The sequence below is a fragment of the Nesterenkonia sp. Act20 genome, assembly GCF_019173455.1.
Taxonomy (GTDB): Bacteria; Actinomycetota; Actinomycetes; order Actinomycetales; family Micrococcaceae; genus Nesterenkonia.
The window spans coordinates 227,831-684,009 of sequence record NZ_JADPQH010000002.1; the positions used below are offsets into that span (position 1 = coordinate 227,831).

The window sequence follows — 456,179 nt, forward strand, 5'->3', positions numbered from 1 at the left end:
ACTGACCACCAGCTGTAAATGATGTATCAGTTTCACATGGATATATCATTAACGGGAAAGAAGCTTTCGTGCCAGCTTACGCAACTGACGCAACGGCTTTGTGAAGCGCCACGAATACGTTTGCCTCATCCGACGAAGCTGACCCTGGTCCTTACGTTGCTGCTCGAGGAGCTTTGTAACACGTAGTTCGAGATTCGTGATCTTTTCAGATTGGCGTTCGATCGTTGACGCGTCTTGCTCGGCCTGCTCTTCGGCCGCTCGCAACCACCGATACCGAGTCCTCGCCTTATGTTGCCACGTATCCAGCTCAAGCCGATTGGCGGCTCGTTCGCCCTCGATTAGGCGGGTGAGTGCCAGTGTCTCCCTAAAGCGGGTCTCACGTTCGTCCAGCAAGGCTGCATGGCAATCGTCGGGTGCCCCGGACAGAGCGCAACTGTCCAAAAGATCTTTGGAAGAATCCAAGATTCGGCCACTCCTGCCTGTGCGTGCGTTAGTTTACTGATGGAACACTCGACACCTAAGCATCTAAACCGGCTGACTCACGTCCAGCCTTCCTTCGTCACATATTAGCTCCCCATCATCGGCAGCGTCTTGCTGAGCAACGAACGTTTCACCAAGTCGCCCAGAAAAGAAGTGATCCATCACAACATCCACGCCGAACTGGTTAACGTTGCGCAGATCCGGGTCATAGAACATTCCCCGGGAGGCCGGAGCAGTAATGATCTCGTACGACGGAAAGTAGGAGATGTCTTCGTTCTCGCTCGCCAAATCACCGGCGACCGCTCTAAGCACAGACTTCGAATAAGTAGTAGCAACTAGTACGTGATTTTTGCTCGCCGTGGCAGCAAGCGGAACAGGCGACACCGTGAGAAGCATTCTAGCTTTGGGATTAACTTCCTTAAGCAATTTCCAAAACTCGCGCATATCTTGCATGACCTGGCTATAACGCAGGTTTCTGAATTGGTACTTACGTTTATCGTAATCACCCGCGAGGGTCCCCGGCGCTACAGGATAAATGGTTCCATCCGAGGTGGACTCCCAACCCTCGGTAAGTCCGAGCGTGAATACGAAGAGGTCCAGGTCGCGGAACATGCGCCTCACGGCCGCCAGGTGACCTTGTCGCAAATCGAGCACGTCACTTGGACTCTCCTGACCTACTGGATCGACGGATGGGCGTAGCGCATCGTAGAACCGACCGTCCTTTTCCCATACCACCTCCTCAGGCTGCCTCTCACCATGGGCCTCCAAAAACAACTGCCGGAGCTGGCGTGAGGTGTAGATATTCCCGTATCGGGCCGAAAAAACACCGAACCCCCAGCGGCGGGCCTCGTCCTTGCTCGGGAAGGAAACCACAGGCGGCTCCACATCGAGGAAGCGCGCACCACGTTGCTGCAAGTTCCGTCCAATGTGCTGTGCGAAGCAACTGCCCGCGGTCGCGATCTTGTCTTCCAGACCCAGCTGTATGGGATCCCATAGCTGCTCCAGGTCCGCGAAGTGACGACTGCCTACAGAGGCACGCCAGAACGCAGGGGTGTCAAGTCCCTTATATGGATGAGTCACTTCTTATTCACCAAATCTCTCAACTAATCGAGGACTGCTTGAGAAGCCCTGCCTTGACGACTTTCGCCATTCCTATATCACTTTCGGAAGTCACCCGGGTAGAAGTCTCTTCACGACGCGTCGAGCCCGAAACAGACTGGGACGCCAGCATTGCAGATGTGGCGAGGAGGTCTTCGACACCGAGACTTGGTGACGTGAGCGCGGTCCTCAACCATCTTGTGTAGCCTTCCGCAGGAACTGCACCACCATGACCGGGCTTTCCCCAATAGTCCGAGGAAAGGATGACCTTCTCATCCTCCGGCTCACCAGTCTTGTAACAAGCTGTCAAGAATGGTGTTAGCTGAAGCGCGTTGTGCTTAAAGTCGCCCTGACTCTGCACATAGACAACGCTATTGTTAAAACCTGATGCGTAAAGAGATGTTACATCAAGACACGTCTCTTTAGAGGCTTGCTCTAGCGATCTTCCTGGCCAGCATTGCTGCAGGTAGTTCACCACGGCTCCCGGCGAAAAATGTCTCTCCAAGTTCGTCTGCGGCACCATCACCAACGCCAGACTTTCGGGATCGTGGTACGAGAAGTAGAGAGCCGCGAAACCACCGCCCGAACTGCCGAGGTAAATAGTCCGTGAGGGCGAGAGGCTCGACTTCACAGCTGCAATGAACTCGAGGAGGACTGACTGCACGTCTAGCCCCTCATGACCCGCATACCAGCTACAGGAAAATCCGTCTCGTGACATCATGGTCGGATCACAAATCGAGATCTGATGAGCATTATCACTGAATGACTTTAAATTTGCCTGAAAAGCTGGCAGGGGTCGGAGATCACGTTTGACTGCGCCATGAAAGCGGATCACGAGCGGCGCGGAATCGAAGGGCGCACGAATAAATTTAAAGTGAACTTCTGTGCCATTTAAGGTTACGTAATCCTGAATCTCTTGTCCAGGTGCAACATTTAGGCGATTCGTAATTTCTTGGATCATTTTATTCCTCGAGAATTCTCAGCTTGGGAAACACCCGCAATACATTGCTGCCTGCGAATCGTTCAACTGCGTCGCTGGCGATTCGCTCAAGTTGTTCTATGTGAGCTTCGACGGTGTACCGCTTGTGCCGCTCAAACGCTTTGTTGGATATACGTACTAGCACTTCTGGCGATAGCGTCGCCAACGTGCTTGCGACATTCGGCCCAGTGTACTCGTCTAGCAGGAAACCCGAGATGCCATCTTCCAGGATTTCTGCAGGCCCAGGAGCGTAACTTGCCGCTATCACTGGGACACCGTACGACAAGGCTTCCGCCACGGCATTGCCGAAGGACTCCTTTTTAGAAGGAGCCAGCAGTACCGCAAGATCGCTGAACATGACATCAGGACTTCTCTCGTTCAGAACTATCTCAAATTGATCGTCCAGGCCCTCTGCGGTGACCAACGATCGGAAAGCGGTATAATCTGGAGAATTCTTGCCATCTGTGGTGAAAACTTTAATTGCACCCCAGTGACTGCCTTTCAACTGTCTCGCAATATCGATTAATTTTTCACTATCTTTGGCGTGAAAATCAATTCTTCCAACATACCCGAGACGCGTATTTTTTCCAGGACTGAATTCATTTACTGCTCGCTGTTCAACAGGGGCAAAACCCTTAACCTGACCGTGAATACCTAATTGTCTCTGAAAATTAATGTCACCTTCAGAAAATGACATTATGGCCATCGCTTTGAATTCCTCGACATATTTGCGATCTTTTAGCACCAGAGAATCTTGCAGCATAAAAGCCATTTGTCCAGCGCACACGTATATGACAGGAAACTGCTGTATTTGCTCCCGAATTTTCAGGGGGAACGCTCGAAGAGAGTTATTGGAAATAACCATTGCGGTGTCGCTCGTAAGCCACGTGTCCATGGTGCGCTCGAAATTTTCCGAGTCGGCCGCGAAACTTACTTCGTTCTGAAGCGAGCCCCCGTTCACGGCGCGCGCAGTCAGCGCGACATACTCGATTTCCCTACCTTGGCCGTGTGCGAGAACCTTTCGAGTTCTAGAAGACATGCCCCCGATGGTCGAGATGTCGGGAACTACTAGCACGACTCTCTTCAGTCGGCGATCAGACGGTAGTGGCATCCTTCCCATGAGCTGGCCGAATTGTCTGTAGTGCTCGCAGGGGTCCATTCCAAGTTCTCTGACGTCCGGATAGGCGCTCTGGTACCACGCGGGGTCGAACTGATCGTCAGCACAGACAGTGATCACGGGGCAGTCTCAATCTTCAGGTAGGTCTGGGGTAGTCGTCGGCCAACGAACCCGGTGGCTCCGAAGAAGACGAACGAAGCTCCGAGACTACACGCTGTATGTGCCTCAAGACATGCCATACCCAGCCGACGGGCCATACTGGGCGGTGGACAATGAACTTCTCGGGCTGTATTCCACAACTTATGGACCAAAAGGTCGAACTGATCGGCGTAGCCTTGAACACCCTGTTGGACCACTACCCTACCCCCGTTGTTCCCCATTCCTTTGAATCACACCCAACCTACTGATAGCCATGTCTCGCTGTTCGAACTCGGTATTGGCGGACAACCACTGCTCTAGAATTTCCTGCTCCTCTCCACGGTGAGTGTCGTCCAGGACGACGACAGCGTTGCGCGCAAGTCTCGCTTTGAGCACTGGGAGAGCAGGGAATCGTGCTGCGTCACCTACTCCCTTCGGGGGACCATCTACAAGTAGGAAATCAATATCCCGAGTATCACCCAGGGCAGACTCGGAATACCACTCAAAGTCTCGTCCATCAACGACGATCTTCTCCAACGGTGCAAAACGGCACTCCACGACGTCGGTCAGGCCATGTCGAGCAACCGCTTCTTGAGTAAGTTTGAGGTATTTGTCTAGGTGGTCCAGTGAAATCACTTTGGCCCCGTACTGACGAGCGATATGGCCCATCCACACGGTAGAAGCACCACTGCCTAGTTCAACGATCATCTTGGGACGCGTCTGCTCTAATAGCGCGACCAGGTGCAACAGCGCCTCCGGATCCATTGCAGACCCACCCGTTGCGGGTAGACCAACCGGTGGGTTCGGCACTTTGGGAACTAGCTGGAGAAGCGCTTGTACTTGGCGAGTCTCTTCCCGCGACATCAGGGTCACATGACGAGAAATCTTCTGCTCGAGTCGTTCCGAAGCGCTATCGAACTTCGCAACTGAGGCACTGCCTACCTCTGAGACCCGCTTGGACAACCTCTCCTCTTGCCTTTGCATCTCTGCCCGCAACTCTCGAACCAGCCCCTCGGCATGCCCTTGATCTTCTTCCACGCTGTTACGCGAAGCTGTCAGGCGGCGGTCATGTTCCTTGAGCAATGACAAAGCGCTTTCCACACTAATTTCCTGAGCTTCGATGGCAGTCCTTGCAATTTCCCAGCGTTCTGCAGACCGAAGACGTTCAGTCTCAGTGATACTCAAAATTCTACGCTCAGACTGCTCCACACGCGCCTTCAACTGGAGAACCGCATCGTTATCCTTGAGCAGTTTCAGTATTCTTCGCTCCCCAGCCCTGGCGCTACTCGCCTCTTCAGCGAAAAGACGAACTGATTCATTCAGTAGATCCTTGACTGCAGGGAACTCAGAGCGGGCGAGATTGAGTGTCTTCTTGCCCCTGAGGTCGAGATCCTCCAGTGCGGTCTTGATCTCTTCAATGCTGGCGCTGTCAGGACGCGACGTCAATGCGGACGACAACCCTGAGATTCTCGCTCTTAACTCCTCGGTCTCGGACTTTGCGCTGTTCGCGACCTCCAGTTGGTGGAGCTTCAACTCCTGAAATTGGCGATCAACCTCCACGCTATGTTTACCAACTATTCCGGAGAACTTCCTCGTAGTTGCCTCAACATGATCCAACAGGTCTTTGCCGGAGCTCTCGAGCCTGACCAACGAAGCGCGGTTCGCATCGACGCTGACGATGACTCGCGCGCCAGCGCACACTGCGGCCCCTAACGACGAGTAGCCGGCCAATGCAGCGATACCCCAGTTCTCAGTCAGAACCGACACAGCGCCAACAACCACACTCACGGCGACAATGACTACAAATACCCTATAGCTCCGAGACATAATGACCCCTAAGATCCCCGACTTTTAGTGCCGACACTGGCATTCGCAATTCTCGCGCTATAAATCTGATATAAGCAACCCTTGGAAATCGGTTGATTACACATCGCACGGCCCTATCAGATTGCCGCCTATAATCATCCCAGTCTGACCAATAATTAATGATTATCGATGGAACATCAACTTGCTCTGCATACACTGCACCATCCCCAAAAATCGGCTCAAACTCTGGGGCTAAAATAACCACACACCCAGTTGCCATCGCTTCAAGGACCTCGCGGTAGTGGTCTCCAGGCCACTGGGCGCTCTGGAAATAGACGAAGAAATCGATCGACGAATAAAAAACTCGTGGTTCGATCTCCGACTCGTCAAAAACAACCCAGGTCTCCGAATTTTGCTCTAGTAGTCGTTGTTTTGGCCCGAAATTGAGACTTCCCAGGATTCGCACGTCTGCATTTCGCACAGGGGTCCAGGCATCCCTGCGTTGCCCACATGCTTCTGGCCACGAGGACGCTATGCCCTGCGAGTGACGGCCCAAGACCGGCATGGTATTGCGGCGCCTGCTGCGTGGTACCGTCCACTCTTCAGGAAAGATGGCATGGGGTAGGACTTCCTTGCGCAAGTCACACTCTGAAACTCCCATCCCAGTTAGCATGCTTTGTATCGACTCGTTGGCCGCGACCCAAGCCGGCGAAACACCGAAGTGCAGCTTGACGTTGCGAGACACATCCAGTGGCAGGTATGACAGCTCTGATCCATCGAGGTTCGCGGGTGCTTGAGAAGCCACCACTAAGAGTCTTCGAACCTGTAACTTCGACGGCCCACGCGGGGCGAACTGCATCACTTCCGGATCCTTTATCACGATGATTCCGATCACTCCGTCGTCGTCGTCGAAAATCTGCGACACGACCCCCTCGTGAATTAGCTTCTGAATTTCGTCCGCTAGGGGCACGGCTTCCATCGAGGGGGACCATATAGACTCAAATTGGAGCAAACCAACGGCCAAGCCCTCATCCGTGAGGGACCTGAGCTGTTCCGCAGCAGAACGTAAATGCCCCGAGGAACCCCGGAAATCCCCAGCGAGCACCACATCTAGGTGTCTTGCGGGAGGGGTCAACACTCGAAGGCGATCAGGAACCGGGATAGGAAGTGTCTCAGCTTCCCTGCGGGGCACATGATGCTCAGTCACATTAGCTGTCCGATGCCAATAACTCACTTCACTCCAAAATGCACGCCTCGCTGGGTGTGACCAACCGGGTCTAAAATCACTCCGCGACAACGACTCAGACGTAGACCGGATAAGGTAAAGCGGCTCATCGAGTTTCGTGACGGTTGCACCAGTATGGCACTCGATCCGGCGACGGAACTCCCCATCTGCTCCTCTACGGATTGCTAGGTATCCCCCGAGTTCGTCGGCGATCGAACTGGGGATCATCAAACTAACTTCGCAACGTCGGAGCGGGTTTAATCCACGTTGTATACGCACTAGCGTCATATTCGCGCGAATGGCAGAAGTCGTCACTCCCGGCGCTTCAGGATTAGCCTGGAGATACCGAACTTGAGTCAGCAAGCGATCAGGGTGTGACCAGTCATCAGAATCCTGCCCCGTAATATAGTCCCCGGTAGCCGCCTCCATGCCAAAGTTTCTCGCCCGATACGTTCCACCGTTCTCCTTGAGAGTGAGGATGCTTACGCGCGGATCCATGCTGCTAGCAGCTTCCAACACTTTTTTAAATTGAGCAGGGCTGGAGTCATCAACAATTATTAACTCGAGATTGCGCCACGATTGGTTCAGGATTGATCGAACTGCACATAGGAACGTTTCGCGTTGCGGCCGGAATGATGTCATTATGACCGAAATTTTAGGCCCAGGCGGGTCTGGAGCAAGCAGGCAATCAGTAGTAATTGCATCAAAAGGATCTACTTTAGATGAAGAAAGATATATCGGACGCAAATTGAACTTTTCAAATGGAGAATTAAAATTGTCTATCCACTCACTGTACGAATGATTTTTGTTCAGGAATGGACTATTAATGTCTGCGCTCAGATATCCGTGAAACAAACTATCAATGTCGCGATTTCTTTTAACGAGAGACAATGCTTCCTGGAGTAGCCCTTCTTCGGTGAGCAGCTCGACTTGCAGCCTGTGGAAGCGCCTATGCTTTTTATCTGTAGCGAGTTCCGGATTGGAAACCTCGAAGAACCGCAAAGCATCTAGTCTATCGCTCGGCTCGAAATCCTGTAATGCGCAAACTCGTGCAAGCCTGGCCAACCACAAGTAGTCCAACCCCGACTCTTGAGCTGATTGGAGGTTCTCAGTGAGCCACGCAAAATCACCTCGACCCTTGGTGGCGCCGTATGCGAAGAGGTCCCGGACACCAACCGACTCGGAGAGCAGGGCATACGACTCAGCGATGTCAGCGTTGGCTTCCAAGCGCCTGAACGCGCTCTCAAGAAGTGCCCCGCGATCGAAGTTCTGGTCCTGGTACATACTCGCTCCTTCACAATACTCCGGGACTGATCCTAGACCAGGACGCAAGCCAACTACATTGCCCACTTCGCCTGCGGTTCGAGACACTCGCATGTGACCCCTCGAGCGATTCGCCTCTAGTGAAGGGTTCGATCGATCGGACCAAGGAGTATCGCGCAAGTTAACGTCGTACTTCTTATCGAGGCCCGCAGCTGAACCACCACGGTCAATCCTTCTACAGGAACACATACCCGACATCCTAAAAAGTGGTGACATCCTTCGGGCGCTAGCATTCACGTGGACCTGCGACTCCTCCATTCAGTAGCTCGCAGAACCTGAATCCGTAAAACGTCTTCGCAACCGCGAGGCGAGGAACGCCTACGACGGTGAGTACGTGACGCAGCTCGACAGTAATTGCGACGTGCACACCGTTTCCATCCTCTCCGCAACGTCACGAGGCTGTTCGGCTAGAGTCGTATCGGCCTTCGCGGCTTCGGCTGGATTACGTATAGGATCTGTGGGACATCAAGTTAGCCAGACGTAAGGGGCACCAGTGGCCGCGGAAGAGAATCAGCAAACTGCCACCGTAATCGGACAGGGCTATGTTGGACTGCCCCTCGCACAGGCCATCTGTGCGGTCGGCGTTAAGGTTTATGGTTACGAAATTTCTACCAGCCGGGTTGAGGCACTTAACAGCGGCACCTCTCATATAGACGACCTGAGCGACGATGAGTTGCGAGGAATGATCTCCGAGGGTTACGAGGCTTCGAGCTCGCCAGGGGTGATTGCAGAAGCCGACTTCATCGTGATCTGTGTTCCGACCCCATTGGATGAAGGGGGCGGGCCAGATCTGCGTGCAGTGGAAGCTGCTACTCGGACAATCGCGGATCATCTAAAGCCCGGCGCCACGGTCCTGTTGGAATCCACCACCTACCCGGGAACCACCGAAGATGTAGTGTTGCCAATTCTTGAGGGCGGGGGAAACGTACATGGTCGCGACTTTTTCCTAGCATTCTCCCCCGAACGTGTTGATCCAGGCTCCAGTAGCTATGGGATTACAAACACCCCCAAGCTAGTAGGCGGAATTACCGCAATTGCAACGGCCAGGGCGACTGCATTCTATGAACAATTCGTAGATACCGTTGTTCCACTCTCCGGTGCAAAAGAAGCAGAGACGGCTAAGCTCCTCGAGAACACCTATCGCCATGTAAACATTGCTCTTGTGAACGAGATGGCGCGTTTTTGCCACGATCTAGACATCAACATCTGGGAAGTGATTCGTGGGGCCGCCACGAAGCCTTTCGGTTTTCAGAAATTTACGCCCGGCCCAGGCGTCGGTGGCCATTGCATCCCGATCGATCCAAATTACTTGAGCTTTCAAGTCAAGAAGACCCTTGGTTACCAGTTCCGCTTCGTTGAATTGGCCCAGGAAGTCAATAACTCTATGCCGCAGTACGTAGGTAGCCGAATTTCAGACTTGCTCAATGAGCAGGGCAAGCCGCTCAACGGGGCGAAAATTCTGTTGCTCGGAGTAACTTATAAGCCTGACATTGCGGATCAACGGGAGTCCCCGGCCGTCCCAGTGGCTAAGGTGCTAAGGCAGAAGAAGGCCGATGTCACTTTCCACGATCCTCTTGTTGAAGAATGGCGGCTAGAGGGAGGGAACCTTCATCGGGTCGAGGACCTGGACAGTGCGATCACCAATGCTGACATTGTCGTACTGCTGCAGCACCACCGTGACTACGACATAGATGCGCTTGCACTCAAGGCGAAGGTCTTTTTTGATACGCGTGGGGGCGCCTCCAACGGGAACAATGTACACAGGCTCTAGCCAGCTGAGGCTCATGTTTGCAAAAGAGTGAAATACTCTCTCACTTCCCTCCCATCCACTCGAGCAACTGCTCGTCGTTGCGGTCGATCCTGCGGCGCAGGCCTCTCTCGCAAAATTGGGGTTTGCAAGGGTTCGATTTCGCTGATTTTCTTGGATGCACCGTGGTTATTTCAAGTGTGATGAAGGCGAGACCAAGACAGACCATCAGGGTCAACCAGCCTCGGCGATATTGTACCGAGCACTTGGTTCGGAGGGGTATGAGTCGCCCGTGAGCGATGAAGGGAGCTGGGGAGATACCAGAGGACTGTATGTGGAGAACCGTGACCCAGCTCGTCGAACACCCTAAGTCGGTCCGGCCGAAGGTGCGCGGCTTGTCCCTCATCAATGAATGTCATGTTGGAGCCAGAGCACCCAGCGGCCCCGAGGCGGTAGCTCCGGCCCATGAGAACCTCTAGCTTCTGCCCGCAAAAGTGGCTCCAGAGGGGACTGCACTCTGAATCTAGACAACGGTCGAGAATGTGTAGCTGGCCACCCTGACGTTGGCCCAAGTTCACAACGCTAGAGGCCTTCTACGACCTACGTGACAGGCGCTTATGGAAGTCCGACACCCCCGTCTATAGTGACAAACCGATGGCGAATGGGGTGGCGGAAGCCCGACGACGGAGGTCTCCGTAAGATCCTCGGCGGTTCACAAATAGTAAAGAACCTGAAGCTCGGGAGAGAGGTCGACTATGGGAATCCACTCCCACGGAGTCCATGCGGTAGTGCTACCAGGTGCCCGAAAAAGGGAGACAGCACCCTCGGCGTAGAGCGCTCAGCTTAGGGTCACTGAACTCCAAGTAGCTGGTGGTGGGATCTACGACCGAGACGACTGGCGGTCCAAGTTCGAGCCGTCAGTCACTTCGCGTGCCTAAGGCCGATGAAGCTAGGTGCGCTGTAGAGAAGTTTTGCACCGCAAGAGTTAGACTTCGCTCAGTTTCTCTGCGGATACGGAATCCACCTGTGGCCGTCACCTCCCACGTCCCGTCAAATGACCGCGAGATCGCCGCAGTGCCGAGTTCAGAATTCCATAGCTTGATCGGCGCTGCAAAGATTTGGTATGTCTGCACTGGACGGTCAAAGCCGTCGCAGATCGCGCGCCTCATCGCGAACTCGGCGTCACTCTGCACAGGTGCCGAGTTTGACCTAAAGGTAACGAGATTCCAGCCGCGCTCCAAAGCGTCGTCCCTCAGTCCGTACGCGTCTGCGTCATCTGCTACTAAAGCGACTTGACTTTCTTGGTTGACTACCATCACTTCAATATCAGAGAACGGTTCTGCGTCAATCCGGTGTGAAGTCTCCCCTGTCGGTACACTGTCCAACCAACCGCGCAGCCAAGGATGGATACCGCTATCAGTCGCGAGCCCATTGCACTCGAGGTGCGTCTGGGCAGTAGAAACAAGCAAGCGGTCTAGCCCGAGGAATGCTCCGAGGTTCGCAAGCTCCGCCACGGCCTCATTGACTGATCGAGCAGCGAAGACAAATGAGGTACCGTACATCCGACGTGCCCACTCCACTCGAGACCCCGCCATGTCTAGCCAGTTTCTATCCGAAAGAGACCACCAGGCACTCTCGCGAAAACAGTGTTCGACAGGCCAGTCGAAGTCTTTAGCAATACTCTCCGAACCTGACTCTGAGAAGAGAACGACTTTGAAAGCGCCAGACGCTTTCTCCAACAGTTCGATCGCTTCGAACAGTGGTCGGTGAAAATTACGAGTCGCGGCGCTAGATACTACCATTACAGCCGGAAGAGTGTCATAACCACGCGCACTTTTAACTTTACGCGGTCCGAACTTCAACGATTTCCGTATCCTCGGCTGGTGAATAACACTTTCACGAACCCAAGCTTCCAGGCTCTGGCTCCAAGAATATTTGTCATTCAAAAGTCCACTCATAACGTTTGCCCCATCAAAAGTTTCGCAGCTTGCGAACCACCATTTGTTTTATCGACAGTGCCCAGGCGCATCCGCATCTCCGCCAGTTCGCTTGCGTCCGTCATTCTCTGCAACGCAGCGTACAGTGCTTCAGGCGCATCATCAGAGGCGCAAATCCCCATGCGGTTGTCCTGAGCCCATCGTGCGCGAGCGACTTGATCGTCCGTCCGGGTAGCGTCATTCGGAATCCAGATTGTCGGCAACCCACCGCGAGTCCACTCATGGAAGGCGTTGTAGCCTGCCGCAGAGACCGAGAAGTCAAACGCGCGAGTGTACTTCGCGAGTGGGTAAACCTGGAGTGTCTCAACCCCTTGCACCGACTCACCGTAGGCAATGGGGGGTTTCGTCACGACCACTCTCCAATCCGGGGCGTGCGCCGCAAACCAAGCAAGAACATTCTCTTGGAGAGAGCCGATGTCATTGATATTCCCCGCACCTAGCGTGACGAGAACAACCCGATCGTCGGGGCCGTATCCAAGTTCAAGTCGAGCCGCTTCGCGAGACATAAGCTCATTTTCAGAGAGTAGCGTGATAGGAGCAATCTTCACTGCATCGCTCAGGGTGGTAGTTGGACCCGAATCGTAGTCAGCGGCCAGCTCGCCAGGTTCGATTACCGCATCGAAATCAGGGGCCCAACTGAGTGGGCGCAGGGTGGTGCCTTGCTTCCACATTGGACGACGCATCCAGACTGAGTGAAGTCCCTTTTTTCCGAACGCTTCGCGCAAGCTCGGATAGGGCCATGTGCCATCAAACACGAGCGTGTCTGGCTGAACCTCGTCGAGAAGTATTTCGAAGCGTTCCGCCGAGTACTTCCGCCATGCATTCGCCTCCATGCCCAGCCCGTCACGAGAACCCACATACTCATACGGCATTCCATACCGGCCAACGATATCGACGGCTTTGGATAAGGAGGCGAAGACTGGCTCCGCTTCGTCGGGAAGCCGTGTCGCCACGGACAAGAGCCGGGTCAGGTGTCCCATCCCAGCACCGTTGCTCGTCACGAAAAGGATTCTGCGCTTCCTCTCCGGGCCGACAGGTGGGACACGGAACGAATAACCTTCGGTCGAGGCGGTGGGGTTTACCCCCAAGGCTTCCAATCTCTCATGCTGAAGACGGGGGTGGAATCGTTGAACAAACTTCTGACCCTTTCGAGATTGCTCGAAGAACTCGTCGGGATTCTTATAATAGGAGCCAACCAGTTTCGCAACGTCGCCCGGCTCCCCATAGATTGCAGAATCTCCATAGGTCTCACGCAGGTACTCCGGCAGAATCACAACGGCTCCCGAGGCAAGGGCTTCCATCACCGCACGCCCAAAGGCCTCTCGCCAGTCCGGATGGTGGAAGTACACCCAAAAGTCTATGCGCTTCAAGAACTCCCACGGGGCCTCTCCCCCGAAAGGAACTACGTTCCACGATCTTGGGGCTCTTCCAAGAACCTTCGCGGCGGCGCTGGCACCGCCGAGAACTTCGACCCGAACCGAGTCGTCCTCCGGGTAGGCGGACAGTATGTCCTCGGCTCGCGCCGGCCACTTCGCAGCCTGGGGACGTGAGTGGCGACCAATGACCGGACGATCACCGACGAATGTCCCACGAACAGCGACTTCTTCAGGCAACGGCAAGAGGTTGAGCCAGTAGTCGTCGGACCACTCGATCATAACCCCCTGCTGCCGAATACTATGGGCTACCACTGGACCAATCGGTGCCCAAAGAGGGGCAACCCCGAACATGGCACGCAGCTTCTTATCAACAGCCGAGACATCATAAAAATAGTTCCCGGAACCATCCACCGCCGCGTTGTTAGCAACCATAACGACCCGGTCGGCAGTAACGTTCGGGAATACAGCCAGAGTCTGCTCTACAACACTAGGGTGCCGGATAATAATGACTTGCGCGTGGAGATGACTGTGCTGGCTCGCGATACGCACTCTCGGGTGACGACTAACCGAACGCAGATTCTCACTCCAGCCAGAGACTTTACCCACCAGGTCGCTGGGGGCGTGAATGAGGTGGGTTCTGTATCCAGCTTGAGCTTGCGCCCGGATCTCTTCAGCGACGCTGTGCGTTGTTCCACCGGGAAGCCTGAAGTCAGTGATGTGGATAACATCGGTGTCGTATCTGGTTCTCATTTGTTGCTTTGCTCCAAAATTGCGAAAAGTGCGTTGCGCAACGACGACCGATCTTGGTTCGGGATCGGAGTGACGTTTTGGTTAGGTTTCTCTTGTTTTAAGGCGGGGTCCACTGACAGTCTTTGATTTTTTTCTAGCTTATCCACTTTGGCACCAAGATACCGGTAGAGAGAATTATGCTTCTCGCGCAAACGCTTACGAGTAAGCTCGTGCAAGTCCCTGTTCTTACGTGCGATTAACACTAGATTGTTATGCTTTTCGCGTATGCGCTTCCGAGTCAGGTCGTGCAAAAATTCTTCCCGTACTTTGAGACTGATTATCTCTTCCTGCAGACTCTCGATACGCGTTGCGAGACCCTGAATCTGTTTTGATTCCTGTGTAGCTCGTCTCGATAGGTGCAGAACACGAGTATTCGCCCGGTAGGTGAACCACAGTGCTACCAGCACAAGTAAGTGCGTCCCCGCCATGAGCACAAACAGAGACTCCAAGATCGCATCTCCAATGAACAGACGTGCTGCCGTGCCTAAAGTTGATACAACGACTAGCAAGGTTGCAATAATCACTATCCGCGCTGGCTTCGTGATGGAACGCTTGGGCATATTTCGGATTCACTTTCCGGTAGAACTAGCTTCTGGATCGCGGAGTTTGAGATCAGTACTGGCGGTTGACCCCGAGGCGACTGAGACGCCAAAGATACGCCTCGGGGGTGCACTCGCGCTGGATAAACCTCACGGCCTTCGACTGTTGCTCTGCGTACCTCTCTGGATGCCAGATGCGCTCAATCGTAGTCTGAACCTCCGAGGGGTTTGCGTAGACCGCGGCCTCCCTGAACACCGGTTCGAAATGCGGTGGTAGAACGCAGACCACTCCGTAGCTCATCGCCTCCAGAATGGCCATGCCAAATGCTTCGAGCCAACCGTCGCTGTGAAAGTACACGAAGAAGTCCAGCTTGTCGGATAGATACTCCTCCACGGAGATCTCGTTGAAGGCGTAAATCTCCCAGGAGGGCGGCTTTCTCGAGAGGAAACCCTTCTGTACGGGCACCTTGGTACCACCCAGTATGCAGACGTTTGCAGACCCGTCCGCCGGGTAAACCTGCTCGAAGACCTTGCGGTCAGAGGGCCACTTTGCCGCATCGTCCCGTGCGTGCCGGCCAATAGTCGGGCGCCCCGCCCTGTAGCGGTTCTGCGCCGCCTGTTCTTTGAGCTCGATGATCCCCTTCCAAGAAAAGCTCGTGAGATCCGAAGTCGGCATCAGCGGCGCGATCATCGTGCCGATCTGTTCGCTCTGTGGTGCCCAGAGGGGGCGCACGCCGAACAGCCGCTCGATATTGCGTGTGACAACTCCGATGTCGTAGCTGCGCCGTTCCCCGCTCGGCTCAAATGGCGGGTGATTAGACACGACTACGACTTTCTTGGGCTTGAGCCCCGCGACCGTATCGGGAACCACCTGCACAGCTGTGGGCCACCGCACCACAAGAAGGTCAGCTTCAGCCTCGCTCTCCAGGGACAGTCGATCCACTTGTCCTGCGAGCACCAGATCATCGATCTTGCGGCTGAACTGTCGCTTGGACGCGGACGGGATCAACCCGTTTTGGAATGGGATCACGCCCACCCGCAGTCCCGCGTTCAGGCAGACCGAAATCTCATTGAAGAGGGACGTGGAGTTTCCTGCGAGGAAACCAAACTCCGAGGCGAACACCACATCGTATTGAGCGGGACCCTCCGGTCGTGCTCCCGGGAGATAAGCCGCAGGTGCGACGAAGCGGCGCTCAACCGGTGCTTTCGGCATGTACGGAGACTCACCGGATTCCCTTATCTCTCGGTGCCAGCTTTTATAGCCACGCAGGTAGGCCCGACGTTCTGGTGCGAGGAAACCGACTCCCATGTCATCCCGGGTGAGGTTCGCTCCGTTCATGAGAGCGAAGGCCATTGGTGCCCTAGTGATGGGTTCCACGGTGATCCCGTAGTAGTTCTCGATGCGACTCTTGAACTCCGAGTCTCCGGACTTTCGAACGGTGTCCCAGTAACCGAGGTCGGCCAACACCGGGTCACGTCGGAACATCAGCGAAGCCATGGACGGGTAGACGACTCGTCCCGTCGCGGAACGCAGTACGAAACTGAGCCGCTCATCCACGCGGACCCAGTTGGTCATGTTGGCCACACGCTCCGGGGACGTCTGGAAGTCTCGGACCTGCAGCTCGATCTGTTGCGGGTGGTGCCAGTCGTCCTTGTCCGCCACGGTGATCAAGTCCCCTGTGGCGAGATCCAGTGCCTCGTTGCGGACAGAGTAGGACCCGCGGTTGACATCTTTCAGCACCAGTCGGATTCGGGCGTCTCGAGCTGCGAGGTCCAGCAGTTGCTGCCGGTACGCAGTGGGCTGGCCGCGGTCGTCCTGCTCCGGGGAGCAGTCGTCGATCATGATGATCTCTAGGTTTCGCCAGGTCTGGCGCAGGAGGGAATCTACAGCGATGTCGGTGGCCGCGCTGGGTTCGTAAATCGGCATGATCACGGTGACCAACGGCGCGTCGTCATCAAACGGGGCCGGCGGCAAGTCAGTTGTGACGTTGTAGAAGCTGATGTGGTCGTCCCGCATAGAGATCGGGGCGACCTCGTCCTCTTCCAGGAGCTCACTGAAGCCAGCTAGCCACGCATCGGCGTAACTGGAGGTTCCTGTGACGTGCGGATTCACCGCGTTCAGTGCCAAAAAGTTCTGTGAGTAGTCATGCTCAGGGTCGCGGTCTTCTGCGGTCAAGACTCGCACCGAGTCCTCGAACTCGCCGCGCCACCGCAGCAGGTCACCATAGAAGGCGCGATCAGCGTCTTTGACATCCTCTACGCCGTGCCATTTCTCGATCATGGAGTAAAGCGTCAGCGCATCGAGGTGGTCCGTCTCGTCGCGGGGAGCGGCGAAGAGAAACTGCGCCATTGCGAGCAAGCCCGACTTCCAGTGTTCTTCGACGAGCATGTCTGCAGCCGCATCACGGAAGAGGCGTGCGCGGTAAGACTCGAGCACTCCGTGGAGCTGGCCGAAATCGTAGCGGCCCTTGGAGGCTGCGTAGGCGAGCACGTCGCGGGCCCCGCCGTTGCGGTTACGAATCGCGTTGGTAGTGAACCACTTGAGTCGGCCTGGATTGGAGCGAAGCTCGTGAACCCAGTACCAGACGGCGCCGTGTGCTGGTTCAAGCCCCGTTACTCGCTTCTCAGAACCGAGAACAGTGCCAAGGTCCTCCAACGAGATCTCGACCTTCGCGCGCTTGTACAGTCCAAGGAAGGATTCAATAAACTCGATCCTTCCAGCGCGCCGCGCGTTTCCCAGTAGGTTCAGCACGTGGCGGGACTCAGAGGCATCGAGCGCCTGGTGAAGCAGAAACTCGTCTGTCGGACGGAAACCTTTGTCCTCCCATATCACCTTCTCACCGCGGTCATGCACGGCGAGTAGCCGCAGATGGGTCGTTTGGTCAGCTAAGGCGGAAGATGGAAGGGCGAGACTGTAGCCTGCACGGCGAATGCCGTGTTGGAGTTTCGCATACTTGTTTTTCTGGGTAGCGGGACTGCGAATGACCTCCGCATTCTCGGTCGCGCCAACTGCTTGAAGAACGAGCTCCACAGGAAAGTCGAGTCCGGCCGTGTGGAAGGCCCATCCGGTGAAGGCGCCACCGTCGAGTGTGAATTCAGAGACTAGGAGCTCGCCATTACTGTCCTGAACGATAGTCTCAGGGAGTCCTGCCGGTCGGCGGCCGGTGGTGTCCCCCAGCCGGACGTCATAAGTGCTGCCGACAGGCGCGCCTGGCATGAACAGCGGAACAGACTCCGAGAAGCGTCCCTCTAGCGGAACCTCTCCCGCGTACCGCTGGGTCCCTGCGGCTTCTGGTTCGCCCTCAGGAGGTTCGGTCACGGCTGTGAGGATCACTTCAGCCTCGCCCAAGCGCAGGACAAGCCTCCGGTGCTGGATCTCACCCGTCAGCGCGATGGAGGCGTAGCACTCTGTCAATGCGAGACGGCTGACTGTGATCTCCTTGCGAACCCTGGGGGACTTAAGCCAGGTCGAAGAGGTGTCGGGGGCGTCTTGCCGAAGCCGCTGGGCCTCTCGAGCCGCGGCGTCGCTGTGTTCTGCCGCAAGTTCAAGCGTGTAGTCCAGTACCGGCACGGGGGCGTGGGGCTCATGTCCAACGAAGACCTGCACGCGATGCATCTGGTCGTCGAAGAAGCTGGAAGGAATCTGCGTGGCGTGCATATACCCGAATGGCGCGTCGAACTTCAGCGAGCCGCGCTTCCACGGAAGTTCCCGCCTATCGGTCCGACCCTCATCAATAACCGTGCCATCGACAGTGACGCGTGCGTAGGCCGGTTGAGTCTCGGCGCTGGCCCACCCAGCGACCTGCCCTTGGGGAGTGACCCTGTAGTCGGCACTCAGCACTTCTGCGCCGACCACCCGGGCGTCAGTGGTGTCCATCCGGTCTTCAATGAGGACCTCCCCCGATCCACGGTGGACGAGGGCGACGTTGTGCTTTTCACCGTTCCAGAAATGGGGCGGAAGCGTCCCCAGGAAACCCACGTTCCGGGTGCTGAACTCTTCGGACGAGAGTTCGTCGCGGAAGATGTTGCAAGTCAGTGCAGACACCGTCTCCCCGTTGACCACAAGGTCCAGAACGGAGTTGCCTTGATCCGCTTCGGGGTCATAGGCCCAGCCGCTGATCCGATGGGCCTGGTAGTTGACAATCTTGAACTTCATAAACCTGCGATCCCGTGTGCGTGGTAAGAGCAAGACAACCGAGCGTCAGGCTATCAAAGCCCTCCATCGGTCCTGGGTCAGTGGGGTGAGGGCACCTGGTACTTGTGGTGCTCGCTGTCCGTGATTTTTTTCTGGGTGGAACCCACCAGCACTTCTGCTTTCCGGATTGCTGCGACGTACTCGGTGAAAGCGTCGCTGTTGAGGTCCACGGCGACGGCATCAAAATGCGCCCACGCTGTGTTGCCGAGCTTCACGTGTTTCTCCACCATGCGAGCCCCAGCCGCCACCGCGAGTGCTGAGGCCATCCACCCAAAATCGTGGCTGGAGTATCCGGGGATCAGCTGAGGGTGTTCCTTCGCGAGTTCGCTGTAGTGCCGCACCACACCCACATTGGTGTGCTCATCGGGAGTCGGATAAGCAGAATTGCAGTGCAGCAGATACAGCTTGTCCTGCTTCTTGAAGGTCTCCAGGACCCATTCCTCATACCGGTGGTCGGTCATGCCAGTGGAGAGGACAAGTGATCCCGTGTAGCGCTCGGCGACGTGGCTCAGGTACTGCTTGTGCTCGGAGATCGTGGAGGGGAGCTTGATCATCGGCACATTGAGATCCAGCATGAACTCGAAAGAGGGCTGGTCGAGCACTGAGGCGAACCAGCCGATACCCAGATCCGCGCAAAGGTCGTCCAGGAAACGGAACCCCTCGTGGTCGAGCTCCAACTGATTGCGGTACTCCCCGAAGGTGGACCCGAAAGGGGACCTGTAGGGCTGTGCCAGCTGCTCCCGGGTGTAGAAGGAGGCGACTTCGCGTTTCTGTACCTTGACCCAGTCTGCTCCGGCTTCGTGGGCAGCGCGGACAAGTTTCTCGAGCCGTTCGAAATCGCCGAAGTGATTGGTTGTGATCTCCGCAGTGACCTCCACCCCCTGAACCTCGGGCGCTGCGGGGCGCGCGGTTGGCTCAGCCGGCGCGGTGACGGACACGATGTGCTGCTCGTTGAGCTCTTTGGGGCCCAGGGTGGAGAAGTCCTTGGTGCCCACATGGTGCACGCTCAGCTCGGAATCCTCCAACGTGTAGAGCGCATTCCTGAGGACATATTCTTGCATCGCGATGCCAGCGGCCCGTCGGCTGTCCAGGTCTGGGGCGAACGTCGTCGTCGCCGACTTGGCGTGGCCGGATCCAGGGGTGAAGTCGAAGCCCACCATGTAGACGGTCTGGGTCCGGCCCTTGGATTCGGCCACAGTGCGCGCCACCTCCAGCGCGGTGAGGAAGATGGCTTCCTCGATGGCGATCTCTTCCCGGTTCTGGAAGCGCAGCAGGACAAGGTCTTCCTCATCATTGCTCAGCGGTTGGAAGGGTAGCTTCACGACTCTGCGTCCTGGGGCCACCAGGTCGGTGGAGGTGACGTACGCCTGGGAGCGCATTCCTTCGGCCTGGACCGACTCTGCCACCCAGTCCTCGTAGAAGATGGAGATGTCCATCGGGTGGATGCGTTCGGCATCGTTGATGCCGATGGTCAGATTGCCCTCGAAGACTCGGGAATGGACTTCCTCAGCCGAGGGACCCTTGCCGAGGATGACGATCGTATCGGTGGTGTACCTCGACGCGATATCTGCGGCCAGGCTCGAGATATCGTCCGTCGTACGGTTCGTCATCGACAAAGACCTCACAGTTGTGTTCTCGGGCTAGGGGCAGGCCAGCAAGCACGTCCCAGGAGTACGCCCCCACCGGGTTCGTGAAAGAGGCCAAACGGCCGGTGACGACACCGAAGAAATTGTACACAGCGGCACCATAAATCCGAGCTTGGGGAGCCTCCGCGATCCGATCGACCAGCGTCTGGTCCATTCCAGACGAAAAGCCCGCAATGCGTGACTGAGCGTATTTCAGCGTGTCACCGCTGATGATGCGTTGGCCCAACTCGGGCAGGGCGATCATGCTGGCGGAGTGGACCCCGCTGTGGAAGATGCTGATGGCAGTTCCCCATTCGACCAGCGAAGACGCGAAGTTCTCCGTGCCATCAATGGGATCAACTACAGCCACCCAACCCGTAGGTTTCGCTTCCCATCCGGCTGATTCCTCTTCCCCGACGAACGTGAGATTGGACAGCCTTGCCCGCAGTAGTGTCTCGAGCTCCTGCTGCAGCAGGAGGTCAGCCGCGGTCACCGGGGTGTCATCTGCCTTGAACTCCAGCTCAGTGCGCAGAGCATCTAGCTTCGGCATGAGGGAATCCAGGAGGTCACTGGCCTCGATGAGGGCGGCGCGGGCTGTCTGAGTGTGCAGTTCCATCGCCGCCCATCCTATGCGCGGGATATCCTGGCCGGTATGTCATCTGAGGTGCACCAATCCGCTTCCCCCATTTCGCAGTTCATCAGCCAAGTCATCGAACCTCAGCGAAATGAGATGCACCACTGGAAGAACACCCTGAAACATCAGGGGATTCTGCTGGAGGACGCGCAGAAACGTCGCCGCATCACACCCGCCAAGATGGGACCGAGCTTCCTGCTCGTGCATCGGGGGCGGCGCATCGGCGGCATTGACAGCCGCACCACCACACTTGTCAGCGGCCAGGCTCGAGACGCCACGCAGTCCGTCCAGCTGAGCCACGCGTACCTCCGTGCTTCTTCAGTCAGCACCTCCGCCGGCCGGTCCTTCCACGTCTCTCAGTACGACGCCGCGGACAAGTATCGCGATCAATCCGGCACTCCAGTGACCGCCCGGCCCGCCTCAGAGCGCGCCAAACCCGTGACCTCGCTCGCCGTCTCATCCAAAGAAGACCTACGACGCGAGTGGGACCGATCGACGCAGGCTTTGGCCCATCTGAAAAGCGTCAATCAACTGATCCACATCGAGCAGTACTCGCCGAACCTGGCGCTGCGCATCTATGTTGTGGCGGAAGAAACCGTAGCCGCGGTGGCGCGAGTACCGTTCTACATCGCCGGGGATGGGCGTTCCACGGTCCGCCAGCTGTTGAGAAAGGAAAGGGAAAGGCGAGAGTCCTCTGAGTATCTTCGCTCCAGAGTCCTTGCCGTGGGCGAAGAGCACCTCAAGCAGATGGGAGTGACCCTGGAGCAGACATTGAGCGGGGGTGAAATCCGCGTACTGCGCACGGCCCCTGAAGCCGAAGTCGGTGGAGGATTCTCGGTGGACGTGTTTCCGGATCTCAGCGATGACCTCAAGAGTCTGGCTATCGATGCCATGTGGGCCTTCCCCGGACTGACCGGCACCGCGGTGGACATTCTTACGCCGTCACTGGATAGTGCGGAGGGTGCCACCGTTTCGAATGTGGTGCCCACGGCCGATGTCAGCGAATTTCTCTACCCGGCGTACGGAGAACCGCGGCGGTGTGGTGTCAGTATCATCGATCACATGATTCGGCGCTCTTAGCACTTCAAGGCTCCCCGGGTAGGTCCGTCGGCGAGACATCACTGCCGTATTCTCTGGGAAGAACTCCATCGATTTGCGGTCAACGGAGCCGTGGAAGGAACTGATGATGAGACTTTTCGGCACTGACGGTGTGCGTGGTGTGGCCAATGGGCTGCTCACCGCGGAACTCGCCCTCACCCTCTCCCAGTCAGCAGCGACCGTCCTGGGCCACCAACAGGTGACCCCCGGCACCAGACCCACCGCGGTCGTCGCCCGTGACCCCCGCATCTCCGGAGAGTTCATCTCCGCCGCCGTCTCCGCCGGTCTGGCCAGCGCCGGAGTCGATGTCTACGACGCAGGAGTGCTGCCCACCCCCGCCGCCGCGTTCTTAGTCGATGACATCGACGCGGACTTCGGGGTGATGATCTCCGCCTCGCACAACCCCGCCCCGGATAACGGGATCAAGTTCCTCGCCCGCGGGGGCCATAAGCTCGACGACGCCGCTGAAGACGCCATCGAGACCCAGCTGGGCCGTGAGCCAGCCCGGCCCACCGGGGCCGACGTCGGGAGGGTCCGCCGGTTCGCTGACGCCGAAGACCGCTACCTGGTGCACCTGTTGCGCTCCATGGACGGGGTGAGTCTGAAGGGACTGAAGATCGTGCTGGACTGCGCCCACGGTGCCGCTGCCGGGGTCTCACCCCAGGCGTTCACCGACGCCGGGGCTGAGGTCATCGTGATCGGGGCAGACCCGGATGGGCTGAACATCAACGACGGGTACGGGTCGACTCATCTGGGCCCGCTGCAAGACGCGGTGCTGGCCCATGGGGCGGATCTGGGGATCGCTCACGACGGGGATGCTGACCGGTGTCTCGCGGTGGATCACACCGGAGAGATCATCGATGGGGATCAGATCATGGGGGTCCTGGCGATCGCGCAGAAGGACGCCGGCACCCTGGTCGAGGACACCCTGGTGGTCACGGTCATGTCCAACCTCGGGCTGAAGCTGGGTATGGAAGCAGCTGGGGTCAACCTGGTCGAGACCGCGGTCGGGGACCGGTATGTGCTGGCTGCGATGCGGGCGAACGGGTACAACCTGGGTGGGGAGCAGTCCGGGCATCTGATCTTCGCGGACTGGGCGACCACCGGGGATGGTCTGTTGACCGGGTTGCAGCTGGCGTCTCGGGTGGCCGCCACCGGTAAGACGGCTCGGGTGTTGGCGGCGGAGGCGATGACGAAGCTTCCGCAGGTGTTGATCAATGTCCAGGGTGTGGATCGGACTCGGGCGAAGACCCATGCCCCGCTGCAGGACGCTGTGGCCCGGGCTGAGGCGCGTCTGGGGGAGACGGGTCGGGTGTTGCTGCGTCCGTCGGGGACCGAGCCGGTGGTGCGGGTGATGGTCGAGGCCGCGACTGCGGAGCTGGCCCTGTCGGAGTCCGAGGCGCTAGCCGAGATCGTCAAAGCCGAACTCGCCCTCTCGGAGTAGGAGTCCACTCCCCCGCAGGTTTACACCAGCGCGGTGAGGATCGTCGCGGAGGCGATGGAGTTGATCGTCACGTGCAGCACCAGCGGTCCCCAGAGGTTGCGGTGGAAGATCCGCAGCAGAGCGAGGCCCAGCCCGAGGGTGAAGAAGTAAGGCACCAGTACGAGGACCGCGTGGACCACGGAGAACAGCGCAGTGGTGATGACGACCGCCAGCACCACACCCCACCGGCCCCGGATGCTCCCGAAGAGGATGCCGCGGAAGAACATCTCCTCCCACAGCGGGGTCAGCACGGCGATGGCGAGGAACGCCAGGATGGCGAAGGCGGGGTGTATCCCGACGGCGAAGTCGCCCATGGAGCCGCCGGCGTCACCATTCGCGCCGCCGGTGAGCATGGAGGTCACGAGCTGCACGGTCAGCGCGGCGAGGACCACCACCGGCACCTGCCACAGCAGGTGCAGCAGCCGCCAGGAGGGCCGCACGAACCCGAGCGCACGCCAGGAGGAGCTGGACCGCCGAATCAGCTGCCGCAGCGCGACCAGGACCAGCACAGCATGGATGATCACTGCCAGCACGATCGCCGGGACCGCGAGCTGATCGGGATCCTCTGGAATGAACAGCAGCGCAAGCGTGCCGCCGAACACGACCGCGGTGATCACGATGATCCACAGTGCGGCGAGTCCCGCCAGTTTCAGCGAGGGCGACTGCTCCCCTGCTGCCAGCGAAGTCTCCGCTGAGGTGGTCACAGGCTGTTGGCCTTGGTGACCACGCGGTTGGCCAGCAGCACCGCGGGATCCACCAGCGGACGCGGGGACTCTTCGGTGGTCATGGCCAGCGGGATCTCGGTGCAGGCCGCCACGATCACGTCAGCGCCCTTCTCGACCAAGGACTGCGCCACCCGTACCAGGGAGACGCGCAGCTCAGGCCCGAGGTCCCCGGCCTTCACGGCGTAGATGGCTTCCATGACCGTGTGCTGATCCGCCGCCTCGGGGACGATCGGCTTCACCCCGTACTCGGCGAGGCTGTCCTGGTACAACCCTGCTGTGAGCGTGGCGTCGGTGGCGAGCAGGCCGGCGGCCTTCACATAGGGCAGCGCGCTGAGGTGCTCTGCGGTGACCTCGATCATGGAGACGTACTCGAGGTCCACCTGCTCGCGGACCCGCGGCAGGAAGGCGTGGGATCCGTTGCAGGCGGCCACGTAGAACGCAGCCCCTGCGGCTTTGAGCTGCTGAGCGCCCTCGACGAGCTTCGGCGTGGGGTCCTCTCCGTGGCCGACGATCGCCTGGGAGCGGTCGGGCACGGTGGGGTCGGCCCAGATCATCACTCGCAGGTGCTGCTGGTCCGTGGCGGCCGGGGTGGCCGCGATCAGCTTGGAATAGAAGTCCACGGTGGCGGCAGGACCCATTCCGCCCAGGATCCCCACGAGGGGACCCTGGGCGGAGGGGTCTGCGGCAGTGTTGTCACTGGTCATCAGCGTTGAGTGTACTCGGGGCGCGAGGGTGAGTCCGCGCCGTCGTCGTACTGTCGGGGGCCTCAGCCCACCGCCGTGGTGCTGCGCCGGTCATGATCACGGTCATGGCCGTAATCCCGGCTGCGGGTCGAGTCATCGGTGTACTCACCGTTGCTCTGGTTCAGCTCCTCGACCAGCTTGGCCTTGCGGCGCTCATGCACCTCGGCCAGGCGTGCGGCGCGGCGTGCACGGCGGCGCTTGGTCGGCCAGGTGGCGATGAGCAGGATCAGCGAGAAGATCACTGCCAGGGCGACCACGGCGACGCCGGCGTCGATCCAGAACTGCTCAGGGTAGAGCTGGATCAGCGTGGACTCGGCCGGGAAGGTCCAGGTGCCATCGGCGAAGAAGATCCGGTGGAACTCGGCGAAGAAGAACTGCCAGTCGATGATCGCCAGCACGGCGGCCGCGATGATGATGCCCAGTGTCACCCAGGCGCCGGCGAAGAGGCCGCGGGCCACTCCCCCGGGACGCCAGGCGCGCAGCAGCGTCGCCAGGATCAAGGTGATGACCAGCAGCGCCAGGCCGATGATCATGACCCAGAACAGCACGAACTTCACGTCCACCATGTGGGAGACCTCTTCCGCGGTGAACAGCGCTTCGCCGCCCGGAGCGAGATCGCCCAGGTAGCGGGAGTCCGCGAGGTTGGTCAGGAAGTCGGTGCCGTAGGAACCGTAGGTCAGCCGGTCATCGGCGTTGAGGTTATAGGTGCCGTCCGGGATCCAGGGGCGGTTGTACGCCACCCAGAGGAACAGCGGGGAGGCGACCAGTCGCACGGCGGCGACCAGCAGCAGGATCGGGGTGAAGATCGCGATCAGCACCTGGAAGAACCGGGAGACTCCGCGCTTGGAGCGGGAGACCTCTTCATCGAGATCCTCGTTGGTGATGGACTCGTCCGAGCCGTAGGCCGGACGGGTGGGGCTGGAGGCGTGGCGGCGGGGGTGATCCACCGAGCCTGCTCCTGCTGCAGCGCCTGCGCCGGCCGCTGTTCCGGCTGCGGCACCTGCGCCGGCACCAGCAGCTGCGCCAGTGCCTGATCCCGTGGCGGGCACGACCGCGGTGTCATCGTCCTTCGCGGTGGCATCGTGCCGGTCCCGGCGACGCTGCTCGCGGCGGCTGAGCTCCGCGGCGTTCTCCGTGGGCTGATGCGTGTCCGCCGGGCCGTCGGTAGCCGGAGTCGGGCTCGGGGTGTTGGTGTCGGGTGTGTGGGGTGCCGACGCGTGGGGCGCGGAGGCCGCTCCGACTGCTGTACCTGCACCGCCGGCGACCGGCGTGCCCGTCGCGGCCGCACCGGTGAACCGGGTGGTGTCCTCCAGCGAGCGGGTCTCCTGGTTAGGCCGGACCTCGTTCAAGGAGCGCGTGGCGTTGGGGTTCTCCGGCGGAGTGTCCCGCGCCGGCGCGCCCTGGCTGGGGATGTTCTGGGTGGCGTCGTCGTCGGCCATGTCATGGCGTCCCGGGGCGGCCTCAGGCTGGCGCGCTGCAGGCATGGCCTGGGTCGCCTGGTCATCGGCGGCACCGGACGACTGCTGCGCCGGGCGCTGCTCGCGCTCCTTGCTCAGCGTCTCCTCCGGAAAATCGGGCTCTTCGGATGCGAAGGCACCGTAATCCAGTCCGGATTCAAAATCTTCGTTCTCGTCGGCAGGCCTTCCGGCCTCGTTCCGATCGGAATTCGCGCTCATATCTGCCTCTCCACGCATTACTGACTCCTCTCAACAGTATGAGCGAGCGGGCCCGAAAGTGGGGATGAAGCGCGGAGAGTCGGACAGCTGTGTGGCGCGGATCCTTTCGTCAGGCGCTGAATCCTCAATGAATCTCCGCACCTCAACCACGAGGCTGAACAAACAATGAAAACTCCTGTCACGTTCCATGGACACTGACTCAACTTTGACCTAAGCTGAACCTGCCGCAAGTTTGCAGGTTTGGCAAGTTTGTTAGATACGCAAAACTGTTAGACAAGCAAAACTATTTTTCAGACATGCATCTATCGGCACTAAGAACCCTGAACCACCCTTCTGCGCGAACCCGGGCAGAATCCCTCCTGAGTGCACCAGATTCCGGCCCGCTGAGCGTTTCCGCACAGAGCCTTTGACGCACCGGGAATTACTAGAAAGCAGCATCATGCGCACCTCCGTCAAGACCGTCACCGTCAGCTCCCTCCTGGTCGCTTCATTCTTCGTCACCCCGGCGGCCTTCGCCGCCGACAGCACAGCCACGGCCACCGTCACCGGCGGGCAGCTGACGGCTTCTGCTGAAAACGTGGTGCTCGGCGAAGTCGCCACGTCACACACAACCGAGACCTCCCCCGGCGTCGTGACTGTCGGCGTCAACGACGAGAGGGGCACCGGCGAGGGCTGGAGCGTGACTCAGAGCGTCGGAGACTTCAGCTACACCGGCGACAACGCAGGTGACCCGATTGTGGCGGCCAACTTCGCCGTGACCTCCGTGGGAGACATCACCCGTGAAGCTGGCGTGGATGGTATTGAGACCGTCACCGCTGGCGGCGCAGGCACTCTCGACGCCGAGCGTACGGTGCTCTCAGCCGCCGCCGACGGCGGCGAAGGATCCTACTCCGCCCCCGTAAACGTGGCGCTGACCGTCCCGGAAGGCAGCCGCGCCGGCACATACGCCGCCACGCTCACCACCACCACCGCTGCTGCGCCAGCCATCAACTGATCAGCGGCACACGCGCGATAGCGCATCCTGAGGGCCCTGCGTCCGGCGTTTAACATCGCCGGACGCAAGGCCGGGACCAGGGTCAGACTCCAGGGGTAGGACCCTGGTCCCATCCTTCAGGGTCTATACCAATGGGCAGGTTCTTCCAACGCGATGGGAATCGCGTCGGCAGACCGAAGCCACCGAGCATATCGGCGTCGCCTGCGAACTCAAGGAGTACCGAGATGAATCGCTCTGGGGGTGTAGTCGCGTTTTTCTCCACCATCCTGCTTGTTTCTGCCGCTCCACTGACGACGGCCTCCGCAACGACATCGACGGATCTGCAGGACTTGTGGTTCCCAGCCACCTCCTACTCGCACGAATCCCAGGTCATCACGGGCCAGATGGAACTCTCAACGGCGGACACTTCTGACCCCTCCGCTGGTAATGACAGTGGCTGGGGGGTCACCATGCAGGCTTCGGCTCTCCAGTACAGTGGTCGCCATTCCGGTGAGACCGTTGAAGCCACAGACCTCTCCGTCATCTCCGTCGACGCCCCGGTGGTGACTGAATCACTTGGAGTGACACCAGACTCGACTGCAGGGCCCAAGCTTCCGGACCACTCCCCCGCTGGTTCCCTCGACACACCCCGACTCGTGCTCACGGCCGAGCCGGGATACGCACGCGGGTCCTACGTTCAGGGAGTGCTGCTGTCCCTAACGCTTCCGCCGGGTGCACGGAGCGGGACCTATACAGGCACGATTACAACCACGGTCAGCCCAACTCTGAACATCTCCGCCGAACCGAACACGAACCCGAGCTCAAGCACGGAGCCGGAGCTTGCACCGGAGACTGAGCCAACCGCAGAGGTCACCGCGGAGCCGACACCAGCACCCTCGCCACAGCCGGAGCCCTCGCCAGAGCCGGAGCCCGAGCCCACCGTCGAACCGACTCCGGCCACAGTGCTCGAGCAGAGCTCGGAACCCGAACCCACTGCGAGTACCAGCCCTGCCCCCTAAGTGGGACAGATGAGCCGGACTCGACACACTGAACCCCTCCCCCTGACAGCCGAACTCCCGAAGGAAGTAACAACACCGTGCCGAACCCCTTGCGCTGGAGCCTAGCTCCGCTGCTGCTGGCCCTCAGCCTCATCCTGGTCCCCACCCAGGCGACTGCCAGCACAGAGGAGACCGAGGAGTCGGTCAACCTCAGCCTCCAGCCGGTGGACCACCCCGGGTCCTACTTCGCTCTCACAATGGAGCCAGGAGAGAGCCAGGAGCTGACCTTCGCACAGGCCAACAACGGTGAAGCTGAGCTGGACGTCATCGTCTACCCGGCGGATGCTTACACGCTAGTCAACGGTGGCTTTGGAGCGAGGGAGAGCGGGAGCGAGACAACCGGGACGACCACCTGGCTCGACTATGGGTCGGAAGAGCTCACCCTGCAGGCCGGACAGACCAGGGAAAGCTCCATCACTTTGACGGTGCCGCCGGAGACCCCGCCGGGCCAATACATCACCAGCCTCGTCCTGCAGAACGCCGAGCCCTTAGAAGGATCCGGCGACGTCGCACTGAACCAGACCGTCCGTCAGGCAATGCCCATCACCATCGAGGTGCCCGGTGAGCTAGATCCGGCCTTCGAACTCGGTGGAGCCAGCCACAAGCATGCGGCCAGCCGGTCAGTGATCGAAGTGGAACTCACGAACACTGGAACCGCGCATCTGGAACCGGCTGGTGATTTCACGATCAAGGACGAGGGCGGAGAGACCGTGAGCGAAGCCAGTGTCGCTCTGGGCGATGTCATCGCTGGTACGCAGACCACCGTTGAGGTGACCTTAGACGGAGCCTTGGAGCCAGGAGAATACACCGCTAGTGGGTCCATGACCGACGCCGACAGCGAGATCAGCGCAGCCCTCGAGGGGCAGCGTTTCACCGTGGAGGAGGCCGCGGTCCCCCCTTCGGACAACACCAATGCCGAACAGAGCGATCTCCCCGGAATCAGTCAGGCGCCCCTCCCCAGCGTCCTGATCTACATCCTCGGGGCGACCGTGCTGATCCTGCTTGGGTTGGTCATCTACCTCATCCTGCGAAGCCGCAAGGCAAGCCGATCAAGCTGACGAGGAGCTAGCGCGTCACTACCGTGAGTAGACCCCCGGCGAACCGTCAGATGAACATCCGGGCCTCAGGCTGTCAGCTCCACCGCGCCGGCGTCGTACTTTCCGAGATCCCCGGTGACCCCTGCCCGGTGCGCTCGGCCGCCCAGCACCAGGGTGTAGACCCAGTACGCGGCGAGCACGGCAGCGCCGATCCCGATCCGCAGCCAGTGCGGCAGCTCTGAGGGAGTCACGAAGCCCTCCACGATCCCGGAGATCAGCAGCACCAGGACCAGCCCGAAGGCCACGGTGATCAGTTTGCGGCCCTCGGCGGCCAGCGCGGCGGAACGGCGCATCTGCCCCGGGGCGACCCAGGCCCAGAAGATGCGCAGCCCGGCGGCTCCGGCGATGAAGATCGCGGTGATCTCCATGAGCCCGTGCGGGAGGATGTAGAGCCAGAAGGTGGATGCCTCGCCCTGTTCGGCCATGATCCCGGCGGCCATGCCCAGCCCCTGGGCGTTCATGAACAGCACGAAGGGCACGAAGATCCCGCTGATCCCGAAGGCCACCTCCTGGGCGGCGATCCAGGCGTTGTTGGTCCACACCTGGGCGGCGAAGCTGGAGTTGGGGTTCTCCGAGTAGTAGTTGACGAACTCGGTGCCGGCGTAGGCCTGCCGGTCCCCTTCTGGGACAAGCAGATCTATCTGTGGGTGGTTCGCCGTCCACAGCGCGAACCCGACTGCCACCGCGATGAACGCGGCTCCGAGGATCACGGTGAGCCAGCGGATCCGGTAGAACGCCACCGGCAGGGTCTGGGTGAAGAAGTAGGCGCTGGAGACGAAGACGTTCTCCCCCGCCCCGGTCAGGTGCGCCCGCGCCCGGCCCAGGGGTGCCGAGAGTAAGGGCACCACCGGGGAGTCCGGCTCGGCGGCGCGGATCATGGACAGGTGTGTGGAGGTCCGTTCGTAGAGGCGCAGCATCTCATCGGCCTCGGGTGCGCTGAGCCGACGGCGAGAGGCCAGCTGGGAGAGCCGGTCCCATTCGTGCTGGTGCACGGCGATGAAGGCGTCGATATCCACGGGATGAGAGTATCGCGATCTGCCCGTCCTCTTGCGGGGCTCCACCGCCCGCCGTAGCGTGCCGAACATGGATACTCCTCTGAAGGCCCTCGTTCTGAACTGCACGCTCAAGCCCTCCCCCGGTGCATCCAGCACCGACGTGATCACCGACCAGCTGCTGGCCGAGCTGGACTCCCACGGCGTCGCCGGGGAGACCATCCGCGTGGTGGATTACGACGACGTCAAACCCGGCGTGGAAGCAGATATGGGCCACGGGGATCAGTTCCCCGAGATCCTGGAGCGCATCAAGGCCGCCGACATCCTAGTGTTCGGCACTCCCACCTGGGTGGGCCACATGTCCAGCGTGGCGCAGCGCGTGCTGGAGCGCCTGGACTCGGCGCTCTCCGAGACCGATGAGGCGGGCCGCCCGATCATGTTCGGCAAGGTCGCGATCGTCGCCGTCGTCGGCAATGAGGACGGCGCCCACAAGATCATCGCGGACGCCTTTCAGGGACTCAACGACATCGGCTTCACCATCCCGGCCCAGGGTGGGACCTACTGGAACCACGAGGCGATGAACCCCAAGGACTATAAGGACCTCGAGGAGACTCCCGCCGCCGTGGCCGCGACCAACAAGACCGCCACTACCAACGCGGTGCACCTGGCCCGCCAGCTCAGCCAGGCACAGTACCCGGGGAACTGACCCTGATGCCTGACCACAGCTGAACGGAGTCCCTGGCTCTGGTCTGCTGCAGGTAGTTCTGACCTCGGGCTTCATACGGGGCGGTGTGCTTCCCAGTGGAGGCGCACTGTGCAAGCATGCGGAGATGACTACCTCACAGGAACGCGCCCAGCTGCTGCTCGATCTCCACCACCGGGACGCCCCGGTCATCCTTCCCACCGTCTGGGACGTCTGGTCCGCCGAGACCTGCGCCGCCGCAGGCTTCTCGGCCCTGACCATCGGAAGCCACCCGGTGGCCGACTCACTGGGCCAGGCCGACGGTGAGGGCATGGAGCTCGACGAGGTCCTCGCCGTGGTCCGTCGGATCACCGACGTGGTGGACCTCCCGGTCTCGGTGGACCTGGAGTCCGGCTACGACACCCCGGCCGAGGAGCTCGTGCACAAGACCCTGGAGGCCGGTGCTGTTGGCATCAACATCGAGGACACCGTCCACTCCATGGACGAAATGCGCTCCCCACAGGAGCACGGCGCCTACATCGCCCAGATCCGGGCCGCCGCCGATGCCGCTGGCACCCACTTGGTCATCAATGGGCGCACCGACGCCTTCACCACCGATGAGGCCCCAGAGGCTCAGCTGGAGGACGCGCTGACCCGGCTGCGTCTGCTGGAAGAGGCCGGCGCCGATTCGCTCTACCCGGTGAAGGTGCCGTCCAAGGAATACCTCGCCCGGATCCTCAATGCGGTGAGCACCCCGGTGAACGTCACGGCTCATCCGGTCAACGGTGCAGTGCCTGAGTGGATGAGCCTGGAGGAGATCACCCGCATGGGCGTCAAGCGTGTCTCCTTCGGACCGCTGCTGCAGCGCAGCCTCACCGATGCCATGAGCGAGATCCTCAAGCCCTGGACGCCCGCCGCCTAGTCATTCGGGAGAAACTCGGTGCAAACGCGCAAGTTCCAGCGGTCCCGCTGACGCTAGGCTTGGCGGATGCGCAATGTCATCACCGGAGAGGGAGTCGAGCTGGAGCTTCCAGCCGCCTCGCTGATCACCCGGGCGGCTTCCCTGATCGTGGACCTGATCGTCTACTGGTTCGCTCTGCTCGCGTACGTGATCCTCTCCGGGATGGCGGCCGCCGTCGCCTTCTCGAATCCGGCGCTGGAAGCGGCGGTGACCCTGGGCGGGGCGGTGCTCTGCCTGGTGGTGGTGCCGATGACCGTGGAGACGCTCTCGCGTGGGCGGTCGGTGGGCCGGCTCATCTTCGGAACCCGCGTAGTGCGCGACGACGGCGGCGCGATCCGGCTGCGACATGCCGCCATCCGTGCGCTGGTCGGCTTCGGGGAGATCTACCTGACCTTCGGCATGGTGCCGCTCTTCGCGGGTATGTTCAGCCGGCGCACCAAGCGGCTGGGCGATATGGTCGCCGGCACCTACGTGATCCGAGTCCGCCAGCCCGCGGTGAAGCCGATGATGCTTCCGGTGCCTCCGCAGCTGACCTCTTGGACCCAGATCGCTGATCTGGGCCGCCTCCCTGATCCGGTGGCGGCCCGGGTCTCACGATTGCTCCGCACGGTGCAGGAGTCCCCCAAGGGGCACAACACCGAAGCCTTGGAGCACGCGGCGAACCGGCTGGCCAACGAAGTGGCCGCCTATGTGGCACCCCCGGCGCCGCCGTCGTCGGCCACTGACTTTCTGGTCGCGGTCATGGCCGAGCGCCGCAATCGCGAGTACCGGCGCCTGCGCGCCCAGGCCGAGCGCCAGCACAGGCTGAGCCAGCGCCTGCACCAGCTGCCCTACGCCTGAGCCGGTCTTCCTGGCTGGTTGAGTCATCCGGGCGTTACGTTCGCACCGGATTACTCAACCAGCCGGGAAAGGGCATGCGATTCCTTTTGGTTTACCAGTAGTGCTTACGGCCACCGACTGCGCGGCCGAGGGATCCCAGGATCCACAGGATGACGCCGACGACGAGCAGGATGATGCCGATCGTCCAGAGGATGGACACGTCAATGACGGCTCCCACGATCAGGAGAATGAGTCCGAGAATAATCACGAGGTAATTCCTTTCTTTGCGGCGCGGAAATCGCACCTCTTGTATTGAGGCTACCGGTGCAGGTCAAACCTAGGAAGCAGCGCGCCGTGAAGACACCAAGCGCATTAACCGGAGGGTCTCGCCTGAGGCTTTCCCCTCCGGCCCAACCGGTCCCGAGCCCGTTCCCGGTCACGGACCACCGGCACCGAGGAGGTCGCCTCGCTAAGGCCCGCCACCGGTGTGTCCACGTAGACCGATTCCACCTGCTCCGCGACGAAGGTCTCGTGCCAGATCCCCACCACGCCCGGGACCTTCAACGCGCCTCGGTTGAAGGCCGCCCAAGCCGGCCGATGAAGTCCTTCCCGATCCGAGGCGTAGCTGTAGAGCTTCTCGGCGGATGACCAGTACTGGATGCACAGCGGACCACCCCGACCGAAAGCCAGCCGGTAACCGAGCAGCCCTGAATCGGGATCCGCGGTGAGCTCCTCGAGCATCTTCGGCATGGCCGCAAACACCGGGAACCAGGTTCGCACTCGCCACGGCCGGTTGATGGTCATGCCGATGATGAACACCACCACCTCACCCTCATGCTGGTGCGTGTGCCGCCCCTTCTTCACCTCTCGCATCTGACGCTCCTCGATGTGGTGCCGCCGCCGTCGTGAAGGCTCACCCCAATGCTCGCGCAGGATCACGTCCCGGACCATAGAAACCGGCCGCAGTGCAAGGGCACTCTGAGAACTGAGTGTTGCGCATCACATCACCACATCGTAAAATGAACGTGAATCATTATCTGAGTGGAGGAGACCCTTGTGAGCTCGCGGCTTGAGAATTTCATCAATGGATCATTCGTCGAGGCCACGGGCGCCTCGAACATGGACGTCGTCAACCCCGTCAACGGGGAGCGCGTGGCCCTCTCCCCCATCTCCGAAGCCTCCGACGTCGACGCTGCCTTCGCCGCGGCACGCGAGGCTTTCGCGTCCTGGAAGTCCGTGACGCCCTCCGAACGGCAGCGCTGCCTGCTGGCCCTGGCGGACTCAATGGAGGCACACTCCGAGGAGCTGGTCGAAGCCCAGCACCGCAACACCGGGCAGCCGCGGCGGATCATCGCCGAGGAGGAGGTCGCCGCGGGCGCGGATCAGCTGCGCTTCTTCGCCGGCGCCGCCCGCCTGCTCGAGGGCCGCGGCGCCGCGGAGTACATGGAGGGACACACCTCCTATGTGCGCCGCGAGCCCCTCGGCGTCGTCGCGCAGATCACGCCCTGGAACTTTCCGCTCATGATGGCGATCTGGAAGATCGGGCCCGCCCTGGCGGCCGGCAACACCATCGTGCTCAAGCCTGCCGAATCCACTCCCGAATCCACACTGGTCCTCGCCCGCCTGGCCGGTGAGGTCTTCCCCGCCGGTGTGCTCAACGTGGTCCTCGGCGATGGGAGCACCGGGAAGCTGCTCACCGAGCATGACACGCCGGCGATGGTCGCGATCACCGGTTCGGTGCGCGCGGGCCAGCACGTCGCCGCCTCAGCTGCGGAGAAGGTCAAGCGCACCCACCTCGAACTCGGCGGCAAGGCCCCCGCCGTGGTCTTCGCCGACGCAGACCTGCCTAAGGCGGCCGAGGCCCTGATCACCTTCGGCACCTTCAACGCCGGCCAGGACTGCACAGCAGTCACCCGCGTGATCGTTGAGGACAGCATCCATGACGAGTTCGTGGAGCTACTCGCCGCTGAGGCGCGCAAGGCGACCACCGGAGAGGCCGACGACGCGAGGAACGACTTCGGTCCGCTGAACAACGTGCGCCACTACGAGACGGTCTGCACGAAGCTCAAGAACATCCCGGCCCACGCCACCGTGGTGACCGGAGGCGCGCCGTCGGAGGACGCCACGGGCTTCTTCGTCGAACCCACCATCATCACGGGGGTCCGTCAGGAGGATGAGCTGGTCCAGGAGGAGACCTTCGCGCCGGTGCTCACCGTGCAGCGCTTCTCCACCGAGGAGGAGGCCATCGAGCTCTCCAACGGCGTGGAATACGCGCTGGCCTCCAGCGTCTGGACCTCGAACCACACCCGCGCCATGCGCTTCACCCGAGACCTCGATTTCGGCTGCGTCTGGGTCAACACGCACCTGCTGCTCGTCGCGGAGATGCCGCACGGCGGCTTCAAATCCTCGGGCTACGGCAAGGACCTGTCGAACTATTCAGTCGAGGAGTACACCCGGGTCAAGCACATCATGCACGCTCTGAACTGACCCGTCGGCGCAGGCCGTCGATCAGCGCGTCGAGAGCCATCTCGAAGGCGCGATCGGCGGAGCCGCGGGCATCAGCCGCGCGCAGGGCAGCCGCCTCGGCGAAGGCCGGCGCCATGTCCAAAAGGCCTCCAGGGTCAAAGATGTCCGCCGGGGCGGAGGCGTCGAAGGCGGCGCCGAACACCAGCGCCTCGATCCCCACGATCATGTCCACCGCCTCGCGCTGCTCGATCCCGGCGGAGTGCAGCGCGGTGAAGACCCGCTCATACATCTTCACCGACTGCGGCGCATCGGCGATGGGCAGCACCGCGATCAGCGGAATCAGCTCGGTGTGCTCGATGTAGCAGTCGCGGTAGGAACGTGCCCAGTGGCGCAGACCCTCCGGCCAGTCCAGGCGATCAAACGCGCTGTAGTCGATCTGCTCGTTGAGCCGGTCCTGGATCAGCACCAGGACATCGTGCTTGGAGGACACATGGTTGTACAGCGCGGAAGCGGAGACGCCCAGCTTTCGCGCGAGCCCCGCCATCGTGAGGTGGTCATACCCGCGCTCGGCCACCAGCTCCATGGCCTCGCCGGCAATCGCGCTGCGGGAGAGGACCGGGGAGGTGGGCCGTCCTCGCCGACGAGAGGTGGTTTTCTCCTCTGACACTGCTCGGTCCTTTGCTCGAAACGGTCTTTCCTTCGGCGGCTCAATCTACAGCGAACTCCACCCTCCACCATGTAACAGGCTCATGAACTTCTCGGCGAAGGCTTGACATCGGCTCGACGCTGTCCGTTAATGAATGTAGTTAATTTAAATGTGAAGGGGAACACTATGGAGACCACGAGATCAGTGGGCAGCGTCGAGGCGCTGGAGGCCGACGTCGTCGTCGTCGGTGGTGGTCCGGCCGGGCTGATGGCGGCACGCACGCTGCAGGCCGCCGGACATTCGGCGATCGTGCTGGAGGCCCGTGACCGCGTGGGCGGGCGCACCTGGTCCAAGGAGATCGACGGGGCCTTCTTGGAGATCGGCGGCCAGTGGGTCTCCCCCGATCAGACCGAGCTCCTCGGCCTCGTCGAAGAGCTCGGCATGGGCACCTTCTCCCGCTACCGCGAGGGCGCGAACATCTACCTGGACCGGGACGGCGAGCGCCACGAGTACACCGGGGACATGTTCCCCGCCGCGGAGCACACCGTCGCGGAGATGGAACGCATCATCGGCATCCTCGATGAGCTCGCAGCCGCTATCGGTCCCGCAGAACCCTGGGCACACCCGAAGGCGCGCGAGCTGGACACGGTGACCTTCAACGCATGGTTGCGCGAACAGACCGAGGACGCCGCCGCCCGGGAGAACATCGCGATCTTCCTCGCCGGGGGGATGCTCACCAAACCCGACCACGCCTTCTCCGCGCTGCAGGCAGTGCTGATGGCGGCCTCGGCGGGCTCCTTCAGCAACCTGGTGGACGAGGACTTCATCCTGGACCGCCGGGTGATCGGCGGGATGCAGAGCGTCTCCGAGACCATGGCCTCCCGGCTGTCCGAGGGCTCCGTGCACCTGGAGACCCCGGTGCGCACCATCACCTGGAACGACGACGGCGGCGCGACCGTCTTCTCGGACAGGGTCACCGTGCGCGCCCAGCAGGTGATCCTCGCTGTACCGCCGAACCTCTACTCACGGATCAGCTTCGAACCGCCGCTCCCCCGCCTGCAGCATCAGATGCACCAGCACCAGTCCATGGGCCTGGTGATCAAGGTCCACGCGGTGTACGACACGCCGTTCTGGCGGGACAAGGGCCTCTCCGGCACCGGGTTCGGACCCAATGAGATCTGCCAAGAGGTCTACGACAACACCAACCACCAGGACCGTCGCGGCACCCTGGTCGCCTTCGTCTCCGATGAGAAGGCCGATGAGATGTTCGCCCTCCCCGAGCAGGACCGGCGCGAGGCGATCCTGCGATCACTGGCCAATCACCTGGGCGAGGAGGCGCTTGCTCCCGAGGTCTACTACGAGTCAGATTTCGGCTCCGAGGAATGGACCCGCGGCGCCTACGCCGCGAGCTTCGACCTCGGCGGCCTCTCCCGCTACGGCGCGCACCAGCGCAGCGCGGTGGGACCCCTGCACTGGGCCTGCTCCGACCTCGCGGCGGAGGGCTATCAGCACGTGGACGGAGCCCTGCGTCAGGGCCGCCGGGCCGCGCAGGAGATCGTGGACCGCCTCGCGGGGCACACCCCAGACCATGCCTCAGTGCACTCACACGACCACGCATCAGATCACTCGGAGGTGAACCATGGCTGAACACTCACTCAACCGGGTGGCTGTGGGCTTCGGCGGCGATGAACGCAGCCACGACGCCCTGGCACTCGCCATCGCCCTGGCCCGCTCCGCCGGTGCCACACTCGACGTCATCCTGGTCCTCAAGGAAGACGATCCGTTCAACCAGGCCTACCCGCCCGTGGGCAACGTGCAAGGAATCATCGCCGAACAGGCCCAGCAGTGGATCCGGGAGGCCCAGGCGGTCATCCCTGCTGAGGTCACCCACCACAGCCACGTCCGGCCCGCCCGGTCCGTGGCCGAGGGCCTCGTGGACGCGGTCAAGGAGCTCGGCTCCGACGTGCTGGTGACCGGTTCCGGCATCGGGTTCGGCCGGATCATGACCCACCCTGCGGTGACCGCGCTGCTGCACAGCGCACCGGTGCCGGTGGCACTCGCCCCGGCCGGATACCGGGCCACCACGAGGATCACCGATGTGATGGGCGCCGTCTCCGCGGCACACCCCCAGCACCAGGTCGCCGAGACCAGCGAGGGCTGGGCGGCGCAGCTCGGTGCCGCGCTGAGCTTCGTGACCTTCCAGGAAGGTGACGCTGCGTCAGCGGGGAACCCCGAATCACGCGGGACCACAACCGCGAAGCACCTCGTGGCCTCCGGCAAGACCCTGCGTCATGCCGTGGACACCGTGGACTGGCCCCAGGGAGCGATCCTGCTCATCGGCTCCTCACCGTTGGCCCGCCGCCGGCACATCTTCCTGGGCATGACCGCCGCCCGAGTGCTGTCCCATTTGCCGATCCCTATGGTCCTGCTGCCGCGCGACCTTGACTCCAGTGCGCCGGACGCACGCTGAATCAGGAGAACATCATGAGCGAATCACCCACCACCAGCGTTGACGCCACGGGGCAGCATGCCCACAGCAAGGGGCTCAGCATCGGAAGCATCGGCGTGCTCGGCGCCGTCGTCATCGGGGTCTCCACCATCGCCCCGGCCTATACGCTCTCCGGAGCCCTGGGCCCCACCGCCTCGGCGGTGGGCGATCACCTCCCCGCAGTGCTGATCGTCGGATTCATCCCCATGCTGCTGGTCGCCCTGGGCTACCGGCAGCTGAACCGGGCCATGCCCGACGCCGGCACCACCTTCACCTGGGCCTCCAAGGCCTTCGGCCCCTGGATCGGCTGGATGGGCAGCTGGGGTCTTCTCGCGGCCACCATCCTGGTGCTCTCCAACCTCGCCGGCATCGCCGTGGACTTCTTCTACCTGGCGATCAGTCAGCTCACCGGAGTCGAATCGATCGCCGAACTGACCCGCAACGTCCCGGTCAACGTCATCACCTGCGTGATCTTCATGGCGATCGCGGCCTATGTCTCCTACCGCGGGATGGAGGCCACCAAGACCGTGCAGTACGTGCTGGTCTCCTTCCAGCTCGTGGTGCTGCTCTGGTTCTCCATCGCCGCCTTCCGCCACGCCTCGATCGGCTCAGCCTTCGACGCCACCGCCTTCACCTGGGAATGGTTCAACCCCTTCGGGATCGAGTCCTTCTCCGCCTTCGCCGCCGGCATCGCGCTCTCGGTGTTCATCTACTGGGGCTGGGACGTGGTCCTGACCATGAACGAGGAATCCCGCGGCACCACCACGACCCCCGGACGCGCAGCCATTCTGACCATCCTGGTGGTGGTCAGCCTCTACACCGTGGTCACCCTCGGCGCGCTGTCCTTCTCCGGAGTCTCCGAGGGCGAGTTCGGCCTCGGCAACCCGGACATCCAGGAGAACGTCTTCGCAGCACTGGCCGGACCCGTCATGGGCCCGATGGCGATCCTGATGTCCCTGGCGGTGCTGTCCTCCTCCGCGGCCTCGCTGCAGTCCACCATGATCTCCCCCGCCCGCACCATGCTGGCCATGGGCCACTACGGTGCCCTGAACCGCAAATACGCGCAGGTCAGCCCGCGGTACCAGACCCCCGCCTACGCCACCGTGGTCGCCGTGGTCATCGCCTCAGCGTTCTACGTGGTGATGCGCATCATCTCCGAGAACGTCCTCTGGGACACCATCACCACCCTGGGCATGATGGTCTGCTTCTACTACGGGATCACCGCGCTCGCCTGCGTCTGGTACTTCCGAAAGGAGGCCACGGCCTCGGCCGGCGCCTTCTTCAACAAGTTCCTCGCTCCCCTGGTGGGCGGCATCCTGCTGCTGATCTTCTTCTGCCAGACCATCTGGGACTCGATGGACCCCGACTACGGGTCCGGCTCTCAGATCGGCGGCATCGGCCTGGTCTTCATCCTCGGGATGCTGGTCTTCATCCTCGGCCTCGCAGCCATGTTCTGGCAGTACCGGAAGCGCCCCGAGTTCTTCCGCAGCCGGTTCGAGACCACCGAGTTCATCACCGACTGACCGGTTCCTCAACCACCCTCGGTGACCGTTCTCGACCTACCCGTTCTCGACCCATCCCTCCTCGACCGACCTCTCCCGACCTAGCCGCACTCTGCGACAGGAGCACCATGACCTCCCCTCAGCCCGCGCTGCGCATGCCTCCCGAATGGGCGCCGCATGACCGCACCTGGATGGCCTTCCCACCGAGCAACGACACCTTCGGTGAACCCGGCTCGGCCACCCTTGAGGCGGCCCGAACGGCTTGGGCGCGCGTGGCCCGGATGCTGGCTCGGTATGAGCCGGTCACCGTGGTGGCCGCACCGCAGGATGAACCCGCGGCGCGCGAGCTGCTCAGCGAGGTGGCCACGATCGTACCGATGCCGCTCGACGATGCCTGGATGCGCGACATCGGGCCGACGTTCGTCCACCAGGACGACGGCGCACTCGCCGCCGTCGACTGGATCTTCAACGGGTGGGGGGCGCAGAGCTGGGCGGCCTGGGACCGCGATCAGCACATCGCCGCGGCCATCACCGCGCAGGCGGGCAGCCAGCGGTTCACCAGCGACCTCGTCAATGAGGGCGGCGCGTTCCATGTGGACGGCCGCGGCACGGTGCTGCTGACCGAGACCGTCCAGCGCGATGAGGGCCGCAACCCCGGGCAGGGCAGGGAGCAGATCGAGGCGGAGATCCACGCGAAGCTGGGCACCAGCCACGCCGTCTGGTTCCCGCGCGGACTGACCAAGGACTACGAGGAGTTCGGCACCCGCGGCCACGTGGACATGTTCGCCGCCTTCACCCCCGCCGGTCACATCTTGCTGCACCGCCAAGAGGACCCCACCCACCCCGACTATGAGGTGACACGCGAGCTGCGGCGTTTCCTGGAGACCGCGCGGAACGCCGCGGGCGAGCCCTTCACCATCATCGATGTCCCCGCCCCGGAGACGTTGATGGAGGACGGGGAGTACGTGGATTGGACCTATATCAACCACTACGTGGCCAACGGGGTGGTCCTGCTGTGCGCCTACGACGACCCGCGCGACGATCAGGCCGCCGCGCTGCTGGCCGAGGCGTACCCCGACCGGCGCATCGAACTGGTCGACGCTCAAGACATCCTGCGCTTCGGCGGCGGCATCCACTGCATCACCCAGCAGCAGCCCACTCCCGCCAAGACTTCGGAAACGAGGCCATCATGACCCGGGAATCCTTCGACGTGGTCGAAGCCACGATCTCCCAGCTGCGCGAGGCACTTCAGGACGGGAGGACCAGCAGCGAAGAGCTGCTGAACGCCTACCTGGAGCGGATCGCAGCCTACGACCAGCAGGGGCCACGGCTGAACTCCGTGGTGGTGATGAATCCGCGAGCGCTTGCCGAAGCCCAGGCGTCGGATGCACGGCGTGCCGCCGGTGCGCCGCTGAGCCCACTGGACGGGATCCCCTATACCGCGAAGAACAGTTATATGGCGAAGGGGCTGACCGTGGCCGCCGGCTCCCCCGCCTTCGCCGAACTGGTGGCGCAGCAGGACTCTTTCGTGGTGGAGCAGCTGCGCAACGCCGGCGCGGTGCTGCTGGGTCTGACGAATATGCCGCCGATGGCCAATGGGGGCATGCAGCGCGGCGTCTATGGCCGGGCCGAGAGCCCGTACAACCCGGAGTACCTGACCTCGGCCTTCGCCTCCGGCTCCTCCAACGGCTCCGGCACGTCGACCGCGGCGAGCTTCGCCAGCTTCGGGCTGGCGGAGGAGACTTGGTCCTCCGGGCGCGCACCGGCCTCCAACAACGCGCTGTGCGCCTATACCCCCTCCTGGGGAGTCATCTCCATGCGCGGAAACTGGCCGCTGGTGCCGACGATGGACGTCGTCGTCCCGCAGACCCGCACGATGGCGGACCTCTTGGAGGTGCTTGACCTGATCGTCGCAGATGACCCCCAGACCCGGGGAGACTTCTGGCGGGTCCAGCCCTGGCTCGACGTGCCACGGGCCTCTGAGGTGCGTCCGGAGGCCTTCACCGCGCTGCAGGTCGCAGATCAGCAGACGGCCTATGGAGTGCTCGGCGGCCTGCGCATCGGCGCACCGCGGATCTTCTTGGGGAAGGATCCGCAGGCAGGAACGGCACCATCCCACGCCGATGGGACCACCGGCCTCGGGGGATCCACGGGCCGCGCGATCCGTCCGCGGGACTCCGTGCTCGAACTGTGGGACGCCGCCAGCGCCAGCCTCACCGAGTACGGCGCCGCGCTCACCGACTGCGACCTGCCGGTGCTGAGCAATTACGAGGGCGACCGCCCCGGCGCCCCGACCATCACCAGCCGCGGGCTGGTCCCTGCGGAGTATCTGCGCCAAGAGGTGACCGAGCTCAGTGCCTGGGCCTGGGAGGACTTCCTGCAGGCCAACGGAGACGAGACGCTGCACAGCCTCACTCAGGTCGATGGAAACCAGATCTTCCCCGCACCTGACGGCGCTCTGCCCGACCGGTACGACGGGTTCGACGACGATATCGCCACGCTGCCCGAGCTGATCCGTCAGCGCCCCGACCTGCAGCTCGAGGACCTCCCGCTCATGGAAGAAGGCATCGCCGGACTGGTGCGCACCCGGGAGCAGGACTTCGAGGAATGGCTGGACCAACTCGGACTCGACGTCATCGCGTTCCCCGCGGTGGCCGACGTCGGACCGGCAGATGCCGATGTCTCCCCGTCCTCGGCGGAGGCCGCCTGGCGCAACGGAGTCTGGGTGGCCAACGGCAACCTCGTCTGGCGGCACCTGGGCATCCCCACGGTCACCGTGCCCATGGGCACGATGCCCGACACCGGAATGCCCGTGGGCATCACCTTCGCCGGCCGCGCCTACGACGACGTCCGGCTGCTGCGAGTCGCCGCGGCCTTCGAGGCGACCGGCCACCGGCGCACCGAGCCCCCGTCGACTCCCCGCCTGTAGCGCCCAGCGCGCCCTGCATACTTTTTGATCCTCCCGAAAGGCCGTTTCCGATGACTTCCTCCCCCAGCGCTGTCTCCACCAACACTGTCTCCACCAGCACCGCGCCCACCAACTCTCAGGCGCTGCCCACACTGGAATCTCGACTTCCGCAGCGCCGCGAGCTGGTCACGGCGATCCCCGGTCCTGCCTCCCAGCAGCTCGCCGCGCGCCGTGCCAAGTCCGTCCCGGCGAGCGCCGTCTCCACGATGCCTGTCTACGCGGCCGACGCCGACGGCGGGATCATCCGCGACGTGGACGGCAACAGCTTCATCGATTTGGGCTCCGGGATCGCGGTCACCTCGGTGGGCGCGAGCTCCCCCGCCGTCGCGCAGGCGGTGACCGAGCAGGTCGGGCACTTCACCCATAGCTGCTTCATGGTCACCCCCTATGAGGGGTATATCGCGGTGGCCGAGGAGCTCGCGCGGCTGACGCCCGGTGACCACGAGAAGCGGACCGTCCTGTTCAACTCTGGGGCCGAGGCCGTGGAGAACGCGGTGAAGATCGCCCGGCTCGCGACCTCCCGGCAGGCGGTCGTCGCCTTTGACCACGCCTATCACGGGCGCACCAACCTCACCATGGGCCTGACGGCGAAGACTATGCCGTATAAGTCGAACTTCGGCCCCTTCGCCCCGGAGATCTACCGGATGCCCATGAGCTACCCGTACCGCGAGGCCAACCCGGAGATCACCGGACCGGAGGCCGCGCGCCGCGCGATCGATCAGATGGAGAAGCAGATCGGTGCAGGATCGATCGCCGCCATCCTGATCGAGCCGATCCAGGGCGAGGGCGGATTCATCGTCCCCGCCGAAGGGTTCCTGCCCACCCTGGCGGACTGGGCCCGGGAGAACGGGGTGGTCTTCATCGCCGACGAGGTCCAGTCGGGCTTCTGCCGCACCGGGGCCTGGTTCGCCTCCGAGCATGAAGGCGTGGTGCCGGATCTGATCACCATGGCCAAGGGCATCGCCGGTGGCATGCCGCTCTCGGCGGTCACCGGCCGCGCCGAGCTGCTCGACGCCGTCCACGCCGGCGGCCTCGGAGGCACCTACGGCGGCAACGCAGTGGCCTGCGCCGCCGCGCTCGCCACGCTGCACACCATGGAAGAACAGGATCTCCCCGGACGCGCCCGCGGGATCGAGGAGCTGGTGACGCCTCGGCTGCGCACGCTGGCCGAGGAGCTCGGCGGAGATCAGGGGCCGATCGGTGAAGTCCGTGGACGCGGAGCGATGCTCGCCGTCGAACTGGTGAAGCCCGGCACCACCGAGCCGGACCCGGAGACTACGCGCGCCGTGGCCGCCACGTGCCTGAGCCAGGGGGTGCTGATCCTGACCTGCGGCACCTACGGCAACGTGATCCGATTGCTGCCGCCGCTGGTGATCGATCAGCAGCTGCTCAGCGACGGCCTGGATGTCCTCGAATCTGCCCTGCGCAGCCACTCCGGCGCTGCGTCCCAGCTCACCGCCTCGGCCCATGTCACCGTCTCACCTCATGTCACCGCCACGAAGGGCTGACCCCATGACCACGCATGATCTGACTTCCCACGATCTGACCTCCCGCGTCGAGGCCGTGCTCGCCGCGACGCCGAACCAGCTCTTCGTCGAGGGGCGCTGGCAGCAGGCCGTCTCCGGTGCCAGCTTCACGGTGGAGAACCCAGCCACCGGGGACGTGATCGCCACAGTGGCGTCTGCCGGTCGCGCGGACGCGGCGGCCGCCATGGACGCCGCCTCCGCCGTACAGGAGACCTGGGCCCGCACCTCCTCGCGCAGCCGGGCGGACATTCTGCGTCGCGGCTTCGACCTCGTGCAGGAACGCGCCGAAGACCTGGCGCTGCTGATGACGCTGGAGATGGGCAAACCGCTGGCGCAGTCACGCGGCGAGGTCAATTACGGCGGTGAGTTCCTGCGCTGGTTCTCCGAGGAGGCGGTGCGCGACTCCGGACGCTACGCCGACACGCCCGAAGGCAACCTGCGCATGCTCGTCACCCGTAAGCCGGTGGGTCCGTGCCTGCTGATCACCCCGTGGAACTTCCCCCTCGCCATGGCCACTCGCAAGGTTGCCCCCGCCATCGCGGCAGGCTGCACGATGATCCTGAAACCGGCAGGCCTCACCCCGCTGACCGCCCTGTACTTCACCCAGCTCATGACCGAGGCAGGACTTCCGGCGGGCGTGCTCAATGTCCTGCCCACCGATTCACCCGCCGAGATCTCCGAGCCGCTGCTAGCCGATTCCCGGCTCCGCAAGATCTCCTTCACCGGCTCCACCCCGGTGGGCAAGCATCTCATGCGCCAGGCCACGGAGAACGTGCTGCGCACCTCCATGGAGCTCGGTGGGAATGGCCCGTTGCTGGTGTTCGAGGACGCCGATCTGGACAAGGCCGTAGACGGTGCCATGGCGGCGAAGATGCGCAATATGGGCGAGGCCTGCACGGCCGCCAACAGGCTGTTGGTCCACGATTCGGTGGCGGAGGAGTTCATCGCGAGACTGGCGCAGAAGATGTCTGCTCTGAGTGTGGGTTCCGGGCTCGATGAGACCTCCGAGGTCGGCCCGCTGATCGACGACAAGGCCTGCGCCTCGGTGGAGGGCCTGGTCGCCGAGGCCGTGGAGCGCGGGGCCACAGTCGTCGTCGGCGGTCACCGGATCGAGGGAGCTGGCCACTTCTATGCCCCCACTCTGTTGCGCGATGTCCCCGCCGACGCCCGGGTCATGCGCGAAGAGATCTTCGGACCTGTCGCCCCGGTGATGACCTTCAGCAGCGAGGACGAGGCGGTGGCCCTGGCCAACGCCACCGAGTACGGGCTCGCCTCCTACGTGTTCACCGAGAACATCTCCCGCGGACTGCGGATCGGTGACCGCATCGACTTCGGCCTGATGGGGCTCAACGTAGGTGTCATCTCCAACGCAGCGGCACCCTTCGGCGGGGTCAAGCAGTCCGGGCTCGGACGCGAAGGCGGGGCGGAGGGGATCAGCGAGTACACCAGCACTCAGTACATCGGGGTCGAGAGCCCCTGGGGTCCGGCCGTCTAGGGGCCTCAGGGCACGAGCTGCGTGGCCGCGATCTCCACACCTGTGGCACGCTGCACCTGGATCTCGGCGGTCTCCGCAGCGGTCAGGGCGTTCGGTGCATGGAGCGACACCATCACGACGTCCCCGCCGTCCATGTCATACCCGGAGACTGAACTGCTCCGGTTGGTGTGCAGCTGCCGGACCTCTGTGTCCTCCAGAGGCCGGCTCAGTGTGACAGCGACGCGATACTCAGTCATGGGTGCTTTCCCTTCTTTCGTGATGGCATACCAGCCATGTCAAAAAAGTTAGCCGTTGAAACTGATTGAACGCTCCACATTCGCGACGAAACTACTGGTCAGGACGCCTCACTGGCCCACACCACGGGATCCAAGAGCGCGGGTGCGGTGCCCTCGCGACAGGGAAACAGGAATGAACCAGTACCCTGACACCACGGAGAGCACCTCTGTGCAACAGCACGTGGGGCGCTCAACGCCAGCACCATTGCGGACAGAAAGTGGGCAGACCATGCACCCCAAGCCGACCACTCGTGGCTCCTCTGGAGGCGTGAAGCAGACCAGAGGCCGTCGCCTCGTCGCCATCTCGGCTCTGGGCGTTCTGCTCCTCTCAGGCTGCGCTGGTGACGCCGAAGGAGACCCGGCTGCGGAGTCCACTGAAGCTGCTGCGGAGACTCCGAGCGCGCCGTCGTCGGAGCCCTCAGCCGATGAGTCCAGCGACGCCGAGCCCACAGAAGAAGCCACAGAAGAAGCCACGGAGGCGACGCCTTCACCGGAGAGCGAGGGCGATACCGAGCCGGCAGCGATGGAGGCATCGGAGCCGGTCTCCTTCTCGGCACCGGCCATCGACGCCGGCTCAGACCTGCTGCACCTCGGTCTGCGAGAGAACGACACCCTCGAGGTCCCACCGGGTGCTCCCGGCTCCCCCGCCAGTTGGTACACCGGCTCTCCCACCCCAGGAGAGGTCGGCCCCGCAGTTCTGTTGGGTCATGTGGACGACTCCGCGGGCCAGCCCGGGGTCTTCGCGGCGCTGCCACAGCTCGCCGAAGGCGACGAGATCACCGTGGAGCGCGAAGACGGCAGCACCGCAGTGTTCTCCGTGACGAAGGCCGAGCAGTACGGCAAGAACGATTTCCCCACTCTGGAGGTCTACGGCAACACCGACGCGGCAGAGCTGAGGCTCATCACCTGCGATGGGTATAACCAGGAGACGGGCGAATACGAGGACAACTACGTCGTCTACGCGACTCTCGCCGAATAGAGGCGGAACAGCCGGTTCAGCACGTCCTCTGAAGCCGATTCGTGAGCTGAAACACTTTTTTTCAGATTCTTCCCATCCGATCCTGCTCTCGCTCCGAACTCTGCGTACATGGCCTGGTCGACACCACGATCACAAGCCATGCCACCACACCAGCGATGAGGAGTATCTCTAATGCGCAAATCACAGCTACTGGCAGTCCCCACCCTGGCGCTCGGCGCCATGCTTATGACCGCAGCCCCCGCCATGGCCCACTCCAGCCACGGTGGCGAGACTGACGGTGCAGCGACCTCGGACTCCAGCCAGTCCTGGTCCTTCCAGGCCGACCTGGACCCGATGAACAACTCCGGCACGGTCGGTGACGTTCTGATCGAAGGTCAGGGCAACCAGGCCACCGTCTACATGACCGTCGATGGCGCGGCCGAGACCTTCATGGATGGACCTTTCCCGCACGCGCAGCACATTCACTTCGGCTCTCAGGGCATCTGCCCGCCGGCCGATGCTGATCAGAACGGCGACGGCGCCGTCAACGTCGAAGAGGGCGCACCCTTCTACGGCGGGATCGGCTCCTCGCTGACCATCGAGGGTGACACCTCCGCTGACTCGGCTCTGGCCGTGGAGCGGTTCCCCGGTGGCAGCAGCTACACCTACGAGCGCAACCTGGAACTCCCCGATGATGTCGTGGCCTCGATGGTCGATGGCACCGGCGTCGTCGTCGTTCACGGCGTGGATCCCACGGTCCTGAGCGAAGAGGCCGCCAATGCCCAGTCCGAGCTGGATGATTCGCTGCCCCTGGCCGCGACCCTCCCCGCAGCCTGCGGCACGCTGACCGGCTCGCAGATGGACGGCATGCCTGAAGGCGGCGCTGACACCGGCATCGGCGGCGGCAGCGAAGGCTCCGGCATGGCGATGGCTGCCGGCGGCGGAGCACTCGCCCTCGGAGCGATCGGTGCAGGCGCATACTTCATGCGCCAGCGTCCCAGCGAGTCCTGAGGACGGTGAGCACCCCACGAATCAGGTGAGGTGCTATCGCTCGCAGTGATTCGTCTGTTGATCGCCGAGCACGCGGTGTGGCCCCGTGGAACTCACGTTCCGCGGGGCCACATTTTTGTGCGCGCCTGTCCGCTCGTTTCAACAGTTAGTGCTTAGAACAGTTAGTTAACGACATGCATCCGGGTACACTGAGCGCATCGACCAAGGGAGGCACCCGTGGACGCACCTGACGAGCACTCGAGCGGCACAACGGGCGCGGGGTACTGGTACGCCAGAAGCGAGCAGTCCGACTCCTCCATCGACCTGCTGAACCTCCTGCGCGAGTACCGCGAGGCGGAGAAACAGATGCGAGCCCGGACGCGAGACTCCATGCGGATGGGCGAGACCGACCTGCTGGCGTTGAGATTTCTGGTCCACGAGCGCTCAGCCGGTCGCGTCTCGCGCCAGCGTGACCTCGCGGAGGCCCTCGGGCTGACGGCCGCCTCCACCAGCGTGCTGGTCGATCGCCTGTCCCGCGACGGCTACATCCAGCGGATCCCCCACCCGGGGGACCGACGCTCCGTCGCGCTGGAGATCCTCGACGAGACCGACCGTGAGGTCAAGGCCACGCTGAGCGAAATGCACGCCCGGATGATCGCCGCGACCGAGGGACTGACCGACACCGAGCGTGCCGGCGCGGCGAAGTTCTTGCGCAGCCTGATCGCCAGCGTGAAGGAACCGAGTCTCGACCAAGACTGACTCACCGCGGCGACGGCGCAAGGCGCTCACGGTCCAGCGAGCAGGTACACCACAAAGATCCAGGCGGGCACGGCGAAGAACCCAGCGAAGGCGCTCACCACGGCGAGCCCCCAGCTGCGTCCCCAGAGAGCCAGTGCGGCACCCATGAGGCCGCAGACGAACGGCGCGCCCATCAGCCAGAGGCTGGCGGGCGCGCCGTCGTTGTTGAAGTCCACCAGCAGCACCGGGGAGACCACCGCCAGACCCAGAAAGATCAGGGCGGCGGTGAGTCTGCGGCGGTACATGCCGGGCTAGTGGCGAGGGATCAGTAGCGGTAGTGCTCGGGCTTATACGGCCCGGCCACATCCACGCCGAGGTAATCGGCCTGTTCCTTGGAGAGCTCGGTGAGCCGCGCCCCCAGCGCATCCAGGTGCAGCCGAGCGACCTTCTCGTCCAGGACCTTGGGCAGCACGTAGACGTCGGTCTCGTAGCGGTCCTCGCCGGTGTAGTCCGGGGCGGTCTTGGCGAAGAGCTCGATCTGCGCAATGGTCTGGTTCGCGAAGGAGGAGCTCATCACGAAGCTGGGGTGCCCGGTGGCGTTGCCCAGATTCAGCAGGCGGCCCTCGGAGAGCATGATGATCGAGTGTCCCTCGGCGCGGGTGCCGTCCGCGGGCATGACCCACTCGTGCACCTGCGGCTTGATCTCCACCTTCTTCACGCCTGGGATGGCTGCAAGTCCGGCGATGTCCACCTCGTTGTCGAAGTGTCCGATGTTGCCGACGATCGCCTTGTTCTTCATCTTCTGCATGGCCTCGGCGGAGATGATGTCCTTGCCGCCGGTGGTGGTAATGAAGATGTCGCCGGTCTCCAGGACGTCCTCCAGGCGTGCGACCTGGTAGCCGTCCATTGCCGCCTGCAGGGCGTTGATCGGGTCGATCTCGGTGATGATGACGCGTGATCCCTGACCGCGCAGCGCCTCGGCGGCGCCCTTGCCCACGTCGCCGTAGCCGCAGACCACGGAGACCTTGCCGCCGATGAGCACATCGGTGGCGCGCATGATGCCATCGGGCAGCGAGTGGCGGACGCCGTACTTATTGTCGAACTTGGACTTGGTGACCGAGTCGTTGACGTTGATCGCCGGGAACAGCAGCTTGCCCTCGCGAGCGAACTGGTAGAGCCGGTTCACACCGGTGGTGGTCTCCTCGGTGACACCACGCAGGTTCTTCGCGATCCCGGTCCAGCGCTGGGGGTTCTCCTCGAGGGACTTCCGCAGCGTGGCGAGCACGTAGTGGTACTCCTCCGGGTCGGAGTCCTGCGCCGAGGGCACCGCGCCGGCGGCCTCGAACTCGACGCCCTTGTGCACCAGCATGGTGGCGTCCGCGCCGTCGTCGAGGATCATGTTCGCACCCTTGGTGGGGTCCTCATCGACACCCGGCCAGGCGAAGATCTGGCTGGCGGTCCACCAGTATTCCTCGAGGGTCTCGTTCTTCCAGGCGAAGACGGGCACGCCCTGCGGATCTTCGGGGGTTCCATGAGGGCCGACGACGACGGCGGCCGCCGCCTCATCCTGGGTGGAGAAGATGTTGCAGGAGGCCCAGCGGACCTCTGCGCCCAGGGCGACGAGGGTCTCGATCAGCACGGCGGTCTGCACGGTCATGTGCAGCGAGCCGGCGATCCGGGCGCCGGCCAGCGGCTGGGAGTCGCCGTACTCCGCGCGCAGGGACATCAGTCCGGGCATCTCATGTTCGGCCAGGCGGATCTGGTGGCGGCCGGCCTCGTGCAGGGTGATGTCCGCGATGCGGTAGTCAAAGCTCATAGGTATAGAAATCCTTGCTGTCTGGGATACGTGTGTCTGGAAGTCGTGAATGAAGAGTGCTCAGCGGGGTGCGAGCAGCGTGGGGACGCCGCGCTCTACGCGATAGCGCAGGGTCTCGTCGCTGGTGGAGATGAGCTGGTCGCCCTCTTGGCGCAGGGGGCTGCCGCTGACCGGGCAGCGCAGGATCTTCAGCAGATCGGCTGAGAGAGCGGACGCGGGGCGTTCCTTGCCGGGACGCGGCGTGGCAGAGGAGCTGGCACTGGGCATGGGCCTAAGCCTACCGCGCAGGGCAGACCAAAGGGCCGGCGTCGTCATCCGACGACACCGGCCCTGAAGGTTGATTCTTGGCTGCTCGTGGCTGCGGTCAGTGACCGGCGCCGAGCTTGCCGGCCATGCGGTCATGCAGTGCCAGGCTGGCGGCGTTGAGACCGGAGATCTCCACGCGCTTGCCGTATTTGTGGTACTTCTCGGTGATCGCGTCCAGGGAAGCCACCGTGGAGGCATCCCAGACGTGCGAGCTGTACATGTCGATCACGATGTGCTCGGGATCCTCGGCGTAGTTGAACTGGGTGTAGAGATCGTTCGAGGACGCGAAGAACAGCTCGCCGACAACCTCATACTTCGCGATCTCTTCACCGAAGTGCTGCTCGATCCGACGCTCCACCGTGGCCAGGTGGGCCACCCGGCGAGCGAAGAGGACGAAGGCGGTCAGCACGCCGAGTCCCACACCGATGGCCAGGTTGTGCGTCCAGACGGTCGCGATCACCGTGATCAGCATGACCGTGGTCTCGGACTTGGGCATCATCTTCAGCGTGGAGGGCTTGATGCTGTGCCAGTCGAAGGTGGCGATGGACACGAAGATCATCACGGCCACCAGTGCCGCCATCGGGATCATCGCGACGATGTCACCCAGCGCCACGGCGAGGATCAGCACGAAGATGCCCGCGCAGAAGGTGGAGATCCGGGTACGGGCCCCGGAGGCCTTCACGTTGATCATGGTCTGCCCGACCATGGCGCAGCCACCCATGCCGCCGAAGAAGCCGGTGATGATGTTCGCCGCTCCCTGGCCCCAGGATTCGCGGACCTTGCCGGAGCGGGTGTCGGTGACGTCGTCGACCAGCTTGGCAGTCATCAGCGACTCAAGCAGACCCACAGCCGCCATACCCAATGCGTAGGGCGCGATGATCTGGAAGGTCTCCATGGTGAAGGGGACATCAGGGATGAACAGCGACGGGATGGACTGCGGCAGCTCACCCTTGTCCCCGACGGTCGGGACGTTGAGTGCGAACACGACGCCAAGCACCGTGATCAGCACGATGGCGACCAGCGGCGGCGGCACGATGCTGGTGATCCGCGGGAGCAGGAAGATGACCACGAGTCCGAGCGCGACCAGCGGGTAGACCAGCCACGGCACGCCGATCAGGTCGGGGAACTGCGAGGTGAAGATCAGGATCGCCAGAGCATTGACGAAGCCGACCATCACGGAGCGCGGGATGAATCGCATCACCTTCGCCACGCCGATGACGCCCATGATCACCTGGAACACGCCTGCGAGGATCACCGCGGCGATGAAGTAATCGACGCCGTGACTCTCCACCAGCGGGGCGATCACCAATGCGGTCGCTGCAGTGGCCGCGGAGATCATCGCGGGGCGACCGCCGAGGAAGGCGATCGAGACGGCCATGGTGAAGGAGGCGAAGAGGCCGTATCGGGGATCCACTCCCGCGATGATCGAGAACGCGATGGCCTCCGGGATCAGCGCGAGTGCCACGACCAGTCCGGCGAGGACCTCGGTCTTCAGCAATCGGGGGGATTTCAGGGTGCGCAAGGTCGACTGACGCTGCTCAGGGGTCAGCTCCTCGGCGACGGCCGTGGGCGAGTGTGCCATTCAGGCTCCGTTCTCGGGTTGTGGACACAGGAGTATCCATCGATAGACGTACGACGTGACTGTGCGCAGCGCTGCGCAGCAAAGAAATGGGGGACCCGATGAGGCAACCTCTAATCGGCCACAGCCAGAACCTTACCCTAACGTTAGGTTAGGTTAGGGTCCTCTTTCTGTGAGCAAATTCTCACATCCCAGATGCAACCCTCAGCCGGCGAGCTGCGCCTTGAACTGCTCGGTCAGCAGATCTGCCTGCAGCAGATAGGCCGCGAGCTTCTCGCGCTCCTGCACCACGTGCTCCAACGCAGCCTGCGCCTTCTCTCGCTGCTGTGCATCCAGTGAGTCGAGCTCCAGCAGGGCGACCACCTCAGAGAGCTCCTCCAGGCTGAAGCCCAGCGGCTTCAAGTATTTGATCCGCAGCAGGCGCTGCTCATCGGCCTCGCTGTAGAGGCGGAATCCGCCCTCTGTGCGACCGCTGGCCGGCAGGAGGCCGACGTCTCCGTAGTGACGAATAGTGCGCAGGGACAAGCCGGTGCGCTCGGCAAGTTCGCCGATGTGCATGGTTTCCGCCTGCGGACCTGTTCCCACGTGACCTCCCGGTGTCATTGGCCGTTCACTCTACCAACCACCGGCGCGGAGTTCAGTCGTCGAGTTCAATCGTCGAGCTCCGGAGCCCAGCTCAGTCGTCCAGCAGACGCAAGTGGCCTCGGGAGATGCCCGGACCTCCTGCGCGGGCGGGCGGGGCCATCCGCTCGCGGTTGGACCGGGTCGGAAGCTCGGGCTCGGCTCGCGGGGAGTCATGCGCGTCGGTCTGCTGGTCGGAGGATTGCTCCTGGCTCCGCGCGCGGGCCGCGGCCCGCGCCTCGGGAGATTCCCGGACGGCGTCGGCTAGAGCCAGGAGGTCATCGACCTGCTTGGGGGCTCCCGGGAGGTTGAGCCGCAGGACCTCCCAGCCTCGCGGCGGGGTGACCGAGGCGGCATGCCGATCGCAGAGATCGTAGGTGTGGGGCTCCGCATAGACGCTCAGCGGACCCACCACCACGGTGGAGTCTTTATAGGAATAGGTCAGCGTGGCAGCGGCGGGCCGCTCACAGCTGTTTCTGGTGCATCGACGGGAGGAATCCACGAGACCTCACCCTAGCAACCGGCTGGCCCGGACGACGTCAGGCAGGGCCGCCACGCTCTCCAGGCCAGATACCACTACTGAGACGCAGACCGCGGCCCGAGCGTCTCCAGAAATTCAAGGACGGCGCTGGCCGTGATTTCGGGCTGCTGGGACTGGGGGTAGTGTCCGGCGTCAGGCACCAGCACCACCTCAGGCTGGCGGGTCGATTGGGTCAATGACTCACCGATCCACCGGGCCTCCGCGGCGGGGTCCGGAAAATCGGGGTCACGCTCCCCCATGATGATCAGCACGGGAGCACTCACCTGTCCCAGTCGTTTCTCCGCAGGATCGTGATCGGTCTCGCGGGTGGTCTGCGAGAACGCCCTCCCATAGGCCGGTCGACGCAGGCTCGCGATCACCGTCTCACGGTACAGGGTGAAGTCCTCGGGCTTCGTCCCGGAGTACAGCGTGGGCATATAGGCCTTCCACATCCTCGCCACCCAGAAAGGCGCGGTCATCGCCCGGAACACCGCCTTCATGAGCGCCCCGGCGGAAGGGTTGCGCACGAAGGGTCCGATCAGCACCAGACCCGTGACCTGCTCGGGATGCTCGGCTGCAACGATCACCCCGGCACCGGCCGCCAACGAGTTCCCCAGGATGACCGCCGATCCGCCGAGCTCGTCGATGAGTGCGTGGATGTCCGAGGCGGTCTCCGGACCGCCGTAGGAGGAGAAGCTGGTGTCGCTGTCCCCGTGTCCGCGCAGGTCGGTGCTGGCGACGGTGTATCCGGCCTTGATCAGCGCGGGAGCCAGGAAGCGGTAGGAGGAACGAAGTTCTCCCATTCCTGGGACCAGGACGAGCAACGGGCCGATGCCCTGCACCTCGTAGCCGATCCGCCCTTCAGGGCGCTGGAGGTACTGGGTGGAGGGGGCGGCATCCGCAGCAGAGGCGCTCATAGCGGCTATGGTCCTCAGTCGCAGCAGACGGAGTCAAGGGTTCCCGGTTCGGCGCAACAACGTCAGCGCAACAACGTCAGCGCATCGGCTTCATCTCAACAGCCGGACCGGGACATACTGCTCCGCTCCGCGCAGCTGCTCCACCGGGGAGAGACTGATCTGGTCCTGCCCGGCCGTGGTGGCGAGCATCGCGTGGAGGCTTCCCTCACCGGTGAGCTCGGGTGCAGAGAAGACGACGACGGCGGCCCCCGCCTCGCTGCCCTCCGGTTCGGCCTCGGCGATATCTTCCGCAGAGATCACCGCGGCGCCGTCGGCCGGAACCTCCACGGTCTCTTCCTCGCCGAACTCGCCCTCGGTGTCCATCACGCGGTAGCCGATGCTTCCGGAGGCGCCGGAGCCGAAGAGCCGCAGCTCCGAGTCCCCGAGCTCCGGCAGCAGCGCGCCGGAGCCTTCGGCCAGAGCCTCGGTCGGCGCGGCCCAGCTGAAGTCGCTGCTCTGGGCGGATTCGCTGCGCACTGCGGCGTGGGCGGGCACATCGGTGCGCACGCGGATATCGGTCACCCCGGGCTCCAGGCCCTGCAGCTCGATGACGTCGACCTCGCCGCCGTCCACCGTGAAGACACCCGGGGTGTCGAGGCTCTGCTGCCCGTCCTCGCCGTAGACCTGGACCTCCACGGTGGCTCCCTGGTTTCCGGGCACGTGGATCCACAGCTCTGGCGGGGTGGGTCCGGCCTGCTCAGCGTCTTGTGCACCGTCATCGGTGTCCTCGGCGGTGTCTTCGTCGGCGTCCGTCTCGGCGATGCCCTCGGGCACGGTGATGTCCGGCAGCACATGACTGGTCCCCGCCTCGGTGAGCCCGGGGAGGAACTCGATGCCGGTGCCGGTGGTCCCGGAGGCGCGGGAAGACTGCAGCTGGGCGGTGACCGGCGCACCCGAGGAGCGCACGGAGACGCCCAGGTCCGTTCCGGCGGAGGCCAGCCCGGCGATGTTCACCGCCCGGGTGGTCTGGCCCGGGACCACGACGGAGCGTGCGCCTGAGGTTCCGCGGTCCCCCTCGGAGTCCACGCTGTTGACCTCCACGGTGGCCGCGCGATCAAAGGGGTTCGCCAGGGTCAACAGTGAGGATGCGCCGGCGGCGATCTCGGGGCCGAAGAACCACTGCGAACGCTCGGGCGCGGTGCACTGTCCCACCGCGAGACCCGCCACGGATCCCGCGTCGGCCTGGTACTCATACAGGCCTGCGGCAGCCAGCGGGCTGCCGTCGGCCGCTGCCTCCACGCTGAGCAGCGGAGGGCGGACCGGGTCGGAGGAGGATTCGTAGACGGCCTCGCGCTGCGACAGCGGATCACTCGACTCAGCATCCCCGGACTCGGCCTCTGCCTCCTGTTCACCGGAGCCTTCGGTGAGCGTGACGTCGTTGACGCGGGATTCCTCGTTCAGCTGCGACCATTCAGCGGCGGGAAAGCTGCCGCTGAGGTCCGTGGCGAAGAGCACTGCGGAGAACCGTGAGGTGGCGGTCGCATCACGCTCCCGGTACTCCAGCTCCCCCTCGGTGGTCAGCGAATCGGGCTGCCCCGGCATCGGCGGACAGATGAAGCTCTGCCCGGTGCGCGGCGCCGCGACTGACGCGGCACCCAGTGCGGCGGCTGCCCCTTGATCGACTTCGGAGGTCCCGGCGGCAGCCTCGGAGCGTGAATCCACCAATCCGTCCAGCACCACGGACCCCACCATGGCGGCGAGCACGCCGGCGGTCACGACGACGGCGGCCGTGCGGCTCCGAGCGCCACTGCGGCCCCCCGCGCTCATGCTTGCGTCTTCCTGCGGGCGGCCTGCGCGGGACCGACGGTCCCTCCGCGAGCCGCGGGCCCTGGGCGATGGGGTGGCTGCGGCGGCTGCAGCTGGGGTGACAGCTGGGGCTGTGTGGGCCGCTGGGGCTGCCGAGGAAGACTTGCGCGTCTCGGATGCGTCGCGAGCCTTGGCAGCCTTGCGGGCCTCAGATTCCTTGCGCGCCTGGGCCGCACTCTGCTTCTCGGCGCGGAGCTGTGACTCCTGCTCCTCACGCAGACGCTTCTCCTCCGCCCGCAGCTCGGCGCGAGCCGCGTCGGCCTCCTGTTTCGCCTTCTGTGTGGCGGCGCGTTCCTGTTCACGGATCGCGCGTTCGCGGGCGCGGCGCTGCTCCTTGATGAGCTTCTTGACCTTGACCTTCTTGGCGCTCATCCTCGGCGTCCTTCCAGCTCATCGGTGTCAGCCACCGGCAGGATGCGTGATCCGCGCGGCAACGGGATCGCAATCAGCACCACCAGCAGCAGGAACACCCCCAGAATGATCAGGATCGGCAGCTGGTACGGGCTGCGATGCTCGGCGCTCAGCTCACCCTGCAGACTCTCGCCCTGATCGGCGATCGCCTCAGCGGGCAGCTCGAAGCGCTGGGTCCAGGCTGCTGAACTCTCGGTGCCTTCGGTGGCAGCTTCCTGCGGTACGGGCGCCGCATCGAGGGCCTGACCCTCCCAGGTGGCCTGCCAGCCGTTCGCGTCTTCTGTGGCGAGCTCCAGCAGATACTCGCCGTCGGGCTCCAGGCCGAGCCCGCCGTCGTCGTCGGTGACCTCCTGCAGGTCCACGTTGAGCTGGTGGTCCTCCGCCGGCAGCAGCGCCTGCACCTCACCCTGGGAATCCACGATCCTGGCCCATGCGGTCGGCACCCCGGAGATGCCCTGCGTGGCGGGAAGCAGGTTCTCGTCGTCGACCTCGGCGCGCCAGAGCTCGCCGCGGTCGGTCGTTCCCACGGAGATGAGCCCGGCGGCCGTGTCCACGGCGTCGGTCAGTGCGTCGGGCTCGTTCGCGTCGATCAAGACATAGCCGATCCCCAGCTCGGACATCAGCTCCGCGGTCTGCACCGCGCCGGGGGTGACCAGCGCGGCGATGAGCGCGGAGAGCCGCTGATCCGCCGTGGAGAACTCGACCGCATCGGTCCCGGTCTCCACCGCAGTTCCACCGGTGCCGCCGAGCAGCTCGGGGATGCGCTCAGGCTGCGCCCACAGCGGGGCGTCGCCGGCGGCGACCACCGAGCGGGACTTGTCCAGCGTGCGTCCCTCCCCGGAGACCAGCTCCCCGATCACACCGGGATTGGCCGAGGAGAGCACCAGGGTCCGCAGCTGGGCGGGACCGGTCCCCTGGTCCGCCGCAGTGGCGGGGAGCTGGCGCACGGAGCCTGGCTCGATGAGCGTCGGCGCGGCGTTGACGGCGGTCAGCGGCTGACCGGTGAGCGTCGCGCCGGGAGCCATGCGGGGGCTGTAGAAGAGCACCAGCGAGGCTCCGATGGAGAGCACCAGCAGCGTGGAGATCACCGGGGTGATGGTGCCGCCCACGCGGGGGAAGGCCAGCGGGAAGCGGTCCAGTGAGGCCATGCCGGCGGCGAGCAGGCAGAACAGCATGACCGAGACCACCGGACCGGGATTACCGCCGATCACGGCGGTGCCGTCGGATCCCGCGGCGAGCAGCGAGACCAGCACCGACAGGCCCAGGGCCCCGAGCAGGAGCACCCCCGCGACGATCGGCAGCGGGCGGGTGCGGCTGCCGGTGAACATCCCCAGCAGCGCGATCAGCAGCAGCGGAAGTCCGATCAGCAGCGCGATGCGCAGGTTCCAGAAGTCACCCTCCAAGTAGCCCGGCAGCCAGGAGCCGGAGGCCGCCGCGGCGGCGAGGCCTGCTGCGGGGTCGAAGGTGCGGGAGAAGCCGAGCAGCTGCTGCCACACCGGAGCGGCATCGGCAGCCAGTGCCCGGCCCGGCTCATGGGCGAGCACGGCGGCCAGGTTCTTGCCCTGGGTCAGCACCGAGGCGAGCATCGGCACGGCCACTGCCACAGAGGTCAGCGGGATGAGCCAGAGCGGGCGTCCGCGCCGGCCCAGCACGAGCGCCAGCACCACACCCAGGATCACCACGAGCGGCAGCAGCGCCGGGGAGGCCGCAGTGAGCACCATCAGCAGCAGCGCGGCGCCGGTGGCGTATTCCCAGCTCCCGGCCACACCCAGGCCGACGGCGGCGCGACCCACCGCACGCACGGTGGCGACCACTGCCACGGGCAGCAGAATGTGGACCAGCACCGCACCGATGCGACCCTCCCCCACGGCGATGTGCAGGGTGGGCATCGCGGCCCAGAGCAGCGCGGAGACCACGCGTCGTGAAGCTTTGGTGGACCAGAGTCCCGCGGCGTACCAGGCGGTCAGCGCGCTCAGCGGCAGCGCCAGGATCAACAGCCAGACCAGCACGGCCGAACCGTGGCCCAGGCTCAGCGCGGAGACGGCAAGCAGTATCAGGTTGAAGGGGTCCGCGGCGGAGCGCACCCCGAGGCTGTCCAGGGACAGGAAGCTGATGGTGTTGTCGAAGACCTCCTGCAGCGAACCGGCCACCGGCAGCGCGGCACCGCCGGTGATGGCCTCGGCGGAGAGCAGGCCGCGGAAGGCCAACAGCGAGGCTCCGACCAGGGCGAGCATCATCAGGAACAGGCCGAGGCGGTCGCCGGAGCGGCGGGAGGGCATCTCATCGAAGGCGCCGTCGGAGGCACCGACCTCGAGCAGCGCGTCCTCGTTGTTCTCCCGCTCGCCGGTGTCCTCGGGCTCCCCGTAGAAGCCAGGGGTGAATCGGGTGCGCGGCGCGGAGACGGTCTCCGCCGTCATGACGGTCTGCCGCTGGTGGCGGATCACCGCCGAGCTCAGCACCATCTTCGACTCGAGGGCGCGTCCGGCGCGCAGATGCTTGGCAGGGGACTCGATCTGTTCATCGCGGCTGAGCCGCGCCAAGGCTGCCTTGCGCCCCTGAGCGTCGAACCGGCGGGTGTGCGCCGTGGTGCCGATGCCCAGCAGCGCGCGCACGGCGGCGAAGAACTGGCCGATTCCGGCGTCGGGGACCTTGACCACGATCAGCCCGATCAGACGCAGCAGCGCCGCTGCCCACATGCCGACCCACAGGAACGGGACGGCCAGCGGGCTGGCGTTGACCAGCCGGCGGCGGATCTGACCGATGCGCTGCTCGGCGGGAAGGTAGAGCGTGCCGCCGAGGCGGTGCACGATGTCTCGGCGCGGCGGCTCTTCACGCAGGACCCGCGCAGTGGGCTCGATGACGATGTGCGCGCCGACCTCGCGGGCGCGGCGGCAGAACTGCGCGGAGGCGTAGTCTCCGCTCAGCCCTGGGTCGAAGCCTCCGAGGTCACCGAAGAGCGAGGCGTGGACGAGCATCCCCTCCCCGGAGACGGCGGGGATGGCGTCGCGGCCGTCGTACTGGCCCTGGTCCAGCTCCTTGGGCTCGGTCTGTGTGAGCACCTCCCCGGAGCGGGCGCTGAAGAGGCCGACATTGACCAGCCGCTCAGGGGTCTCGGCGGCGAGCTGCTTCGCTCCGATGACCTGGATCTCGGTGTGGCGCTCCTCGTCCTTGACTGTGAACAACCGCTCCTCGAGCCGCTCCAGGGCGTCCGAGGTGGGGATGGTGCCGGCCGGCAGGATCCAGAGCCATTGGTGGCGAGGGTTGAAGCCATCGGGAAGCTGGCGCTCCACACTGCGCCAGAGCTGGGTGTTCTTGGTGCCGCCGGGACCGGTGGTCGCGGTCTGGTGAGCTTGACGTCGGTCCTCGAGCAGCTGGGAACGCAGCGATCGGGAAAGGTCCTGGATGCCGCGGTAGCCGGGGGCGGCGAGCTCGATGACGCTGTCCGGGTGGCGCGTCTGCACCGCGAGTGCCTCGCGGGTGCGCTCGACGGCGCTGCTGGGCTGCTCGACCGAGTCCGAATCACCAGCGGGGGTGCGGTAACCCTGCTCAGCGCGGTGTGACTGGCCTGGGGCAGACGGCAAATCGCCGCCGTCGTGCAGAACGACAGCGGCGATATGGGGTCCAGAATGACCGTTGATCAGAGTGCTCTCTTCCGCAGCTTGCGCCGCTCCCGCTCGGACAGCCCGCCCCAGATGCCGAAGCGCTCGTCATTACCCAGCGCGTAGTCCAGGCACTCCTGCTTGACCGTGCAGGCGCCGCAGACCTTCTTCGCGTCACGGGTGGAGCCGCCCTTCTCGGGGAAGAACGCCTCCGGGTCGGTCTGCGCGCACAGCGCATCGACCTGCCAGGCGAGCTCGCCCTCGATCTCCTCGGTGGGGACCAGCGGGGGCAGACCCAGCCAGGTGGTGGTGGAGGACTCGGAGGAGCGGGGCTCCGCCGTCGCCGGTCTCGACGTCTCTGGCCTGGACGTCTCTGGTCTGGACGTTTCAGTGCGGCGGGAAGGTGCCTCACTGAGTGCCGTGACCGAGGACGGTGCGTCTGCCTCACGCTCGGACTCCTCGTGAGCCGCGAGGAAGGCGGTAGCCTGATCTTCGAGAGCCTTGCCGTGCTCCAGACGCTCAGCGGCCTGGGGATCAGCAGGGTCCACGAACCAATCAGCAGGAACCTCGAGACCCGTCCTGCGGGTTATGGCCGTAGTGCCAGGCTGTTCTTCGCCCAGCCGCGCTGCGTTCCCCATCAAAGGGCCTCCCGAGAATTATTCCTGCCGTGTACTGCCCCTAATTACACTGGCGTAAGTAACCATCCGTCAAGTGCGCGACTTAAGTTCCCACTATCAGACCCCCAACCCCTCGATCACGCCCGACACGCCGCCAAAAATCAGCTCGGCGCGAGGCGTGGCGGCCCCAGGAGGACTTTTATGACACCGCTCACACTTTCAGGCTCACCCGATCAGGTTCCGCAGACCTTCCCCGCCCTGCTGGACCTCCTCGAATCACGCCCCCAGCCGGCCGTGACCTGGTACGGCGGCGCCGTGGACGCCGACGGTGCCGAACGTGTGGAGCTCTCCGGACGGGTGCTGCAGAACTGGGCGGTCAAGCTCATCGGGCTCTTCACCCAGGAATCTGAGCTCGAGCCCGGCGACGCGGTCCTCGTGGACGCCGATGCGCACTGGAAGGCTGCCGCGGTGGTCCTGGCCGCAGGAGCGCTCGGGTGGTCGGTCACCGTGACCGCGTCCGGAGCCGCGTCTGAAGCTTCGTCCGAGGCGGCCGAGGCCGCGTCTGAAGCTGCGTCTGGGGCGGCCGAGGCCGACGACGACGCCCGCGCAGCCGCCGCCGCAGCGCTGGCTCCTGCGCTGATCATCACGGACCGGCCGGGTGACTGGACCGGTGCCGGCGCGTTGGCACAGTCCCTCGGGGAGGCAGAGCTTGCGGCGCTCTCCCCCGGGCTGCTGGACGCCTCCTACGAGGAGGCCACGGGTGAGGCCCTGCCCGCATGGGTGCTGGACATCTCCGCGGAGGTCCGTCAGCACCCGGACCAGCTGCCCGCACCCCTGACCCCCGTGGCGCTCCCCGAGGCTGATGAGCAGTCCTCTGCACAAGGGGGCCTCGTGCTCACCGGCGGCGAACCGAGCGTGGACTGGCAGGATTGGACGCTCGACCGCTGGGGCGCAGGCGTGGAGGCCACCGGGCCGGCCGGCGTCGTCGTCCTGGCGCAGCTGCTTCAGGCCTGGGCGCACAGCCGCCCTGTCGTGCTCTTCCAAGGCGATCCCGCGGCACAGCCCGCCGCCTGGGAGCAGCTGCTGCGCAATGAAGGCGTGAGCTAAGCGCGCATCCAAGCTCGGTGCCCATCTGTTGGGCAGAAATCGTCGGAATAGGCGCCCCGACGGGCCGCCATTCCGACGATTTCTGCCCTATCGATGAGGTTGCGCCCCTGGGCGGGCGGCGTCGGCGGCTGGATCCTGCTCGGTGGGCAGGTCTGCGGCGTGGGTGCGATCGGTCGTGAAGACCCAGTACTTATAGGCGAAGAACCGGAAGATGGTGGCCAGCACGAGCCCGATCACGTTGCCGGCCACGAATACCTCGGTCACCGAGGTCAGGCCCAGCACATACTTCGCGATGCCCACACAGCCGGTCTGGATGCCGAGCCCGATCGCGTTCATCACCAGGAACAGCACCAGCTCCCGGGCCTTCCCGGTGGAGCGCTTGTGCCGGAAGGTCCAATAGCGGTTGGCCACCCAGGAGAACAGCGTGGCGACGACGCCGGCCACCACCTTCGCCTTGAGCTGCGAGTCGTCCATCGGCCCGCTGATCAGCCAGAGGAAGATCGCGGAGTCGATGATGAACGCGACACCGCCGACGGCGCCGAACTTCGCGACCTCGCGCCACAGCGTGACGATGAGCTCGCGGATGCGCCAGTACAGCTTCTTGATCATGGGCGGGGATGCTCCTGGTCTGGGCTGTCGTGGGAGGCCGGGTAGTGATGCGAGGCAGGGCTGTCGAGAGTGGCGGGGCTGAAGTGGGAGGTGGTGGCCAAGAAGGCCTGGGCGTACTCGCTGGCGCCGACCCGGTGGCCCGCGGTCTCCGGAAGGAAGGCCGAGGTCCCGGGGGTGAGGGTCAGCGTACGAGGGGGCTCGGAGGCTGCGGGCGCGCTCAGCGTGATCTCGCCCGCAGTGCAGAGCAGGATTCCGCGGCCCGACGCGTCCAGGGTCGCCTCGCCCGGGAACTCGAACTTCTCCAGCTGGAACTCCTCGAAGGGCGCCTCGTAGCGCAGCCTTCGCGGAGGAGTTGGGAGCATCTCCTGGACGGGGCAGTGGGGCACGGGCAGCACCTCACAATCCGTGACGCTGAGCAGCTCGTCCACGTCGAGATGTTTGTTGGTGAGGCCTCCGCGCAGGACGTTGTCCGAGTTCGCCATGATCTCCACCCCTACCCCGTGGAGGTAGGCGTGAAGGTTGCCCGCCGGCAGGTAGATCGACTCCCCCGGCGCCAGCAGGAGCCGGTTCAGCAGCAGGGTCACGAAGATCCCCGGATCCCGCGGGAAGTCCCGCGCAATATGCTGCAGCATCTGCGCGGCATCGGCATGGAGCCCCGAGCCCAGGCGCCCGTCCGCAAGGAGTGCGCTGAGCTCTCCGGCCGCATCGGTGGCTTCCGCGCGTCCGCTGCGCAGCAGGTACTCCAGCGCGCTCGAATACTCCTGGGCCTGAACGTGCTGCTGCAGCCGCGCGAGAACGGCGGAGACGGTCGGTGCTGACCCGCCGGCGTCGCGGGCCATCGCCTCCGCCAGACCACTGAGCTCTGCGGCGGCCTCGGCGTAGGGCCGGAAGCCGCACAGCGCGGAGAACTCGGTCAGCGCGACGATCAGCTCGGGTTTCGCGCTCGGGTCTTTATAGCTGCGCGTCGGGGAATCCAGCGGCAGCCCGGAGGATTCTTCGGCGGCGAAGCCGGCCTGGGCGCGGGCCGCCGTCGGATGAGACTGGATCGAGAGCGGCTGCTCGGCCGCCAGGACCTTCAGCAGGAAGGGAAAGCTGCCGGGCGCCTCCCCAGAGCGCTGCAAGTACTCCGGCAGCGTCACAGAATGTGCGGCCGAGTCGGCGGAGTCGCCCGGGTGAGCGAGGTGGGCCAAGCCGGCGGACTCGGCCGCCGAGGCGTCCAGCTCCAGCGAGGACGGATCGCCAGGATGTGCGCCCATCCAGATCTCGGCGCGTGGGGACGCCGAAGCAGCCCAGCCGAAGAGCTCGCTGAACGCAGTCGTGGAACCCCATGCGTACTCGCGCACGGGGTTGATCATCCTGAACATCGGGGGAACCTTACCAGCCCTAGTTCACCGGATCGCAGAGGTAATTCGTGGAGGCGGCCTGCTCCAGGATGTCCGTCTGCCCGTTCAGCTGAGCCTGCACGAGGAACTCCCGGGTCAGCTCAGAGCCGTCAGGCTGGGTCGGTGGAGGGGTGGCGTCGATGGGCGCCTCGTCGTCCTCCACAGCGTCCGCGGCCTGCGGCGAAGCCTGGACGGCTGTCGGCAGCATCACACCAAGAACGCCGGATTGCGCCGGGAGGAACCCTGCGGAACCGAATGCGCCGCCGTCGTCGTCCTGTTCATTGGCGATCAGCTGGTCCACGCGCTGCTGGATCAGATCGAAGTCCGGGTAGGTGGAGAAGAGATCACCTTCACCCTCGGATTCGAAGTCCGGGGCGCCCAGCACCAGCCGTTGGATCTGCTGATCCTTGGCGTCCACCGCAAGATCCAGGAAGGAACCCAGCTGCGACTGCGGCAGGTTGGTCTCCACCACGTTCTCCCCGGCCGTCATGATCTCGCTGAAACGGGTCAGCAGGGTCTGCGGGTTGAACTGAGAGATCATGGCCTGCTGGATGCACTGCTGACGCTGGATCCGGTTGTAGTCCGAGCTGAACGTGCGTGACCGCGCGTAGGCCAGCGCCTCCTGGCCGGAGAAGTTGTACACCCCTGGAGCCCACCAGTTGTCGCCCCAGGTGCCGTCGGGCAGCGGGCCGCGGTAGGGCACCCAGCCTCCGGAGTCCACGGAGACCCCGCCCATGGCGTCGATGAGGTTCTCGAAACCGCCCATGTCGATCATCACGTAGCCGGAGACCTCGAGGTTCAGGCTGCCGGAGACCGCGTCCATCATGGCCTCCGCGCCGGGATCCTCGGCCTCGGGGTAGAGGTCCTGGTGGTTATTCATCACATCGGTGTAGAGCGAGTTGATGATGCATTCGTTGCCGCAGTCATATCCGGTGGGGTACACCGAGTTCAACGGCGAATCCTCACTGAACTGGGCGTTCTGGAAGTTGCGCGGGATGGAGAAGATGATCGTCTCGGCCGAGTCCTCATTGACGCTGACCACGTGGATCGAGTCGGGGCGCAGGCCCGTGCGGCCCTCCCCCGCATCGGCTCCCATCAGCAGGAAGTTGTAGCGCCCGTCGACGGCAGGGACGCCCGGTCCGCTGGAGAAGATGCCGCCCAGCGTGGCCCGGCCCTCATTGACCAGCTTGGCCGCGTAGCCCAGCCCGCCGGTGGTCAGAATCATCAGCACCGCCAGGACGACGGCGACGATCGGCTTCATCCCCGGGGCGAGTGAGGCGAAGTGGATCAGCCGGAAGGTATCCAGCCAGAGCAGCAGCCAGCCCAGCGCGAGCGCCCCCAGGATCACCGCAGAGAGCCACAGCATGAAGGGCTGGGTGAGCATGGAGAGCACGACGCCGCGCATGGTCAGGAACATCAGCCCCAGCAGCAGCGCGGTGAACCAGCAAGCCACAGTGACGGCCAGCGCGATCCGGCCGAGCCGCTTGGAGCCAGCCGCGATCTGCGCGCCGCCCGGGATGAACAGGGTCAGCGTCAGCAGCATGAACGCGCGGCGGGTGCGGTCGGTCTCCGAGCCGCGCTGCGGGCTGCGGATCACATCCGGTTGACTGCTGAACCGGTGGTAGCTGATGGCGGAGTCAGTCATCGGGCGCGGTACGTCCCCAGCTCGGCGGCTTCCTCGCGCAGCCGGGCCCCTTTTGCGTGGGCCTCGGCCGCCAGGGTGGTCTGGAAGTCCAGAAGCTTGGCGCGCAGCTCGGCGGCCTGGGAGGTGTCACCCGCGGCCAGCATCCGCACCGCGAGAAGTCCCGCATTGCGGGCTCCGCCGACGGAGACGGTGGCTACGGGGACTCCGGCGGGCATCTGCACGATGCTCAGCAGTGAATCCATTCCGTCCAGGTGCTTCAGCGGGACGGGGACGCCGATCACCGGCAGCGGGGTCACCGAGGCGAGCATGCCGGGCAGATGCGCGGCCCCACCGGCGCCGGCGATGATGACCCGGATGCCGCGGGTGTGCGCGGTCTTGCCGTAGTGGAGCATCTCCTCCGCCATCCGGTGAGCGGAGACGACGTCGGCCTCGAAGGTGATGCCGAATTCATCCAGCGCCTGAGCGGCCGCCTGCATGACCGGCCAGTCGGAGTTCGACCCCATCACCAGCGCCACCTTGGCCGTGGTGTGGCCCGAATCGGGGTGCTCGCTGGGCTGGCTCATGCTGGTCCTTCCACGATGATCTCGGCAACCTCGGCGGCAGCTCGGCGGACGCGCTGCAGCCGTGAGCGGCGTGTCTCCCAGCTCTCCTGCGGGGAATGCGTCTGGGTCAGGATGTTCACGTGTCCGATCTTGCGACCAGGGCGTGCTTCTTTTCCATAGAGGTGGATCTTGGAGCCGTGGGAGCGGCGCATCGCAGCAGCGAAGGAGTTGTGCAGTGAACGCTCCCCCGGCGCAGAGCTGCCGAGCAGATTCTTCATCACGGTGTAGCCGCCGACCCCGCCCTTGACCTCGGTGGCGCCCAGCGGCAGCCCCAGCACCGCGCGCAGGTGCTGCTCGAACTGGCTGGTGATGGATCCATCCATGGTCCAGTGACCCGAATTATGCGGTCGCATGGCCAATTCGTTGACGTAGATCCCGGGGATGATCCCGCGTTCCGGGTCCGCGGCGTCTTCGCTGATCTCGAAGAGCTCCACTGCGAGCATGCCGGTGACCTGGAGCTTCTCGGCGATGGTGCGGGCGATGCGTTCTGCGGCCTCGATATGGGTGCTGCTGGTGTGCGGGGCCGGGGCGATGACCTCGTCGCAGACGCCGTCGGTCTGGGTGGACTCCACCACGGGATAGGGCACGGTCTCCCCGGCGGCGGAGCGCGCCACCTGGGCGGAGAGCTCGCGGGTGTAGGGGACCTTCTGCTCGGCCAGCAGTCCTGTCGGGCTCTCGGCGGCGCGATCGAACCAATCCTGGGCGGCGGCGGCCTCCTCGGGGGAGTCGATCATGCGCACTCCCTTGCCGTCGTAGCCGCCGCGGGGAGTCTTCAGCACCACGGGCCATCCGGTCTCCGCGCCGAACTCGAGCAGCTCCGCCACCGTGTGCACCTCGGCCCACTGGGGATTCGGCAGGCCGAGCTCCTCGACCGCGCGTCGCATCTCGAGCTTGTCCTGCGCGTAGATCAGCGCCTCGGGCCCGGGGTGCATCGCGGTGCCGGCTTCGGCGAGCGCGGAGAGCACCTCGGCGGGCACGTGCTCGTGGTCGAAGGTGATCACGTCGAGGTCTGTGGCGAAGGCGCTGACCGTCTGCGGATCGCGGTAGTCCCCGAGCGTGGTGTGCGGGATGACCTGCGCAGCGGAGGAGTCGGCGGACCCGGCGAGCAGGTGCAGCTCGATGCCGAGTTCGACGGCGGCGGGTGCCATCATCCGGGCCAGCTGGCCGTCACCGATCACCCCGACCCGCGGGGTGCCTTCGGGGCTGCGGGGGGCGTCTCTCGGCGCTGGGGAGCTCTCGGGTCGCGTCACAGTCCCCAATTATGCGCCATGACCCCGCCGGGCCTGCACAGGGAAACACCCTCTGAGGCGAGCGTTGCCTGGCGGACAGATGGCCGATGATCGTCCCGCTGCCCACTCCGGCGCGGCCACCAGGCTGATTCGCAGGTTCCGACCTTAGCCTGGGCACACATGCCAGCTCTACGGATGGGTGGGACGGCCATGCGACGCTTTGTCGTGACATTCGACACCTCCGACTCTGAGGTCCTGGAACGTGAGGCACCGGGACTGCTCAGCGCCCAAGGATTCTCCACCGACGTGTACTTCCCACGGCTCGGGGTGGGTGTGGTCGACGGTGACCCCGAGGAACTGGAGGCATTCAGCGGAAGATGCCGAGAACGACGTCGGCCGATGAGCTACAGCCCGGAGCTCACCTACTACGCCATCACGGCCCCGCCGAGCGGCGCCGATCCCGCACCTGCACAGCCGGGCGTCGCTCATGCGAGCGCGTCTGATCCCAGTGCGTCTGACCCGAGCGCCGGTCCGGTGGAGGCTGCCGCCCGGAGCGCCCTGGACAGCACCGAGCTGACCTGGGGGCTGCAGGCGATCCAGATCCGCTATGCCCAGGCCAGCGGACAGACCGGCGAGAAGATGCGGTTGGCCGTGCTGGACACCGGGTTCGACGCCTCTCACCCGGACTTCGTAGGGCGCAGCGTGACGCTGGAGTCCTTCATCTCTGGTGAGGGCCCCGAGGATGTCCATGGTCACGGCACCCACTGCATCGGCACCGCCTGCGGACCGTGGATGACGCAGAGCGGACCCGGATACGGAGTTGCCGCCGGGGTCGAGATCTTCTCCGGCAAGGTGCTGGGCAAGGACGGGTCAGGCTCCGACACTTCTATCCTGGCCGGGATCGACTGGGCGCTGCAGAACGGGTGCCAGGTGATCTCCATGTCACTGGGAGCAGATGTGCGCGAGGTCCATCCGCCGTATGTCACCGCTGGCCGGCGAGCCTTGGAACAGGGCTCGCTGCTCGTCGCCGCGGCGGGGAACAATGCCGGGCGCAGTGCCGGGGACCCCGGCTTCGTGGGAGCCCCCGCGAACAGTCCCTTCGTCATGGCCGTGGGTGCAGTGGACTCGGCGCTGCAGGTCGCCGACTTCTCCGCCCGATCCCTCCCCCACGACGGCGGGGAGGTGGACATCGCGGCACCAGGAGTGGACATCTACTCCTCCTGGCCCCGCCCAGAACTGTTCCGCAGCATCAGCGGCACGTCCATGGCGACCCCGCACGTGTCAGGGATCGCGGCAGTTCTGGCCGGTGCGACCGGCCTGCGCGGCCAGGAGCTCTGGGATGAGCTGATCCGCACGGCGCTCCCGCTGGAGGGCGCGGAGACGGCTGATGTGGGGGCCGGGCTGGCCGTGATCCCAGCTCTGGGAAGCGCGGAGGCCGCGGCCCCCAAGCAAAGCAACGGCGCACCGGAGGGGACCGGATCATGACGGCGGAGCACTGGATCATCACCGTGGACGACCAACATCTCGAGACCATGGACGAGGTGGTCTCCGAGCTTGAAGCCTCAGGGCTGGTCATCGACAAAGTGCTGCGAAGCCTGGGACAGATCACCGGTCACACCAAGGAGGCTGCTGGGGCGGCGAACCTTGCGGGAGTGCCGGGGGTCGCCTCAGCGGACAACTCCCGGCGTCACCAGATCGCCCCGCCCGACGCCGAGGTGCAGTGATGCTCAAGAAACAGTGAGCTCAAGAGGCCGTGAGCCCAAGACCGACGTATGGGCGGGTGCTCAGTGCGACGGGCGCAGCGGGGAACCGAGGACCTGGAACTGATCGCCGTCCATCTCTCCAGAGAGCAGAGGCATAGCCTCCTCGATCAGCGCACGCACGCTCGGCAGCTCCAGCGACTTCCGGTGCGCCTCGGCGGAGCTCCAGAGTTCCATGACGAACACCGTGTCTGGGTGCTCCTCACTGGTGCCGACTTCATAGAGCAGACACCCTGCCTGTTCCATCTCTGGATTGCTCCGAGTCAGGATCGCGACGACCTGGTCTCGGGCGCCGGGCGCAACTCCCAGCGTGCCTACATTCGCGAAGGTCATGGGCTCACAGTAATCAGGTCGCGAAGACCTGTCACTGCTGCCCGGCGGGACGCAATCCCGCGCAGCCATCACCCAGCGGCGCGGAAGTGTCCGGCGAGCCGCTCGGCGATGGCTTCGACGTCGAGAGAGGCGGCGCTCCGCGTGCGGACGACCCTCCTGACGCGTCTGGGCCACAAGATCTGGACGCCGCGGATGCGCAGATGACCACCCAGAGGCCATTCCGCTCCGTGGAAGCAGAGCATTCCGGTGACGGGGACGGCGGGGACCTGCTCCCGCACCAGGTTGACCTGCCTGAGGGACTGTTCCACCAAAGAGGTGCAGTCGCGGCCGCGGACAATCAACTTCTCCACCAGAGGTGTCAGGAACCCTCCGCTGCGCCGGACCTCGACCTTGCCTTTATACCGCTTGGCGTCGATGACCCAGACTCCGCTGGGCACGATGAGGATGTGGTCGATATTTGCGCGCGAGCCCGGAATCTTGCGATCGTGCAGCACCAGGCCGCCGAGCTCCTCAGCGACTCTGTCCAGGCGCGCCCCGATGCGACGCTCCCCCTCGGCGCCGATGGCCCAGGCGGTGGTGCTCTGCTTCTCCTGGCTCAGCGCGACCGCGATGCCACCGAAGCGTCCCCATTTCTCCCGGGTGCGCGCTTCGTCGCGGGCCCTGCGACGCTCGTATTCCCTCTGTGCGCCCAGCCCCGCGCGGCCGCGACCCAGCGGTGCCGGAACGGCGGCGTCAGTTTCCACCGTCTCTGGGCAGTCAAGACAAGCCACCTTCTTCAGGAGCGGGAAATACAGCGCCTCGGTCCGCGGGGGCAGATCCGTGCCGCACAGGTGACACCTCCCGGCGTAGCGCAGACGCATCTGCCTGCTCTCGATGTCTGTGGCTCCTGAGGACTCTTCCGGCACCACGGGCTCCCTCCTCAGATCGACTCGCACCGCGACCCCGACTACTTCCGGGTGTAGGACTCCCACTTGCGGGCCTGGTGCTCGGCGTCGATGATGCGGACGGTGCCGGACTTCGAGCGCATGACCATCGACTGCGTGGTGACCTTGTCGCCCTGATAGCGCACGCCGCGCAGCAGGTCGCCGTCGGTGATGCCGGTGGCGGCGAAGTAGCAGTTGTCGCTGGTGACGAGTTCTTCGGTGGTGAGGATCCGGCTGACGTCGTGGCCGGCGTCGAGCGCCTTCTGCGCCTCGTCGTCGTCCACGGGCGCGAGCCGCCCCTGGATCACTCCGCCCACGGCCTTGATGGCGCAGGCGGTGATGATGCCCTCCGGGGTGCCTCCGACCCCCATCAGCACGTCCACGCCGGAGCCTTCGCGGGCTGCGGCGATGCCGCCGGCCACGTCGCCGTCCATGATGAAGCGCACGCGGGCGCCGGCCTCGCGGATCTCATCGACGAGCTTGGAGTGGCGCGGACGGTCCAGCACGCAGACGTTGACCTGGCTGATCCGCTTGTTCTTGGCCTTCGCGATCAGATGCAGGTTCTGCTTGACGGGCAGCCGCAGGTCCACCAGATCGGCGGCCTCAGGACCGGTGACGAGCTTGTCCATGTAGAAGACGGCGGAGGGGTCGAACATGGTGCCGCGCTCGGCCACGGCGAGGACGGCGAGCGCATTGTTATAGCCCAGGGCAGTCAGCCGGGTGCCGTCGATGGGGTCCACCGCGACGTCGGCCTCGGGTCCGGTGCCGTTGCCGACCCGCTCCCCGTTGAAGAGCATCGGCGCTTCGTCCTTCTCGCCTTCACCGATGACCACGATCCCGTTGAGGTTGACGGTGTCCAGCAGGGAGCGCATGGCATCCACTGCCGCCCCGTCTGCGGTGAGCTTGTCCCCCATGCCGACCCAGGCGCCGCCGGCGATCGCGGCGGCTTCCGTCACACGGACCAGCTCCATGGCGAGGTGGCGGTCTGGTTCAGAGTCCCCGACGGCAAGGCGAGCGGAGAGATGTGAAAAGTCCTGGGACGAACCATCATCGGAGCGCGTATCGCGGGGCTGCGAAGAATCGTTCATGGGCTGGGGCCACCTTCTCGTCTCGGCTTGTGGCCGGCCTCATCGCCGACCTGCAACGATCATAACCGCGCGCCAGGGCATCGCGCCGGACAGCCGGACACGAGAAGGCCGTCGACGGTGCGCCTGCCATGCCCGTCGACGGTGCGCCTGCCATGTCCGTCGACGGTGCGACAATGGGAGGGTGACCGAGCAAGAAGAGACCCCCACCCCGCAGCTGACCGAGTCCCAGGCCAAGCGGATGAATCAGCCGCTCATCGGCATCGTCATCACCGTGGCGGTGACCCTGCTGGGCGTCTTCGCGGTCATGGGGCTCCGGCCTGAGCAGGACGTCAGCTTCACCCCGGATGAGAACGTCACCGAGGCCGCCGCCTGGACCAACGATGTGACCGACTACGCGGCCATCGCGCCCGAGGTTCCCGAGGGGTGGAGCGCGAACTACGCCCGCTGGGAGAACCGCGCGGAGCTCGGCGTCACCGCCTGGGAGGTGGGCTACTCCCTGGACGAGTCGAGCTTCTTGAGCTTCTCGCAGACCGATGAGCCTAATCCCGCCTGGGTCAACGAAGAGACCCGCCAGGGCGGCACCACCGGCGAGGAGACCGTTGCGGGCCTGCGTTTCGAGGTCCGCGAGTCGGAGGACCGCCGGTATTACGTGCTCGAGGCCGAGGAGAACACCATCGACGGCACCGCGATCGTGCTGGGCGGCACCGGCACGGATGAACAGTTCGAGACCTTCCTCAACGCCGTCACCGAGGCGATTGGTGTAGAAGTAGAGGCAGACCAGTCAGTGGACGACGACGGAGGACCTGCAGAATGACCGCAACGACCACGGCGGCGCAGCCGCTTCCTGCTGAGATCTGGGAAAGGCTCAAGGCCGGTAACGAGCGCTTCGTCTCCGGCGAATCGAAGCACCCCAACCAGGACGCCGCCCGACGGAACTCGCTCACCGAGTCCCAGCACCCGATTGCTGTCATCTTCGGCTGCTCTGACTCCCGGCTCGCTGCGGAGATCATCTTCGATGTCGGTCTGGGGGATATCTTCGTGGTTCGCACGGCAGGGCAGGTCACCGACGACGCCGTGCTCGGGTCTTTGGAATTCAGCGTCTCCGAGCTGAAGGTCCCACTGATCGTGGTGCTCGGCCATGACTCCTGCGGCGCCGTCACCGCCGCGCTGCAGGCCACCGAATCCGGAGTCACCCCGACCGGATTCGTGCGCAGCCTCGTCGAACGGATCACACCCTCGGTGCTCGCCGCGCAGCGCGCCGGCATCACCGGTGTGAACGAGACGGTGGAAGAACACGTGAAGCAGACCGCGCATCGGATTGTGGATCACTCACGAGTGCTCCACGACGCCGTGGCAGAAGGTCGAACCGCGGTCATGGGCGTCACCTACCGGCTCTCCGAGGGCCGCGCCGACGTGGTCACCTCCATCGGCGAGGTCTGAGCCCTCCACATTCCCGCCACGCCCATTCCCTGATCGGGGGATGAACCTTAGGGTGGGGGCGTGATTGCGTTCATCGTGGAGCTGCTTGTCTCGGGCTCGCTGACCCAGGCGCTGGCCGGCGTGATGCTGCTGCTGGGCGGGGTGACCTTCGCCGTCTGCGCCCTCGCGCTCAGCTTCAGTGACCTCCGCGAACATCGGCTGCCGAACCGGATCATCTACCCCTGGACAGGGATCGCGCTGGGTCTGCTGGTCATCACCGCCCTGCTGCTCGGCGAGCCGGGTGCCGCTCTGCGAGCCCTCACAGCAGCCTTCGTCTGGGGAACATCGTTTCTGATCGTGCGGATGATCAGCCCCCGCGCGCTGGGCATGGGCGATGTGAAGCTCGCCGTGGTCCTCGGTCTCTACGCGGGTTTCCTGGGCTGGGCCACTGTGCTCGTCGCCGTCGTCCTGTCGTTTCTCTTCGGCGGACTGATCTCCGCCGGGCTGCTGATCTCGGGCCGCGCCACCGCCAAGACGGTGGTCCCCTTCGGGCCGTTCCTGCTGCTCGGCACGGCCGTGGCGTTGACGGTGAGCGGCGGCGTCTCGCTAGGGTGAATCCATGCCCACCCCTGACTTCATCCAAGATCTGCGTCAACACATCGGCACCCGCGAGCTCTGGGTCCCAGCCACCCGCGGCGTGGTGATCCGCAGGCCGGACCAGGAGGCGGACCACGCAGATCGCGCGGAGCTCACGGACCACGCGGATCGCAAGGAGCCCGAGGTGCTGCTCGTGCGACGGGCCGACAACGGCGCCTGGACGGTCACGTCCGGAATCCTGGACCCGGGCGAGGACCCCGCCGTCGGCGCCGCCCGCGAGGTGCAGGAGGAGACCGGGGTGATCGCCCGCGCGGTGCGGGTGGCGGGAGTCTTCGCCACGCACCTGGTGCGCTACCCCAACGGTGATGCCTGCCGATACCTCGACACCGTGCTGGAGATGGAGCCGCTCTCCGGGGAGGCGCGCGTCAATGACGAGGAGTCCGTGGAGGTCGGCTGGTTCCCCATTTCGGAGCTGCCCGAGCCGATCAGCGAGGACCAGCGCATGGTGATTGACTGGGCCCTGGACACCGGCGCCCCCGCCAGATTCCGCAGCTGAAGCCCAAAGATCCAGGCTGGTTGAGGTTTCCGGTCGATACGTAGTGACCGGAAACCTCAACTGCCCAAGAGGGGGATCAGCCGGGTCGGGTCATGCTCATGAGGTCTAGGGACTCGTCGAGCTGCGCCTCGGTGAGGTCACCCCGTTCGATATAGCCCAGTTCGACGACGGCGTCGCGCACGGTGAGCTTGTTCTTCACCGCGTGCTTGGCGATCTCTGCGGCCGCCTCGTAACCGATGTGCTTGTTCAGCGGCGTCACCACCGAGGGTGAGGCAGCGGCCAGGAACGCGGCGCGCTCCTCATTGGCAGTCAGGCCCTTGATCATCTTGTCGGCCATCACATAGCTGGTGTTCTTCAGCAGCCGGATGGACTCCAGGAGGTTGGCGGCCATCACCGGGATGCCCACGTTGAGCTCGAAGGCACCATTGGTGGAGGACAGCGCCACCGTGGTGTCGTTGCCGATCACCTGGGCGCAGACCTGGATGGCTGACTCGCAGATCACCGGGTTGACCTTGCCGGGCATGATCGAGGAGCCGGGCTGCAGATCCGGCAGCGAGATCTCTCCCAGGCCGGTGTTCGGGCCGGAGCCCATCCAGCGCAGATCGTTGTTGATCTTCATCAGCGAGTAGGCGATGTTGCGCAGCTGACCGGAGGCTTCCACGAGCCCGTCCCGGTTAGCCTGAGCCTCGAAGTGATCGCGAGCCTCGGTCAGCGGCAGCCCGGTATCGGCGGCAAGGTTGGCGATGGCCTTCTCGGCGAAGCCCTGCGGGGTGTTGATGCCGGTTCCCACGGCGGTGCCGCCCAGCGGAACCTCGGCCACCCGGGGCAGCGCCGACTCGATGCGCTCGACGCCGTAGCGGACCTGTGCGGCATAGCCGCCGAACTCCTGGCCCAGAGTCACCGGGGTGGCGTCCATGAGGTGCGTGCGCCCAGACTTCACCACCGTGGCGAACTCCTTCGACTTGGTCTCCAGCGCCTCTGCCAGGTAGGCCAGTGCCGGCTGCAGGTCGTTGACCAGTGCGGAGGTGGCGGCCACATGAACCGAGGTGGGGAAGACGTCATTCGAAGACTGTGAGGCGTTGACGTGATCGTTCGGGTGGACTTCCTTGTCCGAGCCCTTCTCCGCCAGGTAGCGGTTCGCCAGCGTCGCCAGCACCTCGTTGGTGTTCATGTTCGAGGAGGTGCCGGAGCCCGTCTGGAACACGTCGATCGGGAAGTGCTCGTCCAGATCACCGGTCTCCACCTGCTCGGCGGCGTGGATGATCGCGTCGGCGAGCTCGCTATCGAGCACCCCGAGGTCCTTGTTGGCGAGCGCGGCGGCCTTCTTCACCCGTGCCAGGGCTTCGATGTGAGCACGCTCGAGGGTGCGTCCCGAGATCGGGAAGTTCTCCACGGCGCGCTGGGTCTGGGCGCGGTACAACGCCTGGGCCGGCACCTTTACCTCGCCCATGGTGTCGCGCTCGATACGGTATTCGGTCTCAGCTGTGTTCTCGGTCATGGGCCCAGTCTAATAACTGGATCCCGCGAACGTGCCAGCCGGACTCGAGGCAGGACACACGGGTCAGCCCACACGGGTCAGCAGGATCGGTCAGCCGACACGGGCCAGCGGGATCGGTCAGCGGACGAGGAATTCGATCAGTCCGCGATTGAACTCATCCGCGTGACTGATGTTCACCCCGTGGGGCGCCCCCTCGATGAGCACCAGCTCGGCATCGCGCAGCGCCTCATGGGTACGGCGGCCCGACCCCTCGAAGGGCACCACCGCGTCGGCGTCTCCGTGAAGGATCAATGCAGGCACCGTCACGGACTCGAGATCGGAGCGGAAGTCGGTGCGCGCCCAGGCATCCATGGACCCCAACGCTGCTCGCTGGTCCGCCTGCCGTGCCAAGGCGAGGACTTCGGCGTGCTCGCCCTCGCTGACCATCAGCTCCCCCTGAGCGGAGAGGAAGTTCGTGACGAACTCGTCGTAGAAGCTGTCCGGATCCTGTGCCAGACCCTCGCGCATCTGCTGGAAGTTCTCTTCATCCAGCGGGCCCTCGGGGTTCTGCTCGGACTGCATCAGCGCCGGCGGGACTGCGGAGGCGAAGACCACGGAATGCAGGCGCTGCATCCCGTGTCGGCTCGCGTACCGCGCGACTTCCCCACCGCCCATCGAGAACCCGACCAGGGTGGCGTCCTCCAGGTCCAGGTCCTCCAGGACGCTGTGCAGGTCATCGGCGAAGGCGTCATAGTCATAGCCGGACTCGGGCGTGGCCGAACCGCCGAAGCCGCGGCGGTCATAGGTGACCACATGGAATCCGGCCGAGATGAGCACATCGATCTGCGCATCCCAAGACTCCGAGGTCAGCGGCCAGCCATGGATGAGCACCACCGGACGGCCTTCGCCGCCGTGGTCTTCGATGTGGAGACTCACCTCATTGGAGGACTCCACGGTGTACTTCGACGGCACAGCGTTATCGTCCGGCGCCTCGTTCTCAGCATCGGCGGCGTCATCGTCAGGTGCGGGGCTCTCAGCCATCTCGGGTTCCTCCACAGCGTCGGGGCGGGTGGACCCAGACTGGTTCATTCCACGCTGTGGATCAACCCATTGAGGAATTTGGCCACGGCCTCGCGTTCGCCCTCCGTGAGGTTCTCTACCGTCTCGAGCATCTGGCGGTGCATCTGGCTGAGCGTCTGCCGGACCTCGTGGTCAGCGGAGACCGTGGGCTCGATGGCCACCGAACGGCGGTCACTGGGAATTGGCACCCGGCGCACATGTCCATACCCGATCAGCCGGTCCACCAGCACGCTCACTGAGGCGGCGCTGATATCGAGTTCACGGGCAAGGTCACGTTGGCGCAGGAGCGCTCCGGTGGCGTGGGCCCGCAACACATATCTCAGGGCAAGCAGATCGGTCTCTCCCATGCCCATCGAATCTCGGGTGCGGGAGCGCATGCGACGCTCAGACTCGCGGTATCTGCGCAACAGATTCAACAGCTCCACCGAGCTCGGCGTGTGTCCGGAACCGCCGTACCAGTAGCCGCTGGACTGCGCTGCGAAGGAGGAAGATTCAGCGGAGGACGGCGCTGTGGAAACCGAGCCTCGCGCGTCAGAACCCGTGTCCTGCTTCTGAGGGCCTGCTGTGTTCTTCACCATCACTCACCCCGCGCCGAGATCGTCTGCCGACGTACTACGGTAGTTGTCGCTTGTAACAGTCGACCGTTCTACAGATGCTACGGCACCTGACCCAGCGTCGGCCACCGGCGGCTCGGGATGATCAGTAGCATGGGTACATGCGCAAGACATTCCGGGGGCCCGCGGCCAGCAAGGAGCTCGACGACGGCTCCGGGGACTCCTGGGGGTCGCTGAGCCGAGACCTCAAGTCCACGTTCGGTCGGACCTTTCTTCCCGTGGTGATTCCCCTGGTGGGAATGTGGGCCTTCTTCATCACCTCGTTCTTCACCGGAAACTGGATCAACCGGGCGCTCGGACTCCAGGCCCGCGAGGCCGATGGCCTGCTCGGCATCCTGTTCATGCCGCTGCTCCACGGCAGCCTGGGGCACATCCTCAGCAACACCATGTCCTGGCTGGTGCTCGGCGGGATGCTCTCCCTGCTGACCCGGCATTTCGTCAAGATCACCACGCTGATCTGGCTGCTCTCCGGGGTGCTGCTCTGGGTCGGCGGCACCCCGTGGGTCTGCCACGCGCCGCAGGGCTATGACTGCGGCGGGCTGCACATCGGAGCCTCGGCGGTGATCTACGGCTTCGCGACCTTCCTCGTCGCCTACGGCTTCATCACTCGCCGGCTCCTCGCGGTGGTCTTCTCCTTGGCCGTGCTCTTCCTCTACGGACTCAGCATGCTCATCGGCATGACTCCGATCAGCGCCGGCGGCGTGTCCTGGGCGGGGCACCTGGCTGGGGCGGTGGCCGGCGTCGGCGTCGCCCTGCTCTTCACCAAACAGGCCCGCGCTGAGCGGGCCGCCCGCACCGCCTCCCGATAGCGACGGCGCGCGCGACCCGATCGGCGCGTTCAGCTTCTCTGCGGGTCCAGCAGTCTGCGCTCAGGCATCTTCGAGCAGCTCCGTGACCAGTGCGGCGATCCGCGAGCGCTCGGAACGGGTGAGCGTGATGTGCCCGAAGAGCGGGTTGCCCTTGAGGATCTCCACCACCGCGGCGATCCCGTCATGGCGACCCACCCGCAGATTGTCGCGCTGCGCGACGTCGTGGGTGAGCACGATCTTCGAGTTCTGCCCCATGCGCGACATCACGGTGAGCAAAACGTTCTTCTCCAGCGACTGGGCCTCATCCACGATCACCCAGGCGTCGTGCAGCGAGCGCCCGCGAATATGGGTCAGCGGCAGCACCTCGAGCAGCCCGCGGTGCATCACCTCCTCCAGCGCGTTCTGTGAGACCAGCGCGCCGAGGGTGTCGTAGACGGCCTGACCCCAGGGATTCATCTTCTCCGCCTCGGATCCGGGCAGATAGCCCAGTTCCTGACCACCCACAGCGTAGAGGGGACGGAACACGATGATCTTCTTGTGCTCCCCGCGCTCCAGCACAGCTTCGAGCCCGGCGCAGAGCGCGAGCGCGGACTTCCCCGTTCCCGCTCGGCCTCCCATCGAGACGATGCCCAGGTCCGGGTCCATCAACATGTCGATGGCCAGTCGTTGTTCGGCGGAGCGGCCATGGAGCCCGAAGATGTCACGGTCCCCGCGCACGACCTGCACGTACTTCCGTGAGGTGCCGTGCTGACGCACCCGCCCGAGCGCGGAGCCGCGACCGGAAGAGATCACCAGCCCGGTGTTGACGGGCAGCTCCTCGGCATCCTCGAGGTCGATCTTCTCGCCGTCGTAGAGCGCATTGACCTGTTCCTCGGTGGCGGTCACTTCAGCGAGGCCGGTCCATCCGGAATCGGTGACCCACTCATTGCGGTACTCATCCGCTGCCAGACCCATGGCCGAGGCTTTGACCCGCATGGGCAGGTCCTTGGAGACCACCGTGACGTCGCGGCCCTCATCGGCGAAGTTCTTCGCCACGGCGAGGATCCGTGCATCATTGTCGGCCCCGCGGAAGCCTGCGGGCAGCACCTCCAGGGAGATGTGGTTGAGCTCCACGAGCAGCTCCCCTCCCTCCTCGTTGAGGGGGATGGGACGGTTCAGCGCCCCGTGTTTGACCCGCAGCTCGTCAAGGAACCGCAGCGCGGAGCGTGCGAAATAACCCAGCTCCGCGTCGTGGCGCTTCTTCTCCAGCTCGGAGATCACGACGACGGGGAGGATCACCTCATGTTCGGCGAAGCGCAGGAAGGCCTTGGGGTCCGAGAGCAGCACCGAGGTGTCGAGCACATAGGACTTCTGGGCGACTTCTCCGGCCACGGCTGAATCCAGTTCGGCGGCGCCGAAGGAGTCGGGGGTGATGGGGGTCAGATGTGAGGAGGCCACGATTTCTCCATACCCGGGAACGCAAAAGGTCCCGCCCACGTGCCGTGCTGCACCTGTCAGCGCATCGGAATCGCGGCGGAACCTTGTCGTGTTCCCGTATCTATTTTCAGGGTGTGGTCGGTTCGGCCCTGTGGGGCCGGTCCGACCCCTTCCACGTGATGCCTGGGGCATACGTTATCGGGCCTCTCCGGTCAGTGTTCTGACACTTTGAAGAGTACTCCGGGTTCGAATCACACGGAGGTAATTCGAATGACTTTCTTGTGACGAACGGGTAAACACTGCGCCGCGGCCCGGCCGTGCGGGACGAGTGGGCCGTCAGTTTCCGAAGCGCCGTTGCCGCTGAGCGTAATCGCGCAGTGCACGGATGAAGTCCACCCGGCGAAAATCGGGCCAGAGGGCCTCACAGAAATAGAACTCCGAATAGGCGGACTGCCACATGAGGAAGCCGGAGAGCCGCTGCTCCCCGGAGGTGCGGATGATCAGATCGGGGTCCGGCTGCCCGCGGGTGTAGAGCCAGTCCGCGATGGACCCGGGGGTCAGGTCTTGGGCCACTTCGCTGATGCTGCGGCCATGGGACTCGGCATCGCGCAGCAGCTCCTTGACCGCGTCGACGATCTCCTGCCGACCGCCATAGCCCACGGCCACGTTGACATGCACAGCTGGTTCTTCGCAGGCGCGGGCGAGCTCTTCATCCACGCTGCGCAGCCGGGCGGCGAGCGGCTCCGGGAGCAGCTCGGGCTGTCCGACCGGGTGCACGCGCACCGGCCTGCCGCCGGGGCGGGATTCGCAGAGCCGCTCCAAGGTGTCGGCGATGATGTCCATGAGAGTCTCCAGCTCATCGGCGGAGCGGCTCATGTTGTCCGTGGAGAGCATGTAGAGGGTCACCGTGGGGACGCCGAGCTCGGCGCACCAATCGATGAATTCCACAATCTTGTTGGCGCCCGCGAGGTGCCCGTCCGCGGTCGGGGTTCCGGCCAGCTTGGCCCAGCGCCGATTCCCGTCCACCACCACGCCGATGTGTTTCGGGATCCGGTCCTTGGGCAGGGCGCGGCTGATCTGCCGTTCATAGACGGCGTAGGCGATGTCTCGCAGCCCCATGGAGCCTCCTGCAGTGTTGACGCATTTCCCACCCTAAGGGACGCCTGGCCGATCTGTACCGGACGCCGTGAGCACGGCACTGCGGCGTGCACCACACCGCGTTACTCGCCGGTCATGACCCGGCCTAAACTCGAGAGGTGGCCACGAATGAGCATGACACCAAGCATCCCGCCCTCGAAGCAGTCCAGGAAGGCCCCGGCAGCGCCTCCTTCAGCTCCGAGCGCAGGAAGCCGCACCTGCGCGGCTGGCTCCACGCCGGCATGTTCCCCGTGGCCCTGGTGGCCGGAATGGCCTTGATCGCTCTGGCACCGTCGGGGGTGCTGCGCGCCGCTGCCGTGGTCTACGTCATCACCGCGCTGATGATGTTTGGAGTCTCCGCCACGTATCACGTGGGGAACTGGTCGAAGCGCACCGGCATGAGGCTCAAGCGGTGGGATCATACGAACATCATGCTGCTCATCGCGGGCACCTACACCCCGCTGACGCTGGCCCTGCTCCCCGAGCCCAAGGACACCATCCTGCTGGTCGCGGTCTGGGTCGGGGCTCTGATCGGAGCGGCCTTCCGCATCTTCTGGACCCACGCTCCGCGCTGGCTCTATACCCCCAGCTACGTGCTCCTGGGCCTCGCCGCGCTGGTCTTCATCGGCGACTTCTATGCCGCGGATCCGGCAGCGGCGACTCTCATCGTGGTGGGCGGCGCCGCCTACATCACCGGTGCGGTCTTCTACGCGCTCAAGCGCCCGAACATCTCCCCAGAATGGTTCGGATTCCACGAGTTGTTCCATGCCTGCACCCTGATCGGGTTCATCTGCCACTTCATCGCGATCGCGCTGGCTCTGCTGAGCTGAGCTGCCGACGGCGGCGGGGGCGCGCCGATATCGACGGCGAGCAAGGCTGCTCAGCGCAGACCCTCCACCTCAGCCCAGACTCTCCAGCGCCTCCTGCAGCGAGTCCACCGGGGGCAGGCAGACCATCGATCCCACCGCATTGAGACAGACGCTCAATCGCAGCGCCGCGCCGGGTTCCAGAAGGTCCTCGGCCACCGGTTCCACCGGCACCCCGTAGAGCGCACCGGCACGACGCACCTCCGCGAGGTCCTGGGCGGTCCCGCCGAGGAAGCGGAAGGCGGGGGATTTCCTCGCCGACCGGCGCGCCACCAGCAGCGAGGCCCCGATCACAGTGGGGGCCTTCGCGGCGGCGAGCTTCACGTGCTGCAGAATCTGCTCCGGTCGCAGGTCTTCAGGGCCGAGCAGCTCCAGCGCCTCGGCCATCTGCAGCGCCTGGGCCAGAGCAGCGACGCTGCTGGGTTCGGGACCGTCCAGAGGTGTGGCGAACAGCGGGCCGTGCTGGGCCGCGGCGAGCAGGCCGTCATCGTCCGCGCTTTCCAGCAGGTGCAGCTCCCCCTTCTGCTCCCGGACGAAGGTCTTGAGCATCATGCGCAGCACCGCCGCGCCGCGGTCGCGCCAGCCCGCCGCGTCCAATGCCGCAGTCTGCGCCCCGTCCTGCGCCCCGGCGGAGCTGAGCTGGAAGCAGGCCACGGCCAGATGGGCATGGTCGGAGAGTCCCCCCAGCTCATCGCCGGGTCTCCCGGCGTAGGAGATCCGGTGGACGCGGGCGGCGCCGTCGTCGTCGAGGGTGACGTGGGTCTGCCAGAGCCGCTGCGCCAGCGCCTGGGCATCGTCGAGCAGGTCCTCATCGGCCCACAGCGCGGCGGCCACCGCCAGTGAGCTGATGGTCTGCGCATTCCATGCGGCGACCACCTTCTCATCGCGGGCCGGCTGATACCGGGCCGCACGACGACGGCGCAGCTCCGGCAGCGCGCGATCCCAGAGTCTGGCCTGGTCTCTGGTCAGCGGCGCATCGAAGTGCAGGGTGCGCGGCGTCTCCGGCGTGACGTGGGACGGGGCGCCGGTTTTCGCGCCGTGTTCATCGGCGGGGACACCATGGTTCAGCGCCAGGAGCCGCTGGGCCTCGGTCTCGCTCAGCCCTGCGGCGAGCGCCACATTGTGCAGCTCGGTGTCCGTGAAGAGGTAGGTGGCTCCCTCGGCGTGGTGGCCCGTCTCATCGACGGTGTCGGCATCGAGCGAGGAGGCCAGCAGGCGTGAGTCCTCCAGCAGCATGCGCCGGGTCAGCCAGTCGATGCTCATCCGCGCCTGGCGTTCCGCTCGCTCGCGCTGCTCGGCGTCGGCCGACGGGTGGACGCTCAGCCGCGCGCTGTGGCCCAGCAGCTGGGCATTGTCATAGAGCATCTTTTCGAAATGCGGCAGCGCCCAGGCCAGGTCGGTGGCGTAACGGGCGAAGCCGCCTTCGATCTGGTCGAACAGAGCGGATCGACTCAGCGACTCCAGGGTGCGGATGGCGAGTCCTGCCGCGGGAGAGGCCCGGTCCCAGGCGGCCTCCTCGAGCAGGAAGCCCAGCAGCGGCGAGGGCGGGAACTTCGGCGCCGAGCCGAACCCTCCGTGCACGGTGTCCTCCCGCTCAGCGAGCACCGCCAGCGCCTGGGTGACCAGCTCGTCGACCTCGGCGGCGGCCATCAGCGGCGCGGCTGCCGCGTCTCTGGTGGAGGCGGTGGCGGCGTCGTCGTCGTGCTGGGTGTGGACGGTGGTGGCCAGACCGGCCTGCTGGCGACGCTGCGCCCCGAGCGAGGCGGCGATCTGCTCCGCAGAAGTCTCCACCTCCCCGCGGCGCTGCGTCCAGGCTGCATGCACCGCGTCCAACACCTCCGCGAAGGAGGGCACCTGCCCGACCCTGCGCGGCGGGAAGTAGGTGCCGGCGTGGAAGACACGCCCGTCGGGGAGGGTGAAGACGCTCATCGGCCAGCCGCCCTGTCCGGTCATCGCCTGGGTGGCGGCCATATAGGTGTCATCGACGTCGGGATGCTCCTCGCGGTCCACCTTGATCGCGACGAACCGCTCATTCAGTGCGGCGGCGAGCGCGGCGTCCTCGAAGGATTCGCGCGCCATCACGTGGCACCAGTGGCAGGCGGCGTAGCCGATTGAGACGAAGACCGGGACATCGCGACGGCGGGCCTCGGCAAAGGCCTCGGCGCCCCAGGGGAACCAGTCCACGGGATTGTCCGCATGCGAGCGGAGGTAGAGCGATGAGCTGTCGGCGAGGCGGTGTCCCATCTGCCAAGTCTCGCGCACCCGCCCCCTGAGCGTCGACACCCCTCCCCCGACGCTGACCCTCTGCGCTGACCCTCTGCGCCGACCCTCTGCGTTGAGGGGCGGAAGTTACGGGCTTCAGGGGCCTAGATCCCACTCAACCAGTCGTAGAATCCGCCACTCACGGGTCTGTTCCGCCCCTCGCCCGCGCCTGTTCCGCCCCTTACGGGTAGGTGGTGAGCTCCAGGCGGGGAATCCCTTCGGGCTCGAACCCGAGAATCTGGCCGTAGAAGCTCAGCGCCGCCTCGAAGCTGGTGATGATGTTCTGCGCCTGGCGGAATCCGTGCTGCTCCCCGGCGAAGAGCAGATAGGCATGCGGGATGGACTTCGCGGCCATCGCGTCGCGAAACATCTCCGCCTGATTCGGCGGGACGATCGGATCCTCGTCGCCCTGGAGCAGCAGCACGGGAGTCTGCAGCGAGTCCACGTGATTCAGAGGGGCCCGCTCGCGGTAGATCTCCGCCGCCTCGGGATAGGGTCCGACGAGCCCGTCCAGGTACCTGGACTCGAAGTCGTGGGTGTCCTGAGCGAGAGCAACCAGGTCCGCGACGCCGTAGCTCGAGACCCCTGCGGCGAAAGTCGAGGTCCGCGTCAGGCAGGCGAGAGTGGTCCACCCGCCGGCGCTGCCGCCCTCGATCGCCAGACGTGAGCCGTCGGCGATGCCCTGCGCCACAAGGTGCTCCATCACCGCCACTGTGTCGGCGACATCCACCACTCCCCATTGCCCCTGGAGTCGGTCTCGGTAGGCGCGGCCGAAGCCGGTGGAGCCTCCGTAGTTGATGTCCACCACCCCGATCCCACGTGACGTGTAATAGGCGATCGCCAGCGAGAGTCCGACCGCGGCCTGCCCGGTGGGCCCACCATGGACCTGGGCGATGTAGGGCGGCAGCTCGCCCTCTGGGGCTGAAAAACCGAGCTGCCGCGGCCGGTAGAGCACGGCGTGGATCTGCTGCCCGCTCGCCTCGGTGACCGTGATCGGCTCCGGCGTGGGCAGCAGGCCGGGATCGGGGGCATCGGTGCGTGAGGAGCGGACGACGCCGGGGCGATCCACCCGCCACTGCCCGTCGGTTTCACCGAGCTGTCCCGCCGTGATCGCGGCGAATTCGGTGGTGGAGGAGCCGTGGATCGCCAGGGCACCATCGGCGCGCAGCGCCACCCCCGCGAGCGACGTGTGCGGCAGATCGAGCGGTGCCACCGTGCCGTGGACCAGGTCCAGCACGCCCAGCGAGTCGGTGGCTGTCCCGTGGACGGTGAGTGCGTGATCGGCGTCGATGAGCGTCAACCAGGTCTCACCCAGCTGCCACAGCGGTCCCGCGTACTCCCGCTCGTCGCTGAGCAGCTGGCGGGGCTCCTCCGTGACCGCGGTCCCCACGTGTCCGGACCCGTCGCTCAACCCTTCGGGGGCAAGGGTCACGGTCCAGGGGTTCCACCATCCGGAGCGGTCACTGAGGTAGACCAGCTCCCCTGCACGCCTCCATTCAGGCTGCAGCACCGAGACCTGGGTGCCACCGTCAAGGACCCGCTCATTGACGACCATGCCTGCGGCGATATGTCCTACATGCAACTGGGTCCCGTCCCAAGGCATCTGCGGGTGCTCCCAGGAGATCCAGGCCAGTTGGGTCCCGTCCGGAGAGAGCCGGGGGTGCGCGACGAAGCGCGAGGCAGGTGTGATCTTGCGGATCGCAAGCTCGTCTTCGGCGGCAGAGCCGTCCAGCGGCACAGCAGCGATATAGCGCTCAATCCTCGGCGCCCCGTCAGCGTCCTCTCCGCCGATATGCTCCTCGCAGACCCACCAGACTTCACGCACGCCCTCCGTGAGGGTGACCTCGGTCGGCTGCGCCCAACGCAGAGCGGGGCCGTCTACCTCCGGCACCCCGTCCGATGCGGGGCTGATCGGCTGCGGCTGCTCAGCCTCGATGAAGGCATAGATCCGCTGGTCGGCGAAGTTGACGAACAGCACCAGCGGGTCCGCCGCGGCACGGGGGGCAGTATCCTGCGCGATCGGGGCAACGTCGGTGCCGGCGCCGGTGGCTGTGCCGGGCGTCAGCGCGATCCAGGAGGCACCACCGTACTCGTGGACGCGGGATCGGGCATTGAAGGGCGCGGGCAGCACATTGACGGTGTCTGGCCTGCCCGGGGTCGGTCCCCGCTCAGCTGGGCTGGTCTGCGCGGGACGAGCGTCGTCGTCGTCGGCGTGCTGTCCGGACTCGGCCGGAGACCCGACCAAGGGGTCAGGGCTGATCAATGGGTCAGAGCTGATCAGGGGGTCGCCGGTGGTGCGCACGATCGTGTGACGACCGCCCTCCCCGGCGAGCGCCTCGCTCCACCAGAGCTGCTCGCCCACCCAGTGCGGGGCGCCTAGCCGGTTTCCCCCGACCGCAAGCTGCTCGGCGGAGATGCTCGAGGGCCAGGAACCATAGGGCAGCGTCGTCACCATGAGGCCAGTCTAGGACACTCACCCCCGGCGTTGAGGGGCGGAATATCCGGGTATCAGGCGGCTCGATCCCACTCAACTACTCGTAGAATCCGCCGCTCAACGGGAGGGGGGGGTCAACGGGAGGGGGCCGCTCAGCGCGAAGGTGGGGTCTGCTCTGGATCGGCATCGGTGCGAGCAGGCTCGCCGGGGGTGGGCTCAGCGACCGGGGTCGGGCCGAAGCGGGCTTCTGCCGCCGCCACGCGGGAACGCTGCTGGGCAGCGGAGATCTCCGCCTCGGTGATCTCGCCCGGGAACTCTGGCTCTTCCCCGGAGGCCTCATCCTCGAGCTCGGCGCGGTACTTCATCCGTCGTGTGCGCTTGGCCAGATCTCGGACGACCACGATGAGCAGCACCACCACCAGCGCGGTGAAGAGGAAGCCCTCGATCCCGGGAGTGATGTCCTGCTCGTTGAGCCCTGGGCGCAGCTCTGGGGCGTCACCACCGCCGCCACCTGGGCTCACGCTGCTCAGCACCGGAAGAAGATTCACTGGTGTCTCTGCCTTTGAACGTCGTCAGTCTTGCGGACCGGGCTGTTGCGGCAGCCGCCGACGGCGACCGCTCGGCTCAGTCTACGCCGTGTAGAAATCTCCAGAGAAACCGCGCCAAGACCCAGCAACGGCTCAGCGCAGTCCGCTGAAGATGTCATGCTCGGGAAGCTCAGTCTCCACCTTCGACTCCACCAGCACATAGTCGTCGTAGGGATAGACCTCGCGCAGGAAGTCATTGGGCGTCGCGAAGAAGAAGCCATCCGGCTCCACCTGAGTGCGGTGGGCACGCAGCGCCCGGTCGCGGTGCTCCAGGAAGCTGCCCACGGGGATCTTCGTGGTGACCTCATGCTCGGTCATCCAGGAGATCGACCCGTCGCGGAACGCCCGCAGCCGATCTTCATAGGGCGACTCATAACCGGCCTCGAGCAGCGCATTGTGGATCGCTTCGAACCGCCCGGGGTTGAAGGCACGGTCGTAGTAGAGCTTCTGCGGCGTCCAGGCCTCACCCAGATCCTGATACCGCGTCGAGTCCCCGGCTGCGTGGTAGGCCTCCACGGTGATCTTGTGGCTCATGATGTGGTCCGGGTGCGGGTAGCCGCCGACCTCGTCGTAGGAGAGGATCACGTGCGGCCGGAACTTGCGCACCAGGCGCACCAGCGGGGCCGAGGCCTGCTCCAGCGGGAGCGTGGCGAAGCTGCCGAAGGGCAGCGGAGGCGTCGGGTCCCCCTCCGGAAGGCCAGAGTCGGCGAAGCCGAGCCAGGTGTGCTCGATGGCCAGCGCCTCGGCGGCCTCTGCCATCTCCATCCGGCGCACCCCCGGAAGGTCGCGGTGGCAGGCGTAGATCTCCCCCGCCGCAGGGTTCAGCAGGCTTCCCTGCTCTCCCCCGGTCGCCGTGGCCACCATGACCTCCGCTCCCGCAGCGGCATAGGCCGCCATCATCGCAGCACCCTTGGAGGACTCGTCATCAGGGTGGGCGTGGACGGCGAGCATCCGCAGACCGGTGGAATCCGGGAGCTTCTGGGCCGCTGAATGTGCAGGTGATGCTTCCTGAGAGGTCATCTTGGAGGCAGTGGGGTGTGAGCTCGACATAAGCACCTAGAATAGTCCTGATGACAGAGTCCAGCACCACCGAAGCCGCGGCCTCCGGTGATATGGAGACATCTCACGGCATGGAGTCGCGGTATGGCGCGCCGAAGCGCCGAGTCACCGCGAAGACCCAGCGGTGGATGATTCTCGGAGCGCTTCTGCTGGCCCTGGCCGCGATGATCTACTTCACCGTGGGCAACGCCGTCGGTCAGATCGATCACAACGACGTCGGCTACACCATCACCTCCGACACCGAAGCTGAAGTAGACTTCCAGGTGACGAAGGATCTCGACGCCACCGTGCAGTGCATGGTCCATGTGCTCGACAACAGCTACGCGGTTGTCGGTGCAGACATCGTCACCCTCGGCCCGCAGGACGGGTCGAACCCAGAAGATCGCAGCCAGTATTACAGCACTGACGTGCGGACAGAGTCCCGCGGAGTCACCGGAGTGGTGGATTCCTGCTGGGACGCTGACTGACTGCTGCATCTTCAGCATCACCCAAAGAGCTCTAGCAGACGGGCTCCATTCTCCCCCTGAGAAGCGTGCCCCGTGAAACCTGACTCCCTGTTCTTCCGACTCCGCGGCGTGATCGCGCTCGTGATTCTGCTCTGCTTCGTCGCCGCCTTCGTGCTCAGTGCCTGCGGACCCGCCTACGAGGTGCCCGACAGCGAGGGTCAGAGCGCCACAGTGCTCGCCGCGCCCTCGACCAAGCCAGCCCTGGAGCAGCTCGACTCCGACCTGCGAGAGCGCAGCAGCACACTCTCCGCCGAGGTCGAATACCTGGACACGGAGACGATGACAGCCCGGATCGGTGCCGCTCCGCAGGCCGATATCGTGCTGACCGCGTCCCGTGAGCAGATGCAGGACCTCGCTAGCGAGGGGCACATCTCCGGGGAGCCGCTGCCGCTGGCGAGCAACCGACTGGTGCTGGTGACCTCGGCGGAGAACCCGCATGGGATACGGGACTTCGATGACTTCGCCGAGCGCGCCGCCGACCTGCGGGTGAGCACCTGCGCGGCGGACGCGCCCTGCACCACGCAGGTCGCCGACCTTGTCGCCGACTACGAGCTTGAGCTGCGGGCGACGGACGCGACGCTGGCCCGGGCGAGCACCGCCAACGGGCCGCAGACTCCGCTGTCCGATCTGGCCGCCGGTCGCAGCGACGCCGCGCTGGCCTATGTCACCGATGCCCTGGCCGAGGACTCCCCGCTGCAGACCTTCGAGGTTCCGACCTCGGCGCACAGCATCACCCAGGTCTGGGCCGGAGTGCTGAAAGAACCGCAGCATGAGGCAGCGGCCGAGGATTTCTTCGACCTGCTGGCAGGTGAGAAGGGTCGTTCCGCGTTCAGCGAAGCCGGCTTCCTTCCTGCTCCCTCCGCGGAAATGGGAGCCAGCTCCCACTGAACTGTTCGGTCCTGATTGTGAATCCGGAGCGGCCCCACTACCATGTGTGGAACGCAACAACACCCCGCCGAGGCAGGTTCCGGACTCAGGGCCGGAGCACAATGCCGTCCCCCGGCGGGGTCTTTGCATGAAAAGGAGAGATGAACCGTGTCAACGCACAGCCCCGAGATCGACGAGAATGCCCAGTGGCTCACCCAGGAGGCCTACGACCGGCTGAAGGGCGAGCTTGCGCACCTCAGCGGACCCGGCCGTCAGGAGATCGTTGACCGCATCGAGTCCGCCCGCGAAGAGGGCGACCTGAAGGAGAACGGCGGCTACCACGCCGCCAAGGAAGAGCAGGGCAAGGCCGAGGCACGCATCCGCTACCTCAGCGACCTGCTCGAGAACGCCTATGTGGGCGACGCCCCCACCGGCGACACCGTGGTGCCCGGGATGCTGGTCGAGGCCAAGATCGCCGGCAACACGATGAAGTTCCTCTTCGGCAACCGCGAGATCGCCGGAGACACCGACCTCGAGGTCTACTCCGAGCGCTCCCCCATCGGCGAGGCAATCAACGGCGCCAAGCCCGGAGACAAGCTCAGCTACTCCGCGCCCAACGGCAAGGACATCACCGTGGAGATCGTCTCCGCGGAGCCCTTCAAGGGCTGAACCGCCTTCTGGCTGGCCTGAACCGGTCCTCACGGACAGCTTCAGGCCAGCCTCGGCCCAGACGACGACGGCGGCCCCTCTCAGCTGAGGGGCCGCCGTCGTCGTCTGTGGTCCGGTCGGTCAGATGCTGGGGTGCCCCGCTCTCAGTGAGGCGGGACGATCGGCTCGTAGCCCTGGGCGCGGAGACGGTTGAGCACGCGCTCGGAATGTTCGGCGCCCTTGGTCTCCATATTGATCACGATGGAGACCTCGCCCATGGACAGCGCGCCGCCGATCCGGCTGTGATCCACACCGGTCACATTGGCGTCGGCGTCGGCGATGATCTGCGAGATCGTCGCGAGCTCACCGGGAAGATCCTTGAGCATCATCTTCACCGTGAGGAAACGGTCCGCCGCGGAGAGGCCGTGCTGGATAACGCGCAGCATCAGCATCGGGTCGATGTTGCCGCCGGAGAGCACTGCCACGACGTTCTTGGACTCGAGGCCCAGCTCGGTCAGCTTGCCCTCCATCAGTGCCGCCACCGAGACGGCTCCGGCGGGCTCGACGACCATCTTGGAGCGCTCGAGCAGGAAGATCAGCGCACGCGCGATGGCGTCCTCGCTGACCGTCACGACCTCGTCGACAAGCTCCTTGATGATCTCGAAGGGAATCTCCCCGGGCCGTCCCACCGCGATGCCGTCGGCGATGGTGCGCACACCCTGGATCGGCACCAGCGCATCGGCGGCGAGCGAAGGCGGGTACGCTGCGGCGTTCTCGGCCTGAACACCGATGATCTTCACCTCTCGGCCCAGCCGCGCCGCCTGCTGCTTGATCGCGACGGCGGAGCCGGCGAGCAGGCCTCCCCCGCCGATCCCCATGATGACGGTGTCGACCTGGGGCTCCTGCTCCAGGATCTCCAGGCCGATGGTCCCCTGCCCGGCGACCACATCGGTGTTGTTGAAGGGGTGGATGAACACGGACCCGGTCTCATCCGAGTGCCGCTGGGCCTCGGAGAGCGCCTCATCCACATTTGACCCGTAGAGGATGACCTCGGCGCCGTGATCGCGGGTGGCGGCCAGCTTCGGCAGCGCGACGCCGCGGGGCATGTAGATCTTCGCGGTGATGCCCAGCTTCTTGGCGGCCAGCGCCACGCCCTGGGCATGGTTGCCCGCTGAGGCTGCGACGACGCCGCGGGCCTTCTCCTCCTCGGAGAGCCGTGCCATGCGCACATAGGCCCCGCGGACCTTGAAGGAGCCGGCGCGCTGAAGGTTCTCCGCCTTCAGGTGCACGGTCCCGTCGATGATGCGACCCAAGGCCCGCGAGTGCTCCATGGGAGTGCGCACGATGATGCCCTTGAGCAGTTCCTGCGCCGCCTCGATGTCCTCGAGCTGCACGCTGAGCCGGGACCCGGGGCGCAGCGGAGCGCCCGCGGTCGTGTCTGGGCTGTGCTGGATCTGTGTCATTCGCGTCTACCCTCATCCTCCGGCCGGGAGTGGTCCTCTTCGGCGATGGTAGCGCTTTGGTCGGGGTGCGCGTCGCTGTGCGTCGCCTCTGTGCTGATGTCCGACTGCGATTCGGTGCGGGTCATGGTTCCTGTCGAAGCACCGCGGCGGCGACCGAAGCCCGGGCGATCGGGGTTCAGACCGGGGATGGTCTCCTTGAGCCGGCGGGTGATGTTGGCCAGGGAGGCCTGCTCCTCGGCCTCCTGGACCTCCTTCTGGGCGGCGCGCTTGATGGCCTCTTCCTTCTCGAGGCGCTCCATCGCTTTCGCCTCGGGGTCTCCGCGCCACTCCTCCTTGACCAGGTACTGCGCGGCGCGGTTCACAAAGGCCAGGACCGGCACGGCGAAGAGCGCGCCGACGACGCCCAGCAGCGTGGTGCCTGCGGTCACGGCGAGGATCACTGCCAGCGGGTGCAGGCGCACGGCCTTGCCCATCACGACGGGCTGCAGGATGTTGGACTCGATCTGCTGGACCAGCAGCACGACGCCGACCATGAGCAGCGCGTTGACCAGGCCGTTGGCGACCAGGGCGAGGATCACGGCCACGGCGCCGGTGACCACTGCGCCGACGATCGGGATGAAGGAGCCGAGGAAGACGAGCACCGCGACCGGCAGTGCGAGCGGAACACCGAGGATGGCGGCGCCCACACCGATGCCCACAGCATCGACGGCGGCCACGAAGACCTGTACGCGCATATAGGACCCCAGCGCCGTCCAGCCGCGTCGTCCCGCGCCATGGATCGCCGGGCGGTGCTTGCCGGGGGCGAAGAACACCAGGAAGTCCCAGATCTTGCGTCCGTCGGCCAGGAAGAAGATCAGGGTGAACAGGGCGAGGATGCCGCCGATGACCACATTGCCTGCGGTGGAGCCCAGCGCCATCGCACCGCCGAGGATCGCCTCGGAGTTGTCCTGCAGGTAAGTGAGGCCCTCTTCAAGTCCCTGGTTGATCTGATCAGCGGATATCTGGATGCCGAAGCCTGCGGCGGTCTCCTCCGCGAGCGTCACGAGTTCGAAGAGACCTTCGGTCACCTGGCTCGCCATCTCAGAGAAGCCCTGGACGAGCTGCTGCCCGACCAGCCAGAGCAGTCCGGTGACGAATCCGATCAGCACGATCAACGTCGTGATCGCTGCCAGGATCCTGGGGAATTTGAGCTTGACGAAGAGATTGTGCAGCGGTCGCAGCAGCGTGGCCAGCAACGCGGCGACCAACAGCGGGATCAGCAGCAGCGAGACGTGGCTGAGCAGCCAGATCAGCACGCCGAGGAAGGCGAGGATGATGATGACTCGCCAGGACCAGGCGGCGGCGATCCGGACGCCCCAGGGGACGTCATCCTGGATCCGCTGCTCCTCGGCCATCCGCGGCGGGACGTCCTCTTCCATCAGCTCGATCTTTTCCACTGTGTTCATTGGTACATCCTGACATGGCTTGCAGGTCTTCCATACAAAGACGGACCCGCCCCACGCAGCGCATGCGTCGGTCGGGCCCGCCAGCTCTTTAGCAAGAGCCTCGCAGGGTCACCGCCAGCTCGGCGTGGGACCCCACAGGACAGCTATTCCGCCATAGATCGAACGATGGCGATCACGCGAAGGATCTCGATGTAGAGCCACACCAGGGAGACGGTGAGACCGAAGGCGGCGGCCCAGCCATACTTCTGGGCGACGCCGGCGTCCACGCCTTCCTGGATGTTGGTGAAGTCCATGACCAGAGAGTAGGAGGCCAGCAGGATGGCGAAGACGCCGATCGCGATGCCGAACCAGCCCGAGCGCAGACCGAACATGCCCATGTCGGTGAACATCATCAGCCCGAAGTTCATCAGCGAGAACACGGCGTAGCCGATGATCGCGACGAAGAAGATCTTGTTCAGCTTCGGGGTGGCACGGATCTTGCCGGACTTGAACAGCGCCAGGATCGTGCCGAAGACCGCCACGGTGGCCATGACGGCCTGCACCGCGATGCCCGGGAACTGGGTCTCCAGGAACATCGTGATCGCACCGAGGAAGAACCCCTGGGTCGCGCTGTAGGCCAGGATCAGAGCCGGGCTCGGCTCCTTCTTGAAGGCGTTGGCGAGTCCGAGTCCGAAGCCGACCAGAGACGCGACGAGCGCGAGGCCCATGACCAGACCGGGCATGACCACACCCAGTGCGACGGCGACCGCGGCACCCACCAGGAGGACCGCGAAGCTGGTGACGGTCTTGCGGATGACGTCGTCGTAGGTCATCGGCGCGCCCTGCGATCCGGCCGCGTCGGGGAGGTTGTACTGCTGGTTCAGCTGGTCCGTGCTGGCGCGTCCCGCTCCGGCCTGCTGGCCTGGCATCCCGTACTGCGTGGCGAAGGGCTGGCCCTGGGCGGGGTTCTGCTGGCGCTGCTGCTCGGTGACGCCACCCTGGTCATTCATGTAGAACCGGCGCCGCTCGCGCTTCTTCTCACTGAACTGGTCAGGGAAGGCACCGGTGTTGAAGATCGGATTGGACATGGTGTGACCGCACTCCTATCGGTGCTCGGGTGGATGTCTCATCGTTCGTCCTCGCAGGTCACGGCTGAACGGCCGGTCGCACGCGCGAGGGACGAGTCCTGGACCATTCTAACTGCCGACCCCCTGCTGAACATGATTGAGACTGGGAATCCACTGGGAATCTGCCGCAGGCTGAAACACAGTCGAGGTTGGGACTATATTTGAACAGTGTTCAATAGATCTGAGACTCTCCGTGACTCCACTGGCTCCTCCCCCGCAGCCGCCGGCCCCAGCACGGCGGTGCGCAGCATCTCGCAGATGGCCATGTTTGCCGCTCTGGTGGCAGTGCTCGGCCAGCTTCCGGCGATCCCCCTCGCGGGCGGCGTCCCGATCACGTTGCAGACCCTGGGCGTGATGCTCGCCGGAGCGGTCCTTGGGCCGTGGCGCGGCGCCGGCGCCATCGTCCTGCTGCATCTGCTGGTGGCGGCCGGGCTGCCCCTGCTCGCCCACGGGTCTGGTGGCCTGGGTGTCTTCGCCGGTCCCACCGCAGGCTTCGCGCTGGGCTGGATCCCGGGTGCCTTCCTCGTCGGTCTCATCACCCAGGCGTCCTGGCCGCTGCGACTCTGGCGCACCATCACCGGCACCGTGCTGGGCGGCATCCTGGTGGTCTATGCCTGCGGCCTGCCCGTGATGGCGTTCCAGCTGGGTCTCAGTCTGCAGCAGGCGCTTCTGCTGAATCTCGCCTTCGTGCCCGGCGATGTCATCAAGGCCGTCATCGCGATCATGCTGACTCACTCGCTCGCCCGGGCCTACCCCGCACCGTTCACCCACGCCCGCCGACGACGCCACGCGCGCGGCCCCGCTCGATGACGCCGAGCGCGCGATGTGTGATGGGGTGAATCGGTGATTCCGCTCTACCGGCCAGGAGACTCGAGGCTGCACCGGATGCCGGTGGGCGCCAAGTTCCTCGGCATCTTCCTTGCGGCCCTGGCTGCCTCGCTCTTCCGGGAGAACCTCTGGGTCCTGCTGAGCATCTGGACAGCAGCGCTCGGCGGATATCTGCTCGCAGGGATGGGCCTGCGCGGTCTCCTCGCTCAGCTCTGGCGGATGAAGTGGCTGGTGGTGGTGCTGACCATTCCGCAGCTGATCTTCCTGACCCCCGAGGAGACAAGCTTCAATGTGAGCCGCGTGCTCGCCGTCGTGCTGCTGGCGGCACTGTTCACGCTGACCACCGCCACCTCAGACATCCTCGCCGCCTGCGAACGCGCGCTGCGCCCGTTGGACCGTCCGCTGCGCCGAGTCGGGCTCAGCGCCGAGCGGATCTCGCTCGCGCTGTCCCTGACGATCCGCTCGGTCCCGGTTATCCTTTCCTTCTACGCGGAGATCCGTGAAGCCCAGCGGGCGCGCGGAATGCGACCCACCCCGCGCGCCACCGTGATGCCGCTGCTGGTCATGAGTCTGCGCCACGCCGAGGAGACCGCGGAGGCGCTGGCAGCTCGAGGCGTGCACTGAATCCCCGGGGCACGCCGCCTCACCTGGCCTGGTCGCGCTGAGCCTGGCCTGGTAGGACTGCTGGAGAGGCAGGGGACATCACCGGCCTGCCGGATGACCAGGTGAGCGGTGATCTGCTCTCGGGGCGTCACCGACAGCGGTCTGTGCACCTAGGCGCCGCGCTGGAGGTGCCCCCAGTGGGACTCGAACCCACACTGGACCGATTTTAAGTCGGTTGCCTCTGCCGATTGGGCTATAGGGGCAGAGAGCGGGCTGCCGATGACAGCCCGCTCTCTCGTCTCAACTCTGCATGGAGCCTGTGGGTCAGCTCTTGGAAGGTTCCTTCTTCTTGCCTGCAGCTTCCTGGAACTGGCGGTACGGAGTCTGAAGATCGCTCACGGGGGTGTAGTCCCGACCGAGCACGATCTCGCTGATCCAGCCGCCGACCACGCGGACCTTGCGCTCCACGGTGGGGATCGCCATCGCGTGGTAGCCGCGGTGAGCCATCCATGCCGGGAAGCCCTTGATCTTGACCTTCAGCGGGTTGCCCACGCCCTGGAACATGCCCAGACCGGCGACCGCACCGAGGGACTCGTGCTTGTACTCGCTGAGCTGGCCCTGGCCGTAGCTTGCCGCCAGGATGTTCTTGGCGAGGACCTTCGCCTGGCGGGAGGCGTGCTGCGCGTTGGGCACGCAGGTGCCATCGGGGAGCCCGCCGCCGGAGAGGTCGGGGATCGCGGAGATGTCCCCGGCGGTCCAGGCGTTCTGGAGCACCTTGCCGTCCTCGTCTGCGATCTGCAGCGTGGCCGAACCGGTCACGCGACCGCGAGGCTCCACCGGGAAGCCGGAGTTCTTGGCGATGACGTTGGCGGCGACGCCAGCGGTCCACACCAGGGTGTCGGACTCGAAGCGGTCGGCCTCGGACTTGTCCTTCATATTGATCAGCGTCATCTCGCCGTCCACGACGGAGCCCAGCGAGGTGTTCAGCAGGACCTCGATGCCGCGGCTGCGCAGGTGCTCGACCACGCCGATGGCCTGGTCCTCGCTGACCTCGGGCATGACCCGTCCCATGGCCTCGACCATGAGGATGCGCACATCGTTCTGACCGATGCGCGAGTTCGCGCCCACGGCGGCGCGGATGATGTCTTCCATCTCGGCCACCGTCTCGATGCCGGCGAAGCCGCCGCCGACCACGGTGAAGGTCAGGGCGCGGGACTTGGCCTTCTCATCGGTCATGACCGATGCCGCCTCGATGCGCTCCAGCACGTGGTTGCGCAGCGTGAGCGCCTCTTCGATGGTCTTCAGACCGATGCCGTGCTCGGCGAGGCCCTCGATCGGGAAGGTCTTCGTGGTCGCGCCGGCGGCCATGACGATGTCCTGGTAGGGCAGCTCGATGGTCTCGCCCTGGGAGAGCTCCACAGTCGCGGTGCGGCCGTCGTGATCCACGGCGCTGACCTTGCCGGTGATGATCTCGGCATCCTTGAGGTGTCGGCGGTGGGAGACCACCGCGTGACGCGCCTCGATGTGCCCGCCCACGACCTCCGGGAGGAAGGGCTGGTAGGTCATGTACGGCATCGGATCGACGACGGTGACGACGCCGCCGGCGGCCTTCACCTTCTTCTGCAGCAGCTGGGCGGTGGTGAGCCCGACGTAGCCGCCGCCGACGATGAGGACGCGGGGTTTCGCGGAAAGTGTCTGAGAGATAGCCATATCGTTCATCCTATACGTTGCTCAGTAGTGCGTGATCTGATCTCCCTGCGGTGCCGGGACGGCCGAGCGGTGGGCTCAGGGGTCCTGGCGACGCGCGAGGTTGTAGTGCACCGCAGCCATCGTGATCACAGCGACGACCAGCAGAGCGGCGGCGCTCAGCGCCACCGGTCCCGCCCAGTCCTGCGCGGTGCTGGCGCGGCTGGCCTCGGGCATCGCCCGAGGCTCCCCCTCGGGGCCGGCCACTACGCCGGCGTCCTCGGGGATGTCTTCCTGCTCGGTCTCCTCTACCTGTCCGCGACGGTGCACGCGCACCCATTCGGCCAGGGTCGGATATGCGGAGGCCTCGAACGCCGGGGCTTCCCCGTTCACCGCCGCTGCGACGTTGAGCACGCCGTTGCCGTATTCGGGGTCCACACCGTCGGCACCCTCCGAATCAGCCGTAGAGAGCAGACGATGCTTGACCTCCGTGGCGCTGAGCTCGGGGTTCGCGGCCCAGACCAGCGCTGCCGCCCCGGAGACGATCGGAGCTGCGCCGGAGGTTCCGTTCCACTCGGCGTAGCCGCCGCCGGGGACTGCGCCGACCAGCGGCTCGGAGGCGGCGGCGATGCCGATCGCGATGCCCTGCGAGGAGGAGTCCTCGCTGATGCGGCGCTGCTCATCGACGCCCGCCACGGCGAGCACCCCGGGGATGGTCGCGGGGGCACCCACCGAAAGCTGCCCGGAGGCGCGGTTGCCCGAGGCGGCCACTACCAGGACGTCGTTCTCCTCCGCATAGAGGAACGCCTCGTCCCAGGACTCCGGCCATTCCTGGAACCCTGAGCCCAGGGACATGTTGATGATGTCGGCTCCGTTGTCCACCGCCCAGGTCACGGCCTCGGCGATCTGTTCCTCGGTGCCTCCCCCATAGGGGTTGGGGTCCTCCAGCAGCAGCGAGATGGAGAGCAGCGACGCTTCAGGGGCGACACCGACGACGCCGTCGTCGCCCGCCTCGTTCCTGGTCAGCTCACGGGGCGCGGTGCGGGTCTCTTCGAACTCCTCGAGGGCGTCCGCATCCACCTCGTCCTGCCACTGCTCACCGTAGATCTCCTCCAGGTCGGACTCGAAGTCCTCCCACCAGTCTTCCCACTCGTCGTCGTCGAGATCTTCGAAATCACCCTCGACGAGCTCAGCGACCTCCTCGGCCTCCTCGGAAGTGCCCCGACCGGCGAGCAGCGAGGACACCAGGGTCCCGTGCTCGGTGGCCACCTGGTCCACTGGTGCGCCGCCGTCGCCGGCTCCGGAGACGTCGGTGCCGCCGACCACTGCGCCGGAGAGTGTGGGGTGGGAGGAGTCGACACCGGTGTCGATGACCGCGACGGTCATGCCCTCGCCTCGCGTGGTCTCCCAGGCCTCGGTGATCCCATAGTCCTCGAGCCAGTACTGCTGGTCCCGCCATTCATCTGCGTGGGCGGCGGGTGCTGCGACCACGGCAGAGGTCAGCGCGAACCCGGCGACCAGGGCCGCGGAGAGGCTGCACCGGGTGGCGGTGTGTGCTGGTGAACCGGGCCTCATGCAGACTTCTCCGCGCCGTGGGTCTCGGCGCCGGTGTGGGTCTTGGAGCCGGTGTGAGCCTCGGCCCCAGCAGGGCCGGCCCCGGACTGGGTGTGCGCCAGGGACATGGCGATGCCGTCCAAGATGTCGTGCTCCGAGGCGACCGCGGAGATGATCCGGCCCTCGGTGACCTTGTTCAGATAATCCAGGATGGTCCCCCAGATCAGCGCGCCCGCGCCGATCACATCGACGCGGCCGGGATGCATGATCGGCATATGGGCGCGCACGTCGCGGGTGGCATGCACGAGCTGGTCCACGGACTGGTGGATCCGGTCCAGGTCGATCTCCGCGCCGTGGATCAGATCCGGCTCGTAGTCCTCCAGCTTGAGCGCATGGGCTGCCACTGTGGTCACGGTGCCTGCGACACCGATCACCACTTCGGTCTCGTGCAGCGGCATGACCTCGGAGACGTTCTCCAGGAAGGACAGCGTCTCGAAGGCGGTCATGGACTGTTCGGTGTCGGTGGGCGGGTCGCTGCGCATATGGCGCTCGGTGAAGCGCACGCAGCCCATGTCGGTGGAGATGGCGTGTTCGACGCCGGCGGAGGTGCCCAGCACGAACTCGGTGGACCCGCCGCCGAGATCCACCACGAGGATCTTACGTTCGGCGTCCCAGTCCAGGACCGAGGCGGCGCCTGCGAAGGAGAGCCCGGCCTCTTCGCTGCCGCGGATCACCTCGGGCTCGACGCCGAGCCGGTGGTGCACCCCGGCGATGAACTCGTCCCGGTTCGCCACATCTCGGGAGGCAGAGGTCGCCACGAAGCGCACCGCCTCAACCTGATGCCGGCGGATCAGTGCCGCGTAGTTGTCCACGGCCGCGAAGGTGCGGTCCAGAGCGTCGGCCGAGAATTCCCCGGTCTCATCCACTCCCTCGCCGAGCCGGACCACAGTCATCTGCCGGACCACGTCGGTGACGCGTCCGGTGTCTTCGACGTCGGCGATGAGCAGGCGGATGGAGTTGGTCCCGCAGTCGATGGCAGCAACTCTCATGGGGTGTCCTCTTCCTGGCGTACGGTCTTCGGGTTCGGCGGTCGGTCGCTCTGGCTTCGGAGGCTTGGCAGCACTCTATGCGGTTTCCGTGTCGCGCTGCGAGGCGGGCGCACCCTGGTGTGGGTCCTCCGCACGGGACGGGGGCTGCTGGCGAGCGAACCCCTGGTTCGCCCTGCGCACATGCCGGCTGAGGTCGCGCTGAGGGACCGGCGCCTCGTGGTCCCAGGAGGTGGCGCAGATGCAGGTCTCCGGGGTCCAGCTGCCGGAGATCAGCTCCAGCGTCTCATCTCCGAGCGGGTTGATGCCGGGGCCGACGGCGAGGGCGTGGCCTGCCAGCACGTGGAGGCATTTGACCCGTTCAGGCATGCCACCGGCGCTGACGCCCTCGATCTCCCAGACCGGATCCAGCCCGGCCTCCGAGCGGATCCGTTCGCGCTCGGTGAGGTAGTTCTCGTGAGCCTGGCGATAGGACTCGGCGAGCTGCTCGTCGGTGGTGAGTCGCTGGCTCATCTCCGCCATGACCCCCGCGGCCTCGAGCCTGGAGACGGCTGCGGTCGCCGCGGGGTGCGTGAGGTAGAACGTGGTGGGGAACGGGATCCCGTTGCTCAGCCGCGGGGCAGTGGCCGCGACCAGCGGGTTGCCGCACACACAGCGGGCGGGAATCTCGACGACGTCGCGCACTGGCCTGCTCAGCTGCAGGCTGATGGTGTCCAGATCGCTGGGGCGAGGAGTAGTCGAGTTCACGGGCACCCAGCCTACTTCACTGCCGGCGGCGCGAGACCGCTGCGGCGGAGCTGGTCACTCGGCGGCGGAGCGCACCAGGGAGTCCCAGAGCGCCTCCGCCCAGGGCAGGTCGCTGCGGACCTCGGTGGAGTCCAGCTCCTCGACCTCCTGCTCGCCGTCCTCGGCGCTACCCATGACCTGATAGCGGCGCTCCCCCGGCATGACCAGGTTGATGCGTTCGCGGGCCTGCTGACGCACGAAGTCTGGATCCTCCCAGCGCAGCAGCTCGGACTGCAGCTCAGCCTGCTCCTGCTGTTCGGCGGCGATCTGCGCCTCGAGCTCCATCATCTCCGAGCGCTGCTGGAAGAAGCTGTTCACCGTGGGCACGAGGAAGGAGATGACCACCAGCACGACCAGGCTCAGCACGATCATGCGGCCGGGAAAGGTGCGCTCGGGCACCGCGGTCGCGGCGCTGACCGGGGTCTTGGCAGATCCGGTGGTGCGGGGACCGTTGGAGCGAGCACCGCGGCGAGCGGTGATTCCGGCAGGTGTGCGGATCTCGCCGGAGACCTGATCGCGTTCGGCGAGCCGACGCGCCTGAGCCGCGCGGGCCTTGGTCTCGGAGGAAGATGCACGTCGGTTCGGCACGATAGGTCACCGCCTTGAGGGGGAAGAGGGGGAAGTAGGCGTGGACTTTCACGATATCTGCACCAGAGGAGCCGACCGGCTTCTGACACGCGAACAGACGAGGACGGGGTGTGTTGGGGTGGAGTCCCGGTCGAGACCAGAATCCACCCCAACACACCCCGTCCTCAGTGCGCTGCGCCTGCGATCAGTCGTGCCTCAGCAGGCAGCTCGTGCCTCGACAGGCAGCAAGCTCAGGCGCTGAAGCGCGGGAAAGCCGAGGCTCCGGCGTAGCGTGCCGCGTCGCCGAGCTCCTCTTCGATCCGCAGCAGCTGGTTGTACTTGGCCACGCGCTCGGAGCGGGCGGGGGCGCCGGTCTTGATCTGGCCGGCGTTGGTGGCCACAGCGATGTCCGCGATGGTGGTGTCCTCGGTCTCGCCGGAGCGGTGGGAGATCATCGTGGTGTAGCGGCTGCGCTGCGCCAGGGAGACCGCGTCCAGCGTCTCGGTGAGCGAGCCGATCTGGTTGACCTTCACCAGCAGCGAGTTCGCGGTGTTGTTGTCGATGCCCTTGCCCAGGCGGTCCGGGTTGGTGACGAAGAGGTCGTCGCCGACCAGCTGGACCTTCTCGCCGATCTGATCGGTCAGGGTCTTCCAGCCAGACCAGTCGTCCTCATCCAGCGGATCCTCGATGGAGACCAGCGGGTAGGCATCGACGAGCTCGCCGTAGTATGCGCTCATCTCCTCGGGGGTCTTGGACTCGCCCTCGAAGGTGTAGGCACCGTCGGAGTAGAACTCGCTGGCGGCGACGTCCAGGGCCAGGGCGATGTCCTTGCCGGGGGTGTATCCGGCACGGGTGATGGCCTCGGTGATCAGGTCAAGCGCCTCGCGGTTCGAGGAGAGGCTCGGCGCGAAGCCGCCCTCGTCGCCGAGCCCGGTGGCCAGACCCTTCTCCTTGAGCAGCGCCTTGAGTGAGTGGTAGACCTCCACGCCGGAGCGCAGCGCCTCCGTGAATGTGGCGGCACCGATCGGGGCGATCATGAATTCCTGGATGTCCACATTGGAGTCCGCGTGGGAGCCGCCGTTGAGGATGTTCATCATCGGCACGGGCAGCAGGTGCGCGTTGGGGCCGCCGAGGTACTTGTACAGCGGCAGGTCCGAGGAGTCGGCGGCGGCCTTGGCCACGGCCATCGAGACGCCGAGGATCGCATTCGCGCCCAGGGAGTTCTTGTTCTCAGTGCCGTCGAGGTCGAGCAGGATCTGGTCGATGATGCGCTGCTCGGTGGCGTCCTGTCCTTCCAGGGCGGCGGCGATGACGTCGTTGACCGCGGCCACGGCGTTCTTCACGCCCTTGCCGAGGTAACGGTCCTTGTCACCGTCACGGAGTTCCACGGCTTCGAAGGCGCCGGTGGAGGCGCCGGAGGGGACTGCGGCCTGGCCGAAGCTGCCGTCGTCGAGAAGGACATCGACCTCTACGGTGGGGTTGCCTCGCGAGTCGAGGATTTCGCGGCCGTACACACTGGCGATCAGAGACATATTCTGTCGGCTCCTAGTTGTTCATTCGGTGGGAAACTTCTCGGGTGTGCCGTGCGCGCCCTTGCGCCGGTGTCTTATCAGGTGAACTTCTCGGGTGAACTTCTCGGCGGATCGTCTCCGCTGCGGCGGCTCAGTCAGCCGGGGCGTCCGGGGCTGATGAGCTGAGTCGGGTCAAGTGGCTGCGCAGCGCCCGTTCCGGATCCTGCCCGTTGGCCCGTGCGGAGCGCACCACAGCAAAGAGTAGTTCACCGAGCTCCTCCTCGTCAGCCGCGGCCGGGATCTTTCCGATGTCGTTGGGCAGATGTTCACCGCGCTCGCGACCCAGCCGGTCGATGACCTTGGCCGCCTTGGCCAGGGCCGGCAGGTGCGCAGGCAGCGAGCCGACGACGCCGGCCAGGTGGGACTCGGAGGGCTCCGGCGCAGCAGTCTGCTCCGGCGCTAGGGCCTGGTCCGGCACCTGCTGGGCAGCCTTCTCCTCGGCCTTGATCCGCGTCCAGGCGGCCTCGACCTGCTCCACCGTGGCCTGGTGGTCCACGGCGAGCTGCCCGTCGGCGCTGAACACATGCGGGCTGCGGCGGATGAGCTTGGCTGTGATGGCCTCCGCGACGCCGTCGAGGTCGAAGCTGCCCCGCTCCTGGGCGAGCTGCGAGTGCAGCGCCACCTGAAAGAGCAGGTCACCCATCTCCTTGCGCAGACTCTCGTCCAGGCTGCCCGACTCGATCTCCTCGAGCACCTCGTAGGCCTCTTCGACCAGGTACTCGGTGAGATCGCCGTGGGTCAGCTGCGAGGTCCACGGGCAGTGCTCCCGGAGCGCAGCGATGACCCAGCGCAGGGTGGTGATCTGTTCTCCTGCCACGGAGGAGGGCTTCTTCTCGGCCGTCGTGGTCACTGCCAGGCTTCGAGGATCATCGCGGCCAGGGCCTCGCGCTCCTCATAACCGAGGAAGGAGGACTCCAGGGCGTTGATCTGGAAGTCGGCGAGCTCGGCGAGGCCGTACTCGAAGGTGCCGGCGAGCAGGGCGAGTTCTCCGGAGAGGGTGACTCCGGAGACCAGACGGTTGTCGGTGTTGACACCCACGTTGAAGCCGAGCTGGTAGAGCATGTCGAAGGGGTGGTCGCTGAGCTCGGGCTTGCCGCTCTCGGCGAACCCGGCGATGGCGCCGGTCTGCACATTGGAGGTGGGGCTGACCTCGAGGTGAATCTGCCGGTCGCGCACCCAGCGGGCGACCGGGCCGAGCTCCACCTGAAAGACCTCTTCCCCGGCGTCGGAGTCGGGCTCGCTCTCGATCACGGTGATGTCCTCGGCCACGCGTACACCGTGGCCCAGGCGCTGGGCACGGCCGGAGACCAGGGCGTCACGGACGGATTCGATGCCGTCGCCCTCGCCGGCGTGGACCGTGGCGGGAAGCATCTCGCTGGCCAGTCGGGTGAAGGCATCGGCGAAGCGGCTCGGCGGGAAGCCTGCCTCGGGTCCGGCGATGTCGAAGCCGACGACACCCTGCTCGCGGTGGCGCAGCGCGAGCTCCACGGCCTCATCGGCGCGATCAGACTGGCGCATGGCCGAGACGAGCTGGCCGACGACGATGACGCCGTCCTTCTCCGCCACGGCCTCCATGCCCTCGTTCAGTCCTGCCTGCACCGCTTCCACGGCCTCGTCGAGGCTCAGGCCCTGCTGCTGATGCTGCTCGGGGGCCCAGCGGACCTCGGAGTAGACGACGCCATCGGCGGCAAGGTCCTCCACGTATTCCTTTGCGACGCGACGAAGGTTCTCCGCGGTCTGCATCACCGCTGCGGTGTGCGCGAAGGCCTCGAGGTACTGCTCCAGGGAACCGGAGTTCGCGTTCTGGCGGAAGTGTTCGGCCAGCTCCTCGGGGTCCTGGGTGGGCAGCTCATGGCCGACCGCGGCTGAGAGCTCGATCAGCGTCTCCGGACGCAGCGATCCATCCAGGTGGTCGTGGAGGGAGACCTTGGGCAGATTGCGCAGCTGCTCTTCGAGCTGGGCGGCGGCGGTGCGGACATCGGAAGCAGTAGAAGTCATAGGACCGAGTCTAACGAGGACGTCCGCGGAAGTCGCCTGAGGGTCTCAGCGGGTGGGGGCGTCGCCGTCGTCGTCGTGCCGGCGTCCCTGCCGGTCACGGTGGTGGCGCTGGTGCGGGTCTCCGGTGTGCCCACCGTGGTGGTCGCCGCGATCGCGGTGCAGCCGCAGCGGAGCCTCCACCGGGAGGGCGGCGGTGTCGAGGTAGCCCTCTGGGTCGATGTGCACGCCCTTGCGGTCCAGCCAGACGGCCACCAGCCGGAAGACTCGATCGAAGATCCAGCCCAGCACTGCGGCGGCTCCGATGGAGACTGCGAGCGCCACCAGCACCGAGTCGAAGATGTTCGCACTGATGGCGCCGATGCTCACCGAGTAGGAGGCCCAGACGAGCGAGGCGATCAGGTCGATGATCAGGAATCGGCGGATGGAGAATCCGGTGGTGCCCGCGACGAAGTTGATCGCCACGCGGGCACCGGGGATGAACCGCCCGACGAAGATCAGCAGGACTCCACGCTTGTCCAGCTCATGCCGGGCCCAGACCAGCGTCCGCTGGGGTGCAGGCCGGCGCATCCAGGCGAACCGCATCGGGCCGATGGCGCGGCCGATCCGGTACGCGATGAAGTCCCCCAGCAGGGCCCCGCCAGCGGCGACCAGGACCACCCACAGCAGGAATGGGGTGCCGGGCTCGTCCGCGAGCGAGCCCAGTCCGATCACCAGGGAATCGGAGGGCACGACGGGGAAGAACCCGTCGATGACGCAGAGCAGGAACAGACCCACCAGCGTCCACCACCCGGAGGCGGCGTCAAGGACGACCCCATTGATGGCATCGAGGATCTCCCCAGGCCCCATCCGCTCGCCTCAGCCGGTCAGGTCTGCGGCGGTGATCCGGTCGAAGACCAGCTCTGGGGTCTCGTGCGGGCCGCCCTCGGCGTCGACGTCCACGGAACCCTCGAGCGCCTGCTCGGCGCGGGCGATCCGGTGCTCGTCGTCGGTGAGCAGGGTGAACAGCGGCTGACCGGCGGCGACGGCCTCACCTGGCTTGGCGTGCATGCGCACCCCTGCGCCGGCCTGCACCGAATCCTGCTTGCGCGCGCGACCGGCCCCGAGCCTCCAGGCGGCCAGGCCCACGGCCATGGCGTCCAGACGCGTCATCGTGCCGGAGACTCCCGCGAGGATGGTGTGGCTGTGCTTCGCCTGGGGCAGGGCCGCCTCCGGGTCTCCGCTCTGGGCGGAGATCATGGCGCGCCAGGAGTCCATCGCCCGGCCGTTGCGCAGGTTCTCTGCGGGATCCACTCCGCTGATGCCCACCGCCTCGAGCATCTCCTTCGCCAGCGCCACAGTGAGCTCGACGACGTCGGCCGGGCCACCTCCGGAGAGCACCTCGACGGATTCCTCCACCTCGATGGCATTGCCGGCGGTGAGTCCCAGCGGGCTCTCCATGTCGGTGAGCAGCGCGGAGGTCTTGACCCCGGCGTCGGTGCCCAGCGCCACCATGGTGCGGGCGAGCTCCCGTGCGTCGTCGCGGGACTTCATGAACGCCCCGGAGCCTGCCTTGACGTCGAGCACCAGCGCATCGGTGCCCTCGGCGATCTTCTTCGACATGATGGAGGAGGCGATCAGCGGAATGGCTTCCACGGTGCCGGTGACATCGCGCAGCGCATAGAGCTTCTTGTCCGCGGGGGCCAGGCCCGGTCCGGCGGCGCAGATCACGGCGTTGACCTCATCGAGCTGACGCAGCAGCTCGGAGTTGCTCAGATCGGCCTGCCAGCCGGGGATGGCCTCGAGCTTGTCCAGCGTGCCGCCGGTGTGACCCAGCCCGCGGCCGGAGAGCTGAGGAACCGGGACCCCGTAGCTGGCCACCAAGGGAGCCAGCGGAAGCGTGATCTTGTCGCCCACGCCGCCGGTGGAGTGTTTGTCAGCGGTCAGCCGGCGTCCGCCGTCGGGGCCGCGCAGCGAGGAGAAGTCCATCCGCTCGCCGGAGGCGATCATCGCCGCGGTCCAGTGGCCGATCTCCTCGCGGTTCATCCCATTGAGCAGGATCGCCATGGCGAGCGCGGACATCTGCTCATCGCCGACGTAGCCGTCGGTGTAGGCGGCGATCATCCATTCGATCTGCGCCTGGGAGAGGTGTCCGTGGTCTCGCTTGAGCCGGATCAGCTCCACGGCATCGTGGGCGGAGCGGTCATACCTCAGTCCGGTGGGGCTCATGTCGCCTCCCGAGCGGTCGCTTCGAGGTCGCGCGGACCGAAGGATTCCGGCAGCAGGGCCTCCAGTGTGGTCGGGCCCTGGGCGGTGCGCACATGCATGGTGGGCGCGGAGAATTCGTGGAGCAGCTGCCGGCAGCGGCCGCAGGGGGTGATGTACTCGCCCTCGCGGTTCACGCAGGTGAAGGCGACGATCTTGCCGCCGCCGTTCATCTGCAGCGCACCGATCATGGTGCACTCCGCGCAGAGGCTCAGCCCGTAGGAGGCGTTCTCCACGTTGCATCCGGAGATGATGGAGCCATCCTCGAGCAGCGCGGCGGCCCCCACCGGGTAGTTCGAGTAGGGGGCGTAGGCATGCGTCATCGCGATCCTGGCCTGGGTGGTGAGCCGGTCCCAGTCGGCGTCGTGATCCGGGGCCGGGATCCGCGCGATGCGTCCGGTCAGAAAGTCATCGTCCTCAGTCATAGGGGCCATCCTACGAGGCCAGCCCCGCTGCCGTGTTCAGGCGCGACGCAGCTCGCCGATCGCGCTCAGTGCGGTGGTGACCATGATCTTGGTGCCGTAGCCGATCGCGCGCTCGTCCGGGACATAGTCACCGCGGTGCAGGTCAAACTCGGGTCCGCCGGGGGTGTTCGTGCCCAGCCGGAACATCGCCCCGGGCAGCTCCTGGGTCATCCAGGCGAAGTCCTCCCCGCCCATGGACTGCGGCGCGAGCTCGAGGCCTTCGGAGCCGAGCACCTCGCGGCCGGCGTTCTCCAGCAGGGTCGTCTCCCGCTCGCTGTTGATCACCGGAGGCACGCCACGGATGTGCTCGAGCTCGACCTCGACCCCGTAGGGCGCGGCGACCTGTTCCACGATCTCGTCGAGCAGCTTGCCGGCGTCGCGCCAGGCGTCCGCGTCGAGGATCCGCATGGTGCCGACCAGTGTGCCGCTGGCGGGGATCGCGTTGTGCGCGCTGCCCGCCTCGATCTGCCCCCAGACCAGCGAGACCGCCGAACGGACGTCCACCCGGCGGGAGAGCACCGCAGGCACGGTGGAGGCGATATGCGCCAGCGCGGAGACCATGTCCTCGGTCAGGTGCGGGCGGGAGGTGTGGCCGCCTCGCCCGGTCACATTGATGCGCACGACGTCGGCGGCGGAGGTGATCGCGCCGATGCGGGTGCCGATCTTGCCCACCTCGATCCGCGGATCGCAGTGCAGGGCGAAGATCCGCGGCAGCGGGGCGAGGACGTCCTGACGGACCATCTCCAGGGCACCGCCGGGCATGGTCTCCTCGGCGGGTTGGAAGATGACCCGCACCTTCGCGCCGAGGCCGTCCGGGTCGCCGTCGTCGATCCGGTCCTGGTGCAGCCGCTGCAGGCTCAGCGCGACGCCGAGCGCCACTGTGGTGTGGATGTCGTGTCCGCAGGCGTGGGTCACTCCTGTGTGTGTGGAGGCGAAGTCCAGCTCGGTGAGCTCCTCCACCGGCAAGGCGTCGATGTCCCCGCGGAATCCGGCGGCGAACTCACCGACGCCGATATCCACGTAGAGTCCGGTTGTCTCGGGCATGAGCTGCGGTTCCAACCCCACGGCTCGGAGACGCGCGGCCAGCTTCTCGGTGGTGCGCTCCTCCTTCCAGGAGAGCTCAGGGTGGGCGTGCAGGTCCCGGCGCACGGTGAGCAGCTCCGGCTCCAGAGCGTCGACGAGCTCTGCGGCGGAGGCATGCGCGGCCTTGAGCATGACGGTGCGGCGCGCTGGTTCAGAGGACATCGGATTCTCCATGCGCCTTGAGTGCCTCCACTGCCTGTTTCACCGATTGCGCGTGATCGGTGGTGGTGACCAGCAGCGCATCCGGGGTGTCGACCACGACGATGTTCTCCACACCGATCAGCGCGACCACCCGCTGAGTGTCGGAGACGACGACGCCGGAGGACTGGTCCGAGTAGACGCGAGCCTTCTCCCCGAGCACGGTCATCGATTCCTGCTCGCGGGCCGGGTTGAGCCGGGCGATCGCCGCGAAGTCTCCGACGTCGTCCCAGGTGAAGGTGCCGGGAATCATGGCCACGTCTCCGGCGGCGGCGGCAGGCTCGGCGACTGCATAGTCGATGGCGATCTTGGGCAGCTGCGGCCAGACCCGGGCGGTGACCTCGGCCTGCGCCTCGGTGCCCCAGGCGGCGGCGATCTCGGTCAGTCCGGCGTGGAGCTCGGGCTCGGCCCGGGCGAGATGATCCAGCAGCAGGGCCACCGGAGCGACGAACATCCCGGCGTTCCACAGGTAGTCCCCCGAGGCCACGTACTTCTCTGCCAGCTCCTGACCCGGCTTCTCCACGAACTCCACGACCTCGTGGGCGTGCGGCGCCTCCGGGATCGGCGCACCGTCGATCTGCAGGCCCGCCCCGCGGCGGATGTAGCCGAAGCCGGTGGAGGGATGAGTGGGGGTGATGCCGATGGTGACGATCTTCCCGGTTGCAGCAGTGGCCACCGCCTCGCGCACCGCTTCCTGGAACACCTCCACGGGGGCGATCACCTGATCGGCGGCGAAGGAGCCCATGATGGTCTCCGGGTCGCGGCGGTGCAGGATCGCGGCGGCCAGGCCGATGGCCGCGCCGGAGTCCTTGGGCTCGGATTCGAGCACCAGGTCCTCGGTGTCCAGCTCGGGGATCTGCTCGCGCACAGCCTGTCGATGCGATTCGCCGGTGACCACCATCACGCGCTTGCCGGTGAGCGGCGCAAGCCGCTCATAGGTTCCACGGATCAGCGTGGTCCCGGCCCCGGTGAGGTCGTGGAGAAACTTGGGCGCACTCGCGCGGGAGAGCGGCCAGAGCCGGGTCCCCACACCTCCTGCGGGGATCACCGTATAAAACTTGTCCAAAGCTGCCTGAGAAGTCACCTCACCAGGGTAGACCCATACGCTGACCGGCCCGGTCAGCCGCGCAGCAGGTCCCCGATCCCGGCGCACAGGAATTGCGTCACAACATTGCAGATTTTCTACATGCTGTAGAACTCAAATCCTCGCGGCGTGATCTCGGCAGAACACGACTCAGGCACGCCTGAACAACGGCGCAACAAAGCCTGCTCACAAGCGCGATGAGCCGCGTCGTCGGCCGCGGTGCTCTACTCTGGTAGATGACATAGGACTCGCGCTGGCGTCACGGATTCCGCACCGCCGCAGCGAAGAAAACATGCAGACAAAATGCGCCGCGCGGAATGCCATGCAAGGACGCAGGGAGGTAATGACAGGTGACGCAGACTAAAGGCACCCTTTATAAGGGGTCAGGGGGCATGTGGTCCTGGGTAGGACACCGGATCACCGGTGTAGGGATCTTCTTCTTCCTCCTGGTCCACGTGCTCGACACCTCGCTGGTGAGGGTCTCGCCGGAGGCCTACGACGCGGTGATCGGCGCGTATAAGAACCCGATCATGATCATCGGCGAGATCGGCCTGGTCGGCGCGATCGTCTTCCATGCATTCAACGGCCTGCGGATCATCCTGGTGGATTTCTGGTCCAAGGGCACCCGCTACCACAAGCAGATGCTCTGGGCCGTGATGGGCCTCTGGGTGATCGTGATGATCGGTTTCACCGCGCGCCACGTGATGCTGTTCCTTGACGGCTGGGGAGGGTTCTGAACATGACGACCACTGATTCCGTGGCACTGCCCACACAGGGCATCGAGGCTCCGCGCTCCAAGCGGATCGACCCCAAGTACCTGCGCCGCTCGTCGAGCTCCTCGAGCAGCTTCGAGATGGCCGGCTGGGTCTTCATGCGCGTCTCCGGCGCCGCTCTGGTGGTGCTGATCTTCGTGCACCTCTGGGTCAACCTGATGGTCGGCGAAGGGATCCACGGCGTGGACTTCGGCTTCGTCGCCGGCAAATGGGCGAATCCCGTCTGGCAGTTCTGGGACCTGACCATGCTCTGGCTGGCCATGCTCCACGGCGGCAATGGCATGCGCACGATCATCAACGACTATGCGGAGAAGGACTCCACACGGGTGTGGCTCAAGTCCATCCTGACCCTCTCCGTGGTCGTCATCATCGTGCTGGGCACCATGGTGATCTTCACCTTCGAGCCCTGCATGGTCGACAACACCGGCCAGCTGCTCGATTCCGCACCCGCCTTCTGCCAGAACGTCTGATCTCCACCGGGGCAACCCCGGTGCGCACCTCTGCGCGTTCTCACGCTTCCGAACACCACGAAAAGAGAGCCACAAGCTGATGCAGGTTCACAAGTACGACGTCGTCATCGTCGGCGCTGGCGGCGCAGGCATGCGCGCAGCCATCGAATCCGGCCAGCGCGCCCACACCGCGGTGCTGACCAAGCTCTACCCCACCCGTTCCCACACCGGTGCCGCCCAGGGCGGCATGTGCGCCGCACTGGCCAACGTCGAAGAGGACAACTGGGAGTGGCACACCTTTGACACGGTCAAGGGCGGTGACTACCTGGTGGACCAGGATGCCGCAGAGGTCATGGCCAAAGAAGCCATCGACGCTGTGCTGGACCTGGAGAAGATGGGTCTGCCCTTCAACCGCACCCCCGAGGGCAAGATCGACCAGCGCCGCTTCGGCGGGCACACCCGCGACCACGGCAAGGCCGCCGTGCGCCGCGCCTGCTACGCCGCTGACCGCACCGGTCACATGATCCTGCAGACGCTGTACCAGAACTGCGTGAAGCACAACGTCGAGTTCTACAACGAGTACTACGTGCTGGATCTGCTCACCGTGGAGGAGGAGGCCACCCGCGAGGACGGCTCCACCTACATGCAGAAGAGGACGGCCGGCGTCGTCTCCTACGACCTGGCCAACGGCGAGATCCACGTCTTCCAGGCCAAGTCTGTGGTCTTCGCCACCGGCGGTCTGGGCAAGATCTTCAAGACCACCTCCAACGCACACACGCTGACCGCCGACGGCATGGCCCTGGCCTACCGTGCGGGCATCCCGCTGGAGGACATGGAGTTCGTGCAGTTCCACCCCACCGGTCTGGCCGGGCTGGGGATCCTGCTCTCCGAGGCCGCCCGCGGTGAGGGCGCGATCCTGCGCAACTCCGAGGGTGAGCGCTTCATGGAACGCTACGCCCCCACGATCAAGGACCTCGCCCCACGTGACATCGTGGCGCGATCCATGGCGAACGAGGTGCGTGAGGGACGTGGCGCGGGTCCGAACAAGGACTACGTGCTGCTGGACCTGACGCACCTGGAGCCCGCGCACATCGACGCGAAGCTTCCGGACATCACCGAGTTCGCGCGCACCTACCTCGGCGTCGAGCCCTATACCGAGCCGGTGCCGGTCTTCCCGACCTGCCACTACGCGATGGGCGGCGTGCCGACCAACGTGAAGTCCGAGGTCCTGCAGGACAACGACACCGTGGTCCCTGGCCTCTTCGCCGCCGGTGAGGTCGCCTGCGTCTCGGTGCACGGCTCCAACCGCCTGGGCACCAACTCGCTGCTGGACATCAACGTGTTCGGCAAGCGCGCCGGCCTGGCCGCCGCCGAATATGCCGCCACCGCAGAGTTCGTGGACATCCCGGAGAACCCGACCGAGTTCACCGAGAACCAGCTCAACGCGATGCGTGCGTCCACCGGCGGAGAGCGCACGGCGACGCTGCGCTCTGAGCTGCAGGAGACCATGGACGCGAACATGCAGGTGTTCCGCTCCGAGGAGACCATCAAGGAAGCCCTGGCGGTCATCGCTGATCTGCGTAAGCGCTATAAGAACGTGCAGATCCAGGACAAGGGCAAGCGGTTCAACCTGGACCTGCTCGAGGCCGTGGAGCTCGGCTTCCTGCTGGACATGGCCGAGGTCATGACCGTGGCGGCCCTGCACCGCAAGGAGTCACGCGGCGGACACTACCGCGAGGACTTCCCGGAGCGTGATGACGAGAACTTCATGCTGCACTCGATGATGTACCTCGACCCCGAGTCCTCGACCGACGGCACCAACGGCATCCGTGCCGACACCAAACCGGTCGTCTTCACCCGTTACGAGCCGATGGAGCGTAAGTACTGATGAGCACTCCCACCAAAGAAGCCGCCGAGCCCGCTTCCAAGATCGACATGAAGGAGAGCGGAGGCGGAGGCGAGGTCCCGAGCTTCGAGATCACTCTCCAGGTGCGCCGCTATGACCCGGAGTTCTCCGATGAGGCACGCTGGGACGAATGGCAGCTCACCATGTACGGCACCGACCGCGTGCTGGACGCCCTGCACAAGGTCAAGTGGAACATCGACGGTTCGCTGACGTTCCGCCGGTCCTGCGCCCACGGCGTCTGCGGCTCCGATGCCATGCGCATCAACGGTCGCAACCGCCTGGCCTGCAAGGTGCTGCTCAAGGACCTGGACACCTCCAAGCCGATCATGGTCGAGCCAATCAAGGGTCTGCCCGTGGAGAAGGACCTGATCGTGGACATGGAGCCCTTCTTCCAGTCCTACCGCGAGATCATGCCCTTCATGGTCAACAACTCGCCGGCCCCGACCGCCGAGCGCCTGCAGTCCCCCGAGGACCGTGAGCGCTTCGACGACACCACCAAGTGCATCCTCTGCGCCGCCTGCACCTCCTCCTGCCCGGTCTTCTGGACCGACGGGCAGTACTTCGGCCCGGCGGCGATCGTCAACGCGCATCGGTTCATCTTCGATTCCCGCGACGACGCCGGCGACATGCGCCTGGAGGTCCTCAACGACAAAGAGGGCGTGTGGCGCTGCCGCACCACCTTCAACTGCACCGATGCCTGCCCGCGCGGCATCGAGGTCACCAAGGCCATCCAAGAGGTCAAGCGCGCGGTGCTGACCCGCAGCATGTAGTCCCGCGCCTCAGGAGGTCGGGTGGCGCGCTGCGCTCGCCACCCGACCTCCTACGTGTTTGCATTGGTTCGCTCCCTCGGTTAGGTGACGTCATGGACAGATACGATCAGGCCATTCGTCATCTGATCGATGTCGGAGTGGGCCGCACGAACTACACGAACATCGTGGTCGCGGCTGAAGCTTTGGACCGCGGCATCACGGTGCGAAAGTCGATCAACAGCGGCCGGATGGTGATGGAACACGGTGGGCGCATGCGCACGTGGAACGGCGGCGGCACCAACCACAACGGCGACCTCGTGAAAAAGATCGCTTCCTATAAAGACGTGGCGAGTCGACTCTTTCGGGACCTGAAGATCAGCGCACCCGAGAACGCCGTGTTCGGAGTGAATGAGTCTGCTCGAGCATGGGCCTGGGCAGCCCCGTTTGAACGAGCCGTGGTCAAGCCCCATAACGGTCGGCAGGGCAAGGACGTGCACGCGGGGATCAAGACCGAGCAACACTTCCATGAAGCGTTCAGTCAGGTGGCAGCAAACAACGCCAGGATCCTGGTCGAGGAGTTCCGGACAGGTGTGGAGCATCGCTGTCTCGTCGTCGAGAACCGTCTTGTCGCCGCTACCCGGCGAAGGCCCGCCAGCGTGAGCGGCGATGGCAGGACGACCATCCGGGACCTAATCGACGCCAAGAACAGAGACCGGGGCCCTATTCACAAGGCTCTGGTCCTGGATGCTGTCTCGCTCGACTACCTGCAGCGCCATGGTCACCGGCTGGACTCCGTCCCAGAAGCCGGAGAACGCGTATATCTCCGCAGCACTTCGAATCTCCACACCGGTGGAGACGCAGTGGATGCTACCGACGAAATCACAGAGAAGGAGCGTGAGCTCGTCGAGCGCGCCGCACGGGCTCTGCCCGGATTGAGGATCGTCGGTTTCGACGTCCTGCTTCCCCGGAGCGAGGTCGACCACCACGAACCCTCGGTACTCGAGATCAACGCGAGCCCTATGGTGTCCATGCACCACTTCCCCTGGTCCGGTCAGCCCCGGGACGCCGCGCGGCACGTCGTAGATTCGCTGTTCCCACGGACTGTCCGGGACTGAACGCCCAGCACCACCCGCGCACACGTCATGGATCTCGAGTTCGCCGTGGTATGTACGGGCTGCCGCGCCGAGTCAACCGACGTTGACGGGGCTGGGGTCAGTGCAGGAGGCCGGCGGGGCCTTCGCGGCGGACTCGATCGTCGGTGGCCAGGGCCGCCCAGGCTGCAGAGAGCAGGTAGACGAGGCTGAGCACAAAGAAGTAGATGAAGAAGCCCAGCACGGTGGCGAAGGAGGACACGATCAGGTTCCCCGCCGCCACCCCATTGAGCAGGTACGTGGACAGGGCGCGCAGAAGCGAGGAGCCCACGGCGGCGATCAGAGCGGCTCGCCACAGCACCGAGACCGGCATCACCACCCGGGACGCCATCCGGAAGACCAGCACCGCGACCAACAGATCCAGGATCAGCGGGACACCCACGGTGAGCAGCGTGCCGACCAGACCCTCCAACACACTGAGGTCCCAGCCGAGGATATCGGCGCTGAAATTGAACAGCTCCGTGGAGAGCAGGCTGGTGGCCGTGGCCGCGAGCAGCATCGACCCCAACAGCACCATGACCATGAGATCGCGCGCCTTCACGAGCAGCACGTTCTCATCCATCAGGGGACGGTCGAAGATGCTGCGGATTCCCGCGCGCAGACCGTTGATCCAGCTCAGCGAGGCCACCGTCGCGACCAGCAGCGAGACCACCAGCGTGACGCCGAACCCGCTGGTGGAGAACAGGTCCTGCTGCGTGGCGAGTCCGTCTTCCCCGATCACACCGGGCAGGGCGTTATTCGTGAGCTCCACGATGTCGTTCTGGAGACTCACATCCCCGCCGATCACGATGCCGGCCACGGAGAACCCCGCCACCAGCGCCGCGGAGACGGAGAAGAACATCATGTACGCCGCCCCGGCGGCCATGACGGGCCCATAGTGGAAGAGGAACAGGTTCAACACCCGCATCGGGTGCGTGGTGTCCAGGCGGGTCAGGCCCCAGTAGAGGCTCGGCCCGATCAGCTGAACACCGCTGCGTCCCTCGCGGCGAGCATGACCCCAGGCCCGGCGCGCCTTCACCTCGCGGCGGCGCAGACCCTCCACGTCGAGCGGGTTGACCATCCCCGAGACCTCTTCGCGGTCGTTCATCGCCTTCGCGGCCGCGCGCGCGTGCCCGGCGATGACGCCGTGTCCGCCAGTTCGAGGCCGCAGCCGGGAGGGATCCTCGTTCATCGCCTGATCATCCCGAGGCCGGGAGGAATCCGATCTTCTCGTAGACCTCGGCGAGGGTCTCCCCGGCCACCGAGCGGGCCTTCGCGGCCCCTGTCGCCAGCAATGCGTCCAGCTGGGCGGGATCCTGTAGCAGCTCCTCGGCGCGATCACGGATGGGCCCGAGCCGCGCGACGACCACCTCGGCAAGGTCCACCTTGAGGTGGCCATACATCTTGCCCTGGTACTCGTCCACGATCTCCTGGATCGGGCGGTCGGTCACCGCCGAGTAGATGCTCAGCAGGTTCGAGACGCCGGGCTTCTCGGCGCGGTCGAAACGGATCTCGCCGCCGTCGTCGGTCACCGCCGACTTGATCTTCTTGGCGATCTGCTTATCGGTGTCCATTAGGTTCAGCAGACCGTTCGGGGACTGCGCGGACTTGGACATCTTCGCCGTGGGGTTCTGGAGGTCATAGATCCGCGCCCCGGACTCCGGGATGAAGGGCTCAGGCACGCGGAAAGTCTCGCCGTAGCGGTGGTTGAAGCGCTGGGCCAGGTTACGGGAGAGCTCCACATGCTGCTTCTGGTCCTCGCCCACCGGCACGCCATGCGGCTGGTAGAGCAGGATGTCGGCGGCCTGCAGCATCGGGTAGGTGAAGAGTCCGACGCCGGCCGCATCGGCGCCCTGCTTGGCGGACTTGTCCTTGAACTGGGTCATCCGCGAGGCCTCGCCCATGCCGGTCAGGCAGGTCATGATCCAGCCCAGCTGGGCGTGCTCGGGCACGTGGGACTGCACGAAGAGCGTGGAGCGTTCGACGTCGAGGCCCCCTGCGATGTACTGGGCGGCGGTCCTGCGCACTCGCATGCGCAGCTCAGCCGGGTTCTGCGCCACGGTGATCGCATGCATGTCCGGGATGAAGAAGAAGGCGTCGTAGCGCTCCTGCATCTTCACCCAGTTGACCAGCGCTCCCAGGTAGTTGCCCAGGTGCAGGGAGTCAGCCGAGGGCTGCATCCCGGAGAGTACGCGCTCAGTCACGGCAGTTCCTTCGTGTCATCAGTCGAGTATGGATGGGCGGTCGCACCAGTGGATGAGCGCAATCGCGCCGCTCAGGGGAGTTTGTAGTCCACGACCAGCGGAGCGTGGTCGGACCAGCGCAGCGAGTAGTCCACCGCGCGGTCGACCTTGAGGTTGGAGGCGAGCTCCGCAAGGGCCGGAGTGGCCATGTGATAGTCGATCCGCCACCCGGTGTCGTTGTCGAAGGCCTTGCCGCGGTAGGACCACCAGGTATAGGGACCGTCGACCTCGCCGGCCAGACTGCGGGCCACGTCCACGTAGCCCAGCTCGCCGAAATAGCGGTCGAAGAAGGCGCGTTCCTCGGGCAGGAACCCAGAGTTCTTGACGTTGCCCTTCCAGTTCTTGATGTCGAGCTCGCGGTGGCCCACATTGAGGTCACCCATCACCAGCAGATGGTCGGTGCGGGCGGCAAGCTTTGGCAGGTAGTCGGCCATATCGGCCAGGAAGCGCATCTTGTGCTCCTGCTTGGTGGTACCCACTTCGCCCGAGTGGACGTAGACGCTGGCCACGGTCAACGTGCTTCCGTCGCCGAGCGTGTAGTCCGCCTCGATCCACCGTCCGTCGTCCTCGGAGTGACCGGCCCCGATGCCGGTGCGGGTGGCCACCGGCGCGGTGCGGGAGATGATCGCGACACCGGCGCGTCCCTTGTCGGCGGCCTCGTGCTCATGGATGTGCCAGGTTTCACCCGTGGGCTCGGTCATCTCGGCGACCAGCTTGGTGAGGATCTCCTCGTTGGCGCGGACCTCCTGCAGGGCGAGGATGTCGACCTCGCGGTCCGCCAGCCATTCGCCCATGCCTTTGCGGTGCGCGGCGCGGATCCCGTTGACGTTCACCGAGGCGATCCGTGTGTGGCCGGCGTCCTTGGCGTCCACGATGCGATGGGGGTGCTCGCCGAAGTCGGGGGCCGCCGTGGAGTTCGCTGCGACCGTGGAACTCGATGCGGCGGTGGAACTGGATGCGTCTGTGGAGCTGCCTGACTGGGTGGGGGTGTCCGTCACGTCTGGTCCTCTCAGTTGACGATCTCGCCGGTGATCGGGCGGTCGTCGTCGTTGTTGCGGCCGGCTCTTGAGTCACGTCGCCGGTCCCGCCCGGAGTCCGCCCCCGAATCCTGCCCAGCGTCATGCTGCGAGGAGTGCCCGCGGCCCACGTGCTCGGAGAGCATGTCGCGGCCGTTGCCGGCGGTGGTCTCGATGGTGTCCAGGGCGCGGTCGACCATCTCCAGGTCCGCCTCGGTTCCCTTGGCCAGCTCCTGGGTGATGACCCGCTTCTGCACCTGGACGATCTTGAAGGAGTGGTCCAGCTTGAGGTTCCGAGCGTGGGTGTCCTCATCGACCACCGCGGTGCCGCCGCTGGCGTCGGCGCGGCGGGAGGCGGCGTCGGCCCGTGCCGAGTCAAGGGTGTCACCGAACTTCTTGGCACCGGAGCGCACCGAGAAGACCAGCACCGTGGCCAGGAGCAGCCAGCCGCCGGCGACGACGGCGATGATCCAGCCGATGACGTCGTTCTGGTTCGCGGCGAAGACCAGCGCCACCAGGAGCACGGTGATCATCACCGCGAAGCTGATGCCGGAGGTGCGCCGACCGAAGTTCCTGACTGCATCAGGTGCACCGGCTGAGCTGCCTTGAGGCAATGACTGGGGAGAACTCATGGGCTGATTATCGCTGGCAACGCGCACCGAATGCCAATCGCCGCCGGCAGTTCACCCACGGGCGTGGGGCAAGCAGACAGTCAGGTCTCCTATGATGGCCTGGACCGAAGCACCAGAGCCACCGCAACGACCCTCAGGAGACCGCTCCATGTCCGAACAGCCCGAGACTCCGCACCTCGATGCCCCCGAGCGCACCACCTGGATGCGGCGCTACGCGCTGGACCCTGCGCTGGCCGACGAGTTCATCTCCTTCCTGACGAAGCAGGTCATCCCCGCCCGCGAGGAGCGCGGATTCACCGTGGAGTCGATGTGGCTCTCGGACGGCAAGGACGAGCTCACCTGGTTCGTCAGCCGCTTCGGCAACCGTGAGGAGTTTCTGGAGGCCGAGCAGGCCTGGGATGAGTCCCCCGAGCGCGCTGCGATCTTCGCTGACGCGCCGGCCTATGTGACGGACAAGGACCTGCGACCGGTCACTCGGCTGCGCTGATCGCTGCCCGTTTCGCAGCGAAGATCGCTGCCGCCACCGAGCTGAGCATCAGTGCTGCGATGACCAGAGTGGCGATCACGATCCCGCTCTGATGCCCTTGGTCGGCGGTGACCGAGAAGTATATGCCGGTCACCACGGCGATGCCGATCGCGGTGAAGACACGCTGCACGGTCTGAGCCACTCCCCCGGCGGCTCCTGCCATCTGCTCGGGGACATCGTGCATGGACAGCGTCTGCGCGCTGGGAATGATCAGCGCCTGTGAGATTCCGACGACGCCCAGTGCCGCCGCCATGAGCCAGATCGATCCGTACGGGGTCGCCATCAGCGCCGCGGTCCCGGAGAGCAGCAGCATCGCGGCCACGGCGGTGATCGTGCCTGCCACCAGGATCCGTGGGCCCTTGCTCTCCACGGCTTTGCCCACGCGGGAGGACAGCAGCATCACCATCACCGCGCTGGGCAGTGTCACCAGCCCCGCGATCAGCGCTCCGCGCCCCTGTCCCTGCTGGACGTAGACCGCGACCACCGCCCAGATTGCGGGCATGCCGGCGAAGTAGAGGCCCAGCACCATGGAGTTCAGCGTGTAGCTGGGAAGCGCGAAGAGTTTGAGGTTCACCATCGGCGCTGACTCATGGCGCCGGCCCAGCCGCCGCTCCCAGACCGCCCAGATCCCCAGCACCAGGAGTCCAGCAACCGCGAAGAGCCCACCGACCAGGCTGCGGAACTGGATGAAGGGAAGCATCAGCAGCAGCACGGCAAGGCTGAGCAGCACGACGCCGAGCGGGTCCAGCCGCTGCAGACCCTGCGGCTCCGTGCCCGTGTTGCCCGTGGACGCACCGTCGGGGGAGGTGGATTCACGCCCGGCGTCGGTGTCGGCGCCCACGGAGCTGGCCGCGGCGTCGTCGTCCTGGGGCTTCGGCAGCCAGAGCAGAATGCCGATCAGCGCCACCACGGTGACCGGGACGTTGATCAAGAAGGTCATCCGCCACCCCAGATCGGCAGCCGTGGTGTCGATGATGAGTCCACCCAGCGCCGGACCGGCGGCCACCGCGACACCGATCACCGTGCCCATCATCCCGTAGGCGCGGCCCCGTGCGGGGCCGCTGAAGAGCTGCTGAATCATCCCGATGACCTGCGGCGTCAGGATGCCGGCGGCGAATCCCATGAAGACGCGGGCGGTGTTGAGCACCAGCGGGCTCATCGCCAGCGCCGCGCCCAGGGAGGCCAGGCCGAAGACCACGACACCGATCAGGAAGAGGTTCCGGCGGCCCCAGATGTCACCAGCACGTCCGGCAGGGACCAGCGCCATGCCGAAGGCCAGCGCATAGCCCGAGAGCACCCACTGCAGATCTGCGGAACTGGCCTCGAGGCTCTCTTCGATGGCGGGAAGCGCGACGTTGACGATGCTGATGCTCAGCAGCGACGCGAAGAGCGGCAGGAACATCGCCGTCATCATCCGACGCGAGCTGCCGGTGGAAGTTGTCTGATGCACTGACTTACCCTAACGCCACTCCAGCACAAGTCGTGCTGAGACAGCAGAAAGGGGCCCTACAAGAGGGCCCCCCTTCTGAGAATGCAGTCGTCGACTACCGGGTGAACTGCTTCAGGTAGGTCTTGACCTCGGTGCTGAAGGCCAGCACCAGCCAGTAGATCGCGACCGCCACATGGGCGAGTCCCAGCGCGAGGGTCAGCATATCGGCGCCGAAGAGCCCGAAGAGCGTGAAGACGATGCCGATGATGGCGAAGACGATGCCGAGCACGCGCGCCCAGTTCTTGTTCTTCTTCAGGCCGAAGAACACGAGCAGGTACAGCGCCACGCCGACGATCAATGTGACCCAGACGAATCCGGTGAACAGCCCGGCAAACAGGTCTGCGGCTTCGGCGGCCTCCTGCTCGGACATCCCCTGCTCCTCGATCGCAGAGATCATCTCCTGCCGTGCGTCGTCGCCGCTGACGAACAGGCCCGGAAGCGCGCTGAGCACGTAGATGGCCAGGGAGACCAGTGTGAAGGTCTTCAGCAGGCTGAACTTCTTCGGCTCCGCCATCGGACCGCCGTAGGTTCCCGGCGCATAGGGGTCAGTGCCGTACTTCGAGCTCGGCTGACCGCCCTGGTAGCCACCGGGCTGGCCGTCCGGGTATCCACCCGGCTGGCCGCCGGGGTATCCACCGGGTTGGTCGCCGGGGGATCCCCCGGGCTGGCCGCCGGGGTAGCCCTGTTCTCCATTGGGAGGGTTGCTCATATCTGCTCCTTCATCGTCATGGGTGTTCACGATCCACACTAGGCCGGGCGGCCCGGTCCTATTCGTAGCGAAGCGCCTCGATCGGGTCCTTCTTGGCCGCGCGCGCGGCCGGAAGGGTGCCGGCGAGGAAGGCGATGCCGATGATCAGCGCAGTGATGCCCAGCAGCGAGACGGGATCCACCGCGAAGAGCGTCAGTCCTGCCACTCCCCCGAGCGGCCCGCCTTCTCCGGTCAACCATCCGTTGCCGATGAGCCCTGCGCCGAGTCCCAGCACGACGCCGATCACCGAGCCCAGGATGCCGATGACCACGGCCTCCATGGAGAACAGTCCGAAGACCTTGCCGCTGGACATGCCCAGCGCCTTCATCAGACCGATCTCACGGGTGCGTTCCTGCACCGACATCAGCAGAGTGTTCACGATGCCGAAGCTGGCTGCGAGCAGCGCGATCAGGCCGAAGCCTGAGAGCACCCAGGACACGGCGTCGATGACGCCCTGGACCGCGCCGATCTGGTCCTCCACGGTCATGCCCAGCAGGCCTTCATCGGTCAGCGCACTCTTGACGCTGTCCTCGTTCGCGGCCAGGTCATCCACGTCGACCACGGCCATGCTGTAGGCCTGTTCGGCCTGACCTTCATAGCCCTCCATCGAGAGGTCGCTGAGCTCCTGGTTCAACTCTCGCGAGGGCATCGGTGTTGCGCCGATGCCGGAGAGCGCCTCCTCGGTGACGCCGACGATCTCGGCCTCGACCGAGGTCTGTTCACCGGTCACATCGCTGATGCCGATCTGGACGGTCTCACCGATGACCGCCTCGGCGTCCTCGGTGTCGAAGATGGTCAGCCACTCGGTCGGAATGCTGAGGTCCATCCCGTCGTCACCGGGGGCCTCTCCTGCTTCGAGTTCGAGTCCCACAGCATTGGCGGGTGAATCCAGGGTGAGGTCGTACTGGGCGCCGTCGGCGGTCTCGAGGTAGTCCGGGGAGACCATGACCACTGGATCCACGCCGGAGACATGGTCGATGTCCTCGATGGTCTCGATGTCTGACTCGGTGAGCAGTCCGCCCCCGGTGCCTGGACCAAACATGCCCCCGGAGTCCGTGGCGGCCTCCGGGTCATATTCAGCGGGGCCCTCGGTCGGCTCGGCGTCGCTGGCACCGGCGTTGAGCACGAAGAGCTGCGAGGAGTCACCGAATCCGGCGACCACGTTGTCCACGTACTTGTTCACCCCGGCGCCCAGGCCGGAGGTGAGCGTGAGGGTGAAGGCACCGATCACGATGGCCACCACGGTCAGCGCCGTGCGCAGCTTGGAGCGGAAGGTGTTGCCCAGCGCGGTGCGGGCGACGTCGACTGACCTCATGCCTGCACCTCCTTCACGCTATGCTCCTCGGTGACGATCTCGCCGTCCTGCATCATCAGTCGGCGCTGGCACTTGGCGGCCAGGTCCTCGTCGTGGGTGACGACCACCAGGGTGATGCCATAGTCGCGGTGCAGACCGAAGAGGATGTCCTCGACGATCTCCGAGGTCACCGTGTCCAGGTTGCCCGTGGGCTCATCGGCGAAGAGCACCGTGGGCTTGTTGACCAGGGCGCGCGCGATGCAGGCGCGCTGCTTCTGTCCGCCGGAGAGGTTGGTCGCTTTGTTCTTGGCCTTATCGGCCATGTCCAGCTGCTCGAGAACCTCCATGCCGCGGCGGTTGCGCTCCGACTTGCCCATGCCGGCGATCTTCAGCGGCAGCGTGATGTTCTCCAGCACGGTCTGGTTCGGGTTCAGGAAGAACTGCTGGAACACGAAGCCGAAGGTGTCGTTGCGCAGCTGGGAGATCTTCTTGGGCTTGAGCTTGTTCACCGGCTCACCCTCAAGTGCGACGACGCCGGCGGTCGGCTCATCAAGCAGCGCCAACAGGTGCATGAGGGTGGACTTGCCGGAACCTGATTTGCCCACGATGGCGACGGATTCGCCTTCGTGGATCTCGAAGGTCAGGCCTTTGAGCGCGTCGAATCGAGTCGCGCCCTTGCCGTAGACCTTGACCAGGTTCTCGGTCTCGAGAACTGGAATGGACATTGATGACCTTTCATCGGGGTCGAATGTGAACTTGTCCTTCATTCTCCCGGATGACACGGGCGCGAACATCGCCCCAAAGGATGAACCTCTGCCGCAGATCAGGGCACTGGCGCCGAGTACACTGCACCTCATGCCCGTCGAACACGCGATCCGCGCCACCGGTCTGACCAAGCGCTATGGAGATTTCACCGCCGTGGACGGCATCGATTTCACCGTGAACCGCGGGGAGTCCTTCGGGCTGCTGGGCCCCAACGGGGCAGGCAAGTCCACCACGATGCGGATGATCGCGGCGGTGGCGGCCCGCAGCGGGGGCACCATGGAGGTGGCCGGCCTGGATCCGGAGCAGAACGGACCCGAGGTGCGCGCCCGGCTCGGGGTGATCCCGCAGCAGGACAATCTCGACGAAGAGCTCAGCGTCCGCGAGAACATCATCATGTACGGCCGCTACTTCGGTCTGCCGCGCCGCTGGCTGAACACCAAGACGGAGGAGCTGCTGGAGTTCGCCCAGCTGACCCACAAGGCGACCTCCCGGGTGGAGGACCTCTCCGGGGGAATGAAGCGACGGCTGACCATCGCCCGCGCCCTGGTCAATGAACCCGAGATCCTGCTGCTGGATGAACCCACCACGGGCCTGGACCCGCAGGCCCGCCATATCCTCTGGGATCGACTCTTCCGGCTGCGCGAAGCGGGCACCACACTGGTGCTGACGACTCACCACATGGATGAGGCCGAGCAGCTCTGCGAGCGCCTGATCGTGGTCGACCAGGGTCGGATCATGGCGGAGGGCTCGCCTGCGGCGCTCATCCGCGAACACTCCACGCGTGAGGTGCTCGAGCTGCGCTTCGGGCTGGACCGCAACCAGGAGCAGGCCGAGCAGCTGAGCAGCCTGCTGGGTGCCGGAGATGCTCCGGGCGGCATCGGCTTCAGCCACGTCGAGGTCCTCCCGGACCGGCTGCTGGTCTACGCCGCCTCCGCCGAATCGGCGCTGGAACGGATCCATGCCGCCGGGCTGCGCCCGATCACCTCGCTGGTACGCCGCTCCTCGCTGGAGGACGTCTTCCTGCGACTGACCGGCAGGAGCCTCGTTGACTGATCAGCTCAACGCCAGCCCAGGGATCGAGACCTCCACAAGCCCCGCGGCTGATAAGCAGGCGCTCGCGGGCCGGGTTCGGCGATTCGGCGCGCTGCACCAGGCAGAACGCACGCTGCGCAGCATGCGCGCCTACGGTGCAGTCATCCTCTTCTCCTCGGTGAGCCAGCCGATCATGTACATCCTCGCGATGGGGCTTGGTCTGGGCGTGCTCGTCGGGGACGGCGGTGACTTCGCGCAGTACGGCGCGAGCAGCTACCTGATGTACATCGGTCCCGCGATTCTGGCCTCCACGGTGGCGATGTCGGCGGGCATCGAGTTCACCTTCCCCGTGATGGAGGGCTTCAAGTGGCGGCGGCTCTACTACGGGGCGCAGGCCGCACCGCTGAGTCCGGGCCAGATCGCTTCCGGGCATATCCTCGCGGTCAGCGTGCGCTTCGCCGTGCACGCCGCGATCTTCACCGTGGTGCTGGCCTTGTTCGGGGCCATCTCCTCCCCCTGGGCGGCGCTGCAGATCGGCAGCGCTCTGATGGGCGGGCTCGCGATCGGGCTGCCGATCATGGCCTATGTCTCCACGCTGCGTGACGAGAAGGGGCAGATGTCGCTGATCCAGCGATTCGTCATCATGCCCCTCTTCCTCTTCTCGGGCACCTTCTATCCGCTGACCAACCTGCCGGGGTTCCTGCAGGTCATCGGCTGGTTCTCCCCCATCTGGCATGCCAACGAGCTGGGCCGCGTGCTGGCCTTCTCCCAGCCGACTCCCGCCTGGATGATCCTGGTCCACGTCCTCTACCTGCTCGGCATCACCGCAGGCGGATGGCTGATCACCGTCCGGGTCTTCTCACGACGCCTGGGACTCGAGGAGTGGCGCGGCCGCACTCCGGGCGCCAAGGCCGATGCGCGTCGGCAGACGCGCATCGCAGTCAGGGATGGGGCTGAGGTCGAACGCTCGGCCGCAGGCCGCAGAGGCGCAGACCAGAGCGGTGCAGACCGGAGTGCTTCAGACCGGAGTGCTTCAGACCAAGGTGAGCGGCCGACGTCCGACGCGGCAGCGACTCTCCCGCGCATCGCCTTTCGCCGGGGGTTCGCCGCGAACTACTACTCGGGCAACATCCGCGCCGTCTTCGGCCGCGGCCTGACCGCCATCCGCAACAACCGCGGAGTCATCTTCCTCTCCGGGCTGCTGGAGCCGGTGCTGTTCCTGACCTCCTTCGGGCTGGGCATCTCGCCGATGATCGCCAACGTGGATGCCGAGCAGGTCGGGCTCAGCGGCGGCGGGACCATCAGCTACGCCGCCTTCATCGCTCCGGCGCTGCTGGCGGTCTCCGCGATGAACGGTGCGATCTTCGACTCCACCTGGAACGTGTTCTTCAAGCTCAAGATCACCAAGCTCTACCGCACGATGATGTCCACCTCGCTGGGCCCGGTAGATGTGGCGGTCGGCGAGATCTGCCTGGCGCTGTTCCGCGGCGGGATCTACGCGCTGGGCTTCCTCGGGGTGTTGATGATCGGCGGGCTGGTCGACCCGCTCGCGGCCCTGGTGCTCTGGTTCGCGGCGCTGTTCATCGCGCTGGGCTTCGCCTCGGTGGGCATGGCGGTGACGTCCTTCCTGAGCCGGTTCCAGCAGATGGACTGGATGATGATGGTGCTCATCCCGATGTTCCTGTTCTCCGCCACGCTGTTCCCGATCAGCGTGTACCCCGCCGGCGTGCAGGTCGTGATTCAGGCGCTGCCGCTCTGGCACGGCGTGGAGCTCATGCGTGACATCGCCTTCTGGGACTTCGGTGCGCTCACCCTGGTCCACATCGGCTACTACCTGGTGTTGACGGTCCTCGGCCTCGCCGTGACCACCTACCGGATGAAGAAGCTCTTCCTCCGCTGAGGGTCCGTCCTGCGTTGAGCGGCGGAGATACCGGTCAGTACATGGGCCAAGCGGCCTCAACTGCTCGGAGAATCCGCCGCTCAACGGGGATACCTTTGAATATCTCAATCATTGAAATATTGAACTGTAGGCGGGAGGGGCCTATGCTGACTGTGATGTGTTCTGCATCACAGTGAGTTCGCGCTCCCTGTGATGCGAGGAACGACCTTGCACAAGGGAGTCATAGATGACCGATGAGCGCGCACGCCCGGGACGAAGGTCCCGCGGCAAGGCACCACTAGACCGTGATGCGGAGATCCACCGGCTGCATCGGTGGGAGTCCTCCGCCGCCACGGACCGTCGAGGCGGCGACATCCGGCGGCACACCGATGTCTCCACCTCGGCCGCACTGGACATCCCCACCCGGCCAGACCCCGCAGCCCCGCTGTCCTCGGTCGCGCAGAGCGGCGCCACCGGGCGAGCCACCACCTCAGGCCCCGGCCGAGCCCGACGACGACGACGGCGCGGCCTCGGCACCAAGGCCCTCGGGGCGGCCGGCGTCGTCGGCATGCTGCTGACCTGGGAACTCCTGCCTCTCACCGGATTGGTCAACGCACGCTTCCTGCCCCCGGCCCACGAGGCCATCGGCGGGCTGATCACCAACTTCGGCCTGACAGACTTCTGGGTCGCCGTCGGTGACACCATGCAGGCCTGGGCGGTCGGCATGATCATCGCCGTGGTGCTGGCCACCGTACTGGGCTTCATCATCGGCTCCTCCACCTTCCTGCGCCGGTTCACGAACTCCACGATCGAGTTCCTGCGGCCCGTCCCCTCGGTGGCACTGATCCCGCTGGCGGTGCTGCTCTTCGGCGTGGGGATCGAATCCTCGCTGATGCTGATCGTCTACGCCTGCTTCTGGCAGGTGCTGATCCAGGTGCTCTACGGGGTCGCCGATGTGGACGCGGTGGCGATGAACACCGCCCGCTCCTACGGCCTCGGCCCCTTCGCGCGGATGCGGTACGTCACCTTCCCCACGGCGCTGCCGTATGTGATGACCGGCATTCGCCTCGCGGCGGCGGTGGCGCTGATCCTGGCGATCACCGCCCAGCTGATCATCGGCACACCCGGACTGGGAGCCGAGATCGCCAGCGCCCAGTCCGGAGGCAACTACATCTCCATGTACGCCCTGGTGCTGGCGACCGGCCTGCTCGGGGTTCTGATCAACCTGGCCATGCGGATCATCGAACGCAAGATCCTTTCCTGGCACTCTTCGGTCCGCACGGAGGTGGCGGCATGACATATATCCGTACGTTCCTGAACATCATCGCCCTGCCGCTGATCCTGCTCGCCATCTGGTTCGTCTCCACCCTGGGCGAGACGAGCTTCTTCGTCCCGACTCCGCAGGCGTTGGTGGAGACCTTCTTCGAGACCTGGACCAGCGAGCGATTCGTCAGCGACGTCTTCCCTTCTCTGGGAAGGCTGATGATCGGCATCGTCCTCTCGATCCTGATCGGCATCGGCGCCGGACTGCTGATCGGCTCCTTCCGATGGCTGCGCGCACTGCTGGAGCCCACCCTCGAGTTCTTCCGGGCCATCCCGCCACCGGTGCTCATTCCGGTGATCATGCTGCTGATCGGGATCGGCGACGAGATGAAGGTCTCGGTGATCGTTCTGGGCGCCGTCTGGCCGATCCTGCTGAACACCATCGAAGGCGTGCGCTCCATGGACGAGGTGCTCGCCGACACCAGCCGCACCTACGGCATGAACAAGATCAACAGCGTCCGTTACCTGATCCTGCCCTCGGCCATGCCGCAGATCATGGCGGGCATCAGGCAGTCACTCTCCATCGCCCTGATCCTCATGGTGATCTCGGAGATGTTCGCCTCGACTGAGGGGCTCGGCTTCGCCATCGTGCAGTTCCAGCGCTCCTTCGCGATCCCCGAGATGTGGTCCGGCATCGTCCTGCTGGGGCTGATCGGCGTCATCCTCTCGTTCATCTTCCAGCTCGCCGAACGCTGGATCCTGGGCTGGTACCACGGGTTGCGTGAGATCGAGCAGGCCGCCTGAGCACCACCCATCGCAAGCTACTTCTTGCCGGACACATTCACCCGGCTCCGTTGACGAGATGTACCAAGAGAAGGGACCCGGAGATGACCTCCGAGCACTCACAGCCCACAAATCCCGTGATCAGCCAGTCCGGCGTTCAGGACACCCCCGATGGCCGGATCCCCGTGGGAAAGACCATGCCCGGGGAGGAGCCGATGCTCTCGGTGCAGAATCTGAAGAAGGTCTACCACACCGACGGCGGCGACATCGAGGCCGTCCGGAACCTCACGTTCGACCTGCCGAAGGGCCAGCTGGCCTGTCTGGTCGGGCCCTCCGGCTCCGGAAAGACGACGCTGCTCAAATGCATCTCCGGCCTGATGGCTCCCACCGAGGGGGAGGTGACCCTGCATGGAGAGAAGGTCACCGGACCGCCCAAGTCCATGGCCGTGGTGTTCCAGGAATACGGGCGCTCACTGTTCCCCTGGCTGCGCGTGGCCGAGAACGTAGAGCTTCCGCTGAAGAACCAGGGCATGGACAAGACCGCACGCCGCGAGGTGGTGGCCGAGGCACTGGAAGCCGTGGGGCTCTCCCACGTGCCGAAGTCCTACCCCTGGCAGCTCTCCGGCGGCATGCAGCAGCGCGTGGCGATCGCCCGAGCGGTGGCGTACAAGCCAGAGGTGCTGCTGATGGACGAGCCCTTCGCAGCCGTGGATGCCCAGACGCGTGCCGATCTGGAGGACCTGGTGCGTGGGATCTGGAAGAAGCTCGGCGTCTCGGTGCTCTTCGTGACCCATGACATCGACGAGTCGGTCTACCTGGGTGAGCGGGTCATCATCCTGTCCTCCTCCCCCACCGTCATCCAGGAGGACGTCCTGGTGGACCTGCCGGCCGAGCGAGATCAGCTCGAGACTCGCTCCTCTCAGCGCTTCGCCGAGCTGCGCCACCACGTCTATGAGCAGATCCAGCTGGCGAAGAAGGGCTTCCGTCCGGAGGACGCGGTCGCGAACGCCAACGCCTGAGGCGGAGCTGCGGGGCCGCTCCCCAGCCGTGCCGGCCGGGTCAGCCGTGCCGGCCGGGTCAGCCGTGCCGGACGGGTCAGCGGATCAGTAGACGATCTTGATCAGCAGCTCGCGCAGCTGATTGCGCTCCGTCGGCGTCAGACCCCGCAGGGTCTGCTCCTCAGCCTGGTGGGTCCGTTCTGCAGCCTGGGCGTGGAGCTTGCGCCCCGCGGCGGTGGCGGTGAGGATCTTGGAGCGACGGTCCCGCGGATCAGGTTCCCGCTGAAGGAGGCCCCGCTGCTCCAGCCGATCCACCAGCGCAACCACCTGACTGGGATCCAGATCCAGAAAGTCGCCCAGTTCGCGCTGTGAGGGGTTGGTCCCGGAACAGGCCATGGCGAGCACGGCGAAGGGCCGCACCTTCAGGTCCAGGTCGCTGAGCAGCTCATTCGCCAGCGCATTGCCCCGGACTCTGGCGCGGGCCGTGAGGAAGGCGACCTCTTGAGCGAGCGGGGTCTGCTGAAAGCGAGCCATGCCATCCTCGACTCGGTCCTGCGCCGAGGCGGGAGCAGCAGCGGCGGTGGTGGAGCTCGAGGGGGGCATGGGTTCTCCTAGCAGGGCCCTCGGGTGAGGGATTGGACGGATGAGAAGGCAAATCATTGACTTTCTCAATATTATCAAGTGAGATGTATCACAGTAAGCGTAGGCCGACTGGCCATACAGCTGGCCATACAAGAGGAGAGACTATGTCGTTACAGGGCAAGGTAGCCATCGTGACCGGTTCCGGGGCAGGCCTGGGCCTGGCATACGCCCAGGAGCTCGCCGCTCAGGGAGCCAGCGTGGTCATCAACGATGTGGATCAGACCACCGCCGACGCCGCCGTGGCATCCATCGAAGCCGCAGGCGGTAAGGCAGTGGCAGTCGTCGCGCCGGTCGGCTCCACCGAGACCGCGGAGAAGCTTGTGGAGACCGCGGTGGACAGCTTCGGCGGCCTGGACATCCTGGTCACCAATGCCGGGATCCTGCGCGACAAGTCGCTGCTGAAGATGTCCGACGAGGACTTCGACGCCGTCATCAACGTCCACCTTAAGGGCACCTTCACCTGTGTCCGGGCGGCGTATCAGCACTTCAAGACCGAGGGCGTGGCGGGCCGGATCGTCTGCATCGGCTCCCCCACCGGCCAGCGCGGCAATTTCGGGCAGACCAACTACGCGGCCGCCAAGGCCGGGATCATCGGGATGGTGCGCACCTGGGCGCTGGAGATGAAGCGTGCGGGTGTGAGCGTCAACGCCGTCATCCCGGTCGCGGCCACGGCAATGACCAAGACTGTGCCCTACTTCCAGAAGGCTGTCGAGGCCGATGAGCAGGGCGAGCCCATGCCTGACTTCTTCCGCAAGGGCCTGGGCTTCGGCACCGCGAAGGATGCGGCCGGCGTCGTCGCCTTCCTCTCCTCCGATGCCGTGGACGGGATCACCGGTCAGGTCATCGGCGCCGGCGGTGACAGGCTCCAGATCTGGAGCCATCCTGAGTCGGTGGTCTCTGAGTACCACGACGGCGGCTGGGACTACGAGACCCTGCAGAGCCAGGGCGGTGAGCTGCTGCGCGCGAATCTGCAATCAGTGGGCGAGTCCATGCCGGAGCTCCCGCCCGAGCTGGAGCCCACCAGCTAGCCAGCCCACCCAGCCGACCGAGCCTGAGGACCCGTCGAGATCAGGAGAGGAGCCCTGCGATGCGTTATCAATCAGCCATTGATCTGAGCACCATCGAGGCCGTGGACACCCATGTCCATCTGGAGATGGATTCCAGCGGGCATCGGGCGCTGCCCGAGGTGTTCTTCGAGGCCTCCGCGAAGTACTTCAAGACCGCCGAGCGCACACCGAGCATCGATCGGATCGCGGAGGTCTACCGTGACCACCGGATGGCCGCCGTGGTCTTCACTGTGGATGCTCGCACGCAGCTGAAGCACGCTCCCAACTCCATCGATGACCTGGTCGCAGGGTGCCTGCGCAATAATGACGTCCTGCTGCCCTTCGGATCGGTGGACCCATGGCTGGGCGCCGAAGCCATCGCCGAGGCCCGGCGTCAGGCCGAGGAGCTCGGCGTACGCGGGTTCAAGTTTCACCCCACCGTGCAGGGCTTCGACCCCTCGGACCCGCAGCACTACCCGCTGTGGGAGGCCCTGGAAGAGATCGGGCTTCCGCTGATCTTCCACACCGGGCAGAACGGAATGGGCGCAGGCACTCCCGGTGGTGGTGGGCTGAAGCTGAAGTACTCCAACCCGTTGCTGCTCGACGACGTCGCAGCGGACTTCCCGCAGCTGCCCATCATCATGGCGCACCCCTCGGTGCCCTGGCAGGACGAGGCGATCTCGATCGCAACACATAAGTCCAACGTCTACATCGACCTCTCCGGCTGGTCACCGAAGTACTTCCCACAGGCTCTGGTGCGCAGTGCGAACAACATCCTCTCGGCCAAGCTGCTCTTCGGCACGGACTATCCGCTGATCACCCCAGAGAAGTGGCTCACCGCCTTCGCCGAGCTGCCGATCAAGGACGAGGTGCGCCCACGGATCCTCAAGCACAACGCCGTGGCGCTGCTGGGGCTCGACGCCGGAGCCGACGATGCGTGAACCAGTGCGCGGCAGCGTCATCCCCTCAGACCTCTACGGCTTCGCCGAACGGCTGAGCACCGCAGAGCGCACAGTGATCACCGAGCTGCGCCGGGTGCTCACCGAGGAGGTCCACCCGCACCTGAATGCGGCATGGGACGAAGCACGTTTCCCCGAGGAGATCATCGCCCCACTGCAGGGACAGCAACTCATGGATCCGCCGGCGCTGCGCGCGGCGGGTGAACCCATCCGGGACATCTTCCTCGGTTTCCGCAACTTCGAGCTCTCCCGCTGTGACATCAACGTCGCCACCTACTACAACGCGGCCGCAAGCCTGTTCCGCACGGTCTGTGCCCTGGGCGGCTCTCCCGAGCAGGCTCGCGAACTCGACGCGAAGATCATCACGCACGAGCTGACCGGTGTCTTCGCGCTGACCGAGCCCGACCACGGCTCCGATGTGGCAGGCGGCCTCGCCACTGAGGCCACCCAGGATCCAGGAACCGGAGACTGGATCATCAACGGCGCCAAACGCTGGATCGGGGGTGCGGGCGCCGCCGACGTCGTCGCGACCTTTGCTCGAGACACCGCCGACTCCCAGGTGAAGTGTTTCCTGGTCCCGACCTCCGCGCCGGGCCTGAGCATGACCACCATCGAACACAAGGCCTCGCTGCGCATCATGCAGAACGCCGACATCAGCTATCGCGAGGTGAGGGTCCCGGAGAGCGCTCGGCTGCAACGGATCAACAGCTTCACCGACGTCGCCGGCTGTCTGCGACGCATGCGTTCGGATGTGGCATGGATGGCCACCGGGGCGATGGCGGGTGCCTACGAGGCGGCACTGGACTACGTGGCGCGCCGCGAGCAGTTTGGCCGGCCCATCGCCGGCTTCCAGCTGGTCCAGGAGAAGCTCGCGATGATGCTGGGGAATCTCACCGCCTCCCTGGGCATGGTCGTTCAGCTGAGCGAGCAGCAGGCCGCCGGGACCTACCGGGATGAGAATTCCGCGCTCGCAAAGATGTACACCTCGCTTCGACTGCGCGAGACCGTGGCGCTGGCACGCGAGGTCTGCGGAGGCAACGGGATCACCCTGGACACCGATGTGGCGCGCTTCCACGCCGACGCGGAGGCCATCTACTCCTATGAGGGCACTCACGAGATCAATGCGCTGATCGTCGGGCGGGCGGTGACAGGAGTGGGCGCCTTCACCTAGGACCTCACAGTGCCTCCGGGCACCTGGTCGGGGATCACGAGAAAACGACACCAAATCCAAATCAATAATTCGCCTGGGCATACGCCTATCCAGAATAAAATGTGACCTAGAACACACCCACCTTGAGTCGAGGAGCAGAATGACTGACACCAATGCAGCCCGGACCGTCGTATCTTTCGAAGACGCACGATCGATGGCCGGCACCGACCTGGGGCAGACCGCCTGGCGCGAGATCACTCAGGACATGATCAACACCTTCGCCGATGCCACCGACGATCAACAGTGGATCCACGTCGATCCTGAACGCGCCAAGGACGGACCCTTCGGCGCACCGATCGCCCACGGCTTCCTGACGCTCTCCCTGATCATCCCCTTCTGGGGCGAACTCTTCGACGTCACCGATGTCAGCACGAAGCTCAACTACGGCCTGGACAAGGTGCGCTTCACCGCACCGGTGCCGGTCGGTTCGCGAGTTCGCATGCACGGCACCATCCGCGACGTCGAAGAGGTCAAGGGAGGCGGCCTCCACCTGGTCGTCGACGCGACCTTCGAGGTCGAAGGTCAGGAACGCCCCGCTGTCGTGGCGACCTTCCTGGCGCGCTTCTACCCGTGAGCCGACGCCCCTCATGACCAAACACACCCGAGCATCCGCCATCACCGCACTGACTCTCTACCCCACCGTGGGCCGCCCTTCCGCGACCCCACACCTCAAGGAGCAATCATGAAGAAGAATGTCGCATCCATCACCGGCATCGCAGCGATCAGCATCCTCGCGCTGAGCGCCTGCGGGTCCGGCTCCGCGTCCGGCGGCGATGACGCCGAGGCCGAGGGCGAGACCAGCAGCGAAGGCGGTGAGCTGACCCCGATCACCGTGGGCGTGCTGCCGATCGCCCCCTCCGTGGGGATCTATTACGGCATCGAGAACGGCATCTTCGAGGAGCACGGGCTCGACGTCGAGCTCTCCACCTCGAACGCCGGCGCCGCCATGCTGCCCGCGGTGAACGCCCAGCAGCTGCAGTTCGGAATCGGAAACCCGAACTCCGTGCTCAACGCCAATGACCGCGGACTCGATATGCGGATCGTCACCGGCTACTCGAACTCGCTGGCCGAAGGCGATGACATCGCCGGCGTCGTCTCCACGGTGGAGAGCGGGATCGAGGACTGGGAAGACCTTGAGGGCAACACCGTCTCGGTGAACGCGCTGAAGACCCAGGGCGACCTCACCATCATGGAATCGGTGGAGCAGGCCGGAGGTGACCCTTCCGCGGTGGAATTCTCCGAGATGCCCTTCCCTGACATGCCGGCCCAGCTTGAGCAGGGCAACACGGACGCCATCTGGGTCCCCGAGCCCTTTCTGAGCAGCGCGCTCGCCGATGAGGCGAATCAGCTGGTCGGGTACTCCTTCCAGGACGCGATCCCCGGGATGCCCACCATGGTGAGCTTCAGCTCCGGGGAGTACGTGGAGGAGAATCCCGAGGTCGCCCAGGCCTTCTCTGACGCCATGACGGAGTCGCTGCAGATGGCCGAGGAGGACGAGGAGGGCACCAGGGCCCTGCTGCCGGAATTCATCGACCTGCCGGAGGAGGCTGCCGAGAACCTCCGCATGGAAGAACTCAACGCTGAGATCCCGACCGATGAGATCGAGCAGGCAGGCGCGCTGATGGTGAAGTTCGACTTCATCGATTCGGAGCCCGACACCTCCACCCTGTACTTCGAAGGTGAATAACTGATCAGCCACTGATGGCGGGCAACGAGGAGCCACGTCCCAAGTTGCCCGCCAGAGGTGTCAGACGCTGTCGCAGGACCCATGGACGCCCAACACACCCTTGGACTTCGCACCTCCAGAGACCGGAGAACTGACATGAAAAACCTATCCAGCGGGGCGTTCGCCCTGTCCGCCGTGCTCGCCTTGACCGCCTGCGGAAGCGGGTCTCCGGCTGGAGATGCCGACGGCGAACCAGCCGGGGACGAGGGAGCGGACTCATCGAATGGGGAGCTGACCGAGGTCGAGGTCGGGCTGATCCCAATCGTTGACGTTGCTCCCATCTATCTCGGCCAGCAGGAGGGCATCTTCGAAGAGCATGGCCTCGACCTGACGCTGACCCTGGCACAGGGCGGTGCCGCCATCATCCCCGCGGTCTCCTCCGGGGACCTGGACTTTGGTTTCTCCAACGTGACCTCCCTGCTCATCGCCGCCGACAATGGACTGCCGCTGCAGACCGTGGCCGCGGGGCCGCAGACCACCGGGGATTCCGAGAATGACTTCGGCGCAGTCCTGGTCAAGCCAGAATCCGGCATCGAATCCGCACAGGACCTCGAGGGCCAGCGGGTGGCGGTGAACACGCTCAACAACATCTCCGACTCGATGATCTCCCAAGGCGTGGAGGACGCTGGAGGGGACCCAGCCAACGTTGACTTCGTAGAGGTCGGCTTCCCGGACATGCTCGCCCAACTGGAAGCTGACAATGTCGACGCGATCTTCGCCGTCGACCCCTTCGCGAGCATGGCTGACGACCAAGGATACGACCGCATCTTCGCCCCCTACGCTGACGTGGTGGACGAATTGGGCGTCGGCACCTACTTCGCCTCCCAGCAGCTGGTCGATGAAGACCCCGAGCTGATTGAGAGCTTCCACACGGCGGTTCGGGAGTCTCAGGCCTATGCCGAAGAGAACCCTGAGGCGGTGCGCGAAGTCCTGCTGGAGTACACGTCCATCGAAGAATCCATGCTGGAGGAGATCACGATCCCCGCCTTCCCAGAGGACGTCAATCTTGATTCGCTCAACGAGGTCGCCGAGATCTCTGAACGGCACGGACTCATCGGCGAGGTCCCCAACACCGACGACCTGGTCTGGGAGGGCGCCCGATGACCCCTCCGACACACACAGGAGCGCGGACGATGAAGAATCATGGCATCGGAGATTGGATCCACCGACGGCGCGTGCGGTCCCAGGGTCAGAAGGCACTGACCAGCGCTGCTGGCGAACTGACCTATGATCAGCTCGCCGAGCGGATCGATCGGCTCGCCAATGCACTGGCGGACCGGGGCGTCAGGCCAGGTGACCGGGTGGCCTACCTGGGCGAGAACTCTCCCGCTTTTCTGGAGACACTCTTCGCCGCCGGAAGCCTGGGAGCGGTCTTCGTCCCGCTGAACACCCGTCTCGCTCCGCCGGAGATCCAGTTCGCGCTGAAGGATTCGGGGGCCACGCTGCTGGTCGCCTCCACCACACTGGAGCCGTTGGCTGCCTCGGGATCCCGGGACACGGCGGTCGAACGCCTGCTGATCGTCGAGGACGGCAAACGGCCGCGCCCCGAGCAGGAGTTTGCGGTGGTCGCCGAGGCGTTCGAGGATGCCCTGCGGTCAGGCTCCACGGTCCGCCCCGATGTCGCGGTGACACTGGAGGACCTCGCTGTCATCCTCTACACCTCCGGGACCACGGGCAATCCCAAGGGCGCGATGCTCACCCATGGGAACCTCACCTGGAACGCGATCAATGTGCTCACCGACTTCGACCTCTCCAGCAAGGATGTCGCGTTGATGATCGCTCCGCTGTTCCATGTCGCAGCACTGGGCCAGGGCGCCCTCCCGGTGCTGCTCAAGGGTGGGAGCATCATCCTGGAACAGAAGTTCGAACCCGGCCGTGTGCTCGCGCTGATCGAAGCCCACCGGGTCACGAACATCTCCGGAGTGCCTACGACGTTTCAGCTGCTCTGTGAACATCCGAACTGGGAGTCCACCGACATTTCCTCGCTGCGAAACCTCACCTGCGGTGGTTCCGCGGTGCCGCTGCGGGTCCTCGACGCCTACGAGAGCCGCGGGCTGGCGTTCACGATGGGTTACGGCATGACCGAAACCTCGCCTGGTGCCACGACTCTGCCGCCGGCATATTCCCGATCCAAACAAGGGTCCGGCGGACTGGCGCATTTCCACACCGATGTCCGTGTGGTGGACCCGGAGGATCAGCCCTGCCCGGTGGGCGAGGTTGGTGAGATCCAGGTCCACGGGCCCAATGTCATTGCGGAGTATTGGAACCGGCCCGAAGCCACCGCCAGCTCCTTCGTCCATGAGACGCACGGCACGTGGCTCAAGACCGGAGACATGGGCTACTTGGACGAGGACGGGTTCCTCTTCATCTCCGACCGGCTCAAAGACATGATCATCTCCGGTGGAGAGAACATCTACCCGGCGCAGGTCGAACAACAGATCGCCTCGATGGAAGAGGTCGCCGCCGTCGCCGTCATCGGGGTTGAGGACGCGCGGTGGGGCGAGGTCCCGCGTGCGGTGATCGTCGTCCGGGAGGGTTACGAGCTCACCGAGGAGCAGGTGCTCGGGTATCTGGACGGCAAGCTGGCCCGCTACAAGATTCCCAAATCGGTGGTCTTCGTGGAATCCATGCCGCGCACCGCCTCGGGCAAGATCCGCAAGCCAGACCTGCGGAAACAGTACGCCTAGGGCGTGTGATCTGCTTCGAGTTCCGCCAGCAGAATCAGTCCGCGGTTCGCCCAGTCCACCTCGGCCTGGGCGAGCCGAATCAATCCGTCATAGGCAAACGACTTGAACGCCACGATCCGCTCATGCTGCTCCGCTGGATACCGCTGCAGCCGCGCCGCGATCATCGGGTGCTCGTGGGACTCGATGTCCCGGACCTGCTGACTCCACTGGTCGATCTGCTCCTGGTAGTGCTGCGCGTGCTGCTGCAGGTGCATGCGCACGCTGTCCGGATCGGTCCACTCGAAGTAGGCCGCCTGCATATGCGCCACGTCTCGCCAGGGCGCGTACTTCAACGGGGTGGACATCCAGCTTCGAAAGGCGGCCTCACCCTCCGAGGTGATGTAGTACCGAGTCTTGAGCCGGTTCGGCCCCCAGCGTTCCTCGCGACCTTCGATGAGCGCCTCCGCCTCCATCCGACGCAGCTCGGGGTAGATCTGTGAATCGGGGGCATGCCAGACGTGACCCACCGAGCCTTCGAACCGCTTCGCCGTCTCATAGCCGGTCAAGGGTGCCGCGGTAAGAATCGCCAGAATGGCGTAGCGCAGGCTCAAAGCGTGGAGACCTTTCGACGGTGAGTGTCTTGATCTCCACTATATCCAGAGCTATTGCCTCGAGCGGGTGGGCATCGAGGCCCCATACCCGTTGAGCGGCGGATTCTCCGAGCATTCCATGGGCCGAAAGACCCCAACTACTCGGAGAATCCGCCCGTCAACGCAAACGCAGCCTATTTCCAGCCCAGGGGCTTGGCCACGTGCTCGGCCAGGGATTCCAGGATGTGCGCGTTGTAGTCCACGCCGAGCTGGTTGGGCACGGTCACCAGCACAGTGTCCGCGGCCTGAACCGCTTCGTCCTTAGCGAGTTCCTCCACGAGCACGTCGGGCTCGGCGGTGAAGCTCCGACCGAAGATCGCCCGGGTCTTCTCGTCGATCATGCCGATCTGGTCCTGGGAGTCACGCTGTCCCAGGAAGTAGGCACGGTCCTGATCCGAGACGATGGGCAGGATGGAACGCGAGACGGAGACGCGCGGCTCAAAGCCGTGATCATGCTTGGCCCATTCCTCGCGGAAGGCCTGGATCTGCTTGGCCTGCTGGATGTGGAACGGCTCCCCGGTCTCGTCGTCCTTCAGCGTGGAGCTCATCAGGTTCATCCCCCGCGACGCGGCCCACCGGGCAGTCGCGTCGGATCCCGCGCCCCACCAGATGCGCTGGCGCAGACCCTCGGAATGCGGCTCGAGCCGCAGCAGCCCGGGAGGGTTGGGGAACATCGGACGGGGGCTGGGCTCGGCGAAGCCCTGCCCGGAGAGCACCTGGAGGGCGACCTCGGTGTGGCGGCGTCCCATATCGGCGTCGGACTCGCCCTCGGCGGGCTGGTAGCCGAAGTGGCGCCACCCCTCCACTGCCTGCTCTGGTGAGCCGCGGGAGATGCCGAGCTGCAGCCTGCCCTCGGCGATGAGATCGGCCGCGCCTGCGTCCTCGGCGAAGTACAGCGGGTTCTCGTAGCGCATGTCGATCACGCCGGTGCCGATCTCGATCTTTGAGGTCTTGGCTCCGACGGCGGCGAGCAGCGGGAACGGAGACGCCAGCTGCCGGGCGTAGTGGTGCACCCGGTAGTAGGCACCGTCGATCCCGAGCTCCTCGGCGGCGACTGCAAGGTCGATGGACTGCAGCAGCACATCTGAGGCAGATCGAGTCTGCGAATGCGGCGAGGGCGTCCAGTGTCCGAAAGAGAGAAATCCTAAGTTCTTCACATTTGAAAGAACATCCCGGACGCGGTGGCTATTCCTGGGCCTGCTGCTCCGCGGCGAGGACCACATTGGCGAGCAGCTCCGCGCGGGTCATCGGCCCGACTCCGCCGGGATTCGGCGAGTACCAGGAAGCAACGGAGTCGATCCCCGGTGCGATGTCACCGTAGATCTTTGCCTTGCCGGTCTCGGGATTGACCTCACGGGTCACGCCCACGTCCAGGGCGATGACACCGGCCTTCAGCTGAGCCGGGTCGATCATGTGCTTGACCCCCGCAGCAGCGACGACGACGTCGGCCTGGGCCAGATGCGCGGCGAGATCCTGGGTGCCGGTGTGGCACAGGGTCACGGTGGCATTGACGTCGCGGCGGGTGAGCAGCAACCCGATAGGCCGACCGATCGTGACACCGCGCCCGACGACGACCACGTGCTTGCCCTTGAGGTCCAACCCGTAGTGGTCCAGCAGGTCGACACAGCCCTTCGGCGTGCAGGGAAGCGGCGAGCTGATCGGCTCATTGACGTTGGCGACGAGTCGCCCGAGGTTCATCGGGTGCAGACCGTCGGCGTCCTTCTCAGGGGAGATCGCTTCGAGCACCTTCTGGGTGTCCAGGTGCTTGGGCAGCGGGAGCTGGACGATGTAGCCGGTACAGGCGGGATCGTTGTTCAGCTTCTCGATCTCGGCTAGCAGCTCCTCCTGGGTGGTCTCCTCCCCCAGCTGCACCTCAATGGAGTTGATCCCCACCTCCGCGCAGTCGCGGTGCTTGCCGGCCACGTAGGACTGGCTTCCGGGGTCGGCTCCGACGAGCACGGTTCCGAGACCCGGGGTCACCCCGCGGGCCTTCAGCGCGGAGACGCGTTCCGCGAGATCGGCCTTCAGCGCCTTGGCCGTGGCGCGGCCGTCGAGGACCTGGGCGGTCTGGGTCGAGGCCGTGGGCGCCGAGCCGGCGTCGTCGTGCTGGTGGGCGTTCGAATTCTCCGTCATAGCTGGGTTCACCACTCCTCGAGGCCTTCGTAGAGCGGGAAGCCCTTGGTCAGGGCTGCCACGCGGGACTTCAGGCCGTGCAGGTCCGCGTCGGGCTTGAGCGACTCGGCGATGATGTCGGCGACCTCGCGGAACTCGGTCTCACCGAAGCCGCGGGTGGCCAGCGCCGGAGTGCCGATGCGCAGCCCGGAGGTGGTCATCGGCGGACGGGGATCATTGGGCACGGCGTTGCGGTTGACCGTGATGCCGACCTCGTGGAGCCGGTCCTCGGCCTGCTTGCCGTCCAGCTCGGAGTTGCGCAGGTCCACGAGCACCAGGTGGACGTCGGTGCCGCCGGTGAGCACCGAGACGCCGTGCTCGGTCACATCCGGCGCCACGAGCCGCTTCGCCAGGATCTGGGCACCCTCGATGGTGCGCTTCTGCCGCTCGGCGAACTCTTCGCTGCCGGCGATCTTGAAGGCGATGGCCTTGGCCGCGATGGCGTGCATCAGCGGGCCACCCTGCTGACCGGGGAAGACCGCGGAGTTGATCTTCTTCTTGTGCTCCTCCTTGGTCAGGATGATTCCCGAGCGGGGCCCTGCCAGGGTCTTGTGCACGGTGGTGGTGACGACGTCGGCGTAGGGCACCGGGTTGGGGTGCAGGCCTGCGGCCACGAGACCGGCGAAGTGCGCCATGTCCACCCAGAGGATCGCGCCGACCTCATCGGCGATCTCGCGGAAGCGGGCGAAGTCCAGCTGACGAGGATAGGCGGACCAGCCGGCGACGATCATGTCAGGCTGCTCGGCGATGGCCTGCTCGCGGACCTTGTCCATGTCGATGACACCGGTCTCGGCGTCGACCTCATAGGCGGCGATCTCGTAGAACTTGCCGGAGAAGTTCAGCTTCATGCCGTGGGTGAGGTGGCCGCCGTGCGCCAGTGAGAGACCCATGAGCTTGTCGCCGGGCTTCAGGAACGCCGTCATGACGGCCACGTTGGCCTGCGCGCCGGCGTGTGGCTGGACGTTGGCGTGCTCGGCTCCGAAGAGGGCCTTGGCACGGTCGATGGCGAGGTTCTCGGCGATGTCGACGAACTCGCAGCCGCCGTAGTAACGCCGACCCGGATACCCTTCCGCATATTTGTTCGTCAGCACCGACCCCTGCGCCTCAAGCACGGCGCGGGGCACGAAGTTCTCGCTCGCGATCATCTCGAGGGTGTCGCGCTGACGGCCGAGCTCATCGGAGATCGCTTGGGCGATCTCGGGATCAACCTCGGACAGGGGGGCATTGTTGATATCCGGTGTGCTCATGGACGAAGGCTCTCCTTGCGGATGAAAACGGGGCGGCGTGAGCCAGTCTAGCGGCCCCCTGGCGCACGGCACGTGACACCTGCCCCATTTTATTGTGAATGACTCATATGTGCGGCAGACTGGAGGCCATGACTTCCCCCGACTGGTCGGCTCGACTGCGCGAGCGCGGACTCCGCGTCACCCGCCAGCGGCTTGCCGTCTTGGAAGCCGTGGCTGCGGACCCGCACCGCCCTGCTGAGGCGATCCACGCCGCGGTTCGCGCGCACCTGCCAGAGATCACCGTGCAGTCCGTCTACACCGTGCTGCATGACCTCACCGCACGGGAGCTGCTGCGCCGGTTCGATCCCCCGGGATCCCCTGCCTGCTACGAGACCCGCACCCATGACAATCACCATCACGCGATCTGTACGCTCTGCGGACGGATCGAGGACGTGGAGTGCGTGCACGGCGAGGCGCCCTGCCTGCAGGCCCCCGCAAGCCTCGGGATGCAGATCCAGGTCGCCGACGTCGTCTTCCGCGGCGTCTGCAAGAGCTGCTCCGAGGGCGCGGAAGAGCTCACCGCGGCTGGCGCCGAGCACAGCTGAGCGGCACGCCGCCTCCCACTCAGTCACAGAAAAGATCCCCCACGGGGACCGAGGCCCACCGCAGGGGATCAGATCACTGAAGACCGTGATCACATGTCTTCTTCCTCATCCATCGATTCCTCGTCCATGGAGTCTTCATCCATCGACTCTTCATCCATGGGCGACTCCTCCGTCATGGACTCTTCGTCCATGGGCTCTTCCTCCATGGGGGACTCCTCGGTCATGTCCCCGCCCTCGTCTTCCATCTCGCCGTTCTCGACGGGATCCTCGGTCTCAGTGCCCGAGTCGTCGCAGGCGGTGGCGCCGAAGAGGGCGAGCGAACCGACGCCGATCACGCCGGCGATCGTGCGAAGCTTGCTGGTCTCGGTGGTAGCCATGATGTTTACCTCCGTGGTTCGCATCGGTGATGCTGCGCGGTCTTTCCGCGATGTGTCATCCCCCGCACCGCAACACATCTGCGGTCTGCGGCGATGACCTGACTTCAGTGTGCCTGGTCGGGCGGTGCTGAGTGAAGCGAGTTGGCGCCCCTGAGCCGGATTCTGTGTGAGTTCGTACGGCCCGTTCAGCGCGTGTTGGAGCAAGGTCTCGAGCCTGAATAGATGCTGAACCGAGGTGTTGTTGGTTCAGCCCTGGTCCGCGCTCGCGACGAACCCGCTGAGGATCTCCTGAAGCAGCTGGTCGGTGATGACAGTGCCCTCTTCGGGTGGGACGGGAATCTCGGCCTCGTTCCATTGATCAAAGTCCACCTCCAGCGGCGCCTCTCCCTGCACGGTGAGCCCCATCAGCAGCGGCGATTCCGCATTGGCGAGGACAGTGAGCTCGATCTGGTCGTTGGAGTAGACCCAGAGGTCCTGCTCACCCTCGGTCTCGACAGCAGGTTCGAGCCCTGAGTCGGCAAGAGAGTTCCCGTCGAGAGTCTCATCCAGGTGGTTTCTGAGCGTCTCCAGGAGCTCTCCTGGGGTCCGCGGCACCTCCAGCTCACCGATGCTCACATCGACCCATTCGCCCTCTGCCAGAAGCGCCGACTCCAGTTCCGCGCCACCGACCTCGGGTTCGACCTCGGCGGGGATCTGCGCCTCGTAGTCAAAGATGAAGCCAGCCACGGTCTGATAGGTCGTGTCACCGACCTGGAGCACCCGGTAGTCGGGGGCGTAGTTCAGCTCCGTGGCGGAATCTCCCTCAATCTGGCCGACGACGCTCAGCTCGAAGAGCTCGTCTTCGCCGGTCCCAGCATCTTCGCTGGTCCCAGCATCTTCGTCACCCTCAAAAGTCTCAGGGCTGTAGCCGAAAAGCTGCTGGCCCTGCTCCAGCGGCCCCGAGACGCTCGCACTGACGCTTGTCTGCGCCATGGATGCATCCCAGATGTCCTCCTCGATGTCCTCCAAGGCAGGTGCTTCCCCATCCGTGGCGTTGCCTGTCGGCGCTTCGGCCGGATCTTCCTGGCTCACCGGTTCGGAGGGGTCGACGGTCTGCGCAGGAGCTTCGTCCTCGGCCTGGCCGCAGCCCGCGAGCACGAGGGCAGCGAGTCCGAGTGCCGAGGTGCCTGCAAACAGCCGGGCTCGCAGGGTGGGTCCTCGTCCAGCAGAAATGCTCATGGTCTTCCCTTCACCGGTCTGCTCAGGAACCCTCGGCCTCCGCGTCGGAGTTCTGCTGCGCGTCGTCGTCAGTACCGCCTTCAGCGTCAGTACCGTCGTCAGTCTCAGCGTTCTCGTCAGTGTCACTGCCGTTGCCGGAGTCGCCACTGTCCTCAGCGTCAGTATCGTCCTGGTTGAGGTCCTCGTCGAGATCCTCGGTGGACCAGCCGTTGTCCTGCGCTATGGCCACAAAGATCTCCTCCACGGTGATGACGTTCTCGGGCTGTTCCGGCCGCTGCGCCTCGTTCCACTCGCTGAAGCGGTAATGGGACTCGTCGTCGCGCATCTCAAGCAGGTAGGGCGCGCCGTCGGCGGCCACGACGAACTCGGTGGATCCGTCCTCAGTGGCGTAGACGTAGACGGGAACTCCGTCGCGGGTCTCTTCCGTCCCAGGCAGGGCGCCGACTCCGTCATCCTCGAGCTCGCGCTGCCAGGTGGTGATGAAGTCCTCTGCGGAGAAGACCGCGCCGCCGTCGTCGGTGCTGAACTGGACCCACTGATCGGCCACCACGGAGTCGATGAACTCTGCCTCGACAAGGTCCGCGAAGTCTCCGTCGAGCTCGCTCATCAGCAGCATGGCGAAGTCCTCCCCGCGGAAGTACTCGGCGCCGTCGATCGCTCGTTGGGTGAAGCTGACTTCGCCGGCGTTGAAGGTCATCTCGGAGGCGCTTCCGTCCACGGAGCCGGTGATGGTCAGGTCCCCGGTGGCGTCCTCGTCGATCTCCTCGAAGATCTCGTCCACATCGGCCTCCGAGGCCTCCACCTCGCCGTCGATGCTGACGGTCTCTGCGGTCAGCATCGCGTCCCACATGCGGTCCTGGATCTGGCTGAAGCTCGGGACGGCCGGTTCCTGCTCCTCGGCTTCGAAGGGGTTGCCACAGCCAGCGAGCACGACGACGGCGGCCAGAGCACTGCCTGCCATGGTCTTGCGCTTCATGCGGCCTCCTAGGGGACGCTCGCGAGGGTAAACGTCGAGTCTGGATGCGGGCTCTGCGCCCGGGTGGCTCTTCAGACTAGCCGCTCGTCCGTGCTGACGGCTGCGCTGAGAGGTGGGCATCCTTGTGTCCGAGGTAGACCTCGGCGTTCTCGCGCAGGGACTCGATCTCCTCAGCGGTGAGTTCGCGGCGGACCTTGGCCGGGACTCCGGCGACGAGGGAACGCGGCGGAATCTTCGTACCCTCCAGCACGACGGCCCCGGCCGCGATCAGGCTCTGCTCGCCGATCACGGCGCCGTTCATGATGGTGGCGCTCATGCCGATGAGCGAGCCGGCACCCACGCTGCATCCATGGACCACGGCCGAGTGTCCCACCGAGACGCCGGCACCGATCGTGCAGGGATGCCCGGGGTCCGCGTGCAGCACCGCGTTGTCCTGCAGGTTGGTGCGCTCCCCCACGGTGATCGCCGCGGAGTCCCCACGGACCGAGACGCCATAGAAGGCCGAGGAGTCGACCCCCATGCTGACTTCCCCGGTGATGGCCGCGGTGGGGGCGAGGAAGACGCCTTCGGCAATCTCGGGGGTGTGGCCTCGCACGGTGAGAACGTGTGCCATGTCCATGACTCCTTCGCTGTTGCGCGAGCCCAGCGGGGGCCGGGCCGGGGTTCTCAGTATCCCTGAGCGGGGTCCACCAGGCCCAGCATCGGCTCGCCCGCGCTGAACCGGCGGTGATTGGCCAGGACCCGTTCCCGCAGCAGCGGCACGACCATCTCGGTGGTGTCCGCGGTGTGCGGGGTGATCAGGCAGTTCTCCAGACCCCACAGCGGGTCGGAGTCCGGAAGCGGCTCCGGTTCGGTGACATCCAGCCCTGCTCCGCGCAAGGTGCCCTGCTTCAGCGCCGCGGCCAGTGCTGACTGGTCCAGCAGGCTTCCCCGGCCGACGTTGACCACGACGGCACCTTCCGCGAGCAGCGTGAGCCGTTCGGCGTTGAGCAGGTGTCGGGTCTCCGGGGTCGCGGCAGCGGCCAGCGCCACCACGTCGGCGCCCTCCAGCGCGTCATCGAGACCCTCGAAGGCGACGGTGGTGTCCGCGTGCACCACCGGATCCGGGGTGCGCCGCACCACGGTCACATGGGTGTCGAGAGCCTTGTACAGCCGCACGATCTCGGCGGCCACTCCCCCGCCACCAACGACGACGCAGCGCAGCCCGTTCAGCGAGATGCCGCCCTCGGTGCCCCAGCTGGTGGCCAGGGCCCGGGCCTTGAGCCCGCGCAGCGCCGCCAGAGTCAGCGCGAACGCGTGTTCCCCCACCGGCTTGGCGTACGAGCCCTTCGCGGAGGTCCAGGTCAGGTCCGGGAACTTTCCGAGGACCTCCGCGTAGAGCTCGATTCCGGCGCTGGGCAGCTGGACCCACTTCACCTGCGGGTTGGCCTCGAGGACCTGCGCCAGGTTCAACGTCTTGAACATCCCGGCGAGGATCAGCGCCTCGGGCTGCTCCTCCTCGCCGACCAGGACTGCGCCCTGTTCCTGGAGACCTGCGATGAGCTGCGGGTCGCCCTCGCCCATGATGTGGATCCGCGTCATATCAGCTCTTGAGCCCGTCGATGATGCTGTTCAGCGTCGCCGAGGGGCGCATCGCCGCGAAGGCCTTCGCCTCGTCGGGGCGGTAGTAGCCGCCCAGATCGACCGGGTCGCCCTGGGCGCCCTTGAGCTCATCGAGGATCTGCTCCTCCCCGTCGGTCAGTGCCTCGGCCACGGAGGAGAAGCGCTGCGCGAGCTCGGTGTCCTCGGTCTGCTTCGCGAGCTCCTGTGCCCAGTACATCGCCAGGTAGAAGTGCGAGCCGCGGTTGTCGATGCTTCCGGGCTTGCGTCCCGGGGAGCGGTCTTCCATCAGGAAGGTCGCGGTGGCGCGGTCCAGCGCGGAGGCGAGCACCTTCGCCTTGGGCGCATCGGCCTGCTCGGCGTACATCTCGAGCGAGGGCACCAGCGCGAAGAACTCACCCAGTGAGTCCCAGCGCAGGAAGTTCTGCTCGGTCAGCTGGTGCACGTGCTTCGGGGCGGACCCGCCGGCGCCGGTCTCGAAGAGCCCGCCGCCTGCCATCAGCGGCACGATGGAGAGCATCTTCGCGGAGGTGCCCAGCTCGAGGATCGGGAAGAGGTCGGTGAGGTAGTCGCGCAGCACGTTGCCGGTGACCGAGATGGTGTCCTCCCCGCGACGCAGCCGTTCCACGGTGTATTTGGTGGCGGCCACCGGGTCGAGGATCTTGATCTCCAGGCCCTCTGTGTCCAGCTCGGCGAGTGCGGCGTTGACCTTCTCGATCATGGTGCGATCGTGGGCGCGCTTCTCGTCGAGCCAGAAGACCGCCGGGGTGCCGAACTCGCGGGCGCGGGTGACGGCAAGCTTCACCCAGTCCTGGATCGGGGCGTCCTTGGTCTGGCAGGCGCGCCAGATGTCTCCCGCGGCGACCTCGTGCTCGAGGAGCACGTCGCCGGCAGCGTTGGTGACCTGGACGGTGCCTGCGGCCTCGATCTCGAAGGTCTTGTCGTGGGAGCCGTACTCCTCAGCCTTCTGCGCCATGAGCCCGATGTTGGGGACGGTGCCCATCGTCGTCGGGTCGAAGGCCCCGTTGGCCCGGCAGTCCTCGATCACTGCCTGGTAGACCCCGGCGTAGGAGGAGTCCGGGATGACCGCGAGCGTGTCATCGGTGTCTCCGGTGGGGCCCCAGAGCTGTCCGCCGTTGCGGATCATCGCGGGCATGGAGGCATCGACGATCACATCAGAAGGCACATGCAGGTTAGTGATGCCCTTGGCGTCATCCACCATGGACATGCGCGGCCCCTCGGCCAGGCCCTGCGTGATCTCAGCCTTGATGGCGTCGCCGGCATCGCCGAGCTTCTCCGCGCCGGAGAGGATCGAGGCCAGCCCGTCATTGGCAGAGAGTCCGGCGTCGTCGAGGGTCTTGCCGTGCTTGGAGAAGAGGCCTGGGAAGAATGCGCGGACGATGTGACCGAAGATGATCGGGTCGGAGACCTTCATCATGGTGGCCTTCAGGTGGGCGGAGAAGAGGACGTCCTCCTCCTTGGCCCGGGCCACCTGGGCGGCGAGGAACTCATCCAGTGCCGCGGCACGCATGACCGTCGCGTCGACCACCTCTCCGGCCTTGACCGGCAGGGAGTCTCTGAGCACGGTGACGGTGCCGTCGGCGGCGACATGCTTGATGCTCAGCGTGTCCTCGGCGTCGAGGACCACGGTCTGCTCGTTGTCGGCGAAGTCGCCCGAACCCATGGTCGCCACGTTCGTCTTGGAGTCTGAGCTCCAGTCGCCCATGTGATGCGGGTTGGAGCGCACGTAGTTCTTCACCGAGGCCGGGGCACGGCGGTCGGAGTTGCCCTCGCGCAGCACCGGGTTCACGGCGGAGCCCTTGACCTTGTCGTAGCGGGCGCGGACCTCCCGCTCCTCATCGGTGGAGGGGGCCTCGGGGTAGTCAGGAAGCGCGTATCCGGCAGACTGCAGCTCGGCCACGGCGGCCTTGAGCTGCGGCACCGAGGCGGAGATGTTGGGCAGCTTCACGATGTTCGCCTCGGGCGTCTTGGCCAGATCGCCGAGCTCGGCGAGGGCGTCGCTCTCGCGCTGCTCCTCACGGAGGTACTCCGGGAACTGCGAGATGATCCGGCCCGCCAGCGAGATGTCGCGGGTCTCGACTTCGACGCCGGCCGGTGCTGCGAAGCCCTCGACGATCGGCTTCAAGGAGAAGGTGGCCAGCATCGGTGCTTCGTCGGTATTTGTATAGATGATCTTTGCCGCAGGCATGGATCTCCCTCAGGTTCGGTTCAGTGTTGTCTCGTTGCTCACAAATCTACCTCAGATGCATTCTCCGCTCAGGGGCTGAGCCGCCCGAGGCGGTGGACGTGCTGGGCGCGCTAGATCCCGAGCACGACGCGGGCGATCATGAAGTACACGATCAGTCCGGTGGCATCCACGAAGGTGGAGATGAACGGGTTGGCGAAGACTGCAGGGTCGGCGCCGAGCTTCTTGCCCAGCAGCGGCATCAGTCCGCCGACGGAGGCCGCGAGCGTACAGATGGACAGCAGCGTCAGGCCGATCACCGTGCCGATGTCCCAGCCGTAGAACAGTCCGGCGACCAGGAAGCCCAGCACGCCCAGGGTGGCGCCGAGGGTGATCCCGACCCGCACCTCGCGCCAGAGCACCTTGAAGACGTCCCGGGTGCCGACGTCGCCCAGTGCGAGGGCGCGGGTCACCGTGGTGGCCGCCTGGTTGCCCGAGTTGCCACCGGTGCCGATGAGCAGCGGCACGAACAGGCTCAGCACCACCATTGATTCGATGGTGCCCTCGAAGACATCGAGCACCTGCACGGTCAGCGCCGCGCCCAGCGCCAGCACCAGCAGCCAGACCACACGGGAACGCATGATGGTCAGCACCGGGGTGGAGAGGTAGGGCCGGTGCAGCGGCTCGGCGCCGCCGTGGCGGGCCGCGTCCTCGGACTCGGCGCGCTCCAGGATGTCAAGCGCGTCATCCACGGTGAAGATCCCGACCACCCGGTGCTCGGAGTCGGTGACCGGGACCGCCAGGTGCTTGCGATCGGCGCACATGCGGGCCGCGTCCTCGGCGTCGTGATCCACGTCCACCGAGTCGGCCTCCTTCATCAGGTCCACCACGAGGGTCTCGCCCTCGGTGGTGACCAGGTCGCGCAGAGAGACGACGCCGCGGAGCAGCCGGGCGGGGTCGACCACAGGAAGGGTGTAGAGCGTCTCGGCATCCTCGCCAGCTCGGCTGACCTTCTCCATGGCCTGGGCGACCGTCCAGTGCTCGGGGATCGCGACGAACTCCGGGCTCATCTGCCGCCCGATCGTCCCCGAGGGGTAGCCGAGCACGATGTTGGTCAGGCTCCGCTCGCGCGGATCCAGGTGGCGCATCATCCTGCGCGCGATCGAAGCCGGCATCTCATCCATGAGCCGGACCCGATCATCGGGGTCCAGGGACTCGAAGAACAGCGCGACGTCCTGGTCCTTGAGGCCCTCGATGATCTCGTGCTGCAGCGACTGATCGAGCATGTCGAAGGCTTCCACGGCGACGCCCTTGGGCAGCAGCCGGAAGGTCACCGCGCGGTCCTTGACGCCGAGACGCTCCAGGAAGTCCACCGTGTCACCGACGTTGAAGTCATCCAGCGCACGCCGAAGCTCGGTGAGGCGTTCCTCGCGGATCAGGTCTTCCAGATCTTCAAGCTTTTCGTTCACTGGTCTCACCCCTTTCAAGGGTGCCGGACTGGCCTATGGGGGTGGATCTTCCGGGAGTCGCTCAGTGGAAGAAGTGCCGGGTCCCGGTGAGGTACATCGTCAGTCCCGCCTCGCGGGCCGCGGAGATGACTTCCTCGTCGCGCTGCGAGCCTCCGGGCTGCACGACTGCCCGCACACCCGCGGTGATCAGGCTCTGCAGGCCGTCGGCGAAGGGGAAGAACGCATCGGAGGCCGCGACGGCGCCGCGTGCCCGGTCCACGCCGTCGCCCGCCAGCGTATTGGCGCGCTGGACGGCGAGCCGGCAGGAGTCCAGCCGGTTGACCTGTCCCATACCGATGCCCACGGTGGCCTGGTCCCTGGCCAGCAGAATGGCGTTGGACTTGACCGAGCGGATGGCCCGCCAGGCGAACTGCAGATCGGCCAGCGTCTTCTCATCGGCGGCCTCCCCGGAGACCAGCTTCCAGGAGGAGGGGGCGTCGCCTTCGGCGTCCACGGCATCGGAGGCCTGCAGCAGCATGCCTCCGGAGATCTGCTTGTACTCGATCCGGTCACGGCTGTGCCCCGCCGGCAGGCGCAGCACCCGGATGTTCTTCTTGCGGGTCAGGATCTTCAGCGCCTCATCCTCGAAGGCCGGGGCCACGACGACCTCGGTGAAGATCTCCGCCACGTTGCTGGCCATCTCTGCGGTGACCGTGCGGTTGGCCGCGATGACCCCGCCGAAGGCGGAGAGCGGGTCGCAGGCGTGGGCGGCGAGGTGGGCCTGAGCCACGGTCTCCCCGACCGCCGCGCCGCAGGGGTTGGCGTGCTTGATGATCGCCACGGCCGGCTCGGAGAAATCGAAGGCGGTGCGCACGGCGGCGTCGGCGTCGACATAGTTGTTGTAGCTCATCGCCTTGCCGTGCAGCGTCTCCGCCTGTGCCAGACCGGGCCGGGCGCTCGAGTCGGCGTAGAGCGCCGCCGGCTGGTGGGAGTTCTCGCCGTAGCGCAGGGTGTCCAGGCGCTGCAGCGCGAGACCGGCGTAGGGCGGGAAGCTCGGCTTCTTCTCGTCGCTGGCCAGCGGAGAGGCGGGCACCGAGCTGGGGTCGAAGTCGTCGTCGAACTGCTGGGAGGTCCAGCGCGCCACGGCGGTGTCATAGGCCGCGGTGTGCGCGAAGGCCAAAGCCGCCAGCCGGCGTCGCGCGGTGAGGCTGAAGCCGCCGGTCGAGGCTGCGGCGACGACGTCGTGATAGCGCAGCGGATCCACGACGATCGCCACCGAGGCGTGGTTCTTGGCGGCCGCGCGGACCATCGACGGGCCGCCGATGTCGATCTGCTCCACGACCTGGTCCTCGGTAGCACCCGAGGCGACGGTCGCGGCGAACGGGTAGAGATTGACCACCACGAGGTCGAAGGGCTCGATCTCGAGCTCCTCGAGCTGGGCGCGGTGGTCCTCGCGGCGACGGTCGGCCAGAATCCCGGCGTGGACCCGCGGGTGCAGGGTCTTGACCCGGCCGTCCAGGCATTCGGCGAAGCCGGTGACCTCGGAGACCTCGGTGACCGGGACCCCGGACGCGGCGATGCGCTTGGCAGTGGAACCGGTGGAGACGATCTCGACGCCTGCGGCGTTCAGGCCCGCGGCGAGGTCCTCGAGGCCGGTCTTGTCATAGACGGAGATCAGCGCGCGCCGGATGGGCTGTCGGTCCTCGGAGGTGCTGCCTTGAGCAGGTGCGGTGGTGTTCTGCGCGGCGGAATCACTGACAGTGCTCATGCACGCTCCTCTGAAGGGGGTCGACGCTGAAGGGGCCTGGACCAGTCTACCGACCCCGATCAGGACTCAAACTTATAACCCAGCCCGCGCACGGTGATGAGGAACTCAGGCCGGGAAGGGTCGGGCTCGATCTTCGCGCGGAGGCGTTTGACGTGCACGTCGAGGGTCTTGGTGTCACCGACGTAGTCGGATCCCCAGACCCGGTCGATGAGCTGGCCGCGGGTGAGCACCCGACCGGCATTGCGCAGCAGCATCTCGAGGAGCTCGAACTCCTTCAGGGGCAGGCTCAGCGACACACCCTGGACCTCCACGGTGTGGCGCTCGATGTCCATGCTGACCGGCCCGGCGGTGACCATGGAACCGTCATCGACCTCCGTCTCCACCCGTCGGCGCAGCACGGCGCGGACCCGGGCGAGCAGCTCCCGCGAGGAGTAGGGCTTGGTGACGTAGTCGTCGGCGCCGAGCTCCAGGCCCACCACCTTGTCGATCTCGGAGTCCTTGGCGGTGAGCATGATGACCGGAACATTGGACTTCAGCCGGATCTGCCGGCACACCTCGGTCCCGGACTGGCCGGGAAGCATGAGGTCCAGCAGCACGAGGTCTGCGCCCTCACGTTCGAAGATGTCGACGGCGTCGATCCCGTCCTCCGCGACGACGACGTCGTAGCCCTCCTTCTCGAGGGTGTAGGACAGCGCCTCGGAGAACGAGGGCTCATCTTCGACGAGCAGAATTCTGGTCACGCGTTTCCTCCTTCGCCGGCCCGGGTGGGAGCCGGATTCTCTGCACTGTGACGCGATGCAGGACGGGTTGCTGCGGGGTGTCCGCCTGATTTCTCAGCTGGATCTTCAAGGGGTTCTTCGGCAGCGTCACCCAGCTGGCCCAGGCCGCGGCCCAGGCCTTCGAGGGTGTCGAGGCTCTCGTCCAGCTCGGGCAGGCGCACGGTGAAGGTGGAGCCCTTTCCCTGCTGGGACCACAGGGCGACTTCGCCGCCGTGGTTGGTGACGACATGTTTGACGATGCTCAGGCCCAGGCCGGTGCCACCGGTCTGGCGGGAGCGGGCGGCGTCGACCCGGTAGAAGCGCTCGAAGATCCGCTCCTGGTCCTCCTTGGCGATGCCGATCCCCTGATCGGTGACGGTCACCTGAGCGATCCCGTCGCGGCTGGAGAGCCCGATGCCGACCCGGGTGGACTCCGGGGAGTAGCGCACGGCGTTGTCGATCAGGTTTCTGAAGGCCATGGCCAGCTGATCGGCGTCCCCGTGCACGCGGTGCGGCAGCGCGCCCCCGATCTTGAGCTCGATGTTCTTGGATTCGGCGGGCAGCCGGGAGCGGTCCGCGGCGTCGGCGATGACATCTTCGAGATCCACCGGGCGTCCGGCGTGGACCACGTTCTTTCCCTGCACGCGGGAGAGCTCGATGATGTCCTGGACCAGCGCGGCCAGCCGCCGGGACTCCTTGTGCAGGCGTTGCGTGAATCGGCGGACGGCGACGTCGTCGTCGGCCGCGTCCTCGATCGTCTCGGCCAGCAGCGAGATCGCTCCGACCGGGGTCTTCAGCTCATGGGAGACGTTGGCGACGAAGTCATTGCGCACGGCCTCGATGCGGGAGAACTCGGTGCGGTCATCGGCGAGGACCAGGATGTATTCATCACCCAGCGGAGCCACCCGCAGGTGCACCACCAGCGAGGTCTCCCCCTGCAGCCCGCGCGCCAGCTCATGCTCCTGATCGATGATCACGCCGTCGCCGCGGACGCGAGCGGTCAGCTTCAGCAGCTGCTGGTGGACCACCGTGTGCCCACGGACCAGGCCGAAGGCATAGGCGGCCGGGTTCGCGCGCACCACGCCGTCGACCGTGTCCACCACGATATAAGCCAGACCCAGCGAGGCGAGCACCTCGGTGGCGCCGGCGGGCATGGAGGGTTCATCCACGTCGATGCCCGAGGCACGCTGTTTCTCGCTGACGCGGAAGGCGTACATGCCGACCACGCCGAGGGCCAGGCCGACGACGCCGGCGAGTGCGGCGATGAGCAGGGGATCCACGCCCTACAGCTTAGGCCCGCCCCACCGCGCATCCCGCCATTTGCCGGAACCGGCCCTCAGGGTTCAACCAGCGTTCACCTTCGCGTCGACTGTTCACTTTGGTCGCGTCATCTGTCCCAGCGAGGATTCAATGTCGGGATACTCCACGGCGCGAAAGGAATGCAAACACGTGCGAAAGCTCTTTCAGGCGGACCTCATCAACCTTGGTGAGCAGCTGATTCAGATCACCACCCTGGTCCATGCGGCAATGGAGAAGGCGTACACCGCCTTCGACACCACCGATCTGCAGCTGGCAGAGGAAGTCATCGCCGACGACGCGCAGATCGACCGGCTCCAGGTGGAGCTCGACGAGAAGGCCATCGAGCTGCTGGCGCTGCAGGGGCCCGTGGCCTCTGACCTGCGGATGATCGTCGGCGCCCTGCGCATGAGCACCTCGCTTGAGCGGATGGGCGATCTTGCGCGGCACATCGCTCAGCTGGCGCGCATGCGCTACCCGGACCGGGTCGCCCCGGATGCGCTGCACCCCGTCTTCGACAAGATGGCGAAGCTCTCCACGGAGATCTCCTCCCGGCTGATCACGCTGCTGGAGACCCGCGAACTGCACCTGGTGGCGGAGATCCATGCGCTCAACGAGCAGCTCAACGATCTGCATGCCTCGGTGTTCACCATCGTCGCCGCCGAGGACTGGCAACAGAGCGCGGCGACCAGCGTGGACTCCTCCCTGGTCAGCCGCTTCTTCGAGCGCTACGGCGATCACGGGGTCTCCGTGGCGAACAAGGTCGACTACCTGGTGACCGGCGCCTGGGATTCGCGCGAGCACTGACCCTCTCGGTCCACGCGCACCCCTCCTCCTCATCTATTGGGCAGAAAATGTCGCTCTGGGCACTGTCCACCGCGCCTATTCCGACGATTCTCGCCCAATAGATGCACGAGGCGCCCGCCCGCGGGATGCAAGAAGCCCCCTCAGCCGTCATGTGATGGCTGAGGGGGCTTCGTGGTGTGAAAGCTACTTCTTGCCCTGGTTCGCGACCGCGTGGATCGCGTCCTTGGCGGCCTCCGGGTCCAGGTAGGTGCCGCCCGGGTTCAGCGGCTTCAGATCCTCATCCAACTGGTAGTGCAGCGGGATGCCGGTGGGGATGTTCAGTCCGGCGATGTCCTCGTCGGAGATGCCGTCGAGGTACTTCACCATGGCACGCAGCGAGTTGCCGTGCGCTGCCAGCAGCACCGTCTTGTTCTCGCGGAGGTCCGGAACCACCGAGGACTCCCAATAGGGCAGCATCCGGTCCACGACGTCCTTGAGGCATTCGGTGCGCGGCGCGGCGTCGCCCAGATCGGCGTAGCGCGGATCCCCCACCTGGGAGAACTCGTCATCGGCAGCGATCTCCGGCGGCGGAGTGTCATAGGAGCGGCGCCAGGTCATGAACTGATCCTCGCCGTACTGCTCCAGCGTCTCGGCCTTGTTCTTGCCCTGCAGCGCGCCGTAGTGGCGCTCGTTCAGACGCCAGTCCCGCTTGACCGGGATCCAGAGCCGATCGGCGGCCTCCAGCGCGAGGTGTGAGGTGGTGATCGCGCGCTGCAGCAGCGAGGTGTGCACCACGTCCGGGAGCAGCTTGTGCTCCGCGAGCAGCTCACCGCCGCGCGCGGCCTCTTCACGTCCGAGGTCGGTCAGCTGGACATCCACCCATCCGGTGAAGAGGTTCTTCTCGTTCCAGTCGCTCTGCCCGTGGCGGAGCAGGATCAGGTCATAGGCCATAGGAGTATGTCTCCCTTTCGAAGTCGGGGTGGCGATGGTCGGGGGCGGCCCGCGCGGAGCGCTCGAGCCTCAGCTCACTCGGAGACGGCGGGGTTGACGTCGGTCAGGTAGACCATCGCCATGCACGCGGCGGCCACCGGGAAGATCAGCCCGAAGGGGGTGCTGCCGAGGGCGCCGAGCAGTGCCAGGACGACGGCGCCGCCCGTCATCCCCAGCCAGAAGCCTTTGGTGCGCTTGAACGCGATGTCGAAGCGCTGCGCGTTCTTGGGCACACATTTGATGAACGCAACCACGGCCACGATCAGGCATGCGAAGGCGAACGCGAACTGGATCCAGAACTCGGCGCGGAGGACGAACAGCCAGATGCTGGAGAAGGTATCCATGCCTCGATGCTATCGGATGGGGTCCGCATCTGACGGGTCTGCGACCGCGGCAGTCCGCAGCGCGTTGAGCAGGTCGGCGAAAAGATCTTCGACGTCTTCGATGCCCACCGAGAGCCGGATGAGTCCATCGGGCACCGAGGCAGGTTCCCCAGGATGACGACGACGACGCTCCGCGAGCGACTCCACGCCGCCAAGACTCGTGGCGGGGGTCCAGAGCTCGAGGGCGCTGAGCACGGCGTCGGCGACCTCGGCCTCGGTCCGGGCCCCTGCGCTGCCGGGCTGCCCAGAAGAGCCAGAAGTGCCCGCGGCACCGGGCTGATCGGCCTCAACCTCGATCGTCAGAATGGCGCCGAATCCTCCGAGCTGCGCCGCGGCACGCTCATGCTGCGGGTGGGCGGCAAGACCCGGGTAGTTGACCTTGCGCAGCGGAAGCCCGGCCTCGCGGCTGAGCTCGTCCAGGCGTCGAGCCAGCACCCCCGCGTTGGATTCGGAGGCGTCGAGGCGCACCGCGAGGGTGCGCACGCCGCGCAGCGCCAGGTAGACCTCCATCGGTCCGGGGATGGCTCCGTGCAGGGTGCGGTGCGTGTGCAGCCGCTGGTGAATCTCTGGGTCCCCGGTGATCGCGGCCCCCATGATGAGGTCGGAGTGTCCGGAGAGGAACTTGGTCACCGAGTGCACCACCACGTCGGCGCCGTGCTTGAGCGGGCGCTGGCGCAGCGGAGTGGCGAACGTGTTGTCCACGGCGGTGAGCACCCCGCGCTTCCTGGCGGCGGCGAGCAGCGCCGGGAGGTCGGCGACCTCAAGCATCGGGTTGGTCGGGGATTCGATCCAGAGCATCACCTGCGCGTCCTGAGCGCTGGCCAGCGTGGAGACGTCATGCAGAGTGGTGGTGACCTGTTCGGTATCGGCGATGTCCACCCGGTGCAGGGTGAGCAGCCCCTGGTCTGCCATCTGCTGGGCGAGCGCGGAGAAGCCCATGTAGCTGTGCCGCGGCATCACCAGGTGACTGCCGGGGGCGAGCAGATGCACGACCGCAGAGATGGCGGCCATCCCCGAGGAGAACAGCAGCCCCGGCAGCACCTGGGCGGGGTGTTCCTCCGCGGTGGTGACGAAGCCCTGCGCGCGGTAGCTGGACCGGGTTCCGGCTTCGAGCTGCGCGAGGAGCTCCTCCAGCGGCTCCCAGGAGGGCATGCCCTCCCGGGCATAGTCCATCGCCGCGGGCACGCCTGGCCGGTAGGAGTACGTGGAGGTGAAGTCCACGGGCATGTTGACAGGCTGGTTGGGGGCGTGGGCGCCACGGCCCGCGCTGACCACGAAGGTGCGTTCGCGCTGGTTCACACGGCTACGCTACCCCAGCGCAGTTCTCCGCCACGGTGTTCTGCGCGGTCGGGTGTCTGTGCCGCTAGGTAGGCTGGGAGGGTGAACCAGATCAGACGCGGTGGATTCATCGCCTTCGAAGGCGGCGACGGCGCCGGAAAGACCACCCAGCTCGCTCTCCTGGAGTCCTGGTTCCACGAACGCTCCCTCCCCTATGAGCGGACCCGCGAACCCGGAGGCACTCCCATCGGGGAGCGCATCCGTTCACTGGTGCTCGAACACGGCCAGGGCGAGGTGGATCCCCGCACGGAAGCACTGCTCTTCGCCGCCTCCCGGGCGGCTCATGTGGTCCAGCGCATCGAGCCCGCCCTCGAGGCTGGCCGATTCGTGCTGTGTGACCGCTATGTGGACTCCTCCGTGGCGTATCAGGGTGTGGGACGCCAGCTCGGCACAGAGGCGGTGGCTGAGGTGAACGCCTTCGCGACTGGAGGCCTGCAGCCCGATCTGACCGTGGTGCTGGACATCGAGCCTGCCGCGGCCCGCGCGCGGCGTGAGGGCAGAGACGGGGATTCGGATCGCATCGAATCTGCTGAGGACGAGTTCCACGAGCGTCTGCGCGCCGCATTCCTTGCCCGCGCTGAGGCGGACCCGCAGAGGTATCTGGTGCTGCAGGCAGCAGACTCTCCGGAGAGTCTGCAGACCCGGATCCGCGACCGAGTCGAGGAGCTGCTCAGCCCATGAGTGTCTACACCGAACTGGTCGGGCAGGACGCCGTCGTCGAACAGCTCCGCCAGGCTGCCGGCTCCGGAACCCCCTCCCATGCCTGGCTGTTCACCGGCCCTCCCGGATCCGGGAGGTCCAACGCCGCGCGCGCCTTCGCCGCGGCGCTGAACTGTGACCAGGAAGAGCCCGCCGCCCGGGGCTGTGGAGAGTGCCGGTCCTGTCGCCTCGTCGCCGCGCAGAGTCACCCGTCCGTGAAGCTGGTCTCCACCGAGAACGTCACCTACAAGATCGAAGATGTCCGCCAGCTCGTCACCACCGCACAGGAGAAGCCCCAAGGGGCGAGATGGCGGGTGATCGTGGTGGAGGATGCCGATCGCATGACCGAGCGCGCCACGAATGTGCTGCTCAAGGCCATCGAGGAGCCTCCCCCGCACACCGTCTGGGTGCTCTGCGCCCCGAGCCCTGCCGATGTGCTGGTGACCATCCGCTCGCGCTGCCGGCTGGTGAGCCTGCGCATCCCGCCCACCGAGGCTGTGGCGCAGCTGCTGACGACCCGCGACGGCCTGAACGAGCAGCAGGCGCAGTTCGCCGCTCGCGTCTCGCAGAACCACATCGGTGTGGCGCGCCGCCTTGCCCGAGATCCCGAGGCGCGCAGCCGACGCGAGCAGGTCGCCACGCTGCCGCTGCGGCTGACCTCCTCCTCCGCCGCGATCAAGGCCGCCGGAAGCCTGGTGGAGATGACCCAGGCCGACGCAGCGAGCACCGCGGAGGCCCGACTCAGCGCGGAGCAGGCCTCGCTGCGCCGATCACTGGGGTTGGAGCCGGAGGAGAAGATCCCGCCCAAGCTGCGCAGCCAGTTCAAGAAGCTCGAGGAGGAGAACACGCGGCGGGCCAAGCGCGCCGTCGCCGACTCTCTGGACCGCGCGCTGATCGACCTGACCGCTGTCTTCCGCGACGTGCTGAGTCTGAAGCTGGGCACGGGCGCGGAGCTGATCAATGAGCATCTTCGCGAGGAGCTGACCCGCTACGCGGAGTCTCTCAGTGCGGAGCGGACGCTCGCGGGACTGGATGCGATCAACGCGGCCAGAACCCGCATCACGCAGAATGTTCCACCACTTCTGGCCATGGAGGCCCTCATGATGCAGTTCCTTCCCGGGAGGCCCCGTGCCTGAGCACTCTCTCCGCCCACACACGCTGCGTCTGGTGAGCCTCGCCGCGGTCTCCGCGCTGCTGTTCTCCGGGTGTGCTGACCCCTCCGGTGAGGCAGATTCCTCCGACGACGGCGCGGCGGCCCAGTCCTCGGCTGAACCGATGGCCGCCACCTCGGTACCCACGGATGCGCTGCCCGGCGAGGCGGAGGACTACACCGAGTACTACGAGCAGGAGCTGGAGTGGACCTCCTGCGAGAACACGATGATGTGCGCCGAGGTCACGGTGCCCCTGGACTATGCGGAACCCGAGGCCGGTGAGGATCTCGAGATCAGCATCATCAGCTCCGAGACCGGCGGCGATGAGGAGTATCTGCTGACCAACCCGGGCGGCCCCGGGTCCTCCGGCTACGACACCGTGGCGCAGACGCTGACCTCAGCGTTCAGCGAGGAGCTCATCGAGGCATACAACATCGTCGGGTTCGATCCGCGCGGTGTGCATCGCTCCTCCCCCGTGACCTGCCTGGACGACGCGGAGATGGACGCCTACCGCCAGGAGGTCTCCGATGAGCAGCTGGAGACCGAGGCTGCCTATACCGAGGCCCGCGAATCCGCTGCGGAGCTGGCCGCCCAGTGCGAGGCTGAGAGCGGCGAGCTCCTGGGGCATGTGGACACTCTCTCCGCCGCGCGGGACATGGACGTGATCCGTGCCGCGCTGGACCAGGAGGAACTGGATTACCTCGGCTTCTCCTATGGCACGAAGCTCGGCCTGACCTACGCCGAGCAGTATGGGCAGCGTGTGGGACGGTTCGTGCTCGACGGCATGTTCGACGTCTCCATCAGCGCTCATGAGCTGAACAAGCAGCAGGCCCTCGGGTTCGAAGATGCGTTGGAGAACTACGCCCAGTGGTGCACCGAGCAGGAGAACTGCGCCGCTGGGGACACCCCGGAGGAGGTGGTTCAGAGCACGCAGGACCTCTTCGCCGAAGTCGACGAGACTCCGGTGCAGGGCGCCGACGGACGCACGATCAACGTCTCCACCCTGGTGAGCGGCTTCATCACCCCGATGTACAACAGACAGAGCTGGCCGGTGCTCTCCGAGGCGCTCACTCTGGCCCTGGAGCAGGACGACTTCTCCGCGTTCCAGTACTTCGCCGATCTTCAGGCTGGACGAGAAGCCGATGGAAGCTACGACTGGATCAACACCTTCGCCTTCACCGCCGTGATGTGCCTGGACTACCCCATGCCTGGGGACTCCGAGCAGATCGAAGCCGAGTTCGAAGAGGTCTCTGAGGAGGCACCCACCTTCGGCCCGTATCTGGGTCACCGCGGCGTGGTCTGCCAAGAGTGGCCCGCGGAGAACGTGGCAGAGCCCTGGGAGCCGAGCCTGAGCGAGACCGAGGAGGTTCTGTTCATCGGCACCACCGGTGACCCCGCCACTCCGGTGGAATGGGCGGAGCACATGCATGAGATGGTGCCGCAGTCCTCCCTCATAGTTCGCGAGGGTGAAGGCCATCTGGGCTACCGCGCGGGGAACAGCTGCGTGGACGAGGCCGTCGACAGCTACCTGCTCGACGGCGAGCTTCAAGAGGGCCGATCCCAGTGCTGAACCGGACTGAAAAGTCTTTCTACCGCTTGTAGAAAACCGAGCGTAGACTCGAATCACCGGTGACGCAGATGTCGCCCACAGTGTCTGATCACCGGCCCTATCCGCTGATCTGCGTAAGGACGACGCCATGAACACTGAGGTTCCTGTCACCCCCGTCGCGGAGTCACGTGACTCCGCCCAGACCCACGACGCCCACACTGCAACGGCCCCGGCCCCCACGGCCTCGAGCGGGGAGCCGCGAGCGCCCCGTCCGCTCGGAGTCCTGGTGGGATTCGACGGTTCCGCCAATGCCACAGCCGCCCTGCGCTGGGCCGCTCGTGAGGCGCAGCTGCGACATCTGCCGCTGACCGTCACCAGCTCGTTCACCATCGCGCCGGCCGTGAGCGGATATCTCGAGAGTTTTCCCGATCCCCAGGGCCAGACCCTCGCACGCAAGGCCACCGAAGCGGTGCTGGAGGACGCGAAGAAGCTCCTCTCGGGGTACTCCGGGGACGTGACCTACCGATTGGAGCATGGTGATGCGGCAGGTGTGATGGTGAGACTCTCCGGTTCAGCGGAACTGTGCGTGGTCGGAAGCAGAGGGCGCGGCGGGTTCACCGGGCGCATCCTCGGTTCCGTGGCCGCAGCGCTCCCCGCGCACTCGCATTCACCCACCGTCGTGGTGCCCCACACCAAGGGCTCGCCCGCGGCAGCCGACCCCGAGACACCCAGCGCCGCCGGTTCCAGGCCTGTCGTGGTCGGCATCGATGGGTCCCCGCATTCACGGACCGCCGCGGTGGAGGCGGCGCGGACCGCGATGAGCCATGGGACCAGTCTCCAGCTGCTGATGGCCCTGCCTCCGCTGACCACGGCCGCGCTGTGGTACCCGGAGCTGGCGGCACGGGAGCAGGCCATGGCCCACTCCCGGATGGATGACCTCAACAGGGATCTCGACGTGGAAGTCGGGTGGATTCAGGCGCAGTTCCCTGAGCTCTCGGTCTCCGGCTCCGTGAAGGAAGGCTTCCCCGTGGATCTGCTGCATGAGATGGGGGATCAGGTGGATCTGACGGTGGTCGGCACCCGGGGCCTGAGCGGTCTGCGCAGCGCCCTGTTGGGGTCTGTCTCCAGGGAGCTGCTCCATCACTCCACGGTCCCGGTGATGGTGGTGCCCGTGCAGGACTGACCGAGCTTTGACCGCGGTGGGGTGCACCAGTAAAGTAATCCCTCGTGCGCCTCACCGCGGCGCCACGCCGCCTTAGCTCAGTCGGTAGAGCGATTCACTCGTAATGAATAGGTCGCCGGTTCGATTCCGGCAGGCGGCTCCAAAAGTGTCACTGACCTGGAGTTTTGTTGGTGCTAGCAAGTTAATCGCTAGCGTGGCAACCTCAACTACGCTCTAGACTACGGTCAAGGACAGAGAATTCGTGTGCGAACCCGGTGACACGCCGTAAGTGTGAGCCTCGCACTCAGATCTCTGAGGTCTACACCCCCGCCAGCGAGGGAGTCCATCCAGTTGTCTCAGTGGCCAAAGCAACGCTGGTGGGAAACTCAACGAACGCAGCTTCCCTCACGTCGACGAACAACGATCTGGGTGTTTCTCCCACCGAGCCCCCACCTTCCGTTGGGGCGCCTTGTGGCGTCACGAGGCCTCTTCACCGCTCTTGCGCCTCTGAAGATTAGTAGACCGCTACGATAGCTACGCGACTGCTGCACCCAGGGACAGCTCGAAGGCCCACCAGTGGGTGAATCCACCAGGCAACTGAGCCAGAGCTGCGGATAGGCACAGTGCACTAGTGAGCGGTGCCAACTCTCAGGACAAACTTGAGCGCCTCACCTTTCCACCGAAGAAGTCACGTGCCGGACGAGATCCCTCAGCGGTGGTCATATTGTTCTCGATGCATTCCTGGTCCGTCATGACCACCGTTCTGCCGCTGGCGTTCACTGGGCCAGCGGCCGCGATCTTCAGTGCTCACCTTCCAAGGGAACTCAAATCGCCCGCATCCGGCTTCGGCAGTATTCAAGTCCCTTTTCGCCGCCGTCCCGATGGGAAAGCCTGTTTACGGGAGAGGCACGGTCAACGACGCTTCACCCGATCTATCGAGTGGGTGCCAGGCTCTAGGCGGGTGCGGTGGCGCGCATCGGCTTACAACCGAAATCCCCCGTTGCGCATATACAAGTCCATCTGTGGACAAGTTCGGGAATCTATGAGAATATACCCAAAGCCTGAGGGTAAAAGGGTAGGAGTCCTTGGACGACAGTCCATAGATTCTGACGAAGAGACGCGCACCTCCCGGTGCACGTGCGCCAGGATATCCGCTAATGGGATTGGTGTCGGTCTCCCGTAAGTTTCAAACTTGCGAGGATTCCCATGCCCACTGCCGTCACCCTGAAGCCAGGCTCACTCTCCGCGAAGCGCGCTGCTGAGTATCTTGATGTCGCCGAACAGACCCTTGCCAAGTGGCGATGCCATGGCGATGGTCCCCCCTTCGTCAAGATCAACTCCAAGATCCTGTACCGGGTGGAATCCCTGGAGAAGTATCTTCGGGATCATGAGCAGCCCACGTCCCGCCGAAGCACACAATGACCTGCGTGGTCCTCGCGCTTCGTCGCCTCGTGACGAATCCGGAGAACACCACCTGGGTCCCCATCAGTGGGATAGGCTTCGCCGCCCCATCACCACGTAACCCCCTGCCGGGTACACGAAAACCCCGTAAACAAAGGGAAGCAAGGATACTGCGAGGCGGCGCACCCAGTAACCCTCCCCCTCAAATCCTTCCAACCTGTGGGGCAAAACTCGCTAATGCTGTGCTCAACTGTGCTTTTGGACAAGATGCCAGCTGGGCTGCACCCACGGATCCCTTTCACCAATGCGCATGCGCGCGCACGGCCGTCCGAATTTTCCTTGAGGGACAAGCCCCGTTTCAGTCGTGCTCAACTGTGCTCGGCTACCGCTGTCACCGACCAGTACGCATAGACACTTCCGCATATTTCCGGCTTTTACGGAGCCATTACCAGGCTCGACGTTCTGCAAGCCGTGGCCCGCCTCGAAGTGTGCTTTAGTGTGCTCGCGCATTGGAGCCCTCCAACCCCAGATACTCCCTCCTCAACCAAAAACACTGTCATGCGGCGATGCGCATGCTGCAGAAAGGTAAACAATGATGAGCTCGACCAAGAACACCACTCGGACGTCCGAAACTCAGAGGTTCCGCATGATGAAGTTCACCACGCGGCTGATCCATCCCAAGACGGGCGCCGTGTTGTTGAACGTCGACGAGTTCGAGCATGGCCTGGATCAGCACAAGTCGATCAAGGAGTATGCCTGGGTCCTCCAGGACAAGGATCGCCATCCGGACGGCACCCCCGTGGCAACTCATGTTCAGGGCGCACTCCGTCTTCAGGATGCGCGTAACCCCCACCAGGTCTCTTCCTGGATCGGAATCGCCGAACGCCTCATAATCCCCCTCAAGGGCCGCGGAGCCTTCCCCACCTACCTGCGATACCTGACTCACGAGGCCCCGAGTGAACAGGCCAAGGGCAAGCATCGCTACGACGATTCAGAGGTCCATGCGAACTTCGATTGGCGCGCGGTGATCGACGCGCACTTCGCCCGATCTCGTGAACAGCCCGTGGACACCCAGTCGCAGATCAAGCTCGACCTGCTCCACGGGAGAACCTCCCTGGCCCGAGTCCGAGAACAGAATCCGCTGATCTATGCGGACCACCATCCCAAGTTCAAAAAGCTGGAGGACGACTGGCGGGTGACGGCGCGAGGTGTGGCCCTGAGATTCGACTTCCTGAATGCCGCTGGGAACCCGGACATCCACAGGATCGCGGCCCTCAAGAGCCTGGCAGATCAGCTCGGCTTCCAGGGCACTCTGGAAGAGCAGTGCTGGCGCGCTGCTCAAAGTCAGGCCGGCGCCGCGGCGAAGGCAAGAGCCTGACGGCTCCACGAACATGACGGGCACCTACCCGTCCCTAACGCACACACAGGAGAGGCCCGCCCTGGGCCTCGCCGGTGTGAGCGCTAGGGATCGGTTCTCACATGTGACTTCCTGTCTAGTGTTGTGACCTGAGACAGGCAAGGTCAGTGAGCCCTCAACGAACCGCACTGTGTTTCGTGGAGCCCGTCGTCACTGTGACGGCGTCATAACCGTAAGTCACAGGAAGAGCGTCCCTTACCAGGCGTTGCCTGCCGATGTGGCACGCATGCCGATCACTTACGAGAAGAGCAGGAGCAACACCGTGATGAACGACCACGAGATCCGGGCCTACGGTCCCAATTACGACACTGACCACCTAGCAGTGGACCTCGACAAGAAGGTCCGCTCCATCGGTGGAGCCACAATCGTGGTCTTCGGTGAGGATCCTGCGCTGCGGGCCATGCAGTCGCGCGCACTGACGGATTCGCTGGGCCTGAAGCTCACGAAGAACCGGATCAAGGCCGAGGATCAGCACGACCCCGCCAATGGCGTGACGGTCGCATTGCACTGCGCTGATCCCACCGTGACCTCTGATGCCCTGGTGCGCGAGTGGGTCCTGAACCCCGAGTTCGTGGGCCCGCGCATCCTGATCGTCGAAGTCCCAGAGAACTCAGAGCTCGCTGTCTCCGCACTGGGCGTCTGCGCGCTCTTCGTGAAGGTGGACAGCTTTAACATCCCGCCGGCAGGCATGGGCAGCACTACCACGGTGGACAGCGGCACCGCTGACTACGATGATCCGAACCTCTGCCCAGGATTCACCAGCATGGGGAACTACTCGTCGTTGATGACGGAACTGGCCGTTGTTGAGGAATTTTGACCCACGGGGTGATGGTCTCGTGTCTTGTAAGCACCTGGAGATCTCCGCCGAATTCAGCTGCGGTCGGGCCCACAAGGATGTGGCGAGAGTTGCTCACCGGTGTCATGTCCGAGGTCCACGCCGCGTCTCACGGCCGCTACGGGGTGCGGCGGGTCCACGCCGAGCTCACTATGGGGCGGGGCATCACGGTGGGTTATCAGCAGGTAGAGCTCCTGATGCGCCGAGCTGGATTCAGAGGTTGACTGGGCTGCCCAAGTGGCGACCGATGTTGCCCGACGAGCTAGCCGCAGACCCGGTCCAGCGTGGTTTCACCCGGCAGGAGCCGAACCGGTTGTGGGTCACCGATCTCACGGAGCATCGCACTCGGGAAGGGAAGCTCTTCTGCTGCGTCGTTCTAGACACGTTCTCCCGTCGAGTCGTGGGCTGGTCGATCGATTCCTCACCCAGGGCGGCACTGGCCACCAACGCGCTGGGGATGGCTATCGATACACGGCTCGGCTCGAATCCTGCACCGGGCACCATCATTCACTCGGACAAAGGCGTGCAATTTGGGTCCTGGGCGTTCACGACCAGGGCCAAGGCCGCTGGACTGCTTCCGTCGATGAGCTCGGTCGGTGACTGCTACGACAACTCCATGATCGAGGCGTTCTGGTCCAGAATGCAGGTCGAACTTCTGGATACCAGTATCTGGAACACGCGGGTGGAACTGGCCAACGCGATTTTCGAGTACCTCGAGATCTGGCACAACCGCCAGCGTCGTCACGGCCAGCTTGGGTGAGTCACGCCGATAGAATATGAACGCAATCGGATCATCACCGCGGCATAAGAACCAAGAAACCCGGACGCCACCAAACCCGGGACAGACCAGAGTCTCCATCAAACCCAGGGCGGTTCACACGCTGAGGTCGACCCTGGTCGGGCTCTGGTCTGGAGGTGAGTCCACACCCTCTCCTCCCGAGCGACCGGCGGCGAGTCACTGCCCGCTCCGTCATGACCACCTGGCTACCGGCGCCCGGAGCAACGACCCGGAAGATCCAGCTGTCGACTGTGATGGTACTGGGGCACGTGGGTGTGCGGCGCTTCAGCTCCGAGAGCCCGCGGTCGACGAGAACGTCGCGCCGGTGTCTTCCACTTACCGGGACAGCGTGACGCTCGACCACCTGGCACTTGGGAAATAGAACTAAGACGTCGCCATCGACCTTCGGCAACGATTCCATAGTGTCGGGAGTTTTCAGCTGCTTTCATAGGAGCGCAACGTCAGAGACTCTACGGCCTCCCACGGGGTCTCTGGAGTGACTCGGAGCTCAAGTTCGCCTGTGCCGAAGTGCCCGATGTTTCTCACGTCTCGGGTGAATCCTTCCGTGAGTTCCACGCTGGGAGGATCGACTTTCAGGTAAATCAGCAAGTTGCCGCTACTGGGATGGACCTCCACACAGGCGAAGTTCTTGATCCGCCGGAAGGCGAAGTAGTTGTTCCGCGTGTTCTTCACGACGTCATCGCCGAGACCCAACGCAAAGGCCTCATACTTTTCGTAAAGCCGCTGTATGTCCGGGGACGCCCGACTAAGCAGGTCCGAGACACTACTTCCTCGTCCCGTAATGGTCTTGGCAACGGTCGCCACGGCCTTGCGTGCTGTGGCCGTTGGTTCTGCCGACGTGGTGGTTACCAGTTCGATGCTGATCAAGTCGGAGTTGAAGTGTCGGTAGCGAACCAGTTCCACGTTGCGGTCAATCTGCCGGACTGCGTACTCGTCGTAGCGGGTGAAGTCGTTGGCGACACACACTAATCGGGGCGCTTCCCAATCCACCTGGGTTGATGCAGCAGACCCGAGTCTCTGAGCGACGATTTTTTCGAAGTCTCCGCGGTGATCGACCAACCAGTCCAAGTAGAACAGTCCCTGGTTGATGACGTTCTCATTGGTGCTGCGCTTGTACTCAAAGATGACGGGTGAGTTGTTCTCGTCCAAACCCAACGAGTCGATTCGGCCCCTGTGTATCTTCCCCGTTGAGTGCTCACTGGCCACTAGTCGAACACCGAACATCGCCTCCATGTTGCTCTCCATCAATTGCTGGAGGTGTTTTTCCAGCACGATTGCCCGTGAAGGCAACTCCGAGACAGCGCCGTCGGAGATTTTGAAGAGCTTTAAGTCCGTCATGAGCCAAGTTTGTCAGATGCGAACTTGTACCTCACGAACGAAGCTTCAGCGCTGAGTGAGGGACGACGCCAGGATCTACCAAACTCGTTGGTGGCATATTGACCTATCCCTGCATCAGTCCCCCGCAGCAAACACGAACCTGCCCGGAACCGGACCGCAGTTCTGAAAAGGCGACGCGTATCCAACGCTCACGCGTGCACCAATAGCCTCGGTCCGAGTATTGATGTCCATGGCGGTTGCTACGGTGTACAAACAGACGAACCAGTCAGGAGAGCGCTCGTGAACGTGACCGATGCCTTCAAGACCTTTCAGGATGTAGTGAACGCCGACATCGAGCACGTCCGGGAAGCTCGTGCTCGCCGGGACCTTTTCAGGAACGCTTTAAGCACCGAGGGCGATGTCAAAGAGGTCATACCCTCCGGATCGCTCGCGCGAGGCACCCACAAGGACCCGATCCACGATGTCGACGTGATCGTCGTCTTCGACCAGGACGAACACCCCGAATGGGGAACACCCGGAACCTCCGCCGCGGACGCTCTTGACTACACGCGCAAGCGTGTCAACAGCCTGCTCGGCGCGACGAACGGCACCTACGATCATTCCGTCCGCCTGTCACGGTGGCGCAACCACGCCGTCAAGTGTTTCCTGGATGACCCTGAGAATCCTGATGCGTTCACAGTAGACGCTATGCCTGCGCTTAGGCGCGACGGAAGACTCCTCATCCCTGAAGCACTATCAAAGGACTGGATCGCCTGCGATCCCGAGTTCCTGATCGCAGAGAGCGCGAATCGGCACGCGGAGTGGAGTAAGTTCTCCGGTACAGTTCGGATGCTCAAGTGGTGGGCTGCTGAGCAAGACACCAAAATCAAATCTCTCGTCATGGAGGTCCTTGCACTCGACTTACTACCGACAAATTTCAATCAGCCCGCTGCAATCCGGCAGTTCTTCGTCAGCGCTTGCTACCAGATCGAGGGCGGGACCGAAGTCTCCGATCCTGCCGGCCTTTGCGGACCGATTCAGCGTGACATCGACTACGGTGCGTTCACCGACTCCCTAAGGTCCGCACGCGACAACGCCGTCAAGGCGTTCAACGCGCAGACCAACAACGACACCACTGCCGCAATCGAGCACTGGGGTGAAGTGTTTGGTGACGTTTTCCCGAAGCCCTCCTCCAACGGTGGCTCGGCGCCTGCAGCCGTCCTCTCAACGCCCCGCCAGGTGAAGGACACACCACAGGGATGAGTCGTGTCGAGGTTTCGAACGCCGACACTGGGACTACGTCAAGTAGCCCCGCGCTTTGGACTGAGCACGAGCCCTTGCGACTCAAGCGCGACCAGAAAGAGGTCCGGGCATTCGCACCCCTCCTCGAGTACCAGAGCCCTTCAGAGGATGGTCTTCCGCACGGCGGATGGGTCGGCGAGCTGCCACGATGGCCGTTTGACCGACCCCAGCCCGAACGTCTCGATGAGCTGCTCGGACCCCGTGAGTTGAAAGTTCTCATCGCCTACTCGGCCGCGCATCCAATGGTTCCGCCGCTCATCTATCCCATATACCCGGAGCCGTCGGTCTGGGAAGAGACGCAGTCTGCATGGCATGTCGCGCCAGGCGGATCACTGTGTCTCCTCCAAAGCGACGGCGGTTGGCAGCCCGAAGCAAGCCTCACCGAGCTTTTAGCAAAGGCCTCGGGATGGCGAATCGAGTACGCCTTGATGAAGGCGGAAGTCATTGATCGAATGTCAGTCAACGGCCTCGTCTCCGACCCAGCCCACGACCATCTGATCAAGGAAGCCGGTCAGCAGAAGACCGTGACATCGGATTTTGCCGGCAAGGAAGGCACCAATGTCCCCGGATGATCCTTACATCCTGATGCCAGGAGACGCGTTCACAAAAATTGAGGGCTCAGCGCTTTCGCAGGGGGCGCTGGTGCTCCGCCACGCGCCCGCAGACGACATGTACGTCGTCGACACCGTAGAAACCGCCGAAGGAATGCGTTTCCGGACCACGGTCTCTCGCGAATACACCGCGCTTCGTGCAGGAGACGCACACCGTGCGGCCCAATGGATCCGAGTGACATCAAGCGATGCCCATGCCCTGCACGCCGTGATGTCCAAGCGCCCCAACGCCTCTATTGAGTTCGAGGACTTCAAGGAGATGGTGCCTAAAGTTTCCGACCCGGGCAACAAACTGGGCATCCTGGTCACCTACAACTCAGAACTTGCATCGGAGCTCCAAGATGTAGGCGCGGGCGAGTTCGCGGGATGGGCTGTGCGACGTAGCGGAGTTCACCCACTCCGCATCGCAGTAGAACCGGCAACTACGGGGTTGACCCAACTGTCCGGCAAATGGCCAATCGAACAACTCGCGAACAATAGCGTGATGGTCGTAGGCTGCGGAAGCATTGGCGGCGCGGCAGTTCAGGCCCTCGCAGCGTACGGAGTCGGCAATGTGGAACTCGTTGATCCAGATCGCTTCTTATGGCATAACATCCTCCGCCACATCCTCGGGAAAGAAAGCGTGGGGCGATTCAAGGTATCGGCGTTGAAGGACCACCTCGCCACGCACTGGCCTCAACAGAGTGTAGTTGCCCACCGACTCGATGCGGTCGCCGATGCCCACTACATGCGCCCGATCCTCGACCGGGTTGATTTGGTGCTCTGTGCCGCGGACGGCATCGCTCCGAGGCGAGTCGCCAGCCATCTTGCACGCCGTGCTAGGAAGCCTGCGGTACTAGCCTGCGTACTCGACAACGGCGCAATCGGCGAAATCATCAGGCTGCGACCCTCGCCGCGCTATGGCTGCCTGCTCTGTCTCCGCCAACACCTCGCGGATCGAGGAGTGATGGACGCTGAGGCCGACCAGGAACTCGATTACGGGACCGGACAAGTGCACCGACCTATGACTGCCGTACCGCCTGATCTCAACTACGTCGGGACTTTGGCCGCAAAGGTAGCTGTCGCGACACTGCTTGAATCGCTGCACGGAGATCACACCCAACAGCTTCCCGGCGAACATGCCATCTTCGGTCTCCGACCAGCAGGTGACCTCGCGGCCCCGTTCGATCTCAATCATGTCGGAGATGTTCGCTGGTCTAGCCTGCCTGAGCCACGCGCATCGTGCCCAACCTGCTCTCCAGGATGAAAGCCACGAGAGGAGCTCGCCGTGTGGTGATTGACGACGTCGCACTCACCACGATGGTCCGCGAAGCGGCGCGGTCCGTAGATGGACTCGAAACCGGGGGGATCTTGCTAGGAGTCGACTCGACGGACGGGATGCTCATCCGACACGCCGGCGGTCCCGGGCCCAAGGCGCAACGTGGCGAACGCACTTTTTTGCGTGACCTCGACCATGCCCAAAATCTCGCGCGATCAGCCTGGGCAGAAGACGGCAGCCAATGGGTTGGCGAATGGCATACCCATCCAACTGGAGGGCCTTCTCCCAGCGAGGTCGACTGTCGCTCCTACATGCGCCATCTGAACGACGTTGACTTGGGGTTTGAAGAGTTCGTCGCCATCATCGCCGGGTTCGATTCGTCTGGCGGTGTCATCCTGGCCACCTGGTTGATCGAACGGGACCGAATCCGACCCGTTGCCGCCGAGAAACTGACCCCGTCATTCCTTCAGACAAATTCTCGACGAAGAAAACCTTGACGTAGCCCCGGCTTGCAACCGACATGCATGAGGAGATGCCATGACAACCAGTTCTTCCGCTCCCGACCCAGCCGGCCCTGTCTTCATTTCATACCGCCAGGAGGACGGCACGGATATAACCGCAGAGCTCGCCTGGCTCCTTCGAGCCGCTGGCATCCCAGTGTGGCGGGACCGAGATGATCTGCCGCCGGGCGACACCGAGGTTCGACTCCAACAAGCGATCGCTGCCGGAATCTCGGCCGGCGTTCTCGTAACAACGCCAGACGTGGCGAACAGCAGAGTCGTCAAGATGTTGGAAGCCCCGCATCTCCTGCAGCTACACCGAGACCACGAAGTCTTCGCCCTTGGCATCGCAAACTCGGTCCGAACAACGAACGCCGGAACTGACTACGACGCACCCGACCGGCTACTAGAACTCCGCCCTGGAACGCTGAGTGGGGTCAACCAGCAGCCGACCCATCGAGACGGCCTACTGGCATTGACCCGCGGTTTGGTATGGCACCGGATTGCATCTCTGCGCGAGCGAGTCCAGGACTCCGACCAGACGTTCCGCCTCAGCCTCCAGACGAGGAACACGCCGCAGGTCTATGACCGGACCGGTGATGAACTCGACATCCGTCTCCGACCTTCCGACCACGATAGGCTCCCCAGCGGCGATGGGCTCAGAGACCTCAAGGACATCGTGGGACTACTTCCAGATGCCGTGACCCGCTCAGGCGCAGACTGCGTTCGAGTCAGTGGGGGAGCACATTTGTCTGTGGCTTTCGCCGTCGCGGCGGCGCTCCCGTCATCCCGAGTTGGACACATGGTCATACTGGACCAACGGGGAGACATTTGGGCGAGCGATGGCGAAGCACGGTTTATTGCACAACCTCATGTGCAGATGGAAAACGAGGGGGTTAACCCGTCTGCTTCAAGTGCCGGCCGTCCCTCTGTCGCCATATATGTGGACCTTCTACCCCAGCGGAGCGATACCGCCTTCACCCGCTATATCGAAGACAACCGTTCACTTCTTGTCGCCTGGCGCCATCTCACGAGCTCGCGCGGTGCGGTTCTCAACCCTTCGGACGGGGGTTTGATCGCTGCTGATGTGGCCGCCCGCATCCGTGAACTTTCTTACGAGAACTCCAACGCAGAAGTGCACCTCCTGCTGCGATGCCCATTCCCGCTCGCGCTTCTCATTGGGCGGTTGACCAACACCCTGCGGGTCACGGTCTATGAGTGGGACGACTCCGACCCCACCGGAGAGGACGACTACCGCGCAAGATACGTCCCGTCCCTCCGGGTGCGGGCTGCAGCAACCGCGGGTGCGATCGAGGAAGTGCTTCTCCCTTAGTCGTCTTGAACAGTGCCGAAGAGCACCTTGCGCTCGAATGCCGACGACTCCACGCGTGATACTCCTCCATGACACTCCTCTCACGACACCCTTGAGCTTCCTGCAATTCGGATGTCTGTCTTACCTAAGGGCTCGTACTGAGCCTTACAGTGGCCCCTGCCACAGCATCGAGGATGCAAGCCTCACCCTCTAGAGAGCACGCCTGACGAGCGCTACCGTGGCGGCCTCGATGGCCACTGTTCCTCTGGATCAGTTTCCCGAGCCCTCATTCGTGCTGGCGTGCTTCTGCCCCGGCCGCTCGCTTTAATGTTACGCATCTTGCACTTTCATGAATGTGCAAGTACGGTGACATTTATGAGGAAGCTGAACAACGTTCGCGAACTCGGACTCGCGATCCGCGATGCCCGCAGATCCGAAGGACTGACCCAGGTGGCTTTGAGCCAGAAGGCCAACGTCTCGCGGCGCTGGTTGATCTCGGTGGAGAACGGGGAGGCCAAGTCCCCGGATGCAACCAAGCTCTTCGACACGTTGCGGGCCTTGGATCTAAGCTTCGGGATCTTCTCTCCTGAGGAGGCTCCGACACGACAGCCGAGCCAGGAAGCTCTCGATGCGCTGCGCCTCATGGACGGCCCAGATGACATGGAGCAGCCCTCGTGACCAAGGTTCTCAACGTCCTGCTCTACAACGAACACGTCGCTGACCTTCATGAGACCCGCGGAGGTTCCTTCCAGCTGCAGTACCTCGCCGAGGACCTGCCGACACCGGTGTCGCTGTCCATGCCCACTGCAGTGCTCACCCACGGCAACCGGACGGTGCGTCCGTTCCTGGAGGGCCTGCTCCCGGATCGGGCTGACGTCAGGGAGGCAATGGGCGCCAAGTACGGCGTTTCTGGCTCCAACCCGTTCTCTCTGTTGCGGCACATCGGCGAGGACTGCGCTGGCGCGGTCCAGTTCGTCCACCCCGATCGTCGTGATGCGGTGCTCTCCGGCTCTGGTGAGCTACATCCACTCTCAGAGCGCGACATCGCGAGTCGTCTCCGCGAGCTCAGGGCTGATGCAGCCACCAGCTGGGTCGCCACCCAGGAGCACTGGTCCCTAGGCGGCGCTCAGTCGAAGTTCGCGGTGCGTGAGATCGACGGCCGGTTCTTCAGCGTCACCGGAGCCGAACCCACGACCCACATCATCAAGCCAGGAATCTCCGAGCTCCACGACCAGGCCTTGAACGAGCACATCTCGATGGGCGCGTTGCGCAGGATGGGTCTCTCCGCGGCCAAGACCCGGTTCCGACGGTTCGAGGATCAGTTTGCGCTGATCGTGACCCGTTTCGACCGCCGGCGAGGTCAAGATGGGCGACTGGTACGCATCCACCAGGAGGACATGTGCCAGGCGCTCTCGGTCTACCCCCGAGCCAAATACGAGTCCAGCGGGGGACCCCGTGCGGTAGACATCGTGGAACTGCTGCGTGAGACCTCAGGTCGACGCGGGCCGGCGAACATCAAGCCGTTCATCGATGGACTCATCGCCAACTACCTGCTGGGCGCCCCGGATGCTCACGCGAAGAACTACGGCGTCATGCTCGCCCCCGACCGGGTGGCCCTGACGCCGCTCTACGACGTCGCCTCGGGCTATCCATACGACGCATCGACACAGACGGGTCTGAATTCCGCGGCGATGAAGATCGGCCGAGAGTCCCAGCTCGGCAAAATCGAACCGCGCCACTGGCAGCGCTTCGCCGCAGAGACGGGCCTTGATGCAGGACTCCTCTGCGCCCGGGTCTACGAGCTCGCCACGATCCTGCCTGACGCGGTCAGCGACGTGATCCGCGCTGAGACGGCAGACGTCTATGAACTAGGACAGAGGTTCCTGGATAAGCTCAGTTTGATGAGTGAGGTCACGCGCAACCAGTACTCCGCGTTTCGACCCGCTCCATGACAACAGGGTGGACTGAAGACGTCCCTACGAGACAATGACATCCGCTTCCTGAAGGACTAACACCGCCTTCTTCAGGACCACGGTGGGTAGACGCTGGTCTCGGGGGGAGGCGTGGCTGATCTCGATGGCGGACCGGGTCATGAGCATTGGCACAGCCTGGGTCGAAACCATCACGACGTCGCTGAGCCCTATGGCAGCAGGCTAGGTGGGATCTCTGCTCTGTTGAAGCTTTCTCGTGCCCAACGGCCGCCTGGCAACCTCGACATGCGGTACCTGCTCGTCGACGCTGAGGCCTGAGCCTATGCCGTGCCTCTGGGACCGGTGGTGCAAGGTGGGACTTCAACCCGTAGAGACTGCCTGCAGGCAACGTTGCCCCTCCATAGGTGGGTAGATATCTGGCTACCTATCAATCTCCCCGTCCACCTATCTACCCATCTATCTATGCCTACCGTTCCACCGGATACTTGGTCTATTCCACCATTCGGGAGACCACCTTCTGGCGCGGTCCAGGAGGGCAGCCCTAGACCGCGTGGACGACCGGCAGCTCGTCCCAATGGGTTGTATACCGAGGGCTCCGCATCTCGCGGCGCATCTCCCACGCAGGACCAGTCTTTAACCCCGCTGCACCGAGGCCGATAGCCGGTTGATCGAGCTTCGCACGGATTGACTCGATCAACGGACCGATCCCGCGATCCTCGTGCGCATCGGCAAACAAGTCAAAGGTCGGTTCCAACCCAGTCTTTCGGAGATCTGTCACGACCACCCCAGCACGGGCATAGCGTACCCCCTCGTGGATCTTCGGCAGAATCGATTTCACCGCTCGCGTCAAGATCACTGGGTCCGCCGTGGCACTGGGCAGCTTGATCGTCACCGACGGTCCATGGGCACCGTCAGCGTTGAAGTGGCTGGTCATCGCCCACACAGTGACGACCTTGGCCTGACGATGATGCTTCTGCAGCCGTGCCGAGGCACGCTGGGCATAGATCCCGAGCACCTGCTCCATCGTGGCCCGAGTGGTCACCGGCTCAGAGAAGGACCGGGAGAAGATCAGTTGGTCCTTGATCTCTGTGGCTTCCTCGAAGGGCAGGCACGGCACCCCACGCAGTTCCAAGACCAGGCGCATCATGACGATGCTGAACCGGTCCCTGATCATCACCGGGTCAGCATCCCGGAACTGTTGGATCGTCTCGATGCCCATTGCGTTGAACCGCTTGGCCATGCGGCCGGCGATCCCCCACACCTCATCGACGGGAGGGTGGAGAGGAGCTGCTCTCGATGCCGCTCGGGCACGGATTCCCAGACACACACCCCACCTAGATGGTCGAGCTTCTTGGCCGCCCGGTTGCTGAGCTTGGCCAAGACCTTGGTGCGTCCGATCCCCACGCACACCGGTAGACCCAGGTGTTTCCAGAGCCGGTCCTTCACCATCTTCGCCCAGCTCAGAAGTTCAGACATGGTGCCGCGGACTTTCACGAACGCCTCATCGATCGAATACTGCGCCACCTCCGGCGCGCAGTCCTGCAGGACCGAGATAAAGCGATCCGACATTTGGCCGTAGAGCTCGTAGTTCGAGGACTTCGCCACCAGGTTCAGCCGTTCGGCCGAGGCTGCGAGTTTGAACCACGGCTCCCCCATCGGGATACCCAGCGCCTTCGCTTCCCTGCTCAACGCGACGCAGCAACCGTCGTTGTTTGATAGCACCACTACGGGCCGGTCCCGGAGTTTGGGGTCAAAGACTCGCTCGGCCGAGACGTAGAAGCTGTTGACATCGATGAGGCCGATGAAATCGCGGCCCTCAAGCGCAGTCGGGTCGGCTACACGTTGTGGATACACTTGAGGACGACTCCCCAGATATCGAGTTCAGACAGCTCCTGAACCTCGATCGGAGGGTAGGAAGGGTTCTCCGCTTGGAGCACCACTCCCCCATTGATGAGCCTCAGCCGCTTCACGGTCATTTCACCGTCGAGAATAGCGATCACCACGGACATGTCTCCCGCGGTCAGTGAGCGATCCACGATCAATTCATCGCCGTCACTGATCCCCGCACCTTCCATTGAGTCACCCGAGACCCGGACGAGGAAAGTGCTGTTGAGATCTCGGATGAGGTACTCAGAGAGGTTGATCGGAGCCGTCTGGTAATCCTGGGCCGGGGACGGATAGCCCGCCGCCACAGACTCCGGAGCCCGCAAGAGGCCCCGAGCTACGTCGGTCTCATCGAGACTCTGGATCTGTTCGATACGCATGGGAGCCTCAGTATCTATCGAACATAGCTTCGATAGCAATGCGCCAGAACCGCGAGGGCACTAGCTTCGCGAGTCGCCGCCGAGGACCTCGCGTGACCTGCCGCCTGTGTCAGAATCTATCCATGGAGGATCAGACACCGACAGGGTGGAACGCGGATCAGGACCCGGCGACAGTCAACTCTGGAAAGAAGAAGGACAGCGCCTTCTCCAAGCTCGGAGCGGCGGTCAAGAAGGCCTCCACGGACAGGCAAGCCGCGAGAGAAGAGCTGGGCCGCAAGTTCCTGGCGGACGCGGAGGCTGCTGGCCCGCTCGTTACAAGTGGCGTCTTCGGCACCTCGACAGTCGAGATTTACCAGGGCGGCTACGTCCGTGTCGCGACGGCGTCAGACAATGCGCAGCAACCCGCCAAGATCTCCAAGAAGACGCCGTACGAACAGCTGCGTTCGATCAAGTTCACACAGCCTGGGCAGGAGCAATCTTCCGGCTTTCAAAATTCACTGGGCCCAGCGGTGTCCGGACTGATGAAGGGCGGCAAGGCCTTCATGAAAAGCAGTGCCCCTGGGCTCGCGGCTGCGGGGATCGCACACCTCGCCAAGAACGAGGCGCGGAAGTCCTTCTTGACCATCGTTACTGACAAAGAGATCTACACACTGATAAATCAGGTCCACAACGGCGTGATGAACAGGAGCCTCAAAGGGCACAACGAGGTGGGCCTGGTTCTAGAGACCGCAGGGAACTCGGTCATCGACATCATCGAAGTGGCGGCACCTCAAGCCCCGCCAGAACCTCATCAGGTCGAGACGCACTCTGCTGCGACTGCCACGAGTCCGACCCTTTCGGAGCGACTCCGCGAGCTAGCTGACCTACACAGAGACGGAATCCTCTCCGACGATGAGTTCACTGCGGCCAAAACGAAGTTGCTGGCCGGGCTCTGATCTCCGTCCATATGCAGCGCCCTGTGCCGGCCGCCAGTTGCAACTGCCCTCGAAAGGGCCGCAGCGCCTGGGACACGCGCCTGCAATAGAAGGCCAGCGGCGAACCCCGCCCCGGGGGTACTCGCGACCTTCGATCCAGCGGCACGGGCGCTTCCCGAGACTGCCCCCTCCACTCAGCGGTGAGGATTGTCGGACCCTTACTGAAGCACTTGACACGGAGTGGCTTCGTCAGTTGGCGTTTCCCTTGCTCTCCGCGCGCCAGAGCGCATGCTCGAAGTGCGTCAGGGTCTCGGCGATTTGGGGACGAGATTCGTAGGCCTGGTTCACCAATGCGACCACTTGGTTTGAGGCCGATTTTAAGGACTCATCCCCGTAGGCGTGACGAGCGACGAACCGAGTCAGTAGCGAATCTGCTTTCACCCCCGGGACACCCAGATGCATGGCAAAGTAGGTGAAGGTGACTTTCCCGAGTCCATGCACCCCCGTGTACGCCCTCCGCGCGTCCTCGCGGCGTCCGGCTGTGAAATCCGCAGCACGGACGATCGGAGGATCCAGGGCCGTCAATGCGCGCGCAGCGTCTAGGACTGCCCCACTTTTGGTCCGTTGGCTGGTCTTGCCCTCCCCCATGACCTTCTGGATGGCATGTTCGTCCAGAGCGGCCAGTACCCGCAGGTCGTCAACCGCATCCGGGTGATCAGACCTGAACTGCATCACCCGGTTGAGCACACCCCTGCCAGGGTGTTCCGAATCATAGGACGCCCGGATGGAGTGGACGGCGTCTACGAGTGCTAATCCGATCGAATACGGGTAACCACCACGGTAGGCCGTGAAGAACTCCTGAGGAAGCGAGTCGATTGCGGAGAGCAGGGCTGTCATGTTTGGCTTACCAATGGTGGCGGTCATAACTGGACACTACATCCTCAGAATGCGCGGACCTGGACCTATGATGAGCTTTGCCGAGCAAGACTTACGATTCCGCTACCGAGCGATGCCCCATCGGCGGCAGTCCGATCGATCGAAGGACTCGTTTCCCAATGGCGGCGCCTCGAGGAACCTAACTGGTGGTGTGGTCATCCTTCTTCCGCTTCCCCTGGAGGTGAGTGCCCAACCAGTCCCTCCTGTCTCCGAGCTACCTCAAGAACAGACCTGCCCCTTACTCTGGGAGGGGCCCCCCGCGATCATAAATGCCGCCTTGAGGCACCTACCCATTGAAGCGACGACGCACGAGTCGCTTACCGGTGCTTGTACGCACGGGCTAGGGTCTTCCCTGCTTCACTCCTGCAACGCCATACTGTTCAGATGGAGCGTCCCGAGAACCCGACCGAGCGATGGCTGGCCATGAGCGAGCTGCGCCGGCACATCCTGTCTGCACAGGTCACTCACGCGCTGAACAAGCAGCTGAACCGACACAGCCCAGACAATGTGCGGAAGGTAGCCGGGATGAAGGTGCCTTCCGAACGCGACCTGGCACGCGCTCAGTACGGGCCCGAGCTTCCTCGGTTGGTGGCTCTGAAGCTTCTGCATCGAGACATCCTGTGGGCGCAGGTCAGAGTGGCTCTGAACGAGCAGCTGGGGCACACCACCTCGGGTCCCGTGCTGCGCCTGGCGAAGATGAAACTTCCTGATAGGGCTGAGTTCGATCGGGCCCGGGCCTACGACGAGGCCAATAGCCCGAAGAAAGGTGTCGTGGAGCCCTCGACACATCTCATCCATCCCGGGGTGATTCTCCTTGAAGAATTCATCGAACCGCTCGGGCTGGCACCGGAGCAGGTGGCACAGGAGCTCGGCCTCAACCCGGCGCAGTTCACCTCGATCACGCAGGGCGTCCAAGACATCACCCCAGAAGTGGCCACGCTGCTTGCGCAGCGCTTCGATCTGTCGGAGCGATTTTGGACGAATCTGCAGTCGACGTATGACCGTGCGTTGATGGTGGATCACTGAACGCTGGACGCGTCTGGGCTGGTGAGCCGTTGAAACTCGGCGACCATCCCTCCCCAGGCACCCTCTGAGATCCCGGAGGAACCTCTCGATGACGATATGCGGCTCCCCTGAAGTAGACCTTCAAGGCCTTCGACCTGTCCATCTCCACGGTGCACCGTCGGCATCAGGATGAATCTCTCGAAGACATGGGGGCGCACCGGGAGAAGAACGGCTCTTGGGAGACCCCGCGCCAGAGTCTCGCGCGGCTGGGTTACACCGAGATGGTGCCTCCCGGGGCATCTGACGACGATCTCGCTGGGAGGGGTCAGCACCTCTGGAACAGGTTTCGATACCCCTGCCGACGAAACCCTCTGAGACGCCGGGAGCAGTCCCTGACACACCCGGGACGTGTGCCGAGCAGAAAGGGATCGCCGAGCTGACCGAGAAGGTACACCAAGCCGAGATGCTTGCAGCGGTGGCCGAGGTCCGCGAACACGACAGAATCATCAGCACTCAGTCGCTCGGGCTGGCCGGGTTGGAGGCCATCCAGCGCCGCGGCCGCGACTATGACCGTGAACCCGCCCCCTCCCCTGCTCCCGCTCCAGGTGTTCCACATGAGAGTCCCTCACGGACACCCTCTGACACCCAGGAGAACCCCTCGTCCTGGCGCCGCTTCTTCAAAGTGACACTGCTCTAACCTCACTATCCAGTCGCCTTCACGCTGAATGCACACCGCATTCACTCTGACGGCACGTCGCTATCACTGTGAATGCACATCGCCTTCACCCTGACTGCACGTCGCTACCACCCCGGCATCACATCGGTATGACACCGCTATCACGTCGGTGCGATACCGCTATCACCCTGATGTCGCATCGGTATGAGACCGATCTCGGGTCGATGTGGGGTCGATGTGGGGTCGATGTGGGGTCGATACGAGATCGGTGCGATATCTGCACCATCGAGGGTACTGGCGCGAGAAAGCTCTTCGACGTCGTCCGCGCGCTTGGGCTCACCTTCTCGATAGGTTCACCACACCCACCCCGTCGACCGCCCAATAGGGCGACGGCCCGGCGGCCCCGCATCACTTACCTCGATGAGGGGTCGCTGCTCTCCAACCTTGAGCGGGTCGAGTGGTGGCCAATGACCGTCGAAGAGGCCCACCGACTTCAAGCGGAGAGGGTCCTCAGCGTCGCCACTGCCTAGGCCTGGGCATGGGCATGGAACAACCACTATCTCCCTGGCCATGTCACCGAGCCCAACGGCAGTCGGTTCGATGAGATCTCTGCGCTGCTCGAGCTTCCGAGTGAGCAGCGGCCGCTCGGCAAGCTCGATGCCCGGTATCTGCTCGTCGAGGCCGAAGCCTGGGCCTCAGCGGTGCGCACAGCTCAGGCCGGCGGTGCTGGTTAGGGCAGCGACTCGCAGAGGGGCTCGTTCTTAGACGCGAACAGTGTCAGCGGCGGCATTGCCCCCCTTCCCCGCATCGAGCTCATCCTCACCACCACCACCGCCATCACCATCACCATCGCCATCGCCATCGCCGACGTCGACGCCGACGTCGACGCCGACGTCGACGCCGACGTCGACGTCGAACAACTGGAGCGTCGAGCTCCGGAGAAACCGAGCTGCGGGAGTTACCTTATTCGCACAGTCGCGGTTCCTCTGGATCAGGCCCGCATGCGCGTGGGGACTTGATCAACGTCGAGTAGATGGGGTCCTAAGTCATAACGAGGGATGCACCTCTTATGAGATAATGGCATAGTTCATAACGATCAGGAGGGCCCTTATGACTTCGACGACCAAGTGGCCTCCACTGTCATACGAAGACCGCCAGTGGGTGCCCAGCGCCCACGCCGCCTGGGGCGCTCGTGCGGAGCAGGATCTCGCCGGCACTCGGTACCAATCAGCGCTGGCCCCCGAGATCGCGGGCCTCACGCCGGAGCCCAGCACCCCGGCCCGTGAGGCTGCCGCCGAAGCCGAGCGTGAGCTCACCCGCTTCGACTCTGAACTGGGATCCCGCGTGGCAGCGTTCGCTCCGGTACTGTTGCGCTCTGAAGCTGCGTCCTCGTCACAGATCGAGAATCTCACCGCCTCGGCCCGGGCCATCTTCAGTGTGGAGGTCGGGGCCAAGGGCAACCGCAACGCCGAGAGCATCGCCGCGAACACCGGCGCCATGAATGCTGCGTTGGATGTCGCGCGAGATCTCTCCGCAGGTTCGATCAGGATCCTGCACTCGGTGCTGCTGGCCGGCCAGCCGCGGCACACGCCGGGACACTGGCGAGATCAGCCGGTCTGGATCGGCACTCGTGCAGACAGCCCGGTCGGAGCCTCCTTCGTCGCTCCTCACCAGAGCCATGTCCCAGGACTGATGGATGACCTGGTCGCCTTCGTCAGCGACCTCAGCGTGGCCCCACTGATCTCAGTCGCCGTGGGTCATGCGCAGTTCGAGACGATCCACCCCTTCACCGACGGCAACGGCAGGACCGGCCGTGCGCTGTCTCAGGCGATGCTGCGCCATCGCGGCGTCACCCGCAACGTGGCAGTCCCGGTATCTGCCGGGCTGCTCGCCGACGTTGAGGGATATCACGCTGCACTGACCGCGTATCGCGCAGGCGACGTGGACCCGATCATCGAAGCCTTCGCCGCGGCCTCGCTGCGCGCTGTGCACAATGCTCGCCAGCTGGTCGCTGACATTGATGAGATCCGTCAGAGCTGGAATCACCGGCTGAAGGCTCGCACTGACTCCAACGCCTGGAAGATCCTGGATCTGCTCGCGCGACGACCGGTGCTCAATACCGCCGTGGCGGCCGAGGAACTCGGCATCGCACGACCCAACGTGCATCCGCCGCTGAAGGCGATCGTCGCTGCGGGGATCGCGAAGCAGCAGCATGAGCACCAGCGCGGGATGTTCTGGCGCAGCGACGAGATCCTCGCGGCCATCGACGCATTCGCAGTGCGAGCTGGGCGCCGCTCAGCACAGTAGCGGCCTGGCGAGACGTCTCAAGGGGCGCAAGCACCGGGTTATCTAGCTACCTGTCCAACGGGGTACGAGAAGCTGGCCATCACCTATCGGGCTACTGCAGTGCTCTGCGCCGTCATCGCCTGGCTACGCAAATAAGAGACAAGCCCTAGTTGTTTTTGACCCGCAGTGGCAGCAGTTTGAGCAGTGTTTTGTTCTCAGCCGAGTCAAGTACGGAATACTGAGCGCAGGCGGGAACGAGCCGACCGGTCTCCGGGTGGCTCATCGTGTACATGCACGCCCCAGCCGATCCTGGGCCTCCCGCACTGCTGGCTCATCACTGCTCCGCCCCTGCGTGTCGATACCCGCAAGCCGATCGGCGGGCACTCCCCCACCCCAAAACCACTCCATACAAGCGCCGGGTTCACAGTGCACGCATAACCCCTCCCGATTTAAAGCCCGGTGAAGGTCAGCTGGCTATGTAGCACGCCCCTGGAGAGGCTTACCACGTCAGTATCCGATGGCCCTGACCCTCGCCCTGCTATCCAGGCTCTGCCTGGGGGTGTTTCCGAGGGGTCCGGCAACCCTTGACTCCGTAGGAAAACGCGGCCTAGGCTCGCGACAATTGAGCGTCGCTTGCTTCTATTTACTATTTTCTCATTCGCTCATTAAGTGGGGAAAATGACTACGCACCTGGTACGGCGGCTGGCCGCCGAAACGATCGGCACGGCGGTGCTGGTGACCTTGGGTGCCGGGTGCCGTCCTGGCTGCCCTGACCGCCTAAGGCGCCCTGACCTATGCGGGCATCAGGTTCATCGCACTGGGATTCACAGTCGCCGTCGCCATCTCCGCATTCCTGGGCGTCTCGGGTGCGCACATCAATCCGGCCGTGACCTTCGCGCGGGCGGTCACCCGGTGCTTCCCGTGGGTCGGGGTGGCTCCGTATGTCCTGGCCCAATTCCTCGGTGCCACCGTCGGCAGCTTCCTTCTGGTGGCCTTTTTCGGGATGCGGGCCGTGGGTCGGGGCGGCGGAGTGGCCGCCCTGAGCACCGGCGTCTCGTACGGCCAGGGCATCGTGACGGAAGCGCTGAGCACCTTCGTACTCATGCTCGCGGTCATGGCCGTCGCCGTGGGCTAGCGTGCGCCCATGGGCTGGGCCAGCCTGGTCATCGGCCTGGCCGTGGCCAGTGCGATCTTGGTCTTTGCCCCGCTGACTGGCGCCTCGCTCAACCCGGAACGGACCTTCGGGCCCCACACCGTGCAGACCCTCTTCGACGGCGAGGTCGACCGCTCACAGATGAACATGACAAGGGAACCAAAAACATCGAGGATTCTCTGTTCCCACTGCAGGAAATCATGGCACGAACGGGACCATTACCGCTTTCTATGCTGATTAGAGATTGACAACCGAAGGGAAATACAATGACTGGAAATCGCGTCGTCGTCTACAAGGCACCAGGGGAGGTCGCGGTCGAGACGATCGACTACCCCAAGCTGGAACTTCCGTCAGAGGTCGCCAGCAAGATGGGCATCCAGCAGAAGGCCCCGCACGCGGCCATCCTCAAGCTGGTGGCGTCGAACATCTGCGGAAGTGACCAGCACATGGTGCGAGGGCGCACCACTGCGCCGGCCGGCCAGTCACTCGGCCACGAGATCACAGGCGAGGTCGTCGAGACCGGGGACGACGTGCTCTTCGTCAAGGAGGGCGACATCTGCTCGGTGCCGTTCAACATCGCCTGCGGCCGCTGCCGCATGTGCAACGAGGGCAAGACCGGCGTGTGCCTCAACGTGAACCCGGCACGCCCCGGCGCAGCCTACGGCTACGTGGACATGGGCGGCTGGATCGGCGGCCAGGCGGAGTACGTGATGGTCCCCTACGCGGACTTTAACCTGCTGAAATTCCCGGACCGGGACCAGGCGCTGGAGAAGATCCTCGACCTGACCATGCTCTCTGACATCTTTCCCACCGGCTACCACGGCGCGTACACCGCCGGCGTCACGACCGGCTCCACGGTCTACGTTGCGGGCGCAGGTCCCGTGGGCCTGGCCGCCGCGTTCTCCGCGCAGCTGCTGGGTGCCTCGGCGGTCATCGTGGGGGACATGAACGCGGACCGGTTGGAACAAGCTGCCAGCTTCGGCTGCGAGACCGTCGACCTGACCCAGGACGGTTCGCTGCCGGAGAGGATCGACCAGATCCTCGGGGTCCCCGTGGTCGATGCCGCGGTGGACGCGGTCGGCTTCGAGGCCCGCGGGCACGGCGCCGACGCCGACGAGGCACCGGCCACAGTGCTCAATGACATCATGTCGGTGACCCAGGTGGGCGGCTCCCTGGGCATCCCGGGCCTCTACGTGACCGCCGATCCGGGCGGCGTCGACGAGAACGCCCAGGTCGGCCAGATCGGCGTTCAACTGGGTACCGGCTGGGCGAAGTCCCTGTCGTTCGCCACGGGTCAGTGCCCGGTGAAACGGTACAACCGCCAGCTGATGAACCTGATCCTGGCGGACAAGGCGAACATCTCCCAGGCCGTCAACGCCACCACCATCAGCCTGGACGACGCACCCCGGAGTTACCAGGAGTTCGACCAAGGAGCGGCCCGGAAGTACGTGATCGACCCGCACGGGATGATCGCCGCATAGGCGACCCGTCCGGTCGTGGCGGCGGGCTTCCCCGGATCGGGGCCCCGCCGCCACATCCAGGCCGCCACGCCACGACCGGGAACGGAGGCCTCAGTCCAGTCCGAGCTCGGAGACGGCTACGCAGCCGCCATGACGAACTTGCGCTACATCGCCTTAGACGTCCTCACCACCGAGGAGGCGTTGCGGGAAATCGCCGCCTAACCCCTGGGCAGGGGGTCGAAGGCTGTTCCTTTGTGGGCCATGCGTCGGCCCTGGCTTCCAGCCATAAATGACTTCGATACCGTTGGCCCAGCAGCTGTGAGGGCTAGAGAAGATGAGGACGACATGAACACCGCCGCGGCAATGATCTCAGCTCATCCTGTGGACCCATCGATCCCGGACGTGCTGGCCGAGTGCATTCAAGCCTGCACAGACGCGGCCCTGGCGTGCACCTCCTGCGCCGATTCCTGCCTGGCCGAAGATGCAGTGGCTGAGTTACGTTCCACCATCCGTCTTGCTCAGGATGCCGCGGACATGTGTACCACCACGGCCCGGTTCCTGTCTCGGCTCACAGAGACCGACGGCAACCTCTTAAGGACGATCTTGATGCTCTGCCGCGACTTTGTCGCGACCTTCGCGATGGAAGCTGCGCACCACGCCGACCAGTACGAACACTGCTCGTTGGCGATCCAGGCATGCCGCGATTGCGAAGAAGCCTGCCAGCGTCTGTTGCCTCGCCCGTTCTAAGGCCCGCCCGCTGCGCCTCTCAGTGCGTCGACTCAGGAGCAATAGCGGGGCCAGTTTGATGTGACCGGCTCCCCGCCAGCAATGACGGCATGCAGGTCTCGACTCGACCGTCAACGACAAGAGCTCACACCACGGGGTTATTAGATCCGTGCCCGACGAAGCCCGGGATGTGCGCTCGAGCGCGTCCTCAGCCGCCTGCCTGGCCTCTATGACGAGGAGATCTCGCGCGAAACCTCTCGATCGACAAGGCAATGCATCGCGGCGTCGATACGCGAACGCCTGGTTGCCGAGCCCCCTGGCACTCGGCAACCAGGCTGACCTATCTGCGACGCCGCTAAGCAGACTCTCGCGCCGCGGTGTTCCCTCATCCCTCGTTCAGAACCTCACGGGGAAGTACAGCTAGCCATATTCATCGTGACCACCACATCCATCAGGTTTGCCATGCCAGTACCAGAGTGCAGTCCCGTGCAAGGGAAAACGGGATCTGAACCGCTCCAGGTTCTCCCGGCGCCCTCACTGGCGTTGCGGAGATCCTGAGACCACTTCCCCACACAGTGACCGTGCTGCCCAACATCTCATCGGTACTCGGGGTTGGGATCGAGACCAAGATCCTCTCCCGCCTCCCACTGCTCCGGCACGTTGCCCCAAGCAGGGATGCCTCCCGCCTGTCGCAGCAGCTTCGCCATATGCATCAGGTTCCACGCCATGAACGTGGTGTTGCGGTTGGTGAAGTCACTCTCAGGTCCACCCGAGCCTTCATCGAGATAGCTCGGTCCCGGACCGACCGGACCGATCCATCCCGCATCAGCGCCGGGTGGGATGGTCACCCCGATGTGCTGGAGGCTGTAGAGGATGTTCATGGCGCAGTGCTTCACCCCGTCCTCGTTGCCGGTGATCAGAGCCCCGCCGACCTTGCCGTAGTAGATGTACTGGCCATCAGCCTTCGTCACCCCAGACATCGCGTAAAGGCGTTCAATGATCTGCTTGGTCACCGAGCTGTTGTCTCCGAGCCAGATCGGTCCGGCGACGACGATGATGTCGGCTGCCTTCACGTGCTCGAAGATCTCTGGCCAGGCGTCTTGTTCCCACCCGTGTTCGGTCATGTCCGGGTAAACCCCGGTGGCAATCGGATGATCGATGGGCCGCATGATTTCGACCTCGACCCCCTGGTTGCGCATCACCCTCGCGCTGAGGTCGACCAGCCCGGAGGTGTGACTGAGCTCGGGGCTGCGCTTGAGGGTGCAGTTTAAGAACACGGCCTTCAGTCCCGTGAAATCCCACTCAAGATCCGATGTCTGCTCGTGCTCTGTCATGGTGGTGACTCCTCTTTCTTGGGGCCGGAACAGGTATGTGTCACCGGCTGTGGGATTCCTCTGTGGTTTCTAGGTGGTTCCGACGCGTATCTGCAGGTGTCCGCCGCGGACCGAGTCGGCCCGGATCTCGGTGCAGTCGCGCTCCACCGCCGTCCAGGGATGCGCCTCGATGTCGGCCCCGCCCAGCCGGCAGGCGGCCTTCGCCAGAGGGGTGAACACCGCAGAGAGTCCGGTGGGACGCTGCATGTCCAGCACACCTAGCCGCGCCGACGCCGTGGTCAGCTCCCGCATGGTCTCCCAGGCGCACTCCCAGGGCTGCATCAAGGACAGCGCGTAGGTGGCCATCGCCACGTCTGAGCGGGCCCGTCCTCCGGCCCGCGTGACCTCGGCGGCGATGCCAGCGGGCTGCATCGTGGTGGCGTCGGCCTGGATGAGGATGACGTTGTCCCACTTTTCGCGCGACGCTCTTCGCCGGGCTTGGGCGAGCATGGAGGCGCTGCGATCAACCCCGATGACGAAGCCGGTGGGCCCCACCCGCTCCTGGAGCAGGGGGAAGTTCATCCCGGTCCCGCAGCCGATGTCGAGGACCTGCTCTCCTTGACCGAGCTCCAGCATCTCGATCAGGCGACGCCGTCCGGCCCCGTAGACGGGGTACTCCCCGGAGAGTACGTCATAGAGGGGCGCGAAGGCCGTGTACTTCTCGATGCTTCTACCCCTTCATGCCTATGATGCCCATGGTGCTGCGCGTGCTGGCTCTGACCCTACTCAGTTCGGTCACCGATGAAAGTGTCCTGGTTTACAGACCGACCAGTTTCCTCCACGTAGCCTTACCGAGTTTCATCCGACCAGCGCGAAGGACCTCCTCCCATGGACCACCCGATCGACCTGCTGGTCATAGGCGGCGGCACCGCGGGAATCGTGGGCGCCAAGACCGCCGCCCGCCTGGGCGCCCGCACCCTCCTGGTCGAGGAGAACCGCACCGGCGGAGACTGCCTGTGGACCGGCTGCATCCCGTCCAAAACCCTGCTCTCCGCGGCCGCGCAGGCCGCAGCAGCCCGGGACGCTTCGGGCGCAGAACCAGACTTCAGCCAGGTCCAGGCCCGGATCCGCGCCGCCATCGAGACGATTGAACCCGAGGACTCCCCCGAGGCGCTTGAACGCGCCGGGGTGAGGGTCCTCAAGGGCACCGCCCGCTTCACCGCCCCGGGCGAGGCCGAGGTCGACGGCCAGAAGCTCCGGTTCCGTCAGGCGCTGATCGTCACAGGCAGCTCCCCCGCCGTCGCTTCGATCCCCGGCCTGGAGGACGCCGGATTCGTCACCTCGGAGACGATCTGGGACCTCCCCGAGCTGCCGCGCAGACTGGTGGTCATCGGTGGCGGCCCGATCGCCTGTGAGCTCGGACAGGCCTTCGCGCGTCTCGGCTCCCAGGTGAGCATCCTGGCCCGGTCCGGGCTGCTGCCCAAGGAGGACCCCGAGGCCTCCGCTCTGGTCCGCGCGAGCCTCGAGCGTGACGGCGCCACCGTCATCCTCGACGACGAGCCCCAGCAGGTCCACAGCGGCCCCGGTGGCAGAAGCTCAGGCAGCACCGTGATCACCACCAAGGCCGGACGCGAGCTCGAGGCGGACGTCGTCCTGGTCGCCACCGGCCGGAGAGCGCGCACCGCCGGGCTGGGGCTGGAGCGGATCGGAGTGGACTGCGACGACGCGGGACAGCTCCTCGTGGATGATGCGATGCGCACCTCGAACCCCGCGGTCTGGGCCGCCGGGGACGTCACCCAGCATCCAAAGTTCACCCACCTCGCCGGGGTCCACGCCAGCACCGCCGCCTCGAACGCCGTCCTGGGGCTCCGGCGCGCGGTCAGCCCCACGGTTCCGCGCATCACCTTCACCTCCCCGGAGGTCGCCGCCGTGGGCATCACCAACGCCTCCGGCCCGGGCCTGACCACCTCAACCGTCTCCCTGGAGACCACCGACCGAGCGATCGCCCAGGGATCCACCGAAGGTTTCGTGCGCCTGGTCGTCGGCAAGCGGGGCCGCATCCTGGGCGGCACGATCGTCGGGCCCCGTGCCGGTGAATCGCTGGGCGAGCTGAGCCTCGCCGTCGAGCAGAAGCTGACCACCCGTGCGCTGGCCGGGGTCACCCACGCCTATCCCACCTTCAGCGATGCGCTGTGGAACGCGGCGATCGCCCATGCCAGCAGCGGACTGAGCTCACCGGCCGTCAAGACGGCCACCGCGGCCCTCGCGGCGATCACCAGGTTCCGACACCGGTCCCACCCGGCTCAGCGCAGCGCGTGATACCCCGCGACGATGCGCTGCGCGGCGCTGAGACACACCAGCAGCCCCCAGACCAGCGCGATGGGGCCCGCGAACATGGGCAGGATCAGCCACAGGCTGTGCACCAGAACGGTCTCACCGCCCTCGGCCAGTCCGCCGAGGAAGGAGAGCGAGCGTCCGTCGTCGAGGGTTCTTCCCTCCTTCTCCGCGATGGAGGAGAACGCGAGGAACGCGGCCCCGTTGATGTAATACGCGAAGAGCACCAGCATGAACGGCAGCAGCGATACGTCGAACGCCGCGCTCGCCCCGATCGCCACACCGATCACTGTGGCCCCGTAGACGACGAAATCCGCGCAGATGTCGAAGAACCCGCCCTGCGCCGAGCCCGTCGAGGAGCCCGGCGATGAGTCCTGAGCACGACGCCGGGCCAGCGGCCCGTCCAGACCGTCGGCCAGCCGACAGAGCAGCCACATGAGCAGCGCCGGAACCCAGTGCTGGGTGGCGGCCAGGCCCGCGCTGGCCAGCCCGGTGGCGAGATTCAGCGCCGTGAGTCGGTTCGGCGTGACCCAGGGCTTATCCAGCCAGCGTGCCCCGGTATCAAGCGCCGGTCCGAGCGCAGCACGCAGACGGGTGTCAAACATCGGCTTGTCCGTTCCTTCCGCGAAGTCGAACGGCGTAGGCGATCCCAGCCAAGGTCAGCAGCCCCAGCACCGCGAAGGCCAGCTCCATCTGCGCCCCCGGCTGGAACCCGAAGGCGCCCAGCGCGAGGAAACTGGCCGTGCCCGGGATGATGCCCAGCAGCGTGCCCAGGAAATAAGGCCACCAGCCCAGAGCTGTCAGCCCGGCCGAGTAGTTGATCGCGGTGAAGGGCAACACCGGGACCAGGCGCACCCCAACGACGGCGGCGAAGCCATGCCGGACCAGCGCATCTTCGACCCTGGCGACCCGGGTGCCGGTGAACCGCTCCACCGCCTCCCGGCCCAGCGCGCGGCCGAGCCAGAACGCGGCGGAGGCCCCCACCATGGCGGCGGCGTAGACGATCAGCAGTCCTGGGCCGAAGCCGACGAGCACCCCGGCCCCGACGGAGAGGATGTTCTTCGGCACCGGGGCAAGGGTCAGCGCCGCGTACGCGGCGCCGAAGCCGATCGGACCCCACCAGCCTGCTTCGGCCACCAGGTCTCGCATCTGATCCACCGACGGGATCGGCAAGACCAGGGCGGCGATCGTGAAGACGATCAGCGCCACCACCAGCAGCAGGGCCTTCGCCAGGGCGGTCCGACGCGCACTCGTCTCCCCTCGCGCCGGCTCACCGGCCTCAGGAACCGTCGGCCCGTGGCTCGCCTGCTGTGGGTCATTCACGCCTTGACCCTACGTCAGTCCGCACACCACAACCGAAGGAACCGATGACATGATCCGCCACACCTCGCGCACGCCCAGGCTGAGGCGGCTGGGGCCGCTTGCTGGAGCCGGGGTCGCCACGCTGCTGCTCACCTCCTGCGCCTCCGGATCCTCCGGCTCCTCTGCCGAGACCCAGGAGTTTGAGGACTTCGACGCCGTCCTGGAGGCTGCCGAGGGTCAGACGGTGGATCTGTGGATGTACGGCGGAGATGAGCAGGGCAATGCCTACGTGGATGAGCACCTGGCCCCGGCCGCTGAGGAGCTGGGCGTGACCCTGCGTCGGGTGCCCGTGACTGACACCGCGGACGCGCTGAACCGGGTGCTCGATGAGCGCCAGGCCGGCCGTGAAGACGGGTCCGTCGACCTGGTGTGGGTCAACGGACCCACGTTCAGCACCGGCCAACAGGCTGAGGCCTGGCGCTGCGGATGGACCGAGATGCTGCCGAACATGGCTCTCACCCACCCGCAGGATCCGCTGCTGACCGATGATTTCGGCACCCCGGTCGACGGCTGCGAGTCCCCGTGGCACAAGGCCCAGTTCACCTATTTCTACAACTCGGAGACCGTCGAGGAGCCGCCTTCCACGCTGCCGGAGCTGCTGGACTGGGCCGGGGAGAACCCGGGAAGGTTCACCTACCCCGGACCTCCCGACTTCACCGGAAGCGTGTTCCTGCGCGAGGTGATGATCTCTCAGGCCGGTGGTGCCGAGGAGATCCCGCTTCAATACAGCGAGGAGAATTTCGAGGAGTTCGCTCCTGCGGCGATCCAGACCCTGGAGGAGCTGGCGCCTTCGCTCTGGCGGGAGGGCTCCACATACCCGCGCGATGAACAGGCGCTCAACGAGCTCTTCACCGACGGCGAGGTGGACTACGGGATGACCTATGGTCCGGCGCGGCTCACCGAGCTCCTCGACTCCGGTGCGCTGCCGGAGTCCACGCGGGTGCTGCCGCTGGAGGAGGGCACGGTGGGCAACGCCAGCTTCCTGGCCATCCCGGTCAACGCCGCGGACACCGCCGGCGCCATGGCGGTCGCGAACCTTGCGCTGTCCCCCGAGCAGCAGGCGCTCAAAGCCAATCCTGACGTGTGGGGCCAGTTCACCGTGCTGGATCTCACCAGGCTGGACTCCGCAGACCAGACCCAGTTCGAGGAGCTGCCGAGCTCCCCCGTGGTGCCCTCCTATGAGGAGCTCTCAGAGAACGCGCATTCGGAGCTGGACTTCGACTGGGTCCCCGCTCTGGATGAGGCCTGGCGTGAATCGGTGGGACGCGGTTGAGCAGTCCCGCAGCGAACAGCAGCTCCACGCGGCGGGCCGTGTTGACCGCAGCCCCCGCCGTGATCCTGGTGCTCCTGGTGCTCGGTGCCGCACTGATCATGGTGGGGCTGCAGAGCCTGGGGCTGATGCCGGTGTTCGGCGAGCCGCAGCTCAGCCTGAACGCGTGGGCCGACTCAACCTCGCTGCTCGAATCCGCCGGTGTCTCGGTCTACATCGCGACCCTGTCCACCGTCCTCTCGGCCGGCCTCGGCCTGCTCATCGCCGTCTACGCCCTCACCGCCGGGCGGGGTGGGCGGCTGGTCGCGGCGGTGAGTGCCGCCACCATCCCGATCCCTCACCTGGTCGCCTCCGGCGCCATCGGTCTGCTGCTCGCAGATGCAGGGTTCCTGGCACGACTGTTCGGGATGCCTGAGGGGTTCCCGCAGCTGGTGGCCACGCAGTGGTGGACGGCCGTGATCCTGGAGTTCGCCTGGAAAGAATCGGCGTTCGTGGCGCTGGTGATCCTGGGAAGCATATCGCGCTCGGCCATGGCGCTGAGCGAGACCGCCTCGACCCTGGGCGCCTCCGCGTGGCAGCGTTTCTGCCACGTCATCCTGCCTCTGGCGCGCCTGCCGCTGGTGGTCTCGGGGCTGGTGGTGTTCGTCTATACCCTCGGCTCTTACGAGTCCCCCTGGCTGTTGGGCCCCCTGGCCCCCGAGCCGCTCTCGGTGCGGGCGGTGCGGCTCTTCGGCTCTACGCAGCTCAGTGCCCGTCCGGAGGCCATGGCCACCGCGCTGACCTCGGTGGTGATCGCGGTGCTCGCCATCGCAGTGGGACTGCTTCTGGTCCGACGGTCCGGAGACCGCTCGTGAGCCTGAGTCGATCTGAGGTGAGCCGCCGCCGTCGTCCGCGATGGCGAGTCCGCACTGTCCTGCCGCTGCTGCTTGGGCTGGCCCTGCTGATCTGGATCATGCTGCCGCTGGTGCCGGTGCTGCTGTGGTCGGCGGCGGGGGCGTGGCGGGCACCGGATGTGCTGCCCAGCTCCTGGACGGCCGACGCCGCGCTGTCCCTGGCGGAGCCTGAGGTGCTGATGGCCGGGGTCAGGTCGCTGGGGCTGGGGCTCAGCGTCGCGGTGACGGCCACCGTGCTCGGTGGCCTCGCCGCCTTCGGCCTGCGCGGACCGACGCCTGGAGGTTCTCCAGCGTCCACGCGCCTGATCGGGTTTGTCATGCTGACGCCGTTGGCAGTGCCTCCCTTCGCTCTGGTCATGGGCTCCAATGTGCTGCTGCTCGGGGCGCGGGCGCCCTCCTTCTTAGGAGTGCTGATCGTGCTGACGGTCACGGCTCTGCCCTACACCACCTATATGTTCGTCACGGCGCTGGCCTCCTACGAGGATCGGTTCGAAGCTGTGGCGCGCACCCTGGGGGCATCCCCTGCCCAGGTGGTCCTGAAGGTCCGGCTGGGACTGCTGATGCCTGCCATCGCTCGGGCGGGGTTCCTCGCGTTCCTGGTGGGGTGGAGTGACTACATCACCACGGTGCTGATCGGGGGCGGTCAGTTCATCACGCTGCCCCTGCTCCTGGGCTCCGCGGCGTCCAGCACCGGCGGCGAGCAGCTCACCGCAGCGCTCTCGCTGGCCATGATCGTTCCCCCTGTTGTTCTCCTGATTCTCTTGGCCCGTCGCGGCGCGCGTGGAAGGACGTCTTCATGAGCTCACAGCTGAGCTTCTCCGGCATCTCTCATCGGTTCGGCGCACAGGAGGTGCTCACGAACATCTCGCTGGAGGCACCCGAGGGCAGCTGTGTCGCCCTGCTGGGGGCCTCGGGCAGTGGAAAGTCCACTCTGCTGCGCATCGCCGCCGGACTGGAACGGCCCTCCGCGGGACGGGTGCTCATGGACGGAGAAGACGTCAGCGAGGTCAATGCGGAAAAGCGGGAGACAGCCCTGGTGTTTCAGCAGCCCCTGCTGTTCCCGCACCTGTCCGTGGTGGACAACGTGGCGTTCTCCTCCCGCATGGCCGGGCACTCCAGGGCTGCGGCGCACCGCCACGCCTGCGAGTACCTGGAGCTGGTCCAGCTCGCCGGCTACGCCAGGCGCATGCCCGGCCAGCTCTCCGGAGGGCAGGAGCAGCGGGTGGCGCTGGCCCGCGCCCTGGCCCGCCAGCCACGGATTCTGCTTCTGGACGAACCCTTCAGCTCGCTGGACCTGCCTCTGCGTGAAGACATGTACGAGCTCCTCGAGACGATCCGGGAGCAGCTGCGTCCCACCATCGTGCTGGTGACTCATGATCGGCGTGAAGCCTCAGTCCTGGCCGAGTCCATTGCAGTGCTGGACCACGGTGAGATCCTGCAGCACGGCGGTGTTGCTCAGCTACATCACCAGCCAGCCTCCCGGGCCGTCAACCGGATCCTCGGTGGACTCAACGAGGTCCCCGGGGTGGTCCGCGGCGGGGCGCACCATTCGCCCCTGGGCCGGGTCCCGGTCCCCGCAGACACCGCCGAGGGCCCTGCCCTGCTGGTGCCGCGGCAGGAGTCCCTGTGTCTAACTGCCGTGGAGGGCGCCCAAGCTCTGGGAAGAGTCACACAGGTCCGGGCCTCCGGCGCGCACAGCCTGGTCCGTGTGGCGTTGGACCGTGGACCGGAACAGGACCAGGAGCAAGCCGCCGTGGCGGTGGAAGTCACCGGATCCCCGGAGCTGCGCCCGGGAGACATCACAGGAGTTGCGCTGCAGAACCCGTCCGGGTGGACCGTCACACGTTGAGGCGCCCCGGTCGAGGTTCTCTGAAGAGTGTGTGCTGGATTGCAGACCCGTCCCTGACCGCACTCCTAGAGTGGCGGAAGCCGTTGAAGTTGGAGAGGAGGGGTTGAGATGTCCATCATGGAGTCCCATGCCACATGTGCACACCGCCTCACGCATGCTTCAATGTGCGGAGATCAGCCCTGGTCCCCCCACCAACGGGAAGAAGATCCTTTGACCCTCAACGCCGATGGATTCACCTGCCTGGACGAGGTCGACCTCTTCGCGGACCTCAGCCCCGCCGAGATGGAGGCCATGGAGCTGATGATCCCCGAACGCCGGTTCGGCCCCGGAGACCTCGTCTTCTCCCAGTCAGAACCGGTCAGCGCCCTGTTCGTGCTGAAATCCGGGCGGGTGCGGATCTTCCGGGTCACCGAGGATGGCAAGGCCCTGACCCTGGCCATCCTCGAACCAGGGGCGGTCTTCGGGGAGATGCTCCTAGTGGGCCAACGGATGTATGAGAACTACGCCGAAGCCGTCGAGGAGTCAGTGATCTGCCAGCTCACCGTCGAGGACGTGGAGCAGCACCTGGTCGCGGACCCACGCATCGCCCTGCGCATCGCGAAGCTGCTCGGAGGCCAGGTCGCCCGACTCGAAGAGCGCCTCACCGACCTCGCGCTGCGCCCCCTGGCAGCCCGCACGGCCAAGACCCTGCTGACCCTGGCTGAAGCGGCACCGACCACCACGCTCAGCGCCCGGCGGGGGCACGGCGGAGTCATCCGCATCACCCATGAGCAGCTCGCCGGCCTGCTCGGCGCCACCCGAGAAGCCACCAGCAAGGTCCTCTCCGAGTTCGCCGCGAAGGGCCTCATCAAGCAGACCCGAGGACGCATCACCGTCCGTGAGCCCCAGCACCTGCGGAGCATCGCCAGGAGCACCTCCTAAATTCTTCCGCACCCCAGATCGGGGAGGCGGAGCCCGAACGAGAGAAAGGCACCACTTTGACACGAGTCACCGTAGCCACCACCGAAACCGCACCAGCGAACGCCCAGCCGGAGCTGAAGAACCTCGAAGAGCAGTTCGGAAAGGTCCTGAACATCCACGGGGCCATGGCCACCTCCCCGGTCGTGCTTCAGGCCTACGTCGCCATCCAGCAGGTCATCGAAGACTACGGAACCTTCGACGCCCAGACCCGGGAAGCCATCGCGCTGGCCGTGGGCAACGTCGATGAGTGCACCTACTGCCAGTCCGCTCACACCCAGGGCGCCAAGGGTGCCGGTCTCAGCGAGGACCAGACCGTGGCGATCCGTCGCGGCGAGGTCGACTTCGACCCGAAGCTGGCCGCGCTGCTGGAGGTCGCCCGCGAGGCGACTGCTGAGAAGGGCAACGTCGATGACGCCACCTGGCAGGCGGCTCTGGATGCCGGTTGGAGCACCGAGGAGCTGACCGAGTTGACCACTCATGTGGCATTGAACCTGTACACCAACTACTTCAACCACATGGTCAAGACCGAACTCGATGTTCCCGCTGCACCCTCGCTGTAACACCTGACAACGGCGCTGAGCCGTCCCCTGTGATGGGATGCGTCGGGGACCGGGACTGGGCCTGATCGGGCTCAGTCCCGGCCAGGGCGTATCGCCTCGGTTGAGGGGTTCTCTCGGGTCCATAATCCACAGACCCGGGAGAATCCCCTCGCCCAGGCTGTGGCGCTGACCAGCGTGAGCAACCCGGCCCCATTCGACAACGACACATCGCATGTGCCTCGTTCCAGTTGCACTGGTCTTCGACGTCAATGAGACGCTCTCTGATCTGGCACCTCTCTCAGGAGCCTTTGAAGACTGTGGTCTGCCGGGCTCTGCTGCTCGACTGTGGTTTGCGGGGCTCCTCCGAGATGGTTTTGCGCTCACTGCCGCCGGGGGCACCCCAGATATCGCGGATATCGAGGCTCAGAGCCTGGAACGTGGGCTATGTGAAACTGCGGGCGCTCGGAATCATCAGACATCGGTTGCTCACTTCATGGGGACCTTCACCGGCCTGGAACTGCACCCGGACGTCGTCCCGGGGATCAAAGCCCTGAGCCGCAGTGCCGAACTGCTGACCCTCAGCAACGGTCCGAGCGCGGCTGCTCGATCACTGCCGCATCGGGGAGGCGTCGAGGGTCTCTTCGCTCATTTCCTCAGCTTCCAACCCGCCCCGCGGTGGGAACCATCTCCAGGAGCGTACGGGGCACGGCAGAGTCAGGACAGGGCGGAGGAACTCATGTTGGTCGCGGTCCACCCCTGGGTCATCCACGGTGCCAACGCTGCTGCGTGGCGCACCACATGGATCAACCGCACCTAGGCCACCTACCCGGAGTATTTCATCGCCCCTGAGATCGAAGCTGGGGAACATGGTGGCACTCGCCACTAAACCTCTGCTTCCTGACTCTGAATTTCTAGGCTCAGGCTATGATCCCCAGACCATAGCCCTTCGAGGAGTAAAACCTCGGTGCGGAGCGTGGAAGCCCCCGTGCGGGACTAGCGATCGCGGCGACCCAGCTCAGGGTCATCACGTGCCGGGTCATCGGCCACGGTGTGCTTCCTTCTCCCTGGCAGGAATGACAATGCGACCATCGTTACTCCCAACACCAGGTGCAGCCAGTCGTCAGCCGTATTCAGAGGAACGAAGTTCACGGCAGAGTCCTTGTCGATGACCAACCCGTACACCCACAGGATCAGGTACACGATGCCGCCGAAGAGCAGGTAGAGCCGCGCTGAGGTACTAGACCGCGCCAAGACCAACCCCACGACGCCGTAGAGCAGGTGCACGATGTTATGCAGGATCGAGACTTGGAAGATCCCCAGAAGCATCGCTTCAGAGTGGTGCCCAGCGAACTGCAACGTCTCATAGCCGGTGGTCACCCCGGGGATGAACCCCAAGACCCCCACGATGAGGAAAACGACCCCGTAGATCGCAGCGACGATTTGCACCGGCGTCCGGCGAGCTGGTCGGTGGTCAACAGAGCGGGCGGAGGAGGTAGTCATGATTCTTCCTTCCCAGAGCATTCCAGTACGGATGAAAAAGACGTACATGTTGACTCTACATCTCGTTGGAATCCACGCGCTAGACCTCATTAATGCACTGATGTTTCAGAATTCAGTCCAGGTCCTGCATTTTGTGTGCCCACCCTGGGGGAAGCCTCCAGAACCCTGGCTGGGGCGTCCCTCGCGAGGCGCCGTGCGCGGCACCCCCACAGCGCCTCAAATCCCTGCTCGGGCACAGCAGAGGCGACACGTCCGGTGATTTGGACGCCGTGCAGAAGACCGCCGCCGCCCTGATCGAGGGCCCCAGGGGTAGACAGCTACACCGAGGCTCGGCGTACTCTGAAGGCCCTCAACCACACGCCCAAACCGGCCACCACGACCGGGTTTGGCGCCACGGCACCAGGTTCAGAAGTCCTCAGTAAGTCCACTGGTGAATACAACTGATGAGGTGAGCACTATGGCACCCAGCGACACACCTGCGACACAAGTACGCGCCCTGATACGGCCCCTAGGGTCGACTCTCTGTGAAACGCGCTCCCTGGCCAGTGCTGACCGACTGCTGCGTGAGGTGGGCCTCGATTATGTGGTGATCACGAACCTCTCCGACCGCGCCATCGGGATCATCACCGAACGAGATCTCGCTGAACTGCAACTCGCCAGACCTGAGAAGTGGGCCTCCCGACGGTGTGCCTGCGCGGTACACCCTCATCCCACGCTCCAGGGCGACGTGATGATGGCTGAGGTGGTCGAACTGTTCGGTCACACCGAGATTCGCCCTCTTCTGGTTCTCGAAGGCCGCGAGGCCCTCGGCGTGCTGCGGCCGACCGAGGTTTTTCAGTGGTGCGCGCAATACTGGCCCGCCGCCTTGGACCAGCTGGCCCGCCATGCCCGAGACCAGGAACCCCAGCCCAGCTACGGTTAGCACCCACTCCACGGGTCCGCGGATGCAGGCGCCCACAGGCCCCCCCCCCACGCCGACACTGGTGCGACACCCATCATCATGAAGCCCCGCGGCCGTCGAGCCCGAACCGCGGTAGGCGGCCCCGTCTTTCACCGCAGAACAGTCCCGCAGAACAGTGCGCCTGAAGTGCCATAAGGTGAGGCATGTGCCTCGACATGTGTATCTGATCCAAGGACTGGCCCAAAATATGAGCCACTGGGACAAAGTCCTAACGCACCTGCCTCAGGATGTCCCGGTGACGGCGATCGACATGCTGACACTGGGGTTCGAGGGCGATCAGTTTTCCTGGGCGCGCGCCGCACAGGAACTGGACAGCCATATCGGAGAGGCAGATGCTGTCATCTGTGGGCTCTCCTCCGGTGCGGTGATCGCCGCCAAGCACGCGGGCACGTACACATCTGGCCGTGATCACCACTATGTGCTCGCGGCGCCTCAGATGAATCCGCGCGGATGGCCCAGCCGGATGTTGCTGCGCAGACGCCGACTGATCCACCGATATATCGAGTTCCGCACCGGCCGGAAACTAGAGCCAAAGAAGGTAGCCAGCATCCTCGAGGCCTACCTGACACTGGACCTCCGGGGAGATCTCACCAAGATCACCAGCCCAGTCCTGGTGTTAGTGGGCCGCAAAGACCGCGTCCACTACAGGCCGACAGTCGACATCGCGCAACTGGTCCCCCATAGCGAACGGGTGAAGCTCCAGCGTGGGACCCACGAGAGTAACCGCAGCGCGCCCCGACAAATTGCAGAACAACTGAGCCGGTCAGCGCGATCGACATGACGCCCAGAACGGCACTGCGGGGCTGAGGTGCTCCTCGCACCGAGAAGATCAGCCGAGTCTCCCCAGAGTGGCCCGGAATCCCCAGCGGGGCAGTCTCCCTGCATTGCAGTCAACGGGGACGCGCGGACCCGGACGAGATTCATATGTTGACTCGTTGCTGGCGAAACGTTCCTACCAGAAGGAGAACCGATGACAGCCACTGATACCACGGTCCGCCGGGAACAGATCGAAGTCAATGGCACCAGCTTGTCCTATCTCACCAGCGGAGACGCCGGCGACAACACCTTATTGCTGCTGCACGGCACGTTCTGGAGCCGGGTCTGGCAGCCCCTCCTGGCCAAGCTGGGCGAAAGCGTGCACTGCATCGCCCTGGACCTGCCAGGTTTCGGTCGCAGTGATGGAGAGCTCGACGTCGATGAAGCCAGCGTCCCGGCCCTTGCCGGTACTGTCCTGGACGCCGCCGACGCACTTGGTCTGGACACCTTCGCTGTGGCCGCGCACGACATCGGCGGTGGGATAGCGCAGCACCTCGCGGTGCACAGCCGCCGAGTCAGCCACATGGTGCTGATGAACGCTGTCATGTTCGATTCCTGGCCTGTTCCGGCGGTGGCACGCTTCCGGGATCCGGCCGTTCGCGAGTCGGTGACCGCCGAGCAGCTGCAGGAGGGACGCCGTGAAGCCACACGGCGGGCCGTGAGCCGGGAGCTGACCGAGGAAGAGCTCGCCGATTACCTCTCCCCCTGGCAGGACTCGGCCCGCTCACGATCCTGGATGGCGATGGCCGCAGCCGCGGACAACACGTACACGCTCGAATTAGTGACCGCTCTGAAGGAGGCAGCCGTGCCGACCCGGTTGGTGTGGGGACGCGACGACGAGTTCCAGAAGATTGAATTCGCGCGGCGCTACGTCCGCGAGATCCCAGCAAGCGACCTCATTGAAGTGACGGGCAAGCACATCCCCACGGAAGATTCACCCGAAGACGTTGCAGCTGCCATCTTGGAACACCTTCAGGCGTGAGTCCATCTTGAATCTCCGGTGGGCAGGGTCCCCATCGAGTCCTCAGACGATGAGGTCCGATCTAGCCGCGTCAGGGACCCGTGCGACATCAGGGTTCTCCGTGATTCACTCGCTCCACGGACGCGCCGGAGGCACCACCGGAGATTCACGAGTCGCCCAACTTCGTTGGAGCAACAAGGACCCCACCACGTCTTCACCTTCTGGGGTCTACCGACTACGTGAAAAAGACCTCGCATGATGCACACCCGTCACCAACGCCCCGAGGCCCCCACCGCCACCCTGAGAAGCCGGCGATCACGCAACGCCGCTGTCGCGACCGGCACCATGCTCATGCTGGCGCTCACAGCGTGTTCCCCAGGACAGGACAACGAATCCACTCCCGGGCAGCCTGATAACACGGCAGCCACCGAGAATGAAGCCAACCCCACAGAAACACCAGAATCCTCCCAGACGCAGGGGTCCGCGCAGGATGAACCGGACGAGTCAGAAACAGACGACGGCACTGCCTCAGCCTCGCCCACGGCATCCCCCGGGCAAGACGATCAGGACAGTCAGAGTGAGGACGTCGCTGACGCCGCGGCGCCTGCATCCTTCGACATCCCTGCCATCGGGGCAAGCTCCGAACTGCTGCACCTAGGACTCCAAGAGAACAACACCCTCGATGTGCCCCCAGGAGACGCCGGTTCCCCCGCCAGCTGGTATCACGGGTCCCCGCCCCCCGGAGAGCAGGGCCCCGCAGTGCTGCTAGGACACGTCGATGACTCCCTTGGAGAACCTCGGGTCTTCGCAGATCTACCCGACCTCGTCGAAGGCGACGAGATCACCGTCGACCGGGAAGACGGCACCACCGCGACATTCGAGGTGACCAAAGCCGAGCAATACGATCAAGACAACTTCCCCACCCTTGAGGTCTACGGCAACACCGAAGACCCGGAGCTCCGACTGATCACCTGCGACCGGTACAACCAGGCGACGGGAGAATACGAAGACAACTACGTGGTCTACGCCACCCTCGTCAGTTAGAAAAGCGGCCTGTTCACCCTGGTATCGGCTGGTGACTTCCTCCTGCACTCAGCCCGCGGCCAAAGCTGAGACCTAGACCAAGACGCCCCCGAAATTCGAGGCTATTCAGGCCGAGGACGACAACATTGAGGTCGACTCCAGCACTGCTGAAGACGATGAGGGCACCGGAACCGGGGGCTTCCAGTGAAGCCATGCCTATGGGCCGAGCACAGGAGGGTAATCCGCCCGGCTCGTCTCGGGCAATCATGGCCGAGACCGTCAATGACCTCACCGACTGGATCGACGATCATCCATGAGGAGCCGACCTGATCGAAAGACGGTCCGGCACCGACGCGGTAGCAGCCTCGGAAGGCCAGCATGGTGACGACGCCCGCCCCGAAAAGCAGCTCGCGGAGTGTGAGATCGGCATCATCGATTACTTGGCCACCCTCGACCGATTGGCCTTGCCACGACGGAACGGAGAGTGGAGAGCCTCGAGTCGCGCGGATACGTCGCTCAGAGGACGTCTCCGCTGCTTCTAGGTCCGGTCAGGCGGCAGCGGGCAGGGACCTTGGCCTGGTTCGCGCCCAGGGGGGCATGCTGAGCAGGAACACTGTGGCTGCGATCATCAGTCCCGCGACGAAGATCGTGTCCAGATGTGTAGACAGCGCGGTCCCGTTATACATCGTGATGCCGACTGCCAACAGCGCCGCCGCGAGCGATACCAGCGCTATCCAGTGTTGGCGGCGCAGCCCCACCATGACGAACACGGCAGGAATCACGTACCAGATCACGCTAGCGGTCCCGAGAGAGTTGATCTGACTGATCAGACCGTCAGTGCCTGGTATGGCAGCGACTAGGGGACGGAAGAACATCGACGCGCAATGAAGCACCAGACCCAGCACCCCGATGACGGTGAGGAAGAGGTCCAGCCAGCTCAGGCGCCGGGCCACACGTCTGGGCGGGAGACCTGGAATCACCAGACGAAGTACCAAAAGGGCCAGGACGACCGCGGCGAGGGCCACGACAAACGAGTTCGACATGGCATCACTCTAGATCCTGACAAGTGGCAGAACTGTGTCCCAGATTCCACAACGACCACCGACAACGGCGATGTCTATGGTCTCTGTCGCGGCTGCAGTGGTGGCCGTGCGGATGGACGAGTCCCCTCAGCGGCCGGCAAAGGGCTGAGACGACCTTGAGCCCCCACTTCCGCCATGCCAGGACGTCTCACCATCAGCGACGTGCACCTCTCTGCTGACGGCTCAGATCATCACTGCGCGGGAGCCCGATATAGTCCACGCGGGCATCTTCCCAGGAGCCTTCCGGGGACCGTGGGAGTGGCTGAACGCGGGCACTGAGCCAGCACGGCTTGTCGATCAGCCCCCGTGAACGCTCAGCCCTGGGATCAGTCCTGTGCGATACCGCTGAGTGCGGTCAGGGCCGCGCGCAGCCGCTGTTCTGCGTCCTCGGCGACCTCTCGGACCGCGGGCGCGCCACTGAGCTGCACCATCGTCTGTGGGTCGATCGCGTCGATAGTGGCGTGATCATCGGTGGTGCCACGGCGAACAACCACATTGCAGGGCAGCAGCGCGCCGAGCTCAGGCTCTGCCGCGAGAGCTTTGCTGGCCAGCGTGGGGTTACACGCGCCGAGGATGATGTAGTCACCCACGGCCTCCCCGGCGTCGGCCCCGAGCTTTGTGGTGAAGGTGGCTTTGACGTCGATCTCGGTGAGGATCCCGAAACCCTGCTCCGCGAGGGCCGCACGGGTGGCGTCCACCGCCTGGCCATAGGACATCGGGACGGTGATGGTGTGGGTGTAGCTCATGGCGTACTCCTTCGACTCACGGTCACCGGCCCCTGACAGGAACGGCTAGGTTCAGGCTCTCATGGGATGGCCACTCCTCCGACTCCGAACGTGTTTGGTCAGCCACGGCACAACTCAGGCGTCAGGCGAAAACCTAACCGTCCTGGCCACCACTTATCCGATTCAAGAACCCCGTTGGGAGCATCTCGCTCCTGACGGGGTTCTTTTTTTCTGCACCGCGACGACGCGTGTCGACCTCAACGAGCCCATTACGTCGCACTCACGCAGACACGCTCACATAGGTAAGTTGAAGAAGGCTCTGAAATCGCCCTGCGGCTCCCTAAGGACCGCAGACACGACATTCTCACCAGTTGCTGACACTGCACGCACCAAATTCCGACAGTGCCGCGACGACGCAGAACCAGCTTCAATACAGTTGATGAACAACCCGTCGTCACGATCACGACAAGATCATGCGCTGTCCGGACGACGATCACACAACCAATCCGCCGTCCACGGTGAGAACTTGGACCACTCGAACCCACATGGCAGACCCGTCTGTTACCGCGCAGACCATGGCAGGTGTCGGTTCGCGACCGCCAGGCGCACACGACGGAGAGCCCGTGGCCCTTCACCTTGACGTCGGCTCCACCGATGAGGCCAGGGCCGATCGTGGCTCAATGGGACAGCGCACAGATTTGCCGTGCCTCGGTTTCGAGCTGCACTCCCAATGTCCCAGAGGGTAACGAAGGAGGACCTGCAGAGTCTTGCCGGGGCAACCGAGGCCTGGGTCTCTCACGTCCAAGACTCCGCCTCGCCACCGGTGCAGATCCACCAAGATCCGACAAGTTATCCACAGGGCTGAAAAGGGGTTCTGAGATGGAAGCAACGTTGCAAGACGGGCTCTGACAGGCGATATCCAAAGCAGCCGTAGCTGGTTCCTGGAAGATCCTACGGCCCCAGATAACTAGCATCCACATTTGACGTACAAGCACTACCTAGAGCACACAGAGAGGGCGATGAGCAATGAGAAGGACCGCCCCGAAAACAAGACCAGGGGAAGCGCAACGAACCCAGGCACCTAGCCCCTAGAAGCCGCTGAGAGGACCAGGGGCGAGGGCAGGTACCAGGGTGTCACGGAGAAGCTGTGCCGGGTCCCAACCCTGAGCCGCTGACCTGGGGGACCTGGTCCCGAAGTACCTGCCACACCCCAGGTCCCAGGCATAAAGGTGCAGGTCCCTAGGGGGTAGGTACCAGCGTTTCCCCTGATAGACGTGCATTATTGCCCGACTTCATCCGCTAAAGCTCCTGAAGGTCGGAAAGAAAGAAAAGGGCATAAGGGGGAGTGGCACCTCGCTTCGAATCGGACTCGCTGCGCTCCTCCTCTTCTCGCTCCGGTGGTCGGCACAGCCGACACTCCTTCCTCCGGCCTCTCCGAGCTCGCTTCGCTCCCTCGTTTCGTCCTCCGTCACCCTCGGTCGCTGGCGCTCCCTCAGGCCCCTTACTGCGTCGCTGCGCTCCTTGCCCTCCCACGGCCCTCTGGGGCCGTTCTCAGGTGCCCTGGCAGGTCTCACCGACTCCGCTTCGCTGCGTCCGGATGAGCCCTGTTTTCCACAGGTTTGGCGACCTGGACGCGCGCCCCGGCTGCGCCGTGTCTCGCAGAGAAGAGCGAGTGCAGAGACCACCTCGGTGCACCAAGGGGACCAGCTGCGTTCCGCAGCTGAGGGGCGAGGTGGAGACGGGGTCGGCCATGGCCGACCCGGGTGACGAGATGAGAATCTCGGGCGGAGCCCCAAGGCACGCACCGCATCGGTGAGTGATGCTCGCCTCGACCCCGAAGAGGACGGAAGAAGGCGCCTAACTCGCCACCGCGCGCTGCGGATCTTGTAGTCACCTGCAGCAGATCTCTCTGGGATCGGTCTCCGAGCCCTATGCTGTCGCAGTTCGAACTGACGTCTCCCCTGGCCCTGGACCGAGCTGGCTAGGGCGACGCAGCACCTTAATGATTTCCGAAATGATTCCCACGACAATTAGCTGCCTGGGCAGAAGACATTCCGGGCTCTACGGATTTCAGGTGGGGGCGGGGTGACACGCCGAGGAGCAGGGTGAGTCAGTAAGAAGGGGCCGGGGCCCTTGATGATCAGTAGCGACCAAGCAAACTGAATCGTCGAAAGAGCCCCGACCGGTGTCTGAGAATACGCGCCCTGCTCCGGCCTGCCCAACCCTGACGGGCTACTGCGATCATTGCGATCTCTTCGCAGGCCTCGATGGCCTCCACGTGATCGACGTCCACCGCACCACCACGCAGGACCGCCAGCAGCACGGCAAGCAGAAGGCCCAGCTGCAGGTCTTCGTGGAATCCGCTCCCGGGCTCACCGGCTGCCCGGACTGCGCAGTCCTGGCAGTCAGTGCCGGGCGGCATGAGGTCGAGCTGATCGATGCCCCGGTCTATGGGGTCCCGGCGACGCTGATCTGGCGCAAGCGTCGATGGCGCTGCCCGGACCCCGACTGTGATCGTGGGGTCTTCACCGAACAAGACCCGGCCGTGGCGGCCCCGCGGGCGCTGATGACTCGGCGGTGCATCAGCTGGAGCATCGCCCAGATCCGCCGAGAGAACGTCTCAGTAGCCGGGATCGCCCGGCAGCTGGGCATCGACTGGCACACGGTGTGGCACGCGATCCGCCCAGCCCTGGAGTCTGCGGCATTGGATCAGCGCCGCTACACCGGGGTCGCCACCCTGGAAGTCGATGAACACGTCTGGCATCACGTGGATCGGCGCCGACGCGGACCCAAAGAGCTGACCGGGATGGTCGACCTCACCCGAGACGCTGAAGGTCGGGTCCGGGCTCGGCTGCTGGATCTGGTCCCTGGGCGCACCGGCGCTGCCTATGCCGGGTGGCTGGCCGGCCGCAGCGAGGCGTTCCGGGCTGGGATCAGCGTCGCGACCCTGGACCCGTTCGCTGGGTACAAGACCGCGATCGATGCCCAGCTGGAAGACGCGACGGCGGTCCTGGATGCTTTCCACGTCGTGAAATTAGGCACCGCCGCGGTCGATGAGGTGCGCCGGAGGGTCCAGCTCGACATTCATGGTCACCGCGGCCGCAAGGGCGACCCGCTCTACGGGATCCGCAAGGTCCTCCAGTCAGGAGCGGAGAACCTCACCGAGCACCAGTGTGCTCGCCTGGAGAGGGCCATCACGGCTGATCCTCGACATGAAGAGGTCTTCCTCGCCTTCCAGTGCGCCCAGGAGCTGAGCAGCGCCTATCAGCACAAGGACCTGCGCGCCGGTCACCGGATCGCGTTGAAGGTCTTGGAATCCTTCCCGGGATGCCCGGTGCCAGAGATCGCGAGACTGGGCAGGACCCTACGCCGCTGGCGAGACGCGTTCCTGGCGTACTTCACCACCGACTGGGCGAACAATGGTGGTACTGAAGCGGTGAATGGGTTGATCGAGCTCGCTCGTCGGGTGGCTCGTGGGTTCCGCAACAGGGAGAACTATCGGCTACGGATGCTGCTGATCGGAGGAGGTCTCGATGGAGCCCTCCCCACCTGAAGTTCGATGAGCCACATTCCGCACCATGTTCCCGGGCGGCGCAGCTCATGCGGCGCGGGACCCGGGCACCTCGATCCACCACAACTCAGGAAAGACTTTGAGCTGGGGCTGGGAGACTTGTCGCATGATCTCTGACTCTGTGCCGTGGAAAGAGGATCTTTTGAAGGTCGCAACGGCCCTCGAGCGACGGGCCCAAACGACGCGGTGGACGGAACGCACAGGGTTCCTCGTTGAACGCGACCTCATGATCGGCATGTACACAATCCGACGTCTAATAGAGTCCGCGAAGACATCCACGCTTCTGCCGCGGGAACGCATCGCACTTGGAATGCATCCGCTCATCGGCCCGGCGCCCCGCTCCTACGATCGATGGTCGTACTACGAGTACTACGACTTGGACTCGAAACGTCAGGTGCAACTCACGGTTGGGCAACTGATCAATCTGTTCATCCACTCCTTCATTCTCGAGTTCTATCCCCCGTCAAAACACGGCCCAGCCAGAATTTGGATCGTGTCTGACCGCGTCCGAGACAAGTGCTTGTACTCGCTTTCTTTCGAGCGCGTTGCGAGTCTGTTCAACCGCGTCGGAAATGAAGATCTTCTATACGTCGCCAGCCAGGGAGGCGAGCCCTGGGGGCAATTGTCACAGCACGATTTCGTTGAGGCGGGGCTGGCGCAGTATGACCCGTATCCCCACGTCGAGACGCCGACTCACCCCTATGACCAGCTTCTCACCGCGTTCCCTTCGGTCCTGGGCGGTCGGGGCCAGGGTTAAGCCCGAGTCAGCCAGACCACGAACACAGGACTGCTCATTCGGATCTTAGGCACCCAACCCACCTAGGACGCTCACGTAGTACCTGCCGAATGTCGACGGCGTACCCGGGGCAGCGCCCTCGTTATGCCGTTCGAACAGATGCACTTCGGCTCGAAAGCTAGACACACAAACCTGCACTCGTCCCGGAGCGGAGTTGCCATGGGCGGCGACGGAACCGCGTTTGCTCTATTGGGAAAGCCCTCCGGTGAGGAGGCAGGCAAGAACAACGCTGGTCCGAAGAGGACTCGGGATTATTCGAGGGGCAACTCGGGTAATCCCTGGAGAATCCGCTGAGTCTCTACGCTGACTGTCGTTACGCGCTTGATGAGGTCGACGACGTAGCGAGGATCGCCGTGCTCCTCGGCCCAGTCATTTGGGTCGTTCACGATGCCGGAAGCCTTGTCAGTCTTGACCTGGTAGCGGTCGATGAGCCATTCCAGCGCCGACCGTGACCCGAGCACGTACCCATGTGCCTGCTCAGGTATCCCTGAGAGGGCCACGTTCTGGTTGTAGACCATCTTCGACTTGTCCGGAGTCCGGGACTTCCCGCCCCACCGCAACTTCTCCACGCGGTAGTAGTCAGCCGCCGCCTCGTCGTCAGCGACGTGTTCCTCCACGAGTGGGTACGGCTCAACGGTCTCGTAGCCAATGTGCAGAGCCATCAGCGCACGGCCGGCCTCGGCGAACTCTTGGAATGCATCCGTTGTCTCCGGCAGCGGCACGCGCGGTAGTTGACGCTTCAACTCGGCCGCGTAGGTCTCCCGGTACTGCGGAGAATGCAACATGGCATACACGTTGGCGAAGATGTCGTCCTTCGACACCCGCTTCCCGAAGGCGTTCCTGTAGCGGTCCAATGCGTCGTCGCTGACGTTGTCTTCCCGGAGGAAGCCGTCCACAGTCGTCTCCTCGTTCTCCGAGATGGCGGTCAGCATGTCTCCCTCGCTGACCGGACGATAGGTGTATCGGGCGAAGAACTGGCCACCGCTGCCTGCGCCAGTTACGTGCAGGTCTGGGACGCTGTCGAGAGCGATCACAGAGAAGGGCACCGCGCTACCCATTCCCGCAAGATAGAAGCCATAGTTCGGGTGGGACGGCGTGGGGAACATCGACGGGAGCTGGTAGATCATGTCGTTGAGCTGCCGGTTGAAATAGACCCGCTGCTTCGTGAAAGGTCTGTAAATTCCAACCCTGATCGACTCGTCCTCGAACTCGTAGGGCTTGTTGTTCGCGAGATCGTTGAAGGTGCCGCGGTTCCAGCTGATCTTGGACGGATCATAGGTCGCGTGGGCTTTCGCTTGGGCAAGTCGCTCGTCAGCTGTTTGACCCGTGGGCCGGAAGGTCTCGCGGTCCTCGTTGTATGTCTCGATCAGGGTCCGCATGTTCCGAGTAAGCTCCACTTCGGAGAAGTTGTAAACCCACGCGTCGCGCCCACTCGCCAGACCGCGCCCGTAGTTCCTAAAAATTGGAGCGTGGCCGGCGGAGCCCTTCTTGTCTCCCAGGGGCGGAAGCGTGTCATAGAAGTCTGACGACTGGTTGATCCACTCGCCCTTAGCGTTGGGAGTGACGCTCTCCCATCGGGTGCTGGTGATGGTCGAGTCGCGGACAATAGCGAGCTTGTCCTCGCGTGTCAGGTAGTCCCCAATGTCCCGGTAGTGCAGCACACAATCACCCGCGTGTGAGGGGTCCTTGACCCCGATCATGATCGCGACCGTGGCCCGGCTACCAGCCCCGAAAATCTTGCCACCCTCTCTGCGTGATTGTTCTCCGGCTGTTCGCTGATTGCCTCTGAGGTTGTAGACGTAGAGGTGGTCGAAGTCTTCGGCGAGGCTCTTGCGGAGTCCGTCGGCGGAGTTGGAGTCGATGTAGCCGCCGTTGGTGACATAGGCGAGGATCCCGCGGTCGCCGATGCGGTTGGTGCCCCAGCGGATCGCTCGAATGTAGGAGTCGTAGAGGCTGTTGCGGTTCTGCCCAGTGGTGTTCTTGGCGTAAGTGTCGCGGATGCTGGCGTCCAGGGTGGGGTAGGTCTGGTTGGCGTTGTTGTCGTTCGCGCTGTTCTGCCCCGATGAGTAGGGCGGATTGCCCACGATGACCCGGATGTCGGTATCCAGCTGGCGGGCAGCCCGGTGGTTGTTGGTGGTGAAGACCTCGGTGTCGAGGGTGTCGCCGTCTTCACTCATCTGGAACGTGTCGGTGAGCACGATGCCTTCGAACGGGGCATAGTCCCCGCCCGCGATCCCGTGATAGGTCGCTTCAATGTTGATCGCGGCGATGTAGTAGGCCAGCAGCATCAGCTCATTGGCGTGGAGTTCGTTCGCGTACTTGCGCGCCAGATCATGCGAGGTGATCACTCCAGACTCGAGAAGCCTGACGATGAAGGTGCCGGTCCCGGTGAACGGGTCAAGCACATGGACGCCCTCGTCGGTGAGTCCTGCCCCGTAGTGGATCTTGGAGAGGTCGTCGACGGCGTGGATGATGAAGTCCACGATCTCGACTGGGGTGTAAACGACGCCGAGGGCGTCGGCCTGTTTCGGGAACGCGGTCTTGAAGAACTTTTCGTAGAGCTCGGTGATGATCTTCTGCTTGCCGTCGGGGTTGTTGATCCCTGCCGCGCGGCGAGCCACAGATGCGTAGAAGTCGTTCAGCGACTCGGTTTCGGCGGTGAGGTTGTTGCCCTCCAGGGTGGCCAGCATGGCGTCCATGGCCTGGGAGACCGGGTTGTGGGCCGCGAAGTCATACCCCTGGAATAGCGCGTCGAAGACGGGCTTGGTGATTAGGTGCTGGGAGAGCATCGACACCGCGTCCTCGGCCCCGATCCCCTGGTTCAGGTTGGCCTTCAGCGCCTCCACAAATGTGCTGAAAGCTTCCTGGACTTCTGGGGTTGGGTTCTGGTTGACCAGGGAGTGGATGCGCCGTGTGTGCCGTCCTGCGACCTCTGCAATGTCTTTGGACCAGTTCTCCCAGTACTCGCGGTCGCCGACCTTCTGGACGATCTTGGCATAGATCGCGTCGCGCCACTGGTCTGCTCCGGGGAACTCTAGGTCGAAGGCCAGCTGCTGCGGGGTGGAGACGCTGGGGTCCTCGTCCTCGTCGGCCCCGGTGCCCACCCCGATGACCTGAAGGGTCTCGTCGCGGGCTTCGTTGAGGTCGATCTTGTTGATCTTCGCCTCGAACCGGTCATCGTGGGACCGCAGCGCGTTGAGCACGCTCCAGATGACCTTGTACCGCTTGGAGTCCTTCAATGCCTGCTCGGGGGTCATGCCGGTGGGGATGCCGACGGGCAGGATGATGTATCCGTAGTCCTTGCCGGGGGCGGTGCGCATTACCCGGCCCACGGACTGGACGACGTCGACCTGTGAGTTCCTCGGGTTCAGGAACATCACCGCATCGAGAGTCGGCACGTCGACGCCTTCTGAGAGGCACCGGGCGTTGGTGAGGATCCGGCACTCGCCCGGGTCGGGCTCCGCTTCGAGCCACCGGAGCTTTTCGTTGCGGACCGCGACGTTCATCCCTCCGTCGACATGGTCGGCTTCACACACCAGGTCCCGGGAGCTGTCTTCGGCGAGCTGCTTGGTGATTCCGGAAAACATGCCCGCGACCCGTTTGGACTCTTTGATGTTCGAGGCGAATGCCACGGCGCGGCGCATAGGTCGACCCACAGCATTCGCAGTCTTGTCTGCGGCGGGGTCATCCGCACCCCGGGTAGCGAGCCCATTCCAGCACCCCACGATGCGCGCGACGTCATCGATGCCCAGTTCTCCCTCGTCATCTGTGAGCAGTGACTGGAGCTGGTCGTTGACGGCGTTCTCGTCGACCGCCAGCACTAGGACCTTGTAGTCGGCTAGAAGTTGTTTCTCCACGGCTGTGCCGAACCCCAGGTGATAGAACTCTGGACCGAACTTCGAGGTGTCGTCCATTGAGGCGACGGCCACGGACTTTTCTTCTGCCTTGGCCTTGGTGGTTTCGTCGAAAACTCGGGGTGTGGCGGTCATGTAGAGCCGCTTTTCGGCGTGGATGAAGGAGTTGTCGTGGATCTTGACGAAGGCGGATTCGTCGCGACCGGCGATGGTTGCTCCGGTGGTGCGGTGGGCCTCGTCGCAGATCACCAGGTCGAAGTCACCGAACCCGCGGGCCTGGGCTTCGGCGACCACGTCGATGGACTGGTAGGTGGAGAACACGACGGTCCGGCCCGGGTAATCCTTGGCAAGTTTTCGGGAGTTCACCAGCCGTGAGGCATCCGTCGTGGCTGGGACCGCGAGGTCAGTGGTGGAGACATCTTCGTCGGTGTTCTTCCCGACCTTCACGTCTGAGCAGACTGCGACCGCGCGGAAGTCCTCGGTGGCATCGTTCTTCCATTCCCGAAGCGTCTGGGACAACAAGGCGATGGAAGGCACCAGGAACAGCACCGTGCCGGTCGAGGGTGTCTGGTTCTCGACCAGTTGCAGCGCGGTGTAGGTCTTGCCGGTACCGCAGGCCATGATCATCTTGCCCCGGTCATGCTCGACGAAGCCTTTCTTTACTGCGGCCATCGCTTCGCGCTGGTGTTCTCTTGGCGCTTTACGGCCTCCGGCGCGGACCATCTTCTCCGGTGCCTGGATGGAAAACTGCTGCCAGGCAATATCCGCCCGAGCCAGATCGTGGATGTTGAGAACGGAGACCGAGGGCTCGACGTTCTGGATCGCCGCCTGCGCGTTGGGACCGAGCCCTTTCGCGCTGGTGGAGACCAGCATCCGATACTCGAACTCAGAACGGGAGGATGCCGCGAGGAAGGAATCGATGTCGGGCTTGGAGACGGTGCTCTGCGGGTCCAGGAACTTGCACTGGATCGCGGTGAGTTCCCCGGTGGCGGCATTCTTCGCGACCAGGTCCACACCGATATCTGTGCGGCCGTTGCGGCCCGGGTACTCGTTCCAAAGCCACACATTGGAGAACTCGGAGCCGTACACCGGGTCAGTCGTCAGGTAGGACTTCATGAGCCTTTCAAACTTGCTGCCCTTGTCCCGTTCATTCAAGGCACCGTGGTAGAGGGTGTCCAGCAGCGAAAACAGCGCGTCAGACGCAGAAGAACTCATGCAGGCATTATCCAGGAAACTTCGGCGAACACTTACCTGGCTCCGCGAATGGGACAGTCCCAAGATCTCCGAGTCAACGCCATGAAGTTCCCAATAAGGGTGTCGAAGAGCAGGGTGGTCTCGACAGTGCTAGCTTCCACGCGAATTCCCACGACAATAATCCACCCCTTGCGCTTCTCGATTTCTAGATTTACCAACTTTCTTTTACCATATAAACTCGATTACTATATTCTTTATAATCTGCAGAAAGCGAGCGAATTATGTCGGAACCAATCGCCTGGGTCGTGTCCACAGCGAGATACGGAAGGGGTGATGATGCCCAACTGCACGTGCGCGTGCTGTGCCCCCTGTGCCACCTGATCCACACCCACCTCGGGAACACGCTGGGCGATCCACGCCTCGGCGGCCGCGTCGGACACTGCGGCAACTCTCGCCCGGAGACCGGTCCCACCGGCTATGACATGGCCTGGACCGATGACGCCGGCGCGCAGCTTCTGAACTCCGAGATGAACCACTGCCACACCATCAAGCCCGCTCACGGCAACCTGTGCTCAAACAAGGTAACCACGCGGCACACCGCAGGCTTCCAGTGCAAATATCACGAGCTCAACGGCGCCGCAGAGACTCGACGAGCCATCGACACCTCCTCGATCGTGGCTGCTGAGCAGGAGAGCATTTACACCCCGAGGTTCGACATCTTGTCCGGCCGTTCCGTTCCGACATTTGAGCGGATGTCCAAATGAGGGTCGCACCTGGGACCTCGAGGTTCGCGAATAGCGCGTCGGCTCGCACATCGCAGGCACGTCGCGCAGTAGCGAATGCTTGCAGCTGACCCGTGACAAGTCAGCGCGACTGTTCCGCGAGCGGATGGGAATCTCACCCCGGACATCCCAGGACGCGCCCCGTAGTTGATCACCTACGTGCCAGAACCACCAAAGGTTTAGCGTGATCTAACTTGAAGACGATCTAAGGCACCTTGGTTTTCACGACAATCAGCTGCGCACCGTGTCTCAGGCGCTCTTCATGTTACAGCTGTGAGTAGATGGGTCCTATGATGCCGACGCCGAAGATCCCAGACGTGCTCGCCACCCGACTCTCCGAAGACCTGCCCGCCCAAGCAGCATTCCCTTGGAACCGCGCCAAGTGGGAAGCGGAGATCCACGACGTCTCTGACGCTGGCTCTGTACTCCGAACTCTCCCCGATCGTCTCGATCGAGAGACGGTACGTGGCGCAGTGCAGGCGAATCTTTCGAGAGATCGGGTGCTGGGAGCGTTCGTGCCCGTTCTAATCTGGGGCGGCCCAGGAGGATACGGTCCCTTCCGCGCGCGACGGATTCTGACAGGCGTGGCTACACGAGGCAACACAAGCGCAGTCGTCGACGACTCTATCCGCGACCGACTTCTTTCCGGTGCGGAGCGCGCCCGTCAAGCGGGAGCCGCAGAAGGCTTTCGATTCATGAACAACGAGGGCAAGATCAACTACTTGGGTGGTGCGTTCTTCACGAAGTGGCTAGCTTTTCTGCTCAATGACCAGCGCAGTAGACGGTCCAGAGGTTGCTCCCATCCTAGATAAGCGAGTCCGTGACTGGATCGCCAACCACACCGCGGATGACGACCATGTCAGCCTCTCCACGACTTCGAGTCACGACTATCTCCGCTACCTGGAGCTACTTGATGCTTGGGGGTCGCCGCTGGGCCGGACCCGGGCGCAGGTTGAGCTGGCCATCTTCGAGCTCACCAGAGACCGTCCTGTCGAAGTCTGAGCAGTCTCTTGTCACCCAGTACGGCCAGACGGCGTTACGCGTCGGGAACAGTGGGGCACCTTGAGTAGGGAAACGAAATTGCAACGCGCCATCCGAGAATCCAAGTCCGGAGTGGTTCTCCGAATGCAAGAACACCTCAAGACACCTACTCTCTTTCGCGTCTTGGGAGCTTTAAGCTTCATCCTCGCGCTGCTCATCACTTTCGCGGCTATTGCCAACTGGGCACGCAATCCTGAGAGCTTCTATATAGCCCCACGAGATGCGGTCGACTGGGCGGGATGGGCTACAGGTATGGGGGCGCTAGGCACCACTGGGGCTCTCATCTACGCGGCTTTGAAGTTTCGGTCTGATGCGGACGAGCAAAGGAACCTTCGAGTCGATCGGGACGCTGAAGCGAAGGCCATCGCAATGCCCCTAAAGGTCGACGTGTCAGCGTTTACCGCGGAGGAGCACAGCCGAGAGGTAATTGGAGTGCGTTTGGAACTCACCAACCGAGGGAAAGAGCGATTCACTGATATTCAGGTCAAGGTCCCGGACATCTCGGCGGTGTTGAAGCGTGGCCGATCTGCCCCGATACCAGCAGACATAGTCGAAGATGACCCCTCATTTGGTAGGGAGGAGGAAGACTGGGCTGATGTGGATCCCCCCATAATTGCAGAGCCCGAAAGTAAGCAGATTTGGTTGTGTGGGGACATTTCGCCACACCACATAATTGAATTGGACTTGAGGTTCGATGTACCCCAATCGATGGATGACTGGGAGCCGAAACCACCGGCTGGACACTCAGGCCAATGGGAACGTGAGGGGCGGATCGTCGTGATCTTTACCGACCATAAGGGTCACACCTGGGTTCGTTCGACTGAGGGGCGGCAACCTTTACAACGGCTCTGGCCTGATGCTTTCATCGTCGAACAGCACCGCCCCGGAGTCCATTGAGCTACGTTGCCCAAGTCGAAATCGAGCGACCGGCCGACCGGGCTTCGTTGCATAGGCTGATTGTAGCGATGATATCGCCATCCCCAAGAAGGGCTCTACGACCAAGACCTTAGGCACGCGCGCTCAGGCCCTGGTCTCGGATGTTCTCATCCTTGGTCTTCCAAAAGAAGTAACCGAAGCGCGAACTAATCACATCCCGTAGCGGACAGCTCTCCTGAACCGCACTGGGATTGATGGAGACTCCAGCTATAGGGATTCCACCAGCTCATTGGTTCTGGTGCTGTCATCGTAGAACAGGGCCTCGAACTCAGCCGGCGGCCGGTCACGGAGGTAGCCATGAAGCCGCTCAGTGTTGTGCCAGTGCACCCACCCCAGAGTGGCGAGCTCCACATCCTCGACCGTCTTCTAAGGACCTCGCTGAGCGCGCACCGGGCCTCGGATCAGCTCGGCCTTGTAGTACCCGTTGACGGTCTCAGCCAGGGCATTCTCGCAACTATCCCCGACAGTTCCAATTGAAGGAGTGGCCCCGATTTCGGCCAGTCTCTCGCCGTAGCGAATGGACGTGAACTGAGATCCTGCATCGCTGTGGCACCGCAGCTGCTCATGCCGTGGGCCTCTGGACCAGCGGGCCATCTCGATGGCATCGAGCACCGTCTCGGTGCGCATCGTAGACGCGACCCGCCACCCGACGATCGCCCTGCTGAAGGCATCGATGATGAAGCAGACATAGGCGACACCGGCCCAGGTTGGCATGTAGGTCGGATCGGTGACCCAGAGCCGGTTCGGCGCGATCGCGGTGAACTCGCGATTGACCAGATCCGTATGCCGGGGCGCTTCGGGGTCGCTCTTGGTGGTGTGGATCTTCTTGCGCCTATGAACACCTTCGAGACCAGCTTGGCGCATCAGTCTCGCCGTCTGATCTCTACCGATCTGCAGGTCGGTCCGGTTTGCGGCCTTCCAGAGCTTCCTGGCGCCATAGACCCCGTAGTTCTGCGCATGGAGTTCTACCAGTTCCGAGATCAGCTCGGCATCTCTGACGCTGCGGGCTGAGGGGGCACGGTTCTTTGCTGCGTAGTAGGTGCTCGGAGCCACCTGCAGGATTGTGCAGATGGGCTCGACTCCGAGTCGACGACCGTCGATGACGTCGTCCTTGTTCGCGTCGATGAAGGCGACTATCTCGGTGACTGGCGGTCGAGCTCCGCCCCAAAGAAAGTCGCGGCCCGCTTCAGGATCTCGTTGGCCCGCCGCAGTTCACGGTTCTCTTGTTCCAGGGCCTTCTCCCGCGCGGACTGCTCGGTGCTGACACCGGGGCATGGCCGTCATCGATATCAGCTCGGCGGACCCAGGACCGGACTGACTCGGGGCCGTAGCCCAGCTGGGACGCGACTCGCTTCACCGTGCCGTGGTCGGTGCCCAGCTCCTTGCGCAGCTGGCGGACCATACGCAGCGCTGCGGCCTTCTCCTGTTCGGAGTAGCGGCGCGTGGTCGCGTTGCCCAGTTTGATCTCTTGTGGCATGTCTTCATCACCCTTTCCAAACGAAGGAGTCTCCAAGAATCCCAGTGCGGTTCAGATCGCCGACGGCAGAGCGCTCACCGATCCAGCCAACCTCCAAACATTCTGCACCGATTGCCACCACACCAAGACCAGGCAGGCCCGCACCGCCCGGCGCGCCACCCGGGGCCCTCAGTGAGGCGCCCACGGGGAGGGGAGTTCGGATTTGTGGGTTCGGAGGCCGAAGCCGCGCCACGGTAGCTTTCCGTGAGATATCTCAGAATGTGGCTACCCCCTTCGGACTCTCACCCCAACGGAAGCGCGTTCTAGAGATCCTGATCTACGCGACGCAAGAGGTGGGCCAGCATGATTGCCGAGTCAGCGGCGATGCCCGCCTCGCGGCGGGTCGAGGTCGGATTGTGCTTCACCTTGTGCGCAAGCACAGTCGCCTTCTTGACCACACCGCGCACCGCTTCGTGGTCCTTGCCAGCCAGAGAATCCTCTACATACCGCCCTAGGCGGGCCTCGGTTTTATCCACCGACGGCACAGACTCACCCGCGCGTCTGTGCTTGTCTTCCACGTAAAGGGTTCGGCTAAGCGCCTCCAAGAGCGCGACGCTCCGATTGCCAACATCTCGGTGGTCCGCGGCATCCTTCGCGCGTCTGAAATGGAAGCGTAGCGTCCGCAGCTCTTCGTCGACCATTGGCCATCCAAGAGTCTCGTGCGGCGACACCGCTTCGACTAGGTTGCCCGCATCCTGGGTTTCTTCGAGACGATCTAACTCCTCGAATACCGGGTCGAAGTACTCCCCGAGCAGGTCTCGACGCGCCTGCCAGCTTCCGTAGCATCCCTTTTGGATCCAGTAAGTCTTGAAATCGTCGTAGTTCCTCCACGGGAGGTCAAGCACGACGCCCAGGCGCTGAAGCACCGACTTCAGTGTCTTCTGCGATAGCTCGATCTGGTCGCCCGTAAGTTCCATTCCGCCACCAGTGCCTGCCTTCATCCATTCACTGTGCACTAGACGATTTAGCCCCACCGCAACATCGAGATCTGGATGCTCAGCAGACGGTCGTTGGCGAACTTGTTTAAGGAAGTCCTCACGAAAGGTTCTTTCCGTAATCGAGTCCCATCCAAGCGCGCTGAGTTTCTCTTCTTCGATAAAAAAATCGGTCGGCTGCACAGCGATCACTCCTCGGCATATACGGACGATGAAAAAGACGCTTGATGGAAGCTTACTTGTCCGCCCGGACACGGAGAGCCTGGGGCCTGGCCCACGCCTAGCCACTGATGAGGCCCTACTGACACCGATGAGGAAGTTGTATCCCAACGATGACGGTCCCCAACATTCACAGCCCGATCGAGAAGCCATCGGTCCCCACCGATGGCCTGGCCCACTACGCCCGCAATCCGTGGCGCGGCAACGTGTCAGCGATCATGGCAGCCTGAAGCACAACGGGCAATATAAGCCGATCGTGGTCCGCGCCGGCACCAATGAGGTTCTCGCGGGAAATCATGCTTGACGACCGCGCGGGAGATAGGCTGGGACCAGATAGCCGCCACCTATTCGGGCGGCAGTCCCAGATGCCTGCTTGACTTGCACCACAAGTAAGAAATACGTTCCAGACATGAGCAGAATGCGCGCAGCCACGACGAGACTGGACCCGGGACAGCATTCGATCGACCGTGTTCAGCCGAGGAGCAAGGATGGTGTCTGGCTCCTTGACTGGAGCCTTCGCCTCCCGGACGGCAGGCTGGTCACGAAGCGCACTCAGGGGTCCAGCAAGGGCGAGGTCAGACGGCGCGCGCGGCAGACTTCGAGCGAATTCCTCAGCAGCGCGAACAGCACCTGGAAAACCACAGACTCCTTGGTCGATTACATTGCTGCGGTTTCGAAACCGGCTATCGATAACGCCCGTCTCCGCGAGAGCAGCCAGAAGCGATACTCCCTCGTCCTCAAACAACTCGTCGGCGACTGCCAAGCTCACCGCCACCGTGAAAGCCTTAGGGGCCACAGCATCGCGTCTGGGACCACCTTCCGCACAATGGAGAACGCCCTCCGCGAGATCGCAGAACTCCACGGACCGGAGACCGCGCACCAGGCACGAAGCGTGCTATCCAAATACGTCGTGGCGCAGCTTAAACGCGACAATCTCGTCAGTGCTGACCCAATCAAGGGTGAGTCCCTAGACCTTGGGCCCAAGCAACCCCCGCAGCGGGGAGGGAAGTCACTCAGCCGCGAGGAGTACAACCGCGTCGTGGATCATCTCCTGAGCATTGATCCATCCGAGGGGATAGAAAACCCTAAACGCGGTCGCTGGAAGCTTGAAGATCGTGTTGCCAAGCGACGGAACGCGATCGATCTAACACTGCTACAGGCAGCCACCGGACTCCGCATCGGCGAAGCCACTAGCATCACGTGGCGCGACGTTGAGATTGCGGATAACGGAGCGATGCAAGTGGAGGTCACTGCCGCGATTTCGAAAACTCACCGGGGTCGCCATGTCCCAGTTCTAGACGGCAGGGTGGCGGCGAGGATCCTCGAACGCCGAAATTCATCCCAACACCAGGACGAGCGAGTCATAGGCTCCCCAGCAGATCCGGCAGGCGCCTGGGACGGACGCAACTGCACCGCCGCTGTCGCCGATCTCTACCTCCTACTTGCGGAACAACTCGATATCCCACTCCTGAAGACCGCACGATCACATGTATGGCGGGCGACGTTGAACAGCCTTCTACTGGACTCCGTCCCCGAGGTTGTCCGGACGGCCTTCTTCGGCCACAACGCAGCCACGTCCCGCGCGCACTACACAGACCTTTCTGACACGTCCGGGATGCGTGCCGCCGCGCGACAACTCCGAGCGGTCTAACTACGCGCAAGACTACGGTCTAGATGAGGAATCTTGAGGTATATGCGGACATCTCTGGGCATAGAGGTTTCCCCGAAGTCCGCTTGATAAGGGGCTTTAAGAAGCCCTGACCTGCAGGAACCCCATATAAATCATGTAATGAATAGGTCGCCGGTTCGATTCCGGCAGGCGGCTCCATAGAACCCTCTGGGCTGGAACGTCATCCAGTTCAGGGGGTTCTTATTTCCGTATTGCACCGCACATCCAAGAGCACTCGGAAGTGGCCCAACTCGAGAGTCGGCCTCGGCGGCACTGAGCTCATACTCCGGGCCGGTATCTCGTCCACCGCGGCTCTGCTCGAGCGCCGGTACTGCAGTTCGCCCCAGGGAACCGGCAGAATTCTGCAGTACGTCATCCATGGACGTGCTGCGGGACGCCGAGCGGGTTCTCGTCCAGGAGTGGTCCCGGCAGCAGGGCGAGGGGAAAGTTCTGGTAGACCACAGGGCGCAGGAACCGTGAGATCGCGGTGGGGCCCACCGCCGTCGTCGTGGGCGCAGTGGTCGCTGGATAGGGGCCGCCGTGCTGCTGAGCGTGCGTCACGGAGACACCCGTCGGCCACTCGTTCCAAAGCAGCCGTCCAGCACGATCACACAGGATGGGCAGGAGCTCCCGCGAGAGCTCCAGATCGCCCTCGACCTCGTCCTCGCCGATGAGCGTGGCCGTCAGCTGGCCCGGTAGCTCCCTCGCGAGACGCACAGCGTCTGCCGGGTCCCCGTATTCGACGATGAGAGCCGCCGGGCCGAACATCTCGGTCAGGAACCCCTCGACGTCGGTCAGGACCTCTTCGACGTCGGTCCGCAGCAGGGTGAGCTCTGGGGCCTCCGCCCGGCTCTCCGGACCGTCCCTCAACACCGTGATCCCGGGATGTTCGGAGACTCGTCCAAGCGTGCTGAGAAAGACCTCGCTGGTGCGGAGGTTCAGCAGAGGTGCCCCCTCCGCCACGTCGATCTGCTCGAGCTCCTCGATGATCGGTGATCCGGCGGGGACGAGCAGCACCCCCGGCTTCGTGCACAACTGCCCCTGGCTGCCCGTCACGGCAGCGAGAAAGGACGCCGCTATGTCCTGCGGCCTGGCCGTTGAGGCAGCCGGAAGGACGAAGGCCGGATTGACGCTTCCGAGTTCCCCGTAGAACGGAATCGGCTCCGGTCGCGCAGCTGCGATGTCGAACAGCGCGCGCCCGCCCTCGATCGAGCCTGTGAATGATGCTGCTTTGATCGATGGATGTTTCAGCGCAGCGACGCCGGCGTCCTTGCCGTGGATGACTCGCAGCAGGTGCTGCGGCGCTCCGGCGGCCGCGAGGGAGCGGGCGACCACCTCGGCCGTGGCGTCCGAGAGTCTCGGGTGACCCGGGTGGGCCTTCACGAGCACGGCGTTGCCCGCCGCCCAGGCGGCAGCGGTGTCTCCGCCCGCCACGGAGAATGCGAAGGGGAAGTTGCCTGCCGAGAAGACCAGGACCGGGCCGATCGGGACGAGCATGCGCCGCAGGTCAGGTCGGTGGGCACCCATGGGCCACTGCGCGTCCGGACGATCCATGCGTACCTCGAGGAAGGCTCCCTCCTCCACCGTGTCGGCGAAGAGCCGCAGCTGGAAGGTCGTACGCTTCAGCTCGCCCCGCAGACGGGCCTCGCGCAGATGCGTCTCGGCCATCGCCAGGGGCACCAGGTGATCCGCGGCGGAATCGAGCCCCGCGGCGACACCCCGCATGGCCTCTGCGCGTTCGCGCAGTGACATCGCCGCCCAGGTTGCGGAGGCGCGCGTGACCTGCTCGATGTCTTCATCCATGGTGTCGCTCATTCCTCGTCAGCTCCTTCATCTTTCACATGTCGTTTTTCACGCGCCGTCATTCAACGGCGGTCTTTCATCCCGCGAAATCATGCACGGGCGCGCCGGAGGCGTCGACGCGGAGGGTGAAGACCTGACCCGCGAGCGGCTCTGCCGCGGCGTCAGCATTCTCCTTGGAGGTGGTCACAAACAGCGTCGATCCGTCCTCGCCGCCGAAGGTGCATGAGGTGGGATTGGTGACCGGGAGTGAGAGGACTTCCGTGAGCGTGCCATCTGGCGCGTAGCGATGCACTGCCGCACCGCCCCACATCGCGGCCCAGAGACAGCCTTCGCTGTCCAGCGCCATACCGTCCGGTGCACCGTGTTCCTCCGGGATCGAGACGTGGATCCGTGACGCGCCGAACTCCCCGGTCGAGGGGTCTACCTCGTAGGCACGGATCTCGCGGTGCATCGTGTCCGCATGCAGCGCGGTGTGCCCGCCGTCGATCCACACCAGTCCATTGGGGATTGAGACTCCCTCAAGGGCCCGGTGCACCCTCAGGTCAGGGTCGAGGCGATAGAGCACCCCTGCTCCGCGGCTGGCGTCGTAGGCCATCGACCCGCAATACAGCCGACCCGCCGGATCACAGCTGCCCTCGTTCATGCGCAGGCCGCCCTCGCCAAACGCCGTCACGTCCTGCTCGGGTCTGAAGTCCTCACCGAGGAGGCGGAAGCCTCGTTCGACCGCCACCACGTATCCTCCGGCGCGGCGACCTCTCATCATGGCGACCAGCGCCGAGAGATGCGTTCGCGTGGTGTCTGGGCCCTCCAGGGTGACGATGTCACCGGTGTACATGTCGACATGGCGGAACACACCGGCCCCCGCGTCCCAGTAGCCGCCCTCGCCGTGGAACACCGTCGGATCCCCGGACCAGCATCCGCGGTGCTCAAACTCAGAGCCAGCCACCGTCGACCACCCATTTCTGCGCCGTGCACTTGGCAGAGTCATCCGCCGCGAGCCAGAGGACCATCCGTGCCACATCCTCCGGATAGAGCTTTTCGGTCAGACACTGACTCGCCTCGATGTGCGCCGTCGCCTCCGGAGTCACCCACTGTTCCAGCTGCCGCTGAGTCATCACCCACCCGGGGATCACGCAGTTGACTCGGATGCGCTGAGGCCCAAGGTCTCGGGCGAGCGCACGCGTGAGCCCCTCGATGCCGGCCTTCGCGGTGATGTAGCCGACGAGGTCGGGGAGATCGATGTGCGCGCTGATGGACCCGAGGTTGATGATCGAGCCGCCTCCAGCCTCATCCATCATGGATGCCACCGCACGTGCGGCGAAGACATGGTGTCTCAGATTCACCGCCTGGCGATCGTCCCATTCTTCGACATCGAGCTCGGCGAGCGTATGGCGCATATCGTGGGCCGCATTGTTGATGAGAACCGTGATCGGGCCGAGCTCCGCCGCGACGTGGGTGATCGCCGCCTCCAGCTCCGGGATCTCCCTGACATCGCACCGGATGAATCGTGCTGCGTCGCCGAGTTCCGCGAGGAGAGCCTCCCCCCTCTCCTCGTCCACGTCGATGAAACCGACTCGTGCCCCCTGCGCGACGAATTGGCGGACGAACTCCTCGCCCAACCCACTGGCGCCGCCGCTGATGAAAACCGTCCGCCCCTCGAGGCTGGGGTATGTCGCGTATGTCATGGGCTGACTCCCTCCGGCAGGATGACCGATCTGCCGACGGCACCCTGGGCAAGCGCGTCGAACGCCACGGTCACGTCCTCGAGGGCGTACCGGGCGCCGATGAGCTCGTCCAGCGGCAGCTCACCCGAGCGGTACAGCTCAAAGATCGCGGGCAGGTCTATGGCTGGGGTCGACGAGCCGTACAGCGACCCCACGACTCGCTTCTGTCGCTGGACGAGCTCGTTGATCGGAATCTCGAAAGTCTGTCCGGCTGCGCCCAGGCCCACCGCCACAGCGGTCCCCCGCGGTCGCAGCATCTGCACGGCGGCGCGCAGGGTGTCGGGACGCCCGATGGCTTCAATCACCCATGCCGCTCCCCCGCCGGTGAGCTCGAGGACCTCCTCGACCACGTCCCGGTCGCGGCTGTTGATCGTCGTCGTCGCACCGAGGCGCGTGGCGAGCTCCAGCTTGCCGTCGTCGATGTCGACCGCGATGAGTGGCCGAGCCCCCGCCAGCCGGGCCCCCATCACCGCAGCGAGTCCGACGCCTCCCGCGCCCAGGACCACGACGGGATCACCCAGGCAACCGCCGATGACGTTGCGGGTGACACCGACCCCGGTGATCACCGCGCAGCCGGCGATCGCCGCCACCTCGGCCGAGATGTCCTCGGGCACCGGAACGACGCTGCGCTCGTGGACGACCACTTTCTCCGAGAAGCAGGAGACTCCCATCAGGTGATGGACCGGGCCGTTCTCGTCAGACATGCGGATCGCACCGTCGATCAGACCCCCCGTGCGGGCCTGGATGGCTGCGGATTCGCACATGACCGAGGCTCCGGACATGCACTGCACGCAGCGCCCGCAGTTCGGTCGCCAGAGCAGTGCGACCCGGTCACCGACGCGGATCGCTCCGCTCGTCCGCGACCCGACGGCGATGACCCGCCCTGCGCCCTCATGTCCGGGGACCAGGGGAAGGGGCGCGCGGAGTCCGCCCCGCAGGTAGTGCAGGTCTGAGTGACAGACTCCCGCGGCCTCGATCTCCACCAGCAGCTCTTCCTCGCCCGGCCCGGAGAGCTGGATCTGCTCGATGCGCATCGGCTGGTCGATCTCCCGCAGCACAGCGGCATTGACCGTGTAGGTCATTTCAGATGCTCCATTCGTCAGTGGGAATCGCGCATCACGGCAGGGCCGGTCGCGCCTGTCAGAAAGTCGAGGTCAGCACCTGTATCGGCCTGTTGGACGTGATCGATGTAGAGCTGCTCCCAACCACGCTTCGGCGATGCATATGCGGCCTTCAGCTGCGTCGGCGGAGTGCGGCGTCGAAGCTCGTCCTCAGGGACCAGCAGAGTGAGGCCCCTGGCCTCCACGTCGATCTCGATGAGATCCCCGTCCTGGACCAGAGCAAGCGGACCGCCGGCAGCGGCCTCGGGTGCCACGTGGAGCACCACTGTGCCGTATGCGGTGCCGCTCATGCGACCGTCGCAGATGCGCACCATGTCCCGCACACCCTTCTCCAGCAGCCGGCGCGGCAGCGGCATATTCGCCACCTCCGGCATGCCCGGGTAACCGCGCGGGCCACATCCCCGCAGGACGAGCACCGAGTTCTCATCCACGACCAGATCTGGATCGTCGATGCGCGCCCTCATGTCTTCCACTGAGTCGAAGACCACGGCCGGACCGCGGTGGCGCAGGAGCTCTGCGCTCGCGGCGGCAGGCTTGATGATGGCTCCAGACGGTGCCAGGTTGCCGCGCAGCACGACGATGCCGGCGTCGGGCTGGAGCGGCTCAGTGGCGGTTCGGATCACGTCTCGATCCCACACAGCTTCCGTCGGCAGCTCATCCACCAGCCGCCTGCCCGAGACAGTCACGGTGCTCGAGTCGAGCAGATGTCTGACCTCGTTCAGGACGGCGAGGAAACCGCCCGCGCGAAACAGGTCCTCCATCAGGTACTCCCCGGCCGGCTGGAGGTTCACCAGAAGCGGCACTCCATCGCCGATCCTGTCGAAGTCATCAAGCGAAAGGTCGACGCCGAGCCGACCTGCGATAGCGAGCAGATGGACCACGGCGTTGGTGGACCCCCCGATGGCAGCCAGCGCCACGATGGCGTTGTGAAACGCACCCGGGGTCATGATGTCCGCAGGGGTGGTCTCCTGCCCCACCAGTTCCACAACCCTGCGTCCGCTCGCGTGAGAAAGCTCGAGCAGACGGCTGTCGGGAGCGGGAGTGCCGGCGACGCCGGGAAGTGACATCCCGAGCGCCTCAGCCATAAAGGCCATGGTCGAGGCCGTGCCCATCGTGTTGCAGTGCCCGCGACTACGGATCATCGACGATTCGGTGGAGCGGAACTCAGCATCCGAGAGCCCACCCGCCCGCACTTCCTCGCTGAGCTTCCATACGCCGGTGCCGCACCCCAGGGGGCGGCCCCTGAAGGACCCGTTAAGCATGGGGCCGCCGGGGACCACGATCGCCGGAATGCCCACCGAGGCCGCAGCCATGAGAAGTGCAGGGATCGTCTTGTCACACCCCCCGAGTAGGACCACCCCGTCGACAGGATTGGCGCGCAGCAGCTCTTCGGCGGCCATCGCCGCCATGTTGCGCCACAGCATCGCGGTGGTGCGCACCGTGGTCTCACCGAGTGACACCATCGGCAGGTTGTAAGGAATACCTCCGGCTTCGTAGATGCCGTTCTTGACGCTCTGCGCCACCTCATCCAGATGGGCATTGCAGGGGGTGAGATCCGAGGCGGTGTTCGCGATGGCGATGTTCGGGCGTCCGTCGAAGGCGTGGTCGGGAACACCCCGGCGCATCCATGCTCGGTGGAGATAGGCATTGCGGTCAGAGCCGCCGTAGAATTCCGCGCTGCGGCTCATGCGCCGGTCCTCTCTGCAGTCCGCGACTCCAGCACGACGTCACGTTCAACAGCACCCTCGTCGAGCCGGACTTTCGCGGAGCCCTCGGCTCCCTCAAGGACATAGTCCCCCGCGAATCCCTCGACATGGAGCACCCCCGCCTCGTCCGCGACGAGGCTCTCCTCCGGGTGCCACCATTCTTCTTTGATCAACGAACGCAGCGCGTCGAACGCGGGCTTCCTGCTGCCATCGGCACGCAGGAGTCCCGAGGGAGCACCAAGCCACGAACCGTGATCGGTCATCCCCCAATAGGTCAGCGACTTCGTGGCGGGATGGGCGAAGACCGTCCGGAAATGTCGTGTGATCTCCTCAGCCTGGCGCTCCTCACCCGCCTGCGTAGAAGGCCATTCGTCCACGACGTAGTCATTGAGGTCACCGATATGACCGGGCATGAGCTCCCCCGAGACCAGCGTCGTCTCGGTCATCTGCAGCGGGAGGCCGAACCGGGCGAACCGTTCCATGACGTTCCAGACCTGCTCCTCTCCGCGATACCCCTTATGCATATGGGTCTGAAGACCGATCGCGTCGATCTGGATTCCTGCCTCGAGGCACTCCGTGATCAGCTGCTCATAGGACTCCGAGAGATCGAAGTCATTGAGCACCAGACGCGCGGAAGGATTGGCCTCCCGGGCCACCTCGAAGGCCATCCTGACCATCCCGAGGCGGCCCTTGGACTTCGCCAGTCTGGTGACCGCGTTGTGCTCCGCGGTGAAGACCGGAAGGATGACGGCCTCGTTGATCGCGTCCCACAGATCGATGGTTCCGGTGAATCCGGTCACGAGCTGCCGGATCCGCTCTCGGATGGCCGATTCCACCCCCGCGTCGTCAAGGTCGAGCAACCAGGCCGGGGTCAGGGTGTGCCAGAGCAGTGGGTGCCCCTTGACGGAGACACCGCGCTTCTTGAACCACTGCGCGGTGCGCATCAGCCGATCGGTATCGCGGTGGCCGGGTTCAGGTTCGAACCCCCGCCAGTAGAACGGCAGAGTGGCCATGTTGAACAGCTCAAGCCAGTCCTGCGCCAGGGCCTCCGGGTCCGGGGCGAGCGCACCGCCGAAGAACTCGATCGCACGGTGTGAATCCGTCGGGGGCGCCCCACCCACCCATTCGATGAAGTCGAATCCGATGTTCCCGAAGCCGAAGACATGTCCGCTCTGGCGCACCCTCACCCGCGCGCCGGGCAACGGCTGACCAGCGGGGTCCGTGACCCGGATGGTGGCATCGCTGCGCCTATGGGTCAGGTCGCTCATTGCACGACCTCGCTCCCGCGCTCCCGGTCACCACGCGCACCCGGATACCAGTCCTGCAGCGTGTTCTCCGAGATGGCGATGAAGACATCGTCGGGTCGTACGCCTTCGGCTTCGAGGCGGCGAGCGACGGAGCGGAAGGCCTCAGCCTTCGTCGCGTCGTCGTACATCTTCACCATGAGGATCCGCACGTACACCACGTCGCGACGCTCCCCGCCGAGATAGTGCGGATCCGCGATGAGATGACCGGACGGCAGCGGATGGATGACCTGGAACCGATCGGCCTCGTCCATGCCGAGGCCATCGACGAGTCCCTCGTGCACGGCGTTCGCATAGGCGAGGCGCTTCTCTGCGGGGACGGTGTCTGAGACTTCCAATGTGATGAGCGGCATCAGGCCCAGGCCTCCTTCTCGACGCGGACATCGGCGCCGGTTCTGGCGGACTCCACGATGGCGAGTCCGAGAATGTGGTCCTGGCACGCAGCGGCCAGGCTATAGGCGTCGGGACCCTCGCCCCGGGCCCAGGCACCCGTCTGTTCAAGGAACGAGGCGACCGCGATATCGTCCTCCGAGAGCCTGGTGCCGACCCATGGGTTCTGATACACCATCCGGCCCTCGAACGACGCGGAGACGACCTCGTTGCCCTCCAGATTCATATCGACGCCGGTGCGTCGATACGAGACCGGGGAGATGATGACACCCTCCTCGGTCCAGTGAGTCACGGTGTCATCGACGATCTCCCCGCGCTCGCCGCGGAGCACCAGACGCCGCGCCAGCAGTGGATTCCACCACTGGTTATCGACGAAGTTATAAAGACCCATCCGACCCTCGCCGAAGTCGAGCGTGGCGACCGTCGTCTTCACTGGGCGGGGCTCGACATCCGAGGACCAGCCGCCGAAGGAGAGCGGATCGGTCAACGGCGCAGTGAAGGAGCGGGCGTTGACCGTCGCCTCCTCCATTCCGATCCCCAGGTAGGCGCGCATGAGCGCCGTGGCGTGGTACATATGCGTCGAGGCGACCTCGACGGAGTTCACCCGCCCGATGGTGCCGGATCCGACGATCGCAAGGCGCGCGGCGTGCCCTGGCATCAGCATGTACTGCTCAGCCACCTGCACCCGGTTCGTGTGGCCCACGGCTTTCCACAGCGACCGCAGGCCCTCGGCATCCGGCGCCGGCGGGGTCTCCGCGAGAACATGGGCACCGCGTTCGGCGAGATCCGTGACGACCTCGGGCATCGCGGGCCAGGGCACGGAGGCGATCACGAACTCCGGATCAGCTGCCATCAGCTCACCCAGCGAGCGGACGACGGGAACGTCCCATCGAGCCATCCGCTCGGCGGACTCGTCTGACCGCGCATAGACCGCGACCACCTCGAGCCGGTCCGGCGCGGCCTTTGCCATGCGGATGTGGAACTCGGAGCGCCACCCCGTACCGACGATTGCGTATTTCACTGGATTGGACAATGTTCACCCTTCTTGTTGAATGAGGACGGGGGGCATTAGACCTGACTCATGCCGCCGTCGACGACGAGTTCCACCCCGGCGATGAAACTGGACTCTGCGCTGGCCAGGAATGTGACCGCGGAGGCGACCTCATCGGGCCGCCCGACGCGTCTGATCGGCACCATCGCGGCGACTTTCTGCTCGATCGCTTTGGAGCCGCCGGTGAACTGGTCGAAACCTGCAGTCGCCGTCGGACCGGGGCTCACCGCATTCGCGCGGATGCCGCGCTCTCCGAGCTCGGAGGTGAGCGTTCGGGCGAGAGAGCGCACCGCTGCCTTCGTGGCGTTGTAGACCGAGTGTCCCCGACTGCCGTTGCTTCCTCCGATGGAGGAGACGAGCACTATGCGTGCGCCATCCGCAAGTAGGGCGGAGAGCTTCTGCAGCAGGATGAAGGTACCGCGGAAGTTGAGGTCGGCCACGTAGTCGAAGTCATCCGGTGAGGTATCGGCGAGGTTCCTGGCATCGATGTCGCGACCGGCGTTGGCGACCAGCACGTCCACCTCGCGACCGGTGGCCTTGATCTCGGTGACGAGGCGATCCAGATCACCCAGATCACTTCCATCCGCTCGCAGCACCCGCGCCTGATCACCCCAGGCACGCTGAGCCTCCTCGATACGCTCGGGGCTCATACCGGTGACGATCACCTCGGCACCTTCCGCGAGAAAGCGTTCCACGACGGCGCGACCGATGCCCGAGGTCCCTGCCGTGACCACGGCCAGCTGGCCCTGGAGCAGCGGCCCACTCACTTCAAGGCTCCCGCAGACAAGCCACGCTCAAACGTGCGCTGAAGCAGCAGATACGCGAGGATCATCGGTATCGACGTGATGACGGCGGCAGCGAGGATTCCGGTCTGGTCGTTCGTGTACTGACCTAGGAAGTACTGGGGCAACAATGTGACCACCTGTTTGTTCGGATCGTTCAACATGAGCATTGGCAGCAGATACGCGTTCCAACTGTTGATAAGTGTCAGGATCACCACCGCTCCGGCGATGGGCCGCGTCAGGGGCAGGACGATGTGCCAGAACACCCTCACCACATTGGCCCCATCGATGCGGCCGGCTTCCATCAGCTCGGTCGGCACGCCAGCGAAGAAGCTGCGGGCAAGGAGCACAGTGAATGGCACCTGCAGAGCGGCGAGCGGCAGGATGACCGCGACGAGCTCGTTATAGAGGTCGAACGTCGACGCGGTGACGAAGAGCGGGGTCAGGAGCACCGCCTCTGGCACCGTCAACGCGATGAGCAGCATCCAGAACCACACTTCTTTGCCCCGAATCCTCAGTTTCGCGAAACCAAAGGCCGCCAGCATCGTGCAGGCATAGACGATGACGATGGCGCAGCCGGCAACGATGATGCTGTTGCGGAAGTATGTCGGCACTACGCCGGTGTCGAACACCTTGACGTAGTTGTCGAAGCCTCGTCCGGCCAGTGAGCCCTGCACCATGGCCAAGAGGGGCAGCAAGTAGGGGATGGCGATGAGCGTGGCCAGCACCTGGAGCCCGATGCGGGAACGCAGAGTTCTGATCTCGAACATGAATCAGGTCCCTTCACTCTGACGATTGCCCAACCGTGTGAGCAGGCCGCCGACGATGGCGAGTACCAGCAGAGCTACTGAGATGGCCGCTGCGTACCCGAACTCTTTCTGCTCGACCATCGTTTGGTAGATATACGTCCCGAGGAACTCCGTCGCGTGGTTCGGGCCGCCGTTGGCGATCAGCCACGGCACATCGAAGGTCTTGAGTGAACCGATGACTCCGAGCGTGGCAAGCGCGATCGTCGTCCCGCGGCACAGGGGCCAGATGATGGACCATAGCGTGCGGAGGTTGCCCGCCCCGTCGATGCGTGCGGCCTCAAGAATCTGCGGGTCGATCTGGCTCATCGCAGCGTAGAAGAGGATGAAGGACAGTCCGGTCCACTGCCAGATGGTCACTAGCATCACCACGGCCATCGCGGTGAAGTCCTCTGCCAGCCACGGGCGAGCGAGCGACCCGAGACCCATGGTCTCGAGGACCCCGTTGAGACTGCCGTTCGCATCGAAGATGACGCGGAAGACGGGGGCCATGATCGCTGGAGCCAGGACGTTCGGCACGAAGATGACGACCTTGTAGACCGTCGCAAGGTGTATCTGAGAGTGCATGATCGCCGCGAAGGTGAACGATATCGCGGTCTGAACCGTGAACGTCACGACGAAGAAGATGGCGGTGTGCCACATCGCCCTCCAGAAGACCTCGTCCTGGACCATGCGCGCGTAGTTTTCGGGACCGACAAACTCCGAAGGACTGAGGATGAAGCCGCTCCAGTCGAGCATCGACATCCATCCGGTGTATCCGATGGAGAAGTAGATCATCCCGATCACGAGAACGAGTGCGGGAAGGATCCAGGGCAGTCCGCTTCCGTAGAGGTTGCGCCCCTTCCCGTTGGTCCTCCCCGCGCGACGCTTCCGCAACGGAGGCGGGATGATGGTGGCGTCTTCGTCCGCCGAGTCGATGGTGGATCTGGACGCCGCTACGGGGAGGTTGGACCGCCCTCCGACGATAATGGCCTCGTCACTACTCCTCATCGCTGACCGCCTGCAGCGTGGCGAGTCCGTCCTCAGGGGATGTTTGTCCGCGTGCTACCCCGATGAGGACCTCTTGGAACGCGTCGTTCAGGGCGGCGTCGATCGTGGCGAAGCGCGGTTCGGTGGACTCCGCGGCCCGCGCAGTCAGGTCCTGCAGAGCCTCAAGCTGCGCCTCGGGTTCGACCAGTTCAATGTCGTCCCATTCCGGCTGGATGCCAGTGAGCGAAGGAATGTCATTGAGAGTATTCGCCACTGCCTGCTGCCCCGCTTCAGAGGTCGTCAGCCAGAGCGCGAATGTCGTTGCTGCGGCCTGCTGATCGGACTGGCCGTTGACTGCGAGACCATAATCGGCGTCCCCGAAGTAGTTGCCCGTATTACCGGTCCCTGCGACGTCGGGGAAGTCGATCGGCACCATAGTGAACGGCTCAGGATCGGAAACGCCTGCGGCTTCCATCGCGCCGACCATGGTGTCGCGCACGGTGTACTGCGTGTACCACGTGCCCATCATGACCATCGCATAATCGCCGGACATGAAGGCGTTGTTCGCTTCGGGGTACTGCTGCAGCCCGACAGCGCCGTCCTGCATGATTCCCTCGTCGAAGAGAGACTTCCAGATCTCCATCCCCTCGACGAACTCCGGCGATGTGTAGGACGCGTCGCCCGTAGAAGCTCGTGCGTAGAGCCCAGGCTCGATGTTCTCCATGATCGCTTCGAAGGTGTCCATGTCGAAGGCCCCGTTGCCCGCACCCTGCACGAAGCACCCCTGGCCCTCAGCCTCGAGGGTCTCGCACACCTGTTTCCATTCATCCATCGTGGTCGGCGGCTCGAGCCCATACTCATCAAAGATGTCCTGGTTGATCCAGAGGCTGCCCGAGTACACGGATCCAGCCGAGAGCCCGACGACCTTGTCGTCGACCGTCAGTCCCTCGACGCCTGCTGTGGCGAGCTGGTCCTCCCAGTCATCACCCAGTTCTTCGGACACGGCGTCCCTGAGGTCGATCGCGCCAGCCTCGAACGTATCCACACCACCGTTGGCGGACCCTGGGGCGACGTTGAAGACATCGGGCCCGTCGCTCGAGGTGATCGCGGGGCTGAGTACGGCGTCGTATCCCGAGATCGGCTTCGAGACGAACTCGACCTCGATGTCGGGGTACTCCTCGTTGAAGGACTCGATCAGGGAGTCGGCGAGAGGCTTGTCAGGTGTCCAGCCCCACCACGTGATGTCCCCCGAGGTCGCTGAACCCTCAGCTTCTCCGGACGCTTCGCCGGAGCAGGACGGGAGCGCGACGAGGGAGACTGCGGCGAGCGCACCAACCCCTGCTCTGTGCCATGAACGATTGTCTCGTGACATGAAATTCTCCTCCGTGCGCTCTGCTGTGAGCGAGTTGATCGCGGCCACACCGCCGCAGCTTGCTTGCGAATTGTCGATAGACTGACTTTACGCAACTTGCATTGCAAGTTGTGATGCACGTTACACTAGAAGCACGGTGGCGAACGTGTCAATACCCAAAATCAGAGACTTCAGGAGGTCGCGTGGGCGAACGAACTGCTACTTTGGCGGAAATCGCAGGCGAGGCCGGCGTCTCCGTACCCACCGTCTCCCGTGTCCTCAACGGCCGTCCCGGAATCTCCGAGAAGACGCGTATCGAGATCGAGCGTCTCCTTGAGCTGCGTGGTTACGAACGCCGGAAACCTCGCCGCGAGACGCCGCTCATCGACTTCGTCACGGTTGGACTTGAGACGCAGTGGTCACTGCAGCTGCTGCGAGGCGCGCAGGCCGAGGCCGCGCGGGCCGGCGCAGATTTCGTCGTGACCGCAACTGAGGGTCTGCCGGCAGGTGCCCCCGACTGGCTGGAACGACTGCGATCCCGCGGATCGGACGGAATCGTCGTCGTCGTCTCGGAGCTTGCACAAGACGCCCGCGAGGAGCTCTCTCGTCTGCAGGTGCCGGTTGTGCTGATCGACCCCGTGGGTACCGACACGGAGTCCTATGTCACGGTCGCAGCCGCCGACTGGGTGGGGGCCCGCGATGCCACGCAGCACCTGTTGGATCTTGGTCACGAGAGGATCGGTTTCGTCACTGGCCCACTCCACCTCGAATGCCACGAAGATCGGCTGGACGGTTACTATTCGGCTCTCGGGCGTCGTGGCATCGCTAGAAATCCCGAGCTCGTGCGGGTCGGCGACTCACTGGTTTCCGGAGGCGAAACCTTCGGGGGCGAGCTGCTCGACCTGGAAGAACCCCCGACCGCGATCCTCAGCGCATCCGATGAGCAGGCATACGGAATCTATCTTGCAGCTCGTGAGCGAGGTCTCAGCCTCCCCCAGGACCTCTCGGTCGTTGGTTTCGACGATGTTGACCTGGCTCGATGGGTCTCACCGCAGCTCACAACAGTCCACCAACCTCTGCAAGGCATGGCAGCCACCGCAACCCGCCTCGTGCTGGCTCTCTCACGAGGCGAGGATGTGTCGAACCGTCGCGTGCAGCTCGCGTCGGAGCTCGTCGTTCGCGAGTCCACCGCACCCCCGCGCGCGGTGGGACCACCGAATGGAGGATAGGACAGAGTCGCCGAGAAGCTTGTGTGATTCGGGGGCTGGCCGTCGGACCAGCGCTGATGCAGAGAGTCGCGATCCACTTCAGTAACGTGCTGGCACCACTCAGAGCGACCCGGCGACGCGGAATCACGACCGTCGAAGCCAGGCCGCGGGCGTGCGCCTCGCGAAGTCCCTCAAGCCTTCTACCGGTCAGGACCGCTTCTTGGCCCGGGCGACGGCGTCTACGGCGCGGATGAACCCCAGGTGGCTGAAGGCCTGCGGGAAGTTTCCGGCCAACCGCCCGCTCTTCGGATCGTATTCCTCGGCAAACAGCCCGAGGTCGTTGGCGTAACTGGAGAGCTGGTCCAACAGTGTCGCCGCCTCGGCGATGCGTCCGCTGAACGCGTACTGTTCCACAAGCCAGAAGGTGCAGATGAGGAACGGATACTCGTCCCCATCCAATCCGTCCAGGCCGGTGTCGGTGCGGTAGCGGTGCAGCAGCCCGTGCTCATCCTGCAGGTCGTCCTCGATCCGAGCCACGGTGCCGAGCATCTTCGGATCGTCGTAGGCGACGAACCCTGTGTGCGGCAGCTGCAGCAGGGAGGCGTCCACCTCGGCGTTGGAATAGGTCTGGGTGAAGGAGTTCAGCTCCTCGTTGAAGCCGTGCTGCATGATCTCTTCGCGAAGCCGCTCCCGCAGACTCCGCCACCGTTCCACGGGCCCGTCGAAGCCGTGCTCCTCGACGGCGCGGATGCCTTGGTCGAATGCCGCCCACATCATGGCGCGGCCGTGCACGAAGAACGCGGGTTCTCCGCGCATCTCCCAGATCCCGTGACCGGATCGATCCATGTTCTGCTCGGCGAAACGCAGCAGATTCTTCTGAAGCGCCCAGGAGAACTCGTCCTCTGCCACCCCGGCCCCGCGCAGTTCAGCAAGGGCGAGCATGACCTCACCTACGACGTCGGCCTGGTACTGACCCACAGCATCGTTGCCGACCCGTACCGGCACCGACCCTTCGTAGCCGACCAGGTGATCAAGGGTGCTCTCGGGCAGCTGGCGCTCCCCGGCAATCCCATACATGATCTGGATGCCGTCCGCGTCGCCTGCGACGGCGCGCAGCAACCAGTTGCGCCAGTGCAGGGCGCCGTCGGTGAAGTCATGAGCTATGAGGGCCTCGATGGTCAGGGCCGCGTCACGCAGCCACGTGTAGCGGTAGTCCCAGTTGCGGCTGCCTCCGAACTCCTCGGGCAGGGAGGTGGTCGGGGCGGCCACGATCCCCCCGGTGTCGCTGTTGGTCAGCGCTCGCAGAACCATCAGGGAGCGCAGCACGGAGTGATCCTGCTCTGCATCCGCCTCTACGCGCGCGGACCATTGAGTCCAGTACTCCACTGTGCGCTCAAGAGCCGCCTGCGGGTCCTCTGGTGTGGGCGGCTGCAGGTGTGACTGATGCCAGGTCAGTGCCCAGTCAGCAGACTCCCCCGACTCCAGGGCAAACACCCCGGTGAGCCGATCGGCCACGGCCCCCTGATAATCGTCGGGGTGCCCTTCCGGGGATGCGCCGTGGTGCTCCTCAGTCCGCGTCGTCTGCTGCTGGTCCTCGTGCGGATGCAGCAGCGGTCCCGACAGCAACAACGCGTCCGGGCCGGCCACCGAGAGCAGACCGGAGGCCCCTTCGCCGTCGAGATCCACCCGTCGGGTCCAGGGCTTCGCCCGGCTGTAGTCGAAACGGATGCGCAGGTCATGCTCAACCTCCACCCTTCCGGAGACGCACTTCACCCGCCGGACCAGGTCGGCCTGCTGACTGCCCGGCGGCAGGAAGTCGGTGACCACCACGGACCCGGTGGGAGTCTCCCAGGTGGTCTCGAGCACGAACGTGCGCGGAAGATAGCGGCGCGCGACCACTTCTCCGTCCACGGCCGAGAGCTTCCACCGCCCGTTCTCCGGGGTGCCCAGCAGCGCTGCGAACACCGCGGCGGAGTCGAAACGCGGGAAGCACAGCCAATCGATGCTTCCCTGGCGGGACACCAGCGGACCGGTGTGCATATCGGAGAGCAGCGCGTAGTCCTCCAACGGGGTGGACCTGATCTGGGCATCCGAAGTCATAGGTTCATTCAACCATTCAGTGCAACGTGGTCATTCAGTGCAACGTGGTCGAGATGCCGCGGCCATGGGCGCCATTGCCTGATAGGTCGTCGCCCCGCCTGCCCCCAAGGCCCGGTACCGTGCAGTCATGGAGAACATCGAAACTCTCGTCATCCTGGGTGCCACCGGGGACCTCACCTCTCGACTGCTGCTGCCTGGATTGGGCCGGGTGCTCACCGAACAACCGGACCGCCGGATCAGCCTGATCGGCACAGACCTCGCTCCGCAGGAGGGTGAACAGTGGTCCCTCACCGTCCAGAAGGCATTCAATACGGTCGAGGCCAGTGGCCCGGCCGTGGACCACCTTGTGGCCCACACCGAGTACCTGGCCACCGACGCCTCGTCTCCCGAGGACCTGAAGCAGCTGTTGAATGCAGTCACCGGGACCCCCGCTCTGTACTTCGCCCTGCCCCCGGCGGTGACCACCGCGGCCATCGAGGTGCTGCAACAGGTCGGGCTGCCGGACGGCACGGTACTGGTCCTGGAGAAGCCTTTCGGAGTTGACGAGCACAGCGCCCGAGAGCTCAACCAGCGGCTCAGTGCTTTGGTGCCGGAGGACCAGATCTTCCGGGTCGACCACTTCCTGGGTGAATCCACTGTGCTCAACATCCTCGGAGTGCGTTTCACAAACCGGCTGTTCGAGCCGCTCTGGAACCGAGAGCACATCGCGAAAGTGGAGATCGTCTACGACGAGGTTCTCGGGCTGGAGAACCGGGCCGGCTACTACGACCGGGCAGGGGCGCTGGTGGATATGATCCAATCCCACCTCCTCCAGGTGATGGCGTTGGTCACTATGGAGGCCCCGCTGAACGTGCACGGCGACGATCTCCGCCTCGCCAAGACCGCTGCCTTGCGAGCCGTGCGACCCTTCGGTGGTGACCCGGCGCGCGCCAGTCGGCGAGCCCGCTATACCGCGGGCACCATCGGGGACCGGGAGCTGTCCTCCTACGTCGATGAGGAGGGTGTGGACCCGGCGCGAGAAACTGAAACCCTGACCGAGGTCACCTTGGAATCGGCCACCTGGCGGTGGTCCGGGGTTCCCTTCGTCCTTCGGTCCGGGAAGGCTCTCGGCGAGCCTCGCCGAGAGATCGTCCTGACCTTCCGCGGTGTCCCACATCTACCCGGAGGGCTGACCGGGGAGAGCCGCCCCAATGAGCTGCGCATATTTCTGGGTCCCAACGGCATGGCGATGGGGATGAACGTCACGGGCCCTGGCGACCCGTTCACCATTGATCGAGCCACACTGAGCACTGATCTCGGGGCTGGGCGGCTGAATCCGTATGGCGAGGTCCTCAACGGTGTGCTGAACGGGGATCCGACCCTTTCCATCCGCGCTGAGGCCGCCGAGTATGCCTGGCGGATCATTGACGAGATTCGCGCCCAATGGCGTACCGGGGAGGTTGTCCTGCAGGAGTATCCTGCCGGATCCACCGGACCGGCAGATTGGGAACAGGGAGACTGAAGCGCCAGCTACCGGACGTGCACGTCGCCTCCACTTGGGTCTACGACGCAGGTGAAGTTCTCGCCACGTCGGTCAGTCGGAGGTCTCTTCGTCGTCTTCGATGTCTTCGGCATCTTCATCCGCGGGGCCGGTGTCGCTTTCGAGGACGGGCGCCGTGCTCTCGACCTGTTCCTCGGGTTCCGCCTCGTCGGCCGGGCCGGACTGGGCGTCGCAGCCGGTAAGGGTCAGCAGAGCCAAGGCTGCAAGCGCTGCGCTCGTCTTCGTCTTCATAGAGGTCCTCTTCTCCTAGGATTCAGCATTGACTGGAGTGCCAGGTCCGGCGACGGGATGCCCGCAGAAGTGCTCCTTCGCGGGCATTGGGCCCTCCCCCGAGCTCGACCAGACGTGTTGGGTGGTCACGCGTCAGCCTAGGCGAACAGCGGGGCAGGCCTGAATTCCACCTCTCCGCGTGGCACGGACCTTTTGTTAGGGGCTGTGCCGTCCCGGTACGTGCCCGCTACGCCGCGCGCGCATCCGTACCTCCGCAGGTGACATCATCGTGTTCATGCTCGCCCTTGCGTCGACGGTGGTCCACGCTCGCACCCTCTGACCCAGCCCCACGCGCAGCCACCGCCATCAGCAGATCCATCCATCAAGGAGAGACCATGCCCGGAAAAACCATCATCCTCACAGGTGCCAGCGACGGCATCGGAGCTGCGGCCGCCCGCCAGCTCGTCGCCGACGGCCACACCGTAGCCCTGGTGGGTCGCTCCAAGCACAAGACCGAGTCCCTGGCACGGGAGCTCAAGACCGAGTTCTTCCTTGCGGACTTCACCAGGTTCTCCGAGGTCAGGGCGCTTGCTGCGCGGTTGAAGGACCACTATCCCCGGATCGATGTGCTGGTCAACAACGCCGGCGGCATCTTCGGGGACCAGACCCGTACAGCCGATGGGCTCGAGAAGACGCTGCAGGTCAACCACCTCGCACCGTTCCTGCTCACCAATCTCCTGATGGACACTCTCACGGTGAGCAACGCGTCCATCATCAACACGGCCAGCGTAGCCGCGCGCATCTTCGGGAAGATCGACCTCGATGACCTCAACAACGAGCGGAAGTACTCCGCCAATAAGGCCTACGGTGACGCGAAGCTGGCCAATATCCTCTTTGCCAAGGAACTCGACCGACGGTTCTCCGACCGAGGGATCTCTGCGGTCGCCTTCCACCCCGGAAACGTGAGGACAAGCTTCGCCTCAGATACCACCAGCGTGATGCGGTTCATCTACCAGACCCCCCTTGGCCGACTGACCGGTCTCATCAGCCCCGAAAAGGGCGCGGCACCCCTGGTGTGGCTCGCCGAGGGCACTCCGGGTCGGGAGTGGGTCCCGGGTGAGTACTACGAGAAGCAGAAGATCGCCCAGACCAACCCCCAGGCCGCGGACGCGGCACTGGCAGCCGGGCTGTGGGACAAGAGCGCTGAACTCGTAGAGCTCTCCAGGACTGCGCTTTAGCTCCTGGCGGGTGCCAGGTGCGACCGACCTCGACCATCTGCTTCTAGAACGCGCTGAGCCCCGAGAGCGGAATGCCGTGCAGCTCGAGATACTCCGAAGGGTGTGTTGGGGTGTACGCCGGTCGCGCCCGGTTCATCGTCGGCCCCGTGGGATGCCTTGGCGGCGTTCACGACGCGCGAGGAGTTGAGATGGACCGGTCCTCAGGGAAGCTGACGTGCTCGATGAGCTCTTCGATACGAACGCGAGGGCCAGCGTGTGCGATATCAGCACTGGTGAGCATGCCCTGGACGGTGGAGCCCGCGAGGACCGGCAGATATCGGGTCTGGTGGATTCCCATCTCTGCCATCGCTTTCTCCACGGTGTCGTGGATTCCGATGCTGGGAGCGTCGGGGTGCATCAGGTGTTGAGCCCTGAGGGAGTTCGCCAGTTCCCCCAGCGCCTTGAAGGCTCGCGAAATGTCGCTGCGGTCCACGATGCCGAGCAGCACGCCTTGCGGGTCGCACAGAGGAAGGCTCTCGATTCCGGATCGTTCGAACGCGCGGGACGCTTCTTCCAGGGTGCATTGTGCGCTCAGGAGTGGGACATCGGGGCGCATGAGTTCGGCGATGGTCGGCATAGTGGTGCTCCTTGGGAAATCTGTGGTTGATGCGTGGGGGACGCAGCCCAGTCGAACCTTCCGGAAGGGACGAGGCAGGGTCTGGTCGCTGGGCCGTGGGGCGGGCGGGTGAGCGAGAGGATGTGTCATCGACTTTCCATCGGTGACTTGACACGCAGCGGCGACGCGCGGGGCGGAGGTCTCTCCGAGGCTCGTGTGGAGGAAAGGACGGACTCCGGGCAGGGCACTCCGACGGGGTGAGCCGCGTTGAAGATCAGCGGGGGGCGAGGGCTGCCGTCTCGATACTGCGCCAGCACACCCAGGCCCATCGGATGGTCCCCAGGATCGACGATCACTCCTGCGAGCGTCTCGTGAGCGAACAGACTGACCGCGTCCGCGGGGGACTGCGTCATGCAGACCATCCGTGGCGAATCAGACAATGACTCATCGACGTGGCTCATGGCATGCACCACCGACGCCGAGGTCTTGGATGCCATCCGATCACCGAGAGACAGGAGTCGGCGGTCACAGGAGAAAGAAAAAAGCTCTGCACGAAGTCACCCTTGAAAGTTGATCAAGAGCCCACTGCTTGAGCTGTTAATTCAAGGTACCGCACTGCTCCTGTTGCAAGAGAATCCTTGCGGGATTCCACCAGAATCGGTGAGGGGTGGAACAGGAGTCTCTCCTGAGCGGGCGCCCGGTGCACGTTCCGTGGAATGCTTCGTTGTCATTCACCGGAGGGAGTACTCAACCTGGGGAAGTCGGTGTCGCAGCCTATTGAGTTGCCGACATTCCAGCCGAAGGTGACCTGTCTCGCGCCTTTCACTCCGTCGAGCGCTCGTCATGTGTCTTCGAGTCCTGCGTGGAGGTGACGCCGTTCAGGGCGAGCTCACCAGTGACCACGTGCTCGAGCCGAACGGAGTCGGCCTCCGACTCGCCGAGGGCTCCCTGGAGCTCCGCCTGGTGTTTCTCCCCAAATTCCTGAGCGGGATCCTCGCGCTGCTCGGTGAGGTCGCGAATGCGTTCCCGGCGTCGGGCCTCGGCGGAGAGCTTCTTCCGGGCCTTGACCCACCACCCGACCAGCAGGACGATCATCGCCAGGCCCAGATACCCCAGGACTGGGTAGACGTAGGCCATCAGGGTCTCGAAGCCCACGAAACTCACCCCATAGCCCATCGCGCACAGCACGAAGAACACCGGGACATACCGTTGCGGGCGAGATGCTGTGACCCGCTTGCCGAGGGCGAAGAACATGCCTATGGCGGTGTTGTAGATCATGAGGAAGATGATGAACGTCATGATCAAGGCCAGAACGGGGTGGATCGATTCGAACAGGCTCAGTGTGGGCACGTCGTCGCCAGCGACCACCTCAATGTTCGCGAGCATCGTGAACGCCAGCATCGCGAGCAGGATCGTGTAGACGATCCCGCCGAGCAGGCCCCCGCGCATCGTCGCACGCAGGCTGCTGTGGGACCCGCCGATCACCAGGGACATCGAGACCCCGAGGATCAGAGCCAGGCCCACGTAGTTCAGGGCTGAGAGCCACCACGGGCTGACCGGGGAGGCCTCTGCGCTGGCGAGCTCGCTGAGCTGCCCGAAATCACCCGGCAGGTTGAACAACGTGTAGACGAACACGGTGACGACCGCGATGATCAGCAGCGGGGTGACACCGCTGATGATGTTGCTGACCTTATTGACGTTGAGCAGTCCGGTGGCCGCAACCAGCACCACCATGATCAGCGACCCGATCCAGGTGGGCAGGCCGAACTGCTGCTCAAGGTTCGATCCCGCCCCGGCGAGCATGACGAATCCGATGCAGAAGAGAGTGAGAATCACAGCGATGTCCAGAGTCCGGGAGATGACCGGATGGGCGATCTGGCGAAAGACGCTGTGGTGCTCTTCGGCCAGAAAGAAGCATCCCAGCTGCAGAATGACCGCACCAGCGGCGGCCATGATGACACCAGCCAGCACGATGCCCCAGAGACCGGTCAGGCCGAAGGACATGAAGTACTGGATCACTTCAAGCCCCGTCGCGAATCCGGCCCCGACTACGAGGCCGACGAACGCAAGGCCGATCTTGAGCTGCTCTTTCATCCTCGGGGTCCTTTCACCGGGGGAAGTCGATCCCGAGACCAGTGTCACACATGTCTAGCTTCTAGACCCTGGAGCCGGCGCGACCCTTTCGCGCTGCTCACAAGAATGTTCTCTTGCTGCGAGTGGTCGAAATCCCCCCCAACAATCAGCTGAGGTGGGACGACGCCCCCTTCGTGACTGACGCCCGGGAGGTGAGCCAATGGATCACCACGGCCGCGCCGACCAGAGCACCACCGATGGACATCGCCGCGCCCTGAAGAAGGGACAGCAAGGGCTGAAGAACTCCAGAGAAGAGGTTCGGGTCCCACGAAGAGTCGCCTCCCGACGTGATGAACAACGGCCAGAGCATCTGAATGCCAGCAGCGACGAAGAAGCAGACAACGGCCCAGACAATACATTTCTTCGTTGTCTTATCCATTACTCGACCCTACCCGCCTGTTATAGGTTTGCGAAGGAGATCAGAAGTCAGTAAATATCAAGATCGATACCGATTCACAAGGAGAACCGAGATGCCCGAGTTGAATGCCCTGACCAGCTGGACCTTTGTCAATGAAGTGTCAATTCCCGGCGACATCCAGGACCTCCTGGTCCAGGGCGAACAGGCCATTGCCGCTTATCAGACCTTCCGGGACAGTGCGGTCTTCACGAACAAGCGGCTGATCGTCCGGGATGCTCAGGGACTCACGGGGAAGAAGGTCGAGATGTATTCGGTCCCCTACTCCTCGATCAATATGTGGTCTTCAGAGAACGCCGGCAAACTCATGGATCTCAACGGCGAGCTCGAACTCTGGACCCGTGCCGGCCTGATCAAGATCAAGGTCGGCAGGCAGGTGGATGTGCGTCGCCTGGACAAGCTGATCGCGTGGGCCGTGCTGGGCAACGGCTAGGACGGGTCCACCACCAGGCCCAGGTGCGCCGCCAGCGACGGCGCCAGGTCAAGAAGCTGCTCGGAGCTGATCGCTGCGCCTTTCAGCCCGGCGAGTCCCACCAGCCGGTGCAGCTGGGCGCCGCGAAGGTCAACATCCTTCAGCCTGGCCTGCCGTGCTTCCAGTGTGCCCACGGTGCAGCCAGTGAATCTCACCCGGTTCGCGCGGGCACCGGAGATGTCCAGCTCCCCGATGGCGCAGTCCTCGAAGTGCACATCAGCGAGCACGGCGTTGCGAAGATTCACCAGGTCCAGCTTGCAACCACGGACCACCAAGCCGCTGATGCCTGCGTCGTGCAGTTCAGCCACGCCCAGACGGCTGTCCTGGAGCGTCACGTCCCTCCACGTGGATCGCGGCGCCTTCAAGTGCGCGCTGTTCACCCGCTCCCAGCTGGACTCTACGACGGAGGCCGCGGTGAGGTCGGCGTCGCCCATGGTCACCGAACGCAGCACGCACTCGGTCAATCGACCACCCGAGAGATCAGCCGCGGAGAGATCGGCGTCTTCAAGGATGATCCTGTCCGCCTGGGCGGTCTGTCGAAGCTCTGTCTCGTCACCTGCGGCGAGATCCAGATGCCTCTGCTCCCGCAGCCTGGGACCTTGAACCTGCGTCATGCACCCACCTTTCAGTTCCGCTCAGACTAGACCGGAGGACGGACATACCCGGTGCTACAGTGCCCCCATGGACCTCCGCGTGGCCGCCTATGCCGTGATCACCGACGACTCCGGGCGCATGCTGCTGCCGCACTGGTACGTCGACGAGACCGCACAGGGGTGGACTCTGCCCGGTGGAGGCCTCGACCCCGGCGAGGATCCGGCGGACGGAGTGGTGCGTGAGATCCTGGAGGAATCCGGATACGACGCCGAGGTGCAGGAGCTGCTCGGCATCGACAATCTCATCATTCCCGGAGAGCGACGGCTGCACCCGCACCAGCGGGGCACACCCCTGCAGAATCTGCGCATCATCTACCGAGCGCGCGTCACCGGCGGCACGCTGACCGTGGAACCAGCGGGCTCAACCGATGATGTCCGCTGGTTCACCCACGAGGAGATCGACGACCTCCACCGGGTCTCCCTGGTGGACGCCGGGCGCCGACTGGCGGGGCTGCTCACCGACGTCGTCGGCTGACCCGTTGGCCCCGCTGAACCCTGCATGACCCCGCGGAATCCTGCATGACCCCGCTGGGGCCCGCACAGAACGGGACTCAGACGGACGAGTCCTGCGCATCCTGAAGCGCGGCTCGAACCTGGTCGGCGCGACGTCGCACTGCCACGGCCTGCCCGTGCCCCAGCCGGACCATGGCCGCGGCCTCCGCCGTCGTCGCCAAGTGATTGGCCGCACGGGACAGTGATGAATGGAGTTTGGTCGCGCCGCCGGGGACCTGCAGATCCTGGCTGGGATGGCTGCTCTCGGCCTGTCGGCAAAGCTCATAGACGGTGTCCAGCTGATCGGCGAGCTCGTCACCGATCACTACGAGCCGGCTGTAGGTCTCATCATCCTCGATGCCCTCTATGACCTGGTGGTAGCGGTCCAAGCCGCGCACATAGCGGTCATGCGCCTGACGCCACAGCCCCTTGCCCAGCTCCTTCTCAAGGCGGCGGGCACGTCGACGGCGTGGAAAGAGCTTCATCATGATGGGCAGAAGTCTATCGAAACCGTCCCGGCACCCGTTCAGCACCCCACCCCAGCGTTGAGCGGCGGAATCTCTGAGCAGTTGGGGCCTCGATCGGCTTGAGATGCCCGGAGAATCCGCCCCTCAACGCGGGAGGGGACGAGCTCAGCTCATGGTCAGCAGGACCTTGCCGGTGTGCGCGCCGGAGTCGAAGTACTCGTGAGCCGCGGCGACCTCCTGCAGGGGAAACGTCTTGTCCGTCTGGATCCTGATCTGCCCGGACTCGAGCAGCGGCCACACCTCGGCTCCCACCGCCTGGACGATCGCGGCCTTGGCCTCGGCGTCGCGGGAGCGCAGCGTGGTGGCGATGATCCGCAGCCGTTTGGCCAGCATCAGCCCGAGGTCCACCTCGGCCTTGCGCCCGCCCTGCAGTCCGATGATGACCATGCGACCCCCGGTGGCCAGAGACGCCAGATTCGTCTCCAGGTATTTCGCCCCGACGACGTCGAGGATCGCGTCCACTCCACGGCCCTTACTGATCTCCTGGACGCGCTGCCCAAGGTCCTCGGTGCGGTAGTTGATCACGTGATCGGCTCCCAGCTCGACGGCGAGGCTCGCCTTCTCTGCGGAACCGACAGTGGTCAGCACCTCAGCACCGAGGGCGCGGAGATGCTGCAGCGCGAAGGAGCCGATCCCCCCGGTGCCTCCATGGACCAGGACCGTGTCACCGGCCCGGACCTGCGCCTCCCCGCGCAGGTTCGAGTGCACCGTGGCCGCGACCTCGATCAGCCCCGCGGCATCGGTGAGGCTGACTCCGGCGGGCACGGGCAGCACATGGCGAGCGTCCACCACCACCTTCTCGGCATATCCCCCGCCGGCCAACAGCGCGACGACCTCTTTGCCGATGAGCTCCTCAGCCGCCAGGTCACTCCCCTGCCCAGCGGCCACCACGCGTCCGGAGACCTCGAGTCCCGGAATCTCGGAGGCGCCCTTCGGCGGCGGATACATGCCGGCACGCTGCATCACGTCAGCACGATTCAACGCGGCGGCGACCACCTCGATGAGCACTTCACCTGCCTGCGGAACCGGATCCGCCACCTCGGTGACGGAGATGACCTCGGGTCCGCCCGCGCCGTCGTAGTGCACTGCTCGCATGCTCACGCTCCTCAACTCGATCCGTACTGGTCACTCACGTATAGTCTGTGTCTGGAGTTTTCCACGAAAGCCTGGAGAGCTCCATGCCGACTGAAAAGTCGGGGGAGCGCTGTCCGAGCGGCCGAAGGAGCTGGTCTTGAAAACCAGTGTGCGGCAACCCCGCACCGTGGGTTCGAATCCCACGCGCTCCGCTCAACATTGAGAGGCGCGCACGCGTCTCGTCAGAGGAAACGTCTCGCACCGACCACGCGGACACCGGTGGCACAGCGGAGGTGGGCATGCGCCGAGCAACGCCCGGAGCGGGACTGTTGACGGTCCTGCTCGGCGCCGTGGGCGTCGGCCCGCTGCTGCTCTATGGCCTCAGCGCCACCAGTGAAGAGATCATCACCGATCTGGGCATCAACGAGGCGCAGTTCGGCCTGCTGGCCACCACCTGTTTCGCCTGCGCCGCGCTCGGCAACGCAACCCTGGGCCGTCTAGCGGATCGCCATTCCGACCTCGGCCTGATGACCGCCGTCTTCCTGATGTCCACGCTCGCGCTGGTCCTCGCCGGCGTACCGGGCGGCTACCTGGTCCTCATCATCGCCGCTGGACTCTCCGGCTTCGCCCAGTCCTTCCCCAACGGTGTGACGAACCGGGTCCTGCTCGAGCGTGTTCCCGCGCAGAAACGCATCGGCTGGGTGGGCATCAAACAGTCCGGGGTCCAGGTCAGCCAGCTGGTGGCCAGCCTGACCTTTCCGCTGCTGGCCCTGCTCATCGGCTGGCGCGGCACTGCGCTGCTGGCCACGCTTCTCCCGCTGGGGCTCCTGGTGCTGACCTGGCGCACGCTGCGCGCCGTGCCGCTGCTTCATGACACCCGTGTCACCCCCGAGGAGACCGGCCCCTCCCCTGCCACGGCGGCCGCGACGCTGCGGCCCGGACATTCGGCCGCAGTGTGGGCCCTGGCCGCCTTCGGCTGCCTCAACGGGATCGGCGTCCAGGCGACGAACGTCTACCTGCCGCTCTTCGCCGTGCGCGAGCTGGATTTCTCCCTGGTGCTCGGCGGGGCCACGGCCGCGGTCGCCGGTGTGGTGGGAGTGACCGCCCGCGTGGGCTGGGCGCGGGTGATGGCGCGCGGCACCTCGGGCCCGGTGCTGCTCCTCGCCCTGGCACTGACCGCGCTGTCCGGCGTCGTCGCCTTCCTGAGCGCGCAGGCCACCGGTTGGGCTCCGCTGCTCTGGACGGCGGTGGTCCTGCATGGCGCCTCGGCACTGGGCGTCTCGGTGGTGCTGATGAGCGTGCTGCTGCGCAGCATCCCTTCGGCCTCGATGGCCTCCTCCAGCGGTGTCGTCACGGCCGGGATGTTCACCGGCTTCGCCATCGGCCCGCTCATGATGGGGATCATCGTCAGCTCGCCGGGCGGGTTCACGGTGGGCTGGATCGCCGTCGGCCTGGTGTACGTCCTGTGTACCGTGTTGGCCGCAGTGCTGATCCGCCGCCGTCGCTAGAGTGAATCGGACCAACGCTTCGAGGAGGTAACCGATGACTGACCGCACTCCCCCGCAGGACGTGCAGAAGGCCGCCCAGCGTGCGCTGGCCTGGATCGATGAGGGCAAGGCCGGCAAGGGCTTCACCGACACCGGCCGTCACCGCGCCCAGCAGCTCGCCGAGGGCGCCTCGGTCCCGCTGGAGGACATCCACAAGATGCGCCAGTACTTCGCGCGCCACGCAGTGGACCGGGACACCGAAGGATTTCTGCAGGGCCAGGACGGCTTCCCCACTCCGGGGCGCGTCGCCTGGGACGCGTGGGGCGGGGACCCCGGTCGCACCTGGGCAAATCGAGAGAAGTTCGACGACGACGCGTGATCAGCACCGCAGCGCAGCTCACCGATCCGAGGAAAGCAGGCACCAGACATGGCATTCAGCACAGGTGACAAGGTCTCCTGGAACACGCCGCAGGGGAAGACCCACGGCACGGTCAAGAGCAGACACACCAAGGACCTCGAGTTCGCCGATCAGACGTTCCGCGCCTCCACCGATGACCCGGTGTACCTGGTGGAATCTGAGAAGACCGGGGCCGAGGCCGTCCACCACGAGAAGGCCCTCTCGAAACGCTGATCCTCAGACGGGGCGGTTCCGATGAGGGACGCTTCAGCTGGGGTCCGCGGAGGTCTGCGCGGGGGTGGACCGTGACGGAGAGCGGACGAAGAACGCTCCGACGACGGCGGCCAGGGAGATGATCGCTGCAGTCATGAAGGCCGACTGAGCGCCAGCCGCCTGCGCCGCGATCTCACTCACCGTCCCGGGCTGATCGGCTGCCACCGAAGACATCGTGGTGATCAGCACCGCGACGCCGGCCGCGCCGGCCACCTGCTGGAGGGTGTTCAGCACAGCCGAGCCGTGGGAGTAGAGATTCGGCCGCAGGGAGCTCAGCGAGGCGGAGAACAGTGGGGTGAAGGACATCGCCAGGCCGATGGACATCGCCACCTGGATCACGGCGAGGACCACGACGGAGGTGTCCTGTCCGACGGTGCTGTAGGACCAGAGTCCGGCGGAGACCAGCAGGGTTCCCGGAATGAGCAGCGGACGCGGACCCCGGGCGTCATAGATGGCACCGACCACAGGACCCAGGAGGCCCATGATGATGGAGCCGGGGAGGATGATGAGCCCGGACTGGGTGGCGGAGAGTCCGGCGACGTTCTGCAGATAAAGCGGCAGCAGGGTGAGGCTTCCGAACATCGCCAGGGCGACGATCGACATGACCGCCACGGACATCGTGAAGTTCAGCGAGCGGAAGACCCGGAGGTCCAGCAGCGCCTGCTCACTGCGCTGGAGGCGCAGCTGGCGCCAGACGAAGAGCGTGAGCAGGATCGCGGCGCCGGCCAGCAGCAGCGACGCCCCTGCCGCGGACAGTGCGGACTCGCCGCCGTGGGCGCTGCCGAACTGACTCAGTGCAAAGACCGCTCCGCCGAAGCCCAGGGCGGAGAGAACGATCGAGGCCACGTCGATCCGACGAGGCTGTGACTCGCCGAGGTTCAGCATCCACCGTGCCCCGATCAGCAGGGCGATCACGGCGATCGGAAGAATCAGGCCGAAGATCCAGCGCCAGGACAGCGAATCTAGGATGAGACCCGAGACGGTGGGACCGATGGCGGGCGCGAGGGCCATCACGATGCCCGCACGGCCCATGATCCGACCTCGGGAGTGCTCCGGGACGACGTTCATCACCGTGGTCATCAGCAGCGGCATCATGATCGCCGTTCCTGATGCCTGGATGATCCGACCCAGAAGCAGCACCGCGAATCCCGGGGCGATCAGGCAGATCAGCGTGCCCACGGTGAACAGGGTCATCGCGGTCAGGTAGACCCCGCGGGTGCTGAAGCGCTGGATCACCAGACCCGTCACGGGGATGACCACGGCCATCGTCAGCATGAAGGCGCTGGTCAGCCACTGGCCGAGCGAGGGAGCAATGCCGAGCTCGACGTTCAGATGGGGAATCGCGATGCCCATGGTGGTCTCGTTGAGGATCGCAACGAAGGCGGAGAGCAGCAGCAGCCAGATGACTCGCATCCCCCGTGGATCGATCGTTTCTGGCCGCGTTTCTGGCGCTGTGCTGACGGACACTGGAGAACTCCTTGAATGAAAACCACGTTTCGAAGACTGGTGGGATCGCGAACGACCCCTCGCGACGACACTATATGACTAATGTGGCAGAGTCTGCCAGATTCGATAGTTAGACTGGACACATGGACGAATCGATCGGCATCAGGGAACGCACCCGAGGCGCGATGCGCGGGGAGCTGGCCGACGTCGCACTGCGCCTGTTCGAGGAACGCGGTTACGACGAGACGCCGGTGGATGACATCGCCACCGCTGCAGGGATCTCTCCGCGGACCTTCTACCGCTACTTCGGCACCAAAGAGGACGTCCTCTTCGGGGACCTGCCGCCCACCAGCGTCGACCTGCCCGAGCTCCTTACCGAGCACCTCACCCGGCTAGGCCCCTGGGAGGCGCTGCATCAGACGCTGCGCAACGTCTCTGAGCAGGTGCAGACGCAGCGCGACCGGTGGTCGCGCCTGCTGCGGGTGGTGAACACCAGCGACAGCCTGCGTGCCGGGCACCTGGAACAGCAGATGAACCTCGCACAGTCCCTGGTTCCGGTGCTCGCACCACAGCTGGGGGAGCCTGCCGCCTGGAGCACGCTGCGCGCACGGGTCCTCGTCCATACCGCGCTCACCTGTTTCGACACCGCGTTCTCCCACTGGGCAGTACACGAGTCCGACGTGGAGATTGTCGACGCTGTGGACATTGCGTTCACCACCTTTTCAGAGTCCGCTTCACAGGCGCCCTGAGGGAAGAGAGCCGAAGCGTGACGCCCGTTCAGGTGGGCAGCTGGAGCTTCTCCGCAAGCTCGACCAGATCCGCGGCTTCGACATCTGGGGCGGCGAAGTAGGACGGGTATGAGGCCCGCCGGCGATTGATCCAGGCAGTGCGCAGACCTGCGGCGTGTGCACCGTGGATGTCCCAGGGGTGAACCGCCACCAGCATCAGCTGTTCGACGGGCCGGTCGAGGCTCTGCGCGGCGTAGTCGTAGGCCTCGCGCGCGGGCTTCCACCGCAGCGCCTCTTCGACGCTGAGCAGCGCAGAGAACTCGTCCCGCACTCCCGACCTGCGCAGCAGCGAATCGGCCACCGAGGTGGCCCCGTTGCTCAGAGTCACGAGCTGAGCGAGGCGCCCCAGGGCACGGATTCCCGGGGCTGCGTCGGCATGCATCTGGAGATTCGTGAAGGCCTGGAGAATCGTCTCCACGGACTGCTCCGGTGATCTCGTCTCGGAGTATTCAGCGTGCAGCCGGCGCAGGCCGTCTGCAGCCAGGTCGGCGAAGACCGGGTTCTGCCCCGTGGCGGTGAGGGCAAACCCGTCGCGCAGAAGCTCAGCGAACCACGGCCGGACGAGCGAGGAGGGCATGCCGCTCTCCTCGAACGCACCGGCGAGGGTGGTCATGTCAGAGAGGGTCTCGTTCACATCGAAGATGATGACAGCGGGTGTGGAGCTCATCGAGTCAGTCCTCGCTTCTGTGCTGGTCTGGTCCTTGGTGCTCAGACTACGTCTGGCACGAGGGACAGAAATAGATCACGCGATCGGGCACTGCGGCTTGGCGCAGCTCCGCTTCTCCAAGCTCCCCGCGGCGCAGCCGCGTGCCACAGCGCATACAGGGTTTGCCTCCACGCCCATAGACCCAGTACGGCGGGCCCGCTGTTGGATTGCCGGTGGTGCACCGTCTGGTCCGCAGCCTGTTGACCTGGAGCAACTTCTCCGAGAGTTGGATGACTCGATCGAGATCAGGCACCTCGGCCACGGAGCGACTGGGCAGGACCCCGGCAAGGAAACAGATCTCGCTGCGGAAGACATTGCCCACTCCGGCGAGATTCCGCTGATCGAGCAGTGCCACTCCAATGCTGCGCTGCGGAGCGGCGAGCAACCGGCGTGTGGCTTCCGCGGAGTCCCAATCGGGTCCGAGCAGATCGGGTCCCAGGTGCGCGAGCTTCTCTTCCTCCTCGGCCGGAGACAGGACATGCAGCTCGCCGAGGGAGAACCCCACGGCCTCATTCTCCGCCGTGCGCAGCACGCAGCGCGCGGTATGCGCCGGGCGTCTCCATTGGACTCGACCGCCGGCCTCACGGGCGTAGACATGCCAGGTGCCTTCCATCTTCAGATGGGACTGCACCGTCAAATCACCGAGCTGCATGAGCAGGTGCTTGCCTCGGGCGATCACCCGTTCGACGACGCGACCGGAGAGATCCACCGTGGCATAGGCCGGCACCCGGAAGTCGCTGCTGGTGAGCTCTCTAGCCCCCAGCGCAGCGTGAAGCACGGCGGCTTGGCGGAATACGGTGTCTCCTTCGGGCACGTCAGCTCTCTGTCAGTGACTCTGTGGGCTGCGTAGCGGGTTCACTGGAGTCCATGGAGGAGAGATCGGTCGACGTGTATTGGTCGTCGACCTTCCGCTCCTCGGGCTGGGACCGAAGTTTGGGAGCGGGAGGATTCCAGGGTTTCAATCTCTGAAGCACACGACCGTAGAAGTCGTCGACGGAATTGCTCACCGAATCGATGAAGGAAGACTTGGCGCGGGTGGATCTGGCCACGCCGAGGGGGTAGATATGTGTCACCTTGAAACGGCTGATCTCCCAGTCCGAATCTGGAGCCAATGCCTTCTCGTCACTGCGCGCTTCACTCAGCGGGACCGCCACCTTGCGTCCGCGTCCACTCGCTTCGATGACAACGTCTTGAAGGTCGTCGGAGAGCTGCCGAAGCAGCCAGCGCGCGCGGGTCTCGCTTCTCGCGTGGCCAGAGGCGGGGACCGTGACAGAGACATGAATCTGTTGACCCCGCAGATCGCATCGAACCTCAAGGTCTGCCACGGTGTCCGGGATCCGGATCTTTGCGGCGAGGACGCTGTCAGCGACCAGCTCGTCCACGAGTTCGGCCGTGCGTTCCTTGGGGTTCTGGATCTGCCGACGAGGGAGCTGGGGAAAGACTTCGGTACCCAGCTTCTGTCCGAGCCTGAGACAGGTATACCGGACCAAAGCATCGAATTTGGCCGCTACGTCGAGGACATCCGGGTCGGCTTTTCTCAAGACACCCTTGCGCGCATCCTCACGAACCTTGGTCCATGAGGCGCCCATATCTGTGAACGCCAACGCTCCGGAGTTCTGGTGTTCCAGGTACCGAATAAGCTCTCCCAGGATCCACGCTTGATCGGGATCCTCGACGCCGTGAACTTCCTTCTGCATCAAGGCCGTCGAGACGATCCGCACCCAGGAAAAGTGATACACGGGGACATGCTTGACCTTGCGCTTATCCAAGGTCAACGGATGAGCCCCCACGACCGGTGGGATCTCGTTGGAGATCGTGATGACCGCATCGTAGGAATTCTCTTTGGCAATATCAAGGTAATTCTCGACCTGCTCGACCTCCAAGGTGTTCACCGAGGTCTTGACCTCGACCAGCGCGGTCCACTCTTTCTTCCCCCGCACCACCCGAATCACACCATCCGGACGAAGCGACTTCTTGCCGAGTTCGAATGGCACTTCAACGTATGTCTCGATGCGGCCCGCGGGAGCTCCACAGGGTTTGAGCAATGCTTTACCAAACTCATCCACCGCACCAATGACTGCCAGAAGGGCGGACGTCGCGCGACGCTCTTGCTCAATCGGGCTGCCTATTCCAGATGTCGGGATCAGGCGAGCTTCGTGCCATGTCTCAAGAACCATTCGAATACCCCTTCATCAACGAGAATTCACTCGAGCTTATAGGGATTCACGTCACAAAAGGGGGATTATGCGTGCAGACCTCAGGTCTGGTTCTTGAAGACCACGAGGAACTTGCGTGCTTCCTCTTTGGTCAGCGGGGAGTGGGCGGAGAGCAGTTCGGCCGCCTCGTCCACCAGATCATCACGAAGCAGGGCGTAGAGCTGGTCGTGGACCCAGGGCTCAAGATCATCGTGGGAGAGGGTGATCTTCTCCTCCCCGCGCTGGACCTCGAGGTGGAATCCGGCCATCTCTTCTTCCTCGGAGCCCCAGTCCTCGGGGATGGTGAGCTCGTCCTCGGGGTTGAATCCGGACTCGGCCATCAGCCGACGGGCCCGCTCGTCCACGTCCTGCGGGGTTTCTCCCGGGGTGCGCGGCTCGCCGCCGGGGATGTCAGGAATCTGCTGGCTGTTCTCGCCGAGGATCTCGCCGGTCTGCGGATCGGCCTCACCGATGGGCTTGCTCGGGTCGCTGTCGTCGGCATCTGCGTCGTCGCGGACCCCGTCGATCACGTCTTCGACCAGTTCGCCGTCGAGGACCTCATCGTTGTTATCGGCCGAGTCCTGCGTATTCAGTGGACTGGAGACCGCACCGTCGCCCAGTTCCTCCTCAGCCCGGATCTCGGAGGGCGACTGCTGTGGAAAGGCATGCAGCGCCTGGACCGCGATGATGCAGTCCTTGATGTTCGCACCGGTGGACTGTTTGAAGACGGCGAGCGCGCGGCGCCCGTCCTCCGCCCCGATGGCGCGATACACCTGGCGGTGCTGCTCATCGTTGAGCGCGAGCGCCGCCTTCCGGGCGTTCTCCGGCGTCACACCCTCTTTGATGCCCTCGTTGAGCTTCTGCGCCTGCCGCTGCATGAGCATGCGGATTCCCAGGAACAACAAGACGCCTACTGCAAGTACCACAAGTATTTCCACAGGGTCAGTCTACGTCTGTCTACCTGTGCGCGGGCTAGATGAATTGCGCTCCCGTACGATATTGCCCGTGACCATTGATCTCTCAGCCTCATTCAAGGCATATGACGTCCGCGGCCTCGTGGACGAGACCATCACCGAAGAGTCGGTGCGCGCCGTCGGCGCCGCCTTCGTCGACGTCCTGGGCCTCGCCGGGCAGACTGTGCTCGTCGGCGGTGACATGCGGGCCTCCTCGGGCGACTTCGCCGCGGCGTTCACCTCTGGCGCCACCTCCCGCGGAGCGAATGTGACCCAGCTCGGGCTCATCTCCACGGATATGCTCTACTTCGCCTCCGGCATCATGGACGCGCCCGGGGTGGTCTTCACTGCAAGCCACAACCCGGCCGAGTACAACGGCATGAAGATGTCCAAGGCCGGCGCCGTACCCCTGTCCTCCGAGACCGGTCTGGAGGATATCCGGGACGCCGCGCAGGCCTACCTCGAAGCAGAAGAGATCCCCGCTGCCGGGGAGCCCGGCACCGTGGAGACCGTCAACATCCTGGGCCAGTACTCCGAGTACCTGCGTTCCTTGGTGGATCTCTCCCAGATCCGCCCGCTGAAGGTCGTCGTCGACGCCGCCAACGGCATGGCCGGACTCACCACCAGCGCGGTGCTCGGCGATGACCTGCTCGCGGCGCTTCCGCTGGACATCACGCCGCTGTTCTTCGAGCTTGACGGCACCTTCCCGAATCACCCGGCCAACCCGCTGGAATCTGAGAACCTCCGCGACCTGCAGGCCGCGGTCACCGAACACGGCGCCGACATCGGCCTGGCCTTCGACGGCGACGCCGACCGCTGCTTCGTGATCGATGAGCGCGGCGAGCCCGTCTCCCCCTCTGCAGTGACGGCCCTGGTGGCCCGCCGCGAGATCGCCCGTGCGCAGGCCGAAGGCGAAGACACCCCGGTCGTGATCCATAACCTGATCACCTCGCAGGCTGTGCCCGAACTGGTGAAGGCGGCCGGCGGACGCGCCGTGGAGACCCGCGTGGGCCACTCCTACATCAAGGCCGTGATGGCGCAGGAGCAGGCGATCTTCGGCGGGGAGCACTCCGCGCACTACTACTTCCGCGAGTTCTTCAACGCTGATACCGGGATGCTCGCCGCGATGCACGTGCTGGCCTCGCTCGGCGGCCAGGACCGTCCGCTGAGCGAATTCGCCGCCGAGTTCAACCCCTACTCCGCCTCCGGTGAGATCAACTCCGAAGTCGAGGACAAGGCAGCCGCTGCGCAGCGCGTGGAGAGCACCTTCGCCGACCGCGACGTGGAGATCTCCCATATGGACGGGCTGACCGTCCGTGCGGCTGATGGCACCTGGTGGTTCAACCTGCGCCCCTCCAACACGGAGCCGTTCCTGCGCTTCAACGGTGAGGCCCACAGCCAGGAACAGATGGAGTCGGTCCGCGACGAGGTGCTCGGGCTGGTCCGGCAGAGCTGAGCGGACAGAGTCGAGCTGGCGCAGCGGAGCCGGCAGAGCTGAGCCGACGCTGACCCAGCTTCCCGCTGAATCAGCTGCGGGTGGAGCGCCTGAGCAGCCAGAGCAGATACGGCGGGCCCAGCACGGCGACCACAAGCCCTGCGGGAAGCTGGTCGGGGGCGATCACAGTGCGTCCGAAGGTGTCTGAGATCGAGACCAGCACGGCCCCGAGCAGCGCTGCGACGGGCAGGAACCACCGGTGCTCACGGCCCACCAGCATCCGCGCCATATGCGGTGCTGCGAGTCCGACGAAGCTGATCACCCCGACGCCGACCACGGCCACCGCAGAGAGCAGCACCGCGATGATCAGCGCCGTGGCGCGCACACCGGCCAGCCGCACTCCGAGGATGCGCGGTGTCAGCTCATCGATGCTGATGAGGTCCAGCTCGCGGCGCAGGTAGATCAGCACCGGTACGGAGAGCAGCAGCGTCACCAGGATGGGGGTCAGATCGCTCCAGGTGGTGCCGAAGGTGGAGCCGCCCAGGAACGAGATGGCCATGGCCTGGTTATAGGGGTTGGTCGAGGAGATCAGCAGCTGCGTGATCGCCTGCGCCGCGGTCATCACTCCGATGCCGACCAGCACCACCTTCTCCGGGGAGCTTCCCCGGGATCCGGCGAGCAGGAACACCACCGCTCCGGCGAGGATAGCGCCGACCGTCGCGCCGGCGGACATGGTCCACGCGGAGGTGCTGAAGAGGATCAGCGCCACCACGGCACCGGCGCCGCCGGCGGCCGCCACACCGAGGATCCCGGGGTCGGCCAGCGGATTGCGCGTGACCGTCTGCACCAGCGCGCCAGCGATCGCCAGCACCGCCCCGGCAAGGACTGCGGCAGCTACGCGGGGGCTGCGGAAGTCCAGCGTGATCTCGATGGCCCGGGCGGCTTCACCGGAGAACCACAGCGAGATGTCCCCGATCTTCAGCCACCAGTCCCCCAGCAGCATGCCGACGCCGATCAGCACCAGCAGCAGCACCGCGGCGGCGATGGTCAATGAGACTCGGCGGGTCACAGTGATCCCATGCGGCAGCGGCATCGCAGAGATCTCTTGATTCCCTCCCGCGCTGCGCATTCGCAGCGCCAGGACCACCAGGAACACCGCACCCACCAGTGAGGTCACCACACCGGTCGGGATGGCCACGGCGAGGTTGGGACCGGCGACGGCGAAGACCAATGCGCGCACTGCGACGTCGGCGCCGATCACGATGAGTGCACCGACCAGGGCGGAGGCGCCCAGCGCCCAGGCGAAGCGGCCCATGCGGGTCACCTTGCTCGCTGACAGCCGCACGATGGCCGGAGCACAGAGGCCCACGAAGCCCAGCGGCCCCACCATGGTGACCGCGGCGGCAGAGAGCGCGACCGCGCAGACCAGCAGGGCTGCCCGCAGGAACGCCACGTTCACGCCCATGGACTGGGCGGTGTCGGCACCCAGGGAGAGCACATCGGTGCTGCGGGTGAGCAGCACCAGCCCGATGGTCGCCGCGATCACCACCGGCAGCAGCGGGAGAAGGCCGGAGAGTCCAGCCAGGTTCAACGTGCCCGCGCCCCAGAGGAAGAGCCCCTGGGTGGACTGGGCGTAGAGCATGAGCAGCGCGGCGGTGACCGAGGCCAGGCCCATCGCCACCACGGTCCCGGCCAGCACCAGCCGGATGGGGGCATGCTCGGAGAAGCCTGCGAGCAGCAGCACGACGCCGGCCGCCACGCCTCCGCCGAGAAAGGCCAGCGCCGCTGAGCTCAGCAGCGGCATCGAGATCCCGAATGCGGCGGCGGCGGTGAGCGCCAGGTGCGCCCCGGCGTTGACCGCCAAGGTGTCCGGTGAGGCGAGTGGATTGCGCGTCATCGCCTGCAGCGCGCAGCCAGCGATGCCGAGCGCGGCCCCCACCACGAGCCCTCCCACCAGTCGCGGAAGCCGCGAGTCCAGTGCGAGGGCCCGAAGCTGGGAGGCGGCGTCGCCGTCGTCAGAGCTGAAGAGCGCCGCCAGCAGATCCAGCGGTGAGGCCGCCGAGGTGCCCTGGGTCAGGTGCACGGCGGAGAGCATCAGCAGCAGCGCACCTCCGAGAACCAGGGCCCCGGTGGCCACAGCCCGGGCACGAAGCGGTCCACCCTGAGGCTCAGCGCCCGGGACTTTGGCTGCTGCCGGTGCGGCGGTCTTCAGCTCGGTCACTACTGGCCGGCAGTCTCGACTGCGGTCTCGGCGAGATAATCGATCCACTGACCTGCCGAAGCGGGTCCTCCGTAGATCCAGATCTCTTCCACCGGGTGGGTCGCCTCATTCTCGACGAAGCCGAGCGAGGTCCACACGGAGTTGTCCTCGAGTTCGGAGAAGGGGTCCTCCGGCTCGGTCTCGGCGGTCCACCAGTAGAGGATGGTGTCCTCCGGCAGGGCGGTGAGACCTTCGATGTCGGACTGGCTGATGGCGAAGGCCTCATCGCCCTCGTCCTCCCAGGGCGACTCGAGCCCGATCTCCTCACCGAGAGTCTGGGCCAGCGCTCCGGGACCATGCATGCGGAACGTCGCAGTGTTGCCCTCGACGGTCGGGTAGACCAGGACGAAGGGGGTTCCGCCGATGCCTGCGGACTCGATCGCGTCGGCGCCGGCGTCGCGGGTCTCCTCGAACTCGGCCCAGACCTCATCGGCCCGATCCTGCGCGCCGAGGAGCTCGGCGGTCATCCGGAAGTTGTCTTCCATATTGCCCAGCGGATCGGAGGCGTCGGCCCCGGGCTGCAGCACCACCGGTGCGATCTCCTCAAGATCCTCGAGCAGCCCCTCAGGGACGGAGACGTCCACGCCGAGGATCAGGTCCGGATCGGCCTGACCGATGGCCTCCAGGCTGGGCTCTGTGCGCAGACCGACGTCGGTCGGCTCGCCCTGCACCGGGGCCGCAGAGTTCCACATCTCGTAACCTTCCAGGTCAGCCACGCCCACCTGATTGCCGCCGAGGATCTCGACGTTCTCGGTCTGTGCCCATTCCAGGGTGACCACGCGCTCTGCCGGGGCGTCCAGGGTGATCTCTTCACCGCGGTAGTCGGTGACGGTGACGGGCCCGGAGTCGGCCGCCGCGGCGTCGTCCTCGGTCTCGTCGACATCGGTGGTGCCGCAGGCGGTCAGCGTCATCAGGACGACGGCGGCGGCCGCCGTGGTCCTGCCAAGGCGCGGAGTGAGGTTCATAGTGGGCATGGTTCCTTTCGGTAAGGGTGCAGCGGGAATCAAAAAGTGTGGGTCGTCTCGACGCGAGGAAGGCAGGTCCGGGCCCGGAGGTGACGATCCAGGTTCCTCTGGGCGTCCTAGGCGGAGAGCAGAACCGGCTCTGCGGGCTGCTCCGCTGCGGAGCGTCGGCCGGCGCGCTGGGCACGCACGGCGAGTCCTCCAGTAGGAAGGGTCGCCACGTGGATGTTGACGCCGAACGTTGAGCTGAGCCGTTCGGCGGTCATCACCTCCGCCGGAGTTCCCGCGGCGGTGATCCGTCCTTCAGAGACCAAGATGACGCGATCTGCGATGTCTGCTGCCTGCTCCAGATCATGGAGCACCACCCCGATGGTCAGCCCATGGGTGTCGGCCAGCTCGCGGATGAGGTCCAGAAGACTCATCTGGTGCTTGAGATCCAGGAAGGTGGTGGGTTCATCGAGCAGCAGGACATCGGTCTCCTGCGCCAGGCAGGTGGCGAGCCAGACACGCTGGAGCTGTCCGCCGGAAAGTTCCGCCACGGGACGATGACGTAATTCTTCAAGTCCGGTGAGCAGGATGGCCCGCTCCACGGCCTCGACGCAGGCCTGATCGGTGCGCGCGAAGCGCTTCCGGTGCGGATGGCGCCCGAGCTCGACGACCTCGGTGACGGTCAGGCCGCCCGGGGTTGGACGCTGCTGGGCCAGGATGGTGAGCCGCTTGGCGAAAGCCCGTGGGGAAAGTGCAGTGCTGTCGGCGCCGTCCAGCATGACCTGCCCGGTTGTGTGTGCGAGCCGGCAGATGCCGCGCAGCAGAGTGGACTTGCCGCTGCCGTTGGGCCCGATCAGGGCGGTCACCCCACCAGGGAGCAGCTCGACATCCGCGTCGACCACCACCGGTGAGGATGATCCGTAGGAGACCGAGACGGACTCTGTTCGCAGCGTTGCGGGCTTCTGTTTGATTGGCACACCTGAATGTTAGCAAATTATTGGGAAGGTGAACCTAAGTCATTCGAAGAAGTTCGAGTGAGACGTCCCAGAGCCGTGTCGCGTTCTCGGAATCCAGCGCGTAGGGCCGCACTCCGTGGATGCCGTCGATGATCTCCGGGACAGGTTCCGCTTCCTGACAGTCCTCGAGGTACAGGCCCCCGAGGCCGGTCAGCAGCGGTGAGGCGGCGGCGAGAACGGGCGTCGCAGCGCCCTGGGCAGGCGTCTTCATCGCGATGTCGGACTCGGCCACATGCGCCTGGGTGTCGGCCAGCGCCTGCGGATCCCAGTGGCGCTGAAGGTTGGTCCAGATACCTCCCGGCATGACGGCGTTGGCTGTGATGCCCTCGGACGCCCACCGGCGTGAGGCCTCGACGGCGAAGAGCACATTCGCGGTCTTGGACTGCCCGTAGGCCAGACCCGCGTCATAGGGCCTGCGTTCGAAGAACAGGTCCTCGTAGACGATGTTCGACATCCCATGACCACTGGAGCTGACCGAGACGATCCTGGCGCCGCCCGCATCGACCAGCGCGGGATGCAGTCCCAGAGCCAGAGCGAAATGGCCGAGGTGATTGGTGGCGAACTGCAGCTCCCACCCCCGCGAGGTCCGCAGCTCCGGTGTCATCATGATGCCTGCATTGTTGACCAACAGGTGCAGCGGAGATGACCAGCTCTTCGTGAACGCCTCCACCGAGGCAAGGTCGGCGAGATCGAGGAATCTGACCTCCAAGGAAGCACCCGGGTCGGTGAGGGCCATGTCCTCGGCGGCGCGGCGTCCTGCCGCCACATCGCGCACCGCCAGCACTACATGGGCCCCCGCTCTGGCCAGTGCTCGTGCGGTCTCCACCCCGATTCCCGAGGACGCCCCAGTGACGACGGCTGAGCGGCCGCGCAGATCCACCCCCTCAAGAACCTCGGCGGCGGTGCTGGTCGCGGTGAACGGGGAGGTGAAGCGCGCCATGAGCAGGGGCCTTCCAGCGTGGAGGCAGATGAGTCTCTACCGTGCACGCAGATGCTGGAAGCACCCCGGGAGAGGATCGTTCAGCTCCGGGTCACATGTGCCGCCCTCTTGCACCCTAAGCTGATCCATATGACCGTCTCCAGCCCGTTGCCCGAGACCCCGGATCCGGCAGACGCCGCCCCGGGGGACGCCACGCTCACCATGCTGAATCCAGACTTCCCGTTCAGCTACGACCACTACCTCCAGCACCCGGCCGGACTGGGGTCGATCCCGGAGCATGCGCAGGGCACCGAGGTTGCGGTGATCGGGGCCGGACTGGCCGGCGTCGTCGCCGCCTATGAGCTCATGAAGCTGGGTCTGCGTCCGGTCATCTTCGAGGCCGGAGAGATCGGCGGTCGGCTGAAGACGCAGTCCTTCGCCGCCGCCCCTGGGGTGGTCGCGGATCTCGGCGGGATGCGGTTCCCCACCTCCGGCAAGGCGTTCTACCACTATGTGGATCTGCTCGGGCTGCCCACCCGCGAGTTCCCCAACCCGCTGACTCCGGCGGCCCCCTCGACGGTCATCGAGCTCAAGGGCGAGAAGTTCTACGCCGAGGATGCCTCGCATCTGCCGGCGTTCTTCGCGGAGGTGGCCGAAGCCTGGCAGCGTGCACTCACCGAAGAGGCGGAGCTGGAGGCCATCCAAGAGGCTATCCGCGAGCGCGATGTGGTGCGCCTGAAGCAGCTTTGGAACGGGCTCGTCGAACGCCTGGATGACGAGTCCTTCTACGGGTTCCTCTCCTCCAGCGAGGCCTTCAAGGAGCTGAGCTTCGAGCACCTGGAGGCCTTCGGGCAGGTCGGCTTCGGCAGCGGAGGCTGGGACACGGACTTCACAAACTCGATCCTGGAGGTCCTGCGGGTCGTCTTCACCGGCGCCGATGACCATCACCGCAGCATCACCGGCGGAGCGCAGCGGCTTCCCGTGGAGCTGTGGAAACACGCACCCCGGGACCTGCTGCACTGGGCTCCAGGGACCTCCCTGGAGTCCCTGCATGGAGGGGCCCCGCGCGGCGCGGTCTCCGGGATCCATCACGGCACCAATCCGGACCTTCCCGGCGGCGGGGTGCGCATCACCGAGACCTGGGGCCGCACCCAGGAGTTCGCCGCCGCCGTGGTGACCTGCCAGTCCTGGCTGCTCTCGGCGCGCATCGACACCGAAGAGGAGCTGTTCGCGCCGTCGATGTGGACCGCGATCGAGAAGAGCCACTACATGCTCTCCTCGAAGACTTTTGTGATGGTGGACCGCCCCTTCTGGCGCGATGTCGACCCGGAGACCGGGCGTCCGGTGATGTCCATGACGCTCACCGATCGGCTCCCCCGGGCCACCTATCTGCTTGACGAGGGCCCCGACGGTCCGGCCTCGATCCTGCTCAGCTACACCTGGAACGACGACGCCCTCAAGTGGCTCCCGCTCGACGCGGCCGAGCGCACCCGGCTGATGCTGCATTCGCTGAACAAGATCTACCCGGGGGTGGACATCGGCGCGCATATGATCGGTGCGCCCATCACGATCTCCTGGGAGGCGGACCCCAACTTCATGGGCGCCTTCAAGAACAACCTGCCGGGCCACTACCGCTACCAGGAGCGGCTCTTCGGGCACTTCATGCAGGACGCGCTGCCGGAGCATCAGCGCGGGGTCTTCCTCGCCGGGGATGACATCTCCTTCACCGCCGGATGGGCCGACGGCGCCGTGACCACTGCGCTGAACGCCGTCTGGGGCGTGATCCACCACCTGGGCGGAGCCTCCGACCCGCAGAATCCCGGACCGGGTGACCTCTGGGAGGACCTGGCCCCGGTGAAGCTGGACTGAGGACGCTGGAGCTCCGCTCGGCGCTCCTGCCGGGGGGCTCCGCTGGATGGTCTGATCCGGTCGGGGCTAGAGCCAGGCGCGGTGCAGGTCGGCTCGTCGGTCCTGCAGATACTCGGCGCCGCCGGACTCCTCCGCGGCTGCCGGCAGATCCACCACGAGCAGACCGGCCTCCGTCCCCAGTTCCCCCAGCCGCTGTCCCGAGGGCCCGACGACGACGCTGCGCCCATCGAAGTCCAGCTCGGCCTCTATGCCGCAGTGATTCGCGTACGCCAGCGAGATGCCGTTCTCGATCGCGCGCGCCGGCAGCAGAACTCCAGGGACCGAGGCCTCGTCCCCGGCCAGCGCGGTGGGCACCAGCACCAGCTCGGCCCCACGCACGGCAGCCGCACGCACCATTTCGGGGAACTCCACGTCATAGCAGACCAGCAGGCCCAGGTTGACTCCCCGGTAGCTCGTCACGCTCGGGGGCTGCTGTCCCGGTCGGAAGGCAGCTTTCTCCTCAGGCCCGTAGAGCTGGACCTTCTGATATTCCGCGAGGAGGGCGCCGCGCTCATCGGCGAGCGCAGCGGTGATGCCGCGCTCCTGGGGAGACTCTCGGCCAGGCAATGACCACACCATGGCGATCCCGCGGGCGCGGGCGATCTCCCGCAGGCGTGACCGCGCGTCGTCGACCGCTTCTGCGCTCACCTGTTTGCGGATCTGCGCCGGGACATAGCCGAAGGCGAACAGCTCCGGGGTCAGCAGCAGCTCCGCTCCGGCACTCACCGCCTGCACGGCGGCGGCATCGATCAGCGCCAGATTGTGCTCGAGCTCGAGCGGGCGGGCGGTGTCCTGCATCAGCGCGATTCGCATGCCCCTAGTATCTCCCCGGTGTCGGTGTGGGGCGGCGATCAGCGCGCTGCCCGCGAGGCGCCTCAGCGCCGCCGGCCCTTGGTGCGTTCATTGGATTGCAGCCGCTTGGTCAGCGGGCGCATCAGGACATCGCCCAGTACGATCCCGGCGGCGATCGCCATGATGATGATCAGCGCGTCGAAGATCTCGTAGAGCCCCGCGGTCCGGTTCACCGAGGACTGGCTGATCGCGATCTGGTACATCCCGCGAAAGACGATGAGCCCGGGAAGCATGAACATCATCGCGGGGACCGCCACCACCAGCTGTGGGGCGCGCAGCCGCAGCGCGACCACCCGGGCCAGCGCACCGACCACGGTGGCTCCCAGAATGGGGGTGAACCACCCGCCGAAGCCCATCATCTCGCCCGCATAGACCCCGCCGAATCCCAGCGCGGCGACCATGCCGGTGGGCAGCAGCAGACGGTAAGGGGACTGCTGCACCACCGCGGCCGTGATCGCAGTCAGGAACACCAGGGCGATGAGGACGCCGGGGTGGTAGATCCGCATGATCTCCCGAGTGACATCGAGCTCCGGGGCGCCGGCCCGGCCGGTGAGCACGACACCGACCATGATCCCGGCGGTCAGCCCGGAGAACGCGACCAGCGAGGAGACCAGACGGCCGGCCGCGGTGATCGGGAAGGCATTGATCGCATCTTGGATGGCCGAGACGATCCGCACGCTGGGCAGCAGGATCATCAGTCCACCGGCGACCACCATGGAGGTGGAGATCGGGGCGCCCAGGGTCAGCGCGCACAGCGCGACGGCGGTGACCAGGAAGCCACCGACGGCGAGGGTGAAGATCTCTGGGACGCGCCAGATGGTGAGCTGGCGGGTCACGGCGAGGACGAGCAGGGTGGCGATGAAACCGAAGGAGGCGTCCAGCAGCGGCGCACCGGTGTAGCTGGCGAAGAGCCCCGCGAAGAGCGCTCCTGCGAAGGCCACCACCCAGCGCGGATACGGTTTGGGGTCCCGCAGGATGTCCTGCAGGGTCTCTTCGGCCTCGGCGCGGGTGATGCGTCCGAACGCGATGTCGGTCACCAGGGTGTGCACCTCAGAGAGCGCACGGAAGTTCGCCGACCAGGAGCGCACCACGCGCACCCGCGAGTAGGGGATCTTCCCGGGAGGCGACCAGTTGAGGATGATGGACTGGTTGGTGATGTCCACGTCGGTGTTCTTCATCCCGAAGGCCGAGGTCACGGCGAGGATGGAGGTCTCCACTTCCAGCGCTCCGGCGCCATACCGGAACAGCGCCTCTCCGAGGTCCAGGACCAGGTTGATCGTGACGAGCTCATCGGCTTCCCCCGGTTCCTGGGCCTGGTGCGGGTTCTCGAAGGGAGTGCCGGAGAGCCAGTCCAGCGTCGACATCTGGCCCGTGGCCTGCGAGACGGGACGGATCAGCTTCTGCGCCAGCAGTCGAACAGACCCTCGGGTCGAGTCACCGCCACCGACGGCGGGCTGCTCGGGCAACGGGTGACGCGACGGTTCGCCGCTGTGCCGTTTGGTCGACCAGTCCTCAGTCGTGGCGTCGGGCGGAAAATATGTGGCGGTGGGAAAGAGCGGCGGCTCGCTGGCATCCTCAAAACGATAGGTCTCCGGCGGATCCGTTGACGCAGACTCGACCTCAGCATCCGGCCAGTCGTGCTGCGTCTCCTCCGCCGCAGACTGGTTCCAGGAGTCGATGACGTGCTGGGTCAGGGTCCTGGCGAAGCCCACCTCCTCCTCAGAATCCTCCGCGGGGCGGACGACCGGCAGGAGTATAGCCTCCTGGTCCTCGGGGTGGATCCGAGGATCTATCGCTGCTGCGGCGTGATCGGTCTCCTCCGCCGAGGGCTGGTGCGCGCCATCGTGACCCGACGGTGCGATTTCAGTCTCAGACTGGCGTGAATCCTGGGGCAGCATAGGGCCTCCGCGATATGGAGAATCTGGGAAGAACCGACGGGCGCGAGAGTGCCCAGTCGGCCGATGTAACAGTGGCGACCCAAAAGCGTGAAATGGGGCATCGCTGATGAATGCCCCACAAGAAGAACCCCGATCTTGCTCACAATTCTGTCACGAGCGAAGTCTCCGCAGGAAGAGCTGATCGAGCTGGCCGGGGCGTGTCTCTGCGCACCATGCGTCAGGAGAAGTCCGTATGCTTGATCCCGATGTTCTGGCACCCGCCTGCGCATACTCCGCGACGGGCCCTGGGCTCGGTTCGCCCAGCCAAGGACACGTGACACCCATGAGCAGGCAAGACCAGGGACCCGCAACAGCCCCGAGCAGCACCACCGTTGAGCAGAAGCCGAGCCTCGATCGCCCGGGGGCGGTCTTCTGCATCTCGGTCGCTGCTCTGTTGAGCTTCGTCGCGTGGGCGACGTTCGCCCCGGGCAGCCTCACCACAGTGATGACCGCGGCGTCGAACTGGTCTTCGCAGAACATCGGCTGGGCCTACCTGGTGGTCACCGCAGGCTGCATCGTGCTGATGGTCTATCTCGGCCTGAGCCGGTTCGGCAAGATCCGACTGGGCGCCGATGACGATCGCCCCGAGTTCAGCAACGTGTCCTGGATCGCCATGATCTGCGGCACCGTGATGGGGATCGGGCTCATCAGCTACGGTGCGGCCGAACCTATGACCCACTTCATGGTGCCGCCGCACGGACTCGCAGAGCCCGAGACGATGGATGCCGCCGTCACGGCGATGCAGTTCTCCTACTTCAACTGGGGGCCCAACGCCTGGGCGCTGTTCGGGGTCTTCGGCCTGGCCATCGCCTACTCCACCCATAGGCGCGGCAACACCGGACTGGTCTCCCCGATGCTGCGCCCGGTGCTGGGCCGGAGCATGGACGGATGGGCCGGACAGCTCATCGACATCTTCACCATCATCGCGACCCTGTTCGGCACCACCACTTCGTTGGGGCTGGGAGCGGCGCAGATCGCCGAAGGGGTCAACAGCCTCACCGGACTCCCCTCGGACCTGGTCGTCCAGGTCATCATCATCGCGGTGATCACGGTGATCTTCACGCTCTCGGCCATGTCGGGCGTGAGCCGGGGCATCAAATGGATCAGCAAGGTCACCATGCTCGCGGCCGCCGCGCTGGGCGTCTATGTGCTGCTCATCGGACCCACCAGCTTCATCAGCAATCTCTATTTCCGGTCGATGGGTCAGTTCATCGCGGAGTTCCCGATGGTCGCGCTGCTGACCCCGGGGATCCCGGAGGACCTGCAATGGATGCAGTGGTGGACCTACTTCATGATGGCCTGGTGGTTGAGCTGGGGCGCCTTCGTCGGAATCTTCCTGGCGAAGATCTCCAAGGGCCGCACCATCCGAGGATTCGTGCTGGCAGTGCTGGGCGTTCCGACCCTGGTCTTCAGTCTCTGGTTCACGATCTTCGGGGGCTCCGCGATCCACCTGGACATGGTCGGCGGGACCGACATCGGCGAAGCCACGCTCAACGACACCAACGTGACGTTCTTCGCCCTGCTCGGCGAACTGCCGCTGACCGCGATCACCTCCGTGCTCACCGTGATCATGGTGATCCTCTTCTTCGTCTCCAGCGCTGACTCCAACACCTTCGTGCTCAGCGTGCTCTCCTCCCACGGTTCCATGTACCCGGCCCGCCCGATGCTGGGCCTGTGGGGCCTGCTCACCGGCCTGTGCGCCATCGTGCTGCTGATCGCCGGCGGGCTGCAGGCTCTGCAGCAGACCGCGCTGCTCTCCGCTGTCCCGTTCACGGTCATCGTCACACTGTTGGGCATCTCCTTGGTCAAGGAGCTTCGCCGCGACGCCCGGCCGCTCTTGCGCAAGAATGGGCCACTATGAGCACCCACGACGCCTCCACCGATCGCCCCACCTCACCGGTGGGACCGCGCGACAGCTCCCGGACCCCTCGCTTCGCCGGGCCGGCGAGCTTCGCACTGCTTCCGCTGCTCGAGACGGTGGGCACAGCCGACATCGCAGTGGCCGGGGTGCCCTTCGACTCCGGGGTGAGCTATCGGCCCGGCGCCCGCTTCGGCCCCGCGCACGTGCGGGAGTCCTCGCGACTGCTGCGTCCCTACAACCCCGCCCAGGACATCGCGCCCTTCGCGGTCCAGCAGGTGGCCGACGCCGGGGACATCGTGGCCAATCCCTTTGACCTGGACGAGGCGATGGAGCAGGTGTATCAAGGCGCCGCGGAATTGCTCACGCGCGCGCCCAGGCTGGCGGTGATCGGTGGGGACCACACGATCGCCTACCCGCTGCTGCGCGCCGCGGCCGAGAAGCATGGCCCCGTGGCGGTCCTGCACGCCGACGCCCACCTGGACACGTGGGACACCTACTTCGGCGCCCCGCTGACCCATGGAACCCCGTTCCGGCGCGCCTCCGAGGACGGGTTCATCGACCTCACCGCGAGCGCCCACCTGGGGATCCGCGGTCCGCTCTACGGCAAGGGCGACCTCGACGATGACGCTCGGCTCGGTTTCCAGATCACCACCACCGAGTTCATCGAGGAACACGGGGTCTCCGCAGCGATCTCCCGGATGAAGCAGCGCCTGGCCGGCAAGCCGGTGTACATCTCAGTGGACATCGACGTGCTCGACCCCGCCCACGCCCCCGGCACGGGCACACCCGAGGCCGGTGGCCTGACGAGCCGCGAGCTGCTGCGGATCATCCGCGCGATGAGCGACCAGAACATCGTCGGGGTCGACGTCGTCGAGGTCGCACCGGCCTATGACCACGCGCAGCTCACGGGCATCGCCGCGGCCCACGTGCTCTACGAGCTCCTCTCGGCCATGGGTGCAGGACCGGCTTCAGGCTGAGACCCGCTCAGGACTGCAGACGACGGCGCAGCTCCTCGGTCTCGGCGGCGATGGACCTGGGCAGGGAATCGCCGAACTCGGCGAACCACTCGTCGATCCCCTCCAATTCGGTGAGCCACTCATCCCGGTAGACCGTGATCGAATCCTCGAGCTGCTCGGGGGTGATCTCCAGACCCGTGAGGTCCAGCCCGTCCATCCTGGGTGTGAAGCCGATGGGAGTCTCGACCGCGGCGCCGCCACCCTCCAGCCGTTCGGTGACCCATTTGAGCACCCGGGAGTTCTCCGCGAATCCCGGCCAGGCGATCTTGCCGTCTCGGCCCTTGCGGAACCAGTTCACCAGGAAGATCTCCGGCAGCTTCTCCGGATCGGCCTGACCGGAGACCTCCACCCAATGCTTGAGGTAGTCGCCGGCGTCGTACCCGATGAACGGAAGCATGGCCATCGGGTCCCGGCGCACAGTACCCACCTCCCCCTCGGCGGCCGCGGTGGTCTCGGAGGAGAGCGTGGCGCCGAAGAAGATGCCGTGGTTCCAGTCGCGCGCCTGAGTGACCAGCGGGACGGTGGTCTTGCGTCGGCCGCCGAAGAGGATCGCATCAAGCTTCACGCCGTTGGGCTCGAAGTACTCCTCGGCGAGCATGTCGGTCTGATCGATCGGAGTGCAGAAGCGCGCGTTCGGATGAGCCGCCGGCAGATCCGTCTCCGGGGTCCAGTCCTCCCCGCGCCAATCCGTCAGGTGCGCGGGAGGATCCTCGGTCATGCCTTCCCACCACACTCCCCCGTCGTCGGTGAGAGCACAGTTGGTGAAGACCGAGTTGCCCTTCGCGATCGCTCGCATGGCGTTGGCGTTGGTGTGCCACCCAGTGCCCGGGGCGACGCCGAAGTAACCCGATTCGGGGTTCACCACGCGGAGCTCTCCCCCGTGCCCCGGTCGGATCCAGGTGATGTCATCGCCCAGAGTCTCGGCCTTCCACCCCTCGAGGGTGGGGTCGATGAGCGCGAGGTTGGTCTTCCCGCAGGCTGAAGGGAAGGCGCCGGCGATGAAGTAGCTGCGATTCGCCGGACTGGTGAGCTTCAGAATGAGCATGTGCTCGGCGAGCCAGCCCTCATCCCTGGCCATCACCGAGGCGATGCGCAGCGCGTAGCACTTCTTGCCCAGCAGAGCGTTGCCGCCGTAGCCGGAGCCGTAGGACCAGATCTCCCGGCTCTCCGGGAAGTGCACGATGTACTTCTCCTCATTGCAGGGCCACGGAACATCGCGCTGACCGGGTTCCAGCGGCGCGCCCACCGAGTGCACGGCGGGCACGAAGAATGCATCGAGCTCCTCGATCTTGCGGAGCACTTCGGTGCCGATCCGAGCCATGATGCGCATGCTGGTCACCACGTAGGCGGAATCGGTGATCTCCACTCCGAACTTGGGGTCCTCCGCGTCGAGGTGACCCATCACGAAGGGAATCACGTACATCGTGCGGCCCCGCATGGCACCGGCAAAGATCCCCTGGAGCTTTTCGCGCATCTCCGCGGGGTCGACCCAGTTGTTGGTGAACCCGGCGTCGCGCTCCTTCTCGGAACAGATGAACGTGCGTGATTCCACGCGTGCCACATCGGCCGGATCGGAGAATGCCGCGAAGGAGTTCGGGAAGTCGGGGCTGGTCAGGCGGGTGAACGTGCCGGCTTCCACCAGTTGATCGGTGAGTCTGCGATGTTCTTCTTCGGAGCCGTCCACCCAGTGGATGCTCTCGGGCTGGGCTAGAGCTGCGATCTCCTCGACGAAGGTCAGCAGCGGGGTATGTGTCGTGGGGGCATCAGCCGTGTTCCCAGGACCTGTCGTCCTGGAATTCGTGGTCTGATTCGCACCGGGCGCCGTTGCAACGGTGTTGACCATTGTTTCCCTCCATTGGGTACAGGTTCGTACTGACCCCCTCCTGGTTGGCGAGACCAGGACCCAAGGACTGGAACCTGTGTGAGCGTTCCGGGTGCGCACAACACTGTGCGACACGCATCCCTGCATCCCCGTCAACACCGATGGGGACCAGCTGCACTCCACTGTAGCGTTCCCAGATGACGGGGCTGTAAAACACGACGACGCTGGGTTCCACCAAAACTTCGCGTGGAGCTGATTTGTCGGCCCCTGAGGTGCCGTGTATAGTCTTCTAGGTCGAGATCGCCGAGCGGTCGAAGACGAAAAGTGAAGATGCGCCTATAGCTCAGCTGGATAGAGCGTCGGTCTACGGAACCGAAGGTCAGGGGTTCGAATCCCTTTGGGCGCACCGAAGAACACAGCAAAGCGCCCTTCTGATCTGCAGATCAGGAGGGCGCTTTGCTGTGTGCGCCAAGGAGGGCCTCAGTGCTTGCGCGGCTTGTGTGTAGGGATCACCAGCACCGGACAGACGGCCCGGCTCAACACGGCTTGACTCACCGAACCCAGCAGGAGTCCGGCGAAACCTCCATGGCCCCGGGTACCGATCACCAGCAGCGTTGCGGTGCGGGAGGCCTCGGAGAGAACCCCCGCGGGGGATCCGTCGAAGAACTGCCAGCGCACGGCCACCGTCGGAGACTTCGCCGCCACCTCTTGGGTCATCGCCTCCAGGTGATCTGTGTAGCGGCGGCGCAGGTTCGGCAGTTCGAGGTTGTGCTCCACGGTATTGGGATACCAGTGACCCTGAGCGTTCAGCGGCGCCGCAGAGACCAGGGTCAGGGGACTCTTGGTCAGGGTCGCGGCGTCGGCCGCCAGGTGCACGACGTCGGCGGCGCGATCACCGACATCCACGCCGACGACGATCTCGGAATCGAAGTTCAGCTCGTCGGTCACATTGGCGAAGGACCGTCGTGAGTGCTCCCGGGAGACCGACTCCTCCATGAGCTCCACCGGCTCCTCATCCGCACCCTCCCCGCCGGGACGTTCCTGCTGAGGCGCCATGAGTTCGGATGGCGCACCGGCTTCCCATCGTTCCGGGACGACCAGGGTCGGGCAGTGGGCGTGGGCGACCAACTTGTTCGAAACGCTGCCCAGAAACCGTCCGGCAAACCGATTGCGGCCGCGCTTGCCGACCACGGCCACGCGAGCTTCGCGGCTCTCGTCGATCAAGGTACCGCCGGGATCTCCCTCGGCGGTGCGGGAGCTGACCTCGACCCCAGCCTCCGCGGCGCGGGCGAAGTACCTGTCGAGGATCTCCTGGACCGTGCCAGCGGCTTCACTGCGATAACGGTCCAATTGTCTGACGTAGTAGTCATCGGTCACCACCGGTCGAACGAAGGTGCCGACGAGACGCAGCGGCCACTGACGCTGCTTCGCGATCATCAGTCCCACTGTGAAGGCGCGCTCGCTGCCCGCCGACCCGTCAATGCCGACCAGCACGCCTGGGACGCGACCGCTGTCGGTTTCATGATGGTGAGCCATATCACAATATTACGCCCGTTGGTGACGGCTCGACAGAGTGCCGGGATGCCCTCTTCAGTGACTGGTGTGCGCCGCAATGGCCGCTGCCGCGAGCCTGCGACCACTGTCCACGGGCGCCGCCGGGTACTTGCGAAGGTAGCTGGCCAACGTGCCGCTGTATGCCAGAGCCACCTCTTCCGCCAGCGCCTGGGCATTCGCACCGGCAATCGGACCAGAGAGGTGCAGCAGACGCGAACTCAGCAGAGCTGTATGCGCCTCGAGCACCGCGCGCACCGCCGCCGGGCCCCGGTGCAATTCGTCCGCCGCCCCCAGAAACGCACACCACCCCTCGGGGTGACATGCGTCTTCACGGTAAGCCGCAACCGCGTCGAAGATCGCCAGCAGCCGAGCCTCGTCGGTGCCCGCGTCCACGACACATCGGTCCCAGACCACGCGCCAGTCTTCGAGGCGCACACGCAGGATCTCGGCGACCAGTCCATCCTTGCTGCCGAAGTGCGTGTAGAGCGTGGAGGCGGAGACCTCCGCGACGCGGAGCAGCTCGTCCACGGGAGTGGCCCTGATGCCGCGTTCGAACAGCACGCGATCTGCGGCCTCCAAGAGACGAGTCCGTGCAGGAGGCCTACTGACTGAAGTCATCGCCCCAGTGTAGGACTTCGATCGACGTAAACGTTTATTCTGGTGTAGCGTAACGAACGTTCTGTTTCTCGTAGACGGTGAGTTTGTTTGATGCGTCCCTATATCTTCAGCGCCATGGCGCTGATCGCCGCCACATACGGCTTGGCGAGATTCGGTTACGGCCTGTTTCTCCCGCGGTTCACCGAGACCTTCGAGATCGGGTCCGCGGCCTCGGGAGCCATCCAGGCGGGCAACTTCTTGGCGTTCTGCCTTGCTGCAGCGCTGGCGATCCGAATAGACATTCGTCCACGCCTGGTGGTCGTCTGCGCCGGCGCAACCGCCGCGGTCGGGGCCGCAGGCGTGGCAGCCTCACCAAACGTGGTGATCTTCGCCGCGAGCGTCGTACTCGCGGGGGCGGGCGCGGGCTTCGCGACCCCCGGCCTCGTCACCCTCACTGCGCGCAACGTTCCAGAGGACCGCCGCGAGAGGGCCCAGACGATCGTCAACGCCGGGACCGGTGCGGGCATCGTCGTCGCTGGGGCGCTGATGTTCCTGACCATGGGCCAATGGCGCCTCGGCTGGGTCGCCATGGCCATTCTGATAACCCTTGTCACCGTGGCGACGCTGCTCAGCGACGATGCACGCGAGGAGATTCATGCGCGGGAGACTGCATTGCAGCTCCGACGCAAAGTCCTGGCGCCCCTTGCCTGGCCTATCGTGGCGGCGATGCTGGCCGGGGCCTCCAGTGCCGCGATATGGACCTTTGGACGCGAGGTCATGGAGGAGGCCCGCCCCGGGGAAGAGTCATACTCCATCACTGCATGGATGGTCCTCGGAGCATTCGGGGTGCTGGGGGCCGCTGCCGGACGCATGGCACAGAAATGGACCCCCGAGTTTGCCTGGAACCTGACGGTGGTGCTCATGGCACTGTCCGCCGTCCTCCTAGTGTCGGCACCGGCCATGATGCTCCCTGCGTATACCGCCGCTGGCCTCTTTGGGGCAACCTATACGGCGATCTGCGGAATCCTCATCATCTGGTCCTCCCGAATCATCCCCGATCGAGCTTCAGTAGGCACCGCAATCCTCTTCATCGCACTGGCGGTCGGCCAGGCAGTCGGCGCCGTGGTCCTGGGGATCCTCATGGACCCCACTGCCCCGTTCCTCGCGTTTGCCACCGCAGGTGCACTGGGGCTTCTGGCGGTGGGTCCGGCCCTGAAGACTGCAGCCTCATTCCGATGATCCAGAACGGTTGCAAACACAGGTAAACACAGATAAAGTACGTGATAACCAACACAGCCGTGTTGTAGATCACGATCTGGGAGTCCACTGATGACACTGCTCGCACCGGAGCGTCACGAGCGGATCCTGGATCGCCTGCGCCGCACCGGCACGGTCACCGTCCAGGAGATCGCCCAGGACCTGAAGGTCACGAAGGAGACGGTTCGCCGCGACCTCGATCAGCTGGAGACCGCCGGCTCGCTCCAGCGGGTCCATGGGGGCGCCGTCGCCAGCTCGAGTCCTTCACGCCGGGAGACCTCGCTGCGCCAGCGGCAGAGCGAGCATTCGGCGCAGAAGCAGGCCATCGCCCGTGAGGCGCTGACCTTCGTGCCTTCCTCCCCCGAGGCCTCGCTGCTCCTCGATGCCGGCACCACTACGGAGGCACTCGCCGACCTGCTGGCCGCAGCCCCAGCCGGCGAGCATCACCACACGCGTTTTCTGACCACCAGCTCGGTGCCCATCGCCCAGAAGCTGGCCGAGATCGGTTCGCTCGATGTCGAGGTGCTCGGCGGCAAGGTCCGCGGGATCACCGGCGCCGTGGTCGGCGCTTCCGCCGTCGCGACGCTGGCCCGACGACAGGCCGACGTCGCATTCATCGGCACCAATGGAGTCGATGCCGGCTTCGGACTCTCCACTCCTGACACGGCCGAGGCTGCGGTGAAATCGGGCCTGGTCCGTGCCGCTCGTCAGGTCATTCTGCTGGCAGATTCGAGCAAGCTCGGACACCGCACACTCGTACAGTTCGCAACCCTGGAGGAGATCGATGTGTTGATCACCGATGCCGAGCCGCATGCCGAGCTCGCCCACGCCCTGGCCGACGCCGGTGTGCCCGTCATTGTGGCGGGCACCCAGTGATCGTCACCTTCACCCCCAACCCGAGCCTGGACAAGACGCTGGTGCTCGACGCTCCTCTGCGCCCCGGAGCCGTCCAGCGCGCCGTCGGACATTCCGCTGAACCGGGAGGTAAAGGAGTCAACATCTCTCGCGCACTCACGGCCGCCGGGGTCCCATCGATCGCTGTGCTTCCCGGTGACGCCGGGGATGCGGTGCTGCTGGCGCTGCAGGAGATCCAGGTTCCGGCCCGCGCCCTGCCGCTGGGAGCGCCGCTGCGCACCAACACCGCCATCACGGATCAGGCAGGCGTCACCACCAAGATCAACGAGCCCGGCCCAGAGTTCGACGCCGCGCTCACCGAGGCGCTGCTGCAGCTGCTGCTGGAGGCCTCCGCGGATGCCACCTGGGTAGCTCTGGCCGGATCGCTTCCACCGGGTGTCCCGGTGGACTTCTACGCGCAGGCGATCACAGCGCTGCGGGAGACCTTTGGGGAGCAGGCGCCGCTGATCGCGCTGGACACCTCGGGGGAGCCCCTCGCCGTTGCGCTGCCGGCCGCGCCTGATCTGATCAAGCCCAATGCCGAAGAACTCCTCGAGCTGCACGCAGCCATGGTGGGGGCCTCCGGCGACGCAATGGGCGACGACGCGGCGGACGGCGGCGGCTTGGGGGGCAGCCCGGGCTACGGCTCGGGCGACAGCTCGGGCGAGAGCTCCCGAGTCGACGAGCAGGCTCGGGCCGAGGCGCTGGAAGCCGATCCGATGCGCGCGGCGCAGATCGCCGTCGACCTGCAGAACCACGGAGCACGATCGGCCCTGATCACCCTTGGGGCCCACGGAGCGGTGCTCATCCGGCATCCGTCTGTGGAGAACTCGGCAGAATCCGCCGAGCCTGCGGTGGCGCTGCGCGCCTGGGGGCCACCGATCATCCTGCGCTCCACCGTGGGCGCGGGTGATGCCTCACTCGCCGGATTCCTCGCCTCGGCACAGTCCGGCAGCTCGCCCACAGAGTCCCTGAAGCACGCGATGGCCATGGGACGCGCCGCGGCAGAGCTGCCCGGTTCCATCATGCCCACACCCGACCAGCTCACGACCGAAAACCTCAGCACCGAACAGCTCATCCTCATCCCCCGAACAACCGCTACCTCGAATGTGGAGACATCATGAACACCATCATCACGCCGGAGCTGGTGAGCCTCGACCGGCTCACCGCCGGCAGCAAGCGCGAGGTCATAGATGCCCTCGCCGCGCTCGTCGGCTCCGCCGGACGCAGCGCCAATGTCCAGGGACTCGCCGCAGATGTGTGGGCGCGCGAGGAGACCTCCGAGACCGGCATGCCCGGTGGCATCGCGATTCCGCATTGCCGCACCGGAGCTGTCACTGAAGCCACCCTGGCCTTCGCCCGGCTCGCGGAGCCCGTGGACTTCGGCTCCTCTGACGGCCCTGCCGATCTGGTCTTCATGATCGCCGCACCCGATGGTGCGGACCAGGCGCACCTGAAGATCCTCTCCGCCCTGGCGACCTCGCTGATCAATGATGAGTTCCTCGCCGACCTGCGCGGAGCGGAGACCGAACAGCGCGTGGTGGACCTGGTCGCTGAGGCTGTGCAGCCGGCGCCGGTCACCGCCGGTGCCGGCGGCCCCGGCGCCAGCACCGGCTCCAGCACGGGTACGGCCACCCCGACTGCCGAGGCCACCTCCTCGACGACGACGGTGGGCCGCCTGGTCGCCGTGACGGCCTGTCCCACCGGCATCGCCCACACCTACATGGCTGCCGACTCGCTGAAGAAGGCCGCGAAGGAAGCCGGCGTGGAGATCCAGGTCGAGACCCAGGGCTCCTCCGGCGCGACCCCCTTGGGGGCGGAGACCATCGCAGCCGCGGACGCTGTCATTTTCGCCACCGACGTGGATGTGCGTGACCGTCACCGCTTCGCCGGCAAGCCGGTCATCGCCTCGCGCGTCAAGCGCGGCATCGACGAGCCGGACAAGATGATCGCCGAGGCGCTGGCCGCGGCCAAGGACCCGAACGCCGCCGTCGTGCCCTCCGGAGGCTCCGAGGATTCCGACGGACGCTCCGCCGCCGATGGCGAGCGCGAAGGCTTCGGTCGCAAGACGCAGCGGGTTCTGATGACCGGCGTCAGCTACATGATCCCGTTCGTCGCCGCAGGCGGTCTGCTCATCGCCCTAGGCTTCCTGCTCGGCGGGTACAACATCACCGAGGTCGCCAATGACGTGGCCCTCGGCAACTCCCTGTGGAACCTTCCCACTCCTGATCAGCTGCCCGAGGAGTTCCTCGGCTTCGGCGCCCTGGGCGGATACCTCGGAGCGGTCTTCTTCACCGTCGGTGGAGCCGCAATGGGCTTCCTGGTCCCCGCGCTGGCCGGCTACATCGCCTTCGGCATGGCCGATCGTCCCGGCATCGCCCCCGGTTTCACTGCCGGCGCGATCGCGCTGACCATGGACGCCGGATTCATCGGCGGCATCGTCGGCGGCGTGCTCGCCGGTGCCGTGGCGCTGTGGTTCCGCAAGCTCAGCGTCCCCCGCTGGCTCGCCGGCCTGATGCCCGTGGTGATCATCCCGCTGGTGGCCACACTCATCGCCGGTGGCCTGATGCTGCTGTTCCTCGGCGGTCCGATCGCCGGACTGACCTCGGCTCTGGAGACCTGGCTCAACGGCATGACCGGATCAGCCGCCATCGTCCTGGGCATCGTGCTGGGTCTGATGATGTGTGTCGATCTCGGCGGACCGGTCAACAAGGTCGCCTACTCCTTCGCGGTGGCCGGGCTCTCGGCCGCTGTGGCTGATGGCAACACGGGGCCGCTGATGATCATGGCCACGGTCATGGCCGCAGGCATGGTGCCGCCGCTGGGCATGGCGCTGGCCACATTCATCGACTCCCGCCTGTTCAGCCCGGCAGAGCGCGAGAACGGCAAGACCGCCGTGCTCCTCGGAGCCGCGTTCATCTCCGAGGGCGCCATCCCATTCGCTGCTGCCGATCCGCTGCGCGTGTTGCCAGCTTCGATGGTCGGCGGTGCCGTGACCGGTGCCATGACCATGGCCTTCGGAGTCACGTCCTATGCACCCCACGGCGGCGTCTTCGTCCCGTTCGCGATCGACAACTTCTGGTTGTTCCTGGTCGCGGTGCTGGTGGGCGCGGTGGTCACCGCACTTTCGGTGATCGCACTGAAGCGCTGGGCACGTAAGGGTGTAGCCTCTGCTGCATGATTGAGCGGACTGCGGTGATCGCCGCGGCGGCTGGGCTTCATGCCCGGCCCGCCGCGGCGTTCGCGTATGCAGCCGCGGCTCAGCCGGTCCTGGTGCGGATCGCACGGGCCGCCGCACCGGAGCATTCGGTCCAGGCCGACAGCCTGCTGGGCGTCATGAGCCTGGACGCCGCGCACGGCGAAGAGGTTGTGCTGCGCGCCCACGGTGCCCAGGCCGCGCAGGCGCTCGATGAGCTGGTGCGCGTGCTGGAATCACCCATCTGAGCCGGGCGGCAGGGCTCGTGGTCGGCGACTCCGGGAGCCCGGAATTGAGGGCGCTTCGCGAAGATCAGCCGGCGGTGAAGAATTCGGTGAGATCCGCATCGCGGCCGTCCAGTTCAGCCCAGGGCTTGTCCACGGTGAAGCGCGCCAGACCCGCGGGAGGCCAGGAGCCGGCCATCTGGATCACCGGATCTTCTCGTGACTGCGCGGAGGCAAGGTCCATGCTGAGCTCCTGCACCCCGGGCATGTGCGCCACCACCAGTAGAGACTGCACCGTCTCGGGCACCTCGTTGATGATCGAGAGCATGGACCGCGGCTCGGCGAGGTAGAGCCGCTGGTCCAGATACGGCGTCGGAGCCTTTTCTCCAAGCTCGTGATTGACCCAGATGCAGGTCTGCCGGGTGCGCATGGCATCAGAGCAGACGGTGTTGTCCGGCAGGTGACCCGTGTCCCGAAGCCAGCGGCCGACGGCGCGCGCCTGTCCCTGCCCGTGCTGGGTCAGGGTGCGGCCGTGGTCATCCCCGGAGAAGGAATGCCCAGACTCGCCGTGGCGCAGGATCAGCAGTTCAGGCATGTTCAGCTCAGATGGAGTACTCGGGGGCCGCCCAGACGGTGACCTCGGGGTGCTCGTAGAACCTGTAGCCCTGCCCGCGCACGGTGCGCACCGTGTTGGCGAGACGGCCGAGCTTGGAACGCAGCCGGCGGATGTGGACGTCGATGGTCCGCTCGTTGGGCATCTGGTCCTCGTCCACGTTGCGCCACAGGGTCTTCAGCAGCTCTTCGCGGCCCACCGTGCGGGATCCGTTGTCCACGAGGTAGTTCAGCAGCTCGAACTCCTTGAAGGTGAGGTTCAGACCCTCACCGTCCAGGCGGACCTCGCGGCGGGAGAGATCGATGAGCACTCCTGAGCTGCTGGGGGCCGGTGGCGTGTTGATCGGAACGTCGACGCCGCGGTGCGTGACTGTCGGGTCTCCGAGGGCCTGACGCACGACCTCGAGGTCGCTTCCCTCGTGGGCCGCCGAGGCCAGGGCCATGGCGATGTGTACCTGTGCGTCGGTCGCGATGTGCTCGACGTAGTCGCGCAGCTCGGTGGCGATCTTATGCAGCGACGTTCCGGCGGCGCTGGCCGTGTCCTCGTCGAGGCCGACGTAGACCACGAAGCCTCGGGTGACGATATCGGGCTGGACCATCTGGGGCCCTCCACCGTTCTGTGCGACGACCGGCACCGGGGCGGTGCGCGGGTGAGCCTCGCCGGACTCGGCGGTGGCGCTGCGCAGTCGACGGGCCATCTCGGCTCGACGGGCGGCGTTGCGCACGGAGACATGAACATAGCCAGGATTCTGCGGCTGGCGCAGGTGTGCGGACATTTGCGGCAACTCCCCCACTGCGTGGACGGCGGTAACTATTACAGCGTGTCCGTCACATTTGAAATCCGCAAGTAACAAAAGGGGGGATCTTCCACATACTGAGATGCGGAGGGTTTTTCGTGACCGGGATCACGGTATTTCGCCTGGTGGAGACTACATAAGGGTCCTTCCGGCGCGGCGCAAGCCCTACTGTGCGAGGCCGTAGAGCCGATCACCGGCGTCGCCGAGCCCAGGAACGATGTAGGACTTTTCATTGAGCTTCTCGTCAATCGCAGCGAGGTAGAGCTCCACATCGATGTCGCCGATCTTGGAGCGCAGCCGCTCGATGCCCTCCGGGGCTGCGAGCAGGCAGATGCAGGTGATCTTCGCGGCGTTGGCCTTCTTCAGGAAGCAGATCGCCTCGGCCAGAGTGCCGCCGGTGGCGAGCATGGGGTCCAGCACGAAGACGTGACGACCGGTGAGATCATCCGGGAGCCGTTCGGCGTAAGTGATGATGTCGAGCGTCTCTTCATTGCGTGCCATGCCCAGGAAGCCGACTTCGGCGGTGGGGACCATTGCGGTCATGCCGTCGAGCATCCCCAGGCCTGCGCGCAGGATGGGCACGACCAGAGGCTTCGGATCCGCGAGCTGTGTCCCGGTCATCGTCGCCACCGGGGTCTGGATCTCGACGGGCTCGGTGGCGATGGATCCACTGGCCTCGTAGGAGAGCAGCATGACCAGCTCCCGGGTCAGTTCACGGAACTGGTTCGAGGCGGTCTCCACCCGGCGGAGCTGGGTGAGCTTATGGGAGATCAGTGGGTGTTCCACAACCTGTACGCGCATGCTCCAAAACTATCAGCACGCCTGGGACAGGCCTCTTGGAGGGCGCGCAGGCGGCCTAGGCTCAGCTGCGCCCCATAGGCTGGGTCGGTGACCGAGAACTCTGAGCCCGCCGCCACATGGTCTCCGCGAGTGCGCGCCGACCAAGAGACGCTGATCGGCCGCTGCCTGGAGCTCGCTGCCCAGGCGAAGCACGCGGCGGACGTGCCGGTGGGCGCCGTCGTCGTCTCGGCCGAGGGTCAGCTGCTGGGTGAGGGCTTCAACACCCGAGAGCGCGACGGCGATCCTGCAGGTCATGCCGAGATCACGGCACTGCGCGCTGCGGCCCGAACCGTGGGCACCTGGCGGCTGGACGGCTGCGTGCTGGCCGTGACGCTGGAGCCCTGTCCGATGTGCGCCGGGGCGATCTATCAGTCTCGGATCGGGCAGGTGATCTTCGGCGCATGGGACGAGAAGGCCGGGGCCGCTGGATCCGTGTTCGACATCCTGCGTGAGCCGCGGCTGAACCACTGGGTCGAGGTCCACCCGGGGGTGCGGGCGCAGGAGTGCGCGGCTGCGCTGCGCGCGTTCTTCGAGGAGTTCCGCGGATAGGCTTGGCGCGTGCCCACACCCTTGTCTCTGCCGCATCATGCCGCGCCCACCGCCGATCAGCTGGCCTATGCCCAGTCGCTGTTCGCGGTGACACCAGACTTTCCTGAGCCAGGCGTCTTCTTTCAGGACATCTCCCCTGTGCTGGCCGACCCGGCGGCGCTGCGCACCGTGGCCGAGGGCCTCCTGGCGCCCTTCGCCGGGGACTTCGACATGGTCGCCGGCATCGAGGCGCGCGGGTTCACCCTGGCCGGGATGATCGCCGCGCTGACCGGAACGGGCTTCCTGCCGATCCGCAAGGCGGGCAAGCTCCCTGCGCCGGCTGGCCGGGTGGAATACACGCTGGAATATGGCACCGCGGTGATCGAGGCTCCGGATGTGCTCACCCCCGAACACCGAGTGCTGATCGTCGATGATGTGCTTGCCACCGGTGGCACGCTGGCCGCGAGCCGGGAACTGGTCGGACAGCTGGGCTGTCAGGTGGCCGGAGCCGCCGTCGTCCTGGAGATCGAAGCGCTGCGTGGTCGAGAGATCTCAGGCGAGGTCCACGCGCTCTTCCACGCCTGAGGCGGATGTGCGCGCAGGCCAGGCCAAGGCCAGGGCTCACTTTTGGGTGAGCGCGCGATGTTTGCGTATACTCAACGGGCCTGGTGACGTGTCCGAGCGGCCGAAGGTGCAGCACTCGAAATGCTGTGTGCGGTTACCCCGCACCGTGGGTTCAAATCCCACCGTCACCGCCACATGGGAACCCCGCTGATCTGCAGTGATGCAGTCAGCGGGGTTTTTCGTTCCCCACCCCCGCACCCCCGCGTTTTACCTCCTCCACTGAGGTGTACCCGCCCGACCGTAGCCCCGGTAAACCACGCACGGGGAGATAAAACGCAGGGTGGGGAGGGTGCTCAGACCGGGTCGCGGCGACGGAGGGTGCGGAGTCGCTGGATGATGAAGGCCACCACGGCCAGGGCCGCGAGGGCCACCACCACATTGGAGAGGACGCCGCTCCATTCGGCGAGCACCGGTTCGATGCTCGGCCCGAGGCCGAAGCCGAGACCGATCCAGATCCCGTTCCAGATCGCAGATCCCACCAGGGTGAATGCAAGGAAAGTCAGCATGCGCATGCGGGTGATCCCCGCCGGGATCGAGATGAAGGAGCGCACGATCGGCACGCAGCGCCCCAGCAGCACAGCCCACGGGCCCCAACGGTCGAACCAGCGTTCAGCCTTGTCGAAGTCCGAGACCTTCAGCAGCGGCAGACGACCCATGATGGCGCGGGTCCGTTCGGCACCCAGCGCGGCACCGACCCCGTACCAGAGCAGCGCTCCGAGCAGAGAGCCGAGATTCGCCCAGATCCACGCTCCCCACGGGCTCATCAGACCCGCGTAGGCGAGAAACCCTGCACCGGGGAGGATGGCCTCGGAGGGGATGGGTGGAATGAAGTTCTCCAGGAAGATCGCCAGCCCGACTCCGAATTCACCGAAACGCTCCATCAGGCTCAGCACCCACCCGATGAACCCCTGATAGTCCTCAGTTGTCGTCGGCACCGTCGAGGCCCTTCCCTGTCGTGACCACATAGGAGGTGATGGATCGGATCTTCGCGGTCTTGGCGGTCGAGGCGAAGACCAGGAAGTGCGCGAAACGCATGGTCGAGCCATCAGCACCGACGGCGAGACCATCACAGGAGCCCAACCGGCCGTGGGTCACCACGTTGTCCAGCACCAGACGCTGAAACCCTGTCTCGCTATTTCCAGGGTGGACGTGCCATTCCGCATCTGGGAGAAGCCACTGCTCGAGGTAGGTCTGGTCTTCCTCTCCCCAGGCCCGGGCAATCTCCGCGACGATCTGCATGCGCGGTGAATTGCCGCAGCTCGCGGGCATGGTGAACTCCATAGCGACACATTAGCCCGGCCGCGTGACCTGAACGAGAGGACCCCACCTGGCACGTTACTGTGATGTAAGACTCATGTTCCCCGCACGGGTCTGTCACTCGAACTTGATGAGGTTCTCCTGATGTTGCCACGCTTCCCGGGGCGCTCTCCCGCGTCCAAAAAACGCTCCCACCGCGGGACGCCGCAACGCTCGCTGTGGAGCCGATTCAGAGCATGGCCGCTGATCGCGAAGATTCCGGCCATCGGCTGCGCGGGGCTCCTCGGCCTCTTCGTGCTTCTGCTCGTCATCGGAATCGTCGGCGTCGCACTGGACCCCGCCGGTGGTGATGAACCGGCAGCAGAGGATCAGGCGACCTCCGCCCCTGAGACCGAGGAGCCGTCCTCTGCATCGGCCGCGCCTGAAGAGTCCGAATCGCCGGAGCCTACGGAATCGGACGAGCCTTCAGAGGAACCCGCGGAGAGTGAGACGCCCACTCCCAGCCCGTCCCCCACTCCGAGCCCCACCCCAACTCCCACTGCTTCAGCGAACCCGGATGAGAATCGCGCCGTCGTCGTGCGGATTGTGGACGGGGACACTGTGGAGCTCGACAACGGTGACACCGTACGGGTCACCGGCATCGACACCCCGGAGCGCGGCGAGTGCAACTTCGACACCGCCTCGGCGCGGATGGGTGAACTCGTGCGAGGAAAGACCGTCACGCTCACCCGGGACGGGGATGACGCCGACCGCTACGACCGGATCCTGCGCTACATCGACGTCGGCGGGACGGATGCGGGCATGACACTGATCGAAGAAGGCCTCGCCACGGCCCGCTACGACTCGCGCGATGGCTATGACTTTCACACCCGCGAGCCCGACTACATCGCCGCCGACAACGCGACCGCCCTGCAAGGCTGCGCCGCCGAGCAGGCCCCAGCACCGGAGCCCGCACCAGCGCCGGCACCGGCACCGGCACCCGAGCAGCAGGCCAGCAACTGCGACCCGAACTACACCCCCTGCATCCCCGTGTACCCGCCGGATGTCAATTGCGGAGACCTCAGCTCTGCCGTCCGCGTGATCGGCACGGACGTGCACGGTCTCGACGCCGACGGCGACGGCATCGGATGCGACTCCAACGGCTGACACGTTAGGGTGCTGAGGAATTCGCTGCAGCTGACCTATGAAGGAGTTTCGTGGCGACAGAAACCCCGGAGCGTGAACAGAAGGGCCGATTCTGGACGACCTGGCAGACGGTGATGGCCGCGCTGGGGGTCCCGTTGATCGCCTGGATGTACTTCGCGCCGCAGGACATGCGCCTGACCGGCGGGTGGTACCTGCTGGCCTGGCTATCGATCCTGCTGCTGGCCACCCTGGTCGCCGGTCCGCGCCGGAAGACCTGAGCTCCCGCGGCGCATCGGCACATGCGGGATGCCGTCTTCCAGGAACGGCTCCCCGGTACGGGTGAAGCCGAAAGACCCGTACCACCCCTCCAGCGGCTGCTGCGCGTCGAGCACCACGGCACTTTCCGGCGACTGCGCGGCGCAGTGCTCCAGCCCGCGCTGCATCAGCTCGCGCGCCACACCGGTGCCCCGGAGCGCCTCCCGGGCGACCACCCGCCCTATCCGGAATCCTTCGGGCTCGCGCAGCACCCGCAGGGTGGCGAGGACTTCGCCCGCCGCCGGGTCGTCGGAACCGGTCGCGGCGTCGTCGTGGTCAGTCCGATTCTCAGGGGCGTCTACCACCCACGCCATGACAGTTCCGGGTTCGAGGTCCCGCCCGTCCAGCTCTGGGTACGCGCACTGCTGCTCCACGACGAACACGTCGGTTCTGAGCTGGAGCACTCTGTAGAGCGAGACCGGGTCCATCTGGGCCACCGGGGCGATGTGAAACTGTGCAGACATGGGATCCATCCTAGGGTTCCCGGTAGTCTCGCCCGTATGAGCATCACCGCCCTGGCAGTAGGCAAGAAGCATGAGAAATGGGCCGTGGAAGGGATCGAGCGCTACACGAAGCGTCTGCGCAAGCCCTATGACCTGGACTGGAAGCTGCTCCCCCACTCCTCCCGCGAGCACGACGCCGCACGGCAGGAGGAGTCGGAACGGATCCTCGCCGCGCTGAAGCCCAAGGACCATGTGATCCTGCTCGACGAGCGCGGCAAGAACATCAGCTCACCTGGGTTTGCCGCGCACCTGCAGGGCAGCTTCGACGCCGGGGCGCACGTCGTCGTGATCATCGGAGGTGCCTACGGGGTCACCGACCAGCTCCAGCAGCGCGCGGATCTCGTCTGGTCGCTGTCCAAGCTGGTGTTCCCGCATCAGCTGGTGCGGATGCTCCTGGCCGAACAGGTCTACCGGGCTCAGGAGATCTCCGCAGGGCGGTCCTACCACCATGAGTGAGTCCCCCGCGGCGTCGGATGCCTCCCTCTCGGCCGCTCCCGCCGAACCAGTGGTGGGGATCCTCGGCGCCGGTCGAGCCGGCACTGCTTTCGCCCGCACCCTGCTGCGCGCCGGGGTGGCCGTGGACATCGCGTCCACTCGGCCGCCACGTGCGCTGCAACATCACCTGAAGATCTACGCCCCCGGCGCGCAGCCGGTCCATGCCGAGGACATCGCGTCCCGGGCGCGGGATTCCAGCGGGATCGTCATCCTCGCGGTGCCGCAGGAGGAGCTCGACGAGCTGGACCCGACCTGGGTCGCGAACACGGTGCTCGTCGATGCCACCAACACCTGGCAGGACGAGCTGCTCCCCGGCTGGCTGCAGGCCGCGGTGGATGAGCAGCTGCCCACCTCGATGGCGCTGGCCGGACGCTTCGGCGCGGCGCGGGTGGTCAAGGCGTTGAACCATATCGCCCACGCAGATTTCGACGACGCCGCCCGGCCCGGTGCCGATCTGTCCGGCCGCCGAGCCTTGGCGGTCGCCGGAGATGATGAATCCGCCCGCGGCCTGGTCATGGGACTGCTGTTCCGAATGGGCTTCGACCCAGTCTCGGTCGGGTCGCTGGCTGCGGGTCGGATCATGGAGCCCGACGGCCCGCTGTTCAACCGCCCGCTGCGTCGCGAGGACATCCTGCGCTACGCCCGCTGAGTCCGGGCCTGAACCAGCGTCCGGGACCCGCTGATCGGCGGATCAACTCCGGCGGCGGGTGAGGATCAGGTGCATGACACCTTGAGGAGAGGGCGTGGCGGCGATCTCGAAGCGCTCCTCCAGCCCGCCGAGCCCCTCCCAGAGCCGCTCTCCCCGGCCCAGGAGGATCGGGACCAGGACGATGTGCAGGTGATCGATCAGATCGGCCTCGAGGAACTCCCGGATGATCGTGGCACCGCCCCCAATGCGCACATCGAGGCCCCAAGCCAAAGCCCGCGCCCGTTCGAGCGCGGCAGCTGGATCCGCATCGAGGAAGTGGAAGGTCGTGCCGCCCTGCATCTCGAGCACCGGCCGCGGGAAGTGGGTCAACACCACCACCGGAGTGTGGAAGGGAGGCTCGGCACCCCACCATCCCTGCCACTCCTCGTCCGGCCAGGGGCCACGCTGGGGCCCGAATTTATTGCGCCCCATGATCTCCGCGCCGATTCCGGCCGCCCATTGGCTGGCGAAGGCATCATCTACACCGAAGGATCCCTCCGTCTCACCGTGGAAGCCCATCTCGCGGAACGTGCGGGTCTCGAAGGTCCACTCCATGAGGCGCTGACCTGCATGGCCGAAGGGAGCCTCGAGCGTCTGGCCCTCACCGGTGCCGAAGCCGTCGAGGGAGACCGAGAAGTTGTGGACGCGGACCAGAGACATGTCTTCTCCCAGAGTGCCTGCGGGTTGCTCGAGCCCAAGCTACTCTCACCCCATCCGAGCGGCCATGCTCGGTGGACCGGGACCACGCGGCAGCGTCCGGTCATGTCCGTGGCGCCATTTAGAGTGGGACCATGACCGCCCTGGAACCGTTCACCGAGCCCACGCGGCGCTGGTTCCAAGCCTCCTTCGGTCAGCCCACCGCCGCTCAGGCCGGCGCCTGGAACGCGGTCGCGCGTGGCAAGAACGCCCTGGTGGTCGCGCCCACGGGATCCGGAAAGACGCTCTCGGCCTTCCTCTGGTCCATCGATCAGCTCTTCGCCGCCCCCACCAAGGGCACCTCGGTGCTCTATATCTCCCCGCTGAAGGCGCTCGGCGTGGACATCGAACGCAACCTGCGCAGCCCGCTCGTCGGGATCGCACACACCGCCCGACGGCTCGCCGCCGAGGGCGCGGCGACCGAGCCTGCCGAGATCACGGTGGGCGTGCGCACCGGCGACTCCACTCCCAAAGAACGCCGCGACCTGGTCCGCAAGCCCCCACAGATCCTGATCACCACCCCCGAGTCGCTCTACCTGATGCTCACCTCTCAGGCGCGCAGCACCCTCGCCGGGATCAAGACCGTAATCATCGATGAGGTCCACGCGCTGGCCGGTACCAAACGCGGCGCCCACCTCGCGGTATCACTGGAGCGGCTGAACAATCTGCTCGAGACCCCGGCCCAGCGGATCGGCCTCTCCGCCACGGTGGAGCCGCGCGAAGAGGTGGCCCGCTTCCTGGGCGGCTCCGCGGCCGTGGAGATCGTCGCGCCGAAGTCCGAGAAGAAGTGGGACATCACCGTCTCGGTGCCGGTGGAGGACCTGGCCTCCCCCAGCACCGCCCCACCCCAAGGGGCGACGCCGTTCCCGGCACCCCCCAGCTCGCAGAGCAACGACACCGAGGACTCCGCCGAGGCCGGCCAGCCGAAGGTGCTCTCCGAGGTGCTCGCGGACTTCGCGCCGGAGGAGGTGCTGCTCAGCGACCAGCCGCTGCAGCCCAGCATCTGGCCGCACGTGGAGCACCGGATCGTGGATCTGGTCACCGAGAACCGCTCCACCATCGTCTTCGTGAACTCGCGCCGCCTGGCCGAGAAGCTCACCGGTCGGATCAATGAGATCTGGTCCGAACGTCAGCCCTCCATCAGCAAGGACGCCACCGACGACGCCGCTGCCTCCCACGGGGAGCCGGCAGACGCGGGCGAGCCGGATCCGCTGGCTCGGTCACACCACGGCTCGGTCTCCAAGGAACAGCGCAAGCTCACCGAGGAGGCACTCAAATCGGGCCGGCTGCGCTGCGTGGTGGCCACCTCCTCCCTGGAGCTCGGCATCGATATGGGCGCAGTGGACTTGGTCATCCAGGTGGAGGCGCCCTTCGCGGTCTCGGCTGGACTCCAGCGCATCGGCCGCGCAGGCCACCAGGTCGGCGAGGTCTCGGTGGGCTGGTTCTTCCCGAAGCACCGCGGTGATCTGGTGAGCACCGCCGTCGTCGTCGAACGGATGCTGGCCGGACAGATCGAAGCGCTGCATATCCCGCGCAATCCGCTGGACATCCTGGCCCAGCAGACCGTGGCGGCCTCTGCCATGGAGACCCTGGACGTAGAGTCCTGGTTCGAGACGCTGCGCCGCAGCGCGCCCTTCGCCAGCCTGCCCCGCTCCGCCTATGAGGCCACCCTGGACCTGCTGGCGGGCAAATATCCTTCGGACCGGTTCGCCGAGCTGCGGCCCCGGATCATCTGGGACCGCGACGCCGGCACCGTCTCCGGCCGGCCCGGAGCCCAGCGCATCGCGGTCACCTCCGGCGGCACGATCCCCGACCGCGGCCTCTTCGGGGTCTACCTCGCCGGGGGTGAAGACTCCGGCTCGGCACGCTCCGGAGGACGGCGGGTCGGTGAGCTCGATGAAGAGATGGTCTACGAATCGCGCATCGGGGATGTCTTCGCCCTGGGCGCCACCAGCTGGAAGATCGAGGAGATCACCTTCGACCGGGTGCTGGTCTCCCCCGCCTTCGGCCAGCCCGCTTCACTGCCGTTCTGGCGCGGCGACGGCTTCGGCCGCCCCGCCGAACTCGGCCGCGCGCTGGGCCGCTTCACCCGAGAGGTCCACGCCGGCGCCCCGGAGGAGACCGCCGAACGGCTGACCTCGCTGGGCATGGACACCTGGGCGCAGGAGAACCTGCTGCGCTACTTCACCGAACAGCAGGAGGCTGCCGGGGTCCTGCCCAGCGACACCACTCTGGTGGTCGAGCAGACCCGAGACGAGCTCGGCGACTGGCGGATCGTGCTGCTCTCCCCCTACGGACTCCAGGTGCACGCCCCCTGGGCGCTCGCGGTCGGCGAACGGCTGCACGATCGCTTCGGCCTCGACGGCTCCGCCATGGCCAGCGATGACGGAATCGTGCTGCGCGTGCCCATGATGGACGAAGATCCGCCCGGTGCAGAGCTCTTCGCGTTCGACCCGGACGAGCTCGAAGACCTAGTCACCGCCCAGGTCAGCTCTTCAGCGCTCTTCTCCGGCCGCTTCCGTGAGGCCGCCGCGCGTGCGCTGCTGCTGCCCAAGCAGAATCCAGGCCAGCGCACCCCGCTGTGGCAGCAGCGCCAACGCTCCTCACAGCTGCTCGAGGTCGCCTCCGGGTACCCCGACTTCCCGGTCATCATGGAAGCCATGCGGGAGGTCCTGCAGGACGTCTATGACATGCCCGCGCTGCTGGATCTGCTGCGCAGCATCGCCGCGCGCAAGCTGAAGATCGTGGAGACCACCACTCCGAAGCCGTCCCCGTTCGCGCAGTCCATCCTCTTCGGCTACATCGCCCAGTTCCTCTATGAAGGGGATTCCCCGCTGGCGGAGCGTCGGGCCGCGGCGCTCTCGGTAGACCCGGCGCTGCTCGGCGAGCTGCTCGGCCGCGTAGAGCTGCGTGAGTTCCTCGATGCCGCGATCATCGCCGATTCCGAGGCCTACGCGCAGCGACTCACTCCTTCCCGCCACGTCCGCGGACAGGAGGGGGTTGCCGATCTGCTCCGGCTGCTGGGCCCGTTGACCGCGGAGCAGCTGGCTGCCCGCCTGGAAGAGGGCGAACCCGCCAGGGAGCATGCGCAAGCGCTGGTCTCCAGCCAGCGAGCATTCAAGGTGATGTGGCGGACCGGCACCTCCTCCGCGCCGGAGACCACAGGATCCGAAGGCACATCGGCCACGGGCGGCGATCACGTGGAGGAGCGCTACGCCGCGATCGAGGACGCCTCCCGGCTCCGGGACGGCCTGGGCACCCCCATTCCCGTGGGGATTCCCTACGCCTTTCTGGAACCGGTGGATGATCCTCTCGGAGACCTGGTCGGCCGCTATGCGCGCACCCACGGCCCGTTTCTGGTGGAGGAGGCCGCCGGCGAGCTGGGGCTCAGCCGCGCCGTGGTCGCCGACACGCTGACCCGGCTGGTCCGCGAGCACCGCGTGGTCGAGGGGCTGTTCCGGCCCGATCGCGAGCTGCCCGTCGACGCTCGGTCCGGCACCGTGGAGTACTGCGACGCCGAAATGCTGCGCCGGATCCGCCGCCGCTCCCTGGCGGCCCTGCGTGCCCAGGTGGAGCCAGTGTCCGGGGCAGCGTATGGACAGTTCCTGCTCGAGTGGCAGGGCATCTCCGCCGCGCGCGGGAAGGGCTCCTCAAGCTCAGGCACGGCCGCCCTGGCCGAATCCCTGGCGCAGCTCTCCGGGGCCGCGGCTCCGGCGAGCGCCTGGGAGTCCTTCATCCTCCCGGCCCGCGTTCCCGACTACCGGCCCGCCATGCTGGACGAGCTGCTGGCCGCCGGAGAGTTCCTCGCGGTGGGCAAGGGAGCGCTGAGCGGGCACGACGGCTGGCTGGCGTTCTACCCCCGCGAAGACGCCGCCGTGCTGCTGAACAACCTGCCCATTCCAGGTGCAGGGGCCGCCAGAACCAACGGCACAGCCGACACCCGCGGGGCCGCAGGAACAGAGGACTTCACCCCGACAGCCCTCCAGGACGCCATCCTCGAGGTCCTCACCCGGGGCGGCGCCTGGTTCATCGAGGCGCTGCACGATCAGCTGGATCCGCACCTCACGGTCTCCCGTGAGACCACCAAGAACGCACTCTGGGAGCTGTTCTGGGCCGGCAGGGTCACACCGGACAGCTTCAGCGCGCTGCGTCGTTTCATGTCCACCGGAACCACCGCGCACAAGAAGCAGCCCACTCCGGCGCGCCCCCGGCACACCTCCCGGAGGATGGCGCTGCGTCAAGCCGCGGAATCCCACCGGAGCCGGGTCAGCGCCGCCAGCGGCGGATTCAGCGGAGCGGGGGCCGGAGGGCGCTGGCAGCTGGTCCCCAGCGCCTCGGCCGAGCCCACCGTTGCCGCGCACACCCGCGCCGAGATCCTGCTGGATCGCTACGGCGTGGTCACTCGTGGATCCGTGATGTCCGAACAGCAGTCGGGGCTCGGCACCGCCTCGAAGGGAGGCTTCGCGGCGGTCTACAAGGTGCTCTCGGCGGCGGAAGACTCCGGCCAGATTCGCCGCGGATACTTCATCGAACAGCTCGGGGCCGCCCAGTTCACCTCCTCCGCCACCATCGACCAGCTGCGCTGGATCGCCGAGCGGCTGGAGGACGCCGCGGAGAAGACCGGAGAGGGGAAGCGCCAGGAGGCGGCAGTGGTGCTCGCCGCCACCGATCCGGCCAACCCCTACGGGGCTGCTCTGGACTGGCCCGAGCTGGAGAGCTCCACCCACCGTCCCGGTCGCAAGGCGGGCGCCGTCGTCGTGCTCTATCGCGGTGACCTGGCGCTCTATATGGAGCGCGGGGGACGCACCATGCTGCTCTTCATCGAGGATGAGACCGTGATGGATCTGATCGCCCGGGCCCTGGTCCCGGCGCTGCGGTCAGCGAAGACCGGGCGCATCGCCGTGGAACGTGTCAACGGGGAGCGGATCCTGACCCACCCCCTGGGACAGCTGCTCCGCGACGCCGGGTTCAACTCCTCTCCCTCCGGGCTTCGATTCGCACCCTGAGGCCTCACGCCCACAGCGCACACACGTCCCAGACCCAGGATTTCCCGTTAGGCTGAACACATGACTCTTTGCATTCCGTTTCTGATGTTCCAGGGTCAGGCCCAAGAAGCCATTGACCACTACCTCAGCGTCTTCCCCGACGCCGAGCTGCTGGAGATCATGCATCACCCTGAGGGCACTGAGATCTATGACCCCACTCCCTCCTCCGAGCAAGCAACCGAGGCTGAGGACCTCTCAGAGGCCGAAGATGACGAGCTCTCCGAGGTGGAGGTACAGCTGGATCTCGGCGAAGAGTCTGAAGAGGACTTCGCCGCCGACGATCTCACCGCTGAGAACGTCGCCGAGGAAGCCGATGACGCCGTGGTAGATGCGGAGGAGCCCTCCGAGGTCCATCCCGTGACCGCTGCGGCGCCCGAGACCCACCACACCGACCTGCAGCTCGCCGAGGAGGACGATCCCGACGAGGTGGTCGACGTTCCCGCCCCCCTGGTGGCCACCGCTCAGCTGAAGATCGGCGGCCAGGTGCTGATGATCCAGGACAGTCTGGTGAAGCACCAGTTCAGCTTCACCCCGTCCGTCTCCATCGCCGTGGTGGTGGACTCCACCGAGGAGTTCAACCAGATCGTGAACACCCTCGCCCCCGGCGGGGAGTTCCTGATGGAGCCGGGCGACTACGACTTCGCGACCAACTTCGCCTGGATCAAGGACCGTTTCAACATGTCCTGGCAGATCAACCAGCCGCTGGCCCAGCCAGAGCCGACTGCCACCGCTGAGGCACCGGTCTGGGGCTGAGCCACCCTGCCGCCGGAACTCCACGAACCTGACCTGTGACTCAGAAGTCCCCCCTTCCCGTGCGCAACGGCGTCAATGCCACGCGCCTTCGACTTCCGCTGACCGGCCGCTGGCCCACTATCCATGAGTACGTGCTGGAGACCTTCGGGCACATCGACCACGGGGGGATCACCGAGCGCTTCCACGCGGGGGAGGTCGTCGACATCGACGGCGCACCGCTGAGCACTAAGACCCCCCTGGGCGAGCGGGAATTCCTCTGGTACTACCGCTCCGTCAGCGAAGAGGTGCCGCTGCCGGTGCGCGAGGAGATCATCTACGAGAATGAGCACCTGGTCGCGGTGGATAAACCACACTTCCTGCCCACCACACCCGCCGGGCGATATGTGCAGGAATCGCTGCTGGTGCGGCTGCGCAATACGCTCGGGGTCCCGGACCTCGTGCCGATCCACCGGCTGGACCGCGGCACCGCCGGGGTGGTGATCTTCTCCAAGGAGCCCTCCACGCGGGGAAAGTACCAGCTGCTCTTCGAGAACCGCCAGGTGAACAAGACCTACGAATGCGTCAGCTCGGTCCCGCGCGGGATGACGGCGGAGACGCTGGCGTCGCGATTCCCACTCAGCGTGCGGAACCGGATCGAGAAGACCAAAGGGGTCGTGGTCTCCCAGCTCGCGTCCTACGCACCCGAGCACTCAGGCCACCGGCCCCACGACAGGCGAGCCCGCACGGGCCGGCGGCGCACGGAGGCCATCCCCGGGGCGAACTCCTCCTCGAGAGTGGAGCTGCTCGATGCGGGTGTGAGCCCCTCGGGAGCGCAGGTCGGCCACTTTCAGCTGATTCCACACACCGGAAAGACTCACCAGCTGCGCATCCACATGGCGCTGCTGGGACTGGGTATTCTGAATGACCGGTTCTACCCGGAACTCCTCGACGACGCCCCCGACGAGTTCGACAAGCCGCTGCAGCTCTTGGCGAAGACGCTGTCCTTCACTGATCCGCTCAACGGCGTCCACCGCAGCTTCACCTCCCCTCGAACCCTCCAGGAGTCTCCGCAGTGACCAACCCCGCGATCGCCTTGGGCGTCAGTGACCTCAGCGATCCTGCGCTGTACCAGGAGTGGGGGTTCTACTACTTCATCTTCTTGGCCATCGCCGTGGCGTTCACTGCGATCGTGCCGCCCTTCCCCTCCGAGGTCATGGTCATCGCCTCCGGCACGATGGCCGCGGATGAGATCTTTCCGGTCCTGCTGGTGCTCGCGGTGACCTTCCTCGGCTGTCTGGCGGGCGACATCGGGTTGTACCTGCTCTTCCGCTACAGGCTGATCCGGCTGCTCTACCGCTGGAGGTGGGGCCGCAACCTGCACCGGAAGCTGCTGCGCATCGCGATCCGCGCAGGCGGCGCCACCACCTGGGCCGGACTGCTGCTCATCCGCTGGATCCCGGGAGGCCGCTCCGCCTCGATGGCCACCGCCGGCATGATGGGACTCGGCGGAGGCGCCATGGTCGCGCTTGGCCTGCTGGGCGCGCTCACCTGGTCCCTCTGGATGGTCGGATTAGGTTACATTACGGGAACAACCACGGGGCTCCCACCCTGGGCGAGCACGGTCGCGGGCATCGTTGTGGGTACCCTTGTGGGGTTGGGAATCACCGTGGTGATGGCTCGGAACCGGTCGCGTCGGGGGGCGCAGCGGAAGACGACAACCACATGACCAGCGGATTTGCGCGGACCCGGGTCCGTCGCATCGAACGCATACGCCAGCTGAGACGCTAGAGGGGGAAATCGGGCTTGACTGAAAAGTCCCAGGACGAGTCCATCGAGACGATGCCTGTCTCCGAGACCTCTGCCGAGGAAGCCGAGGCCCCTCATGCCTCCACTGAGGATGGGCCTGCGGAGACGGGTACTGACCAGGACACCCCCACCGGCGATTCCCCCGCCGAAGAGGACACCGCGCAGGACGACACCGTCGAGCCTGCCGCAGACACCAGCGACACCGAAGATGCGGCCAGCGGTCAGGACCGCGAGCCCGCAGCCGGCCATCAGGACGACCAGGCTCCGGTTCCCCCCGCAGTCCGACCAAGCCGGCCCACTCCGGCACGGCCGGCAGCCGAGACCGGTCAGGACCAGTCGGGGCTCAGCGGCTTCTTCGACAATCTTGACGAGAAGTTCTTCGCTGCTGCCCGCCGCGTGGGAGACGCCTTCCGGCGTCCGGAGCCCACAGGGGAGGCTGAAAGCGCCACCTCTGGGGAGACGACCCAGGAGGACAGGAGCGCCGCCGCACCGGACCATGCCGCTGTGGAAGGGCCCGTCGAGGACCCCGAACGTCGGTTCGCCGAACAGCCGGGCAGCTTTTCGACCCCTCCTGCGGAGGACGCCGCCGTCGAAGGTCCGCTCACTGAATCCCAGACAGAGCACGAGCCTGCCCCCGTGACCCTCCCCAAGCCGCGCCGCGCGCTGGATGAGCGGCGCCAGCGCGACGTGATTCTGGAGAAGGCGGCTGCTATCGAGGCAGCCACTGCGCGGAACTACCGGCCCACCGGACGCGAGTTCGTAGAGTTCGCCGATGACGAGGAAGACCTCTTCACCTACATTCCCCCGTATAATCTCCCCTCGCGCGACCCCGACCCGGCACCGGTGCGCACCGACCTCTATCGACAGGTGTTTGTGAGCATCGGCGCTTTGGCTGCGCTGATCTCGCTCGGCTGGATGTTCGGCATGTTCACCTCAGCACCTGCCATCCTGGGCGGGAACGGGCTGGATGAGCTCGCCGAAGGCTGGTACTCCGGGAACCGGGCGCTGCTCTCCCCCGAGGCGAACTTCTACTGGCTCTGGCCGTTCATCGTGATCGGAATCCTCGCCCACGCGGTCTATCAGTGGACCACCACGCAGACCGCCACGCCGCGTCAGCGGCGTTCCGGCTGGCAGGTCGGCTCCGCTTCCCTGCTCATGCTCATCTGGACAGCGTCGATCCACACCGGGATGCTCACCCTCGCGGTGTTGGCGGCACTGGCTGCGGCACTGGCGCTGATCGACGCCATCCGGCAGTTCACCTTCCGCACGGCGCGCAACTCGCTCGAGCGCCGCCTGGCTGACACCACCACGGGTCTCTTCGCAGGTTGGGCGCTCGTGGCCGCAATGTCCTCATTGTCGATCTGGCTCACCGCCATGGGGTGGCACATCCCCGGCTTCCCTGCAGTGATCTGGGCGCTGATCGGACTGGGAATCTGCATCTGGGCGGCTTCGTACTACGCGATGACCGAACGCGGCAGAATCACGCTTGCCCTCGGAATGGGCTGGGGAATGTTCTGGCTCATCTTCCCGCGCATCCTCTCCGACGTCACCTCCGTGTGGGTGGCGCTGTGCGCCGCGATGGGCGCGTTCGTCGTCATCCTCGCCACGGAATCGCGCAGGCACAAGATCAACCACGCGGAACGTCGCGCCGCGATGGGACGGCCTCTCGAAGACATCATCTGATCCACTGCTGAGGAGCTCTTATCACGCATCGTCTGACCGTCGCCGCAAGCACCGCCGCGCTGCTGCTGCTCTCCAGCTGCGGAGCCGACCAGGAGCCGGGCGACGACCCGGAGACTGCCACCGCTTCAGCCAGTCCCTCAGCCACCGCTTCAGCCAGTCCCTCAGCGAACTCTTCCGCCAGCGCCTCCGCGGAAGAAGAGCCAGGTGGTGCCTCAAGCACCGAGGGCGAACAGCCTTCTTCCGACGGCTCCGATCAGGCGGGCACAGACCCGATCACAGGGGAGTTCACCACCGAGCCGCAAGAGACTGAGGGGTTTCCGGACAGCTCTGGCTCTCGCGACCAGCAGCTGGTCGCCGTACGCTCCGGCATGCATGACGGCTTCGACCGGGTCGTCTTTGAATTCAGCGGCGAGAGCCTGCCCAGCTGGCGCGCCGAGTACGTCGATTCAGCGGCTGAGCTTGGCCGCGGCAACCGCATCGGGATGGCGGGCGAGGCGATTCTCCAGATCCACGTCAGCGGCCCCTCATGGCTTCCCGAGGAGGAGGTCGAGGATCAGCTCGCCTCTGATCAGTACTACGAGCGCGATACCGCTGCCCTCCCGGAAGAGGTCTACGTGCAGGGCCCCTTCGAAGCCCTCTCGCAGTACCTGATCGGCCTGCCCGCGGAGGTCCCCTTCTCGGTGGAGCTGCTCGAGGACCCCACCCGGCTCGTGGTGGACCTCGAGAATCGCGGCGAGTGACGCTGGAGAAACGGCGTCGTCAGTTGTGGTGCATGATGGAACTATGAGCATTCGAACCCCTGATCCGAACCCCGGATGGTTGAACGAGGATGACCTCTACGAGGCCCGCCGCCGGCTCCCCATGGTCTATGTGGAAGCCATCCCGGTGCGGCTGGACCCGCTGGGCTGCATCACTGAACTTGGCCTGCTCTACACGGCCGACACCGAGGGGCACTTCTACCGGACTGTGGTCTCCGGGCGGGTGATGTATCGCGAAACGATTCGCGCCGCCCTGCTGCGCAACATCGAGAAGGACCTCGGCTCGCTGGTGCTGCCGCAGATTCCGCCCTCGCCCACCCCGTTCACCGTGGCCGAGTATTTTCCCTACCCCTCCGAGACAGGACTCGTCGACGATCGGCAGCATGCGGTCTCGATGGCCTACATCGTGCCCGTCTCCGGTGAGTGCTCCCCTCGTCAGGACGCTCTGGAGCTCAGCTGGATGACACCCGACCAGGTGCTCAGCCCCGAGGTCCAGGCGGAGTTCCTCGGCGGCCGTGAACGACTCATCCGGCAGGCCCTCGCCCACCTGGGTCACACGGGCTGAACCCAGGTGTCCCCGCCGGTAGAATCTAGGCAATGACCACTCCAGCACCAGAGAAGACGACGCGCCGCAGGCGGCCGTCCCAACGCGACAGCGCGGGACCGAGACCAGTCCTGAGGCTGGGCTTCGCTGGGTGGATCGTGTCCTGGCTGATCCCCACGGCCGTGATGGGCGGTCTGCTCCTGGCGCTGAGTCTCATGCCGGGCCTAGACGGCGAGGGATTCCTCGCTCCGCTGATCCCGCTGATCGGCGCTGCCGCCGTCGTCGTCGGCATCCCGGGCACGCTGCTGGTCACCTGGCTCTTCCGTCATCAGCCACTACCCGCGGTGCATATCCTGGGCTACGTCGTCGTGGGTCTGCTCTATGGTCCTGTCGCGCTCGTCGTGGGCGCGGGCGGGCTGGTGCCGATGCTGATACCGCTCATCGGCTTCCCCGCCGGCATCCTGCTGGGACTCGGCCGCTGGATGGCTCAGCCGCTGACCCGGGTGGAGGGCCCCGAGGAGAAGACCGCAGCACCCGGCGTCGACCTGCCGCAGACCACCACCAAGGACCCCCAGACAAAGGAGCCTGAGCATGACTGAGACCACTGCACATCCGGCAATGACTCTGACCATTGCAGGCTCCGAGGCCACGGGCGGCGCCGGAGCTCAGGCCGATCTGAAGACCTTCCAGGAACTGGGAACCTTCGGAATGGTGGCGCTGACCTGCATCGTGTCTTTCAATCCTGAGGACAACTGGAACCATCGGTTCGTCCCCGTGGAGACCCAGGTGATCGCTGACCAGCTCGGGGCCATCTTCGGCAACTACGGACCCGAGTCGCTCGACGCGGTCAAGCTCGGGATGATGGGCTCGCCCGCCACCATCTCCACCGTGGCAACCGCGGTCTCAGCTCGCAGCCCGAAGCACCTGGTGCTGGACCCGGTGTTGATCTGCAAGGGTCAGGAGCCAGGCCATGCACAGGACACCGACAATGCGCTGAAGGCGGAGCTGCTGCCCCTGGCGACATTCGTGACGCCGAATCATTTCGAGACCGAGCAGCTCTCCGGCATGAAGGTCGAGACGCTGGAGGACCTGCAGGCCGCCGCTGCCGAGATTCATCGCATCTCGGGCGCCGCCGTGCTCGCCAAGGGCGGGATTCGCCTGGCGGGAACAGACGCGGTCGACGTCTTCGTCGATGCCGAGGGCATGGAGGTGCTCACCGCCCCGAAGATCGGCGAGCACGCCGTCTCCGGAGCGGGCTGCACCCTCGCCGCCGCCGTCACGTCCGAGCTCGCCAAGGGCGCCTCTCCCCTGGACGCAGCACGGAGCGCCAAGGCGTTCGTCACCGCGGGCATCCACCAGCGCGTGGCCGGAAACACCTCGTTCGACGCACTCTGGCAGGGTGGCCTGCGCCGCTGAGCTGCGGCGGCTGGCCGTGGCCAGTCATCGCGATTGTGCCACTGGCTACGCGCCGTCACCCTCCGGGGCGACGTCCTCGAGCTGAGGCTCGATCAGACCCAGCTGGGTCGCGCGAATCAGCAGCTGCACGCGATCGCGCACTCCAAATCGGGCACACAGGCGCCCGAGATGCGCCTTGACCGCGCCTTCGGTCAGCACCATGCGCGTGGCGATCTCCCTGTTGCTGAAACCGCGCGCCAACAGGGTCAGAACTTCTGTCTCCCGCGGCGGCACCCGCGGCAGATAGTCCGAGCCCGCAAGTGCTACCGAGAATTCCTCGGCCTCATTGACGGCATTGAACTCTAGACGTCGCGCCACATCAGGAGAGATCGGCACAGAACTCCCGTGAACCTGACGGATGGCCTCGAGCACCTGATCTGCCGTCGCGTCCTTCACGATGTAGCCCTTGGCGCCTGCGTTCAACGCCTGCAGCGCATGCCCTTCAGAGCTGAACGTGGTGACCGCCAGCACGGAGGTCTCCGGGGCGATTGCCATGACCTCGGCGGTGGCCTCGACGCCTCCCATCTTTGGCATCTTGAGGTCCATAATCACCACGTCGGGCTTCTCCTCGCGCACCCGCTCGATGACTTCGAGTCCGTTCTGGGCTTCACCCACGCAGACCATGTCTGGGGCGGAATCCACATAGGCACGAAGCGCTGCCCGCATGATCGGGTGGTCGTCTGCAACGACAAGACGGAGCATGGCTGAACCTGTTCTTCCTCGGCCTGTGACACCGGTTCATTGACACCCGGTGCGAAGTCTCACTTTATCCGAACTCTGCCGGCCACAGGAGTGCCCCGAGTCGTCTGACCGGTTTAATACCGGATCTGAGTGAATCTGTATAAATTAGGTACTTAAGTCCACTATACCAGAATCTAGGCACACCTTATTCTAATTTTACACGTTGTTCATCAGAAGGTATAGGCCTGAAAGGCACAAAAAATGTCACTCGCATTGTTTGCTTACCGCATCGCCATCGTTTCCGCTCTTGTTCTTACTACTGTTATCACTTTCTTTGATCTTTCTAACCTCGAAGCGGCGGGTTTTTTCCGTTCCGTCATCTGCCGCGCGTTCCCCAGCGCTCAAGGATGCTGAGCCCTCGCTGAGCGGCGCGTTCCGACGTACCCTTGAGCGTGACGTTTTCAAGTGAAGTAGTCCCGAGCCGGCGCGTCCTGAACACCCTGACTTTGACCGCCATCGGCGGGATCTGTGCAGACATTTCCCTCGCCCTGATATTCGCATCGGCGGACCTTGCCACAACTTTGCAGTTCGGGTATCTCATCTGGTTCCTGGCCATTGCACTCTTCTGGCTGCATCCCGCCGCGGGTGCACTTGCCACCCTGGCGGGAGCGGTCATCGGTGTCATAGCAAGCTCACAGTTCGAGACCCTTCTGCTCGTCATTCTGTTCTGTGGACTCACAGCTGTGTATTGTTCGCGATGGGTGAGGCACCTCTATCTCCTCTTGGCTCTGTGCCTCGCAGTAAATATCGGACTGGTGCAGACCGATCCGCTGTTGGTCACCGGGTTTGCTGTGTTCGCAGGAGTCGTGATGTCGCTCTCCTACGTGGTTGGCCGTGCCACACGAAAGCAGCTGATCTCACGACTCTCGGCCGAAAGTGAGCTCGTGCGCCTGCGCGCCGCACATGAAGAGGCCCTGGCCGGTGAGCGACGCTCCATCGCGCGAGATCTGCACGACATCCTCGCGCATGACCTCACCGTCATCTCGATGCAGACGCAGGTTGCGGCGGCCACTGGGACACCAGAGTCGCGAGCAGCGGCGCTGAACCAGATCTCGCAATCGGCCAGTGCAGCCCTGCATGACCTTCGCCGCGTGCTGCTGGTTCTGCAGCGTGAGAACATCATCGGCTCGGGACCCGGCGACGCTCCCGAACTGGATCTGGAATCGGGGCTTGCGCGCTTCACCGAACGCCTGCAGGACCTGGGCTTTTCCGTCGACACCTCGGTGCATGGGGATATCAGCTCGATCTCCCAATCGGTGGAGGCCTGCCTCTACCGCATTCTGCAGGAATGCACGACGAACGTGGTCAAACACGGAGCACGTGGACACGATACGAATGACTGCACCATCGAACTCGAGGTCAAAGAGGCCACCGTCGACCTGGCCGTGACGAACAGGACCGATGCGAAACAGCCCCCCGCGCTGAAGCATGCCTCTTCGGGAACCGGGCTGATCAGCATGGAGGATCGCGCGGCGACCTATGGCGGAACGATCCAGGCAGGCTCACCGGCCGAAGGCATCTGGAGCGTTCAGGTCTCTGGAATCCAGCTGCGGCTCCCGCGCTGAGATACCCCTGCCACGCTGAAACACTCGCTGACATAGAGGAAATCACCCCAGACACAGAGAGGCTCGGGCGGTGCCGTTCCCACCGCCCGAGCACTAACACCAGCCGAGGCTCTGCTCCGAACCCTTGCACCGTAATTCGGAGCGCCTCAAGGCCAATGCTTCTCCCTGAATCGTGCACCACTGCTGCACGTCCAGTTTCTATTGTCCGGGAGGGTCCTCGGACGACACCAGTGGACTTTGGTCTACAGTTCGATGAATCAACTAAGCTCCAACACCTTGTGACTATCGAGTAACATGTGTGCCATGACACATCACGCCCCCGACGCCTCCGTGGACCCCATCTACGAGGTCTCGACAGCACTGGATCTGGATTACTACGGCGTGTTCGAGGACCTGCCCGCGGCGGACCGCCAGTGGTGGACGCGCGCCCGCGAGTTCTCCAGCGGTTTGGAGACCCGGATGGCCCAGCACTGGGAGCATGCGGAGTACCCGGTGGACCTGGTCCGCAAGGCCGGAGGCCTCGGACTGCTCACCGACGGGGTCGACGTCACCGACGCCGGCATGGAGACCCTCTCCCCCATGGCCGCGGGACTGGTGAACATGGAGACCTCACGGGCAGACGGCTCCCTGGGGACGGCCCTGGCGGTCCAGGGCGGACTGGCGCTGCGCACGCTGGCCTACTTCGGATCAGACGATCAGAAGGCCGAGCATCTCACTGCGTTGGCCACCGCCGAGACCCTGGGGTCCTTCGCCCTGACCGAACCGACCCATGGTTCCGATTCAGTCTCCCTGGAGACCACCGCCCGGCTGGTCGGTGACGAGGACTCCGGCTACTACGTGATCAACGGTGCCAAGAAGTGGATCGGCAACGGGGCCTCCGGAGGCATCACCTTCACCTGGGCCCGGGTCTCCGGGGGCATCCATGACGGAAGCGTCCGATGCTTCCTGGTGGACCAGGCCACACGCGGCTATAAGGCCGAAGTCATCCAGGGCAAGGCCTCGCTGCGCGCGATCCACCAGGCATTGATCCAGTACGAAGACGTCGAGGTTCCCGCCCACGCGGTGCTTCCCGGGTCGAAGAACTTCAAGGACGCTTCCAAAGTGCTCTTCGCGACCAGGCTGGGAGTGGCATGGTCCGCCGTCGGCCACGCCTCGGCCCTGGTGGAGGCGGCGCTGAGCTACTCCAAGCAGCGCGAGCAGTTCAGCCGCCCACTGGCCAGCTTCCAGCTTGTCCAGGAGCGCCTGACCTGGATGGTCTCGGAGCTGACCTCCATGCAGATGCATGTGCGGCAGGTGACCGAACGCGATATCGCCGGCACCCTCACCGGCCCACAGGCTTCGCTGGCGAAATATCACAACACTCGCAAGGCCCGGGCGATCGCCCAGGTGGCTCGCGACATGCTCGGCGGCAACGGCATCCTGCTCAAGAACAAGGTGCCCCGCCACATGGCCGACATCGAGGCGATCCACACCTACGAGGGCACCGAGTCGGTGCAGACCCTGATCATCGGTCGGGACCTGACCGGCTACTCCGCCTTCGCCTGAACAGGAAGGACGACGCCGGATCCCACGACTTCGGCCTCGGACAGCTCACCAGCCGTTCAGCATTCGACGACGTTGACCGCGAGCCCGCCCAGTGCGGTCTCCTTGTACTTCGAAGACATGTCCTTGCCGGTCTCGCGCATGGTCACGATGACCTCATCCAGGGACACCCGGTGGTCACCGTCGCCCATCAGCGCCATCCGTGCGGCGTTGACCGCTTTGGTCGCTCCCATGGCATTGCGCTCGATGCATGGCACCTGCACCAGTCCCGCGATCGGGTCGCAGGTCAGGCCGAGGTTGTGCTCCATGGCGATCTCGGCAGCGTTCTCCACCTGCCGCGGGGTGCCGCCGAGGACCTCGCAGAGTCCCGCGGCCGCCATCGAGGAGGCCGAGCCGACCTCCCCCTGACAGCCCACCTCGGCGCCCGAGATCGAGGCCTGCTCCTTATAGAGCACCCCTACGGCGGCAGCGGTGAGCAGGTACCGCACGGCGATGTCCTCGCGGTCCTCCTCCCCCGCGTAGCTGGCCCCGGGGCCGTAGTGTGTGGCGTAGAAGCCCACGGCGGGGATGATGCCGGCGGCTCCGTTGGTGGGTGCGGTGACGACCCGTCCCCCAGAGGCGTTCTCCTCATTGACCGCGAGTGCGACCAGGTTCACCCATTCCTGCCAGTAGGCGTGGGTGCGGCTCGGATCGTCCTTCCACATGCGGGCATGCCAGTCAGGCGCACGTCGGCGCACCTTGAGTCCACCAGGCAGGTTTCCCTCACGCTCCAGGGCGAAGTTCTTGCAGTCCTCCATCACCTGCCAGAGATGGAGCACCTTCGCGGTGATCTCCTGCTCCGCGTCCTGCTCCGTCCCTCCGTGACGGGCGACGTGCAGCGCGCGCTCATTGGCCATCATCACTCGCGAGACTGGCAGACCCGAGCGTGCACAGTGCTCCATGAGCTCGGCGCCCGTGTTGAAGGGGTAGGGCACCTCTGCGTCGTCGTTGGCCAGCGCCTCGCCGAGGGAGGCATCAGAGGCCACCGCATCGGATTCCGAGAGCACGAAGCCGCCGCCGATGGAGTAATAGGTCTCTTTCACCACCTGCTCGCCCTGGGCATCCAGTGCCGTCAGCGTCATGGCATTGGTGTGCCGGTCCAGGACGGTCAACGGACGCTGCACGATGTCCTCGACTCGCAGCGGAAGCTCGCGTCCGCCGTCGTCGTCGTGCTGGGCCGCGAGCTGGACTGTCCCGGAGGACTCCATCGCCGCCAACCGGGACTCCACCTGGTCCGGAAGAATCGTCTCGGGGTCCCAGGCTTCGAGCCCGAGCAGCACTGCGGTGAACGTGCCATGCCCGCGACCGGTGGCCGAGAGCGAGCCGTAGAGATCGACCCGCAGCGCCTCCGTGCGCGCCAGGGCGCCGGTGTCACACAGCTCCTCGATGACGAACCGCCGCGCGGCGCGCATCGGACCCACGGTGTGCGAGGAGGAGGGGCCGATCCCCACGCGCAGGAGGTCGAAGATGCTGATGGTCATGTGAAGCCTCGAATCCTGATGGGCTGGTCAGCGTTCGCGGGTGTAGAACGGCAGTGCGACCACTTCGAAGGGCTGCGGCTTGCCCCGCAGGTCGATATCGACCCGGGTGCGGGGGTCGATGAAGGCCAGGTCCACATAGGCCATTGCGATGGGGTATCCCAGCGTCGGGCTGGGAAGCCCTGAGGTCACCGCGCCGATGGTGACTCCGGCGTGCTCACCCTCTGTGGCGATCACCGGGTAGCCGCTGCGTCCAGCGCGCTTGCCCAGGCCACGGAGTCCCACGAGCCGCTGTCCGGAGGTCTTGCCGCGTCCTTCGGCCTTGGCCTGTTCCAATGCGGCGCGTCCCACGAAGTCTTCCTTCTTGGAGAAGGACACCACCGGCAGTCCGGCCTCGAAGCTGATTCGGTCGGTGGTGAGCTCGTTGCCGTAGAGCGGCATGCCGGCCTCCAGGCGAAGCGAGTCTCGGCAGGCGAGGCCGCATGGGATCAGCCCGTGATCGGATCCGGCCTCCAGCAGCGCGAGCCAGAGCGCTCCAGCCTTGTCATGGGGCAGGAACAGCTCGAAGCCGTCCTCACCGGTGTAGCCGGTGCGGGCGAGCAGGATCTCGTCCCCGCCGATGCTGACCGTGGTGAACGCGTAGTAGCGCAGCTCCTCCACCAGGAAGGTCTCGTTGGCGCGGACCACGGAGCCGATGATGGCAGCGGCCGCGGGGCCCTGGACGGCGATCAGGCTGATCGCCTCGGATTCGTCCCAGACCTCGACGTCGTAGCCCGTCGCCGAAGATCCGGCGCGTCCGTTCTCTGCCAGCTGCGTCAGCGCGGCGGCGACCACCTCGCGGTTGGCGGCGTTGGGCACCACCAGGTACTCGTTCTCGTCGATCCGGTAGACGATGAGGTCATCCACGATCCCGCCGTCCTCCCGGCAGATCAGCGAGTACTTCGCCTTGCCGATGGCGACGGCCGCGAGATCGCCGACCAGCGCAGTGTTCAGGAAGGTGGCGGCGTCGGGGCCGATGATGCGGATCTCCCCCATATGGGAGAGGTCGAAGAGGCCGGCCGCGGTGCGCACTGCATGGTGCTCCTGAAGCTCGGAGGAGTATTTCAGCGGCATCTTCCAGCCCCCGAAGTCGGTGAAGCTGGCGCCCAGTTCGGCGTGGGCGGCGGTGAGTGCTGTCTCTCTCATGCGGAGCTCTCCTCGAGTTCGAAGGCCTCAGGCGGTGGGCAGGAGCAGATCAGGTTGCGGTCGCCGTGGGCGCCGTCGATCCTGCTCACCGGTGGGAAGTACTTGTCCTGGAGCAGGTTCTTGACCGGGAAGGCCGCCTGCTCACGGGTGTAGGCGCGGTCCCAGGTGTCGCCGGCGAGGACGGCGGCCGGGTGGGGTGCCAGTCGAAGCGGAGACTGCTCGAGAGTGAGCAACTCATCGATCACGTCCTGGATCTCTCTGCGCACCCCGATCATCGCCTCGATGAATCGATCGATCTCGGCCAGGTCCTCGGACTCGGTGGGTTCCACCATCAGCGTGCCGGCCACTGGGAACGCCAGCGTGGGCGCGTGGAAGCCGTAGTCGATGAGCCGCTTGCAGACGTCTTCGGCGGTGATCCCGGAAGCTTTGGTCAGTGCGCGCAGATCCAGGATGCACTCATGGGCGATAAGTCCGTTCTCCCCGGTGTAGAGGACCGGGAAGTGGTCCTTCAGTCGCTCGGCGATGTAGTTCGCGCTCAGCAACGCGTGCGCGGTGGCGCTGGTCAGCCCTTCGGACCCCATCATCGCGAGGTAGGCCCAGGAGATGGGCAGCACTCCGGCGGAACCGAAGGGAGTGGAGGTGACCGGGGCGCCGTCGCGACCTTCTCCCTCATGCTCACCGGTGGCCCAGGAGGCGCCCACCGAGGTGCTGGGCAGGAAGGGTTTGAGGTGCTCGGCCACTGCAATCGGTCCGACGCCGGGCCCGCCGCCGCCGTGCGGGATGCAGAAGGTCTTGTGCAGGTTCAGGTGGGAGACGTCCCCGCCGAACTCACCGGGCTGGGCGAGTCCGACAAGCGCGTTGAGGTTCGCCCCGTCGATGTAGACCTGTCCGCCGGTGGCGTGCACCGTGGAGCAGACCTCGCGCACCTCGGCCTCATAGACCCCGTGGGTCGAGGGATAGGTGAGCATGATCGCGGCGATCCGCTCCGGGTGGGCTGCGATCTTGGACTGCAGGTCAGCCATGTCGATGGTGCCGTCCTCGGCAGTGGCGACGACGACGACCTGCAGCCCCGCGAGCACTGCCGAGGAGGCATTGGTGCCGTGCGCGGAGGCCGGGATCAGGCAGATGTCCCGGGCGGCGTCGCCCTGGGCCAGGTGGTACTGACGAATGGCCAGCAGTCCCGCGTACTCCCCCTGGGACCCGGCGTTGGGCTGGATGGAGACGGCGGAGTAGCCGGTGACCTCGGCGAGACGGGATTCGAGGTCGGCGATGAGCTCTCGCCAACCGGTGGTCTGCCCAGCCGGGGCGTAGGGATGGATGCCTGCGAACTCAGGCCAGGAGATCGCTTCCATCTCGGTGGCCGCGTTGAGCTTCATGGTGCAGGAACCCAGCGGGATCATGGTCCGATCCAGGGCGAGGTCTCTGTCAGAGAGCCGGCGCAGATAACGCATCATCTGCGTCTCGGAGCGGATCTGGTGGAAGATCTCGTGGGTCATGAACTCCGAGGTGCGGGTCAGCGAGTCAATGAAGCCATACTTCCTGCCCGTCCCCTCGGGATCGCCGCTGTCCAGCACGAAGCCGAAGTCTTTCACCCCGAATGCCTCGATCACCGACATCACGTGCTGAGCCGTGGTCGTCTCATCCACGGAGACGCCCACGATGTCCTCGCCGACCCGGCGCAGGTTGACCCCGGAGGCTTCAGCGGCGGCGATGACCTCCTCGGCGTGATCATGGGAGTCCAGTCGAACCTGGACTGTGTCAAAGAAGGACTCCGCGACCAGCTCGTGGCCCTCGCGGCTCAGCACCGTCGCGATCATCCGGGCATGGCCGTGGACACGCCGGGCGATCCGAATCAGCCCTTCGGGCCCGTGATAGACGGCGTACATCGAAGCGGCCACGGCGAGCAGCGCCTGGGCGGTGCAGATGTTCGAGGTGGCCTTCTCGCGGCGGATGTGCTGCTCGCGGGTCTGCAGGGCGAGTCGATAGCCGGGGCGACCCTCGGCGTCCTTGGAGACGCCGACGAGGCGCCCGGGGAGCTGGCGCTGCAGTCCGGACTTCACCGCCATGAAGGCCGCGTGAGGACCGCCGAAGAACAGCGGGACGCCGAAGCGCTGGGAGCTGCCCACGGCGATGTCGGCGCCCTGCTCGCCGGGTGAGGTGATCAGGGTCAGCGCGAGCAGGTCCGCGGCGATGGTGACCATCGCGCCGCGCTCCTTGGCCTCTGCGATGACCTCGCGGTGATCGACGACGGCGCCGGAGTCGGCGGGCTGTTGGAGCACGAGCCCGCAGATCTCTCCCTCGGGCAGTCCCTCGGCGGCGATGTCGACGATCTCGATCTCGATGCCCAGGGCTTCGGCCCGGCCGATGACGACGGCGCGGGTCTGCGGGAAGATGTCGGCGTCGAGCACAATCTTGGCCGCGGCGAGCTTCTTGTTTCCCCGTCGCATCAGCAGGACCGCCTCGGCTACGGCGGAGGCCTCGTCCAACAGAGAAGCGTTGGCGATGTCCAGCCCGGTCAGATCGGCCACCATGGTCTGGAAGTTCAGCAGCGCCTCGAGCCGGCCCTGAGAGATCTCGGGCTGGTACGGCGTATAGGCGGTGTACCAGGCGGGGTTCTGCAGCACGTTGCGCAGGATCACCTGCGGGGTGTGGGTGTCGTAGAACCCCTGGCCGATCATCTGGGTGTGGGGCTGATTCCTGTCTGCGTAGTCACGCAGCGCGGCGAGGGTCTCAGCCTCGGTGAGCGCCTCCGGGAGGTCCAGCGGACCGGGCTGACGGATGGCGGCAGGGACCGCGGCATCGACGAGGTCCATCAGAGAGTCGTAGCCCAGGGTCGCGAGCATGGTGGCTGCGGTCTCGGAGGTGGGCCCGATATGCCGGGCGGAGAATTCGGTGACATCGGCAGCGAGGCTGGAGCGGAGGAGATCAGGTGTGGCGGTCATAGAGGAACCTTCCAGGCATGGATATGGCGAGGGTTCCTCCCCCGCTCTGTGATGGACCTGAGAGATTCACCGGTCGGACCCGCAGAAAGAGCGGGAAGGACCGGCTTGCACCGTGGGTGAGCTCGTCAGGCGCTGCGGCCCGACGTGCTGCTTTCCAGAGTTGCCACCCCTGCGCGGTACTGAGTGCCTGAGAGGTTCCCGGGGAGGATATTGCTCCTTCGGCGCCGACCTTGGTGATTCCCAGGAGATGCTGCGCTCCTGGGAGACCTGCCGGACTCTCCCACACAGGGGACGTGGCGTTGATTCAGTTTCCCTCATTGTGCCACAGCAGTGTTTTCCACCACGTTTCACAAAGCCCTCATCCACCACTCGGGGATGTCTCAGGACGTGTCTTCGGGTCGGCCCGGCCATCGCCCCGGCTGGCGGCTTCGGTGTGCACGTGTTCAGCAAGCAGGCCGACCCCGATGATGCGAGCGGTGAGCCGGCGCAGAGCGGGCGAGGCGAGACGGATCAGCGTCACGGCAGAAGCCGGCAGGACCTGCTGCCCTTGGGTGGAGCGAGCGATGAGACGGTGCCCGCGCCCCTGGATGCCCTGCATGAGCCGCACGGGGCGCGCCCGCCGCGCCTGGACCCGCGCCAGCGTCTCTGAGGGCGCGACCCCACGCTGCAGCGCAGGCGTGATCGCATTGGCCAGCGCGACCGCGTCCTGGATCGCGAAGTTGACCCCCACCCCGAACATCGGGGACATCGCGTGGGCGGCATCTCCAATGGTGATGAACCCCGGACGGTGCCAGCACGGGAGTCGGTTCAGCTGCACGGAGAGCAGCTTGATCTGCTTCCAGTCGGTGAGCGTGTCCACCACGCCGCTCAGAATCGGTGCCGCCTGGGCGACGCGCGCGCGGAACGCCGGCAGGCCGGCGCGCTTGAGCTCCTCGAACTCGCCCTTCTTGACGATCAGCCCGGACTGGTAGGTGGCTCCGCGATCGATGGTCAGCACCATCCCCGCGGCGGAGAGGTAGCCCAGAGTCGCGGGCGGAGGATCAACGGGCTGCGGGAGGCTGAACCAGAGCACGTCGATGGGTACACCTGACTCCCTGGGGATGAGCCCTGCGGCCTCACGCAGCGCCGAGGCCCGCCCATCGGCGGCCACGGTGAGTCTCGCCCGGATCTGTTCCTCGCCGGAGGCCGAGCGCATGCGCACGCCGACGACGACGCCGTCGTCGGCTGGGTCTTCCTCCGGCCCCGGGCGCTCATGCAGCAGCCCGGTCACCTCGGTGTCCATGCGCAGGTCGAACCCGGGCAGGGTCTGGGCCTCCTGGGCCAGGAAGTTCAGGAACTCCCATTGCGGGGCCAGGACGAGGAAGTCGTCCGGACCCCGCAGGACACCGAAGTCCACCAGTGTCATCCGCTGTCCCTGGATGACGGCGTCGAGTGTGGAGAGCCGAGTGACGGGCAGGTCCAGGAACTTTTCGCGCAGCCCGAGCTCGCCGAGGAGCGTGAGCGTGGAGGGGTGGATGGTGTCGCCGCGGAAGTCGCGGAGGAAGTCCGAGTGCTTCTCCAGCACGGTGACGGTCAACCCTGCCCGGGCCAGCAGGTATCCCAGCATCATTCCTGCAGGACCGCCCCCGGCGATCACGCAGTCACGCTCCCGCTCAATCATCGGTATCGCCCACTTCTCCCTGGATCAGGGTCGGGCCCCCGGGCGGGCTGCACGACGGAGGCATTCGCGGGGACGCCGCGCCGGATCACGGCCGTCTCTCCGCTGCGGATCTGTTCATGGAAGTCGCGGAACACGATCGGCACACCGCGGGCTCGGCGCAGGTCCAGACTGTCCATGGCCTGCAGATGGAGGTGCGGCTGAGTGGAGTTCCCGCTGTTCCCACACCGGGCGAGCACCTGTCCCGCGGCGACCTGCTGGCCGGGGCGGACCAGAATCGATCCGTTCAGCAGGTGCACCATGGCGATGAAGCGCCCGCTCTGCGGCTCCTCAAGGATGACGTGGTTGCCCGCGACAGCGTCCGGTCCCTGCCGGATCCGCGCGGGCTGCCCCAGCATGTAGCCGATCAGGTTCAGCTGCGAGCGCCGGGCCGCATGGTCGACCTCACCGTCATGGGTCGCCCTCACAGTCCCGGGACATGGAGCCGTCACCTCCTGACCGTAGGCCAAGAACAGCTCCGCAGGCTCGGTGGCCAGAACACTGCGCAAGCTTCTCGAGCTGGCGGTCCGACCACGGGTGTCCACGGCGGTGAAGTCGATGGCATACCGAGTGCCGAAGAGATCGGTGCCGTGGCTCGGGACCCGATTCGCCGGGCTGTTCTGCACCTTCCAGGCACCGGTGAAGGGCAGGAAGAGCTCCACCGGTTCCGATCCAGGTGACGGGTGCCGCCGTCGCATGGTTCCAGCGTAGATTCGCGGGGATCAGAGTTCCACCGGATATCCCTTGCCGGGGATCGTCATCAGGTGGCGCGGGTTCTTGGAGTCGGTCTCCACATTCAATGGTCCGCGGCTCTCGGGGCGTCGGCGTCGGCCTGGCTACTATGTCGGCATGACCCGGGAAGGTCGCATCGCCGGAGAAGACACAGGTCCAGCCTCGCTCGCCTTCCACCGCACCACGTGGGCGGACCTGCCCACGATCCAGCAGTGGCTGCGGCGGCCTCACGTCGCCCGCTACTGGGCTCACCAGACCGACGATGCAGCGATCGCACGGGACTTCGGCGGGAGCATCGACGGGACTGAACCCTGCGCCGACTACATGGTGGTCTGCGCCGGGGTGCCGATCGGGTTCATCCAGCGGAGCCGGATCTCCGACTACCCCGAGGAGCTTCGCGAGCTCACCGAACTGGTCCCGGTGCCGCAGGAGTGTCTGATGATCGACTATCTCCTCGGGGATCCCGACTGGCTCGGCCGTGGCCTGGGCACCGAGATGGTGCGCGCGTTCACCGAGCTCTGCTGGCTCGAGGTGCCTGATGCCGGGGAGATCATCGTGGCGGTGTCAGCGAACAACGTCGCGTCCTTCTCAGCCCTGAGCTCGGCCGGTTATACCCGGATCGCGTCGGGGCGCCTGACGCCGGACAACCCCGGTGATGACGGGTGGCATCACGTGTATCAGCGTCTGCGCCCCTGAGGGGCGAAGGCTCAGCGTGACTGGCGCTGGGACAGCCGGTAGTCCAGCAGCACCAGCACGAACACGACGGCGAAGCCCGCGACTCCCAGCAGCAGCACCAGTCCGAGATCGTCTCCGGGCCCCTGAAGACCGCGCCCCTCGTCCTGCCAGGGCCACAACGTGCGCAGCGCACCGACCATCACCCCGGTGAGCACCACCATGGTAAGCCGGTGATGATGGTCCAGGAGCCATTTGAGTCCCTTGACGATGGCGATCAGCCCGATCGCGAGGCCCAGCGCGAAGATGCCGAGGTAACCGAGGTCGAACTCTGAGGCTGCCTGCAGGGTGGGCTCGTACAGGCCGAAGGTCAGCAGCAGGAAGGAGCCGGAGAGGCCGGGCAGCAGCAGAGCCGAGACGGCGATCGCGGCGGCCGGAAGGATGATGTACCAGGCGGGCTCGACCTCCGTCGGAGGCAGCGAGACCAGCCAGAAGACCACGGCAGCCGCCACGACACCGGCGAGGATGTGACGCATCCGTATGGGCCCGTCTCGATCCTGCAGGGCCATCCGCAGCGGCACCGCGATGGAGGCGAGCACCATCCCGAAGAAGGCCGCGCGGGTGAGCACCGGGTACGTCTCCACCGCGGTGGACATCGGACCCGCCACCGTGAACACGGTGATGAGCATCCCGATCATGACCGGGATGATGATCTTCCAGTCGGCCTGGCGGATGTGGTGCAGGAAACCGGCGCGGCGATCAGGCCCGGTGATCAGGGTTCGTCCTGCTGAGACCACATGCGAGGCGGACTCGATGAGCTGTCGGTAGATTCCGACGACCAGCGCCACCGTGCCGCCGGAGACTCCCGGGACCGTCTCCACTGCTCCGATCAGCGCGCCGCGGACCAGGTTCCCCGGAACGGAGGTGCGCCTCGCCTCGGGTGGTGTCGGAGCATCCTGGACCGGCTCCTCGGTCGGCGCACGGCCTGTGGGGCCGGAGTGGGAGGGGGAAGACTCGGCAGAGATGGTGGACTCCTTGGTCAGGGACTTTGAATGTCGGCATCGGAGCCGGTGTCGGTGCCCGGGGAACGGCGCAGCACGGCACGGATCATTATCTCATCGAGTCCGGACTGCGCCCAGCGCCTCGGGATCCACTGCCTGGAATCGGACCTGGGCACCGGCGGACAGCTGGGCCGCGAGCGCGAGATCCTCTCGCACCACCACTCCGAGCACAGGGTCAGCACTGGTCACAGGGTGTTCCGCCAGTGCGACGGTGGGCTGGCCCGAGGAGGAGACCGTGATGGCCCCCCGCAGCAGCGGCTCGGGCGGCATGGGTTCTGCCATCGTGCGCTGGATCGGATCGTCTCCGTCCAGCAGCAGAGCCGCGCGTCCTGAGGATCTCACCGCCTCCCAGGGCTGACTCTCGAGACGGGAGAGCCCTGCCGAGGCGGCACGGCGGGTGCCGAAGAACTCTGCCCGCGGCCCCGGAACGTAGCGCAGCACGGTGGCGCCCTCGAGCTCCGGCAGCGGGGTGGGGGCCACCGAAGCGATGCCCACGAACCTCGAGGCTGCCCCGGAGAGACCGAATCGGTGTCCCACCTGCACCGGTTCGGGACCGATCCCGGCGGCGGTGTCCGTGGATGCGCTGCCGAGCTGCAGCGGCACATCGAGTCCTCCGGAGATGCCCACGTAGCTGTAGACCCCGCGGTGGACCCCGCGCAGATGCAGAGTCTCGCCTGGAAACACCCAGAATGGCGCTCGCACCGGCGCCGACCGAGATCGGGATGCGGTCCTCGCTGCCTCCTGCCCCCCACGAAAGTTCTGCACGGGTTCTTCGGTGATGACTTCCATGCTCAGCTCGGCCCCGGTCACGGCGAGGATCGAGGTCTGGCAGATCCTCATGCTGAACTCCCCCGAGCAGACCTCGAACACCGCGGCAGAATCATCGTTGCCCACCAGCCGGTTGGCCTGTCGCGCGGCGGCGAGATCCACCGACCCTGATCGTCCGAGACCTCGGTCTCCGAAGCCGTAGCGACCGATGTCCTGGATGAGCACTCGCGCGGCGGGCCCCGTGGTCTCAGCTTTCGCGACGGCCGAATCATCCGGACCGACGCACAGGACCTCGACCACTGCCTCCCGATCATGCAGGGGTGCGCACTCGACGTAGGACTCCGGCAGGCTCACCGCCGGGCGCACCGGGTCTTCCGGGAGTGGGGAATCGGCGGATCCGGCACGACGGCGTCGCAGCTTGAGCCGCCTGGCCAGCTTGAGCGCCGCCTGCGCGTCACGACGACGCCGGAAGTCCACCAGGACAGTCCGGGCCCCGGGGATCAGCTCGACCTGCCCGGGAAAAGGGTTCTCCTGGAGATGCTCCGACAGGCGGGGACGGTCCTTCTCGGCGGTGACCTCGATGACGAGGGCACGCTGCCCCATCTCCCGGACGCTGTGGATCATCCCACCAGGGTCCCATATGGCAGGGGCGGATCTGTGAGGTGCACCATGGCACGTGGAGCTCCCCCTTTGGTCGTTTCCCCTGCGAACCATGAAACAATCGCAGGGTGATGGCCAAGAACAAGGATGCAGCTCACGAGCCGAAGGAGCCGCTGTTCACCAAGGACTTCCTGCTGGCCATCGTCATCAACCTGCTGCTGGCCACGGTCTTCTTCATTCTGATCACCGGACTGGCGGTCTACGCCGCGGAGGAGTTCGCGGCCGGTGAGACCGCCGCCGGATTCGCCGCCTCGGCCTTCGTGGTCGGCGCGCTGTGTGCGCGAGTCTTCGCGGGCAAGTATGTGAACTTCCTCGGTCGGCGGCGCACGGTCCTGGTCTGCCTGATCGTCTACGTGCTCGCCGGGCTCGCCTACCTCTGGGTGGACAGCTACGCGATGCTCATCGCGCTGCGCGCCGTCCACGGAATCTCCTTCGGCTTCGGTCAGACCGCGCTCAACGCAGGGGTCTTCGCGATGATCCCTCGCTCCCGGCGCGGCGAGGGCGCCGGGTACTACCTGCTGGCGAACTCGCTGCCACCGGCCATCGGTCCCCTTGCGGCGATCCAGCTGACCCAGCGCTACGACTTCTGGGCGATGTTCCTGGCGGTCACCCTGGTCTCGGTCATCGGGCTGGTGTTCGCGCTCTTCCTGAAGCTTCCGGAGGACAGCCCCTGGCGCACCAGCCTGCGCGAGAAGCTCACCCTGCGTCCGCGGGACATCATCGAACCGCGCGCGTTCAAGATCTCGCTGGTGGCGATGCTGCTGGGCATCGGCTTCGCCTCGGTGATGACCTTCCTCAACGGCTATGCGCGCAGTCTCGACATGGTGGATGCCGCTTCGCTGTTCTTCGTCATCTACGCCGGTGCCGTGTTGGTCTCCCGGCTCTTCATGGGCAAGATCCAGGACCGCTACGGGGACAACTGGGCGGTCTATCCAGCCGTGCTGTTCTACATCGTGGCGATGGTGCTCCTCGCCTGGGCACCGAATCAGGGCGTGCTGCTCGTCGCCGGGGTGCTCGCCGGGTTCGGGTTCGGCTCGCTGCTGCCGGTGCTGCAGGCGATCATCGCCTCGGATCTTCCCGCCCACCGCACGAGCATCGGGATCTCGACCTTCTTCATCCTGCTCGACACCGGGTTCGGCTTCTCCCCGCTGCTGCTGGGGCCGCTGGTCAGCTTCGCGGACTATCGCTTCATGTACGCGGCCTGCGCCGGCGTCGTCGTGCTCTCGCTGGTGCTGTACTGGCTGGTGCACGGGCGGCACGACGTGCTGCAGGGCACGGCGCGCAGGGTCCCGCGCTCAGGTCCCAGAGCGAAGGACGACGACGGCGCCGGGGCCAGTCCTCAGGACAGCTGAGGCTGAGGCCCCTACCAGCTGAGTCGCTGGGTCACGGCACCTGCAGCGCGGTGTTCGGCAGATCGGTGATCAGCATGTGGCCCGGGGCGTGGCTGATGGCCAGTTCGGGCTTCGACTCCATCACCGCTGCCTGCGGAGTGACCCCACAGGCCCAGAAGACCGGTGTCCACCCAGCGGGGATCTCCACAGGATCTCCGAAGTCCGGCGCCGAGAGGTCACCGATCCCCAGCTCAGCGGGGCTGCCGATGTGCACCGGGGCACCGTGCACCCCCGGGTACCGGGAAGTGATGCGCACGGCATCGGCGATCCGGTGCGCGGGCAGGGGACGCATCGACACCACCATCGGGCCGCTGAGCCGACCTGCGGGTGCGCAGCGGATCGCGGTCTTGTACATGGGGACGTTGACCCCCTGCTCGAGATGCGCGATCGGCAGTCCCGCCTCGAGCAGCGGAGCCTCGAAGGTGAAGCTGCAGCCGATCAGGAACGCGACGAGGTCCTCACGCCAATGCTGCGTCGCCTCATCGGGCTCCGCCACAAGGTCACCTTCGCGGTAGACCCGATAGGCGGGGATGTCAGTCCGAATGTCGCCGCCGGCCAGCAGCGGGGCCGCCGAGCCGGCGTCGTCGTGCTGACCCGGCTCGAAGACACCCAGCACAGGACAAGACTTGGGGTTGCGCTGAGCGAAGAGCAGCATGTCGAAGGCGAGATCGCGGGGCAGCGCCAAGAGGTTGGCCTGGGCGTAACCCGCGCTGAACCCGCTGGTGGGCCGGCGCAGCCCGGCCCGGAACTCTGCGCGGGCCGCGGCCGGAGTCAGCGCCTCGGGTCCAGGGGCCTGAGGCTCCGGGCAGGTCTGGCTCATCCCTCGGTCCAGAGGCTGGCAAGACCGCCCAACGAGCTGATGCCCATGTAGATGGTCAGCAGCCAGGTGAGCACGCCGAGGATCAGCAGCCACTTCGGGTACTTATAACCCTGGAGCAGGTCCCGACGGCGCCAGGCGGCGTAGAGGATCACCGCGAAGCCCAGCGGCAGCACGGTCCCGTTGAAGGCGCCGGCCATGATCAGCAGGGTCTGCGGGGCCTGTCCCAGCAGCAGGAAGACCACACTGGTCAGCACCAGGAAGCCCAGGAAGTACCAGTTCTTGGTGCGGTCCTTGGTCTTGGTGGTCGTCAGGAAGGAGACGGTCGTATACGTGCAGCCGAGGATCGAGGTGATCGCGGCGACCCAGAAGACGACGCCGAAGACGCGCAGCCCGATGTCTCCGAGGGCGACGGAGAAGGCATCGGCGGCGACGTTGTCCTCCGCGAGTGCGGTCCCGGTGGCGACCACACCGAGGATGGCGAGGAAGAGCAGGAAGCGGATCACCGAGGCGACGGCGATGCCGAGGACCGAGGTCTGCGTGATCGCCTTGACGTTGTCGATGCCGGTGTTGCCCGACGCGATCAGCCGGTGCGCGCCGGCGTAGGTGATGTAGCCACCGACGGTGCCACCGATGAGTGTGGTGATGACGAGGAACTCGACCTGGTCAGGCACGAAGGTCTGCCGCAGCGCGTCGCCCAGCGGGGGCGCGGTGGTGATCGCCATGAAGATCATCAGCAGGATCAGCACGGCGCCACAGCCCACGACAATGCGGTCCAGGGCCACGCCGGCCTTCTTGGACAGGAAGATGAGCAGCGCGATCACAACCGAGATCGCGCCGCCGAGCCGCGCGTCCATGCCGGTCATCGCATTCACGCCGAGTCCCGCGCCGGCGATGTTGCCGATGTTGAACACCACGCCGCCGAAGAAGATCAGGACGGCCAGGGCCCAGCCAAGACCCGGGAGGATCTTGTTGCCCAGCGTCTGGGCGTAGAGCCCCGAGACGCCCAGCACGCGCCAGACATTGAGCTGCACAGCGATGTCCACGAGCACCGAGATCAGGATCGCAAAGCCGAAGGCGGCGCCGAGCTGGTAGGTGAAGGTCGCGGTCTGGGTGATGAAGCCCGGGCCGACGGCGCTGGTGGCCATCAGGAACATCGCGCCGAGCAGGGCGGTGCGACGAGTGCGGGTCAACACCGGACCCTGAGGCTCAGGGTCTTGCTGAGAGTGGGGCGCATCCGCGGCGCGCTGGTGAGGCGGGATGTTCGCCGATGATGCGTCGGGGGTGGAGGCGTCAGCCACAGGAGCCCTCCTGAGCTCAGTAGGGAGGAACAGCTGCGGCACGCAGAGGTGCTGGATGTGACGCAGGTCTATTCCGTAGATCACAGCTCACAGTACTGTTGTTCAACAATCCAGGCAAGGGATTGTGGAACAATCACGCCAGGTTTTACATGCCCGTCATATGTCCTGGGCGATGCGCCGATTGTTGGTCTTCCCGAAGCCGAACCAGACCAACCCCAGACACACCTGTGGGGCGGGCGCATATGCGCCCACCCCACAGGTGTGCTCGAAGTGATTCCTGTTGAGGAACCTCAGAAGGACCGTTACGCGGTGGGGGTGCCTCCGTTGGCGTTGAGCGTCTCGCCGGTGACGTAGCTGGACTCGGGTGAGGCCAGGAACACGAAGGCCGGTGCCATCTCCACCGGCTGGCCGGGGCGGCCCAGCGGCGTGTCGTGCCCGAACTCCGGCAGCTTCTCCTTCGGCTGGCCCTCGGTGGGCTGGATGATGGTCCAGACCGGACCGGGTGCCACGGCGTTGACGCGGATGCCTCGGGGGGCAAGCTGCTGCGCCAGGCCCTTGGTGAAGTTGTTGATCGCAGCCTTGGTGGCCGCGTAGTCCAACAGCATCGGATTCGGCGCGTAGGCCTGAACCGAGGTGGAGTTCACGATGGTCGAGCCCGGACCCATATGCTTCAGGGCGGCGCGGGTGAGCGTGTACATCGACTTGATGTTGATCTGGAAAGTCTCGTCGACCTGCTCGTCGGTCAGCTCCTCCAGCGAGTCGTTGACGATCTGCTTGCCGGCGTTGTTGACCAGAATGTCGAGTCCGCCCAGCTTCTCTGCAGCCGAATCGGCGAGGCTGTCGCGGTACTGCTTGTCCATCAGGTCACCCGGCAGCGCGACGGCGGTGCGACCGGCGTCCTCGATCGCAGAGATGACGCGCTCGGCGTCCTTGCCCTCGGCGGGGAGGTACGCGATGGCGACGTCGGCGCCCTCACGGGCGAACGCGATGGCGGTGGCGGCGCCGATGCCCGAGTCACCGCCTGTCACCAGGGCCTTGCGGCCCTGCAGACGACCAAGTCCGCGGTAGGTCTCCAGGCCGATGTCCGGCACCGGCTCGGCGTCGACCTCGAGGCCCGGCTCCGCCTGGTCCTGCTTCGGCGGGGAGATCTTGCTGTGGCGAGTGGTCGGATCGTCGAAGGCCAGCTGAGTACCCTGGAATTCGGTCACATCGGGAAATGAAGTAGCGTTCGATTCAGTGCTCATGTTCCTGACTCTAGGCCGGAACACGTGCGGCCCACAAGGACCGTCACCCGCCCATGCACATGAGGATTCCCACACTCCGGAATGGGAACATCCAACCGGCGGTTGTGGTTGGGGCTTCGCACCGCGCACCTGCGCACGATGCAGCGACATCAAGACATCTCTGGGGGTAAATGCGTGAGCATGGAACGCGCGGCGTGGGGCTCGCTTTACAGCATGACCCACGCGAAGAAGGACCACAGGCCGTTCAACAAGGAGACGCTGAAGCGGATCGGCGGATTCGCCCACCCGCACCGCGTCAAACTGATCTGGTTCCTGATCCTCTCGGTCATCACCGCCGCGCTCGCTGTGGCGACGCCCCTGTTGGCGGGACAGGTCGTCAACGCGATCACCAGCGAGGCAGCCGTGAGCGTGGTCATCCGGCTGGCAGTGCTGATCGCGTTCATCGCCCTGGCCGACGCAGGATTCAACGTGCTCAGCCGCTGGCTGTCCTCCCAGATCGGCGAGGGCCTGATCCTGGACCTGCGCACGGCTGTCTTCGATCACGTGCAGAAGATGCCCATCGCCTTCTTCACCCGGACGCGAACCGGCGCCCTGGTCAGTCGGCTCAACAATGATGTGATCGGTGCTCAGCGGGCGTTCAGCGGGACGCTCTCCGGAGTGGTCGGCAACCTGGTCATGGTCATCCTGACGCTGATCGCCATGCTGTCCCTCTCCTGGCAGGTGACCGTGCTGGCCCTGCTGATGCTGCCGGTGTTCGTCCTGCCTGCTCGCCGAATGGGCCGGCGTCTCGCCGTGCTGCAGCGTGAAGCGGCCAACCACAATGCCGCCATGGGCACCCAGATGACCGAACGGTTCTCGGCTCCCGGTGCCACGCTGATCAAGCTCTTCGGCCGTCCCGAGGAGGAGTCGGTCGAGTTTGAGAAGCGCGCCCGCCGCGTCCGCAACATCGGCGTCAAGACCGCCATGCTGCAGTCAAGCTTCGTCACCGCCCTGACACTGGTCTCAGCGCTGGCGCTGGCCCTGGTCTATGGGCTCGGCGGCTTCTACGCGATCGTCGGTGAGCTTGAGGCGGGCGCAGTGGTCTCCCTAGCGCTGCTGCTGACCCGGCTCTATGCACCTCTGACGGCGTTGGCCAGTGCCCGCGTGGAGGTCATGAGCGCGCTGGTCAGCTTCGAACGAGTCTTCGAGGTGCTGGATCTCAAGCCGCTGATCACGGAGAAGCCCGATCCCGAGCTGATCCCCGCGGGTCCTGCGTCGGTGGTCTTCGACGGCGTCACCTTCGCCTATCCCTCGGCGGAGAAGGTCTCGCTCGCCTCCCTGGAGGAGGTGGCCACATTGGACTCTCGCGGCGGGGAGGAGGTGCTGCACGGCATCGACTTCCGCGTGGAGCCGGGCCAGACAGTGGCCCTGGTGGGCTCCTCGGGAGCCGGCAAGTCCACCATCGCCGCGCTTCTCGCTCGGCTCTATGACGTGGATTCCGGCTCGGTGAAGGTTGCCGGCGTGGATCTGCGCGACACCAGCTTCGCCTCGCTGCGCGCGACGCTCGGCGTGGTCACCCAGGATGGGCACCTCTTCCACGACAGCATTCGCGCGAACCTGACGCTGCCGGCGCCGGAGGCCAGCGACGATGAGGTCTGGGATGCGCTGCGCCGCGCCAGACTCGAGGCGCTGGTGCACTCGATGCCCGACGGGCTGGACACCGTGGTGGGCGAGCGTGGCTACCGGCTCTCCGGCGGAGAGCGCCAGCGGATGACGCTTGCCCGCCTGCTGCTCGCCCAGCCCCAGGTGGTGATCCTCGACGAGGCCACCGCCGCGCTGGACTCCACCTCAGAGGCGGCAGTCCAGGCAGCGCTGACCGAGGCGCTCGTGGGCCGCACCGCCCTGGTGATCGCACACCGGCTGTCCACGGTCCGCGCCGCGGACTCCATCCTGGTCGTGGAGGCGGGCGAGATCGTCGAACGCGGCACCCATCCGGAGCTGCTGGCCGCCGACGGCCGCTATGCGGAGCTCTACCGCACCCAGTTCGCCACCGAGGGCTCCTGAGCTGCACCCCAGCAGACCCGCTCCGGGGACCCACTGATCCCCGGGGACCCCGCGGAGGCCTCCGCGGCGAGACGCTCCGTAGGATGGAGGCGCAATCGATGAGAGGCACCAGGATGAAAGCACGTTTCGAAGAACTCGACTTCCAGCCGACGCCCATGGGCGAGCTGATGCTCCGGCGACGCACCGAAGCCGGCACAGGCACCGACATCTACGAGGTGAAGCTCGGCGAGGAATTCCTGATGTCCAGCCTCTTCACCGTCGCGGAGGAGCAGATGGCCACCCTCGGTCTCGCAGCTGCCAGCGGCGACGAGCTGGACGTCCTCGTCGGAGGGCTGGGTCTGGGCTACACGGCGGTCACGGCGCTCGGAGACGACCGCGTTCGGAGCCTGGAGGTCATCGACGCGCTTGGTGAGGTCATCGGCTGGCATCAGCGCAAGCTTCTTCCGGTCTCCCCCGCGCTGGTCGAGGACCCCCGAACGAACCTGCGTCGGGATGACTTCTTCGCCGTGGTCAGGCAGGATCCAGCAGCAGATGCTCCGCGCTATGACGTGATCCTCCTCGACGTCGATCACTCGCCGCGGCACACGCTCGCGCCGAGTCATGCCGATCTCTACACGGTTCCCGGACTCACCGCTCTGGCTCAGCACCTCAACGAGGGCGGCGTCTTCACCCTGTGGTCCGACGATGCGCCGGACGAGGAGTTCAGCGCCACCCTCGCCTCGGTGTTCGACGACACTCAGGCCCACGTGGTCGACTTCGACAACCACCTGACGGGCGGCACCTCCTCGAACACCGTCTACGTCGGAATCCGCCGTTGAACCGTGCGTAATATCGCGTCATATGAGGTCAGGGGCGTGTGAGGTCTTCCTAATTCAGCTCGGCCGGGAGAAGATGTCGATGAGCGAGAGCTCACCATCACCATCACCTGCATCGCAATGAAGCGATGCTGAAACTGGTCAGGAGACGCAGCTATGACTGAGAGCACCCGTTCTGAGAACCTGAATCCAGGAGGCAACCAGCCGCACCAGATCGGAGACTGGGCCGATCTGGGTCAGGAGATGTGGTCGTATCTCACCGGCCGCGGCGCCGCCGTGAACTACACGCTGGAAGACATGACCGTCGAGGTGCCGCGGGACATCGGACCCGACGCTCCCCGCGCCGTATGGAAGTTCAACGGGACACTGCGCGTGACCACCAGCGACCAAGCAAGCTCCTGAAGATCGGCACCGGGTGAGTCAGGCGCCACCATGCGACTAGACATCGACATCAGCGCAACGATCACACAGGTCGAGGCGGACGGCACCGAGTCGGGCCAGGTGGACGCGAGCATCAGGGCCGACGGTCGGCACATCGAGATTCGCACCGAGGACCCCTCTCTGCTGGACGGGATGCCTCGGTCCATCACCCGAGCGGCCGATGCCTTCGCTTCTCGGTTGGCGGCCCAGGGTCTGACCCTCTCCATCACAGGTCCATCCGGTGAGATCGTCAGCCTCGGCGCGGTGAAGACCACTGTGATGAGTCGAGTGCTCACTCGTTCGAAGCACATTCGGCTAGGGTCGCTGAAATCGCTCCCGCGCTTCGCGAACGCCGGGGCTTCCGGGGCGGAAAGCTCCGGCTCGCTGATTCCCCCGGAGACTCCGTGGCCGCCCGCGCCCACCTTCAACCGGAGAATCCGCCGCAGAATCACCACCACGCATGCGCCGCGAGGTGCCGGCCGACCACGGCTGATCATGAGTCGGGCAGACCAGCACGATTCGGGTCCCCTGGAGTTCAACCTGCTCGCGGACCGCACGCTGATCGGCAGCGACGAGACCTCGGATCTGCAGTTGGCGGGCCTCGAGCCAGTCCACGCAGAGATCCTTCACGATGAGTTCGATGAATATGTCATCGTTCGCCATGGTTCCATCGGGGGCAGTCGCAGCGCCGAACCTGGCGCGCCGGTGACCCTGCGCACCGGGTCGAGGATCGAGGTGGGAGCGTGGAGACTGGTGTTCCTGCGCGAGGAGTACGCCGATCACGGCCGTCCCTTTGGTGGACGCCAGGGCGGCGAGCTCGCGTACCAGCGACCGCAGCCCGACCCATACCGTCGCCACGACTAGCTCTCACGGCACTCTGGTTCAGCTTCCCAGGTGCTCCAGCAGCTCCGCCTCGGCCGCTCCGAGATACTCGACCAGATAGTCTTCGGCGGCCTGACGGTCACCGCCGCTGAGCAGCACCGCGAGCTCGCCGTTGCGCCGGATATAGGTGTGGTGGAAGCTGGGCTGCTCGGACTTCGCGTGGAACGCCAGGCGCATGCGGGCGAGCACCTGCTCCATGAGCGCGTCGATCATGGGGCTGCGCACCTGGGCGGCGATGGTCCGGTGGAACACCTGATTGGCCTGGGCCATCGCGGGAACATCGCCGAGTTCGCGCGCCAGCTCCGCCCCCGAGACGATCCGGTGCAGCTGGTCCAGCTCCTCCGGCGGAAACTCAGCAGTCCTGACGGCCCCCACCTCGAGCACTCGGCGTACCCGGTAGATCTCCTGGACGTCTTCGGAGGTGGGCTGGTGCACGAAGACCCCGCGGTTCGGGTGCTTCTCCACCAGTCCCTCGGCGGCGAGGATCTGGAATCCGCTGCGCAGGGTATGCCGGGAGATCTCCAGCTGACGGGTCAGCTGGACCTCGGGCAGCTTGGTGCCGGGGCGGATCGCGCCGGCCGAGATGGCGCCGCGCAGCAGCTCCGCCACGCGCTCCGGGGCGTGGGCGTGTTCGCTGAGCCCCTCGGCGGACAGGGAATGCCACATCACGTCGGTCATCCCACCAATCTAACCGAGCGCCGGTGCCCACGATCGGAGCGCTCGGTCGCGGTGGAAGTTCTCAGTCGATCCTGCCGAGAACCTGCCCGGCCTTCAGCACGGCCCCGGGCTGCAGCTGCTCGCGGGAGAACGTCCCGCTGCTCGGCGCTGCCACGGTGGATTCCATCTTCATGGCTTCGACCACCGCGATAGCGTCACCTGCGGAGACGCTGGCACCATCGTCCACGGACCAGCGGACCAGGCTGCCCGCGAGCTTGGTGATGACGGCTCCTTCCTCCGGCTCACCGGGGCCGACTGGGGCGCCGTCCTCGGCCTTGTCCTCACCGGGCTTCTGTCCACCAGCCAGCATGCGCACCAACGCCCCGGGCAGGCCCAGGGTGACCGGACGGCCGTCGATCTCCACCGTGGTGCGGCGCATGCCGTGCTCGCGGTGGCGCAGCGCGGCGGCCATATGCTCCGACTCCTGCATTCCCTCCCCGAAGGCGGCCTCGAACTCGGTCTCGATCCACCGAGTGTGCACCCGGAATCCCGCAGCGCCCTCGGTGGCGAGGAAGTCCTCGGCCTCAAGCGCCTGGCGGTGGAACGGCAGGACCGTGGGGAGGCCTTCGATCCGCATCTCGGCCAGCGCCATCTGGGCTCGGCGCAGCGTGGTCACCCGGTCCGGACCAGTGACGATCAGCTTGGCGAGCATCGAGTCGAAGGCGCCGGAGACCTCGTCACCGCTGCGCACACCGGTGTCCACGCGGATGCCTGGCCCCGTGGGCGGCGCGAAGACCTCCACGGGCCCGGGGGTGGGCAGGAAGCCGTGGGCGGGCTCTTCTGCGTTGAGCCGGAATTCCACCGAATGACCTGTGGGCCGAGGGTCTTCGGTGAGGCGCAGCGGGTGACCTTCCGCGATGCGCAGCTGCTCGGCCACCAGGTCCACGCCCGAGGTCTCTTCGGTGACCGGGTGCTCCACCTGCAGGCGGGTGTTGACCTCCAAGAAGCTCAAGAGACCAGGTCGGCCCTCCTGTCCCGGGCTGAGCAGGTACTCCACGGTCCCGGCCCCGACGTAACCCGCCTCGGCGCAGATCGCCCGCGCGGAGCGGTGGATCTCGGCGCGCTGGTCATCGCTGAGGAACGGCGCGGGCGCCTCTTCCACGAGCTTCTGGTTCCGCCGCTGCAGCGAACAGTCTCGGGTCCCGACGACGACGACGCTGCCATGCTCATCCGCGAGCACCTGCGCCTCCACGTGTCGGGGCCGATCCAGGAACCGCTCCACGAAGCACTCGCCGCGGCCGAAGGCGGATTCGGCTTCCCGCACGGCAGAGGCGAAGGCCTCATCGATCTCGGCCTCCTCCCGCACGATGCGCATGCCGCGGCCTCCCCCACCATGGGCGGCCTTGATCGCCACGGGCAGTCCATGCTCGTCGACGAAGGCGCGAATCTCATCCGAGGAGGCGACGGGGCCGTCGGTGCCCGGCACCAGCGGCGCACCGACTCTGACCGCGAGCGCCCGCGCGGTGACCTTGTTTCCCAGCGTCTCGATGGTCTCCGGGCGAGGACCGACCCAGGTCAGTCCCGCCTCGCGCACGGCCCGCGCGAAGTCTGCGTTCTCGGAGAGGAACCCATAACCGGGGTGGATCGCGTCGGCGTCGGCCTGCCCCGCGGCGGCGAGCAGCTTGTCCTGGTCCAGGTAGGTCTGCGCGGAGGTGGTGCCGTGGAGGGCGAGAGCCTCATCCGCGAGCTGGACATGCAGCGCATCGGCGTCCTGGTCGGCGTAGACCGCCACGGCGATGTAGCCCGATTCGCGAGCGCTGCGGATGATGCGGACAGCGATTTCGCCGCGGTTGGCGATCAGGATGCGCTTCATGGTGAGGTCTTCTCTCCGAGGTCAGGCGGGTATGGGCTCAGGGGCTATGGGGTGAGAGGGTCAGGGTGTCGGGGTCCACCGGCGCCAGGTGGATCGTGTCTCCAGGGACGAGCTGGGCGGCGGCCGGGAGGTCCTCCTCGATGACCACGCCGATCACCGGGTAGCCGCCGGTGACCGGATGATCGTTGAGGAAGAGCACCGGCGTTCCGGCCGGCGGCATCTGCAGCGAGCCGCGCACCACGCCCTCGCTGGGGAGCTCGCCGTTCTCGAGGCGTTCCAGTGGACGGCCTGGCTCTCCCGGACTGGTCTCCCCCACCTCAAGTCGTATACCGATCCGGTTCGATGCCTGGGTCACCGTCCAGGACTGAGAGGTCAATCGGTGAGACTCCTGGGGGCTGAACCAGTCCTCCCGGGGGCCATAGGTGAACCGCAGCACGGTCTGCCCGGCCGTGGATGCCCCGCCGGCAGAGGTTGAGCCCGCGGCGCCGGCGCCCTGACTCGCGCCCTCGCGATGCGAGATCGCGGTCTCTGGCATGCCCACGGCGCGGGTGGCCAGCTCGGCCCGGCACACCTGATCGCCTGAGGTCAGCGGGGCAGGGCCCAGTCCGGACATGGTGTCGGTGGAGACGCTGCCCAGAACTTCTGTGGCGGCGATTCCTCCGCGCAGCGCGAGCACGCTGCGCAGTCCACGTTCCGGGGCGCCCAGACTCAGCGTCTCGCCCGGTGCCAACGCAAACGGGGACCGCAGCGGGGCGCGTCGGCTGGGACCGGTGACTCCGGTGACGGTGAGCGGCGCCTCGGCTCCACAGACGGCCAGCACCACGGTCGATTCAGCGCGCAGCGACAGGCCGCCGTGCAGCGACTCCAGCACCGCCGCATGCGGCTCGTTGCCGACCAGCCGATTGGCTTGCAACAGCGCCGCTTCATCCGCGACCCCGGCCCGGGAGACCCCGAGGTCACTGAAGCCGATGCGTCCCAGGTCTTGGATCAGCGTCTGCAGTCCGGGGTCGACCACACTCAGCACGGCGTCCTGCGCGGGAGACTCAGCCTCGGGCGCGGCGGTGCCGGCCGAGGTCGGCGTGGTCGTGACCACCCGCTCCTGGACCGGCGTGTACCGGACGGAATCACCGGGCCGCACCAGCGCAGGAGACTCCCCCTGGGCTTCTCGATCGAGGTCCCAGAGGACGGCTGGCGTATGTCCGATGAGCTGCCAGCCCCCGGGTGAGATACGCGGGTAGACCGCGGAGAACTCCCCAGCCAGCGCAACGGAGCCCGCCGGGACTGACTTGCGCGGGCTGCTGCGCCGCGGCACGTCCAGCGCGGCTGCTGCCCGGCCTGCGGACTCCGCGACAGCGGCGTCGTCCTCGCCGTGGCGGGGAACGCAGTAGGTGAACCCCGGAGCGAAGCCTCCGAAGGCTCCTGTCCACGTTTGCCCGGTGTGCCAGGTGATCAGGGCCTCGGTGCTCATCCCCAGGTGGGTGGCGAGCTCCTCGAGGTCCTCTCCGTCATAGATGACCTCGAGCTCCACGTGGCGGGCACCCTCGGCTGAGAAGGCCGGGAAGTCGAGACCGTCCAGGTGCTGGCGTGCCTCACGCAGCGCGGGGCGGGAGGCGAAACGCAGCAGCACCGTGCGTGCGGCCGCCACGGCATCGACCTGCCCGGGAAGCGGCGCGGTGGTGAGCTGCTGGTGGCAGGCCAGGACCTCATCCAGGGTCGCCAGCTCCAGCAGGAGAGCTCGGGGTCCGGCCTCGCGGATGGCGCTGATCATGCGAAGCTGCGGATGTCGATTCCGGAGTCCTGCAGGGCGCTGCGCACGGCCTGCGCCATCGCGACCGCCCCGGGGGTGTCGCCGTGGGTGCAGATGGATTCCGCCTGAGTCTCGATGCGGGTTCCGTCGCGGGCGATGAGCACCGATTCCTCGGCCAGGCGCAGCATGTTCTCCACCACCTGATCGGTGTCATGGAGGACGGCGTCGGGTTCGCGCCGCGAGACGAGCGTCCCATCGGGGTTGTAGCTTCGGTCGGCGAAAGCCTCCGAGACTCCGCGCAGCCCCGCCTCGGCGGCATAGTCCAGGGCGATGGATCCGGGCAGCAGCAGCACCGGCAGCTCGCGCCCAGTGCTGCTCTGGTACTCCGCGATGGTGTCGATCACCGCGTGGGCGTGACCGGTGTGGGAGATCATGGAGTGATAGAGCGCCCCATGGGGCTTCACGTAGCGGATCTGGGATCCCACCGCGCCCGCGATGCCTTCCAGCGCGCCGAGCTGGTAGAGCACGTCCGCGGAGAGTTCTTCCGGGGAGCATTCCAGGTGGCGTCGGCCGAATCCGGCCAGGTCGCGGTAGCCGATATGTGCTCCGATGGTGACCTCTTGGGCGACTGCCTCTGCCGCCGTCGCACGGATGGTCATCGGGTCCCCGGCGTGGAATCCGCAGGCGATGTTCGCGCTGGAGACCATGCGCAGGATGGCGGCGTCGTCGCCGATGGTCCAATTGCCGAAGGACTCCCCGACGTCGCTGTTCATGTCGATGTGTGCCACGTGAACCTCCAGGAGCCGGTGTTGCCCACGTCTCAATGTGAGCTGAGTCAAGGATGCCCCAGTTACGAGGATTGTTCAACAATCGCGCCGCGCTGATCCGTGGAGATCGTCGAGCCCGAAGAGCGTGCCGCGCTCAGTCCTGGCGAACGTGCCGCGCTCAGTCCTGGCGAGCGTGCCGATCGAGAAACTCATAGACCTCGGTGGTGTCCACTCCGGGGAAGGCTCCCTGTGGCATCGCGGCGAGCAGATGGGTGTTGGCGCGGGCGGCGGGCCAGGCCTTGCCCTCCCAGCGTGCTGCCAGCTCGGCCGGGGGCTGCCGGCAGCAGGTGGGATCATCCGGGCATCGTGACGCGGAGCGCGAGGTGGTGTCGGAGCCGCGGAACCACTTCACATGCTCGAAGGGCACCCCGATGGACAGCGAATACACCCCGGAGGAATGCGCCTCGGTGCGTGCCGTGCACCAGAAGGTGCCCACTGTGGTGTCGGTGTACTGGTGGAAGGACCTGAACTTGTCGTCGATGTCGAAGACCTGGCGCGAGGTCCACTGCCGGCAGATGGTCTGACCTTCGATCGCCCCCGAGTGATCCGCCGGGAAGTTCACCCCATCGTTCTCGTACGCCTTGTGCAGGATCCCGGATTCGTGGACCTTCTGGAAGTGGCACGTGATGCCCAGGTGCTCAGTGGCCAGGTTCGTGAACCGGTGGGCTGCAGACTCATAGGAGACCGCGAAGGCATCCCGCAGGTCCTCGATGGCCAACTCTTTGCGCGCCTTGGCCTCCTTGAGAAAGCGCACCGTGGTGGCCTCGGGCATGAGCAGGCTTGCCGCGAAGTAGTTGGTATAGACCCGCTGGCGCAGAAACTCGGAATAGTCCGCCGGCTCGGTGTGACCCAACACCTGATGACCCAGCGCCTGCAGCAGCACCGAGCGGGCGTCCCACTGCCGCGAGCTCCCCTGGGTCAGGTAGATGATGCGGTTCTTCTGATCCGTGACCGATCGGGTGGACTCCGGAAGATTCGGCACGAAGCGCAGCGAAAATCCCAGATGCGCGGCGATATCGGCCACCACATGATGGGAGAGCGGGCCGTCGCGGTGGTCCACCGCGTCCAGCAGCTCCTGGGCCGCCGCCTCGATCTCCGGGTAGTAGTTGTTCCTGGCGCGCATCTCCTCACGCAGCTCCGTGTTGGCCCGCCGCGCCTCCTCGGGAGTCGCCGCCTGTTCCTCCAGACGACGGCGCAGCTCACCCTGCAGTGCCACGAGCGACTGCAGGACATCGAGCGGAAGCCGGGAGCTGATCCTGACCGTGGGAAGGTTCAGTGCCGCGTAGAGCGGCCCCCGCTGGGCCTTCTCCAGCTCGATCTCCAGGGCGGCGCGCTGTGAGGGTGGCTCGGCGCCGAAGAGGTCATCGAGACTGACCTTCAGCACCTTGGCCAGTTGCTGCAGCTGGGACAGCTTGGGCTCGCGGCGACCGTTCTCCAGCAGGGAGAGCTGACTCGGTGCGGTGCCCAGCGCCTCAGCCAGCGCGTCGAGCGTCATGCCGGCTTGCTTGCGCAGGTGCCGGACGCGCCGGCCCAGCGCGATCAGATCAAAGCCTTCCTCAGAGGCCTCGGCCGAAGCACGCTCGATCGAGCGCAGCGAGGCGCGCCCCTGCCCTGGCCTCGCCGATGAGGTCCCCTGTGCTGCGCGCATACCAGGGGATTCTACCGCCCGGGCCGGACTGGCCGGTGACCCACACCACTGTCATGTCCTGGCGAGTAGCGTGAGGCCTACCACTGGATGATCACTCGATGCGGTCTTGTTAACAGCCTGTAAACAGGTTTTATACGGCTTTTGGTAAGGTCAGGGTCCACTACTTCGACGAAGGAATGATGTTGAACTCCAGCACAGCCGAACCGGCAGTCAGTGCGCGGAACGTGTTCAAGGCCTTCGGCAAGCGCCCCCAAGAGATCGTCCGACGCATCAAGGACGGCGCAGACCGAAATGACCTGACGGACCTGGGAACAGCCGCTGTCATCGACGCAAGCTTCGACGTCCAGCCCGGAGAGGTCTTCGTGGTGATGGGCCTCTCCGGCTCTGGGAAATCCACGCTGATCCGGATGGTCAACGGCCTGCTTCCCCCCACCGCGGGCAGCATCGAGGTCGGTGGCGAGGACATCGCCCGACTCTCGGACCGGGACCTCCGCCGAATCCGGCGCGAGAAGGTCTCGATGGTCTTCCAACATTTCGCGCTTCTGCCCCACCGCACCGTGGGACAGAACGCCGGCTACGCGCTGGAGATTCAGGGACTGAACCGCTCAGACCGCGAACGCAAGACCGAAGAAGCCCTCAAGATGGTTGGCCTGGACGGCTGGGGCGGCTCGATGCCCGACGAGCTCTCCGGCGGTATGCGGCAGCGCGTCGGGCTGGCCCGCGCGCTTGCCGCAGGCACCGAGGTGATGCTCATGGACGAGGCCTTCAGCGCCCTCGATCCGTTGATCCGCCGCGAGATGCAGGACCAGCTCGTCGAGCTGCAGGAGCAGCTGGGGAAGACCATTCTGTTCATCACCCATGACCTCAACGAGGCGATGCGACTCGGTGACCGGATCGCCATGATGCGCGACGGACGCACAGTGCAGATCGGCACTTCGGAGCAGATCCTGAATGATCCCGCCAATGACTACGTCGCCCAGTTCGTCCAAGATGTGGATCGCACGCGGGTCTTGACCGCGGGCGGCATCATGGAACCACCGGTCGCCGTGCTCGGCACCGAACAGGGACCTCGAACTGCCCACAAGCTGATGCGCGAGCACCAGACCAATGTTCTCGCCGTGGTCGACCGGAGCAAGAAGCTTCACGGCTTCGTGCATGAGGCCGCAATCGCAGCGGCGGTGAGCCAGGGCGCAAATACCCTGGATGGCCTGATGCAGCCCGCCCCTTCGGTTCACGCCGATACGCCGCTGGTCGAGCTCATGACCCAGGCCGCCGAACACGAGACCGGCCTGGCCGTGATCGACGGGGCGGGACGACTCGAGGGGATCATCGCACGAGTGACACTTCTGAACGCCCTGGCCGAGCCTAAGCACGCCGGCCACGATTCCACCGAATCGATGGTGGCCTCATGATCTCTGCCGCTGAAGAGACCGAAGGGGTCGGTATTCCACGACTCAACATCGGTGAGTGGATCGAGGCAGGCGTTGACTGGGTCAATGAGAACCTCGAATGGCTGTTCAACCTGATCCAGACCATCGTCTCCACGCTCACCGATGGGCTGGATGACCTGCTCAACACCCCAGATGCACTGGTGCTCGCCGTGGTGTTCTCGCTTCTCGCCTGGCTGGTCAAGGACTGGAAGCTCGCCCTCCTCTCGATCGTGATGCTGGTGTTCGTCATCAGCATCGATCAATGGGAGAACGCCATGACCACTCTCGCGCTGGTCGCGGTGGCGGCTGCCATAGCGCTGGCCATCGCCATCCCGCTGGGCATCTGGGCAGCTCGTTCAGATCGAGTCAGCGGCGCCGTGAGACCCGTGATGGACCTGATGCAGACCATGCCTGCCTTCGTCTGGCTGGTCCCTGTGGTCACGCTGTTCAGCATCGGCGTCACCGGCGGCGTCATCGCCACGATCATCTTCGCCCTGCCGCCGGGAGTGCGATTCACCGAGCTGGGCATCCGACAGGTGGACTCCGAGGTCGTGGAAGCAGGTCATGCGTTCGGCAGCACGCCACGCCAGATTCTGCTTCGCATTCAGCTTCCCCTCGCCCTGCAGACCATCATGGCGGGCGTGAACCAGGTCATCATGCTCTCGCTGTCCATGGCGGTCATCGCCGGACTCGTCGGCGCAGGCGGCCTGGGCAACGAAGTCACCCGCGCCATTGGAAGCCTCGACATCGGTCTCGGCTTCGAGGCCGGGCTCGCCGTCGTCGTCCTGGCGATCTATCTGGATCGCATGACGGCAGCGATCGGACGCGGCGGCATGGTCTCGGGTCGGGCCTCCAAGCTGGTCCGTCGCCGGCTCGACGCCCATAGGTCGGCCACCCGCGGCAGGGCTATGGGTCAGGTCTGATCCAGCCCCTACATACCAACACTGCGCACTGCACCACTGAAATGAAATGAGGAAGATGATGAGTACTCGAACCGGAACAACATCCAAGTTCATCGGCCTGACCGCGGCGGCGGCACTTGCGCTGACCGCCTGCGGCGGAGGCGATGACAGCTCCGAGGCCAATGGTGACGCCAGCGAGGGTGAGGGTGGCGGCACCATCACCCTGGGCATCATCCCGTCCTGGACCGACGGCCTGAGCATGGCCTACCTCTGGCAGGGCATCCTGGAAGAGGAGGGCTACGAGGTCGAGATCGAAGAGATCAACGACGCCGCACCCCTTTACACCGGTGTCGCCCAGGGCGATATCGACGTCTACCCTTCCGCATGGCCGGAGGTCACCCACGCTCAGTACATGGACGAGTACGGTGACGACCTCGAGGACCTGGGCGCCTACTACGAAGGTGCTGTGCTGACCTTCGCGGTGCCGGAGTACACCGACATCGACTCGATCGCGGAGCTCAACGACAACGCTGAAGATCTCGGCAACCGAGTCGTGGGCATCGAACCCGGCTCTGGCCTGATGGAGATCACGAACGAAGCGGTCTTCCCGGACTACGGCCTGGATGAGAACTTCGATCTCGTGGAATCCTCCACCAGCGCGATGCTCACCGAGCTCGGCTCCGCGATCGATGACGAGGAAGACATCGTCGTCACCCTCTGGCGGCCCTTCTACGCCTACGGCGACTTCGACCTCAAGGACCTCGAGGATCCCGAAGGCTCGCTGGGTGAGCCCGAGACGCTGAACTTCATCGCCAACTCCGAGTTCTCCAGCGAGTTCCCCGAGGTCGCCGAGTGGATGGGCAACTTCACGCTCTCCGACGATGAGTACGCGGAGCTCGAGAACATGATGGTCAATGAGTACGCGGACAATGAGGAAGAAGCTGCTCAGGTCTGGATGGAGAACAACTCAGACATGGTCGACTCCATCAAGGAGTGATGCCGAACGATCAGCGCGTGCTGATCCTGTTCTGAGCACAGAGACCTCCGGCCCCGAGGTGTAGTCCATGACTCACTCCGGGGCCGGAGGTCTCTGTGCTCGGCGGCGCGTGGGCGCCGTCTCGTCGGTGTCCCGCTCAGCTGCTCAGCTGCTCAGCGAGGACGCTTCTCGACGAGGATGGCACCGCCGCCGTCGTCCTCTGCAGAGCTGAACGTGATGGCGCGGATCGTGCCGGCCGGCAGACCGATCAGCTCCTCGGCGCGAACGAACATCTCCTGCCAGATCTCCAGCTCCTCCTCACTCTCGAGCCCCAGCAGGGAGATGAAAGGCGCCCGCTTCTCTGCGACGAGTCGCCGTGCGCAACGGTGGATGTGCAGACCAAAGTCCACCAGTCCGGCCGAGAGTGGCTGGCCCTGACTGAAGATCCGATCCTCCGAACGGGTCAGCCGTCGCGGAGTCGCGAAGGCACAATCGGACTGCGCCAGGTGTCTGTCCACCAGCGCTTTCCACGACGCCTCCTCCTCCAACGCACGTTCCTGCTGACCTGCGGGGCTCGGAGCGAAGTTTCGCTCCTGCTGCAGCTGCGTCGGGTCCAGTGCGGCGATCCGTTCCCCGAATTCGCGGTGCAGGCTGCTCAGGAAGCTCAGTGCATCCGCGGTGAAGACCTCGTTCTGGCGCGGAGCCCGGGCCGCTGTGAGCGTGATGCCGTTGATCGTGATCGCATTCCCTGGATCGGCGATCCGCTCGACGTGGGTCTCGGGGCGGGTGCTGGGCTTCAGTGCGGTGCTGGTCTGTGCGTTCATGGCTGACTCCTTTGTCAATGCCGGTACATCAGTGGAATTGGCCCTCTTCGGTGGATCCCTTATAGGCCACGGTGGAGGACTCGGGATTCAACGTGGTGGAGATGGCATCGAAGTATCCGGTGCCCACCTCGCGCTGGTGCTTCGTGGCGGTATAGCCATCGGCTTCCGCGGCGAACTCCTTCTCCTGGAGTTCCACGTAAGCCTTCATCTGCTCGTCCTTGTACCCGCGTGCCAGCTCGAACATCGAGTAGTTCAGCGCATGGAATCCGGCGAGGGTGATGAACTGGAAGGTGAAACCCATGGCCCCGAGCTCACGCTGGAACTTCGCGATGGTCGCGTCGTCCAGGTGCTTCTTCCAGTTGAACGAGGGCGAACAGTTGTACGCCAGCATCTGGTCCGGATACTCGGCCTTGACCGCCTCGGCGAACTGCTTGGCGTATTCGAGGTCAGGTGTGCCGGTCTCCATCCAGATCAGGTCCGAATAGGGGGCATAGGCCTTGGCCCGGGCGATGCAGGGTTCGATCCCGTTGCGCACCTTGTAGAAGCCCTCGGCAGTGCGCTCCCCGGTGATGAAGGCAGCGTCGCGATCATCGACGTCGGAGGTGATCAGTGTCGCAGCCTCGGCATCGGTGCGCGCGATCACCACACTCGGGGTGTTGTGCACATCAGCGGCGAGTCGAGCGGACTGCAGGGTGCGGATGTGCTGACCGGTGGGGATGAGCACCTTGCCACCGAGGTGGCCGCACTTCTTCTCCGAGGCGAGCTGATCCTCCCAGTGCACACCGGCCGCGCCGGAGGCGATCATGGACTTCATCAGTTCGTAGGCGTTCAGCGGTCCGCCGAAGCCCGCCTCGGCGTCAGCGATGATCGGCACCAGGTAGTCCTCCACCGTGCGGGTGCCCTCGAGATAGTCGATCTGATCGGCGCGGAGCAGAGCGTTGTTGATCCTCCGAACGACGCTTGGCACGGAGTTGGCCGGGTAGAGCGACTGGTCCGGGTAGGTGTGGCCCGAGAGGTTCGCATCGCCGGCGACCTGCCAGCCGGAGAGGTAAATGGCGCGCAGGCCAGCCTTGACCTGCTGGACCGCCATATTGCCGGTCAGTGCACCCAGAGAGTTGGTGTACTTTCCCTCGGCGTGCTCGGCGGTGAGCTGGCTCCAGAGCTTCTCCGAGCCGCGCTTGGCCAGCGTGTGCTCCTCCTGGACATTGCCCTGCAGGCGCACGACCTCGGCTGCGGAGTATTCACGGGTGGTCTGCGCCCACCGCGGGTTGGTGTCCCAGTCCTGCTGCAGCGCGTCGACCTTGTGCTGGAACGCCTGCCTGGTCTCAGGGCTCAGCTCGCCACCACGCTGGGCGCCCTGGTCCTGCGAAGCCTTCGGCTGTGAAATAAGTGTCTCGGTCATCGGAATCTCCTTTGAATCGTGGACCGTGTTTCGGGGACAACACCAGTTCACGGCCTATGGAAGCCCCAGACCATAATTTCCTCGTCAAAGATCGGCGTTTCTTCGACAGATCGAAGAAACGGCGGAAGATGTGAGCACCCTGCGTCTTCTACACTATGTAGAAGACCCGTACGTCTCGCATCTGCAAGGAGCATCATGAACACACCCGCCGCACCCGCCAGCCCCATGCCGCGCCTGACCCTGCTCGTCGGAGGCCTGCTGCTCGCCGTCGGAATCATCGGATACGTCGCCACCTCGTTCGCGAGCATGACGGCACTGATCCCCTCGGTAGTGGGTGTGCTGCTGCTGATCAGCGGCGCCATCGCGAAGAAGAACACCAAGCTGGGTGTGCACATCGCCTTGGTCATCGCGCTTCTCGGCGCGCTGGGGATGATCATGCCGCTGATGAACCTGGGCGCGCTCTTCGCCGGTGAGGCGGAGAACCCCGGTGCGGTGATCTCCGCGCTGATCACCGTGATCGTCCTCGTGGTGTACATCGTCCTTGGTGTGCGCAGCTTCATCGCGGCTCGCCGGTGGCGGACGGCTCACTGAGCAGGTTCGTCGCGAGCGCGGAGCCTCATTCCGCGGAGCAGTGAAGCAGGCCGGGGACCATTTCGACGTCCTCGGCCTCTTCTATGCCCTCCTCCTGGAAATCCGAGCCCAGCACCAGGTCCACGCTGAAATCAGCACGGTCGTCGAGATCCACCATCGAGGCGGGAATGTGCTGCTGGAGCGTGTAGGCCTGGCGCAGGCCACGGTCACCCACCCGAATGATGGCGGCGAAGCCGGTATCCGCCAGGTAGTCGTTATCGACCTCGGCGACGCGGAATCGGCGGTCATCGAGATCCTCTGCCACTTCACTGGCGAGACCCGGAGCATTCGTGGTGTTGAACACCGAGATCTGGACCCGCTCGGGGACCACCGGCTGCTGGGTGCCACGGGGACATTCCTCGGCCGCAGGGATCGCGCCCCTGCCGAAGATGCTCAACGGCACGGTCCCGTTGATCAGCAGCCAGCTCATCCCCGTGATGATCCCGATCACTGCGAGAGTGCTCAGCCAGATGAGCAGCCGCTGGGTGCGCGTGCCTGCGGTCCTGTGATCCATGGCTGTCATTCTATGAGCCGGCCACCGCATGGTTCCTCTCTGGGCTTCTTCTCAACCACCGCGGTCCTGGCGGCGAAACCACCGGCTGCGACCGCCATGACCACCCGTGGCGCGGGCACACGGAGCCTGCGCAGTCCGCGCTCGATGGCCCCGTCGAGCCAGAAGGCCAGTCGCATATTGCAGTAGACCAGCGCTCCGACGGCGACCCCTCCCCCGGCTCGGCCGAACCACATCGTGAGCGGCCTGCGGCGGGAGCGATCTGCGGCGGAAGCGCCAGTGGGCCGCTCGGCAGACCCGTCCGGTGATTGCACGGCAGAACCGTCCCTCTGGGGACCCGCTGCCTCGGCGACGGGCGAGTCGGGGCGGGCCTGGGCCGATTCCGCAAGGGATCGCCACGCTGCGGGGCTCGACACCAGTGCACCGAGCCCGATGGCGGGGGCCCACATCATGGTCTGCCGCAGCCAGGCCGGGTAACGCCGCGCCGGCACCAGTGCGCTCAGCCCGGTGCCGATCCCCTGCACCCAGGGGTCCTGGAACCAGTGGTTCTCTCGCCGTGATCGGGAGGTCTGCTGCTGCGCTGAGTCCATGCATGGAGCCTAGAAGACCAAAAGACCCGGGTCATCCACCTACAGAGTGATTCTGCGCTCGGGCAGCAGTGCAGATCGCGCCCCAGAGCCTCAATTGGACGCCAGCGAGGTGGCCGAAGACATGAAGAGCCCCACGTGCACCTGCCAGAGCCCACTTACCCTTGCTACCTTCCGGTCCTGGGGGAGTTCAGCAGGATGGCACCGCACGTGGGGCCGGGGATCATCTTATCGTGGAGCTGCGCCTGAACGCGAATGGGACGCAGCTTCGCCTCCGCGGTGCTGATCAGCGCTTGAGCGCGTTCGCCACGTCCTCGAGCAGCTGCGGAATGTCGTCACGGTCGGTGATCGCCTCGATGAAGACCAGTTTTTCGCGGTTGCTCATCGTGTCGCGGCAGGCCGCCAGCAACTGCGCCTCGGTGGTGACTCGGCGGTAGAGGTAGTCCTCCTCCGCGGCGCCGAAGAGCTGCGGGACCAGGTCCCAGCGCCAGGGCGCGATGTCGTTATAGACGGCGTCGGGACCGTGTATGGCGCGCTCCACGGTGTAGCCGTCGTTGTTGACCAGCACGATCACTGTGGGGAGCTTCTCCCGGATCATCACGCCCATCTCCTGGATGGTCAGCTGGGCCGAGCCGTCTCCGATCAGCAGCACCGGCCGGCGGCTGCGATCGGCGAGGCCGGCACCGAGGATGGCGGGCAGGGTGTATCCGATGGAGCCCCACATGGGCTGACCGATGAACGTGGACTTCGCTGGGAACCGGTGGGACGCCATTCCGAAGTAGCTGGTGCCCTGGTCCGCCGCCACGATGTTCGCCGACTCCAGCTGGGAGGCCAGCACTCGCCAGAGACCGTCCTGAGTCAGCGGCTCGTCCGAGGGCTCGCGCGGCGTCTCCGGGGCGGGAGCCTCCGCGGCAGGCATGGGCACGACGTTGTCGAGGTCTTCTGCCACTCGGTGCAGCACCGCGAGCGCGTCCTGCAGCGAGATCGGGGTGAAGACCTCCTCCCCCACGCGGGCCCCGAAGCGGGAGACATCGATCAGCCGGGCAGGATCCAGGTTCATGGAGAAGCCTGCTGTGGTGTTGTCGGTGTACTCCACACCCAGGGTGATCAGCGCGTCTGCGCCCTCGATGACGTCGCGGACGCGGTCCTGAGAGGCGGCACCGGCGTAGATCCCGACGAAGTTCGGATCTGACTCATCCACCAGCGTCTTGCCCCAGGCCAGGGTCGCAAAGGGAAGCTTGGAATCCGTCAGGAAGGAGGCGAGCTCCTCGGTGGCACCGAGCCGGTGCACGAGCAGGTCAGCCAGCACGGCGGTGCGCCGACCGGGGAGGAACCGCCGCACGGCCTCTTCGAAGGCGGCGACGGCGCGCGGGGTGGTCACCGGCAGGTCCGTGGTCAGCGGTTCGGCGGGCGGGTAGGCGGGGACCTCGGCGACGTCGGCGGCGAGCATCAGGTAGCCCGGCCGGCGGCGGAAGACGACGTCGCGCAGCACCCGATCGATCTCCCAGGTCGCGGTGGCGGCGTCGAGATCGGCGTGGGCGCAGGTGACCTCTTCGGCCATGCGCAGGAAGTGCTTGAAGTCCCCGTCTCCCAGGGAGTGGTGGATCTTGCGGCCGGAGGCCTGGGTCTCCTTGGGCGGGGCCCCGACGATCTGGACCACCGGCACGGATTCCGCGTAGGAGCCCGCGACGGCGTTGATCGCGGAGAGCTCTCCCACCCCGTAGGTGGTCAGGAAGGCGCCGATGCCGCGGATACGGGCATAGCCGTCCGCGCTGTAGCCGGCGTTGAGCTCATTGGCGGAGCCGACCCAGCGGATTCTGCTGTGGTCCACCACGTGGTCGAGGAAATGCAGGTTGAAGTCTCCGGGAACGCCGAACAGCTCGGTCAGTCCGAGCTCGGCCAGCCGGTCCAGCAGGTAGTCACCGATCGTGTAGTCGGAGCTGTTCTGGTCCTGAACGTCTTCGGGCATGGGGTCTCGCCTTCTGGTCTCGGAGGCCTGCGGGGATGCGGGTGGATCGGCCGGGACCTCCAACGGTCTTCGGTGGGCACAGTCTACGTGGGAGGGGTCACAGACACCGTCGCGCGAGGAATAGCGCTGTGACTGTGACTGTTGCCGCTCGCGTACCTCATCAGGAGATATTTCAGCGATAGAGACTAAGAAAGTAGGACATCATGCGTGCTGTCACCCATGAGACATTCGGCGAGCCCTGGGACGTCCTCACCGTGGAGGACGTCTCCGTCCCGGAGCCCGGAGCCGGCGAGGTTCGGATCCGGACGCTGATGTCGCCGATCCACAATCACGATCTCTGGACGATCCGCGGCACCTACGGTTTCAAGCCTGAGCTGCCCGCGCGGGCCGGCACCGAAGCCGTGGGCGTCATCGATGCCCTCGGCGAGGGTGTAGAGGGCCTCTCTGTAGGTCAGCGCGTGGCCTCCGGCGGCACCTTCGGCGTCTGGGCGGAGTACTTCACCGCCTCGGCTGCCGGGCTGATCCCGGTGGATGAGGCCGCCGCCGACGACGTCGCCGCGCAGCTGGTGGCCATGCCGTTCTCCACGCTGGCGCTGCTGGACTGGCTGGACCTCAAGGAGGGCGACTGGATCATCCAGAACGCCGCCAACGGCGCCGTGGGGCGTCTGCTCGCCCAGCTGGCCCCGACCCGCGGCATCAACGTGGTGGGCCTCGTGCGCCGCGACGCGGGCATCGATGAGTTGGCCGAACAGGGAATCACTCGGATCGTCTCCACGGAGACCGCCGGCTGGGAGGATCGCGTTGCCGAGATCACCGGTGGCGCGGCGATCACCGCCGGCATCGATTCGGTGGGCGGCGAGTCTAGCAATCAGGTCCTCTCCCAGCTGGGCGAGGATGCCACGCTGGTGATCTTCGGCGCGATGGCTGGCGGGACCATGGAGCTGAACTCCGGTGCCATCATCTTCAAGAACGTCACCGTGAAGGGATTCTGGGGAAGTCGCGTGATGGGATCCCTGGCGCCACAGCGCCGCGGGGAGCTCTTCACCGAGCTGCTCACCCGGGTCCAGGACGGGTCGATCTCGCTGACGACGGAGGCCAGCTACTCCTTCGAGCAGGTCCGCGAGGCCGCGCAGGCGAACTTCGTGCCGGGCCGCACGGGCAAGATCATGTTGCGCCCATAGTTGCAGCTCCTCCGCCCGTGATCAGAGATCTGCCGGTCGGAACACCCAGGGTTCGCGCGGAAGGCGGTTCGGGTCGAAGGACTCCAGTGCCGCGGCCAGCGGTCCGGCGGGGAGGCGCAGCGAGTCCAGCAGCAGGTCACGCAGGGCGTCATCGGTCAGGCCCTGCTCACGCAGTGCTGAGCGGGTCACCGCCCCGTCCCGCTTGGCCAGGCGCCGCCCCTCGGGATTGAGCACCAGGGGCACATGGGCGTAGACGACCTCCGACGCCGCCTCGGCACCGTAGAGCAGGCCCCGCAGGTAGGCCTGGCTGGGCGCTGAGGCGGCGAGGTCGTCCCCGCGGACCACCTGGTCCACCCCAGTGAGATGGTCATCGACCACCACTGCCAGGTTGTAGGCCGGGGCCCCATCGTTGCGCTGGAGCACGAAGTCATCCACCTCTGTGGTGATCTCCCCGAGCAGCTGGTCCCGAGTGCTGACCTTCGGGGCGGCACCGTCCTCGTCGCGGTCGGCGCGCAGCCGCAGCGACGCCGGGCGCTCGGCACGACGGCGCGCGCGTTCCTTCTCGCTGAGGTTCCGGCAGGTGCCGGGATAGGTCCCGGGAGTCGCATGCGGGGCGCGGGTGGCCTCTCGGATGTCCTTGCGTGAGCAGAAGCATTCAAAGGTCATACCCGATTCGGTCAGCTGCTCGATGGCTTCTGTGTAGAGGCCCAGTCGTTCGGACTGTCTGGTGGAGGCGTGACCGTGCTGGGAGTCGAAGGTGAGGCCCACCGCGCTCAGATCATCGAACTGCTGGGCCTCCGCGCCGTCGACGGTGCGTTCGGCATCCAAGTCCTCGAACCGCAGCAGGAACTCCCGCTCGCTCCAGCGCGCGAAGAGCCAAGCCAGCATTCCGGTGCGCAGGTTCCCGAGATGCAGGTCTCCGGAGGGACTGGGCGCATAGCGTCCTGCGGGCACCTGGAGCTCCTCTCTGGGGTCGAGCTGGGCGGATCCGGGGCCGCCGCCGAGGGTTGATGTGCTGGCCACCGGACGACGGTAAACCATCCTACGGGGAGCCGATGTGCATTCTGGGATGCATCTCCGCTAGTATGAAGTCTGCTCTCGAGGGCCGCGCCGATCCGGCAGGCCAGCGAGAAGCAGCCAGGAGGATTCGCCTAGCGGCCTATGGCGCACGCTTGGAACGCGTGTTGGGTTCACGCCCTCGGGGGTTCAAATCCCCCATCCTCCGCAGCACGAAGGGCCCCTCACTTGCAGATTCTGTCGGTGAGGGGCCCTTTTCGCGTCCGCTCATGCTCTTGAATACTCAGGGCCGGCTCGAGTCTCCGCGTTCACTGCGAGGACGTGGGCTCTCGGCGCCTCTCGAATCAGAACGAACCGGCGAGGGCTCCGGGGCTCTGCCCTCGACGATCCTGCGCAGTCGGCGCAGGGAGCTAGAGTCGAGGCCGCTCTCGTGATTCACAGCGAAAATGCCCGCGCCGCGAGATGCCTCCAGCAGCCGGAGGGGTGGTTCAACTTCGGTGATCGCGTCGCCATCGTGGTCCTCATGCGCCTCGTTTCGCCTCCCGAACAGGACGTCGGCCTCATCGAAGAGGATCAGTCCGCCGCTACGTTCGGCTTCCTCAAGTACCGCCGAGACACTTTTCTCGGTCTCGTCGATGTGGCTGCTGAACAACGCACCGAGGTCGATCCGGAACAGCTCGAGACCGAGTTCTCTGGCCAGCTCATGCCCCGCTCGAAACCGCTCCTGATCTTCTCCCACCACAAGTGCGATAACCCCCGGGCGCGAGGGCGAGAACCGATGAGCGCCACCGCAGTCGAGCGGCTGGGGACGTGAAGACACTTGGGGAGACAGCTGAGCCAAGGCGCCCCGGATCTGATCAGTGAGGGTGTTCTGCCCGGGAGACGCGGACAGCCGCAGCCGCAGCATCATGGTCAGTCCTCTACGTTTGTGCTCACGCGATACACCGTCGCCGCTCGCAACGGAGCCTGCAATGCTCGCCAGATCGCGCTCAGCTCATCAACGCCCAATAACTCCGGCGTGACGCTCGCGTGACGTGGTTCGACCCGGGGGTGATCCGACGTCTCAGCGCTGAGTTGGATTCTAGGGTTGTCGTACAGGCACTGCATGACGACTCCCAGGAGCTGTTGTTCGCGTACGGAGCTGGTCTTCGATTGCGCCGAAATCAGATACCAGAGATTCGCGGCGAACGGCAGGCGTGCACTCGGCAGGGTTGGACCGGGCGTTGAGTCCCGCGACACCGGTCCGTTCGAGGTGTGCATGTCCCACCCGAGGCGGAACAGAAATACATTGAGCTCGGTGTCCGACGCTCGAGGCTCCCGCGGATGCCGGGCCGAGACTGGAGGTGAATCACCACCGAAGGTCTGACTCTCGCTTATCGCCTGGGTGAGCACAGCGCTCAACGAGTCCGTGACGCTGGAGGGGTCGAACATGACTCATTCCGCCCACGTCGAAGCAGTGGCGAGGCCACTGCTGCCATGACTAAATCTCAGTTGATTCATCCCCGCGTCCCCTAGAGGGAGAAAGGCTCATGTGGCGGCTGGTCATTGTTAACCGCCGATTGACCGCCCTGACGGTCAGAAGTTAGATGAGTCTCCCACAGGCGTTCATCGCTGTGAACAGTTGATGAGTCGGTTCCCGCCTCTGTGCCCTCGCGCTTCGACGAAGATCAGGAACGCCCCAGCAGGCGTGCGAAGAATCCACTGCGCGGTGCGGACTCATGGCCTGGGCAGCGCTGCCCAGCACTCACGCCGCGCATTACCTGATCCACGTGCTGACCACATCCGGCCCAGGTGGTCTTTCCGCAGGTCTTGCAGGTGACAGCTCGGCACATGATGCTCTCCTCCGATGGATGATGAATCTCCATAATACCCCAGGGGGTATATGACTGAAGCGGTCGCCGTCGTCTGTGATGCACTTCCATGGCTTCGGTGACTCCGGTTCACTCGGTCGTCTCACATTCCATGTCATGTAGTACGCCGTTCACATGGGACTGCTTGGATTCTGGGAGCGCAGGCCTGTGGTTGAGTTCACTCGTCCTGCGTGACCGCTCGACCCACTCATTCGCCCGGACGTGAGGATTAGACCTTGATGAGATCCCCCAGCAATGCTCCCCCACCAGGACGACGACGTCGCTTCACCCGCGGCCTCGCCGCCCTCGGACTGAGCACCGCGCTGCTGGCACCGGCCCCGGCCTTCGCCACGCCCGAGACTCCTGCCCCCGACGCGGCGCCCGGTGCAGACTGCGTCGTGATCAATGAAGCGTTCCCCAACGGCGGCAGCGGCTCGGCCGCCCTGACCAGCCGCTTCGTCGAGCTGTTCAACACCTGTGAGGAGGCGGTGGACCTCGGCGACTGGTCGCTGCAGTACCGCGCCAGATCCTCCACCGGTGCGCCGACCTCGACGGTGGCGCTCGGCGGTGAGATCCAGCCCGGAGGGCATTACCTGATCCAGGGCGGAGGCAACAGCGGCGACGGCGCGGGGCTCCCCGCAGCTGACGCCGAGACCGGTGCCGCGATCGGCGCTGCCGCGGGAGGGACGTTCATCTTGGCCACCACGGCGGAGACTCTGGAGGGGCTGCCCCTTGAGTCGGTGGTCGATGAGCCGCAGGTGGCAGATCTGCTGGGCTTCGGCAGCACCAACACCTTCGAGACCGCTGCGTCGACCTCCGGGACGAACATCCAGTCGCTCAACCGCACCGAGGGATCCGACACCGACGACAACTCCGCAGACTTCACCCGCGAGACTCCCTCACCCACCAACGCCGCGGGTGAGACCAGCCCTGGAGCGGAGCCTGATCCGGACCCCACCGAGCCTGAGCCCACGGATCCTGAACCCACGGATCCGGAGCCGACGGATCCGGAGCCGTCTGAGCCCGGTGAGGAGCCCACGGATCCCGAGCCCACCGACCCCGAGCCCACGGATCCCACGGAGCTGGAGATCCGCGAGATCAACTCCACGTTGGCAGGCGATGACGAGGAGTTCGCCGTGACCACTCGCGGTGTGGTGACCGCCGTGTACCCCGCGGAGCAGAGCTTCAACGGCTTCTACCTGCAGACCGCAGGTTCGGGCGGTGACGTGGATCTGAGCACGCACGAGACCTCGGACGCGATCTTCGTGTATTCGCCGTGGTCGGTCACTGAGGATCGTGTGCAGATCGGAGACTTCGTCGAGATCACCGGGGATGCAGAGGTCTACTACGACGCTCCGCAGATCAGCCTCTATCCGGAGTCCACGCAGACCCCGCATCACGAGTTCAGTCTGATCGATGATGAGCCCTTCGAGGCGGTCAAGCCTGCCTCCGTGGAGGTGCCGGAGAACGCCGATGACCGCGAATCGCTGCTGGGCATGCTGATCGACCCGCAGGGCACCTACACGGTCACCGACCACTACACGCTGAACCAGTACGGCGAGATCGGCATCGTCCTGGGCGAGGAGCCGCTGGTGAACCCCACCTCGGCGTTCCCTCCGGGCCCGGAGGCTGAGGCGCTGGCCGCTGAGAACGCTGAGCGGGTCATCTACCTCGATGACGCGGCGTCGACTTCCTGGCAGGCCTGGAGCGAGGATCGCGACCAGCCGCTGCCTTACCTCACACTCGAGGATCCGATCCGGATCGGCGCCGAGGTGCTGTGGCAGACCGACGTCATCATGGACTACCGGTTCGAGGAATGGCGGATGCAGCCGCTTTCCAAGCTCACCCCGGAGACGGCCGAGCAGGTCCAGCCCGCAGAGTTCGAAAACACCCGCGAAGGCAACGAGTCCCCTGCGGAGCGGACCGGAGATGTGCGCATCGCCGGATTCAACGTGCTGAACTACTTCATCTCCCTCGGCGAGGACGAGGCCGGCTGTGAGTACTACACCGACATCGACGGCAACCCCACCACGAACGACTACTGCGACGCGCGAGGCGCCTACAGCCAGGAGAGCTTCGAGCGCCAGGAGGCCAAGATCGTGTCCGCCATCAGCGGGCTCGACGCCGATGTGGTGGCGCTGCAGGAGATCGAGAACACCCGCTACTTCTTCGCAGACGGCGACCGTGACCGCGCCCTGACTGCTCTGGTCGAGGCGCTCAACGGTGCCCAGAACAGCGCCGGCACCTGGGACTACGTCGAATCCCCGGAAGAGGTTCCCGCCGAGGAAGATGTGATCCGCAACGGGTTCATCTACCGCACCGACCGCGTCGCGCCCGAGGGCGATTCGCGCATCCTCTTCGAGGACGGGGTCGATGACCTCGACCAGAGTCAGCTCGGGGAGCTGGACCTGGACGCGATCTTCTCCAATGCACGTGAACCGCTGGCGCAGGAATTCACGGAGGTGGATGGCTCCGGCGAGGCCGCCGACGGCGCGGAGAGCTTCATCGCCGTCGTGAACCATTTCAAGTCCAAGGGTGGCAGCGGCACCGGAGACAATGCCGACACCACCGGTCAGGGCTCCTTCAACGGTGACCGTGTCCGGCAGGCCGAGGCGCTCGTGGCTTTCGCCGACGCCCTCCAGGAGGACGCCGAGACCGAGAAGCTGTTCCTGATGGGTGACTTCAACTCCTACGAGCTGGAGGACCCGATCCAGGTCATCACCGAGGCGGGGTACTCCAACCTCTCTGCGGCGACCGGTGGATACAGCTACATGTTCGACGGCGCGGTGGGATCCCTGGATCATCTCTTCGCCACCGAGGCCGCCGCCAGCGATGTGGACCAGACGCAGATCTGGAACATCAACGCGGTGGAGCCCCTCGCGCTGGAATACAGCCGCTACAACTCCGTGGGCACGATGCTCTACGCCCCGGATCAGTGGCGCTCCTCCGACCACGATCCGATCGTGGCCGACCTCACCCTCTCCGGAACCGGCACTCCCGGCGACGGCGATGAGAACGAGGACGGAGACGACGAGAACGGCGGCGAGGAGACCCCCAGCTATGAGGCCTGGGACTCAGCCGCGGTCTACACCAACGGCGACACCGTGAGCTACGAGGGCGGCGTCTACACCGCGCTCTGGTACTCCAAGAATCAGGTCCCCGGGGCATCCCCGTGGAGCGCCTGGTCCGAGGTGGGCACACCCGCCGAATGTGGCGACGCGACCCTGCCGCAGTGGGCGCCGAGCTCACAGTTCGACGGCGGCGAGACCATCGTGCACGAGGGCACCAGCTACACGGCGAAGTGGTACACCCGGAACCAGGAGCCGGGCGACCGGTACGGCCCCTGGGAGGAGAACGGCACCTGCTGAGCTGAGTTGACCTGGGCGGGGCCGGACCAGCTGACCCGGCCCCGCTGGCTCAGCCCCGCCCGCCCTACCTCGCCCGGACTGCGCGTTAAGCGGCCCTGTGAGCGGCGATCACACCGGTCTTCCGCAGGCCCAGCCAGGTGAGAAATGCGGCGGGCAGGCCCGTCAGTGCCATAGCGAGGATGCTGCCCGCGCCGCCCCAGGTATAGATCCCGATCGAAATGCCCAGTGCCACCACCGCAGCCCCCAGAAGAGCTTCCCATCGTGCGGTCCTCTGAGTCCGTGAGAATCTGCGAAAGACCTGTACCGCGACGACGGCGACAGCTGCACTCAATAGTGCAGGGAACATGATCATGATGAAGAGCACCGGGAAGAAGCTCAGCGATTCACCGCTGATCGATCCAGCGATGAGCGTCTCACCGGCCGCTGCGAGCACAAGCCCACCGGCGACCCCCAGCGCGACAGCGACAAGGCACACAAGGGCGTCGAGGCCCACTATCCTGCGGGCAGCTGGGCCCAAGTCATGCGTCATGCACGGCATACTACCCAGGTGCGCGGCTGGTCAGCGGGTCTGCTGGCCCATCGGGGAGACGATCGCGTCCACGCGCTGGAAGGACTTCAGATCCACGTAGCCCGTGGAGGCCATCGCGTGGCGCAGTCCGCCCATCAGGTTCGAGGAACCGTCCGTGTGGTGCGCGGGGCCCCAGAGCAGCTCCTGCAGCGGGGCGACGGTGCCCACTCGGGTGCGGTGGCCGCGCGGGAAGTCCGGGTGCACAGCTTCGAGCCCCCAGTGCCAGCCCTTGCCCGGTGCCTCTTCGGCGCGGGCGAGCGTGGTGCCGAGCATGACGGCATCGGCGCCCATGGCCAGTGCCTTGACGAGGTCCCCGGAGGAGCCCATCCCGCCGTCGGCGATGACCTGGACATAGCGGCCACCTGATTCATCCAGGTAGTCCCGTCGTGCCGCCGCGACATCGCTGATCGCAGTGGCCATCGGCACGCGAATGCCCATGGCGCGGCGGGTGGTCGTGGCCGCCCCGCCGCCGAAGCCGACCAGCACGCCGGCGGCACCGGTGCGCATCAGATGCAGCGCCGGCGTGTACCCGGCAGCACCGCCGACGATCACGGGCACATCGAGTTCATAGATGAACTCCTTGAGGTTCAGCGGGTCGCCGTTCTGCGCCACGTGCTCGGCGGAGACGGTGGTGCCGCGGATGACGAACATGTCCACCCCGGCCTCGACCACGGTCTGGTAGAACTCCTGGGTACGCTGCGGAGTGAGCGAACCCGAGACCACGACGCCGGCGTCACGGATCTCTGCCAGCCGTGCCGTGATCAGCTCGGCCTTGATGGGCTCGGAGTAGAGCTCCTGGAGGCGACGGGTGTTGTCCGCAGAGATCTCATCGGCGCCCAGCGCCGCAATCTCGGCGAGCACCGCCTCAGGGTTCTCATACCGGGTCCACAGCCCCTCCAGGTTCAGCACGCCCAGGCCACCCTGCTTGCCCAGCTCGATGGCGGTGGCCGGGGACATGACCGAGTCCATGGGCGCACCGATCACCGGCATGTTGAAGGAGTAGGCGTCGATTCGCCAGTCCAGACTCACGTCCTGCGGGCTGCGAGTACGTCGGTTCGGGACGATGGCGACATCGTCCAGCGCCCAGGCCCTTCGACCGTTCTTGGCCAGGCCGATGGGGATCTCGTTGCTCAAAACAGCTCCTTTACTAGCGCCGGTAGTTCGGCGCTTCCACCGTCATCATGATGTCATGCGGGTGCGATTCCTTGAGTCCGGCGGAGGTGATCCGGACGAACTTGCCCTTGTTCCTGAGCTCGCCGGTGGTGTGCGCGCCCACATAGAACATGGTCTGCCGCAGACCTCCGGTGAGCTGGTGGAACACCACCTCGAGCGGACCGCGGTAGGGCACCTGCCCCTCGATCCCTTCGGGGATGAGCTTCTCGTCGGAGGGGACATCGGCCTGGAAGTAGCGGTCCTTGGAGAAGGAGGTGTTCTTCCCGCGGGTCTGCATGGCGCCCATCGAGCCCATGCCGCGGTAGGCCTTGAACTGCTTGCCGTTGTAGAAGACCAGGTCTCCGGGAGACTCTGCGGAGCCCGCCAGCAGGGATCCGAGCATCACGGAGTCGGCACCGGCGACCAGGGCCTTGCCGATGTCTCCGGAGTGCTGCAGCCCGCCGTCGGCGATCAGCGGCACTCCGGCGGGGATCGCCGCTTTGGAGGACTCGTAGATCGCGGTGACCTGCGGGACTCCGACGCCGGCCACGATCCGGGTGGTGCAGATGGAACCTGGGCCGACGCCGACCTTGATGGCATCCGCTCCCGCATCGATGATCGCCTGCGCGGCTTCGCGAGTCGCTGCCTGGCCGCCGATGACGTCTACTCCGGCAGCGCGTGGCTCGGCTTTGAGCCGCGCGATCATGTCCAGCACGCCGCGGGTGTGACCGTTCGCGGTGTCGACCACGAGGGCGTCCACTCCGGCCTCGACCAGAGTCATCGCGCGCTCGAAGCCCTCACCGAAGAAGCCCACAGCCGCACCGACGCGCAGCCGGCCTTCTTCATCCTTGGTGGCCTGCGGGTAGCGGTCGGCCTTGTCGAAGTCCTTGATCGTGATCAGGCCCTGCAGCACGCCGTTGTCATTCACCAGCGGCAGCTTCTCCACACGGTGCTCGGAGAAGATCCGCAGCACCTCTTCGTTGGGGATCCCGACCCGGGCCGTGATCAGCGGCTGGGGAGTCATCTTCTCGTAGACCTTGGTGGTCATGTACTGCTCGCGCGGGATGAATCGGGTATCGCGGTTGGTGATGATGCCCAGCAGCTTGGACTCGGCGTCGACCACGGGGAGCCCGGAGACGCGGTAGTGGGCGCAGAGCTCGTCGAGATCGGCGATCGTGGCATCCGGGGTGATCGTCACCGGATCGCTGATCATCCCGGACTCGGAACGCTTGACCTTGTCCACCTGGCGAGCCTGGTCCTCGATCGAGAGGTTGCGGTGCAGGATCCCGATGCCGCCCTGGCGTGCCATGGCGATGGCCATGGTGGCCTCGGTCACGGTGTCCATGGCCGCTGAGGCCAGCGGTGACTGCAGGGTGATGTTTCGGGAGAACCGGGTGGAGGTGTCAGCCTCGGACGGGATGACATCGGTGGCGCCGGGGAGCAGAAGGACGTCGTCGTAGGTCAGTCCGACGAAGCCGAAGGGATCATGCTCCACGCCGGCGGCCGCGTGCGGCTCCTGATGAGTTTCAGTCACAGTGGTGCCTCTCGGGTCAAAAGCAGGTGGCTCGGGCCCAAGTCTACGTCCCGTGCACGTCCGCCCGTAGCCAAAGGCTTAGCACTCTGCTTGACCGAGTGCTAAGGCCGTCTATAAAGTTTGGCTTAGCACTCGAGACCCTCGGGTGCCAGCCTGTCCGCGGGCCGTCAACCTGCGGATATCAGCCTGACGGGGCACCATCCGGCACCGCGACGACGGTTGGCCACTCCTAAGGCGTGCAACAGATTTCGGCCTGTCAAGCACCCCGGTGTCACCGGGATGCCCGGTACGGGCCTGTGCAGTTAACCGATTCCACCCCACGCAAAGGAGAGTACTGACGTGTCAGTCTCCATCAAGCCTCTCGAGGATCGCATTGTTGTCCGCCCCCTGGAAGCAGAGCAGACCACCGCTTCCGGTCTGGTCATCCCGGACACCGCCAAGGAGAAGCCCCAGGAGGGCAAGGTCGTCGCCGTGGGCCCAGGTCGTTTCGACGAAAAGGGCAAGCGCATCCCCGTTGACGTCTCCGAGGGTGACGTCGTCATCTACTCGAAGTTCGGCGGCACCGAGGTCAAGGTCAGCGGCGAAGAGTACCTCGTGCTCAACGCTCGCGACGTCCTCGCCATCATCGAGAAGTAAGAACGGACCGCTGAAGTCTCTTCACGGACCTCATCTGGATCCGATTCTCACACTCTCAAAGGAGCAGTAATACATGGCAAAGCAGCTTGAATTCAGTGATGCTGCACGCCGCGCTCTGGAAGCCGGCATCGATAAGCTTGCAGACACGGTCAAGGTCACGCTCGGCCCCAAGGGTCGCAATGTGGTCCTGGACAAGTCCTGGGGCGCTCCGACCATCACCAACGACGGCGTGACCATCGCCCGCGAGGTGGAGGTCGAGGACCCGTACGAGAACCTCGGCGTGCAGCTGGCCAAGGAAGTCGCCACCAAGACCAACGACGTCGCAGGCGACGGCACCACCACCGCAACCGTCCTTGCCCAGGCTCTGGTCAAGGAAGGCCTGCGCAACGTGGCGGCCGGTGCAGCCCCCAGCGAGATCAAGCGCGGCATCGAAACCTCGGTGGCCGCAGTGACTCGCCGACTGCGCGAAAACGCTCGCGACGTCGAGGGCCAGCAGGTGGCCAATGTGGCTGCCATCTCCGCGCAGAATGACGAGGTCGGCGAACTGCTGGCCCGCGCATTCGACGCCGTGGGCACCGACGGCGTCATCACGATCGAAGAGGGATCCTCCACCTCCACGGAGCTGGAGATCACCGAGGGCATGCAGTTCGACAAGGGTTACCTGTCCCCGCACTTCGTCACCGACGCCGAGCGCCAGGAAGCTGTGCTCGAAGATCCGCTGATCCTGATCAACCAGGGCAAGATCTCCAACATGGCCGAGTTCCTGCCCGTGCTGGAGAAGGTCCTGCAGGCCAAGCGCCCGCTGTTCATCATCGCCGAGGACGTCGAGGGCGAAGCCCTCTCCACCCTCGTGGTGAACAAGCTGCGTGGCACGCTGAACGTGGTCGCGGTCAAGGCCCCCGGCTTCGGGGACCGCCGCAAGGCCATGCTCGAGGACATCGCAGTGCTCACCGGTGCACAGGTCATCTCTCCCGATCTGGGCCTCAAGCTCGATCAGGTGGACCTGGAATCCCTGGGCACCGCTCGTCGAGTCACCGTCACCAAGGACGCCACGACCATCGTTGATGGTGCCGGCGCCAAGGAGGACGTGGATGCTCGCGCAGCCACGATCAAGGCTCAGGCAGATGCCTCCGACTCCGAGTGGGACCGCGAGAAGCTCCAGGAGCGTCTCGCCAAGCTCTCCGGCGGCATCGGCGTCATCAAGGTCGGCGCAGCCACCGAGGTGGAGCTCAAGGAGCGCAAGCACCGCATCGAAGACGCCGTCTCCTCCACCCGCGCAGCACTGGAAGAGGGCATCGTGGCCGGTGGCGGCACCGCGCTGATCAACGCCCTCTCCGTGCTGGACGAGGACGAGGACGTCAAGGCACTCTCCGGAGACGCCGCGGCAGCTGTGGGCATCGTCCGCCGGGCGCTGGTCCAGCCGCTGCGCTGGATCGCGCAGAACGCCGGGGAGGACGGCTTCGTGGTCGCCTCCAAGGTGTCCGAGATGGCCCCGAACCACGGCTTCAATGCCAAGACCGGTGTCTACGGCGATCTGATCGCCGACGGCGTCATCGACCCGGTGAAGGTCACCCGCTCTGCACTGCAGAACGCGGCCTCCATCGCGGCCCTGGTGCTGACCACCGAGACCCTTGTGGTCGAGAAGCACGATGAGGAAGAAGACGACTGACCTCGCCTGATTCCCGTTGAAGGGGGCTCTGACCGCACGCGGTCAGGGCCCCCTTCGCTGTGCCTGGTTGCTTTCCTGTGCCCTGGCTGCCGGTTCGCGCTTGGCTATCCCGGGATGAGCTGCAGCACCAGCGGGAAGGCGAGGAACGCCACCACGTCCAAGAGCAGGTGTGCGATCACCAGCGGCATCACCCGGCCGTAGCGGTGGTAGATCCACCCGAAGATCACTCCCATGAGCAGGTTGCCGATTCCCGGGCCGAAGCCCTGGTAGAGGTGGTAGGCCCCGCGCAGCAGCGCCGATCCGAGGATGATCGCCCATATCCCCGCCTGCGGCCAGATCCGCCGCGCCCGGTCGAAGAGGTAGGCGAGCATGATGATCTCCTCGAGCAGCGAGTGTCGCAGCGCGGTGAGCACGAGCACCGGAGTCGTCCACCAGTGTTCGCCGACATCGGCCGGAATCAGCTCCGCGGTGATGCCCGTGGCGCGGCCCACCGCGTAGATCACCACGGTGCCCAACCCGATGAGCACAAAGAGTCCGACGCCGAGCAGCACGTCCCGGCCAGGGGCCCGCAGATCGAGTCCGAACCTGCGGAACGGGTTCACCCCATGCAGGAAGAACAGGTAGAAGACCAGCACCACAGGAACCAGGGCGAAGACCGAGTCGAGCACCTGGTAGCTGAAGTCGAAGAGCTCCGCCCGCGAGCGCGAGGACTGTACCGTCGCTGTCTGGTCCGCCAGCGGGGCGATCGTCAGCCGTTCGGCGAGCTGAAGCACGGCATAGATCGCGGCGCGCCCCAAGGACAGACCTAGCATGATCGCCAGCTCCCAGCCGTAGAAGCGGCGCCGCAGGCCGGAAGGGGCGGGCGCTGCCGGCGGCGAGTCCGGAGACTGGATTCTTGTTCGCTTCACGGGCAAGAGTCTAGGTGGGGTCCTGCGGGGCCGATGTGATCAGATGGAATCCATGACTGAGACCTACACCCTGCTGGCCGTGTGCACAGGCAATATCTGCCGCTCCCCAGCGATGGACCGACTGCTCGCCCATGCCTTCGGTGAGGACGAGATCATCGTCCGTTCCGCCGGCACCCACGCTCATGTGGGCGATGACATGGAGCCGCAGATGAAGACCAGGCTCGCCGATTACGGGGCGGAGACCTCGGACTTCCAGGCGGAGCAGCTGCGCTCCGAGATGGTCCGGGACAGCGACCTCGTGCTGACTGCGACCCGCGGCCACGTGGACGACATCCTCAACGACATTCCGGAGAGCGCCCAGAAGGTGTTCACCATTCGCGAGTTCGCGCGGCTGCTCGACGCCGTGGACGAGACCGAGCTGCGCGCTGCCCTCGCAGGTGCCGACTCGACCCCGGCGAAGTTCGCTGCGCTGGTGCCGCTGGTGGCCGCTCAGCGGGATCACGGCGACTCCGCAGGCTCCGAGGACGATGTTGTGGATCCCTACATGATGCCGGAGGAGGTCTTCGACGCCTCCTTCCGGCAGGTCCGGGAACCGGTGGAGCGGCTGCGGGACGCCCTGCTGAGCTGAGGGCGGACGGCTCAGAGCGTGAGAATCTCCTCGGCCGCGCGCAGCGTGGGCCTGCGATAGCTGGGCCCGAAGAGCAGCCAGTGCACGCCGAGGCAGAAGAACTGATGCAGTCCGATACGGTCCTGCCAGCCCTCGGTCAGCGGGAACTCCCGCTGATACCCGCGCAGCACGGCCTCCAACTGGGGCAGTCCGAAGAGGTGCAGGAAAGCGATGTCCGTCTCGCGGTGCCCGGTGTGGGCCGCAGGATCGATCAGAGTCCCCCGCACTGATCCTGAGTGCGCCGATCCTGAACGCGCAGATCCTGAACGCGCAGATCCTGAATCCACCGCCCCTGAGGGCAGCGATTCTGAAGGTGTCGGCTCTGAAGGCGTCGGGGTCCAGAGCACGTTGCCTGACCAGAGGTCCCCATGGATCAGCGCGGGCGGCTCGGCGTCGTCGAGCTCTCCTGCGGCGATCCGATCCCGTGCCGCATGCAGCAGCCGCGCTTCCTCCGCAGTCAGTTCCGAGTCAAGGCCCGAGAGCACCGGGTCCAGCCGCTCCTGGGCCAGGAAGGTTCCCCAGCTGGGGTGCACCCCGGCTCCCATCACCAGGGGCTGCTCAGCCGGGCCGAAAGACGCGGGAGTCTGCGCGGGGTGCTCGGGTGGGAGAACGCCGAAGCCCTCGCGGCCGGCTGCGGGGGTCTCGCCGTCGTCCTCGCCCCCGTCCTTGTCCCCTCGCCGGCGGGTGAGCCATCCGTGGGTCCGCGCCAGTGCCCGGCCGAACTCCTCTCCGGCCCGCTCATCAGGGGCGGCCGTCGGCAGCTCCTCGAGCTCCAGACGTCCGCGCTGCGCCGTCGAACGAAGCTGCGCCGGGCCCTGCTGCCCGGGTCCCGACCCTCGTGAGGCTGAGCGGACGGAGACCACGGGGGCGCCGCCGTCGTCGGCCGCCTGGGCCAGCCAGCGCAGACCGGCGGCCTCCACCAGGGCCGCCTCGGGGTGGTCAGGGGGCGAGAGCTTCACAAAGGCCATATCGCTCACCCTAGCGGCGACTAGAATCAGGCGAGTGAGCGAAACAACTGAGAACTCCGCCGCTGACTCCGTCGAAACCACCCCGCCCTCCGCTCTGCGTGAGGAATATGTGGAGCTGGTCGAGGAGGTGCGCCGGCACCGGATCGCCTATTACCAGGACAATGATCCGTTGATCTCCGACGCGGAGTTCGATGTGCTCTTCGAACGCCTGGAGCAGATCGAGGCCGAGCACCCGGAGATCGTCGCCGCAGACTCCCCCACCCAGGAGGTCGGCGGCGAGGTCGCGGAGGCCTTCTCCCCGGTCCAGCATCTGCAGCGGCTCTATTCGCTGGAGGACCTCTTCGCGCGCCCCGAGCTGCGCACCTGGTTCGACCGGGCCAGCGCCTCATTGGCGACTCAGCGTCCGGAGGAGACCGCGAAGTGGCTGGTGGAGGTCAAGATCGACGGGCTGGCCATCAACCTGCTCTACCGCGGGGGGCGGCTGGTCCGGGCGGCCACCCGCGGCGACGGCACCACCGGTGAGGACGTCACGCATAATGTGCTGACCATCGGCGACATCCCCGAGCAGCTCCTCGGAGAGGATCATCCGGAGGAGCTTGAGGTGCGCGGGGAGATCTTCATGCCCACGGCCGAGTTCCATGCCTTCAATGAACGGCTGACCGAGGCGGGGAAGGCCCCGCTGGCCAACCCGCGCAATGCCGCCGCCGGGTCGCTGCGCCAGAAGGATCCGAAGAAGACTGCCGAACGACCGCTGTCCATGTTCGTGCACGGCATCGGCGCGCGCACCGGATTCGAGCCGGCGAGCCAGCACGCCGCCTATGATCAGCTCGCCGCCTGGGGCCTGCCTGTCAGCCCGTACACCCGGCTGTTCGATGATTACGAGCAGATCGAGGCGTATCTCGACGAGCATGAGAAGAAGCGCCACGAACTGGTCCACGAGATCGACGGGGTGGTGATCAAGGTCGACGACTTTGCTCAGCAGCGCTCACTGGGTCACACCTCGCGGGTGCCGCGCTGGGCTGCGGCGTATAAGTATCCGCCCGAGGAGGTCCATACCCGCCTGCTGGACATCATGGTCCATGTGGGCCGCACCGGCCGGGTCACCCCCTTCGCAGTCCTGGACCCCAAGAAGGTGGCCGGCTCTGTGGTCTCCCGCGCCACCCTGCACAATCGCGACGTGGTCAAGGCCAAGGGAGTGCTCATCGGAGACGTCGTCATCGTCCGCAAGGCCGGGGACGTGATCCCCGAGGTGGTGGGGCCGGTCCTCGCGGCGCGGAAGTCCCGCGAGCATGAACTGGTGGAGTTCTCCTTCCCCACGCACTGCCCGGTCTGCGGCACCGAGCTCGCACCGGCCAAGGAGGGTGACGTCGACTACCGATGCCCCAACGCGGAGACCTGCCCCGCGCAGGTCAGCGAACGGGTCATCCACATCGGGTCCCGGGGGGCGCTGGACATCGAGGCCCTCGGTGAGGAGGCCGGCCTCGCGCTGACCAATCCCGACCTTCGCCGTCCCATCCCCGAGCTCATCGACGAGGAGGAGACCAAAGCCTCCGGCATCACGCTGAGCGTGGACCAGAAAGGCTCGCCCACGCCCCAGGAACCGGTGCTGCACGGAGAGGCCGGGCTCTTCGATCTGCGGGCCGAGGACCTCAAGGATGTCTACGTCTGGCGAGAGACCCGGCGACGCAATCCGGAGACGGGGCTGCGCGAGTCCACCGGCCGCTTTGCTCCTTCGCTGTACTTCTGGACCAAGCAGCAGCTCAACCGCGATGGCACGGTGAAGAAGGCCTCCGAGCCCACGGCCAACACCGTCCAGCTCTTCGCGGAACTTGAGAAGGCCAAGACTCAGCCGCTGTGGCGCGTTCTGGTGGCGCTGTCCATCCGCCATGTGGGGCCCACCGCCTCCCGCGCGCTGGCGAACGCCTACGGTTCGATGGAGAAGATCCGCGCCGCCAGCGAGGAGGAGCTCGCCGGCATCGACGGCGTGGGCCCCACCATCGCGTCCACGGTCGCCGAGTGGTTCAGCACCGATTGGCACTGCCGGATCGTGGATCGCTGGGCCGAGGTCGGAGTGCGCATGGTCGACGAGATCGACGAATCGGCCCCGCGCACGCTGGAGGGTCTCACCGTGGTGGTCACCGGCTCCCTGGACGGCTATTCGCGCGATGAGTCCAAAGAGGCGATCATCACTCGAGGGGGTCGCGCCGCAGGTTCGGTGTCCAAGAAGACCGATTATGTGGTCGCCGGCGCCAATGCCGGGACCAAGCTGGAGAAGGCCGAGTCGCTGGGTGTCCCGGTGCTCGATGAAGAGAAGTTCACTGTTCTGCTGAACAAGGGTCCCGACGGATTGGACGATGCATGACCACGATAGATCCCCGCAAGCTTCAGGATCTCCTGGAGATCGCTCACGAGGCCGCCGCAGCCGGTGCCGCAGTCCTTGCCGAGCGGGAGGACGTCTCCCCCTCAGGACTCGTCCTGGGTCAGGAGGTCGCGGGAGTGGAGACCAAGTCCTCCGTCTCGGACCTGGTGACAGACTTCGACCGCCGCGCCGAGCAGGCCGTTCGCGCGGTGATCAACCGACGCCGTCCTGATGATGGAGTCTCAGGAGAGGAGTATGGCACCACCACGCCCGAGGAGCCCAGCGGATACCGCTGGTCCATCGACCCGCTGGACGGGACCACGAACTTCATTCGTGGGATCGTCTACTACGGGACCTCCGTGGGGCTCCAGGGTCCTGACGGAGACTGGCTGGTCGGCGTCGTCGCGGCTCCGGCGCTGAGTCGCATCTGGTGGGCCAGTCGGGGCCAGGGCGCCTACAGCGTCAACGGAGACTCCGAGCCCACCCGGCTGAGCGGGCCCACCGGCACGCTGGCCGCGGGACTGCTCTCCACCGGCTACGGCTACGATCCCGCACGCCGCGCGGAGCAGACCCGCGCGGTGGCCGCCATGCTGCCGGCCTTCGGCAATATGCGCCGACTGGGTGCCGCTGCACTGGACATCTGCATGGTGGCGGACGGCACGCAGAACGCCTACGCCGAGTACGGGATCTGGGAGCACGATTGGGCCGCCGGGGCGCTCATCGCCGAGGAGGCCGGCGTCCGCGTGCACCGGCCCGCCGCGGCAGACAGCGGCGTCACCCCGGACTGGTGCGTGATCGGCGATATCGGAATCGAACTCAGTCAGCTCTCTCCTGCCCCGCTGGAGCGCTGAGCGAGGTGGCGCACTACAGCATGACTCAAAACCGAGGGACGCAGGACAGCACAGCGCAGGACAGCACAGCGCAGGGCAGCGAGCCGCTCATCCGGGAAGCCACCGAGGCGGACTGGGACAGGATCGCGGAGCTGACCGTGGCCGCATACGTGGACGGAGGATTCCTCACCGCAGGAGACTCCTATGTCAGCCACCTCACCGACGTCGCCACCCGGGCCGCCGCCTCCACCGTGCTGGTGGCCGAGGTGCCCACGGAGCACGGCCCTGCGGTGGCCGCCTCCGTGGCAGTCACCGACGCGGGTGGGCCGATGGCCGAGGTGTCCCGTGAAGGAGAGATGGAGTTCCGCATGCTCGCGGTGGCTCCGGAGCATCAGGGCCGCGGGATTGCTCGTCGCATGGTCCGGCACATCATCGCCGAGGCCGAGGCACGGCCGGAGATACGGGCGCTGACGCTGTGCAGCCTGACCTCGATGACGACGGCGCATTCGCTCTACCGCTCAGAGGGTTTCCGTGAGCAGCCGGAGCGGGACTTCTGGCTCGAGGAGAAGGACGAACGCTTCCCCTTCTTCATCCGCGAGGTCTGAGGACAGGCCTCACACTCGCTGCGGGTCCCTCCACACCGGCCCTCCACATCAGACACGAGAAAGCCCGGTGATGCCTCTCCCCTCGAGAGGCATCACCGGGCTTCTTCGTTGTTGATCTTCCTTGCTCAGCGCGAGGTCTCGCGCAGGGCAGTCAGGATCAGCGGCGCTCTGCCATCTCGTGCGGCAGCGGCTCCGGATCCTCCAACAGACGGCCAGCCTTGCGGTCGGCCAGGTACTGCTTCATCTCTTCCTTGACCTTCGGCGCCAGGATGATCAGGCCGATGACGTTGATGAAGATGCACATGAACAGCGCCGAATCGGCGAAGCTGAAGATGTTGTTGGTGGAGACCAGGCAGCCGATGACGACCAGGACCAGGGAGATGGCACGGAAGATGCCGTCACCGATCTTGGTGGTGCCGAAGAGGTGCCGCCAGGCCTGGATGCCGTAGTAGGACCAGGTGATCAGCGTGGAGTAAGCGAACAACAGGACTGCCACGGTCAGCACGACGTTGAAGCCGGGCAGGAACGAATCGAACGCGGCCGATGTCAGGGCGACCGGGTTGTCCGCGCCTCCGGCATCCAGGGCCTCCTGGTACTCGGGGGTCCACGCGAAGATGATCACCAGTGCGGTCATGGTGCAGACGACCACCGTGTCGATGAAGGGCTCCAGTGCAGCGTTGAAGCCCTCGGAGATCGGACGGCGGGTCTTGACTGCCGAGTGGGCGATCGGCGCCGAGCCGATGCCTGCCTCGTTGGAGAAGGCTGCTCGCTGAACACCGATGATGATGACGCCCAGCACACCGCCGGAGATGCCCTCCGGGGAGAATGCCCCGCTGATGATCGCACCGAAGGCATCGCCGATGTTGGCGAAGTTCACCGCGATGACGATCAGGCAGGCGACCACGTAGATGATGGCCATGGCCGGGACCAGCTTGGCAGTGACCGAGCCGATGGACTTGATGCCGCCGATGACGACCACGCCGACCAGGATTGCGAACACGATGCCGAAGATCAGGGCCGCGAGGTCCGAGCCGAAGAAGCCGTCGTCGCCGCCGGTAGCTGCGCGCAGCTGGCCGAAGGCCTGGTTGGCCTGGAACATGCCGCCGCCGACCACGCCGAAGAGCATGATCGCGATCGCGAAGAGACCGGTGATGATGGCCACTGGGATGCGGCCGAGCTTGTGGTAAGCGACCTTGAGGTACTGGAAGGGTCCGCCGTGAACCACACCGTTCTCATCGATGTGACGGTACTTCACACCGAGCGTGCACTCCACAAACTTGGTGCACATGCCGAAGAGCCCGGCGATGATCATCCAGAAGGTGGCACCGGGGCCGCCCAGGGAGACCGCAGCGGCGACACCGGCGATGTTGCCCAGGCCCACCGTGGCGGAGACCGCCGAGGTCAAGGCCTGGAAGTGCGAGACCTCACCAGGGTCCTTCTCGGTGGTCCACTTGCCGCGGACCACCTCGAGGCTCACCTGCGGCGTGCGGAACTGGACGAAGCCGAAATAGAGGCTGAAGCCGATGGAGGCCAGAATCGACCACAGCACGACGACTGGTGCGTCGAAGCCGCCCAGCGGGACAGTGGCGAAGATGATGGCCGCGAATCCCTCTGCGATCCCCGCGAACCAGCCATCCACGGTATTGGCGGCCTGCTGCAGCGAGGATTCCTCCGCTGCCGCCGCCATGATGTATGCACTCGTGGTGCTCATGTGATTCCCTCATTCGAAGTTCGGTGCAAGCGCTTATGACGTCACGCTCCGGGGTGCAACCCCGGGTTGCGCAATAATCTACTCCCTGACTGTTTCAGCCAGTTTGCGACACGCAATGAATGTGTATCGTGCATGTTTCCAGGTGGTGGAATATTGCACAAGAGAGAATTGTGCCATAGAACACACAAACGGCCCAGAAACCTGCCGGTGAAGCAGGGTTCTGGGCCGTGAGTGAAGTGTTGAGCTGTGTCGCCGACGCGGGGCCGCGGGTGCCCACGCCCCTCAGCGCGGCGTACGGATCACCCTTCCATTCCCAGCTTCTCGAGGACGATCTTGCGCACGGCACCGGCGTCTGCCTGGCCACGCGTCTCCTTCATCACCGGCCCGATCAGGGCCCCGATGGCCTTGAGCTTGCCGCCGGCGATCTTCTCCACCACATCGGGATTCTCGGCCATGGCCTTCTCCACGGCGGCGGTGAGCGCGCCGTCGTCGTCGGAGACGACCTCCAGCCCGCGGGCGCTCACGATCTCCTCGGGATCGCCCTCCCCCGCCAGGACGTGCTCCAGCACCTGGCGAGCAATCTTGTCATTGATACGACCTTGCTCGATCAGCGCGTTCAATTCGGCGATCATTGCAGGCTGAACGCCCAGCGCAGCAGGTTCCAGGTCTCGCGCATTGGCGAGCCGCGAGATCTCGCCCATCCACCATTTGCGCGCCACCGAGGGGGCGACGCCGGAGGCCACGGTCTCCTCGATCTCATCGAGCAGGCCGGCGGCGACGACGTCGCGGAACTCCTGTTCCGAGAAGCCCCAGGCGGCGAGCAGCCGCCGGCGACGCTCGGCGGGCGGCTCAGGCAGCTGCGCGCGCAGCTCCTCCACCCATGCAGCGGTCGTCACGATGGGGACCAGGTCCGGCTCCGGGAAGTAGCGGTAGTCATCGGCATCAGACTTCGGACGGCCCGAGCTGGTGGTGCGGCTGCCCTCCTGCCAGTGCCGGGTCTCCTGGACGATGGTGCCGCCGGAGGCAAGGATGCCCGCATGGCGGCGCATCTCGTAGGACACCGCGTGCTCCACGGCGCGCAGCGAGTTCACGTTCTTGGTCTCGGAGCGCGTGCCGAAGGTGGTGGTGCCCTTGGGCATCATCGAGACGTTGGCGTCGCAGCGGACGTTGCCGCGCTCCATCTTCGCGTCCGAGATGCCCAGGCCCTTGACGATGTCACGGACGGCCGAGACATAGGCTCGCGCCAGCTCCGGCGCGCGAGCCCCGGCACCGACGATGGGCTTGGTGACGATCTCCACCAGCGGGATGCCCGAGCGGTTGTAGTCGACCAGCGAGTAGTCGGCACCCTGGATGCGACCCGAGGTCCCAGCGTGGGTCAGCTTCCCGGCGTCCTCCTCCATGTGGGCGCGTTCGATCTCCACCCGGAAGACCTCGCCGTCGTCGAGCTCGATGTCCAAGTACCCGTCGAAGGCGATGGGCTCGTCGTACTGCGAGGTCTGCCAGTTCTTCGGGGTGTCCGGGTAGAAGTACTGCTTGCGCGCGAAGCGGCAGCGCTCGGCGATCTGGCAGTTCAGCGCCAGGCCCAGCATCACCGCGTACTCCACGGCCTTGCCGTTGACCACGGGCAGGGTTCCCGGGAGTCCCAGGCACACCTCGTTGACATTGGTGTTGGGCTCGTCGCCGAAGGCGTTGGGCGCGGAGGAGAACATCTTGGTCTTGGTGTTCAGCTCCACGTGGACCTCGAAGCCCAGCACCGGGTCGAAGTGCTCGAGTGCCTCTTCGTAGCTCAGTGGTTCTGCGTCAGTCAGCGTCTGCGTCATGGTGTCCTTCACTTTCCGGCGGGGTGAGCCGCCGCCTCCGCCGGTTCAGCTGCCGCTGCCGGTTCGGTCTCCGCCAGTTCCGGTGCCTGTGCCCACAGGGGTTCTGCGTCCTGGGACAGCAGCTTCTCAAGCGCCCCGCCTGCCCTGTAGACGCGCGCGTCCTCCCGGATCGGGGCGAGGAACTGGATGCCCACGGGCAGGCCCTCGGAGAGTCCGCCCGGTACCGAGATGCCCGGCACTCCGGCGAGGTTGGCGGGGATGGTCGCGACGTCGTTGAGGTACATCGCCAGCGGGTCGTCGTCGTTCTCGCCCAGCGGGAAGGCCACCGTGGGCGCGGTCGGGGAGATCAGCACATCGGCCTTCTCGAAGGCCGCGTCGAAGTCCTGCTGGATGAGCGTGCGGACCTTCTGCGCGGAGCCGTAGTAGGCGTCGTAGTATCCGGCCGAGAGCGCGTAGGTGCCCAGGATGATGCGACGCTTGACCTCGTCGCCGAACCCGGCGGCCCGGGTGGATCCCATGACGCGTTCGATGGTCAGCGGGCCGTCCTCGGGCAGCACCCGGGTGCCGTAGCGCACGCCGTCGAACTTTGCCAGGTTGGAGGAGGCCTCGGAGGGCATGATCAGGTAGTAGGCGCCCAGCGCGTAGTCGAAGCTGGGGCAGTCCACCTCCACGATCTCGGCTCCGGCGGCGCGCAGGGCGTCGAGCGCCTCGTGGAAGCGGTCGAGCACCCCCTGCTGGTACCCCTCGCCCTGCAGCTGCTTGATGACGCCGATGCGCATGCCGGCGACGTCGGCGGTGCGGACAGCCTCGCCGAACGCGGGGACCTCTCCGGGCAGTGAGGTGGAGTCCTTGGGATCGTGGCCGGCGATCAGCTCATGCAGCAGCGCGGCATCCTCGGTGGTGCGCGCCACGGGGCCGATCTGGTCCAGCGAGGAGGCCATCGCGATGGCGCCGTAGCGCGAGACCGAACCATAGGTGGGCTTCGTGCCCACGGTGCCGGTGACCGCGCCGGGCTGGCGGATCGAGCCGCCGGTGTCGGTGCCCAGCGCCAGCGGCGCCTCGAAGGCGGCCACCGCGGCCGCGGACCCGCCGCCGGAGCCGCCGGGGATGCGGGTGGTGTCCCAGGGATTGCGGGTGACCCCGTACGCGGAATGCTCCGTGGATGAGCCCATCGCGAACTCATCCAGGTTGGTCTTGCCCAGGATGGGCAGCTTCGCCTCACGCAGCTTGGTCACCACGGTGGCGTCATAGGGGCTCATCCAGCCTTCGAGCATCTTGGAGCCCGCAGTGGTGGGCTGACCCTCGGTGACGATCAGGTCCTTGACCGCGATCGGCACGCCGGCCAGCGGGTGCAGAGCCTCGGCGACCGCTCCCCCGGCCGCGCGGAGGTCGTCGACCTCGGCGGCGGTGCGCAGCGCCTCCTCGGCGGAGACGTGGAGGAAGGCGTGGATGCCGTGCTCTCCGCCGTCCACAGCGGCGATGCGATCGAGGTGCGCCTGGGTGAGCTGCACCGAGGTGATCTCCCCGGCACGCAGCTTCTGGGCCATCTCGGCGGCGGTGAGCCTCGTCAGGTGATGGGTATGGGTCGTCATATCAGCGGTCACTCCTCGTCCAGGATCGCCGGGACCTTGAAACGGCCGGCTTCAGCGTCAGGTGCATTGAGCAGCGACTGTTCAGCGGTGAAGACGTGCCCGACCTCGTCCTCACGGAAGACGTTGGTCAGCGGCAGCGGGTGGCTGGTGGCGGGGACCTCGCCGGAGACCGCCTCAGAGACGCTCCGCACGGAATCCACGATGACGGCCAGCTCTCCGGCCATCTTCTCCAGCTCTGCCTCAGTCATGCTGATATGCGCGAGTTTGGCAAGATGCTCGACGTCTGCGCGCGAGATCTCAGACATGCAGCTCCCTCGGGTGGATCGGTGGTGGATGAACTCGGGCCAGTCTATCGGTCGGGACCTCGCAGGCAGTGCGGCGAAGATCAGGTGATGAGCACTCGCATACGACGACGGCGGCCGCTCACCTGCGCAGGTGAGCGGCCGCCGTCGTCGTATGCAGTGGTTCCTCAGTGACTGGTCACAGAAGGATCACTGATGGTGAGCTTCTCAGTCCGCGACGTCCTCCACCGGAGCCTCGTAGCGCAGGATCGCGGCGACGGAATCCTCGGCGGGGGTGCCGAGAATGCCGACGGAGGCGCCCACGCTGGCCGCAGCGGCGAGCAGCTCGTCCTCGTCGGTGGCCTTCTGCTGCTGGCGGAGCAGCAGCGTCTCGACGGCGCCGAGACGCACGGCGGCCCGGATGGCTTCTGCGCCTTCGGCGGAGCGTCCATGTCCGTGGGCCTCGCCGTAGCGCTCGGTCTGGTCCTTGCCGCGCTGGATGACCACGCGGCGGGCGATCACGGTCAGCTCCTCGCTCAGTGACTGCTCGGTGCCCTCGTCACCATGACCTGAAGGAATGCCGCCGCCGGCCTCGGCCTCGACGGTGAGCTCCTGCAGTGCCTTGGGCAGCTCCTCGTGCAGCGTGCGGCGTCCCTGGCCCTCGCCGGCGATCACGATCACGTCGGGATTCCAGGAATCGGCGACCTTCGCCACGCGGGCGGAGATGTCACGGATGTTCTGGATGGCGGCCTCGTCGGCCGAGCGCTGGATCTGCTTGTGGCGCAGAGCGCCCTCGCGGGGCTTGTGCACCGATTCCACGCTGCTGCCCTCCACGGACTCTTCGGAGCCGGAGGCGAGCAGCTCGTCACCGGCCACCACGAGGCGGCGGATGACAGCCTGCTGCTGATCGGCGATGGCGACCAGCATGCGCGCGGAGCCGAGACGATGACGGACGTAGTCGCCGAGCTGCGGCGGCTCGCCGACCACGGCGAGGTCTCCCGAGCCCTGGGCGGCGTCGAAGTGCTCGTTGAGCACCACGCGGGTCTGATCGGCGACGAGCACGCGGCCTTCGGCGTGCACCTCGGTCGGGGCGGCCTCTGCGAGCGCCTCATCCAGGGCGGTCAGCGCCAGATCCGGGGTGCCAGCATCGGCGAGCTGGGAACGCAGGTCCTGCCAGCGCAGACGAAGCTGGTCCTCAGCATCGGCGGCCGGTGAACGTGCCTCAAGGTAGACGGTGGCGAACGGGCCCTGGGCCTCGTAGACGCCTCGAAGTGTTGTCAGCTGCATGGTAGCTCCTTCCTGCGTCCGAGAGCGGCACCGGAAATGATCCTCCGCCGCTCGACGCGAGCATTTGTGGCTGCAGTTGCCTGACTCCGACGCTAACGAGAGCCCGGGGAGTAGGTCAAACCTCCGAGTGCGGGCTGGCGTCCTGCTGAGCGGTCTCCTGGTGCGCAGCGTCCTGCTGCGCAGTGTCCTGGTGCGCAGCGTCTTGCTGCGCAGTGTCCTGGTGCTGGGTGCCCTGCTGCGCAGTGTCCGTCGGCTGATCGCCCGGCTGCTGATCTCCCTGCTGCTGGACGTCCACGACGACGACGGTCACGTTGTCCCGTCCTCCGGCACGCAGCGACTGGTGGATCAGCCAATCCACGGTGTCCTGGGCGTTGCGTCCGGCCCCCAGAATCCGGGCGATCTCCGGGTCGGTGAGTTCGCCGGAGAGTCCGTCGGAGCAGATCATCAGTCGCTGACCGGCCCTGACCGCGGAGGTGGTGAAGTCGGCGTCCCACATGTCTCCCGCCCCGAGGGCCCGGGTGATGACGTTGCGCTGCGGGTGGCTGTGAAGCTCCTCGGCGGTGATCAGCCCGGAGTCGAACATGTCTTGGACCTGCGAATGGTCACGAGTGAGCTGGCGGAGTTCGCCCTGCTCAAAGAGGTACGTCCGCGAATCACCGATGTTGAAGACGACCCAGCTCAGACCGTCCTCGTGGTCCTCGAGCAGCGCGCCGGAGACGGTGGTTCCGGCCTTGGAATCTGTGGCCTCTCGGATGCGCTGATCAGCCTCCCCCAGGAAGGTCTGGATCTGATCGCGGGAGATCCGCCCCTCGGCTCGGTTCCAACCATCGGCAAGGGTCTGGACCGCCAGTGCGGAGGCCACCTCGCCGGCTTCATGCCCGCCCATGCCGTCTGCGACCGCGAAGAGCGTGTCGGTGATGACCGAGGAGTCTTCGTTGAGTTCACGGCGCAGGCCCACGTGAGACCCATAGCCGTAGTCCAGGTAGAGCCCTGCAGGCTCCTGGTCGGACTCTCGGGGGTCATCTGGGCGTTCTGCGCTGGCTACCACATCTCTATCTTGTCACGGTGCCGATGATTGCGCTGAACTCTACGCACTGCTACACCGCGCGGAGCACGGGGCGCCACACGAGGAACCGGCGAGAGACCCGCGCCCGGGATACAGGCCCAACAGCTCAGCCGCGATCGATTCCCGCACCCTGCCCGCGCAGCAACATGTTGGGCTGGACCTCGCCGAAGCCGCGCACGATCCGCGGGGGCTGTGGAACGAGCAGGTAGTCCGGGTTGGATTCCAGCGTCTGGGCGGTCACCTGGTCCACCAGGATGGTCCCGGGATCGGCAAGCGACGTGAGCCGAGCCGCCAGGTTCACGGTGGGACCGTAGATATCGCCCATCCGGGAGAGCACTCGTCCCCAGACCACCGAGACCCGGGCCTCCGGAAGCACGCCGTCGGCGGCGATCGACTCGGCCAGGGCGAGCGCGATCTCTGCTCCCGCCTCGGGAGTCTCCGCGTTGTAGAGCACCTCATCGCCGACGGTCTTGACCAGGCGGCCTCCGCCGATCGAGATGATCTCGGCGCATTTGGACTCGAAGTGCTGGACCATGTGGGCCAGCGTGCGTTCGTTCATCTGCCGGGAGAGCGAGGTGTAGGAGACCAGGTCTGCGAATCCCACGGCGCGAGCCAGCGGCAGCGCGGAATCGTTCTCGTCTCCAGTGCGCCCATGGGCACTGGCGGCGAGACCTGACTCGACTCGGACGGTGAGTCGCTGCAGCGCCGCGGAGAGCTGGCGACGCCAGGTGTAGCCCATGAGCTTCTGGATCGGCTCGATGAGCTTCGGCAGGGTCTCGACCACCTGGGTGCGCGCGACGGCGTCAGAGAGCTGACCGTTGGCGATCTTGTCCTCCACGAGCGCCTCGATCTGCCAGACCACCATGCGGTCGGTCATCTGACCCACCGAGCGGGTCATCGAGATCGCGGTCTCCTCATTGAGATGCCCGTCGCGGACCAGCTCGATCATGGTGGCGAGGGCCTCCACGTCGGCCTGGGTGAAGGCCTTCACGTCATCGTCGAGGTTGGGAAAGCCCAGTGCGCGCCACAGTCTGCGCGCCGACCGGGTGGAGACACCGAGCTGCTGGGCCATCTCCCGGTAGGTCAGGGTCCGTTCGGCGCCGAGGAGTCGGTGCTCCAGGTCGCGGATGGTCCGGTGCCATTCCCGCTGCTCCATGTTCGGGATGGGAATCGCTGCGGTCTCCGGGGCGCGCTCATGGCCGGCGGTCTCGGCCTGGCCGCGAGCGGTCTGCGCCTCGCGGGCTGCGCGACTGACGGTGCGGTCGGCCAGTCCTTCTGCGGGGGCGGCGGAATCGGGTCCGGTGCTGATGCTGCGGCCACCGGCCTCCTGCAGCATGGCTTGGCGGGCCCTGCCGTGCAGCCGCGGCGAGTTGAAGTCCGACCAGTCGCGCCGGGCGGCCTCAAGCTCGGCCGAGGAGTAGTGCGCTGATTCTGTGGCGTCGGCGTCGGCAGGCTGCTCGGCACCGGCCTCCAGGGCGCCTGATGATGGATCCTCGAAGGCGCTGTTGGAGGCGGAGTCCACGCTGGATGACTCCGGGTGCCGCACCGCACGCCATGAAGCGTCGGTGTCCTCGCCGCCGAGGTACACCGGGCCGGCGTCGTGGCGGGGGCGCTCGCGCGGCTCAGGCATAGTGGGCGTCTCCATATCCGCCCGGTGCGGGCGCCTGCTGTGCGTACTGGGCTGCCACGTTGCGGCGGTACTCGCTCAGTTCCTCCGCGACGACGGTCTGGAAGTGCGCTGCGTCTGGCATGTTGTTCAACCTGGTGCGCTGATGCTGCCCGTAGGCCCCGTGGAGCAGCACGAGGTCCCCGGCCGCGGACATGGACTGGAGGCGGGACGCCTTGAGCCGCACCTCGGAGAGCAGCCCGAGCGGCACGACCGTGGGCTGGGCGGCGCCAAGGAGATTCTTCTGCACCAGGCGGTGGGTGGTCAGGTAGGTGAGCCGGTTGGCCCAGCTCAGCGCGGGCTTCAGGGAGCCGAACGCGAGTGCCAGGAGCCCTGCCGCCCAGATGATGAACACCCCGATGTGGTGGTAGTGCTCGATGAACTCCGGCTGATCCGCCCGGGAGATGTAGCCGAGCAGGAAGCTCATGACCGCGACGGTGATCAGGAAGTTGATCAGCGCGGGCAGCAGCGCACGGTGATGGGCGCGGGTCCTGATGACCACCTGTTCGCCCTCGACCAGCTTGAGCTTCATCGTCAGCCACAGCCTCCTGCCGGTCATCTTGCGAGTACAACCACCCAGTCTACCGGGCCTGAATTGCACCCCACGTTTTACCGGGCCCTGCGTGGATTACCGGGCCGACGGTCGGCCGGGTAAACCACGTGAGGGGAGGTAAAACGCTAGGGGGTGGGGCGGAGATGGACCACGTCGCCGGCGGAGAACGTCCTGGTCTGCGGGTCGCAGGGCACCCAGTCCTCCTCCGCGGCCGCGCGCTGCCCGGTCACCTGCACCTGCAGACCCCCATCGATGCCCAGCGCCAGGGCCGCGCCGCGTGCAGCACCGCCGTCGGGCAGCTCCACACGGACCTGCTGACCGATCGTGGCCAGCACCTCCCCCACCTGCGCACGCAGCGTCTCGGCGACCGCGTCGGGGGCCTCAGCGGCGAGCTCCTCAAGATCCCGCAGTCGCCGGGCGAAACGTTCCAGGAAGTCACAGAGCAGCTCGGTGCGCAGCCGACCACCCTGCGCCGCGACCCGATCAGCGCCCTGGCCGGACTCCGCAGCACGCTGCAGTTCGAGCTGCAGCGAGGTGGCGGATTCGAGAGGCAGCTGAGCCTCGGTGTGCAGCACGTTGATCCCGATCCCGACGACGACGGCGCCCGGTCCGGTCCGTGGGCGGGTGGGAGTTCCCCGTGCTGCGGGCACCGCGGCGGCGAGGATGCCGCTGATCTTCTTCGCCGTGCCGTCAGGCTGCGTGACCTGCACGTCATTGGGCCACTTCAGCACGGCGCGCTGGGACGCGGAGTCCAGCCCGCAGTCCTGCCGCAGCGTGTCGACCAGGGCGCGGCCGGCAAGCATTGAGAGCCAGCCCAGATGCACGGGGTCCAGCTGCGGGCGCAGCACCAGCGAGGTGGAGAGCGAGGAGCCCTTCGGCGAGGACCAGGCCCTGCCCAGCCTCCCTCGCCCGCCGGTCTGTTCCTCGGCGGTGAGCACTGACAGATGGGGCCACGCCGTGTGACCGCTGTCGGGATCGGCGCTCGCTTCGGCGGCGAGCGCGTCGAGCAGGTGTTGATTGGTGGAGCCCACCGACTCGAGCCGTTCCAGCGTGGCGAGGATCCCAGTGCGCAGCAGCCTGTCGCCCAGCAGCGTCTCATCCAGCGGGGGCAGGGTGGTGGTCATGGGCCCAGACTAGGCCACGCGCTCGGCGTCAGCCGTCGGGGCCGGCCGGCTCACAGGAAGGCGTCGGGAATGAGCTCGCTCTGCGGATCCACCGCATAGTCGCTGAAGTCCGTGACGCCGAGCTGGCGCAGCACCTGTTCGTCGGTGAGGAACTGCCCGCTGATCGGATGGGCAGACCCCTCCTCGGGGATCGTCATCAGCTGACCCGAGAGTACGGCCACTGCGGCATCGGCGACGATGTCCACCCGTCGGGCACCGCGGATCATCGTCTCGCCCTGCTCGCCGGCCAGCGCGGCCAGGTTTCGGATGGCAGCGGTGTCGATATAGGTGGCGGGCCACAGCGAGTTCACGGCCACCCCATCGGCGGCAAGCTCTTCGGCGAGACCCAGCGTGGTCATCGACATCCCGTACTTCGACATCGTGTAGGCCAGGTGGCGTCCCAGCCAGACCGGGTCCAGCCCCGCCTCCCCCAGCGCCAGCGGCGGGGAGAGGGTGAGGATCTGCGGGGTGAAGCCGACCGCGCCGCCGAGACTCTCAGCCGCGATCCCCTCAGCGTCGGCCCCGGCAGATCCAGCGGCGGCGTCCGCCTGATGCTTCGCGGCACTGGTGCGCAGATGCGGCGCTGCCATCTTGGAGAGCAGGAAGGTGCCGCGGACATTGATGTCATGCATCAGGTCGTAGCGCTTCATGTCCACCACCTCGGTGGGAGAGAGGTCGATGGCCGAGGCGTTGTTGATCAGCATGTCGATTCCACCGAAAGTCTCCACGGTGCGTTCGACGGCGGCGCTCACGTCTTCATCGCGACGCACGTCCCCGACGACGGCGAGCCCCTGTCCCCCCGCCGCGCGGATGTCCTCCACGGCAGTGTGCACCGTGCCGGCGAGCTTGGGATGCGGTGTGTCCGTCTTCGCCAGGAGCGCGACATTGGCGCCTCGGGCGGCCAGGGCGACGGCGATGGCGTGCCCGATGCCGCGCGATCCTCCTGAGATCAGCGCGGTCCGACCGTTCAGATCGGCCGTCACTGCAGGTGCCTGGACCGGAGAGGGTTCTGTGTCAGAGGCTGTGAACTGGGTCATAAAGCAACCCTACCGGTGAGTAACCATGGACGGAAGCACCGATCATCCTCGGAGCACGCAACGCCTGCCTGGGATTTTGTAGAGAGTCCACAGCTGAGGAGCCCATCGGCGTGGATAGACTGGCCGCTGAATTGTGGACTTCCTCCAGCCTGCGATCGGAAAGGTGCCCCCGCGCAGCCATGACGTCAGATCTCACCACCACCGCCGGCAAACTGGCTGACTTTCGCCGTCGCCGCGACAAGACCCACGCTCCTGCGGGTGAGGAGGCCGTGGCCAAGCAGCACAGTCGAGGCAAGAACACTGCCCGCGAGCGCATCGACATGCTCCTGGATCACGACTCCTTCGTGGAGCTCGACGCCATGGCCGTGCATCGCTCGACCTCCTTCGGCATGGAGACCAAGAAGCCGCTGGGCGACGGGCTGGTCTCCGGCTACGGCACCATCGACGGGCGGCTCGTCGCCGTCTACGCCCAGGACTTCACGGTCTTCGGCGGTTCACTGTCCAAGGTCAACGGCGAAAAGATCGTCAAGGTCCAGGAGTTCGCGGCGCGCAACGGCTGCCCGGTGATCGGGATCAACGACGGCGGCGGCGCGCGCATCCAGGAGGGCGTCTCCTCGCTGGCCATGTTCGCTGACATCTTCCGGAACAACGTCCACTCTTCCGGCGTGGTCCCGCAGATCACGCTGATCATGGGCCCCTCCGCGGGAGGCGCCGCCTACTCCCCCGCATTGACGGACTTCGTGATCATGGTGGACAAGACCTCCCACATGTTCATCACCGGGCCGGACGTCATCAAATCTGTCACCGGTGAAGATGTCGACATGGAGACCCTCGGTGGAGCCCGCTCGCACTCCACGACCACCGGCACCGCGGCCTATATGGCCACCGATGAGGAGGACGCCATCGAGTTCGCGAAGGAGCTCCTGGAGTTCCTCCCGCTGAACAACCTGGCTGAGGCGCCGATCGAGGACCATGAGGACCGGCCCAAGATCGAGACCGGGGACGAGGCGCTGAACGCGCTGATCCCCGACTCCTCCTCGGCGCCCTATGACATGCGCACGGTCATCGAGCAGATCCTCGATGAGGGACATTTCCTGGAGCTGCAGAGCCTCTATGCGCCGAACGTGACCATCGGCTTCGGCCGGGTCGAAGGGCGTTCAGTGGGCGTCGTGGCCAACCAGCCCACCCAGTTCGCCGGGACCCTGGACATCGCGGCCTCGGAGAAGGCCGCACGGTTCGTGCGGTTCTGCGACGCCTTCAACATCCCGATCCTCACCCTGGTGGACGTCCCAGGCTTCCTGCCCGGCACCGATCAGGAGTTCAACGGGATCATCCGGCGCGGAGCCAAGCTGCTCTACGCCTACGCCGAGGCGACGGTCCCGAAGATCACGGTGATCACACGCAAGGCCTTCGGCGGAGCGTACATCGTGATGGGTTCCAAGAAGCTCGGTGCCGATGTGAACCTCGCCTGGCCTACGGCGCAGATCGGAGTCATGGGAGCCCAGGGAGCGGTCAACATCCTCTACCGCCGAGACCTGGCGGCTGTGGAGAAGTCCGGAGGCGATGTCGAGGGCCGTCGGAAGTCGCTGATCGAGGACTATGAGTCGGAACTGCTGAACCCCTATCAGGCGGCCGAGCTGGGTTACATCGACGCGGTGATCGAACCGGCCGAGACGCGCTGGCAGATCTCCCACGCACTGCGTGCCACGCAGCATAAGCGTGAGGCGCTGCCCGCCAAGAAGCACGGAAACATTCCGCTCTAGGAGGGCAACCGATCATGACCGATGTGACCGTGAACGAGTCAGACGCAGCAGTCGAACCTGGTGAGACAGACCTGATTGAGACACAGCTGGAGGAGACAGAGCTGACAGAGGACGCGGACCAGGCCGATGCGCCGTCCGCGGATCTCGACGTGTCCGGAGCCGCGCTGGCGGATGAGGAGCTGGCGGCGGTGACCGCGGTACTGGGCACCCTCGCCGCCGCGGCCGATGAATCGGACAACGGCGCCGGCAGCGCCGGACCCACCGACCGCACGCTGCAGCGACGACGTCGGCTCGGCCTGTGGGGCAGGCCCGGCCCCGATTCCTGGAAGCATGCGGCGGGACTGCGATGACACGACTCATCCTCGGATCAGCCTCCACCAGCCGCGCCCGCATCCTCTCCCAGGCGGACATCGGCTTCACCGTGCGCGTCTCCTACGTCGATGAACCCGCCGCGGTGACAGCCGCCCAGCAGCAGGATCAGGGCCAGGCGCTGAGCTCGGCTGCCGAGGCGCAGCTCTTGGCAGACCTGAAGGCGGCCGCCGTCGTCGATCTGCCGGGACTGCACGCGGGCTCGACCGCCAGCACCACGGTGGTGCTCGGCTGTGACTCGGTCTTTGAACTCGACGGCATCAGCTACGGCAAGCCCTATGAGGTCGACGTCGCCGTCCAGCGCTGGAAGCTCATGCGCGGTCGCACCGGAGTCCTGCACACCGGCCACACCCTGATCGACGCCGGCACCGGAGCCCGGGCCCAGCGGACCGTCTCCACGAAGGTCAGCTTCGGCGAGCCCACCGACGCCGAGATCCAGCTCTACGCCGAGTCCGGGGAGCCGCTGCAATGCGCCGGAGCCTTCACCATCGATGGTCGCGGCTCGGCCTTCGTGGAGAAGGTGGAGGGGGACCACCTCTCCGTCATCGGCGTCTCCCCCGCGGCGCTGCGCTCGATGCTCACCGAGCTCGGCCACTCCATCACCGACTTCTGGTCCATGCCGTCACCGGCGGCACACCACTGAGACTCCTCAGGGGCGGTACAGACCGCTCCTGCGAACCCACTGCGGTGGGGGTCAGCGAAAGCAGAGAGAGGAACCATGACCGACTTCACCAAGGTCCTGATCGCCAACCGCGGCGAGATCGCCGTGCGAGTGATCCGCGCCGCCCAGGACGAGGGGCTCGCCGCCGTCGCGGTGTACGCCGACCCCGACCGCGAGGCGGTGCACGTGCACATGGCCGACGAGGCCTATGCACTCGGCGGTGCGACCGCGGCGGAGAGCTACCTGAGCATCCCGAAGATCCTCGCCGCGGCCCGGGCCACCGGCGCCGACGCGATCCACCCCGGATATGGATTCCTCTCTGAGAACGCCGAGTTCGCCCAGGCCGTGATCGGCGCCGGGCTGACCTGGATCGGACCCTCACCCAAGGCGATTGAGACCCTTGGCGACAAGGTCTCGGCGCGGCAGATCGCCGAGAAGGTCGGCGCGCCGCTGGCACCCGGGACCAAGGAGCCGGTCAAGGACGCCAAGGAGGTCATGCGCTTCGCCGAGAAGCAGGGACTGCCGCTGGCCATCAAGGCCGCCTACGGCGGCGGGGGCCGCGGCATCAAGGTCGTGCGGGAACACGATGAGATCGCGGAGCTCTTCGAGTCTGCGGTGCGCGAGGCCGTCTCTGCCTTCGGCCGGGGCGAGTGCTTCATCGAACGTTTCCTGGACTCCCCACGCCATGTGGAGACCCAGTGCCTCGCCGATGAGCACGGCAACGTCGTCGTCGTCTCCACCCGCGACTGCTCGCTGCAGCGGCGCAACCAGAAGCTGGTCGAGGAGGCGCCCGCGCCGTTCCTGAGCAAGGCGCAGACCCGACAGCTCTACCGCTCCTCCAAGGCGATCCTGCGCGAGGCCGGTTATGTCGGTGCGGGCACCTGTGAGTTCCTCATCGGCCAGGACGGCACGATCAGCTTCTTGGAGGTCAACACCCGACTCCAGGTGGAGCACCCGGTCTCCGAGGAGGTCACCGGCATCGACCTGGTCCGTGAGCAGTTCCGGATCGCCCGCGGCGAGCGGCTGGGCTATGAGGATCCCGAGATCCGCGGGCACAGCATCGAGTTCCGCATCAATGGCGAGGACCCGGGCCGAAACTTCATGCCCGCACCCGGGACCCTGGAGACCTTCGACCTGCCCACCGGCCCGGGGGTCCGCGTGGACTCCGGTGTCCGAGCCGGAGAGACCATCTCCGGAGCCTTCGACTCGATGATCGCCAAGGTCATCGTCACCGGTGCCACGCGTGAGCAGGCGCTGCGACGGTCACGGCGGGCGCTGAAGGAGATGAAGATCGAGGGCATGCCCACGGTCCTGCCCTTCCACCGCGCCGTGCTCGAGGACGAAGCCTTCGCCCCTGAACTCGCTGGAGGCTCGCAGACGAGCGCACCCACGCCCGCCGGCGCGAATGCCCCGGTTCTGGACCGCTTGGGTCGACGTCGGTCAGCTCCGGCGGAGACCTTCGGGGTGCACACCCGCTGGATCGAGACTGAGTTCCACAACACGATCGAGCCCTATAACGCGCTGATGGCTCATCCGCCGCATGAGCAGACCGGTGCCCGCGAATCCGTGGTGCTCGAGGTCAACGGCAAGCGCGTCACGGTGAACCTTCCTGCGGCCCTGGCGGCCGGGAAGCTCGGCGGCAAACCTGCCGGGGCCACCAAGCGACGCAAGGCGCGCAGCACCGGGGCGGCAGCTGTCTCAGGCAATGATCTGACCTCGCCGATGCAGGGCACCATCGTGAAGGTGGCTGCCAAGGACGGGGCCAAGGTCTCCGAGGGGGATCTGATCCTGGTGCTGGAGGCGATGAAGATGGAGCAGCCCATCGCTGCGCATAAGTCCGGACGGCTCAAAGGGCTGAAGGCGAAGGCGGGCTCCACAGTCAGCGCCGGCGAGGTCGTGGCGAGCATCGTCGACTGACCGGCGCGCGGCGGGTCCGGCCCAACCCAGCGGGCCTGGCCAACGCGGCGGGTGGCAGCGCACGGCAGGTGCGGGACGCGCCTAACCCTGCCGGCCTGCGACGATCTGCTGCACCCGGTCAAAGAGCGGGTCGCCCGGCTGGAGTCCGGTCACCTCGGTGGTGAACGCCGCAGCGTCGAGCTCGCGCAGCATCTCCTGCATCTGCTGGGTCTGCTCATCCTCCTCGGAGGTGAACGCCAGCGCTGCCTCGACCGTGGAGAGCAGGGCCTCCACACTGAGACCGCGCTCGGCGGCCTCGATGGCCGGCCCGATGAGCCGTTCATGGCGGGAGAGCTTGCGCAGCGGCTGACGCCCCACCCGCTGGACCGTGTCGGGAAGCTCCGGGTTGCGGAACCGATCGAGGATGGTCCGGCGGTAGGCGGCCATATCCTCGACCTCGAAACCATGCTTGTCCACGAGCAGCGCCGAGGTCTCCTCCAGCGTGGCGCTGACCCCGGCGAACACGGCGTCGTCGGAGAGGGCCTCGGCGATCTTCTGCTTGCCCGCGGCTGCGCCCAGGTAGGCGGCTGTGGCGTGTCCGGTGTTCACGGTGAAGAGCTTGCGCTCGATGAAGGGCCCCAGGTCCTCGACGAAGTGCGCGCCCGGGATGTTGGGCCGCTCCCCCGCGAAGGGACCGGACTCGATCGCCCACTCGTAGAAGGGCTCCACGGTCACATCGACTCCGGCGCCCTCGGGCTGCCCGGGGACGATCCGGTCCACCGCGGTATTCGCGAAGACCGCGCGGGCGGCGAGCACCGGCCACTGATCACCGGCCAGCTCTTCCATATGCCCGCGCAGGGTATCGGTGGCGCCCAATGCGTTCTCACACGCCATCACCTGCAGCGGAGCTGACTGATCGGGGCGCAGCCGCAGCCCGGCCACGATGTGCGGGGCGATGAACTTCAAGATGGTGGGACCCACGGCCGTGGTCACCACGTCGGCTGAGGAGATCTCCTCAGCCACCGCCGCAGGATCCTCGGCGCTGTTGATGGCACTGAAGTTGCTGACCACCCGATCCTTGCCGCCGTCGCCGACCTCATGGACGGTGTAGCTCTCCGCTGCGGAAAGCGCATCCACCAGAGGTGCCGCGACGTCGGAGAAGACGAGGTCGTAGCCGCCCTCATGCAGCAGGGTTCCGACGAAACCGCGACCGATATTGCCAGCGCCGAAATGGACTGCCTTCATAGTGACTCCCAGAAATAGGTGCTCGAGAAAAAGGATGCGAAACAGTGGAGGAGGTGCGCCGCCGGGTACCCCGGCAGTGACGCACCCCCTCCACTGTCATGTACTTCTACAGAGCCGCAGCTCAGCCCTTGTTGACGGCCGAGAGCAGCTTCAGCAGCTCTTCCTCGGAGGAAGCCTGCTTGAGACGAGTCACCTCGGACTCGTCGGCGAAGAGCTCAGCGATCTTCGAGAGGATCTCCAGGTGCTCGTCTCCGACACCGGCGATGCCGACCACGAAGGTGACCTTCTCACCGGACCAGTCCACGCCGCCGTCGTATCGGGTGACCGAGAGCGCCGAGGCCTTGACGGCCGACTTCGCGTCATTGGTGCCGTGCGGGATGGCCAGCTCATTGCCCATGTAGGTGGAGACCGTGGCCTCGCGGTCCTTCATGGCAGCGAGGTAGTCCTCAGTGACCGCTCCTGCGGAGCCGAGGATCTCAGCGGCCTCGCCGAGTGCCTCGTCCTGGGAGGCAGAGCCGGAGTGGATTCGCACCTGAGCCAGTGTGAGGATCTGCGAGTCGCTGCGGACTCGGGTGTCCGTGGCCACTCCGCCGGCCGCAGCCGGATCAGAGTCTGCTGCACCGTTGGAACCAGATCCGTTCGAAGAACGGCCCTGCTGCTCTTCACTCTCGCGCACCATCGCCACGACGTCGTCGTACTCTGGGGCGTTCATGAAGCTGTCCACCGAGACGTGCACTGCCTGGGGCTCTTTGGCCTTGGCGCGATCGGTGAGCTGCTGCTGGGTGATGACCAGGTCGGCGTCACCCGGAAGCGAGGCGATGGCCTTGTTGGTCACGGTGACGCCGTCGATGCCCGCATTCTTGATCTTCTTGCGCAGCACCGAGGCCCCCATGGCGGAGGAACCCATGCCGGCGTCGCAGGCGAAGATGATGTTGCTGATCTTCTGCGCCGGGACCTGCGTGGCGGACGACAGGTTCGCCAGGTGCGAGGAGGACTTGCCTTTGTTCGCCTCGGTCTTGGCCACGGCCGCGGAGAAGCTGTCCTCGTTTGCCGCCAGGTCGCGCTTGCGGCTGGAGAGCAGGATCACCGTGGCCACGGCGAAGGTCACGCCTGCCGAGAGGATCACGGAAAGGATGACGCCCAGGTACGAATCCGAGGCCGTCTGTGCGATGACCGCGAAGATCGACCCTGGTGCCGCCGGGGCCCTCAGTCCAGCGTCGAAGACCATATTCGTGCCCACGCCGGTGGCGCCACCGGCGATCACTGCCAGCAGCAGCGCTGGCTTCATCAGCACGTAGGGGAAGTAGACCTCGTGGATGCCACCGAGGAACTGGATGAGGATCGCGCCGGGGGCGGTGGCCTTGGCAGCGCCCACACCGAAGAAGGTGAACGCCAGCAGGACACCGAGGCCCGGACCGGGGTTCGCCTCGAGCAGGAAGAGGATGGACTTGCCGTTCTCTGCCGCGTCGGCCACGCCCAGCGGCGTCAGCACGCCGTGGTTGATGGCGTTGTTGAGGAAGAACACCTTGGCCGGTTCGATGATGATGGAGGTCAGCGGCAGCAGGTTGGTGTCGATGAGCCAGCGCACGGCCGTGCCCATCACATCCATGATCGCGTTGATCACCGGTGCGACCCAGTAGAAGCCTGCAATGGCGAGCAGGAATCCGCCGATGCCGGCGGAGAACATGTTGACCAGCATCTCGAAGCCGGACTTGATCTTGCCCTCCCACAGGCTGTCCAACCACTTGATGACGTAGGCGCCGAGCGGGCCCATGATCATCGCACCGATGAACATGTGGACCTCAGGCAGCTGATCAGCGCCCTCTTCCAGACCGGCGTTGAACTGCGCCACGAGCCAGTCGGAGCCGGCGATGACACCCATGGTGGCGATCGCACCGACGACGGCGCCGCGGGTCTCGTAGATCATCTTGCCGCCCTGCATGGCGATCAGGATCGGCAGCAGGTAGTGGATCATCGGGCCGACGATGGAGGCAAGAGCCTCATTCGGCAGGAAGCCGACGTCGATGAACAGAGCGGTGATGATGCCCCAGGCGATCAGCGCGGGGATGTTGGGCATGATCATGCCCGAGAGGAATGAGCCGAATTTCTGGACGGCAACTCGTGCGCCGCCCTTCTCCCTCGTCTCAGATGACACCGTCGTCATAGCGGAGCCTCTTTCTTGTATTGAGGAGACGACCCCCTGTGGGTACGTCAAAGGTGGTGATTCAGGATTGTTGTGCGGCCTTGAGCGCTGATGCGCGCGCCTGCGCCGCAGTGGCGGCGGTCAGCGCGGCTTCGGCGATGCTCTTGGCCTCATCGAAGGTGTGCAGCTTCAGCTCCGCGCGCACATCTGCGAGCGCGGCGGGAGACATGGACAGCGTGTTCACGCCGAGTCCGACCAGGACGACGGCGAGCAGCGGATCCGCCGCCGCCTCGCCGCAGACGCCGACCGGCTTGCCGGAGGTGATGCCTGCTGCGCCGACCTGACGGATCAGTCGCAGCACGGCGGGGTGCCAGGGGTCCTGAAGGGAGGCCACCGAGCCCAGCATGCGGTCTGCGGCCATCGTGTACTGGGTGAGGTCATTGGTGCCGATGGAGGCGAAGTCGGTGCGCGACATCAGCTCATCAGCCATCAGTGCGATGGAGGGAACCTCCACCATGACTCCGGCGGTGGCCAGCCCGTGCTCCTTGGCCAGGGCGGTGAACTCCTCGGCCTCTTCCACAGTGGAGACCATCGGGGCCATGACCCACAGGTCTGCCTCGGTGTTCTCCTGTGCCTGCGCCAGTGCCGTGAGCTGATCCTTGAGGATCGCCTCATTGGCCATCAGCGCGCGCAGCCCGCGCAGGCCCAGCGCGGGGTTCTCCTCGGGCTGGTCATTGAGGAAGCTCAGCGGCTTGTCGGCACCCGCGTCCAACGCGCGCACCACCACCTTCTGACCCGGAAACGCTTCAAGGACCTTCTGGTAGGCCTCCCGCTGCTCGTCCACGGAGGGAGCTTCGTCGGCGCTGAGGAAGAGGAACTCGGTCCGGAACAGGCCCACTCCTTCCGCGCCGAGCGCCACGGCCTTGTTCGCGCTCTTGAACGATCCGAGGTTCGCCAGCAGCGGCACGGAGGTGCCGTCGGCGAGCGCCCCAGGGGTCAGCGGAGCGGCGGCCTCGGCGTCGCGAGCGGCCCGGCGGACTTCGGCGTCGCTGACCTGTGCCGCGGTGGGGTGGGTGAACACGGTCCCCGCCACAGCATCGACGATGACCTGCTCACCCTCGGTGAGCTCGGACGCCTCGGCCACGCCGACGATCGCGGTGATGGACTTCTCGCGGGCGAGTATCGCCGTGTGTGAGGTCGGCCCGCCCTGGATGGTGATCAGGGCCTGGACCTTCTCCAGGTCCAGCAGCGCGGTGTCGGCCGGCGCGAGGTCCTCCGCAACCAGGACGAAGGGATGCCCGGGGTCCGGGACTCCCGGGGCGGGCAGTCCGCGCAGGCTGGCGATGACACGCTGGGCCACGTCGGAGAGGTCTGAGGCGCGCTCCCCCAGGTATCCTCCGAGCTGCTCCAGCGTCTCGCGGAACTCGGCAAACGCTGCGTGGACCGCGAATTCTCCGGTCTTGCCGGCCTTGAGTCGCGTCTGCACGGATTCTTCCAGCGTGGGGTCCTGGGCCATCATGGCCTGGGCCTCCAGCACATCCTTGGCAGTGCCGCCAACGGCGCGCCCGCGCTCGTCGAGCTCCGCCGCAACGGCGGCCACGGCTTCCTTGACACGCTGGGTCTCGTCCTCGAGGCTCAGCTCCGAGGATTGGTCCTCAGGCGCGGGCGGCGGCGGAGACATTCGGGCCACCGGTCCGATGGCGATGCCCCTACCGACCCCGATGCCGGAGAGTTCGGACATCAGGAGGCCTCGTCGTGGTCGGTCTTCAGGAAGGTCTCCAGGCTATCCAGGGTCTGCTCCTCGTTCTCGCCCTCGGCCGTGAGCACGACCTCGTCGCCCTTCTCCACACCGAGGGAGAGCACACCGAGGATGCTGGCGGCGTTGACCGACTTCTCACCCTTGGCGATCGTCACCTCAGCACCGGCGGACTGGGCGGCCTCCACGAAGAGCTTGGCTGGGCGGGCATGCAGGCCCTGGGAGGAGGCGACGGTGACGGTGCGAGTAGAGCTCATGAGAGTCCCTTTCGAGTTGAGGCGGCGGCCGCCGCATCGGGCATAGGAAATGCCTCCAGGATCAGTGCAAGCGCACTGGTGCCCTGAAGGTCTGAATAGATGTCAGCGGGAAGAAGCTCCACCACTGTGCCGGCCGGCGCAGTGAGGCCACGGATGTCCTCGAGCGAGCCCGCCAGCGGTGGGCCCAGGAGGATCATGTCCGCGGAGTCGAGATCATGCAGCAACGAGGTCTGATTGCCAGCGCGCACCACATAGGGCACGCCGTTGCGGCGCATCGCCTGCTGCACGCGCTGCGCCACGAAGGTGCTGGACGCGCCAGCACCACAAACCACCAGGATCTCCATTGATCTCGAACTCCTTCCTCCTCGATTGTGCAGTGATTCACGGCACACCGCACCGGTGTGGGACTGAGAGTTCTTTCCGGCGGGGAGGAAAAACGCCCTGCCAGAAGCGGGCAGCCCGGTAAGGTTTGAGCGTGGACAGGATGAGCAAGCGTCAGGAGCAGCTGGTCCAGCTGCTTCTGCGCGAGCCAGGCTGGATCACCGCCGGTTCGCTTGCAGATCTCCTCGGGGTCACTCCGCGCAGCGTTCGCTCCTATATCGCCCAGATCAATGCCCGGGCCGAACCGGCCCCGCATGCCATCGAATCCGGGCCCCTGGGCTACCGCGCCGATCGCGCGGCGTTGGCGGCGCTGCGCAGCGAATCGGCGCGCACCTCCACGCGGGACCGGCTGCACGGACTCGTGCATGAGCTGCTGGAGGCGCGCAATGGCGTGGACCTGCGCCGGACGGCGGAGCGGCTCTATGTCTCCGAGGCCACCGTGGACGCCGACCTTCTCCGGGTGCGTGAGCTGATCTCGGGTACCGGTGTCACGGTGCAGCGCTCGGGATCCCGAGCGCTGCTCGCCGGAGACGAGCTGGCTCAACGGCGGCTGGTCTCCAAGCTTGCCCACGAGGAGATGGAGCGCGGATCCTTCGACGGCGAGGGCCTGCGCCGCGCCGCTGGCCTCGGCTCCCTGGAAGCTGAGTCCTTCGGCCCCTTCAAACGCGCCCTCGCCGCGCAGCTGGCGGAACAGGGCTATTACGTCAATGAGTTCGCCTCCACCGACGTGGTCCTGCATGTGGCCATCGCCGCCGATCGGGTCAGTCATGGGCATCCGCTGGAGGGCACCCACCTAGAGCCGAGCGCGCAGCAGCAGCGACTGGCAGGAATGATCGGGACGCTCTCCACGGAGCACTTCGGGGTCTCGTTGGGTCAGGGGGACCTGCAGCATCTGGCATCCCTGGTGCTCACCCGGGTGGTCGCCTCCGACGGCAGCGCCGGCACGGAGGTGCCGCTGGACGCCGAGGTGGAGCGGGCGGTGATCCGCGCCGTCGGACATGCCGCCGAAGAATACCTGGTGGACATCGCGCACAGTGACTTCATCCGCCGGCTGAGCCTTCATGTGCAGAACCTGGTCCACCGGGCGCGGGAGCAGGCCTGGTCTCGCAACCCGCTGACCAAGTCGCTGAAGGCGACGTACCCGATGATCTTTCAGGTGGCGGTCTCCATCGCCAGTGACATCGCGGAGCAGCTCAAGGTGAGCATCCGCGAGGACGAGATCGCCTATATCGCGATGCACGTGGGCGGCCGGCTGGAACGCAGCCGTCGGGCGGAGACGGCTCTGACCGCGACCATCGTCTGCCCGGGGTACTACGAGCTTCATGACCTGCTGCGCTCGCGGCTCGATGAGTCACTCGGTCCGGGCATCGAGGTCACCGCCGTGGAGACCCGGGTGGATCCGGACTGGTCAGCGATGACCACCGATCTGGTGCTCACCACCATCGAGCCCCCGGTCCCCGATGAGCGCACAGTGCAGCTCGCGCCCTTCGTCACCGAGGCCGATATTCAGCGCATCGCCGCCGTTGCCTCGAAGCGCCGTCGCGCCCGGCGACTGACCCGGCTGCGAGGAGAGCTCGAGCGCTACCTGAGCCCGGAAGCCTTCATCCGGCCACTGCGGGCCAGGGATGAGGAAGATGCCATCCGCCAGCTCAGCGCACCGCTGATCGCCCGCGACATCATCGACGAGGACTACGTGCTCGGCACCATCGAACGGGAGCGGCTCTCCTCCACGGCGTTCACCGAGTCGCTGGCTGTGCCGCATGCGTTGAGCATGACCGCGCGGAGGACTGCACTCTCGATCGGGATCGCCGAGGGGTCCATCCGCTGGGGCGAGGGCCGCATCCAGGTGGTGGCCCTGGCGGCGTTCTCCGAATCGGAGCGCGACGCGTTCCAGACCATCTTCGAGCAGCTCGTCGAGGTGCTCAGCGAGCGCGAATCGCTGCAGCGGCTGCTGCGCCGCGGCACCGACTTCGGTCGGTTCCTCGACGAGCTGGTCGCCGTCGTCGACGGCTGAGCGAGCCGACTGCTGCTGAGCCGGCTGCAACTGCTGATGAGTCGACTGAGGGGCGGCCCCGAATGGGAGCCGCCCCTCAGTGCACAGGCGTAGTTCAGTGCACAGGCGTAGTTCAGTCCGCGGAGGCCTGCGTGTAGAGCGACTTCTTCGAGGTCTCCGGGGCCAGCACCAGTGCGATCACGGTCAGCGCACCGAGTCCCGCGAGGTAGAGGCCGACGGCGGCGACGCCGTAGTTCTGCACCAGCCAGGCCGCCACGAACGGCGTCAGCGCCGCACCCAGGATGGAGGCCGCGTTGTAGGCGACTCCGGACCCGGTGTAGCGGGTGTTGGTGGGGAACAGCTCCGGCAGCACTGCGGACATCGGGCCGAAGGTCAGCCCCATGAGCGTCATGCCCACGGCCAGGAAGATCAGCATCTGCCAGACGTTCAAGTCGTCTCCGGTCCCCATGGAATCGGCGGAGAGCCAGAATCCGAAGCTCAGCCCGAAGAGCATGATCGCCACGGTGACCACGATCAGCATCGGGCGGCGCCCGAACTTGTCGGCAAGTTTGCCGGCGACGGGGACGAAGATCGCGAAGAACACGATGGCGATGAGCTGCAGCACCAGGAAGTCCTGATAGCCGTAGCCGAGACCCCCGGTCTCACCCGAGCCGATGGCGTAGGAGAGGACCCAGGTGGTCATCAGGTAGAACAGGCCGTAGGTGGCGAGCATGATGAACGTGCCCAGGATGATCTCCCACCAGTTGCGGCGGAAGACCTCGCCGATCGGCGCCTTGACGCGTTCATTGCTGGCCATCGCCTTGGCGAAGACGGGGGTCTCCTCGATGCGCAGCCGGACATAGAGTCCGACGCCGACCATGATCACCGAGAGCAGGAACGGCAGGCGCCAGCCCCAGACCAGGAACGGGTCGGTGAGGTCGCTGGCTGTGGAGTCGTAGGAGAAGGCGGTGGCGAGCACCAGGAAGAGTCCGTTGGCCAGGATGAAGCCGAACGGGGCGCCCAGCTGGGGCCACATGGCCGCCTGTGCGCGCTTGCCCGGACGGGCGGTCTCGGAGGCGAGCAGCGCCGCGCCGGACCATTCGCCGCCGAGGCCCAGGCCCTGGCTGAAGCGCAGGATCGTCAGCAATGCCGGAGCCCAGAGGCCGATCTGCTGGTAGGTGGGCAGCAGCCCGATCAGGAAGGTGGCGATGCCCATGGTCAGCAGCGCGCCGACGAGGGTCGCCTTGCGGCCGACCTTGTCGCCGTAATGGCCGAAGATGATGGCACCCAGCGGGCGCGCCACAAAGGCGGCACCGAAGGTGGCCATGGAGGCCAGCAGCGCCGAACCCTCGTCGCCGTAGAAGAAGAGCAGCGGGAAGATCGACACCGCCGCGGTGGCGTAGATGTAGAAGTCGTAGAACTCGATCGTGGTCCCGATGAGCGAGGCCAGGATGATCCGGTGGCGCGGGATGTTGCTGTGCGACTCGTCCACGGCAGCGTGGGGCTGAGACGAGGTCTCGGGCGCAGAAGGCTCAACAGAGGCAGGCATGAGGGGGCATCTCCACAAGAGGAACGAATGGTTTCAGGCGCCGAAGCGGCGCAGGGGAAGATACTAGGTCCGCGCGGTGCTGGCATTGAAGTTCTGCCGATGGCGTCTCAGCAGCTGAGACTCGAGGTGGGCCGGGACCCTTGACGCGCTGCATCACGGATGCCCGCGAGCGCCGAGGTCCTGTGCGTCATCGCAGCGCCGGAGGGTCAGAGCGTCTTCACGTGCCGGATCGTTCTAGTCCACCTGCCATGCGCAGAACACTCTGGGCAGCCAGAGACGCTGAGAGCAGCAGGTGCAGCGATATCCCCATGACCGCCACCAGAGCGGCCCCGTAGTTTCCGTCGACCCCGCTGCGCAGGGAAAACTCTCCCAGCACAGTGGTAGAGGTGGCGGTGAGACCCATGATCAGATTTGTGAGGCGTAGTGAGTTCCTCAGCACTCGAGGCATCGAAACCCATGCCGTCGCGAGGAGCGCGGCCAGGGACATACCCATGACGGTGTAGCTGAGCGCCGGCGGCATCACATTGCCAAAGACGCCGAGTACGTCCCACGCAATGGCAAACACACCAAAATGAAGAACTGCCGAAATTGCCAAGCACACAGCAGTAAGGCTTTGTCGATGCCTCATGTAGTTACTGCTTTCCTTTTGAGCAGTCAGAGAAACCGCTCTGCAGCAAGCGTCAGTGGCTTCATAAGGGTCTGGTTGCTCTCCCAGCATAGGGGAGCCGAGATCACCAAGAGCTGTCAGTAGTACACCGCCAGCGGTCCGTGCGGTCCGTCGATGACCGTGACCTCGGTGTTGAAGACCCGGGAGAGCACCGCGTCGCGCATGATCTGCTCGGGCGGTCCGTGTTCTGCGACCACTCCGTCTTTCATGGCGAGGATCTGATCCGAGTAGTGTGCGGCGAAGTTGATGTCATGCAGCACGATCAACACGGTGCGGCCCAGCTCATCGGCCGCCCGGCGCAGCTGCTGCATCATCTGGACCGCATGCTGCATGTCCAGATTGTTCAGCGGCTCGTCCAGCAGCACGTAGTCGGTGTTCTGCGCCAGAACCATCGCCACGTAGGCGCGCTGCCGCTGCCCGCCGGAAAGCTGGTCGAGATAGCGGTTCTCCAGCTCGGCGAGGTCCAAGAAGTCGATCGCCTCAGAGATGTGCCGTTCATCTTCGGCAGTGAGCCGCCCCTTGGAATGCGGAAAGCGGCCGAAGCCCACGAGCTGGCGCACGGTGAGCCGAGTGACGAAGTGGTTCTCCTGGCGGAGGATCGAGAGGATCTTCGCGATGGTCTTAGAGGGAGAGTTCACGACGTCGTGCCCGGCAACCTCGATCCGGCCGGAGTCCACACCGAGCAGCCGCCCGATCATGGTGAGGATCGTCGATTTCCCCGCTCCGTTGGGGCCGACCAGCGCGGTGATGCCTCCGGCGGCGATCTCCACGGTCATCGGTCCGATCTGCACGGAGTCGGCTGACCCCTTGGAGCCGTAGTTCTTGGTGACCTCGGTCAGGCTGATCACAGGCGACCCTTTCGCATCAGGACTATCAGGAAGACGATTCCGCCGAGGAGCTCGATGATCAGCGTCACCGCACCCTCGGCATAGAAGACATGGCGCATGATGAAAAACGCGCCGGCCAGCACGGTGTAGCCGATGAGCATCGCCATGGGGAACAACATCCGGTGGGAGTAGGTGTCTGCGAACTGATAAGCCAGCGTGGCCACGAGGAATCCCAGGAAGGTCATCGGCCCGACCAGCGAGGTGCTCATCGCCATCAGCACCGAGACCAGCAGCAGGATGAACATCACCTCGCGCTTGTGGTTCACTCCCAGATTGTCAGCAGTGTTGCGCCCCAGCGCGACCACGTTGAGTCTGCGCGCCCTCCACCACAGCACTCCCCCGGCGAGCAGCGCGATAGGGATCGCGTAGGGAAGGTACTCGGCGCGTCCGTTTCCGATGTTGCCGAAGAGCCGCGCGGTGAGCACGTCGAACTCACTCGGGGTGAGGACTCGCTGCATGAACGTGGACAGCGAACCGAGGCCTCCGCCGATCACCACGCCCACGAGCAGCATGATGTGGATGTTGGAGAACTTCCCACTGAGCAGCCAGGAGTAGAGGATCGTCGCGAAGAGGACCATCGCGGCGGCCTGCATCAGGAACTGCGGCAGGCCGGTGAGCATGGTGACTCCGGCAATGCCGAAGAAGAACACGGCGCCTGTCTGGATCGCGATGTAGAGCGATTCGAAGCCCATGATCGATGGGGTTATGATCCGGTTGTTCGTGGCGGTCTGGAAGGCCACCGTGGCCATCGCCTGGCAGAAGGCGACGACGCCGATGATCAGCAGGGTCTTGATGCGCATCTGAGCGATCAGCCAGTAGCCGGAGGAGCCGAACGGCATCGGGTTGCCGTAGCCGAGGATCCCCAGCGTGAAGAACAGCGAGAGACCCCCCAGCAGCGCCATCACCGCGACGTAGCGCAGACCATGCCGGCGGCTGGTGATCGCCCCGGAGCGGCGGGCGCGGACTCCTGGCGGTCGAGCTGCGTGCTCCGCGGGCGCCCATCCGCGTCCGCGCCCGCTGACAGCTTCGGGAGATCCTGCCCTGCGGGGGTCCTGTCCTCGTTCGCGGTCGAGCTGCGTCGTCATGTGACAAACCCTCCTGACTTGCGCTGGCGCAGCAGCAGTCCGACGAACACCACGGCCCCGACCACACCGAGCACCAGTCCGACGGGGATCTCGAAGGGAGCGCGGATGGTGCGTCCGATCAGATCGCAGACGGTGACCGTGGCGATGCCTGCCAGGCAGACCCACGGCAGGTTGCTGCGCAGGTCATCACCGCGGAAGAGGGAGACCACGTTGGGAACGATCAGCCCGAGGAAGGGCAACACCCCCACCACGGTGGCGGTGACGCCGGTGGCCACGGCGACCATGGCGGTGCCCATGAAGAGCACGGCCGTGTAGTTCAGCCCCACATTGGTGGCCATATCCCGCCCCAGCCCCGCCACAGTGAACTGATCGGCGGTGACGAACACCAGGACGGTGACCACCAGCACCAGCCACATCAGCTCGTATCGGCCCTCGACCACCCGGGTGAAGGACCCGGCGAACCAGATGCCCAGGGTCTGGAGATGATCGGTCATCAGTGCGATGTAGGTGGTGAACGAGCTGACCACGGCACCGAGCATGATGCCGATGATGGGGACGATGAGCGAGGACTTCAGCGTCACGCGCTGGAGAAACAAGAAGAAGACCACAGTGCCGATGAACGCCATCGTCACGGCGCCGGACATCCGCGCCAGCATGGAGGCACCGGGGAAGAGCCACAGCACCAGGATCAGTCCGAGGCCGGCCCACTCCGTGGTGCCGGTGGTGGTGGGCTCGACGAAGCGGTTCTGCGTGAGCAGCTGCATGATGAGTCCACACATCGCCATCGACGCACCGGCCAGGACCAGCGCAATCGTCCGCGGGACGCGGGTGATGCCGAACATCCAGAAGCCGTCCTCGCTGAACACCTCGTACTGGCCTGTGCCGAGTGAGAGCAGCAGAAGCCCACAGGTGATGAGGAGCCCGACCAGAAGTGCGGGGGTGAAGAGCCGCTGACTTCGCTGGCTGCGCCGGGCCACCGCGGGGCCAGCGACGGCGTCGTCCGGGGGGCTGCCCAGGGTGATGGAGGAGTGGTCTGACATCTGAGCTTCCGGTGACGTGTGCACGATCTGGTGGCTGAGCCTCTCCTGGATGAACTGAGAGAGTCGAGGAGGACCTGAGTGTATTAGCGAATACTGGTGTCGCCTAATAAGGGGACGTCAGCCTCACCCGAAGTCCACCCCCGGATGAGGCTGACGCTGACCCTTATTCACTGACTGGCAAGACAGTGATCTCTCTCATTCCGCCGCTTCGAGGGCATCTGCGAAGTCGCGGAAGAATTCTGTGTAGGCCTGGATGTCCTCGGTGAGATAGAAGTTCTCGGGCAGGTAGACGATGTTGCCCTCCTGGACGGCGGTGACGTTCTGCAGCGCCTCGGAGTCCTCGACGATCTCTGCGGCCGGACTATAGCCCTCTTCCTCCTGGCTGATGCGGGCATCACGATCCATCACCAGCAGCCAGTCGGGGTTCGCTGTCGCGATGGCCTCCACCGAGATGTCATCGCCATGGGACTCATCCTCGCCCTCCTGCTCCAGAGCGGGCACGAGGTCGAAGGTGTCGAAGACCGGCCCGATGGCGCGACCATTGGGTCCGGGTGCCACATAGCTCATATCTCCGCCGGAGGTCAGCAGGCCCATGACCGTCGATTCGCCGTCGTAGGCCTCTTGGACGCGAGCCACCTCGGTCTCCAGCTCCTCGACGAGCCCGGAAGCCGTGTCCTCTGCAGCGAACACGCTGCCGAGTGACTCGGTCTTGCGGACCAGCTCTTCGACCAGGTCAGCGTCTTCCTGAGGCTCGAATTCAAGGATGGTGGCTTCGGGTGCGAGCTCGGCGAGGTCCTGGTAGTACTGCTGGAACCGCTGTCCGTTGATGATCAGGTCGGGCTCGGCGGCCACGACGTTCTCGAGATTGGGCTCTCGGTGCATCCCGAGATCGAGGATGGACTCATCTTCGGCATAGCTGTGGGTCTGTGCATCCATGAGGCCCAGTGGGGCTGCGCTTGGCTGCACCCCGAAGGCCTCGAGGGTGCGGAAGGAGCGGTTGTCGGTGACGATCACGCTCTGCGGATCGGTGGAGACCTCGTGGGTGCCGTGATCATCCTCGATCGTCACCGTCCCGGACCCCGTGCCCTCATCGGTGGACTCCTCGGCCGTCCCTTCGGCAGTCTCCTCAGCCTGGGTGTCGCTGCTGACCTGCTCGGCGTCTGCGGCGTCGGCATCGTCGCCGGCACAGGCGGTCAGCGCAAGAGCGGCGATGGCACCCACGGAGAGCGCACTGAGACCTCTGGAGCGCAGGGTCGAGCTTGGCTGGGCGGTCAATGCAGAGATGGGCATAGGTGTGCCTTTCACGATGCGGGTGATCGAGCCGTGGGCCCGATGATGACGGGAGTAACTACTTAGCGGCCCCTAAGCTAAATAGAACCTACATAGTTAACCTATTCTGTGCAACTGATGACGGCAGTGTGACGAGCACGGGGCGGTACCGTAGAAGGCGATGTCCTCCTCTCCCGATTCGCTGACACCGGTGCTCACCCCCGAGGGGTGGGAGCTGGTCAATACACTTCCGCCCTACGACCCCTCCGCCTCGTTCGGCCTGAATGAGAAGCTCCGACGGGAGGGCCACCCTGCCGAGCGAGTGGCGGCCGCACTGACCCAGTCCCGACTTCGCGCCGAGGCGAGAGCGAAGTTCGGGGACTTTGCAGATCGCATGCTCTTCACCCACGAGGGTCTGCAGCAGTCGACCCGACTGCCGGTGGCGGCCCGCCATGCCCAGCGATTCCGCGCGGCGGGGCTTGACCGAGTTGTGGACCTGGGTTGCGGCCTCGGCGCGGATGCGCTCGCAGCCGCGTCGCTGGGCCTCTTCGTCACGGGGGTGGAGGCAGATGAGAACACTGCGGCGGCGGCGACCATCAACCTGCTTCCCTTCCCCGAGGCGAAGGTCTTGCACAGCACCGCGGAGAGCTTCGCCTCGACCTACGAGCTGACGCGCACTGCGGCACCGCGGGGCTGGGGGCTCTGGCTGGACCCCGCGCGCCGAGACCCGCAAGCTGCCCAGGATTCGCTGCGTTCCGGGCCGACGAGGCTGTGGGACCCCGAGTCCTTCTCCCCACCACTGAGCTTCGTCCTGGACCTGGCCCGCACCGGCACGCCGATGGGCGTGAAGCTGGGACCGGGGCTCCCCCACGACCTCATCCCTGCGGACTGTGAGGCGGAGTGGGTCTCCGTGGATGGAGATCTGGTGGAAGTGGTGCTCTGGTTCAACGCCCTCGCCCGGCCCGGAGTCCGACGTGCGGCGACGGCGCTGCAGAGCCAGTCCCTGCCGAATGAGTCTGGGTCGGAGGAGTCTCCCCCGGACCAGTCCCCGCGGAACTCGCCACATCCGCAGGCGCATCGAGTGGCGGAGCTGAGCAGCTCAACGGATTTCGGCGCCGGCCTCGAGCTCGAGCCGAGCGGAAGCGCCGGGCTCACCGGGGTGCTCCACGAACCGGACCCCGCAGTGATCCGCTCAGAGCTGGTCGCAGAACTCGCCGATGAGCTGGGCGGTCGCCTGCTCGATGGCCACATCGCATACTTCTGCACCGACGGCACCGATCCCGACAAGGAGCGTGGGCTGTCCCGCGGCTACCGGATCCAGGAAGTCCGGCCCTATAGCGTCAAGGCCCTGAAGGCCTGGGCGGCCGAGGAGTCGGTCACCAGCCTGGAGATCAAGAAGCGAGGCGTCGACATCCTCCCCGAGCAGCTGCGTCAACAGGTTCTTCCCAAGAAGCAGACCAGGCGACGGTCAGCGCGTCACCACGCGACAGTGGTCATCACCCGGCTGGGTGAGGAACGGGTCTTCGCGGTGGTGGACCCGCTCTGAATCAGCAGGTGGAGTGCCCGCGCTCTTCCTCGCCGACGCCGACCGGAAGCCTGCCCGGGGCCTCCTGGCCGCTGAGCACCCGCGCGAGCGCCTCGAACGACTCCACCGTGCGTCCGTAGAGGGCTATCTGCGTCGGGGCGTCGGCGGCTGCCAGCACCTCCGGACGGTCTAGTGCGACGGCGATGTCTCCCCCGGCAGGGCTGGACTCGCCGATCAGGTTCACGACGGCGCCGGAGCCCACGGTGATCCCTTCGGCCTGCGCGGCAGAGGCGAGTCTGCTCCGGTCCTGCGCACTGCCGCCGACGATCTGGATCCCCTCAGCGGCGAGGTCTTCCTCGCACTGTCCCGCCACGAGCGTGATGGCCGAGCGCCCCAGCGTCTGCGCTGTGGCTGCTGCAGAGTCCAGCCCGTCAGCCTCGGCTCCGGCCTCGCCGGTGACTTCGCTCTCATCCGCGAGCTCCTCCGGCAGCTCGGCTCCCGGACCCGCGGCCAGCTCTCCGGCGGCGAGGTCAGTCTGCCAGAGCTGCAGCGCGACGACCCGTTGGGCTGCCTCCGTGACGCGCGCACGGTCCAGCTCTCCGGATTCCAGCGCGGCCACGATCGCTGCATGGGCGCCTCGAACGTCGGCGGGCATGAGCAGCAGGTCGGCCCCGGCCTGCAGCGCGAGCACCGCCGCATGGTCACCCCCGTAGCCCTGCACGATGGCACCCATGTTCAGCGCATCGGTGACCACCACTCCGTCGTGGCCCATGTCCCGCAGCTCGGAATAGGCCGCCGCCGAGAGCGATGACGGGGTGCCCTCCTCCAGAGCGGGCACCTCGATGTGTCCCATCATGATCATCGGGACGCCGGCCTCCGCGGCATCGGCGAAGGGCACCCAGTCCCGTGAGCGCAGTTCGTCCAGCGAAGCATCCTGGACCGGAAGCGTCTGGTGGGAGTCTTCGGTGACAGAGCCATGGCCCGGGAAGTGCTTGACTGCCCCGGCGAGCCCGCCCTCGGCGAGGCCGCGGATCCCGCTCAGGGCGAGCTCGGAGACGGCCTCTGCATCTCCGCCGAAGGACCTTGACCCGATGGTGGGATCTGCCGCCCCGACGGTGACGTCACCCTCGGGGGCGAAGCTTGTGGTGAAGCCCAGTTCTTCCAGCTCTGCGGCGAGATGACGGTGTCCGGAGCGGGTGAGTGCGTCGTCGTCGGTCTCACCCTCGCCCGCGCCTTCGGGGGGCCGCGCCTCGTCCTCATCCTCCGCGCTGCCCAGAGCTGCCGCGCCGTAGGACATGGGCGTGGGCCACTCGGTCAGCGGCGCGGCGACCCGCGTGACCAGGCCGCCCTCCTGGTCGACGCTGATCATCGGGGGCACGTCGCGGTCCTGGGCGCCGGAGGTCAGGGTCTCCAGCTCCGCGGCGAGCGTCTCGGTGTCCACGCCCTGGGGTCCGCGCGGAACGTTGTCACCCATGATGATGCTCCCGGCCAGGTGCAGCTCCTCGATCAGGGCAGCCATCGGCGCGGCATCGGTGCTGGCGAACTCCCCCACCAGCACGGATCCGGCGAGCTCCTCGGCGGAGTACTCCGCCACGATCTCCTCGGCGCGCTGTCGGTGCTCCTCCCCCGGTCCGGCGAGCGCGGCCTCATAGGCCTGCCGCGCCTCGACCTGAGCCTCGGCCTGACCTTCGGCCTGGGCCCGCTCCTGTTCGGCGGACCCGGCGCTCTCCTCGACGCCCTCCGGCGACGTCTCCGCAGCGGGTCCGCAGGAGCTGAGCAGCAACACGCTGAGCAGTGAGGCTGCCGCCAGGCGGCGGGAGCGGCGGGGTGTGCCGGGCGAAGTCATGCCTGTCAGGATATCTGCGCAGGCTGAACAGGGCGTCCACTCGGCGGGTGCTCGGGAACCATCCAGCCTGGGCAGTATTCTGAACTGTGATGCGGCCGACGGCCCTGACCGACTAAGGAGCCTTGAGTGGAACTACCCTTCGCGAAATCTGAACGTTCCACGCTCGGCCTGGAATGGGAGCTGGCCCTGGTGGACCGCCAGTCCGGGGATCTGAGGTCCGTGGCGGACCGGATCCTCAGCGCCTGTCATCAGGACCTGGCCGAGCTGGGTCCCGAGGATGAACACCCCTATGTGAAGCAGGAGCTGCTGACCAACACGGTGGAGCTGATCACCGATGTCTGCCCCGACGTGAATACCGGAGTGGAGCAGCTGCGCGAGACCGCACGCAATGTGATGCGCCATTGCGAGCCGCTGGACGTCGAGCTCTACTGCCAGGGGTCCCACCCCTTTGCCGCCCCCACCGAGCAGGAGGTGACGGATAAGGAGCGCTACGCCGAGCTGATCCGCCGGACGCAGTGGTGGGGAAGGCAGATGGTGATCTACGGGGTCCACGTCCATGTGGGCCTCGATGAGGTCGCACAGGCGATGCCCGCGGTCAACGCGCTGTGCAACTACAACGCCCATTTCCAGGCGCTCACCGCCTCCTCGCCCTACTGGGCCGGGGAGGACACGGGATACGCCTCACAGCGCGCGCTGGTCTTCCAGCAGCTGCCCACGGCCGGGGCCTCCTTCCAGTTCGAGGAGTGGTCGGGCTATGAGAAGGCGGTCAGCGACCTCGCGCACACCGGGGTGATCCATGATGTCACCGAGGTCCGGTGGGACGTGCGTGCGGTGCCGCGCCTGGGCACCGTGGAGCTGCGGGTCTGCGACGGCCTCGCCACGCTGGAGGAGATCGCCGGGGTGGCCGCGCTGACCCAGTGCATCGTGCATTCCACCGTGCAAAGCATCGAGAACGGCGGCCGCGTCACCTCCATGCCTCCCTGGTTCGTGCAGGAGAACAAGTGGCGGGCTGCGCGCTATGGGCTCGACGCCGAGATCATCCTCAACGCCGAGGGCGACGAGATGCTGGTGACCGATCACCTCGAGCAGGAGCTGAACCGGTTGGAACCGGTGGCGGCCGAGCTGGGCTGCGCCGACGAGCTGGCGCTGGTGGAGCAGATGATGCGCGACGGAGCGGGCTATCAGCGCCAGCGTCAGGTGGCAGAGACCCACGAGGGTGATCTGCGCCAGGTGGTGCTGGATGCCGCGGCGCGGACCCGGATGTCGATCAACGGCCCGCGCAGGGTCTGAGCCGCCGAAGCCTATGAGCTTCAGGTTCTGCGGGACCGAACAGGCTGAGTGCTGATCCGATCCTGCGGGTGCAAGCCCCCGGAGTGCTAGACGCTGATCCGCTGCACCGGCTGGGAGGAGTCCGCCGGGATCTCCATGCCGGAGGGCTCCACTCCCGCGGCCACGAGTTGGGCGCCCAGGGCGGCGACCATCGCGCCGTTGTCGGTGCACAGGCTCACCGGCGGGATGCGCAGCTCGATTTCGGCCGCCGCGCAGCGCTCGGTCAGCAGCTCGCGCAGCCGCTGGTTCGCCGCCACGCCCCCGCCGAGCAGGAGTGTGTGGATCCCATGTTCCCGCGCAGCCCGAACTGCCTTGCTGGTGAGCACATCGACCACAGCCTCTTGGAAGCTGGCGGCGATGTCATGGACGGGGACCTCGAGGCCGGCGGATTCGAACTGCTCCACGGCGCGGGCCACAGCGGTCTTGAGCCCGGAGAAGGACCAGTTGTGCCGGTGCTTGCCCGGCGCCTGCGCGCTGCCCTCGAACTTCGGCATGGTCAGTCCGCGCGGGAATCTGAAAGCCGTGGGATCTCCGTGCGCGGCTGCGGCGGCGATGGCGGGCCCGCCGGGGTATCCCAGTCCGAGCAGTCGGGCGGTCTTGTCGAAGGCCTCCCCGGCGGCGTCGTCGATGGTTGATCCCAGCAGCTGCACCTGCGAGGTCAATGAGACCACGCGCAGGATCTCGGTGTGGCCGCCGGAGACCAGCAGCGCCCCGGTGTTCTCTGGGAGCTCCGTCATGGGCGACGAGGACTCGAGCAGACCCACTCCGACGTGGGCCACCAGGTGGTTGACCCCGTAGAGGGGCTTTCCGGCGGCCAGCGCCAACCCCTTCGCGGCGGAGAGTCCCACCATCAGCGCGCCGGCGAGCCCCGGCCCGGCGGTCACCGCGATCGCATCCACATCCTTGAGCTGGATCCCGGCGGTGTCCAGCGCCTGACGCAGCGTGGGCACGAACGCCTCCAGGTGCGCGCGGGCGGCGATCTCCGGGATGACGCCGCCGAAGCGCGCATGTTCCTCCATCGAGGAGGAGACGGTGTTGGCCAGCAGCTCGGTGCCGCGGACGATGCCGATCCCGGTCTCATCGCAGGAGGTCTCGATGCCCAGCACCAGCGGCGCCTGCGGCAGCGACTGCCCCGACTTGCGGGGCGTGGGAAGCGTGGAGAGAGCGGTCATGACAAGGGGCTCCTGAGATCGGTGGCGGAGCTGCGGGTGGGGAGATCGGTCAGCGGCCGGCGCATGATCAGCGCGTCCTGACCGTCGGGGTAGTAGCGGGCGCGGGTATGGATCGGCTCGAATCCCTCGCGCAGATACAGCGCCTGCGCGCCGGGGTTGTCGGCACGCACCTCCAGCAGGATCTGTTCCGCGCCTCGTGCACGCGCGGCGTCGACGAGCAGCCCGAGAAGTCTGGTCCCGAGTCCACGTCCCTGCATCTCGGGTGCCACCGCCAGGGTCTGCACATCCGCCAGGGGCAGCACGCACATCATCCCGGCGTACCCAGCGAGCTCACCCCCGACTGTGCGCGCGGTCCAGTAGCGGCGGGTTCCCGCGTCGGTGCCACCTGCTGCGTCTGCTGCGCCGCCGTCATCTGCGGCGGCGCTGGTGTGGGCCAGCTCGTCGTAGAAGAAGCTCTCTGGCCAGGCGTCGTGGGGAAACAGTCGGTTCTCCAGCGCGAGCACCTCGGGGACGTCCAGCGCGGTCATCGCAGCGATGGTGAAGGAGTTCGTGGCGGGTGTCTCGCTCACGAGGCGGCCGTCCGTGGGCGCACCTGGGCGGGAACCTTGGCATCGGATTCACGCAGGTACAGCGGCAGCGGCTCGCGCAGCCTGGCAGGGCCCGGCGTCTGAGCGATCTGGCCGAGCTCCACCGCGTCGGGGAGCCAGCTCGCCTCCATCGCGGATCGGGCCTTCAGCGCTTCGGGGTACAGGCCCGCTCCGATCCCCACGGCAGGAAGATCGGGCAGCTCGCTGGCGGCGCTGACATGAGGCCCGTCGACGAGTTCAGCAGACGCTGCGTGATCAGGGCCCGCGGCGGCACGGCTGCGGTATCGCGCCCAGTAGACCTCGCGCCGTCGTGCGTCGCTCACGGCAAGGAATTCGACCCCTGCCTCAACAGGGCCGCCGAGGTGGTCACCGGCGGGGTCACTGGCAGAATCACCGGCCGGGTCACCGGCGGGGCTCTGGGTGACCGCGCGGTGAGCCAATGAATCGAGGCTGCAGAGTCCATGCAGCGGCACCTGCCAGACCTCCGCCAGCGCGTGCGCCAGCGCCAGTCCGACGCGCAGGCCGGTGAAGGGCCCGGGACCCACGCCGACGACGACGCCGCCCAGCCCGCCACCGTCGACGCCGGCCTGGCGCATCGTCTCCGCCACGGCGGCGGCGAGCACCTCGGCGTGGTCGGTGGTCTCAGAGGTGCGCCACTGGGCGAGCACCCGGCCCTGGTCGAGCACGGCGACGGAGGCGCCGGCAGAGGAGTCAATCGCGAGAATCACCCCTCCATGGTAGTTCTTCACAGCGTCGGCGGCTGCGCCCAGGCGGGCCCATAGCCCCGCAGCACAGCGCGGCGGGCGGAGCCCATGACATCGGCTTCGGTCTCGGAGAAATCGGTGATGATCTCCGGCTCCGCCGAGGCATCGGAGGAGTCCGCGTCCGGACGGGGCGAGGAGTCCTCGCGCAGAAGCTCGAGGTCGAGCCAGGAGCCGTCGGGGCCGACGAGCGCCGACTCCACCACTCCCCGTCCCCACTCCACAACGGTCACGGCGTCCGCCATGGTGGAGAGCAGATCCAGCGACTCCAGTCCCGCCGAGTCGCTGCGGTAGGCATCCACGTGGACCAGGTCGGGGCCTTCACTCTCCGCGCGGTGAATCCGGCTGAGGATGAAGGTCGGGGAACTGATCATCCCGGTGACGCCGAGTGCGGCACCCAGGGACTGGGTGAACGTGGTCTTTCCTGCGCCCAGTCCACCGGTGAGCACCAGCAGGTCTCCCGGCCCGAGTCGAGCGGCGAGGCGTGCGGCGAAATCAGCGGTGTCCTCGAGGCCTTCGAGGGCCACCTCGATGCGCCAGAGCTCCCCTGCGGGCGGAGACACCGGGCCCGGCCGGGCGCTCATGAATGGCCCTGGCCGGTCAACGGCGTCCCGTCGTCGTCCGCGGCGGTGCCGGGCAGCGGCGGGAGCTCTGAGTCCACGACCACGCGGGGCACGCGCTCACCGATGCGGGTGATGATCTCGTAGTTGTTGGTCCCCGCCGCGGCGCCCCACTCGGCAGCCTCGATCCCGGAGTCACCGCCGAAGATCACCACCTCGTCACCTACGGAGATCTCAGTGTCGAGCTCCGCGAGGTCCACCACGAACTGATCCATCGCCACCCGCCCCACGGACTGGTAGCGGCGGCCATTGATGCAGACCGGAGCGTGGACGGCGACGCGCGGGATGCCGTCGGCGTATCCCATCGGGATGAGCGCGAGTGTGGTGGGCTGGTCCACGCGGTGGGTGAGGCCATAGCTGATCCCCTGCCCGGCCGGCACGCGCTTGACGTTGGCCACCGAGGTGCGCAGCTCCATCGCCGGGCGCAGTCCCAGGTCCTCCGTGGTCCGGTCGGCGAAGGGGCTCTGCCCGTACACCCCGACGCCCACGCGCACCATGTCGAAATGCGCGTCCGGGCGGGACAGCGCGGCCGGGGTGTTGGCGACGTGGCGCAGATCCGGGACGATCCGGTGTTCCTGGGCCACCTCCAGCGCGTGACGGTAGAGATCAAGCTGGGCGTCGGTCTCCCGGCGGTCCGGCTCATCGGCCACGGCCAGGTGGGTGAAGATGCCTTCGATGCTGATCAACCCGCGTTCCTGGTAGTTCGCCGCGGTGCGCAGCAGCTCGGGCCAGTCCTCGATGGTGCATCCGTTGCGACCGAGTCCGGTGTCGATCTTCAGGTGCACGCGTGCGGGGCGCTGCAGCGACTCTGCGGCCTCCGCCACAGGATGAAGCTCCCACCCGGAGATGCCCAGGTCTATGTGCTCGGAGATGGCCTGGGCGAAATCGGTTCCGCGGGTGTGCAGCCAGGCGAGGATGGGAGCCTGGATTCCGGCCTCGCGGAGCGCCAGCGCCTCGCTCACATGGGCGGTTCCCAGCCAGTCGGCGCCGGCGTCCAGGGCAGCCCGAGCACTGGTCAGGGCGCCGTGGCCGTACCCCTCCGCCTTGACCGCCACCATCACCTTGGCGGGGTGCACATAGGAGGCGATGGTGCGCACATTGTGCCGGATTGCGGCAGGGTCGATCACCGCTGCGCGTTCAGGCCCGAGAGTCTGTTCCATGACCTCCACTGTATCGGCGAGGGCGCACGATGCGCCCAGCCGCTATTCGCGCAGCGCGCCGATCAGCGCGGAGGCACCGAAATGTCCGAAGCCCTGGGGGTCCAGCCGCTGCGCGGCGGCGGCGTGCATCCGAGCGCCCTCCGCGGCGATCCGCACCCAGTCCTGTTCATGGTCGGTGTCGGCAGTCGCCAGCAGCGCACCGATGATCCCGGTGAGGACATCGCCGGTGCCTGCGGTGGCGAGGCCGGGAGTCGCCGACCGCACGATCAGCGGGGCGCCTCCGGAGGGTCCGGCCACCACCGTGCTGGGACCCTTGAGCAGCACCGTGGCTCCCAGCGCTTCGGCCAGGGCCTGGGTCGCGGCGAGCGTGTCGGGCTGATCGGCGAGAAGTCTCTGAAGGGACTCGTCCTCCAGCGCCTCGGCCAGCCGCCGGGCCTCCCCCAGATGCGGGGTGAGGATCAGCTGTGCGCCGAGGTCTCCCGAGGTGAGCAGGTCTCCTCGCAGCAGCTCGAGGCCGGAGGCGTCGAGCACGCAGGGCACCTTTGAATCCACCGTGGCGCGAAGCATGGTCTCGCCCTCCACCAGGCGGGACCTGTCTTTGCCGAGCCCGGGTCCGATCGCGGCGGCGGTTGCGCCGTCGAAGGCCTTGGCACCGCGGCCGTGGCTCATCACGGCTTCGGGCCACCCTTGCAGCACGGCGGCGGAGACCGTGGCATCTGCCTGGAGCCGGACCATCCCGACGCCGGAGGTGATGGCGGATCCCACGGTCAGCTGGGCGGCACCCGGGAACTGGGGCGATCCGGCCACCACCTGCAGGCTGCCGCGACTGTATTTGTGGTCACCGAGGCGCGGCTTGCGTCGCGTCGGTTCTGGGGCGATGAGCTCCCACGCAGCCGGCTCTGGGAGGTGGTCCTGCAGCCCGATGTCCACCGTGTGGATCTTTCCGCTGCGCAGACCTCCCTCACCGAGCAGCAGCCCGAGCTTGGCCCCGCCGAAGGTGACGGTGTGCTCAGCGGTCAGCGCCTGACCCGGGCAGCGACCGGTATCGGCGTCGACCCCGGAGGGTATGTCGCAAGCGACGACGGTGCTGGTGCTGGCTGCCTGAGCGAGACCAGGAACTTCGGGCAGCGCGAAGGCTCCCCGAGCCCCGGTGCCCAGCACGGCGTCGATCAGCACCGCGGTGTCCGCAGGCACGGAGAACAGCAGCCGTCCGCCGGCGGCGCGGAACGCCTCGAGCGCCTCGGGGTGCGCGCGGTCGGCGACGAGCACCGCTGCGGCGTCCACGCCGCGAGCCCGCAGCACGGTCAGCGCGTAGAGGCCGTCTCCACCGTTGTTTCCGGCACCGATGAGTCCGAGCACCTGCGCACCGTAGATCTTGCCGCTGCTGCGCAACAGATCCAGCACATAGGAGGCCAGGCCGTGGGCCGCACGGCGCATCAGGTCAGGACCCGCGCCAGCCTCGAGAAGTGGAGTCTCAGCGGCGCGGATCTGAGCACCGGAATACACCGGTGTGGTTGCTCTGGACATGTTCAGCCTTCCGCCACCACCATGGCGGTGGCCACGTCACCGTCGTGAGAGAGGGACAGGTGCCAGCGCTTGACACCACGGGAATCGGCCACTGTGGCGACCGTGCCGGAGACCTCCACCGAGGGCGCCCCGGCGGAGTCCATGACGACCTGGCAGTCCTGCCAGTTCATGCCCGCGGGTGCACCCAGGGCCTTCGCCACAGCCTCCTTGGCGGCGAACCTGGCGGCCAGCGAGCGGGTGTTGAGCTCCCGCTCTGCGGGCACGAACAGTCGTTCGCGCAGCGCAGGCGTGCGGCGCAGCTGATGCTCGAACCGCGTCACCAGGACGACGTCGACTCCGATACCGACGATCATGTCTCTCTCCTCGTCTGAGCTGCGAGTGTCACTCCACGGTGACGGATTTCGCCAGGTTGCGCGGCTGGTCGACGTCGTAGCCCTTCTCTGCGGCCAGTGCGCAGGCGAAGATCTGCAGCGGCACGGTGGTCAGCAGCGGCATCAGCAGCGGCTGGGTCTCGGGCACGTAGAAGACCTGCTCGGAGTAATCCACGACGTCGGCGTCGCCAGCCTCGGCGACCGTGATCGTCTTGGCACCGCGGGCGCGGACCTCCTGGATGTTGGAGACCACCTTGGCATGCAGCGAGTCGCGGCCATGCGGGGAGGGCACGACGACGAAGACCGGCTGGCCCTGGTCGATCAGTGCGATCGGGCCGTGCTTGAGCTCACCGGCGGCGAAGCCCTCCGCGTGGATGTAGGCGATCTCCTTGAGCTTGAGCGCACCTTCCATCGCGACCGGGTAGCCGACGTGGCGGCCGAGGAACAGCACCGACGGGGCCTGAGCCATCTCTCGAGCCAGCTCACGGATCTGCTCGCCGCCGTCGAGGACCTCCTGGATCTTGCCCGGGATCTTGTGCAGATCGGCAAGGATGTCGTCGATCTCTCCCTGGAAGAGCTTCCCGCGCAGCTGCGCCATGTACAGGCCCAACAGGTAGGAGGCGGTGATCTGCGCAAGGAAGGCTTTGGTGGAGGCCACGGCGATCTCGGGACCGGCGTGGGTGTAGAGCACGGCGTCGGATTCGCGCGGGATGGTGGACCCGTTGGTGTTGCAGATCGCCAGCGTGCGCGCGCCTTGCTCCTTGGCGTAGCGGACCGCCATAAGCGTATCCATGGTCTCGCCGGACTGGGACAGCGAGACGATCAGCGTGGAGTCGTCGATGATGGGATCGCGGTAGCGGAACTCATGGCTGAGCTCGACCTCGACCGGGACGCGCACCCAGTGCTCGATCGCATATTTGGCGACCATTCCCGCGTAGGCGGAGGTCCCGCAGGCCAGCACGATGATCTTGGAGATGTTCTTGAGCTCTTCAGGATCGATGCGCAGCTCGTCGAGCACCAGACGGCCGGAGGCGTCGGTGCGGCCCAACAGGGTGTCCTCCACCGCCTTGGGCTGATCGTGGATCTCCTTCTCCATGAAGGTGCCGAAGCCGCCCTTCTCAGCGGCGGCGGCGTCCCAGTTCACGGAGAAGCGCTTGCCCTCGGCGGGAGACCCGTCGAAGTTGATGATGGCGACGTCGTCGGTGGTGATGGTCACGACCTGGTCCTGCTCGAGCTCGACCGCCTCACGGGTGAAGTCGATGAAGCCGGAGACGTCGGAGCCGAGGAAGTTCTCCCCGTCGCCCAGGCCCACCACCAGCGGTGAGTTGCGGCGGGAGGCCACCACTCGGTCCGGCTGGTCGGCGTGCACCGCGAGCAGGGTGAAGGCACCCTCGAGCTGGTTCGCCGCCAGGCGCATCGCCTCGGTGAGGTCTCCGCCCGTGGCGGTGAAGTGCTGTGCGATCAGCTTCGCAGCGACCTCGGTGTCGGTCTCGGAGGCGAAGGTCTCCCCGGTGGAGACGAGCTTGGCCTTGAGCTGCGCGAAGTTCTCGATGATGCCGTTGTGGATCACGGCGAGCTTATCGCCGTCGGCCAAGTGAGGGTGCGCATTCAGGTCATTGGGTGCACCGTGGGTGGCCCAGCGGGTATGTCCGATGCCCACCGAGGCTTCAGTCATGGGCTCGGCCTCGATCTCGCTGAGGAGATTGGCGAGCTTGCCGGACTTCTTCCTCATGGAGACGGTCCCGGAGGCCACAGTGGCCACTCCCGCGGAGTCATATCCCCGGTATTCCAGGCGACGGAGTCCCTCGAGGAGCACATCAAGGGCTCCGTGCTGGCTGGTCTTCTCAGGCAGGCCGATATAGCCGACAATTCCACACATAGCCCATAGCGTATCGTGTCTACGTGTCTGAACACCCATCCGATGATCCTCATCCGCGCACGTCCACCGGGTCTCTGCCCGCCGTGGTGGCGGGCACGGCCCCCTGGGCGGGATCACCTGCCAAGCCCGGTCAGCCGGGTGCCTCACACTCTCCTTTCGCCGAACTGGACCGTCACGCCTGGGCGCGCCTGGCCGATACGATAGAGCAGCCGCTGAACCAGGACGACGTCGACCGTCTCCGCGGCATCGGCGAGCACCTCTCGCTCAACGAGGTCGAACAGATCTACCTGCCGCTGAGCCGGCTGCTCTCCATCTACGTGGAGTCCGCCGCGCATCTGCGCTCGGCGGCCAATGAGTTCCTCGGTGAACAGACCCTCCGGACCCCGTTCGTGATCGGCGTCGCCGGCTCCGTTGCGGTGGGCAAGTCCACGACTGCCCGCGTGCTCCAGGAGATGCTGCGCAGATGGCCCTCCACCCCCCGCGTGGAGCTGGTCACCACCGATGGTTTCCTCTATCCCAATGCGGAGCTTCAGCGCCGCGGAATCATGGACCGCAAGGGCTTCCCCGAGGCCTACGACCGCAGAGGGCTGCTGCGGATGGTCTCGGAGGTGAAGTCCGGCAAGCCGGAGGTCCGGGCGCCCTGGTACTCCCACCTGGTCTATGACATCGTGCCCGATCGCGAAGTCGTGATCCGACAGCCCGATGTGCTCATCGTGGAGGGGCTCAACGTCCTGCAGCCCGCACGGGTGCGCGAGGACGGCACCACTGGGCTCGCGCTGAGTGACTTCTTCGACTTCTCCATCTACGTGGATGCGAAGCCCAAGCATATCGAGCAGTGGTACGTGGATCGGTTCATGCGCTGGCGCGACGGGGCCTTCGCGAACCCGGAGAGCTACTTCCACCAGTACTCCTACCTCGATGACGAGCAGGCGAAGGCCCGGGCCACCGATATCTGGAAGCGGATCAACGGCCCGAATCTCCGCGCAAACATCCAACCGACCCGCTCCAGGGCCCGGCTCGTGATGGCCAAGGGTGAGGACCATTCGGTGTCGCGCGTTCTGCTGCGCAAGGTCTGAACCGCCGATGTCTCGAGGGGAACTGACCGAAGCTGGCCGCCGCCACTGGCAGCAGAAGCAGGAACGGCGGGCGAAGATCTACCGCCGTCGCCGCGCGCTGGCTGTGGTCGTGCTGATCGCGGTGCTGCTGCTGATCGGCTACCTCTTTCCGCGCGCCTGGGGCTGGGTGAGCCAGCTCAGCAGCGAAGCGTTCAGCGGTGAGACGCTCAGCGGCGAGGGCCCGCTGGACGAGGTGCGCGGCAACCAGATCCCGGAGTCCGGAGCGCCGGAGCCGGAAACGACGCCGGAACCGGAACCGACGCCGGAGGAGGCTCCCGACCGCGCCAGTGACCCCTCCCGGGATCCAGATTCGATCCACGTGCTGGTGAATCGGCAGAACCCGCTGCAGCCCGAGGACTACGCCCCGGAGGATCTGGTGGCTCCTGAGGTGCGGATGAGTACGCAGTCCCAGCTTCTGCTGCGCGAGGAAGCCGCCGAGGCGCTCGAAGAGCTGATCCAAGATGCCGGCGAGGACGGCCAGGTCCTCGCGATGACCAGCGGTTACCGGTCCTATGCCGCGCAGCTCGAGGTTTACGCGAACCGGCATTCGGCGGTGGGCACCGAGGAGACCGATGAGCTGGTGGCCCGCCCAGGGTATTCCGAGCACCAGACGGGGCTGGCCGCAGACGTGATCAGCATCGATAACCCCAACTGCATCCAGGGGCACTGCTTCGCCGACACCCCGGAGGGAGCGTGGGTGGCCGAGCACGCCGCGGACCACGGATTTGTGATCCGCTACCTCGACGGCGCCGAGGAGATCACCGGGTACCAGTTCGAGCCCTGGCACCTGCGCTATGTGGGCGAGGAGACCGCGCAGGAGGTCGCCGCGGAGGATCTGACCCTGGAGGAGTACTGGGATCGCCCGGCAGCCGCCGAGTACGACGTCGAGGAGCCGGACCTGGACCCCGCGGGGACCTCGTGAGCCGGGCTCTCGGGGTGTCCTAGACTCTTCTCCATGCTTAAAGGATTCAGAGAGTTCATCACCCGCGGAAACGTCGTGGACCTCGCCACCGCCGTGGTCATCGGCACCGCGTTCACCACCGTGGTCACGGCCCTGGTGGAGAGTGTGCTGATGCCACTGATCTCGGCCCTTGTGGGCTACCAGGACTTCGACAACTTCGCAGTGGTCGAGGTGAGAGGGCAGGCCATCCAGTTCGGCGTGCTGCTCACCGCACTGGTCAACTTTCTGCTGATCGCCGCCGCGGTGTACTACGTGGTCATCGCGCCGATGAAGCGTGTGGTGGAGGCACGCGAGCGGCGAGCCAAGAAGGCCCCCGTCGAAGAGGAGAACATCACGCTGCTCAAGGAGATCCGAGACCAGCTGAAGGCCCAGACCGAGGTCACCAACCCGGCCTACCTGGCAACCCTGGCGGAGGGGCAGCGCCTGGCGGCGGAACAGGCGACCACAGAGGCTCCTCAGGGCCCCCGCCGCCATCCCGTGCTTGGCAAGGCCAAGGACGTGGTCTGGGGCAAGGACTGACCCCACCCCCACGTTGAGTGGCGGATTCTCCGACCATATGGGGCCTAATCAAGCCTCAGGTACCCGGAGAATCCGCCGCTGAACGGGGAGGGGTTCCCGAGGGGAACGAAGAGGGGCCTAGAGGGCGAGTTCGGCTTTGACGATCTCGGCCAGCGCTTCGGACTCCGACTGGGCCAGCTCCGCGGTCGCGGCCTCGACCATCACCCGCACCACCGGCTCGGTCCCCGACGGGCGCAGCAACACCCGCCCGGTCTCCCCCAGACGGGCCTCCGCCTGCGCCACCGCGTCCTGCAGCGGGGCATGGGTCTTCGCCCGGGTCCGGTCCACACCCTTGACGTTGATCAACACCTGCGGAAGCTTCGTCATCGCTTCGGCCGCCAGCACCCGGGCCGTCTTACCGGTCGCGGCCACCCGAGACGCCAGCTGCAAACCGGTCAGCAGACCATCCCCAGTGGTGGCCCAGTCCGCGAAGATCAGATGCCCGGACTGCTCCCCACCCAGGTTGTACCCGTTCGCGCGCATCGCGGCCAGCACGTACCGGTCACCGACCGCGGTCTCCACCAGGTGCACCCCGGCGGCCTCCATGCCCAGCTTCAGCCCCAGGTTGGACATGACCGTGACCACCAGGGTGTCCTCGACCAGGGTGCCGGCGTCCTTCTGCGCGATCGCCAGGACCCCCATGATCTGATCCCCATCGATGATCTCTCCGGTGTGATCCACCGCGAGACACCGGTCAGCATCCCCGTCGTGAGCGATCCCCAGATCCGCCCCATGGGCCAGCACCGCGTCTTGCAGCGGGCCCAGATGAGTCGACCCGTACCCGTCGTTGATGTTCAGCCCATCCGGGTCTGCCCCGATCACGATGACCTCAGCCCCGGCGTCGGTGAACGCCTGGGGTGAGACCCCGGCAGCGGCACCGTGGGCGCAGTCCAGCACGATCTTCAGTCCCTTCAGACTCACCCCGTCCATGGAGCGCAACAGGTGCACCAGGTAGCGGTCTTCGGCGTCAGCGAACCGGCGGACCCTCCCGACGTCGGCCCCGGTGGGCCGGGCTGGCTCACGGCCCAGCTGGGTCTCGATGGCGTCTTCAGCGGCGTCGTCGAGCTTATGGCCCCCGCGGGCGAGGAACTTGATCCCGTTATCCGGGGCGGGGTTGTGCGAGGCGGAGATCATCACCCCGAAGTCCGCGTCGATGTCATCGACTAAGAACGCGGCGGCGGGGGTGGGCAGCACTCCTGCGTCGTAGACATCGACTCCGGCGCTGGCCAGACCGGCGGAGACGGCGGCGGAGATGAACTCTCCGGAGATGCGGGGGTCACGGGCGACGACCGCGGTGGGCCGGGTGCCGGGGGCCACCTGCTGGTGGCCCAGGACGGTCGCTGCTGACTGGGAAAGGGTGAGGGCGAGTTCCGCGGTGAGCAGCCCATTGGCCACACCACGCACACCGTCAGTGCCGAAAAGTCGTGCCATGATGACGACCAGTGTACTGGGCGGTAGCCCCTGCAGACGCGCAAAACCCCGCCGGAGAGTCTCCGACGGGGTCTTGTGCAGCTGAGCTCCGCACTGAGATCAGTGCGCGGGCTTTAGCGCTTGGAGTACTGCGGTGCCTTACGTGCCTTCTTGAGACCGGCCTTCTTGCGCTCCACCGCACGGGCGTCGCGAGTCAGGAATCCGGCCTTCTTGAGCGACGCGCGGTTGTGGTCGCGGTCGATCTCGTTCAGCGCGCGGGAGATGCCCAGGCGCAGGGCGCCGGACTGACCCGAGGGGCCGCCGCCGTCGATGCGAGCAATCACATCGTAGGCTCCGGTGAGGCCCAGCAGGGTGAAGGGATCATTCACTTCCTGCTGGTGCAGCTTGTTCGGGAAGTAATCTTCCAGGCTGCGACCGTTGAGGGTCCACTGGCCTGTGCCCGGGGTGATGCGGACGCGTGCGCGAGCCTGCTTGCGACGACCGATGGCGGCTCCGCCAACGGTCAGCGGTGCACGCTCGGACTCGCCGGCGGTCTCCTGGGCGGGGGTCGATTCCGAGGTGTAGCTTGAAAGCTCCTCGGTTTCGGTGAGCTCTTCAGTGTTCTGAGCCACGATTCTCCTTGAAAATTCTAGTGTCGGGTGGCCAGGACTACTGAGCGACCTGGGAGATGTCGAACGGCTTAGGCTGCTGGGCGACGTGCGGGTGCTCAGCACCTGCATAGACGCGCAGCTTCTTCAGCTGAGCCGTTCCGAGCTTGTTATGCGGCAACATGCCCTTGACTGCCTGGTAGACAGCCCGGGTGGGGTAGCGCTCGACCATCTCATTGAAGGTCAGCGACTTGATGCCACCGGGAAAGCCGGAGTGGCGCCAGTAGCGCTTCTTCTCGGCCTTGTCGCCGGTCATGGCGACCTTCTCGGCGTTGATGATGATGACGAAGTCGCCCATGTCCTGGTGTGGGACAAAGGTCGGCTTGTGCTTGCCGCGCAGCAGCGCGGCCGTCTGGGTGGCGAGGCGGCCCAGCACGACGTCAGTCGCGTCGATGACGTGCCACTGGGCATCGGCGTCGCCAGGCTTCGGGGTGTACGTACGCACGTTGGTATGCCTTCGGTCGATGTTCTACGGTTCAGTGCACTTGGCTCCCTGATGCTGTGAGCGGCACCAGGTGTCAGTGACTGTTTCTTCGCGAGTGCGACATCCGGATTCCCAGGTGAGGACTGGGAATTGACCGGGCCCGTGAGTTCCCCTGCAGTTCGCGGAGGCTTCAACCATGCAACTGAGCCGCCTCAACACGAACCCACGCAAGGGTGGACACGCACAACAACCAACCACTATACAGAGCGCCCCCACCTTTGAGCAAAGTCACTGATCATCGGAGATGCTCAGAGGCTGCTGTTCGGGCAGGGGCGCCGCTGAAAGCGGCTGGACTTCGGCACTGGATGCGGTGCCGAATCTCAGCGCTGACGGTTCAGCGCACGGCCCGCTTATAGGCATCGTTGGACATGTCCTCAAGCTCGCGCCCCTTGGTCTCCGGCACCCATTTGAGCACGAAGACCAGAGACAGCAGAGCGCATGCCGCGTAGAAGCCGTAGGCGAAGACCAGCGAGAAGTCGGCCATCTCCGGGAAGAGCATGGAGATGAGGAAGTTCGCGGCCCAGTTCGCCGAGGCCGTTACGCCCAGCGCCACGGCGCGCACCCTGTTGGGGAACATCTCGCCGAGCAGGACCCACATGAAGGGGCCCCAGGTGGCGCCGAAGAAGAGCACGAAGACGTTTGCCGAGACCAGCGCGATCATGCCCCAGGCGCCGGGCAGGTTCACGAGCTCTTCACCGTCGGCACCCATCGTGACCACAGCGTTGCTGAAGGCCACTGCCATCATGCCCAGGCCCAGCGCCATGCCGGCGGAGCCGACCGCGAGCGGGATCCGGCGGCCCACCTTGTCGACGATGATGATGCCGATGACGGTCGCGATGATGTTCACGCTGGTGGTGATGATCTGGACCAGGAAGGCCTGATCCTCGGCGATGCCCACGGCCTGCCACAGGGTGTTGGAGTAGTAGAAGATCACGTTGATGCCGACGAACTGCTGGAACACTGCCAGACCGAGTCCGACCCACACGATCGGTGAGATCTTTCCGCTGACGATCAGATCGCGGAACTTCTGCCGCGCCTCCATGTTGATGGTCTCGCGCACATCCTTGATCTTCTGCGCGATGGCGTTCTCGCCCTTGACGCCGACCACTTCTTCGAGGACCTTGGCAGCCTGCTTATCGCGACCGCGCGAGACCAGGTACCGCGGCGACTCGGGGATGGAGGAGGAGAGCAGCCCGTAGAGCAGCGCCGGTCCAGCCTCGAGCAGGAACATCCAGCGCCAGGCCTCCAGACCCCACCACAGCTGGTCGGCGGCCCCGCCGGCGAGGTTGGCGATGAAGGCGTTGGAGGAGGCTGCCATGAAGATGCCGACGACGATGGCCAGCTGCCACATCGAGCCCAGGCGCCCACGCAGGTTGGTCGGCGCCACCTCGGCGATGTAGGCCGGAGCGATCACCGAGGCCATGCCGACGGCGATGCCGCCGAGCACGCGCCAGATGACCAGGTCCACGGCGCCGAAGGCGAGGCCTGAACCCAGTGCCGAGATGAAGAACAATGCGGCGGCGACCATCATGGAGCGCTGGCGGCCGATCCGGTCGGAGAGGCTGCCGCCTGCCCATGCACCCACCATGCAGCCGAGCAGGGCTGAGGAGACGGTGAAGCCGATGGCGAGGTCGGAGAGGCCGAACTCGGACTGTATGGGGCCCACGGTTCCGTTGATCACGGCCGTGTCGAAGCCGAAGAGGAAGCCGCCGAACGCGGCGACCAGGACTACCCAGGCGACACCACCGATGCCGGAGTCCTGCGAGCTTGAAGTATTGCTCATCAGAGGTTGATTCCTTCTGTCAGGTCAGGGACGTGATGCCTTCTCCAGTGAAGGCAAGCCCGACCGATTATGGTGCCTCGACGTGAACCACGCCACCCCGGAAACCTCGCATCTGACGAGTGCGGCGCACTCCAAGCGAGACACCGGCCCGAATTCACAGGCGAACACCCTCGCGAACACCTGACGAGAGGATCTCTCCACGTGTCGCAAATCACGTCCATTCGCCCAGGTCAGAGAGAATCCCGCAGGGCCCTGGTCTGCTCGGCGCGCACTCCGAGCTGCTCATCCGCGGGGTACTGGACCGATTCCAGGACCAGTCCTGCCGGCGGTGCCAGGCGCACCTTCTCGTCCCAGCTCGGCACGGCGAGCCGGGTCAGCAGCCAACCGGGCTCCCTGCGCCCCTCCCCCACGTCCATGCAGGCCCCGATCAGTGCGCGCACCATGTGGTGACAGAAGGCATCAGCAGTGATGCGCGCCGTGATGATGCCGGCGTCGTCCCGTTCCATGCTGAAACGCTGCAGCTCCCGGATGGTGGTGCTGCGCTCACGCGGCCGGCAGAAGCTGCCGAAGTCGCGGAGTCCGTCCACGGAGGCGGCCTCGAGGCCCATCGCCTCAGCGTCCAGCCGTGTGCGATGCCAGGCGGTGTCGGAGCGACGCAGCGGGTCCTGCAGCCCTGGCGCGTCCGCGATCCGATAACGGTAGGTCCGGCTCAGAGCGGAGAATCGCGCGTCGAAATCCGGTGCCACCTCGCGCGCGGCAAAGACGACGATGGCGCCGCGCTGCGCGTTCAGCACACCTGCCAGTCGGCGCACCAGGGCTTCCTCGGCTGTGATGCTGCGTCCGCGGACCAGTCCGCTCCACTCCGCGGCGGTGAGGTCAAGGTGGACCACCTGCCCGCGCGCATGGACGCCGGCATCGGTGCGTCCTGCCACGATCAGCGGCACCTCACGGCGGAACAGCGTGGCGAGCCCTTCGCGGAGAGTCCCCTCCACGGTGCTCAGACCCGGCTGTGCCGCCCAGCCGTGAAAGGCGCTGCCGTCGTACGCCAGATCTAGACGTATCCGCACAGTCTCGGGCTGTGGATCCTCAGCGGTGTTCATCGTTCAAGCCTCTCTGCTCCTGAAGGCACGTGGCGCAGACACAGAGGCGCCCCCGATCACTCGGATCGGGGGCGCCTCTGCAGGGGTGAGAAGTGCTTACTTCTCGCCCTCGGTCTGCTCAGACTCAGCAGCCTCGGTGGACTGGGCCTCGGCAGAGGTGTTCTCTGCCGCGGCGGTCTCGGAGTCGTTCGCCTCGGTGGAGGTCTCCACCTGCGAGGTCTCCTGGGTGCCGGCGGTGCTCGTGGTGGCCTGCTCGGCCTCCTTGACCACTGCCTGCTTACGCGAAACCGGCTCCATGACGAGCTCGATGACAGCCATCGGAGCGTTGTCGCCCTTACGGTTGCCGATCTTCACGATCCGGGTGTAGCCGCCCTGGCGCTCGGCCATCGCGGGGGCGATGACGGTGAACAGCTCGTGGACGACTGCCTGATGAGTGGCGCTGTTGGCGCTGATCTTGCTGACCACGCGACGACGAGCGGCGATGTCGCCCTGCTTCGCCATCGTGATCAGACGTTCGGCATAGGGACGCAGGCGCTTGGCCTTGGTCAGCGTGGTGGTGATCGCGCGGTGCTCGAACAAGTTGGCCGACATGTTTGCCAGCATCAACTTCTCGTGCGACGGGCTGCCGCCCAGGCGCGGACCCTTGGTGGGGGTAGGCATGGTGTGGTTCTCCTTGAGTGGTGCGCAGTCAGTTCTACAAGAACATCAGCGCGAATAATTATCGTGGGCCGCAGTTCTTAGAACCGCTGCTGCTCGTCTTCGACGTAGTCCTCGTCGCCAGCTTCCTGGAAACGAGCGGCTGTCGGGTCAAAGCCTGCAGGGGAATCCTTGAGCGAGAGACCGAGCTCGACGAGCTTGTCCTTGACCTCGTCGATGGACTTGGCACCGAAGTTGCGGATGTCCATCAGGTCAGCCTCGGAGCGAGCCACGAGCTCACCCACTGTGTGGATGCCCTCGCGCTTGAGGCAGTTGTAGGACCGCACGGTCAGCTCGAGATCTTCGATGGGCAGCGCCATGTCGGCGGCCAGCGCGGCGTCGGTCGGCGAGGGGCCGATCTCGATGCCTTCGGCTGCGACATTGAGCTCACGTGCCAGCGAGAACAGCTCCACCAGGGTGGTGCCGGCGGACGCCAGGGCATCGCGCGGCTCCATGGACGCCTTGGTCTCGACGTCGACGATGAGCTTGTCGAAGTCGGTGCGCTGCTCGACGCGGGTGGCCTCGACCTTGAAGGAGACCTTCAAGACCGGTGAGTAGATCGAGTCAACCGGGATGCGGCCGATCTCGGCATCTGCCATCTTGTTCTGTGCTGCCGAGACGTAGCCGCGGCCTCGCTCGACGGTCAGCTCCATGTCGAGCTTGCCGTGCTCGTTGAGCGTGGCGAGGTGCAGGTCCGGGTTGTGGAACTCCACTCCGGCCGGCGGTGTGATGTCGGCGGCGGTGACCGGACCTGGGCCCTCCTTGCGGAGGTAGGCGACCACGGGCTCGTCATGCTCGGAAGAGACGGAGAGTCGCTTCACGTTGAGGATGAGCTCGGTGACGTCTTCCTTGGTCCCGGCGATCGTGGTGAACTCGTGGAGGACACCGTCGATACGAACGCTGGTGACTGCCGCACCTGGGATGGATGAAAGCAGGGTCCGACGCATTGAGTTGCCGAGGGTGTAGCCGAAGCCCGGCTCGAGGGGCTCGATGGTGAATCGGGAGCGGTTCTCGGCGACAACTTCTTCGGTCAGCGTGGGGCGCTGTGCAATGAGCACTGATTGTTCCTTTCAGAGTGCATCCGCTATATGACGCATTCTCACTGAGTAATGATGCTCGGCCTGCCCCCGGCGCAGCGGCCGGGGACAGGCTCTAAATGTCTTGTAAAGAAGCTCGCTCAGACGCGACGGCGCTTGGGCGGGCGGCAGCCGTTGTGCGCGCTCGGGGTGACGTCCGAGATGGAGCCCACCTCGAGACCAGCGGCCTGAAGGGAGCGGATCGCGGTCTCGCGTCCGGAGCCGGGGCCCTTGACGAAGACCTCGACCTTCTTCATGCCGTGCTCCTGGGCGCGCTTGGCGGCCTGCTCAGCGGCAAGCTGTGCGGCGAAAGGAGTGGACTTGCGGGAGCCCTTGAATCCGACCTCGCCCGATGATGCCCAGGACACGACGGCGCCCGAGGGATCGGTGATCGAGACGATGGTGTTGTTGAAGGTCGACTTGATGTGAGCCTGGCCCTGCGTGATGTTCTTACTGGCTTTGCGGCGCGGTTTGCGGGCCGCTGCGCGAGTCTTTGGTGGCATTTCTTCTCCGTGACTAAGTTCTTCGGATCAGCTGCTGCTGGCGTGAATGGGCCTGCGGTGCTGAACTACTTCTTCTTACCTGCAACGGTCTTCTTCGAGCCCTTGCGGGTTCGAGCATTGGTCTTGGTGCGCTGACCACGGACCGGAAGGCCGCGGCGATGGCGCAGACCCTCGTAGGAGCCGATCTCGACCTTGCGGCGGATGTCGGCGGCGACCTCGCGGCGGAGGTCACCTTCAACGGTGAGATGGCTCTCGATGTAGTCACGCAGAGAGATCAGCTGTTCGTCAGTCAGATCCTTCACGCGGGTACCAGCTTCGATACCGGTTGCTTGGACGGCTGATTCGGCGCTGGTGCGCCCAACGCCGTAGATATAAGTGAGTGCGATCACCGTGCGCTTTTCGCGCGGGATGTCCACACCTGCCAGACGTGCCACGTGGCAGTCCTCCTTGTTCTCTTCCGAAGGTCTTCAGCAGTGCAATTCCCTCTGGGACCGTCTCGGTCCGACATCGGAGGTGATGTCATCAGCGGGTCCCCGGCCTTCGGAAACCGGGGGTGTGCTCGTCCAGCTCAGTGACGGGCTGCACTGCCATATGATGTGAGCTGTCCAGCGCGGGTGCGCCCTCACCTACTCAAGTAGTAAGTGAAGGACTCAGCCCTGGCGCTGCTTGTGGCGTGGGTTCGACTTGCAGATCACACGAATCACGCCGCTGCGGCGGATGACTTTGCAGTCAGTGCAGATCTGCTTCACGCTCGGCTGAACCTTCATGGGTTCTCCTCATTATTCGGTCGCGTGCGACAGTTTTTTACGTGTACCGACGCGTTCGTCGACTCACTTATAGCGGTAGACGATGCGTCCACGGTTGAGGTCATACGGGCTCATCTCCACCACCACGCGATCCTCAGGAAGGATGCGAATGTAGTGCTGGCGCATCTTGCCCGAAATGGTTGCGAGGACGACGTGCTCGTTCTCCAGACGCACGCGGAACATTGCATTCGGCAGAGCCTCAGAGACTCGACCCTCTACCTCGATGACGCCTTCTTTTTTACCCATATGCTCCACATACCGTTCGCGACCCCCCGGTCATGAGCAACTCACACTGCGGCGCAGTGCGGCGACACATGACTGTGGGGTCTGATTCGATTGCTGCGGCGACTCGACGGTCCTGCATGCAGGCACGCTGAACCGCAGAGACAACCAGCAGTCAAGACTACAGGATGGGCTGGCACCGGGACAACTCCGCCGGTGCGAAGGGTCTGGCGGCCCGGATCAGGGGGTGGTGTCAGGCGGCCGGGATGGGCACGGGGGTCACGCCCAGCGGCTCGAGCTCGGAGGCTCCGCCGTCGGCTGCGGTGAGCACCCAGATGCCCTCGGCGTGCCGGGCCACCGAATGTTCCCACTGGCTCGCATGCGAGCCGTCGGTGGTCACCACGGTCCAGTCGTCCTCGAGGACCCGGGTCTCGATGCCCCCGCGAGTGAGCATCGGCTCGATCGCCAGGGCCATGCCCGGCTTGATCCGAGCGCCCTTCATTCCGGTGGAGTAGTTGAACACGTCGGGCGCCATATGCATCTGCGATCCGATGCCGTGACCCACGTAGTCCTCGAGAATCCCGAGCGGTCTGCCTGACTGGGCTGCCACGTACTCCTCGATGGCCTCCCCGATCTCGCCGGTGCTCTTGGCCTCGGCGAAGGCGGCGATGCCGCGCCACATCGCCGAAGACGTGATCTGGGAGAGTCGCTCATCCTCCGGGTCGGCGGTGCCCGCCGTGGCGTCGCCCAGGATGAGCGTGCGGGCGGAGTCTGAGTGCCAGCCTTCGACGATGCACCCTCCGTCCACCTTGAGCACGTCTCCTGCTTGGAGCACCCTCTCCCCCGGGATCCCGTGGACCACTTCGTCGTTGACCGAGGTGCAGATATAGCCGGGGAAGCCGTGATAGTTCAAGAAGTTCGGCTTTGCCCCACGTGCGGTGATGAGTTCGGCGAACACGTCATTGAGCGCAGACGTGGTCACGCCGGGGGCGGCTGCCGCCAGGGTCGCATCCAGCGCCTCGCTGAGGATGGCACCGGCCGCGGCCATATGGCCGAGCTGCTGCGGAGACTTCAGCTCGATCCGGCTTCGGGAGAACATCAGGACTTCAGCGCTGCCATGATGCGCGAGTTGACGTCTTCCACAGGGCCCAGGCCGTCGACCCGACGCACAAGCCCACGGGCATCGTACTCGGCGATCATGGGCGCGGTCTCAGAGCTGAAGATCTCCAGCCGACGACGGATGGCGCTCTCGTCGGCGTCGTCCTCTCGTCCCTCGATCTCAGCGCGCTTCTTGAGCCGCTCGATGAGTTCCTCACGGTCGGCGGTGAGCTCCAGGACGACGTCGAGGGAGACCTCGAGGCGTTCGAGCATCTCATCGAGCGCCTCGACCTGAACGCGATTGCGCGGGTAGCCATCGAGCAGAAAGCCGTTGCTCGCGTCCTCCCAGGTGAGGCGGTCCTCGATCATGCGGTTCGTCACGGAGTCCGGCACCAGGTCCCCTGCGTCGACGTACTTCTGCGCCTCGCGTCCGAGTTCCGTCTGCTCCTTGATGTTCACTCGGAAGATGTCACCCGTGGAGATGGCCACGATGCCGAGCTCCTCGGAGATCTTCTTCGACTGGGTGCCCTTGCCTGAGCCGGCAGGTCCGACAATCAACATGCGCGTCATCGCAACAACCCTTCGTAGTTCCGCTGTTCCATCTGTGCGTTGATCTGCTTGACCGTGGTCAGGCCGACGCCGACCATGATCAGGATCGACGTGCCGCCGAACGGGAAGTTCTGGTTTGCTCCGATCAGCACGAACGCGATCAGTGGGATCAGTGCGATCAGGCCCAGGTACAGCGCACCCGGGAAGGTGATCCGTGAGATGACGTAGGCCAGGTAGCTCTCTGTGGGCTTGCCGGCGCGGATGCCAGGGATGAAGCCACCGAACTTGCGCATGTTCTCGGCGACCTCGTTCGGGTTGAACGTGATCGTCACATAGAAGTAGGTGAAGAAGATGGTCATCAGGAAGAAGGTGGCCATATAGAGCGGGTGGGCACCGCCCACGAAGTAGGTCTGCACGAACTCGATCAGCCAGGAGGGCTCCTCCCCCGGGCCGGGCTGGTTGAACTGTGCGAGCACCGAGGGAAGCATCAGCACCGAGGACGCGAAGATGACCGGAATGACACCGGCCATGTTGACCTTGATCGGGATGTAAGTGGAGGTTCCGCCCACGGTGCGGCGACCCACCTGACGCTTGGCGTACTGGACGGGGACGCGACGCTGGGACTGCTCGACGAAGACGACGGCGGTGATGGTGACCAGTCCGATGAGCAGCACCATGCCGAAGGTCCGCCATCCCTGGGTGGTCCAGATCTCTCCCATCGCGCCGGGGAAGCCGGCGGCGATGGAGACGAAGATCAGGATGGACATGCCGTTGCCGACACCACGCTCGGTGATCTGTTCGCCGAGCCACATGATCAGTGCGACGCCGGTGACCAGCGCCAGGATCATCAGCAGAATGACGGGAAGGGCGTCGCTGGTGGTGATGGGGATGTCACAGCCGAGCAGAGTGCCGGTGCGCGCGGTCGTCACCAGCGTGGTGGCGTTGAGCGTCGCGAGGGCGATCGTCAGGTATCGGGTGTACTGGGTGAGCTTCGCCTGGCCCTGCGGCCCCTCACGCTGGAGGTTCTCGAACCGGGGGATGACCACGCGCAGCAGCTGCACGATGATCGCCGCGGTGATGTAGGGCATGATCCCCAGCGCGAATATGGACACCTGGAGCAGTGCGCCGCCGGAGAACATATTGACGAAGGAGTAGAGGCCGCCCTCAGTGGTCCCCAGTGCCAGGCACTGCTGGACGGCTGAGTAGTCCACCCCGGGGGCCGGGATGAATGCGCCGATGCGGTAGATCGCGATGATCGCGATGGTGAACCAGATCTTTCGACGCAGGTCGGGTGTCTTGAACACCCTTGCGATCGCGCTGAACAAGCGGCCTCCTGATGCGTGAATTGCCTGTGTGATGCCTTCGGCCACACAGGCAGTCATACTAACGCGCGGTGCGCATGAGAAAAGAATCCTGAGACCGTGACCGGCCAGGATATGGCTGGTCACGGCCCGGATATGAAGAGACCCCCGTGGTAATCCACGGGGGTCTCTCACATGTGAGAACCGATCAGGCCTGCTTGGAAGCAGCCTTCAGCGGCAGCTGCTCGGTGGAGCCACCGGCAGCATTGATCTTCTCCACGGCGCTGGCCGAGAAGGCGTGTGCCTTCACGGTCACGGCCACGGAGATCTCGCCTGATCCGAGCACCTTGACGGGGCGGCCCTTGCGAGCAGCACCCTTGGCGATCAGGTCATCGGCTGTGACGTCTCCGCCCTCGGGGAACATCTCGCCAAGCTTGGTCAGATTGACCGGCGAGTATTCCACGCGGAACGGGTTCTTGAAGCCGCGCAGCTTCGGAAGGCGCATGTGCAGCGGAAGCTGTCCACCCTCGAAGCCGGCACGGACCTGGTAACGGGCCTTCGTACCCTTGGTACCACGGCCTGCAGTCTTGCCCTTGGAAGCCTCACCACGCCCAACACGGGTGCGGGACTTCTTGGAGCCGGGCGCCGGACGCAGATCGTGGACCTTGAGGACGTTGGAATCCGCAGCGGTGTTCTCTGCCATCCTTAGTTCGCCTCCTCAGCCTTGACTAGATGCTTCACGCTGTTGAGCATGCCCACGGTCACGGCGTCGGCGTCGCGGACCACAGTGTGGCCCACGCGCTTGAGTCCAAGCGAGCGAACAGTCTCGCGGTGCTTGGGGTTGGCGCCGATCAGTGACTTGACCTGGGTGACGGTGAGCTTGTGCTCGCCGGTCTTCAGGTTTCGCGCGGTGTTGTAGTTGACGGTACTGCGCAAGGTCATGCACCTGCCTTCTGTGCACGGGCCTCGCGGTCAGCCGCCATAGTGCGCAGCATGCGCGCCGGTGCGATCTCGTCGAGAGCCTTGCCGCGACGTGCTGCCACGGACTCGGGCTCTTCGAGCTGCTTGAGGGCATCGATGGTGCCGTGAACGATGTTGATGGCGTTCACCGAGCCCATGGACTTGGTCAGCACGTCGTGGATGCCTGCGCACTCGAGTACGGCGCGGACAGGACCTCCAGCGATCACACCGGTACCCGGTGCTGCGGGACGAAGCAGGACGACGCCGGCAGCATCCTCACCCTTGACCAGGTGCGGGATGGTGGAGCCGACGCGAGGGACGCGGAAGAAGCTCTTCTTGGCCTCTTCCACACCCTTGGCGATGGCCGCCGGGACTTCCTTGGCCTTGCCGTATCCGACGCCGACCAGACCATCGCCGTCTCCGACGATGACCAGGGCGGTGAAGCTGAAGCGACGACCACCCTTGACGACCTTGGAGACGCGGTTGATCGTCACGACGCGCTCGAGGAACTTGTCCTTCTCCTCTTCGCGACCGCCACGACCGCGACCGCGGCCGCCGCCTTCGCTGCGACCTCCACGACCACCGCGGTTGTCACCGCGGCCGCCGCGATCGCCGCGAGCTGAGTTGGTGTTCTCGCCGGCAGCCTGAGTCTGCGAGGCAGTCTCCGGTGCGGCGGTTTCTTTGGCCTCAGTCACAGACGAGTCCTTCACGGGGTTGTTTGCGTTCTCACTCACAGCTTCAGCCCACCTTCCCGGGCGCCGTCAGCGACGGCTGCCACGCGACCGTGGTACTTGTTGCCGCCGCGGTCGAAGACCACGGCGTCGATGCCAGCTGCTTTGGCGCGCTCGGCGACCATTTCGCCGACCTTCTTCGCCTTGGCGGTCTTGTCGCCGTCGAAGCTGCGCAGGTCCGCCTCCATAGTGGTGGCGGAGACCAGGGTCTTGCCCTCGAGGTCATTGACCACCTGGGCGACCATGTGACGAGCGGAGCGGTTGACCACCAGGCGCGGACGCTCGGCGGAGCCGTTGAGCTTCTTGCGCAGGCGGAGGTGGCGGCGGCCGCGGGCAGCGGATTTGGATTTGCCCTTGATACCAATAGCCATGGTTTACTTACCTGCCTTTCCGGCCTTGCGGCGAATCTGCTCGCCCTCGTAACGCACGCCTTTGCCCTTATAGGGGTCAGGCTTGCGCAGCTTGCGGATATTGGCGGCGACCTCGCCGACCTGCTGCTTGTCGATACCGATGACAGACAGCTTGGTGGCGCCATCGACCTGGAAGGTGATGCCCGCAGGGGCCTTCACCGGAACCGGGTGCGAGTAGCCGAGTGCGAACTCCAGGTCATCGCCCTTCGGCAGCACACGGTAACCGGTGCCGACGATCTCGAGCTTCTTGGAGTAGCCCTCTGTGACACCGATGACCATGTTGTTGATCAGGGTGCGGGTGAGGCCGTGCAGCGAACGGGATTCGCGTTCGTCGTTGGGACGGGACACCGTGATGATGCCCTCGTCCTGGGTGACGGTGATGCCTTCGGCAAGAGTGCGGGAAAGTTCGCCCTTGGGCCCTTTGACAGAGACCTCGCGACCTTCCAGCTTAACCTCGACGCCGGCAGGGAGGGTGATCGGAAGACGACCGATGCGTGACATAGTGCTTCGACTCCTTCCGGTTACCAGACGTAGGCGAGGACTTCCCCACCGACGCCCTTCTTTGCTGCCTGCCGGTCGGTAAGGAGACCGGAGGATGTGGACAGGATCGCGATGCCCAGGCCGCCCAAGACGTGCGGGAGGTTGGTGGACTTCGCATACACCCGGAGACCGGGCTTGGAGATGCGGCGCAGGCCGGCGATCGAACGCTCACGGTTCGGGCCGAACTTGAGGTCGATGGCCAGGGTCTTTCCGACCTCGGCCTCCTCTTCACGCCATTCGGTGATGTAACCTTCCGCCTTCAGGATGTCGGCCACGCGCACCTTCAACTTCGAGCTGGGCATGGACACCTGATCGTGGAAAGCCGAGTTGGCATTGCGCAGACGTGTCAGCATGTCTGCGACTGGGTCAGTCATTGTCATGAGGGGCTTCTGCCCTTCCTCGCCGTGGTTTCCAGTCTCCCGAGGAACTCGATGGTCCGGCTGCTGCCGAACCGACCGGAACCTTTGGTGAAGGGACCTGCGGCGTAGTGATTATTGGTCGGTCTTGAAGGGGAAGCCCAGCGCCTTGAGCAGTGCGCGGCCTTCCTCATCAGTCTTGGCGGTGGTCACCACGGTGATGTCCATGCCGCGGGGGCGATCGATCTTGTCCTGGTCGATCTCGTGGAACACCGACTGCTCGGTCAAACCGAAGGTGTAGTTGCCGTTGCCGTCGAACTGCTTTCCGCTGAGTCCGCGGAAATCGCGGATACGGGGCAGCGCAAGGGTCACGAGGCGATCCACGAATTCCCACATGCGATCGCCGCGCAGCGTGGTGTGGGTACCGATCGGCATGCCTTCACGCAGCTTGAACTGCGCGATGGACTTCCGTGCACGGGTCACCTTCGGCTTCTGACCGGTGATCTTGGTCAGATCCTCAACGGCGCCCTGGATGAGCTTGGAGTCGCGAGCTGCCTCGCCGACGCCCATGTTGACCACGACCTTGACCAGGCCGGGGACCTCCATGACGTTGGAGTATCCGTACTCTTCCTGCAGTGTGGACCGGATCTCCTCGCGGTACTTGCTCTTCAGCCGCGGGGTGGTCTTCTCAGTCTGGCTCTGAACCTCAGTCATCACAGGTCCTTTCCGGAGGCCTTGGCGACGCGGATGCGCACAGTCTTGCTGACGCCATCACGCTCCACAGTCTCCTGCCGGTAGCCGACGCGAGTCGGCTTGCCGGACTCGGGGTCGACCACAGCGACGTTGGAGATGTGGATGGTGGCCTCAGACTCCACGATGCCGCCCTCGGTGCTGCCGAACTGGCCGGCACGGAGGTGGCGCTTCATGCGGTTGACGCCCTCGACGAGGACGCGTTCCTTGGCGGGCAGGACCTGCAGGACTTTGCCCTGCTTGCCCTTGTCCTTGCCGGTGAGGACCTGGACGAGGTCGTCTTTCTTGATCTTGGCCATGAGTCAGAGCACCTCCGGAGCGAGCGAGACGATCTTCATGAACTTCTTGTCGCGCAGTTCGCGACCCACCGGCCCGAAGATACGGGTACCGCGCGGCTCCGGAGTGTCACCCTTGAGGATGACGGCAGCGTTCTCATCGAAGCTGATGTAGGAGCCGTCGTTGCGACGGGTCTTCTTCTTTGAACGCACGACGACAGCCTTGATGACGTCGCCCTTCTTGACATTTCCGCCCGGAATTGCGTCCTTGACGGTGGCGACGAATGTGTCGCCGATACCTGCATAGCGGCGTCCGGATCCACCGAGGACACGGATGACAAGGACTTCCTTGGCACCGGTGTTGTCGGCGATCTTGAGCCGCGATTCCTGTTGAATCACTTGGTTTTCTCCTGTCGTCACACTGGTTCTCGCACTCGTGCCGATCATCTCGGCTGGCGAGCCTTGTGGAACTTCTAGCCTGAGTCGGACACCTGGAGCGACGGGTGTCGCCCCGGGCCTGTGGTCCGACTTACCTGACAGTCCCCTGGCCGCTTACCCACACACTCTCCATCCCTTGAAGGACGGGCAGTTGAATGCATGGCCGAGGCGGCGTTTCCCGGGGCCCGGAGGCCCTTTCGGGGACGTGCGCTGTCCTCTGAGGTGGATAGCCTCATCTATAAGGGCGCACAGCCTCAAAATCATACACGAGATACGCCGAAGGCCCAACTCCGCACTGCCAGTGCGGAAGTCGGGCCTTCAGTGGTGCAGCGTGCGACCTCGGGTCCTGCGCTGGTTCAGCTGAACCGGCGAGGACCCGAGGGCCTGATCACTCTGCCTTTTCGACGATCTCGGCGAGCCGCCAGCGCTTGGAGGCTGACAGCGGACGGGTCTCAGCGATGACTACGGTATCGCCGATCCCTGCCTGCTCGGTCTCATCGTGTGCCATGAATTTGGTGTGCCGCTTCATGATCTTGCCGTACAGGCCGTGCTTACGACGATCCTCGACCTCGACGACGATGGTCTTGGCCATCTTGTCGGAGACGACGACGCCGCGCAGGGTCTTACGGTCATTGCGGGTTTCTGCAGATGCTTCGCTCATGCTCAGTCCTCAGCCTTCTCTTCGTTCTGCTCATCGGCCGAATCAGAGGAGGCTGCGTCGGCATCGACATTCTCGCGAATGCCCAGCTCGCGCTCACGCAGCACCGTGTAGATACGGGCGATGTCGCGCTTGATGTCCCTCAACCGGCTGGAGTTCTCCAGCTGGCCTGTGGCGGACTGGAAGCGGAGGTTGAACAGCTCTTCCTTGGAAGAACGCAGCGCCTCTGCAAGCCCTGCGGAGTCCATCTCTGCGAGCTTCTCAACGGTCAGCTCATTGGTTCCAACTGCCATCGTCACTCACCACTCTCTCGGCTGATCACGCGTGCCTTCATGGGCAGCTTGTGGATTGCCAGCCGGAGCGCCTCTTTGGCGACTTCCTCGCTGACACCGGACAGCTCGAACATGATGCGTCCGGGCTTGACGTTGGCGATCCACCACTCCGGGGAACCCTTACCGGAGCCCATGCGGACCTCGGCAGGCTTCTTCGTCAGTGGCTGGTCGGGATAGATGTTGATCCAGACCTTGCCGCCGCGCTTGATGTGGCGGGTCATGGCGATACGCGCAGCTTCAATCTGGCGGTTCGTCACGTAGGCCGGATCAAGGGCCTGGATGCCGTACTCGCCGAAGGCGAGCTCGGTTCCGCCCTTTGCCTGCCCGCGGCGCTTAGGCCGGTGGGGCTTGCGGTACTTGACTCGACGTGGCATCAACATCAGTTCTGCCCTCCTTCAGCGCCGGAGCCTGCTTCGGCGGGTGCCTGGGCACCGGCTTCGCGTCCACGGCCGGGACCGCGACGACGACGCTCTTCGCCACCACGGGCTCCGCCTGCTCCTCCGCGTCCGCCGCGAGCTCCACCGCGACCGGAAGGCTGTGCAGCCTGCTGCGCGGCGAGTTCCTTGGCGGTGAGATCGCCCTTGTAGACCCAGACCTTCACGCCGATGCGACCGAAGGTGGTCTTCGCTTCGTGCTTGCCGAAGTCGATGTTCGCGCGCAGCGTGTGCAGCGGAACTCGTCCCTCGCGGTAGAACTCGGAGCGGGACATCTCGGCGCCGCCGAGACGACCGGCGCACTGGATACGGATACCCTTGGCGCCGGAACGCATGGCCGAGGTGATGGCCTTCTTCATCGCGCGGCGGAACGCCACACGTGCTGCGAGCTGCTCAGCGACACCCTGGGCGACCAGCTGTGCATCGGTCTCGGGGCTCTTGACCTCGAGGATGTTCAGCTGGATCTGCTTGGCGGTGAGCTTCTCCAGTTCGCTGCGGATGCGGTCTGCCTCGGCGCCGCGGCGACCGATGACGATGCCTGGGCGCGCAGTGTGGATATCCACACGGACACGATCGCGAGTGCGCTCAATCTCAACCTTCGAGATGCCGGCGCGCTCCACGGTCTTGGCCAACAGCTCACGGATTTGGACGTCTTCTTTCACGAAGTCCTTGTAACGCTGACCGGCCTTCGTGGAGTCGGCGTACCAGTGTGAGATGTGGTCGGTCGTGATGCCCAGACGGAAACCATTGGGGTTAATCTTCTGTCCCACTACTGATCCCCACCTTTCTCTTCGGCGCCGACCACGATGGTGACGTGGCTGGTGCGCTTGTTGATGCGGAACGCCCGGCCCTGCGCACGGGGGCGGAACCGCTTCATGGTCGGACCTTCGTCGACGCGTGCCTCGGTGATGAAGAAGGCGTCTTCGTTGAAGGCGACTCCTTCCTTGTCTGCATGCTGGCGAGCATTCGCCAGAGCAGAGGCGACCACCTTGTACACCGGCTCTGTAGCGCCCTGAGGGGCGAACTTCAGAATGGCCAGTGCTTCGTTGGCCTGCTTGCCGCGGACAAGGTCGACGACGCGCCGGGCCTTCATAGGCGTCACACGCAGGTAGCGCGCAATTGCCTTGGCTTCCATTGCTTTCCTTCTCTCGTCTTGTGACACGTTGGTCAAGCTCACTTCTCGCTCCTCAGATGAGGAAGCGATCAGCGGCGCTTGCCCTTCTTGTCGTCCTTCACATGGCCGCGGAATGTACGCGTCGGAGCGAACTCGCCGAGCTTGTGCCCGACCATCGACTCAGTGATGAACACGGGGATGTGCTTACGTCCGTCATGGACGGCCACAGTGTGGCCGAGCATGTCGGGGATGATCATGGAACGGCGGGACCATGTCTTGATGACATTCTTGGTGCCCTTTTCGTTCTCAGCGACGACCTTGAGGTACAGGTGCTGATCAACGAAGGGGCCCTTCTTCAAGCTGCGTGGCATGTCTCCAGGCTCCTATCGCTTGTTCTTGGTACGACGGCGACGCACGATGAGCTTGTCGCTTTCCTTGTTCGGACGGCGAGTGCGGCCCTCTGGCTTGCCGTTGGGGTTCACCGGATGGCGACCACCGGAGGTCTTGCCCTCGCCACCACCGTGCGGGTGGTCGACCGGGTTCATCACAACACCGCGGACGGTCGGACGAACGCCCTTCCAGCGCATGCGTCCTGCCTTGCCCCAGTTGATGTTGGACTGCTCAGCATTGCCCACGGCGCCGACGGTTGCCCGGCAGCGTACATCGACATTGCGAACTTCACCGGAGGGCAGACGCAGCTGGGCGTACTTGCCCTCGCGGGCGACCAGCTGGATGGAGGCGCCTGCAGAACGGCCGAGCTTCGCGCCGCCTGCTGGTCGCAGCTCCACCGCGTGCACCACGGTGCCGAGCGGGATGTTGCGCAGCGGCAGGTTGTTGCCGGGCTTGATGTCCGCGTTCGGACCGGACTCAACCGCTGCGCCCTGCTCCAGCTTGGCTGGGGCGAGGATGTAGCGCTTGGTGCCGTCCACGAAGTGCAGCAGGGCGATGCGAGCGGTGCGGTTCGGGTCATACTCGATGTGAGCGACCTTCGCCGGAACGCCGTCCTTGTCAGAGCGACGGAAGTCGATGACGCGGTACTGGCGCTTATGCCCGCCACCCTTGTGACGAGTGGTGATCTTGCCTGAGCTGTTGCGGCCGCCTGTCTTGGACAGCGGGCGCAGCAGGGATTTCTCCGGGGTGTCCCGAGTGATCTCTGCGAAGTCGGCCACAGACGAGCCGCGTTGGCCCGGTGTGTTCGGCTTGAGGTTACGGATAGCCATATTCTTCTTCCTCGATCAAGTGGTTCCGATCAGCCGATCAGGCTGCGGATCCTCCGAAGATGTCAATGTTGTAGCCCTCTTTGAGGGTGATGATGGCGCGCTTGGTACCAGTGCGCGAGCCCCATCCGAACTTGGTGCGCTTGCGCTTGCCAGCTCGGTTGATGGTGTTGACCGAGTTCACACGCACGGAGAAGATCTTCTCCACGGCGTACTTGATCTCGGACTTCGTGGCTCGGGGGTCCACCAGGAAGGTGAACTTGCCCTCGTCGATCAGCCCGTAGGACTTCTCCGACACGACGGGTGCGATGATGACGTCGCGCGGGTCCTTGCTTGTCAGGACGCTCACTTGGTCTCCTCCTTCGCAGTGCCCTGTGCCAGGAAGGCGTCATAGCCGGCCTGGGTGAACACGATGTCATCGGAGACGATGACGTCGTAGGTGTTCAGCTGGTCGGCATACAGGGTGTGGACGTGGGGCAGGTTGCGGGTCGACAGTGCGGCGATGTCATCGCTGCGGTCGATCACGACGAGCCAGTTGCGGTTCGCGCCGCCGAGGCCTGCCAGTGCGGCCTTGGCCGCCTTGGTGGAGGCCGTGTCGACGACCAGCGAATCCACCACGTGGATACGGTCGTTGCGCGCCCGGTCGGAGAGGGCTCCGCGAAGAGCGGCTGCCTTCATCTTTTTGGGCGTGCGCTGGGCGTAGTCACGCGGGGTGGGGCCATGGACGATGCCACCGCCGATCATGTGCGGTCCGCGCATGGAGCCCTGACGGGCACGGCCGGTGCCCTTCTGGCGGAACGGCTTGGCGCCGGTGCCGGAGACCTCAGAGCGAGTCTTGGTCTTGTGGGTGCCCTGGCGAGCAGCAGCCCGCTGCGCGACGACCACCTGGTGGATCAGCGCGACGTTGGTCTTGGCGTCGAATACCTCTGCGGGGAAGTCGACAGAAACCTTGTTGGCCATGTGGATCATGCTCCCTTCACTGCGGTGCGGACCAGGACGACCTGGCCACGAGCACCCGGAAGGGCGCCCTTGATGAGCAGCAGGTTCTTCTCGGCGTCCACTGCGTGAACGGTCAGGTTATGGGTCGTCTGACGGACTCCGCCCATGCGACCGGCCATGCGCAGACCCTTGAAGACGCGACCCGGGGTCGAGGCGCCGCCGATGGAGCCGGGCTTGCGGTGGTTCTTGTGCGAACCATGCGAAGCGCCGACACCGGCGAAGCCGTGGCGCTTCATGACGCCTGCGAAGCCCTTGCCCTTGGTCTTGCCGATGACGTCGACCTTCTGGCCGGTCTCGAAAGACTCGACGGTCAGGTCCTGTCCGAGCTCGTAGGAGCCGGAGTCACCGGTGCGGATCTCGACGACGTGGCGACGCGGGGTCACACCGGCCTTCTCGAAGTGGCCGGCCAGCGGCTTGGTCACCTTGCGCGGATCGATGCGGCCGAAGCCGATCTGGACGGAGTTGTAGCCGTCGCTCTCTGCGGTGCGGATCTGGGTCACGACATTGGAGTCGGCTTGGACGACAGTGACTGGGATGAGGTTGTTGTTCTCGTCCCAGACCTGGGTCATGCCGAGCTTCGTGCCCAGCAGTCCCTTGACGTTCAGTTCAACGCGGGAAATATTGGTCATAGTTTTCTCAGCACCTCCCTGCTCTAAAGCTTGATCTCGATGTTGACGTCTGCAGGCAGGTCGAGTCGCATCAGGGAATCGACAGCCTTGGGCGTCGGGTCCACGATGTCGATGAGGCGCTTATGGGTGCGCATCTCGAAGTGCTCGCGAGAGTCCTTGTATTTATGGGGAGAGCGAATCACGGCGTACACGTTCTTCTCGGTGGGCAGCGGCACTGGGCCGACAACCGTTGCACCAGCACGTGTGACCGTGTCGACGATCTTCCGGGCCGAGGTGTCGATGACTTCGTGGTCATACGACTTCAGCCGGATGCGGATTTTTTGTCCCGCCATGCGTTGAGCCTCTTTCTGGTGTTCTGACATTCGTCTCTCGTCGCAGCCCACGACTGCGTGGAGCCGAGGGCTCCCAGAAAGGCAACGCGCACACCCGTTGGGGTTGTGGGCGGATCTGACCTTCTGCAGTTGTGGGCTGCGCACCCGGGCTTCGAGGACTCCATCTTGCGAGTCCGACGTCGCTTGTCAGGTGCACGTTCCGGGCGACACGAATCCGTCCTGATCGGGTGCTGTGTCTCCACAGACCCCGACGGGTTCCTCGTGCTGCCGGATGTCCGACCCCCGCGGTCGGGCGTGTCGCTTAGATGAGCAGTTTCTCTGCGCACAGCGAGACACACCGCGAGGTGCCGGTCTTGAAGTTATAGCTGTTCGCCCACTCCGTGTGCCGTCAAGGCACACGGCGGCTGAGAGCCCGTGAGCAACCTGTCTATTCTCACACAGATCCCCAGTCACCACAAACAGAATCCCCGGTGACCGTGGTCACCGGGGATTCTGTGTGCTCGGGTGAATCAGCAGCCAGGCTGCCGACTCAGGGGCCGAGGATCAAGCCAAGATCGTGAGTCTTACTTCAGGATCTTGGTGACTCGACCTGAACCAACGGTGCGTCCACCCTCGCGGATGGCGAAGCCGAGGCCGTCTTCCATGGCGATCTCCTGGATGAGCTCAACAGTCATCTCGGTGTTATCGCCCGGCATGACCATCTCGGTGCCCTCGGGCAGTGAGATGACACCGGTGACATCGGTGGTCCGGAAGTAGAACTGCGGACGGTAGTTGGTGTAGAAGGGGTTGTGGCGTCCGCCCTCATCCTTGGAGAGGATGTAGACGTTGGCCTCGAACTGCGTGTGCGGGGTGATGGAGCCGGGGGCGGCCACAACCTGGCCACGCTCGACGTCATCACGCTTCAGACCGCGAAGCAGCAGTCCACAGTTCTCGCCGGCCCAAGCCTCGTCGAGCTGCTTGTGGAACATCTCGATACCGGTGACGGTGGTCTTCTGCTTGGGGCGGATGCCGAGGATCTCGATCTCGGAGTTGATCTTCAGCGTGCCGCGCTCGGCGCGACCGGTCACCACGGTGCCGCGACCGGTGATGGTGAAGACGTCCTCGATCGGCATCAGGAACGGCTTGTCCTTGTCACGCTCTGGCTCGGGGATGAAGGTATCCACGGCCTCCATGAGGTCTTCAACGGTCTTGACCCACTCAGCATCGCCCTCGAGAGCCTTCAGGCCTGAGGTGCGGATGACCGGTGCGTTGTCGCCGTCGTAACCCTGGGAATCGAGGAGCTCGCGCACCTCCATCTCGACGAGGTCCAGGAGCTCTTCGTCCTCGACCATGTCGGACTTGTTCAGTGCGACCAGCAGGGCGGGCACGCCGACCTGGCGGGCGAGCAGCACGTGCTCGCGGGTCTGCGCCATCGGACCGTCGGTGGCGGCGACGACCAGGATCGCACCGTCCATCTGAGCGGCACCGGTGATCATGTTCTTCACGTAGTCAGCGTGACCGGGGGCGTCCACGTGTGCATAGTGGCGCGCCTCGGTCTGGTACTCCACGTGGGAGACGTTGATCGTGATGCCGCGCTCGCGCTCCTCGGGAGCGTTGTCGATCGAGGCGAAGTCGCGACCCTGGTTGAGCTCGGGGTACTTCTCCGACAGGACCTTAGAGATCGCAGCTGTCAGGGTGGTCTTGCCATGGTCGACGTGACCGATGGTGCCGATGTTAAGGTGCGGCTTGTTACGCTCGAACTTTGCCTTGGCCACAGGTTCCTCCTAAGAAACTTGTTCAGGTAAGAAGACTTACTCCAGCCGCACTGTCAACGAGGCTGAAACTCATGCAAGTCTACTAATCGCTAGGTATTTGGTGAAATTATCCGAATGATGGTTCGTGAGGAGCAGTGGAGGTCATTCGGAGACCTCGCTTCCTCCAGGCTGCGTCGATCCGCCCGGTCCGGACGGCCGGGCCTCCCCCGATGCGGAGTCGGCCCGGCCGTCCGGTGCGTGGATCAGGCGCCGCGGTTCTTCTCGATGATCTCTTCGGCCACGGCCTTCGGAACCTCGACGTACGAGTTGAAGGACATGGTGAAGACGGCACGACCCTGCGTGCGTGAGCGCAGTTCGCCGATGTAGCCGAACATCTCGGAGAGCGGCACAAGTGCCTTGATGACCTTCACGCCTGCCGCGTCATCCATGGACTGGATCTGACCGCGACGGGAGTTCAGGTCGCCGATGACTTCGCCCATGTACTCCTCGGGAGTACGGACTTCGACGGACATGGTCGGCTCGAGCAACACCGGGTTGGCCCGGCGCGCGCCCTCTTTGAGGACCTGGGAGCCGGCCAGCTTGAACGCCATCTCCGAGGAGTCGACGTCGTGGTAAGCGCCGTCGACCAGTTCGGCACGGACGCCGACCATCGGGTAGCCGGCGAGGACGCCGAGACCCATGGCGTCCTGGATGCCTGCATCCACGGAGGGGATGTACTCGCGGGGAATGCGTCCACCGGTCACCAGGTTGGCGAATTCATACATCTCGCCGTCCGAGGTGTCCATGGGCTCGAAGTTCATGAGCACCTTGGCGAACTGACCCGAACCACCGGTCTGCTTCTTGTGGGTGTAGTCGACCTTCTCCACACGCTTCTTGATGGTCTCGCGGTAGGCCACCTGAGGCTTGCCCACGTTGGCCTCGACGTTGAACTCGCGGCGCATGCGGTCCACCAGGATGTCCAGGTGAAGCTCGCCCATGCCGCCGATCTCGGTCTGGCCGGTCTCATCGTTCTGGGTGACGGTGAAGGTCGGGTCCTCGGCTGCCAGCTTCTGAATGGCCGTGGAGAGCTTCTCCTGGTCACTCTTCGACTTCGGCTCGATGGCCACGGAGATCACGGGCTCCGGGAAGGTCATCGACTCGAGCACGATCTGGTCGTTCGGATCGCACAGCGTGTCGCCGGTGGTGGTGTCCTTGAGCCCGATGACCGCGTAGATGTGCCCGGCCTGGATCTCCTCGACCGGGTTCTCCTTGTTCGCGTGCATCTGGAAGAGCTTGCCGATGCGCTCCTTCTTGCCCTTCGTGGAGTTCACGATCTGCGCGCCGGCGGACAGCTTGCCCGAGTAGACGCGGATGAAGGTGAGCTGCCCGAAGAAGGGGTGGGAAGCGATCTTGAACGCCAGTGCCGAGAAGGGCTCGTCCTTGCGGGGACGGCGAGTCAGGATGACGTCCTCATGGTTGGGCTTGTGGCCCTCCATGGCCTCGACGTCTGCCGGGGTGGGCAGGTAGTCGATGACGGCGTCGAGCATGGGCTGCACTCCGCGGTTCTTGAACGCCGAGCCGCAGAACACGGGGTAGGCGGCCGAGGCCACGGTGAGCTTGCGGATGCCTTCCTTGAGCTCGTCGTTGGAGATCTCTTCGCCTTCGAGGTACTTGTTCATCAGCACGTCGTCAGCTTCCGCGACCTGCTCGATGAGCGTGTTGCGGTACTCCTCGGCGGACTCCTTGAGCTCCTCAGGGATCTCACGGGTCTCGTACTCAGCACCCATGGTCACGTCGCCCTTGGCGTCGCCGGGCCATACGAGGGCCTTCATCTGCAGCAGGTCGACGACGCCGACGAAGTCGCTCTCGGAGCCGATCGGCAGCTGCATCACCAGCGGAGTCGCGCCGAGGCGGGACTTGATGGTGTCGACGGTGTAGTAGAAGTCAGCGCCGAGCTTGTCCATCTTGTTGACGAAGCAGATGCGCGGGACGTTGTACTTGTCGGCCTGGCGCCAGACGGTCTCGGACTGCGGCTCCACGCCTTCCTTGCCGTCGAAGACGGCGACGGCGCCATCGAGGACGCGCAGCGCGCGCTCCACCTCGACGGTGAAGTCGACGTGACCCGGGGTGTCGATGATGTTGATCTGGTTGTCGCCCCAGAAGCAGGTCACCGCGGCAGAGGTGATCGTGATGCCGCGCTCTTTCTCCTGCTCCATCCAGTCCGTCGTGGACGCACCGTCGTGGGTTTCACCGATCTTGTGGTTCATGCCGGTGTAGAACAGGATGCGTTCGGTTGCGGTGGTCTTACCGGCATCAATGTGAGCCATGATGCCGATGTTGCGGACCTTCTTGAGGTCAGTGAGCACGTCTTGTGCCACGGTGATTCCCCTTTTCTATTACCAGCGGTAGTGGGCGAAGGCCTTGTTGGACTCTGCCATCTTGTGAGTGTCCTCGCGGCGCTTCACAGCGGCACCGAGGCCGTTGGATGCGTCCAGGATCTCGTTCATGAGGCGGTCCGTCATGCTCTTCTCGCGACGGCCCTTGGAGTAGCCGACCAGCCAGCGCAGGGCCAGCGCGGTCGAGCGACCGGGCTTGACCTCCACGGGAACCTGGTAGGTGGCGCCGCCGACACGGCGGGAGCGAACCTCCAGGGCGGGGCGGACGTTGTCCATGGCCTTCTTGAGGATCGTCACGGAGTCCTCGCCGGACTTCTTCGCCACGCCGTCGAGTGCGCCGTAGACGATGCGCTCAGCAGTGGACTTCTTGCCGTCGACCAGGACCTTGTTGATCAGCTGCGTGACCAACGGGGATCCGTGGACCGGATCCTGGACGAGAGGGCGCTTGGGTGCGGGTCCCTTACGAGGCATTACTTCTTCTCCTTCTTCGCGCCATACCGGGAGCGAGCCTGACCGCGACCCTTGACACCCTGGGTGTCGAGGGCGCCGCGGACGATCTTGTAGCGGACACCGGGAAGGTCCTTCACACGACCGCCGCGGACGAGCACGATGGAGTGCTCCTGCAGGTTGTGGCCCTCGCCGGGGATGTAGGCGGTGACTTCGACGCCGCCGCCCAGACGAACACGGGCCACCTTGCGGAGTGCGGAGTTCGGCTTCTTCGGGGTCGTGGTGTACACACGGGTGCACACGCCACGACGCATCGGGCTTCCCTGCAGTGCAGGGGTGTTGTTCTTGGTGCGCTTGGGATGACGCCCCTTGCGCACAAGCTGCTGAATAGTAGGCACTATGCGTTCTCCATACGTGTAGTGAGGGAAACAGAGGGTTCTTGACTCTGCCCGCGGTTGATAGTCGGCACACTGTCCGCGGGCTCTGGTCCCTAGGCGTGCAAAAATGTGGCATTCGCTGCGCAACTTCCCCGCAACCCGGACCGAGTCCCTCTGCCACATCAGAAACAATCAGGTTAACACTACCAGGAACCCATCTCCTGCGCGAGCGTCGGACTCTGATCCCGTGGCGCCCCCGCGTGGGAACGCACCTCGTGGCCCACAGAGCAACGCAGCAGGCCCGGAGGAGCATCGCTCCCCCGGGCCTGCTGGTTGATCAGTTCTGACGCCCGTTCATCGGGCGGTCATCAACCCGTCTGCGACGCGCTTCTCAGCGGAAGTCGACATCCGTGTTGTAGTCGTCGAGAGGAATGGCGTGGAATTCGCCGTCCCCCTCGGCTCCTGCGTAGTCGAAGCTCGAGCCGTAGAGGCTCGGGCCGGTGAACAGATTGGCCTTGGCCTCTTCGGTGGGCTCCACCGAGGACTGCGTGTAGCGATCCAGACCGGTTCCGGCCGGGATCAGCTTGCCGATGATCACGTTCTCCTTGAGTCCCAGCAGCGGGTCGGACTTGCCTTCCATTGCTGCCTGGGTGAGCACTCGGGTGGTCTCCTGGAAGGAGGCCGCCGAGAGCCAGGAATCCGTGGCCAGCGAGGCCTTGGTGATGCCCATGAGCTCGTCGCGTCCCGAAGCGGGCTGCTGCCCCTCCGCCACTGCCTTGCGGTTGGCGGCGGTGAAGCGGAACCGGTCTGTCAGCTCGCCCGGCAGCAGCGAGGTGCCGCCGGAGTCGATGACGGTGATGCGGCGCAGCATCTGCCGGACGATGACCTCCACGTGCTTGTCGTGGATGCCCACGCCCTGGGACTGGTAGACGTCCTGGACCTCGGAGACCAGGAACTTCTGTGCAGCCCGGGGGCCGAGCACGCGAAGCACCTGCTTGGGGTCCACGGCACCTGCCACCAGCTGCTGGCCGACCTCGACGTGCTCACCGTCAGAGACGAGCACTCGAGCGCGGCGCAGGATCGGGTAGGCATGCTCCTCGGAACCGTCATCCGGAGTCAGCACCAGACGGAGCTGCTTGTCGGAATCGTCCAGGTTGACCCGGCCCGCGACCTCTGCGATGGGAGCGACACCCTTGGGTGTGCGCGCCTCGAAGAGCTCCTGGATACGGGGCAGACCCTGGGTGATGTCGTCCGCCGAGGCGATGCCGCCGGTGTGGAAGGTACGCATGGTCAGCTGTGTGCCGGGCTCACCGATGGACTGTGCCGCGATGATGCCCACGGCCTCCCCGATGTCCACGGTCTCACCGGTGGCCAGCGAGCGTCCGTAGCAGCGGGTACAGGTACCCACGGCCGACTCGCAGGTCAGCACGGAGCGGATCTTGATCTCCGTGATGCCGGCGTTGAACAGCTGATCGATGAGCACATCTCCGACGTCGGAGCCGCCTTCTGCCAGCACCTTGCCGTCTGCGTCGGTGACGTCGACTGCAAGCGTGCGTGCATAGGCCGAGTTCTCGACCTCCTCGTGGAGCTTCAGCTCACCGTTCTCATCCGCGACGGCAATGGTCACGGTCAGACCGCGGGAGGTCCCACAGTCTGCCTCGCGCACAATGACATCCTGCGAGACGTCCACCAGACGACGAGTCAGGTAGCCGGAGTTCGCCGTCTTCAGCGCCGTATCCGCCAGGCCCTTGCGGGCGCCGTGGGTGGCGATGAAGTACTCGAGCACCGAGAGACCCTCGCGGTAGGAGGACTTGATCGGGCGCGGGATGATCTCACCCTTGGGGTTGGTCACCAGACCACGGATGCCCGCGATCTGCCGGACCTGAAGCCAGTTGCCCCGGGCACCGGAGGTGACCATCCGGTTGATGTTGTTGTGCTCATCCATACCGGCCTGCATGGCCGCGGCAACCTCATCGGTGGCCTTGGTCCAGATCTCGACCAGTTCAGCGTGGCGCTCGTCGTCGCCGATCAGACCCATGTCGTACTGGGACTGGACCTTGGCGGCCTGGTCCTCGTAGACATCCATGATCTTCTTCTTGTCCATGTTCGAGGTCACGTCGGAGATGGCGACGGTGACGCCCGAACGGGTGGACCAGTAGAAGCCTGCATCCTTGAGGTTGTCCAGGGTGCGAGCGGTGACGTTGTTGGGGTAGCGCTCCGCGAGATCATTGATCAGCGTGGAGAGCTGTCCCTTGTCGGCCACCTTGTCGTGCCAGGGGTAGTCCTCCGGCAGGGTCAGGTTGAACAGCACCTTGCCCAGGGTGGTCTTGATCGTCGCAGGCGTGCCCGGCTCCCAGCCCTCGGGAGCTTCGACCTCTGCAGAGGGCACGAAGCCCTCCACGGTGATGTTCACCGGCGCATTGATGTGCAGCTCGCGCAGATCCATGGCCATCTGCGCCTCGCCCACGGAGGAGAAGGAACGGCCTGCGCCGGTCTCGTCTTCGCGCTGGGTGGTCAGGTGGTGCAGACCGATGATCATGTCCTGTGAGGGCAGCGCCACCGGGCGTCCGTCCGAAGGCTTCAGGATGTTGTTCGAGGAGAGCATCAGGATGCGCGCCTCGGCCTGAGCCTCTGGTGAGAGCGGCAGGTGGACTGCCATCTGGTCGCCGTCGAAGTCAGCGTTGAACGCCGAGCAGACCAGCGGGTGCAACTGAAGGGCCTTGCCCTCCACCAGCTGCGGCTCGAAGGCCTGGATTCCCAGCCGGTGCAGGGTGGGCGCGCGGTTCAGCAGCACCGGGTGCTCGGTGATGATCTCTTCGAGAACATCCCAGACCTGGGGGCGCTGACGCTCCACCATGCGCTTGGCCGACTTGATGTTCTGCGCGTGGTTGAGGTCCACCAGACGCTTCATCACGAAGGGCTTGAACAGCTCGAGCGCCATCTGCTTGGGCAGACCACACTGATGCAGCTTCAGCTGCGGGCCGACCACGATGACCGAACGTCCGGAGTAGTCGACGCGCTTGCCGAGCAGGTTCTGGCGGAACCGGCCCTGCTTGCCCTTGAGCATGTCGGAGAGCGACTTCAGCGGGCGGTTTCCCGGCCCGGTGACCGGACGGCCGCGACGACCGTTGTCGAAGAGCGAGTCCACGGACTCCTGAAGCATGCGCTTCTCGTTGTTCACGATGATTTCGGGTGCACCGAGATCCAGGAGCCGCTTCAGCCGGTTGTTGCGGTTGATGACGCGACGGTACAGGTCGTTGAGGTCGGAGGTCGCGAAGCGTCCACCGTCCAGCTGCACCATCGGCCGGATCTCCGGGGGGATCACCGGGACGGCGTCGAGGACCATGCCGGTGGGCGTGGTGCCGGTGGAGAGGAATGCGTTGAGCACCTTCAGCCGCTTCAGGGCGCGTGTCTTGCGCTGGCCCTTGCCGGTGGCGATGATCTCGCGCAGGCGCTCTGCCTCGGCCTCCATGTCGAAGGTCGCCAGGCGACGCTGAATCGACTCGGCGCCCATAGAGCCCTCGAAGTACTGGCCGTAGCGAGTGCGCATCTCACGGAAGAGCGCCTCATCGCCTTCAAGGTCTGAGACCTTGAGGTTCTTGAAGCGATCCCAGACCCGTTCGAGCTGCTCGATCTCGGCGTCGGCGCGCTTGCGCACCTGTGACATCTGCTTGTCAGAGGTGTCGCGTGCCTTCTTCTTCTCGGCGGCCTTGGCACCTTCGCCCTCCAGGCGTTCGAGGTCACCCTCGAGGTCCTTGGAGATGGCGGCGATGTCAGAGTCACGCTGATCGGCCAGGTGCTTGAGCTCCTGATCGATCTCTGCCTGCAGGTTGGGCAGATCATCGTGGCGGCGCTCTTCATCCACCTCGGTGATCATGTATGCGGCGAAGTAGATGACCTTCTCGAGGTCCTTCGGGGCAAGGTCCAGCAGGTAGCCCAAGCGCGAGGGGACGCCCTTGAAGTACCAGATGTGAGTCACCGGGGCGGCGAGCTGGATGTGACCCATCCGCTCACGGCGCACCTTGGCCCGAGTGACCTCGACGCCGCAGCGCTCACAGATGATGCCCTTGAAGCGGACCCGCTTGTACTTGCCGCAGTAGCACTCCCAGTCCCGGGAGGGGCCGAAGATCTTCTCGCAGAAGAGTCCGTCCTTCTCGGGCTTCAGGGTGCGGTAGTTGATGGTTTCAGGCTTTTTGACCTCACCATAGGACCAACCACGGATTTCGTCACCGGTGGCAAGCCCGATACGCATTGTGCCGAATGAGGATTCTTGGGACATAGTCCGGTATCTCTCTTTTCTCTAAAGATTCGTGACGGAGTGAAGGTGCATCGGTGAGGTCCTCAGACCTCTTCGACCGAGCTGGGCTCTGCGCGGGAGAGGTCAATGCCAAGCTCCTCCGCAGCGCTGAACCCGGTTTCCTCCGAGTCACGCATCTCGACCTTGCTGCCGTCCGCGGAGAGGACCTCCACGTTGAGGCAGAGCGACTGCATCTCTTTGATGAGCACCTTGAACGACTCCGGAACGCCTGGCTCCGGGATGTTCTCGCCCTTCACGATGGCCTCGTAGACCTTCACACGACCGTGGATGTCATCGGACTTGATGGTCAGCAGCTCCTGCAGGGTGTAGGCGGAGCCATAGGCTTCCAGCGCCCAGACCTCCATCTCACCGAAGCGCTGGCCGCCGAACTGGGCCTTACCACCGAGCGGCTGCTGGGTGATCATCGAGTACGGTCCGGTGGAGCGTGCGTGGATCTTGTCATCGACAAGGTGGTGCAGCTTCAGGATGTACATGTACCCGACGGCCACGCCCTCGGGGAACGGCTCACCGGAGCGACCGTCGAAGAGCTGCGCCTTGCCGTTGGCGCCCACAAGCTGCTCGCCGTCGCGTGACGGGTTCACAGACTCGAGGATGCCGGTCAGCTCAGCAGGCTCGGCGCCGTCGAACACAGGAGTCGAGACCTTGGTGGGTCCGGTCTCACGGGGCAGGTTCGGCAGCTTCTGGATCCACTCGGGCTCGCCCTCGATCTTCCAGCCCTGCTTGGCTGCCCACCCGAGGTGGACCTCCATGACCTGGCCGATGTTCATACGACCGGGGACGCCCAACGGGTTGAGCACGATGTCCACCGCGGTGCCGTCGGGCAGGAAGGGCATGTCCTCCACAGGAAGGATCCTGGAGATGACGCCCTTGTTGCCGTGGCGGCCGGCGAGCTTGTCGCCGTCGGTGATCTTGCGCTTCTGGGCCACGTAGACGCGGACCAGCTGGTTCACACCGGGGGGAAGATCGTCGCCCTCCTCGGCGTCGAAGATCCGGACGCCGATGACGGTGCCGGACTCGCCGTGGGGAACCTTCAGCGAGGTGTCGCGCACTTCGCGGGACTTCTCGCCGAAGATGGCGCGCAGCAGACGCTCCTCGGGGGTCAGCTCGGTCTCACCCTTGGGGGTGACACGGCCGACGAGGATGTCTCCTGCGGAGACCTCGGCACCGATGTGGATGATGCCGCGCTCGTCGAGCTGGGCCAGCATCTCCTCGGAGACGTTCGGGATGTCACGAGTGACCTCTTCGGCACCGAGCTTGGTGTCGCGAGCATCGACCTCGTGCTCCTCGATGTGAATCGAGGTCAGCACGTCGTCCTGGATCATCCGCTGGGAGAGGATGATCGCATCCTCGAAGTTGTGACCTTCCCAGGACATGAACGCGACCAGCAGGTTCTTGCCCAGAGCCAGCTCGCCAGCCTCGGTGGAGGGTCCGTCGGCGATGATCGACTGACGCTCCAGCCGGTCCCCCTCGGAGACCCGCACGCGCTGGTTGTACGCGTTGCCCTGGTTCGAGCGCTGGAACTTCATGATCGGGTAGTGGATCTGCGTGCCGTCGTCGTTGAGCACGGTGACCATGTCAGCTGCGACGCGGGTGACCACGCCGGGCTTCTCGGCGGTGACCGAGTCTCCGGCGTCGACGGCGGCGAACTTCTCCATGCCGGTGCCGACCAGCGGGGACTCGGACTCCAGCAGCGGCACTGCCTGCCGCTGCATGTTCGCACCCATGAGGGCGCGGTTGGCGTCGTCGTGCTCCAGGAACGGGATCAGGGCCGTGGCCACTGACACCATCTGGCGCGGTGAGACGTCCATGTAGTCGATCTCTTCGGGAATGGTCAGCACGGGCTCGCCCTGCTCACCGGTTCCGTCGGCGCGACCACGGCAGAGCACAGTGGCCTCGGTGAAGGTCCCGTCCTCGTTCAGCGGCGCGTTGGCCTGGGCGATCTGCGAGACGAGCTCGTCATCGGCCGTGAGGTAATCGATCTGATCGGTGACGACACCCTTGACGACCTTGCGGTACGGGGTCTCGATGAAGCCGAAGTTGTTGATCCGGCCGTAGGTGGCCAGCGAGCCGATGAGGCCGATGTTCGGGCCTTCCGGGGTCTCGATGGGGCACATGCGTCCGTAGTGCGAGGGGTGGACGTCACGGACCTCCATGCCGGCGCGATCACGGGAGAGACCGCCCGGGCCCAGCGCGGAGAGGCGACGCTTATGCGTCAGTCCGGCCAGCGGGTTGTTCTGATCCATGAACTGCGAGAGCTGAGAGGTGCCGAAGAACTCCTTGATGGAGGCGACGACGGGACGGATGTTGATCAGGGTCTGCGGCGTGATGGCCTCGACGTCCTGAGTCGTCATCCGCTCGCGGACCACACGCTCCATGCGGGACAGGCCCGTGCGGACCTGGTTCTCGATGAGCTCGCCGACTGCACGGATGCGGCGGTTGCCGAAGTGGTCGATGTCGTCCACGGTGATGTGCACGTCGATCTCGGAACCATCGCGAATGCCCTTGATGGTGTCCTTGCCGGCGTGCAGCGCTGCGAGGTAGTGGATCATCGCGACGATGTCCTGCTCGTTGAGCACCGAGGCATCGGCGTCGGTGAAGGCCTTGTCCACGCCCAGCTTGCGGTTGAGCTTGTAGCGGCCCACCTTGGCGAGGTCGTAGCGCTTCGGAGTGAAGTACAGACCCTTGAGCAGCGACTCGGCGGCCTCCACGGTCGGCGGCTCGCCCGGACGCAGCTTGCGGTAGATGTCGATCAGCGCGTCGGCCTGGGTCTCGAAGGCGTCCTTCTCCATGGTGGCGCGGATCGAGTCATACTCGCCGAACTCTTCCAGGATGCGGGATTCGGTCCAGCCCAGGGCCTTCAGCAGCGCGGTCACCGGCTGCTTGCGACGACGGTCGAGGCGGACGCCGACCTGGTCGCGCTTGTCGATCTCCAGCTCGAACCAGGCACCGCGGGACGGGATGACCTTGGCGGTGAAGATGTCCTTGTCGCTGGTCTTGTCCGGGGTGCGCTCGAAGTAGGCGCCCGGGGAGCGGACCAGCTGGGACACGACGACACGCTCGGTGCCGTTGATGATGAATGTGCCGCGGTCGGTCATGAGCGGGAAATCGCCCATGAACACGGTCTGCTGCTTGATCTCGCCGGTGTTGTGGTTCATGAACTCGGCCTTGACGTACAGCGGAGCGGAATACGTGGTGTCCCGTTCCTTGCACTCAGCGACCGGCATCTTGGGGTCGGCGAACTCGGGATCGGAGAAGCTCAGGGACATGGTGCCCTGGAAGTCTTCGATCGGTGACATCTCTTCGAAGATGTCGGAGAGTCCGGAGGTTTCGGAAACGCCCTTGATGCCCTTCTGCCGGGCCTCCTCGACACGAGCAGCCCAGCTGTCGTTGCCGATGAGGCGGTCGAAGGAGTCGATCTGCAGAGCCAGAAGCTCTGGAACATCGAGGGGTTCGTGAATCTTTGCGAATGAGAGTCGGCCTGCATATTCAGCAGTGCGGGCCGAAGCAGCGGTTTGAGTCGTTGAGGTGCTCGAGGCGACCAAGAGGGATCCTTCCACAGACCTTCGTAGCTTCCGTAGGAATAACGCATATAAACAACTGCCCACCGCTATTTGAAGGCACGGATGTAGAGAAGATGCGCAAAAATACAGCATAGACCACGAAGGCAACCCAGGGCAAGACGAGGCCGCCGGGGCGTTGGACACGAGGGCTGAGCCTCGGCCGAAGAGAAGGCCTGCGAAGACTCAAACAGCGAATCCGGGCTTTCTGGGCAGTAACTGTACCAGTCCACCGTCGGGAAGGTGCTATCGGACACACCGAGCGTGCCCGCGTCGCCCATACCTCAGACGATGCGACGCTGCTCCGCCCAACGGGTGAGCTCATGACGGGAGGAGAGCTGCAGCTTGCGCAGCACCTTGGAGACATGGGTCTCCACGGTCTTGATCGAGATGAACAGCTCCCCGGCGATCTCCCGATAGGTGTAGCCGCGTGCGATCAGCCGCATGACCTCGACCTCGCGGGCCGAGAGCCGGTCCAGCTCCTCGTCTCGGACGTCGCCGACCGCGCCGGTGCCGAAGGCATCCAGGACGAACCCGGCCAGGCGCGGGGAGAACACGGCGTCGCCGGTGGCCACCGCCTGCACCGCATCGCCGAGATCGGCGGTGCTGATCGTCTTCGTGACGTAGCCGCGGGCTCCGGCGCGGATCACCGAGACCACGTCCGCGGCCTGATCGGAGACGCTGATGGCCAGAAACTTGACCTCTGGGAGGTCGCGGCAGGCGCGGACCACCTCGGCCCCTCCCCCACCGGTGCCGCCCGGCAGGTGCACATCGAGCAGTACGACCTCGGGATGCTCCCGTCGCACCACCGCGATCGCGGTCTCCACGTCGTGGCCCTCGCCGACGACTTCGACTCGCCCGGCCATCTCGGCCTTGAGTCCGGCCCGAAAGATGCCGTGGTCATCGATGATCACCACGCGGCGCAGGGCTGGGGCCTCACCCATAGGTCTCCTCACGTCGTGACACCGGATCAGTTCCTGATTCCACCCCGGCCGAGGCACTCACCGGCATCCACAGCTGAACCTCGGTGCCAGTGTCCCCCGAACGGATGTCGGCCCGGCCACCGGCACGGTTCATGCGCCCGATGATCGATTCCCGCACCCCGAGCCGATCCGGGCCGATGCCCGAGGGGTCGAACCCTGCGCCGCGGTCTCGGATGAAGACCGCGTCCTCGACATCAGTGGATTCAAGGTAGATCGATGCAGGACCCGCGTGCTTGAGCGCATTGACGATGGCTTCCCGCGCAGCAGCGACCAAGACCCGGTGATCGGTTCGGCGAGACTCCCCGACGGCGACGATCTCCACCGGCACGCTGTGGAGCTCCTCCAGCTCTGCGGCTGTGGCGCTGAGCTGCTCCTTGAGCGTGCCGGTCTCGGCCGCGTCGCGTCCATAGAGCCACCCGCGCAGTTGACGCTCCTGCCTGCGCGCGAGCTTCTCCACCGCGGCTGGATCGTGCCGGTGCTTCTGAATCATGGCCAGGGTCTGGAGCACAGAGTCGTGGAGGTGCGCGGCGATGTCGGCACGTTCAGCCTCTGCCGCAGCTCGCGCGCGCTCGGTATTGGAGGTCCGGTAGAGCCGGATCACCCAGGGAGCGCTCACCAGCGCGATCCCGGCGAGCAGCATCGCCGCCACCATCAGGCCCAGCAGCAGGTCGGCGGCCGGGAGGAATCCGCCCGCAAGGAGGAGGAGCGCCAGAATGACCAGCAGCACACCCACCGAGAACTGCCACAGGATGGCCGGGCGTGAGCGGGGCTCCTCGCGGTGAGCGGACCCCGCCTCCTCGGTTGACCGTGGACCTATGGCGTCCACCTGTGACCACGCCAGAAGCACGCCGACTCCCAGGATCACGGGCGGGCCGATGAGCCACCAGTTGATCGCCGTCCCGAAGAGCTGCAGCCCGATCAGACCTGCGCCGCCCAGGAGAAGTCCACCGAAGAGCACCTGGGGGGAGCTCGTCAACGCATCCAGAACTTCGCGACCACGAGCGTTCCAGTATTGAACCGGCTCTGCCTGCGGATCAATGCCCGCTGTGGGCCGCTGGGCCCGCGTGGGCTCCCCGGCGTCGTAGCCCTCGCTGCCGTGCACGGCAGGCCCGCTGAGCCCCCATGCCGCTGCACCGGGACGGGGCTCATCCTCACGCGGGACGAAGATCCACAGCCAGCAGTAGAGCAGGAGCCCGATACCGCCAGCAACGCTCAGCCCGATCATGACAGTGCGCACTGCGGGTACCGAGAATCCGAGATGCCGAGACAGCCCTAGACAGACCCCTGCCAGTGGCGTGCCCGCAGCGCGCAACAAGGGCGGCCGCGCAGGGCCGGTGCGCTGCCCCGGGGGCGTCTGACTGGCGCTGTCCATGTTTCCCATACTGCCACGGGACCTCCACCAGTTCGACGGATCCAGCCCCAGGATCGGGGGCCGCGTGTGATCTTTCAGGGTTGAGTCAGGGTCTCCCCCAATAGCGGCGACGTCTCAGTCCCGAGAGACTTGGAGCATGGACAATCAGAAGCCTGAGACAGGCCGTCGCTTCTTCGACTGGATGCGCACCACCGGGCTGCTTCGCCCGGAGGAGTCATGGGTCGGTGGAGTCTTCGCGGGAATCTCCGCCAAAGTGGGATGGGACGCTGCCCTCGTGCGTGGGCTCGGCGTCGTCGCCTTCATCATCTTCTTCTCCCCGGCCGCGCTGCTCTATGGACTCGCCTGGATCCTGGTGCCGAACCGCGAAGGCAGGATCCACGCGCAGGAAGCGGTGCGCGGCAACTACACCTCGGGTTTCGTCGGCGGCTCGATCCTCACGGTCCTGGGAGCGCTGAACGTCTTCACTCCGATCAGCGTCGCAGGCCCCTTGGCGGTGCTGCTCAACATCGTGATTCTCGGCGCCGTAGGCTGGCTGGTCTATGTGGTCGTCAAGAACCACCGCAGGGATTCTGCTTCGGCGACGACGGGCGACTACGGTACGGGGCGCCACCCGAAGGGTTCCTCCGCCGCAGGATCGGGCGGCTCCATGGGAAAAGCTGGGGCCGGTGACTCCACTGGCACGCGATCAGATGGGAAGCCGGCCTGGTATCCGAAGGAACAGGTGACGACGACGCCCGGGCCGGCACCCGGTTCAAGCACGTCCACCCGGAGGCATGATGCGGCGTATTCAGGCTCAGCATCTACAGGCCCGGCATCTATAGGCCCGGCATCGATGCGGGCTCCGAAGGCGCCCTCCGGGCGGTTCGAACACTCTCCCCGGGAGCGGGCGGAGCGGCGTCGGCGTCGGCAGGTGAGCTGGGGGTTGGCACTGCTGGCGCTGCCGATGATCGCCGGATTGGCCTGGCTCGGCGGTGGCTTCGGACTCTCCGGGGTCACGGTGGCACTTGTTGCCACGGCCGGTTTGGTGGTGATCCTGGGTCTGGCCCATTTCACTGCGGCCCTGCGGGGTCGACCGGGGACCCCTGGGCTCCTGGCCTTGAGCACGACGGTCATGCTGCTGCTCTTCGCCGGGCAGACCGTCTCAGGCTTCGGAAGCGGCGCGAACCACGTTTTCGGGAACTACGACACCTCTGACACCCAGGTGCAGAGCGCCTTCTCGAACACCACGGTCGACCTGCGAGACCTTGCCGCGGTGGATGGCGCCGACCCGGCGGTATGGGATGCCCAGGTGAACCAGGCGTTCTCGAACACCTCCGTGATCGTTCCGGACGATGCGCGCGTGCTCATCAGCAACGGTCAGGCGCTGAGCAACCTCGAGATCGCCACCCAGAACGACGATCGGTCACAGTCCGGAATCTCCGGCGAGGACCTGGTGATCGGCCCGGCGGACTCCGAGAACGAGATTCGCCTGGATCTCAATTCGGCGTTCGGGAACACCACGATCTATGACTCCACGACCTATGACCAGGAAGCAGGTGAGCAGCGATGACCGCCGAGCACCCCGAGCGTCGCGTGTCCGCTGAGCAGGACGGGCCCACCCACCCCACCCGCCCGCTGCCGCCGGAGCCGGCGGACGTCGATGAGCTGCTGGCCGAATCGTTGCGCGCTCAGAGCGAGAAGGACTTCACCTGGAAAGAGCCAGAGCGAGGACCGCGCTGGTTCGAACGGGCGGAACAAGAGGCGGCATTGACCTCGGCAGGGCCCGCTGAGCAGACGTTGCCGGCACCGTCGAAGGCGACCGCCGCGACCGGCGGTCACGGGCCCGATTCCGCGAGGCGCCGTCGTGCTTCCGGACCACGCGTGGGCGGAGCGGTCTTCGCCGCGATCGCGGTGGCTCTGGCGCTCTGGGTGCTGGCAAGCGTCGTTCTTGGCATCTATATCGACTGGCTCATCATTGCCCTGGGCGTGTGCGGACTTGCCGGCCTCGTCTTCGTGGCGGCCGGACTCATGCCGAAACCCGGAAGCAGGATCTAGAACGACGCACAGCGAACTCTCCACGTGCATACGCAGAAAGAAATCCCCCGGAAGGCTGCCTTCCGGGGGATTTCTCTATGCAGTCAAGACTGCCTGGATGCGGCTGTCGCCGCCCCGATCACTTGAGGGTGACGGTGGCGCCTGCGCCTTCCAGGGTCTCCTTGGCCTTGTCGGCGGTGTCCTTGTCGACACCCTCGAGCACGGCCTTGGGAGCGCTGTCGACCAGATCCTTTGCCTCCTTGAGACCGAGGGAAGTCAGACCGCGCACCTCCTTGATGACGCCGATCTTCTTCTCGCCGGCGGACTCGAGGACCACGTCGAACTCGGTCTGCTCCTCAGCCTCTTCGGCTTCGCCGCCACCTGCTGGGGCTGCTGCTGCTGCCACGGGAGCGGCTGCGGTCACGTCAAAGGTCTCCTCGAAGACCTTGACGAACTCGGAGAGCTCGATCAGGGACATTTCCTTGAACTGTTCGATCAGTTCGTCGTTGCTCATCTTCGCCATGGGGGCGCTCCTTCTAAATGTTTGAGGGGTCTTGCTTGTGGTTCACTGCTGAGCTCGAGCTCAGGCTGCTTCCTGCTGCACGCGAAGCGCCTCGACCGTGCGAACGGCCTTGGACAACGGTGCCTGGAACAGGGAGGCTGCCTTGGACTGGACGCCGATGAGGGCACCAGCCATCTTGCTGAGCAGAACCTCGCGGGACTCAAGGTCCGCGAGCTGCTTCACTCCTGCTTCATCCAGAGCGACGCCATCCATGTAGCCGCCCTTGACGATGAGCGCAGGATTGCTCTTGGCGAAGTCACGCAGAGACTTGGCCACGTCCACGGGGTCACCGTGGACGAAGGCGATGGCGGAGGGACCGGACATCTTGCCTTCAAAGGCGTCGATGCCGAGTTCCCGAGCCGCGATCTCGGTGAGCGTGTTCTTCACCACAGCGTAGTGTGCGTTCTCTCGCACGGACCGGCGCAGAGTCTGCAGCTGGCCCACGGAGAGGCCGCGGTACTCCGTGAGCACTGCGGCAGTCGAGTTGTTGAAGAGTTCCTTCAACTCATCGACGGCGGCAGCCTTCTCAGGATTCGCCATGGCACTCCTTCCGATCATGTAAGCCGGTCACCCCATTGTGCTGGGACATGAAAAATGCCCCGCTGCGCAAGGCACGGGGCATGGTCTAGGAGAAGGAGCTGATCGCAGTCAAGAGCGATCCGATTCTTCGAATAGAACGTGTTCGTGTCCTGCGCAGGTCGCCCAAGAGGGTCTTTAGAGTTGCGTCGCCTCACAGACATGATGCCTGCTGACCGCGCAGATCAGCCAATGATCTGCGCACGACAACAACGACCGGCGGTCTTTGGTCAGGTGTCACTCTACACGCGGGGCCAGGGCCCCGCAATTCCGCATCTCGGGGCACCCATCCCTCCCCTCCCCGTTGAGCGGCGGATTCTCCGGGTACCTCGTGCGCGAGAAGGCCCCACAAGCTCGGAGAATCCGCCGCTCAACGCAGGCAGAGACAGAAGCAGGCCCCCGTCCCGAGGACGAGGGCCTGCTTCGGTGACTGCTCCCTGCGGAGCATCTGCGACTGATCAGTCGGTGATCACCTTGGTGACGTTCGGATCCACAGGGATGCCGGGACCGAAGGTGGTGGCGACGGTGACGCGATTGATGTAGCGACCCTTGGAGGCGGAGGGCTTCAGGCGAAGGACCTCCTCCAGAGCGGCTGCATAGTTCTCGGTGAGCGCCTTGGCATCGAAGCTGCTCTTGCCCACGATGAAGTGCAGGTTCGAGTGCTTGTCCACGCGGAAGGTGATCTTGCCGCCCTTGAGCTCGTTGACGGCCTTGGCGACGTCAGGGGTCACGGTGCCGGTCTTCGGGTTCGGCATCAGGTTGCGGGGACCCAGGACCTTGCCCAGACGTCCGACCTTTCCCATCATGTCCGGGGAGGCGACGGCGGCGTCGAAGTCGGTCCAGCCGTCGGCGACCTTGGCGATGAGCTCATCGCCGCCGACGAAGTCTGCTCCGGCTTCTTCGGCCTTGGCGACGTTGTCACCCTGGGTGAAGACGACCACGCGGGCGGTCTTACCCGTGCCGTGCGGCAGGATGACCGTGCCGCGGACCATCTGGTCTGCCTTGCGCGGGTCGACCGAGAGGCGCATGGCCACCTCGACCGTCGCGTCCGAGGTGGACGGGTTGGTCTCCTTGGCCAGGGCTACTGCCTCGGCCGGGGAGTACAGCGCGTCCTCGTTGATCTTCTGGGCTGCTGCTTCATAAGCTTTGCTGCGCTTTGCCATCTGCGTTGTTCTCCTTAGCAGTTGTGGTACGTGGGTCGCGCTCGACCCTTCCCACCGTCCGCCGGTGAAGGGGCGGACTCATTGTCTGTCCACAGGGCGAATGCCCTGTGTCGTGTCTGCGGGCGGGTGCCCTGTTCAGCCTTCGACGGTGATGCCCATGGAGCGGGCAGTGCCGGCGACGATCTTGGAGGCTCCGGCGAGGTCGTTCGCGTTGAGGTCCTCCATCTTGGTCTGCGCGATCTCTTCGACCTGCGACTGGGTCAGCTTGCCGACCTTCTCGGTATGCGGCACGCCCGAGCCCTTGGCCACGCCTGCTGCCTTCTTGATCAGCTCGGCGGCCGGCGGAGTCTTGGTGACGAAGGTGAAGGAGCGGTCTTCGTAGACCGTGATCTCCACAGGGATCACATTGCCGCGCTGGGACTCAGTCGCCGCGTTGTAAGCCTTGCAGAACTCCATGATATTGACACCGTGCTGACCGAGTGCAGGACCAATCGGAGGAGCCGGGTTGGCGGCGCCTGCGTTGATCTGCAGCTTGATCAGGCCGGAGACTTTCTTCTTCGGGGCCATGTTCAGCGTCCTTTTCTTACGTTGCAGGCTCTCGCATGGGCTGCGGTGCAACCCTGGGCGCGAGAGCCCTCACCTGGTGTCCCTGTGCCACAGGAGCGTGACGCAGGGGGGTGGCCATCATGGCGTGATGACCGGTTCGACGCCGCAGGCCAAAGCCACCTGCGGCGTCGAAAGTTTTTGAGTTATATCGGCCGAGCCTCAGTAGATCTTTTCGACCTGGTTGAAGTTCAGCGTCACGGGGGTCTCGCGCTCGAAGATCGAGACGAGCACCACGAGCTGGCGAGAGTCTGCGTGGATCTCCGAGATGGAGGCCGGGAGCGTGGCGAATGGGCCATCGGTGACGGTGACCGATTCGCCGACCTCGAAGTCGACCTTGATGTCCGATCCGCCTGCTGTTCCGGAACCATCCTCCGCCTCACCATGCTTGGGAGCGTCGGGCTTGCCGAGCAGGTGATCCGAGAGCATCGCGAAGACCTCGTCGGAGCTCAGCGGATGCGGATCGTGAGCGTTGCCGACGAAGCCGGTGACACCCGGCGTGTGGCGCACCACGCCCCAGGAGGCGTCGGTGAGCTCCATGCGCACGATCACGTAGCCGGGGATCCGGACTCGGGTGACGACCTTGCGCTGAGTGCCCTTGATCTCCACGACCTCTTCCATGGGGACCTCGATCTCGAAGATGTGGTCTTCCATGTCCTGGGTCTGGATGCGGGTCTCCAGGTTGGACTTCACTCGCTTCTCGTAGCCGGCGTAGGTGTGCACGACATACCAGTCGCCGAGCTGACGACGCAGCTTGGACTTCAATGCGGCGGCGCGCTCCTCGTAGGACTTCTCCTCCTCGGGCACCTCGGCGTCAGCCTCCTGCTCACCCTGTGCGGATTCGGCCTCGGAGGACTCGGCCGGCTGGTCCGCAGCCTCCTGCTCGCCCTCAGCCTCGACCTCAGTGGTCTCGTCTGCCTCGCCGGCAGCGGCTGTGGTCTGCTCTTCTGCCTCGGCAGGGGCATCCTGGGCGGCGTCGACCTCTTCGGTCTGCTGCGAAAGATCCTGATCAGACACTGTTCTCCTGCTTTCCGTGGTGCTCACCGACCACACGGCGAGCTCTCGATCCGTGACGCGAGGCGCTGGATGCGCCGCTCCGTCATCGTCAGTTGTCAGTCACCGTTTTCAGCGCTGTCGTCTACCGCGCCATCGCCTCCTGCGCCACCACCGTCGGCCGGCGCCTCTGCTGGCTGCTCAGCCGGCTGCTCCACGCCGCCGCTGTCGCCGCCGAAGAGCGCCTCGGCTCCGCGGCTGAAGACGGCGTCGAAACCGGTGACGATTCCAATCACCACGAGGACGAAGACCAGGACCACCGTCGTGTAGTTGACCAGCTCGCGCCGGGTCGGCACGACGACCTTCTTGAGCTCGTCGATCACCTGACGGAGGAACAGCAACACTTTCCCGAACGGGCCCTTCGGTTCGCCGCCGGCGGGCGCGGAGCCCTGATCTGGCGTCGAAGGCGACTGGGACACAAAGACTCCATCTGTTCACGGTTAAGGCGGGTGCCTAGCAGGGCAGACAGGACTCGAACCTGCAACCTACGGTTTTGGAGACCGTTGCGCTACCAATTGCGCCACTGCCCTAGGGGTCTGGATCCTCCGCCACCGTAGCGCACCTGCTGCCGGTAACCGGTTTTGGGGCACGATGGATCGGAGGTGCCTGAGACACCGGTGAATGAGTCTACGCCCTCGGTCCGGCGCAGGACAAACCGGTACTGTGGGAGCAGTCCATGAATCCCGAAAGGATCCCACAGACATGACATCCCCGAGCTCCCGCATCTCCGACCGTATCGGCTCGATCGCCGAGTCCGCCACCCTTGCCGTCGATGCCAAGGCCAAGGCCATGAAGGCTGACGGTGAGGATGTCATCGGCTTCGGCGCGGGCGAGCCGGACTTCCCGTCACCTGACTACGTGGTCGCCGCCGCCATGGAGGCCGCACAGGACCCGCGCTTCCACCGCTACTCCCCTGCGGCCGGATTGCCCGAGCTGCGCGCGGCGGTGGCCGAGAAGACGACCCGCGACTCGGGCTACCGGATCGACGGCCAGGCTCTCACCCCTGCCAACGTGCTGATCACCAATGGCGGCAAGCAGGCGGTCTACAACACCTTCGCCACGCTGCTGGACCCCGGTGATGAGGTCATCGTCCCGACGCCCTTCTGGACGACCTACCCGGAGGCGATCAAGCTTGCCGGCGGCGTCCCCGTGGACATCTTCGCCGGACCCGAGCAGGGCTATAAGGTCACCCTGGACCAGCTCGAGAGCGTGCTGACCGAACGCACCAAGGTGCTCGTGTTCGTCTCACCGTCCAATCCCACCGGAGCGGTCTACTCGGCTGAAGCGGTGCGTGAGATCGGCCGCTGGGCCGCCGAGAAGGGACTGTGGGTGGTCACCGATGAGATCTATGAGCACCTGACCTACGACGCGGCCGAGTTCACCTCCATCGCGGCGCTGCCGGAGCTCGCCGATCAGGTCGTGGTGCTCAATGGCGTGGCGAAGACCTACGCCATGACCGGATGGCGCGTGGGCTGGATGGTGGGCCCCACCGACATCATCAAGGCGGCGTCGAATCTGCAGTCCCACGCCACGAGCAACGTCGCCAACGTCTCGCAGATGGCCGCACTGGCCGCCGTCGAAGGCTCATTGGCGGCGGTCGAGACGATGAAGGCCGCCTTCGACCGCCGCCGCAGAGCGATCGTCAGTGGTCTCAACGCGATCGAGGGGTTCTCCTGTCCCACACCGGAGGGCGCGTTCTACGCCTACGTGGACGTCCGCGAGGCACTGGGCCGCGAGATCGGCGGGCGCACCCCGCAGACTTCCGCAGAGCTCGCGGAGATCATCCTCGAGCAGGCAAAGGTCGCCGTCGTCCCGGGTGAGGCCTTTGGGCCCAGCGGCTTCCTGCGCCTGTCCTACGCCCTGGGAGACGATGACCTGGACAAGGGCCTGCGCCGCATCCAGGAACTCATGGCCTGAACCCGACAGGTGCGGAGCAGATCCGTCGCGGCCCCGGGGTGTGCCCCGGGGGCTGAACCCATAGACTCATAGGAGCACCTGCCGAGGACGTCAGGCTCGAGATCCACCTGGAATCCATGAAGGGACGAGCTGAAACACCATGCGCATCGGACTGCTCACCTCCGGCGGCGACTGCCCCGGCCTGAATGCTGTCATCCGCTCCTCTGTGCTGCACGGCATCAAGAGCTACGGCGATGAGTTCGTCGGCTTCAAGGGCGGATGGCGCGGGGTCATCGAGGGTGACTACATCGACCTTCCCCGACAGTCTGTGCGCGGACTCTCCCGTGAAGGCGGCACGATCCTCGGCACCTCCCGCACCCACCCGTACAACCACCCGCAGGGTGGGCCGGAGAACATCGCCAAGCAGCTCAAGCGCCACGACATCGACGCCGTCATCGCCATCGGCGGCGAGGGCACCCTCGCTGGCGCCAAGCGGCTCGCCGATGATGGCATCCCTGTGGTCGGCGTGCCCAAGACCATCGACAACGATCTCAAGGCCACCGACTACACCTTCGGCTTCGACACGGCGATCTCCATCGCCACCGACGCGATGGACCGCCTGCGCACCACCGGGGAGTCCCATCACCGCTGCATGGTCGCCGAGGTCATGGGACGCCACGTCGGCTGGATCGCGCTGCACTCCGGGATGTCAGCAGGAGCTCATGCGATCCTGGTCCCCGAGCACAAGGTCTCCATGGACCAGGTCTGCGAATGGGTGGAGCAGGTCCACTCGCGGGGACGCTCCCCGCTGGTCGTCGTCGCCGAGGGATTCATCCCGGAGGACGCCGAGGAGGCCCTGGCAGGCAAGGGCGAGGAGTCCGACGGACGACCGCGCCTGGGCGGGATCGGCGAGTGGGTGACCCAGCAGATCGAGGCCAAGACAGGAATCGAGTCCCGGCACACGACGCTGGGCCACATCCAGCGCGGCGGAAACCCCACGGGCTACGACCGGGTGCTCGCCACCCGCTTCGGCATCCGAGCGCTGGACCTCGTCCACGAGCAGGCCTGGGGCCATATGGCAGCCCTCCGCGGGACCGAGATCGTCAAGGTCGACCTCACCGAGGCGTTGGACGGCCTGAAGTCGGTCCCGGCCGAGCGCTATGAAGAGGCGCAGATCCTCTTCGGCCGCTGAGCCGGACATGATCGCGCACCTATGACTGCTCTGGGCGACCACACCCGCAGCATCATCGCCCTGTCCTGGTCGCGGATGCTCGGGCTTCCCGACGACGATCTCCTGGGCAGCCCTGCGCGCCACGAGATCACCCGCCCCGACGGGTCGGCGGTGTCCTTCCTGCAGCTCTTCGGGCACGCCGTGATCAGCGGACCCGCCGAGGTGCTCCGCCGCGCCCGAGGATTCGAGGACGCGGCGCTGGCCGAGGAACGATGCCTGCTGGAGCTTGCGCGCCGCCATGGGGAGGGCGCCCGAAGCCGGGGCGCGTCCACGTTGCTCTACGCGGAGGAGCCGCCGAGCCTGGGGCCCTCAGCCCTCGGCGCGATCTCCTACGATCAGGACCACGTGCGCGCGGTGCTGGCCGAGTCTCCCGCCGACGACGTGCAGATCTCCGGCATTGCGAAGGCTCCGTGGAGCGCCGCACTGGTCAGCGAGGACAGCGGAGAGGCATGGGGGGCTGCGGGTCGCGAGGTGTGGTCGGGAATGCTGGCCCAGTTGGGCGTGCTGACGACGCCCTCTCGGCGGAGGGCCGGGGTGGGGCTGCACCTGGGCGCCGTCGCCGCCGAGGAGGCCTTCGTCGAAGGACTCATCCCGCAGTGGCAGGCCGGCAGCCAGTCGGTCGGCGCTCGGCGCATCGCCGCGCGCCTCGGCTTCACCGCCGCCGGGACGCAGACCACCGTGGTGTTCGACCAGCCAGCGTTCGGGCAGCCGGTGATCGACCAGCCCTAGCGCCGCGGGCCGCGCAGGAAGTCTCCCTGCGGACGTCCCACGGCCTGGCCGGCGTCCGGGCGCACGATGATCTCCTGTGCGGCGGCGTAGAAACTCGGCTCCTCGCCCGCCCCGTCACGGACCACCAGCTGCAGCGCGGGGTCGACCTTGCGCTTGACCAGTGCCAGTGCGATGGGCCCCATCTCGTGGTGGCGGCCCACGGAGGTGACCTTTCCGACCGCACGCTCCTGGATGAGCTGCTCCGGGGAAGACTCCGCTGACGCTGCCAGCACATCTGAGCCGATGGCGGGAAGCGTGTGCTCGCTGCCGTCCAGATGCAGGAAGACCAGGCGACGAGGTGGATGTCCGAGGTTGTGCACCCTGGCCACGGTCTCCTGGCCCTTATAGCAGCCCTTGCTCAGGTGCACGGCAGTGCGGATGAGGTCCAGCTCGTGGGGGATCGCTTTCTCGTCGACCTCGCGGGCGAGCCGCGGACGCCAGGCGGCGATCCGCAGCGCCTCGGAGGCCATCGTGCCGGCGAGCATCCATCCTGCCTGCAGGATCGAATCGATCACCGTGCCGAGCGCATCACGCGGGACCAGGCTCAGCCGCCAGGACCAGTCGCTGCCGGGGTGCTGTGACTCTTCGATCTCGGCGTAGCTGGCGGCACCGACGCCGAGCTGCGGCCAGGGATCCTCCCAGACGACCTGCGGAGCCGGTGAGGTGGATTCGGGAAGCGCCGCCATGGAACCGAGCACGGCGTACTCAGCGCTTCGATCGGTGATCTCCACCCGGAGCATGAACTTCATCGAGTCGAGCCACTGAGCGAGCACGGCACCGTGGGAGCCTTCGGTGATGAGCCAGACGGTCTCGCCGTCGTCGATCACTGCCGCGTCGTGTTCGATCCGACCCGAGATGTCCAGCAGCAGCAGCTCGGTGGGCTCTCCCGGCTTCAGCCCCGCGATCTGCTGTGAGGACAGCGTGCTCAGCCAGGACAGCCGGTCAGGACCGCTGACGGTGACCACGCTGCGATGGGAGAGGTCGACGACGGCCGCCCCTTGCTCGAGGGCCCGCTGCTCGCGGGTGGGGTCGCCGTAGTGTCCGGCGACCGGGGCATCGTCGCCGCCGTCCGGCACGGCACCGGGCCGGGAGAGCAGTTCAGAGCTGAGGCGATCATCCACTGGGGACTCCTTCTTCGAGGCGTATGACGCGGACCTGCTGGTCGGCCTGCGCGCGTCTGGTCGGCGCGAGCGCATCGGGTCTGCGTGCGCTCGGCACGGGTGCCCAGGTCAGCGTCTGGCGCTGACCTCATCGGCGGTGGCGATGCGGTCGAGGATCGCCGAGGCATGGGGAGTCATCGTCCCGTCCGCGCTGCGCAGGTCCCAGCGCCAGAACAGCTGGCTGTTCACCAGTCCGAACATCCGGGAGGCGCCTGGGTATTCCGCAGCGTGCTCGCCGCGCATCACTGCGTCGGTGGCCAGCTGAAGCTGCGGACCCTTGATCTTGCCGTAGTAGAGCTCGGTGAGGCTCCCGGGGTGCGCGATCGTGGCGGTGATCGGGAAAGACCCGTCCTGCTGCGCAAGCTGGTCCACGTCGCCGGCGCTCCGGTAGGCCGGCACCACATCTGCCGGGTCCAGTCCGGGGCCGACGTCGGCGTCGGTGCGTGCCCGGTCCAGGGACCAGAATCCAGACTCTACGGAGAGTGGGCGCAGCCGGGTGCCCGCGTCGTCGGCGAGCCAGGTCTCTGCCCGGTATTCGACGAATTCGAGCCCGGTGTCGCGAAAGGTGACGTCCTGGGTGAAGATCGGATCATCCTGCTCGCCGGATCCGAGGCGGCCCTGGCCCCTCCAGCTGCCGAGCAGCCAGTAAAGCGGCGCGAGTTCGGGAGTCAGGTCGGTGGGGAGCTCCATGGGGGCCATGACCTCAGCCCCTTCCTCGACGCGGACCGGGGATTCCTGCCGCAGAGTCGCCGGACATGCTCGCCTGCGTGCGGCGGATCAGCGCTGACCCTTGTACAGGCGTGAGATGACGGTCCAGGAGATGCCGGCAATGATCAGCGTCACCAGGAGGAGCAGCCCGATGAAGAAGATCTCCAGTGCCAGCAGCGAGACGTTCTGCAATGCGAAGTTCATGGGTCAAAGTGTACAACTTCACACCAGCAGCAGACGCTCCGTGAAGTAGGTCAGCGCGCCCATGGCGGCGATGGGCGCCGCACCGACCGCGATGCCGGAGAGGATTCCCTGCGGCGGGCCCTTCGCGACGAGGAATCGTCGGAAGGAGGCCAGCAGCAGGCCCGCCACCAGCCCCAGCGTGCCGGCGAAGAGCAGAGTCAGCTCGCCCCAGGCCAGGGTCATCCCGATCGCCGCAGCCACGCTGCCGGCGACCACCAGGGTCATCGCGAGCGCATTGCGCAGCGGCATGAATGCCAGCAGCGTGCCCACCCCCAAGGTCCCAGCTGCCAAGGTCACCACGGCGAGCTCCCCGGACGCGCCGGTCACCGCGAGCAGCGTGAAGTTCTCCACGGCAAGCAGCCCGCGCACGGTGAGGATGCCGGTGGCGTCCTCACCGCCGGAGGCGCCGGCGAGCTCGACCGGGTAGCGCAGCCCGGCGACCCAGCCCGCGGTCGTGGTCGCGATCAGGACCCCCGCGCAGGCACCGATGGTGGACTCCAGCCGGTGCGGGCGTCCCGTGCCACGGAGAACCTGGATCAAAAAGACGCTCATCACACCGAAGGCCAGCGCGACGGAGGACCAGAAGAAGAGGTTGTCTGCAGTGCCCACCACTGCCGCGCCGAGCGCAGCGATGACTCCAGCGGCGGCGATGACGCTGGAGAGCGACCGACGGGCCGTCACGCCCATCAGCTGGGGCCACCCCAGAGCGATGAACACGCAGATCACGCAGACGACCAGCGTCATGGCGACGGTGCCGGCCCAGGAGGCCAGGGCGAGCGCTGTCGCTGCGAACAGGGAGGAGGCGGCCACCGGGATGTACTTCACAACAGGCCATCCTAGAGGTCGGTGCTTCTCACGTCGCCTATACTCATCTGCAGGTCGCTGAATCACGTTTTCACATTGTGAAATCTTTGGCTGTTGAAGTCCGCAATCACCGTTGACGACCTTCGCGCGCGCACCCGGCCGGGCGCAGCCTGCATCGGGTTCAGCATCCGGTGCAGCGGGGACCCTCGGGGCCCGGTGAAGAGAATGACCCTAGGGGAAGGAGTCATGCATGGCTCACGTTCTGCTGCTCTCAGACACCCCTGACGACGCACTGCCGTCCCTGGAGCTGCTCACCCACCGGATTCGCACCTTCCCCGCGGAGGCCTCCTCGATCGTGCGGGCACCGAATGTGGATGTCACCCTGATCGATGCTCGGACCAAGCTGGCTCATGCGAGGTCGCTGTGCCAGCTGGTGAAGACCTCGATGCTCTCGCCGGTGCTGGTGATCGTCACCGAGGCCGGGCTTCCCACGCTCAACGAGTCCTGGCAGGCCGACGACTTCATCCTCGGGGAGGCCAGTCCCGGTGAGGTCGATGCGCGCATTCGGCTTGCGGCCGTCGAGACGCCTGAGGAGGCGCCGGTGGGCGAGATCCGCGCGGGCGGCATCACCATCGATGAGACCACCTACATGGCCACCATCAACGGACGGCTGCTGAACCTGACCTATAAGGAGTTCGAGCTGCTCAAGCATCTGGCGCTGCATCCGGGACAGGTCTTCACCCGTGATCGCCTGCTCCACGATGTCTGGGGCTACGACTACTTCGGCGGCACCCGGACGGTGGACGTACACATCCGACGCCTGCGCGCCAAGCTGGGCCCCGATCACGAATCACTCATCGGCACCGTGCGCAACGTGGGTTACCGCCTGGTGGTCAGCGGAACCGATGCCGCCAACACGGCCAGCACGGCCGATCCGGCGAGCGGGGACGGACAGGACGACGCCGCCTGAGCCCATGCCCGGCTCGACGGGGATCCCGCCGGCCCAGCTGATGACCGCCGGATGCGGCTCCGATACAGTGAGCCCATGAGCACAGCCGATGACACCCCAGCAGACCCGGACCAGATGATCGTCGAGCTGAGCAGCGGGGCCCCGGGGGCCGACCTCCACCGCGCTCTGCTGGAACTGGCACGGGTGGCCGAGGAGGCCGATGCCAATCCGCCGTTCTCCGAGCAGACCCTGGTGGAGCTGCACCGAGCCGCGGAACAGGGCACGCAGGGCGGCCCGCTGCGCATCGCCTACGCCTGGACCGACGGTGCCACAGATTCCCGCCTGCTGGCCGGGGCCGGCGTCGTCGTCGAAGGCGATGCAGAGGTCCCCGATGTGCTGGAGCTCGTGGTCAGGCCCAACTGCCGCCAGCGCGGGATCGGCGCCGCCCTGGTCGAGGAGCTCAGCACCGAGGTGCTGACCCCCGACTCCGGACGCGAGCGGCGCGCCTGGGCCCACGGTGAACATGATGCAGCGGCGCGGCTGGCTCGGCGCTTCGGCTGGACGCCGGTGCGAGAGCTCTGGCGCATGCGCC

The 456,179-nt window shown here is 65.4% G+C and carries 419 protein-coding genes, 7 tRNA genes, 1 other RNA gene, 2 pseudogenes and 1 riboswitch (1 of these 430 cut by a window edge); of the genes and pseudogenes, 170 read left to right on the forward strand and 259 right to left on the reverse strand.

Annotated features, from left to right (window positions below; translation table 11 throughout):
* Positions 1 to 525 precede the first annotated feature (525 nt).
* The 5 genes from IY716_RS10720 to IY716_RS10740 form a co-directional block, all read right to left on the reverse strand.
* On the reverse strand, positions 526 to 1,560 hold the full coding sequence (locus tag IY716_RS10720) for a GSCFA domain-containing protein (RefSeq protein ID WP_218221703.1): 1,035 nt from the start codon (positions 1,558 to 1,560) through the stop codon (positions 526 to 528).
* 19 nt (positions 1,561 to 1,579) lie between these two features.
* The gene (locus IY716_RS10725; protein ID WP_218221704.1) at positions 1,580 to 2,539 is read right to left on the reverse strand and encodes a hypothetical protein; all 960 of its coding nucleotides are present in this window, start codon (positions 2,537 to 2,539) and stop codon (positions 1,580 to 1,582) included.
* 1 nt (position 2,540) lies between these two features.
* Positions 2,541 to 3,596, reverse strand: a complete 1,056-nt coding sequence (locus IY716_RS10730; RefSeq protein WP_218221705.1) for a glycosyltransferase family 4 protein — start codon at positions 3,594 to 3,596, stop codon at positions 2,541 to 2,543.
* Positions 3,597 to 4,034: 438 nt separating this feature from the next.
* Positions 4,035 to 5,600: a class I SAM-dependent methyltransferase gene (locus tag IY716_RS14065; RefSeq protein ID WP_218221706.1), complete on the reverse strand. Its 1,566-nt coding sequence runs from the start codon at positions 5,598 to 5,600 to the stop codon at positions 4,035 to 4,037.
* A gap of 22 nt (positions 5,601 to 5,622) precedes the next feature.
* Entirely contained in the window at positions 5,623 to 8,127 is a 2,505-nt protein-coding gene (locus IY716_RS10740) for a glycosyltransferase family 2 protein (RefSeq protein WP_218221707.1), read from the reverse strand.
* A gap of 532 nt (positions 8,128 to 8,659) precedes the next feature.
* Here IY716_RS10740 and IY716_RS10745 point away from each other — a divergent pair.
* On the forward strand, positions 8,660 to 9,937 hold the full coding sequence (locus IY716_RS10745; protein WP_218221708.1) for a nucleotide sugar dehydrogenase: 1,278 nt from the start codon (positions 8,660 to 8,662) through the stop codon (positions 9,935 to 9,937).
* Positions 9,938 to 11,867: 1,930 nt separating this feature from the next.
* Here IY716_RS10745 and IY716_RS10750 read toward each other — a convergent pair.
* From IY716_RS10750 to IY716_RS10770, 5 genes are all read right to left on the reverse strand, one after another.
* Positions 11,868 to 14,036, reverse strand: a complete 2,169-nt coding sequence (locus IY716_RS10750) for a glycosyltransferase (RefSeq protein ID WP_218221709.1) — start codon at positions 14,034 to 14,036, stop codon at positions 11,868 to 11,870.
* On the reverse strand, positions 14,033 to 14,635 hold the full coding sequence (locus tag IY716_RS10755) for a hypothetical protein (RefSeq protein ID WP_218221710.1): 603 nt from the start codon (positions 14,633 to 14,635) through the stop codon (positions 14,033 to 14,035). Before IY716_RS10755 ends, IY716_RS10750 begins: the two co-directional genes overlap by 4 nt.
* A gap of 52 nt (positions 14,636 to 14,687) precedes the next feature.
* A complete protein-coding gene (locus IY716_RS10760) occupies positions 14,688 to 18,770 on the reverse strand; it encodes a glycosyltransferase family 2 protein (protein ID WP_218221711.1) in 4,083 nt (1,360 codons plus the stop codon).
* A 77-nt stretch (positions 18,771 to 18,847) separates the two neighbouring features.
* Positions 18,848 to 20,419: an N-acetylneuraminate synthase family protein gene (locus IY716_RS10765; RefSeq protein WP_218221712.1), complete on the reverse strand. Its 1,572-nt coding sequence runs from the start codon at positions 20,417 to 20,419 to the stop codon at positions 18,848 to 18,850.
* Positions 20,316 to 21,050 carry an inositol monophosphatase family protein gene (locus IY716_RS10770; RefSeq protein WP_218221713.1) on the reverse strand — a complete coding sequence of 245 codons (735 nt, stop codon included), beginning with the start codon at positions 21,048 to 21,050 and terminating at the stop codon, positions 20,316 to 20,318. The genes IY716_RS10765 and IY716_RS10770 overlap by 104 nt, the downstream gene beginning before the upstream one ends.
* Positions 21,051 to 21,086: 36 nt before the next feature.
* On the opposite strand from IY716_RS10770, the gene IY716_RS10775 reads away from it, so the two are divergent.
* Together IY716_RS10775 and glmM (IY716_RS10780) are read left to right on the forward strand one after the other, a co-directional pair.
* Positions 21,087 to 22,148, forward strand: coding sequence for a hypothetical protein (locus IY716_RS10775; protein ID WP_218221714.1), 1,062 nt, complete (start codon positions 21,087 to 21,089; stop codon positions 22,146 to 22,148).
* 103 nt (positions 22,149 to 22,251) lie between these two features.
* Positions 22,252 to 23,610 carry a phosphoglucosamine mutase gene (gene glmM, locus IY716_RS10780; protein ID WP_218221715.1) on the forward strand — a complete coding sequence of 453 codons (1,359 nt, stop codon included), beginning with the start codon at positions 22,252 to 22,254 and terminating at the stop codon, positions 23,608 to 23,610.
* 20 nt (positions 23,611 to 23,630) lie between these two features.
* Here the strand turns inward: glmM (IY716_RS10780) and IY716_RS14070 are convergent, their stop codons facing one another.
* The 3 genes from IY716_RS14070 to IY716_RS10795 form a co-directional block, all read right to left on the reverse strand.
* Positions 23,631 to 24,353: a type II CAAX endopeptidase family protein gene (locus IY716_RS14070; RefSeq protein WP_218221716.1), complete on the reverse strand. Its 723-nt coding sequence runs from the start codon at positions 24,351 to 24,353 to the stop codon at positions 23,631 to 23,633.
* Positions 24,350 to 25,078, reverse strand: a complete 729-nt coding sequence (locus tag IY716_RS10790) for an aspartate/glutamate racemase family protein (RefSeq protein ID WP_218221717.1) — start codon at positions 25,076 to 25,078, stop codon at positions 24,350 to 24,352. The genes IY716_RS14070 and IY716_RS10790 overlap by 4 nt, the downstream gene beginning before the upstream one ends.
* 62 nt (positions 25,079 to 25,140) lie before the next feature.
* Entirely contained in the window at positions 25,141 to 26,793 is a 1,653-nt protein-coding gene (locus tag IY716_RS10795) for a TIGR01906 family membrane protein (protein ID WP_218221718.1), read from the reverse strand.
* A 439-nt stretch (positions 26,794 to 27,232) separates the two neighbouring features.
* Here IY716_RS10795 and IY716_RS10800 point away from each other — a divergent pair, with 439 nt between their 5' ends.
* The gene (locus IY716_RS10800; RefSeq protein WP_218221719.1) at positions 27,233 to 27,787 is read left to right on the forward strand and encodes a WxL domain-containing protein; all 555 of its coding nucleotides are present in this window, start codon (positions 27,233 to 27,235) and stop codon (positions 27,785 to 27,787) included.
* A 1,075-nt stretch (positions 27,788 to 28,862) separates the two neighbouring features.
* Positions 28,863 to 29,882, forward strand: a complete 1,020-nt coding sequence (locus IY716_RS10805) for a WxL protein peptidoglycan domain-containing protein (protein ID WP_218221720.1) — start codon at positions 28,863 to 28,865, stop codon at positions 29,880 to 29,882.
* A gap of 65 nt (positions 29,883 to 29,947) precedes the next feature.
* On the opposite strand, the gene IY716_RS10810 is transcribed toward IY716_RS10805, so the two are convergent.
* The gene (locus IY716_RS10810) at positions 29,948 to 30,937 is read right to left on the reverse strand and encodes a stage II sporulation protein M (protein WP_218221721.1); all 990 of its coding nucleotides are present in this window, start codon (positions 30,935 to 30,937) and stop codon (positions 29,948 to 29,950) included.
* Between the two features lie 67 nt (positions 30,938 to 31,004).
* Between IY716_RS10810 and IY716_RS10815 the strand changes: the two genes are divergently transcribed.
* From IY716_RS10815 to IY716_RS10825, 3 genes are all read left to right on the forward strand, one after another.
* The gene (locus IY716_RS10815; protein WP_218221722.1) at positions 31,005 to 31,619 is read left to right on the forward strand and encodes a flavodoxin family protein; all 615 of its coding nucleotides are present in this window, start codon (positions 31,005 to 31,007) and stop codon (positions 31,617 to 31,619) included.
* Positions 31,620 to 31,743: 124 nt separating this feature from the next.
* Positions 31,744 to 32,517, forward strand: coding sequence for an isocitrate lyase/phosphoenolpyruvate mutase family protein (locus IY716_RS10820; RefSeq protein WP_218221723.1), 774 nt, complete (start codon positions 31,744 to 31,746; stop codon positions 32,515 to 32,517).
* 66 nt (positions 32,518 to 32,583) lie between these two features.
* Positions 32,584 to 33,396 (forward strand): RDD family protein, encoded by an 813-nt coding sequence (locus IY716_RS10825; protein WP_218221724.1) that lies wholly within the window; start codon positions 32,584 to 32,586, stop codon positions 33,394 to 33,396.
* A gap of 91 nt (positions 33,397 to 33,487) precedes the next feature.
* On the opposite strand, the gene IY716_RS10830 is transcribed toward IY716_RS10825, so the two are convergent.
* Both IY716_RS10830 and IY716_RS10835 read right to left on the reverse strand, forming a co-directional pair.
* Complete coding sequence (locus IY716_RS10830) at positions 33,488 to 33,643, reverse strand: DUF6131 family protein (protein ID WP_218221725.1); 156 nt, start codon at positions 33,641 to 33,643, stop codon at positions 33,488 to 33,490.
* 104 nt (positions 33,644 to 33,747) lie between these two features.
* Positions 33,748 to 34,248 carry a DUF4188 domain-containing protein gene (locus tag IY716_RS10835; RefSeq protein ID WP_218221726.1) on the reverse strand — a complete coding sequence of 167 codons (501 nt, stop codon included), beginning with the start codon at positions 34,246 to 34,248 and terminating at the stop codon, positions 33,748 to 33,750.
* A 183-nt stretch (positions 34,249 to 34,431) separates the two neighbouring features.
* Between IY716_RS10835 and IY716_RS10840 the strand changes: the two genes are divergently transcribed.
* On the forward strand, positions 34,432 to 35,862 hold the full coding sequence (locus IY716_RS10840; protein ID WP_218221727.1) for an aminobutyraldehyde dehydrogenase: 1,431 nt from the start codon (positions 34,432 to 34,434) through the stop codon (positions 35,860 to 35,862).
* On the opposite strand, the gene IY716_RS10845 is transcribed toward IY716_RS10840, so the two are convergent.
* Positions 35,843 to 36,508, reverse strand: a complete 666-nt coding sequence (locus IY716_RS10845) for a TetR/AcrR family transcriptional regulator (protein ID WP_369699687.1) — start codon at positions 36,506 to 36,508, stop codon at positions 35,843 to 35,845. The genes IY716_RS10840 and IY716_RS10845 overlap by 20 nt on opposite strands.
* A gap of 165 nt (positions 36,509 to 36,673) precedes the next feature.
* Here IY716_RS10845 and IY716_RS10850 point away from each other — a divergent pair, with 165 nt between their 5' ends.
* The 7 genes from IY716_RS10850 (at position 36,674) to IY716_RS10880 (ending at position 46,466) form a co-directional block, all read left to right on the forward strand.
* Positions 36,674 to 38,134: an NAD(P)/FAD-dependent oxidoreductase gene (locus IY716_RS10850; RefSeq protein ID WP_218221728.1), complete on the forward strand. Its 1,461-nt coding sequence runs from the start codon at positions 36,674 to 36,676 to the stop codon at positions 38,132 to 38,134.
* The gene (locus tag IY716_RS10855) at positions 38,127 to 38,957 is read left to right on the forward strand and encodes a universal stress protein (protein WP_218221729.1); all 831 of its coding nucleotides are present in this window, start codon (positions 38,127 to 38,129) and stop codon (positions 38,955 to 38,957) included. Before IY716_RS10850 ends, IY716_RS10855 begins: the two co-directional genes overlap by 8 nt.
* Positions 38,958 to 38,971: 14 nt before the next feature.
* Entirely contained in the window at positions 38,972 to 40,498 is a 1,527-nt protein-coding gene (locus tag IY716_RS10860; RefSeq protein ID WP_218221730.1) for an APC family permease, read from the forward strand.
* A gap of 107 nt (positions 40,499 to 40,605) precedes the next feature.
* Positions 40,606 to 41,670, forward strand: a complete 1,065-nt coding sequence (locus IY716_RS10865) for an agmatine/peptidylarginine deiminase (RefSeq protein ID WP_255316744.1) — start codon at positions 40,606 to 40,608, stop codon at positions 41,668 to 41,670.
* Positions 41,667 to 43,406: an amidase gene (locus IY716_RS10870; protein ID WP_218221731.1), complete on the forward strand. Its 1,740-nt coding sequence runs from the start codon at positions 41,667 to 41,669 to the stop codon at positions 43,404 to 43,406. Before IY716_RS10865 ends, IY716_RS10870 begins: the two co-directional genes overlap by 4 nt.
* A gap of 50 nt (positions 43,407 to 43,456) precedes the next feature.
* Entirely contained in the window at positions 43,457 to 44,953 is a 1,497-nt protein-coding gene (gabT, locus tag IY716_RS10875) for a 4-aminobutyrate--2-oxoglutarate transaminase (RefSeq protein WP_218221732.1), read from the forward strand.
* A 4-nt stretch (positions 44,954 to 44,957) separates the two neighbouring features.
* On the forward strand, positions 44,958 to 46,466 hold the full coding sequence (locus tag IY716_RS10880) for an NAD-dependent succinate-semialdehyde dehydrogenase (protein ID WP_218221733.1): 1,509 nt from the start codon (positions 44,958 to 44,960) through the stop codon (positions 46,464 to 46,466).
* 5 nt (positions 46,467 to 46,471) lie between these two features.
* Here IY716_RS10880 and IY716_RS10885 read toward each other — a convergent pair whose 3' ends face one another.
* Complete coding sequence (locus IY716_RS10885; RefSeq protein ID WP_218221734.1) at positions 46,472 to 46,702, reverse strand: hypothetical protein; 231 nt, start codon at positions 46,700 to 46,702, stop codon at positions 46,472 to 46,474.
* A 307-nt stretch (positions 46,703 to 47,009) separates the two neighbouring features.
* Between IY716_RS10885 and IY716_RS10890 the strand changes: the two genes are divergently transcribed.
* The 3 genes from IY716_RS10890 to IY716_RS10900 all read left to right on the forward strand — a co-directional run bounded on the left by IY716_RS10890 (position 47,010) and on the right by IY716_RS10900 (position 49,448).
* Positions 47,010 to 47,720 carry a class F sortase gene (locus tag IY716_RS10890; protein ID WP_369699688.1) on the forward strand — a complete coding sequence of 237 codons (711 nt, stop codon included), beginning with the start codon at positions 47,010 to 47,012 and terminating at the stop codon, positions 47,718 to 47,720.
* Between the two features lie 171 nt (positions 47,721 to 47,891).
* Complete coding sequence (locus IY716_RS10895) at positions 47,892 to 48,710, forward strand: hypothetical protein (RefSeq protein WP_218221736.1); 819 nt, start codon at positions 47,892 to 47,894, stop codon at positions 48,708 to 48,710.
* A gap of 216 nt (positions 48,711 to 48,926) precedes the next feature.
* Positions 48,927 to 49,448, forward strand: coding sequence for a MarR family winged helix-turn-helix transcriptional regulator (locus IY716_RS10900; protein WP_369699689.1), 522 nt, complete (start codon positions 48,927 to 48,929; stop codon positions 49,446 to 49,448).
* Positions 49,449 to 49,474: 26 nt separating this feature from the next.
* Here the strand turns inward: IY716_RS10900 and IY716_RS10905 are convergent, their stop codons facing one another.
* The 10 genes from IY716_RS10905 to IY716_RS10950 form a co-directional block, all read right to left on the reverse strand.
* A complete protein-coding gene (locus IY716_RS10905; protein ID WP_218221737.1) occupies positions 49,475 to 49,732 on the reverse strand; it encodes a hypothetical protein in 258 nt (85 codons plus the stop codon).
* 20 nt (positions 49,733 to 49,752) lie between these two features.
* Complete coding sequence (gene ahcY / locus IY716_RS10910) at positions 49,753 to 51,243, reverse strand: adenosylhomocysteinase (RefSeq protein WP_218221738.1); 1,491 nt, start codon at positions 51,241 to 51,243, stop codon at positions 49,753 to 49,755.
* A gap of 60 nt (positions 51,244 to 51,303) precedes the next feature.
* On the reverse strand, positions 51,304 to 51,510 hold the full coding sequence (locus tag IY716_RS10915) for a hypothetical protein (RefSeq protein WP_218221739.1): 207 nt from the start codon (positions 51,508 to 51,510) through the stop codon (positions 51,304 to 51,306).
* 97 nt (positions 51,511 to 51,607) lie between these two features.
* Positions 51,608 to 53,131 carry a SulP family inorganic anion transporter gene (locus tag IY716_RS10920; protein ID WP_218221740.1) on the reverse strand — a complete coding sequence of 508 codons (1,524 nt, stop codon included), beginning with the start codon at positions 53,129 to 53,131 and terminating at the stop codon, positions 51,608 to 51,610.
* A 201-nt stretch (positions 53,132 to 53,332) separates the two neighbouring features.
* The gene (locus IY716_RS10925) at positions 53,333 to 53,713 is read right to left on the reverse strand and encodes a MerR family transcriptional regulator (protein WP_369699690.1); all 381 of its coding nucleotides are present in this window, start codon (positions 53,711 to 53,713) and stop codon (positions 53,333 to 53,335) included.
* A gap of 91 nt (positions 53,714 to 53,804) precedes the next feature.
* Positions 53,805 to 54,251: a DUF3499 domain-containing protein gene (locus tag IY716_RS10930; RefSeq protein ID WP_218221741.1), complete on the reverse strand. Its 447-nt coding sequence runs from the start codon at positions 54,249 to 54,251 to the stop codon at positions 53,805 to 53,807.
* A 74-nt stretch (positions 54,252 to 54,325) separates the two neighbouring features.
* A complete protein-coding gene (locus tag IY716_RS10935; RefSeq protein WP_255316745.1) occupies positions 54,326 to 55,186 on the reverse strand; it encodes an alpha/beta fold hydrolase in 861 nt (286 codons plus the stop codon).
* 90 nt (positions 55,187 to 55,276) lie between these two features.
* The gene (locus IY716_RS10940) at positions 55,277 to 57,403 is read right to left on the reverse strand and encodes a DUF5719 family protein (protein WP_218221742.1); all 2,127 of its coding nucleotides are present in this window, start codon (positions 57,401 to 57,403) and stop codon (positions 55,277 to 55,279) included.
* Entirely contained in the window at positions 57,400 to 61,023 is a 3,624-nt protein-coding gene (locus IY716_RS10945; protein ID WP_218221743.1) for a hypothetical protein, read from the reverse strand. Before IY716_RS10945 ends, IY716_RS10940 begins: the two co-directional genes overlap by 4 nt.
* 56 nt (positions 61,024 to 61,079) lie before the next feature.
* Positions 61,080 to 61,679 (reverse strand): WhiB family transcriptional regulator, encoded by a 600-nt coding sequence (locus IY716_RS10950; RefSeq protein WP_218221744.1) that lies wholly within the window; start codon positions 61,677 to 61,679, stop codon positions 61,080 to 61,082.
* Positions 61,680 to 61,859: 180 nt separating this feature from the next.
* On the opposite strand from IY716_RS10950, the gene IY716_RS10955 reads away from it, so the two are divergent.
* The gene (locus tag IY716_RS10955; protein WP_218221745.1) at positions 61,860 to 62,765 is read left to right on the forward strand and encodes a TIGR03089 family protein; all 906 of its coding nucleotides are present in this window, start codon (positions 61,860 to 61,862) and stop codon (positions 62,763 to 62,765) included.
* An 87-nt stretch (positions 62,766 to 62,852) separates the two neighbouring features.
* Here IY716_RS10955 and IY716_RS10960 read toward each other — a convergent pair whose 3' ends face one another.
* Genes IY716_RS10960 through IY716_RS10980 form a run of 5 tightly spaced genes read right to left on the reverse strand, consistent with a single transcriptional unit; the run spans position 62,853 to position 68,253 of the window.
* Positions 62,853 to 63,374, reverse strand: a complete 522-nt coding sequence (locus tag IY716_RS10960; protein ID WP_218221746.1) for a GtrA family protein — start codon at positions 63,372 to 63,374, stop codon at positions 62,853 to 62,855.
* Positions 63,371 to 64,738 carry a mannose-6-phosphate isomerase, class I gene (manA, locus tag IY716_RS10965; RefSeq protein WP_218221747.1) on the reverse strand — a complete coding sequence of 456 codons (1,368 nt, stop codon included), beginning with the start codon at positions 64,736 to 64,738 and terminating at the stop codon, positions 63,371 to 63,373. The genes IY716_RS10960 and manA overlap by 4 nt, the downstream gene beginning before the upstream one ends.
* A 19-nt stretch (positions 64,739 to 64,757) precedes the next feature.
* Positions 64,758 to 66,401, reverse strand: coding sequence for an LCP family protein (locus tag IY716_RS10970; RefSeq protein ID WP_218221748.1), 1,644 nt, complete (start codon positions 66,399 to 66,401; stop codon positions 64,758 to 64,760).
* On the reverse strand, positions 66,398 to 66,964 hold the full coding sequence (purE, locus tag IY716_RS10975; protein ID WP_218221749.1) for a 5-(carboxyamino)imidazole ribonucleotide mutase: 567 nt from the start codon (positions 66,962 to 66,964) through the stop codon (positions 66,398 to 66,400). Before purE ends, IY716_RS10970 begins: the two co-directional genes overlap by 4 nt.
* Positions 66,961 to 68,253, reverse strand: coding sequence for a 5-(carboxyamino)imidazole ribonucleotide synthase (locus IY716_RS10980; protein ID WP_218221750.1), 1,293 nt, complete (start codon positions 68,251 to 68,253; stop codon positions 66,961 to 66,963). The genes purE and IY716_RS10980 overlap by 4 nt, the downstream gene beginning before the upstream one ends.
* A gap of 159 nt (positions 68,254 to 68,412) precedes the next feature.
* On the opposite strand from IY716_RS10980, the gene IY716_RS10985 reads away from it, so the two are divergent.
* Positions 68,413 to 69,717: a S8 family serine peptidase gene (locus tag IY716_RS10985; protein WP_218221751.1), complete on the forward strand. Its 1,305-nt coding sequence runs from the start codon at positions 68,413 to 68,415 to the stop codon at positions 69,715 to 69,717.
* Positions 69,714 to 69,956, forward strand: coding sequence for a hypothetical protein (locus IY716_RS10990; protein WP_218221752.1), 243 nt, complete (start codon positions 69,714 to 69,716; stop codon positions 69,954 to 69,956). The genes IY716_RS10985 and IY716_RS10990 overlap by 4 nt, the downstream gene beginning before the upstream one ends.
* 60 nt (positions 69,957 to 70,016) lie before the next feature.
* Here the strand turns inward: IY716_RS10990 and IY716_RS10995 are convergent, their stop codons facing one another.
* The 3 genes from IY716_RS10995 to glpX all read right to left on the reverse strand — a co-directional run bounded on the left by IY716_RS10995 (position 70,017) and on the right by glpX (position 72,336).
* Complete coding sequence (locus IY716_RS10995; protein WP_218221753.1) at positions 70,017 to 70,325, reverse strand: putative quinol monooxygenase; 309 nt, start codon at positions 70,323 to 70,325, stop codon at positions 70,017 to 70,019.
* Between the two features lie 68 nt (positions 70,326 to 70,393).
* Positions 70,394 to 71,233 carry a nuclease-related domain-containing protein gene (locus IY716_RS11000; RefSeq protein ID WP_369699691.1) on the reverse strand — a complete coding sequence of 280 codons (840 nt, stop codon included), beginning with the start codon at positions 71,231 to 71,233 and terminating at the stop codon, positions 70,394 to 70,396.
* Positions 71,234 to 71,271: 38 nt separating this feature from the next.
* Positions 71,272 to 72,336, reverse strand: a complete 1,065-nt coding sequence (glpX, locus tag IY716_RS11005; RefSeq protein WP_218221754.1) for a class II fructose-bisphosphatase — start codon at positions 72,334 to 72,336, stop codon at positions 71,272 to 71,274.
* A 181-nt stretch (positions 72,337 to 72,517) separates the two neighbouring features.
* Here glpX and IY716_RS11010 point away from each other — a divergent pair, with 181 nt between their 5' ends.
* The 4 genes from IY716_RS11010 to IY716_RS11025 are packed head-to-tail and all read left to right on the forward strand — an operon-like array spanning position 72,518 to position 74,908.
* A complete protein-coding gene (locus tag IY716_RS11010) occupies positions 72,518 to 73,150 on the forward strand; it encodes a DUF4245 domain-containing protein (protein WP_218221755.1) in 633 nt (210 codons plus the stop codon).
* Entirely contained in the window at positions 73,147 to 73,776 is a 630-nt protein-coding gene (locus tag IY716_RS11015; protein WP_218221756.1) for a carbonic anhydrase, read from the forward strand. The genes IY716_RS11010 and IY716_RS11015 overlap by 4 nt, the downstream gene beginning before the upstream one ends.
* Positions 73,777 to 73,836: 60 nt before the next feature.
* Complete coding sequence (locus IY716_RS11020) at positions 73,837 to 74,370, forward strand: A24 family peptidase (RefSeq protein WP_218221757.1); 534 nt, start codon at positions 73,837 to 73,839, stop codon at positions 74,368 to 74,370.
* Positions 74,371 to 74,374: 4 nt separating this feature from the next.
* Positions 74,375 to 74,908, forward strand: a complete 534-nt coding sequence (locus IY716_RS11025; RefSeq protein WP_218221758.1) for an NUDIX domain-containing protein — start codon at positions 74,375 to 74,377, stop codon at positions 74,906 to 74,908.
* 76 nt (positions 74,909 to 74,984) lie between these two features.
* Here the strand turns inward: IY716_RS11025 and IY716_RS11030 are convergent, their stop codons facing one another.
* The 3 genes from IY716_RS11030 to IY716_RS11040 all read right to left on the reverse strand — a co-directional run bounded on the left by IY716_RS11030 (position 74,985) and on the right by IY716_RS11040 (position 78,043).
* On the reverse strand, positions 74,985 to 76,406 hold the full coding sequence (locus IY716_RS11030) for a class II fumarate hydratase (RefSeq protein WP_218221759.1): 1,422 nt from the start codon (positions 76,404 to 76,406) through the stop codon (positions 74,985 to 74,987).
* A 117-nt stretch (positions 76,407 to 76,523) separates the two neighbouring features.
* A complete protein-coding gene (locus tag IY716_RS11035) occupies positions 76,524 to 77,426 on the reverse strand; it encodes an alpha/beta fold hydrolase (RefSeq protein WP_218221760.1) in 903 nt (300 codons plus the stop codon).
* A 44-nt stretch (positions 77,427 to 77,470) separates the two neighbouring features.
* Positions 77,471 to 78,043 carry a MarR family winged helix-turn-helix transcriptional regulator gene (locus tag IY716_RS11040; RefSeq protein WP_218221761.1) on the reverse strand — a complete coding sequence of 191 codons (573 nt, stop codon included), beginning with the start codon at positions 78,041 to 78,043 and terminating at the stop codon, positions 77,471 to 77,473.
* 137 nt (positions 78,044 to 78,180) lie between these two features.
* Here IY716_RS11040 and IY716_RS11045 point away from each other — a divergent pair, with 137 nt between their 5' ends.
* Positions 78,181 to 78,888, forward strand: a complete 708-nt coding sequence (locus tag IY716_RS11045; RefSeq protein WP_218221762.1) for a rhomboid family intramembrane serine protease — start codon at positions 78,181 to 78,183, stop codon at positions 78,886 to 78,888.
* A gap of 60 nt (positions 78,889 to 78,948) precedes the next feature.
* On the opposite strand, the gene IY716_RS11050 is transcribed toward IY716_RS11045, so the two are convergent.
* Together IY716_RS11050 and uppS are read right to left on the reverse strand one after the other, a co-directional pair.
* A complete protein-coding gene (locus tag IY716_RS11050) occupies positions 78,949 to 80,271 on the reverse strand; it encodes a PhoH family protein (RefSeq protein ID WP_255316818.1) in 1,323 nt (440 codons plus the stop codon).
* A 369-nt stretch (positions 80,272 to 80,640) separates the two neighbouring features.
* Positions 80,641 to 81,423 (reverse strand): polyprenyl diphosphate synthase, encoded by a 783-nt coding sequence (gene uppS, locus IY716_RS11055; protein WP_218221763.1) that lies wholly within the window; start codon positions 81,421 to 81,423, stop codon positions 80,641 to 80,643.
* A gap of 137 nt (positions 81,424 to 81,560) precedes the next feature.
* On the opposite strand from uppS, the gene IY716_RS11060 reads away from it, so the two are divergent.
* Positions 81,561 to 82,271, forward strand: coding sequence for a hemolysin III family protein (locus tag IY716_RS11060; RefSeq protein WP_369699692.1), 711 nt, complete (start codon positions 81,561 to 81,563; stop codon positions 82,269 to 82,271).
* A 69-nt stretch (positions 82,272 to 82,340) separates the two neighbouring features.
* Here the strand turns inward: IY716_RS11060 and IY716_RS11065 are convergent, their stop codons facing one another.
* From IY716_RS11065 to mca, 4 genes are all read right to left on the reverse strand, one after another.
* Positions 82,341 to 84,551: a thioredoxin domain-containing protein gene (locus IY716_RS11065; RefSeq protein ID WP_218221764.1), complete on the reverse strand. Its 2,211-nt coding sequence runs from the start codon at positions 84,549 to 84,551 to the stop codon at positions 82,341 to 82,343.
* Positions 84,552 to 84,750: 199 nt separating this feature from the next.
* Positions 84,751 to 87,024, reverse strand: coding sequence for a prolyl oligopeptidase family serine peptidase (locus IY716_RS11070; protein ID WP_218221765.1), 2,274 nt, complete (start codon positions 87,022 to 87,024; stop codon positions 84,751 to 84,753).
* A gap of 131 nt (positions 87,025 to 87,155) precedes the next feature.
* Positions 87,156 to 87,551 carry a hypothetical protein gene (locus tag IY716_RS11075; protein WP_218221766.1) on the reverse strand — a complete coding sequence of 132 codons (396 nt, stop codon included), beginning with the start codon at positions 87,549 to 87,551 and terminating at the stop codon, positions 87,156 to 87,158.
* 132 nt (positions 87,552 to 87,683) lie between these two features.
* The gene (mca, locus tag IY716_RS11080; protein WP_218222194.1) at positions 87,684 to 88,610 is read right to left on the reverse strand and encodes a mycothiol conjugate amidase Mca; all 927 of its coding nucleotides are present in this window, start codon (positions 88,608 to 88,610) and stop codon (positions 87,684 to 87,686) included.
* A 50-nt stretch (positions 88,611 to 88,660) separates the two neighbouring features.
* Here mca and IY716_RS11085 point away from each other — a divergent pair, with 50 nt between their 5' ends.
* The 3 genes from IY716_RS11085 to greA all read left to right on the forward strand — a co-directional run bounded on the left by IY716_RS11085 (position 88,661) and on the right by greA (position 90,691).
* On the forward strand, positions 88,661 to 89,116 hold the full coding sequence (locus IY716_RS11085) for a DUF4307 domain-containing protein (RefSeq protein WP_218221767.1): 456 nt from the start codon (positions 88,661 to 88,663) through the stop codon (positions 89,114 to 89,116).
* A gap of 72 nt (positions 89,117 to 89,188) precedes the next feature.
* Positions 89,189 to 90,043, forward strand: a complete 855-nt coding sequence (locus IY716_RS11090; RefSeq protein ID WP_218221768.1) for a substrate-binding domain-containing protein — start codon at positions 89,189 to 89,191, stop codon at positions 90,041 to 90,043.
* Between the two features lie 147 nt (positions 90,044 to 90,190).
* A complete protein-coding gene (greA, locus tag IY716_RS11095) occupies positions 90,191 to 90,691 on the forward strand; it encodes a transcription elongation factor GreA (RefSeq protein WP_192592487.1) in 501 nt (166 codons plus the stop codon).
* A 143-nt stretch (positions 90,692 to 90,834) separates the two neighbouring features.
* Here the strand turns inward: greA and ilvA are convergent, their stop codons facing one another.
* The 3 genes from ilvA to IY716_RS11110 form a co-directional block, all read right to left on the reverse strand.
* Positions 90,835 to 92,133: a threonine ammonia-lyase gene (gene ilvA, locus IY716_RS11100; RefSeq protein WP_218221769.1), complete on the reverse strand. Its 1,299-nt coding sequence runs from the start codon at positions 92,131 to 92,133 to the stop codon at positions 90,835 to 90,837.
* Positions 92,130 to 93,578, reverse strand: a complete 1,449-nt coding sequence (locus IY716_RS11105) for an AI-2E family transporter (protein ID WP_218221770.1) — start codon at positions 93,576 to 93,578, stop codon at positions 92,130 to 92,132. Before IY716_RS11105 ends, ilvA begins: the two co-directional genes overlap by 4 nt.
* 143 nt (positions 93,579 to 93,721) lie before the next feature.
* Positions 93,722 to 94,645 (reverse strand): Bax inhibitor-1/YccA family protein, encoded by a 924-nt coding sequence (locus IY716_RS11110; protein WP_218221771.1) that lies wholly within the window; start codon positions 94,643 to 94,645, stop codon positions 93,722 to 93,724.
* Positions 94,646 to 94,852: 207 nt separating this feature from the next.
* On the opposite strand from IY716_RS11110, the gene IY716_RS11115 reads away from it, so the two are divergent.
* Both IY716_RS11115 and IY716_RS11120 read left to right on the forward strand, forming a co-directional pair.
* A complete protein-coding gene (locus IY716_RS11115) occupies positions 94,853 to 95,494 on the forward strand; it encodes a biotin transporter BioY (RefSeq protein WP_369699693.1) in 642 nt (213 codons plus the stop codon).
* 33 nt (positions 95,495 to 95,527) lie between these two features.
* The gene (locus tag IY716_RS11120; RefSeq protein ID WP_218221772.1) at positions 95,528 to 96,136 is read left to right on the forward strand and encodes an energy-coupling factor transporter transmembrane protein EcfT; all 609 of its coding nucleotides are present in this window, start codon (positions 95,528 to 95,530) and stop codon (positions 96,134 to 96,136) included.
* Between the two features lie 168 nt (positions 96,137 to 96,304).
* On the opposite strand, the gene IY716_RS11125 is transcribed toward IY716_RS11120, so the two are convergent.
* The 14 genes from IY716_RS11125 to IY716_RS11190 all read right to left on the reverse strand — a co-directional run bounded on the left by IY716_RS11125 (position 96,305) and on the right by IY716_RS11190 (position 110,393).
* A tRNA-Leu gene (locus IY716_RS11125) sits at positions 96,305 to 96,378 on the reverse strand.
* Between the two features lie 61 nt (positions 96,379 to 96,439).
* A complete protein-coding gene (locus tag IY716_RS11130) occupies positions 96,440 to 97,825 on the reverse strand; it encodes an NAD(P)/FAD-dependent oxidoreductase (protein ID WP_218221773.1) in 1,386 nt (461 codons plus the stop codon).
* Between the two features lie 75 nt (positions 97,826 to 97,900).
* Positions 97,901 to 99,376, reverse strand: a complete 1,476-nt coding sequence (locus IY716_RS11135) for a S8 family serine peptidase (RefSeq protein ID WP_255316746.1) — start codon at positions 99,374 to 99,376, stop codon at positions 97,901 to 97,903.
* Positions 99,373 to 100,404: a Ppx/GppA phosphatase family protein gene (locus IY716_RS11140; protein WP_218221774.1), complete on the reverse strand. Its 1,032-nt coding sequence runs from the start codon at positions 100,402 to 100,404 to the stop codon at positions 99,373 to 99,375. Before IY716_RS11140 ends, IY716_RS11135 begins: the two co-directional genes overlap by 4 nt.
* Before the next feature lie 75 nt (positions 100,405 to 100,479).
* A complete protein-coding gene (locus IY716_RS11145) occupies positions 100,480 to 101,148 on the reverse strand; it encodes a DUF501 domain-containing protein (RefSeq protein WP_369699694.1) in 669 nt (222 codons plus the stop codon).
* Between the two features lie 54 nt (positions 101,149 to 101,202).
* Positions 101,203 to 101,775 (reverse strand): septum formation initiator family protein, encoded by a 573-nt coding sequence (locus IY716_RS14075; protein WP_218221776.1) that lies wholly within the window; start codon positions 101,773 to 101,775, stop codon positions 101,203 to 101,205.
* Positions 101,776 to 102,005: 230 nt separating this feature from the next.
* A complete protein-coding gene (gene eno / locus IY716_RS11155; RefSeq protein ID WP_218221777.1) occupies positions 102,006 to 103,286 on the reverse strand; it encodes a phosphopyruvate hydratase in 1,281 nt (426 codons plus the stop codon).
* A gap of 130 nt (positions 103,287 to 103,416) precedes the next feature.
* Complete coding sequence (locus IY716_RS11160) at positions 103,417 to 104,175, reverse strand: MazG nucleotide pyrophosphohydrolase domain-containing protein (RefSeq protein WP_369699695.1); 759 nt, start codon at positions 104,173 to 104,175, stop codon at positions 103,417 to 103,419.
* Positions 104,172 to 105,323 carry an adenosine deaminase gene (locus tag IY716_RS11165; RefSeq protein ID WP_218221778.1) on the reverse strand — a complete coding sequence of 384 codons (1,152 nt, stop codon included), beginning with the start codon at positions 105,321 to 105,323 and terminating at the stop codon, positions 104,172 to 104,174. The genes IY716_RS11160 and IY716_RS11165 overlap by 4 nt, the downstream gene beginning before the upstream one ends.
* A gap of 45 nt (positions 105,324 to 105,368) precedes the next feature.
* Positions 105,369 to 106,169 carry a DedA family protein gene (locus tag IY716_RS11170; RefSeq protein ID WP_218221779.1) on the reverse strand — a complete coding sequence of 267 codons (801 nt, stop codon included), beginning with the start codon at positions 106,167 to 106,169 and terminating at the stop codon, positions 105,369 to 105,371.
* A gap of 9 nt (positions 106,170 to 106,178) precedes the next feature.
* Positions 106,179 to 107,528, reverse strand: coding sequence for a thymidine phosphorylase (locus tag IY716_RS11175; protein ID WP_218221780.1), 1,350 nt, complete (start codon positions 107,526 to 107,528; stop codon positions 106,179 to 106,181).
* Positions 107,525 to 107,989 (reverse strand): cytidine deaminase, encoded by a 465-nt coding sequence (locus IY716_RS11180; RefSeq protein ID WP_218221781.1) that lies wholly within the window; start codon positions 107,987 to 107,989, stop codon positions 107,525 to 107,527. The genes IY716_RS11175 and IY716_RS11180 overlap by 4 nt, the downstream gene beginning before the upstream one ends.
* 36 nt (positions 107,990 to 108,025) lie before the next feature.
* Positions 108,026 to 109,243, reverse strand: coding sequence for an amidohydrolase (locus IY716_RS11185; RefSeq protein WP_218222198.1), 1,218 nt, complete (start codon positions 109,241 to 109,243; stop codon positions 108,026 to 108,028).
* A 19-nt stretch (positions 109,244 to 109,262) separates the two neighbouring features.
* Positions 109,263 to 110,393, reverse strand: a complete 1,131-nt coding sequence (locus tag IY716_RS11190; RefSeq protein WP_218221782.1) for a mannose-1-phosphate guanylyltransferase — start codon at positions 110,391 to 110,393, stop codon at positions 109,263 to 109,265.
* A gap of 350 nt (positions 110,394 to 110,743) precedes the next feature.
* Here IY716_RS11190 and sdhC point away from each other — a divergent pair, with 350 nt between their 5' ends.
* The 5 genes from sdhC to IY716_RS11215 all read left to right on the forward strand — a co-directional run bounded on the left by sdhC (position 110,744) and on the right by IY716_RS11215 (position 115,385).
* Complete coding sequence (gene sdhC / locus IY716_RS11195; protein WP_218221783.1) at positions 110,744 to 111,130, forward strand: succinate dehydrogenase, cytochrome b556 subunit; 387 nt, start codon at positions 110,744 to 110,746, stop codon at positions 111,128 to 111,130.
* A gap of 2 nt (positions 111,131 to 111,132) precedes the next feature.
* The gene (locus IY716_RS11200) at positions 111,133 to 111,636 is read left to right on the forward strand and encodes a succinate dehydrogenase hydrophobic membrane anchor subunit (protein ID WP_218221784.1); all 504 of its coding nucleotides are present in this window, start codon (positions 111,133 to 111,135) and stop codon (positions 111,634 to 111,636) included.
* A 79-nt stretch (positions 111,637 to 111,715) separates the two neighbouring features.
* Positions 111,716 to 113,503 carry a succinate dehydrogenase flavoprotein subunit gene (gene sdhA / locus IY716_RS11205; RefSeq protein WP_218221785.1) on the forward strand — a complete coding sequence of 596 codons (1,788 nt, stop codon included), beginning with the start codon at positions 111,716 to 111,718 and terminating at the stop codon, positions 113,501 to 113,503.
* The gene (locus IY716_RS11210; RefSeq protein ID WP_218221786.1) at positions 113,503 to 114,291 is read left to right on the forward strand and encodes a succinate dehydrogenase iron-sulfur subunit; all 789 of its coding nucleotides are present in this window, start codon (positions 113,503 to 113,505) and stop codon (positions 114,289 to 114,291) included. Before sdhA ends, IY716_RS11210 begins: the two co-directional genes overlap by 1 nt.
* A gap of 92 nt (positions 114,292 to 114,383) precedes the next feature.
* Positions 114,384 to 115,385: a hypothetical protein gene (locus IY716_RS11215; RefSeq protein ID WP_218221787.1), complete on the forward strand. Its 1,002-nt coding sequence runs from the start codon at positions 114,384 to 114,386 to the stop codon at positions 115,383 to 115,385.
* A gap of 97 nt (positions 115,386 to 115,482) precedes the next feature.
* Here the strand turns inward: IY716_RS11215 and IY716_RS11220 are convergent, their stop codons facing one another.
* The 4 genes from IY716_RS11220 to IY716_RS11235 form a co-directional block, all read right to left on the reverse strand.
* The gene (locus tag IY716_RS11220) at positions 115,483 to 116,592 is read right to left on the reverse strand and encodes a YihY/virulence factor BrkB family protein (protein WP_218221788.1); all 1,110 of its coding nucleotides are present in this window, start codon (positions 116,590 to 116,592) and stop codon (positions 115,483 to 115,485) included.
* A 7-nt stretch (positions 116,593 to 116,599) separates the two neighbouring features.
* Complete coding sequence (trpS, locus tag IY716_RS11225) at positions 116,600 to 117,604, reverse strand: tryptophan--tRNA ligase (RefSeq protein WP_369699696.1); 1,005 nt, start codon at positions 117,602 to 117,604, stop codon at positions 116,600 to 116,602.
* Positions 117,605 to 117,675: 71 nt separating this feature from the next.
* Positions 117,676 to 118,437, reverse strand: coding sequence for an exodeoxyribonuclease III (locus IY716_RS11230; protein WP_369699725.1), 762 nt, complete (start codon positions 118,435 to 118,437; stop codon positions 117,676 to 117,678).
* Between the two features lie 215 nt (positions 118,438 to 118,652).
* On the reverse strand, positions 118,653 to 119,291 hold the full coding sequence (locus tag IY716_RS11235; protein WP_218221789.1) for a hypothetical protein: 639 nt from the start codon (positions 119,289 to 119,291) through the stop codon (positions 118,653 to 118,655).
* A gap of 148 nt (positions 119,292 to 119,439) precedes the next feature.
* Between IY716_RS11235 and IY716_RS11240 the strand changes: the two genes are divergently transcribed.
* The gene (locus tag IY716_RS11240) at positions 119,440 to 119,778 is read left to right on the forward strand and encodes a hypothetical protein (RefSeq protein WP_218221790.1); all 339 of its coding nucleotides are present in this window, start codon (positions 119,440 to 119,442) and stop codon (positions 119,776 to 119,778) included.
* On the opposite strand, the gene IY716_RS11245 is transcribed toward IY716_RS11240, so the two are convergent.
* The 4 genes from IY716_RS11245 to IY716_RS11260 form a co-directional block, all read right to left on the reverse strand.
* Entirely contained in the window at positions 119,762 to 121,267 is a 1,506-nt protein-coding gene (locus IY716_RS11245; RefSeq protein ID WP_218221791.1) for an MFS transporter, read from the reverse strand. The two genes, IY716_RS11240 and IY716_RS11245, sit on opposite strands and share 17 nt — an antisense overlap.
* A 94-nt stretch (positions 121,268 to 121,361) precedes the next feature.
* Positions 121,362 to 122,015: a hypothetical protein gene (locus tag IY716_RS11250; protein ID WP_218221792.1), complete on the reverse strand. Its 654-nt coding sequence runs from the start codon at positions 122,013 to 122,015 to the stop codon at positions 121,362 to 121,364.
* A gap of 58 nt (positions 122,016 to 122,073) precedes the next feature.
* Complete coding sequence (locus tag IY716_RS11255) at positions 122,074 to 123,369, reverse strand: ABC transporter permease (RefSeq protein ID WP_218221793.1); 1,296 nt, start codon at positions 123,367 to 123,369, stop codon at positions 122,074 to 122,076.
* A complete protein-coding gene (locus IY716_RS11260) occupies positions 123,366 to 124,073 on the reverse strand; it encodes an ABC transporter ATP-binding protein (protein WP_218221794.1) in 708 nt (235 codons plus the stop codon). The genes IY716_RS11255 and IY716_RS11260 overlap by 4 nt, the downstream gene beginning before the upstream one ends.
* A gap of 130 nt (positions 124,074 to 124,203) precedes the next feature.
* On the opposite strand from IY716_RS11260, the gene IY716_RS11265 reads away from it, so the two are divergent.
* The 5 genes from IY716_RS11265 (at position 124,204) to IY716_RS11285 (ending at position 130,089) form a co-directional block, all read left to right on the forward strand.
* On the forward strand, positions 124,204 to 125,166 hold the full coding sequence (locus tag IY716_RS11265) for an ABC transporter ATP-binding protein (protein WP_218221795.1): 963 nt from the start codon (positions 124,204 to 124,206) through the stop codon (positions 125,164 to 125,166).
* Positions 125,159 to 127,045, forward strand: a complete 1,887-nt coding sequence (locus IY716_RS11270) for an ABC transporter permease (RefSeq protein ID WP_255316747.1) — start codon at positions 125,159 to 125,161, stop codon at positions 127,043 to 127,045. Before IY716_RS11265 ends, IY716_RS11270 begins: the two co-directional genes overlap by 8 nt.
* Before the next feature lie 547 nt (positions 127,046 to 127,592).
* Positions 127,593 to 128,321, forward strand: a complete 729-nt coding sequence (locus IY716_RS11275) for an ABC transporter permease (protein WP_218222202.1) — start codon at positions 127,593 to 127,595, stop codon at positions 128,319 to 128,321.
* Positions 128,318 to 129,091 carry an ABC transporter permease gene (locus IY716_RS11280; protein WP_218221796.1) on the forward strand — a complete coding sequence of 258 codons (774 nt, stop codon included), beginning with the start codon at positions 128,318 to 128,320 and terminating at the stop codon, positions 129,089 to 129,091. Before IY716_RS11275 ends, IY716_RS11280 begins: the two co-directional genes overlap by 4 nt.
* A 176-nt stretch (positions 129,092 to 129,267) precedes the next feature.
* On the forward strand, positions 129,268 to 130,089 hold the full coding sequence (locus IY716_RS11285; protein WP_369699726.1) for an ABC transporter ATP-binding protein: 822 nt from the start codon (positions 129,268 to 129,270) through the stop codon (positions 130,087 to 130,089).
* A gap of 84 nt (positions 130,090 to 130,173) precedes the next feature.
* On the opposite strand, the gene IY716_RS11290 is transcribed toward IY716_RS11285, so the two are convergent.
* Positions 130,174 to 130,671 carry a MarR family winged helix-turn-helix transcriptional regulator gene (locus IY716_RS11290; RefSeq protein ID WP_218221798.1) on the reverse strand — a complete coding sequence of 166 codons (498 nt, stop codon included), beginning with the start codon at positions 130,669 to 130,671 and terminating at the stop codon, positions 130,174 to 130,176.
* Positions 130,672 to 130,814: 143 nt separating this feature from the next.
* Between IY716_RS11290 and IY716_RS11295 the strand changes: the two genes are divergently transcribed.
* The 7 genes from IY716_RS11295 (at position 130,815) to IY716_RS11325 (ending at position 138,338) form a co-directional block, all read left to right on the forward strand.
* A complete protein-coding gene (locus tag IY716_RS11295; RefSeq protein WP_218221799.1) occupies positions 130,815 to 131,738 on the forward strand; it encodes an SDR family NAD(P)-dependent oxidoreductase in 924 nt (307 codons plus the stop codon).
* A 59-nt stretch (positions 131,739 to 131,797) separates the two neighbouring features.
* Positions 131,798 to 132,697, forward strand: a complete 900-nt coding sequence (locus IY716_RS11300) for an amidohydrolase family protein (RefSeq protein ID WP_218221800.1) — start codon at positions 131,798 to 131,800, stop codon at positions 132,695 to 132,697.
* Complete coding sequence (locus IY716_RS11305) at positions 132,690 to 133,886, forward strand: acyl-CoA dehydrogenase family protein (protein ID WP_218221801.1); 1,197 nt, start codon at positions 132,690 to 132,692, stop codon at positions 133,884 to 133,886. Before IY716_RS11300 ends, IY716_RS11305 begins: the two co-directional genes overlap by 8 nt.
* 139 nt (positions 133,887 to 134,025) lie before the next feature.
* Positions 134,026 to 134,499 carry a MaoC family dehydratase gene (locus IY716_RS11310; protein ID WP_218221802.1) on the forward strand — a complete coding sequence of 158 codons (474 nt, stop codon included), beginning with the start codon at positions 134,026 to 134,028 and terminating at the stop codon, positions 134,497 to 134,499.
* Positions 134,500 to 134,607: 108 nt separating this feature from the next.
* The gene (locus IY716_RS11315; RefSeq protein WP_218221803.1) at positions 134,608 to 135,612 is read left to right on the forward strand and encodes an ABC transporter substrate-binding protein; all 1,005 of its coding nucleotides are present in this window, start codon (positions 134,608 to 134,610) and stop codon (positions 135,610 to 135,612) included.
* 135 nt (positions 135,613 to 135,747) lie between these two features.
* Positions 135,748 to 136,755 (forward strand): ABC transporter substrate-binding protein, encoded by a 1,008-nt coding sequence (locus tag IY716_RS11320; RefSeq protein WP_218221804.1) that lies wholly within the window; start codon positions 135,748 to 135,750, stop codon positions 136,753 to 136,755.
* Between the two features lie 29 nt (positions 136,756 to 136,784).
* Positions 136,785 to 138,338: a long-chain fatty acid--CoA ligase gene (locus IY716_RS11325; RefSeq protein WP_218221805.1), complete on the forward strand. Its 1,554-nt coding sequence runs from the start codon at positions 136,785 to 136,787 to the stop codon at positions 138,336 to 138,338.
* On the opposite strand, the gene IY716_RS11330 is transcribed toward IY716_RS11325, so the two are convergent.
* From IY716_RS11330 to glyA, 4 genes are all read right to left on the reverse strand, one after another.
* Positions 138,335 to 138,928 (reverse strand): PadR family transcriptional regulator, encoded by a 594-nt coding sequence (locus IY716_RS11330; RefSeq protein WP_218221806.1) that lies wholly within the window; start codon positions 138,926 to 138,928, stop codon positions 138,335 to 138,337. The genes IY716_RS11325 and IY716_RS11330 overlap by 4 nt on opposite strands.
* A gap of 173 nt (positions 138,929 to 139,101) precedes the next feature.
* Positions 139,102 to 140,124: an LLM class flavin-dependent oxidoreductase gene (locus tag IY716_RS11335; RefSeq protein ID WP_192592447.1), complete on the reverse strand. Its 1,023-nt coding sequence runs from the start codon at positions 140,122 to 140,124 to the stop codon at positions 139,102 to 139,104.
* A gap of 28 nt (positions 140,125 to 140,152) precedes the next feature.
* Positions 140,153 to 141,100, reverse strand: coding sequence for a bifunctional methylenetetrahydrofolate dehydrogenase/methenyltetrahydrofolate cyclohydrolase (locus IY716_RS11340; RefSeq protein WP_218221807.1), 948 nt, complete (start codon positions 141,098 to 141,100; stop codon positions 140,153 to 140,155).
* 8 nt (positions 141,101 to 141,108) lie between these two features.
* The gene (gene glyA, locus IY716_RS11345; RefSeq protein WP_218221808.1) at positions 141,109 to 142,386 is read right to left on the reverse strand and encodes a serine hydroxymethyltransferase; all 1,278 of its coding nucleotides are present in this window, start codon (positions 142,384 to 142,386) and stop codon (positions 141,109 to 141,111) included.
* A gap of 128 nt (positions 142,387 to 142,514) precedes the next feature.
* Here glyA and IY716_RS11350 point away from each other — a divergent pair, with 128 nt between their 5' ends.
* Positions 142,515 to 142,970, forward strand: coding sequence for a Fur family transcriptional regulator (locus tag IY716_RS11350; RefSeq protein WP_255316749.1), 456 nt, complete (start codon positions 142,515 to 142,517; stop codon positions 142,968 to 142,970).
* A gap of 89 nt (positions 142,971 to 143,059) precedes the next feature.
* Here the strand turns inward: IY716_RS11350 and IY716_RS11355 are convergent, their stop codons facing one another.
* From IY716_RS11355 to IY716_RS11400, 10 genes are all read right to left on the reverse strand, one after another.
* The gene (locus IY716_RS11355; RefSeq protein WP_218221810.1) at positions 143,060 to 143,347 is read right to left on the reverse strand and encodes a hypothetical protein; all 288 of its coding nucleotides are present in this window, start codon (positions 143,345 to 143,347) and stop codon (positions 143,060 to 143,062) included.
* A 246-nt stretch (positions 143,348 to 143,593) separates the two neighbouring features.
* Entirely contained in the window at positions 143,594 to 144,565 is a 972-nt protein-coding gene (locus tag IY716_RS11360; protein ID WP_218221811.1) for a hypothetical protein, read from the reverse strand.
* A gap of 22 nt (positions 144,566 to 144,587) precedes the next feature.
* Positions 144,588 to 145,541, reverse strand: coding sequence for an MSCRAMM family adhesin SdrC (locus IY716_RS11365; protein ID WP_218221812.1), 954 nt, complete (start codon positions 145,539 to 145,541; stop codon positions 144,588 to 144,590).
* Between the two features lie 76 nt (positions 145,542 to 145,617).
* Positions 145,618 to 146,154: a gamma carbonic anhydrase family protein gene (locus tag IY716_RS11370; RefSeq protein ID WP_218221813.1), complete on the reverse strand. Its 537-nt coding sequence runs from the start codon at positions 146,152 to 146,154 to the stop codon at positions 145,618 to 145,620.
* Between the two features lie 53 nt (positions 146,155 to 146,207).
* Positions 146,208 to 147,122 (reverse strand): NAD(P)-dependent oxidoreductase, encoded by a 915-nt coding sequence (locus tag IY716_RS11375; RefSeq protein WP_218221814.1) that lies wholly within the window; start codon positions 147,120 to 147,122, stop codon positions 146,208 to 146,210.
* Position 147,123: 1 nt separating this feature from the next.
* Positions 147,124 to 149,349 (reverse strand): NADP-dependent isocitrate dehydrogenase, encoded by a 2,226-nt coding sequence (locus IY716_RS11380; RefSeq protein WP_218221815.1) that lies wholly within the window; start codon positions 149,347 to 149,349, stop codon positions 147,124 to 147,126.
* 110 nt (positions 149,350 to 149,459) lie between these two features.
* A complete protein-coding gene (mgtE, locus tag IY716_RS11385) occupies positions 149,460 to 150,794 on the reverse strand; it encodes a magnesium transporter (protein WP_218221816.1) in 1,335 nt (444 codons plus the stop codon).
* A gap of 61 nt (positions 150,795 to 150,855) precedes the next feature.
* On the reverse strand, positions 150,856 to 152,541 hold the full coding sequence (purH, locus tag IY716_RS11390; protein ID WP_218221817.1) for a bifunctional phosphoribosylaminoimidazolecarboxamide formyltransferase/IMP cyclohydrolase: 1,686 nt from the start codon (positions 152,539 to 152,541) through the stop codon (positions 150,856 to 150,858).
* A 59-nt stretch (positions 152,542 to 152,600) separates the two neighbouring features.
* A complete protein-coding gene (locus tag IY716_RS11395) occupies positions 152,601 to 153,281 on the reverse strand; it encodes a response regulator transcription factor (RefSeq protein ID WP_218221818.1) in 681 nt (226 codons plus the stop codon).
* Positions 153,278 to 154,570, reverse strand: a complete 1,293-nt coding sequence (locus IY716_RS11400; RefSeq protein ID WP_218222203.1) for a cell wall metabolism sensor histidine kinase WalK — start codon at positions 154,568 to 154,570, stop codon at positions 153,278 to 153,280. The genes IY716_RS11395 and IY716_RS11400 overlap by 4 nt, the downstream gene beginning before the upstream one ends.
* Before the next feature lie 178 nt (positions 154,571 to 154,748).
* On the opposite strand from IY716_RS11400, the gene phoU reads away from it, so the two are divergent.
* Complete coding sequence (gene phoU, locus IY716_RS11405) at positions 154,749 to 155,402, forward strand: phosphate signaling complex protein PhoU (protein WP_218221819.1); 654 nt, start codon at positions 154,749 to 154,751, stop codon at positions 155,400 to 155,402.
* A 183-nt stretch (positions 155,403 to 155,585) separates the two neighbouring features.
* On the opposite strand, the gene IY716_RS11410 is transcribed toward phoU, so the two are convergent.
* The 3 genes from IY716_RS11410 to IY716_RS11420 form a co-directional block, all read right to left on the reverse strand.
* Positions 155,586 to 156,332 (reverse strand): phosphoglyceromutase, encoded by a 747-nt coding sequence (locus tag IY716_RS11410; protein ID WP_218221820.1) that lies wholly within the window; start codon positions 156,330 to 156,332, stop codon positions 155,586 to 155,588.
* Between the two features lie 74 nt (positions 156,333 to 156,406).
* On the reverse strand, positions 156,407 to 156,715 hold the full coding sequence (locus tag IY716_RS11415; RefSeq protein WP_218221821.1) for a DUF2516 family protein: 309 nt from the start codon (positions 156,713 to 156,715) through the stop codon (positions 156,407 to 156,409).
* 9 nt (positions 156,716 to 156,724) lie between these two features.
* The gene (locus IY716_RS11420; protein WP_218221822.1) at positions 156,725 to 158,053 is read right to left on the reverse strand and encodes an aminotransferase class I/II-fold pyridoxal phosphate-dependent enzyme; all 1,329 of its coding nucleotides are present in this window, start codon (positions 158,051 to 158,053) and stop codon (positions 156,725 to 156,727) included.
* An 81-nt stretch (positions 158,054 to 158,134) separates the two neighbouring features.
* Here IY716_RS11420 and tmk point away from each other — a divergent pair, with 81 nt between their 5' ends.
* From tmk to IY716_RS11470, 10 genes are all read left to right on the forward strand, one after another.
* A complete protein-coding gene (gene tmk, locus IY716_RS11425) occupies positions 158,135 to 158,773 on the forward strand; it encodes a dTMP kinase (RefSeq protein ID WP_218221823.1) in 639 nt (212 codons plus the stop codon).
* Positions 158,770 to 159,927 carry a DNA polymerase III subunit delta' gene (locus IY716_RS11430; RefSeq protein WP_218221824.1) on the forward strand — a complete coding sequence of 386 codons (1,158 nt, stop codon included), beginning with the start codon at positions 158,770 to 158,772 and terminating at the stop codon, positions 159,925 to 159,927. Before tmk ends, IY716_RS11430 begins: the two co-directional genes overlap by 4 nt.
* A 352-nt stretch (positions 159,928 to 160,279) precedes the next feature.
* Complete coding sequence (locus IY716_RS11435) at positions 160,280 to 161,512, forward strand: alpha/beta hydrolase (RefSeq protein ID WP_369699727.1); 1,233 nt, start codon at positions 160,280 to 160,282, stop codon at positions 161,510 to 161,512.
* A gap of 127 nt (positions 161,513 to 161,639) precedes the next feature.
* Positions 161,640 to 162,674 (forward strand): universal stress protein, encoded by a 1,035-nt coding sequence (locus IY716_RS11440; RefSeq protein ID WP_218221826.1) that lies wholly within the window; start codon positions 161,640 to 161,642, stop codon positions 162,672 to 162,674.
* 66 nt (positions 162,675 to 162,740) lie between these two features.
* A tRNA-Thr gene (locus tag IY716_RS11445) sits at positions 162,741 to 162,816 on the forward strand.
* A 1,043-nt stretch (positions 162,817 to 163,859) separates the two neighbouring features.
* On the forward strand, positions 163,860 to 164,075 hold the full coding sequence (locus IY716_RS11450) for a helix-turn-helix domain-containing protein (protein WP_218221827.1): 216 nt from the start codon (positions 163,860 to 163,862) through the stop codon (positions 164,073 to 164,075).
* 625 nt (positions 164,076 to 164,700) lie between these two features.
* Positions 164,701 to 165,432 carry a Rep family protein gene (locus IY716_RS11455; protein ID WP_218221828.1) on the forward strand — a complete coding sequence of 244 codons (732 nt, stop codon included), beginning with the start codon at positions 164,701 to 164,703 and terminating at the stop codon, positions 165,430 to 165,432.
* Positions 165,433 to 165,697: 265 nt separating this feature from the next.
* Entirely contained in the window at positions 165,698 to 166,288 is a 591-nt protein-coding gene (locus IY716_RS11460) for a hypothetical protein (RefSeq protein WP_218221829.1), read from the forward strand.
* 77 nt (positions 166,289 to 166,365) lie between these two features.
* The gene (locus IY716_RS14080) at positions 166,366 to 166,530 is read left to right on the forward strand and encodes a transposase (RefSeq protein WP_369699697.1); all 165 of its coding nucleotides are present in this window, start codon (positions 166,366 to 166,368) and stop codon (positions 166,528 to 166,530) included.
* A gap of 23 nt (positions 166,531 to 166,553) precedes the next feature.
* Positions 166,554 to 167,066, forward strand: a complete 513-nt coding sequence (locus tag IY716_RS11470; protein ID WP_218221831.1) for an IS3 family transposase — start codon at positions 166,554 to 166,556, stop codon at positions 167,064 to 167,066.
* 453 nt (positions 167,067 to 167,519) lie between these two features.
* Here IY716_RS11470 and IY716_RS11475 read toward each other — a convergent pair whose 3' ends face one another.
* On the reverse strand, positions 167,520 to 168,443 hold the full coding sequence (locus tag IY716_RS11475) for a DUF5655 domain-containing protein (RefSeq protein ID WP_218221832.1): 924 nt from the start codon (positions 168,441 to 168,443) through the stop codon (positions 167,520 to 167,522).
* A 279-nt stretch (positions 168,444 to 168,722) separates the two neighbouring features.
* Between IY716_RS11475 and IY716_RS11480 the strand changes: the two genes are divergently transcribed.
* From IY716_RS11480 to IY716_RS11515, 8 genes are all read left to right on the forward strand, one after another.
* On the forward strand, positions 168,723 to 169,685 hold the full coding sequence (locus IY716_RS11480) for a nucleotidyltransferase domain-containing protein (RefSeq protein ID WP_218221833.1): 963 nt from the start codon (positions 168,723 to 168,725) through the stop codon (positions 169,683 to 169,685).
* A complete protein-coding gene (locus tag IY716_RS11485) occupies positions 169,682 to 170,296 on the forward strand; it encodes a hypothetical protein (protein WP_218221834.1) in 615 nt (204 codons plus the stop codon). The genes IY716_RS11480 and IY716_RS11485 overlap by 4 nt, the downstream gene beginning before the upstream one ends.
* Entirely contained in the window at positions 170,283 to 171,581 is a 1,299-nt protein-coding gene (locus tag IY716_RS11490; protein WP_218221835.1) for a ThiF family adenylyltransferase, read from the forward strand. Before IY716_RS11485 ends, IY716_RS11490 begins: the two co-directional genes overlap by 14 nt.
* Positions 171,582 to 171,607: 26 nt before the next feature.
* Positions 171,608 to 172,090 (forward strand): Mov34/MPN/PAD-1 family protein, encoded by a 483-nt coding sequence (locus IY716_RS11495; RefSeq protein WP_218221836.1) that lies wholly within the window; start codon positions 171,608 to 171,610, stop codon positions 172,088 to 172,090.
* Positions 172,091 to 172,130: 40 nt separating this feature from the next.
* A complete protein-coding gene (locus IY716_RS11500; protein ID WP_218221837.1) occupies positions 172,131 to 173,426 on the forward strand; it encodes an SAVED domain-containing protein in 1,296 nt (431 codons plus the stop codon).
* A 354-nt stretch (positions 173,427 to 173,780) separates the two neighbouring features.
* Positions 173,781 to 174,083 (forward strand): helix-turn-helix domain-containing protein, encoded by a 303-nt coding sequence (locus tag IY716_RS11505; RefSeq protein WP_218221838.1) that lies wholly within the window; start codon positions 173,781 to 173,783, stop codon positions 174,081 to 174,083.
* Positions 174,080 to 175,357, forward strand: a complete 1,278-nt coding sequence (locus IY716_RS11510; protein WP_218221839.1) for a type II toxin-antitoxin system HipA family toxin — start codon at positions 174,080 to 174,082, stop codon at positions 175,355 to 175,357. The genes IY716_RS11505 and IY716_RS11510 overlap by 4 nt, the downstream gene beginning before the upstream one ends.
* Positions 175,358 to 175,468: 111 nt before the next feature.
* Positions 175,469 to 175,654: a hypothetical protein gene (locus IY716_RS11515; RefSeq protein WP_218221840.1), complete on the forward strand. Its 186-nt coding sequence runs from the start codon at positions 175,469 to 175,471 to the stop codon at positions 175,652 to 175,654.
* Between the two features lie 223 nt (positions 175,655 to 175,877).
* Here the strand turns inward: IY716_RS11515 and IY716_RS14085 are convergent, their stop codons facing one another.
* The 3 genes from IY716_RS14085 to IY716_RS11525 are packed head-to-tail and all read right to left on the reverse strand — an operon-like array spanning position 175,878 to position 177,600.
* Entirely contained in the window at positions 175,878 to 176,576 is a 699-nt protein-coding gene (locus IY716_RS14085) for a DUF4113 domain-containing protein (protein ID WP_369699698.1), read from the reverse strand.
* Complete coding sequence (locus IY716_RS14090; RefSeq protein ID WP_369699699.1) at positions 176,510 to 177,190, reverse strand: hypothetical protein; 681 nt, start codon at positions 177,188 to 177,190, stop codon at positions 176,510 to 176,512. The genes IY716_RS14085 and IY716_RS14090 overlap by 67 nt, the downstream gene beginning before the upstream one ends.
* Entirely contained in the window at positions 177,172 to 177,600 is a 429-nt protein-coding gene (locus tag IY716_RS11525; RefSeq protein WP_218221841.1) for a LexA family transcriptional regulator, read from the reverse strand. Before IY716_RS11525 ends, IY716_RS14090 begins: the two co-directional genes overlap by 19 nt.
* A 122-nt stretch (positions 177,601 to 177,722) precedes the next feature.
* On the opposite strand from IY716_RS11525, the gene IY716_RS13855 reads away from it, so the two are divergent.
* A complete protein-coding gene (locus IY716_RS13855) occupies positions 177,723 to 178,535 on the forward strand; it encodes an SHOCT domain-containing protein (RefSeq protein ID WP_255316751.1) in 813 nt (270 codons plus the stop codon).
* Between the two features lie 228 nt (positions 178,536 to 178,763).
* Here IY716_RS13855 and IY716_RS11535 read toward each other — a convergent pair whose 3' ends face one another.
* Positions 178,764 to 179,438: a hypothetical protein gene (locus IY716_RS11535; protein ID WP_218221842.1), complete on the reverse strand. Its 675-nt coding sequence runs from the start codon at positions 179,436 to 179,438 to the stop codon at positions 178,764 to 178,766.
* A 396-nt stretch (positions 179,439 to 179,834) separates the two neighbouring features.
* Between IY716_RS11535 and IY716_RS11540 the strand changes: the two genes are divergently transcribed.
* Positions 179,835 to 180,476, forward strand: a complete 642-nt coding sequence (locus IY716_RS11540; protein ID WP_218221843.1) for a HigA family addiction module antitoxin — start codon at positions 179,835 to 179,837, stop codon at positions 180,474 to 180,476.
* Between the two features lie 1,416 nt (positions 180,477 to 181,892).
* On the opposite strand, the gene IY716_RS11545 is transcribed toward IY716_RS11540, so the two are convergent.
* The gene (locus IY716_RS11545) at positions 181,893 to 182,051 is read right to left on the reverse strand and encodes a hypothetical protein (RefSeq protein WP_218221844.1); all 159 of its coding nucleotides are present in this window, start codon (positions 182,049 to 182,051) and stop codon (positions 181,893 to 181,895) included.
* Positions 182,052 to 182,241: 190 nt separating this feature from the next.
* Here IY716_RS11545 and IY716_RS11550 point away from each other — a divergent pair, with 190 nt between their 5' ends.
* The 4 genes and pseudogenes from IY716_RS11550 (at position 182,242) to IY716_RS11565 (ending at position 186,777) form a co-directional block, all read left to right on the forward strand.
* The gene (locus tag IY716_RS11550) at positions 182,242 to 183,438 is read left to right on the forward strand and encodes a Fic family protein (protein WP_218221845.1); all 1,197 of its coding nucleotides are present in this window, start codon (positions 182,242 to 182,244) and stop codon (positions 183,436 to 183,438) included.
* 832 nt (positions 183,439 to 184,270) lie between these two features.
* A pseudogene (locus tag IY716_RS11555) lies at positions 184,271 to 184,807 on the forward strand (MIP/aquaporin family protein).
* Between the two features lie 29 nt (positions 184,808 to 184,836).
* On the forward strand, positions 184,837 to 186,051 hold the full coding sequence (gene fdhA, locus IY716_RS11560) for a formaldehyde dehydrogenase, glutathione-independent (protein WP_218221846.1): 1,215 nt from the start codon (positions 184,837 to 184,839) through the stop codon (positions 186,049 to 186,051).
* A 324-nt stretch (positions 186,052 to 186,375) separates the two neighbouring features.
* Positions 186,376 to 186,777 carry a four-helix bundle copper-binding protein gene (locus IY716_RS11565; RefSeq protein WP_218221847.1) on the forward strand — a complete coding sequence of 134 codons (402 nt, stop codon included), beginning with the start codon at positions 186,376 to 186,378 and terminating at the stop codon, positions 186,775 to 186,777.
* 575 nt (positions 186,778 to 187,352) lie between these two features.
* On the opposite strand, the gene IY716_RS11570 is transcribed toward IY716_RS11565, so the two are convergent.
* A complete protein-coding gene (locus IY716_RS11570; protein WP_218221848.1) occupies positions 187,353 to 188,090 on the reverse strand; it encodes a flavodoxin family protein in 738 nt (245 codons plus the stop codon).
* A gap of 69 nt (positions 188,091 to 188,159) precedes the next feature.
* The gene (locus IY716_RS11575) at positions 188,160 to 188,705 is read right to left on the reverse strand and encodes a class I SAM-dependent methyltransferase (protein ID WP_218221849.1); all 546 of its coding nucleotides are present in this window, start codon (positions 188,703 to 188,705) and stop codon (positions 188,160 to 188,162) included.
* 252 nt (positions 188,706 to 188,957) lie between these two features.
* Here IY716_RS11575 and IY716_RS11580 point away from each other — a divergent pair, with 252 nt between their 5' ends.
* Complete coding sequence (locus IY716_RS11580) at positions 188,958 to 190,388, forward strand: NAD(P)/FAD-dependent oxidoreductase (protein ID WP_218221850.1); 1,431 nt, start codon at positions 188,958 to 188,960, stop codon at positions 190,386 to 190,388.
* Here the strand turns inward: IY716_RS11580 and IY716_RS11585 are convergent.
* Both IY716_RS11585 and IY716_RS11590 read right to left on the reverse strand, forming a co-directional pair.
* On the reverse strand, positions 190,373 to 191,008 hold the full coding sequence (locus IY716_RS11585; RefSeq protein ID WP_218221851.1) for a CDP-alcohol phosphatidyltransferase family protein: 636 nt from the start codon (positions 191,006 to 191,008) through the stop codon (positions 190,373 to 190,375). The genes IY716_RS11580 and IY716_RS11585 overlap by 16 nt on opposite strands.
* A complete protein-coding gene (locus IY716_RS11590) occupies positions 191,001 to 191,726 on the reverse strand; it encodes a TVP38/TMEM64 family protein (RefSeq protein WP_218221852.1) in 726 nt (241 codons plus the stop codon). The genes IY716_RS11585 and IY716_RS11590 overlap by 8 nt, the downstream gene beginning before the upstream one ends.
* 49 nt (positions 191,727 to 191,775) lie before the next feature.
* Here IY716_RS11590 and IY716_RS11595 point away from each other — a divergent pair, with 49 nt between their 5' ends.
* The 7 genes from IY716_RS11595 (at position 191,776) to IY716_RS11625 (ending at position 198,093) form a co-directional block, all read left to right on the forward strand.
* The gene (locus tag IY716_RS11595; protein ID WP_218221853.1) at positions 191,776 to 193,038 is read left to right on the forward strand and encodes an ABC transporter substrate-binding protein; all 1,263 of its coding nucleotides are present in this window, start codon (positions 191,776 to 191,778) and stop codon (positions 193,036 to 193,038) included.
* Positions 193,035 to 193,889, forward strand: a complete 855-nt coding sequence (locus tag IY716_RS11600) for an ABC transporter permease subunit (protein ID WP_218221854.1) — start codon at positions 193,035 to 193,037, stop codon at positions 193,887 to 193,889. The genes IY716_RS11595 and IY716_RS11600 overlap by 4 nt, the downstream gene beginning before the upstream one ends.
* A gap of 17 nt (positions 193,890 to 193,906) precedes the next feature.
* Positions 193,907 to 194,728, forward strand: coding sequence for an ABC transporter permease subunit (locus IY716_RS11605; RefSeq protein WP_218221855.1), 822 nt, complete (start codon positions 193,907 to 193,909; stop codon positions 194,726 to 194,728).
* Positions 194,725 to 195,777: an ABC transporter ATP-binding protein gene (locus tag IY716_RS11610; RefSeq protein ID WP_218221856.1), complete on the forward strand. Its 1,053-nt coding sequence runs from the start codon at positions 194,725 to 194,727 to the stop codon at positions 195,775 to 195,777. The genes IY716_RS11605 and IY716_RS11610 overlap by 4 nt, the downstream gene beginning before the upstream one ends.
* Positions 195,778 to 195,987: 210 nt before the next feature.
* On the forward strand, positions 195,988 to 196,698 hold the full coding sequence (locus tag IY716_RS11615) for a Crp/Fnr family transcriptional regulator (protein ID WP_255316752.1): 711 nt from the start codon (positions 195,988 to 195,990) through the stop codon (positions 196,696 to 196,698).
* 56 nt (positions 196,699 to 196,754) lie between these two features.
* Positions 196,755 to 197,297, forward strand: a complete 543-nt coding sequence (locus IY716_RS11620) for a carboxymuconolactone decarboxylase family protein (protein ID WP_218221857.1) — start codon at positions 196,755 to 196,757, stop codon at positions 197,295 to 197,297.
* Between the two features lie 472 nt (positions 197,298 to 197,769).
* The gene (locus tag IY716_RS11625; protein ID WP_218221858.1) at positions 197,770 to 198,093 is read left to right on the forward strand and encodes a hypothetical protein; all 324 of its coding nucleotides are present in this window, start codon (positions 197,770 to 197,772) and stop codon (positions 198,091 to 198,093) included.
* 176 nt (positions 198,094 to 198,269) lie between these two features.
* Here the strand turns inward: IY716_RS11625 and IY716_RS11630 are convergent, their stop codons facing one another.
* Positions 198,270 to 198,776 carry a DUF4383 domain-containing protein gene (locus tag IY716_RS11630; protein WP_218221859.1) on the reverse strand — a complete coding sequence of 169 codons (507 nt, stop codon included), beginning with the start codon at positions 198,774 to 198,776 and terminating at the stop codon, positions 198,270 to 198,272.
* A 457-nt stretch (positions 198,777 to 199,233) separates the two neighbouring features.
* Between IY716_RS11630 and IY716_RS11635 the strand changes: the two genes are divergently transcribed.
* From IY716_RS11635 to IY716_RS11650, 4 genes are all read left to right on the forward strand, one after another.
* On the forward strand, positions 199,234 to 199,698 hold the full coding sequence (locus IY716_RS11635) for a CBS domain-containing protein (RefSeq protein ID WP_218221860.1): 465 nt from the start codon (positions 199,234 to 199,236) through the stop codon (positions 199,696 to 199,698).
* A gap of 196 nt (positions 199,699 to 199,894) precedes the next feature.
* Complete coding sequence (locus IY716_RS11640) at positions 199,895 to 200,518, forward strand: alpha/beta fold hydrolase (protein ID WP_369699728.1); 624 nt, start codon at positions 199,895 to 199,897, stop codon at positions 200,516 to 200,518.
* Positions 200,519 to 200,707: 189 nt separating this feature from the next.
* Positions 200,708 to 201,535, forward strand: coding sequence for an alpha/beta fold hydrolase (locus IY716_RS11645; protein WP_218221862.1), 828 nt, complete (start codon positions 200,708 to 200,710; stop codon positions 201,533 to 201,535).
* A gap of 234 nt (positions 201,536 to 201,769) precedes the next feature.
* The gene (locus IY716_RS11650; RefSeq protein ID WP_255316753.1) at positions 201,770 to 202,558 is read left to right on the forward strand and encodes a class F sortase; all 789 of its coding nucleotides are present in this window, start codon (positions 201,770 to 201,772) and stop codon (positions 202,556 to 202,558) included.
* Positions 202,559 to 203,085: 527 nt separating this feature from the next.
* Here IY716_RS11650 and IY716_RS11655 read toward each other — a convergent pair.
* Positions 203,086 to 203,580 carry a hypothetical protein gene (locus tag IY716_RS11655; protein WP_218221863.1) on the reverse strand — a complete coding sequence of 165 codons (495 nt, stop codon included), beginning with the start codon at positions 203,578 to 203,580 and terminating at the stop codon, positions 203,086 to 203,088.
* A 365-nt stretch (positions 203,581 to 203,945) separates the two neighbouring features.
* A complete protein-coding gene (locus IY716_RS11660) occupies positions 203,946 to 204,365 on the reverse strand; it encodes a DUF302 domain-containing protein (RefSeq protein WP_218221864.1) in 420 nt (139 codons plus the stop codon).
* Between the two features lie 2,164 nt (positions 204,366 to 206,529).
* On the opposite strand from IY716_RS11660, the gene IY716_RS11665 reads away from it, so the two are divergent.
* Positions 206,530 to 207,897 (forward strand): ISL3 family transposase, encoded by a 1,368-nt coding sequence (locus IY716_RS11665; protein ID WP_369699700.1) that lies wholly within the window; start codon positions 206,530 to 206,532, stop codon positions 207,895 to 207,897.
* A 124-nt stretch (positions 207,898 to 208,021) separates the two neighbouring features.
* Positions 208,022 to 208,672 carry a hypothetical protein gene (locus IY716_RS11670; protein ID WP_218221865.1) on the forward strand — a complete coding sequence of 217 codons (651 nt, stop codon included), beginning with the start codon at positions 208,022 to 208,024 and terminating at the stop codon, positions 208,670 to 208,672.
* Between the two features lie 290 nt (positions 208,673 to 208,962).
* Here IY716_RS11670 and IY716_RS11675 read toward each other — a convergent pair whose 3' ends face one another.
* Positions 208,963 to 213,780, reverse strand: coding sequence for a type ISP restriction/modification enzyme (locus IY716_RS11675; RefSeq protein WP_218221866.1), 4,818 nt, complete (start codon positions 213,778 to 213,780; stop codon positions 208,963 to 208,965).
* A gap of 329 nt (positions 213,781 to 214,109) precedes the next feature.
* On the opposite strand from IY716_RS11675, the gene IY716_RS11680 reads away from it, so the two are divergent.
* From IY716_RS11680 to IY716_RS11690, 4 genes are all read left to right on the forward strand, one after another.
* Entirely contained in the window at positions 214,110 to 214,523 is a 414-nt protein-coding gene (locus IY716_RS11680; protein WP_218221867.1) for a hypothetical protein, read from the forward strand.
* A 311-nt stretch (positions 214,524 to 214,834) separates the two neighbouring features.
* Complete coding sequence (locus tag IY716_RS14095; RefSeq protein WP_369699729.1) at positions 214,835 to 215,353, forward strand: hypothetical protein; 519 nt, start codon at positions 214,835 to 214,837, stop codon at positions 215,351 to 215,353.
* Complete coding sequence (locus IY716_RS11685; protein WP_218221868.1) at positions 215,307 to 215,543, forward strand: hypothetical protein; 237 nt, start codon at positions 215,307 to 215,309, stop codon at positions 215,541 to 215,543. The genes IY716_RS14095 and IY716_RS11685 overlap by 47 nt, the downstream gene beginning before the upstream one ends.
* A gap of 123 nt (positions 215,544 to 215,666) precedes the next feature.
* Entirely contained in the window at positions 215,667 to 216,479 is an 813-nt protein-coding gene (locus IY716_RS11690) for a hypothetical protein (protein WP_218221869.1), read from the forward strand.
* Between the two features lie 246 nt (positions 216,480 to 216,725).
* Here IY716_RS11690 and IY716_RS11695 read toward each other — a convergent pair.
* Together IY716_RS11695 and IY716_RS11705 are read right to left on the reverse strand one after the other, a co-directional pair.
* Positions 216,726 to 217,995, reverse strand: a pseudogene (locus IY716_RS11695) (IS3 family transposase).
* Positions 217,996 to 218,297: 302 nt separating this feature from the next.
* Complete coding sequence (locus IY716_RS11705) at positions 218,298 to 219,152, reverse strand: hypothetical protein (RefSeq protein WP_218221871.1); 855 nt, start codon at positions 219,150 to 219,152, stop codon at positions 218,298 to 218,300.
* 445 nt (positions 219,153 to 219,597) lie between these two features.
* Between IY716_RS11705 and IY716_RS11710 the strand changes: the two genes are divergently transcribed.
* The gene (locus tag IY716_RS11710; RefSeq protein ID WP_218221872.1) at positions 219,598 to 220,839 is read left to right on the forward strand and encodes a tyrosine-type recombinase/integrase; all 1,242 of its coding nucleotides are present in this window, start codon (positions 219,598 to 219,600) and stop codon (positions 220,837 to 220,839) included.
* A 390-nt stretch (positions 220,840 to 221,229) separates the two neighbouring features.
* Here IY716_RS11710 and IY716_RS11715 read toward each other — a convergent pair whose 3' ends face one another.
* From IY716_RS11715 to IY716_RS11770, 12 genes are all read right to left on the reverse strand, one after another.
* Positions 221,230 to 222,672 (reverse strand): aldehyde dehydrogenase family protein, encoded by a 1,443-nt coding sequence (locus tag IY716_RS11715; RefSeq protein WP_218221873.1) that lies wholly within the window; start codon positions 222,670 to 222,672, stop codon positions 221,230 to 221,232.
* A gap of 64 nt (positions 222,673 to 222,736) precedes the next feature.
* A complete protein-coding gene (locus IY716_RS11720) occupies positions 222,737 to 223,606 on the reverse strand; it encodes an SMP-30/gluconolactonase/LRE family protein (protein ID WP_218221874.1) in 870 nt (289 codons plus the stop codon).
* The gene (locus IY716_RS11725) at positions 223,593 to 224,345 is read right to left on the reverse strand and encodes an SDR family NAD(P)-dependent oxidoreductase (protein ID WP_218221875.1); all 753 of its coding nucleotides are present in this window, start codon (positions 224,343 to 224,345) and stop codon (positions 223,593 to 223,595) included. The genes IY716_RS11720 and IY716_RS11725 overlap by 14 nt, the downstream gene beginning before the upstream one ends.
* Complete coding sequence (locus IY716_RS11730) at positions 224,342 to 225,466, reverse strand: zinc-binding dehydrogenase (RefSeq protein ID WP_218221876.1); 1,125 nt, start codon at positions 225,464 to 225,466, stop codon at positions 224,342 to 224,344. The genes IY716_RS11725 and IY716_RS11730 overlap by 4 nt, the downstream gene beginning before the upstream one ends.
* Before the next feature lie 17 nt (positions 225,467 to 225,483).
* A complete protein-coding gene (locus IY716_RS11735; RefSeq protein ID WP_218221877.1) occupies positions 225,484 to 227,193 on the reverse strand; it encodes an IlvD/Edd family dehydratase in 1,710 nt (569 codons plus the stop codon).
* Positions 227,190 to 228,479, reverse strand: coding sequence for an endo-1,4-beta-xylanase (locus IY716_RS11740; RefSeq protein ID WP_218221878.1), 1,290 nt, complete (start codon positions 228,477 to 228,479; stop codon positions 227,190 to 227,192). Before IY716_RS11740 ends, IY716_RS11735 begins: the two co-directional genes overlap by 4 nt.
* A complete protein-coding gene (locus tag IY716_RS11745) occupies positions 228,476 to 228,868 on the reverse strand; it encodes a tautomerase family protein (protein ID WP_218221879.1) in 393 nt (130 codons plus the stop codon). The genes IY716_RS11740 and IY716_RS11745 overlap by 4 nt, the downstream gene beginning before the upstream one ends.
* Positions 228,868 to 229,938 carry a Gfo/Idh/MocA family protein gene (locus tag IY716_RS11750; protein WP_218221880.1) on the reverse strand — a complete coding sequence of 357 codons (1,071 nt, stop codon included), beginning with the start codon at positions 229,936 to 229,938 and terminating at the stop codon, positions 228,868 to 228,870. Before IY716_RS11750 ends, IY716_RS11745 begins: the two co-directional genes overlap by 1 nt.
* 35 nt (positions 229,939 to 229,973) lie before the next feature.
* Positions 229,974 to 230,723: an SDR family oxidoreductase gene (locus IY716_RS11755; protein WP_218221881.1), complete on the reverse strand. Its 750-nt coding sequence runs from the start codon at positions 230,721 to 230,723 to the stop codon at positions 229,974 to 229,976.
* Positions 230,720 to 231,508, reverse strand: coding sequence for a carbohydrate ABC transporter permease (locus tag IY716_RS11760; RefSeq protein WP_218221882.1), 789 nt, complete (start codon positions 231,506 to 231,508; stop codon positions 230,720 to 230,722). The genes IY716_RS11755 and IY716_RS11760 overlap by 4 nt, the downstream gene beginning before the upstream one ends.
* Before the next feature lie 3 nt (positions 231,509 to 231,511).
* Positions 231,512 to 232,534: a carbohydrate ABC transporter permease gene (locus IY716_RS11765; protein WP_218221883.1), complete on the reverse strand. Its 1,023-nt coding sequence runs from the start codon at positions 232,532 to 232,534 to the stop codon at positions 231,512 to 231,514.
* Positions 232,524 to 233,885, reverse strand: a complete 1,362-nt coding sequence (locus IY716_RS11770; protein ID WP_218221884.1) for an ABC transporter substrate-binding protein — start codon at positions 233,883 to 233,885, stop codon at positions 232,524 to 232,526. Before IY716_RS11770 ends, IY716_RS11765 begins: the two co-directional genes overlap by 11 nt.
* A 182-nt stretch (positions 233,886 to 234,067) precedes the next feature.
* On the opposite strand from IY716_RS11770, the gene IY716_RS11775 reads away from it, so the two are divergent.
* The gene (locus IY716_RS11775) at positions 234,068 to 235,093 is read left to right on the forward strand and encodes a substrate-binding domain-containing protein (protein WP_218221885.1); all 1,026 of its coding nucleotides are present in this window, start codon (positions 234,068 to 234,070) and stop codon (positions 235,091 to 235,093) included.
* Between the two features lie 186 nt (positions 235,094 to 235,279).
* Here the strand turns inward: IY716_RS11775 and IY716_RS11780 are convergent, their stop codons facing one another.
* Positions 235,280 to 237,172: a glycoside hydrolase family 15 protein gene (locus IY716_RS11780; protein WP_218221886.1), complete on the reverse strand. Its 1,893-nt coding sequence runs from the start codon at positions 237,170 to 237,172 to the stop codon at positions 235,280 to 235,282.
* A gap of 127 nt (positions 237,173 to 237,299) precedes the next feature.
* Between IY716_RS11780 and IY716_RS11785 the strand changes: the two genes are divergently transcribed.
* Positions 237,300 to 238,673: a glucose-6-phosphate dehydrogenase gene (locus IY716_RS11785; RefSeq protein ID WP_218221887.1), complete on the forward strand. Its 1,374-nt coding sequence runs from the start codon at positions 237,300 to 237,302 to the stop codon at positions 238,671 to 238,673.
* Positions 238,674 to 238,745: 72 nt separating this feature from the next.
* Here the strand turns inward: IY716_RS11785 and IY716_RS11790 are convergent, their stop codons facing one another.
* The gene (locus tag IY716_RS11790; RefSeq protein WP_218221888.1) at positions 238,746 to 238,943 is read right to left on the reverse strand and encodes a hypothetical protein; all 198 of its coding nucleotides are present in this window, start codon (positions 238,941 to 238,943) and stop codon (positions 238,746 to 238,748) included.
* Positions 238,944 to 239,317: 374 nt separating this feature from the next.
* On the opposite strand from IY716_RS11790, the gene IY716_RS11795 reads away from it, so the two are divergent.
* The gene (locus IY716_RS11795) at positions 239,318 to 240,160 is read left to right on the forward strand and encodes an SDR family NAD(P)-dependent oxidoreductase (protein ID WP_218221889.1); all 843 of its coding nucleotides are present in this window, start codon (positions 239,318 to 239,320) and stop codon (positions 240,158 to 240,160) included.
* Positions 240,161 to 240,326: 166 nt separating this feature from the next.
* On the opposite strand, the gene IY716_RS11800 is transcribed toward IY716_RS11795, so the two are convergent.
* The 4 genes from IY716_RS11800 to IY716_RS11815 form a co-directional block, all read right to left on the reverse strand.
* Positions 240,327 to 240,776, reverse strand: coding sequence for a CBS domain-containing protein (locus IY716_RS11800; protein WP_218221890.1), 450 nt, complete (start codon positions 240,774 to 240,776; stop codon positions 240,327 to 240,329).
* Positions 240,777 to 240,901: 125 nt separating this feature from the next.
* Positions 240,902 to 241,168 carry a hypothetical protein gene (locus IY716_RS11805; protein ID WP_218221891.1) on the reverse strand — a complete coding sequence of 89 codons (267 nt, stop codon included), beginning with the start codon at positions 241,166 to 241,168 and terminating at the stop codon, positions 240,902 to 240,904.
* A 409-nt stretch (positions 241,169 to 241,577) separates the two neighbouring features.
* Positions 241,578 to 242,849 (reverse strand): hypothetical protein, encoded by a 1,272-nt coding sequence (locus IY716_RS11810; protein ID WP_218221892.1) that lies wholly within the window; start codon positions 242,847 to 242,849, stop codon positions 241,578 to 241,580.
* Positions 242,850 to 242,994: 145 nt separating this feature from the next.
* Positions 242,995 to 243,267, reverse strand: coding sequence for a hypothetical protein (locus tag IY716_RS11815; protein ID WP_218221893.1), 273 nt, complete (start codon positions 243,265 to 243,267; stop codon positions 242,995 to 242,997).
* 91 nt (positions 243,268 to 243,358) lie between these two features.
* Here IY716_RS11815 and IY716_RS11820 point away from each other — a divergent pair, with 91 nt between their 5' ends.
* Positions 243,359 to 243,736, forward strand: coding sequence for a PH domain-containing protein (locus IY716_RS11820; protein ID WP_218221894.1), 378 nt, complete (start codon positions 243,359 to 243,361; stop codon positions 243,734 to 243,736).
* Here the strand turns inward: IY716_RS11820 and IY716_RS11825 are convergent.
* Positions 243,733 to 244,389 carry a pentapeptide repeat-containing protein gene (locus tag IY716_RS11825; protein ID WP_218221895.1) on the reverse strand — a complete coding sequence of 219 codons (657 nt, stop codon included), beginning with the start codon at positions 244,387 to 244,389 and terminating at the stop codon, positions 243,733 to 243,735. The genes IY716_RS11820 and IY716_RS11825 overlap by 4 nt on opposite strands.
* Positions 244,390 to 244,456: 67 nt before the next feature.
* Here IY716_RS11825 and IY716_RS11830 point away from each other — a divergent pair, with 67 nt between their 5' ends.
* Positions 244,457 to 244,903 (forward strand): NUDIX hydrolase, encoded by a 447-nt coding sequence (locus tag IY716_RS11830; protein WP_218221896.1) that lies wholly within the window; start codon positions 244,457 to 244,459, stop codon positions 244,901 to 244,903.
* A 76-nt stretch (positions 244,904 to 244,979) separates the two neighbouring features.
* Here IY716_RS11830 and IY716_RS11835 read toward each other — a convergent pair whose 3' ends face one another.
* Entirely contained in the window at positions 244,980 to 245,408 is a 429-nt protein-coding gene (locus IY716_RS11835; RefSeq protein ID WP_369699701.1) for a hypothetical protein, read from the reverse strand.
* Between the two features lie 144 nt (positions 245,409 to 245,552).
* Entirely contained in the window at positions 245,553 to 246,542 is a 990-nt protein-coding gene (locus tag IY716_RS11840; protein WP_218221897.1) for an NAD(P)H-quinone oxidoreductase, read from the reverse strand.
* A gap of 103 nt (positions 246,543 to 246,645) precedes the next feature.
* Between IY716_RS11840 and IY716_RS11845 the strand changes: the two genes are divergently transcribed.
* The 4 genes from IY716_RS11845 to IY716_RS11860 all read left to right on the forward strand — a co-directional run bounded on the left by IY716_RS11845 (position 246,646) and on the right by IY716_RS11860 (position 248,639).
* Positions 246,646 to 246,733: transfer RNA gene (locus tag IY716_RS11845), tRNA-Ser, on the forward strand.
* 87 nt (positions 246,734 to 246,820) lie between these two features.
* Positions 246,821 to 248,029, forward strand: a complete 1,209-nt coding sequence (locus IY716_RS11850) for an MFS transporter (RefSeq protein WP_218221898.1) — start codon at positions 246,821 to 246,823, stop codon at positions 248,027 to 248,029.
* Positions 248,030 to 248,063: 34 nt separating this feature from the next.
* Positions 248,064 to 248,387: a hypothetical protein gene (locus IY716_RS11855; RefSeq protein ID WP_218221899.1), complete on the forward strand. Its 324-nt coding sequence runs from the start codon at positions 248,064 to 248,066 to the stop codon at positions 248,385 to 248,387.
* A gap of 48 nt (positions 248,388 to 248,435) precedes the next feature.
* Positions 248,436 to 248,639: a DUF2945 domain-containing protein gene (locus tag IY716_RS11860; RefSeq protein ID WP_218221900.1), complete on the forward strand. Its 204-nt coding sequence runs from the start codon at positions 248,436 to 248,438 to the stop codon at positions 248,637 to 248,639.
* A gap of 33 nt (positions 248,640 to 248,672) precedes the next feature.
* On the opposite strand, the gene IY716_RS11865 is transcribed toward IY716_RS11860, so the two are convergent.
* Positions 248,673 to 250,091, reverse strand: coding sequence for an MDR family MFS transporter (locus tag IY716_RS11865; protein WP_218222209.1), 1,419 nt, complete (start codon positions 250,089 to 250,091; stop codon positions 248,673 to 248,675).
* 176 nt (positions 250,092 to 250,267) lie between these two features.
* Between IY716_RS11865 and IY716_RS11870 the strand changes: the two genes are divergently transcribed.
* A complete protein-coding gene (locus IY716_RS11870) occupies positions 250,268 to 250,873 on the forward strand; it encodes a TetR/AcrR family transcriptional regulator (RefSeq protein WP_218221901.1) in 606 nt (201 codons plus the stop codon).
* Positions 250,874 to 250,901: 28 nt separating this feature from the next.
* On the opposite strand, the gene IY716_RS11875 is transcribed toward IY716_RS11870, so the two are convergent.
* The 4 genes from IY716_RS11875 to IY716_RS11890 form a co-directional block, all read right to left on the reverse strand.
* Positions 250,902 to 251,579, reverse strand: a complete 678-nt coding sequence (locus tag IY716_RS11875) for a haloacid dehalogenase type II (protein ID WP_218221902.1) — start codon at positions 251,577 to 251,579, stop codon at positions 250,902 to 250,904.
* Positions 251,580 to 251,625: 46 nt separating this feature from the next.
* Positions 251,626 to 252,432 carry a DNA-formamidopyrimidine glycosylase family protein gene (locus IY716_RS11880; protein ID WP_218221903.1) on the reverse strand — a complete coding sequence of 269 codons (807 nt, stop codon included), beginning with the start codon at positions 252,430 to 252,432 and terminating at the stop codon, positions 251,626 to 251,628.
* A gap of 1 nt (position 252,433) precedes the next feature.
* Positions 252,434 to 253,795: a hypothetical protein gene (locus tag IY716_RS11885; protein ID WP_218221904.1), complete on the reverse strand. Its 1,362-nt coding sequence runs from the start codon at positions 253,793 to 253,795 to the stop codon at positions 252,434 to 252,436.
* 80 nt (positions 253,796 to 253,875) lie between these two features.
* Entirely contained in the window at positions 253,876 to 254,751 is an 876-nt protein-coding gene (locus IY716_RS11890) for a hypothetical protein (protein ID WP_218222243.1), read from the reverse strand.
* A 67-nt stretch (positions 254,752 to 254,818) separates the two neighbouring features.
* Between IY716_RS11890 and IY716_RS11895 the strand changes: the two genes are divergently transcribed.
* Entirely contained in the window at positions 254,819 to 256,222 is a 1,404-nt protein-coding gene (locus IY716_RS11895) for a phosphomannomutase/phosphoglucomutase (protein WP_369699702.1), read from the forward strand.
* A gap of 70 nt (positions 256,223 to 256,292) precedes the next feature.
* On the opposite strand, the gene IY716_RS11900 is transcribed toward IY716_RS11895, so the two are convergent.
* The 4 genes from IY716_RS11900 to IY716_RS11915 all read right to left on the reverse strand — a co-directional run bounded on the left by IY716_RS11900 (position 256,293) and on the right by IY716_RS11915 (position 261,367).
* Positions 256,293 to 258,422, reverse strand: coding sequence for an iron ABC transporter permease (locus tag IY716_RS11900; protein ID WP_218221905.1), 2,130 nt, complete (start codon positions 258,420 to 258,422; stop codon positions 256,293 to 256,295).
* Positions 258,422 to 259,435 carry an iron-siderophore ABC transporter substrate-binding protein gene (locus tag IY716_RS11905; protein ID WP_218221906.1) on the reverse strand — a complete coding sequence of 338 codons (1,014 nt, stop codon included), beginning with the start codon at positions 259,433 to 259,435 and terminating at the stop codon, positions 258,422 to 258,424. Before IY716_RS11905 ends, IY716_RS11900 begins: the two co-directional genes overlap by 1 nt.
* 107 nt (positions 259,436 to 259,542) lie before the next feature.
* Positions 259,543 to 260,388, reverse strand: coding sequence for an ABC transporter ATP-binding protein (locus tag IY716_RS11910; protein ID WP_369699703.1), 846 nt, complete (start codon positions 260,386 to 260,388; stop codon positions 259,543 to 259,545).
* 34 nt (positions 260,389 to 260,422) lie between these two features.
* Positions 260,423 to 261,367, reverse strand: a complete 945-nt coding sequence (locus tag IY716_RS11915) for an SDR family NAD(P)-dependent oxidoreductase (protein WP_218221907.1) — start codon at positions 261,365 to 261,367, stop codon at positions 260,423 to 260,425.
* Between the two features lie 129 nt (positions 261,368 to 261,496).
* On the opposite strand from IY716_RS11915, the gene IY716_RS11920 reads away from it, so the two are divergent.
* Positions 261,497 to 263,215: an NAD(P)/FAD-dependent oxidoreductase gene (locus IY716_RS11920; RefSeq protein WP_218221908.1), complete on the forward strand. Its 1,719-nt coding sequence runs from the start codon at positions 261,497 to 261,499 to the stop codon at positions 263,213 to 263,215.
* 66 nt (positions 263,216 to 263,281) lie between these two features.
* On the opposite strand, the gene IY716_RS11925 is transcribed toward IY716_RS11920, so the two are convergent.
* A complete protein-coding gene (locus IY716_RS11925; RefSeq protein ID WP_218221909.1) occupies positions 263,282 to 264,067 on the reverse strand; it encodes a nitrilase-related carbon-nitrogen hydrolase in 786 nt (261 codons plus the stop codon).
* A gap of 62 nt (positions 264,068 to 264,129) precedes the next feature.
* Positions 264,130 to 266,004, reverse strand: coding sequence for a threonine/serine exporter ThrE family protein (locus IY716_RS11930; RefSeq protein ID WP_218221910.1), 1,875 nt, complete (start codon positions 266,002 to 266,004; stop codon positions 264,130 to 264,132).
* Positions 266,005 to 266,326: 322 nt separating this feature from the next.
* On the opposite strand from IY716_RS11930, the gene IY716_RS11935 reads away from it, so the two are divergent.
* Positions 266,327 to 267,904 (forward strand): BCCT family transporter, encoded by a 1,578-nt coding sequence (locus tag IY716_RS11935; protein WP_218221911.1) that lies wholly within the window; start codon positions 266,327 to 266,329, stop codon positions 267,902 to 267,904.
* On the forward strand, positions 267,901 to 268,881 hold the full coding sequence (gene speB, locus IY716_RS11940; RefSeq protein WP_218221912.1) for an agmatinase: 981 nt from the start codon (positions 267,901 to 267,903) through the stop codon (positions 268,879 to 268,881). The genes IY716_RS11935 and speB overlap by 4 nt, the downstream gene beginning before the upstream one ends.
* Before the next feature lie 7 nt (positions 268,882 to 268,888).
* On the opposite strand, the gene IY716_RS11945 is transcribed toward speB, so the two are convergent.
* Entirely contained in the window at positions 268,889 to 270,763 is a 1,875-nt protein-coding gene (locus IY716_RS11945) for a phosphoenolpyruvate carboxykinase (GTP) (protein ID WP_218221913.1), read from the reverse strand.
* 311 nt (positions 270,764 to 271,074) lie between these two features.
* Here IY716_RS11945 and IY716_RS11950 point away from each other — a divergent pair.
* Positions 271,075 to 271,148 (forward strand) — tRNA-Arg (locus IY716_RS11950).
* 74 nt (positions 271,149 to 271,222) lie between these two features.
* Here the strand turns inward: IY716_RS11950 and IY716_RS11955 are convergent.
* A complete protein-coding gene (locus tag IY716_RS11955) occupies positions 271,223 to 272,278 on the reverse strand; it encodes a universal stress protein (protein WP_218221914.1) in 1,056 nt (351 codons plus the stop codon).
* 54 nt (positions 272,279 to 272,332) lie between these two features.
* A complete protein-coding gene (locus tag IY716_RS11960; RefSeq protein WP_218221915.1) occupies positions 272,333 to 272,914 on the reverse strand; it encodes a TetR/AcrR family transcriptional regulator in 582 nt (193 codons plus the stop codon).
* 90 nt (positions 272,915 to 273,004) lie between these two features.
* Here IY716_RS11960 and IY716_RS11965 point away from each other — a divergent pair, with 90 nt between their 5' ends.
* The 5 genes from IY716_RS11965 to IY716_RS11985 all read left to right on the forward strand — a co-directional run bounded on the left by IY716_RS11965 (position 273,005) and on the right by IY716_RS11985 (position 278,488).
* Positions 273,005 to 274,132 carry an MFS transporter gene (locus tag IY716_RS11965; protein WP_255316757.1) on the forward strand — a complete coding sequence of 376 codons (1,128 nt, stop codon included), beginning with the start codon at positions 273,005 to 273,007 and terminating at the stop codon, positions 274,130 to 274,132.
* A gap of 90 nt (positions 274,133 to 274,222) precedes the next feature.
* Positions 274,223 to 275,026, forward strand: coding sequence for a DeoR/GlpR family DNA-binding transcription regulator (locus IY716_RS11970; RefSeq protein ID WP_255316758.1), 804 nt, complete (start codon positions 274,223 to 274,225; stop codon positions 275,024 to 275,026).
* Positions 275,023 to 276,168 carry a PfkB family carbohydrate kinase gene (locus tag IY716_RS11975; protein WP_218221916.1) on the forward strand — a complete coding sequence of 382 codons (1,146 nt, stop codon included), beginning with the start codon at positions 275,023 to 275,025 and terminating at the stop codon, positions 276,166 to 276,168. Before IY716_RS11970 ends, IY716_RS11975 begins: the two co-directional genes overlap by 4 nt.
* A complete protein-coding gene (locus IY716_RS11980; RefSeq protein ID WP_218221917.1) occupies positions 276,165 to 278,225 on the forward strand; it encodes a fructose-specific PTS transporter subunit EIIC in 2,061 nt (686 codons plus the stop codon). The genes IY716_RS11975 and IY716_RS11980 overlap by 4 nt, the downstream gene beginning before the upstream one ends.
* Positions 278,222 to 278,488: an HPr family phosphocarrier protein gene (locus IY716_RS11985; protein WP_218221918.1), complete on the forward strand. Its 267-nt coding sequence runs from the start codon at positions 278,222 to 278,224 to the stop codon at positions 278,486 to 278,488. The genes IY716_RS11980 and IY716_RS11985 overlap by 4 nt, the downstream gene beginning before the upstream one ends.
* Positions 278,489 to 278,552: 64 nt before the next feature.
* Here the strand turns inward: IY716_RS11985 and IY716_RS11990 are convergent, their stop codons facing one another.
* From IY716_RS11990 to upp, 3 genes are all read right to left on the reverse strand, one after another.
* A complete protein-coding gene (locus tag IY716_RS11990) occupies positions 278,553 to 279,059 on the reverse strand; it encodes a histidine phosphatase family protein (RefSeq protein WP_218221919.1) in 507 nt (168 codons plus the stop codon).
* A gap of 7 nt (positions 279,060 to 279,066) precedes the next feature.
* Positions 279,067 to 279,852, reverse strand: a complete 786-nt coding sequence (locus IY716_RS11995) for a winged helix-turn-helix domain-containing protein (RefSeq protein ID WP_218221920.1) — start codon at positions 279,850 to 279,852, stop codon at positions 279,067 to 279,069.
* A 186-nt stretch (positions 279,853 to 280,038) separates the two neighbouring features.
* Positions 280,039 to 280,674, reverse strand: coding sequence for a uracil phosphoribosyltransferase (gene upp, locus IY716_RS12000; RefSeq protein WP_218221921.1), 636 nt, complete (start codon positions 280,672 to 280,674; stop codon positions 280,039 to 280,041).
* 129 nt (positions 280,675 to 280,803) lie between these two features.
* On the opposite strand from upp, the gene tadA reads away from it, so the two are divergent.
* From tadA to IY716_RS12015, 3 genes are all read left to right on the forward strand, one after another.
* Positions 280,804 to 281,262, forward strand: a complete 459-nt coding sequence (gene tadA / locus IY716_RS12005; RefSeq protein WP_218222214.1) for a tRNA adenosine(34) deaminase TadA — start codon at positions 280,804 to 280,806, stop codon at positions 281,260 to 281,262.
* A gap of 9 nt (positions 281,263 to 281,271) precedes the next feature.
* Positions 281,272 to 281,826: an adenine phosphoribosyltransferase gene (locus IY716_RS12010; protein WP_369699704.1), complete on the forward strand. Its 555-nt coding sequence runs from the start codon at positions 281,272 to 281,274 to the stop codon at positions 281,824 to 281,826.
* Positions 281,827 to 281,908: 82 nt separating this feature from the next.
* Positions 281,909 to 281,999: transfer RNA gene (locus IY716_RS12015), tRNA-Ser, on the forward strand.
* A gap of 159 nt (positions 282,000 to 282,158) precedes the next feature.
* Here IY716_RS12015 and IY716_RS12020 read toward each other — a convergent pair.
* Together IY716_RS12020 and IY716_RS12025 are read right to left on the reverse strand one after the other, a co-directional pair.
* Positions 282,159 to 282,800 carry a DedA family protein gene (locus tag IY716_RS12020; protein WP_369699705.1) on the reverse strand — a complete coding sequence of 214 codons (642 nt, stop codon included), beginning with the start codon at positions 282,798 to 282,800 and terminating at the stop codon, positions 282,159 to 282,161.
* Positions 282,784 to 283,146, reverse strand: a complete 363-nt coding sequence (locus IY716_RS12025; protein WP_218221923.1) for a hypothetical protein — start codon at positions 283,144 to 283,146, stop codon at positions 282,784 to 282,786. Before IY716_RS12025 ends, IY716_RS12020 begins: the two co-directional genes overlap by 17 nt.
* Positions 283,147 to 283,266: 120 nt before the next feature.
* Between IY716_RS12025 and IY716_RS12030 the strand changes: the two genes are divergently transcribed.
* Together IY716_RS12030 and IY716_RS12035 are read left to right on the forward strand one after the other, a co-directional pair.
* On the forward strand, positions 283,267 to 284,268 hold the full coding sequence (locus IY716_RS12030; protein WP_218221924.1) for a thermonuclease family protein: 1,002 nt from the start codon (positions 283,267 to 283,269) through the stop codon (positions 284,266 to 284,268).
* Positions 284,269 to 284,318: 50 nt separating this feature from the next.
* Entirely contained in the window at positions 284,319 to 284,525 is a 207-nt protein-coding gene (locus IY716_RS12035) for a hypothetical protein (RefSeq protein WP_218221925.1), read from the forward strand.
* Here IY716_RS12035 and IY716_RS12040 read toward each other — a convergent pair.
* On the reverse strand, positions 284,472 to 285,026 hold the full coding sequence (locus IY716_RS12040) for a GNAT family N-acetyltransferase (RefSeq protein ID WP_218221926.1): 555 nt from the start codon (positions 285,024 to 285,026) through the stop codon (positions 284,472 to 284,474). The genes IY716_RS12035 and IY716_RS12040 overlap by 54 nt on opposite strands.
* A 36-nt stretch (positions 285,027 to 285,062) precedes the next feature.
* On the opposite strand from IY716_RS12040, the gene IY716_RS12045 reads away from it, so the two are divergent.
* Both IY716_RS12045 and IY716_RS12050 read left to right on the forward strand, forming a co-directional pair.
* Positions 285,063 to 285,521, forward strand: coding sequence for a 23S rRNA (pseudouridine(1915)-N(3))-methyltransferase RlmH (locus tag IY716_RS12045; protein WP_218221927.1), 459 nt, complete (start codon positions 285,063 to 285,065; stop codon positions 285,519 to 285,521).
* A complete protein-coding gene (locus IY716_RS12050) occupies positions 285,514 to 286,209 on the forward strand; it encodes an NADPH-dependent F420 reductase (RefSeq protein ID WP_218221928.1) in 696 nt (231 codons plus the stop codon). Before IY716_RS12045 ends, IY716_RS12050 begins: the two co-directional genes overlap by 8 nt.
* Before the next feature lie 42 nt (positions 286,210 to 286,251).
* Here the strand turns inward: IY716_RS12050 and IY716_RS12055 are convergent, their stop codons facing one another.
* Positions 286,252 to 286,908, reverse strand: a complete 657-nt coding sequence (locus IY716_RS12055) for a dihydrofolate reductase family protein (RefSeq protein ID WP_218221929.1) — start codon at positions 286,906 to 286,908, stop codon at positions 286,252 to 286,254.
* Between the two features lie 131 nt (positions 286,909 to 287,039).
* Here IY716_RS12055 and IY716_RS12060 point away from each other — a divergent pair, with 131 nt between their 5' ends.
* The 9 genes from IY716_RS12060 (at position 287,040) to IY716_RS12100 (ending at position 298,928) form a co-directional block, all read left to right on the forward strand.
* Entirely contained in the window at positions 287,040 to 291,950 is a 4,911-nt protein-coding gene (locus tag IY716_RS12060) for a DNA glycosylase AlkZ-like family protein (protein ID WP_218221930.1), read from the forward strand.
* A 60-nt stretch (positions 291,951 to 292,010) separates the two neighbouring features.
* Complete coding sequence (locus IY716_RS12065; RefSeq protein ID WP_218221931.1) at positions 292,011 to 292,742, forward strand: VOC family protein; 732 nt, start codon at positions 292,011 to 292,013, stop codon at positions 292,740 to 292,742.
* 35 nt (positions 292,743 to 292,777) lie between these two features.
* Positions 292,778 to 293,797 (forward strand): pseudouridine synthase, encoded by a 1,020-nt coding sequence (locus IY716_RS12070; protein ID WP_218221932.1) that lies wholly within the window; start codon positions 292,778 to 292,780, stop codon positions 293,795 to 293,797.
* Complete coding sequence (locus IY716_RS12075; RefSeq protein ID WP_369699706.1) at positions 293,794 to 294,447, forward strand: DedA family protein; 654 nt, start codon at positions 293,794 to 293,796, stop codon at positions 294,445 to 294,447. Before IY716_RS12070 ends, IY716_RS12075 begins: the two co-directional genes overlap by 4 nt.
* A 77-nt stretch (positions 294,448 to 294,524) precedes the next feature.
* Complete coding sequence (locus IY716_RS12080) at positions 294,525 to 296,210, forward strand: hypothetical protein (protein WP_218221933.1); 1,686 nt, start codon at positions 294,525 to 294,527, stop codon at positions 296,208 to 296,210.
* A 368-nt stretch (positions 296,211 to 296,578) separates the two neighbouring features.
* Complete coding sequence (locus tag IY716_RS12085; protein WP_218221934.1) at positions 296,579 to 296,950, forward strand: hypothetical protein; 372 nt, start codon at positions 296,579 to 296,581, stop codon at positions 296,948 to 296,950.
* Positions 296,951 to 296,993: 43 nt separating this feature from the next.
* Positions 296,994 to 297,533 carry an NUDIX hydrolase family protein gene (locus IY716_RS12090; RefSeq protein WP_192592377.1) on the forward strand — a complete coding sequence of 180 codons (540 nt, stop codon included), beginning with the start codon at positions 296,994 to 296,996 and terminating at the stop codon, positions 297,531 to 297,533.
* A 32-nt stretch (positions 297,534 to 297,565) separates the two neighbouring features.
* Positions 297,566 to 298,111 (forward strand): hypothetical protein, encoded by a 546-nt coding sequence (locus IY716_RS12095; RefSeq protein ID WP_218221935.1) that lies wholly within the window; start codon positions 297,566 to 297,568, stop codon positions 298,109 to 298,111.
* Entirely contained in the window at positions 298,104 to 298,928 is an 825-nt protein-coding gene (locus IY716_RS12100; RefSeq protein WP_218221936.1) for a hydroxymethylpyrimidine/phosphomethylpyrimidine kinase, read from the forward strand. The genes IY716_RS12095 and IY716_RS12100 overlap by 8 nt, the downstream gene beginning before the upstream one ends.
* Before the next feature lie 45 nt (positions 298,929 to 298,973).
* Here the strand turns inward: IY716_RS12100 and IY716_RS12105 are convergent, their stop codons facing one another.
* Positions 298,974 to 299,669, reverse strand: coding sequence for a response regulator transcription factor (locus IY716_RS12105; RefSeq protein ID WP_218221937.1), 696 nt, complete (start codon positions 299,667 to 299,669; stop codon positions 298,974 to 298,976).
* Positions 299,670 to 300,154: 485 nt separating this feature from the next.
* Here IY716_RS12105 and IY716_RS12110 point away from each other — a divergent pair, with 485 nt between their 5' ends.
* Entirely contained in the window at positions 300,155 to 301,273 is a 1,119-nt protein-coding gene (locus tag IY716_RS12110) for a sensor histidine kinase (protein WP_218221938.1), read from the forward strand.
* A gap of 303 nt (positions 301,274 to 301,576) precedes the next feature.
* A complete protein-coding gene (locus IY716_RS12115) occupies positions 301,577 to 302,818 on the forward strand; it encodes an acyl-CoA dehydrogenase family protein (protein WP_218221939.1) in 1,242 nt (413 codons plus the stop codon).
* Between the two features lie 56 nt (positions 302,819 to 302,874).
* On the opposite strand, the gene IY716_RS12120 is transcribed toward IY716_RS12115, so the two are convergent.
* The 5 genes from IY716_RS12120 to IY716_RS12140 form a co-directional block, all read right to left on the reverse strand.
* The gene (locus IY716_RS12120; protein WP_218221940.1) at positions 302,875 to 304,335 is read right to left on the reverse strand and encodes an L-serine ammonia-lyase; all 1,461 of its coding nucleotides are present in this window, start codon (positions 304,333 to 304,335) and stop codon (positions 302,875 to 302,877) included.
* A gap of 27 nt (positions 304,336 to 304,362) precedes the next feature.
* Entirely contained in the window at positions 304,363 to 305,517 is a 1,155-nt protein-coding gene (gene gcvT / locus IY716_RS12125; protein WP_218221941.1) for a glycine cleavage system aminomethyltransferase GcvT, read from the reverse strand.
* Positions 305,514 to 308,459, reverse strand: coding sequence for an aminomethyl-transferring glycine dehydrogenase (gene gcvP, locus IY716_RS12130; protein ID WP_218221942.1), 2,946 nt, complete (start codon positions 308,457 to 308,459; stop codon positions 305,514 to 305,516). The genes gcvT and gcvP overlap by 4 nt, the downstream gene beginning before the upstream one ends.
* A 164-nt stretch (positions 308,460 to 308,623) precedes the next feature.
* Positions 308,624 to 308,752: riboswitch (glycine riboswitch) on the reverse strand.
* A gap of 65 nt (positions 308,753 to 308,817) precedes the next feature.
* Entirely contained in the window at positions 308,818 to 310,119 is a 1,302-nt protein-coding gene (locus IY716_RS12135) for an FAD-dependent oxidoreductase (RefSeq protein WP_218221943.1), read from the reverse strand.
* On the reverse strand, positions 310,116 to 310,853 hold the full coding sequence (locus IY716_RS12140; protein WP_218221944.1) for a M23 family metallopeptidase: 738 nt from the start codon (positions 310,851 to 310,853) through the stop codon (positions 310,116 to 310,118). Before IY716_RS12140 ends, IY716_RS12135 begins: the two co-directional genes overlap by 4 nt.
* 151 nt (positions 310,854 to 311,004) lie before the next feature.
* Between IY716_RS12140 and IY716_RS12145 the strand changes: the two genes are divergently transcribed.
* Positions 311,005 to 311,583, forward strand: coding sequence for a GNAT family N-acetyltransferase (locus IY716_RS12145; RefSeq protein WP_218221945.1), 579 nt, complete (start codon positions 311,005 to 311,007; stop codon positions 311,581 to 311,583).
* Positions 311,584 to 311,594: 11 nt separating this feature from the next.
* Here IY716_RS12145 and IY716_RS12150 read toward each other — a convergent pair whose 3' ends face one another.
* Positions 311,595 to 312,440 carry a DUF368 domain-containing protein gene (locus IY716_RS12150; RefSeq protein ID WP_369699707.1) on the reverse strand — a complete coding sequence of 282 codons (846 nt, stop codon included), beginning with the start codon at positions 312,438 to 312,440 and terminating at the stop codon, positions 311,595 to 311,597.
* A 234-nt stretch (positions 312,441 to 312,674) separates the two neighbouring features.
* Positions 312,675 to 314,012 carry a biotin-dependent carboxyltransferase family protein gene (locus tag IY716_RS12155; protein WP_218221946.1) on the reverse strand — a complete coding sequence of 446 codons (1,338 nt, stop codon included), beginning with the start codon at positions 314,010 to 314,012 and terminating at the stop codon, positions 312,675 to 312,677.
* A 107-nt stretch (positions 314,013 to 314,119) separates the two neighbouring features.
* Here IY716_RS12155 and IY716_RS12160 point away from each other — a divergent pair, with 107 nt between their 5' ends.
* Positions 314,120 to 315,400: an MFS transporter gene (locus tag IY716_RS12160; protein ID WP_218221947.1), complete on the forward strand. Its 1,281-nt coding sequence runs from the start codon at positions 314,120 to 314,122 to the stop codon at positions 315,398 to 315,400.
* Positions 315,401 to 315,431: 31 nt separating this feature from the next.
* Here the strand turns inward: IY716_RS12160 and IY716_RS12165 are convergent, their stop codons facing one another.
* The 3 genes from IY716_RS12165 to IY716_RS12175 form a co-directional block, all read right to left on the reverse strand.
* Positions 315,432 to 316,259 carry a putative hydro-lyase gene (locus IY716_RS12165; protein WP_218221948.1) on the reverse strand — a complete coding sequence of 276 codons (828 nt, stop codon included), beginning with the start codon at positions 316,257 to 316,259 and terminating at the stop codon, positions 315,432 to 315,434.
* Complete coding sequence (locus tag IY716_RS12170; RefSeq protein WP_218222218.1) at positions 316,256 to 317,413, reverse strand: NRAMP family divalent metal transporter; 1,158 nt, start codon at positions 317,411 to 317,413, stop codon at positions 316,256 to 316,258. Before IY716_RS12170 ends, IY716_RS12165 begins: the two co-directional genes overlap by 4 nt.
* 446 nt (positions 317,414 to 317,859) lie before the next feature.
* Positions 317,860 to 318,801: an SDR family oxidoreductase gene (locus IY716_RS12175; protein ID WP_218221949.1), complete on the reverse strand. Its 942-nt coding sequence runs from the start codon at positions 318,799 to 318,801 to the stop codon at positions 317,860 to 317,862.
* 174 nt (positions 318,802 to 318,975) lie between these two features.
* Here IY716_RS12175 and IY716_RS12180 point away from each other — a divergent pair, with 174 nt between their 5' ends.
* The 4 genes from IY716_RS12180 (at position 318,976) to IY716_RS13860 (ending at position 322,943) form a co-directional block, all read left to right on the forward strand.
* Positions 318,976 to 320,844, forward strand: coding sequence for an ABC transporter ATP-binding protein (locus tag IY716_RS12180; RefSeq protein ID WP_218221950.1), 1,869 nt, complete (start codon positions 318,976 to 318,978; stop codon positions 320,842 to 320,844).
* Positions 320,845 to 320,957: 113 nt separating this feature from the next.
* The gene (locus IY716_RS12185) at positions 320,958 to 321,662 is read left to right on the forward strand and encodes a spermidine synthase (protein WP_218221951.1); all 705 of its coding nucleotides are present in this window, start codon (positions 320,958 to 320,960) and stop codon (positions 321,660 to 321,662) included.
* A gap of 153 nt (positions 321,663 to 321,815) precedes the next feature.
* Positions 321,816 to 322,061, forward strand: a complete 246-nt coding sequence (locus IY716_RS12190; protein ID WP_218221952.1) for a hypothetical protein — start codon at positions 321,816 to 321,818, stop codon at positions 322,059 to 322,061.
* A gap of 30 nt (positions 322,062 to 322,091) precedes the next feature.
* Complete coding sequence (locus IY716_RS13860; protein WP_255316759.1) at positions 322,092 to 322,943, forward strand: FHA domain-containing protein; 852 nt, start codon at positions 322,092 to 322,094, stop codon at positions 322,941 to 322,943.
* An 18-nt stretch (positions 322,944 to 322,961) separates the two neighbouring features.
* Here the strand turns inward: IY716_RS13860 and IY716_RS12200 are convergent, their stop codons facing one another.
* From IY716_RS12200 to IY716_RS12220, 5 genes are all read right to left on the reverse strand, one after another.
* Positions 322,962 to 323,639 carry a GntR family transcriptional regulator gene (locus tag IY716_RS12200; RefSeq protein ID WP_218221953.1) on the reverse strand — a complete coding sequence of 226 codons (678 nt, stop codon included), beginning with the start codon at positions 323,637 to 323,639 and terminating at the stop codon, positions 322,962 to 322,964.
* Positions 323,640 to 323,700: 61 nt separating this feature from the next.
* Positions 323,701 to 325,491: a biotin carboxylase N-terminal domain-containing protein gene (locus tag IY716_RS12205; RefSeq protein ID WP_218221954.1), complete on the reverse strand. Its 1,791-nt coding sequence runs from the start codon at positions 325,489 to 325,491 to the stop codon at positions 323,701 to 323,703.
* Positions 325,492 to 325,528: 37 nt separating this feature from the next.
* On the reverse strand, positions 325,529 to 327,259 hold the full coding sequence (locus IY716_RS12210) for a carboxyltransferase domain-containing protein (protein WP_218221955.1): 1,731 nt from the start codon (positions 327,257 to 327,259) through the stop codon (positions 325,529 to 325,531).
* Entirely contained in the window at positions 327,256 to 328,026 is a 771-nt protein-coding gene (locus IY716_RS12215) for a 5-oxoprolinase subunit PxpA (protein ID WP_218221956.1), read from the reverse strand. The genes IY716_RS12210 and IY716_RS12215 overlap by 4 nt, the downstream gene beginning before the upstream one ends.
* A gap of 157 nt (positions 328,027 to 328,183) precedes the next feature.
* Positions 328,184 to 329,713, reverse strand: a complete 1,530-nt coding sequence (locus IY716_RS12220; protein ID WP_218221957.1) for a helix-turn-helix transcriptional regulator — start codon at positions 329,711 to 329,713, stop codon at positions 328,184 to 328,186.
* A 182-nt stretch (positions 329,714 to 329,895) separates the two neighbouring features.
* Between IY716_RS12220 and IY716_RS12225 the strand changes: the two genes are divergently transcribed.
* From IY716_RS12225 to IY716_RS12235, 3 genes are read left to right on the forward strand one after another with little or no spacing between them, the layout of a single operon-like run.
* Positions 329,896 to 331,125, forward strand: a complete 1,230-nt coding sequence (locus IY716_RS12225; RefSeq protein ID WP_255316760.1) for a glycine betaine/L-proline ABC transporter ATP-binding protein — start codon at positions 329,896 to 329,898, stop codon at positions 331,123 to 331,125.
* Positions 331,122 to 332,066 (forward strand): proline/glycine betaine ABC transporter permease, encoded by a 945-nt coding sequence (locus IY716_RS12230; RefSeq protein ID WP_218221959.1) that lies wholly within the window; start codon positions 331,122 to 331,124, stop codon positions 332,064 to 332,066. The genes IY716_RS12225 and IY716_RS12230 overlap by 4 nt, the downstream gene beginning before the upstream one ends.
* A 58-nt stretch (positions 332,067 to 332,124) precedes the next feature.
* Positions 332,125 to 333,042 (forward strand): glycine betaine ABC transporter substrate-binding protein, encoded by a 918-nt coding sequence (locus tag IY716_RS12235; RefSeq protein ID WP_218221960.1) that lies wholly within the window; start codon positions 332,125 to 332,127, stop codon positions 333,040 to 333,042.
* A 152-nt stretch (positions 333,043 to 333,194) separates the two neighbouring features.
* Here the strand turns inward: IY716_RS12235 and IY716_RS12240 are convergent, their stop codons facing one another.
* Together IY716_RS12240 and aceA are read right to left on the reverse strand one after the other, a co-directional pair.
* A complete protein-coding gene (locus IY716_RS12240) occupies positions 333,195 to 333,845 on the reverse strand; it encodes a hypothetical protein (RefSeq protein WP_218221961.1) in 651 nt (216 codons plus the stop codon).
* Between the two features lie 28 nt (positions 333,846 to 333,873).
* A complete protein-coding gene (gene aceA, locus IY716_RS12245) occupies positions 333,874 to 335,247 on the reverse strand; it encodes an isocitrate lyase (RefSeq protein ID WP_218221962.1) in 1,374 nt (457 codons plus the stop codon).
* Positions 335,248 to 335,442: 195 nt separating this feature from the next.
* On the opposite strand from aceA, the gene IY716_RS12250 reads away from it, so the two are divergent.
* Positions 335,443 to 335,838: a hypothetical protein gene (locus IY716_RS12250; protein WP_255316761.1), complete on the forward strand. Its 396-nt coding sequence runs from the start codon at positions 335,443 to 335,445 to the stop codon at positions 335,836 to 335,838.
* Between the two features lie 25 nt (positions 335,839 to 335,863).
* Here IY716_RS12250 and IY716_RS12255 read toward each other — a convergent pair whose 3' ends face one another.
* The 4 genes from IY716_RS12255 to IY716_RS12270 all read right to left on the reverse strand — a co-directional run bounded on the left by IY716_RS12255 (position 335,864) and on the right by IY716_RS12270 (position 338,944).
* Complete coding sequence (locus IY716_RS12255) at positions 335,864 to 336,391, reverse strand: LytR C-terminal domain-containing protein (protein ID WP_218221963.1); 528 nt, start codon at positions 336,389 to 336,391, stop codon at positions 335,864 to 335,866.
* A gap of 5 nt (positions 336,392 to 336,396) precedes the next feature.
* A complete protein-coding gene (locus IY716_RS12260) occupies positions 336,397 to 336,978 on the reverse strand; it encodes a hypothetical protein (RefSeq protein WP_218221964.1) in 582 nt (193 codons plus the stop codon).
* 121 nt (positions 336,979 to 337,099) lie between these two features.
* Positions 337,100 to 337,196: signal recognition particle sRNA small type (gene ffs, locus IY716_RS12265), an RNA gene on the reverse strand.
* Positions 337,197 to 337,261: 65 nt separating this feature from the next.
* The gene (locus tag IY716_RS12270; RefSeq protein WP_218221965.1) at positions 337,262 to 338,944 is read right to left on the reverse strand and encodes an alpha-keto acid decarboxylase family protein; all 1,683 of its coding nucleotides are present in this window, start codon (positions 338,942 to 338,944) and stop codon (positions 337,262 to 337,264) included.
* A gap of 203 nt (positions 338,945 to 339,147) precedes the next feature.
* Here IY716_RS12270 and IY716_RS12275 point away from each other — a divergent pair, with 203 nt between their 5' ends.
* Positions 339,148 to 340,125, forward strand: coding sequence for a zinc-binding dehydrogenase (locus tag IY716_RS12275; RefSeq protein ID WP_218221966.1), 978 nt, complete (start codon positions 339,148 to 339,150; stop codon positions 340,123 to 340,125).
* Between the two features lie 21 nt (positions 340,126 to 340,146).
* Here the strand turns inward: IY716_RS12275 and gluQRS are convergent, their stop codons facing one another.
* Positions 340,147 to 341,148, reverse strand: coding sequence for a tRNA glutamyl-Q(34) synthetase GluQRS (gluQRS, locus tag IY716_RS12280; RefSeq protein WP_369699708.1), 1,002 nt, complete (start codon positions 341,146 to 341,148; stop codon positions 340,147 to 340,149).
* 117 nt (positions 341,149 to 341,265) lie between these two features.
* On the opposite strand from gluQRS, the gene IY716_RS12285 reads away from it, so the two are divergent.
* Positions 341,266 to 341,350: transfer RNA gene (locus IY716_RS12285), tRNA-Ser, on the forward strand.
* Positions 341,351 to 341,425: 75 nt separating this feature from the next.
* On the opposite strand, the gene IY716_RS14100 is transcribed toward IY716_RS12285, so the two are convergent.
* Positions 341,426 to 342,052, reverse strand: a complete 627-nt coding sequence (locus IY716_RS14100) for an AAA family ATPase (RefSeq protein WP_218221968.1) — start codon at positions 342,050 to 342,052, stop codon at positions 341,426 to 341,428.
* A 2-nt stretch (positions 342,053 to 342,054) separates the two neighbouring features.
* Positions 342,055 to 342,573, reverse strand: coding sequence for a Pvc16 family protein (locus IY716_RS12295; RefSeq protein WP_218221969.1), 519 nt, complete (start codon positions 342,571 to 342,573; stop codon positions 342,055 to 342,057).
* Between the two features lie 658 nt (positions 342,574 to 343,231).
* On the opposite strand from IY716_RS12295, the gene IY716_RS12300 reads away from it, so the two are divergent.
* The gene (locus IY716_RS12300) at positions 343,232 to 346,360 is read left to right on the forward strand and encodes an ExeM/NucH family extracellular endonuclease (protein ID WP_218221970.1); all 3,129 of its coding nucleotides are present in this window, start codon (positions 343,232 to 343,234) and stop codon (positions 346,358 to 346,360) included.
* Between the two features lie 85 nt (positions 346,361 to 346,445).
* Here the strand turns inward: IY716_RS12300 and IY716_RS12305 are convergent, their stop codons facing one another.
* From IY716_RS12305 to guaB, 3 genes are read right to left on the reverse strand one after another with little or no spacing between them, the layout of a single operon-like run.
* Positions 346,446 to 346,889: a hypothetical protein gene (locus IY716_RS12305; RefSeq protein ID WP_218221971.1), complete on the reverse strand. Its 444-nt coding sequence runs from the start codon at positions 346,887 to 346,889 to the stop codon at positions 346,446 to 346,448.
* A gap of 30 nt (positions 346,890 to 346,919) precedes the next feature.
* Positions 346,920 to 348,062 carry a GuaB3 family IMP dehydrogenase-related protein gene (locus IY716_RS12310; protein ID WP_218221972.1) on the reverse strand — a complete coding sequence of 381 codons (1,143 nt, stop codon included), beginning with the start codon at positions 348,060 to 348,062 and terminating at the stop codon, positions 346,920 to 346,922.
* Between the two features lie 13 nt (positions 348,063 to 348,075).
* Positions 348,076 to 349,614, reverse strand: a complete 1,539-nt coding sequence (gene guaB, locus IY716_RS12315; protein WP_369699709.1) for an IMP dehydrogenase — start codon at positions 349,612 to 349,614, stop codon at positions 348,076 to 348,078.
* A 339-nt stretch (positions 349,615 to 349,953) separates the two neighbouring features.
* On the opposite strand from guaB, the gene groES reads away from it, so the two are divergent.
* Together groES and groL are read left to right on the forward strand one after the other, a co-directional pair.
* On the forward strand, positions 349,954 to 350,250 hold the full coding sequence (gene groES, locus IY716_RS12320) for a co-chaperone GroES (RefSeq protein ID WP_058887472.1): 297 nt from the start codon (positions 349,954 to 349,956) through the stop codon (positions 350,248 to 350,250).
* A gap of 73 nt (positions 350,251 to 350,323) precedes the next feature.
* Positions 350,324 to 351,919 carry a chaperonin GroEL gene (gene groL / locus IY716_RS12325; protein WP_218221973.1) on the forward strand — a complete coding sequence of 532 codons (1,596 nt, stop codon included), beginning with the start codon at positions 350,324 to 350,326 and terminating at the stop codon, positions 351,917 to 351,919.
* A 104-nt stretch (positions 351,920 to 352,023) separates the two neighbouring features.
* Here the strand turns inward: groL and IY716_RS12330 are convergent, their stop codons facing one another.
* Complete coding sequence (locus IY716_RS12330) at positions 352,024 to 352,827, reverse strand: CPBP family intramembrane glutamic endopeptidase (RefSeq protein ID WP_369699710.1); 804 nt, start codon at positions 352,825 to 352,827, stop codon at positions 352,024 to 352,026.
* Positions 352,828 to 352,879: 52 nt separating this feature from the next.
* Here IY716_RS12330 and IY716_RS12335 point away from each other — a divergent pair, with 52 nt between their 5' ends.
* Complete coding sequence (locus IY716_RS12335) at positions 352,880 to 353,455, forward strand: low molecular weight phosphatase family protein (RefSeq protein ID WP_218221974.1); 576 nt, start codon at positions 352,880 to 352,882, stop codon at positions 353,453 to 353,455.
* 11 nt (positions 353,456 to 353,466) lie between these two features.
* On the opposite strand, the gene IY716_RS12340 is transcribed toward IY716_RS12335, so the two are convergent.
* Positions 353,467 to 354,462 (reverse strand): fructosamine kinase family protein, encoded by a 996-nt coding sequence (locus IY716_RS12340; protein WP_218221975.1) that lies wholly within the window; start codon positions 354,460 to 354,462, stop codon positions 353,467 to 353,469.
* A gap of 34 nt (positions 354,463 to 354,496) precedes the next feature.
* Between IY716_RS12340 and ligA the strand changes: the two genes are divergently transcribed.
* The 3 genes from ligA to IY716_RS12355 are packed head-to-tail and all read left to right on the forward strand — an operon-like array spanning position 354,497 to position 358,256.
* Positions 354,497 to 356,824, forward strand: coding sequence for an NAD-dependent DNA ligase LigA (gene ligA, locus IY716_RS12345; RefSeq protein WP_218221976.1), 2,328 nt, complete (start codon positions 354,497 to 354,499; stop codon positions 356,822 to 356,824).
* Positions 356,821 to 357,672: an inositol monophosphatase family protein gene (locus tag IY716_RS12350; RefSeq protein WP_218221977.1), complete on the forward strand. Its 852-nt coding sequence runs from the start codon at positions 356,821 to 356,823 to the stop codon at positions 357,670 to 357,672. Before ligA ends, IY716_RS12350 begins: the two co-directional genes overlap by 4 nt.
* Positions 357,673 to 357,692: 20 nt before the next feature.
* Entirely contained in the window at positions 357,693 to 358,256 is a 564-nt protein-coding gene (locus IY716_RS12355; RefSeq protein WP_218221978.1) for a GNAT family N-acetyltransferase, read from the forward strand.
* Positions 358,257 to 358,413: 157 nt separating this feature from the next.
* Here the strand turns inward: IY716_RS12355 and IY716_RS12360 are convergent, their stop codons facing one another.
* The 10 genes from IY716_RS12360 to IY716_RS12405 form a co-directional block, all read right to left on the reverse strand.
* Positions 358,414 to 359,967, reverse strand: coding sequence for a sodium:alanine symporter family protein (locus IY716_RS12360; RefSeq protein ID WP_255316763.1), 1,554 nt, complete (start codon positions 359,965 to 359,967; stop codon positions 358,414 to 358,416).
* Positions 359,968 to 360,266: 299 nt separating this feature from the next.
* A complete protein-coding gene (gene gatB, locus IY716_RS12365; RefSeq protein WP_218221979.1) occupies positions 360,267 to 361,787 on the reverse strand; it encodes an Asp-tRNA(Asn)/Glu-tRNA(Gln) amidotransferase subunit GatB in 1,521 nt (506 codons plus the stop codon).
* Positions 361,788 to 361,795: 8 nt separating this feature from the next.
* Positions 361,796 to 363,379 (reverse strand): Asp-tRNA(Asn)/Glu-tRNA(Gln) amidotransferase subunit GatA, encoded by a 1,584-nt coding sequence (gatA, locus tag IY716_RS12370; RefSeq protein WP_218221980.1) that lies wholly within the window; start codon positions 363,377 to 363,379, stop codon positions 361,796 to 361,798.
* Positions 363,380 to 363,387: 8 nt separating this feature from the next.
* Positions 363,388 to 363,684, reverse strand: a complete 297-nt coding sequence (gatC, locus tag IY716_RS12375) for an Asp-tRNA(Asn)/Glu-tRNA(Gln) amidotransferase subunit GatC (protein ID WP_218221981.1) — start codon at positions 363,682 to 363,684, stop codon at positions 363,388 to 363,390.
* A gap of 204 nt (positions 363,685 to 363,888) precedes the next feature.
* Positions 363,889 to 364,947, reverse strand: coding sequence for a hypothetical protein (locus IY716_RS12380; protein ID WP_218221982.1), 1,059 nt, complete (start codon positions 364,945 to 364,947; stop codon positions 363,889 to 363,891).
* A gap of 115 nt (positions 364,948 to 365,062) precedes the next feature.
* Positions 365,063 to 365,995 (reverse strand): PP2C family serine/threonine-protein phosphatase, encoded by a 933-nt coding sequence (locus tag IY716_RS12385; RefSeq protein WP_369699711.1) that lies wholly within the window; start codon positions 365,993 to 365,995, stop codon positions 365,063 to 365,065.
* Positions 365,996 to 366,119: 124 nt separating this feature from the next.
* A complete protein-coding gene (locus IY716_RS12390) occupies positions 366,120 to 367,643 on the reverse strand; it encodes an adenylate/guanylate cyclase domain-containing protein (RefSeq protein ID WP_369699712.1) in 1,524 nt (507 codons plus the stop codon).
* Positions 367,636 to 368,238 (reverse strand): hypothetical protein, encoded by a 603-nt coding sequence (locus IY716_RS12395; protein ID WP_218221983.1) that lies wholly within the window; start codon positions 368,236 to 368,238, stop codon positions 367,636 to 367,638. The genes IY716_RS12390 and IY716_RS12395 overlap by 8 nt, the downstream gene beginning before the upstream one ends.
* A gap of 119 nt (positions 368,239 to 368,357) precedes the next feature.
* Positions 368,358 to 369,356 (reverse strand): biotin--[acetyl-CoA-carboxylase] ligase, encoded by a 999-nt coding sequence (locus IY716_RS12400; RefSeq protein WP_218221984.1) that lies wholly within the window; start codon positions 369,354 to 369,356, stop codon positions 368,358 to 368,360.
* 50 nt (positions 369,357 to 369,406) lie between these two features.
* Positions 369,407 to 370,432 (reverse strand): NAD(P)-dependent oxidoreductase, encoded by a 1,026-nt coding sequence (locus IY716_RS12405; RefSeq protein WP_218221985.1) that lies wholly within the window; start codon positions 370,430 to 370,432, stop codon positions 369,407 to 369,409.
* A gap of 179 nt (positions 370,433 to 370,611) precedes the next feature.
* Here IY716_RS12405 and IY716_RS12410 point away from each other — a divergent pair, with 179 nt between their 5' ends.
* From IY716_RS12410 to IY716_RS12425, 4 genes are all read left to right on the forward strand, one after another.
* Positions 370,612 to 372,195, forward strand: coding sequence for an acyl-CoA carboxylase subunit beta (locus tag IY716_RS12410; protein WP_218221986.1), 1,584 nt, complete (start codon positions 370,612 to 370,614; stop codon positions 372,193 to 372,195).
* 14 nt (positions 372,196 to 372,209) lie between these two features.
* Positions 372,210 to 372,545 (forward strand): acyl-CoA carboxylase epsilon subunit, encoded by a 336-nt coding sequence (locus IY716_RS12415; RefSeq protein WP_218221987.1) that lies wholly within the window; start codon positions 372,210 to 372,212, stop codon positions 372,543 to 372,545.
* Positions 372,542 to 373,207: a nucleoside triphosphate pyrophosphatase gene (locus IY716_RS12420; RefSeq protein WP_218221988.1), complete on the forward strand. Its 666-nt coding sequence runs from the start codon at positions 372,542 to 372,544 to the stop codon at positions 373,205 to 373,207. Before IY716_RS12415 ends, IY716_RS12420 begins: the two co-directional genes overlap by 4 nt.
* Before the next feature lie 75 nt (positions 373,208 to 373,282).
* Positions 373,283 to 375,142: a biotin carboxylase N-terminal domain-containing protein gene (locus tag IY716_RS12425; RefSeq protein ID WP_218221989.1), complete on the forward strand. Its 1,860-nt coding sequence runs from the start codon at positions 373,283 to 373,285 to the stop codon at positions 375,140 to 375,142.
* An 81-nt stretch (positions 375,143 to 375,223) separates the two neighbouring features.
* Here the strand turns inward: IY716_RS12425 and IY716_RS12430 are convergent, their stop codons facing one another.
* The 5 genes from IY716_RS12430 to IY716_RS12450 all read right to left on the reverse strand — a co-directional run bounded on the left by IY716_RS12430 (position 375,224) and on the right by IY716_RS12450 (position 380,866).
* A complete protein-coding gene (locus IY716_RS12430) occupies positions 375,224 to 376,366 on the reverse strand; it encodes a mannitol-1-phosphate 5-dehydrogenase (RefSeq protein WP_218221990.1) in 1,143 nt (380 codons plus the stop codon).
* A gap of 121 nt (positions 376,367 to 376,487) precedes the next feature.
* A complete protein-coding gene (locus tag IY716_RS12435) occupies positions 376,488 to 378,530 on the reverse strand; it encodes a PTS mannitol transporter subunit IICBA (RefSeq protein ID WP_218221991.1) in 2,043 nt (680 codons plus the stop codon).
* Between the two features lie 61 nt (positions 378,531 to 378,591).
* Positions 378,592 to 380,250, reverse strand: coding sequence for a phosphoenolpyruvate--protein phosphotransferase (gene ptsP / locus IY716_RS12440; RefSeq protein WP_218221992.1), 1,659 nt, complete (start codon positions 380,248 to 380,250; stop codon positions 378,592 to 378,594).
* A complete protein-coding gene (locus IY716_RS12445) occupies positions 380,250 to 380,522 on the reverse strand; it encodes an HPr family phosphocarrier protein (RefSeq protein ID WP_218221993.1) in 273 nt (90 codons plus the stop codon). The genes ptsP and IY716_RS12445 overlap by 1 nt, the downstream gene beginning before the upstream one ends.
* Complete coding sequence (locus IY716_RS12450; RefSeq protein WP_218221994.1) at positions 380,519 to 380,866, reverse strand: PTS sugar transporter subunit IIB; 348 nt, start codon at positions 380,864 to 380,866, stop codon at positions 380,519 to 380,521. Before IY716_RS12450 ends, IY716_RS12445 begins: the two co-directional genes overlap by 4 nt.
* A 140-nt stretch (positions 380,867 to 381,006) precedes the next feature.
* Between IY716_RS12450 and IY716_RS12455 the strand changes: the two genes are divergently transcribed.
* The gene (locus IY716_RS12455; protein ID WP_218221995.1) at positions 381,007 to 382,917 is read left to right on the forward strand and encodes a transcription antiterminator; all 1,911 of its coding nucleotides are present in this window, start codon (positions 381,007 to 381,009) and stop codon (positions 382,915 to 382,917) included.
* Between the two features lie 112 nt (positions 382,918 to 383,029).
* On the opposite strand, the gene IY716_RS12460 is transcribed toward IY716_RS12455, so the two are convergent.
* From IY716_RS12460 to IY716_RS12485, 6 genes are all read right to left on the reverse strand, one after another.
* Complete coding sequence (locus tag IY716_RS12460) at positions 383,030 to 384,445, reverse strand: MFS transporter (protein WP_218221996.1); 1,416 nt, start codon at positions 384,443 to 384,445, stop codon at positions 383,030 to 383,032.
* A 217-nt stretch (positions 384,446 to 384,662) separates the two neighbouring features.
* Positions 384,663 to 385,010 carry a hypothetical protein gene (locus IY716_RS12465; RefSeq protein ID WP_218221997.1) on the reverse strand — a complete coding sequence of 116 codons (348 nt, stop codon included), beginning with the start codon at positions 385,008 to 385,010 and terminating at the stop codon, positions 384,663 to 384,665.
* 179 nt (positions 385,011 to 385,189) lie between these two features.
* Positions 385,190 to 385,960, reverse strand: a complete 771-nt coding sequence (locus tag IY716_RS12470; protein WP_218221998.1) for an ATP-binding cassette domain-containing protein — start codon at positions 385,958 to 385,960, stop codon at positions 385,190 to 385,192.
* Positions 385,957 to 387,084, reverse strand: coding sequence for an iron chelate uptake ABC transporter family permease subunit (locus IY716_RS12475; protein ID WP_218221999.1), 1,128 nt, complete (start codon positions 387,082 to 387,084; stop codon positions 385,957 to 385,959). Before IY716_RS12475 ends, IY716_RS12470 begins: the two co-directional genes overlap by 4 nt.
* The gene (locus tag IY716_RS12480; RefSeq protein WP_218222000.1) at positions 387,081 to 388,124 is read right to left on the reverse strand and encodes an ABC transporter permease; all 1,044 of its coding nucleotides are present in this window, start codon (positions 388,122 to 388,124) and stop codon (positions 387,081 to 387,083) included. The genes IY716_RS12475 and IY716_RS12480 overlap by 4 nt, the downstream gene beginning before the upstream one ends.
* A gap of 195 nt (positions 388,125 to 388,319) precedes the next feature.
* Entirely contained in the window at positions 388,320 to 389,414 is a 1,095-nt protein-coding gene (locus IY716_RS12485) for a siderophore ABC transporter substrate-binding protein (RefSeq protein WP_218222001.1), read from the reverse strand.
* A gap of 160 nt (positions 389,415 to 389,574) precedes the next feature.
* Here IY716_RS12485 and IY716_RS12490 point away from each other — a divergent pair, with 160 nt between their 5' ends.
* Positions 389,575 to 390,939: an SAM-dependent methyltransferase gene (locus IY716_RS12490; protein ID WP_218222002.1), complete on the forward strand. Its 1,365-nt coding sequence runs from the start codon at positions 389,575 to 389,577 to the stop codon at positions 390,937 to 390,939.
* A 1-nt stretch (position 390,940) separates the two neighbouring features.
* Here the strand turns inward: IY716_RS12490 and IY716_RS12495 are convergent, their stop codons facing one another.
* A complete protein-coding gene (locus tag IY716_RS12495; RefSeq protein WP_218222003.1) occupies positions 390,941 to 392,764 on the reverse strand; it encodes a glycoside hydrolase family 3 N-terminal domain-containing protein in 1,824 nt (607 codons plus the stop codon).
* Positions 392,765 to 392,890: 126 nt separating this feature from the next.
* Here IY716_RS12495 and IY716_RS12500 point away from each other — a divergent pair, with 126 nt between their 5' ends.
* Positions 392,891 to 394,054, forward strand: coding sequence for a glutamate--cysteine ligase (locus IY716_RS12500; RefSeq protein WP_218222004.1), 1,164 nt, complete (start codon positions 392,891 to 392,893; stop codon positions 394,052 to 394,054).
* A gap of 86 nt (positions 394,055 to 394,140) precedes the next feature.
* Here IY716_RS12500 and tsaD read toward each other — a convergent pair whose 3' ends face one another.
* The 8 genes from tsaD to glmS are packed head-to-tail and all read right to left on the reverse strand — an operon-like array spanning position 394,141 to position 402,170.
* Positions 394,141 to 395,265, reverse strand: a complete 1,125-nt coding sequence (tsaD, locus tag IY716_RS12505) for a tRNA (adenosine(37)-N6)-threonylcarbamoyltransferase complex transferase subunit TsaD (protein ID WP_218222005.1) — start codon at positions 395,263 to 395,265, stop codon at positions 394,141 to 394,143.
* Positions 395,262 to 395,792, reverse strand: a complete 531-nt coding sequence (rimI, locus tag IY716_RS12510) for a ribosomal protein S18-alanine N-acetyltransferase (RefSeq protein ID WP_218222226.1) — start codon at positions 395,790 to 395,792, stop codon at positions 395,262 to 395,264. The genes tsaD and rimI overlap by 4 nt, the downstream gene beginning before the upstream one ends.
* A gap of 38 nt (positions 395,793 to 395,830) precedes the next feature.
* On the reverse strand, positions 395,831 to 396,580 hold the full coding sequence (gene tsaB, locus IY716_RS12515; RefSeq protein ID WP_218222006.1) for a tRNA (adenosine(37)-N6)-threonylcarbamoyltransferase complex dimerization subunit type 1 TsaB: 750 nt from the start codon (positions 396,578 to 396,580) through the stop codon (positions 395,831 to 395,833).
* A gap of 17 nt (positions 396,581 to 396,597) precedes the next feature.
* Positions 396,598 to 397,197, reverse strand: coding sequence for a tRNA (adenosine(37)-N6)-threonylcarbamoyltransferase complex ATPase subunit type 1 TsaE (gene tsaE, locus IY716_RS12520; protein ID WP_218222007.1), 600 nt, complete (start codon positions 397,195 to 397,197; stop codon positions 396,598 to 396,600).
* Complete coding sequence (gene alr / locus IY716_RS12525; protein WP_218222008.1) at positions 397,194 to 398,393, reverse strand: alanine racemase; 1,200 nt, start codon at positions 398,391 to 398,393, stop codon at positions 397,194 to 397,196. The genes tsaE and alr overlap by 4 nt, the downstream gene beginning before the upstream one ends.
* A gap of 42 nt (positions 398,394 to 398,435) precedes the next feature.
* Positions 398,436 to 399,920: an NAD(P)H-hydrate dehydratase gene (locus IY716_RS12530; RefSeq protein WP_218222009.1), complete on the reverse strand. Its 1,485-nt coding sequence runs from the start codon at positions 399,918 to 399,920 to the stop codon at positions 398,436 to 398,438.
* 2 nt (positions 399,921 to 399,922) lie between these two features.
* The gene (locus IY716_RS12535; RefSeq protein WP_218222010.1) at positions 399,923 to 400,273 is read right to left on the reverse strand and encodes a holo-ACP synthase; all 351 of its coding nucleotides are present in this window, start codon (positions 400,271 to 400,273) and stop codon (positions 399,923 to 399,925) included.
* 28 nt (positions 400,274 to 400,301) lie between these two features.
* Positions 400,302 to 402,170, reverse strand: a complete 1,869-nt coding sequence (glmS, locus tag IY716_RS12540) for a glutamine--fructose-6-phosphate transaminase (isomerizing) (protein WP_218222011.1) — start codon at positions 402,168 to 402,170, stop codon at positions 400,302 to 400,304.
* A gap of 83 nt (positions 402,171 to 402,253) precedes the next feature.
* On the opposite strand from glmS, the gene coaA reads away from it, so the two are divergent.
* Genes coaA through mscL form a run of 3 tightly spaced genes read left to right on the forward strand, consistent with a single transcriptional unit; the run spans position 402,254 to position 404,765 of the window.
* Complete coding sequence (gene coaA / locus IY716_RS12545) at positions 402,254 to 403,246, forward strand: type I pantothenate kinase (protein ID WP_218222227.1); 993 nt, start codon at positions 402,254 to 402,256, stop codon at positions 403,244 to 403,246.
* A 7-nt stretch (positions 403,247 to 403,253) separates the two neighbouring features.
* Complete coding sequence (locus tag IY716_RS12550) at positions 403,254 to 404,207, forward strand: D-alanyl-D-alanine carboxypeptidase family protein (RefSeq protein ID WP_218222012.1); 954 nt, start codon at positions 403,254 to 403,256, stop codon at positions 404,205 to 404,207.
* Positions 404,208 to 404,240: 33 nt separating this feature from the next.
* A complete protein-coding gene (gene mscL, locus IY716_RS12555; RefSeq protein WP_218222013.1) occupies positions 404,241 to 404,765 on the forward strand; it encodes a large conductance mechanosensitive channel protein MscL in 525 nt (174 codons plus the stop codon).
* 117 nt (positions 404,766 to 404,882) lie between these two features.
* Here the strand turns inward: mscL and glmM (IY716_RS12560) are convergent, their stop codons facing one another.
* From glmM (IY716_RS12560) to IY716_RS12765, 42 genes are all read right to left on the reverse strand, one after another.
* A complete protein-coding gene (gene glmM / locus IY716_RS12560) occupies positions 404,883 to 406,235 on the reverse strand; it encodes a phosphoglucosamine mutase (RefSeq protein ID WP_218222014.1) in 1,353 nt (450 codons plus the stop codon).
* Between the two features lie 113 nt (positions 406,236 to 406,348).
* A complete protein-coding gene (rpsI, locus tag IY716_RS12565) occupies positions 406,349 to 406,846 on the reverse strand; it encodes a 30S ribosomal protein S9 (RefSeq protein ID WP_192592295.1) in 498 nt (165 codons plus the stop codon).
* A 37-nt stretch (positions 406,847 to 406,883) separates the two neighbouring features.
* Positions 406,884 to 407,327, reverse strand: a complete 444-nt coding sequence (rplM, locus tag IY716_RS12570; protein ID WP_218222015.1) for a 50S ribosomal protein L13 — start codon at positions 407,325 to 407,327, stop codon at positions 406,884 to 406,886.
* Positions 407,328 to 407,700: 373 nt separating this feature from the next.
* Positions 407,701 to 409,149, reverse strand: a complete 1,449-nt coding sequence (locus IY716_RS12575; protein ID WP_218222016.1) for a sugar porter family MFS transporter — start codon at positions 409,147 to 409,149, stop codon at positions 407,701 to 407,703.
* Positions 409,150 to 409,379: 230 nt separating this feature from the next.
* Complete coding sequence (gene truA / locus IY716_RS12580) at positions 409,380 to 410,249, reverse strand: tRNA pseudouridine(38-40) synthase TruA (RefSeq protein WP_218222017.1); 870 nt, start codon at positions 410,247 to 410,249, stop codon at positions 409,380 to 409,382.
* A 96-nt stretch (positions 410,250 to 410,345) separates the two neighbouring features.
* Positions 410,346 to 410,909, reverse strand: coding sequence for a 50S ribosomal protein L17 (gene rplQ / locus IY716_RS12585; RefSeq protein ID WP_218222018.1), 564 nt, complete (start codon positions 410,907 to 410,909; stop codon positions 410,346 to 410,348).
* A 77-nt stretch (positions 410,910 to 410,986) separates the two neighbouring features.
* A complete protein-coding gene (locus tag IY716_RS12590) occupies positions 410,987 to 412,003 on the reverse strand; it encodes a DNA-directed RNA polymerase subunit alpha (protein WP_218222019.1) in 1,017 nt (338 codons plus the stop codon).
* 119 nt (positions 412,004 to 412,122) lie between these two features.
* Positions 412,123 to 412,524, reverse strand: coding sequence for a 30S ribosomal protein S11 (rpsK, locus tag IY716_RS12595; RefSeq protein ID WP_192592289.1), 402 nt, complete (start codon positions 412,522 to 412,524; stop codon positions 412,123 to 412,125).
* Positions 412,525 to 412,589: 65 nt separating this feature from the next.
* Positions 412,590 to 412,958 (reverse strand): 30S ribosomal protein S13, encoded by a 369-nt coding sequence (gene rpsM / locus IY716_RS12600; RefSeq protein ID WP_218222020.1) that lies wholly within the window; start codon positions 412,956 to 412,958, stop codon positions 412,590 to 412,592.
* A 216-nt stretch (positions 412,959 to 413,174) separates the two neighbouring features.
* On the reverse strand, positions 413,175 to 413,291 hold the full coding sequence (gene rpmJ, locus IY716_RS12605) for a 50S ribosomal protein L36 (protein WP_036473268.1): 117 nt from the start codon (positions 413,289 to 413,291) through the stop codon (positions 413,175 to 413,177).
* Positions 413,292 to 413,354: 63 nt separating this feature from the next.
* Positions 413,355 to 413,576: a translation initiation factor IF-1 gene (gene infA / locus IY716_RS12610; protein WP_036473267.1), complete on the reverse strand. Its 222-nt coding sequence runs from the start codon at positions 413,574 to 413,576 to the stop codon at positions 413,355 to 413,357.
* A 229-nt stretch (positions 413,577 to 413,805) separates the two neighbouring features.
* Positions 413,806 to 414,654: a type I methionyl aminopeptidase gene (gene map / locus IY716_RS12615; protein WP_218222228.1), complete on the reverse strand. Its 849-nt coding sequence runs from the start codon at positions 414,652 to 414,654 to the stop codon at positions 413,806 to 413,808.
* Positions 414,651 to 415,220 (reverse strand): adenylate kinase, encoded by a 570-nt coding sequence (locus IY716_RS12620; RefSeq protein WP_218222021.1) that lies wholly within the window; start codon positions 415,218 to 415,220, stop codon positions 414,651 to 414,653. The genes map and IY716_RS12620 overlap by 4 nt, the downstream gene beginning before the upstream one ends.
* Positions 415,217 to 416,524 (reverse strand): preprotein translocase subunit SecY, encoded by a 1,308-nt coding sequence (gene secY / locus IY716_RS12625; protein ID WP_218222022.1) that lies wholly within the window; start codon positions 416,522 to 416,524, stop codon positions 415,217 to 415,219. Before secY ends, IY716_RS12620 begins: the two co-directional genes overlap by 4 nt.
* A gap of 184 nt (positions 416,525 to 416,708) precedes the next feature.
* A complete protein-coding gene (gene rplO / locus IY716_RS12630; protein WP_218222023.1) occupies positions 416,709 to 417,203 on the reverse strand; it encodes a 50S ribosomal protein L15 in 495 nt (164 codons plus the stop codon).
* Positions 417,204 to 417,205: 2 nt separating this feature from the next.
* The gene (rpmD, locus tag IY716_RS12635) at positions 417,206 to 417,442 is read right to left on the reverse strand and encodes a 50S ribosomal protein L30 (RefSeq protein ID WP_192592283.1); all 237 of its coding nucleotides are present in this window, start codon (positions 417,440 to 417,442) and stop codon (positions 417,206 to 417,208) included.
* Positions 417,439 to 418,194: a 30S ribosomal protein S5 gene (gene rpsE / locus IY716_RS12640; protein WP_369699713.1), complete on the reverse strand. Its 756-nt coding sequence runs from the start codon at positions 418,192 to 418,194 to the stop codon at positions 417,439 to 417,441. Before rpsE ends, rpmD begins: the two co-directional genes overlap by 4 nt.
* Complete coding sequence (rplR, locus tag IY716_RS12645; RefSeq protein WP_192592282.1) at positions 418,191 to 418,562, reverse strand: 50S ribosomal protein L18; 372 nt, start codon at positions 418,560 to 418,562, stop codon at positions 418,191 to 418,193. The genes rpsE and rplR overlap by 4 nt, the downstream gene beginning before the upstream one ends.
* Before the next feature lie 3 nt (positions 418,563 to 418,565).
* Positions 418,566 to 419,102: a 50S ribosomal protein L6 gene (rplF, locus tag IY716_RS12650; protein WP_218222024.1), complete on the reverse strand. Its 537-nt coding sequence runs from the start codon at positions 419,100 to 419,102 to the stop codon at positions 418,566 to 418,568.
* A gap of 20 nt (positions 419,103 to 419,122) precedes the next feature.
* The gene (rpsH, locus tag IY716_RS12655) at positions 419,123 to 419,521 is read right to left on the reverse strand and encodes a 30S ribosomal protein S8 (protein WP_192592280.1); all 399 of its coding nucleotides are present in this window, start codon (positions 419,519 to 419,521) and stop codon (positions 419,123 to 419,125) included.
* A gap of 111 nt (positions 419,522 to 419,632) precedes the next feature.
* On the reverse strand, positions 419,633 to 420,211 hold the full coding sequence (rplE, locus tag IY716_RS12660) for a 50S ribosomal protein L5 (protein ID WP_218222025.1): 579 nt from the start codon (positions 420,209 to 420,211) through the stop codon (positions 419,633 to 419,635).
* Positions 420,211 to 420,546, reverse strand: a complete 336-nt coding sequence (gene rplX / locus IY716_RS12665) for a 50S ribosomal protein L24 (protein WP_218222026.1) — start codon at positions 420,544 to 420,546, stop codon at positions 420,211 to 420,213. The genes rplE and rplX overlap by 1 nt, the downstream gene beginning before the upstream one ends.
* Before the next feature lie 3 nt (positions 420,547 to 420,549).
* A complete protein-coding gene (rplN, locus tag IY716_RS12670) occupies positions 420,550 to 420,921 on the reverse strand; it encodes a 50S ribosomal protein L14 (RefSeq protein ID WP_192592277.1) in 372 nt (123 codons plus the stop codon).
* A gap of 427 nt (positions 420,922 to 421,348) precedes the next feature.
* Entirely contained in the window at positions 421,349 to 421,621 is a 273-nt protein-coding gene (gene rpsQ, locus IY716_RS12675) for a 30S ribosomal protein S17 (RefSeq protein WP_192592276.1), read from the reverse strand.
* Positions 421,622 to 421,623: 2 nt separating this feature from the next.
* Positions 421,624 to 421,911 (reverse strand): 50S ribosomal protein L29, encoded by a 288-nt coding sequence (gene rpmC / locus IY716_RS12680; RefSeq protein WP_192592275.1) that lies wholly within the window; start codon positions 421,909 to 421,911, stop codon positions 421,624 to 421,626.
* A 2-nt stretch (positions 421,912 to 421,913) separates the two neighbouring features.
* A complete protein-coding gene (rplP, locus tag IY716_RS12685) occupies positions 421,914 to 422,330 on the reverse strand; it encodes a 50S ribosomal protein L16 (protein ID WP_192592274.1) in 417 nt (138 codons plus the stop codon).
* Complete coding sequence (rpsC, locus tag IY716_RS12690) at positions 422,330 to 423,154, reverse strand: 30S ribosomal protein S3 (RefSeq protein WP_192592273.1); 825 nt, start codon at positions 423,152 to 423,154, stop codon at positions 422,330 to 422,332. Before rpsC ends, rplP begins: the two co-directional genes overlap by 1 nt.
* Entirely contained in the window at positions 423,154 to 423,519 is a 366-nt protein-coding gene (gene rplV, locus IY716_RS12695) for a 50S ribosomal protein L22 (RefSeq protein ID WP_192592272.1), read from the reverse strand. Before rplV ends, rpsC begins: the two co-directional genes overlap by 1 nt.
* A gap of 68 nt (positions 423,520 to 423,587) precedes the next feature.
* On the reverse strand, positions 423,588 to 423,869 hold the full coding sequence (rpsS, locus tag IY716_RS12700) for a 30S ribosomal protein S19 (RefSeq protein ID WP_058887529.1): 282 nt from the start codon (positions 423,867 to 423,869) through the stop codon (positions 423,588 to 423,590).
* A 12-nt stretch (positions 423,870 to 423,881) separates the two neighbouring features.
* The gene (rplB, locus tag IY716_RS12705; RefSeq protein WP_192592271.1) at positions 423,882 to 424,718 is read right to left on the reverse strand and encodes a 50S ribosomal protein L2; all 837 of its coding nucleotides are present in this window, start codon (positions 424,716 to 424,718) and stop codon (positions 423,882 to 423,884) included.
* A 37-nt stretch (positions 424,719 to 424,755) separates the two neighbouring features.
* Positions 424,756 to 425,064 (reverse strand): 50S ribosomal protein L23, encoded by a 309-nt coding sequence (gene rplW / locus IY716_RS12710; RefSeq protein WP_192592270.1) that lies wholly within the window; start codon positions 425,062 to 425,064, stop codon positions 424,756 to 424,758.
* Entirely contained in the window at positions 425,061 to 425,675 is a 615-nt protein-coding gene (gene rplD / locus IY716_RS12715) for a 50S ribosomal protein L4 (RefSeq protein ID WP_218222027.1), read from the reverse strand. The genes rplW and rplD overlap by 4 nt, the downstream gene beginning before the upstream one ends.
* Before the next feature lie 5 nt (positions 425,676 to 425,680).
* The gene (rplC, locus tag IY716_RS12720) at positions 425,681 to 426,343 is read right to left on the reverse strand and encodes a 50S ribosomal protein L3 (RefSeq protein ID WP_218222028.1); all 663 of its coding nucleotides are present in this window, start codon (positions 426,341 to 426,343) and stop codon (positions 425,681 to 425,683) included.
* Between the two features lie 23 nt (positions 426,344 to 426,366).
* Positions 426,367 to 426,675: a 30S ribosomal protein S10 gene (rpsJ, locus tag IY716_RS12725; RefSeq protein WP_022871716.1), complete on the reverse strand. Its 309-nt coding sequence runs from the start codon at positions 426,673 to 426,675 to the stop codon at positions 426,367 to 426,369.
* 563 nt (positions 426,676 to 427,238) lie between these two features.
* Positions 427,239 to 428,429: an elongation factor Tu gene (gene tuf / locus IY716_RS12730; RefSeq protein WP_218222029.1), complete on the reverse strand. Its 1,191-nt coding sequence runs from the start codon at positions 428,427 to 428,429 to the stop codon at positions 427,239 to 427,241.
* A gap of 242 nt (positions 428,430 to 428,671) precedes the next feature.
* Complete coding sequence (gene fusA / locus IY716_RS12735) at positions 428,672 to 430,786, reverse strand: elongation factor G (protein WP_218222030.1); 2,115 nt, start codon at positions 430,784 to 430,786, stop codon at positions 428,672 to 428,674.
* Between the two features lie 18 nt (positions 430,787 to 430,804).
* Complete coding sequence (gene rpsG, locus IY716_RS12740) at positions 430,805 to 431,275, reverse strand: 30S ribosomal protein S7 (RefSeq protein ID WP_192592265.1); 471 nt, start codon at positions 431,273 to 431,275, stop codon at positions 430,805 to 430,807.
* Positions 431,275 to 431,649 (reverse strand): 30S ribosomal protein S12, encoded by a 375-nt coding sequence (gene rpsL, locus IY716_RS12745; RefSeq protein ID WP_036473238.1) that lies wholly within the window; start codon positions 431,647 to 431,649, stop codon positions 431,275 to 431,277. Before rpsL ends, rpsG begins: the two co-directional genes overlap by 1 nt.
* 370 nt (positions 431,650 to 432,019) lie before the next feature.
* Positions 432,020 to 435,907: a DNA-directed RNA polymerase subunit beta' gene (locus IY716_RS12750; protein ID WP_218222031.1), complete on the reverse strand. Its 3,888-nt coding sequence runs from the start codon at positions 435,905 to 435,907 to the stop codon at positions 432,020 to 432,022.
* A 62-nt stretch (positions 435,908 to 435,969) separates the two neighbouring features.
* Positions 435,970 to 439,488 (reverse strand): DNA-directed RNA polymerase subunit beta, encoded by a 3,519-nt coding sequence (locus IY716_RS12755; protein ID WP_218222032.1) that lies wholly within the window; start codon positions 439,486 to 439,488, stop codon positions 435,970 to 435,972.
* Between the two features lie 299 nt (positions 439,489 to 439,787).
* Positions 439,788 to 440,447, reverse strand: coding sequence for a response regulator transcription factor (locus IY716_RS12760; protein ID WP_218222033.1), 660 nt, complete (start codon positions 440,445 to 440,447; stop codon positions 439,788 to 439,790).
* Positions 440,440 to 441,867: a PspC domain-containing protein gene (locus tag IY716_RS12765; protein ID WP_369699714.1), complete on the reverse strand. Its 1,428-nt coding sequence runs from the start codon at positions 441,865 to 441,867 to the stop codon at positions 440,440 to 440,442. The genes IY716_RS12760 and IY716_RS12765 overlap by 8 nt, the downstream gene beginning before the upstream one ends.
* Before the next feature lie 127 nt (positions 441,868 to 441,994).
* On the opposite strand from IY716_RS12765, the gene IY716_RS12770 reads away from it, so the two are divergent.
* Entirely contained in the window at positions 441,995 to 443,407 is a 1,413-nt protein-coding gene (locus IY716_RS12770) for a PspC domain-containing protein (protein ID WP_218222035.1), read from the forward strand.
* Positions 443,404 to 443,892, forward strand: a complete 489-nt coding sequence (locus IY716_RS12775) for a hypothetical protein (RefSeq protein WP_218222036.1) — start codon at positions 443,404 to 443,406, stop codon at positions 443,890 to 443,892. Before IY716_RS12770 ends, IY716_RS12775 begins: the two co-directional genes overlap by 4 nt.
* A 118-nt stretch (positions 443,893 to 444,010) precedes the next feature.
* Here the strand turns inward: IY716_RS12775 and rplL are convergent, their stop codons facing one another.
* The 7 genes from rplL to IY716_RS12810 form a co-directional block, all read right to left on the reverse strand.
* On the reverse strand, positions 444,011 to 444,394 hold the full coding sequence (gene rplL / locus IY716_RS12780) for a 50S ribosomal protein L7/L12 (protein ID WP_218222037.1): 384 nt from the start codon (positions 444,392 to 444,394) through the stop codon (positions 444,011 to 444,013).
* Positions 444,395 to 444,454: 60 nt separating this feature from the next.
* The gene (gene rplJ, locus IY716_RS12785; protein ID WP_192592257.1) at positions 444,455 to 444,973 is read right to left on the reverse strand and encodes a 50S ribosomal protein L10; all 519 of its coding nucleotides are present in this window, start codon (positions 444,971 to 444,973) and stop codon (positions 444,455 to 444,457) included.
* A 494-nt stretch (positions 444,974 to 445,467) separates the two neighbouring features.
* Positions 445,468 to 446,172 carry a 50S ribosomal protein L1 gene (gene rplA, locus IY716_RS12790; protein ID WP_218222038.1) on the reverse strand — a complete coding sequence of 235 codons (705 nt, stop codon included), beginning with the start codon at positions 446,170 to 446,172 and terminating at the stop codon, positions 445,468 to 445,470.
* Between the two features lie 135 nt (positions 446,173 to 446,307).
* Positions 446,308 to 446,739 carry a 50S ribosomal protein L11 gene (gene rplK / locus IY716_RS12795; protein WP_192592255.1) on the reverse strand — a complete coding sequence of 144 codons (432 nt, stop codon included), beginning with the start codon at positions 446,737 to 446,739 and terminating at the stop codon, positions 446,308 to 446,310.
* A gap of 198 nt (positions 446,740 to 446,937) precedes the next feature.
* On the reverse strand, positions 446,938 to 447,792 hold the full coding sequence (gene nusG / locus IY716_RS12800; protein ID WP_218222039.1) for a transcription termination/antitermination protein NusG: 855 nt from the start codon (positions 447,790 to 447,792) through the stop codon (positions 446,938 to 446,940).
* A gap of 95 nt (positions 447,793 to 447,887) precedes the next feature.
* Complete coding sequence (gene secE, locus IY716_RS14105; protein ID WP_369699715.1) at positions 447,888 to 448,247, reverse strand: preprotein translocase subunit SecE; 360 nt, start codon at positions 448,245 to 448,247, stop codon at positions 447,888 to 447,890.
* A gap of 38 nt (positions 448,248 to 448,285) precedes the next feature.
* A tRNA-Trp gene (locus IY716_RS12810) sits at positions 448,286 to 448,358 on the reverse strand.
* Positions 448,359 to 448,530: 172 nt separating this feature from the next.
* On the opposite strand from IY716_RS12810, the gene IY716_RS12815 reads away from it, so the two are divergent.
* The 3 genes from IY716_RS12815 (at position 448,531) to IY716_RS12825 (ending at position 451,684) form a co-directional block, all read left to right on the forward strand.
* A complete protein-coding gene (locus tag IY716_RS12815; RefSeq protein WP_218222040.1) occupies positions 448,531 to 449,745 on the forward strand; it encodes a pyridoxal phosphate-dependent aminotransferase in 1,215 nt (404 codons plus the stop codon).
* Between the two features lie 139 nt (positions 449,746 to 449,884).
* Entirely contained in the window at positions 449,885 to 450,916 is a 1,032-nt protein-coding gene (locus IY716_RS12820) for a 6-phosphofructokinase (protein ID WP_218222041.1), read from the forward strand.
* Positions 450,917 to 450,937: 21 nt separating this feature from the next.
* On the forward strand, positions 450,938 to 451,684 hold the full coding sequence (locus IY716_RS12825; RefSeq protein WP_218222042.1) for a GNAT family N-acetyltransferase: 747 nt from the start codon (positions 450,938 to 450,940) through the stop codon (positions 451,682 to 451,684).
* Here IY716_RS12825 and IY716_RS12830 read toward each other — a convergent pair.
* The 4 genes from IY716_RS12830 to IY716_RS12840 form a co-directional block, all read right to left on the reverse strand.
* Complete coding sequence (locus tag IY716_RS12830; protein ID WP_369699716.1) at positions 451,681 to 452,844, reverse strand: folate-binding protein YgfZ; 1,164 nt, start codon at positions 452,842 to 452,844, stop codon at positions 451,681 to 451,683. The two genes, IY716_RS12825 and IY716_RS12830, sit on opposite strands and share 4 nt — an antisense overlap.
* A 108-nt stretch (positions 452,845 to 452,952) precedes the next feature.
* A complete protein-coding gene (locus IY716_RS12835; protein ID WP_218222044.1) occupies positions 452,953 to 453,582 on the reverse strand; it encodes an FABP family protein in 630 nt (209 codons plus the stop codon).
* 78 nt (positions 453,583 to 453,660) lie between these two features.
* The gene (locus IY716_RS13870; RefSeq protein WP_255316764.1) at positions 453,661 to 453,795 is read right to left on the reverse strand and encodes a hypothetical protein; all 135 of its coding nucleotides are present in this window, start codon (positions 453,793 to 453,795) and stop codon (positions 453,661 to 453,663) included.
* Between the two features lie 18 nt (positions 453,796 to 453,813).
* The gene (locus IY716_RS12840) at positions 453,814 to 454,659 is read right to left on the reverse strand and encodes a hypothetical protein (protein ID WP_218222045.1); all 846 of its coding nucleotides are present in this window, start codon (positions 454,657 to 454,659) and stop codon (positions 453,814 to 453,816) included.
* Positions 454,660 to 454,888: 229 nt separating this feature from the next.
* Between IY716_RS12840 and IY716_RS12845 the strand changes: the two genes are divergently transcribed.
* Both IY716_RS12845 and mshD read left to right on the forward strand, forming a co-directional pair.
* The gene (locus IY716_RS12845) at positions 454,889 to 455,608 is read left to right on the forward strand and encodes a response regulator transcription factor (RefSeq protein WP_218222046.1); all 720 of its coding nucleotides are present in this window, start codon (positions 454,889 to 454,891) and stop codon (positions 455,606 to 455,608) included.
* A gap of 75 nt (positions 455,609 to 455,683) precedes the next feature.
* A protein-coding gene (gene mshD / locus IY716_RS12850) for a mycothiol synthase (protein ID WP_218222047.1) crosses the window boundary here: on the forward strand, positions 455,684 to 456,179 show its 5' end (the start). 497 nt of this gene lie beyond the right edge of the window; only the first 496 of its 993 coding nucleotides appear in the window; it begins with the start codon at positions 455,684 to 455,686; the stop codon falls past the right edge of the window.

What these genes read in the sequence shown, in the direction of transcription:
- IY716_RS10725 (WP_218221704.1), bottom strand. Translation starts at nt 2,539, where the DNA reads ATGATCCAAGAAATTACGAATCGCCTAAATGTTGCACCTGGACAAGAG.
- IY716_RS10730 (WP_218221705.1), bottom strand. Translation starts at nt 3,596, where the DNA reads ATGTCTTCTAGAACTCGAAAGGTTCTCGCACACGGCCAAGGTAGGGAA.
- IY716_RS10740 (WP_218221707.1), bottom strand. Translation starts at nt 8,127, where the DNA reads ATGTACCAGGACCAGAACTTCGATCGCGGGGCACTTCTTGAGAGCGCG.
- IY716_RS10750 (WP_218221709.1), bottom strand. Translation starts at nt 14,036, where the DNA reads ATGAGAACCAGATACGACACCGATGTTATCCACATCACTGACTTCAGG.
- IY716_RS10755 (WP_218221710.1), bottom strand. Translation starts at nt 14,635, where the DNA reads ATGCCCAAGCGTTCCATCACGAAGCCAGCGCGGATAGTGATTATTGCA.
- IY716_RS10760 (WP_218221711.1), bottom strand. Translation starts at nt 18,770, where the DNA reads ATGAAGTTCAAGATTGTCAACTACCAGGCCCATCGGATCAGCGGCTGG.
- IY716_RS10765 (WP_218221712.1), bottom strand. Translation starts at nt 20,419, where the DNA reads ATGACGAACCGTACGACGGACGATATCTCGAGCCTGGCCGCAGATATC.
- IY716_RS10770 (WP_218221713.1), bottom strand. Translation starts at nt 21,050, where the DNA reads ATGGAACTGCACACTCAGACAGCCCGCGCCGCCCTCATCGAGGCCAGT.
- IY716_RS10775 (WP_218221714.1), top strand. Translation starts at nt 21,087, where the DNA reads ATGTCATCTGAGGTGCACCAATCCGCTTCCCCCATTTCGCAGTTCATC.
- glmM (WP_218221715.1), top strand. Translation starts at nt 22,252, where the DNA reads ATGATGAGACTTTTCGGCACTGACGGTGTGCGTGGTGTGGCCAATGGG.
- IY716_RS10790 (WP_218221717.1), bottom strand. Translation starts at nt 25,078, where the DNA reads ATGACCAGTGACAACACTGCCGCAGACCCCTCCGCCCAGGGTCCCCTC.
- IY716_RS10795 (WP_218221718.1), bottom strand. Translation starts at nt 26,793, where the DNA reads ATGAGCGCGAATTCCGATCGGAACGAGGCCGGAAGGCCTGCCGACGAG.
- IY716_RS10800 (WP_218221719.1), top strand. Translation starts at nt 27,233, where the DNA reads ATGCGCACCTCCGTCAAGACCGTCACCGTCAGCTCCCTCCTGGTCGCT.
- IY716_RS10815 (WP_218221722.1), top strand. Translation starts at nt 31,005, where the DNA reads ATGGATACTCCTCTGAAGGCCCTCGTTCTGAACTGCACGCTCAAGCCC.
- IY716_RS10820 (WP_218221723.1), top strand. Translation starts at nt 31,744, where the DNA reads ATGACTACCTCACAGGAACGCGCCCAGCTGCTGCTCGATCTCCACCAC.
- IY716_RS10825 (WP_218221724.1), top strand. Translation starts at nt 32,584, where the DNA reads ATGCGCAATGTCATCACCGGAGAGGGAGTCGAGCTGGAGCTTCCAGCC.
- IY716_RS10835 (WP_218221726.1), bottom strand. Translation starts at nt 34,248, where the DNA reads ATGCGAGAGGTGAAGAAGGGGCGGCACACGCACCAGCATGAGGGTGAG.
- IY716_RS10850 (WP_218221728.1), top strand. Translation starts at nt 36,674, where the DNA reads ATGGAGACCACGAGATCAGTGGGCAGCGTCGAGGCGCTGGAGGCCGAC.
- IY716_RS10855 (WP_218221729.1), top strand. Translation starts at nt 38,127, where the DNA reads ATGGCTGAACACTCACTCAACCGGGTGGCTGTGGGCTTCGGCGGCGAT.
- IY716_RS10860 (WP_218221730.1), top strand. Translation starts at nt 38,972, where the DNA reads ATGAGCGAATCACCCACCACCAGCGTTGACGCCACGGGGCAGCATGCC.
- IY716_RS10865 (WP_255316744.1), top strand. Translation starts at nt 40,606, where the DNA reads ATGACCTCCCCTCAGCCCGCGCTGCGCATGCCTCCCGAATGGGCGCCG.
- IY716_RS10870 (WP_218221731.1), top strand. Translation starts at nt 41,667, where the DNA reads ATGACCCGGGAATCCTTCGACGTGGTCGAAGCCACGATCTCCCAGCTG.
- gabT (WP_218221732.1), top strand. Translation starts at nt 43,457, where the DNA reads ATGACTTCCTCCCCCAGCGCTGTCTCCACCAACACTGTCTCCACCAGC.
- IY716_RS10880 (WP_218221733.1), top strand. Translation starts at nt 44,958, where the DNA reads ATGACCACGCATGATCTGACTTCCCACGATCTGACCTCCCGCGTCGAG.
- IY716_RS10885 (WP_218221734.1), bottom strand. Translation starts at nt 46,702, where the DNA reads ATGACTGAGTATCGCGTCGCTGTCACACTGAGCCGGCCTCTGGAGGAC.
- IY716_RS10895 (WP_218221736.1), top strand. Translation starts at nt 47,892, where the DNA reads ATGCGCAAATCACAGCTACTGGCAGTCCCCACCCTGGCGCTCGGCGCC.
- IY716_RS10905 (WP_218221737.1), bottom strand. Translation starts at nt 49,732, where the DNA reads ATGTACCGCCGCAGACTCACCGCCGCCCTGATCTTTCTGGGTCTGGCG.
- ahcY (WP_218221738.1), bottom strand. Translation starts at nt 51,243, where the DNA reads ATGAGCTTTGACTACCGCATCGCGGACATCACCCTGCACGAGGCCGGC.
- IY716_RS10915 (WP_218221739.1), bottom strand. Translation starts at nt 51,510, where the DNA reads ATGCCCAGTGCCAGCTCCTCTGCCACGCCGCGTCCCGGCAAGGAACGC.
- IY716_RS10920 (WP_218221740.1), bottom strand. Translation starts at nt 53,131, where the DNA reads ATGGCACACTCGCCCACGGCCGTCGCCGAGGAGCTGACCCCTGAGCAG.
- IY716_RS10935 (WP_255316745.1), bottom strand. Translation starts at nt 55,186, where the DNA reads ATGAGCGCCTCTGCTGCGGATGCCGCCCCCTCCACCCAGTACCTCCAG.
- IY716_RS10940 (WP_218221742.1), bottom strand. Translation starts at nt 57,403, where the DNA reads ATGAGCGCCAAGAAGGTCAAGGTCAAGAAGCTCATCAAGGAGCAGCGC.
- IY716_RS10950 (WP_218221744.1), bottom strand. Translation starts at nt 61,679, where the DNA reads ATGGGGAACGCAGCGCGGCTGGGCGAAGAACAGCCTGGCACTACGGCC.
- IY716_RS10955 (WP_218221745.1), top strand. Translation starts at nt 61,860, where the DNA reads ATGACACCGCTCACACTTTCAGGCTCACCCGATCAGGTTCCGCAGACC.
- IY716_RS10960 (WP_218221746.1), bottom strand. Translation starts at nt 63,374, where the DNA reads ATGATCAAGAAGCTGTACTGGCGCATCCGCGAGCTCATCGTCACGCTG.
- manA (WP_218221747.1), bottom strand. Translation starts at nt 64,738, where the DNA reads ATGTTCAGGATGATCAACCCCGTGCGCGAGTACGCATGGGGTTCCACG.
- IY716_RS10970 (WP_218221748.1), bottom strand. Translation starts at nt 66,401, where the DNA reads ATGACTGACTCCGCCATCAGCTACCACCGGTTCAGCAGTCAACCGGAT.
- purE (WP_218221749.1), bottom strand. Translation starts at nt 66,964, where the DNA reads ATGAGCCAGCCCAGCGAGCACCCCGATTCGGGCCACACCACGGCCAAG.
- IY716_RS10985 (WP_218221751.1), top strand. Translation starts at nt 68,413, where the DNA reads ATGCCAGCTCTACGGATGGGTGGGACGGCCATGCGACGCTTTGTCGTG.
- IY716_RS10990 (WP_218221752.1), top strand. Translation starts at nt 69,714, where the DNA reads ATGACGGCGGAGCACTGGATCATCACCGTGGACGACCAACATCTCGAG.
- IY716_RS10995 (WP_218221753.1), bottom strand. Translation starts at nt 70,325, where the DNA reads ATGACCTTCGCGAATGTAGGCACGCTGGGAGTTGCGCCCGGCGCCCGA.
- glpX (WP_218221754.1), bottom strand. Translation starts at nt 72,336, where the DNA reads ATGAACGATTCTTCGCAGCCCCGCGATACGCGCTCCGATGATGGTTCG.
- IY716_RS11015 (WP_218221756.1), top strand. Translation starts at nt 73,147, where the DNA reads ATGACCGCAACGACCACGGCGGCGCAGCCGCTTCCTGCTGAGATCTGG.
- IY716_RS11025 (WP_218221758.1), top strand. Translation starts at nt 74,375, where the DNA reads ATGCCCACCCCTGACTTCATCCAAGATCTGCGTCAACACATCGGCACC.
- IY716_RS11030 (WP_218221759.1), bottom strand. Translation starts at nt 76,406, where the DNA reads ATGACCGAGAACACAGCTGAGACCGAATACCGTATCGAGCGCGACACC.
- IY716_RS11035 (WP_218221760.1), bottom strand. Translation starts at nt 77,426, where the DNA reads ATGGCTGAGAGCCCCGCACCTGACGATGACGCCGCCGATGCTGAGAAC.
- IY716_RS11040 (WP_218221761.1), bottom strand. Translation starts at nt 78,043, where the DNA reads ATGGTGAAGAACACAGCAGGCCCTCAGAAGCAGGACACGGGTTCTGAC.
- IY716_RS11045 (WP_218221762.1), top strand. Translation starts at nt 78,181, where the DNA reads ATGCGCAAGACATTCCGGGGGCCCGCGGCCAGCAAGGAGCTCGACGAC.
- uppS (WP_218221763.1), bottom strand. Translation starts at nt 81,423, where the DNA reads ATGGGGCTGCGAGACATCGCCTACGCCGTCTATGAACGGCAGATCAGC.
- IY716_RS11065 (WP_218221764.1), bottom strand. Translation starts at nt 84,551, where the DNA reads ATGGGACACCGCCTCGCCGACAGCTCATCGCTCTACCTCCGCTCGCAT.
- IY716_RS11070 (WP_218221765.1), bottom strand. Translation starts at nt 87,024, where the DNA reads ATGGTGACGACGCTGCCCTATGGTTCCTGGCCCTCGAGCATCTCCGCC.
- mca (WP_218222194.1), bottom strand. Translation starts at nt 88,610, where the DNA reads ATGACCTCTCAGGAAGCATCACCTGCACATTCAGCGGCCCAGAAGCTC.
- IY716_RS11085 (WP_218221767.1), top strand. Translation starts at nt 88,661, where the DNA reads ATGACAGAGTCCAGCACCACCGAAGCCGCGGCCTCCGGTGATATGGAG.
- ilvA (WP_218221769.1), bottom strand. Translation starts at nt 92,133, where the DNA reads ATGACACAGATCCAGCACAGCCCAGACACGACCGCGGGCGCTCCGCTG.
- IY716_RS11105 (WP_218221770.1), bottom strand. Translation starts at nt 93,578, where the DNA reads ATGAACACAGTGGAAAAGATCGAGCTGATGGAAGAGGACGTCCCGCCG.
- IY716_RS11110 (WP_218221771.1), bottom strand. Translation starts at nt 94,645, where the DNA reads ATGTCCAATCCGATCTTCAACACCGGTGCCTTCCCTGACCAGTTCAGT.
- IY716_RS11130 (WP_218221773.1), bottom strand. Translation starts at nt 97,825, where the DNA reads ATGGCTATCTCTCAGACACTTTCCGCGAAACCCCGCGTCCTCATCGTC.
- IY716_RS11135 (WP_255316746.1), bottom strand. Translation starts at nt 99,376, where the DNA reads ATGAGGCCCGGTTCACCAGCACACACCGCCACCCGGTGCAGCCTCTCC.
- IY716_RS11140 (WP_218221774.1), bottom strand. Translation starts at nt 100,404, where the DNA reads ATGAGAGTTGCTGCCATCGACTGCGGGACCAACTCCATCCGCCTGCTC.
- eno (WP_218221777.1), bottom strand. Translation starts at nt 103,286, where the DNA reads ATGTCTCTGATCGCCAGTGTGTACGGCCGCGAAATCCTCGACTCGCGA.
- IY716_RS11165 (WP_218221778.1), bottom strand. Translation starts at nt 105,323, where the DNA reads ATGACTTCTACTGCTTCCGATGTCCGCACCGCCGCCGCCCAGCTCGAA.
- IY716_RS11170 (WP_218221779.1), bottom strand. Translation starts at nt 106,169, where the DNA reads ATGGGGCCTGGGGAGATCCTCGATGCCATCAATGGGGTCGTCCTTGAC.
- IY716_RS11175 (WP_218221780.1), bottom strand. Translation starts at nt 107,528, where the DNA reads ATGAGCCCCACCGGACTGAGGTATGACCGCTCCGCCCACGATGCCGTG.
- IY716_RS11180 (WP_218221781.1), bottom strand. Translation starts at nt 107,989, where the DNA reads ATGACTGAGGACGATGACTTTCTGACCGGACGCATCGCGCGGATCCCG.
- IY716_RS11185 (WP_218222198.1), bottom strand. Translation starts at nt 109,243, where the DNA reads ATGCTCAAGGCCGCGCATGCCTCCGCCGCAGAGCTCGTCGACGCTCTG.
- IY716_RS11200 (WP_218221784.1), top strand. Translation starts at nt 111,133, where the DNA reads ATGACGACCACTGATTCCGTGGCACTGCCCACACAGGGCATCGAGGCT.
- sdhA (WP_218221785.1), top strand. Translation starts at nt 111,716, where the DNA reads ATGCAGGTTCACAAGTACGACGTCGTCATCGTCGGCGCTGGCGGCGCA.
- IY716_RS11210 (WP_218221786.1), top strand. Translation starts at nt 113,503, where the DNA reads ATGAGCACTCCCACCAAAGAAGCCGCCGAGCCCGCTTCCAAGATCGAC.
- IY716_RS11215 (WP_218221787.1), top strand. Translation starts at nt 114,384, where the DNA reads ATGGACAGATACGATCAGGCCATTCGTCATCTGATCGATGTCGGAGTG.
- IY716_RS11220 (WP_218221788.1), bottom strand. Translation starts at nt 116,592, where the DNA reads ATGAACGAGGATCCCTCCCGGCTGCGGCCTCGAACTGGCGGACACGGC.
- IY716_RS11230 (WP_369699725.1), bottom strand. Translation starts at nt 118,437, where the DNA reads ATGGGCGAATGGCTGGCGGACCGCGAGGTCGACATCCTCGCCCTGCAG.
- IY716_RS11235 (WP_218221789.1), bottom strand. Translation starts at nt 119,291, where the DNA reads ATGAGTTCTCCCCAGTCATTGCCTCAAGGCAGCTCAGCCGGTGCACCT.
- IY716_RS11240 (WP_218221790.1), top strand. Translation starts at nt 119,440, where the DNA reads ATGTCCGAACAGCCCGAGACTCCGCACCTCGATGCCCCCGAGCGCACC.
- IY716_RS11250 (WP_218221792.1), bottom strand. Translation starts at nt 122,015, where the DNA reads ATGAGCAACCCTCCCAATGGAGAACAGGGCTACCCCGGCGGCCAGCCC.
- IY716_RS11255 (WP_218221793.1), bottom strand. Translation starts at nt 123,369, where the DNA reads ATGAGGTCAGTCGACGTCGCCCGCACCGCGCTGGGCAACACCTTCCGC.
- IY716_RS11260 (WP_218221794.1), bottom strand. Translation starts at nt 124,073, where the DNA reads ATGTCCATTCCAGTTCTCGAGACCGAGAACCTGGTCAAGGTCTACGGC.
- IY716_RS11265 (WP_218221795.1), top strand. Translation starts at nt 124,204, where the DNA reads ATGCCCGTCGAACACGCGATCCGCGCCACCGGTCTGACCAAGCGCTAT.
- IY716_RS11275 (WP_218222202.1), top strand. Translation starts at nt 127,593, where the DNA reads ATGCTGCTGACCTGGGAACTCCTGCCTCTCACCGGATTGGTCAACGCA.
- IY716_RS11280 (WP_218221796.1), top strand. Translation starts at nt 128,318, where the DNA reads ATGACATATATCCGTACGTTCCTGAACATCATCGCCCTGCCGCTGATC.
- IY716_RS11285 (WP_369699726.1), top strand. Translation starts at nt 129,268, where the DNA reads ATGCCCGGGGAGGAGCCGATGCTCTCGGTGCAGAATCTGAAGAAGGTC.
- IY716_RS11290 (WP_218221798.1), bottom strand. Translation starts at nt 130,671, where the DNA reads ATGCCCCCCTCGAGCTCCACCACCGCCGCTGCTGCTCCCGCCTCGGCG.
- IY716_RS11295 (WP_218221799.1), top strand. Translation starts at nt 130,815, where the DNA reads ATGTCGTTACAGGGCAAGGTAGCCATCGTGACCGGTTCCGGGGCAGGC.
- IY716_RS11300 (WP_218221800.1), top strand. Translation starts at nt 131,798, where the DNA reads ATGCGTTATCAATCAGCCATTGATCTGAGCACCATCGAGGCCGTGGAC.
- IY716_RS11305 (WP_218221801.1), top strand. Translation starts at nt 132,690, where the DNA reads ATGCGTGAACCAGTGCGCGGCAGCGTCATCCCCTCAGACCTCTACGGC.
- IY716_RS11310 (WP_218221802.1), top strand. Translation starts at nt 134,026, where the DNA reads ATGACTGACACCAATGCAGCCCGGACCGTCGTATCTTTCGAAGACGCA.
- IY716_RS11315 (WP_218221803.1), top strand. Translation starts at nt 134,608, where the DNA reads ATGAAGAAGAATGTCGCATCCATCACCGGCATCGCAGCGATCAGCATC.
- IY716_RS11320 (WP_218221804.1), top strand. Translation starts at nt 135,748, where the DNA reads ATGAAAAACCTATCCAGCGGGGCGTTCGCCCTGTCCGCCGTGCTCGCC.
- IY716_RS11325 (WP_218221805.1), top strand. Translation starts at nt 136,785, where the DNA reads ATGAAGAATCATGGCATCGGAGATTGGATCCACCGACGGCGCGTGCGG.
- IY716_RS11340 (WP_218221807.1), bottom strand. Translation starts at nt 141,100, where the DNA reads ATGACGGAGAATTCGAACGCCCACCAGCACGACGACGCCGGCTCGGCG.
- glyA (WP_218221808.1), bottom strand. Translation starts at nt 142,386, where the DNA reads ATGAGCACACCGGATATCAACAATGCCCCCCTGTCCGAGGTTGATCCC.
- IY716_RS11350 (WP_255316749.1), top strand. Translation starts at nt 142,515, where the DNA reads ATGACTTCCCCCGACTGGTCGGCTCGACTGCGCGAGCGCGGACTCCGC.
- IY716_RS11355 (WP_218221810.1), bottom strand. Translation starts at nt 143,347, where the DNA reads ATGGCTACCACCGAGACCAGCAAGCTTCGCACGATCGCCGGCGTGATC.
- IY716_RS11360 (WP_218221811.1), bottom strand. Translation starts at nt 144,565, where the DNA reads ATGAGCATTTCTGCTGGACGAGGACCCACCCTGCGAGCCCGGCTGTTT.
- IY716_RS11365 (WP_218221812.1), bottom strand. Translation starts at nt 145,541, where the DNA reads ATGAAGCGCAAGACCATGGCAGGCAGTGCTCTGGCCGCCGTCGTCGTG.
- IY716_RS11370 (WP_218221813.1), bottom strand. Translation starts at nt 146,154, where the DNA reads ATGGCACACGTTCTCACCGTGCGAGGCCACACCCCCGAGATTGCCGAA.
- IY716_RS11375 (WP_218221814.1), bottom strand. Translation starts at nt 147,122, where the DNA reads ATGACGCGGATCCACATCATGGGCGAGGGCGACCCGCAGCTCATCGCA.
- IY716_RS11380 (WP_218221815.1), bottom strand. Translation starts at nt 149,349, where the DNA reads ATGCCTGCGGCAAAGATCATCTATACAAATACCGACGAAGCACCGATG.
- purH (WP_218221817.1), bottom strand. Translation starts at nt 152,541, where the DNA reads ATGAGCACTGTCAGTGATTCCGCCGCGCAGAACACCACCGCACCTGCT.
- IY716_RS11410 (WP_218221820.1), bottom strand. Translation starts at nt 156,332, where the DNA reads ATGGCCTATGACCTGATCCTGCTCCGCCACGGGCAGAGCGACTGGAAC.
- IY716_RS11415 (WP_218221821.1), bottom strand. Translation starts at nt 156,715, where the DNA reads ATGGATACCTTCTCCAGCATCTGGCTGTTCGTCCTCCGCGCCGAGTTC.
- IY716_RS11430 (WP_218221824.1), top strand. Translation starts at nt 158,770, where the DNA reads ATGAGTGTCTACACCGAACTGGTCGGGCAGGACGCCGTCGTCGAACAG.
- IY716_RS11440 (WP_218221826.1), top strand. Translation starts at nt 161,640, where the DNA reads ATGAACACTGAGGTTCCTGTCACCCCCGTCGCGGAGTCACGTGACTCC.
- IY716_RS11450 (WP_218221827.1), top strand. Translation starts at nt 163,860, where the DNA reads ATGCCCACTGCCGTCACCCTGAAGCCAGGCTCACTCTCCGCGAAGCGC.
- IY716_RS11455 (WP_218221828.1), top strand. Translation starts at nt 164,701, where the DNA reads ATGATGAAGTTCACCACGCGGCTGATCCATCCCAAGACGGGCGCCGTG.
- IY716_RS11460 (WP_218221829.1), top strand. Translation starts at nt 165,698, where the DNA reads ATGCCGATCACTTACGAGAAGAGCAGGAGCAACACCGTGATGAACGAC.
- IY716_RS14080 (WP_369699697.1), top strand. Translation starts at nt 166,366, where the DNA reads ATGTGGCGAGAGTTGCTCACCGGTGTCATGTCCGAGGTCCACGCCGCG.
- IY716_RS11470 (WP_218221831.1), top strand. Translation starts at nt 166,554, where the DNA reads ATGTTGCCCGACGAGCTAGCCGCAGACCCGGTCCAGCGTGGTTTCACC.
- IY716_RS11475 (WP_218221832.1), bottom strand. Translation starts at nt 168,443, where the DNA reads ATGACGGACTTAAAGCTCTTCAAAATCTCCGACGGCGCTGTCTCGGAG.
- IY716_RS11485 (WP_218221834.1), top strand. Translation starts at nt 169,682, where the DNA reads ATGAGTCGTGTCGAGGTTTCGAACGCCGACACTGGGACTACGTCAAGT.
- IY716_RS11490 (WP_218221835.1), top strand. Translation starts at nt 170,283, where the DNA reads ATGTCCCCGGATGATCCTTACATCCTGATGCCAGGAGACGCGTTCACA.
- IY716_RS11500 (WP_218221837.1), top strand. Translation starts at nt 172,131, where the DNA reads ATGACAACCAGTTCTTCCGCTCCCGACCCAGCCGGCCCTGTCTTCATT.
- IY716_RS11505 (WP_218221838.1), top strand. Translation starts at nt 173,781, where the DNA reads ATGAGGAAGCTGAACAACGTTCGCGAACTCGGACTCGCGATCCGCGAT.
- IY716_RS14085 (WP_369699698.1), bottom strand. Translation starts at nt 176,576, where the DNA reads ATGGCCAAGCGGTTCAACGCAATGGGCATCGAGACGATCCAACAGTTC.
- IY716_RS11525 (WP_218221841.1), bottom strand. Translation starts at nt 177,600, where the DNA reads ATGCGTATCGAACAGATCCAGAGTCTCGATGAGACCGACGTAGCTCGG.
- IY716_RS13855 (WP_255316751.1), top strand. Translation starts at nt 177,723, where the DNA reads ATGGAGGATCAGACACCGACAGGGTGGAACGCGGATCAGGACCCGGCG.
- IY716_RS11535 (WP_218221842.1), bottom strand. Translation starts at nt 179,438, where the DNA reads ATGACCGCCACCATTGGTAAGCCAAACATGACAGCCCTGCTCTCCGCA.
- IY716_RS11540 (WP_218221843.1), top strand. Translation starts at nt 179,835, where the DNA reads ATGGAGCGTCCCGAGAACCCGACCGAGCGATGGCTGGCCATGAGCGAG.
- IY716_RS11550 (WP_218221845.1), top strand. Translation starts at nt 182,242, where the DNA reads ATGACTTCGACGACCAAGTGGCCTCCACTGTCATACGAAGACCGCCAG.
- fdhA (WP_218221846.1), top strand. Translation starts at nt 184,837, where the DNA reads ATGACTGGAAATCGCGTCGTCGTCTACAAGGCACCAGGGGAGGTCGCG.
- IY716_RS11565 (WP_218221847.1), top strand. Translation starts at nt 186,376, where the DNA reads ATGAACACCGCCGCGGCAATGATCTCAGCTCATCCTGTGGACCCATCG.
- IY716_RS11570 (WP_218221848.1), bottom strand. Translation starts at nt 188,090, where the DNA reads ATGACAGAGCACGAGCAGACATCGGATCTTGAGTGGGATTTCACGGGA.
- IY716_RS11575 (WP_218221849.1), bottom strand. Translation starts at nt 188,705, where the DNA reads ATGCTGGAGCTCGGTCAAGGAGAGCAGGTCCTCGACATCGGCTGCGGG.
- IY716_RS11580 (WP_218221850.1), top strand. Translation starts at nt 188,958, where the DNA reads ATGGACCACCCGATCGACCTGCTGGTCATAGGCGGCGGCACCGCGGGA.
- IY716_RS11585 (WP_218221851.1), bottom strand. Translation starts at nt 191,008, where the DNA reads ATGTTTGACACCCGTCTGCGTGCTGCGCTCGGACCGGCGCTTGATACC.
- IY716_RS11595 (WP_218221853.1), top strand. Translation starts at nt 191,776, where the DNA reads ATGATCCGCCACACCTCGCGCACGCCCAGGCTGAGGCGGCTGGGGCCG.
- IY716_RS11610 (WP_218221856.1), top strand. Translation starts at nt 194,725, where the DNA reads ATGAGCTCACAGCTGAGCTTCTCCGGCATCTCTCATCGGTTCGGCGCA.
- IY716_RS11625 (WP_218221858.1), top strand. Translation starts at nt 197,770, where the DNA reads ATGGGGACCTTCACCGGCCTGGAACTGCACCCGGACGTCGTCCCGGGG.
- IY716_RS11630 (WP_218221859.1), bottom strand. Translation starts at nt 198,776, where the DNA reads ATGACTACCTCCTCCGCCCGCTCTGTTGACCACCGACCAGCTCGCCGG.
- IY716_RS11635 (WP_218221860.1), top strand. Translation starts at nt 199,234, where the DNA reads ATGGCACCCAGCGACACACCTGCGACACAAGTACGCGCCCTGATACGG.
- IY716_RS11645 (WP_218221862.1), top strand. Translation starts at nt 200,708, where the DNA reads ATGACAGCCACTGATACCACGGTCCGCCGGGAACAGATCGAAGTCAAT.
- IY716_RS11650 (WP_255316753.1), top strand. Translation starts at nt 201,770, where the DNA reads ATGATGCACACCCGTCACCAACGCCCCGAGGCCCCCACCGCCACCCTG.
- IY716_RS11655 (WP_218221863.1), bottom strand. Translation starts at nt 203,580, where the DNA reads ATGTCGAACTCGTTTGTCGTGGCCCTCGCCGCGGTCGTCCTGGCCCTT.
- IY716_RS11660 (WP_218221864.1), bottom strand. Translation starts at nt 204,365, where the DNA reads ATGAGCTACACCCACACCATCACCGTCCCGATGTCCTATGGCCAGGCG.
- IY716_RS11670 (WP_218221865.1), top strand. Translation starts at nt 208,022, where the DNA reads ATGATCTCTGACTCTGTGCCGTGGAAAGAGGATCTTTTGAAGGTCGCA.
- IY716_RS11675 (WP_218221866.1), bottom strand. Translation starts at nt 213,780, where the DNA reads ATGAGTTCTTCTGCGTCTGACGCGCTGTTTTCGCTGCTGGACACCCTC.
- IY716_RS14095 (WP_369699729.1), top strand. Translation starts at nt 214,835, where the DNA reads ATGCCGACGCCGAAGATCCCAGACGTGCTCGCCACCCGACTCTCCGAA.
- IY716_RS11685 (WP_218221868.1), top strand. Translation starts at nt 215,307, where the DNA reads ATGACCAGCGCAGTAGACGGTCCAGAGGTTGCTCCCATCCTAGATAAG.
- IY716_RS11690 (WP_218221869.1), top strand. Translation starts at nt 215,667, where the DNA reads ATGCAAGAACACCTCAAGACACCTACTCTCTTTCGCGTCTTGGGAGCT.
- IY716_RS11710 (WP_218221872.1), top strand. Translation starts at nt 219,598, where the DNA reads ATGAGCAGAATGCGCGCAGCCACGACGAGACTGGACCCGGGACAGCAT.
- IY716_RS11715 (WP_218221873.1), bottom strand. Translation starts at nt 222,672, where the DNA reads ATGAGCGACACCATGGATGAAGACATCGAGCAGGTCACGCGCGCCTCC.
- IY716_RS11725 (WP_218221875.1), bottom strand. Translation starts at nt 224,345, where the DNA reads ATGACATACGCGACATACCCCAGCCTCGAGGGGCGGACGGTTTTCATC.
- IY716_RS11730 (WP_218221876.1), bottom strand. Translation starts at nt 225,466, where the DNA reads ATGACCTACACGGTCAATGCCGCTGTGCTGCGGGAGATCGACCAGCCG.
- IY716_RS11735 (WP_218221877.1), bottom strand. Translation starts at nt 227,193, where the DNA reads ATGAGCCGCAGCGCGGAATTCTACGGCGGCTCTGACCGCAATGCCTAT.
- IY716_RS11740 (WP_218221878.1), bottom strand. Translation starts at nt 228,479, where the DNA reads ATGAGCGACCTGACCCATAGGCGCAGCGATGCCACCATCCGGGTCACG.
- IY716_RS11745 (WP_218221879.1), bottom strand. Translation starts at nt 228,868, where the DNA reads ATGCCGCTCATCACATTGGAAGTCTCAGACACCGTCCCCGCAGAGAAG.
- IY716_RS11760 (WP_218221882.1), bottom strand. Translation starts at nt 231,508, where the DNA reads ATGTTCGAGATCAGAACTCTGCGTTCCCGCATCGGGCTCCAGGTGCTG.
- IY716_RS11765 (WP_218221883.1), bottom strand. Translation starts at nt 232,534, where the DNA reads ATGAGGAGTAGTGACGAGGCCATTATCGTCGGAGGGCGGTCCAACCTC.
- IY716_RS11770 (WP_218221884.1), bottom strand. Translation starts at nt 233,885, where the DNA reads ATGTCACGAGACAATCGTTCATGGCACAGAGCAGGGGTTGGTGCGCTC.
- IY716_RS11780 (WP_218221886.1), bottom strand. Translation starts at nt 237,172, where the DNA reads ATGACTTCGGATGCCCAGATCAGGTCCACCCCGTTGGAGGACTACGCG.
- IY716_RS11785 (WP_218221887.1), top strand. Translation starts at nt 237,300, where the DNA reads ATGGAGAACATCGAAACTCTCGTCATCCTGGGTGCCACCGGGGACCTC.
- IY716_RS11790 (WP_218221888.1), bottom strand. Translation starts at nt 238,943, where the DNA reads ATGAAGACGAAGACGAGCGCAGCGCTTGCAGCCTTGGCTCTGCTGACC.
- IY716_RS11795 (WP_218221889.1), top strand. Translation starts at nt 239,318, where the DNA reads ATGCCCGGAAAAACCATCATCCTCACAGGTGCCAGCGACGGCATCGGA.
- IY716_RS11800 (WP_218221890.1), bottom strand. Translation starts at nt 240,776, where the DNA reads ATGCCGACCATCGCCGAACTCATGCGCCCCGATGTCCCACTCCTGAGC.
- IY716_RS11805 (WP_218221891.1), bottom strand. Translation starts at nt 241,168, where the DNA reads ATGACGCAGTCCCCCGCGGACGCGGTCAGTCTGTTCGCTCACGAGACG.
- IY716_RS11810 (WP_218221892.1), bottom strand. Translation starts at nt 242,849, where the DNA reads ATGAAAGAGCAGCTCAAGATCGGCCTTGCGTTCGTCGGCCTCGTAGTC.
- IY716_RS11815 (WP_218221893.1), bottom strand. Translation starts at nt 243,267, where the DNA reads ATGGATAAGACAACGAAGAAATGTATTGTCTGGGCCGTTGTCTGCTTC.
- IY716_RS11820 (WP_218221894.1), top strand. Translation starts at nt 243,359, where the DNA reads ATGCCCGAGTTGAATGCCCTGACCAGCTGGACCTTTGTCAATGAAGTG.
- IY716_RS11825 (WP_218221895.1), bottom strand. Translation starts at nt 244,389, where the DNA reads ATGACGCAGGTTCAAGGTCCCAGGCTGCGGGAGCAGAGGCATCTGGAT.
- IY716_RS11830 (WP_218221896.1), top strand. Translation starts at nt 244,457, where the DNA reads ATGGACCTCCGCGTGGCCGCCTATGCCGTGATCACCGACGACTCCGGG.
- IY716_RS11835 (WP_369699701.1), bottom strand. Translation starts at nt 245,408, where the DNA reads ATGATGAAGCTCTTTCCACGCCGTCGACGTGCCCGCCGCCTTGAGAAG.
- IY716_RS11840 (WP_218221897.1), bottom strand. Translation starts at nt 246,542, where the DNA reads ATGCGAGCAGTGCACTACGACGGCGCGGGCGGACCCGAGGTCATCTCC.
- IY716_RS11850 (WP_218221898.1), top strand. Translation starts at nt 246,821, where the DNA reads ATGCGCCGAGCAACGCCCGGAGCGGGACTGTTGACGGTCCTGCTCGGC.
- IY716_RS11855 (WP_218221899.1), top strand. Translation starts at nt 248,064, where the DNA reads ATGACTGACCGCACTCCCCCGCAGGACGTGCAGAAGGCCGCCCAGCGT.
- IY716_RS11860 (WP_218221900.1), top strand. Translation starts at nt 248,436, where the DNA reads ATGGCATTCAGCACAGGTGACAAGGTCTCCTGGAACACGCCGCAGGGG.
- IY716_RS11865 (WP_218222209.1), bottom strand. Translation starts at nt 250,091, where the DNA reads ATGCGAGTCATCTGGCTGCTGCTGCTCTCCGCCTTCGTTGCGATCCTC.
- IY716_RS11870 (WP_218221901.1), top strand. Translation starts at nt 250,268, where the DNA reads ATGGACGAATCGATCGGCATCAGGGAACGCACCCGAGGCGCGATGCGC.
- IY716_RS11875 (WP_218221902.1), bottom strand. Translation starts at nt 251,579, where the DNA reads ATGAGCTCCACACCCGCTGTCATCATCTTCGATGTGAACGAGACCCTC.
- IY716_RS11885 (WP_218221904.1), bottom strand. Translation starts at nt 253,795, where the DNA reads ATGGTTCTTGAGACATGGCACGAAGCTCGCCTGATCCCGACATCTGGA.
- IY716_RS11905 (WP_218221906.1), bottom strand. Translation starts at nt 259,435, where the DNA reads ATGCCCACTATGAACCTCACTCCGCGCCTTGGCAGGACCACGGCGGCC.
- IY716_RS11915 (WP_218221907.1), bottom strand. Translation starts at nt 261,367, where the DNA reads ATGGCGCGCTTCACCTCCCCGTTCACCGCGACCAGCACCGCCGCCGAG.
- IY716_RS11920 (WP_218221908.1), top strand. Translation starts at nt 261,497, where the DNA reads ATGACCGTCTCCAGCCCGTTGCCCGAGACCCCGGATCCGGCAGACGCC.
- IY716_RS11925 (WP_218221909.1), bottom strand. Translation starts at nt 264,067, where the DNA reads ATGCGAATCGCGCTGATGCAGGACACCGCCCGCCCGCTCGAGCTCGAG.
- IY716_RS11930 (WP_218221910.1), bottom strand. Translation starts at nt 266,004, where the DNA reads ATGCTGCCCCAGGATTCACGCCAGTCTGAGACTGAAATCGCACCGTCG.
- IY716_RS11935 (WP_218221911.1), top strand. Translation starts at nt 266,327, where the DNA reads ATGAGCAGGCAAGACCAGGGACCCGCAACAGCCCCGAGCAGCACCACC.
- speB (WP_218221912.1), top strand. Translation starts at nt 267,901, where the DNA reads ATGAGCACCCACGACGCCTCCACCGATCGCCCCACCTCACCGGTGGGA.
- IY716_RS11945 (WP_218221913.1), bottom strand. Translation starts at nt 270,763, where the DNA reads ATGGTCAACACCGTTGCAACGGCGCCCGGTGCGAATCAGACCACGAAT.
- IY716_RS11955 (WP_218221914.1), bottom strand. Translation starts at nt 272,278, where the DNA reads ATGGCTCACCATCATGAAACCGACAGCGGTCGCGTCCCAGGCGTGCTG.
- IY716_RS11960 (WP_218221915.1), bottom strand. Translation starts at nt 272,914, where the DNA reads ATGACTTCAGTCAGTAGGCCTCCTGCACGGACTCGTCTCTTGGAGGCC.
- IY716_RS11965 (WP_255316757.1), top strand. Translation starts at nt 273,005, where the DNA reads ATGCGTCCCTATATCTTCAGCGCCATGGCGCTGATCGCCGCCACATAC.
- IY716_RS11970 (WP_255316758.1), top strand. Translation starts at nt 274,223, where the DNA reads ATGACACTGCTCGCACCGGAGCGTCACGAGCGGATCCTGGATCGCCTG.
- IY716_RS11980 (WP_218221917.1), top strand. Translation starts at nt 276,165, where the DNA reads ATGAACACCATCATCACGCCGGAGCTGGTGAGCCTCGACCGGCTCACC.
- IY716_RS11985 (WP_218221918.1), top strand. Translation starts at nt 278,222, where the DNA reads ATGATTGAGCGGACTGCGGTGATCGCCGCGGCGGCTGGGCTTCATGCC.
- IY716_RS11990 (WP_218221919.1), bottom strand. Translation starts at nt 279,059, where the DNA reads ATGCCTGAACTGCTGATCCTGCGCCACGGCGAGTCTGGGCATTCCTTC.
- IY716_RS11995 (WP_218221920.1), bottom strand. Translation starts at nt 279,852, where the DNA reads ATGTCCGCACACCTGCGCCAGCCGCAGAATCCTGGCTATGTTCATGTC.
- upp (WP_218221921.1), bottom strand. Translation starts at nt 280,674, where the DNA reads ATGCGCGTACAGGTTGTGGAACACCCACTGATCTCCCATAAGCTCACC.
- IY716_RS12025 (WP_218221923.1), bottom strand. Translation starts at nt 283,146, where the DNA reads ATGGAGTTCACCATGCCCGCGAGCTGCGGCAATTCACCGCGCATGCAG.
- IY716_RS12030 (WP_218221924.1), top strand. Translation starts at nt 283,267, where the DNA reads ATGTTGCCACGCTTCCCGGGGCGCTCTCCCGCGTCCAAAAAACGCTCC.
- IY716_RS12040 (WP_218221926.1), bottom strand. Translation starts at nt 285,026, where the DNA reads ATGTCTGCACAGTTTCACATCGCCCCGGTGGCCCAGATGGACCCGGTC.
- IY716_RS12045 (WP_218221927.1), top strand. Translation starts at nt 285,063, where the DNA reads ATGAGCATCACCGCCCTGGCAGTAGGCAAGAAGCATGAGAAATGGGCC.
- IY716_RS12050 (WP_218221928.1), top strand. Translation starts at nt 285,514, where the DNA reads ATGAGTGAGTCCCCCGCGGCGTCGGATGCCTCCCTCTCGGCCGCTCCC.
- IY716_RS12055 (WP_218221929.1), bottom strand. Translation starts at nt 286,908, where the DNA reads ATGTCTCTGGTCCGCGTCCACAACTTCTCGGTCTCCCTCGACGGCTTC.
- IY716_RS12060 (WP_218221930.1), top strand. Translation starts at nt 287,040, where the DNA reads ATGACCGCCCTGGAACCGTTCACCGAGCCCACGCGGCGCTGGTTCCAA.
- IY716_RS12065 (WP_218221931.1), top strand. Translation starts at nt 292,011, where the DNA reads ATGACTCTTTGCATTCCGTTTCTGATGTTCCAGGGTCAGGCCCAAGAA.
- IY716_RS12085 (WP_218221934.1), top strand. Translation starts at nt 296,579, where the DNA reads ATGCATGACGGCTTCGACCGGGTCGTCTTTGAATTCAGCGGCGAGAGC.
- IY716_RS12090 (WP_192592377.1), top strand. Translation starts at nt 296,994, where the DNA reads ATGAGCATTCGAACCCCTGATCCGAACCCCGGATGGTTGAACGAGGAT.
- IY716_RS12095 (WP_218221935.1), top strand. Translation starts at nt 297,566, where the DNA reads ATGACCACTCCAGCACCAGAGAAGACGACGCGCCGCAGGCGGCCGTCC.
- IY716_RS12100 (WP_218221936.1), top strand. Translation starts at nt 298,104, where the DNA reads ATGACTGAGACCACTGCACATCCGGCAATGACTCTGACCATTGCAGGC.
- IY716_RS12105 (WP_218221937.1), bottom strand. Translation starts at nt 299,669, where the DNA reads ATGCTCCGTCTTGTCGTTGCAGACGACCACCCGATCATGCGGGCAGCG.
- IY716_RS12115 (WP_218221939.1), top strand. Translation starts at nt 301,577, where the DNA reads ATGACACATCACGCCCCCGACGCCTCCGTGGACCCCATCTACGAGGTC.
- IY716_RS12120 (WP_218221940.1), bottom strand. Translation starts at nt 304,335, where the DNA reads ATGACCATCAGCATCTTCGACCTCCTGCGCGTGGGGATCGGCCCCTCC.
- gcvT (WP_218221941.1), bottom strand. Translation starts at nt 305,517, where the DNA reads ATGAGAGAGACAGCACTCACCGCCGCCCACGCCGAACTGGGCGCCAGC.
- gcvP (WP_218221942.1), bottom strand. Translation starts at nt 308,459, where the DNA reads ATGACCGCCACACCTGATCTCCTCCGCTCCAGCCTCGCTGCCGATGTC.
- IY716_RS12135 (WP_218221943.1), bottom strand. Translation starts at nt 310,119, where the DNA reads ATGATTGAGCGGGAGCGTGACTGCGTGATCGCCGGGGGCGGTCCTGCA.
- IY716_RS12140 (WP_218221944.1), bottom strand. Translation starts at nt 310,853, where the DNA reads ATGCGACGGCGGCACCCGTCACCTGGATCGGAACCGGTGGAGCTCTTC.
- IY716_RS12145 (WP_218221945.1), top strand. Translation starts at nt 311,005, where the DNA reads ATGACCCGGGAAGGTCGCATCGCCGGAGAAGACACAGGTCCAGCCTCG.
- IY716_RS12155 (WP_218221946.1), bottom strand. Translation starts at nt 314,012, where the DNA reads ATGATCCACAGCGTCCGGGAGATGGGGCAGCGTGCCCTCGTCATCGAG.
- IY716_RS12160 (WP_218221947.1), top strand. Translation starts at nt 314,120, where the DNA reads ATGGCCAAGAACAAGGATGCAGCTCACGAGCCGAAGGAGCCGCTGTTC.
- IY716_RS12165 (WP_218221948.1), bottom strand. Translation starts at nt 316,259, where the DNA reads ATGAGCCAGACCTGCCCGGAGCCTCAGGCCCCTGGACCCGAGGCGCTG.
- IY716_RS12170 (WP_218222218.1), bottom strand. Translation starts at nt 317,413, where the DNA reads ATGTTCCTGATGGCCACCAGCGCCGTCGGCCCGGGCTTCATCACCCAG.
- IY716_RS12175 (WP_218221949.1), bottom strand. Translation starts at nt 318,801, where the DNA reads ATGAGCACTGAATCGAACGCTACTTCATTTCCCGATGTGACCGAATTC.
- IY716_RS12185 (WP_218221951.1), top strand. Translation starts at nt 320,958, where the DNA reads ATGAAAGCACGTTTCGAAGAACTCGACTTCCAGCCGACGCCCATGGGC.
- IY716_RS12190 (WP_218221952.1), top strand. Translation starts at nt 321,816, where the DNA reads ATGACTGAGAGCACCCGTTCTGAGAACCTGAATCCAGGAGGCAACCAG.
- IY716_RS13860 (WP_255316759.1), top strand. Translation starts at nt 322,092, where the DNA reads ATGCGACTAGACATCGACATCAGCGCAACGATCACACAGGTCGAGGCG.
- IY716_RS12200 (WP_218221953.1), bottom strand. Translation starts at nt 323,639, where the DNA reads ATGACCGACGTGATGTGGCATTCCCTGTCCGCCGAGGGGCTCAGCGAA.
- IY716_RS12205 (WP_218221954.1), bottom strand. Translation starts at nt 325,491, where the DNA reads ATGAAGCGCATCCTGATCGCCAACCGCGGCGAAATCGCTGTCCGCATC.
- IY716_RS12210 (WP_218221955.1), bottom strand. Translation starts at nt 327,259, where the DNA reads ATGATCAGCGCCATCCGCGAGGCCGGACCCCGAGCTCTCCTGCTGGAG.
- IY716_RS12220 (WP_218221957.1), bottom strand. Translation starts at nt 329,713, where the DNA reads ATGCGCGCAGCACAGGGGACCTCATCGGCGAGGCCAGGGCAGGGGCGC.
- IY716_RS12230 (WP_218221959.1), top strand. Translation starts at nt 331,122, where the DNA reads ATGATCTCTGCCGCTGAAGAGACCGAAGGGGTCGGTATTCCACGACTC.
- IY716_RS12235 (WP_218221960.1), top strand. Translation starts at nt 332,125, where the DNA reads ATGAGTACTCGAACCGGAACAACATCCAAGTTCATCGGCCTGACCGCG.
- IY716_RS12240 (WP_218221961.1), bottom strand. Translation starts at nt 333,845, where the DNA reads ATGAACGCACAGACCAGCACCGCACTGAAGCCCAGCACCCGCCCCGAG.
- aceA (WP_218221962.1), bottom strand. Translation starts at nt 335,247, where the DNA reads ATGACCGAGACACTTATTTCACAGCCGAAGGCTTCGCAGGACCAGGGC.
- IY716_RS12250 (WP_255316761.1), top strand. Translation starts at nt 335,443, where the DNA reads ATGAACACACCCGCCGCACCCGCCAGCCCCATGCCGCGCCTGACCCTG.
- IY716_RS12255 (WP_218221963.1), bottom strand. Translation starts at nt 336,391, where the DNA reads ATGGATCACAGGACCGCAGGCACGCGCACCCAGCGGCTGCTCATCTGG.
- IY716_RS12260 (WP_218221964.1), bottom strand. Translation starts at nt 336,978, where the DNA reads ATGGACTCAGCGCAGCAGCAGACCTCCCGATCACGGCGAGAGAACCAC.
- IY716_RS12270 (WP_218221965.1), bottom strand. Translation starts at nt 338,944, where the DNA reads ATGCCCGAAGACGTTCAGGACCAGAACAGCTCCGACTACACGATCGGT.
- IY716_RS12275 (WP_218221966.1), top strand. Translation starts at nt 339,148, where the DNA reads ATGCGTGCTGTCACCCATGAGACATTCGGCGAGCCCTGGGACGTCCTC.
- IY716_RS14100 (WP_218221968.1), bottom strand. Translation starts at nt 342,052, where the DNA reads ATGATGCTGCGGCTGCGGCTGTCCGCGTCTCCCGGGCAGAACACCCTC.
- IY716_RS12295 (WP_218221969.1), bottom strand. Translation starts at nt 342,573, where the DNA reads ATGTTCGACCCCTCCAGCGTCACGGACTCGTTGAGCGCTGTGCTCACC.
- IY716_RS12300 (WP_218221970.1), top strand. Translation starts at nt 343,232, where the DNA reads ATGAGATCCCCCAGCAATGCTCCCCCACCAGGACGACGACGTCGCTTC.
- IY716_RS12305 (WP_218221971.1), bottom strand. Translation starts at nt 346,889, where the DNA reads ATGACGCATGACTTGGGCCCAGCTGCCCGCAGGATAGTGGGCCTCGAC.
- groL (WP_218221973.1), top strand. Translation starts at nt 350,324, where the DNA reads ATGGCAAAGCAGCTTGAATTCAGTGATGCTGCACGCCGCGCTCTGGAA.
- IY716_RS12335 (WP_218221974.1), top strand. Translation starts at nt 352,880, where the DNA reads ATGACTGAGACCTACACCCTGCTGGCCGTGTGCACAGGCAATATCTGC.
- IY716_RS12340 (WP_218221975.1), bottom strand. Translation starts at nt 354,462, where the DNA reads ATGGCCTTTGTGAAGCTCTCGCCCCCTGACCACCCCGAGGCGGCCCTG.
- IY716_RS12350 (WP_218221977.1), top strand. Translation starts at nt 356,821, where the DNA reads ATGACCACGATAGATCCCCGCAAGCTTCAGGATCTCCTGGAGATCGCT.
- IY716_RS12355 (WP_218221978.1), top strand. Translation starts at nt 357,693, where the DNA reads ATGACTCAAAACCGAGGGACGCAGGACAGCACAGCGCAGGACAGCACA.
- IY716_RS12360 (WP_255316763.1), bottom strand. Translation starts at nt 359,967, where the DNA reads ATGAGCACCACGAGTGCATACATCATGGCGGCGGCAGCGGAGGAATCC.
- gatB (WP_218221979.1), bottom strand. Translation starts at nt 361,787, where the DNA reads ATGACGCAGACGCTGACTGACGCAGAACCACTGAGCTACGAAGAGGCA.
- gatA (WP_218221980.1), bottom strand. Translation starts at nt 363,379, where the DNA reads ATGACGACCCATACCCATCACCTGACGAGGCTCACCGCCGCCGAGATG.
- gatC (WP_218221981.1), bottom strand. Translation starts at nt 363,684, where the DNA reads ATGTCTGAGATCTCGCGCGCAGACGTCGAGCATCTTGCCAAACTCGCG.
- IY716_RS12380 (WP_218221982.1), bottom strand. Translation starts at nt 364,947, where the DNA reads ATGCAGCTGACAACACTTCGAGGCGTCTACGAGGCCCAGGGCCCGTTC.
- IY716_RS12390 (WP_369699712.1), bottom strand. Translation starts at nt 367,643, where the DNA reads ATGCCTGAGCCGCGCGAGCGCCCCCGCCACGACGCCGGCCCGGTGTAC.
- IY716_RS12395 (WP_218221983.1), bottom strand. Translation starts at nt 368,238, where the DNA reads ATGACCGGCAGGAGGCTGTGGCTGACGATGAAGCTCAAGCTGGTCGAG.
- IY716_RS12400 (WP_218221984.1), bottom strand. Translation starts at nt 369,356, where the DNA reads ATGACCACCACCCTGCCCCCGCTGGATGAGACGCTGCTGGGCGACAGG.
- IY716_RS12405 (WP_218221985.1), bottom strand. Translation starts at nt 370,432, where the DNA reads ATGACCCAGTTCACAGCCTCTGACACAGAACCCTCTCCGGTCCAGGCA.
- IY716_RS12410 (WP_218221986.1), top strand. Translation starts at nt 370,612, where the DNA reads ATGACGTCAGATCTCACCACCACCGCCGGCAAACTGGCTGACTTTCGC.
- IY716_RS12415 (WP_218221987.1), top strand. Translation starts at nt 372,210, where the DNA reads ATGACCGATGTGACCGTGAACGAGTCAGACGCAGCAGTCGAACCTGGT.
- IY716_RS12420 (WP_218221988.1), top strand. Translation starts at nt 372,542, where the DNA reads ATGACACGACTCATCCTCGGATCAGCCTCCACCAGCCGCGCCCGCATC.
- IY716_RS12425 (WP_218221989.1), top strand. Translation starts at nt 373,283, where the DNA reads ATGACCGACTTCACCAAGGTCCTGATCGCCAACCGCGGCGAGATCGCC.
- IY716_RS12430 (WP_218221990.1), bottom strand. Translation starts at nt 376,366, where the DNA reads ATGAAGGCAGTCCATTTCGGCGCTGGCAATATCGGTCGCGGTTTCGTC.
- IY716_RS12435 (WP_218221991.1), bottom strand. Translation starts at nt 378,530, where the DNA reads ATGACGACGGTGTCATCTGAGACGAGGGAGAAGGGCGGCGCACGAGTT.
- ptsP (WP_218221992.1), bottom strand. Translation starts at nt 380,250, where the DNA reads ATGTCCGAACTCTCCGGCATCGGGGTCGGTAGGGGCATCGCCATCGGA.
- IY716_RS12445 (WP_218221993.1), bottom strand. Translation starts at nt 380,522, where the DNA reads ATGAGCTCTACTCGCACCGTCACCGTCGCCTCCTCCCAGGGCCTGCAT.
- IY716_RS12450 (WP_218221994.1), bottom strand. Translation starts at nt 380,866, where the DNA reads ATGGAGATCCTGGTGGTTTGTGGTGCTGGCGCGTCCAGCACCTTCGTG.
- IY716_RS12455 (WP_218221995.1), top strand. Translation starts at nt 381,007, where the DNA reads ATGAGCAAGCGTCAGGAGCAGCTGGTCCAGCTGCTTCTGCGCGAGCCA.
- IY716_RS12460 (WP_218221996.1), bottom strand. Translation starts at nt 384,445, where the DNA reads ATGCCTGCCTCTGTTGAGCCTTCTGCGCCCGAGACCTCGTCTCAGCCC.
- IY716_RS12475 (WP_218221999.1), bottom strand. Translation starts at nt 387,084, where the DNA reads ATGACGACGCAGCTCGACCGCGAACGAGGACAGGACCCCCGCAGGGCA.
- IY716_RS12480 (WP_218222000.1), bottom strand. Translation starts at nt 388,124, where the DNA reads ATGTCAGACCACTCCTCCATCACCCTGGGCAGCCCCCCGGACGACGCC.
- IY716_RS12485 (WP_218222001.1), bottom strand. Translation starts at nt 389,414, where the DNA reads ATGCCCATCTCTGCATTGACCGCCCAGCCAAGCTCGACCCTGCGCTCC.
- IY716_RS12490 (WP_218222002.1), top strand. Translation starts at nt 389,575, where the DNA reads ATGTCCTCCTCTCCCGATTCGCTGACACCGGTGCTCACCCCCGAGGGG.
- IY716_RS12495 (WP_218222003.1), bottom strand. Translation starts at nt 392,764, where the DNA reads ATGACTTCGCCCGGCACACCCCGCCGCTCCCGCCGCCTGGCGGCAGCC.
- tsaD (WP_218222005.1), bottom strand. Translation starts at nt 395,265, where the DNA reads ATGACCGCTCTCTCCACGCTTCCCACGCCCCGCAAGTCGGGGCAGTCG.
- rimI (WP_218222226.1), bottom strand. Translation starts at nt 395,792, where the DNA reads ATGACCGCGCTGGACGTCCCCGAGGTGCTCGCGCTGGAGAACCGACTG.
- tsaE (WP_218222007.1), bottom strand. Translation starts at nt 397,197, where the DNA reads ATGAGCGCCCGGCCGGGCCCGGTGTCTCCGCCCGCAGGGGAGCTCTGG.
- alr (WP_218222008.1), bottom strand. Translation starts at nt 398,393, where the DNA reads ATGGAACAGACTCTCGGGCCTGAACGCGCAGCGGTGATCGACCCTGCC.
- IY716_RS12530 (WP_218222009.1), bottom strand. Translation starts at nt 399,920, where the DNA reads ATGTCCAGAGCAACCACACCGGTGTATTCCGGTGCTCAGATCCGCGCC.
- IY716_RS12535 (WP_218222010.1), bottom strand. Translation starts at nt 400,273, where the DNA reads ATGATCGTCGGTATCGGAGTCGACGTCGTCCTGGTGACGCGGTTCGAG.
- glmS (WP_218222011.1), bottom strand. Translation starts at nt 402,170, where the DNA reads ATGTGTGGAATTGTCGGCTATATCGGCCTGCCTGAGAAGACCAGCCAG.
- IY716_RS12550 (WP_218222012.1), top strand. Translation starts at nt 403,254, where the DNA reads ATGTCTCGAGGGGAACTGACCGAAGCTGGCCGCCGCCACTGGCAGCAG.
- mscL (WP_218222013.1), top strand. Translation starts at nt 404,241, where the DNA reads ATGCTTAAAGGATTCAGAGAGTTCATCACCCGCGGAAACGTCGTGGAC.
- glmM (WP_218222014.1), bottom strand. Translation starts at nt 406,235, where the DNA reads ATGGCACGACTTTTCGGCACTGACGGTGTGCGTGGTGTGGCCAATGGG.
- IY716_RS12575 (WP_218222016.1), bottom strand. Translation starts at nt 409,149, where the DNA reads ATGAGCAATACTTCAAGCTCGCAGGACTCCGGCATCGGTGGTGTCGCC.
- truA (WP_218222017.1), bottom strand. Translation starts at nt 410,249, where the DNA reads ATGAACACCGCTGAGGATCCACAGCCCGAGACTGTGCGGATACGTCTA.
- rplQ (WP_218222018.1), bottom strand. Translation starts at nt 410,909, where the DNA reads ATGCCTACCCCCACCAAGGGTCCGCGCCTGGGCGGCAGCCCGTCGCAC.
- rpsK (WP_192592289.1), bottom strand. Translation starts at nt 412,524, where the DNA reads ATGCCACCAAAGACTCGCGCAGCGGCCCGCAAACCGCGCCGCAAAGCC.
- rpmJ (WP_036473268.1), bottom strand. Translation starts at nt 413,291, where the DNA reads ATGAAGGTTCAGCCGAGCGTGAAGCAGATCTGCACTGACTGCAAAGTC.
- infA (WP_036473267.1), bottom strand. Translation starts at nt 413,576, where the DNA reads ATGGGTAAAAAAGAAGGCGTCATCGAGGTAGAGGGTCGAGTCTCTGAG.
- IY716_RS12620 (WP_218222021.1), bottom strand. Translation starts at nt 415,220, where the DNA reads ATGACGCGCATGTTGATTGTCGGACCTGCCGGCTCAGGCAAGGGCACC.
- rplO (WP_218222023.1), bottom strand. Translation starts at nt 417,203, where the DNA reads ATGGCAGAGAACACCGCTGCGGATTCCAACGTCCTCAAGGTCCACGAT.
- rpmD (WP_192592283.1), bottom strand. Translation starts at nt 417,442, where the DNA reads ATGACCTTGCGCAGTACCGTCAACTACAACACCGCGCGAAACCTGAAG.
- rplR (WP_192592282.1), bottom strand. Translation starts at nt 418,562, where the DNA reads ATGGCTATTGGTATCAAGGGCAAATCCAAATCCGCTGCCCGCGGCCGC.
- rplF (WP_218222024.1), bottom strand. Translation starts at nt 419,102, where the DNA reads ATGTCACGCATCGGTCGTCTTCCGATCACCCTCCCTGCCGGCGTCGAG.
- rpsH (WP_192592280.1), bottom strand. Translation starts at nt 419,521, where the DNA reads ATGACAATGACTGACCCAGTCGCAGACATGCTGACACGTCTGCGCAAT.
- rplE (WP_218222025.1), bottom strand. Translation starts at nt 420,211, where the DNA reads ATGACTGAGGTTCAGAGCCAGACTGAGAAGACCACCCCGCGGCTGAAG.
- rplX (WP_218222026.1), bottom strand. Translation starts at nt 420,546, where the DNA reads ATGGCCAAGATCAAGAAAGACGACCTCGTCCAGGTCCTCACCGGCAAG.
- rpsQ (WP_192592276.1), bottom strand. Translation starts at nt 421,621, where the DNA reads ATGAGCGAAGCATCTGCAGAAACCCGCAATGACCGTAAGACCCTGCGC.
- rpmC (WP_192592275.1), bottom strand. Translation starts at nt 421,911, where the DNA reads ATGGCAGTTGGAACCAATGAGCTGACCGTTGAGAAGCTCGCAGAGATG.
- rplP (WP_192592274.1), bottom strand. Translation starts at nt 422,330, where the DNA reads ATGTTGATGCCACGTCGAGTCAAGTACCGCAAGCCCCACCGGCCTAAG.
- rplV (WP_192592272.1), bottom strand. Translation starts at nt 423,519, where the DNA reads ATGGAAGCCAAGGCAATTGCGCGCTACCTGCGTGTGACGCCTATGAAG.
- rpsS (WP_058887529.1), bottom strand. Translation starts at nt 423,869, where the DNA reads ATGCCACGCAGCTTGAAGAAGGGCCCCTTCGTTGATCAGCACCTGTAC.
- rplB (WP_192592271.1), bottom strand. Translation starts at nt 424,718, where the DNA reads ATGGCTATCCGTAACCTCAAGCCGAACACACCGGGCCAACGCGGCTCG.
- rplD (WP_218222027.1), bottom strand. Translation starts at nt 425,675, where the DNA reads ATGGCCAACAAGGTTTCTGTCGACTTCCCCGCAGAGGTATTCGACGCC.
- rplC (WP_218222028.1), bottom strand. Translation starts at nt 426,343, where the DNA reads ATGACCAATATTTCCCGCGTTGAACTGAACGTCAAGGGACTGCTGGGC.
- rpsJ (WP_022871716.1), bottom strand. Translation starts at nt 426,675, where the DNA reads ATGGCGGGACAAAAAATCCGCATCCGGCTGAAGTCGTATGACCACGAA.
- rpsG (WP_192592265.1), bottom strand. Translation starts at nt 431,275, where the DNA reads ATGCCTCGTAAGGGACCCGCACCCAAGCGCCCTCTCGTCCAGGATCCG.
- IY716_RS12750 (WP_218222031.1), bottom strand. Translation starts at nt 435,907, where the DNA reads ATGTCCCAAGAATCCTCATTCGGCACAATGCGTATCGGGCTTGCCACC.
- IY716_RS12760 (WP_218222033.1), bottom strand. Translation starts at nt 440,447, where the DNA reads ATGGGTGAGGCCCCAGCCCTGCGCCGCGTGGTGATCATCGATGACCAC.
- IY716_RS12765 (WP_369699714.1), bottom strand. Translation starts at nt 441,867, where the DNA reads ATGGGAAACATGGACAGCGCCAGTCAGACGCCCCCGGGGCAGCGCACC.
- IY716_RS12770 (WP_218222035.1), top strand. Translation starts at nt 441,995, where the DNA reads ATGGACAATCAGAAGCCTGAGACAGGCCGTCGCTTCTTCGACTGGATG.
- IY716_RS12775 (WP_218222036.1), top strand. Translation starts at nt 443,404, where the DNA reads ATGACCGCCGAGCACCCCGAGCGTCGCGTGTCCGCTGAGCAGGACGGG.
- rplL (WP_218222037.1), bottom strand. Translation starts at nt 444,394, where the DNA reads ATGGCGAAGATGAGCAACGACGAACTGATCGAACAGTTCAAGGAAATG.
- rplJ (WP_192592257.1), bottom strand. Translation starts at nt 444,973, where the DNA reads ATGGCGAATCCTGAGAAGGCTGCCGCCGTCGATGAGTTGAAGGAACTC.
- rplA (WP_218222038.1), bottom strand. Translation starts at nt 446,172, where the DNA reads ATGGCAAAGCGCAGCAAAGCTTATGAAGCAGCAGCCCAGAAGATCAAC.
- rplK (WP_192592255.1), bottom strand. Translation starts at nt 446,739, where the DNA reads ATGGCCCCGAAGAAGAAAGTCTCCGGCCTGATCAAGCTGCAGATCAAC.
- IY716_RS12815 (WP_218222040.1), top strand. Translation starts at nt 448,531, where the DNA reads ATGACATCCCCGAGCTCCCGCATCTCCGACCGTATCGGCTCGATCGCC.
- IY716_RS12820 (WP_218222041.1), top strand. Translation starts at nt 449,885, where the DNA reads ATGCGCATCGGACTGCTCACCTCCGGCGGCGACTGCCCCGGCCTGAAT.
- IY716_RS12825 (WP_218222042.1), top strand. Translation starts at nt 450,938, where the DNA reads ATGACTGCTCTGGGCGACCACACCCGCAGCATCATCGCCCTGTCCTGG.
- IY716_RS12835 (WP_218222044.1), bottom strand. Translation starts at nt 453,582, where the DNA reads ATGGCCCCCATGGAGCTCCCCACCGACCTGACTCCCGAACTCGCGCCG.
- IY716_RS13870 (WP_255316764.1), bottom strand. Translation starts at nt 453,795, where the DNA reads ATGAACTTCGCATTGCAGAACGTCTCGCTGCTGGCACTGGAGATCTTC.
- IY716_RS12845 (WP_218222046.1), top strand. Translation starts at nt 454,889, where the DNA reads ATGGCTCACGTTCTGCTGCTCTCAGACACCCCTGACGACGCACTGCCG.